We start from the raw sequence: 461373 nt of genomic DNA on the forward strand, positions 1-461373 counted from the left end.
GCCGACATATTGAAGCCGCACAATACTGTATCGCCGTCCAGGCTGCGGGAATAGACGAGGTCGGTTTCCGTCACCGTATGGAAGGCGATCTCGCCCTTGATCAGCGCTGGCTGCGTTCGGCGGAAATGCAGGAAACGCCGATAGTGTTCCAGCACGCTGTCATCATGCCCCTCCTGGACATGAACGGCGTTGAGGCTGTGCTCGACCGGGATCGGCAACCATGTCTTGTCGGCGGCGCTGAAACCGGATTGCTTGGCCAGCGTATCCCAGACCATCGGCGTGCGGCAACCGTCACGACCTTTGAATTCCGGCCAGAATTCGATGCCATAGGGGTCCTGCAGGTCCTCGAAGGCGATATCGGCTTCGGTCAGCCCCAGTTCCTCGCCCTGATAGATGCAGACCGAGCCACGCTGGGTCATCAGCAATGCGGCCATCTGCTTGGCGAAGGCGGCACGGTCGGCGACATTGGCGCCCCAGCGGCTGACATGGCGCACCACATCATGGTTGGAAAAGGCCCAGCAAGCCCAGCCCTCAGGCGCGGCATCCTGGAAGGCCTTCTGGGTATTGGCGACCAGCGCTGGCGTCACAGGATCGGGCGCGAGGAATTCGAAGGCATAGCACATCTGCATCTTGTCGCCGCCAGACGTGTATTGCCCGGCGATTTGCAGCCCGTATTGGCTGTCGCCGACTTCACCGACGGCGGCAATCGCTGGAAACTCGTCCAGCACGGCGCGGAAGCGCTTGAGGAATTCCAGGTTTTCCGGCTGGTTCTTGTCGAAGATATGCTCTTGGAAATTATAGGGATTGACCGCCGGTGCCGTCGCCGCATTGCGCCGTTCGGGGTCGAGCGCCGGATTGTCGCGCAAGGCCAGGTCATGAAAGTAGAAATTGATGGTGTCCAGACGGAACCCGTCCACGCCACGCTTCAACCAGAACCGAACAGCATCCAGCACCGCCTCCTGGACATGCGGATTATGCATGTTGAGATCGGGCTGCGAGGTCAGGAAGTTGTGCAGGTAATACTGCATCCGGGTCGGGTCCCATTGCCAGGCGGACCCACCGAAAATCGACAGCCAATTGTTCGGCGGCGTGCCATCCGGCTTCGGATCGGACCAGACATACCAGTCGGACCTGGCATTGAAGCGGCTGGAACGACTTTCGACGAACCATGCATGCTGGTCTGACGTGTGGGAGATCACCAGGTCGATCATCACCTTGATGCCGAGGCGGTGGGCTTCGGCAATCAGCGCGTCGAAATCGTTGAGCGTGCCGAACATCGGATCGACATCGACGTAATTGGACACGTCATAACCAAAGTCCTTCATCGGCGAAGTGAAGAACGGTGAGATCCAGATCGCATCGGCACCGAGGCCTGCCACATGCGGCAGACGGGCGGTGATGCCTTTCAGGTCGCCAATGCCATCGCCGTTGGAATCCTGGAAAGAGCGGGGATAAATCTGATAGATGACCGCGCCGCGCCACCAGTCCTTGTCCGGCATTGCGACACTATCGGAAGCAGCAGTCATGAATGTCTGTCCTCTTGGAAATTTTGGCCTGTTGGAGATTTAGGGAGGGAGGGAAAACAAGCCGTCGAAAATGCGATCAGCCACCCTTGACGGAGCCGGCCAGAAGACCGCGCACCAGATAGCGTTGCAGCACGAAAAACACCAAAAGCGGCACGATAATGGTGATGAAAGCAGAGGCCGTGAGAATTTCCCAATTGGCGCCACGCGAGCCGAGCAGGTTGACGAGGCGGCCGGTCAGCACCAGTTCCTCATTGCCGGTCCCCAGAAACACCATGGCGACCAGCAGGTCGTTCCAGGTCCACAAAAACTGGAAGATCGCGAAGGACGCCAGCGCCGGATAGGACAGCGGCAGCACGATCTTGATGAAGATCTCGAAATCGCTGGCACCATCGACCCGCGCTGATTCCATGATTTCACGCGGCAATCCGGCGATGTAATTGCGCAAGAGATAGATGGCGAGTGGCAAGCCAAAGCCCATATGCGCCAGCCAGATGCCAAGATAGGTCTTGGACGGCACCCCGAAAAACGCCCCGACATCATTATAGATCCGCAGAAGCGGGATCAGCGACATTTGCAGTGGCACGACCAGCAGGCCGACAATGCCAGCGAGCAGCAGCGAGCGACCGGGAAAGGGCATCCAGGCCAGCGCATAGGCGGCAAAGGCGGCCACCAGAATGGGAATAATGGTGGCGGGAACGGCAACCGTCAGCGAATTGATGAAGGATTTGCCGATGCCCTCGGCATTCAACACCGTGCGATAGTTGTCGAGGCTGAAGCGCGGCGGCTGCTCGGCTGTGAAGAAAATCCGCTGGCCACGCGATCCCTCGAAAGATGCATTCGAGGTCAGCTTGAAGGTGCCGTCTGCGGCCACCGTCAACGTTTGGCCGTCCTTGAGCTGGGCCGCAGCACCCGCTTCGAATTCCTCCGGCTTCAGGCTGGATGTGCCGAAGGCACTGATCGTGCCGGACCCGCCTTCCAGCACATTGCCGGATATCACGTAAGTTCCGCCTTCCTGGCGCTGCGTTTCGGCGCCGGGGGCGCGAAAAATGCCTTTCTGGCTGGAACTGGTCAGCGCCGTCCACCAGCCGGAAGCGACGATCTGGTTCTTGTCGCGCAGCGAGGTGACCAACAGACCGATGGTCGGAATGGTCCAGACCAGCACCAGCAGCAGAACCGTCGTATGAACAGCAATATTCAGCGGAGAGAGAACCCGTGTGCGCATCTCAATGGCCTCCCATTTCCCGGCGTGCATTGCGGATATTCCAGATCATGATCGGCACCACCATCAGCATGATCACCACGGCAATGGCAGCCCCTCGCCCGAAATCGCCGCCGCCTCGGAACATCCAGTCAAACATCAGGTTGGCGAGAACCTGGGTCTGCCATTGGCCATTGGTCATGGCCAGCACGATATCGAAGACCTTCAGCACCAGGATAGTAATCGTCGTCCAGACTACGGCAATCGTGCCCCATATCTGCGGCACCTTGATCTTCATGAAAATCTGCCAGGGATTGGCGCCATCGATCACCGCAGCCTCGATGGTTTCCTCGGGAATACCGCGCAGGGCCGCCGACAGCAGCACCATGGCAAAGCCGGTTTGAATCCAGATCAGGATGACCATCAGGAAGAAATTGTTCCAGAACGGCAGTGAAATCCATACCTGCGGCGTACCGCCGAACCAGACGACAATGGCGTTGAGAAGGCCGATCTGCTCGGCATTCGCGTCGCGGTAATCATAGACGAATTTCCAGATGACCGAGGCACCGACAAAGGAAATCGCCATCGGCATGAAAATCAGTGACTTGGCGATATTGCCCCACCAGATCCGGTCGGTCAGGGCCGCAATAACCAGACCGAACAGGGTGGCGCCGGTCGGCACCACGATCAGCCAGAGGATATTGTTGAAGATCGATTCCCGGAATTCACGGTCGAAAATCATCCAGCGGTAATTGTCCAGACCGACGAACTGGGTGCCGGACCGGTCGTAAAGCGAATAGGTAATCGACGAAAACAGCGGATAGACCAGATAGATACCGAGCGACAGCAGCGCCGGGCCGAGGAACAGCCAGGGCCTGATCTGACCTGCGATCCGCAGATTGTGCGAAGCGCGGGAAAGATCCGGGATATTGGAGGGAAACAGCCGGTCGAGAATGAAGTTCGACCCGAAGAAATAGGCCAGCGCCGCACCCACGCCGATAACGATGGTAATCGATGCGTATAAAAGCTGTTCCACGGACCCGGCCTCCCAACCCGTCTTATCGATATGGATGCCCGGGTATCGCAGCTGATTGAGGCTGCGATACCCGGGCGATTGCAGCGTTATTTCAGGCCGTCCCAGGATTTCTGGATGCCCTTGGCGACTTCGTCGGCGGATTTTCCACCGGCATAATCGACCATGGCGGTCCAGAACGCGCCCGCACCGATCTTGCCCGGCATCAGGTCGGAACCGTCAAACCGGAACGTCGTGGCGTCGAGCAGGATCTTGCCCTGTTTCTTCAAGGGGTCGTTGGCATAGGTTTCCTGGTTGGCCGCCTTAAAGGCGGTCAGGAAGCCGGATTGCGCCATCCAGACCTCATGGGCGATCGGGGTCTTGATGAAGTCGATAAAGGCACGCGCGCCAGGCGAATCCTTGGTGATCATCGCCAGGGTGCCCGCCCCTTCCACGGGATTGCCGAGTTCAGGCTTGCTGGCATAATTCGGAGTTGGGAAGAAATCGACGTCCTGACCAACGACCGTGCCCTGCGGGAAGAAGGATGGAATGAACGATGCCTGATGATGCAGGTAGCATTTCGGCGGGGAGGTAAACAGGCCCTTCGGGCTATCGCGGAAATCGGTAGATGCCACGCCCGCCGCACCGCCATCGACGAATTTCGGATTGCGCGAGAACCAGCCATAATCCTCGATGGCCTTCACCACTTGCGGATCGTCGAACTTGATCTCGTTCTTCACCCATTTATCGTAGACATCAGCCGGATAGAGCCGCAGCATCATGTCTTCGACCCAGTCGGTCGCAGGCCAGCCGGTCGCGCCGCCGGAACCGAGCCCGATGCACCACGGCGTGCCGCCATCGGCAGCGATCTTTTCGGTCAGTGCCTTCAACTCTTCCATCGACTTGGGCACATCATAGCCCGCATCCTCGAAATTCTCAGGCACATACCAGATCAGCGACTTGATATCGATCTTGTAGGGGAAGCCATAGATTTGCGGCTTGCCGTCCTTGCCCTTGAAGGTGGCAAGATCAACCCAGGACTGACCGGCGGAGAAATTGTCCTTCAGCCATTGTCCATTCTCCTCACCCAACGGCGTCAAGGCACCCTTGGAGGCGAGATCGGCGACCAGACCGGGCTGGGCGAGAATGGCGACATTGGGCGGGCTGCCCGCCTGGGTATCGATGACGATCTGCTGCTCGTAATTTTCCGAGGAGGAATATTTCACATCGGCGCCAGTGGCCTGGCGGAAATAGTCGAGCACGCTTTCAAACAGCGCCTGGTCTTCGCCACGCCAGGGGCCGAAAATCGTGATCGTCTGGCCCTTCAATTGGTGAGACTTGGAAAACTCCTCATAGCTCTTCCAGTTGAACCTCGCATCTTCGCCCGGTTTGAACTTCAGTTCGGCGCTGTTTGCGCCGCCTGCAACCAGGCATAAAGCGGCAATCCCCATAAGCAGATGTTTTTTCACGAAAGTCCTCCCTTTTCCCAATGCCTGTTTCCAATGGCCTGTTTCCCGAGCCGGGGTGATCCTGCCATCACCGTTATCCAGCTTCCAAAGCGCTTTGGTGAGCAAACATCTCCATTGCACGTGGCAGAGTCAAGCCTTTTCAAAAAGACGAAACCATTCTGTCTCCTTAAAAATGGAGCAGCGGCCGGTTTGGGAAAGGGATTGGGTTTAAAAATAGATTTTCGATTTGCAGCACGCGCCTCTGCTGATAATTTGCAAGCGCTTTGGGCACGGGAGACCCGAGCGAAGGGAGACGTAAACCTCGTGAATTTGAAGCAATTGTCGCAGCTGCTCGGCCTGTCGCAGACAACGATCAGCCGGGCGTTGAACGGCTATCCGGAGGTCAATGAAGAGACCCGCCAGCGCGTTGCCAAGGCCGCTGCCGAGACCGGCTATCGGCCCAACCGCGCAGCCCTGCGGCTGGCAACCGGCAAGGCCGGGTCGCTCGGACTGGTCATGCCGATTTCCCCGGATCGCAGCTCCGACATCCATTTCGCGGAATTCCAGAGCGGGCTTGCCGAGACCTGTCTTCAGCATGAATTTCACTTTGTGATCATTCCGGCCCATCCCCAGGCGGAAGAGCAGGCCATTCGCGGTCTAGTCGGCAGCGGCGCGGTGGATGCGTTCTATCTTGCCTATCTCAGGGCCAGCGATCCCCGCATCGCCATGGCGAAATCGCTTTCGGTGCCCTTCATCGTGCATGGCCGCTCGCAGGGCATTGCCGAGGACTATCCCTATCTTGATATCGACAATGAAGGCGCCTTCCGGCAGGCGACGGATCTGATGATCGGGCTTGGACACCGTCGATTTGCGCTTTTGAACGGCCCTGCAGACCTCGATTTCGCCCTGCGCCGATTGCAAGGCACGCAAAAGGCGCTTGCAGCCGCAGGCCTTGCCCTGCCGCCTGAGGCAATCAGCCATACGCTGATGACCGACGAATGGGGCTACCGGAAGATGAGCGCCCTGCTCCATCAACCGGAGCGTCCGACCGCCGTCCTCTGCGCCAGTACGGTGCTGGCGCTAGGGGCTGTGCGGGCCATCAACGATGCCGGGCTGACGGTGGGTCAGGATATTTCGCTGGTCGCCCATGACGACGACCTGCCGCTGTTGAAACCGGAGCATTTCCGGGTGCCGCTGACCACGACACGCTCATCGCTGAGAGACGCTGGCCGGCGGGTGGCGCAACGGCTGATCGCCGACATCGCCCAGCTCCCGGACGGGCCTCCCCTCCAGGAAATCTGGCAGGCTGAACTGGTGATCCGGGCCTCGACCGGCCCGGCGCCTGGAAAATGACTCAGAATTTCGGCGGCTGCTTGCCTGCGCCACGATAGGCCGCGATCACCGCATTGGCCATCAGCATGGCGATGGTCATCGGACCGACACCGCCGGGAACGGGGGTGATGGCAGCAGCTTTGACGGCACATTCCCCATAGGCCACGTCTCCGACCAGCTTGGTCTTGCCCTCGCCCTTTTCAGGGGCCGGAACACGATTGACACCAACGTCAATCACCGTGGCACCATCCTTGATCCAATCGGACTTCACCATCTCGGCGCGGCCAACCGCCGCCACCAAAATATCCGCCTGGCGGGCCAGAACCGATATGTTCCGGCTGCGAGAATGGGCAATGGTGACGGTGGCATTGGCATTGAGCAGGAGCTGCGCCATCGGCTTACCGAACAGGTTGGAGCGACCAATGACCAGTGCATTAAGGCCGGAAAGATCGGTACCATGAATTTGCCTTACCAGCAGCATGGCGCCTGCCGGGGTGCAGGAAATGATTCCCGTTTCCAAATCGCCGGTCGCCAGCTTGCCAGCATTGACGACATGCAACCCGTCGACATCCTTTTGTGGAAGAATGGATTGGATGACGCGTTCGCTGTCAATATGCTTGGGCAATGGCAGCTGCACCAGAATGCCGTGAATAGCTGAATCATCATTCAGCGTTTGAACAAGGGCCAGAAGCTCCTGCTGCGATGTCTCTGCCGGCAGTTTATACTGAACGGAATTGAAACCGCATTCCTTGGCCATCCTGCCCTTGGAACTGACATAAACATGACTGGCCGGATCATCCCCTACGATCACCACGACAAGACCAATCTTGCCGCCGGTGTCCGCCTCGAATGTCGCCGAACATGCTTTGACTTTGTCAAGAACAGATGCCGCGACCTGCTTTCCGTCAATCACCGTTGCCACGCTAGGTTTCCTCTCGCTGAAAGGCATAGGAGCCATCTCACTTCTGGCTCATGGGACAACGCTAGCTATCACTGCCGTCTGCGCTTTCAAACGCAAAAACACGGGCTGGCATCAAAAAATCATCGTAATCGGTGAAGGCTGGTTGATATGCGGTTACTGTTGCGCGTCCGCCTTGTCGCGGCGGGCCGATAGCTTGAAGCGCAGCACATGCAAGAGGAAGACCGGAATACCGATCAGATACCGCCGCCACAACCGGCTCGGCTCCCGTGTCAACCGGTAGAGCCATTCACAGCGGATCTTGCGCATCCATTGCGGTGCGCGCGGCATGGTGCCCGAGACAAAATCAAACAGCGCGCCAACCCCGAACACCACGCGCGCATGCTGCGGCTTGATATGCTGGGCAATCCATTTTTCCTGCAAGGGGGTGCCCATGCCGACCAGCAGCACGTCGATCTTGGCATCTTCAAGCCGCTCAAGGATGATCGGCAGTTCCTCACTATCGAAAAAGCCGTCGGCCACCGGTACGAATTCATGCCATGGCGCATGTTTGCGGAAACGAGCGACGGCACCCGCCAGCACGCCGGGCTTTGCGCCGATCAGGCCGATACGGCGCGGCTCTTCCATATAGGTAAACAGTGCAGGCACGAAATCCGTACCGTTCAGATTGGCCGCAAAGGGCTCGCCATCGATGATGCTCGCTGCCAGATCCATGCCGATCCCATCAGGCAGGACGATATGTCCTTTAAGAACATCGCGATAGGCGGCGTCCTTGAGCATGATATTGATATTGTTGGCATTCAGGAAGGACACCTGTGCGTGCGCGCCAGGCGTTGCCGCATATTGAGCGATCAGGCTAAGGCCGGAAACCCAGGAGAGATCGAAGACCGGCATGCCGAACAGGATCTTTTTCGGGGCAATCTGCTCTGCGGTTGAAATCAGGTTCATCGGGTGGAACTCATCATCATGATGGAGGCGACCCCAATCTCCGGCCAGATCCTGGCGAACCCTATGAATAAGGCGCGCCGTGCTGATCTGTTCATCAGCATCTGCGAGAGGGGCTTTGCGCGTGGTAACTGTGTTCATAAACATGACAAGCCAGATTGAAACCATGCGCAGAATAACAGGCAGGCATAAAATCCGACTTAAGTAGCCCGCTAGAAATACAGGCTTTTCGTTTATACTTCGTTTACCGCAATCGCTCCAGCCATGTCTCTCATAAGAAGGCGCGAAGATGTGAACCGCATCCTCGCCCTCAAAGGATTTCGAATATCTCAACGCATCAAACGCTTGAAATAGTCGAAACCGGAGCAGGAACCGCCATCGTCAATGGCCGTTCGTGTCAATGCGCAGGCGCTGCACTTTCCGGTGCCTTCTCTCCTTCAACGATCTTGACCGCTGGCAGCAGCTTCGGTTTGCCGCCACCGCCTTCGCGGATATCGTCCTTGCCAAGGAAGTCCAGTTGCTCGATCAGCACGTCATTGATGACATCGCTGCCGAGGCGCTTGTTGATGCCGGTCTTGATGGCCTGCTTGAACGCCTCGACATCGAGCTTGGTCGATTTCGACAGATCAACCATCGAGTTGCCGACCAGCAAGGTAAACAATTGGTCTGTCATCAGTGCCGTCATCGGCATTTGCATGGCGCCAGCTTTTTCCTTGTCGACCATGAAGGAGAACCGGCCGATGAAATAGCCTTTCACCTTGCCGTTCTCGAGAAATGGCACAGTGATGGCTTCGCCGCGCACCACCTCAGTCGGCGGTCCCTTGACCACTTCGACCGGCGGCGGCGCGGTGGCCACCTGGATGGAAAAGTAGACGGCGACGAGAGCGACGATGCAGGCCCATACGCCAGCAATGACAATCTTGACCATTAATTTTCTCTGTAGAGAAACTGTTCCTGGGAATAGGTACCATCATTATCGGCATCCTGAACGGCGCTGCGCAGAATATCGGCCACCGCGCGCACGGCATCCAGATGCGCCTCGACCCGTCTTGCGTTCAAGGCCAGCTTTTTCTTCAGCCCATGCATCTGCTCGACATAATTGATGGCAATTTCCTTGGGATCGGTATCGCGAAACAACATTGTCAGTTCGTAGAGGCACCGGCTTTTGTGGGCGTTCGAGACCTTGAAATCAAACTGCGGATCATTGCCGATTCGATGATTCTCGTTGTCGACAATCATTTCGAGACGACCGAGAACGGTCTTGATCCGGTAGTCGTTGGACACATGTTCCATGAAAAATCTGTTCCTTGAATTCCGACCGCCAAGCGCCTGCGCTGTGGCGCCGGGGCTGGTGTCACTTTTAATCTGCGCATATTGTCAGGATGAGCCCAGTCGCAAGGCAGGCATCCCAAGGCATGTGGAAAATCATGCCTCGCTTACGAACTATGTGCCTTACGGCGACAAGATCAGACTGTGGCTGCGCCAGAAAAAGGCGCCTTTACCGTGTCGGTTGCGTCCTCGGAACCCGAAAGGCCGAGTGACTTGCGCTCGATCTCGTCAAGCCGCATCTGCGCCATGTTCTGCTGAGCGGGGTCTGTCGTGGCGTTCTGGGCGCCCTTGTTGCGCAGTTTCGCCATTTCATCGGCATACATCTGCTTGGCAATGCCAACACCACCACGCTCAGAAATGGTATTGCCGATCTGCTCGGCCATCATGCTCTTCCAGATTTCACCAGCATTGCCCTTGCCAAAAACGGCTTCGCTATCTTTGGGCAGCATGTTGGAAATGAAATTCTGCAACACGATACCTTCATATTGCCGGTAGGGCTTGGGGATATCGCTCGCCTTGATCGTATTGGTGGCGCGATTGGCCAGCCCCGCCTTGGTGGAAGCGCCGTCGTTCAAAGTGTTCATCGCCACTTCGAAACCAGCGCTTTTTTCGTTCAGACTGGCAGCCTGCACACTGGCGCGGGCCGATTGCAGCCTTTGCTGGGCCTCTGCCATGGCAGACGGCTCGGCCGCCCGCACAACATCCATAACAAGATCGCTTGGAGGAGAAATAGCCACGGTGTTCGTTCCCTGAAAATCAACTGGAACCACTATCTCTCGTGAAGCTTGCTGGAGGCTGGTGTGGCAAATGTCAGGTCGATCAGGTCCTGAAGCGCTTCGTCCTCGGCCTCGCGGTCCTCGTGTCCGCGCGCCTCGAGCATCTTGTCTTGCAGACGTTCCGCCTTGGTACGCTGGCGCAGAACCTTGTTTTCCTGCACCCGCTGCACATCGGCCATGCGCCGGTCATCGCCCGAAAGCCGGTCGAAGCGGTCCGCATAGGATTGGGCAAACAGCCTATGCACCGGGTCCATCGAACCCAGAGCCTCGATCACCCGTTCGAGGCCAGCGGCGATTTCCTGACGCTGGCGCGCGGTCTCGACGAGATCGTACTCGGCGATCTTTTCCAGATGCCGCTGCACGGCCACCAGCCGCTTCAATTTCCTGGATTTCTTATCGGGTCCCATGACACGGCCTCATCGAGAGCATCGCACTCATCCCTGGCATCCTTGGCTCTGTCATATCAGTGCCCCTCTCATGCTAGAGCATCTTCGCTTTTGAAGATTGAAAATCTCTAAGTTTTTGCTTCTACGCATTTCCGGACGCAAAACCGCGCAACACTTCTTCCGGACAAACTCTAATGCCCCAGGAAGATCGGTATGAAAGCATCGGCAAACTGGCGCATCATCACCCCGATCGACCAATAGACCAGCAGCATTCCCCCGGTGATAAGATAGGGGGTGGAGATGTAATAGACCGGGATCTGCGGTGCCAGCTTGTTGACCAGGCCAACACCAAGATTGAACATCAGGCCATAGATGATGAAGGGACTGGAAAGCCGCAGCATCAGCATATAGGTCCGCGAGGCAGTATCCGTCAGCGTTATCAGCATTTTCTGGGTATCTGGCACGCCGCCCATCGGCATGACCGTATAGCTGTCGATCAACGCCCGGAAGATGACATGGTGAAAATCCATCATGAACAACATCATCAGCCCGCAAAAGCTGATCATGTTGGTCATCTGGTTTTCGGCGCCGTCTTCCAGAACATCCGCCGTGGCCGTGCTGTTGAAACCGATCATCATCGTCAGAATCGCACCGGCAAATTGCAGGCCCAGCGTGAAAAATCGGGTAATCAGCCCAAAGACCGCGCCGATCAGCGTTTCCGTAAAGATCAGCGCGACGAAAATCGAGCCCCCGCCGCTCACCCTGGGATAAACCGTATCCCAGACGAGCGGCGTGCAGGCAATGGAGACCGCAAACGCGACCAACAGGCGGATCTGGGTGGGAATGCGCGAGGAGGCAAAGCCCGGCATGGTCATGAAACAGGAACCGATACGGCAAAAAACCAGGAACACCGCCAGTACCGATCCTTGCGGATCAGTGATCATGAAATCGATCCCAGAATCTTGATTTCGATGCCCTTGGCCAATTCGACATGTGATAGCACCGGCAGGGTTGCAAACAGGCGTTCAATAATCATGCGCACATAAGACCGCGTTTCCGGCGACGTGACAAGCACGAAAGGCAGGCCGCGGTCCATGAATTCACGGATAACCCGGCTTGCCTGTTCGCTGAACTCTTCCAGCGACCGCGGGTCGATATCGAATTCGACAACCTCGCCCTTGTTGTCGCGCTTGAGGGCCTGGTGGAAGACCAGATCCCATTTGCTGCCCAGACGCAAGACCCGCAGCACGCCATTGTCGGTCAGATCGCCGCACAATTGCTGCGCCATTCGCACGCGCACATGCTCGACGATCTGCTCGGTCTTGCGTACATGCGGCGCCAGTTCGGCCACGGCCTCGAGGATCAAATGCAGGTTACGGATCGACACCCGTTCAGCCAACAACAGTTTCAGCACGGCTTGCAAGCCGGAATAGGACATATGCGAGGAGCAGATTTCGTCTGCCAGCTTCTTATATTCAGGATCGAGCCGATCGATCAGGATTTTCACGTCCTTATAGGACAAGAGCTGCGGCAGATTGTTGCGGATAACCTCGCTCAAATGAGTCAGAACGACAGAGACATTGTCGATTGGATGGAAACCTTCACGCTTCAGATCTTCGGTAAAGGCTTCCATGATCGACACGGCTGGCATGCCAAAGGCGGGTTCGCGAATTTCGTCGCCGGGAATGCGCGGCTTGCGGCCATTGCCGGTGACAACAAGCACTTCGCCAACCCGCAACAGGTTCGAGGCGATGGTCGTGCCGTGGACCCGAATATGATAAGACTTGTCCGGGATGGCGATATCATCCGTCACCTTGATTTCAGGCACGACAAAACCGTATTGGCTGGCGAATTTCTTGCGCATCTTGCCGACGCGGAAAGCAAGTTCCTGATGCGAGCCAAGCAGGCGGGTAGAAACCAGCTTGCCGAGCGCCAACTCGATCTCGGAGGTTTTCAGCACGCTCTTGACCGAATCCTTTTCGGCTTCCTTGTTCTGAATAACCTTCTTTTCCTCGACCTGGCGCTTCGCAAGGTTGACGGCTTCCACCTGGCGGGGAATGTACCAGCTGCCGAACGCCATGATGCCACCCAGGATCACGAAGGGCAGCAAGGGCAGGCCCGGAATGATCGCCAGAAGGAACATCAGACCGGAGGCAACCGACAACGCGCGCGGATAGCCGCTCAGCTGGTTGATGACCGCTTCGTCCGTGGACCCGGCATTGCCGCCACGGGTGACGAGCAGGCCGGCGGCGAGCGAGACGATCAGAGCGGGAATCTGCGAGACCAGACCATCGCCCACCGAAAGCTTGACGAACACATCGGCTGCTTCGCTGATCGGCATGCCATGGCGGAAGTAACCGATGATAATGCCACCGAAGATATTGATGGCGGTGATGATCAGACCAGCGACCGCATCGCCGCGCACGAATTTCGAGGCACCGTCCATGGCGCCGAAGAAGGAGCTTTCCTGCTCCAGTTCCTTGCGCCGGCGTTGTGCTTCGCTTTCCTCGATGATCCCCGCCGAGAGATCGGCATCGATCGCCATCTGCTTGCCGGGAATGGCATCCAGCGTGAATCGGGCGCCGACTTCCGCGATACGGGTGGCACCCTTGGTGATGACGATGAAGTTGACGGTGACCAGGATCGCAAACACGATCAGACCGATCACGAAATCGCCGGACATGACCAGGTTGGCAAAACCGGCAATGACACTGCCCGCCGCATCATGACCCTGATGACCATGCGACAGGATAACCCGGGTCGTCGCGATATTCAGCGACAGGCGCACCATGGTCGAAATCAGAAGAATGGTCGGGAAAGAGGAGAAATCCAGCGGCCGTTGTATCCAGAGCGACACCATCAGGATCAGAACGGAAAGGGCAATGGAAAACGCCAGCCCCATATCGATCAGGAAGGGTGGGATCGGCAGAAAGAGAATGCAGAGAATAGCGACAATGCCCATGGCAAAGCCGATTTCTCGGCCGCGATTATTGGCAATTGTCGGAAGTGAGGTCGTCGGTGCTTGCGCCATGTCCTGTTCCGTCTCTTCATGAGAAGGCTGGCGGAACGAGAATCCGCCATTATGGCGACAGGACTAGCGGACAAAGCTTGCGCGAGGATGCCCTTATCTCAAGGCGAATGTCTCAGGCCGAACGGCTGCGGATTGCTTTAAAACCCTGATTGGACCCGGGAAAACACCAGATTGGCAAAAATCGAAATTTGGGAACCCACGAAGGGAGCGGAAATACCGATCGTCACCATGATCGCAACGATTTTCGGGACGAATGTCAGGGTCATTTCCTGGATCTGGGTCAATGCCTGGATCAGGGCGACCACGACGCCGACGATCATCGCCGCCAGAACGGCTGGCCCCGAGGCAACCAGCACGGTCCATACAGCGGCGCGCATGATATCGAGGGCATCAGCTTCATTCATCAGCATTCCTCCAGCGACATCATGCCGCCTGACACGACTCAATTGATAAAGCAAAATTCCTCAAATCCCAATCGATTTGAGGAATTTCACAGTCGTTAAAGCCTTTTGCATTTTCCATCTCGACCGGTTCCGGCAGAATGGAAATGACCGGTCAGGAGCCGCTCGAGAAGTTGACGCCGGTCTGCAACTCTACTGTGCCACCGCTGCTGGTGGTGAGTGTCACGGCGTCATCGGCGACCTTGACGTTGGAGACAACACCCGTCGTTTCGCCGTCCGAGCTTGTCACCGTCTTGCCGACGATATCGCCAGCCCGTGTCAAGGCTTCCGCCTGCAACATGGAGCGCAGCAAGGTATTGGTCTTGATGGATTGCTCGACCTGCGAATAAGTTGCAAGCTGAGACACCTGCTCCGTGGCAGACATCGGATCCGTCGGGTCCTGGTTCTGCAACTGCGCGATCAGAAGCTGAAGGAAGCTGTTATAGTCCATGGATGCGTCTGCCGCGTCCGAGTTGGCGGATGCGTTGGCGAACGGATTGGTATAAGTCGCCGAACTCGAAGAGGACGAGGAACTCGTTGATGTCGCTGAGGTCGTCGCGTCTACCGCCATGGCGCAATCTCCTTGCGGATCTGTTCGATGGTTGCCGGTGCCATTTCCTGGTTGTTCAGGATACGATCCTCGAGCGGATAAAGACCGCGAATGGCCTTCAACGCATCGAAGGCGCGTCCTGAGACAACCTGGGCATCGATCCGCTTCAGTTCGGCCAGGATCTCGTCATCCTGGAAGCAGGAGAGCAACATCACGATCGACTTGCGGAACATGGTCATCGTCTGTTCCTTGCCTTCCGGATTGATGAGAATCATCTGGGCAATGAAATAGAGCTGGCGGAGCGGGGTATTGGCGTCTTCCGGCTGGAGCACGTGGTTTTCCAGCAGAAAGGTTACATCGTTCAAGAATTCGAGGGCAACCTTCCGATCGACGCGCAAAACGGCACCATTGATAAAGATTCGTTCCCCGGATTTCAGCGAGATTCGCAAGGTGCTCTTCATTTAAGTCCATCCCTGATGATGGTGGTTACATCGATTATGCCTTGGTAATTGTCGGATTCCCGCTTTCTGATGCGGTCACATTCCTTCAATATCCAAAGGGCAATTGAAATGAGATTGGCGCGGAGTTCCGTGCCAAGCTGGTTGTCCGGCTGCTTGAGATCCTCAATGAAGCGGATCCAGACGCGGCACGTATAGTAAAGAGCCTCAATGCCTTCACGACCGTATCGTCCGGCAGTCCGGGCCTGGCTCAGCAAGTCTATCGATCTGTCGAGAACCTGGCGCTCACGCTCCTTAGCGTCGGCAACCCCATCCTCCATAATCTCATTGTAGGAAAACTGGTACATCTAGATTTCCTCTACTCCACCCCACCCTTGATCATCAAAGGTAATCCACAAGGCTGAGCTTCTGCAAGCGTGCGGTCAAGGTGTATGACGTCTCGACCAAAGATTGCAGGTTGTTCAAACGGGTCGATGCTTCATAGGCATCCACACCGGTCAAATCGCTTAATTGGTTTTCAATAATGTCCTTCTGGGACGTTAAGGAATCGTTTGCATTGGTGACCCGTTCCTGGGAAAGGCCCAATTGTGTGCGCTCGTCATTGATGCCGGAAACGGCAAGACCGGAATATTCGATCGCCTTGGAGATCATCGCATTGCGGGTTTCGGTCGAGTAATTGCCATTCAGCATTTCGCTGCCGATCACCGAAACAAGGCCCGTATAGCGGAAGCCATCGGAGTTGGCGCTGGATGAGCTTTGAATAACTTCGTTTTTGCTGATCCGGCTCGACATTGTCTCATCGGTGGCCGCCGACCAATTGTCCGTCCAGTCCGCCCCGTCAAAGGATGGCTCAAGGACGTTCTCCATGAAATCGTCCATCTGATCAGCGGTGATGCCACTGACGCCATCATCGTCAGGCGACATGCCGAAATATCCGGAAAACAGATTGTCGAAATTCTGCTTGGCGTCCGTTTCATTATCGTCGTCATCGATATAGTAGTAATCGGTGATCGGCTTCACATCGGTATTGATGCCAGAAAACAGATATTCACCGTTCACAGAGGTATTTGCGGCGTCAATGAAGCTGTCCATTGCGCTTTTCATGGTCTTTTGCGCGGAGTCCAGCGTCGTACTGTCAGTGCTGGTACCAAGACCAACCAGCGTCGACTGCATTGTCGTTGCTGCCGATGCAATCGTATCCAACGCCGTCTGAGATGCATCGAGACGGGTCGAGACGATGGAATTGGTGTCCATCAGTGACTGCAAGCGCAGAGAATCCCGGTTGAGATCCACCGCCGAAGAAGTCTTGGCGCCCAATTCTGTTCCGACATCTGCGTATTTGCCGGTCGTCACTTCTGTCTGAGCATCCGACATCTGCTTTTGCGCATCACTGATCGTGAGACGCATCGCGTTCTGGATGGTAAGACTGGATATGCTCGATGTCTTCATGGCTTATGCGATCTCCAGGAGGGATTTCAGCATCTCATCGACAGCGTTCATCAGCTTGGTCGAAGCCTTGTAGGACTGCTCGATATCGAGCATCTTCGACAGTTCTTCATCGAGATTGACGCCGGTCTTGTTCTGATAGGCTTCCGTGGCCCGCTGCGACAAGGCGGATTTGGTTTCATTGGCTGAATCTGCCGTCGAGCGATAGCTTTCGAGCCAGCCGACGGAGTTCGAGGCATAGTCAAGGACATTGGAGCTATCCCCGAGGCCTGCCGATGAATCGAAGTCCATGTCATCTTCGAAACCCGTGACCAAATCGTCGAGCAATTCCGAATAGCTGACACCTTCCGTCGTATTCCAGGTATAATTCGAGCCATTGGCGCCGCCGTCCCGCAACAGGGTTGGATCGCCATCATCCGCGGTTACGTAAGCACTGTTGACCTTGAATGATTCCGAAATACCGGAAACAAGCGTTCCATCTTCCGGCGTCGTGCCATCCTCCCATGTGAAGAGGCCCGGCATGTCATTGTCTTTAGTCGATGGCTCCGTTTCCGAAAACATCTTGATCAGCGACCGTGAGGTCTCATCCAACTGCTGCTGCATCTGCGGCGCAATCGAATCGCGGATCTGCAGATTGGCGGCGATCGACCCTTCCGCCGTGGTGTTTCCACCCGTACCGGCCTTGACGGGAACCCCATCGATATAGACAGAGTTGCCCTCGGTCGAAGCACCGTAAGCGCCGGTCGAGTCGAATGTCACCGTCCTCGGCTGCTTGTCGAACAACACGGTGCCATCATTGGTGTACAGCGCCATGTCGTTGTTATCGCGCTTGACCGACGATACACCGACAATCTTCGAAATATCTGAGACGAGTTTGTCGCGCTGGTCGAGGGCGTCGTTGGGATCGTTCCCTGTCGCCGTCGCCTTGACCACAGACTGATTGACGGTCTCAAACTGCGACAGAAGATCGTTGAGCTTGTTGACATCGTCCTTGATGGCGTCGTCGGCCTGGGCCCGGACGTTACTGATGCCCTCGGCCGTATTGTTAATCGAGGTGGCGACATCCTGGGCTGCGCTGACCGCCGTTTCCGCCAGGGACAATTCACTGGGCTGCGCGGCATAGGATTGCATCGCATCCCGCAGCTTATTGATATAGGTCGACGGTGACGATTCGTAGTCGTTACCGCCGAGAAGTGCCTTCAATCGGTCCAGACCGGTATTGAGCGTATCCTGCCCTTCCGCCTGGGACTGCCCTGAAAGCATCTGCTTTTGCAAGACGGCATCTTCGGAGCGGGTCGTAACGACCTGCGCTCCTCCGGTGCTGGTCGAAATAGTGGCAGCGTCACGCTTGACGTAACCTTCCGTCTGGGAGTTGGCAATATTCTTCGACAGAACCTGCGACTGGACGCCGGTATTGCCGAGAGAAGTTGTTGCCGTATTCATCGTTGACGAAAGAGACATGACACTGCCTTTAAAAGAATAGGATTACCGCTTCAGACTGATCAGCGTATCCAGCATATCCGCCGCCGTCTGGAACACCTTGGAATTGGCGCTATAGCTGCGTTGGGACTGGATCATGTTGGTCAGTTCCGTCGCGAGATCGACATTGGAACTTTCAAGCGTCTTGGAATTGATGCTGCCGAAGCTGCCTGTATTGGCAAAGCCAACCACGACCGTGCCAGCATCGGCCGTGACCTGATAGGCCGTACCGTTGACCGATTTCATATTGTCGGGGCTGGCAACCGTGGCCAGCGCCACCTTGTAAAGATTGGCGCTCGAGCCATCCTGATAGGTCGCAACGATATTGCCGCTGCTGTTGACCGTGACGGAGGATGCCGCGCTGGCGCCATTACCATCGACGTCGCCAGTCGAGGAGTTTGCCGCAGCCAGCTGAGTCATATCCGACATATCCACCTCGATCGTCTGAGGCGAACTGGTCGTGCTGTCGGTAAAGGTAAATGTCCCGCCACTGGAGACCGCGCCATCGGAATCGAAGGTCAGGGTCGTGCTGCCGAGAACACCATTGGTATAAGGGAAATTAGTCTCGTCAGTTGCCTCGCTGGTGCGGAAGATATCCGCCTGCCATTCGTTGTCGGCGGTCTTGGTATAGTAGATGTCATACTGGTTGGCATTGCCAAGGCTGTCATAGGCCACCATGGAACTCTTGAAGGTCCATGTGGCGCTGGCGCTGTTGCTGGACGGCAGATCGCTGGTCACGGTATCAGAACCGGACTTCAGGTTACCGTCGATCACTGCATTGGTCGTGGCATTGGCCGAAATGCTGCTGTCCTGGATCTTGACGGGTTCGAGACCTTCGAAACCGTTGATAACGGAGGCCGGCTCGCCATTTTCGTAGGAATAGCCCAGCAGGGTGTAGCCGGCCGAATTGACCAGATACCCACTGTCATCGGCCTGGAAATCACCTGCCCGTGTCAGGAAGACGCTGCCCGCTGCATCCTGAACCACGAAATAACCATCGCCCTTGATCGCCAGATCGGTTTCCGACGTGCTCGACTGATAAGAGCCTTCCTCGGAAATGCTGTTGACCGTGGTCGTTTGCACGCCACCGGAATTATAGGTTCCACTGCCGGAGGAGCCGACCACCAGGCTGGAAAATGCGGTTGATACCCGCTTGTAGCCTGTCGTATCCGAGTTTGCGACGTTGTCGCCGACCGTGCTCAGCTTGCTGGCCTGGGCCTGCAAACCGGATACGGCTGTATTCATGCTGCCTGAAAGGCTCATACCACGTCCCCATTCGATCGTCGTGTGAGAAGATTATGAAGTGGGCCTTGCGTGAAGCTGTTTGAAAAAACGCTTAAGAGCACATTTGGCTGCAAGGCCCTGAAAATCTGGCGGCGAGGCCGCCAGATTGTTATTTCCAATCAATGCAATATCCGAGGAACCGCTTGGAATCGACAGGGTCGACACCAAGCTTCTTGCGCAGTTTCTTGCGCAGCTTGCTGATATGGCTTTCGACCACGTTCTCTTCGACTTCTTCGTCGAAGATGCCATAGATCGCATTGAAGATCTGAGACTTGGACACGCGCCGGCCGCGATTGGCGACTAGATATTCCAGAATGCGGCGCTCGCGGCGCGGCAAGGGGAAAATCTCTCCGCCGATCTCGGGATCGCGGCCATCCGAATAAACGCGGATCGCGCCGATTTCGGTATAGTTGGCCACAGCCTTCAGGCGCCGCCGAATTGCCGCAGCTCTCGCCAGGATTTCCCGCGGGTGGACCGGCTTGCGCACCACGTCATCCACGCCACTGTCAAACAGGGCAAGTGTTGCTTCCAACGATGGCTGGTCACTGACCGCAATCACCGGAGCCGTCGTACGATCCCGGATGGCCCGTGGCAGATCGCCTGTGCGATCTCCCTGACCAAGCAGAAACGCTTCCACGGCTGCAACATCGCTATCGGCTGCCGAGGCAACCCATTCACCAAATTCGATCGGGTCAAACCCGGTCGAAGGTATTCCTTCACGTCCAAATAAAGACGTGTATCCATTCTTAACGAGCTCGCGCTCATCAACCACTACGATCATTCGTCCGCCTCCGAATCAGTGTGGTGCTTCAACACGACAATGGGTACGAATCGGGGGGTAAAACGACAACTGTAGAAAGTTAATGATAGTTATTAATAGTTGATTAAGATTTTAGGGGTGATTTGACCTACATCTTGTGTCATCGCCGTTAACCACATACTATTTTTCTGTGAAAAAGGTTAACAAAACGCTTGCAAAGCCGCGAGCACATGAAAAAATTATTCGATGCTAATGTGGGCAAGATCAGGGCAGGCAATCAACCAAAGATTGTTTTTGCTGACAGAATGGCATTGTGATCTCTGACAGAGAAGCCATCATTTCCGGCGTGTCAGGTTGTTATTGCTGACAAAATTGCCGCGCATTCGCGGTCCAGTTGCCGTATCCGGTTGCAACGAGATTGGCGATAACCCGACAAACATAGCGCTTTTGGGCTGGATCGTTGTTTGGGCCTGCATGATAACGCGCAACTGCCATTGTCCAGGTTTCGTGTCTTCCATGCAACGCAACCAGGAATTTTGCGGCATATTCGACGTTCCGTTTCGGGTCGAACATCTCTTCGAGCGAGTGGAAATTCTCGTGATGGAAATAATGGTTGATCTGCATGCAACCAATATCGATCAATTTCGCGCCCTGCTGCTTGGCCAGCGCGAAGGTTTGCATGGCATCTGTCATGGAATCGGGGAACAGGGCCTTGCCCTCGACATTGAGAGCGTAAGGCTGAAGTGACCCTTTGCGTCCGGTTTCCGTAAGGCCAACCGAATAGAGGATCCCCTCGGGGATCCCATATTTGGCCGCAGCATTGCTAATTTCGCGCTCGCATAATCCTGCTGAAGCCGAAGCATGGCTCTCGTTACAGGTAAAGCTGACCGCTGCCGCCAGAAGCATTGCCGCCGGTGCCCACCGTACCAGAACGTGCCGCATCATCGACTGGACCTCCGGATGTCTGTCCATACACATCAAAAATCGGCTGCGCTTGTGAGCGGTTACCGCCCTGGCTGGAACTGCCGCCGCCCTGCTGCATGCTCTGCTGATTGCTGCTCTGGCTCTGGGAATTGGTCTGGTTGGCGTCATTGCTGGGCTTTTCAGTGCTGGCTATGCTGATCTGGACGTTGTCAACCGAGAAGCCATGGCTCTTCAGCGCTGCGACAAGACCGTTCTGGTCTTCGTTCAGCTTTCGATAAGCCGCGCTGTTTTCAACCACCAGGCTGACCGTCAATTCGCCATTCGTCAGCTTCAATGTCGCCGTGACGCTTCCCAGATTTTCCGGCGTCATCTTCAGTTTGAGCGTGTTCATCGTTCGATCGGTGCTGATCTGTTCGCTGGCACTGAGCTTATCGGAAGCATGACTGTGCATGGCCTGCGCCCAGGAACTGTCACCGGCCATGGATGCGGCAATATTGGCGCCATTGCTGGTATTGACCGGGGCGATAATGCGTCGGCTGTCAAGCACGCTGACATTCTGCAACGGATCGATACCGGTCGTTGCTGGCTGGCTCGCGGTGTCATCGGCAGGCGACGCCGAGGCATCACTGCTGGTGACCAGATGGAGGGCATCGGCAGCACTGCTATCCTTGACCGTTTCCTTGGTCGCCGGTGAAACGGCATCCTGCTGCCCCGACTGGAGAGACTTCGCCTGCTTGGCAAAATCAACCTCTGGAGTCCCCTGGCCGATCTTACCCATCTTGCCGTCCTGCGACGCAACCTGGCCGGCGACGGCGGTCAATGCCGTATCGCCGTTACTGGTGGCCGACTCGGCGGCTAACTGGCTGTCTGCCTGACGGGCAGCTTGCTGCAATTGTCCGGCGCTCAAATCGCCCAACAATGTCAAGGCATCCTGGGCGCCCGTCGCTGCCTTTGGCTCTGCAGCCGTGTCTTTGGTATCGTCGGCGGCAGGCTTTGCCGTCTTGGAGCTGTCCTTGGTCTGGGTTTTCGTAACCCCCGGCATATCTGACTGAGCCGCCGCCGTAGCAACCTCCTCATCGGTCGTTGCCGACTTGAGTGCTGCCAGGGCCGCGAGCAAAGGTGTGCCATTTTCCTGCCGGCCTTTGACGGCGATCTTGCCGGTATCACCTTCAGCACCTTCAGTCTCGGCAGCGAGCGCCTCTTCCGCATTTGCGCCAGCAGTAGCAGCCTCAGTCGTGACGTCATCCTGCTGGGTCAGGGCAGCAACAAGCTTTGCAAGCATCCGGCTCTCATCCGTCTTCTCCCCGGAGGAAGATGCGGTCTCTGTTTGCCCTTGTGTCTGGCCCTGCGTTTGGGTCTGGGCTTGGGCTTGGGTCTTGGTCTGGTTCGCCAAAGCCTTGGCAATCAGTGCGGCAGCCTTGGAATCGCCAGCCCCTATCACCGCATTGCCGGCGGTTTGCGACGGTGCCTTACCATCATCGCTGGCGACAGTGGCTTCATCATCAGCGGCATTACCCTGCTCCGCCTCGGCCGAATGCTCCTGATGTGATGTAGTAGATGTCACTGTGGACGTGGTCGATTTGGTCGATGACGATGAAACCGCAGTTGAATGGCTCTTCGTCTGGTTCTGATCCACAGGAGCATCGTCATCGTCTGCTTTTTGCTCCTGCGCTTGGCTACGGTCAGCCGTATCGGCCAGAGCGTCCAGAAAACCCTTGCCCGCGCCCTTGCCTTGATCGGAACGGCTGCTGCTATAGGCTGGCGAAGCGGCAGAACCTGCTGTGATAGTGGCATCGATCATTTCGTTACGCCCTCCCCCTTCAACATTTTATCTATTTCTTCAAGTTTAGATCGGCCACCGCTCATGAATGTCTGGAATTCCGGATCGGGCTTCTGCTTTGCATCTGCCGAGGCCTGATTGACCGGCGCCGTACCAACCCCAGGATCGGGGGCTGCATTCGCCTTGGCATTGGCCGGCGCGCCCGGGTCCTGCTGATCGGACACATTTGCCGGTGCATCTGGGGCAGTATCGTCCCCGGATGGCGGCGGCGTGCTTGGCGAGGCCGATGGGCTTTGCGGCGCGGTGGGCAAGGTGATGACCTCCTGCGCGACGGCCCGGGCTGCTTCCAGCAAGGCGTTGTCGGAGGCCGACAGCTGATCTTTTGGCAATTGTGAGATCGTGCTGAGCGCGTTTTTGACGTCGGTGGTCGAAATCAACGCCGCGCCGCCATAAAGCAGCGCCTGCGGATCATTTTTATCTGGCAGGCCCGCCAGGCTTTGCGCCTGGCTGGAGGCAAGACTGGCCAAAGCCTGATTGCCATTGATCGTCGCGCGGCGCGCGATGCGCAGATAGACTTCGCGCTGACGATCCGGATCCATGGTCGCCAATGTCGCCAGAATATCGTTTTTATCCAGCTCCGAGAAATGATCGACCACCAATTGCACCAGAAGATCGGCAAATTGGCTGGCATAGGGCGAATAGAGAAAGCGGCGGGCATAGCGATTGGCATACGCCATGGCGCGCGCATTCTGGCCGGTATCCATGGCAATCTGGAAGGACCGCCGCAAGGCCGCTTCCTCGACAATGGTGCCGGGCGCAACAAGGCGGGCGATATCGAAGAATTTAAGGGCCGCAGCCGGATCTTTCACCAGCGTGACATTCCCGGCCACCAACGCGATATAAGGCCCGACCCGACCGTTCTGGTAGAGCGGCACCATCTCGCCAAGCGAGCTTGCCACCAGCACGCCTTTACCATTCAGGTATTTTCTCAACATATCGCTGACGCGGTTGTCGAAATGACCATCAACGTCGCGGGCAACGAGATAGTCCAGCGTCGCCGGATTGCCGCCGCTCATCGTATAGATCAGCGCCGCATCGACATTGCGGGGGTCTTCGAAATCTGAAGGCACAGCCGTCCGCAGCCGCTTGTCGATCCGGGTCAGAAGAAAACGCTGCATATCCGCAGCCGAATGGTCACCGCGGACAACCGAATCCTGCACAAATTGCAGAGAGCGCAACATCAGATAAGGCGGCAGGTTATCACTGTCTCCGCCTGCGGGAAGGCTGGTGGCAGGTCCGGTTGTGCCAGCAGCAGGAGCCGTGTTCGGTCCATTGCCTGCAGGAGTATTTGGTCCTGCCGCATATGCCTGATCCGCACAGGCAACAGGGCCGCCGACAGCCAGGGTCAGCAGCACGCCATAGACGGCGAAGCTGGAAAATCCATATCTGGCACCCAGGGATCTGCGCGCGGTCATCACCTTACTTCTGGTCCCCCTGAACAAGGATCTCGATCCGCCGGTTTGCAGCGGCCAACGGGTCCTCCGGCTTCAACAGCCGGCGATCGGCAAAGCCGGACACCTGGGTAATACGGTTTTGTGCAAGTCCGCCGCGCACCAGCATGTAATAGGCCGAATGGGCGCGTGACATCGAGAGGCCCCAATTGTCGTTATCAGGGCCTTTGTATTGGCGAGCGTCGGTATGACCCCTGATGACCACGGCACCCTGGCGCTCCGCCAGCAACTTGCCGATCTTTTCCATCGCCAACACCATTTCCTTGCGAGGCACGGCAGACCCGACATCGAACATTGGGGCCTGGGATTGGTCGGTCAGTGTTATCAGCAATCCGCCTTCAGCTGGCTGCACAATCAACCCTTCGGCCAATTTACCCGCCACACCACCGATTTCGGAGGCGATCTGCTGCTTAAGCTGGTCCGCCTGCTGTGTCTGGTCGCTATCGGCCGATGCATTCTGCTCTTCACGGGCAACCTGCTTGGGATCAGGCCGCGCCTTGGGAACGGCAATTGCCACCTGCTGACCGTCAATTTCGACCTGCGGCTTTGCCTCAGGTTGAGACTTCGACGGGGAATTGGCCTGCGCTCCATCCGGTGCAGCGGCGGCCGCTGCGGCAGCAGCCTGCTGATCGACCGGTTTTTGCGCGAACGGATCGGGCTTTGCCTCCGCCTCGGCCACGGTTTGCTGTTCGTCAGGCTTGGCTTTACCAGGCTTGCCCTGCGCCGTCTGCATCTGTTGGCTCCAGAAATCCGGATCGAACGGGTCGCGGTAAGCCTCGCCGCCCGACGCGCCGGTGGACGGGCCGGATTCGCTTGCTCCGCCTTCACCTTTGGCGCTGACATTGGCCTGCTGGCCAACTTCCTGGGCAATTTCGGCCAGGACCGAATAGGGATTTTCGAACAGGTCCGCTTCCGAATAGACGGGCTTGTCGCCCGAGGTCGAAGTCATGTCCTCGCCGGTTGCCGCCGCCTTGCCGAGCGTCTCCTCCTCGGCCTTGATTTTCGAGCGTTCCTTGCTTTCTTCGCCCTCAGCCTGATCGACCGGCTTTTTCACGCCCTTCTCGGTTGGCTTTTCATCCGCCAGCTTGATCGGATTGAAATAGCTGGCAACCGAGGCGGTCGTTTTCTCATTGGCGGCATTGACCAGCCACATGACCAGGAAGAAGGCCATCATCGCGGTCATGAAGTCGGCATAGGCAATCTTCCAGGCGCCGCCATGGGCGCCATCGTGATCGCCGCCGCCATGCCGTTTGATAACGATGATCTCGTTCTTGCCGTGGTGGTGATTTTCAGCGTCGCTCATGCCAGAACTTTCTTCAGACTGGCCGTCCAGGCGGAAATCCGGGTGACCAATGCCGCGCCACCGACATCGACCGTCAGGTCGAGATCATTGGCCTCGACATGTTTAAGCAACAGGTCTTGGCCTTCCATCAGGTCGGCAAGCTGCTTGAACAGCGCGGCAGGTCCGGTAACGGTGATCTGCCCTGCGGCTCCCTCCAGGACAGCGGCCTTCAACAGGCCGGAAATATCCTCCAGCGCCTTGTCGACAAGCAGATCCGATAGCAGGGGCGCCAATGTCTCGACCGTCTGGCTGCCAACAATGCGCGACAGGTCCGAGGCGATCTGCTGAAGCCCGTCGGCAATCACCCGCGCCAGCTCTGCCTGATGCTTTTCCGTCAGTTCCTGAAGTGCTTCGGCATGGGCTTTTTCGAGAATGCTGAGCGCTTCGGCGTGACGTTCATCCGCCGCCTTGACCGCCGCGTCATGGCCATCCGCATAGGCATTCTGTCGCTCTTTTTCCACATCCACCGGATCGGGCTGAGGAAGCTCAAGCACCGGCATATCCGGGAACATCAGCGCATCATCGTTGAAACTCATGGCCTCCGCAGCCATCGGCGCTGGCGGCGGTGCAGAGAAATCCTTCAAATAATGAGCGAGCGGCATCGTCATGTCATTTTCTCCCGGGTCTTGCGACCCTTATCGCCGATACCGCACCTATGGCGTTATCGGCGCACAATACCTTCAGCCGGGTAAGGCCCAAAGCTTAAATCATCCACCTGATATACCCGGGATCATTTCCAGGACCCTTTCAGGACATGCAGGATGTCACAGGCGGCCCGATCTCCCGCATGACGGCGAACACAAACACCTGTTTCATAATGTCGAAGCTAGGCGGCCAAACTTGCGCGAGGATTTTCTCAAGGCGGTCAGGCGTGCCGATTGGCATTCACCCTGCATAATTTACTGAAATTGAGCAGGTTCAGGACGAAAATGCCCCGGCGGATTTTGCAGTTATATCGGCTGCATCCCCTGAAAATATGTTGGACCGCGCCAGGGCAGTTGCGCGGTCCAACGATTCCACCAGATGCCGATGACCGGCGGCACGGCAGAAAGCGAAAATTGTAACTCCGGTCCGTTGTCGAAAGACTACTTGAAGAGCGTCAGGATGTTTTCGGCATTGGTATTGGCAATCGACAGCGCCTGGATGCCAAGTTGCTGCTGCGTTTGCAGTGCCTTGATCTTGGTGGATTCCTCGTTCATATCCGCATCGACCAGACGCCCGACGCCCTTGTCGATCGTATCGCTGAGGTTTTTCACGAACGTATCCTGGGAATCGATACGGCTACTGATCGCACCCAAGGTCGAAGCAGAATCGGTCAGATCCTGAAGCATTTTGTCGACGGCTGAAATCATGCCATCGAGATCGTCGTTGGACATGTCGGTGGTCAGGGTGATTTCGGTGCCGGTAGCAGCCGTCACGGAATCCGCGTCCAGCAGGTAATAGGTGCCCGTGGTGGTGGTCGTGCCGTAGGCCCAGGTCGCAACCGTGGTCCGTGTCAGGATGCCGTTTTCAGCATCCTGGGTATCGATCAAGGTCGATTCGGACGTGTTGAACTTCAATGTCGTGACCGACACCGTACCGTCGCTGGCGCGGTTGAAGGAGGCAACCATTTCCTTGGTGGTGGGCGGATTGGTCGATTCGTTATACAACCAGTTTTCGCCGGAGAATGAAGCGGATTCGGCAATGGAGGCGAGCTGGTTCTTCAGCTCGTTGATTTCCTGGTTGATCTTGTCCTTGTCCACGCCCGGTTCGCGCGCCGCCACCAGTTTGGACTTGATGGAGCTGAGCACGTCGATACTGGAATCCAGACCAGTATAAGCGGTATCTGCTTTTGAAGCAGCAAGCCCCAGAGCATCCTGAACCGTGGAAAGCGCCTTGTTATCGGAGCGCATCGTGGTCGCAATCGACCAATAGGCGGCATTGTCTTTGGCGCTGTCGACTTTATAGCCGGACGAGATTCTGTTCTGCGTCGTCTCCATGTTCTGGTCGATGCCACGGAGGGTCTGCAAAGCCGCCATAGCGGAGGTATTGGTCATAATGCTGGTCATAGAGTGCCCCATGAAGGTGAAGGGACATGCCGGATTTATGGAAGACACCGGCAACGCTGGTCTGCTTCATGCACGTCGGCTACGCTCTTGCCCTGGTAGCCAACCCAACGTTGTTCATAGATTATTAACCTTGAATTAGTTAACAAATGGTTAACCAGGTTAGCAAACTTTTAATAAACGTAAACGAATTCCTAATTTTTTCAAGACCAAAGAAAAGCGCGCATGAAAAAAGCCGCAGCGTGTGCTGCGGCTTTGATAAACATCGTGGGTCCAACCCATCGGGCAAGAACCATTCCTGGCCTTCCAACGGCGGTCGCCTCTGGCTTTGTGAGAACCCCAAGCCATTGTTGCGGCTTTGAATTTTTCTTTTGAGAAGGAAGGCGTAAGGGCCTTCGAACCCTTATGTTATTTGAACAGCGACAGAATGTTTTCGGAGTTGGAATTGGCGATCGACAGGGACTGGATGCCCAGCTGCTGCTGCGTCTGCAACGCCTTCAGCTTGGTCGATTCCTCGTTCATGTCCGCATCCACCAGACGGCCGACACCCGTGTCGATCGTATCGCTCAGATCCTTGATGAAGCTGTCCTGCAACTCCAGACGCGACGTCATCGCACCGATGTTCGAGGCCGCATCCGTCATATTGGACAGCATCTTGTCGACTGCTGCAACCATTCCGTCGATGTCATCATCGCTGGTCGTTGAGGACAACGTCACCTCAGTGCCAGCTGAAGCATCAGTCCCTTCAGAGTCGATCAGAAAAAAAGTGGCTGTGGACGTGGTCGTCCCATAGGCATAGGTGGCGACGGTCGCCTTGGTCAGCAAACCACCCTCAGCAACCGAGTCATTGATCAGGATCGAATCAGATGTATTGAAGGAGATCGTCTTGATCGACACATTGCCGTCAGCGCCACGAATAAAGGAGCCAACCATTTCCTGGGTCGTTCCAGCGGATTCGCTATTGTCATACAGCCAGTTCTCGCCATTGAACGACGCGGACTTGGCAACAGAGCCCAGCTGGTTCTTCAGCTCGGTCAGTTCCTTGTTGATCTTGTCCTTGTCCACGCCCGGTTCGCGCGCGGCAACCAGCTTGGCCTTGATGTCGGAGACGACATTGATCGCCGATTCCATGCCGGTATAGGCGGTATCCGTCTTGGCGGAACCAAGGCCGATGGCGTCCTCAACAGCACCAAGCGCCTTGTTATCCGAGCGCATTGTCGTGGCTATCGACCAATAGGCCGCGTTATCGGATGCATTTTCAACCTTGTAGCCGGACGAAATTCTGTTCTGCGTCGAGTTCATGTCGTCGGAGATCGACCGTAGGGTCGAAAGTGCTGAAATTGCAGCCGTATTTGTCATCAAGCTCGTCATAAAAGTGCCCCTTGAGGTGATTGCTTTGGAAAGGGACAGACCGGATTAAGACCGGCAACATTGGTCGGCTTCATGCCCGCCAGATCTCTATCTGCTTGTCTGGCCCAGTGCTTTCGTGAGCACAGAAAACACCATCATGGTTAACGAAACCTAAATTTAAAAAAACATTAACCATAAAACCAGGGCGTGCGGAGGTGTTACAGCCATCTTTCCGGATCAGCGCATTAATTTTCTCTCTACTTATCAATTACTTGAATTACCGCGCCACCTGCCATCCCAAAGAACGAAATTTTGTAATTCCAGGAACCGGCATATTTGATAGACCAACCTTCCAGTGTGCTTTCTGCCCTAAAAAAATAGCCGGGCTTTCGCCCGGCTATGCATTTGGTGATTCTCGACGCCCCTAGGCTTAACGGAACAGCGACAGCACGTTTTCGGAGCTGGAATTGGCAATCGACAGGGACTGGATGCCCAGCTGCTGCTGCGTCTGCAACGCCTTCAGCTTGGTCGATTCCTCGTTCATGTCCGCATCCACCAGACGGCCGACACCCGTGTCGATCGTATCGCTTAGATCCTTGATGAAGCTGTCCTGCAACTTCAGGCGCGCAGTCGTCGCACCGATGGTGGCTGCAGCATCCGTCATATTGGACAGCATCTTGTCCACCGAGGCAACCATTCCGTCGATGTCATCATCGCTGGTCGTTGAGGACAACGTCACCTCAGTGCCAGCTGAAGCATCAGTCCCTTCAGAGTCGATCAGAAAAAAAGTGGCTGTGGACGTGGTCGTCCCATAGGCATAGGTGGCGACGGTCGCCTTGGTCAGCAAACCACCCTCAGCAACCGAGTCATTGATCAGGATCGAATCAGATGTATTGAAGGAGATCGTCTTGATCGACACATTGCCGTCGTTGCCACGGACGAAGGAGCCAACCATTTCCTGGGTCGTTCCAGCGGATTCGCTATTGTCATACAGCCAGTTCTCGCCATTGAACGACGCGGACTTGGCAACAGAGCCCAGCTGGTTCTTCAGCTCGGTCAGTTCCTTGTTGATCTTGTCCTTGTCCACGCCTGGTTCGCGGGCGGCAACCAGCTTGGCCTTGATATCGGAGACGACATCGATAGCGGCTTCCATGCCGGTATAGGCCGTATCCGTCTTGGCGGCGCCAAGGCCGATGGCATCCTCAACGGCACCAAGCGCCTTGTTATCCGAGCGCATTGTCGTGGCTATCGACCAATAGGCCGCGTTGTCCGACGCGCTTTCGACCTTATAACCGGAGGAGATCCGGCTCTGGGTGGTGTCCATATCGGAACTGATCGACCGCAGCGTAGAAAGTGCTGAAATCGCAGCATTGTTCGTCATAATACTTGTCATAGGCGTTGCCCCTTATGGAACTGGAAACGGAAGGGACATCCCGGGCTCCTTCCCGGCGAACGACGGCTCCGCTTCATGCCATTAATCTTTTTTAAACAAGAGATTAATCCGTCGTTTTGATGTTTCTATTTAAAACGAATTAGGTTAATTCTTGCTAAATCACGAAAAAAAATTATTCAAAAAATTTTATGAAATGGTGATTCGTTTAACGATAGCCAGCAACCGGAATTCTATTCAAAAGTACGGCCATGTCCCAGGGCGTCGTATGGCCGTTTGATCAGAAACAGGTGCAATCCAAAATCGTACAGCGGCACATTGCGGATCAGGAAACCAAAATAGCCGGGCTCATCACCCGGCTATAAAAGTGCCCATGCTGTGGAATTGGATCCTTAACGGAACAGCGACATAACATTCTCGGAGCTGGAATTGGCGATCGACAGGGACTGGATGCCCAGCTGCTGCTGCGTCTGCAACGCCTTCAGCTTGGTCGATTCCTCGTTCATGTCCGCATCCACAAGACGGCCGACACCCGTGTCGATCGTATCGCTCAGATCCTTGATGAAGCTGTCCTGCAACTTCAGGCGCGAAGTCGTCGCACCGATGGTGGCCGCAGCATCCGTCATATTGGACAGCATCTTGTCCACCGAGGCAACCATTCCGTCGATGTCATCATCGCTGGTCGTTGAGGACAACGTCACCTCAGTACCAGCTGAAGCATCAGTCCCTTCAGAGTCGATCAGAAAAAAAGTGGCTGTGGACGTGGTCGTCCCATAGGCATAGGTGGCGACGGTCGCCTTGGTCAGCAAACCACCCTCAGCAACCGAGTCATTGATCAGGATCGAATCAGATGTATTGAAGGAGATCGTCTTGATCGACACATTGCCGTCGTTGCCACGGACGAAGGAGCCGACCATTTCCTGGGTCGAGCCAGCGGATTCGCTATTGTCATACAGCCAATTCTCGCCATTGAACGACGCGGACTTGGCAACAGAGCCCAGCTGGTTCTTCAGCTCGGTCAGTTCCTTGTTGATCTTGTCCTTGTCCACGCCTGGTTCGCGGGCGGCAACCAGCTTGGCCTTGATATCGGAGACGACATCGATAGCGGCTTCCATGCCGGTATAGGCCGTATCCGTCTTGGCGGCGCCAAGGCCGATGGCATCCTCAACGGCACCAAGCGCCTTGTTATCCGAGCGCATTGTCGTGGCTATCGACCAATAGGCCGCGTTGTCCGACGCGCTCTCGACCTTATAACCGGAGGAGATCCGGCTCTGGGTGGTGTCCATATCGGAACTGATCGACCGCAGCGTAGAAAGTGCTGAAATCGCAGCGTTGTTCGTCATAATACTCGTCATAGGCCTTGCCCCTTGAATGACACATAGGAAGGGACATTCCGGGCTATCCCCGGTGAAATTCGGCTCGCCTCATGCGATTAACATTCAATTAACAGGTTAACCCGCCGATTTCGATAGCCTGTTTTAAAACATATATAGTTAAAAATACCCTAATAACGGATTTATTTATTAATTCAAATAAATTTACTCCGAAACTACTTAGTTAACACATCGTTAAATTAATGAAAAATTAAAAAGGCCGGACATTCCGTCCGGCCTCTTGTATTGAAACGACTATATCTTCTCTTAGCGGAAAAGCGACAAGACGTTCTCTGTGCTGGAGTTGGCGATCGACAGCGCCTGGATGCCCAACTGCTGCTGCGTCTGCAACGCCTTCAGCTTGGTCGATTCCTCGTTCATGTCCGCATCAACGAGCTTGCCGATACCGACATCAATCGTATCGCTGAGATCTTTTGCAAAGCTGGACTGCGATTCGATCCGGCTCTTCGTCGCACCGATGGTGGCTGCAGCATCCGTCATATTGGACAGCATCTTGTCCACCGAGGCAACCATTCCGTCGATGTCATCATCGCTGGTCGTTGAGGACAACGTCACCTCAGTGCCAGCTGAAGCATCAGTCCCTTCAGAGTCGATCAGAAAAAAAGTGGCTGTGGACGTGGTCGTCCCATAGGCATAGGTGGCGACGGTCGCCTTGGTCAGCAAACCACCCTCAGCAACCGAGTCATTGATCAGGATCGAATCAGATGTATTGAAGGAGATCGTCTTGATCGACACATTGCCGTCGTTGCCACGGACGAAGGAGCCAACCATTTCCTGGGTCGTTCCAGCGGATTCGCTATTGTCATACAGCCAGTTCTCGCCATTGAACGACGCGGACTTGGCAACAGAGCCCAGCTGGTTCTTCAGCTCGGTCAGTTCCTTGTTGATCTTGTCCTTGTCCACGCCTGGTTCGCGGGCGGCAACCAGCTTGGCCTTGATATCGGAGACGACGTCGATAGCGGCTTCCATGCCGGTATAGGCCGTATCCGTCTTGGCGGCGCCGACGCCAAGTGCGTCCTGCACGGCAGACATCGCCTTGTTATCCGAACGCATCGTCGTGGCAATCGACCAGTAAGCTGCGTTGTCGGATGCGTCCTTGACCTTGTAGCCGGAAGAAATGGCGTTCTGCGTGTTCTCCATCTGCGTGCTAATCGAGCGCAGAGTGGAAAGTGCCGAAATGGCCGAATTGTTGGTCATGATGCTTGTCATCAGATCTGTCCCTGTGGTTACACAATACAAAAGAGGGACATGCCGGACTATATACCGGCAGAAGCGATCGACATCATGTCAATTAACTAGAGTTTGTTTAACTCGCCTCTAATCCGCACATAACCACGCACCGCTTTAAGGTTAGCTCAACAGGATTGGTAAAAGAAACATTAACAATGCCAAAAACGCCCACGAAGGGGCGCAATTCGCAAACACGCTGTCCTATGGTTTATAAACCCTCTATTTCTAGGGGCGCTGTGGCTTCAGGAAAAAGAGCGCACCAAGCTGCCGACCAGAAGGTTCCAGCCATCGATAAGCACGAAGAACAGGATCTTGAACGGCAGGGAAATCGACGTCGGTGGCAACATCATCATGCCCATGGCCATGGTGATGGTCGAGACGATCATGTCGATGACGAGAAAGGGCAGGATGATCAGGAAGCCGATTTCAAAGCCGCGCCGGATCTCTGACAGCATGAAAGCGGGGATCAATACCCGATAATCGACCTTGCCTTCAACGACCGCCGTCTGTCCGCGCTCATTGGCGAGATCGATGAACAGCCGGAGGTCTTTTTCGCGGGTATTGTTGGACATGAAACCCCGGAAAGGCTCGGCAATCCTGGGAACAGCTTCGGCCTCGGTAATCTGGTTGTCCAGAAGCGGACGCACACCGTCGCGCCAGGCCTGGTCCATGACCGGCGTCATGACATAAAAGGTCATGAACAGGGCAAGACTGGTCAGGATCATATTAGACGGCGTGCTGGATAGACCCATGCCGGAGCGCAGAATAGAAAAAGCGATCACAAAGCGCGGAAAGCTCGTCACCATGATCAGGATGCCAGGAGCAACCGAAAGAACCGTCAGCAGACCGAAGGTGCGGATAATCCAGGCCGCGACGGAGCCGTCGACCGGCGCCGTCAGGAAATTTGACGGCAGCTGCTGCGCCTGAGCCAGTTCCGGGGCCGCTATCATCGCGGCGATCAAGATAAGGGTTCGAATCATTCGATGACAAACGTCCTAAACAAAAGCTTCGATACCCGTCCTTCAGACCGCACGTCAACTCGCTCGCGCAGATCGTCCTTCAAATAATCGAAACCGCGTGGGCCTTCGATCTGTTGCAGGGACACTGTGCGCATATAGGCCATCAGATCCTGATGGATATCCTCGGCCAGTTTCGCATCGACGGGACCATTGAAGACCAGAGCCACCTCCAGCCGGACCCAGCTTTCGGAGGGATAGGCAAGGTTGGTGGTGACGGGGTCAAGCTGGACGATGCCATTGGCCTCCGCCGGTAATTTCGGCAGGCCGGTCTCTTCTTTTTCGCCTTCCTTTTTTTTGCCCCCGTGCTCCTCACTGGCCTTCTGCTCTTCCTTGGCCACCTTCACCTTGGGCGCAACCATGGTGCCGACCAGCCAGCCGGCACCTGCACCGACAACGGTCAGTCCCGCAAGTGCAGCAATGAGCAGAATGGGGGAAGCCTTTTTCGAAGGGCCTTCCAGCGCCGGTGCATCTGCCATGGTGGTCTCCATCCTGCAGCATCGCCCTTCGATCGCCCTGGATCTGAAGGGTCATGCAAAAAACAAATCGGCATATTTTCGCCAGCCGATCGCAATCAGCTGGAACGCATCATACCAACGGCCAGAAAAACAGGCCGTTGGTAAAAGACAGCATCTTTGTCGCGTCGTCAGAACGGCGAGAACATGTCGACGACCTGCTGGCCGACCGGCGGTTGCTGAACTTCGGTCAGACGTCCCTTGCCGCCGTAGGAAATGCGGGCCTCGGCAATCTTCTCATAGGAAATGGTGTTTTTGGCATCGACATCCTGCGGACGCACGATACCCGCGACATTCAGAATGCGGACTTCATGGTTGACGCGCACTTCCTGGGAACCGCTGATCAGTAGATTGCCGTTTTCAAGAATGCTGGTCACCACAGCCGCCACCATCAAGGTCAGCGTTTCAGACCGATCCACCGATCCCTTGCCATCGGAACTCGAATTCGAATCTGTGCTCATGTCGCCGGACGAATCTGGCGGTGTGATGCCGAACAGGTTGATCACCGTCGACCATGTCAACGATGTCGAGTTCTTGCGGCTGCGCGACGTGTCGTTCTTGAATTTCGCCTTGTCGGCAATCGAGATATTAACCGTCAACAGGTCGCCGACATTGATGGCGCGTGAATCCTTGAAAAGCGCTGCCTGGCTGTCGTTCCAGAGGGAATAGCCGTTGCTGACAGCCTTGGTCTGTTTTGGATAGCTGGCAAGCTGAGGAGCCTGATTGTAACGCAAGCCGCTGCCCACCGGGCTCATGGCCGGGGCATTGCCGACTTCTTCCAAGGTCTTGTTCCCACAGCCGGTGAGGATAACGGCCATGAAAACCACAGCGCTACGCTTTATCATGTGGGTTCCTTCGAGGTATTGGGATCAGCGGCATTGGACATGATGCCGGCGACGAGCGCGGCTTTTTCGGGGTCCATCTCGCTGAGAATCAAACTGGATTGCTTGGCCGGAAGCTTCATGATGATCGCTGCGGCCAAAAGGGGATTGACCTTTTCCAGCTGCGGGGCAGCGGCATCCGGCTTCATATTCTTGTAGACATCGGTCAAACCGGCTTCCGCCTTTTGCAGAAAGTCGTTTCGACGCGCCAGCCAGTCCTGATATTCGCGCTTTCGCGCTTCAAGCACGGCAATGCGGTCATTGACATCCGATTGCAATTTTTCCAGATCCTGCTTTTGCAGCAGATAGCGCTGGTCGCGGGCCGGATCGGCGATGTTGGTGCAAAAACGCTGGATGTCATCGGCGCTGGTCGTGCCGGTGGAGCCGGTATTGGCGGCACGCGCCGGGGCCGCCTGCTGGGCGCTGCCCGGCAGGGCCGAAACAGCAAGAACAGCGCAGGCCAGGGCCAGAGCGCCAAGACCAGAATATCTTAGACCGGCATAGTTTGCGAGGGAGGCTGTTGATCTCATTGCAGGACAAGCTCCGCTTGAAGTGCCCCTGCCGACTTGATGCCTTGCAGGATGGCGATGATACCGTCCGGCTTCACGCCGATATTATTCAGGCCAGCCACCAGTGTGCGCAGATCGGGTCCATCGACGATGGCAACCTTGTCACCGGTTTTCTGCGCGGAAATATCCGTCTGCGGCTGCGTCGCTGTCGTACCGCTGGAAAAGGGCTGCGGTTGAATGACCTGAGGGGTCTCGTTGACCTGCACCGTCAGCGTGCCGTAGCTGACGGCGACCTTGGAAACACGCACGTCGGCGCCGATGACAATGGTTCCTGTCCGCTCATTGATCACCACCTTGGCTGGCGTATCGGTCTCCACGACAAGGTTTTCAATATCGGCCATCAATTGCGCCAGATCCGCCGTGCGCGGTTTCTGGATCACCACTTCCTGACTGTCGCGTGCCTCGGCAATCGGAGCGCCGTAGGTGGCGGTGGCATAATTGTTGATACGCCGGGCCATGCCGAGCGACGTCGAAAAATCCGGATTGCGCAATTGCAGCACGAGATTGACCGAATCCTTGAATTTGGACGGAAGTTCGCGCTCGATGATCGCGCCGTTCGGGACACGGCCAGACGTGGTGACGCCTTCGGTCACCGTGGCGGCCTGACCCTGGGCGGTAAAGCCGGAAACAACCACAGACCCTTGTGCAACGGCGTAGATCTGACCATCGGCGCCCGAAAGCGAGGTCATGATCAGCGTACCGCCGCGCAGCGAGGTGGCATCTCCCAACGAACTGACCGTGGCGTCGATACGGCTGCCAGGACTACCGAAAGGCGGAAGGGTGGCTGTGACCATGACGGCGGCGACATTCTTGGCCGAGGACTGACCGCCCTGGGTGGAAATCCCCAGATTCTGGAGCATGGCGCGCATGGACTGGTCGGTGAAAGGCGAGGAACGAAGACTGTCGCCGGTGCTTTGCAGACCGACGACGAGACCGTAACCGATCAACTGGTTATCACGGCCTGCCTGCAGGGAGGCAACATCCTTGATGCGGGAGCCCTGTGCCAAGGCAGGACCGGCAGCCGCGAGAAGGAAGCCAGTAAAAATCGAGAAAAGCAGAACCCGGATACTCATTTTGCCATCACCTGCACAGTGCCATCCGCCAGGACCGTTCCGCTGACGATCTGGCCGGAATCGAGATTACGGACGCGGATGACGTCGCCGATATTGGCATCGTCCATCGGGCTGCCCGACGCAGAAATGGTGAGGTTGCCGATATTGAAGATCAGCCGCAGCTGCGATCCGCGGATGACCGCATAGGGGCGTTTCAGCGTCGCCAACGGAATAGTGCGACCGGGCAGCAATGTCTTGGTCGAGAGCATGCCGACCACATCCGCCATGTCAGAGGCAAAGCCGCCGGCAAGATTGGGATTGGTCACCTGAACCCGATCCAGTTTGTTGGACGAAATCGCTTCGCCTGGATAGATGGTGTCCGTCGGAACGATCGCATAACGATCCCGCGCCGCTGACGGGGCGGCGGCGAAAGCCACCAGGACCGTAACGGCCACCCCGGTCAACATGAACATTCTCTTCATATGGCGAAACATCATGTTTGCCCCTTTGATGTTTACTTTAGGTTCTTGCTGACGATCTGCGCCATTTCGTCGGCGGTGGTGATGACCTTGGAATTCATCTCGTAGGCGCGCTGGGCCGAAATCAGGCTGGTGATTTCCGTCACCGAGTCGACATTGGAAGACTCCAGATAGCCCTGTTTCAGATAGCCATAGCCCGCGTCGCCGGGCACGCCGTTGATCGGATTACCGGAGGAAGCCGTTTCCTCGAACAAATTGTCACCAATAGCCTTCAAACCAGCCGGGTTGACGAAAGCCGACGTTTCCAGCTGACCCAGGGTTGTATAGGTGGAAGAACTACCCTGCAAAACCGAGACCTCACCGGATTCGCTGATCTTCACTTCGGTCGCATCCGTCGGGATGGTGATGTTTGGAATGATCTTATAGCCTTCGGTCGTCACCAGGTTGCCGTCGGAATCCTTGTTAAGGGCGCCAGCGCGGGTGTAGAATGTGGTGGCGCCGTCAGGGCTCTGCACCTGGATGTAACCGCGTCCAACGATGGCAACGTCCAGTTCGTTCGAGGTCTCCGACAATTCGCCCTGCTCGTTCATCGTCCGAACGGCTGCTGTCTGCACACCAAGACCGATATTGGCGCCTTCCGGCACCGTCGACTGGTTGGCGCGGTTTGCGACGCCCACAGCCTTTTCGGTTTGATAGAGAAGGTCCGAAAACTCGGCGCGCGACTTCTTGAAACCGGTCGTATTGATATTGGCGATATTGTTGGAAATGACCTCGAGGTTGGTCTGCTGGGCATTCATGCCGGTGGAGGCAATTGCGAGAGCTCTCATGTGCTGCTATCCCTGAGGTTAAATCTGCATTTTTGTGATGTCGAGGAAGGCCGAAACCAGCTTGTCGCGCAGCGCAATCGCCGTTTGCAGGGATTTCTGCGCAGACATGACGGAATCGACCACTTCGCGGGTACTGACCTTGCCGAGCATGCCGTCGAGGGAGTTGCTTTCAGCGGTCTTCAGGTTCTGCATCGCATCGTTCATCACGCCGCCGACGACATCGCTGAAGCTCATGCCCGTCGCAGTGCCCGGTGTCGCGTTCTGCGCCGTGACGCCCGTCTGCGTGCTGAAGAGCGAATGTGTACCACCGAGCGAGGCCGTGCTTGTAGCGTCGGTGCCTTCCGTCATGCTCGCTGGGACGAGAGAGCCAACTTTGCTAATGGAATCAATCATTGTGAGCTCTTCAGCAGGTCGAGGGTCGAGGTAATCAGGTCACGTGTCTGCTTGACGGACTGAAGATTGGCTTCATAGGTGCGGTTGGCTTCGCGCATGTCGGCCATTTCGATCAGCACGTTCACATTGGGCATTTTCACGTAGCCCTTGGCATCGGCAGCCGGATTGCTGGGATCGTATTCTTCCGCGAAATTCGACTTGTCGAAGCCAAGTTTCTTGACCTTGACGATTTCCGTGCCTGTAGCGCGGTCCATTTCGGACCCGAAGGTGATCGTCTTGCGCCGGTAGGGATTGGCGCCGGGCGTGTCGCCGGTGCTCTGGGCGTTGGCAATATTTTCCGAAACGATCCTGAGCCGGGTGGACTGTACATCCAGTCCGCTGCCGGCAATTTTCAGGGCCGAGGTGAGAGGATCTGTCGCGGTGACGGAATCCATGGTTTACCCCTTTACAGTCATCAGCATCATGCGATTAAAACTACTGACGAGGTTGGTGTTGAGCGAGTGCTGCCGCTGGATCTCGCCCATCTTGGTCATCTCATCGGCCAGCGCGACCGAGTTTCCCGACACCTGAACGCCGATTTCGCCATTCAGAGGCGCCTCGCGGATATCGACATCCAGATCGGTGTTCAGATCGCTCGAGGCCATATGCTTCGAATTGGTCCGCGCCATACCAAACTGACGCACGTCCAGGATGGCATTGAAGGGCGTGATGTCCTTCGCCATAAATTTCGGTGTATTGGCATTGGCTATGTTGCCGGCGATCACTTCCTGGCGCAGGGAAAGCCACTCGGCCTGCCGTGATGCCACATCAAAAAGCTTTATCGGTTCCATAGAGTTTTCTCCAATTTACACCCTGGAGATTAGGCCGGTAATCTTGCGTGGGACTGACCGCAAAACCGGCCTTTCCTACAATCGTTAACTTTTCCTAAGATCCAATTTAAGATTTTGAAACAATTGTATATTTATCGAGGATTGATCGCCGGACGGTCGCAATTTCAGCCCTGGACGCCAAAGCAAAAAGCCGCCCATGGGCGGCTTTGAAAAGCACACTGGATGCGGGGTGAAAACAATGGTCGGCCAAGGCCCACACTTGGTCCCGGCCCGCACGCGCAAGGCCGGGCTACTGGTTTTCGTAGATCGCGCCGGTGCTGGTGATGATCACCCATTTTCCATTGCGTTGTTCCAGTGTCGCAACCCGGCTATTGTCGGGCAGGACGGAGCCGACCTTGACCATGAACATGCCGGAGGCATCCTCGATCATGGCGCGACCGTTGGAGACATGCAGCAGCCGGAAACCGCCCCCGGGAAAGGGCTGTTCGATCTTCAGGGGCTCACCATCGGGATCTTTGCGCCCGATATCGGACGCCGTCGCCGTGGTCAGCGGGTCGAGATTATCAGGAACTTTCTGTTCGCGCTCTTCGCGGGCCACCAGGGCCATGGGAGACACGCTGAACACATTGCGCGCATCGACCTGCGGCAAGTCGCGGGTCCGGTCCATCGGCTCGACATGAATGCCGAATTTATCGGGATTGAAAAACACATACCACGGAAACATCGCCGCGCTGCAGGCCAGCACGACGCCAACCGCCGCCAACATCCTATCCATCGATGACGCGCCCGACCGGCGGGGCGTACGAGGCCGAACCACCTCGTCGGCATCGCTGTCTAACGGATCATGTTCTTGATCTTGCATTGCTGTTTCCAGAATTATTGGCCGCCTTCAGGGCATGGGCGAGGTCGGCATAGGCATCGACGACAGCCCTGTCGGAGGGAGTTTGCTTCAGCACTTCGTAAAGGATCGGAACCTGCTTGATCGCCATATCCAGATCGGGATCGCTGCCAGCGCGGTAACCACCGATCAGCCGCAGATCGCGCGTTTCCTCGAAACGGTGGATCAGCGTCTTCAGGCGCGACACGAGCTTTTCCTGGTCAGGTGTCCAGGCCTTGCGCGCCAAACGCGAAATCGAGGCCAGCGGATTGATCGGTGGATAGCGCCCTTCTTCGGCCAGGCTGCGGTCCAGAACGATGTGGCCGTCGAGAATACCGCGGGTACAGTCGGCAATCGGGTCGTTGTGATTGTCACCATCGACGAGGATGGAAATGATCGCCGTGATCGTGCCTGTTCCCTCTTCGCCGGGACCGGCGCGCTCCAGAAGCTTGGGCAGCTCGGTAAACACCGAGGCAGGAAATCCACGGGCAATCGGCGGTTCGCCGGCGGCTGTCGCCACTTCGCGGATGGCATGGGCGAAACGGGTAATGCTGTCGGCGATGAACAGGACATTGTCACCCTGGTCACGAAAATGCTCGGCAACGGTAATCGCGGTCAAAGGCGCCATCTTGCGCAGCATCGGGCTCTCGTCACTGGTTGCCACGATCGCCACGGTCTTGGCCATGTTGTCGCCCAGCGTATCCTCGATGAATTCGCGCACTTCGCGGCCACGTTCGCCAACCAGCGCAATCACCACCTTGTCAAAGGCGTCAGCCTTGGCGAGCATGGAGAGCAAGGTCGACTTGCCCACGCCGGAGCCGGCAAAAATCCCAAGGCGCTGGCCAAGGCAAAGCGGCGAGAAGATGTCGACCGCCTTCACGCCGGTGCGAAACCCGGTCTCGACGCGCTTGCGCCCCATGGACGAAGGCGCGGTATTGGCAATAGAGCGGCGCACCAGACCCGGCATGACCGGCCCCAGCCCATCAATCGGATCACCCAGCGCGTTGAGCGTGCGGCCACACCAGCTATCCTGGGCGGCGACCCGGAAGGCGCCCTTGCGGATGACCGTGTCGCCGATGGCAATCGGCTCGCCCGGCTCGATAGGGCAGACATAGGCGAGATCAGGCTCGACCCGCACCACTTCGCCCAGGTGAATGCCGGTTGGACTGCGATGGGCAACAAAATCGCCCAGATGCAAATGGCGCGACAGACCCGTAACCGTGTAATGGCCAGCGGCAATGGTGCGGACATGTCCGCCATGGGCGACGGAATAATCCGACGTGGCATACCGCTTGGCAATGGCTGCCATGGCATCCAGCTGTGTATTCCTGTCGATCCGGGGGGTGAATTCAACGGTCATGGGAAGACGATCCAGTCAGCGGTCATTTGCTGCCGCCCAGCGTCTTGATCGTTTCGCTCATGCTGTTTTCAGTCTGGCTCATCGATGCCGAAATGCTTTCGAAAGCGCGGCTGACCTGGATAAGTTGCGTCATCTGGCTGATGCCATTGACGTTGGATTGCTCGACGTAACCCTGCATGACGCCGATTGTCGCATCGTCGACGACGGCCTGCGGCCGGTCGGTGGTGATAACGCCACTATTTTCGGTGCGCAGATAGCCCTTGGAAATATCCGCCGTGAACAGGCCGATCTGGCTGATCTGGCGGCCGTTCTGGTTGATCGTGCCATCGGAGCCGACATGCGGCTCACCGCCATTGGGATCGAGCTGAATAGGTCCGCCACCGGCATCCAGAACCGGATAGCCGCGCACCGAGACCAACTGACCGGTGGATGTCATGGTAAAACGACCGTCCCGGGTCAAGGTCGGGCCGGCCGGCGTATCAATGCTGAACCAGGCATCACCTTTGACGGCAAAATCCAGGCTACCGCCGGTTTGCAGCATTTCGCCGGACTGGGTATTGAGATAGTCGTTGCCTTGAGAAACAAATGCGACCTTGGCATTCTGATCGTTGCCGGTCCGGCTGACGATTTCGTCGAATTTCACCTCGGTGCCGCGAAAGCCGACCGTATTCACATTCGCCATATTGTCGGCGATGGTGGTGAGACGTTTGTCGAGCGCCCGTTGCGACGACAGGGATACATACATGCCGGATTGCATTAAGAGTTACCTCCAAGCCTTGCGTTCGTAACCAAGACCAGCAGGCCTGACGTCCACCGCCATTGTTCCGTCATGCAGGATCATTCTGCTTCGGGGTACAGCGTGTTTTTTGCGGTCCGTCACGGTTGCTCGCCTTCCATCATGGAACGTGGTTTACCGTTCATTGACCCTATTCATGCGCGCAAATGCTTGCGCGAAACTGTCTGGATGCAAACCCGTCCGCAATACGTAAACTCGCCTCAGACAAGCATGATTGGCAGGGATCAAATCCGGTGATGGCGGCGGGGTCCTGATAGGCAACCAGGATCATCTTTCTCATGCCCATCAGCCTCACGCCCATCAGCCTCACGCAAGGCAGGCTGCCTATCGGTTGAAGTGAAGAGAAACGTGCGGATGCAGGCGCAATATGAATATTATCATCGGATTCGTTATTACCGTGGGCTGTATCCTTGGCGGCTTCATGGCCATGGGCGGCCATCTGAACGTGCTGATACAGCCTTTCGAATTAATGATCATCGGCGGCGCCGGTCTGGGTGGCTTTGTGATGGCCAACCCGATGAAGATCGTCAAGGATTCCGGCAAGGCGCTGGGTGAAGCGTTCAAACACGCCGTCCCCAAGGAGCGCGCCTATCTGGATGTGCTCGGTGTTCTCTACTCGCTGATGCGCGATCTGCGCACCAAGTCGCGCAACGAAATTGAAGCTCATATCGATAATCCTGAAGAATCCTCGATCTTCCAGACCGCGCCCAATCTTCTGAAAAACAAGGAACTCACGTCCTTCATCTGCGACTATGTTCGCCTGATCATCATCGGCAATGCCCGCAGCCATGAGATCGAGGCCTTGATGGACGAGGAAATCAACACCATCCTGCACGATAAGATGAAACCCTACCACGCCATCACCGCGATGGGAGACAGCTTTCCGGCCATCGGTATCGTCGCGGCGGTTCTCGGGGTTATCAAGGCCATGGGCAAGATCAACGAGTCGCCCGAAGTTCTTGGCGGCCTGATCGGCGCTGCCCTGGTGGGGACCATGTTGGGTATCTTCTTGTCCTACTCGGTCTGCAACCCGCTGACCTCGCAAATCAAGATCGTCCGCACCAAGCAGCACCGCCTGTATATCATCGTCAAGCAGACACTGCTTGCCTATATGAACGGTTCGGTTCCGCAGGTTGCCCTTGAATATGGCCGCAAGACCATTTCCTCCTATGAACGTCCGTCCATCGATGCCGTAGAGCAGGAAATGATGAATCCGGGCGGCGGCAACGAGAAGGCTGCATGACCATGAGCGAGACCGCCCAACCTCAATCCCTGCCAAAACCGATGGACCCTGCCTTGCTTGCCCGCCTTACCGGTGGCCTTGGCGATATGAAATCCGTCGAAAAGCTTTGCCAGGATTTCGGTCAACTCTATAGCGAGTTCCTGCCGGACGTTTTTCACAGCGAAACCAACCTGACCATCGAAGTCGGTTATCTTGGCTTTAAAAGCGGCATGATGCGCGATCTGGTTGTCGGCCTCGGCGATAATTTCGTGCTGGCCGATACCTCTCTGCGCAACTGGTCACCGAATTTTGTCATGGCCTGCGGCAACGGTTTCGTCATCACCCTGATGGAAACCCTGCTCGGCGGCATGCAGGAATTCATCGGCGAGCCGATCAAAAGGCCGCTGTCGAATATCGAACTCGACCTGGCGGTCATGGTCTTTGAACGGATCGCCAATGTGCTGCGCTCCGGCGTCAATGCGACCGGCGGCTTTGAACCGATTTTCGAGCGGCCCCACAACTGGGAAAACCGTCTGCGGCAGGATGGCGAACAGATCGAGGAATTCGGCGCTCTGGTGCATATGAGCATCAAGCTGGGCAAGATCATCTCCGATTTCGCCCTGATCATTCCGCAGAAGACCCTTTTAAAGACCAATGTCACGGCGCCGAAGTCGAAAAACCAGGTCTCCAAAGCCCGCAAGGAATGGGCCGAGCAGCTGGCGGAACAGGTGCGCAAGAGCCAGGTCACTCTGGAAGGCCGTATCAGCCTGCAATCGCTCAGCCTGCTGACGGTTTCCAAGCTTGCGGCTGGCGATGTCATTCCCTTTCTCGAAAAGGGCGATGTGACAGTCGACGTCAGCGCCAACGGGCGCGACCTTTATACCTGCGAATTCGGACGCGCTGGCGACCATTACACCGTCCGGGTGAAGTCGATGCACAGTACGGATAGTGAGCTTTTACGTCATCTCATGAGATGACGATTTTCCCTGTTGCATCCATGGCAGCAGGTTGAGGCAAGTTTCAAAGGGAATAGTATTTGCATGGCTACGAAAAAAACACCTGTAAAAGAAGATGATGCCCTGGCGATGCCATTGGGCGATGCCGATCTCGATCAGGCTATCGATGATCTGCGCGGGGTCTTGAAAAGCGACAGCGATGGCGGCCTGCCGGATATCGGCGCCGACTTCGGGGGAACGGATTTCGCAGCCGAATCCGGCGGCGACTTCGGCGCTGCAGCCGGCGGCCTTTCCGATTTCGAAAGCGATTTCGGCGGCGGCGCAGCCGCCGGGGCCAGTGATTTCGGCACCAGTGACTTTGGCGGCAGCGATCTCGGCGGTGGAGATTTCGGTGGCGGCGATTTTGGCGGAAGCGACTTCGGTGGCAGCGCATCAGGTGGCGGGGGCAGCTTCGATGCCGCACCGGCCCATCAGGCGCCGGGCAGCGCTCTGGAGTCCAATCTCGACCTGATCATGGACATCCCGATTGATGTGCAGATCGTGCTTGGTTCCAGCCGTATGCCGGTTTCGGGCTTGATGAATCTTGAAGAGGGCGCAATCATAGCGTTAGATAAAAAGATCGGTGAACCTGTGGAGATCATGGTTAACGGTCGACGGATTGCCCGCGGAGAGATTACAGTTCTTGAGAATGACGATACGCGATTCGGTGTGAAATTGATCGAAGTTATGAGCACCAAGACGTCCTGACCCCATGAACGGGCCAGAGAGGAAAGACCATGATGGACTTTGACGATTTCGGCGGACCGGTAGCGGGCAAGCCACTGAGCCAGGCCGACAAGGCAGCCGCCGTGTTGTTGGCCATGGGCAAAGGCGTGGCGGGAAAGCTGCTGAAATATTTCACGCAGGCCGAACTGCAGATGATCATCAATTCGGCCCAGACGCTCAGAACAATTCCACCGGACGAACTGGCCGAACTGGTCGGTGAATTCGAGGACCTGTTCACCGAAGGCGCAGGCCTGATGGACAACGCCAAGGCCATCGAGGAAATCCTCGAGGAAGGCCTGACGCCGGAAGAAGTTGACGGCCTGCTTGGCCGGCGCACAGCCTTCCAGGCGTTCGAGACCTCGATCTGGGACCGCTTGCAGGATGCAGACCCCGATTTCATTGCTCAGTTCCTATTGCGCGAGCATCCGCAGACGGTTGCCTATATCCTGTCCATGCTGCCCTCCTCCTTCGGTGCCAAGGTGCTGATCAAGCTGCCGGACAGCCGCCGCGCCGACATCATGAACCGTACGGTCAACCTGAAGAATGTCAGCCCGCAGGCCGCTCAGATCATTGAGAACCGTGTGGTGGAACTGATCAGCGAGATCGATGCGGAACGCAATTCGGTGGGCACCGCCAAGGTGGCCGAACTGATGAACGAGTTGGAAAAGCCGCAGGTCGATACCCTGCTGGAATCGCTCGAATCGATCAGCAAGGAATCCGCCACCAAGGTGCGTCCGAAGATCTTCCTGTTCGAGGATCTGCTGGTCATGCCACAGCGCAGCCGGGTCATGTTGCTCAACGATATCTCCGGCGACATTCTCACCATGGCGCTGCGCGGTGCCTCGAACGAGATCCGCGAATGCGTGCTTTCGGCCATCAGCCCGCGCTCGCGCCGCATGATCGAATCGGATCTGCAAGCTGGAACAGTCGGAATCAATCCGCGGGAAATCGCCATCGCCCGACGTGCTGTCGCGCAGGAAGCCATCCGCCTTGCCAATTCCGGACAGATCCAGCTCAAGGAACCGGAAGGCGACAAGGATACGGCCGCCGCCTGACGTTGCACAAGGCATATGGAGCGTGTGCGACCGTGTTTCAGGCGCAGCTTGCACGCCACTGTTGACAATACCGCTCCCCAGCGATCCGAATGGATTGAAAGAGTTGAAGGCCGGAATAGAGAGCGTTAAGCTTTCTGCTCCGGCCTTTATTCGTTTTATAAAACGCGCAGCGCTGTAGGGCCGGAGATTGGCATGCAGACCCCCATTATAATTTCTTGATGCATCGCATAGGATGCGTGACGCTGTAATCAACCGACCGAGGTCCCGACATGGCAGATGATGAGGACCAGGAAAGTAAAACCGAGAGCCCGTCCGAGAAAAAAATGCGGGACGCGGCAGAGCAAGGCAATTTGCCGATCTCGCGCGAAGCGCCGTTATTTGCGACGACGCTGGCCTTCTACGTATATTTTGTATTTTTCATGCCACAGGGCGTCTCCACACTGTATCAGACCCTGCGCGACCTGATGGAAAAACCGGATCAGTGGATCATCGGCACCGGCACAGACGTGATTTCACTGTTCGTGCATCTGGGTTGGTCTATGGCCGCCATGCTTGGTCCGGCCCTGTTGCTGTTCATGCTGTTTGGCCTCACTCAGTCCTTTGCCCAGCACATGCCAAGCTTCGTTCTTGATCGCATTACCCCAAAGATGGAACGGTTATCGCTCATCGGCGGAATAGGGCGGATGTTTTCAATCATGGGCTTTGTGGAATTCGGCAAGTCGCTGTTCAAGATCATCGTCGTCGCGATTATTATGTTCGTTTCGATGCGCGGCCAGTATTTCGGCACTTTGGATGCAATGCTGTCCGATCCGCAGATCATTTTCGTCAAGCTTTCCGATATCGTCCAGGAAATGCTTATTATCGTACTGTTTGCCACCGGCCTGCTGACGGTGATGGACCTCGGATGGCAGCGATACAACTGGTATCAGAAACTGCGCATGACCCGGCAGGAAGTGAAGGACGAACACAAGCAATCCCAGGGCGACCCGGTCGTCAAGGCGCGCCAGCGTTCCGCCCAGCGCGACCAGGCCCGCCGGCGGATGATGAACAACGTGCCGCGCGCCACAATGATCATCACCAATCCCACCCATTTTGCGGTAGCCCTGCGCTATGTGCGCACCGAAATGGAAGCACCGATCGTGCTTGCCAAGGGTCAGGATCTGATTGCATTGAAGATTCGCGAGATCGCCGAGGAAAACAATATCCCGATTTTTGAGGACCCGCCCCTCGCCCGCTCCATGTTTGCGCAAGTCTCGGTGGATAGTGTCATCCCACCGATATTTTACAAGGCCGTCGCGGAGATAGTACAAAGACTATACGCTGCCGACAGCAAGAACAAGAGGCGGTTACGCTAAAGAACATGAAAAAATGCAAATATACGACTGAACGCGAAAAAATAGTTGCGCAAGCTATTAGCCCTGTCGCCTCAGAACTACGGTTACTGGATGCAGCGGACCTTATATCGCTGATCCGTCTGGAGTTTTTCGGTAATATTGCTGATCTCGTGTCTTCTGCTGCTGAGCTTTACTTTCATCCCGGCACGGTCAATTTCGGTGCCGGAGGCGAATACAAGCTGGATTGGGGCGAAACGCCGGAGGTGGTTTTGGACCTCGAAATCAAACCGCGCGACATCACCATCTATGCACAACTGACATTGAGCCACGACCATGCCGGACTGGAGATCAACCATATCTCCTTCAAGAACCCATCGGCTGACCCGCATGAAAACACCGCCCTTCTGGCGCAATGCATGAACGAGGCCCGCTTCGTGCCTAATCTCCCGGCACCGAGTTTTGTCATGTAAGGGATTATACCCAGAGTCATCGCTGATGACCCTGGGTATTCTATCTATCAATATCTAAACCCTTGAGGCATTTAAGATATTCGAAACTTTCTCAAATCGAGGATGCGTGAGCATCTTCGAGACTTGGTATAAAAACACTGCATAATTTTCTCTTTAAATCGGAATCGGTTTAAAGAGAAAATTATGCAGTAGATATAAAGAGCTACAGCGAACCTTTGTGCGCCATATATGGCGCACGGCGCTGTAGGCCGTATCTCATCCCGGCCCAATGCGCCGTCAACGCCTTGCACGCAAACTTTTCCGGTTTCCAGAGCTTATCTTACTCCCAGGACCTGTCTGGGCCAGAAACTGGCTTTCAGAGGTGCCGTCTTCAGGCTTGGCTGCGCATTCAGCGCGACTCTCGTGCGCCGCTCCAGCTCTCCATCATCCTCGGGCATGAAGATGATGTTATAGCGCTCCGGCCCCATGAATTCCTTGGTGAATTTCAAAGACATCCCGAAATGATTGGCCTCGAAGGGTTCAAGCGAGCGCATCCGGTCGAAATCACCGGCAAAATCCGGCCAGCGACTGGCGTTGAGAATGAGATCGAGGGCAGCATCATAACGCTGCCAGATCTGCTGGCTGGATTTGACCTCGATGACCTTGATCCTGATCTGGGTAACCTGGCCATCCGGTGTCCCCCGCACCACCATGAAGAATGAGGGGGCGTCGCCATCCGGCTTTGCGGCTGGCAGGCTGGTTTCGGCAATGCAATTGAAAATGCCCGGCGAAAAAGGGTTCTGGACCCAATCGGCCGTCCCCAGCCCCGCCGCCTTGATCTGCTCACAAAGCGTCTTGCCGGAAATGCGGAACTTGCGCACCGGCGCAGCAATGTCGAGCAGCGGCGGCATGTCGAAAAACCGGGCGGGCACCATCACCTGCTCGGAGGGCATCTGCGCGGAGGCGAGGCGTTTCCCCCGCAACACGGTCGGTTCCGGCTCCTCTCGGCTTTGCCAGGGCAGGACATCTTTGACGCTCTCGATCAGTTGATTGAGCCGGCGCTGATCGTCTGCCGTCAACACCGCGATAGCAATGCTGCAACAAAACAACAGGAAAATCACGGCAAACAGCCTCAGCCCTCGCCGCCGCATGCGGTGGGCTTCCAGGCTTCCGTCCGGCCTTTTATGGCCCGAAGGGATGACGCGCTGCTGCATCCATAGGTCCGGTCTTCTTCACAATAGGCTTATGCCACAAAATTCCTTGCAAAGAACTATATGATGATGCGAACGATTACAGGAAGATTTTACTCGAGGAAACCGGCACCACTTTTCCGTGACAAACTTCAGAATTTGACGCTGGCCCTCACCGTGACATTGAAGGGTTCTCCAACCTGGTTGGCGTAATTGGTCGAGCCGATCGATGAGGTATAATAGGTCTTGTCGAAAATATTCTTCAAATTCACCTGAAGCGTCAATGGCCGCTCGAAGTTGAACGTGTAGGCTGCGAACAGATCGACGACCGCATAGCCGGGCAGGAAATAACTATTGCTGTTGATGCCTGCCCGCTTGCCCACGGCGCGGATGCCACCGCCAACCTTCAACCTGTTCCCATCGCCACCGATGTCACCGACATCATAGGCCACGGACAGGGCGCCGGTATGGCGGGCAACATTGGGCAATTGCTTGCCGGCATAATCCGGGTCCTCCAGAACCTTGGCATCGGTATAGCCATAGCTCGCAATTACCTGCCAATGATCCGTCAACTGGCCGGCCACATCGACCTCGAGGCCCCGTGAGCGCACCAGCCCCGCCGTCTTGACCACGCTTTCGCCGCCGATAGTCTCGGAATAGGCGACATTTTTCTTGCGGGCGGAAAACAGCGCAACATTGGCGCTCAAGCCGTCCAGCAGCTCGAATTTGCTGCCGATCTCGTAGGATGTCCCCTCTTCCGGGTCGAGATTGCCATAATAGCTGGAGATCGACGACTGGGGCCGGAAGGTCCGGGCTGCATTGGCGTAGAGCGAGATCTCAGGCGTCAGCTTGTAGACGATACCGCCATTGGGAATGAGCGCATCGCCATTGCTATCGGTATTGGCATTGAAGGGGCGCCCCTTACCGGCATAGAGATCGTAATACTGGTAGCGCAGACCGCCGACCAATATCCATTGGTCGGTCAGATGCAGGCTGTCCTGCATATAGACCGAGGCCGTCGACAATTGCTCCGTCTGGTCGCTGTCGGAGGCCGAAACCTTGGTGCATTGCGCCAGATTGCCATAAACCGGATTGTTGATGTTGAAATTGCTGGAATTGGCGCAACGCAGCATGTCAGTGCGCAGCGTATCGCTATAATCATAGGAAACGCCAAACAGCAGGTCGTTCTGCATACCGCCGATCTCGACTTCGCCGGTCAGGTCGGCCCTGACTGCATGATTGTAGCTGGTGGAATATTGCGTGGCATCGGCGCGGCGCGTCACGGCACCGGTTGTGGAATTATAGCCGGTGACGCGGGCCTGATTATCGGAATATTCGTTGCGGCTATAGGCGTAGTTCAGGGACAGTTTCCAGTCGTCGCTCAACTGCCGGTCAATCGACACCTTGGCCAGATCCGATTTGCCATCGGTAATGTTATATTTCTCGTCGAGCCGGGTGCGGCGGCTGAGGTCCACCGCATGGCCGGTGGTCAGATCGAAGATCGTGCCACGGTCGAAGGGCACGCTGTAATCGTCGTGCATATAGGAGACGGTAACCTCGGTATCCTCGCCACTCCAGCTCAGGGATGGTGCAACCATCCATTTCTTGGTCTCACCGAAATTGCGCCAGTAATCGCTCTTCTGGCCTTCCGCGATGAAACGATAGGAAAAGTCTGTCCCGGAAATTGGACCGGTCACATCCAGGCCGGAGGTCGAACCATATTTGCCCGCGCCATAACCGGTTACACTGCTATAGACCTCACCGGAAAACACGTCCTCCGGCTTTTTGGTGACGACATTGACCATGCCGCCGGGGTCGAGAATGCCGTAAAGCGTCGAAGCCGGACCTTTCAACACCTCGACCCGGTCGGTGGTGGCGTTGAAGGAAAATGGCAGCGCGGTCTTCAGCCCATCGGTCAGAATCGAGCCATCGCGATTGTCGCCAAAGCCGCGGCGAATGATGGCGTCCTGCGTGCCGCCCAATGTATTGGCCTGGGTAATGCCGCTGATATTGGCAAGCGCATCGTCCAGCGAGCGGGCACCCTGGTCCTTCAAGACCTCGCCGCTCACTACATTGACCGCCTGCGGCACATCCAGCAGCGGCGTATCCGTGCGGGTTGCGGTGCTGGTGGACAGGGGCTGATAACCGCGCGTCGATTTTTTGTCCGTCACTGTAATGGTCTGAAGCGCCGTCGTACCAGCCGTGTCACCGGCTTGACCGGACACATCCTCGGCCCTGGCTGGCAGAGCGACGGATGCCAGCAACAGCGCCGCCATCATCCGACCACGGCTTTTGCCGTTATCACGCATCTGTCTCGCCGCTTGCCCCACAGCCTTACCCCCAAAATTACAGTGTCATTCGCTTGTTCTCTGGGCTTTTCCAATTGATGAATGTAGTAGTCAACTTTAAAACCTCATAGCTGTCGGGCAAAAAGACCGCTAAAGCCGCGTAGAGACGGAAAACCGGGTGGAAAGCCTGCCCTTTGCGGTTAGGATTCAACGGTTTTTGTGGAGAAATGCCCGGCCTGGACAATCGATGCCGGCGACTACTACAGGATCAGGAGCACAGCCAAGCAATGGGCAGGCAGGGTGAACGGACCGGCAGATCACGGCGCATCGACCGTTATGGCGACCGGCTGAAAAAGCGCCGCGATCAGCTTTCACCTGGTCTGCTGACCGTAGCCGATTATATCGATGGGCATCGCCATGCGGTGTTGAGCAAATCGGCGCTGGAAATCGCCTTCGAGACCGGCACATCCGACGCAACGGTGATCCGCGCCATTCAGGCGCTGGGCTTTCGCGGCCTGGTCGACCTGAAGGAAACGTTGAAAGCCTATCTGGGCGAAACCGATTCCCCCATTGAAAAAATGGCCGCGACCACGGATGGCATCAGCGGCAATAGCGATGCTGCCGTGGATTTCGTGCTGGAAAACCAGCAGACTGCCCTGGCGGCGCTGGCAAGCCCAGAAAACCGGGCCGCCCTTTCCAAAGCCGCTTTGCTGATGGCCGAGGCCCGCGCCATCGGGGTTTTCGGCATCGGCGCATCCGGCATTATCGCCAGTTACGGCGCCCGGCTGTTTTCCCGCTCCGGGTTTCCGTCCTACGCTCTTAACACCACAGGAATTTCGCTGGCCGAACAATTGCTCGGACTTGGCACCGGCCATGTGCTGGTCATGCTGCTGCATGGCCGTCCGCATCGCGAAGCCATGACGGTGATTTCCGAGGCCAAACGGCTCGACATACCGCTGATCCTGGTGCTGGGACAGGCCGAAAGCGTGCTGCGCCAGCACGCCAGCGTCAGCCTCGTCGTTCCGCGCGCCAAAAGCGAGCAGGTGGCGTTGCATGCGCCCTCGCTGATGGTAATCGAAACCCTGGCGCTGGCGCTTTCCGCTCTCAAACCGGAACGGACGCTGGAAACGCTGAACCGGCTGGTGGAGCTGCGCAGCACCATTCGCCCCGACAAGCGTGGTTAACCGCTACAGCGCCGTGCGCCTTATACCAAGGCTCGAAGAGTCATCTTCAATGACTCTTCGTATTATATGGCGCACAAAGGTTCGCTGTAGATTATGCAGCGTGCAGGCCCGGCGCTTCCTGGCCGGTGCGCGCCACATATTCCGTGTAACCGCCGCCATATTGATGGATGCCATCCGGCGTCAGTTCCAGGACGCGGTTGGACAGGGCGGCCAGAAAATGCCGGTCATGGCTGACAAACAGCATGGTGCCTTCATAGGCAGACAGCGCCTTGATCAGCATTTCCTTGGTGTCGAGATCCAGATGGTTGGTCGGTTCGTCCAGAACGAGGAGATTTGGCGGGTCGAACAGCATGGCCGCCATCACCAACCGGGCCTTCTCGCCGCCAGACAGTACCCGGCAGCGCTTTTCGACATCGTCACCGGAAAAGCCGAAGCAACCGGCCAATGCCCGGAGCGGCGCCTGCCCTGCCTTCGGAAAGCTTTCCTCCAGCCATTGCAATACGGTGCTGTCGCCATCCAGCACGTCCATGGCATGCTGGGCGAAATAGCCGAGCTTGACACTGGCACCGATGCTGACCGTGCCTTGATCCGGCTCGGTCGTGCCGGCAACCAGCTTTAACAGCGTCGATTTTCCAGCCCCATTGATGCCCATGATGCACCAGCGTTCGCGCCGGCGGACCATGAAATCCAGCCCCTGATAAATCGTCCGGCTGCCATAGGCCTTGTGGACATTCTTGATATTGATGACGTCATCGCCGGAGCGTGGCGCGGGCAGGAAGTCGAACGCCACCGTCTGCCGGCGGCGCGGCGGCTCGACCCGATCGATCTTGTCGAGTTTCTTCACCCGGCTCTGCACCTGGGCCGCATGGGAGGCGCGCGCCTTGAAACGCTCGATGAACTTGATTTCCTTGGCCAGCATCGCCTGCTGACGCTCGAATTGCGCCTGCTGCTGCTTCTCATTCTGGGCGCGCTGGCCCTCGTAAAAGCCATAGTCACCGGAATAGCTGGTCAGCGAACCGCCATCGATCTCGATAATCTTCGTGACGATCCGGTTCATGAATTCGCGGTCATGCGAGGTCATCAGCAGCGCGCCATCGTAATTCTTCAGAAAACTTTCCAGCCAGATCAGGCTTTCGAGATCGAGATGGTTGCTCGGCTCGTCAAGCAGCATCACATCGGGCCGCATCAATAGAATACGCGCCAGTGCCACGCGCATTTTCCAGCCACCCGACAGCTTGCCGACGTCGCCATCCATCATCTCCTGGGAAAAACTCAACCCATCCAGCACCTCGCGCGCCCGGCCCTCCAGAGCATAGCCATCCAGCTCTTCGTAGCGGGCCTGAACCTCGCCGTAGCGCTCGATGATCGCATCCATGTCATCCATTCGGTCTGGGTCCGACATGGCGCCTTCCAGCTCGCGCAGTTCTGCCGCCACCGTGCTGACCGGCCCGGCCCCATCCATCACCTCGGCGACTGCCGAACGCCCGGACATTTCGCCGACATCCTGGTTGAAATAACCGATGGTGACGCCTTTTTCAGTCGAAACCTGGCCTTCATCAGGCAATTCTTCGCCAGTGATCATCCGAAACAGCGTGGTCTTGCCCGCGCCATTCGGACCGACCAGGCCAATCTTCTCCCCCTTGTTCAGGGCGGCGGAGGCCTCGATGAACAACAGGCGATGGCTGTTCTGCTTGGAGATATTTTCAATGCGGATCATGTCGCTTCAGCCCGGAAAAGATGATTTTGCGCGCCTTATGGCATGACTTGCGCGCCCTGTCGCGCCCATTTCGGCCCAGGGCGACAGGGTTGAGAGCAGGATAGGTACTTGCCATATTGGCCAAGGATGCCTGCTGCCTAAAAAGGCCGGACACGTCTCAAATCCGCCAAATGCCTGATATATCCGCAATTCCAACGTTTTTTGCAGACTGGTTTCTCGTATCGTCCCTGTGGTAAAGGCAAGCATGGACTGACGATTGACTTTGCAAAGTCGTGGTCGAAAAGCAGATAATCATTCCACTTCGAAGCTGCCAACTGGAAAGCCTGAGGAGACCGCCCTAGTGAATTTAGCGTCTATAGCCCGGTATCTCTGGTCTTCTCTGGGGCCAGCCAAGTACAAAAAGACGCCAATTGAACGGCAGATCGACTACCTCAAGTCCTTTGTAAGCTACCAGCCTTCAGGCGGGTCCCCCCGGTGGATAGCATGTCCATGTCTCGGCTTCGCATCACCTGGGTCATCCCGGACTTTAAACCTGGAGCGGGTGGCCACATGACGATTTTCCGCATCGCCAGCTATCTGGAACGGTTTGGCCATGATGTCCGCTTCCTCGTGCAAAATCCGACTGTTCATAAAACCGCCGAGGCCGCTCTCGAAACGATCAATAACCATTTTCAACCGTTTTCCGGATCGCTCGAACTCTTTAGCGGTACAACTCCGCAGGCCGAAGGCGATGCCTTGATCGCGACGGATCGCTTTACCTGCTATCCCGTCAACGCCATGCAGCAATTTACCCGCAAATTCTATTTGGTGCAGGATTACGAACCGTCCTTCTATCCGTCGGGTACGGAAGCCCTGCTCACGGAGGCAACCTACCGTTTCGATTTCGATTGTCTGTGCGCCGGCGATTGGCTGCACAAGCGCATGTCGCAGCAATATGGACGATGGTCGGCGTCCTGGCCATTGGCCTATGATGCCGGTATCTACAATCTCGGCACCGGCACGAAGAAGCGCCGCAGCAAGCGCATTGCCCTCTATGCCCGCTATGTCACGCCACGTCGCGCTGTTGAGCTTGCTTTCATGGCTCTCGATATCCTGAGAAAGCGCAATGTCGATTTTGAAGTCGATTTCTTTGGCTGGCCCCTGGGCAAGCTCAAGGTTGACTTTCCCTATCGCGATCTTGGCATTCTGAAGGGTGAGCAACTGGCGGAGCTTTATCGCGAGGCAACCGTTGGCGTGGTGTTTTCCGCCACCAATCATTCGCTGGTCAACAAGGAAATGATGGCCTGCGGGCTTCCCGTCATCGATCTCGATCTCGATACCGTCCGCTCGATCTTTCCTGACAAGACCATGGCCTTCGCCGACCCGACACCGGAGGGCATTGCCGATCAGATCGAGCGTCTGCTCAAGCAGCCTGAGGAGCGTGAGCGTCTTCGGCAAGGCGGCCTCGATTATGTGAAGGACCTATCCTGGGAAAAATCAGCGCGTCTCGTCGAGGCCGCGATCCGGGAACGCGTCGCCCACGGCGCGCAGCAAGGGCCAAAATCATGAGGAAATACCATTGCGCCGTGGTTATCCCGACAAAGAATGCCATGGCGGTCCTGCCAAAGGTGATGGAAAAGGTGCTTCACCAACAAACACCCTGGCCTTATGAGATCATCGCCATCGATTCAGGGTCTCGTGATGGCACGAAAGAATATCTGCGGAGCCTGGAGCGGGTAAAGCTGATTGAAATCGATCCGCGTGACTTCGGCCATGGCAAAACCCGCAATCTCGGTATTGAGGCAGCCGATGCCGAGTTCGTCGCCTTTCTCACCCATGATGCAGAGCCTGTCGATGCCCATTGGCTGGCGCGCCTGGTTGAGGTCGCAGAACAGGACCCCCGGATCGCTGGCGTGTTCGGACGCCATATCGCCTACGATACCGCTTCGCCTTTTACCAAAAGCGATCTTGATCAGCATTTCCGAGGCTTCCTGCATCATCCGCTGATCGTTCATAAGGACCTTGATCCGGCCCGCTATCAGGCCGATGAAGGCTGGCGACAAGTGCTGCATTTTTACTCCGACAATAATTCCCTGATGCGCAAATCCGTGTGGGAACGCTTTCCCTACCCCGATGTGGAGTTTGCCGAAGATCAATTATGGGCAAAAAGCATTATCGAGGCCGGCTATTGGAAAGCCTATGCGCCAGACGCGGTGGTCTATCATTCCCATGACTACAGTTTCATCGAGCAAATTCGCCGGGCTTTCGACGAATCCCGCAACTTCACCCGGTATTTCGGCTACCGACTATCGCCGCACCTGAGCCAGGCTCTGGCCGGGATGGGAAAGTTTACCTTCCAGGCTTTTCGCCAGAAGATCGATCCGGCCTATGGAACAATTACCTTTAAGGACAGGCTGAAACGGGCCACGCAACGCATCGCACTCGTCGCCGGGCATTGCCTTGGAGCCAATCACGAAAAGCTTCCCGGTTTTTTAACCGATCGCCTGTCGCTTGATAATAGACTGTTCAAGTCCTAAATCGTCCTGAAACGCAAACGTGACATTACAATTTCTCTCACGCCACGTTAACGCCATATCTACCGATGATATCAGCAAAATAAGTGGGATCGGTCTGTGAGCGGCAGAGACTGCTTGACCTTCGCATCGAAATGCGACCTGCGAAGCAGTAATGAGCCACCATGGCTGTTGCCTGTTGAGACGAGGCAATTGAGAATATATGAGCAAAAGGGTATGACCGTTACGGACAAAGGATGTTTCCGCATCGCTTGCGCCAACAGGAACGCAATATGAGCCTTGAAGTCGGGTTTCCCGTTCATGATGCCCAAAAGACCAATCGAGGACAAGCTGGCACCCCTGGCTTGTCTGAGAAAGGTATTGTCGGGAGGCTGCTTGGCCTGTTTTTCACCAAGAAAAACTCTCTTATTACGTTCGTGCTGGTGCCGAGTGTTTTTGCAGCGATCTATTATTTCCTGATTGCCAGCGGCCAGTATATTTCCGAGACCCGCATGATTGTTCGCACCATCGGCGTCAGCGAACGTTTCGACACGTCTGAGCAAAGAGAAGGCCGCTCGATCATCGGCGGCGATTCGCTGACTCAGGACTCCTACATCGTCGCCAATTACCTGAAGTCGCCTCAGATCGTCAGGAAGCTCGACACCGAAATCGGGCTACGCAAATTTTTCCTGAAAGATGAAATCGACCCGCTATCGCGTCTGTCCAGCGAGCCAACATCCGAGGACCTTCATAAATACTGGATGCAGCATGTCGATACCTATGTCGATGGCCCGTCCGGGATTATCATTTTTACCGTTCGAGCCTTTTCGCCCGAGGATTCGGTCAGCATATCCAAGGCGGCCCTCGCCGCCGCCGATGAAATGATCAGCAAGATTTCCGACAAGGCCAAGAGCGATCTGGTCAACCGGGTCGAGCACGACTTGATCGGCAGCCTTGAAGACTATCGCAAGGCGCTGGACGATCTACGGGAATATCAGAACAAGACAGGTATTCTCGATCCGGTTTCATCCGCAAAAATGGTCAGCACGATCATCTCCAAACTGACCGAGCAGAAATTGAATCTGACAATCGATCTGAAATCCCTCGAAGCCGCCAAAGCGGACAATACAGCGCGTGGCAGAGAGCTTCGCCGGTCGATTCAGGCAATAGACGATCAGATACAATTGCGCCAGAACAGCCTGGCGGGCAAGGATATCAACGATCAAACGCAGCTTTCGAGCAGCATGATCGAATTTTCAAGGCTGGAGACACGGCGGATCGTAACCCAGGCGCTTTACGAGGCCACGGTCAAAAATCTCGATACTGCAAAATCCACGGCACTGAAACGAACCACGTTCGTTTCTATTTTCTCGGATTCGCATGCGCCGGAAAAGTCAAAATACCCAGAACGTTTTTCCGCATGGCTCATCCTGTCTGCTGGCCTCTTCACGCTTTGGATGACAGCAACTCTGGTCTGGATGTCTATCGAGGATCATAAGGCCTGACGATGATCACTCTTGAAAACGTGACGAAATATTACAAGACAGCGGCTCATCGCCGGTTTATCCTGCGCAATCAGAGCATGCAGTTTACCGCCGGGCGTTCCTATGGACTGCTTGGGGTGAACGGTGCCGGGAAGTCGACCACGATGCGGCTCATCTCGGGTGCGGAATTGCCAAACAAGGGGCGCATTCATCGACAGGTACGGGTTTCCTGGCCGCTCGGTTTCGCCAATGGCCTGAACCACATGTTGAGCGGAAAGGAAAACCTGAAATTCGTCGCCAGGGCCTATGGCGAGGATTTTCACCGAGTGCTGCGCTTTGTCGCCGAATTTGCCGAAATTGGCAGCTATCTGAACGAACCGCTGCGCACCTATTCGTCCGGGATGATGGCACGCTTTGCATTCGGCCTCTCCATGGCCATCGAGTTCGATTGTTATCTTGTCGACGAAATCACGGCTGTCGGCGACTCGAATTTCCAAAGACGCTGTCGTGAAGCCTTCAGGGCAAGGCGTACAAAATCCGATGTCATCATGATCTCCCACGACATGGACACGATTAAGGATTATTGCGATGTCGCTCTTGTGTTAATTGACGGTCATATGGTGCAATTCGATAGTGTCGAAGAGGGTATCGCCACATATATGCGACTGAATCGCTAGGGTTGTCAGGAAAAGTGGAAGACGTGTCAGAGAAAACAGTGACGGACGACAAGAAAATGCTGGAGGCAGACCTGCCTCCCGTGCTTGCGCGCAGCCAAAAACTGGCCTCTGCGCTGAGTTCCTATGCGCGCGCCCTGACATTCGAAAACCGCAGCCGCCGCAATCTCTATCGGCTTGCAGGTCTTGCGCCGCGTACACGCGACCGGGTGTTTGCCGTCATCTTGATGATCTTTATCGGTGCGACATTCGTGCTGCCGATGAGTGCCAGCATCCTTTACTATGCTTTTCTTGCCAGCCCCGGCTATGCCTCGGAAGTGCGGTTCATTGTGCGCTCCTCCGTTCCGTATCTGTCTCGCGATCGGTATTCGAGCGATACGGTCGAACCAAAGATGAAAATTGTTCAGGACACCGCTATCCTCCTGAACTATCTCAACAGTCCGGCGATCATCCAGGATTTGCAAAAATCTGTCGATCTTCACAAAATTTATGGTCGAGACGACATTGATAGATTTTCTCGTCTTCGCGAAGACGCCACCCAGGACGACATCCTCAAATATTGGAAAAAGCGATATAGTGCCTCGGTAAACACGAAAAGCGGCATCGTTGAGCTGGAGGTCACGGCTTTCACACCACAAGAAGCGCACGACCTGTCAAAATTGGTCCTGAAACTTTCCGAGCAGCAGATCAATAAACTGAGTGCGGGCATGTGGGATGACCTTCTGGTTTCGACACAGCGGGATGTGGACAATGCAACGAAGGAAGTCGGTGAGACTGCGTGGGAAGCTTCGCGATACGCAGAATCAAACAGGCGTTTTCGATGTGGATCTGTCGGCCACCAGCATCATTACCGTGTTGACCAATATCGAATCGAGTATTGCCGATCTGAAAAGCCGTCGCATGGCCCTCAGCCAGAGCGTCAGTGCGAGTTCTCCCCAAGTGGCTGAGATTGACCGGCGTATCGCTGCGCTCGAGGAACAATCCAAAAGCATGCGGGCTAAAACTGCGGGCGTTTCGACAGGCGCAGACGGTAATCTCGCCGATTATTCCAGCGTATTCGAAAAGCTTAACCTTGACCTGAAAATGGCAGAAAGCCGAATGAAATCGGCAATCAGCGACTTCGAGAAAGTGAAGCTGGTCAGCTCTCTGCAACTTGTCTATCTTGACAGTTTTACCGATTCAACGCTGCCTGACACCAATAAATATCCAAGTACTGGTCTAAACCTGCTCCTGAGTTTGCTGGCCTTTGGTGCTATCTGTGGCGCAGCTTGCGGAACGGTGCTGATTGTTCGCAAGAAGCTCGACTGAATTCAGGTTTTGTTACGGCATGGTGAAGGTCAGGGCAGGACCGATTAAGTGAACCCTGCTAAGACGGCGCTGAAACAGAAAATTGACGTGATGTACGCTGTCATCATGAGAGACATCCGCAGCCGTTTTTTCAATCATGGACTGGGGTTTCTAATTGTGCCCCTCTTTCCTGTGACCGTGCCTCATTAGCTTAGGACATTTGAATCTGGAATTTTCCACTTATGGTCCTGCGACGCAGAGAAAAATCCAATGAAGGCAAGAGGTTTTGCGGCAAGCCTCCGGTCAGGTGGAACGTCTCACTTCAGCTCCATAAGTCCTGCTTCGGTATGCCTGAAGCCGCAATTACGGTAGAACGAAGTCAGATGCGGCTGGAAATCGACATGCAGCCACTTTGCTCCACGCTCTCGCGCTACATTTGTGGCAGCAACCAGCAATGCAAGTGCTCTAGTAATTTCAATGGGATGAAATGGTGCTGCTAGAGAGATTTGAACTCTCGGCCTCTCCCTTACCAAGGGAGTGCTCTACCCCTGAGCTATAGCAGCATCTGGCGAAGCGGACTGTGCCGCTGCGGAACGAGTGGGCTATTGCCACAGGATGGCGGGGCGCGCAAGCAGCAAAACGTCGTTGGGCGAATAAAATAGCAAAACCTTGCCTATCTTCCGGTTTATCCACATTTGCGCTATGACGCCGCCATGACAGACGAGACCGATACATCCAAGGCCGAGCGCGTGGCAGAAGCCAAGCGGATTGCCACGCTGAACACCCAGGCGCAGGCAGAGCGCCGGCGTGAGCGGGCGGCTCAGAAATTGCGGGAAAACCTGATGCGCCGCAAAAGTCAGGCGCGGGCGCGCCGGGCTGGCGGCGCCGATGAAACAGATGGACTGCCCGCCGCACATTTGCCCCAACCGGATGACACTGAAACGTGAAACAGCGAAACCTGAAACGGCGAATTGAACGGCTGGCGGTTTTCCTCTAAACACCGCGTGTATTGCAGTGCCTCTCATTGCTGTCATGGCGCGACACACTCTTCAAACCAAGAAAGGCGGGGGCAGGCCTTGCCCCCTGATCACTCTTTATGGATCGTATCAGGATTGTCGGCGGCAACGCCCTTAACGGCATCATTCCTATTTCCGGCGCCAAAAACGCTGCCCTGCCCTTGATGATCGCCTCGCTCCTGACCAGCGACACGCTGACGCTGGAAAACGTGCCGCATCTGGCCGATGTCGAGCTTCTACTGCGCATTCTGGGCAATCATGGCGTCGACATTGCCGTCAATGGACGGCGCGAGCGCCAGTCCGGCAGCTATTCTCGCACCATTCACTTCACCTGCCGCACCATCGTCGATACCAATGCGCCCTATGAGCTGGTCTCCAAGATGCGCGCCAGCTTCTGGGTGATCGGCCCATTGCTGGCCCGTGAGGGCAAGGCCCGCGTCTCACTGCCCGGTGGCTGTGCCATCGGCACCCGCCCGGTCGATCTGTTCATCGACGGCCTTCGCGCGCTGGGCGCCACAATGGAGATCGACAGCGGCTATATCGAAGCCACGGCTCCAAAGGGCGGCTTGATTGGCGCGAGCTATACATTCCCCAAGGTTTCCGTTGGCGCCACCCACGTCATGCTGATGGCGGCATCGCTGGCACGCGGCACAACGGTGATCCACAATGCGGCGCGTGAGCCGGAAGTGGTGGATCTTGCCAATTGCCTGAACGCCATGGGCGCGAGAATCACCGGCCAGGGCACAGCCACCATCACCATTGAGGGTGTTACCAGCCTATCTGGCGCCCGCCACCGTGTTCTGCCGGACCGGATCGAGACCGGCACCTATGCCATGGCCGTCGCCATGACCGGCGGCGATGTCACCCTGGAAGGCACCGATATCGCCCTGCTCGACACCGCCGTCGAGGCATTGCGCCGGGCTGGCGCCGAGGTTTCCGCCATCAAGGATGGCATTCGCGTCATCGGCCATGGTGACGCCATTCGCCCGGTCGATATCGTCACCGAACCGTTTCCGGGCTTCCCGACCGACTTGCAGGCGCAGTTCATGGGTCTGATGACCCGCGCCCAGGGCGTGGCGCATGTGACGGAAACGATTTTCGAAAACCGCTTCATGCATGTGCAGGAACTGGCGCGGCTCGGTGCCAAGATCACGCTCAGCGGCCAGACCGCCCGTATCGAAGGCGTACAGCGCCTACGAGGCGCGCCAGTCATGGCGACCGATCTGCGCGCCTCTGTCTCACTGGTCATCGCTGGCCTTGCCGCCGAGGGCGAGACATTGGTCAACCGAGTCTATCATCTGGACCGCGGCTTCGAGCGGCTGGAAGAAAAGCTGACCCGCTGCGGTGCGATTGTGGAACGAATCAGCGACTGAGCACCCAGATATTTCAAGCTCTTCAAGCAAGGCTGCCCGTTGCTTAATGACGGCGGGCAACCTATCTGCAAGAGCAATTGCAATAGTGGGGCCATGCGCATGACCGATCTCAAGCTTCTATCGCTGGACGAGGAAGATCTCGCCATTCTGTCTGCCCATATGCAGGATGCGGTGTTCAAACCAGCCGATGTGGATTATGCGGCAAAGTCCGGGGTGTTTTCCGTCGCCGTCAACCGTTTCGTCTGGGAAAAAGCCGGAAAAGGCGGCGGAATATTTCGCCGCGCCAAGAGCTTCGAGCGCCGCCGGGCCTTACTCACCATCAAGCGGGTGCAGGCGGTGCGCTCCATCGGCATAAGCCAGACAGATAAGGACCAGGTGATGAACCTGCTGGCCGTAACCTTCACCCCTAAGGGAGAGGGCAAGGGAGATGGCCCTGAAGGTCGGGTGGAACTGGTATGCGCGGCGGGCGCCACCATTGCTTTGGATGTTGAATGCATTGAAGTACAGCTTGCAGATACCGGCGGCGCGTGGGAAACCACTTCAAGGCCCCGGCATCCCGGAGCTTGATGGCCGGAGCCTGATGGATAAGGCAGGCCGGTAAGAAGGAAGAAGGCGCAGTGGCAGTTTGGCTTGAGCAGGCATCGGACGATTTCGAGGCGCGGTTTACCGCATTTCTCACCACCAAGCGGGAAGTGTCCGAGGATGTAAACGCAGTCGTCAAAACCATTATCGACGATGTGCGGGCGCGCGGCGATGCTGCCTTGGCGGAGTATTCGCATCGGTTCGATGGGCTGGATTTCGCAGTCACACCCATGCGCGTCACCGCAACTGAAATCGACGCCGCCTTTGCCGAGGTCTCGCCCGAGCTTATCGATGCGCTGCATCTTGCCGCAGAGCGCATTGAGCGCCACCACGCCCGCCAGATGCCCAAGGACGATATCTACGAAGACGCCATCGGTGTCGGTCTCGGCTCCCGCTGGACGGCCATTGATGCTGTTGGCCTCTATGTGCCGGGCGGCACGGCAAGCTATCCCAGTTCTGTGCTGATGAATGCCGTTCCGGCCCGCGTTGCTGGCGTGCCGCGCGTCGTCATGGTCGTGCCCGCCTCCGGCGGCGCCATCAATCCCACGGTGCTGGCTGCGGCAAAAATTGCTGACGTGACGGAAATCTACCGGATCGGTGGCGCTCAGGCTGTCGCCGCACTCGCCTATGGTACGGAAACCATCGAACCGGTCGCCAAGATCGTCGGCCCCGGCAATGCCTATGTGGCCGCCGCCAAGCGCCATGTGTTCGGCACAGTCGGCATCGACATGATTGCCGGCCCTTCGGAAGTGCTTGTCATCGCCGACAAAGATAATGACCCCGACTGGATTGCCGCCGATCTGCTGGCGCAGGCCGAACACGACCGGGGCGCTCAGTCGATCCTGATTACCGACAGTCCGGACTTTGCCAAGGCGGTTGAGGCCGCCGTCGAGCGGCAGCTGAAAACGCTGAGCCGCAGCGAGACCGCCAGCGCCAGTTGGCAGGATTTTGGCGCGCTGGTCATTGTCCCGAACCTTGGTGCTTCCGTGCCGCTTGCCAACCGCATCGCCGCCGAGCATCTGGAGCTGGCAGTTGCCGATCCCGATGCGCTGATGGCGGGCATTCGCAATGCCGGCGCGATCTTCATCGGTCGCCATACGCCGGAAGTGATCGGCGATTATGTCGGCGGCTCCAACCACGTCCTGCCAACGGCCCGTTCGGCGCGGTTTTCCTCCGGCCTGTCGGTGCTGGATTTCGTCAAGCGCACCTCGATCCTGCGGCTAGGCCCGCAACAGCTTAGGCAATTGGCGCCTGCAGCAATCGCCTTGGCCAAGAGCGAAGGGCTGGATGCCCATGCCAGATCCGTCGCCATTCGGCTCAATCTTGAGGACTAGCTGATGGCCAAGGGCGACTTCAAGCTTTTCGATGTCGTTCTCGATGAAACGATCGGGCGCTCGACGCCCGATGTCGAGCATGAGCGGGCAGTGGCGATTTTCGATCTGATCGAGGAAAACTCTTTCGAGCCAGTCGGTCATCCAGGTGGACCTTATCGCCTTAGCCTGTCCCTGGTGAATTCCCGGCTGGTGTTTACCATCACCACTCAGGAAGGCGAGGCTGTCGCCACTCATATCCTGTCGCTGACACCACTCAGGCGGATCATCAAAGACTATTTCATGATCTGCGAAAGCTATTACGAGGCGATCCGCTCCTCCACACCCAGCCACATCGAGGCCATCGATATGGGACGGCGCGGCATTCATAACGATGGCTCGCAAACTCTGAAAGACCGGCTGAAAGACAAGATCAATCTCGATTTCGACAGTGCCCGGCGGCTCTTCACGCTGGTCTGCGTGTTGTATTGGCGCGGCTGAGGCGTCCGGCATGAGCGAACCGACCCAAGACCCTACCGGCATCAACGTCGATCATGGCCATGAGAGAGCCGTACCCCACTCCGTGCTGTTCCTCTGCGGCATGAATGCCGTTCGCTCACCCATGGCCGAGGCCCTTGCCAAGAGGTTGTTGCCATCAGGTGTCTATGTGGCCTCGGCGGGCGTGCGGCATGGCGAGCGCGACCCTTTCGTTGATGTGGTGCTGGATGAAATCGGGCTGTCGCTCGGCAAGCGCCAGCCACAGACCCTGGACGAGCTGGAGGATGACTTTTTCGACTTGGTCGTCACTCTCGCCCCCGAAGCGCATCATGCCGCCCTGGAACTGACACGCTCCTCTTCCGTTGAGGTGGTGTATTGGCCGATGCCGGACCCAACCGTGGAGGCCGATACCCGCGACCAGCAACTGGCCGCCTATCGCGAGGTGCGAGACCGGCTGGCGGTGCTGATCGAGCAGCGCTTCAGACGGCCGGGAACAAGCCCGCTAGGCGGCGTTTGAAACAAATTCGAAAAGCCCGATCTACAAGGTTCACAAAAGCCCAGTGATTGTGTAGGTTCCGGCCACATTTTGACCGGGGCGGTAGCCGCCTCGACGAAACACACAGAAAGACAAGGCATCAATGGCTAAAGAAGAAGTCCTCGAATTCCCCGGTGTCGTTACGGAACTGCTGCCGAACGCCACATTCCGGGTGAAGCTCGAAAACGAACACGAAATTATCGCCCATACGGCTGGCCGTATGCGCAAGAACCGCATCCGCGTGCTGGCTGGCGACAAGGTCCTGGTGGAAATGACACCCTACGACCTGACCAAGGGCCGTATCACCTATCGCTTCAAGTAACGGCGAGGAGCCGCCTATGGCCGGCAAACGCAAGCTGATCCTGGCTTCAGGCTCCCCCCGCCGCGTCGAACTGCTACGGCAGGTGGGCCTGGAAGCCGATCGGCTGATGCCGATGGATCTGGACGAAAGCCCCTTGAAGAACGAGCAGCCGCGCTCGCTGGCGCGCCGCTTGGCAACCGACAAGGCCAAAGCCGCCCTGGAGGCCAGTGCTGACGAGGCGGAGTGGAAAGGCGCTTTCATCCTGGCGGCCGATACGGTGGTTGCCGTTGGCCGTCGGGTGCTGCCGAAGACCGAATATAGCGATGAGGCCATTGCCGCTCTCAACCTGGTTTCCGGCCGCAATCACTGGGTGTTTACCGGTGTCTGCCTGATTACGCCGGATCGCAAGATCCGCCAGAAGGTGGTGGAAAGCAAGGTACGCTTCAAGCGTCTGTCGGAAGCGGAAATCAACGCCTATATCCTGTCCGGTGAATGGCGTGGCAAGGCTGGCGCCTATGCCATCCAAGGCATTGCCGGCAGTTTCGTACAAAAACTGGTCGGCTCTTATTCCAATGTCGTCGGCCTGCCCCTGTATGAAACCGTGCAATTGCTGGCTGGCGAAGGCATGGATGTGCAAGCCCGCTGGTCGGAAGGATGAGCAGCCCCGGCAGGCAGGCCCCAGCGCGTGAAGGCTGATGCCAAGCAAAGGATGACACATGAGTGACGAGCCAGCACATACCGCCAAGGTGGAACCCTTGCGCAAACCCCTCCCCTGCCCGGAATGCGGCCATCCATCCCACCGCGAACACTATCCCTTCTGCTCCGACCGCTGCCGCACCCAGGATCTGTCGCGCTGGCTGAAAGGCTCCTATGCCATTCCCGTGGCCGAAGACGAATCCAACCCGGATGACGACGGTCGATTCTGAACCGGGACAGCCATTGCAATTTCAGCGTAAGCTTCTGTTTTAAAATACCTTTCAATCTTTTTACATGCATCGTCAAAAAAGTGTCTTTTGGCGCTGGACATGAAAAATTTAGATGGTATAACCGCGCTGCTTCCGGGGAAAAGTTTTCCCCTAACGGCAAACAACCCTGAAACAAGGTATGTTTGGCCAGGATGCCCGGATAGCTCAGTTGGTAGAGCAGCGGATTGAAAATCCGCGTGTCGGTGGTTCAAATCCGCCTCCGGGCACCATTATTTCAAGTAAAATTTCCTATATTCCTTGCTTCATGTGGTTATGAAGTCCATGGCCACGCCAAGGCTCGCACCAGTTTGTCATCTTAAAACAGCATCGAAAGCTGCGGACACCTCTCCTATTTTGTGCGTTTGATAACAGAATGGCACGGAATTGTTGTTGATCCTTTGCATCCGTAGAAACGGAGTGGATGGCGCAGCAAGGTCTTTTGGAGCTTGTCAGGGAAAAGTGGAATCCGACTTTCTCGAAAAGACAAACGAAAACAACAAGAGTGAGAGAATGGCTGGTTCAATCTGACCCTGACAGACTCTAGATCGTGAGATGCCGATGCCGAAGCTTTCTGTTTGTATTCCTGTGGAGCCGGGCCATGTCCTGCCAGTCCATCTGGTTACGGAGCTCCTGAAGAATGAGACCGCTGATCTGGAAATCATTCTCTCCGGCTTTGGCGACACAGTGCATCGTCCTGGGCAATTCGCGGACATAGCGGCGCGCGATAGACGCTTGCGCCTTCTGCCACCTGCGCCGGAAACCCTTTCGGCAGCCCAGCTCTGGATCGGTACCTTGGCTGCGGCTGAGGGCGATTGGGTGTCGCTTGTCCATCCCGAAGACATGATCGAGCCGGATCTTCCCGAGCTGCTCTCCTCTCTGGAAATAAAACATCCCCAAGTGGATGCGTTGGGATGGAGTGCATTTCAGATCTCGGCGGATGCACCGCGCCATATCAAGACCAATGTGGCGATCCCGGTGCTGCATAATATTACCGAATTTGAGAAGGCTCCGATGCTCGAGGCTTTCTTTCATTGGAAAGAGGCACGGCAAGTGCCGCGCATGCCCTTCGGTCTTTATCATGGGGCCATCAAGCGCAGCCTGATCGATAGTGTACTTTCGGCTTGCGGCGCACTGAGTTGGCTAACCCTGGTGCCACACTATGAGTGGGCGGCCCGCGTGCTGCTGTTTGCCAATGCACTGGCCTTTTGCAATCGCCCCCTGTCCGCCGTGCATGCACAACCGTTCCAGCCCCGTCCCGTGCCATCCGCCATCAAGGATTTTCCGCTGCATGCCGGAATAGGCTTGACGGCTGCCATTGCCGAGGTCCAGGCCCGAGTGCTGATGGAGCTTGGCAGCGAATGGGCAGGCTTTGGCGAGGATTTCGTCCGCGCCTGTATGTATGACTGTGCTTTCGAACATTCCGCTGGCCCGTTTCGGGCAAAATATGAGGCCTATTCCCGTGCCTTTATGTCCATGCCGGGCGGTCAGGTATTGGCCCGGGCCTTCGCACCACCCTTTTCTGCCACACCCTATGAAGACAGACAGCAGGGCCTGCATGGCAAGGTTCTGTTGGTAGACCGCTTCATTGGCAATGCCGTCAACGCCCAGCAGTTCTACGCCGTGGCGCGCAGCATGATGACGCCAATCAGGATCATCGCGGAGCCAAACGCCCGCGCGAGTGCCTGAAGCCAGAGTCAGGATGCATGCGATAAACTATGGCAAAAGCATTAACCGGCATCCATTCCTCCTCAGTCGGGCTTGATCGCCTCAACATTGCACACGCCGACCACCGCCAGGGGATCGGAAGGATGGATCTCCGCCGTTCCGAATTCCAGTAGGTCGCGGCGGCTATAGTCATCGGCGATACGTTCCACCAGCGCCCGAATGGTGATCGCCTTGCCGGAGCAGATATTGATCGCGCCGGTTTGTCCGGTATCGACCACGCCGGCAATCATCTTTCCCGCCTCTTTCACATCCAGAAAATCGCGCCATTGCGTGCCCTTGGAAAGCTTGGCAACGACACCTTGCTCGAGGCGCTGCCTCACGTAAGGCACAAGACGGGCCGGATGCTCGCCTTCCCCATAGAGATAAAAGATCCGGCACCAGGAAAACCCAAGGCCAAGGCCTGCGAAATACCGGTCCAACATCTGGTAGGTGGAAAGCTTGGCGGCAGCATAAAGCGTCTTCGGCTCAAGAGGCGAATCCACGGTCAAATGGTCTGATGGCAGGCGATATTCAACACAAGTGCCAAGGCCGATGAAATGGGCAACGCCAGCACGGGCCGCCCCTTGCGCCAAGGCCAAACTGCCGGTGACGCAGTGAAAATTCAGCGGCGAATCCAGATATTTCCCCGCCTCCACATACCAGGCGGCGTGGATGACCGCGTCGCAGCCCTGGCACTGGGTCGCCCACCAATCGGCCGATTGCGCAAAGACATCCGCCGTCTCGATCACTCTTGCGGCACGGCCCTCTGTGGCAAGAACGCTTGAGGATTGTGGCCGCACGACAGCCACCACGCTGTGTCCGGCGTTCAGCAGAGCACGGTGTATCTGCCTCCCGACAAAGCCCGTCGCTCCCGTCAACAGTATCGTCTTGCCCATGCCTGCCACTCCAATTTTTCTATCTGCGATACCCCTCGGCGCAGCGAGATTTCAGGAAGATACCGCCGATACGACGCATTGCACGCCATAAGACGCCAACCCATTTATGTCTTCAAGAGACACCCTGCTTATTCAACCATCATTACAGCCACAGACACGTCAGGCTCACGCAGGTAAGGCAGCCTAGCGTCTGCGAAGGCAGGCAATAACTGAACGGACCCGCAATGAATACTGTCGAAGATTTCAAGGCTTTGGTAAGCCGTAACATCCAGTCGATCGGCGAGAGCAAGGAATTCCTCGATTTGTCCAATCGCTGGATCGAGACATGCATACCGCTGGGCTATATGTATAATTTCAGCTGGCTGGGCCGGCCCATCATCCAGATCCCGCAGGACAGCTATGCTATCCAGGAGATGATCTGGTCGGTCAAACCGGATCTGGTGATCGAAACCGGCATAGCCCATGGCGGCTCGCTGGTGATGAGCGCCTCCATGCTGGCAATGATCGATTATTGCGAGGCCGTGGAAAAAGGCGAAATGCTGGACCCCAAGGCCAGCCGCCGCAAGGTGCTCGGCATCGACATCGATATCCGCGCCCATAACCGTGCCGCCATCGAGACACATCCAATGAGCCACAAGATCAGCATGATCGAGGGCTCTTCCGTCGCCGCGGACATCATTGCCAAGGTCAAGGACGCAGCCAAAGGCTACGAAAAGGTCATGGTTTTCCTCGATTCCAACCATACCCATGAGCATGTCTTGCAGGAACTGGAGCTTTATGCGCCGCTTGTCTCCAAGGGCTCCTATTGCGCTGTCTGGGATACGCTGGTGGAGGACATGCCGGAAAGCATGTATCCCGAACGGCCCTGGGGTCCGGGCGACAATCCCAGAACCGCGGTCTGGGAATATATGCGACGCTTGGAGCAGGAAGGCCGTACGGCTGCCGATGGCACGCCGCTGCACCTTGAATACGACCACGGGCTGGAGCACAAAATCGCCATCACCGTTTCACGCGATGGATTTCTGCGGCGGGTGTGACGGCTGGAAGATCTTTGATAAGCGACAACGCCATGCGTTTTATAAAACGCATGGCGTTGTCGCTTTCTATATTTGCTGCATAAATTTCTCCTCAAATCGATCCCGATTTAAGGAAACGAGCAATAAATTACCTCACCGTTAGATGGCTGAAAAGTCACTACGACTGTGAGGTAGCACGGTAGATAGCTTGGTCGATCTCTGAAGAAAGGGAGGCGATTAAGTTCAGCGCCGCCGGCCTCTGGTATGTCGGTCATTGCGCATGGCGACCGGCTTGCCGGGAGCTGCTTTTTCAGAACTGGCAACACGCATATTTCCTTCGAGCCGCATAAGTTCGTTGGTGGCAAACTCCTCTTCGTTCTGCAGACGCAAGCCTGTCGGACGGACGAGAATATCGTCGGGAGCCACAACCATCGCCGAGACGACATCCCAAAGCTCGGCGGGGGACGTTGCCCCAGCGATATCGGCAAGCACCATCACCCCTGCAGAGGTCGCGCCGCTCATGGGCGTCACGGGTACGTCGCCGCGCCAGACCGGTTGGTAATGTAAAAGAAACCTTCCACCCTGCCAATTGCGGAAGGCCGTCTCGTAACCTGCGCGAATGATGTCAAAGGCCTCCCTGTCTCGATAGGTTTCGGTATTGAGTGCGCAGGCGCCTGCATAGCCCTTTTCCCACCCCGTATAGTTGACATTATAAGTCTTCCGGAACCATTGCTGGGTGACGCCAATGGTCGCCGTACAGCCCAGAAAGGAGCTGAATGGGAAATCCCGCAGCGTCGGGTCTTCATCAAAATTCTTGCCGAATTCGTCCATGAAAATTTTGGCCCGCATCTTGGTGTCTTCCAAGCGGCCGATGGAAAAAGAATTGCTCTGGGGGCAGGCTCCAAGCACTGAAAATGGCCGTTGGCACACCACGAAGTCCTGCGCTTCACAGATCACTTTCATCGCAATATCGTAGTCGACAACCGGATGCTCAAAGTAACGGTGATGATATTTGGCATAGATCCGATCCAGCAGCCTTCGCCTGATAGCGGAATGGTAGATGGAAAAGCCCGACGTTGGAACGGATGTCGACTCGTGCCAGCCAAACATCCGGCGCATCGGTTCCGCCCTGGGTAAACGGATGACGCTTCGATCAAACGGCACAACCACGGTACAGACCGCTTCTCCTTCAACCGGCCAGGAATAATTCAAAATCCCCCAGGATAATGCCTCCGTATCCGGATTAATCTTGACAATCCGCAGGATCAGTCCGGCGACGTCCGGCTCGATGAAATCGTCGTCGCCGATGAACACCACCCACTCGCCTCGGCTGGCATGAATCGTCCGCTCCCAATTGTCCATCATCGACAGGACACGATCGGTTGTAGGAAGATAGACAATACGCTCATCCGTCGCGAGGTCCGCCATGAAATCGTTCATCACGGTGGGATCGTCGGAATTGTCGGTAAAAATGAACTCGACGTCGGTGCGCGTGTTGCGCAACAGTCCCGCAATGGTCTTTTGGAAATAGATTTGCCGGTTGCGCGAAGGGACGCAAATCGAAAGGGTTGGCTTGTCGGTCATCGAGGGTCTCCTGGATCTACGCTTTGTGCCAGCCACTATTTGGCGCTGATTGTATCGCCGGGACGTGGCAGCGTGTCTCTCGGCAGGATCGGCTGGCTCTCCTGCGTTATAGTGGCGTCCGCCGTTATGGATGGACTGTCAGGTTCGGCACCGCGGTCACGAATTTCCCACCCCAATCGGCGATATAAGAAAGCTGTTGTTTGATTTCTGCCGTCAGATTCCATGGTAGGATCACCAGTCTGTCAGGTTTGCGGGTTTTCAGAACCTCTTCCGAAACAATCGGCACGCGGCTTCCGGGAAGAAACATACCTTGCTTGGCCGGGTTCTTGTCGACGACGAAAGCAATCTGGCCGGCTTTGATGCCGGCGAAGTTCAATAGCGTATTGCCCTTGGCCGCTGCACCGTAGGCGGCAACAGACAGGCCTTTCCGGTTGCAATCGATCAGGAAGGACAGGAAATCGTCGCGCACGGCTTCGGCCTCAGTCTGGAAACCGTCATAGCCGGTCACGGCATCAAGACCGGCCGCTCTTTCACGCGCCAGCATCGCCTCGACAGCCGGTGTGCGGACATGGGCCTTGCTGTCGGCCCGGCAGGCCAGCACCCGCAGGCTGCCGCCATGCCAGGGCGTGGTTTCCACATCAAACGCCATCAGTCCGTTGGCGGCGAAAATCCGGTCGACGGCCAGAAGCGACAGATAGGAATAATGCTCGTGATAGGCCGTATCGAACTGGCGCTCCGCGATCATATTCATCAGATGCGGAAATTCAAAGGTTGCAACCCCCGCAGGTTTCAGCAATTGGGCAAAGCCTGCGACGAAATCGTTGATGTCAGGCACGTGCGCCAGCACATTGTTGGCGGCAGTCAGATCCGCGGCCCAGCCGTCGGCCACCAGCTTTTTCGCCAGCTCTACGCCAAAAAACTCTTCGACGATGTCAATGCCCTTGTCACGTGCGGCCCGGGCCGTGCTGGCCGTCGGTTCGACACCCAGGCAGGCGATGCCGCGCTCACGCACATATTGCAGCAGGTAGCCGTCATTGGCGGCCACTTCCACCACTTTTGCCCCTTCGCCAAGCCCGAAGCGAGCCGTCATCGCCTCGACATAAGATTTGGCATGCGCCAGCCAGGACGAGGAAAACGAGGAAAAATAAGCATAATCATCGGAAAAGAAGGTTTCACGGGCGGCGAAATCCTCGGTCTGCACCAAAAGGCAGTCTTCGCAGACCCGGATGACCAGCGGATACCAAAGCTCCGGCTTTACCAGATCCTTGGCCTTCACATAGGAATTGGAGGGCGGCGCGGTGCCAAGGTCGAGAAAGGGTCGCATCCGAAGCGATCCACAATGGCGGCAATTCATGCAATCAGTCCTTCAAAGTCGGGCTGGATCAGCGGATGGCTCTGGTCTCGGGCAGACAGCCGCTCAACCGGCAAAGGCCAGGTGATGCCGATCCGTGGATCCTCCGGCTGAAGCCCGCCCTCGGCCTCCGCCCGGTAAGGGGCGGAATGGGTATAGATCATCCGCACCGTATCGCTCAGCGCCTGAAACCCATGAGCAAAGCCAGGCGGGATCAACAGCGAGCGACAATTGTCGCCCGACAGTTCGACGCAGACATGCTGGAGAAAGCTCGGCGAGCCCTGGCGCAGATCCACGGCCACGTCGAGGATTGTGCCTTCAACACAAGTCACCAGTTTCCATTCGGCAAAAGGCGCATGTTGAAAATGCAGGCCGCGCACGGTGCCTTTTTGTGACGTTCCGGTTTCATTGACCTGCAAGACCGGCCCCGGCCAGCCAAAGGCCGCAAGCTCTTCACCGCAAAACAACCGGCTGAGAAAACCACGCTCGTCGCCAAACCGGCTGCGGGTCAGCAGCGTCAGGCCGGGAATCGCGGTGTCTTCGGGCTGGAACCGTTGGCTCATACCGCTCGCCTCACATCCATGCCGAGACCATGGGCATAATCGGCAATATCGGCAAGGCACAGGTCTCTGGCCGATGCGCCGGCGGCGAGCCGTCGATACCAGTTCATGGTGCGCGCCACCGTTTCCTCCAGCGACCAGAGCGGCCTGTAGCCGAGTGTCGCCGAGGCTTTGGAACTGTCGAGCATCAGATAACCGGCTTCATGGGGACCGTCGCTGCCATCGCCCAGCACCACCTGACCGCTGCCGAAATGCCTGACGGCCAGGGCCAGAACATCCGCAACGCAAGCCGCACCGGCATGGTCGGGGCCAAAATTCAACGCTGTCAGCGAAGCTGGATCATGCCACAGATGGTGCGCCATGGAGATGTAGCCTGCCAAGGGCTCCAGCACATGTTGCCAGGGGCGGACCGCGTTCGGACGGCGCACGTCGAGCGGCGCACCGATACTCCAGGCGCGCACCGCATCCGGGATCAACCGGTCCTCAGCCCAATCGCCGCCGCCGATGACATTGCCGGCCCGCGCCGTGGCGAGACCGACGCCGCGCGCGGCAAAAAACGACGACCGGTAGCTGGAGACGACGATCTCAGCCGCCGCCTTGCTGGCGCTATAGGGATCGTGACCGCCGAGCGGATCGGTCTCGACAAAGGCCTTGCCGGTCTCGGCATTCTCATAGACCTTGTCGGTGGTGATGACGACGATGGACTTCACATCCGGGGAAATCCGAAGCGCTTCCAGCACATGCGCTGTGCCTTGCACATTGGTCTCAAAGGTCGCCAAGGGATCGCGGTAGCCAAGCCGCACAAGTGGCTGGGCCGCCAGATGAAAGACGATCTGCGGCTTTACCCGGGCGACAACAGCCGCCACGGCATTACGATCACGCAGATCGCAAATGCCGCCTCTCGCGTGAGCGTCATGACCCGTCAGCAGGCCGTACAGGTTGGGCACCGTCTGTGGCGCAAGGGCCAGACCGCTGACCTCGGCGCCCATTTGCGTCAGCCAAAGCGCCAGCCAACTGCCCTTGAAGCCGGTATGGCCGGTCAGGAGCACTCGTTTGCCGGCCCAGAACTGTCGGTCGATCATCATCACCAGCTCTTCCATGGCGGGCTGCCACCCGCCCATAGGTCTTCCAGATGGTTCTTGTCGCGCAGCGTATCCATCGGCTGCCAGAAACCGTTATGCAGATAGGCGCAAAGCTCGCCGTCTTCGGCAAGGCTGGTCAAAGGCTCGGCTTCCCACGGCATGTCATCGCCAGCGATCCGGTCGATGCATTTGGGTGACAGTACGAAGAAGCCGCCATTGATATAGCCCGCCTCGCCCACCGGCTTTTCCACGAAGCCACGCACCATCGGTCCGTCCATTTTCAGGGCGCCGTAGCGGGCTGGCGGCTGCACGGCGGTTACCGTTGCCAGCTTCCCATGTTCCTTGTGAAACCGCAGCGTGGCGGAAATATCCAGATCGGAGAGGCCGTCGCCATAGGTAAAGCAGAACGCTTCCTCATCCTTGAGGTAGGAAGCAACCCGCTTCAGCCGTCCCCCGGTCATCGAGCTTTCACCGGTATCGATCAGGGTCACGCGCCAGTTTTCAGCGCTCTTGCGGTGAAATTCCAGCCTGTTATCGGAGAGATCGAAGGTGATATCCGACATATGCAGGCCGTAATTGGCGAAATATTCCTTGATGATATAGCCCTTGAACCCGCAGCAGATGATGAATTCGCGGATGCCATGAGCATAATAGAGCTTCATGATGTGCCAGAGAATCGGCCGCCCGCCGATCTCGATCATCGGCTTTGGCCGCAAATGGGTCTCTTCGGAAATCCGCGTGCCGAGACCGCCAGCCAGGATAACCGCCTTCATCGCCCAATCTCCGTGCCGACCATTGCCTACCCTACCCATTCGCCGCCTGTCCGGTTTCAAGCGGATTACGGCTGGATGCCTTTGTTTTCATACGCGGAATCCCCACGTAAACGGGCAGGATGCGCAAACTGGAGGACTTGCGGAAAAGATCATGCCCGATCACGATACGGAAGGGCCGCCGATCCTGAACAGAACGACGGTCTCCCTATCGGCCAACCCTAGCGAGGGAAACTGTCGTCAAACTGGAGCGTGTTTGCTGATCCGGGTTCGGCATTTCGGCTAAAAAGCTCCCGCAAGCCTCTGCGCGGCATTTCCTAGAGTCTGTCAGGTTCATATTGAACCAGACAGACTCTCGTTTCTTTTGTTTGAGTTTGTCTTTTCGGGAAAACCGGTTTCCACTTTTCCTTGACAAACTCTAGTGGCGTTGCGCGCGTCCTCAGGCAGCGTCTTTCCCATTCGAGGGAGGTGCGCACAATCATATCCAGCCCCGGGTTGTCAGCCATCCAGCCCAGACGCTGGCGCGCAAGGCCTGGATCGGCAATCACGCAGGCGGCATCGCCAGGGCGCGGCGCATCAAAGACAGTCGGCAGCCTTTGGCCCGCAACCCGTTCCACCGCAGCGATGACTTCTTTCACCGAAGCGCCGTCACCATAGCCGCAATTGGCCACCAGCGACGGGCCGCCACCACGCAGATAGGCAAGCGCCTGTTGATGGGCAGAGACCAGATCGTCGACATGGATATAGTCGCGGATCCCCGTGCCATCCCGCGTTGGATAATCCGTTCCGAACACCGTGATATGGGGACGAAGACCAAGCGCCGTCACGCAGGCGGCCTTGATCAGGTGGGTGGCGCCCTTTGTGGATTGGCCTGTCCGCCCTTTGGCATCACAGCCTGCAACATTGAAGTAACGCAGGGCGACGAAGCGAAAATCCGGATCGGCGCGGGCCGTATCGGCCAGCATCAGTTCGGTCATCAGCTTGGATTGACCATAAGGGCTTTGCGGCCTCAGCGGATCGGTTTCGCGCACCGGGCGATCTTCGACAGGCGCGCCATAAACTGCAGCCGTCGAGGAAAAAACCAGCTTGCCGATACCGGCCCGCACCGTCTCCTCGATCAGGATCGAGGAATTGACGGTATTGTTTGTGTAATAGTCCATCGGATTGGCGATGGACTCGGAGACGACCACCGAGCCTGCAAAATGAAAGATCGCCTCGATGGAATGATGCGCGAAGATCTGCCGCAACAGGTCACGGTCGCCGATATCGCCGAGATAAAAGCGCGCGCCGGGCGCAACAGCACCGCGAAAGCCGGTGGACAGCCGGTCCAGCACAACGACCTCGTGACCAGCGTCCACCATTGCCCAGACCATATGGCTGCCGATATAACCAGCGCCACCCGTCACCAAGATTGCCATGACCGCCCCACTACAGCCTCGTCTCTGGCCGCAGCTAATCTCCTCGGGTTTTTCAACCCGTTAAAATCGCCAGGCCTGACCGCAACGCGGCCCGAACTTTTATAGAAAGGGCTAAAATGGCCTTAATGCAACCCCTCAGTGTTGAATGAATAATCCGTCACAGCCGGGCAATGTAATCGCTCAATCGTGCAGCGGCGTCTTCGATCTGGCGTGGGTCGCGCAGGAAGCAGGCGCGCAGAAACGAGCTGCCCCCTGCCCCGAACGCCGATCCGGGCGCCAGCGCCACGCCGGTTTTATCAACGATATCCATGGCCGCCGCCCGGCTGTCGGTCACGCCATCGATTTCCATGAAGGCGTAAAGCGCCCCATCCGGCTTGACGGAACGAACCCGGTTGGTGGCGATCAGCGCATCCAGCAGGATATCGCGCGAGGTGCGCGCCCGCTGGATGTTTTCGGCGACAAATTGATCGCCGTGGTCCAAGGCTGCCACCGCGCCGCGCTGCATGAACTGCGCCACGCCAGAGGTGGAATATTGAATGAGGTTTTCCAGCACCTGACCGATTTCCGGTGGCGCCACCAGCCAGCCGACCCGCCAGCCGGTCATCGACCAGTTCTTGGAAAAAGAATTGCCAAACATCACCCGGTCGCCCTCTTCCATCACATCCAGGAAGGACGGAGCACGGGAGGGACCGGCGAAATAGTAAAGCGAATAGATTTCATCCGCCAGAATCCACAGGCCATGCTTGCGGGCAAGCGCAAGAATGGCGCGCAGATCATCGAGGCTGGCCGTCCAGCCGGTCGGGTTGGACGGCGTATTGATGAACAGCGCCTTGGTTTTGGGTGTAATCGCCTTTTCGATCTGCCCGAGATCCAACTGCCAGGCACCATGCTCATAGCCGATCTCTACACCAACCGCCTTCGCCCCACTGATTTCGATGGCGGCGACGATATTGGGCCAGCAGGGGGAAAGGTAGATCATCTCGTCGCCCGGCCCGGTCATTGCCTGTACGGCAAGCTGGATGGCCTGCATGCCGGAACCGGTCACATAGAAATGCTCGCTCGGCAGACTGACGGCAAAATGCCGCCGGTAGTAATCGGACAGCGCCTGACGCAGTTCGGGAATACCGCGTTGCCAGGTATAGAATGTCTCGCCGCCCAGAAGCGCATCGCTTGCGGCCCGATTGATGAAATCCGGGCTCGGCAGATCGCCTTCCCCCGCCCAGAGCGGCAGGAGATTATCGCGCCCACGCGCATAATTGATAATCTCGACAATACCGCTTTCGGGCGCGGACGTGGCGCGCTGGCTAAGGCTGGAAATCAGGGATGGACCGGCAGGCAAAGACATGGACAAACTCCTTGAGTAACAACGTTCATAACCGAAGCTCCGGAGAAAATCCTATGAGAAAGAGTGGCTGATCGATCGATTCTGGTGATGGCCTCGGCCAGAGGAAATCCTTGCACCAAGGGCCGAGGCCATCTCTACCTGATTGTAAAGACAACAGGATTTATCAGTCTCAACGCTTTTCGGTCAGCCTCATTTTCTGTCAGCGCAGCAGGCAGCCAAACATCAAGGCGTGCCTGGCTCAATACGTGCTGAAGACGCCTCAGCCCCGTTGCTTTGCTGTGCCTTCAGCAAATCACGGATCTCTGTCAGCAGCAGTACGTCTGCCGGCGGCGGCGGTGTAGGCTTGCCCTGTTTTTCATCATGTTCCAGCTGTTTGCGCAGAACATTGACACCCTTGACCATCAGGAAAATGATCCAGGCCAGAATGACGAAATTGATGGCGACGGTCAGGAAATTGCCATAGGCAAACACCGCGCCCTGCTTGCGTGCTTCAGCCAGCGACTGCGCCGTGACCTTGTCACTGAGCGGCAGGAAATAATTGGAAAAATCGAACCCGCCGAACACCACGCCAACCACCGGCATGACGATATCGTTGACCAGCGAGGTGACGATCAAACCGAAGGCGCCACCAATGATGACACCTACGGCGAGATCCATGACATTGCCTCTGGCAATGAACGACTTGAATTCTTTGAACACGCCTGTCCCCTTCATGACTTGTCTACCTCCATTCATCTGGATGACTTCATAGATGCCTCATAAAGACTTGCCTTAGAAGCCCAAATTGCCGGTTTCAGCACGAATGCCAAAACTTCAGCATTGTTTCTAACGCGCAAATTCCGTTTCGGTTTCGACTTATTGCCAACAAGCCCCCCGATTTTAAAAGGCGGCGGCATGGCTTAAAGTGACAAAGCTTTATAAGAGGCACGTGAATGGGAGGGGCAAGCGATGCTTCCGGCATGGCTGATCATCACGGCATCGATTGCCTATCTGCTGCTGCTGTTTGCGGTGGCAAGCTATGGCGACAGGCGAAGCCGCCGCAATGGTGTGCCTGTGGGCGGGCGTCCGCTTGTCTACGGGCTGTCGCTGGCGGTCTATTGCACCTCCTGGACCTATTTCGGCGGCGTCGGCCTGGCTGCGGACCGCGGCCTCGAATTCATGGGTATCTATATCGGCCCGATCCTGATGCTGACGCTCGGCCTGCCGCTGATCCGCCGGATGATCGAAATCGCCAAGGTCGAAAAGCTGACCTCCGGCGCTGATTTCGTCGCCGCCCGCTATGGCAAGAACCCTATCGTCGGCATGCTGGTCACGGTGATTTCGCTGGCGGGCTCCATTCCCTATATCGCGCTTCAACTGAAGGCCGTCTCCAATTCGGTCGGCGTCATGGTCGATCCGGCCAGCTACGGCATCGGCACCGGCAATCTCTATTTTGTCGATCTGGCGCTGATCGTTGCCCTGACGCTTGCCTGCTTTTCGGCGATTTTCGGCACGCGCCATACGGACGCCACCGAACATCAGGACGGGCTGATCCTGGCGATCTCGATGGAATCGGTGGTCAAGCTGCTGGCCTTTTGCACGCTGGGCATCACGGTGGTGTTCTTCCTGTTCGATGGACCGGCGGATCTCTGGCGCGCGGCAACCGAAAGCCCGAGGGTGATGGAAGCGCTGGCCTATCAGACACCGCTCAGTCGCTGGCTGCTGCTGATTGCGCTCTCTGCCTTCGCCATCCTGATGCTGCCGCGCCAGTTCCATGTCAGCGTGGTCGAAAACCGCACGGATCGGGAACTGCGCCGGGCTGGATGGATGCTGCCGCTTTATCTGATCGCCATCAATCTCTTCGTGCTGCCAGCCGCCATTGGCGGGCTTCTGGCCTTCAATGGCACCGGCAATGCCGATCTCTATGTTCTCTCCCTGCCGCTGACCCATGATCTGCCATTCGTCACGCTGGTCACCTTTATCGGCGGCTTTTCCGCCGCCACCGCCATGGTGATCGTCGAAACGGTGGCGCTGGCCATCATGATTTCCAACGACATCGTCCTGCCGGTTCTGCTGCGGCGCGGGTTCCGGCATGGGCCTGAGGCCTCGCAAAGCCTGGCCAAGACCGTGCTTCTCATTCGCCGCCTGGCGATTTTTGGCGTGTTGCTGCTCGGCTATGCCTATTTCCGGCTGGCCAGCGACGACCGGGGCCTTTCCTCCATCGGCCTGCTGGCCTTTTCCGCCATTGCCCAAATCGCACCTTGCCTGCTGGGCGGCCTCATCTGGCGCAGAGCCAATGCCAGAGGCGCGATCCTTGGCCTGTCGCTTGGCTTTCTCACCTGGATCTACACGCTGCTTTTGCCGAGCTTCGGGCTTGATGCCCATAAGGATCTGGCGCCGGATATCCTGTCCTTCCTGTTTCCGGGTGTCGATGCCTTCAGCCGCGCCGGGGCCGATCCGCTGCTGACGGCGACCGTACTGTCCCTGCTGATCAACCTGTTGGCCTTCGTGCTTGGCAGTCTCAGCCGCAATCCCCGCCCGGTCGAGCGCATCCAGTCGGGCATATTCGTGCGCCGGCACCAACGTTCGCAATTTGCCACCAAGGGCTGGAAAACCCGGGTGAGCATCGGCGACCTGAAAACGGCGATTGCCCGATATCTCGGTCAGGAGCGGATGGAACGCTCACTGAAAAGCTATGAGCGCGGTGCCGGACGCCGGTTGGAAGACGATAGCCCTGCCGACATGGCCTTCATCCATTTCACCGAGCAATTGCTGGGTAGCGCCATCGGCTCGGCCTCGGCCCGACTGGTCCTGTCGCTGGTGCTGCAAAAAGCCGAGGATACCTCCGCCGACACCGCCTGGCTGCTCGATCAGGCAAGCGAGGCCCTGCATTATAACCAGGACATGTTGCAAACCGCGCTCTCGCAGATGGACCAGGGCATAGCGGTTTTCGACAGCAGCAGCCGATTGACGATCTGGAACCGGCGGTTTCGAAGCCTGCTCGATCTGCCCGACGAAATGGGACAGGTCGGCGTGCCGCTCAGCACGATAGTCCACCGGCTGACCGAACGCGGCGCCATTGCGGCCAAGGAGGAGGCGGGCGTTCTTGCCAATTTCCACCATCTCGATGAACCCTTCCAGCTGGTGTTGAGCGAGGGCGCCCAGATCATCGAAGTGCGCTGCAACGCCCTGCCCGACAAGGGGTTGGTGGCAACCTTCACCGACATCACCCCGCAAGTGGCGGCGGACCGGGCCTTAAAACAGGCCAATGAAACGCTGGAACAGCGGGTGGGCGAGCGCACGGCGGAACTGATGCGGGTCAATACCGCACTTGCCGAAGCCCGCGCCAGCGCCGATGAGGCCAATATCGGCAAGACCCGGTTCTTTGCCGCCGCCGGTCACGACATTCTCCAGCCGCTCAATGCCGCAAGGCTCTATTCCTCGGCACTGGTGGAGCGGCTGGGCCAATCGGAAAATGCCGGGCTGGTGCGCAATATCGATTCGGCACTGGAATCGGTCGAACAGATCCTTGGCGCGGTGCTGGATCTGTCGCGGCTGGATACAGGCGCAATGAAGCCGCGCTTTGCCACCGTCCCCCTGCAAGGCCTGCTGGAGCGGATCAGAACCGATTTCGAGCCGATGGCCCTGGAGAAAAACCTGAAACTGGTGGTACTGCCGACCGCGCTCAGCGTGCGCTCCGATGCCAATCTTCTGCGCCGGCTGGTGCAGAATCTGGTCTCCAACGCCATTAAATATACGCCCTCGGGAAAGGTCCTGGTCGGTGCGCGCCGCCGTGGCGGCCAGGTGATCATTCAGGTAACGGATTCGGGCATCGGCATTCCGACATCGAAATTCCGCACAGTGTTCAAGGAATTTGCCCGGCTGGACGAAGGCATCAAAACCGCCAGCGGGCTTGGGCTCGGCCTGTCGATTGTCGATCGTATCGCCAGGGTCCTCAAAGCGACGGTGGCGCTGGAATCCCGACCGGGTCGAGGCACGAGTTTTCGTGTCACGATGCCGATTGAAAAGAGCGCCAAGGCGCCGTTGCCCGCTGAGGATTTGGCGACCGCGACCGCACTGCGGAGCAGTCTTAACGGCCTGCGCATCCTGTGCATCGACAATGAACCGGATATTCTGGAAGGCATGCGGCTGCTGATCAGCGGTTGGGGCTGTATGGTGATAACCGCAGGCTCGGTCACTGATCTCGACACGACCTTCAGCGACAATCCTGTGGCACCGGACGTCATCATTGCCGATTATCATCTGGGAGACGGCAGCGGCATCGGCGCGATCCTGCGCCTGCGCGCGCTCTACGGTCAGCCGGTACCCGGCCTGCTGATTACCGCCGACCGCACTGCCGACGTGCGGGCGGAGGCGGAACGGCAGGGCATTGCCGTGCAGCATAAGCCCGTACGGCCAGCCGCTTTGCGGGCCTATATTACCCAGGTCTCCAGCCCCCGTCGTAGCGCTGCGGAATAGAAAATCCAGGTTTTATGCCGGTTTTTACCTCGCTGCCGTTGATCTGCCGCGTTTCAGGCCTACCTTTGTTAAGGCTTGCACCTTTGGGTGTGAACACTCCGATAGTCGTCATGCAACTCACGAATTTTCCGTGTGTCGGCTGAATCGCTTCCGCCACGGCCATCCGGGACATCCCGGAAATGGCCTGGCGAAAAGGAAGCTTCAAGGAGGCCATGCTGTGCCCATTGCACCCATGCCTCCCTTGAGACGAAAGGACATTACCATGACGCAAGCGAAAAACGGCGATACCGTCCGCATCCATTATGTCGGTCTGCTGCCGGATGGCACGCAATTCGACACCTCCCGCGACCGCGATCCGCTCCAGTTTGAAATCGGCTCAGGCCAGATCATTTCAGGGCTGGAACGGCAGGTGGATGGCATGGAAGTCGGGCGCAGCCAGCGGGTGACGGTGCCTGCCGAGGAAGCCTATGGCGCGCACGATCCGCAGAAAATTCAGCAGGTGGCGCGTGATCTTATTCCCGCCAATGTCAATGTGGCACCCGGCACAAGGCTTCAAGCCCAGAGCGGCAATGGCACGCCGCTGATCGTGACCGTGACCGATGTGGCAGGCGATGTGGTGACGATCGATGCCAACCACCCGCTCGCTGGGCAGGATCTGATTTTCGAGGTCGAACTGATCGATATCGTTCGCGCTGCCTAACAGGCTATCCAAGAATCGCCGCTGGCCGTCTGCAAATGGCAATTCTTAAACAGACTTTAATCGACCTGCGGGCAGGTTTACCAAATCATCCCCTCCGCGCCTCGTGCCGGAGGGGATTTTTAATGCCCCCTCACCTTCAGTCCAATAGCGCGGCCTCGGTAAACAGCCTATGGTTGGCCGTGCTGATGCAATGCCGGGGGAGGGTCAATGCGTATTGCTCTTTTGTCCGACATCCACGGCAATGCCCAGGCCCTTGATGCGGTCTTGCAGGCGACGGCGCAGGCCGGTGCCGAACGCATCGTCATTCTTGGCGATATCGTCGGCTATGGCGGCGATCCTGGCCGCTGCGTCGACAAGGTCCTCGCTTTGCAGCAGCAAGGTGCCTTGGTGGTGCGGGGCAATCACGACCAGGCGGTGAGCGATCCCACCATTTCCCTCAATGATACGGCCCGCGCCGCCATTCACTGGACGCGGCAAGTCCTTAGCGAAGAACAGCGGACCTTTCTCGCCAACCTGCCGATGATGCTGCGGGATGAAGACCGGCTCTATGTTCATGCCGAAGCCACCTCGCCCACGGCCTTTCACTATGTGACCGATACGGACGCGGCAGCGCAACATTTTGCCGCCTGTACGGCGCGGCTGAGTTTTTGCGGCCATGTCCATCGCCCGACGCTTTATGCGCTGGCTTCCTACAATCAAGCATCCCATGGCACCCCTCCTCAAAACAAGATCACCACTTTCGTTCCCCATTCGCAAACGGACATTCCGCTTCTGGCGCAGCGGCGCTGGCTCGGCGTGATCGGCTCGGTGGGCCAACCGCGCGACGGCGATCCGGCGGCGGCCTTCGGCCTGCTCGACACCACAAAGAGCACGCTGACCTTCCTGCGGGTCAACTATGACATCGACGGCGCAGCAGCGGCCATCCGTGCTGCGGGCCTGACGGAAACGCTTGCCACACGGCTTTACAGGGGACGATGACATGGCCCGCAACCGCCTTGAACCCGGCAGCGTGATCGATGGTTTTACCGTGGTGGAGCAGGCGCATAAGGGCGGCATGGCGCGGCTTTATGCCGTGACCCACCCGGATTATTTTTTCCCGCTGCTGATGAAAGTGCCGGAAATGGGCGGCGGTATCGACCCGGCGATGATTGTCGGCTTTGAGATGGAGCAGATGATCCTGCCGCGCATATCCGGCCCGCATGTGCCGCGCTTTGTTGCCAATGGCGATTTCACCCATCTGCCTTACATGGTGTTTGAAAGGCTGCCGGGCAAATCGCTTTATCCATTGCTGGGCAGCCTGCCGCTCAGCGCAGACGAGGTGGCAAGGATGGGTGAGCGGATCGCCACGGCGCTTGCCGACCTGCATCGCCAGCATGTGGTGCATCTCGACATCAAGCCCTCGAATATCCTGTTTCGTGACAGCGGCGAAGCGGTACTGGTAGATTTCGGCCTGGCGCGCCATCTGGACCTGCCGGATCTGGTAAACGAGGAATTTCGCCTGCCCTATGGCACTGCACCCTATATGGCGCCTGAACAGATCCTGGGCATTCGCTCGGATTTTCGCTCCGACCTGTTTGCACTGGGCGTGCTGATGTATTTCTTTGCCACTGGAAAACGCCCCTTTGGCGATCCGCAGCGGCTGAAGGGATTGAAGCGTCGGCTGTGGCGCGATCCGGTGCCGCCACGAGCGCTGAACCCTTCAATATCTCCCGCCTTCCAGGAAGTTATCCTGCGCTGCCTGGAGGTGAACCCGGCAAGGAGGACGCCGACCGCAGCCCAACTGGCGCTGGACCTGAAGGACCTGCCGGCGGTTCCCCTGACGGCGCGGGCTGACAAGCTGAAGCAGGACGGGCTGGCGGAGGTTTTGAAACGCCGCTTCAACCCCGACCCGATCGAATTGCTGAAACCGCAAACCGCAACGGCGGCCCTGGCCAATGCACCGATCATCGTCGTCGCCCTCGACCTCGGCGAAACATCGACGGAGCTGACGGAAGCCATGCGGTTGACGGTGTCACGCATCATGGCGCGTTCACCCGGCGCACGGCTTGCCTGCCTGAATATTTTGAAAATCGCCCGGCTCAACCTCGACAACGACCTGGACGACGAGGGCAATAACAAGCATGTCGCCCGCCTTGGCAAGCTGCGGCAATGGGCAGCGCCGTTGAAGGACCAGCCGCAAATTACCTGCCACGTGCTGGAAAGCACCTCACCCGCCAATGCCATCCTGGATTATGCCCGCGACAACAGTGTCGACCATATCGTCATGGGTGCCCGTGCCAATTCACCAAAGCGCGCCCTGCTCGGCAGCGTATCGGCGGAAGTCGCCTCGAAAGCGCCGTGTACGGTCACGGTGGTGCGCGTGCGGGAGACTGCGCATAATGGTAAGCAATAACTTACATTTATAGGTTTTCAGGCGAACAGGCCGCTGAAGCGCACCGAGTAGATCCGTTCGCGGCCAAGAAGATGCGCGACCAGCGTCTCCCTTGCGAAAAGCCCTGTGAACGCCTTGTGCTTCAAATCCAACCCGCCCGTCGTCACACCGAAAGCCGGCATGATCAGCCGGTCGCCATCGGCAGCAAAACAGGCGCGACGCACGGATTTCTCCCGCCGGCGCACAGTGGCTGATGGGTGAAGATGGCCAGCAATCTCGCCTCTGGCGCTTTCACCGATTTGCGGTTCATGGCGAAACACCAATCCGCCATAGGAAATTTCATCGGCCACCATGCCCGCCAGGTTTTCGACCCCATCAGGATCATGGTTGCCGGTGATCCAGATCCACTCGCGGCCTCGTGTCATCTGCTCAATTGTCTGCCGGAACGGCTCTGGCATCAGCACTGAGCCCAACCGGTCATGAAACGTGTCACCCAGACTGACAACGATGGCCGGATCGAAACGGGTAATCACCGCTTGCAGTTTTTTCAATGTCGCAACGGTATCATAGGGCGGCAGAAGCTGGCCACGCCGCGCAAAGGCCGCCCCCTTTTCCAGATGCAGGTCGGAGACGACGAGCAATCGCAATGCCGGCAGATACAGCGTGCCGGACAGGTCACAGATGGCCTCAACACCGCAGATCTCGATCTCGGCGGCAAGGTCCGTCTTCTCCGGGCGCATTATAGAAGCCGTCGTCAATCCAATCATATCTGGCCCGTCATATCCTGACCATTCCATCTTATCCCATCGCTTCAGCGATGAGATCTTCCGCCGCTTCCGCCAGCACATCTTCCTGGGCTTCGCCGACCACCGTTTCCCGACCGATCTCCAGCATGACCGGCACGGCCAGCGGCGAGACATGGTCCAGCGTCTTATGGAGAATATGGCCGTTGATTCGCTTTAGCATATCGCCAAGCCGGGCAATGTCCAAAAGACCGTTTGCCGCATCGGCGCGGGTTGCCTGCAACAGGATATGATCAGGCTCATGGGCGCGCAGCACATCATAGATCAGGTCCGCGGAAACCGTCACCTGCCTGCCGGATTTTTCCTTGCCGGGATGGCGCTTTTCAATCAACCCGGCAATCACCGCGCAGGTGCGGAAGGTACGCTTCAGCATGTAGGAGGAGTCCAGCCAGGCCTCCAGATCGTCGCCCAGCATGTCTTCCTCGAACAAGTCAGCCAGCGAAAGCTTGCCCGTGGACACCATCCATCCGAGATCCTCCAGCCCCCAGATCGCCAAGGCGTAATCCGTCGCCACGAAGCCAAGCGGCTTGGCCCGCCACCGCTCCAGCCGCCGCGTCAGCAACATGCCCAGCGTCTGATGGGCCAGCCTCCCCTCAAACGGATAGAGCACCATGTAGAAGCGCTTGCCGCGTGGAAAAGTCTCAACCAGCAGGTCGCCCCGCTTCGGCAGTACGGATTTAACTTTCTGGATTTCCAGCCAGTCACGCACCTGATCCGGCAGGCTGGCGCGGCGGGCGGGATCGTCCAGCATGGCCCGCACCTGATCGGCAAGATAGGTCGAGAGCGGAAATTTCCCGCCCGCATAGGCGGGAATTTTCGGGTCCTGCGAAAAAGCATTGGAAACCAGGCATTCGCTTTCGCGCAGGCCTTCAAATCGCAAGACCTTGCCGGAAAACAGGAATGTATCGCCTTGCGCCAGTTGCTCGACGAAATACTCCTCCACCTTGCCAAGGGTCATGCCGCCTCGCCCGATGGAGCCGAGGTGATTACGCTTGACGAGCCGGACATTCAGCATCGGCTCCTCAACAATCGTGCCGAGATTGAGCCTGTATTGCTGCGCCACCGCCGGATTGGAAATCCGCCAGCGTCCTTCTGCCGTCTTGCGGATGCGGGCATAGCGGTCATAGGTCTTCAGCGCATAGCCACCGGTGGCGACGAAATCGACAATCCGCCCAAACGTTTCACGCGACAAAGAAGCGTAAGTCATGGCTGACGTTACTTCAGTATAAAGATCGTCCGCATCGAAAGGTGCGGCACAGGCCATGCCCAACACATGCTGGGCCAGCACATCCAGCGGGCCTTCGCCCACCGATTGGGTGTCCTGCGCACCGAGATAGTTGGCATCCAGCGCCGCCTGGCATTCCATCACCTCGAAGCGGTTGGCAGCAACCAGAATGGCGCGGCTCGGCTCATCCATACGGTGATTGGCCCGGCCAATCCGCTGGGCCAATCGGCTGGCGCCCTTGGGCGCGCCGACATGGATGACGAGATCGACCTCGCCCCAGTCGATGCCGAGATCCAGCGTCGAGGTGGCGACCACGGCACGCAGCCGGTTGGCGGCCATCGCCTCTTCCACCTTGCGGCGCTGGCCGACATCCAGCGAGCCATGATGCAGGGCAATCGGCAGGCTGTCATCATTGACAGTCCACAATTCCTGAAACAGCATTTCCGCCTGGGAACGAGTGTTGACGAAGATGATCGTCATCGCAAACTGTTTCAGCACCGCATAGATATCGGCAATGGCGTAGCGGGCCGAATGGCCGGACCAGGGAATACGCTCCTGCGTCTTCAAAATGGTAATGTTCGGCCTCGCCCCGCCAGCCACCGTCACCAGCCCGGCCAGGGCCGCTTCCCCCGGCCTTTGGGCCACGAGCCAGCGCTGCAGCTCCGGCGGATCGGCAACGGTGGCAGACAGCCCGATGGTTTGAAGTCCCGGCGCCAGGATGCGCAGCCGGGCCAGCCCCAGCGCCAGAAGATGGCCGCGCTTGGAGGTGACGAGCGAATGCAACTCGTCGAAAATCACATAGCGCAGATCCCGGAAGAACCGGGGCGCTTCGCCATTGGCGATCAGCAAAGCCAGTTGTTCCGGCGTGGTCAGCAAAATATCCGGCGGATTGAGCTTCTGGCGCTGCCGTTTGGCCTGCGGCGTATCCCCGGTGCGGGTCTCGATGCTGACAGGCAGGCCCATTTCCTCGACCGGCTTGACCAGATTGCGCTCAATATCGACCGCCAGGGCCTTTAGCGGCGAGATATAGAGCGTGTGAATGCCGGTAAAGGCTTCTCCCGGCCGCTTTCGCCCGCGCCGGGTCAAATCGACCAGCGAGGGCAGAAACCCGGCAAGGGTCTTGCCCGCCCCGGTCGGGGCAATCAGCAGTGTGCTTTCCCCCTGCCCGGCCCGCGCCAGCAGGTCCAACTGATGCGCACGCGGCTGCCAACCCTTCTGTGCAAACCAATGCTCGAAGGATTGAGGCAGAAGAGAAAGCGTGGATTCCGGCTCAGACACAGAGATAAAATAGGTGAAACCGGATTAAATAGAAGCGGTCCCCGACTATTTTAAGCGTATAAACCCAGGCTTTATTGCATCGCGGCGTCCAGCTTGGCCTTCCAGTCGCCGTTTTCCAGCGCCTTTGCCATGAAGCTGTCCACCGCAGCCTTGAAGCCTAAGTCCTTGCGCAGCAGATAGGCATTTTCAAAATGGGTGAAGGGTTCCTTGACGGCAGCCGGGCAAAGCACACCGGGATGCAGCTTGGATTGCAGGTCCACTTCCACGCCGTCGGTCACCATCACATCCGCCTTGTTGGCGGCAATCTGATCAAAAATCACCTTATTGTCGGGAAACACCTCGATAGGTGCCTTGGTGAAATGTTCATGGGCAAATTTGTCGTTGGTGCCGCCGGGATTGACGATAACGCGCACCGAGGGCTGATCGATCGCCTCCAGCGTCACCAACCGGTCCTTGTCCTCGCAGCGGACGATCGGCCGTTTGCCGTCCTTGACATTCGAAAGCGAGAAATCACCGACTTCGGCGCGGGCCGGATTAACGGTAATGCCGCCCAGAACCATGTCGAATTTTCCGGCCTTGAAATCCTCCAGCATGGTTTTCCAGGTGGTCATCACAAATTCCGGCTTGACGCCGAGATCGGTGGCCAGCGCCTTGCCCATGGAAATATCGGCCCCGACCAGTTCGCCATCGCCACCCTTGTAGCTGAAGGGTTTATAGTCCCCTGTCGTACCGATGCGGATCACGCCCGCCTGCTTGATCGCCGCCAGCGTGCCATCCTCGGCCTGGGCAAGAGAGGTGGTCAAAAGCAGGGCCGTGGTCAATACAGCAAGGGTGGCAGAGCGAAAAAATGGCATTATCTGTCTCTTTCTTGAGCATTATTCAGTGCGGGCTTGAGCATCATTCAATGCAGGTGCCAAATCCAGCCCGTTGGCATCTAGGCAGCAATTTTCATTCCAAATGACAGAGCAGTATGACGCTCCAGTCTACATGGCGATATAGCGGTCCTTGCGGTGGTTGATGGCCAACGTCAGGTTGACGACCACTGCCCCGATGATCGAGCAGGCAATGATGCCGGGCGTCGCCACGAAGAACGAGCCAATCAGCACCATTCCATCGAAGCAAAGCTGCACAAGCCCGGCCCGCCAGCCATAGCGATCCTGAAGATACAGCGCCAAGATACCAAAGCCCCCAAGGCTTGCCTGATGGCGAAACAGCACCAGCATGCCGGTTCCCACCAGAAGCCCGCCAAAGACGGCGGCCACCAGCGGGTCCAGCAGGGAAAATCCGATGAATTTCGGCAGGATGGCGCTCAGTACCGAGGTCAGCAACACCGAGATGAAGGTTTTAGCCGTGAAGGCCAGACCCATCCGCCGGAACGCGAAATAGTAAAAGGGCAGGTTGATGGCAAAGAAGATCGGCCCAAACCCCACAGCCGAAACATAATGCAGCAGAAAGGCGACACCCGCCGTGCCGCCGGAGAGCAATTTGGCGTTGGACAGCAAGACCACGCCCAGCGCCGCCAGCATGCTGCCCGCCAGCAAGCCCTGCACATCGTCCAGCATGGAATGCTGTTCAGGACTTGAGGCCATGGGCTTGCGGGACTTGCCTGCCTGTTTGTCTGCTGCCGCCATGAAACTGTCCTGCCTTTGCCACCACCTGGGGATGTTCATCCGTAGACCTGCGGGCCAGTGTCCTCAAGCGCCGAGGCGCGACATCGCCAAGGTTATCCCCGGTCGCCAGAGACCGCGTCCCGGATAGACGCACCAATATAAATACCTTCGAAATTACAAATTAACGATCATCTTTTATTCTGCTCCCTATGAAACAGGCTCGGCGAGATTTCTTGCTTTTCCTGCAATGCATTGAAAACCAAGTCTCGAAGATGCTGACGCATCCTTCGACTTAAAGACATTGAAAATATCTCAAATGCGTCAGTGGCTTGAGATATATTCAAAAGGAATACGAACTGCCATTTTCAATGACACTTCGTATAAAGGCTGTGGAGGAGACGCCGGAACAGATGAACACGACCATGACGATCATTCTGGTCAATAGTGCCCTTGTCACGCTGTTTTCCATCGTTTCGAGCAGGCTGGCCGGTTGGCTGGAACAGCAAAACCCGGCCTATAGGCCAATCGGGCTTGGCATTGCCGGCGGCGTCACGGCCATCATCGCCATGCAATTTCCGATAACGATCGTACCGGGTCTTTTCATGGACCTTCGCAACAGTGCCATTGCGGTCTGCGGACTGATGGGCGGCCCGGTTTGTGCGATTTTTGCAGCGGGCATTGCCATAACCTGGCGTGTTCTGGAAGGCGGGATCGGCGCCGGGGCCGGAGCCCTGTCTATTTTACTGGCTGCAGGCGCGGGTATTTGGGCAGGCTGGCGCGATGAACAGGCAATCTTGAGCCTAAGGCGCATCGCGGCCATGGGCCTTGGTCTCACCATCCTGCCACAGATAACACTCTTGGTCCTTCCACCTGAAACATGGCCAGCGGTGTTTTCCATCCTGCCACTGATTTTGCCCATGCAATGTCTGGCTGCTCTGCTTGCAGCGGCTGTGATCAGAAGCGAGACATTGCAACGCGCTCGGTTGCAGGAAGCAAAACTTTACCGGACCGTCATCGAGAGCATGCCGGAAACCCTGACGGCCAAGGATCGAGAAGGCCGCTTCATCCTCACCAACCTCACCACGGCCAAGACACTTGGCCTGGATGACCCCGCGCAGATGATTGGCAAGACCGATGCGGATTTTCATTCGCCCGAGCTTGCCGCCCGCTACCGCGCTGACGAACAGGCTGTCTTTGTCGAGGGCAAGCCTGTCCATATCGAGCAGAGCTATGAAACACCTGCTGGTGCAAAGGGCTGGTATTCGACCCTGAAATATCCGATCCGCGACCAGAAGACCGGAGACATTATCGCCCTTGCAACCCATAGCCGCGACATCAGCAAGCAGAAGGAACTGGAACAGCAATTGGCCGAGAGCCGCCAGCAATTGGCCGATGCCCTGGCCAATATGGCCGATGGGCTTGTGATGTTCGACCGGCAGGGAAAGCTGGTCTATTGCAATGAACGTTATCGCTCCATGTTCTCCAAAACCGCCGATATCAGGGTGCCTGGCGCTGATCTGCACGACATCATCGTCGCTTCGCGCGCACGCGGCGAAGAGACGACACCTCGCGACGGCGACCTCATCTTGCCAGAACAAAGCTTGGACAGTCTGCCTGTTTTACCGCTGGTTCCGGGCAAACGCGAAATCACCCTCTGGGACGGACGAAGCCTCGAAGCTCAGACAAGAAGTGTCGGCGGAGGCGGTTCGCTGATCGTCTTTACGGATATTACCAGGGCAAAACAGGCGGAGGGCTTGCTGCGCCACACCAATCGCGCCCTGGAAAAAGCGGCTTTTACCGATGGCCTTACCGGACTTTACAATCGGCGTGCCTTTGATGTGCAACTCCGGCAAGAATTTGCACGGTCCCAGCGCACCGGGTCTGGCGTCAGCCTTTTGATGATCGATATCGACCATTTCAAACTGTTTAACGACCGCTATGGACATCAGGCGGGGGACCAATGCCTGCGCCAGATCGCCACGACTTTGCGTTCGGTCGCCAAACGCAGCACCGATATCGCTGCCCGTTATGGCGGCGAGGAAATGGCGCTCATTCTCTCCGACACCGATCTTGCCGGAGGCTCCACTGTGGCAGAATACTATTGCCAGGCAGTCCGCGACCTGCATATTCCCCATGGCGATAGCGAAAAGGGTATCGTCACCGTCAGCATCGGCGTGGCAGCCGTTCCGTCCGACCATATCCACTCCAGCGATGATCTGGTGGCAAGCGCCGACGCAGCGCTTTATCAGGCAAAACACAGTGGCCGCGACCAGTATTTCACCGCCAGCCATGCTCCCGCCCTGGACATGGTCCCGCAAAACCGCAAACCGGCTTCGGTGATCGGCAATGCCTTAAAATAATCGACAATGCATCTCCGCGCCCCGGTGAAAAGCCGAGGCGCCATTCTGCATAGTGTCCCGCATGAACGTCTTGGCGGATGTCAGGTTCAGTTTGAAACTGACTGGCTCTCAATGCCCACTGGCCAGATAGATTTGCGGCGCTACCGCCGTCATGTCCAGTTTGGGGCGGGTAATGGCGAGGAAGCGATCGAGTGGGCAGGCACCGTCAACCTGCTGTTGCTCGCAATTCGGCAGTGGGATGGTGGCCTGGAGTGGCGGATTTTTGTCATTCAGAACCGATGCCTTGCGGATCTGATCCAGCGACGGCGCGATGAACTGCATGCGCACAAACACCTTGCCCGTGGCATCGTGCAGGCGCTCGAACGCCATGGTACCGGTGGGGGGAGTTTCATCATCAAGATAAGGCGGAATATGCCAGTGTAGGCCGAGCATGGCGCCGATTTCCGCCTGCTGCGTGTCAGAACCGGTAAACAGCAGATATTTCGCATTAGGCGGGCCATCGCTGGGTGCGCCATTTTTTGCCAGACCGGTTGCCGGATCAGCGGCTACCGCCAGCAAAAGCTGATTGAGAAGATTGGAGCCATCGCGGGCGGCAAGATAAGGAACACGATTGCCGAGATCATATTTAATCTGGCGCAGCTGCGACAGGCGGATAATGTCCGCTTCTGTCGGCGTCTTGCCAAATCCCACCTGATCGGCAGGAAAACCATTGGCATATTGCAGCAGGAAAACCTGCACGACGGTGCCTGCATCCTTCAACGGACCGACCACTTCGACGCTGGCAGGCTTTTCCCCCTTTGCCTGCTTGACCTTGATCGACCAGGGGCGCTGCGACAACGTGCAGGCAGCCGATGCATCGGCCTTTTCGCAAAGCGAAACAGCGCAGCAGTCGAGAATGCCGTCGAGTTCCGTCATCAGGCTGGCAGCACGCGCCCGAGGCTTTTCAAGATCGCCACCCGCCGCCTCCAAAATAGCGGACTTGGCCTTGTCGGGATCGACAGCACCAAGCCTGGTATCGGAAGGGGCATAGAGCACATCGACGCCATCCGTGGCCTCTGTGTTGTTGAAGCCGACCGTCAGGCCGCAGCCGGGAAACAGGGTGGACAGCATCACATTGCCGGTATCGATGGTGCGCTTCACCGAACCATTCGCCCAACCGAACACCGTACCGGTCGCGGGGCAGCCATCCTGCGGCAGAAGCCCCCGGCCCCGGAGCATGTCGCCCTCCCACCGAGCCAATTGCGCGGTAGCTTCCGCACCGTGCGGCGTCAACTGGCCGTCGGCGGTATCCCATTGCAGCCAGGGCTTGGATGACAGGGGAGCAATTTCCTTGGCGCTGGTTTGCGGGCGCACGCCATGGCGCATCAGCACCACATACTTATCCAGCACCATGCCGCTTTCGGCAAAGGCCAGTGGGGTAAAACCAGGCGGGGCAAAGCCCGCGATCGCCATGCCAAGCGCGGAGAAAACCAATGTTCGAACCGATATGCCCATTGCCATGCTCCCGAAGCACCAGTCTTGAACCCAAAATGGAACAAGGACTGTGGCGGCTCACTTACCTTTGGCGCATGACCGTTATATGACAGCACATAAACCAGGCCAGGCTGTGCTTCGTCAGGAGCGCAGCGCAGCGACAGGCGATTGGCGATAGGCAAGCCAGGCTGGCAGCGCCGAAAGCAGCGCCGCAAAGATCAGCATGGCGCAGATCTGCCAACCATCCTGGCTTGCGAATTCGACCGGCAGGTTAAAGCCATTGCTGGTCTTGACGGTTTGCGAAATGATCCTTGCCGCCGCATATCCCATAGCCACGCCAAACCCGATGCCGCCCAGGAACAGGCTGAAAAGCTCGCACCAGACGATCAGGAAGACCGAAGACCTGGGAGCGCCAAAGGCTCTGAGAGCACCAATCTGCTTGCGGCGCTGGCCGATATGAACGACCGTCACCAGCAATAGCGCACCCGCCACCAGCGCCTGCGCGCCGATTGCCACGAAGGACAGCACCAGTTTCGCGTCGCCCAACGTCGCGTAAAGCCTGGTCAGAACCTCGCCGGGAAAAACCCCGAGTGTCCTGTCGTTGCGATAGTCCTGCCGCAGCTTATAGGCGGCGGCAATGGTCTTTGGCTTGACCAGGATGGCCGGTACGCCGGGGTCTGCGGCTGAGAACTGCTCGGAGAGAGCCGCATCGGGGTCGATATGGCCATGATGATCGTGCTCGTCATGGTCTTCGCCGTGCGCGGCTTCACCCTTGTCCGCCGCCTCTTGCTGGGCGTGCTGTTCTGTGGCGTGCTGTTCTGCGGCGTGACCCGCCTCATCCGCATCGTGATCCTCATGCTCTTCACCGAGACCGTGAATATGCCAGACGGCCTGGACCGGAACGAGGATAGCGCGATCCCAGGCCGTGCCGGTGGCTTTCAGCCTGCCGACGACATGATAGGCCAGTTCGCCATGGGTATGGCCGCCTTCGGCAGCCGTGCCATGCATCGGCTTGACCGTATCGCCGGTCTTCAGCCTCACATCGGCCCCCACCACCGCCTCGCCTTCGTGCGCAAACATCTGCCCCTCGGCAAAACCCGGCGTGGTCGCAGCAATCAGCCGTGTGGTCGTACCGACAATCGGATAACCGGAAAAACTATCGCCAAACGCCACAGGTGCTGCCCATTCCACGCGGGGATCGGCCTGCAATGTCGCCAGAACCGCACCCGGCACCAGCGGCAAGGGCGAAGGCTGCAAAAACACCGAGGACAGGACCAGCTGGGTTTCCGACCCAGCTGCGCCGATCACCAGATCGAATTTATCGGCAGCCCGGGCGCTGCCCAGCCGCAAGGCCCGTTCCTGCAAGGTCACCGTCACGCCAAGCGCGGTCGACAGCGCCACCAACAGGCAGACAACCAGCGCACCGGCCCAGAGACGGCGCAGATCGGCAAGGATGAAACGGATCATGCGTCACCTCCCAGAGATCCGACAATGCCACCGGCAATGTCACCTGTGTCATCTACGATTTCACCGTTTTTCAACTCGATCCTGCGTGGCAGGCGCTCCACCAGACGGGCATCGTGGGAAACGACGATCAAGGTGCTGCCCTCGCTTTTCGCCAGATCCAGCAGGAGATCGGCCACCGCAGCCCCCGCTTCGGCATCGAGGCTTGCGGTCGGTTCGTCGGCGATGATCACGCCGGGTTTTCGCAACAGCGCCCGGGCCACAGCCACCCGCTGCATTTCGCCACGCGACATGGTCTCGATGGCCTGATCAGGTCGCCCAAGGCCGAAACGCTGCATCAAACCGTGGGCACGCTCCAGGCAGGCAGGCGTCGTCACCCGTGCCAGCCGGGCTGGCAGCAGGATATTATCGATGGCCGACAGGCCGGAAAACAAATGAAACTCCTGCATGACAAGACCGATATGCGCCGCGCGGAACCGGTCGCGCGCGCCTTCCGACAGGCCCGACAGATCGGTGCCGTTCCAGCGGGCGCGGCCATGGCGCAGGCGCTCCAACCCGGTCATCACATTGACGAGCGTGCTTTTGCCCGAACCGGAACCGCCGGTGATCGCCAGTTGAGCCCCGGCGGCAACCTCAAGCCGGCCAATGTTTAAGACCGGCTTTGGCAGGCCCGCGTAGCGCACCGCCACATCTTCGAGAACAAGCGACATCATGGGCGATCACACCGTACCATAAGTGGCATTTCTCAGCCGCAAAAGACTGACGAAACCCGTTTCAGGGTCTGTCCATGACCCCATTTCCAGGGTTCCGACCACTTCGATGCGGGTTCCCGGCTGCACGAACGTATGCTTTCGATCCAGGTAGACCACGACGATATTGTCCGGCCAGTCCGCGTCCGAGGAGCAGAACGGGCAGAGCGCCATCGGAATTTCTGTCAGCACGAAAAACGCCGCTTCCGCCTTCAGCGGCGGCGCCATGAAACCGCGCATCGCCACCGGCTGGAAAATAAAAGGTTTCCAGGAAATACGGAAAACAAAGAGATAGAACATCCATAATTAAAAGCTCCAGGTGCGGATACCGCACCTGGAGCGAGCATGAACGGCTAACTTAGTTGGCCTTTGGCGCACCCAGGGCAAAAGCGTCGGCCAATACCTTGTAGACGTCGCTTTCTTCCATATAGCCCTTGAAGCCTTCCGAACCGGCACCCGTGGCCTGAAGCACGACATCGTCAACGGCGTGAACGGCGGTGTCAGCCGAGCGTGGCAGATTGCCTTCACGGAAAACCGCGCCCGGCACCGACTTATAGGCCTCGTTGGCGACGTATTGCTTTTTCTCGTTCTGAATTGCCGGCTCAAACGGACCGTCCATCTTGGGGCGGAAGGTCTCGTAATAGTCCGGGAAGTTGGACGAGAACACAGCCAGGCGACGCGATACATCGACCTTGTCCGGGAAGCCGTCGCCGTCCTTGTCTTCATAGTTCGGGAAGCCGGCATCGGCGTAAACGCCGACCTTTTCGCGCATTTCCGTACCCGGCTTTTCATCATCGATCGTGCCGATCACCGAAATGCCATGGGTGTGGTCGCCGGTGACGACGATCAGCGTATCCGGGTGGGTCTTCAGGAATTCGAGGCCAAGCCCGATCGCCTGATCGAATTCGATGGTTTCATACATCGCCCGATCCCAGTCCATCGGATGGGACATTTTATCGATGGAGGCGCCTTCGACCATCAGGAAGAAACCGTCCTGGTTCTTGGACAGTTGATCAAGGGCAACCTTGGTCATGTCGACCAGGCCCGGCTGATCAGGGAATTTGTCCACGGTCCCCTTCTTCAGGAACTTGCGATCCAGAAGCGTATCCATGTTACCGGTGTGAAACAGGCCGAGCAGCTTGCCGCTATTGGTGCCAGCCGCGGCGTCCAGTTCGGTCTTTGATGTCGCCAGCGTATAGCCGGCATTCTTGAACTCGGCGATATAGTCCTTGTCATCCTTGCGCTTCGAGCCGGGGATGGACTTGGACAGGAAATAGGCCGAACCGCCACCCAGAATGACGTCCGGCTTGACGTTGAACATCATGCCGACAATCTCGGCCTTGTCGGCGCGGGCGCGGGTGTGGGAGACCACGGCAGCGGGCGTTGCGTCTTCGATTTCAGCCGGAGAAACAATACCAATCGACTTTTTGGTGGTGCGGCGCAGCGCCTCGGCAATGGTTTCGACCTTTGGGTCGTCCAATGTGTTCGGGGTGCGGTCGGCATACACGCCAAGCGCGTTCACGGCGGTCTTGTGGCCGGTCATATAGGCCGACATGGTGTTGGCGCTATCGGTGGCGATGGCATTGGTCGAGGACGTGCCGATAAAGGCCATCCGGTCGAGGCTGTCCATGTTGAGGTGGCCGTTGGCCTTGCCCTCGGTCATGCCCTTGGACATGATGCGGGCGCCGGTGCGGTGGGCAACCGACAGACCGTCGCCGAGGAAGAAAATGATATTCTTGGCAACAGGCTTTTGCTGGGTCGCATAGACATCCCAGGTGACGGATTTCTTTTCGTCCCCGGCAGCGACTTCGATTTTGTAGCTGCCTGCGGGAAGCTTGAGATCGCGCAGGATCAGGGCCGAGCCCAGAACCTTGTCTTCCTTGCCTTTTTCTTCGGCGGTGAACTGTGCCTGGCTGCCGAACACGGCCTTGTAGTCCTGACCGTTGACGGTGATTTTGACGTCTTCCGGCTTGACGACAGATTTCAGCTCGACCTTGAAATCAAAGGGAGAACCGGTGAGGATTGTGGCGCGGTCAAGTGGATAGACCGTAGCGGCTTGGGCTCCGCCTGCCAGAACCGTCGTGGTAAAAAGAGCGGCGAGAATGGTGCGCATAATGTTTCCCCCAATATGTGCCAGATGATTGCAGGGCGGTCTTAGGGCGCAGAGATGACAGGCAGATGACAACGCCCGATTGCGTGTTGATTGTCTAAATCCCTCTTAATCCTTGCGGAAGACAATGCTGGCCGTCCACCCGGTGATGACAGCCACCAGCACGGCGAAGATGCCGTAGGACAGGGGCTGGTTATGGGCGGCATCGGTAATCGCCTGTTCGACGCCGGTCTTCACCACCCGCAGACGCAGATCCTTCTGGGCCAGGAAGACGCCGCTCTTGAACAGATAGGCATGCACGACATGCACGCCATCGGGAATATTGGCGGGCAGCCGCAGGCTGGCGCGAAACAGATTGGTGCTGACGAAGCGAATACCGGTATCGCCCTCCTGATAAAGCCCGCTCGTCTGTTGCAGGCGGCGATAGGCAGTCCGAAACTCACCCATATTGATATCGCCGATAAAATGGCCGGTCGGGGTCAGCGGCAGATAGTCGACGCCAAGCCCCAGATCGTTCAGAACCTCACGCGGGGCAATCGCCTGCACCGGCCTGGTGCTGGCAACCGAATAGGAGGTCGGCACCCGCTCGAAGGTCAGGGATTTACGGTTGACCCAGATGCCCAGGAACCGCTCCTTGCGCCGGACGGTCGCCGCTTCCCGTGGTCCTTCCAGCGTCACCACGACATCATATTGGCCGATGGCCAGCAGCAATTGATCGACATTGTTCAACGCCCCAAACACGGTGAGATCCGCGCCGCGAAAATCCGAGGTAATAGCGATTTCATTGGTGGAAGTGCCGATTTCCAGCGTTTCCTTGCCGGTACTGTCAGGGGTCAGAAAGGGGATCTGGGCGCTCGCCGCGCCCGCAAACAGGATTGCGCCAGAGAGTGCGATCAACACCACAAGGAGGAACCGGCCCATAATCATCGGCCCGTACTCCCCACCACGATCGAATAGGCATCGTCAGGGGTCATCACCAGTTCGATGGCAAGGCGCAGGCCAACGGCCATGACAAGCAGGCCCAGAAGAGCACGCAATTGTTCGCCGCGCAGTTTCTGGCCGACCCGCACTCCATATTGCGCGCCGATCACGCCAGCGATCATCAGCATGAAGGCCAGAACGATATCGACCGAATAATTGGCCTTGGCCTGGGCAATGGTGGTGAAGGCGCTGACGAAGATGATCTGGAACAGCGAGGTGCCAACCACGACATTGGTGGGGATGCGCAGGAGATAGATCATCGCCGGCACCAGAATGAAGCCGCCGCCGATACCCATCGGTGTCAGGACACCGACGAGGAAACCGAGCACCAGAATGGGGATGGCGCTGAGATAGATCTTCGATTTCTTGAAGCGCATCTTGAAGGGCAGCCGATGCACCCAATTGTGATGGCCGGGGCGGCGCACCGGCGCTGGCTGCTTGCGGGCCGAACGGCGTAGCGCGCCGATGCTTTCCCAGAGCATCAGTGTGCCGATTGAACCCAGCAGCACGACATAGAGGATGGAGATGAACAGGTCGATCTGGCCGAGCTTGCGCAGGGCGACGAAAATCCACATGCCGAGCGACGCGCCGAACAAACCGCCGACCAGCAGCACGCAACCGAGCTTCAAATCCAGCGAGCCACGCCGAAAATGGCTCATGGCGCCGGAGACCGAAGAGGCCACAACCTGATTGGCGCCGGTGGCAACGGCGACGACGGGCGGAATATTATAGAAGATCAGCAAGGGGGTGATCAGGAATCCGCCACCGACGCCGAACATGCCCGAGAGAAAGCCGACAGCCGCGCCCATGCCGAGGATGATGAAAATATTCACCGACAGTTCCGCAATCGGCAGGTAAAGTGTCACGGCTGTCCTCGAAATGCGCCCGAAATGCCAAATTCCGCCGTCATGGCCGGAATGCCCATGACGATGCCCGTCGATCCTTACGATATCATTCCTTAAATCCCGGTAGATTTAGGGGCACTTACCCAAAAAAACTCGGGACTCACACGTTCTACAATCGTGAAGCTCGCCCGGCACCGGCAATATTGATCATTTCAGTAGGTGTGCTTGGGCGATTGTAGGAGGATTTCGTTCGCCTGCAAGGCAAAACGGCAGGCGCAAAATCTTTCGGCGCGCCCTCTCGCCTGAGTTTGCCTCGGCGAAAGTTGAGTTTATCCGGGTCAACTTGAACTTCACAGATTCCAGTCGCATCGACACTGACGCTCCAACTCCACCACACCGACCCCGCATCAACCGTTATGGGCCAGCAACGCCTTGACCAGTTCGTTGGAAACCTTGCCGCTTGGCTCCTGGCCCACCGAGGTCTGGAAGGCCTTGATGGCGGCAACGGTGCGGGCGCCGAGCTTGCCATCCGGCTCTCCGGCATTGAAACCGTTCTTGTTGAGAATGGCCTGGATGTTGCGGACCGCCTTTTCCATGTCGACGCTGCCGGTCTTCAGGCTCTTGCCAACCCATTCATCCGGCAGGTTGACCGTGTTGGCATCGGCATTCACAGGCATTGCCTGCCATTGCTGGACGCTCGCCTTGGCGCGTGCGAGTGCAGCAGGCTGCAAGGATCTCGCCACTTCTTCCTGCTTGGCGGCGGCGTCCTTGTCGCCCTGGCTGGCGGCCAGCGCGAACCATTTATAGGAGGCTTCCAGATCCTGCTTCACGCCCGTACCCCGCGCATAGAGTACGGCGAGATTGAACTGGCTGTCCGTCACGCCGAGGTCGGCGGCCCTGGCAAACCATTTGGCCGCAGCATCCATATCCGGCTTGCCATCGCCACCGGAAGCATAGAGCACGGCGAGGTTATGCATGGCGCTGGCATTGCCCGCTTCGGCGGCCTGGCTGTAAAGCCCTTTTGCCCGCGTCAGGTCGCGCTGAACGCCAGTGCCTTTTTCATAAAGCCCTGCAAGGCGATATTGGGCAGGCGCCAGCCCCAGATCGGCGGCGCGCTGGAACCAGACCGCTGCCTGCGAGACATCGCCCGGCAGGCCGCGTGCTTCCATATAGCGCGAACCGATTTCAAACAGGGCAGCAGGCTCGCCCGCCTTGGCAGCCGTCACCAGTGAAGCGGGCGACAGATCGGCGGGCACCTCGAACAGCGGCTTGACGGCCTCATTCTTCGGGGCCGCAAATCCGGCCTGGGCCGCATCCGGCATCGGCGGTTGAGCCGAGAGACCCGCAACCGTCTGGCTGCCATCCATCGGGGTGGATGAAAGGCTGGCCTGGCCTGTCGGTGACGTCACCGGAATGACCGGCGCGGAAGATAGATCCGTCTCGGTGCTTTCCACGGAGGACTGGGATTGCGGCGCTTCGGCCTTGATCTCGACCGCCCGAACCGGTTGTTGCGGTGCCTGCTGGATGGAGGGTGCCTCAATGGCCGCAGAAGGTGCCAGTTTGGCAGGTGCCGATGTGGTTGGCGCTTGCTCAGCAGGCGCCTGAGCATTGCCGCCGCCAAGCGTCTTTACTGCCGAAACGGCAAGAGCCGCCAGCAAAAGCGCACCGACCGCCATCAGGATTGGACGGCGATATCTGGAAAAAGCTGAGCCGCCAGCGACTTCGTCGGCAAGGGCCGTCCGGCTAGGGCGGCTGGCCCGGTCGGTTTCCTGGGCTGCTGCCTGCGCCGCCCGGCGCGCTGCGGCGATGAAATCCATCCGGTCATCCGCTGATGCCGGTTTTACGCTTGCCGTGCCGAGGACAGGTTCAGCCGGTGCGGTCCCGGCCTGCTGGCGCGCCCGGACCTTTTCCAGGATCTTGCGCACATCCGGCTTGCCGGAACCGGGTTCCAGCAATTCATTGGCCTCTTCCGGCGGCAGAATATCGACGGGGTCGATGGAAGGCGCATCCTCGATCATCTGACGCGGGTGCGGAGCGGCGGCCTTTGCCGGTGTCGCCGTCTCGGCCTGCGCTTTCTTGATCTTCGGCTTCAGGCGCCGGCTCAAACCAGCGATCAGGCTGGGTTTTGCCGCCTTCTCATCATCGCTCTGCGGACGAGCCTCGGCATGAGCGGGGGCATCAATATTGTCTTCAGCCGGAAGGATGACAGCCGGTTCCACCTCGGTCTGAGCGGCCTGGGGCGTCTGCGCGGCGGCAACAGCCGTATCGTCGCGGTCTTCCTCACTGCTGACTGTCGCCGTCCGGCGGTCCATCTGGTCCAGTTTTTCGGCAATCTGCACCAGGGTCTGGTGCAAAGCCTCGACGGTACGGTGGCTGCGCTCCTCCCCGCCCCGGCTGATCTCTTCCAGGTGGCGCAGGTGATCGGCCAGCACACCAAGCGTTTCGGCAATCTGGTCCTGTCCCGCTACCTCAACGGCTGCCGGGCTCTGGCGGGCATAATTGTCCATCACCGCTTCGGCGGCCTGGCGGGCAGCCTCGACGATATATTCGTCGCTGGTCGCCAGATAATCCTCAAGGGCCGCCATCCGGCCTTCGATACGCTCACCCTGGCCATTGTCCGTCAAGGGCGAGGCACTGATCAGCGCCGAGAGATGGGCGATCTGCTGTTCCAGCCCGGCAATGGCGGAGCCATCGCCGGAAGGCGAGGCACTCGTCTCATCCAGGCGGGCCGCGATGGAGTACAGCCGGTCGTCCAGGCTGCGCAGCAGGCTTTCATCCACAGATGATGCCACTGGCTGAGCATCGATCTGATCGATTCGCCTGCCGATCACGGCGATCTGCTCGGCCAGCTTGTCGCTCAGGGAAGCATGATCCAGCGCGTCGATCTTGCGGGAAATATCGGAGAGATAGCCGGTCAGTTCGGGTTGCAGGCTTTCGCGCTGCGACATTTCCAGCATGCGGGTCAGATCGTCCAGCCGCTCTTCCAGCCGCTGGGCGGCCTGCTGGTGGGCCAGATCCTCGATTTTCAACGACAGCGCTTCGAGACGGCGATCAAGATCGCCAGCCGGAAAACCAGCGGTCTGCTCGGAAATCAGTTCCAGATGATGGGCAATGGTGGCGATCCGGTCTTCCAGACGCTCGATCAGGCGCGGGTCGGTGGCTTGCCCCGCATGACGGCCAGAAACGGAAATCGCGCGGGAAATCTCGTCCAGACGGTGATCGAGCTGGCCGAACTGCTCCAGCATCGCCTGGCTGTTAGGCTCCAGATGCTGGCCGATATGCTCAAGCGCCTTGGCAATGGCAACCAGCTTGTCTTCCAGCAGCCGCACGGAGCGCACATCGCCGATCGTTCCCAATTGCTGCTTGATCTCATCCAGCCGGTAGGCAAGCTGCAACAGGTCCTGCTGAATGCGCTCAGGCGCGATGGTATCGAGCCGGGCTTCGAGCGCGCTCCAACGGGTTTCCATGGTCTGCGTGCCACTGTCGCGGGCCAGTCCGTCCATCAAAGAGCGCAATTCCTCGAAATCGGCCCGCAATGCTTCGGTTTCGGGCGCGGCGGGATGGCCGATCCGCTCCAGACTATCGGCCATGCGCATGAAATCTTCACGCAGGCCAGCGGCTTCACGGCTTTCTTCAGCCATCACCCTGATATCCTGGATATCGGAGCGCAAAGCACCGATTTCACCGGCAAGGCTTTCGCTGATATCCTGGCGCAGGTCGGCGCGCAGGGTAGACAGGGCCTTATAGAAATCCGGCAGGGGCGCAGCACTCCCGCCCGCCATCAGCTGCGGCGCCAGTTCAAGCACTTGCGGCGGACGCACGGATACACTCTCCTCAGGCGCTCGATATTTGGAATCGTTGTCGCGCAGCGACGCCCTTCCCGGAGCGAGGGGACGCGCTGCTTCCAACGCCCGTTGCCGAGCGCGGATTTCGGCCAACGGATCGAGCCGGTCGCCAGCAACAGAAGAGGTCGCAGCGGGCGGCAGCTCTGCCGAAGCCTGCAATGGCTTATCGGGAAAAGCGCTGGCTGCGGGGCGAACATCCCTGGCAGCACCGCCGGAGATACCATTCATCAGACCTTCGATCCGCGCCTCCAGCCCCTCGATCGTGCGGCTCAGGGCATCCAGCGACGAAGCACCGACGGGGCGAGGGTCAGCCTGACGGGTCTCCGCCTGGTGAGGCGGCATCTGGCCGGGAGCTCTATAGCTCTGCGATGGAGACCGCTGTCCGTTCATATTCCAAACTCGCTTCGCGTTTCGGGCCTGCCCCAAGCCCTGCTCCCCTCCCCCAAACCAGGGATTGGAGGTTGCAATTCTCATCTTGAGGCGGCGCAAATCATTCCGCAGCAGAATCGGGGAAACGTGGTAAACAACCCGTTAAGAATGGCTGAGATTTTTAACCTTTTCGGTGTGGGCATCCTATTGTGCCGCCAAACGTGAACTCCAGCGTGATATATGCGCGACGATCATCGTCCCTTTCGTCTCCGCTGCGCAAATTCCTTGTTCCTCTGGCCTATCCGTTGGCAGGTCGCATTTTCAAATTCACATTTTTGCGTATTGACGTTTACGCGCACGTCAATATTTTGTAAGACAGAACATCGCCGGGGAGGACGCCGGCCGCAATCTGGAGGACATTGACCATGCCCGTCTATAAGGCACCTGTCACGGACACGCTTTTCATCCTGAACACAGTGCTGGGCCTGGAGCGTTACAACAACCTGCCCGGTTTCGAGGACGCAACGCCCGACATGATCGAGGCGATTGTCGGCGAGGCCGCCAAGCTTGCCGAAGAGCAGCTGTTTCCGCTCAATCTGTCCGGCGACCAGGAAGGCTGTACCCGCAATGCGGATGGCTCCGTGACCGTGCCGAAGGGCTTCAAGGAAGCCTATGACGCCTATTGCGCCGGTGGCTGGAGCGGCCTTGCCGTTCCGCCGGAATATGGCGGCCAGGGCCTGCCTTACGTGCTGCATGCTGCCGTTGGTGAATATATGTCTTCTGCCAATATGGCGCTGATGATGTATCCGGGCCTGACGCAAGGGGCGATTGCCGCCATTCTGGTGCATGGCACCGACCAGCAGAAGCAGACCTATCTGCCTAAAATGGTCGAGGGCACCTGGTCCGGCACCATGAACCTGACTGAGCCCCATTGCGGCACCGACCTTGGCCTGCTGCGCACCAAGGCCGTTCCCAATGGTGACGGCACCTACAAGATTTCCGGCCAGAAGATCTTCATCTCGGCTGGCGAACATGGGATGACCGACAATATCATCCATCTAGTTCTGGCTCGTATCGAAGGCGCGCCTGAGGGCACCAAGGGCATTTCGCTGTTCATCGTGCCGAAATTCATCGTTAATGACGATGGCTCGACCGGTGCCCGCAATGGCGTCACCTGTGGCGCCATCGAACACAAGATGGGCATTCACGGCAATGCCACCTGCGTCATGAACTATGACGGGGCCACCGGTTATCTGATCGGCGCGGAGAACAAAGGCCTGTCGGCCATGTTCGTGATGATGAACGAGGCCCGTCTGGGCGTCGGCCTGCAAGGCCTGTCGATTGCCGAAGTCGCCTATCAGAACGCCGTGACCTATGCGCGGGAGCGTATTCAGGGCCGCTCGCTGTCTGGCGCCAAGGCACCGGATAAAAAGGCCGACCCGATCATCGTCCATCCCGATATTCGCCGCGCGCTGATGACCATCAAGGCCTTCAACGAGGCAGGCCGCGCCTTCACGCTCTGGACGGCGTTGAAATCCGACATTGCCCACCGCGCCGGTGATGCGGCTGAAAAGCAGACCGCCGATGACATTCTCGGCCTGATGACGCCGATCCTCAAAGGTGTCCTGACCGACAAGGGCTTTGACCATGCGGTCATGGCCCAGCAGGTCTATGGCGGCCATGGCTATATCGAAGAATGGGGCATGAGCCAGTATGTGCGCGATGCCCGCATTGCGATGATTTATGAAGGGGCGAACGGCATTCAGGCGCTGGATCTGGTCGGCCGCAAGCTGGGCCTCAATGGTGGGCGGGCCGTAATGGCGCTGTTCAACGAAATCGGGGCCTTCTGCGAGGAAAACCGCGAGAATGAAAAACTGTCTTTCTTCACCAAGCAGTTGAAGAAGGGCCTGAACGACGCGCAAGCCTCGACCATGTGGTTCATGCAAAACGCCATGGCCAAACCCGACAATGCCGGCGCTGGCTCGACCGATTACATGCATCTCTTTGGCCTTGTCGTTCTTGGCTATATGTGGGCCAAAATGGCCAAGGCCGCCCATGAGGCGCTTGAAAGCGGTGCCAGTGATGCGGATTATTACAACAATAAGCTGTTGACCGGTCGCTTCTTCATGGAAAAGATCATGCCGGAAACCGCCCTTCGCAAGTCGCGCATCGAAGCGGGTGCTGACAGCGTGATGGCGATGGCCGCCGAGGCATTTTGATTTTTCGTCAATGGAAGCATAAATGGCAAGCAAATCAGATCTTAAGGATTGGGTTGTTAAGGCATTAAAATCCAACAAAGGGCACGCGTCAGTTCTTTATGTTGCGAAGTATATTTGGGAAAATTACGAGCACGACTTAAAGGGAAACGACCTATTCTATACTTGGCAATACGATATGCGTTGGGCGGCAATGGAACTACGAAAAATGGGCGTGATGGTTGCAGCAAAAGACGACCGCCGTGGAAAATGGACACTTAAATAAATTGTGCTGCGCTGGAAACGGCGAAGGGAGAGAGATGATGACTGAAGTATATGTTTACGACCACGTGCGCACGCCGCGCGGCCGCGGCAAGAAGGATGGCGCGCTGCATGAAGTGCCATCGGTGCGGCTTGCCGCCAAGGCGCTGGAAGCCATTCGTGACCGCAATGGCCTCGACACATCCACCGTCGATGACATCATCATGGGTTGCGTCGATCCTGTCATGGATGCGGGCGCGGTGATCCCGAAGGCTGCTGCCTTCGAGGCGGGTTATTCCACCAAGGCTCCGGGCATACAGATTTCGCGTTTCTGCGCCTCTGGTCTTGATGCCATCAATCTGGCCGCAGGCAAGATTGCCACGGGTGCGGATGACATTGTCATTGCCGGTGGCGTCGAAAGCATGTCACGTGTTGGCCTTGGCATGTCGGGTGGCTCGTGGTTCATGGATCCGTCGGTCAACTTCCCGGCTTTTTTCATGCCGCAGGGCGTGTCTGCCGATCTGATCGCCACAAAGTATGGCTTTTCACGCGATGATGTGGATGTCTATGCGGTGGAGAGCCAGAAACGCTCCGCCAATTCCTGGGAAAAGGGCTATTTCGACAAATCGGTCGTCGCCGTGAAGGACCAGAATGGCCTGACCATTCTGGACCGCGACGAACATATGCGCCCCGGCACTGACATGCAGTCGCTGGCAGGCCTTAACCCCTCCTTCCAGATGCCCGGTGAAATGGGCGGCTTTGAAGCCGTCGGCATTCAGGCGCATCCCGAAATCGAGAAGATCAATTACGTCCACCATGCGGGCAATTCGTCCGGCATCGTCGATGGCTCCGGTGTTGTGCTTCTTGGCTCCAAGACGGGCGGCGAGAGCATGGGTTTGAAGCCCCGCGCCCGCATTCGCGCCTTCGCCAATATCGGTTCCGATCCGGCCTTGATGCTGACCGGCCCTGTCGATGTAACGGAAAAGCTGTTGAAGAAAACCGGCATGACGCTGGCCGACATCGATCTGTTTGAGCTGAACGAGGCCTTTGCTGCCGTGGTTCTACGCTTCATGCAGCATTTTGACGTGTCCCATGATGTGATGAACGTCAATGGTGGCGCGATTGCCATGGGTCACCCGCTGGGTGCCACAGGCGCAATGATCCTCGGCACCGTGCTGGATGAGCTGGAGCGGCGTGATTTAAACACCGCGCTTGTCACGCTCTGCATCGGGGCTGGCATGGGCACCGCCACCGTTATTGAACGAGTCTGATCGGGAGGGATGACAATGACCTATAAGAATTTCACCGTTGAGACCGATGCAGACGGCATTGCCCTTGTCACCTGGGACATGCCCGACAAGAGCATGAATGTCTTCACCATGGAGGTGATGGACGAAATCGAAGCGATTGTCGATGCCACCGTCGCGGATGCAGCCGTCAAGGGCGTCGTCTTCACGTCAGGCAAATCCGCCTTTTCCGGTGGTGCCGATCTCAGCATGATCCGCGGCATGTTTTCCATGGTGGAGGAAGAACGCGCCAAGGACCCGGCCAATGCCGTGCAAAAGCTGTTTGATTCGGCTGGCCGGATGAGCTGGCTGTGGCGCAAGATCGAGACCAATGGCAAGCCTTGGGTCTCCGCTATCAACGGCACCTGCATGGGCGGCGCGTTTGAGTTGTCGCTCTCCTGCCATGGCCGCGTGGTCTCCAACGGCAAATCGGTGAAGCTGGCGCTGCCGGAAGTCAAGGTCGGCATCTTCCCCGGCGCTGGCGGCACGCAGCGTGTGCCGCGTCTGGCCAATGCCCAGGACGCCCTGCAAATGATGACCACCGGCCAGACCCTGACGCCACAGCGCGCCAAGGCCATGAACCTCGTGCATCAGGTGGTGGAGCCGGACCAGCTCATTACAGCCGCAAAGCAGATGATCAAGGATGGCTTGAAGCCGGTTGCCCCCTGGGATGAAAAGGGCTTCAAGGCGCCCGGCGGCGGCATCTGGACACCGGCATCGGCCCAGCTTTGGCCAGCGGCACCGGCTGTGCTGCGCCGTGAAACCTCCGGCAATTATCCAGCCGCCCTGGCGATCCTGAAATGCGTCTATGAAGGCTTGCAGGTGCCGTTCGACACAGCACTTCGCATCGAGCAGCGCTATTTTACCGAAATCGTCCAGACCACCGAAGCTTTCTCGATGATCCGCTCGCTGTTCATCTCGCTTCAGGAGCTTGGCAAGGGCGCGCGCCGCCCGGCAGGCCAGCCGAAAAGCACGATCAAAAAGGTCGGCGTGGTTGGCGCTGGTTTCATGGGCGCATCGATTGCCTATGTCACCGCCGCCGCCGGCCTGCCCGTCGTGCTGATCGACCGCGACATGGAGGCTGCCAACAAGGGCAGGTCCGTGGCCGAAGGGCTGGTGTCGGGTGCGATCGGTAAGGGCAAGATGAGCAAGGAAGACGGCGAAAAGCTGCTGTCTCTGATCACGCCAAGCGACGATTATTCATCGTTGTCGGATGCCGATCTGGTAATCGAAGCGGTGTTTGAAGACCGCGATGTCAAGAAGGCCGTGATCGAGAAGGTCGAGGCCGTCCTGCCGGAAGGGGCCATTTTTGCCTCCAACACCTCGACCCTGCCGATCACCGGCCTGGCCAAGAACTCCAAGCGCCCGGTGGATTTCATCGGCATCCATTTCTTCTCGCCGGTCGAAAAGATGATGCTGACGGAAGTGATCCTTGGCAAGGAGACCGGTGACAAGGCGCTGGCGGTGGCCCTGGATTATGTAGCAGCGATCAAGAAGACGCCGATTGTCGTCAATGACACCCGCGGCTTCTTCGTCAATCGTTGCGTGCTGCGCTACATGGCGGAAAGCTACGACATGCTGCTGGAAGGCGTGCCGCCGGTGATGATCGAAAATGCCGCGAAATTCGCTGGCATGCCGGTTGGTCCGCTGTCCCTCAACGATGAAGTGGCAATCGATCTCTCCTACAAGATCCTCAAGGCCACCGTCGCCGATCTCGGTGAGAAGGCGGTGGACCCGCGCCATATGGAACTGGTGGCCCGCATGGTCGAAAAGGAAGAACGCTTTGGCCGCAAGAACGGAAAGGGCTTTTACGACTACCCCGCCAAGCCAGCCAAAAAGCATATCTGGCCGGGCCTGAAGGACTTTTATCCGCAAAAGAAGCCGGATGACGTCAACGTCAAGACCCTGCAAGAGCGGTTCCTGGCAACCATCGCCCTGGAAGCGGCCCGCACCATGGAAGAAGGCATCGTGGTTGACCCGCGCGAAGCCGATGTTGGCTCCATCCTCGGCTTCGGCTTTGCCCCCTATACCGGCGGCGCACTGTCCTACATCGACGGCATGGGCGTGAAGACCTTCGTGGCGCTCTGCGAACGGCTGGCCAAGGACTACGGCCCGCATTTTGCACCAACGCCTCTGCTGAAGGAGATGGCCCAGAAGGGCGAAACCTTCTACGGGCGGTTTGATCCCTATGGGGCAGCCAAGCAAGCGGCCTGATTGACCAAGCAAAATAGAACGGGGAGGCAGAAATGCCTCCCCGCTTTTATATGGTCATATGTTTTAAGCTTTGACCCAATCGCCCTGAATAGGCCTGGCGAAATAGGCCAATACAGCAATCATGCAAATTTCAATCGAGACCGACCAATAGATATGGCCGAGGATCTCGCTCCAGAGTTCGAAAGCGTTGAGATTCCATAGCCATCCTGTGGCGCCATTGGCGTAAACCGGATTTCTAAAGCCGAGCAGCGGGATGAGAAATCCATGCATGACCACGGTGATGATCAATCCATAAAAAGCGCCGTACCAAAGCCTGATCTTCGGCCAATAAGCGGAAGCGAACACATAGACCAGGGCAAAGGCAAAACTGAACAGCCAGTGATAAAGCGTGACGGCTCCAGGCACATTGACGCCCTGATAGATGTAATCGAGCGAATGCGAATTGAAGCCAAATCTCCCAAGCCATGCATCGATATGAGCACCCGGAGGCGACACTTCGCCCGGCATGCGCGGCGGCATATTGACCTCAGATCCCCATTTTACCAGCGAGCTGATGAAACCACCTATAAGGGTGGTCCAGACAATAACCTGTCGATTGACCTTGTTTTCCAACATGACAAATATCCTTCTGGCGGATACCCCTAAAAACCAGGGGCTTTTGCAAAAAATGCAACGGCACGAGCGTCAAATCGTGACTTATCTCTATGAATTAAAACATGAATATACGTTCACACATCATGACTGCCGTTGTCTGGATCATGAGAGAAAACCGGTTCCTCTCCCTTGATCCTGATCAAGGCTGGCCTGGACTTCAGTGAGGCCGGAGGCATGCAGATTTCGATTTTAAGATGCAAATGGATTTATTGAAGGCGCAAAATGCTGTGGCATTTTAAATTTTCTCCACAATGCTCATCGAGAATTGAGATAGATTTAAGGTACGATTTAAAGGCAGCGATTGCCGATTTACGGCAGCTTAAATAGAAATTGGACACCTCTAAAAACCTCCCCATTTTCCGCGTTTCATGATTCAATCCGGCCAGTGTGATTTTCTGGGAGCGGATGATGCGTGGGCAACCGGGCTTTTGGGATTTGGATGATCGTTACGAACGGCTGAGTGCCGTCGGCGATCCGCTGGAGAAGCTCAACAGCATCATTCCATGGGCGATATTTGAAAAACCTTTAGCGAAGGCGCTGAAGCGGTCCGACGGATCGAAGGGTGGACGTCCACCATTTCCGTCGGTTCTGATGTTTAAAATCCTGGTGCTGCAAGCGCTTTATAATCTCTCCGACGACCAAGCAGAGTTTGTTATCCAGGACCGGCTGTCGTTTATGCGTTTCCTTGGCCTTTCCCTTTCGCAGAAGGTGCCGGATGCCAAGACGATCTGGCTGTTCCGAGAGAGTTTGGTGCGTGCAGGTGCCATTGATAATCTGTTTGCCCGTTTCGACAAGCATCTCTCACGTTCCGGATATCTGGCCAAAGGCGGGCAGATCGTTGACGCCACGATCATCCAGGCTCCCAAGCAACATAACAGCCAGGACGAGAAAGACGCGATCAAGGCCGGCGAAATCCCTGAGGACTGGAAGGATAAACCCGCCAGGCTGGCCCAGAAGGACCGCGACGCGCGATGGACAGTGAAGTATTCCAAGGCGAAACGGCCAACGGAGACGCCGACGTCGACGACGACTGGCCAGCACGATATTGCCATTCCAATGTTTGGTTACAAAAACCATGCAGGCATCGACCGAGCCCATGGCTTTATCCGGGGATGGACGGTGACGAGTGCGAGCGCCCATGACGGAGCCCAGCTTCGAAACGTAGTGACCAAAGACAATACCGCGTCGACGGTCTGGGCCGATACGGCCTATCGCTCCAAGACCAACGAGGAATGGTTGCAGGACAATGGCCTAAAGTCCGACATCCATCAGAAGAAGCCAAAGGGCAAACCCATGCCGGAGGCGATGTCGCGCGCCAACGGCCGTCGTTCGAAGGTCCGCTCCGCCATCGAACATGTCTTTGCGCGGCAGAAGGACAAGATGAAGCTCTTCGTGCGCACCATCGGAATCAGCCGAGCGAGGGTGAAGATCGGCATGGCCAATATCACCTACAACATGCTTCGCTATGTCTGGCTGACTGGAAAACCACGGACCGCATAACGCGCAGCTGGCCGGAAGGCCGAAATGCATGCCGCAGATGCGGCAATCATCACAAAAAATGGGCGATCATCCGCGCGAGTTCATCGCGGAAATACATCCACGGCACCATCTTGCCAACTGCGACCGGTAAATCGAGGTGTCCAATTGCCCTACTTCCATGCGCAAGCGCGGTCATCACGCCCACGGCATATGCAAATAGGCGGCCTCTCTCAAAACTTTGTATGGTTCGGAATCTGTGAATTCAAAGTGTGACTGGAATGTTCCAGCCAAATAATCACAGAAGGACAAGCCGCCCTCCAACGGTTCGCTTCGCTGAATTCGCTCAATTTTCGTCTGAGAGCGCAAATTGAACCAGATCTCTTTTCGCAAAACATTTTCGAGCAAACTATCAGATCCGGAATTCAACTCATCCGGACAGATGGAAGCATGACGAAATGTTCGCAAGGATGGGGCCAAAAGCGAGGCGGCGAGCCATGAATAAACCAGATGGTGATGTCCATGGATATTGGTGGGGACCTTTCGCTTATCGATCACAGCAACCAAAAGATGGAGGTCCGAATTAGACCTGACCATTTCGACGGTTAGATGTGCAAAATTTTTTCGAACCTGAGATCCAAGATCCTGCCACTTCTTCTCTTTTTTTCCGCTCCAGTTTTGCTGCTTAGCGAGCTTCTTGACGACCGCGCCGAATTTCCTGTGCGCTCCATTCGTCCCCACCGCAGCAGCCAAGGTGAAATAGCGGCTGGACCCTCCGGCACCATATGGTTGATCAAATTTCCAACCGAGATCACCACTTTCATCCAGCAAAACCAGTGAATTTGACATAAAAAATCCATAAAAAAATGGCCTCGCAAAACGAGGCCACTTTATAAAAAAATTGACTATGCCAAACCGCCGCGCGCTTAGATCGCGCTTAGGACCTCCATAGTGTGTCTATGGCCATCCGGTTATGATTATGGTCTCACAAGTCTCCCTATGAATTAAGGCGGCAAGCTGACATTGTCAAGCTCAGGTTGTTTTTTGAGTTTTTAACTTCGGTATTCAGCCTCAAAAAAACATCATAGGTTGTATTTTCTTCCATCACCGCAAAGCAATATACCGATCCGACCGATGGTTGATCAGCACGAACACATTCAGCACCACAGCCCCGATAATCGAGCAACCGACCACCCACGGGCTGACCACAGTGAACGCGAGCGCCATGACCACGACGTCAAAGGCCAATTGCACCAATCCCGCCTGGATGCCGAAACGGTCCTGGACGAAGACCGCGAGGATGCCGATACCCCCAAGGCTGGCGCGGTGGCGGTAAAGCGCCAGCAGGCCGAAGCCGAGCAACAGTCCCGCGAGGATGGCGCCCCAGACCGGGTTGATGCTTTCAATGATGATGAAGCGGCTTTCAATTTCGACGAGAAACGAGGTCAGCGCCACAGCGACGAACGTTTTCAGGGTAAAGTCCCAGCCGACCCGCTTGATGGAGAGAATGTAGAAAGGCATGTTCAGCAGGAAGAACACCAGGCCGAAGCTCCAGCCGGTCCAGTAATGGATGACGAAGGCAAGCCCCGCCATGCCGCTGGTGACGAGGCCTATCTTGGCAATGAGATAGAGGCCGAGCGCCGAAATCATCGTTCCGCAGATAATACCCTGTATATCTTCGGCCCGGTTGTGACGGGCGGGATTGTCGTTCCAGATGCCGAACAGATTGCTCATCAATGCCATCACCATTCTCCATCCGGACAGGCGGATTTTTCCGCAGCTTTATCCATTCAGGATGCCTGAAAATCGGCAGGTTTCAAGCGGGTTGCGTCAGCAAGACTGACCTATCGGCAAGATCGCAATATTCGGTCTTTCAGTCTGTCTTGACCGCAATAAACAGAATGCCTTGGATGGGTTTTCCGCCATCCATGCGAATGACCTCCTGCTGGCTTTCAAGCAGGGTAAAGCCTTTGGCTTCCAGTTCGCAGACCACATAGGCCTCACTGTGCTGGTAGCGCAGCGATTGCGCCAAGCTGAAGCTCTCCTCACCCAGCTGTTTTTCGACGGAAAAGGCGAAATAGCCGCCCCGCTCCAGAAGATCCGCCGCCAGCGAAAAGACGCCGGATAGGGCGCCTAGATACATCAGCACATCGGCTGCCGTCACCAGATCCGCTCGCCCTCTTCCCTCGCCCTTTGCGGGTCCAAACAGACCGCAGGCGTCCGCATCAAGTGACAAATCCGCCACCGCCAGATCATCGTAGAGCTGTTTTTCCCGTGCCTTGGCCAGCATGGCCGGGGATAGATCATAGCCTTCCAGGTGATCGACCCATGGCCGCAGTTCCATACCCAGCAGGCCGGTGCCGCAGCCGAAATCCACAGCGCGGCGATAGCGTCGGTCCGCACCACCGATCCGTGAAATCATCGCCGCCAGCTTTTTCGGCACCCGGTAGTCCAGCTTGTCCAGGAGGGCCGTGTCGAAGCGGTCGGCATAATCGTCAAACAGCGCTGCCACATAGCGGCTTGGCGGCTTTTCGGGCATGGCTTGCGCGCCGATCAGCACCAGTTTCAGCCCGGCGGCAAAAATATCCTCGGGGTCAAGTGCCAGCACCTGCCGATAGGCATCCGCTGCCCTATCGATCAAGCCCGCCTTGGCCCGGTACTCCCCCAGGAGAAACCACCCCGCCACCCAGGTCGGGACGAGTTCCAGCGCCTGTTCCATCAGCTCTGCGGCAGCGGCGTGATCGCCGCTTTCCGAGAGCATCCGGGCATAATCGGCGCGGCGATCAGCGGTGATATCGCCGGAGGAGCGCTTTCCTGAAGGGATATGGCCAGAGGGGGTATGGCCAAAGGCGGGCTGGATGCCGTGCATGGATGTCGAACGATCCTCAAAATATGATTGCGGAGCAATGGAGCAAGCCTTGAAAAACGCAAGCAGAATCTTGTAACCGCCAACAACAGCCCTCATCGCGCTTGCACCGCCATAATCCAATGCTTATGTGGGCCTATGCTCAACGGAGCGGGAAACAGGAGACTAGGCCATGACCGATGGCGTGAACAGATTTCTGGGCGATTCGATTGGCCGAACGATCATCAAGCTGCTCGTCGTTTCGGTGATTGTCGGCTTTGTCATGCGGATATTCGGCATTTACCCCTATGATATCATCGAGGGTATCCGGCATTTCGTCTTGGATATCTGGCACAAGGGGTTTGCGGCCCTGGGCCAGTTCGGGGACTATCTGCTGCTGGGCGCGAGTATCGTCATTCCGGTTTTCATCCTGATCCGGCTTCTCAATCTGCGGAAATAACATGCGATCCATATCCAATCCGATGCCGCAGCCTGTCTCTATGCCACAGTCAGGCCGCCGCGAGCTTTTGGCGCTGGGCGGCCTTGGCCTTGCAGCTCTGCTGAGCGGTTGCGCCACGCCTGCGCTCAAGCCGTCCGCCCCCTCCGATGTCGAGGATGAGACCGCCGCTTTCCTGCCGATGGTCAACGCATTGCGCCAGAAAAACGGTAAACCGGCGCTGGTCAGCGATCCGCAGGCCGCCAAGGCCGCGATGTTCCAGGCCAATCGCATGGCCCAGGCGGAGAAAATGGCGCATCTGATCGGCATGGGCGACAGTTTCGGGGCGCGGATGCGCGCGGGCAATGTCCAGCTTCCAGCCGCTGAAAATGTCGCCATGTTGCAGCAGACGGCGGAAGCCGCCATGCAGGCCTGGATTAACTCGTCCCATCATCTGGAAAACATGCTTGGCCCCTATCACGGGCTGGGCGTGGCCGTGGCGCGCATACCGTCACGCGGTAACAAGCCTTATTGGGCCATGGTTCTGTCCGGCACGCCACGTCCGGAGAGCGAAATGGGACCACCGCCAACTGGCATTCGCTTAAGAATCGGGTGATAAAGGGCTTCGGCGGGCCGTTCCTCGCCTGCTGGAGCCTTTCATGACCATCGCCAATCCCCCTGACCGCGCTTTTCGTGTGACCCATCGCGGCGTGCTGGCCATCGCCATTCCGATGACCATTGGCTACATCACCACACCGCTTCTGGGCATTACCGATACCGCCGTGATTGGCCGAACCGGCGAAGCCGCAGCGCTTGCGGGCCTGGCAATTGGCGCCGTGCTGTTCGATCTGGTGTTTGCAAGCCTCAATTTCCTGCGCGCCTCCACCACGGCCCTGGTGGCCCAGGCCCATGGCCGTCAGGATGCACGCGACCAGGTGGCGGTGTTCTGTCGCTCCATGATCCTGTCCCTGGCGATAGGGCTGCTGCTATTGCTGCTGTCTCCCTTGCTGCTCAAGGCCGGGCTAGCGCTGATGGGGCCACAGGGACGGGTGGCGGAGGTCACGTCGATCTATTTTTCCACCCGCATCCTGGCCGGGCCGCTGACGCTCGCCAATTTCACCATCATGGGCTTCATTCTGGGGCGCGGCAAAGGCTCACTGGCGCTTGGCCTGCAAATTGCGCTGAACGGCGTCAATATCCTGCTTTCGATCTATCTTGGTCTGCACCTTGGCTGGGGCGTGTCCGGCGTCGCCTGGGGGGCCGTGGCCGGGGAAGCGACCGCCACGCTGGCCGGGCTGGCGATCATTCTGGCCCGAACCGACAAGACGCTGTTTCCATCCCTCACGGAATTGCTGGATCGCCACAAGCTCGCCCAGCTGTTCGCGCTCAACCGCGACATCCTGATCCGCAGCTTCGTCTTGCTGGCCGCCTTCACAGTATTGACCCGGATCGGCACCGGCTTTGGCGCCGTTACCCTTGCTGCCAATGCGCTGCTGATGAATTTCTTCATGATCGCCTCCTTCTATCTGGATGGCATTGCCAATGCCGCAGAACAGATTGTCGGTCGGGCCGTTGGCGCCCGCTACCGCCCCGCCTTCGACCAGGCCGTCAGGCTCACCAGCATCTGGTCCTTCGGACTGGCGCTCACCAGCCTGCTGTTTTTCCTGGGCGCAGGTGGGGCGCTCATCGACATGATGACGACGGCTGAAGACGTTCGCCACGTGGCACGCGAGTTTCTGCCCTGGGCTGCCATGACCGCGATGACCGGGGCGCTGGCCTTCCAGATGGACGGGGTCTTCATCGGGGCCGCCTGGTCCAGCGACATGCGCAATATGATGCTGGCAGCCTTTGCCGGTTATCTGGTCGCGCTGGCGCTGTTCGTGCCGCTGCTTGGCAATCACGGGCTGTGGCTGGCGCTCAACCTGTTTCTGGCGTTTCGCGGCCTTTTCCTGGCGCTGCGGCTCAAAAGCCGCCGCGATCAGACTTTCAGCGCCCGCCAGTAATCCACCCTGCTGTCACGCAGCTGCGCAATCGAGGCAATGCCATCCCGGTCCAGCGCCTGTGACAGGCCCTTGACGATGGCGGCGGGCAGGCCCGGCCCTTCATAAACCATGCAGGAATAGAGCTGCACCAGATCGGCACCGGCCTTGATTTTCTCCAGCGCCGTCTGCGCCGAGGAAACACCACCAACGCCAATGATCGGCAGGGCCGGTCCAACCCGGTGACGCATGCGCGCCAGCACCGCCGTCGATTTCTCAAACAAGGGCTTGCCCGACAATCCGCCCGCCTCGCCCGCCTGCCTTTTATCCGTCAGGCCGTCGCGCGACAGCGTGGTGTTGGAGACGATCAACCCATCCAGATCGCGGGCCAGAACCACTTCGGCAATGTCATCCATGCCTTCCTCGGTCAGATCAGGGGCGATCTTCAGAAAAACTGGCACCCGGCGGCCCGCCTTGACCGCTTCATCGGCGCGAGCGGCAAGCACCGCGTCCAGCAAGTGACCGAGACTATCCTTTGCCTGCAAATCTCGCAGGCCCGGTGTGTTGGGCGAGGAAATATTGGCGGTGAAATAGCTGGCCAGCGGATAAAAGCGCCGAATGCCCGCGACATAATCAGCAATCCTGTCGTCGGAATCCTTGTTGGCGCCGATATTGATGCCGACCACGCCCGGCCTGCCTGATCGCGCTTTCAGCCTGGCAAAGGCAGCCTCATGACCTTGATTGTTGAACCCGAGCCGATTGATGACGGCCTCATCGCGAACCAACCGGAAAATCCGGGGTTTGGAATTACCGTCCTGCGGCTTTGGCGTCAGCGTTCCCACTTCGGCAAAGCCGAACCCGAGACCCAGCAATTCGTCCGGCACTTCCGCGTTCTTGTCATAGCCAGCCGCCATGCCAAGCGGATTGGGAAAATGCAGGCCAGCGACAGTCTGCGCCAACCGAGGATCATCCGGCAGGCGGCATTTCGGCATCAGGCTGGTTTTCAAACCGGCAATCGACAGGCCATGGGCGGTTTCGGCATCGAACAAAAACAGGCCTGGGCGGGCAAAGCGCTTGAACGGATCGATCATGCCATCTCCTCCGGAAACTGGTGCAGGCCGTCTTCTCCAAGCGGCAGCGGCTTTTCCCATAGAACAGCGGAGAGCGGCAAGGGTGCATACAGATGCGGAAACAGAGCGCCGCCGCGTGAGGGTTCAAATATCAAGGCCGCCCCCAACGCCTCCCCATCGACTGCGACCAGCAACAGGTCCTGCTGTCCGGCAAAATGCAACCTTGCGGTATCTTTCACCTGAGCCGCAGTGGAAAAATGGATGAAACCGTCCTGGAGATCGATTGGCGCACCGGCAAACACACCATCGGCACGGGCCTTTTGCCAGAGGGCGTCGGGCACGATTTTGTAGATTGCATTTGCCATGATGTCATCCTTATCGCGAGCTTGGGACACGAGCGCTCAGCCGGTTTGCCCCAACATCAGCGACTTGTCCACGCCAGACAGCACCTGGCGGCGGAAATGAACCGAATTCATCACAGGGGCATGACACTACAGGGGCATAGTGCTGGCCCTAGCCAATCACCCTGGAGCGGCTAGCATCGATATATCAAAACACACTCAATCCATGTTTATTTTCGGCTTGATTTATTGTTCGTCTAAAGCAATCTATGGTGTTACGCCAGATCCGACCTCTCCTTATGGGTACATAGTATCTTGTATCCTTCATCTGGGAATTGGAGCAGAGGATGGGGCGATCGGAAGGTGCCACGGTGTTCTCGCTTGCACAAAGAGCAGAACAAACGTTAAATGACTTGCCCGGACGACAGACGCGGGCAGTGCTGCACAACGAAAGCTCTTGGGAGGGGGCAGACGATGGCTGAGCAAACAATCATTATCGCGGACGATCATCCCTTGTTTCGCGGCGCGCTTCGGCAAGCCGTGAGCGGTATGGATGGCAGGCAGGATATTGTCGAAGCTGGCGATTTCGAAGCGGCCCGGCTGGCGGCGGATCAGCACCCGGATGCCGATGTCCTGTTGCTCGATCTGGCCATGCCAGGCGTTAGCGGCTTTTCCGGCCTGATGGCCTTGCGCGCGGAGTTTTCCAGCCTGCCAATCATCATCTGTTCGGCCACCGACGATTGCGCCACGATCCGCCGCTCGCTGGAGCTTGGCGCTTCGGGTTTCATTTCCAAATCCTCCGGCATTGATGACATTCGTACAGCGATCCAGACCGTGCTGAGCGGCGATATTTTCACGCCTTCATCCTATGTGGAAGATCAGGAGCAGGACCCTGAACTGGCCGATATCATGGCACGGCTGCGGACACTGACCCCTCAGCAAAACCGGGTGCTCGGCATGTTGTGCGAAGGCTTGCTGAACAAGCAGATCGCCTATGAGCTCAGCGTGTCCGAAGCCACGATCAAGGCGCATGTCTCCGCCATCCTGCTCAAACTCAAGGTCGATAGCCGAACCCAGGCGGTGATCCAATTGGGACGGCTTAATATGGCCATGGTCGCTTGAGGGCAGGACTGGCTTTCATCCTCCACGCCGCAGACCGATCTGCCCACTTTCCTCCGCCCGCATCGTCTTAGCGTGGGGAGAGTCGGGTATTGGGCGCGGAAACGGCAATAATCGAGGATTTTATTCCTCCAAGATCTTTACTCTCGACCGCATTTGGCCGATATATGGCGAGGTGGGTCGAAGCCGTTTGTCGACGGCTGATAAATGCCGGGGTTTGGCGGGATATGCTTTCACACGAGACAATCTGGAATGCGATTGACCGGCTTGCCGAGCAGTATCATTTGACGCCGTCCGGGCTGGCGCGAAAAGCCGGTCTGGACCCAACCTCGTTCAACAAGTCCAAGCGGGTCGGGCCGGATGGACGCATGCGCTGGCCATCGACCGAATCCATCGCCAAGGTGCTGGAAGCAACAGGCGCTCGGATCGACCAATTCGTCACGCTGATCGGCAATGACAACCATCAGGGCAATGCCGTTCACGGCACATTGCCGGATGGCAATTTTCCGCCGCAGATCGGCACTATTCCGCTGCTTGGCTTGGCCCAGGCGGGCTCGGGCGGATTCTTCGACGATGGCGGCTTTCCAGCCGGACAAGGCTGGGATCTGGTGGATTTACCGACCTCCGCCAAGCCGGGCGTCTATGCCCTGGAAATTCAGGGTGACAGCATGAAGCCGCTTTATCGCGATGGCGACATTCTGATCGTCGAGCCGGGTGCGCCTGTGCGCCGGGGCGACCGGGTTGTCGTCAAGACCTGCGATGGCGAGGTCATGGCAAAGGTGCTCGGCCGTCAGACGGCACGGGCTGTCGACCTCATTTCGATCAATCCAGACCATCCCAACCGGGTATTGGATATGCAGGACGTCGAATGGATCGCCCGAATCATCTGGGTTAGCCAGTAGGAATTATTTGCCATTCCTCAATTTTTTGCAGGGGCCTGCTCAGGCAGAATGCCAGCCTCTTGAAACGGCTGATGGCAATCGCCATTCTTCAAGACGAACCAGACTTCGGCCATATCCAGATGGCCCATAAGATAAGCCCGATACGATAAAGCAAATGACAGGAACAGAACTTCTATGATTCCCCAGGTGACCCTTCAGGATGCCCTGATTTTCGCAATGGTGATGACCTCGGCCGTCGACAATGCCATGGATGACCGGGAGCTTGAGCGGATCGGCAATCTGGTCTCCACCACGCCAGTCTTCGAAGGCTTCGATAAAAGCGCCGTATTGGATGTAGCCAGACGCTGCGGTACCATGCTGGCTGGGCCGGAAGGACTGGACATCACCCTGGAAACCATCCGCGACGCGCTGCCGGAGCGGCTTTACGATACCGCCTATGCGCTGGCCGTCGAAGTTGCCGCCGTCGACCATACGGTCCTGCCGGAGGAAATCCGCCTGCTGCAATTGCTGCGTGATCGTCTTGGCCTGGACAAGCTGACCTGCGCGGCCATCGAGCGCAGCGCCATTGCGCGCTATCGCAAGCCATAAAACATCTGCTTGAGATATTTCAGTAAAATCCCTCGGCAAAATACCGGCGGGACAACTCGTCCAGCCTGCCTTTGCGCGACAGGGAGACCAGCGCATAGTCAAAGGCGGCGGCCAGAAAGCCATCTTCCTTGCGCACCATGATGGTCATGCCTTCGCCGAGAAACTGCTGCGACAGAAAAGGACCTCCCAGGAAAGCGCAGCATTGAGCGGATGAGGTGCTGGCCAGCCAGAAGGAGAAGCTGCAATCCATCGGCAAAGGCCGCCTGGATTTTTTTCTGTTTCAGCGCATCCATCAAGGCGGCCTGATCGGCAAACCCCACTGGCACGATCGCCGGGAAAAATGCCTTCAGCATGGCTTCCTGCGCCGTGCCGGTGACGATGCCGACCGGCTTTCCGGCCAATGCCGCAGGCGTATCAACCTGAGCGAGATTGTCACGCGGCACGATGAAACGGGCGGGCAACATCAAATAGGGTCTGGAAAAGGCAAAATCCCGCCGCAATCCTGCCGTCACCGCCATGCCCGCCACCGCAGCATCGCCATGCTTGCTGAGCAGCGCGATCTCCATATCGGAAAATGGCACGGCCTGGACCTCGCATTTCGCCTCGACATCCAGTTCGCGGCAGATCTCCCGTACCAGATCGATATTATAGCCGGTCAAATGGCCGGTCTGATCGAGAAAACTGAAGGGTGGAAAATCTACCGTGGTCAGGAACCGCAACCGCAGCAACACCGACAGATCCGGCTTCGGCAACCGCGCCCGCGCATCGAACAGGACCGGCACCGATTGCTGGGACGGAAGCGCCTGTGCCTGAACGGGCAAGGGTGCGAGACCCAGGGATAGAAAAGGCATCACACCACAGGCCAAAGCCGCCAATACAGTGATTGCCTTCATGCGCCCCTTGGTTTTCAGGGATGTAACTTTCAACCGGCTCATTATCATCGCTTTCGGGCAGGCAAATGGGGTGTGAGGTACGGTTATTGTTTAGCAAAGGAATCGCGGCGAGGAAACGCGCCGCGCCATTTTCACATATATCCTCTTTTTCATTTTCCCTTTCCGCGCCTGAACCGCCACTGCTGCGATCCTCCGTCGATCTGGTCGAACGGTTCGGTGAGGAAGTGCTGGTGCTAAAGCAGCTAGGGCTTCCAAAGCCGCTCCTGTCGCGTCTCATTCAGCAGGCACTTGCCCATGGCACATCGATAGAGCAGGAATTGCTGGCCACTGGCGACATGGAGGCGCAGGACTATTACGCGGCCCTCGCCCGGCATCTCGACCTGCCCTTTCTACCGGTGCTTCCGGTGGAGCAGGTCCTCTATTCCGACCATATGGACAGCCAATTGCGTAAACCGGGCCTGTTGCGGCTGCATGACAAGGTTCGCGCGCCGATAACCGTCATTGTTCCCGAGGCACGGCAATTTCATGTCTTGAAGGAACGGCTCGCGCATGCTCCGGATTTGCGCGGATCGCTTGCCATCACCACGCCGAGAGCCCTTACCGGCGCGATCTGGCAGGCTGGCGCCCGGCACCGCGTTGAAAAAGCCACAGCGCATCTGTTCGATACAGCACCACTGTCCTCGGCGCGCATGGTCTTGACCGGCAAACAAGGCTTCTGGCTGGGATCTCTGCTGACGGCAACACTCGCCGCCTGTTCCACCTTCGGTTATGACGCACTGGCGGCAATGCATATTCTGACATCGCTGCTTTACCTTTGCATGCTCGCTTTTCGAGCGGCGACCTTGGCCTATCGAATCGGAGCGGTCGACCCTCCGCCCGTCTTGCCCGCCTCGGTGGAGCTTCCGGTCTATACTGTTCTTGTGGCGCTTTACCGGGAAAGCGGCATGATCCCGCAGTTGATAGACGGGCTGCGGCGACTGGACTGGCCGGTTTCCAGGCTGGATATCAAGCTTGTCTGCGAAGCCGACGACCTGGACACGCTGGGCGCGCTGGCAGACGCCGACATACCAGCCCATATCGAGATCGTCCCGACCCCGCCGATTGGGCCGCGCACCAAGCCGAAGGCGCTCAGCTATGCGCTGTCAGGCGCCCGTGGCGATTTTCTGGTGCTGTATGACGCCGAGGATCGCCCGCACCCCGCCCAACTCAAGGAGGCCTATGCGCATTTCCTGTCCCGCCCACCCGAAGTGGCCTGTCTACAAGCGCCGCTGATCATCGCCAATGGCGATGAAAGCTGGATCAGCGCCTTGTTTGCGCTAGAATATGCGGCTTTGTTTCGAGGCACCCTGCCAATGCTTGCCTATCACGGCATGCCCTTGCCGCTCGGCGGGACATCCAACCATTTCCGTATCGAGGCCTTGAAGGATGTCGGTGCCTGGGACCCCTATAATGTCACAGAGGATGCCGATCTCGGCCTGAGGCTGTTCCGAGCCGGCTATCGCTGTGAAACGATCACCCGGCAAACCCTGGAGGACGCACCCGTCAGCAGCCGCATCTGGATGGGCCAGCGCAGCCGCTGGTTCAAAGGCTGGCTACAGACATGGCTGATCGTCATGCGCGAACCGCGTGTCGCCTGCAAGGAAATGGGGGGATCGGCCTTTGCCGTCTTTCATCTGATGATTGGCGGCATGCTGCTATCATCGCTGAGCCATCCCGCCCTTCTGCTGTTCCTGACCATGACCGTCTACAGCATGGCCAACCCGCCTGCCACGGGCATTCCCCTGCGCGACCTGACGGTCTTCTGGATCGACCTGGTCAATATTCTCGGCAGCTACCTGATTTTCCTGGCACTCGGCCGTGCCGCCATGACCGAATTCGAACGCCGCCGCATCGGCAAACGCTACCTGTTCATTCCGCTCTATTGGCTGATGACATCCGTCGCCGCCTGGCGGGCGATGATCGAGCTGAAAACCAAACCGTTCTTCTGGAACAAGACCCCGCATGCACCAAGAGGCGGCGAGCGAAAACGCGCAAAAAGCGTCGAGAATGAAAGCGTTCAACCCAAACAGAACTGAACATCCGTTGCAAATCACGCCGAAGGCAGATCAAATCAAGACCATCAGGTGAGTATCTCAGCCACAGGCCCGATACCGCCCACATGTAATCAGCAGCTTGGGTTGATCAAAGCGGGCGCACTAAAGAGAGTTCGATCGGCCTGCATACACTCGACCCTGGCTTTGGTACCGTTGTTAAAGCCCCGCACCGCATGATTGCATCGCATGGACATCATCATCCAGCCTGCGACCTTCGACAAAGGCACGCACATTTGCCGCAGCTTTTGCAGCTCCAGTCCCTCATCAAAAAAATTCTTTGCCGCATCTGGCGAACACTCTCAACCGCAGAAACGACGGATACATTTGGATTCTCTCGCAGATTCCGACAGCCTCTATGTCTCACAGTTCCGGTACTGTCCTGATGCATCATAGATTCGCATTGACTCACTTTCACAAACAGAACAAATAAAGAACATTGATATCCGAAATCGCATTAGAAATGCCAAGGAGATCTCTTTTCTAACATGAACACCCCCGTCGTCAGCCCCGTTGTCACTCAACTGCGCGCCCGGATCGATCAACTGGAAGGCGGCCCGGTCCGACGACGCGACGTCCTGCCGTTCGGCGTTGCCGAGATCGACAATGTCCTGCCTGGCGGTGGGCTCGCGATGGGCGCCCTGCACGAGGTGGCCGGAGCTGGCAATGGCACGGTCGACGGCGCGGCAGCCGCTCTATTTACAGCGGGACTGGCGGCGCGCGCCAAGGGCAAGATCCTGTGGTGCATCACGCGGCAGGACCTGTTCGCACCATCGCTGGCTCAGGCTGGGCTGGCACCGGGACGCGTCATCTATGTCGAGGCTGGCAACGAAGCCGATGTGCTGGCCTGCGCCGAAGAGGGCCTGCGCCATGGTGGGTTCGGTGCCATCGTATGCGAGGTGGCCAAACTCTCCATGATCGCGTCCCGCCGCCTGCAACTTGCCGCAGAAAGTACCGGGACCCTGGCACTCGTCATTCGTCGCTGGCGGCGCCAGGCGGAAGCGTCGAACTTCGGGCAGCCGACGGCGGCCGTTACCCGATGGCGCATCTCCGCCCTGCCCTCCTCCCCGATACCGGTACCAGGCGTCGGCCGCGCCCGCTGGCGCGTGGAACTCATTCGCTGTCGGACCGGCAGCGCCGATATCGAAGTGGAGGCTTGTGATGCCAAGGGTTGTCTCGCTATTCCTGCCGACTTGGCCGACCGATCGGCTGCGGCGGACATCCGACGCCACAACCGTGCCTCTTGAGGCGCCGCTTGTCCTGATCGGCAGGCAGGGCCAGCGGCGCGTCGTCACCGCGGCAGACAGCGTCGCCCTGGCCGCCGGCTTGCGCGTCGGCATGCCGGCGGCGAAAGCGCAGGCGCTGATACCGGGCCTGATCGTCCGCGATGCCGATCCGGTCGCCGATATCCGCGCCCTGGACCGTCTGGCGCTCTGGGCTTTGCGCTACACGCCTGCCGTCGCTGCCGATCCCCCCGATGGACTGGTCATCGACACCACAGGTGCCGACCATTTGCACGGCGGTGAAGCCGCGATGCTGGCCGATATGATCGCGCGCATCGAGGCTTCCGGCACACGGGTCCGTGCGGCAATCGCCGATACCTGGGGCGCTGCTCACGCCCTCGCACGCTATCAGAGCCAACCGGCTTTGATCATCCCCCCCGGCGAAAGCCGTCTCGCAATGCTCGACTTGCCGATCCGTGCCTTGCGGGTGGCCCGTGAAACCGTAGACGGCTTGCGCGTGATGGGTTTTGCACGCATTGGCGAAGTCGCGGCGCAACCGCGTGCGCCGCTGACCCTGCGGTTCGGGCCGGAACTGGGGCGGCGGATCGACCAGGCCTTCGGCCTACTCAATGAGCCGATCCTGCGTGTGCAGTCGCCCGATCTCACGGAGGTGCAGCGCATTTTCGCCGAACCGATCGCCGCCGCCGAAACCATTGCGCGTTACGTTGGCAAGCTTGTCGTCCATCTATGCGACGCGCTTGAGATACGGGGGCTGGGCGTCCGGCATCTCGACCTTTTGTGCTACCGTGTCGACAACCAGATAGCCCTCGTGCGCGTTGCCACGGCGCAGCCCGTCCGCCATGTGCGGCGTTTGACCCGCCTGTTATGCGACAAAATCGAAACCATTGATCCGGGTTTCGGGATCGAGCGCATGGTGCTCGTCGCAACCTCAGCGGAACCTCTGGTCGCCCGCCAGATTGTCACGTCTCTTGCCGAGCCGAGCGACCCGGATGTGTCCGATCTGATCGACATCCTGGCCAACCGCATCGGCACGGGTCGTATCTATCGCTTCGGCTCCGTGCCAAGCGACGTACCTGAGCGCGCCGTTAACCGGCTACCGCCCCTTTCGCCTGATACCGGCGAAGGTTGGACGAACCGCTGGCCACGGCCGTCACGTTTGTTCGCCCATCCCGAGCCGATCGAGACGGTCGCCCTTCTGCCCGACCAGCCGCCGGTCGTTTTCACCTGGCGCGGGGTGCGACGGCGCGTCCGGTGCGCCGACGGCCCCGAGCGGGTGTTCGGCGAATGGTGGCGGCGCGACGCTGAGATGGCAGCGGTGCGCGACTATTTCCAGGTCGAAGTCGAGAATGGCGAACGCTACTGGATTTACCGGGCTGGCGATGGTGTCGATCCAGCAACCGGTTCGCATCTCTGGTTCCTGCACGGAGTGTTCGGATGAGTAACCCCCGTTATGCCGAGTTGCAGGTAACGTCGCACTTCTCATTCTTGCGGGGAGCATCTTCGTGCGAGGCGCTCTTCTTCCAGGCGGCGGCCCTTGGCATCGAAGCCTTGGCCATCGTCGACCGCAATTCACTGGCGGGGATTGTTCGGGCACATCAGGCCGCCAAGGACAGTGGAATAAGACTGATTGTCGGCTGCCGCCTGGATCTGGCTGACGGCACCGCGCTCCTCGTCTATCCGATGGATCGCGCCGCCTATGCCCGGCTGTGCCGGCTACTGTCGCTTGGCAAGGCACGCGGCGGCAAGGCCAAATGTATACTGGGCTGGGACGATGTCCTGGTCTATGGCGATGGCCTGCTCGCAATCCTCGTGCCGGATGAGGCCGACGACGCCTGCGCAAGCACTCTGCGTCGCCTCAAGGCCGGCTTCGGCGACCGTGGCTATCTGGCGCTTACCTTGCGGCGGCGCCCCAACGATGCCCTGCGGCTGCATGAATTGTCGAACCTGGCGGCTCAAGCTGGCATTGAGACCGTCGTGACCAATGATGTCCTGTTCCATCATCCCGACCAACGCATCCTGCAGGACGTGGTCACGTGCATCCGTCACAAGGTAACGATCGACAGCGCCGGCTTCCATCGTGAGCGGCACGCCGACCGCCATCTCAAGCCACCCCAGGAAATGGCGCGCCTGTTCAATCGCTATCCGGACGCAATCGCTCGCACTGTCAAGATCCTGGCACGCTGCCGCTTCAGTCTCGATGAACTGTCCTACCAATATCCTCAGGAGCGCGAGATGCCGGGCCTGACGGCCCAACAGGCGCTGGAAGCCTTGACCTGGGAAAGTGCCGCCAAACGCTATGCCAAAGGTGTGCCGGATAGCGTGGCGGCGGCGCTACGCCATGAACTCAGGCTGATCGAGAAGCTCGACTACGCCCCCTATTTCTTAACGGTGAACGCCATTGTGCGCTTTGCCCGCAGCCAGGACATTCTCTGTCAGGGCCGCGGCTCGGCTGCCAACTCAGCCGTGTGCTACGTGCTGGGCGTGACATCGATCGACCCCGAACGCAGCAATCTTTTGTTTGAGCGCTTCATCAGCGAGGAGCGCCGCGAACCGCCCGATATCGATGTGGATTTCGAACACAATCGGCGCGAGATTGTCATGCAGTGGGTCTTTAAGACCTATGGTCGCAATCATTCCGCCCTGTGCTCGACCGTTATCCGCTACCGGACCAAGGCGGCGATCCGGGACGTGGGAAAGGCGCTCGGCCTGCCCGAAGATGTCATCAAAACCTTGTCGTCAGGCCAGACCTTCCGGCCGACAGATAGTCTGCAAACCAACATCCCCGGCCTCAACGCCGCAGATCGCCGGCTGCAACTGACCCTGGCGCTGGCCGAGCAACTGAAGGGCGCACCGCGCCACCTGAGCCAACACCCTGGCGGCTTTGTGCTGACGCACGACCGGCTTGATGAACTGGTGCCGATCGAACCGGCCCGCATGGCCGACCGGCAGGTGATCGAATGGGATAAGGACGATGTCGATATCCTGAAGTTCATGAAGGTCGATGTTCTGGCCCTGGGGATGCTGTCGTGCATGAAGGGATGTTACGACCTTCTCGCCGCATATAAGGGCATCACTCTTGATCTGGCTACGACGCCAGCGAAAGACACGGCCACCTACGACATGATCTGTAAGGCCGATACTTTGGGGACGTTTCAGATTGAAAGCCGGGCGCAAATGTCGATGCTGCCGCGTCTAAGGCCGCGGACCTTTTACGACCTGGTCGTGCAGATCGCTATCGTGCGGCCAGGGCCGATCCAGGGTGACATGGTCCACCCCTACCTGCGTCGGCGCCAAGGCAAGGAGTCCGTCGAATATCCGAAACCCGAACTCGAACGCGTGCTTGGCAAGACACTGGGCGTACCGCTGTTTCAGGAACAGGCAATGCGGGTCGCCATCGAATGCGCCGACTTCACACCCGGTGAGGCCGACCAGTTGCGGCGCGCCATGGCTACATTCAAACATACCGGTGGCGTCAGCCCGTTCCGCGACAAGCTCATCAACGGCATGGTCGCACGCGGTTACAAGGCGGACTTCGCCGAACGGACCTTCAAACAGCTTGAGGGTTTCGGATCCTACGGTTTTCCGGAATCCCACTCCGCCTCTTTCGCCTTGATTGCCTATGCCTCCTCCTGGATGAAATGCCATCATCCTGATGTCTTCTGTTGCGCTTTGTTGAACGCCCAGCCCATGGGGTTTTATGCACCACAGCAGATCGTCACCGATGCGCGCCGGCACGGTGTCGAGGTGCGGCCGGTCTGCATCAACGCCTCACGCTGGGACTGCACACTAGAGCCCGTCGGCAATGGAAAGCAGTTTGCCGTGCGTCTCGGCCTGTGTCTGGTCAAAGGTTTGAACAATCGTGAGGCCGCGACGCTGGTTGGTGCCCGGGCAGATATGCCCTATACCTCCATTGATGATATATGGCGCCGTGCCGGTGTGCCAGCGTCGGCGCTGGTGACACTGGCCGAGGCTGATGCCTTCCAGCCCGGCTTGCGCCTATCCCGCCGCAACGCCCTGTGGACGCTGAAGGGATTGCATAACGATCCCCTGCCGTTGTTCGCTGCGGTTTCAGCACGCGAGGGGGCCAGCGTGGCGGAAATCAATGAACCGGTGATGACGCTAAATGAGATGACGGAAGGCAGCCAGGTCGTCGAGGATTACAGCCATGTCGGCCTGACTTTGCGGGCGCACCCGCTTTCATTCCTGCGCAACGATCTGCGCCACCGGCGAATCATAACATGTCAAGAAGCGATGCGCGCCCGAGACGGCCGATGGGTCGAAGCCGCTGGCCTGGTGCTGGTGCGCCAACGCCCCGGCAGTGCATCGGGTGTTATCTTCATCACGCTTGAGGACGAAAGCGGTATCAGCAATATCGTCGTCTGGCCGAAGGTCTTCGAACAGTATCGGCGCATCGTGCTGGGGGCCAGCATGCTGGGCGTCTATGGCCGCGTCCAGCGTGAGGGTGATGTCGTGCATCTGATTGCCCATAGGCTTACAGATATGTCGACCGAACTGGCCAGCGTCGGACAACGTGATATGATCTCCCCGCTGTCTCACGAACGCTGTGATGAGTTCCATGACGGCAAGCCTGGCCTTGAGCCATCCACAGTCCCCAAAGAGCTCCGCATTCCCGATGCCCTGCCGGATGACCGGCCTGTCGAGACCATCCAGGTAAAGAGCCGGAATTTTCATTAGAGTTTGTCAGGGAAAAGTGGTCACCGGTTTTCCCGAAAAGACAAACTCAAACAAAGAAAAGCGCGAGTCTGACTGGTTCAATCTGAACCTGGCAGACCCTAAAGCATTTCAGCTTTTCTCGGAGTTCAACTGGGCAAAACTGGAGCGGGTGAAGGGAATCGAACCCTCGTATTCAGCTTGGGAAGCTGCTGCTCTACCATTGAGCTACACCCGCCTGATGCCCGAGAGTTCCTACACTTGGGCGTTTATGTCAAGCATGAAAGCGCAGATCAGGCTGCGCGAAAATGCTTGGAGAGCTTCAGTCCCTGGGCCTGGTAATTGGAGCCGAGGCCTGTGCCGTAGAGGCCTTGGGGATGCTCGAACATATGTTCATAGACCAGGCGGCCGATGATCTGGCCGTGTTCCAGGATATACGGTACTTCGTGGCTGCGCACTTCCAGCACAGCGCGGCTGCCGGTGCCGCCGGCCCCGGCATGGCCGAAGCCGGGATCGAAAAAGCCAGCATAATGAACGCGGAATTCCCCAACCAGCGGGTCATATGGGGTCATTTCCGCCGCATAGAGTGGCGGGACATGGACGGCCTCGCGTGAGACGAGAATGTAGAATTCGTCGGGATCAAGGATCAATTCGTCACGGCCACGGCTATAGAGCGGTTCCCAGAAGTCCAGCACATCATGGGCGGCCTTGCGGTCAACGTCGATCACTGCCGTATGATGCTTGCCGCGATAGCCGACCAACCCGTCCGGTCCTGTCCCCTTCAGGTCGATGGACAGCGCGATGCCGCCGCCCGAGACATTGGGCGTTTCGCTGGCCACCAGCGTCTCAGTCTTGTGCAGATCCAGAAGTTCGCTGTCGCTCAGAAGCGCATGGCCGATGCGGAAGCGGATCTGCGACAGGCGAGAGCCGCGCCGCACAATGATCGGAAACGTCCGCGGGCTGATTTCCAGATAAAGCTGGCCCTTGTAGCCCGCCGGGATCTTGTCGAATTCCTGCGCATAATCGACCATCACCCGCGTAAAGATGTCGAGGCGACCGGTCGAGCTTTTCGGATTGGTGGAAGCCGACAGATCCGCCGGGAGATCCAGGCTCTCCATCAGCGGCACGATATAAACACAGCCGGTTTCCAGGACCGCGCCATGGTCCAGATCGATCTCGTGCAGGGTCAACCGTTGCAGTTTATCCGCCACGGTGCTGTTGGGGCCAGGCATGAAACTGGCGCGCACCCTGAGCGCTTTGGAGCCCAGCCTCAGATCGAGACTGGCAGGCTGGATCTGGTCGTGATCGAGCATGGTTTCGCTCAAAAGCGAGCCCGAGCCAAACAAGTCGCCGATGGCGCGATCCGCCAATATGCCCGCATTCCGCTTCATAATGTCTTCCTTGCAGCGCCGACGCCGAACAATGCGCGCACAACATGCCGCAGCCTGTAATACCTCGGCATATAGTATATGACAAAACCAAACTCCGGGAATTGACGCAAGCAAAAGAACGGCGTAAGCAAATCTTATCCCGTGGTGATTTGGCCGGTCGGCTTGCAGCCACGTTAAACAATTGGCTAAAAAGATCGGACACGTGCAAACCGGTCCGTATTTCGCGACCGGTTTTTTTGTGTTCGAAAGGCTCATACAGCATGGCTAACAACTGGCGCCCAGCAACCAAACTCGTTCATGGCGGCACGCTGCGTTCACCTTATGGCGAAACATCCGAAGCCATCTATCTCACCCAGGGTTTCGTCTACGACAGCTCGGAAGCGGCAGAAGCCCGCTTCAAGGGCGAGACCGAAGGTTATATTTACGCCCGCTACGGCAGCCCCACCAATGACATGTTCGAAAAGCGCATGTGCCTGCTGGAAGGCGCCGAAGAGGGCCGCGCCATGGCTTCCGGCATGGCTGCCGTTGCCGCCGCCATTCTCTGCCAGGTTCAGGCAGGCGACCATATTGTCGCTGCCCGCGCCCTGTTCGGCTCCTGCCGCTGGGTGATCGAAACTCTGGCACCTAAATATGGCGTGGATTTCACCCTGGTCGATGGCCGCGACCTGAAGAATTGGGAGGATGCTATCCGCCCGAATACCAAGGTGTTTTTCCTGGAAAGCCCTACCAATCCTACCCTGGAAGTGGTGGATATCGCCGGCGTCGCCAAGCTTGCCAACCAGGTCGGCGCGACCGTGGTGGTCGACAATGTTTTCGCCACCCCGCTCTTTCAAAACCCGCTGGAACTTGGCGCCCATGTCGTTGTCTATTCGGCAACCAAGCATATCGACGGCCAGGGCCGATGCCTGGGCGGTATCGTGCTGTCGTCCAAGCAATGGATCGAGGAAAAGCTTCAGGATTACTTCCGCCATACCGGTCCGGCCATGTCCCCCTTCAACGCCTGGACCCTGTTGAAAGGCGTGGAAACCCTGCCGCTGCGCGTCAAGCAGCAGACGGAAAATGCCGGTCGTATCGCCGATTTTCTGGCAGATAACAGCAAGATCGCCCGCGTCATCTATCCAGGCCGCGCCGACCATCCGCAGGCCGACATCGTCGCCAAGCAGATGAAGGGCGGCTCCACACTGGTTGCTTTCGAAATGAAGGGCGGCAAGGCGGCGGCTTTTGCCCTGCAGAATGCTCTGCAAGTGGTGAAGATCTCCAACAATCTCGGTGATGCCAAGAGCCTGATCACTCACCCGGCCACCACCACCCACAAGAACCTGACGGACGAAGCCCGTGCGACGCTTGGCATGTCCGGCGGCACATTGCGCCTGTCCTGCGGCATTGAAGACGCAGAAGATCTGGTAGAAGACTTCGCTCAGGCACTGGAGGCAGTTTCCGCCTGATGGGCACAAATGCCAAGGACGGAAAGGCTTGAGCCGCTCTCAAGCCGTAAGATTTCAGGTGGCGTGACGCGCCACCTGAACCGCATAACGATGCAACAGATATAAAGTGCAACAGCGTCCTTTGTGCATTTTATAAAACGGGCAGCGCCGTAGCCCGATCTGAAACACCCATATCCTTCATGGAGAAACCTGATATAGTGGCGCCAGTCTTTCCCTAAGTTTGCCGCGGCAGGTTTTTTAAACTCTAAAAAATTTTCCAATACCCTTATTTTTTACTGGAAATTAAGTCTGTTAATGGTCTTTATTAACGCAGGATTATTTCCCTGTAGCGACACTGCCACAAACCATAACCTTATCGGCTTTTGCAAATGTATGCTTACCAAAGCGTCAAGAAGTCTTCTTTCATGTATCGCGCGCTGACGCGGGATATCGAGGTTAGCGTCGAGCCCTTTTATCTGGCGGAACAGTCCGATCCGGAAGACAGCCGCTATGTCTGGGGCTACAGGGTCCTGATTGTCAATCAGTCGAATGTGGCCGTGCGGCTGATCAATCGTTACTGGCATATTACGGATCAGAATGGCCAGGTGGACGAGGTTAGCGGTCCAGGCGTGATCGGCGAACAGCCGCGCCTGGCGCCTGGGGAAAGTTTTGAATATTCTTCAGGTTGTCCACTGGATACGCCATCCGGCATCATGTTCGGCCGCTACGAAATGGAAACCGACGATGCCGAAACATTCGACGTCGCCATTCCCGCTTTTTCGCTGGACACCCCCGACCTGCGCCGCGTCCTGAACTGACCGGCCACCGTCTCTCAGTCACTGGCGTGGCTTTTCGCGCATTTTTTTGATTTCCTTGAAAACCGGGATGGTTTATGGGGAGATTCATGACGACAAAGCCGATTATCATTTTGCCTGACCCGCTGCTGCGCGAGGTCTCCCAACCCATTGAGCGGATCGATGCCGACCTTGAGCGGCTGATCGATGACATGCTCGAGACCATGTATGATGCGCCCGGCATCGGCCTCGCCGCCGTTCAGGTGGCCGTACCTCGCCGTCTTCTGGTCATCGATGTTTCAAAGGAAGGCGAAGACAAGCAGCCGCTGGTCTTCATCAATCCGGAAATCATTGGCAGTTCGCAGGCCCGCTCTACCTATGAGGAAGGCTGCCTTTCCATTCCCGATTACTATGCGGAAGTGGAACGGCCAGCAGCCGTCACGGTGAAATCGCTGGATCGCCACGGCAAGGAGCAGCTGATCGAGGCCGATGGCCTGCTTGCCACCTGCCTGCAACATGAAATCGACCATCTGAACGGCACGCTGTTCATCGACCATATTTCGCGACTGAAACGTGAAATGGTGATCAAGAAATTCTCCAAGGCGGCGAAGTCAAAAGTGACGGTCTAGAACCTGCCGGGTTCGTGCTGAACCCGGCAGATTGCAGGCCCTATCGTCCTGGAGTGTGTTTTTGGGAAAATCCGGTTCCACCTCCTCCCCGATAACCTCTAGAAGATCGGTCTTGATCCATGGCTCTTCGCATGATTTTCATGGGCACTCCCGATTTTTCGGTGCCGATCCTGAACGCGCTCTGCGAGGCGGGCCATCAGATTGTTGCGGTCTATAGCCAGCCGCCGCGCCCGGCCGGACGCCGGGGACTGGATCTGACCAAGTCTCCCATCCATCAGCAGGCCGAAAAGCTCGGACTGCCGGTGCTGACGCCGTTAAATTTCAAGGCGCAGGACGATCGCGATGCCTTCGCCGCCCATCAGGCCGATGTTGCCGTGGTCGTGGCCTATGGCCTGCTGCTGCCCGAAGCCATCCTGACGGGGACGCGGCTGGGCTGTTATAATGGCCACGCCTCGCTCCTGCCCCGCTGGCGGGGTGCAGCGCCGATCCAGCGCGCCATCATGGCCGGAGATACGCAAACCGGCATGATGGTAATGAAGATGGACAAGGGGCTGGACACCGGCCCGGTGGCCCTGACGCGCCGCCTGACCATTACCCCCGACATGACCGCCGGTGAGCTGCACGACGCCCTGAGCCGGATCGGTGCCGAGGCGATGGTTGAGGCCATGGCCAAACTGGAGGCGGGCGACCTGCCGCTGACAGCCCAGCCGGAAGATGGCGTCGTTTACGCCACCAAGATCGACAAGGCCGAAACCCGCATCGACTTTTCAAAGCCCGCCACGCAGGTTCACAACGGCATTCGCGGCCTGTCGCCCTTTCCGGGTGCCTGGTTCGAGGCGGACATCAACGGCAAGCCGGAACGTATCAAGGTTCTGGCCAGCAAGCTGGCGGAAGATACTGAAACCGCAGAGGTGCCTGGCACCGTGCTGGACGACGCCTTGACCATTGCCTGTGGCCTGGGCGCAGTTCGCCTTGTCCGGCTGCAAAAGGCCGGTGGCAAGCCACTGGATGCCGTGGAATTCCTGCGCGGCACGCCCGTAGGTACCGGCACGGTATTTGCCTCGGCAAAGGCCGGAACCTGATGCCACGTTACAAGCTGACCGTGGAATATGACGGCACACCCTATGTCGGTTGGCAGCGGCAGGACAATGGCCCCTCCGTGCAGGGCGCGCTGGAAGCGGCAGTTCTTGGCCTGACGGGGGAAACGGTTGCGATCCGGGGTGCAGGCCGCACCGATTCCGGCGTTCATGCCAGCGGCCAGGTGGCGCATGTCGATCTTTCGCGTCAATGGCTGCCTTACAAGCTGCGCAACGCGCTGAACGCGCATCTGGCGCAGGCTGGGGAAGCAATCTCTATTCTGGCTGGCGAAGCCGTTCCTGACGCCTTCGATGCGCGGTTTTCGGCGCTGAAACGTCATTATCTCTATCGGATCATCTCACGCCCGTCCAGGCTGGCGCTGGAGGCCAATCGCGCCTGGTGGGTATCGAAACCCCTAGACCACGAAGCCATGCATGCGGCGGCGCAAATGCTGGTCGGCAATCACGACTTCACCACTTTCCGCTCGGTTCATTGTCAGGCAATCAGCCCGGTGCGCACGCTGGACCGGCTGGATGTCAGCCGCAACGGCGATCTCATCGAGATCCGCGCCTCCGCCCAGAGTTTTCTGCACAACCAGATCAGATCTTTCGCCGGCACCTTGAAAATGGCGGGCGAAGGCAAAATGACGCCGCAGGATGTCCGCGATGCGCTGGAGGCCCGCGACCGCAAGGCCTGCGGCCCGGTGGCGCCGCCACAGGGCCTGTATTTTTTGCAGGTCGACTACCCGACCGATGGCAATTGGCGGCCTTATTCGAAAACCTGACCGATAATTTGGTTTTCGGGAAAACAGATATTAATAGCTGGTTGCCCTCAGCGCCGACCACGGGCGCTCTCTCACCAGTTGGACCATGACATTTACATAATCCGCCGGCTTGGCAATGATACGGTCAGCGGGAATGCCGCAGGCGACGATTTCCTGAAGCGGCGATCCCGAGACGACCCTGTAAGGAATGCCGGAGCGGCATAGTCTTTCCACCACTGGCGTTATCTTTCCGTCCAACACTTGGACACCTCTAAAAACCTCCCCATTTTCCGCGTTTCATGATTCAATCCGGCCAGTGTGATTTTCTGGGAGCGGATGATGCGTGGGCAACCGGGCTTTTGGGATTTGGATGATCGTTACGAACGGCTGAGTGCCGTCGGCGATCCGCTGGAGAAGCTCAACAGCATCATTCCATGGGCGATATTTGAAAAACCTTTAGCGAAGGCGCTGAAGCGGTCCGACGGATCGAAGGGTGGACGTCCACCATTTCCGTCGGTTCTGATGTTTAAAATCCTGGTGCTGCAAGCGCTTTATAATCTCTCCGACGACCAAGCAGAGTTTGTTATCCAGGACCGGCTGTCGTTTATGCGTTTCCTTGGCCTTTCCCTTTCGCAGAAGGTGCCGGATGCCAAGACGATCTGGCTGTTCCGAGAGAGTTTGGTGCGTGCAGGTGCCATTGATAATCTGTTTGCCCGTTTCGACAAGCATCTCTCACGTTCCGGATATCTGGCCAAAGGCGGGCAGATCGTTGACGCCACGATCATCCAGGCTCCCAAGCAACATAACAGCCAGGACGAGAAAGACGCGATCAAGGCCGGCGAAATCCCTGAGGACTGGAAGGATAAACCCGCCAGGCTGGCCCAGAAGGACCGCGACGCGCGATGGACAGTGAAGTATTCCAAGGCGAAACGGCCAACGGAGACGCCGACGTCGACGACGACTGGCCAGCACGATATTGCCATTCCAATGTTTGGTTACAAAAACCATGCAGGCATCGACCGAGCCCATGGCTTTATCCGGGGATGGACGGTGACGAGTGCGAGCGCCCATGACGGAGCCCAGCTTCGAAACGTAGTGACCAAAGACAATACCGCGTCGACGGTCTGGGCCGATACGGCCTATCGCTCCAAGACCAACGAGGAATGGTTGCAGGACAATGGCCTAAAGTCCGACATCCATCAGAAGAAGCCAAAGGGCAAACCCATGCCGGAGGCGATGTCGCGCGCCAACGGCCGTCGTTCGAAGGTCCGCTCCGCCATCGAACATGTCTTTGCGCGGCAGAAGGACAAGATGAAGCTCTTCGTGCGCACCATCGGAATCAGCCGAGCGAGGGTGAAGATCGGCATGGCCAATATCACCTACAACATGCTTCGCTATGTCTGGCTGACTGGAAAACCACGGACCGCATAACGCGCAGCTGGCCGGAAGGCCGAAATGCATGCCGCAGATGCGGCAATCATCACAAAAAATGGGCGATCATCCGCGCGAGTTCATCGCGGAAATACATCCACGGCACCATCTTGCCAACTGCGACCGGTAAATCGAGGTGTCCACTTGGAAATCCAGTATGGCGGCGGTGATCCTGTTGGCTTCGAGGCAGATAAGCGCATCGCTGACCGTTTCCGTGGTCACCACATTGGCCCCCGTATGAGCAACGCAATCGGCCGCATCCATCGAAATGAACGCATCGTCTTCCACAATCAGGATCGTTTCAGGCTCTGGCTTCATGACATTGTCTCCTTGTCTGAGCCGCTAACGCGCCAACGCGGTCTTTGTTCAACTTTGGGCCAAAAAGAGTAAGTCATGCTTAACAAATGATTAAAATACGCAAAACCTAACGACACTTAAAGCAGTTGCATCATCAAACTCCCCTTTTACTTATTTCGACTAAAATAAATCATTTGCATTCTATCGGATCAGACTTTGCGCCCCATCAATCCACACGGGTGTACCACTGATATGGCGGGCGGCATCGGACGCCAGAAAACCAATCAGATCGGCGACCTCCTGAGCTGTGCCCGGCGTACCCCGTGTCAGGGGAATGGCCTGATGCTGCGGCGGCTGCGGGATGTCGAGCCGTTCCGTAGCGCGCTTTTCCGTATTGTCATCAATTGCCGTTTCAATTGCCCCGGGGCACACCGCATTGATGCGGATACGGTCTGGCCCCAATTCCACCGCCAATTGCTGCACCATGGCCAGCTGACCGGCCTTGGTGGCGCTATAGGCCGTGGCACCGGCAGAGGTGAAGGTGCGCGTGCCGTTAATGGAAGAGACAACGACAATACTGCCGCCGCCGCTTCGGCGCAGATGCGGCACGGTCAGATGCACCGTCAGATAAGTGCCACGCAGATTGATGGCCATGGTCTGGTCCCATTCCTGCGGCTGCAATTCATCGATTGGCGCCCAGACACCATTGACCCCGGCATTGGCCACCACGATGTCGAGATGGCCACCCCAGGCAATCAAAGTTTCGACCCCTGCCCGCATGGAATCGCTGTCAGCGACATCCGCAACAAGCACCATGGCCTCGCCATTCGCGTGGTGGATGTCTTCGGCAACCCGTTCCAACTCGTGTTTGGTGCGGCCCAGTAAACCGACAGCGCAGCCATCCTGAGCAAGTCTCATGGCGGCTGCCCGCCCAATGCCGGACCCCGCGCCTGTGACCAGAGCCACACGTTTGCTGTTGTCCAATTGATTCTGATGCATGGAACCTCCTATGCCGTCGCGTCGGACCTGTGCCATTTGTTTGTACCGGGCTTGTATGTGGGCCGCACCCGCCGGCTGGCGGGCGTCACCGAAATGAGCAATGAAAATGGCCAATGGAAATGACGAACAAATAAAGCCGGTAATTGTTCCTGACGCCTTACCGAACACGCCATGGGAACAAAGCCATGGCGAGGGAATTACTGTTGCACCGCAGCGACAACCCCGAGAGCGACCATGGACATCAAAACAAACAACTTCAAAATTCTTCCCGGTGAGTGGCAACGGCTTGGCGCCCGCTACACCGGTGAAGGGGTTAATTTCGCCCTGTTTTCCGCCCATGCCGATCGCGTCGAACTGTGTCTCTATGATCCCAGTGGCTCTATTGAGATCGCCCGGATGGATCTGCCTGACTACACCAATGAAATCTGGCATGGATTTGTGCCCGGCCTGAAGCCTGGTGCGCTCTACGGTTTTCGTGTCCATGGACCGTTCGAGCCGGAGAACGGCCATCGCTTTAATCACAACAAGCTGCTGCTCGACCCCTATGCCCGCGAACTGGTGGGTGACATCCGTTGGTCGCCAGAAGTGTTCGGCTATCATTTCGATGATCCGGACAAGGACCTGTCCTTCAACGATCTCGACAGCGCAGCCTTCATGCCAAAATGCCGGGTCGTCGATCCAAATCAGGTCGATTGGGGCAATGATCGCAGTCCTCAGGTCTCCTGGGCCGATACGATTGTCTATGAAACCCATGTCAAGGGCTTCACACAGCTCAATCCCGCCATTCCGCAGGAGCTGCGTGGCACGTTCGAAGGCCTTGGTCATAAGGCGGCGGTCGACTACATCAAGAGCCTTGGCATTACCTCTGTCGAACTGCTACCCATCCACGCCTTCCCGGATGACGGACCGCTGCTGGACAAGGGCCTGAAGAATTACTGGGGTTATAACACCATCGGCTTTTTTGCCCCTGCGCACCGTTATTACGGCGCAAACGGCATCCAGGGCTTCCGCGACATGGTTCGCGCCTTCCATGATGGCGGCATCGAGGTTATTCTCGACGTGGTCTACAATCACACGGCGGAAGGCAATGAGCTTGGCTCGACCTTGTCCTTCAAGGGTATCGACAACTTTTCCTACTATCGCACCCTGCCGGACAATCACCGCTATTACATCAATGATACCGGCACCGGCAACACGGTGAACACCTCCCATCCGCGGGTTCTGCAGATGGTGATGGACTCGCTGCGTTACTGGGCCGATGACATGCATGTCGATGGTTTCCGCTTCGATCTCGGCACCATTCTGGGCCGCGAGCCCGAGGGCTTCGATGAGCGCGGCGGCTTTTTCGACGCGGTTACCCAGGACCCGACACTTGCCGGCGTCAAGCTGATCGGCGAGCCCTGGGACATCGGTCCAGGTGGTTATCAGGTTGGCGGCTTTCCGCCCGGCTGGGCGGAGTGGAATGACAAATACCGTGACAGTTGCCGAGAGTATTGGCTGAACGGTGACAATTGCGCTCCGGATTTCGCGGCTCGTCTGCTGGGTTCCGGCGATCTCTACGACCAGCGCGGCCGCCGTCCCTGGGCCAGCGTCAATTTCATCACCGCCCATGATGGCTTCACGCTGAATGACCTCGTCTCCTATGATGGCAAGCATAACGAAGACAATGGCGAGGATAATAACGACGGTCACAATGACAATCGCAGCCATAATTATGGCCACGAAGGCCCGACCGATGACGAAGGCACCAATGCGGTGCGCGAGCGCCAGAAGCGCAATTTCCTGGCCACTCTGCTGTTTTCCCATGGCACGCCGATGCTGCTGGCCGGTGACGAATTCGGTCGTTCACAAATGGGCAATAACAACGGTTATTGCCAGGACAGCGAAATCAGCTGGCTGCATTGGGAAAATCTGCCCGACAGCGCCGACGCCCTGCGTGATTTCACACGGCGGGTCATCGCACTTCGCAAGGAGCAGCCATTGCTGCGGCGGGAGAACTGGCGCGATGGCATGATGATCGATTGGTACAGCGTCAGCGGCGGTCGTCAAACCTCGGAAAACTGGGAAAACAGCAATGCGCTGATCACACGTCTTCACCGCGAAGACCTCCAGGTCGAAGAAGGCATCTGGTCGGATATCATGATGCTGTTCAATCCGCTCGATGAAGACACCATCTTCACCATTCCCAAGGAAAGCGGCGGAGAACGGGTGCTCGAACTGATCACCGGCGATCCGGAGCGTCAGGGTGAGAAGGTCAAGCAAGGCGAAAAATTCAAACTGCTGCCTCGCAGCATGGCACTTTTGCGGACGATTCAAACCTGATATTCGATAGCAACTGAAGTGATAAAGGCCCGGGTTTTTCCCGGGCCTTGTTGTTTATGGAGTGGTGCCACACGCCTACGCGCCGCGTGTGGAGGCCCGCGTCAATGGATCGTGCGTTCGACAATTTCCAGATCGACAGAAACCTTGAAAACACCGGGAACCGAAAGAGCGACTTCAATAGCCCGGTCGACTTCGCTCTCGGAATAGACAAGGCCTCGCAAGCAAATTTCATTGCCGAGCGCTATCACCTCGATATCAGAGGCATCGATACCGTCGGAACCAGCAAGCTGAGAGGCCACCGCCGTTTCCAGCTCTGCCAGAGGCGGATTTTCCTCAACGATCTCAGGGGCCTCCCCGAAAGTTTTAGCCGGTTTGAAGACCATGACACTTTCCTCCTTGTTTGCGTGAAGTTTCATAAGAGCTAACGCATCACCGGCAGGTTGGTTCAATGCGAAACTGGTCGCCATGCGGGTGTCGTCGAAGCTGCCTGTGCGTAAACATCTTCGATGCCGTGGAACAAAATGATTTCACATTATTTTTGCTGGGGATTAATTGACGTTTACGTCAAAGTTACTATAACGTTGGACTTGCATTCCTGGAGCTCAACGCTCCATATTTGGAGTGCGTGGTCGGGCGCACTGTCATCACCTTGAGGAGGGAGGGGCAGGATGTCGAAAAAGGGAGTGAGGAATGAATACTCTGTCCAGGCCTGAAAGCAATTTTGCGGCGCGCCGAATCTGGCTTGCATCCTATCCCGCCTCGGTGCCTGCGGAACTGCCGCCCCTCGATCACGAATCGCTGCCCGAACTGTTCGATGAAAACTGCGTGACCTATGCGTCCCGCAAGGCCTTCACCAGCATGGGCCGCTCCATGACCTTCCAGGAGCTTGGTGAGCAGGCAACGAAAATTGCCGCCTGGCTGCAAGCGGAAGGGTTCAGCAAAGGCGACCGGATCGCCGTGATGATGCCCAACGTCTTGCAAAACCCGGTGATTGTGTTTGGCATCCTCAAGGCCGGAATGATCGTCGTCAATGTCAATCCGCTCTATACCCCGCGCGAACTGGCACATCAGCTGAAGGATTCCGGCGCGGTTGCGATTTTCGTGCTGGAGAATTTTGCCCACACGGTGCAGGCGGTGATGGACAAGGTGTCCCTACGCCGCGTGGTCGTGACAAGCATGGGCGACATGCTCGGCCTGAAGGGCCATCTGGTGAATTTCATCGTTCGCAAGGTGAAGAAGCTCGTGCCTGCCTGGTCGATTGCCAATTCCCGAAGCTTCGCATCGGTGCTGGCAGCAGGTGGGAACGCCCGATTAAGGCCAGAACCCCTTTCCCGCAACGATATCGCCTTTCTGCAATATACCGGCGGCACGACAGGCGTTTCCAAGGGGGCGGTGCTGACCCATGGCAACCTCATTGCCAATACCATGCAGATGTCGCTATGGCTGGGTTCTGCTTTCGATACGCGCTCAAGACCCGAAACGCTGACCTTCATCTGCGCTTTGCCGCTCTATCATATCTTTGCGCTGACCGTGAACGCCCTGATGGGCATTGCCTGCGGCGGCCACAATATCCTGATCGCCAATCCGCGCGACATTCCAGGCTTTGCCAAGGAGATGTCCCGGCATGATTTCAACATCATCATCGGCCTGAATACGCTGTTCAATGCCCTGATGAACAATGAGGCCTTCCGCAAGCTGGACTTCTCCCATCTGCAACTGACCTTTGCCGGTGGCATGTCGGTGCAGCGGCCGATTGCCGATCGGTGGCACCAGATTACCGGCTGCCCGATCACCGAGGGCTACGGCCTGTCGGAAACCTCGCCGGTGGCAACCGCCAACCGCATGAACGACAAGGACTTCAGCGGCTGCATCGGCATGCCGATTTCCTCCACCGATGTCGATATCCGTGATGAACAGGGCGAAAGCCTGGCTTTGGGAGAGGTCGGGGAAATCTGCATTCGTGGACCGCAGGTCATGGCAGGCTACTGGCAACGCCCGGAAGAAACGGCGCGGGCAATGACCGCGGACGGGTTTTTCCGCACCGGCGACATGGGCTTCATGGACGCGCGCGGCTATACCAAGATCGTCGACCGCAAGAAGGATATGATCCTGGTCTCCGGCTTCAATGTCTATCCCAACGAAATCGAGGAAGTCGCGGTCATGCATCCCGGCGTGCTGGAGGCAGCGGCTATCGGTGTGCCCGACCCACATTCCGGTGAAGCCGTCAAACTGTTCGTGGTGCGCAAGGACCCAAGCCTGACGGAGCAGCAGGTCAAGGACCATTGCGCCGCAAACCTGACCAATTACAAGCGCCCTCGCCATGTGGCTTTTCTTGAGGAATTGCCGAAATCCAACGTCGGCAAGATCCTGCGCAAGGATCTGAGGCCTTAAAGACACCGGGGCAGACAGTGACGAGATGGGGCTTTCCGCCCCTCTCGTCGGTCTTCTCTGCCTTGCGGGGGAGAGAGGGCAATCCCCCCTCATTTCTATCGGATTATTTTTCTCCTTAAAACATTCCGGTTTTGGGAATTATGCAGTAGGTTCCCGTCCGTGATTGGATTGGAGTATGCGAATGTACGCTATCGTCGAACAGCTGAAGTCCACCGTCGCGGCCACCGCCGCCACTGATATTCGCGGCGCTTTTGCAAGCGATCCCAAACGTTTCGAGCGGTTTTCCAGTCGCTTTGACGACCTGCTGATGGATTACTCCAAATGCGCCGTCAATGACGAGATCATGGCCCTGCTGGAAAAGCTCTGCACGCAAGGTGGCGTGGCTGAAAAGCGCGAAGCGATGTTTAACGGCGAGGCAATCAACTTTACCGAAGGCCGCGCCGTCTTGCATACGGCACTGCGCAATCGCGCCAATACGCCTGTCGTGGTCGATGGCAAGAACGTCATGCCGGATGTCAATGCTGTGCTGCACGCCATGTCGGCGTTTGCGGAAGGCCTGCGCCAGGGCACGATTACCGGCTCGACCGGTCTCCAGATCACCGATGTGGTCAATATCGGCATAGGTGGGTCCGATCTCGGCCCCGCCATGGCAACGCTGGCGCTGGCACCGTTTCACGACGGCCCACGCCTGCATTTCGTCTCCAATGTCGATGGCGCCCATATCGCCGATACGCTGAAACTGCTGGAGCCGGAAACGACGCTGTTCATCGTCGCCTCCAAGACCTTCACCACCATCGAAACCATGACCAATGCCGCAACGGCCCGGGCCTTCATTGCCTCGGCGCTGGGTGAAAGCGCCGTTGGCGATCACTTTGCCGCCGTCTCGACCGCGCTCGACAAGGTCGCTGCCTTCGGCATCGGCTCCGACCGGGTGTTCGGCTTCTGGGATTGGGTCGGCGGACGTTACTCCATCTGGTCGGCCATCGGCCTGCCGCTGATGATTGCTGTCGGCGCCGATAATTTCGTAGAATTCCTGGCCGGCGCCCATGCCATGGATATGCATTTCCGCACCGCGCCGTTCCGGGAAAACCTGCCGATGCTGCTGGGCGCGATCGGCTATCACCATCGCAATGTGCTGGATTACCCGACCCGCGCCATCCTGCCTTACGATCAGCGTCTATCGCGCTTCCCGGCCTATCTGCAACAGCTCGACATGGAATCCAACGGCAAGGGCGTGACCATCGATGGCAGCCCGGTGAAGGGTAATTCTGGACCGGTGGTCTGGGGCGAACCCGGCACCAATGGCCAGCACGCCTTCTACCAGCTGATCCACCAGGGCACGAGCGTGATCCCGGCCGAGTTTATGATTGCCGCCAAGGGATTCGAGCCGGAACTGCGCCACCAGCATGACTTGCTGATCGCCAATTGCCTGGCCCAATCGGCAGCCCTGATGAAGGGCCGCACGCTGGATGAGGCCAAGGGCCAGCTGCTGAAATCCGGCATGGACCAGGCCAAGGCCGATCATATCGCACCGCACCGGGTCTTTACCGGCAACCGCCCGTCGATCACCTTTGTCTATGAACAGTTGACCCCTTTCGCGCTCGGTCGCCTGATCGCGCTTTACGAACACCGGGTGTTTGTTGAAGGCGTGCTGTTCGGCATCAATTCCTTCGATCAATGGGGTGTGGAACTGGGCAAGGAACTGGCAACCGGCCTGCTGCCGGTGGTACAGGGCAAGGCAGGAACCGATGGGCAAGATGCATCCACGGCAGGTCTGGTGGCTGCGTTGAGCCATCTGGATCGATAATCATGTCCGCCCCAATTTTGCGGGTGGCACGACCGACTGACAGCATAGAAGGGCTTCGGCCCTTCTATCAATCTGGCCTCGGCTTTGAGGAAATTGCCTCGTTCCGCGACCATAATGGCTTTAACGGCGTGATGTTCGGCCATAAGCGCTGGCCATATCACCTGGAATTCACCCATCATATCGGGCATTCAGTCGGACGGGCACCGACGCAGGACAATCTGCTGGTCTTTTATCTGCCGGAGGAGGATGCGTGGCAGGCGGCTGTCAACCGAATGCGGGATGCCGGTTTTCCACCTGTTACACCAAGTCTCGAAGATGCTCACGCATCCTCGACTTGAAGACATTGAAAATATCTTAAATGCATCAGAGGCTTGAGATATTTTCAAGGGGAATACGAAGAGTCATTTTCAATGAATCTTCGTATTACATCCTACAATCCCTATTGGGATAACCTCGGCAAGACATTCGAAGACCCGGATGGCTACCGGGTCGTTCTTCAGAATTCTGCATGGGCGCTGTAGAAATGCCCTTGGAAATCAAAGCCCGATTTCATGCGCAAAGGGCGGATTGGCGCCTGCCCGCGATACCGTCACCGCTGCGGCCTTGGAGCCGAGCGCCAAGGCCTTGGCGATCTGGTCTTGCGTCAGTTTCGCCACTTGTTGCTTGGTCAGCAGGTTCTGCATTTTCAGCGAGGCAAGCACGCCAGCATCGAATGTATCGCCAGCGCCGACCGTATCGACCACTGTGACTTTTTCACTCGGCACTTCGACCTTGTGATCGGCTGTATAGCCGACCGCACCATCGGCGCCGCGGGTGACGACAACCAGTTTGGCGCCATGATGCAGCCAATGGCGAGCAAGCGTGTCTTCGTCGCCTTCCAGACCAAACCAGGCGAGATCCTCATCGGAAAACTTGACGATGTCGGAAAGTGCGGCCATGCGGCGGATACGGGCCATATGGGCGGCCTTGTCCTTGATGAAGCCGGGGCGGATATTGGGATCAAGCGAGATCACCCGGGTCTCCTGCTCGCGGTTGAGCAGCGCTTCATAGGTCGAGCCGCAGGGCTCCGGGATCAGGCTGATCGCACCGAAATGCAGCGCTTCACAATCCTCGCCCAGGGCTGGCAGGTCGGCTTCGGTGATCATCCGCCCAGCGGTGTTCTCATCGTAGAAGGCATAGGTGGCATGGCCATCGACCAGCTTGACGAAGGCAATGGTGGTGGGGCGCGACAAGGTGGCGCAATAGCTGAAATCCACATGGCTGGCACGCAGAGTGTCACGCAGGATATCACCCATCATGTCATCGGAAAGGCCCGTGAAGAAGCCGGAGGCAACGCCCAGGCGTCCAAGCGCAATGCCGGTGTTAAAGACCGCGCCGCCAGCATAGGGCGAAAAGCCTTTTTCGCCCAACGTCGTTTCGCGTGGCAACATGTCAATCAGGGCTTCACCGCAACACAGGATCATTCTGGCCTCCCAAACCGGGCTTTCGGATAAACTTCAATCGATTTAAAGCAGAAAGCGAAGAAATGCCAGCCACCCTGGCGGATCTTCGCGAGGCAGCCTCAACCCAGCGTGCTGACCCCGCCATTGCGACCGGACCATTGCAGCGGGGCATCCAGGAATGCTTCCACTTCCGACAAGGTCTTGCCATCAAACAGTTTCTGGTCACGGGCCACGGCAAGGACGTTGCGCCAGGTGGCGATATAATGAAGTTTGACGCCGCCGTTTTCGAAACGCTGATGGGCTTCCGGGAAGATGCCGTAGAAGAACAGAGCGATGCCGTGATCCACCACACCACCTGCGGCCCGCACGGCGTCGATAAAGGTAAACATGCTGCCGCCTGCCGTCGTCAGGTCTTCAATGACAAGCACCCGGGCACCGTCAGGCATATGGCCCTCAATCTGGGCGTTGCGGCCATGACCTTTGGGCTGCTTGCGCACATAGATCATTGGCAACGCCAGGCGATCGGCCAGCAGAGCGGCAAACGGAATGCCAGCGGTCTCGCCGCCGGCAATGCAGTCGAATTGCTCGAAACCGGCATTGCGCAGCAGCGTGGCGAAAGCGAAATCCATCACCGCAGAACGGACACGCGGATAGGATAGAAGCTTGCGGCAATCGATATAGACGGGGCTGCGCATGCCGGAAGCCAGCTTGTAAGGCTCAGACGCATTGAAATGCACCGCCTTGATTTCCCAGAGCATTTTTGCCAGCAGTTCCGCCATGACGGCCGGATCGGAAAAGGAAGTCTGGGTCATCGGTGCTCCTGTCTTCTGCGCAAATGGGTCAGCCGGGCTGACCGCAGTCGCTCCGGCAATCACGAGGCGAGGCTGCGGCGGGGGTAGACATATCCTTGCCTTTGACCGCGCGGCTTTAACGCATCCATGCCCATAGCAGGAAGCTGGAAGGCAGGCCAGAGGATATATCCAGGTAAAAGCGCGGGTGATTTACGACCGAACTGCCTTTTGTTTTCGGCGGCATTTTGTCGTTTCGGGTAAACCGGCGACCACTTTTCCCTGACAACCTCTAGGCGCTGCCAGCTTCCACCGAAGGGCCACTCTCCCAGTTTGCCACTGCCGTTTCGACCCGGTTGCGGCCGAGCCGTTTGGCATTGTAAAGCGCATTGTCCGCCAGGTTGAGAATCTCATCGAAGGTCAGGCCGGATGCCGTGCCATAGGCAATGCCGACACTGGTCGTTGCCACGAAACGGTCTCCATCTACCACGACTTCGCGATCCTGAAGCTGGCGCCGGATTCGCTCGCCGATCCACTCGGCCCGCCCTGGCGCAGCATTTTCCAGCACCGCCGCAAATTCTTCGCCCCCCAGGCGGGTGACGCAGGAAAGGCCGATGGCTGCTTTCAGTTCCGCAGCAATATTGCGGATCACAGCGTCGCCGACAGCATGGCCATAGCGGTCATTGATCGCCTTGAAACGGTCGATGTCGAAGACCAGCATCGCCATATCCTCGCGGAAGATCCTGGAGCCATGCGCATGAAACAGCGCCCGGCGGTTGTAAAGGCCTGTCAACGCATCGGTCATGGCCTCCAGCCGGTGCCGGGCCGTGATCCGGGCCTGGTGCATGGTCAAAGACAGAGCGCCGATGCCGCTCATCCCGGCAATGCAGACCGCTATGTTGATGTCTTCCGTCCAGCCGGTCGGTGCCACTGCCAATTGCCACTCGCCACGCTGGAGCAAAGCCAGTGCGCAGGCGAGGAAAGAGAGGCTGGTGGCGCCGTAAAGCACGGCCATGCCGGCAAGCACGCCGGGCGATTCCGCCCGTCCAAGCCAGTATTGATGGGCAATTGCCAACATCACGATGGCGGTGCCGGTGTTGAACAGCATAAAGCCGATGCCGCCATATCCCGATAGAAAGGTCACACTCAGCACGATGACGGCAATGCAGGAGACACCGATCAGCATCTTGAAGGGTATAATCCCAGTGCGAAACTGCCTGGCGGCTGCATAAAGGATGAAGAAGCCGGTGATCATCGAGGAGATGGCGAGCGCCCCGAGGCCTCTGGAGGGGGTCGAGGTGAAAAGGCCGTAGGTCAGAATTCCGAACATGGTGAGGGCAAGTCCGATAACCCAGCTGAGCAGGAAGGAGTTTTCCCGCCGCGCCATCCATGTTCCCAGGAAGGTGAAAAGAAGACACAGTGTGGAAACGCCCAGGGCGAGAAGTAAAGAACTGAAATCCACCATCATATCTGCCCTGAAACGCGTGAGTATGAGGGGATAAGGTGGAACCCGGCGCCCCCTATAGCATGTCACGCGATGAGGAATTCACCTGACATGCTCCAGGATTTTTCTTTCGCATGTCTTTTCCGAAACCACTGCACAGTTTCGGAAGACATGCCGCAGAACACCAATGAAATACCCAGACCGCGTTTCTGCCCGGACCCCGTCCAGGAATAGGTTCTATGCCAATATTCGCCTTCAAAAGCTTCGCGAAGGATAAATTTCAGTTTGTCCTTACTCCATCATGACCACCAACTTGATGGATGATCCGGGTTGGGTCAAGCCTCTATTGCGGCCTCGACGTCCCAATGGATTGGAAACATCGGATCGAAAACTGTGACGGGTCCAGCACCCGTTTCGATCTTTGCCGGAAAGGCGACCGGTGCCTCACGTCTGACCAGGGTTATTGTCTCGTCGTTTGGCTTAAGCCCGTACCAGGCCGGACCGTTGAGCGAGGCAAAGGCTTCCAGCCGGTCGAGGGCCTCGTCCTCTTCAAACACATGGGCAAGGCAGCTCATCGTGTTGATGGATGTATAAATGCCGGCACAGCCGCAGCCGCATTCCTTCAAAGGATCGACATGCGGGGCCGAATCCGTACCAAGGAAAAACCGGCTGTCACCGGAGGTCGCGGCACGCCGCAAGGCCAGCCGATGGCTCTCGCGCTTGGCGACCGGCAGGCAATAATAATGCGGCCTGATGCCCCCAACCAGAATGGCATTGCGGTTGATGATCAGGTGATGGGTGGTAATCGAGCCAGCCAGATTGCTATCGGCACTGAGGATATAGTCGATCCCGTCGGATGTCGTCACATGTTCCATCGTCACCTTCAACTCGGGTAGACGGCGGCGCAACGGGTCCAGCACCGTGTCGATAAATACAGCCTCACGGTCGAAAATATCCACCTCCGGCGTCGTGACTTCACCATGCACACAGAGCGGCAATCCGATTTTCGCCATCCGCTCCAGCACTGGCATCGCCTTGTCGAGATCACGCACCCCGCCATGGGAATTGGTGGTGGCGCCAGCCGGATAGAGCTTCACCGCCGTGATCAATCCGCTTGTCTTACCCTTCTCGACATCATCAGGGCTGGTCTGCTCGGTCAGGTAAAGCGTCATCAGCGGCTCGAAGCGATCGCCCTTCGGCACAGCTGCCAGAATGCGCTGCCGATAGGCCTCTGCATCCGCTGTCGTCACCACCGGCGGCACGAGATTGGGCATGATGATGGCGCGGGCGAAGTGCCTGCTGGTATCGCCGATCACACCTTCCAGCATGGCTCCATCGCGTAGATGCAGGTGCCAGTCATCGGGGCGGCGAATGGTAAGCGAGCGCATGGCGGATCTCCGGCGAGTATCAGGCTTGGCGGCGCTGCAAACTGCTTGCGCCCTATATCCATGCTGGAAATACCATGTTCAGCGTTGGAGGCAAGCGCGGCGTGCCTTCAGGCGATTTTGTCCAGTGGCAGGGCAGCGGCCTTTCTGGCTGCTTCCTCGGCCTGTTCACGCCGGTCCATCTCAATAATCTCGCGGATTGCCGGTAGCGCCCGTTCGAATGCGGCAACGCAGGCCGGGTCGAACTGGCTTCCAGCCCGCGCCAACACATGGTCCACAGTCCGTTCATAGGACCAGGCAGGCTTATAGGGGCGCTCGGTGGTCAGGGCATCGAAATTGTCGGCTATACAGACGATCCGGCCGGATAGAGGAATAGCGTCGCCCGCCAGGCGGTTGGGATAGCCTTGCCCATCCCAGCGCTCATGGTGGCTGGCGGCGATTTCAGCGGCAAGCTGGAGCAGGGAGGAATGAGACTGGGCGAGAATGTCGCTGCCGATCTGGGCATGAGACTGCATCTGGCGATATTCGGATTCGGTCAATCGGCCCTGCTTGAGCAGGACCGTGTCAGGCATTGCGACCTTGCCGATATCATGCATCGGCGCGGCAAGCTTCAGATCGGTGCAGAACTGTTCCGGTAATCCCATTTCGCGGGCAATAGCCTGCGCATAGGCGGCAACCCGCAGCGTGTGACGGGATGTATCCGGGTCTTTGTAGCCCGCTGCCAAGGTCAGGCGCTCAATGATTTCCTGTTCGCGCTGCCGCAGCTCGCCCACCGCCCTATCCACTTCACGTCGCAGCCATTCGGCCTGATCGGCCAGCTGGCGACGGGCAATCGACAGGCTGACGATATTATGGATGCGGGCCTGGAATTCGACCGGGTTGACCGGCTTGGTCAGAAAGTCGATAGCCCCGGCATTCAACGCCTCCATGCGCGTTGTCATATCCTTGTCGGCGGTGATGAACACGACCGGCACCTGGGCATATTTCTCGAAACGGACGATCTCTGTGTAAAGCTCGACGCCATTATACACCGGCATCTGGTAATCGATGATGGCAATATCGAAATCCAGCTCCGGCAGCGCGGAGAGCACTTCTTCCGGGGTTGAAAAGGCCACGGGCTCGCAATGGTCGATTTTCTTGACCAGGCGGGTCAGCAGTTTCAAATTGGTATTGTTATCATCAACCAGCAATATACGCATTATAGCCTCCGCGACCGTCAGGCCACTTGTTTCAATTGTCTGCGGGGTTCAGTGCGCCCCGTACATTTCCCCAGGCATTCCCTCAGGGCGTTACAGCATCGTATGTTTTATCAACCGTATATAAGATGCGTAACACTTCGACTTTACTGTAGAGTGTCACGCCGTTTCATGCTCCCACCAGTTTGAGCTTCATCGAATCGACCTGTTGCGTCAACCTGTGAACGGCATCCGGGGTTGGCTGCTGCACTCTTAACGCATGGGCAAAACCCGCAATATCGTTCAAACCGACATTAACGGCAGCCCCCTTGATCGTGTGGAGCACGCGGTCGATTTCGCGGGGATTACGCTGGGCCATAGCGTTGTGGAGTTCGCCAAGCAGCTGAGCGGCATCGTCAAAGAAGGACATGATCAATTCCTGGTAGATCTCTTCGCCCAGAGCCTCGACCAGTTCGTCATGGCGGGCTTCATCGAGCCCGTTGATCTCGTCAAGATGCTGTTGCAGCGTCAATGGGCTATGGTCCAACACATTGTCTTGCTGGGGCTTGGTCTCAACCGGCCCCTCAATCGAGGCCTTTTCGCGTTCCACCGGTGCAAAGCTGAGAATGAGATCGCGCAAACGGTTCATGGTCACGGGCTTGGATTCAAATCCCACCATGCCGGCGGCCCGGCATCGACGGCGATCGTCGTCCGAAGCATTTGCGGTCATGGCGACAATTGGGGTCAAGGCGGAAGCGCCGCCGCGCTCGATAATATGGCGGGTCGCCTCGATACCGTCCATGATCGGCATTTGCATATCCATCAGGACCAGGTCGAAGACTTCCCGCTCGGTGCGGGCCACCGCCTGGGCGCCATCGCCAGCCACAACCACATCCTGACCGAGTTTCGACAGGAAACGGCTGGCAACCTGCTGGTTGACCCGGTTATCCTCGACCAGAAGGATCTTCAGGCGGGGCAGATCGGCGCTGCTGTGGCGGGCATTCTGGCGGACATCGTCCTTTCCGGCTGCCATGACCGGCAGTTCGAACCAGAATATGCTGCCAACCCCAACCGTGCTGCTCATGCCCAGTTCGCCACCCAGCTTCTCGACGATCTGCTTGCAAATTGTCAGCCCAAGCCCGGTGCCACCATATTTGCGGCTGATGCTGGCATCGACCTGCGAAAATGGCTTGAACAATTTGGCAAGCCCGGTCTCATCGATGCCAATGCCGGTATCTTCCACCTCGAAGCGCAGCATCAGGGCGCTGCCGCGATAGAATTCGCGCAACCGCAGGGTGACCACGCCGTTCTGGGTGAATTTGATGGCATTGCTGAGCAGATTGAGCAGAACCTGGCGCAGGCGGGTGGGATCAGTGCGCACGTAAAGTGCATCGAGAGACAACGGAATATCCAGCACCAGCTGATTATCCTGATCGTCGGAGCGACCCTGCATGATGTTGACGGTGTTTTCCGCCAGACTGGAAATATCGACGGCGCGCTCTTCCAGCTCCAGCTTGCCATGCTCGATCTTGGAATAATCCAGGATCTCGTTGATCACTTCCAACAGCGCTTCTCCGGATGAGCGGATGGTCTTGACGCTTTGCATCGCATCAGACGGCAGCTGCGAATATTCCAGCAATTCGGCCATGCCCAGGATGGCATTGAGCGGTGTACGGATTTCGTGGCCCATGGTCGCCATGAACTGAGATTTGGCCCGATTGCCGGAATCGGCGGCCTCGTAGGCATCCGAGAGTTCCCTGGTCATGGTTTCCAGGCGGCGGCTGGTCTCGCGGACCGACTTGAGCTGGCGGTGCAATGTGACGACGAGAAAGATCACGGATGCCATCAAGAGACCGAGCATAATGGCCGAAGTCTTTTCCATCTCGAACATGGCGCTGCGGATGGTGGAGCGTTGGTTGCCAACGTAGGAATTGGTGTAGATCAACAGGTCGTTGGTTTGCGCGCACAGGATATCCAGGTCCCGCTTCACCTCTTCAATCTGTTGAGCGTCCGGCGCAACGCCGGTCTCAAATCCATTCAAAGCTGGTTCTATTTTTCGGACGATGTCGCCGATGCTTTGCAAATAGCCTGATATTGTCGCATCGCTGTTGAAATGATGACCGAATTTGGAGTCATTGACCAGCTTGATCCGGGACAGGAGAATATCGTAGCGCATCGACACTTGCGTGAATGCTTTCTCGTCCCTGGCATCTTCATTGCTGGCTTCCACCAGCACGTAATCGAGTGCGCGCGCCTCGCGGTCCAATTGGTAGATCGACCAGACCGCGTTTTCCCGGATGTCGTCAAACAGCAGGCGGTAGCGGTCCGAGACATCCTTGAAGAGCAGAAGAAATGTCAGCAGCAGGACACCCGACAGGATCAACAGGATCAAGGTTGTCTTTGGCTGCGTTTGACGTTTTTGCGCCGTGGCTGGAGCGAGCAGCATCACCGAACCTCGAGCGATTTGATCTGCCAAACGGAGCGCGCGAAATAGGTTTCCGTATAGAGATTGCTGTCCTCGTCGAACGGGTAGATCACCATCATCGGGCCCTTGTCGCGCACCGGCATGATTTCGCCGTCCATGCGTGTGGCAAGGATAATGTTGAGCCCGCTTACATCCTCCGGGGGAATAATTGCCGAATAGTCATTGAGCGCCCGTATGGTCACGGCTCCCCGCCCAGCACCAGCGGCATCCAGAATGGCGCGCAGCAAGGGGCCGGAATAGGTGGCCGCTTTTTTCGTCCAGGGCGTATCGAGCGTCACGGCTCGCCCTGGCAAGGCTTCCAGCATGGCGAGATCGAAAATGGCCTTGTCGCCGCTATTGGAGTGGGAAAGCTTGCCTTCGACGGTCAGGATGACTGCGCCCTTGGGCGTGTCGAGCGCCTCGGCGCGTGGTGCCAAGGCAAAAAGCAGGGAGATGGCGAGGATGTATCCTTTCATCGGACCACAGCGCCCCGCGCCTCACCTGCAACGCTACCGCCACGGTAATTGGCGATCAATTGGCGGAAGGCCAGGGCTTCGACCGGCTTGGTCAAAAAGTCGGTAATGCCGACCTGCCGGGCGGCCTGGCGCAGTCCCGGTTCATTGTCGGCGGTGACCATGATGATCGGAACCTGATCGTAACGGCCGAGTTGGCGGAGCATGGTGACAAACTGCAAACCGCTCATACCCGGCAGGATCTGATCGACGATCAACAGATCGAATAGCGTCTGATGACACAGAACCAGCGCCTCATTGGCATCGGCCTGCACGATGATTTCATCATCGGCGACCTTGCGCGCCAGATGTTTCAGGATCATCGCGTTGGTGGCATTGTCTTCAACGATCAGAATGCTCATGGTTTCCTCCGTTGAGGGTTGTCGCTGGGCCGTATCACTCGGTTACAGCGTCCTATGCTTTGTCAAACGTGCACAAAAATCCGTAACCCACTCAATTTGCCAGGTAATATCTCGAAGCCGGGAGGCATGAGATATCCGCAAGCACTCAGGCAGACCTGATGACGATGCATCCGCAACGGTCGGGCGGACTGTCGCAGTCAGGCAGAATCATGTCAGGATTGCATTTTCCATGCTGGACCTTGCAGGGAGCAGTCTGCATCATGCAGAACCAGTTCAGCGCTCCAAGCCTCAGCGATTGCCCTTGCTTGTATCAGGGGCACACTGAAATTGACTAAAGCAATCAGATAAAATTTTAGTTTTTCTTGTTTTAGGGCAACTGACGAGATCCATGAGGGACCGCTGCCTTGAACTTCGAGCTAAACCATTGGGAAAAATAATGATTCACGCAAAATCGAATTGCGACAGGCGCCGCAATAGCTCATGGGGCTGACGGATAACAATCGCATTACGGTTGCGTTCGATCACGCCATCCTGCACCAGACGCGACATTTCGCGTGAGACGGTTTCGCGGCGGGCGCCAACATGTTCGGCTAAAGCCGCGTGAATGATCACCGGAGAGATCATGCGCTGCTGGGGCTTGTCCTCACAGGGTTTCGACAATCGTAGCAAGGTTGTATAAAGGCGGTGCCGGACATCGAGATAGGAAAACTCGCATATTCTGGCATGCAGGACGTGCATGCGCTTGATCAAGATGGACAGCAGGCTCAGACAGACCGTGTGTTTTTGCGCGATAATGTCATTGAAGACATCGACAGGCATTCGAACCAGCGTTGCATCGGTGGTGGCCATCAGACAGATATTATAGCCTTCAGGGCGTATCGCATCCATTTCCGCCATGGTGCCACCGGGGCCGATCATATCCAGAAACAATTCCTTTCCGGCTGAAACACGCAGCGTGGCCCGCAGAGCGCCGGACAGGACGACGAGCACAATTTCGGGTCTGATGCCATAGTCGATGACAATCGTGCCACCCGAAACGCTCTCAACGGTGCAGAGCTGCGACCATGCCCTATCTTCTTCCGGTGTCAGGCTGGCGAAAACATCCGCCTTGGCCAGAAACATGCCCGTATCGACAAAGCCCGCATCTGCCAAGCCAGTATCAGCAGTGTCTTCCGATGTCATTGCGTCCCCTTGCCGAAAGCGCCATGCGCTTTGCCAATCGTCCGAAATTCGCTTTGCCACGGCGTGGTATCGTGTACAAAACCGGTTGCTGCTGCTCTGCTCAAAGCCCTACTGCATAATTCCTTAAATCGGACTCGATTTAAGGAGAAAATTATGCAGCAGATTTAAAGTGTTACAGCGTCCTTTGTGCGTTTTATAAAATGCACGGAGCTGTAGTCAGTTCAGTGTGAACCTGACAGACTGTACTACGGTGTATTCAACATGATTGACAACCTTAAGAATGAATGGGTTTATGAAACTTCTTCATGTTTTAAGGCTTCCGGCGTCAGGATGACGCCGACTGAGTTTCCATCACAGCTTTCAAATCTTGATGGATTCTGCCGCCGCACCCCACACATCCGTCAACACGAACCCGCCTCCCAGCGGATCGAAGGCATCCAGGGCAACCTGGTGGATGCCATAGGTAAAGCCGCGTCCGGTAACGGTGGGGATGACCGCGGAGCGCCCGGCAACGGTGGTCAGGCCTTGCAACCCAACCGTAAACTGCGAACCGATGATCGAGCGCGACAGAAAGCTGTCACCCGGCTTGACCCGGCCACGCGCATGCAACGTGGCGAGATTGGCCGAATTGCCAGTGCCACAGGGGGAGCGGTCCACTCGGCCCGGCCACATGGTGGTGCAGGTCCGCACCGCGCCGTCCGGGTCCTCATCGCGAAACATCACATAGGCGACGCCGGAAATGGCCGGAATATCCGGATGCACGACCTCTATGCGCCGATTAATCTCGCCCTTCAACAGCATGCCCGCCTCCACCAGCCGGCGGGCATTGCCCGGCTCGATGGTGAGCCCGAGTTGACGGACATCCACCAGCGCATAGAAAACCCCGCCATAGGCGAGATCGAAGCGGATCTCGCCCCAACTCTCCGTGGCAATCTGCGCGTCCAGTTCGTGAACGAAGGATGGCACCATGGTCAAGGTGACACTGTCGCAATGCCCGTCCCTGCATTGAGCCACGGCTTTGACCAGTCCGGCGGCGGTTTCCAGCATCACCACCGTTTCCGGTTCCTGCATCTCGATCATGCCGCTTTCAAGCAGGGCCGTGGTGACGCAGATCGAGTTGGAGCCGGAACTGGCATGGGCCTGATCCGGCTGAAGGATGATGAAGGCGGCATCCGCTCGGCTATCCTTGGCCGGTAGCAGCAGATTGACCGAGCCGATTGGCGCTCCGCGTGGCTCCAGCACCAGAAAATGCCGCAGTTCCCGGCCTTTCGGGTCGGTATTCAGCCAATGCAACTGATCCGCCACCGTATCGCCGGGAATTTTCGGAACCCCACCAATCGCTACCTTGCCGATTTCGCCTTCGCAATGCACGTCAAGCAATTGCATCATCCGCTTCCATCTCATCGCGGCATCCTCCGGTTCGTGGCTGATACGTCCTCAAGCTACAGGCGATCTACTGCATAATTCCTGAAACCGAAATCAATTCGAGGTGGTAATTATAGAGCGGACATCACCGTGGCACCGTGTCACCGACGGAGGTGACCGTCGAACCGGCACTTTCGCCAAGCTTTTTCAGCTGGTCGCCATAGTTTCGGCGGGTCCGGGGGTCGAAGATCATGATCGGTGCGCTGATTGCGGTGCTGGCGGCCTGACCGATTGTGTTGGTCGCGCCGATGGTGACGGCACCGAGAGCTTCGCCGACGCCGACCTGCGAATCCGTGACGGTCTGTCCGGCGATCAGCCGTCCGCCGATCAACCGCACCACTTCCGGGCTTTCGGCGAACTTGCCGTGGTTGAGCCTATCGCCAGTTTTCAGCTTGGTCAGGTCGAGAACGGTGATGCCGGCCTTTTCGAGCACGCTTCGATAGGGTTCATTGGCCGGATTGATCTGTCCCAGCCGGTCGACATTGCCGGAAATGCGCCGGGAAATACTCAGCGCCCGGTCATCCTGCGAAACGAACAGGGTGAAATGCGGCGGCTTTGGCCCCAAGGCCTGAAACTGCTTGCCGAACACATCGACATCCAGATCCGGAGAAGCAAGAATGACATTGGTAATCTTGGCATTGACGCCGCCATGGCGGATGGCCATTTGCCGCAGCGCTTCGACGGCAAGCCACGATCCCATCGAATGCGCCATGACGGTCACATCTGAAACCTGCGGGTCGCTGGTCATGCGGGTCAGCATCTCTTCCAGGGCATCGCGGGAATAATTGGTGCTTTCCTTGTCGTAATTATAGTCGAAAATGCTGGCGCGAGACGGCCAGGTAAACACCATCGGCACCACATCCGTGCCTGAATCGTGCACGATCTGGGCGAAGCGATAGACGGAATCCTCGTAGGTATTGTTGAACCCATGCACGAACAGCAGCACGCGGCGCTTGCCTTTTGCATGGGTGTTCAGCCAGGCCCGGCGCTGCTGGTCGGTCTGAATGGGCTGGACGGCAACGGTCGCGAAGTCCTTGCGCGGATCCGGCGGCAGCTTCTTTGGCCACTGAACCTCGCCGATCTTGCGGGTTGCGTCGGGAGGAATCGAAATGGTGACGGCATCGATCAAAAGACCCGTTCCGCGCTCGCCGCTAAACAGGATCGATTTATCTTCGGAGGGCGCGCGGGTCGTCGCAGCCAGGAGATTGACCTCGCTGGCATTGGCAGCCTTAACCGCGCCGACCGGCTTCATCACGCCCACCGCCCGCGACGCGCAGCCCACCAACAGCACGCCGAGCATGATAATAGCGAGCGGCCGGGTGACTGAGCGCATGGAAATGGACAGGCCACGCCGCCTTGAGCGGCGAGGAAGAGCTGTGATGGTCTGCTTTTCAGGAAGAGATGGGGCGGATAGGTCGGCATGCGGCTTGATCATGGTCGGGTCCGGTATATATCCGCCCCGGGACAGCATCATGCAGCCCGGCTCTGGTGTCGAAACCGGTTTATCGTCATTAGACGTTTGATACCAGTCAAATCTTATCGCCGCATGGTTCCTGTCTCGCGCATCGATTGATGCCAGGAAAACGCCTCTTCGAGGATGTGAGGCGTATGACCGCCACGCTCGAGCGCCCTCTGATAGTAATCGGCAAGCTGGTCGCGGTAATCGGGATGCACGCAATTGTCGATCACCAGCCGCGCCCTTTCGCGCGGTGCCAAGCCCCGCAGATCGGCAAGTCCCTGTTCGGTAATGAGAATATCGACATCGTGTTCGGTGTGATCGACATGGCTGACCATCGGAACGACAGAGGAAATCGCCCCATTCTTGGCAATCGACTTGGTAACGAAAATCGACAGATAGGCATTGCGGGCGAAATCACCGGAACCGCCGATGCCGTTCATCATCTGCGTGCCGCCGACATGGGTGGAATTGACATTGCCGTAGAGGTCGAATTCAAGCGCCGTATTGATGCAGATCAGCCCCAACCGCCGGATGACTTCCGGATGGTTGCTGATTTCCTGCGGACGCAGCACGAGGTGATGCTTGTATTCGGCCAGTTTTGGCAGGACTTTCTGATACATCTCCGCCGACAGTGTAATGGACGAGGCAGAGGCAAAACTCATCTTGCCCGCATCGATCAATTCGAAGGTCGAATCCTGCAAGACCTCCGAATACATCTTCAAGTCATGGAACGGTGTATCGATAAAGCCATGCAACACAGCATTGGCAATGGTGCCGATCCCGGCCTGCAACGGCTGGAGATCATAGCCCATCCGGCCTTTGCGCACTTCGTCGAGCAAAAGCTCGATCAGGTGACCGGCAATGGCCTTGGTATCGTCGTCCGGCGGCTGAATGGGGGCAGAGCTGTCCTGCTTTTCCGAGACGACAATGGCGGCAATTTTTTCCGGAGGAATGGAAATATAGGGCAGCCCGACACGGCTTTCCGGCGTCACAACGGGGATCGGCATGCGGGCCGGACGCCGCGACGGGATATAGATGTCATGCAGGCCTTCCAGCGTAATCGGCTGCGACAGGTTCAGCTCGATGATTACTTTCTTGGCGAGAATGGCAAAGCTGGCGGAATTGCCAACCGATGTGGTCGGCACAATGCCACCATGCTCGGTAATGGCCACCGCCTCAATGATGGCAATATCGACCGGCGCGATCTGACCGGTGCGCAATTGCTCAACCGTTTCCGAAAGATGCTGATCGATGAACATCACCTCGCCAGCATTGATCGCCTTGCGCAGCGCCGGATCAGCCTGAAACGGCATGCGCCGCGACACGACATGGGCTTCGACAAGCGTCTTGTCGAGATCATTGCCCAGCGAGGCGCCGGTCATCAGTGTGATCTTTAGAGGATGTTTGCGGGCCCGCTCCGCCAGCGCCATCGGCACCGCCTTGGCTTCCCCGGCGCGGGTAAAGCCGCTCATGCCGATGGTCATGCCGTCTTCTATCATGGCGGCGGCTTCGTCGGCTGTGACGAGCTTGTCCATCAGAGGCCTGTAGCGAATACGATCACGCAACATCGGAAATCCATCTCCTCTATCGTCAGGCCTGCCCGGAAGGGATACTTTGGCCCGCACCAACGCTTTTTCGCCCGGTCAGGCATAAACACGTCAATTGTAACATCTTATGTTATTTTCATAATTTACCCCCATGGCACCAAACTCGCCGGTGAATGCTGGGGTAACGTTGGCGCGATAAAACGCGATTGCCGGGTGGTCGGCATTGACATATCTCAAGTCGGGAAATTGCGCGCGGCGCAGTGCTTGCTGCTATCAAACGCTACCAGCCATGCAAGATGGCGAGCGTCCGGACGGACGATCTAGTGGTTTGATTCCAACACTTGGTGCCCACGCTTGACGGCTGCGATGATGTCGTCAGGGTCTGCTTTCCAGATGAACGGCTTCGGCTCTTCGTTGTGCTCTTTGATAAAGCGGTTGATGGCTGCCTGAAGATCAACGACCGAATGAAAGACACCGTTCTTCAGCCGTCGACGGGTGAGCTTTGCGAAGAACCCCTCGACGGCGTTCAACCAGGAACATGATGTCGGAACGAAGTGGAAGGTCCAGCGTGGATGCCGTGCCAACCAGGCCCGGACTTTGGGCTGTTTGTGTGTGGCGTAGTTGTCCAGGATGACGTGAACCGCCTTATCCTTCGGTAACTGAGCCTCAATCGTGTTGAGAAAGCGGATAAACTCCTGATGCCGGTGGCGCTGCATGTTGCGGCCGATGACGGAGCCGTCGAGAACATTCAGGGCAGCGAAAAGTGTGGTGGTGCCGTGGCGCTTGTAATCATGGGTCATTGTGCCGGCGCGCCCTTTCTTCATGGGAAGACCCGGCTGCGTCCTATCCAGCGCCTGGATCTGACTTTTCTCATCGACGGAAAGCACAATCGCATGGGCAGGCGGCGAGACGTAGAGACCGACCACATCGTGAAGCTTCTCGGCGAAAGCCTTGTCGTTCGATAGTTTAAAGCTGCGCCACCGATGGGGTGCGAGACCATGCTCATGCCAGATCTTGACGACTGAGGACGCCGCAATCCCCACAGCCTTTGCCATCGCGCGAACCGTCCAGTGAGTGGCTTCCTGCGTGGGCGGCTCCTGCGTCAGAGCAACAACCCGGTCGACAAGGTCAACCTCAAGCGGCGCAGTGCCGGGCGGCCGGCTCTTGTCGCGCAAAAGGCCGTCTACGCCTTCCGTCATGAAGCGCTCCTGCCATCGCCAGACGCAGGTCTTCGACTTAGCCGTCGCCTCCATGATCGCGACCGTTCCCAGCCCCTCGTCGGTCATCAAGATGATCTTCGCCCGCCACACATGCTTTTGCGGCGAGCTGCCTGCCGAAACGATTGCGTTCAGCCGAACCCGGTCGGCAGCGGAAACCTCAAATGTGACACCTGTGCGCATGCAGGACCGTCGCATATTCATGCAGAAATTGGAATCCAAAATCGGACTCTTTTGTCTCGATCAAACCACTAGCATCCAGGTACAGAGACCTGAATACTGTCGTTAGGGCGCATGTTAACGTTAGGGCGCGTGGGCCTTAAGACGGGCCTGTGGGATCAGGCGGTAATCGACGGTGCCGAGGTCGAGACAGTCGATGATGCGGACGATGTGCCGGTCGCAATGGGCGAGGCGATTGCATTGCTTCCATTGGCGGCAAAGCCGCTGTCAGTCTTGGCGGTTTTGGCTCCCTGTTGATTTTTCGAGCTGTCGCCAACATCAGGCGCCTCGACCTCCGTCGTATCAGCCATGCGATCATACGCATCCTGCGCCTGGGGCAGAGGCACATCCGGGAAGACCCGGCCCGCATCCAGGAGGGCAAACAACACGAGAGCGGGAGGCTGTACGACGTTCAGAATGACCTTATCCAGAACGTTGTCACCATTTCGCGCATCGATCGCCAGATTATAGGTCTCCCGCTCGGCAAGACTTAAGGTTTCCGGCAAAACGGCTCCTTCTTGAAACGGGCTGGCCGTATCTTCTTTTGCCGCACCCGCAGAAGGAACCGAGGTATTAAGTTGAACAATCATACTTGATCCTCACACTCTATCCGGGAGGAATTTATCATGGCCAGGTATGCATTCAGCTAAATCAATGATTCGATTTTTATGGACCTGCCTGTTTGAAACGAAGAGCCCCTGGATCTTTTTGTTGCCCTTTGTCCTTTCAGGAAAACAGCCTCTCCTTTTCCCTGACAATGGCTCCTCGTCTCAATGGGCTGCCGAGGGCGCTGAACGACCGGTTTTCTCCAGAGTGATCGCCAGGATCGAGGCCAGCAGGCAGAAAGCTCCGGCGATGAAGAATGCGGGTAAATAGCTCTGCAACTGCGTGCGTGACAGACCGGCACCATAGGCCGCAGTCGCAGCGCCGAGTTGATGGCCGGTAAAGACCCAGCCGAAAACGATACCTGCTTTTTCACGACCGAAGCGGTCGGCAGCAATCTTCACGGTTGGAGGCACGGTGGCGATCCAATCCAGGCCGTAGAAGACCGCAAAGATCGACAGCCCGTAGAAGCTGAAATCGCTGAACGGTAGGAAGAGCAATGACAGGCCGCGCAGGCCGTAATACCAGAAGAGCAGCCAGCGATTGTCGAAGCGGTCGGAGAGCCAACCGGAGCCGATCGTTCCGAAGAAGTCGAAAATGCCCATCACCGCAAGGACGCTGGCGGCGGCCACCGGCAGAATGCCGAAATCGCCGCAGAGCGTGACGAAATGCGTCTGGATCAGGCCATTGGTGCTGAGGCCGCAGATGAAGAATGTCGCAAAAAGAATCCAGAAGGTTGATGTCTTTGACACCTCCCTCAGCACGGAAACGGGTGTTGCCAGCATTGTCAGCAGGCCGCCGGTCTGTGGCGGTGGTGGTATCACCCGCTCCTCGCCGAAAGAGGGAAGGTTGAGATCGGAGGGGCGGTCACGCATAACCGCCAGCACGACGAGAGCAGCCAGCAGGATCATGCCGCAGACGAAAAAGACTGTCATTCGCCAGCCATAGCTTTCCGTCAATTGCGCCATCAGCGGCAGAAAAACCAATTGGCCGGTGGCCGAGCTTGCCGAGAGCATGCCGACGACGAGGCCGCGATGCCTGGTGAACCAGCGGGCCGAAACGGTGGCGGCGAGCACCATGGCCGTCAGGCCTGTACCGAGGCCGACGACCACGCCCCAAAGCACCAGAAGCTGCCAGATCTTCGTCATGAACAATGACCCAATGAAGCCGCTGGCAATCAGGATCATTGCGAAGACGATGACTTTCCGGACGCCGAAATAATTCATGAATGCCGCCGAAAACGGCCCCATCAGGCCAAACAGCAGAAGCCTTACGGCAAGTGCCGAAGAAATCTGCGAGGTTTCCCAGCCAAACTCATCCTGAAGTGGCTTGATGAGCACGCCTGGGGCGCCCATGGCTCCTGCCGTGACCAGCATGGTGAGGAAGGTTGCTGCAACGACGATCCAGCCATAGTGGATGTTGCGCCGTGCCAGCATGGAGGCAAGTGCATTGGAGATCATGGGGCTATTCCAAGGTGATACCGGTTCAAGGCATTATGCGGTAGAAAGAGAATGCTGGAATTCTGCACGCAGGAACGTCGCCAATTGCCTGACCGGCAGGCGCGGTTGCTGGGGCAGAACCATTGCCAACCGCAAGATCGGCAGCTCCGGCAGGCCATCATCAACCCCCAGCTTGCGCCAGTTCGCAGGCACCGCCGTCTCCGGCAGGACCGTCAAAAGGTCTCCCGAATGAACCGCCAGCTGAATTCCAGCAATGTCCGATGACGAATAGACAATGCGCCAACGGCGATCTGCACGATCCAGCGCTGCCAGAACCTGTGGCCTTGACCGGCAGCCGTCAGGAAAAAGCGCCAGTTGAACCGTACTGCTGTGTTCCGGGTAACGGTTTGGGGCCGCGCACCAAACCTGCCGTTCCAGGCGGATCAACTCACCCTTAGGCTCGGCCAGACTTTGCGTTATGATGGCAATATCCAGCTCGCGGCTTTCAACCATGCCTTCCAGATGGTGAGAGAAATCATATTGCAGGTCCAGATTGACCTTGGGATGCTGTGGCGCAAAACGCTGCATCAGCGCCGTGCCAAACAGTGTCAGGTAGTCATCGGGCATGCCGAGCCGAACGCGGCTTTCATTGCGGCCTTCAAGCAGCGTGGCCAGGGCTTCATCCTCGATTGCCCGTATGCGCCGCGCGTAGCCAAGCAATCTTTCTCCGATCGGCGTCAATGTGACCCGGCGATGCCCGCGATCGAACAATCGCAGATCAAGACGCTCCTCCCATTTGCCGATCGCCATGCTGACCGCGGCCTGCGTGCGCCCCAGCCGTTCCGCCGCCGCCGTGAAACTGCCTGTCTCGGCAACAGCTACAAAGCTTGCCAGTGCGTCGCTATCGAGATTGCGCATTCTGCTCCGCCATTGACCAGTCGACCGTCGAAACGCTTCCTATCTCTCAAGGCGCAACCGCTCCAGAAAACGGCTGCTATCAGCGGCGCTTATGCATCAATAATAAAATTGTCATTTTCAGCCGCGCAATGACAATTATTCTCATGCTGCGTCAACACAAGAAGAACGTAAAGGGGAATTCATGTTCACTCTCAACAAATGCAGTCGGCTGCCCGCCATCATGCTCGGCACCGTACTTGGTCTTTCCAGCCTTTGGTCCAGCACCGCCAATGCTGAAACAATATTGCGGCTGGCGCATGCTTCTGCGCCTGAAAGCCTGATCAATGAAGCGGTTCAAAAATTCGCAACGGAAGTTGGTGAGAATACCAAGGGATCGGTCAAGGTTCAGATCTTCCCGAATGCCCAGCTAGGCGACGAAGGCCCAATCGCCGACGGCGTCGGTGCGGGGTCGATCGACATCGGTCTCGGCGGTGCGGTCGATGCCATCGATCCGCGCCTCAACGTGCTGTCGCTGCCGTTCCTGTTCAAGGACGCATCAAACGTTCACGCATTTCTCGATGGCGAACAAGGCCAGAAGATCCAACGCCTCGGCGAGGAGCGCGGCTATGTGATGCTCGGCGTGCTCGACTCCGGCTTTCGCCAGTTTGCCACCAGCAAGCCCATCGAAAAACCAGCGGATCTGGCCGGCGTAAAAATTCGCACACCTCCCAATCCGGTTATTCTGGCCACCATGAAACAGCTTGGCGCCTTGGCGGAATCCATTCCTTTCGGTCAGGTCTATACAGCGCTGCAATCGCATGTCGTTGCTGCCGTCGAGCCTGAAATGCGCGATTACTGGGACTCCAAATGGTATGAAGTCGCCAAGGACCTGTCGATCTCCAATTATATCTGGACCGCCAACTGGTGGTACATGAACAAGGACAAGCTGGAATCGCTGACGCCTGATGAACAGGCCGCCGTGAAGAAGGCCGCGACAGACACCGTCGTCTGGTATCGCAGCGCGCTGGACAAGGCCTATGCCGACACCCAGAAGAAGCTCGAGGGCAAGGGCGTCAAGGTGACGAAAGTGGATACCGCACCGTTTGTCGCGCTGGTCTCGCCGGTCTACGACCAATTCTCGAAAGAATGGGGCAGCGATCTGGTTTCGGCGGTGAAACAAGCCGCAAGCGCGAACTGAGGCCCATCCATGGATCAGTTTTCAGAAAACCCCTCACCCGGCGGGTGGGGGTGGCTGAAGCGCATCTTCGAGTTTGCGGGTGTGCTGGCCTTCATCACCATGTTCGGATCAACCCTGCTTGGCGTGATTGCCCGCTATTTCGGTTTGGGCGGTTTCGAATGGTCCTTCGAAGTCGCGGGGATCGCGTTCATCTGGATCATCTTCATCGGGTTGATCAATGCCGAAGTGCGCGGTGAAAACGTGGCTTTCGAAGCCTTCAAGCACAGCGCCCCACCCCGCCTGCGGGCCGCCTTCGATGCCATCGCCAACCTCGCGCTTCTAACCATGGGGCTGGCTTTCGTCATCAGCGGCTGGGCGGTCTGGCAGCGCTCGTGGAAGGTGCCGACATCCGTCCTGCGCATGCCGACCGGCGTGATCACGGCGACCATCCTCATTCTTGGCGTCGCAGCCGTCTGCATTGCGCTCTACCGCCTTTCCCACAGGGTTCGTCCATTGCCGGAAAAGCCACAGGAAGGATCACTGCGATGACCGTTGCCGTCCTTATCCTCAGCTTTTCCTTTCTGCTGCTGATCGGCGTTCCCATTGCATGGTGCATGGGCGTGGCCAGCCTGCTGACGATCTATGTCGGCCATCTCGGCCTGCCCTTCGCCTGGTTTGCACAGCAGACGATCCGCGGTGCCGATGCCATCACGCTTGCGGCCATTCCTCTGTTTCTCTTCGCTGGAGAATTGATGAATCGCGGTGGGTTGACCACCCGGATCATGCGGGTCGCAGAACATATCTTCGGTCGCATCACCGGCGGCCTTGGCCTTGTCAATGTTGCAACAGCCCTGGTCTATGGTGGCATCAGCGGCTCGGCAACCGCCGATACCGGCGCTGTCGGATCGATCATGATCCCTGCCATGGCCGAGCGTGGCTATCCAAAAGCCTTTGCCGCCGCCGTCACCGCCGCCTCAGGCACCCTTGGCATTATCGGTCCACAAAGCGTCATTCTGATCCTCTATGGCGTGCTGACCAACACCTCCATTGGCGGCCTGCTGGTGGCAGCCCTGCTGCCAGGCCTGTTCATCGCGGTGACATTCATGGTCACGTCCTACATTGTCGCCAAGCGCCATAATTTTCCGCGCAACGAAACGCCTGCGCAATGGGGAGAGATTGGCAGGGATGCGCTTGGCGCCCTCCCCGCCCTGCTGATGCCGGTGCTGGTGCTGGGCTCGATCATCGGCGGCATTGCCACCGCCACGGAAGCCTCGGCGCTCGCCGTCGTCTATTCATTCCTGGTCGGAATCTTCGTCTACCGTGAGCTTCCGCTGCGGTCACTCTATTCGGCGGCGTCGGCTGCCGTGGCAACGACAGGCGTGATCATGATGATCATGGCGCTCGCCACACCGTTTGGCTGGATTCTGACGGTCGAACAGGTGCCGGCCAATGCCGCCGCCTGGATTACCGGCCTGCATACGACACCGCTCGTCACCATCATCCTGGTGCTGGTCTTGCTGAAAGTCGTCGGCTTCTGGCTCGATCTTGGACCAGCGCTGATCATCCTGGCGCCGATACTGGTGCCGATCGCCCTGGCGGCGGGCCTGACGCCCTATCAGACCGGCATCGTCTTCACCATGACGCTCGGCATCGGCCTGTTTACCCCGCCGATCGGCACGAACATCTTTGTCGTCTGCAATGTCGCGAAAATCGACATGTGGTCGGTCTCGAAATGGCTGGTTCCCTATTGGATTGCCAGCGTGGTTTGTGTTGCGGCGCTTGTCGCTTTCCCCATCCTGACCGAATGGCTTCCGAGCCTGTTTGGAGTTTAATGATGCAACATCTGGTTTGCGGTATATCCAGCGGCGGACGTGAAGTTCCCGATCTGGACGGGAAGAGGTTTCTCGTCGCCAATGCACAGGGGCCGTATGTCTGGGACGAAGACGGTCGGCGATATGTCGATACGGCCCTTGGTTTTGGCGCGACGTTCCTCGGACATACCGATCCTGTCGTCACCGAAGCCATCCGCGAAGCCTTGAGCAAAGGCTCGATGCCAGCCTATGCCCACGGCCTTGAAGAGGAAGCGGCAGCCGCTCTTGCTGCCCATAGCGGGGATCTGACCAAGGTCATCTTTCTCAATTCGGGCAGCGAGGCCGTGCATCTGGCGTGCAGGACGGCGCGTGCGCTGACCGGCCGGCAAAAAATCGTCAAGATGGCCGCGGGTTATGACGGCTGGTTCGATGACGTGGCTTTCGGCAATGCCGGCGCGCCCGAAGCGAACATGGCGACAAATGACCGGCCATCGAGCGGCAATACGTTACTCCTGCGCTTCAACGACCGGCAGGATGTCGAATTGCTATTTGAAGAATGCGATGATATCGCCGCCATCGTCCTGGAGCCGATGATGGCCAATGCAGGGTGTATTCTCGCCGATCCCGGATATCTGCAACACGTCGCCTCGATTGCCCACAAGCATGGCGCGCTGGTGATCATGGACGAAGTGCTGATGGGCTTTCGGCTCCATGGTGGCCTGGCAAGCCATCTGATGGGCATCCGTCCGGATCTTGCCACGGTCGGCAAGGCAATTGGCAACGGCGTTGCCGTTGCAGCTTTATTGGGCACGCCACAGGTCATGGCAGCCTTTGAGGACCGCCGCGTCAACCGCGCCGGCACCTATAACGGCAATCCGGTCGCCTGCGCGGCTGTGAAGGCGGCGATGAGCGTCATCGACACCGTCGATTACGGCGCACTCGAAAAGGCGGGGTCCGACCTTCAGGCCCATGCGATCCATGCCTTCAGCACAGCAGGCATCGACATCTGTGCCAGCGGCTACGGCACCGTCTTTACCCTCTGGCGCGGCAAGAAACCGCCCTCAACCTACCAGGAAGCGGCACAGCTGTCCGATAAGGATTTCACGGCCAGACTTCATACCGAGCTGCGGCGCAACGGCGTGATGTCGATGTATAGCCAGTTCGGCAGGTATTATCTTTCAGCCCGGCATGAGGAGGAAGCACTTGGTCTCTGGGCTGAGGCTTTTGAAAAGGCTGCCAGATCGGTCGCAGCCTGACAGGCATCAGGCCACCGTTCTTGCGGCGCTATCAAGTGATGGTCGTGCGATGTTCAAAACTGGCGACATCGTAGGTAGCACGTAACATTTGCACGACATGAAGGGCCGTGGGCATGCGCGGCCCACTCCTCCACCGCAACTCAAACAAGGCCTCGTCGTTTTGAATGTCGAGGCTGCGCAGTGCCGTGAATGTCGCTTCGGCTCCCTTGGGCAAGGAGTCGGCAATTTCAGGTATCTCAGCGCCCTTGGCGAGCCGGATACCAACCACACCCTTCTGTTCGGAGGAAAGCCACAGGCCAAGGATTTTCAACGGAGAAAGAACAACAAAACCCACGACCGAGGCGACAGCTCCGATAATGAACTGTCCACCGCCAAAGCACAATCCAATCGCCGTCATCAGCCAAAGCGTGGCGGCAGTCGTCACTCCGGTCGCCACATCGCCGCGCCGCAATATCGCTCCGCCGCCGATAAAGCCAACGCCAGTCAGAATGCCGAGCGGCAATCGCAGGATGTCCATTGAGCCATTGGCGCCCTGGCTTGCCGAGAGCAACAGATTGGCCTGGATCATGGAGATACAGGCCGCCAGTCCGACAAGAATGGTTGTCCTTAGACCCGCCGCGTGGCCACCACGCTCCCTGTTTATACCGAGAAAGATCCCGGCGACCACTGCGGCCAGGATGCGCAGACCGATATCGTCCCAGGTGGGCGTGATTGGCATAAGATCCTGTAATGACGACACGAACGCTCCTCTCGGACCGTCAGCAATGGGCTGCTTGCGAAGTGATGCGAAGCTCATTCTTTAGACGACTGAGCCTCGCCCCGGAATCGGTTCAAAGAAAAACCAGGCACCAGATATAACACGTTACAACACCGTGCGGTTCATGAAACGCACGGTGCTGTAACGGTCAATGATGGGCGTGCTGCTCATTATTTTTACGGGTCGCTGCGGCCTTCTTTGCTGAAGCAGATCGTTCTTCCTTGGTTCTTGTAGCAGAAGCCTTACCGCCCTTGCGTCCACCCTTTTCCGAGGATGCGTGACTTTCGGGGTGGCCGCGACCTGAACCTGATTTGTTGCCGCCACCGCTTTCTTTGTTCACCGTCGCCCAAGCGCGGCTTTGCGCTTCCTTTTCGGGTACGCCACGATTTTCGTAACTTTCTTCGATGTGCTCGGCCTTGCGGTTTTGCTTGTCAGTATAAGCGGATTTGTCACCACGGGGCATGAAACATCTCCTTTTGCTGATTTGAAGAACAAATAACCGCGCTGGAAGTGGTAAAGTTCCGAAATGGTGTCGACATGAGCGCAAAAGGCCACCATCACCGCTGATGGACGCGGAACAACCTGACCGCGGCACAGCTGCATCACTGGTGGAAAGTTCCAGTTACGAGCGGCCAAGAACTCTCCTAGAGCATGGGACCGAAAAAGGGGAACCGGTTTTCGGAGAAATCCGATGCGCAAACAAAAACCTACAGCATCGTACCGATTCCTATTTTCGGTCCGGTGCTCTCGTGCGTCGTTCACTCGTTTTTTGTTTATGCATCGATTTTCCTGAGACTTACCAGGTCGCAGCCTCCAACGTCACCGGAGGACACAAAGTGGTCTTGGCCCCCGTCTATAGGTTCCGCTGTAGTTGCGCTAATTTGGAAAGCGAAGACATGCGTCTTCGCAAACGCCATAGGCCTATGAATTCATTAGGGGAAATGGTGCCGCTTGCAGGACTCGAACCTGCGACCCCATCATTACGAATGATGTGCTCTACCACCTGAGCTAAAGCGGCACGCGAGGCCGAAGACCGGCCTGCGATGTGTGCGGGTGGATACAGGCAAACATCGCAGATTTCAAGATGCCTTTTGGTATCCGTTACACTTTTCCGCAGATCCTGTCGCGGGCGGCGCGATATTCGCTGTCCAGTCGATCGACCAGCGCGGCAACAGGCTCCACAGCCTTAATGGCACCAATCCCCTGACCGCAGCCCCAGATGTCCTTCCAGGCCTTGGCGCCGGAGACGGCGCTGCCGAAATCCATCTTGCTGGGATCGGCCTCTGGCAATTTTTCCGGGTCCAGACCTGCGGCTACGATGGAGGAGCGCAGGTAATTGCCGTGAATACCGGTAAAATAGTTAGAGTAGACGATATCGGCGGCACTGGCTTCGACCAGAGCCTGCTTATAGGCATCCGGCGCCCGCGCCTCTTGCGTGGCAATGAAGGGCGAACCGATATAGGCCATGTCGGCACCGGCTGCTTGAGCGGCAAGAATAGCGCCGCCGGTCGAGATCGAGCCGGCAAGCAGCAGCGGCCCGTCGAACCATTCGCGGATTTCCTGGATAAGTGCAAAGGGTGACAGCGTTCCCGCATGGCCGCCGGCCCCGGCGGCAACCGCGATCAGACCGTCGGCGCCTTTGCGGATCGCCGAATGGGCATGGCGATTGTTGATCACGTCATGCAGCACGATACCGCCATAGGAGTGGATAGCGGCATTCACCTCCGGCACGGCGCCCAGCGAAGAGATGACGATCGGCACCTTGTATTTGACGCACATGCCCAGGTCGTGCTCCAGCCGCTTGTTGGAACCATGGACAATCTGGTTGACGGCGAACGGCGCGGCGGGACGCTCGGGATTGGCGCGGTCATGGGCGGCAAGCTCCTGGGTGATCTCATCCAGCCATTCGTCCAGCTGCGCTTCCGGCCGGGCGTTCAACGCCGGAAAGGCGCCCACCACACCCGCCTTGCACTGCGCCACCGTCAGGCGCGGATGCGAAATGATGAACAAAGGCGATGCAATCACCGGAAGTCTGAGGTGACGAGACAGGATATCTGGAAGAGCCATTTGGGCCTCGAAAAATTGACGTTCGCGTAAACGTCAAAAGGTTAGCAGACCTGTCGCCGGTTGAAAAGAGCAGGAACTTCTGCCCGCTGCGCTGAGAAGACGGCGATGCGTATCCGGCTGAAAGGGTGGACCGAACTGGAACCAGAACTGTCGCAAGCCGCTCGCTACGCCTTATAATGATGTTTTTCCACTATCGATCCGTCGGGGGATGGGCTGCGGGCTTGCGGTTTGTCTAGTCTCCGATTACCGATTCAAGGGAAGAAGAATGCCCGATACATTTCGTCGCGGGCCATGAATGTGGAAAGGTCTCGCGTGAGCGGATTGGAAACGGCCATCAGAAGCGCCCTCGACCGGTCGGAGCGATCGCGGGCTGAAGTTCGGGCCAGAATTTACCAGTCTGCGCGCCAGGCTCTGGAAGCAGGTCTCAAGAAGCAGAATGTCAACGATCCGGAGACCGTGGCCGAGCAGCGGCACCGTCTGGAAGCGACCATTCATGCGATCGAGCAGCAGGAGCGGGCACGGCTGAAAGCCGAAGCCGAAGTTGAGCCTGTGTCACGCGCTCCGGTTCCACCACCCATGTCGCCACCTCTCTCGACATCAACCCCGCCAAGAGGTCCCGCGCCATCGGCCTCAGCCGATGCGAACTCTCCCGGCAACGATTCAGCCTCGCTGTCCTTCGGCGTCGACCGGGATCACGGGCGGCCTGCCGAACCAGGCCTCGACCTTGATGACGTCCGGGCTGAACGGCATGACCGGGCTGATCCGGCGGGCATGTCGAGTTTCGCTTCGTTTTCGGCTCGGCCAATGAGTGCAGAGCCAGAGAGCGCGGAAGACGAGTATGACGAAGAGCCTGTCCGCGGCATGCGGGCGGAACCCGTTGCAAAGCCACGCCGTCGCCGGGGCGTCCTGTCGCGCCTGCTGATTTCCGTCACCCTCCTGTCTTCCATCGGCATTGCGGCCTGGTGGGTCTATTCCACCGGCCTGCTGCTGTCTCCTGACCAGCGGCAGACGGGCGCGCCATCGCCGACGCCAACTGTGTCGTCGGAAGACTTCAACGGCGACCAGCCTGCCGATCAATCCGGCGGCGAAGCGGCAAATGAGCCAAAGACCATCGATCCGCAACGCGGTTTTTCCAATGATTGGATAGAGGCCTTCCAGCCCGGCGATGCCTCGAAAATCAAGGCACGGCCAAACGCCACAGCGGACGTGGTCGGCGCCAGCGATGGCCAGGCTGTCCATATCGTTTCACGCAGCACCGACATGGATGGCACGGCTGCCATCGAAATCGCGCCGGACCTGTTGCGGCAAATGGCTGGGGGAACCTCGACCATCGCCCTGACGGTGCAGTCCTTTGGTGAAAAACCGGTTCAGTTCTCGCTGAGCTGCGCATTTGATCGTCTGGGCGACTGCGCCCGTCACCGTTTCACAGCCAATCCGGAAAAAGCCGACCTGTTGTTTCGAGTGACCCTGCCGAATGGCATCGCCCCCAATGCGCCTGGGCAGCTTCTGATCAATGCCGATATCAGCGGTCAGGGCAACGGCATCAATCTTTATGCTGTGCGTGTTCTTCCCGGCAAATGATTGCCGCGACAGTATCGTTTTCTCGACCGAAACACGAAAAGATACTGTCGCAGATCAAATCTGCTGAGTGTCTGCTTTAAAACACCCTGCAGACAACGTCCGCCGTCACAGCATATCCGGCGCCTCTGCGACGATCTTTTTGTCGATCTCGCCGATCGCCTTGATGTCGCGGCCCTCATAGTCAAGGGAAAGCAGCATATGCCTTATGACATTGAGATGAGCCCGGCGCTTGTCATTGGCCTTGGCCACAATCCAGGGGGCGTGCTTGGTATGGGTTTCCTTCAGCATCCTGTCGCGTTTTTCGGTGTAATCGCCCCATTTATCCAGAGCCGCAATGTCCATGGGCGATAGTTTCCAGACCTTCAGCGGATCGTGACGGCGGTCGTGAAAGCGTTTGATCTGCATTTCCTGGCCGATATCGAGCCAGAATTTGAAGAAATAAATCCCCTCCTGCCGGATCAGCTTTTCAAACCGTGGCGCCTGTTCCAGGAAATGCTCATATTGTTCGGGCGTGCAAAAGCCCATGACCGGCTCGACTACAGCGCGATTATACCAGGATCTATCGAACAGCGACATGTCGCCGCCGCCGGGAAAATGGGTGATATAGCGTTGAAAATACCATTGGCCGAGTTCGGTTTCCGTCGGCTTGGTCAAGGCGACATTGTGGACCGAGCGGGGGTTCATATATTCGAGAATGGAGTGAATGGTGCCGCCCTTGCCAGCCGCATCCCGCCCCTCGAACAGGGCCATCACCCGTTTGCGGGTCGATTGCAGCCAGAATTGCACCTTGACCAGTTCGATCTGGAGTTTCTTCAACTCCTCCTCATAGACCTCTCGTTTCAACTTCTTGTCATAGGGATGACCGCCAGAGCTCAGCGCTTCCTTTTCAACCCAGTCCGGCAGAACCGGATCGTCGATATCAAAGGCGCGCAATTCACCCCTGATCCGCAAAGTTACGCCGCGACTGCCTGCCTGCTGCTCGTCATCCATTCCATTCTCCCTGTCGCCCGCACGGTCTGATGTGAGTATATTGACCATGAAACTGTCAAAATCTTCAAGAACCTGTTCGAAACGTGGGAGTGCGACGCTTCGTTCCCGTCTCTGCGTTGACATTCATTCGTGCGTTGGCGGTAAAATCCTGTCATGCAACAGGAATAGGCTATCTCTCCAGTCCACCCATATCAGGGGTCATTGAAAATGACGCTTGGTATTCCCTTTACAAATATCTCAAGCAGCAGATGCATTTGAGATATTTCCAATGCCTTCAAGACGAGGATGCGGTCCACATCTTCGAGACTTGGTATAATACCGCCGCCGGAGGTTTTCATTGAAGCAGTTATTTCCATCCTGGCGGCGCTTTGGCGAGCGATTGCGCGACCGCTGGGATTTTATCCTACTGGCAATCCTGGTCTCTGGCTCAGCCGTGCTGGCCGGTGCCGACAGCGAGTTCGGCGTCGTCTTGCTGCTGTTTTCGCTGATCGTTATCCTGCTCTATAAAGGCAGCGAAGACAAAGATCCGCCAGTGCATTTACCTGTGGCGCCCTCGCCTGTCTTGCCGCATGGCGAGGAAGTCGAGGGGCTTGTCCAGGCGACAATTGCGGCCATCGACCTGCCCTGCGTGGTCTTCGGCTCGGATGGCGGGGTCGTCTTTCAGAACGGTGCCGCCGAAAAGGCCTTTGGCAAATTGGAAACGGGCATGCATATTTCTGCCCGCTGGCGCTCACCCGGCATTCTCGACATGGTGCGTGAAACGGTCGGCAATGGCTTGCCCAACCAGATCGAGCATTCCGAAGTCCTGCCCTCCGAGCGGGTCTTCGCGGTGCGGGTCGCGCCCCTGTCCCTGCCACAACTGAAGAGAGAAACAGCCCTTTTCGTCATGACGTTTCGCGATATTTCGGAGCTGCGCCGCATCGACAGAATGCGTTCGGATTTCGTCGCCAATGCCAGCCACGAACTGCGCACGCCGCTCGCCTCCTTGCGCGGTTTCATCGAGACCCTGCTCGGCCCCGCCCGCAACGACCTGAAGGCGCAGGAGCGCTTTCTGGGCATCATGCTGGATCAGGCCAACCGGATGAGCCGGCTGGTGGACGATCTGCTATCCCTGTCCCGGCTGGAGCTGAAAGCCCATCTGGCACCCGACCAGAAAGTGGCGCTCCAGCCTGTTCTGACCCATGTGCGTGACAGCTTGAGCCCGCTGGCCGCAGACCTCGATGTGGATCTGCGCCTGCATCTGCCGCAAGAGAGCGTCGAGGTCACCGGCGACCGCGACGAACTGATCCAGGTGTTCGAAAACCTGATCGAAAATGCCTGCAAATATGGACAGGAAGGCAAGCAGGTGGATGTCTTTCTGCGCCAGAAGGCCAGCGGCGTGGAAGTCAGCGTGGTGGACAAGGGGCCTGGCGTGCCCGCCGAGGATGTACCGCGCCTGACGGAACGCTTTTACCGTGTCAGTGTTGCCGATAGCCGTTCCAAGAAAGGAACCGGGCTGGGGCTTGCCATCGTCAAGCATATCCTGACCCGACACCGGGCGCGGCTGATCATCCGCTCGGAACTTGGCCAGGGGACCGATTTTACCGTCCGATTTTGACAGATCTCACACATCTTTCCGGCCCCAGTAATATTTGCCTATGTATATCAATTGGTTGAACTGTCACAAATGTTTCACCTAACTGACATAAAAGCAAAGCCTGTCGGGGCTTAAGAACAAGCCGCCGGAGCACGGCGATTGTAAGCGACAGACGCTTGCATCCCACACGAAAGCTCATTCTCGGGAGAGATAAATGAATATGCTGAAACTGTCCGTAGCGGCTCTGGTCGCCTCAGTCGCCTTTGCTGGCGCCGCCGCTGCGCGTGATCAGGTCCAGATCGCTGGTTCCTCCACCGTTCTTCCCTATGCCAAGATCGTTGCCGAAACCTTTGGCGAGACCTTTACCAAGTTCAAGACCCCGGTCGTCGAATCCGGCGGCACCGGCGCTGGCCTGAAGGAATTCTGCAAGGGCGTTGGCCCGGAAACCATTGATATCGCCAATGCTTCGCGCCCGATCAACAAGTCTGAAGCCGAAGCCTGCAAGGCAGCTGGCGTGACGGACATCCAGGAAGTCAAGTTCGGCTATGACGGCATCGTTTTCGCCGTCGATAGCTCCAACAAGGACCTCGCCCTGGTGCCGACCGACCTTTACAAGGGTCTGGCTGCGGAAGTCGTGGTTGACGGCAAGCTTGTTCCCAACCCTTACAAGAAGTGGTCGGAAGTCAACAAGGACCTGCCGGACACCGACATCATGGCGTTCATTCCGGGCGAAAAGCACGGCACGCGCGAAGTGTTCGAAGTCAATGTCCTTCAGCAGGGCTGCAAGGACGCTGGCGCTCTTGATGTGATCAAGGCTGCGATCGGCGAAAAGGATGCTCCCAAGAAGTGCATCGCCGTACGTAAGGATGGCAAGGCTGTCGATATCGATGGCGATTACAGCGAAACGCTGGCCCGTATCTCTGCCAACAAGACCGCCATTGGCGTGTTTGGCCTGTCCTTCTATGAAAACAATGCCGACAAGCTGAAGGTCGCCACCGTTTCCGGCGTCAAGCCTTCGGTTGAAACCGTTGCCACTGGCAAATACCCGGTTTCGCGTCCGCTGTTCTTCTACGTCAAGAAGGCCCATCTCGGCGTCATTCCTGGCATGAAGGAATATGTCGACTTCTTCCTGTCCGAGCAGATGATCGGCCCTGACGGCCCACTGGCCAATTACGGTCTGGTTCCGGCTCCCGACAAGGAACGCGAAGAGTTCCGCGCCAAGTTCACCGCTGGCAAGTAAGTCTTTGTGGCTGGCGCGGACATTTGCCGCGCCAGCCTCATCATGATGTTGCGGTTGATGTTTATTGATGACGTAACATGCGGCCCGGCCCTTGGCGGCAGGGCGTGGAGAGGCCGGGGATGGTAGAATGAGTACGTCAATCCTAATTTTCATCGTTATTGCTATCGGGATCATCGGCTACCTGCTGGGCTCGTCGCGGGCGCAGTCGCTCGCGCAAGGCCGCGCATCCGCCCTGCATTCCCGCTATGGCTATCATGGCAGTTTCGTTTCCATTCTGGCGGTTGTGCCTGCTTTCCTGGTGCTGGGTCTCTGGATGGCGATTGCGCCATCGCTGATCGAAACCCGGGTACGCGAGGCGATGCCCGATACGGTCAAGGCGCAGGCCGGAGCCACCCAGAACCTCAATTACGGCACGATCGGTGCGATCGCGCGCGGCCTGAAGAGCCTTGACGACGAGCAATTGGCCAAGCTGAAAAGCGCCGATGCCACGACGGCCCGCACCATGCTGGCCGAACAGGGCGTGCCGCTGGCCGGTGAGCCTGAGCCTTACATGATCGTAGCCGCCGAGGCGCTGAACGGCATGCGCGCCATCAACGACATGGCGCTGACCATCGTGGTGATTGCCACCTCGCTCGCAGGCGCCCTGTTTGCGCTGCGGTTGATTGCGCCGCGCTTTCGTGCGCGCAACCGGGTCGAACAGGCCATTCAGGCGGCGCTGGTGATCTGCTCTTCCATCGCCATTCTGACCACGGTCGGCATTATCCTGTCGATGTTGACGGAAGCCACCCACTTTTTCCGGGAGGTTCCGGCCTGGCGCTTCTTCTTCGGTACGGTCTGGGATCCCCGTTTTGCAGCCGCTGGCGCTACAGATACCGGCGGCCAGTTCGGATTGATCCCACTTCTGCTCGGAACGCTCTATATCGGCGTTGTCGCCATGCTGTTTGCCGTGCCCGTCGGCCTGTTTGCAGCCATCTACATGGCCGAATATGCCTCGCCACGGCTGCGCGCCATCACCAAGCCGCTGCTGGAAGTGCTGGCGGGCATTCCGACCATCGTCTACGGTTTCTTCGCGCTGACCTCGGTCGGTCCGTTCCTGCGCGATATATCCGCCAAGATCAACGGCATTGCCACCGGTGATTTCGCCAGCTTCATCCAGGCACAGAGCGTGTTGACGGCAGGCTTCGTCATGGGGATCATGCTGATCCCCTACGTCTCCTCCCTGTCGGACGACATCATCACCGCTGTGCCGCGTTCGCTTCGGGACGGCTCGCTCGGCCTGGGCGCCACACGGTCGGAAACCGTCAAACGGGTGATCCTGCCCGCAGCACTTCCGGGTATTGTCGGCGCCTTGCTGATGACCGCCTCGCGCGCCATCGGCGAAACCATGATCGTGGTGCTGGCCGCAGGCGTTGCAGCACGTATCCAGCTTAATCCTTTCGAGCCGATGACAACGGTCACCGTCAAGATCGTCAACCAGCTGACAGGCGACCTTGAATTCACCTCGCCGCAAACACTGGTGGCCTTCGCGCTGGGTATTACCCTGTTTGCCATCACGCTTTGCCTTAATATCTATGCACTTTACATCGTGCGCAAATACCGGGAGCAGTACGAATGAGCGAGACCCTCTCCCCCGCTGCGGCAGGCCACGGCGCTGGCGCCCTTGCCCCTGTATCACGCCCTCGCCGGGACATTGGCATCAAGCGCCGCTATGCCGCCGAGCGCCGGTTCCGGGCCTATGGTATCATCGCCATCAGCTTCGGCTTGCTGTTCTTGTTCCTGCTGCTCGCTTCGGTGATTTCCAAGGGCTACACGGCCTTCTGGCAGACCACGATCACCGTGCCGGTTGAGTTCAGCGAAAAGCTGATCGATCCGAGCAATCAGCGCGCGACAAATCCCGATGTGTTGGTTGCGGCCAATTATCCGGTTCTGGTGCGCAATGCGCTTGCGGCCAAACTGAAGATCGACACCTCGAACCGTCCGGCAATGAAGCAATTGACCGAGATGGTCTCCGACAATGTTCGCGTACAATTGCGCAACATGGTCGTTGCCGATCCATCGATCATCGGCAAGACGGTTCCGGTTTCGGTCCTGGCCAGTGCCACAGTCGATACGGCCTTCAAGGGACAATTCGACCTGACGGTCGATGAGAGCAGCCGAAAGATTTCCGATCAGCAGATCGGCTGGATGAATGCGCTGGCTGAAAGTGGCGCCCTGGCCAAATCCTTCAATACCGGCATTTTCGTCAACGGCGCATCCAGCCGTCCAGAAGCGGCAGGCGTTGGCGTGGCTTTGATCGGGACCGCCTATATGATGCTGACCGTGCTGGTCCTGTCTCTGCCGATCGGGGTTGCTGCCTCGATCTATCTGGAAGAATTTGCCCCGAAGAATCGTTGGACCGACCTGATCGAGGTTAATATCAACAATCTCGCGGCCGTTCCCTCTATCGTCTTCGGCCTGCTGGGTCTGGCGGTGTTCATCAACTTCGCCGGTCTGCCGCGCTCGGCCTCGCTGGTCGGCGGCCTGGTGCTGACCTTGATGACCCTGCCGACGATCATCATCGCCACTCGCGCAGCCTTGAAAGCCGTGCCTCCGTCGATCCGCGCTGCGGCACTGGGTCTGGGTGCGTCCAAGATGCAGACGGTCTTCCACCATGTGTTGCCGCTGGCCATGCCTGGCGTGTTGACCGGCACGATTATCGGCCTTGCCCATGCGTTGGGCGAGACCGCGCCGCTGCTTCTGATCGGCATGGTGGCTTTCGTGGCGGATTATCCGGGCACGCCGCTCGATCCGTCGACGGCGCTGCCGGTACAGATCTATATGTGGGCCAATGAAGCGGAACGCGCTTTCGTAGAGCGGACGTCCGGCGCCATCATCATTCTGCTGATCTTCCTGCTGATCATGAATGTCGGTGCCATCCTGCTGCGCAGGCGGTTTGAGCGGCGGTGGTAGAAACCAGCCGAAGCATGGTCCTGGACGATGACGTCCAGGAAAGTTCATCGGGCCTACGTCAAGCGATTGCGAAAAGACAGGCCGGAGGGTTAAGAACATGAACATGATGTCTGAAGCAGCAGTTGAAAAGGCCTTGGATCAGAAGATGACCGAAGTGAACACCAAGATGGTCGGCAAGGATGTGTCCGTTTACTACGGCGAAAAGCGCGCCCTGTTCGACGTAAACCTGAATGTCCGCGAAAATACCGTTACGGCGCTGATCGGTCCTTCGGGTTGCGGCAAGTCTACTTTCTTGCGGACGCTGAACCGCATGAACGACACCATCGATCATTGCCGGGTCACCGGCCTTATCACCCTCGATAATATGGATATCTACGATCCATCCATCGACGTCGTCGAGCTTCGCGCCCGCGTCGGCATGGTGTTCCAGAAGCCGAACCCCTTCCCCAAGTCGATCTACGAAAACATTGCTTACGGCCCGCGCATCCATGGTCTGGCCCGCAACAAGGCGGACATGGACCAGATCGTTGAAAAGAGCCTTCAGCGCGCCGGTCTTTGGAATGAAGCAAAGGATCGCCTTCAGGAGCCGGGAACGGGCCTGTCCGGCGGACAGCAGCAGCGTCTGTGCATTGCCCGCGCCATTGCCGTCAGCCCCGAAGTGATCCTGATGGACGAGCCCTGCTCGGCCCTGGACCCGATTGCCACGGCCAAGGTGGAAGAGCTGATCCACGAATTGCGGGCCAATTTCACCATCGTCATCGTCACCCATTCGATGCAGCAGGCCGCCCGCGTATCCCAACGCACGGCAATGTTCCATCTCGGCCAGCTGGTCGAGGAAAACGATACCGACAAGATGTTCACCAACCCGGACGACCAGCGGACCCAGGACTATATCATGGGCCGGTTCGGCTGATCCGACGGTTGATTGAAAACGCATCTTTTTAAAGGATCAGAACATGACAGCGCATATCTACACCGCCTTTGACGAGGAACTGAAATATCTGATGCGCCGCATTTCGGAAATGGGCGGTCTGGCCGAGCAGATGGTGGGTGAATCCGTTCGCGCGCTGGTCAATTCCGATGCCGCCCTCGCCCAGAAGGTGATCTCCGACGACGTGATCATGGACAATGCCGAGCGTGAAGTGGGTGACAAGGCGATTGTCACCATTGCAAAACGCCAGCCCATGGCCGCCGATCTGCGCGAAATCATCGGTGCGCTCAGGATCGCCTCGGATCTGGAACGGGTCGGCGATCTCGGCAAGAACAATGCCAAGCGGGTCATGGCCGTGCAAGGCACCGGCGTGCCGCGCAAGCTGGCTCGCGGCATCGAGCATCTTTCGGAACTGGCGATGACCCAGCTCAAGGAAGTGCTGGATGTCTATACCACCCGCTCGGCGGAAAAGGCCAAGTCGATCCGCGACCGCGATGAGGAGATCGATGCGATCTACACCTCGCTGTTTCGCGAATTGCTGACCTATATGATGGAAGATCCGCGCAACATCACCACCTGCACGCACCTGCTGTTCTGCGCCAAGAATATCGAGCGCATCGGCGACCATGCCACCAATATCGCCGAGACCATCTATTACATGGCCACTGGCGCACAGCCCGAGGGTGAGCGCCCGAAGGACGACACGACGACCGCTTTCGGGGTCGCCGATTGAGATGACAGTGCGAGGATGCTGACCCATCCTCGCGTAGAATGACTTGCTGCTATCTCAAGGCATCAAGACCTGAGATATCAGAGAAAAGCATATCAACAGCCATGGTCAATGGCTGCTGGTATGAAACCATGACGGAGATTGGCATCGGACACCTGAGCGTCTGACGCCAAATGGGGTGGGGGCTTCACCCGAAGGTTCGACCTGTGGCGACAGGCCAGCCTTCCAGTCACAGTAGAGCGCCATTGTGAAGCGCAAACATGCTGTAAACATCGAAATTCTCGTATTGCCGTGTTCTTTTTCGCCAGAGCGGACAAGGAAAGGCTTGCGGGAAGACTCTCTCATTGAAGGTATGGGATCGAATGCTGCCGAAAATTGCCGTCGTTGAAGACGAAGAAGCCCTGAGCGTCCTTTTGCGTTATAATCTGGAATCTGAAGGCTATGAGGTCGAAACCATTCTGCGGGGAGACGAAGCCGAGCTTCGCCTGCAGGAACGGGTGCCGGATCTGCTGATCCTCGATTGGATGTTGCCGGGTGTTTCCGGCATTGAACTGTGTCGCCGCCTGCGGATGCGGCCCGATACCGAGCGCCTGCCAATCATCATGCTGACGGCGCGCGGCGAAGAGAGTGAGCGGGTGCGTGGACTTGCCACCGGCGCCGACGATTATGTCGTCAAGCCTTTCTCGACGCCGGAATTGATGGCCCGCGTCAAGGCTATGCTGCGCCGTGCCAAGCCGGAAGTTCTGTCCAGCCTGCTGCGGTGCGGCGATATTGAGCTTGATCGCGAAACCCACCGTGTCCATCGCAAGAGCCGCGAAGTGCGCCTCGGGCCGACCGAATTCCGGCTGCTGGAATTCCTGATGACCTCACCCGGCCGGGTGTTCTCCCGCTCTCAACTGCTGGATGGCGTCTGGGGCCATGACATTTACGTGGACGAGCGCACAGTCGATGTCCATGTCGGACGGCTGCGCAAGGCGCTCAACTTTTCCAACATGCAGGACGTGATCCGCACGGTGCGCGGCGCTGGCTATTCGATGGAAGCATAAGATCGCCGCTCGGTTTTTATGGACCGAAAACCCAGTGGAACGAAAAAAGCGAGCCGGGCGGCTCGCTTTTTTTATGACATGTGATCAGAGATCAACGGGCCGAGATCAGCGCGCGTTAGCGGCAGCCCGGCGCCGCTCGTTTACCGGCTGGTAAGCGAGCTTCGCATGATATTTGCAATAGGGCGAATTGTCCTGGCTGTCGCAGCCGCAGAAGTGAAACTCATCGGTCATCGGGTCGCCAACCGGCCATTTGCAGGTCCGCTCGGTGAGATCGGTCAGCGACAGGCGGCGCGAGGCTGGCAGGATGGTGGTGTTGAGAACCGGCAAGGCAGCCATGTTCTCGGTGACATCCATGTCGAGATCGTCGTTCAGCGCGGTCGCCGCAGCGGTGCGGGCTGCAGGACGCGGCGCGCTCGAAGGCGTGCGTGCGGCAAAGTTCGGTGCGCGGGGCGTGGACGGTGCCGGCCGCTTGGGTGTGCGCGCTGGCGTCGCGGCAGGACCGCCTGCCTTGGCGCGGCCAGGAAGGCACAGCCGATGCACCTTGCCAATCACGGCATTCCGGCTGACGCCGCCAAGCTGTGTCGCAATCTGACTTGCGCTCAGGCCTTCGGCCCATAATTTCGTGAGTCTTTCAACTCGCTCGTCCGTCCAGTTCATGCCGCAATCTCCGCCTGGTGCACGCGCTTGACGCGGAATCCATCATCCATGTCCCGGAAGGTTCCGGAACCCAACTTTCCTCGTGTTGTCGGTGACTGTTTCCGCCGCATGCAGTGTAGTAATTCGTCATTAACCTAGTGTGAGCCTGACTCCGTGACAAGAGTCGCCGAATCATCGTGAATCGAATTTCAGGCTTTTCCCCAACTTGCTATCCACCGATTTTTTATCGATGCGGCATCCTCGAGAGGGTTTCCAAGGACATCTCGGTGCGATCCGGTTGCAACGCCTTTGCCCCGATGTTTTGTTGACAACGCTGGCGGAAGCCGGAATAGTGCAAATGCCGCCGAAAGGCGGCATTTTTGATTTTTCCACCGGTTTTTCGGTGGTTGGCACGCAACATTGTTCAGACTTCAAAAAGCCGCTCGAAAGGATTTTCCGTCATGGCTCAGACATCAACGCCGCTGTTCAACACGTTTTCACGTGCGCCGCTGCGTTTCGAGCGAGGCGAGGGCCCGTGGCTTTATACTGAAACAGGCGAGCAATATCTCGACTTTGCCGGCGGCGTCGCCGTGACCTCCTGCGGCCATTCGCATCCGCATCTCGTCGAGGCTTTGAAAAGCCAGGCGGAAAAAGTCTGGCATCTTTCGAACCTTTATGAGGTTCCCGGCCAGGAACGCCTGGCAGCAAGGCTGGTCGAGGCAACATTTGCCGACAAGGTGTTCTTCACCAATTCCGGTGCTGAAGCACTGGAATGCGCCATCAAGACGGCCCGCCGCTACCATTATAGCAAAGGCCATCCGGAGAAATTCCATATCATCACGTTCGAGGGTGCTTTTCATGGCCGCACCATCGCCACCATCGCGGCGGGCGGCCAGGAAAAATATCTTGAAGGCTTCGGCCCCAAGGCGCCCGGCTTCGACCAGGTGCCGTTCGGCGATCTCGACGCTTTGAAAGCGGCGATCACCGACAGCACGGCAGCGTTGCTGATCGAACCGATCCAGGGCGAAGGCGGTATTCGCGTCGTTGGGACCGAGTTCCTGCGCGAATTGCGGGCAATCTGCGACGAAAAGGGCCTGCTGCTCATTCTCGATGAAGTACAGTCGGGTGTTGGCCGGACGGGCAAGTTCTTTGCCCATGAATGGGCTGGCCTCACGCCCGATATCATGGCGGTGGCCAAGGGCATCGGCGGTGGCTTCCCGTTCGGTGCCTGCCTTGCCACAGAAGAGGCTGCGTCCGGCATGACGGCTGGCGTGCATGGCACGACCTATGGCGGCAATCCGCTGGCCATGGCGGTCGGCAACGCCGTTCTCGATCTGGTTCTCGCCGATGACTTCCTGCAAAATGTCCGGGATGTGGCGCTGGTCTTCCGCCAGGGTCTGGCCGGTCTGAAAGACCGTTTTCCGGGCGTGATCGAAGACGTGCGGGGCGAAGGCCTGATGCTCGGCATCAAGGCAGCCGTGCCGTCCTCGGACCTGCTGCATGCAATGCGCCACGAGCATATTCTGGGCGTTCCGGCTGGTGATAACGTCATCCGCCTGCTTCCGCCGCTGACGCTGACTGCCGAACAGGCCCGAGAAGGCCTCAAGCGCATCGAACAGGCCGCCGAGGCCTTGTCCGCGCAGGCCGCCCTCAAAATCGCTCAGGCATGAACGACAGGTAACACCATGGCATCCCCGAAACACTTCCTCGATCTCTCGGCCATGACGTCCGAGGACCTTCACTCTATTCTGTCCGACGCCCATCAGCGCAAGACCAGGACCCGGGCCGGAACAGCGGATAAGCCGCTGGCCGGCAAGATGCTGGCGATGATCTTCGAAAAGCCATCGACCCGCACCCGCGTCTCCTTCGATGTCGGCATGCGCCAACTGGGCGGCGAGACGCTGTTTTTGTCCGGCACGGAAATGCAGCTTGGCCGCGCCGAGACGATTGGCGATACCGCCAAGGTTCTGTCGCGCTATGTCGACGCGATCATGATCCGCACCACCGATCACAACCGCCTGCTGGAACTGGCCGAACACGCCACCGTTCCGGTGATCAATGCACTGACCGACCTTACCCATCCCTGCCAGATCATGGCTGACATCATGACCATCGAGGAACATCGCGGCCCGATCCGGGGCAAGACGCTGGCCTGGACGGGTGATGGCAACAATGTCCTGCATTCGCTGGTGGAAGGGGCTGCCCGCTTCGGCTACCGGATGAACATGGCAGTGCCAATGGGCTCTGAGCCGGAAGACCAGATCCTCAACTGGGCGCGCAACAATGGCGGCGAGATCATGCTCTGCCATGATGCCGACCGGGCCGTGGCCGGTGCCGATGCCGTGATCACCGATACCTGGGTATCGATGAACCTGGAGCACAAGGCACGCGGCCATAACGTATTCCAGCCCTTCCAGGTCAATCCCGCCCTGATGAAACAGGCAAAGCCCGATGCATTGTTCATGCACTGCCTGCCCGCTCATCGCGGTGAGGAAGTGACCGATGAAGTGATCGACGGGCCGCAATCGGTCGTGTTCGACGAGGCGGAAAACCGGCTGCATGCCCAGAAGTCCATTCTCGCCTGGTGCTTTGGCGCGGTTTGAAGGTCTTCAGGCTGCTGAAAGCCTTGAAAAGTGGGGTTGCAGGATGCGCTGCCCCTCGAGATTGCGAGAGCATGGCTGATGCGCAATTTTACCGCTTGATCTTGAGGCGGTAAGATACCATTTGTCCGTCTTGTTTCGAGACATGGTCTTTTCCTCGGTTCAGACTGGTCTCTGTGAGCCCACCTTGACCAAATAATCGTCATGCAGTCGTTTTAGATTGCAACGCCTTGCGGTAGATGCATGGCGTTGCCCTGCATTCATCCAAGGATGCGTTCGTGCCAGGAGTTGTGCCATGACAGACAAATTGAGCGCGTTGGGCGAGTTCGGCTTTGCCGGTGACGACCGGGTCGTACCCTTCCAGGTCGATGGTCTGGATGTGCGGGGCCGTGCGGTCCAGCTCGGGCCTTTGCTCAATACGATCCTCGATCGGCATGACTATCCACCGGCTGTTGCACGCCTGCTGGCCGAGGCGATTGCGCTGACGGTGCTGATCGGTACCTCGCTGAAATTCGAAGGCAAGTTCATCGTCCAGACCAAGAGCGATGGCCCGGTGGATTTGCTGGTTTGCGATTTCGCCACTCCGGAAAATGTCCGCGCCTATGCCCGCTTTGACGAAGAACGTCTGGCGCAGGCACTGGCGGACGGCAAATCGACACCGACCGACCTGCTCGGCGCTGGCATCCTGGCCTTTACCATCGATCAGGGCAATTACATGCAGCCCTATCAGGGCATCGTGCCGCTGGATGGCTCCTCGCTGGAAGACATTGCCGGTTTTTATTTTCGCCAGTCGGAGCAGATCCCGACACGGGTGCGGCTGGCCGTGGCCGAGCTGTTCGATCGCGACAGTTCCGGCAAGCCGCGCCATAGCTGGCGCGCTGGCGGGCTGATCGCGCAATTCCTGCCGGAGGCACCGGAGCGCATGCATCAGGGCGACCTGCCGGGCGGCGATGGCGACGACAATCAATATGACGGTCCCGATGATGACAATTGGGCGGAAGCCCGGATGCTGGTGGAAACCATCGACGGCGACGAACTGACCGATCCGCAGATCGGCACCGAACGGCTGCTGTTCCGGCTTTTCCATGAGCGCGGCGTGCGCGTTTATGAACCGCAGGCCGTCTATGATCGGTGCAGCTGTTCCCGCGACAAGATCAAGGGTGTGCTCAAGGGCTTTACCGCCGAGGAAATCGCCGCCAGCGAAGAAGAAGGCGAAATTTCCGTGACCTGCGAATTCTGCTCGACCACGTATAAATACGAGGCCGATGAAGTGACGCCCGCATGATTGCGGGCGCTCAAAGGATCAGGATTGCCCTAAAATCATTGACATTCGTGCCAGTCGGGCCGGTTTCGAACAGATCGCCAAGCGCTTCAAAGGCGCTGTAGCTGTCATGGGCGTCAAGCAGGGCCGCACCATCCAGCCCCAGTTGTTTCAATCGGACAATGCTGGTGCCATCGGCAAAGGCACCGGCATTGTTTTCCGTGCCATCAATGCCATCGGTGTCGGCGGCCAGTACCTCGATACCGTGACCAGCCTCAATATCGTGACCAGCAATGCCCAGCGCCATGGCGAGCGCGAAAGCGCCGTTGCGCCCGCCGCGCCCTGCGGCCTGCGCCCCCTCGTTTTTGATGGTGACCGTGGTTTCGCCACCGGACAACAATACGACTGGCTTGGGAAATGGCCGGTCCTTTCCAGCAATTTCACGGGCCAGCGCGGCATGAACGCCAGCCACATCGCGCGCCTCCCCCTCGATACTGTCGGATAGGATCGCAGCGCGCACGCCAGCCGCTTCAGCGGCAAGCGCTGCTGCCTCCAGCGAGACGCTGGCTGAAGCGATGACATGATGCCGGTTGCGGGCAAAAGCGGGATCGTCCGGCCGGGGTGCATCGGCGGCTGGAGAATTCAGGTGATCCAATGCCGCCTGCGGCAGGTGCAAACCATAGGCGCGGATGATCTCCAGCGCCTGATGACGGGTCGAGGCATCCGGCACGGTCGGGCCGGAAGCGACATGGGCCGGGTTGTCGCCGGGAATATCGGAAACGATCAGGCTGACGACCGGTGCTCTGGTCAAGGCCGCCAACCTCCCGCCCTTGATCGTTGACAGGTGTTTGCGCACCACGTTCATCGCGCTGATCGGCGCGCCGCAGGCCAGCAATTGCCTGTTGAGGTCGATTTCGTCTTCCAGGGTCATCCCGGCGGGCGGAGCGGGCAACAGGGCCGAGCCGCCACCGCAGATCAGGGCAATCACCAGATCATCCGGGCCAAGCGGAGCAATGGCGCGCTTCAGCCGTTCAGCCGCAGCGAGGCCATTGGCATCGGGCACCGGATGCGCCGCTTCCAGCAGTTCCAGCCGGGCAAGCGGGCAGCCATAACCGTATCGGGTAACGATAACGCCTTCCAGCGGGCCATCCCACAGCGTCTCCAGGGCAGCGGCCATCTGGGCAGCGCCTTTGCCTGCACCGACCACCACGGTGCGGCCTTTCGGCCTTGCGGGCAAATGGGTTCGGATACCGCTCAGCGGATCGGCCGCCGCAACGGCAGCCGCAAACAGTGAGGCCAGAAAGGAACGGGGAGCAAGCGTCAGAGGAGCCATCACCAAACTTATGCAGCCCTCGCCTTGGCAATCGCCTCCTTCAACGCTTTTTCATCCAGCGCGCCGGGATAGAGCGTCGTGCCGATCACGAAGGATGGCGTGCCGCGAAAATTCAGCGCTTGCGCCTGGAGCCAGTTGCGATCCAGCAGGCGAGAAATCTTGTCGCTGTTCTTGTTGGCGGCAGCCTTGACGGCGGTCATATCGACGCCAACGCTTTCAAGCGCCTGTGATACGGAATCCTGCGTCAATCCGCCCTTGATACCCAGCAGGGCATCCTGCGCCGCCTGGTACTGTCCAAGATTTGCAATGGCCAGAACGGCCTGGGCGGCAAAAACCGAGGCCGGACCAAAGACCGGCCAATCCTTCATCACCAGCCGCACATGACCGTCTTCCTTCACCACTTTGCTGACAACAGGGTGATAGGTTTTACAGTAGCCGCATTGATAATCGAAGAATTCGGCAATGGTGACATCGCCCTTTGGGTTGCCCAGCACGGGAATATCCTTATCGAAGAAAATCTCCTGCGGACCGGGGTCTTTGGCCCTCAGCAAACCGGGCGTGGCGAGGCAGGCGGCTGCAGCGGCAACCAATGTCCGGCGTTTGATCATCACAAAATCCCCATTGTAAGCACAAACTATCATGGGTCTTGCAGGTCGGAATAAAAATTATCGTGTCCGGCGCAGAGCAATCGGTCAAGCGCTGAACATCGCAAGCACTTGCCGTGGCAATCAAAACTGGTTTTATAGCGGGGCGACGTCCAGATAGCGTTCCAGGAATTCCGACAGCAGGGTTGTCGGCACCAGCATGACCACGGTGATGGTCGAGACCAACAAAGTCTGGCCATCCAGTACCGCCGATGTCAGCCGGAACACGCCACCGACCAGGCCAAGCAGGAGCAACAGCCAGAGCAGGATTACCACCTGCCCGAGCCCGGGCATCAGGACGGATATGGCGATCAGCAGCGCATTGGCATAGGCAATCGGCAGCGCCAGCCAGTTGGATGTCACCACCAGGGCGTTGAAGCGGTCGTCAATCGAGAAGAAGCGGCAGACGAAACCAACCAAAATCAGCGGTAGCATCCAGCTCGCCAGATCGATCATCGACATGCGCAGGAAAAACAGGGTCCGCATCTGCTGATAAACCGGGATATCCTCCAGCAATGCCTGGTACCAGAACACCCATGAAAACATCATGGCAGGCAAAGACCAGGCGATGGACCAGAAGGAGCGGCTGACGCCCCGATCGGACAGGTCAAGATAGCTGAAACCCTGGCGGTCGCCTTTCAGCAACAGCCAGATCCCGGTCAGGTAGATTTCGACCTCTTTAAGCCCCGGCATGGGCAAACCAGCTGCTGATAAACGCGCCGTATATGCCGGTCAGCGCCTCCAGATCCGGGACGGCGACCCGTTCATCGACCATATGCATGGTCTGGCCGACAAGGCCGAATTCCACCACCGGGCAGTAATCCTTGATGAAGCGGGCGTCGGACGTGCCACCTGTTGTCGACAGGGCTGGCGTTTTGCCGGTCATTTTTTCGATGGCAGCACTCAAGGACGAGATCAGCGCGTTGTTACGGGTCAGGAACACCTGGCTTGGCCGGTCGGCCCAGACCAGCTCATAGGCAATCGGCGGGCGGCCCGGTCGCAGCAGCGGGTCGGCGCTGGCCGCATCCAGGCGGGCAATGATTTCGGCCCTGAGCGTCTCGGCGGTCCAGGTATCGTTAAAGCGGATATTGAATTTGGCACGGGCACGGGCCGCAATGACATTGGTGGCGGCATTGCCGACATCAATCGTCGTGACCTCCAGATTGGAAGGCTGGAAATTTTCCGTTCCCGCATCGAAAGCCGGATACATCAGCGCTTCCGCAAGCTTGATCACGCCCCGCACCGGATTGTCGGCCAGATGCGGATAGGCAGCATGGCCCTGCACGCCCTTGACGATGATCTCGCCTGAAAGCGAGCCGCGCCGGCCGATCTTGATCATGTCGCCAAGCTGGTCGGGATTGGTCGGTTCGCCCACCAGGCAAGCATCCCAGCGCTCGCCTTTGGCGGCGGCCCATTCCAGAAGTTTGGTGGTGCCGTTGATCGACGGGCCTTCCTCATCCCCTGTTATCAGGAAGGAGATCGAGCCTTTCGGCGCACCATGGCTTTCAATATGGCGGGCAATGGCTGCGACAAAGCAGGCGATGCCACCCTTCATGTCGACTGCGCCACGCCCGTAAAGCTCACCCCCGGCAATCTCGGCGGAAAACGGCGGATAGGTCCAGTCCGCCTCATTGCCAACGGGTACGACATCAGTATGCCCAGCAAACATCAGATGCGGACCTTCCGTGCCCAGCCGGGCATAGAGATTCTCGATATCCGGAGTGCCCTCTTCCCGCGCCACCATCCGCTCCACGGTAAAGCCCAACGGCTCCAGCATGGCGGCCAGCGCCGTCAGCGCGCCGCCTTCGGCAGGCGTCACGGAGGGGCAGCGGATCAGGGTCTGAAGATTGTCGACGGGATCTGTGGCGGATGAAATGGCTGGATGCTTTGACATATCGATCTTGAGAACGAGGCAAGGGGGAGGATGGACGCCATCGCGGCTGAAAGGGGCAAGAACGGCCAAGGATCGCCGTGACCTGCCCCCGGATAGCAGCAGGATCAGTCGCGCAGCAGCTCGTTGATACCGGTCTTGGAGCGGGTCTGGGCATCGACGCGCTTGACGATCACGGCGCAATAGAGGCTGGGCGCCGGCAAGCCGTTCGGCATGGTGTTGGGCGATGGCATGGAGCCTGCAACAACCACGGAATACGGCGGCACTTCACCATACATCACCTCCCCGGTGGCGCGGTCGATGATCTTGGTGGATTTGCCGATATAGACGCCCATGCCGAGCACCGCGCCTTCGCGGATGATGCAGCCTTCCACGACTTCGGAGCGTGCGCCGATGAAGCAATTGTCCTCGATAATGGTCGGTCCGGCCTGCATCGGCTCCAGCACGCCGCCAATGCCGACGCCGCCCGACAGATGCACATGGCGGCCGATCTGGGCGCAGGAGCCCACCGTCGCCCAGGTATCGACCATGGTGCCCTCGCCGACATAAGCGCCGAGATTGACAAAGGACGGCATCAGAATGGCATTTGGGGCAATGAAGGCCGAGTGACGCACCACTGCATTGGGCACGGCGCGGAAACCGGCGGCACGGAACTGATTTTCGCCCCAGCCTTCGAATTTGGACGGCACCTTATCCCACCAGGTCGAAGCCCCCGGCCCGCCCTTGACGACTTCCATGTCATTGAGGCGGAAGGACAGCAGCACAGCCTTTTTCAGCCATTGATGCACGGTCCATTGGCCATCCTCTCCACGGGTTGCAACCCGTACCTTGCCCTGGTCGAGCAGGGCAAGCGATTGCTCCACAGCATCGCGCACTTCGCCCTTGGTCGAGAGGGTAATGGTGTCGCGATTGTCGAAAGCGGTATCGATGACAGTCTGTAGCGAGGAGAGGTCCATAGCGCTCATGAGGATTCCTTAAACTTCATTGGCTAACGTCAAGTCCCGATGCCATCGGTCCTGCGTTGATAAACTGGTAATTTCCTCTAGCGCATTGGCTTGGCCTTGGGAACCGTTCAGCGTCCTTTCCGACGCATGTTTTCCAAGGCAGCGCCGCCGCTTTGATTACGGTATGGATGCGAGAAGGACGTCGGCAGAAAGCGCCGTCGCCGTCATAAATCCCACTCGATTACAGGGATCATTCGGCAGTGCGGCAAGAGATGAAAGGTACGAAGATGGCAAAGATGCGCAATGGAAAACGGCGAAAGACGGATGGCAGCTGGGCGCCACTCAAGGATAACCAGACGGACCGCCAGAACGCCAGGATCGTGCCGCAGACGCCGCAGACCTTGTCGCCCTCCTATCGTCTCGCCTATGCCGATGAAGATTTCCTGTGCCGGGAAGAATTGCGCCCGGTGCGCCTACAACTGGAACTGCTGAAAACCGAAATGGTGCTCTCCGAACGGGGCATCAAATCCACCGTGGTAATGTTTGGCGGCGCGCGCATTCCGGCACCCGGCCAATCCGCCTGGGCAGCACGCAACGACATACAGCGGCGCAATCTCGAAGCCGCATCGGTGTTTTATGACGAGGCCCGCGCCTTTGCCCGGCAATGCAGCCAACACGCGGCACGGTTCAACTATCAGGAATATGTGGTCGTCACCGGTGGCGGACCGGGTGTGATGGAAGCCGGAAACCGCGGCGCCGCCGACGTAGGCGCGCCATCGATCGGCTTGAATATCGTGCTGCCGCATGAGCAGGCGCCCAATGCGTTCGTAACGCCGGACCTGTCCTTCAACTTCCACTATTTCGCCATCCGCAAGATGCATTTCCTGATGCGGGCCAAGGCAATCGTCGTCTTTCCAGGCGGCTTCGGCACGCTGGACGAAATGTTCGAGGCGGTGACGCTGATCCAGACCAAGCGCATGGCGCCAATCCCGCTCATCCTGTTCGGTCGGGAGTTCTGGCACAGGATCATTGATTTTGACAGCCTGGCGGAATTCGGAACCATTGCACCCGACGATGTCAAGCTGTTGAGTTTTGTCGAAACCGCTGACGAGGCCTGGGATATCATCGCCCAGCGGTATGAAATCGAAACGGCTGAAACCGCGTGACCGTATGGGGTGGCCGATCCGGCAAAAACGAAAAACCTGCCGTGCGGGCACACGGCAGGTTTTCCGGGACCCGCCATCGGAATGAGCGATGGCGATCAAGCGTGGCGCGCTGGTAAAGGAATGGGCCTTTCCTTTGCTCCCCTTACAGTACAATGCGCATATATGGCGCATGGCGCTGTAACACTTTATATCTGCTGCATAATCTCTCCATGCGTTCACAGAGATGACAGCCGATAGACCTGCGATCCGTTACCGGACCATGTTGATCACGGTGTCGAGCATGTCGGCTGCCGTCTGGAACACCTTGGAATTGGCGCTATAGGCACGCTGGGCGGCGATCATGTCCGAAAGCTCCGATGCCAGGTCGACGTTTGAACTTTCCAGCGTGCTGGATTCGATGGTGCCGAAGCTGCCTGTGCCGGCAAAGCCGACGACCACTGTGCCGGAATCTGCATCCACTTGATAGGCAGTGCCGCCGACCTCCTCCAGGTTGTCAGGGCTGGCAACGGTAGCAAGGGCGATCTTATAGGTATCTGTCGTGGTTCCGTCGGAAGATACGGTGCTGATAACGCCATCGCTGCCGATCGTGTAGTCGGACGAGCTGCTGGCAGCACTGCCGTTTGCGCTACCCGCTATGCTGGTGGAGGTGGCCATCTGGGTGATATCCGAAAAATCCAGATCAATCGTAAGGCCTGTCTCGGAATCGGTGAAGGACAGGGTGCTCGTGCTGCCGTCTTCCAACTCCCCTGCGCTATCGAAGGTCAATGTTGTCGAGCCTAGCTCACCATTGTCATAGGGGAAGCTGGTTCCGTCATCATCGTCATTAGCCTCGTCATTGCGGTAGATCGAAACCTCCCACTCATCGTCATCGGTCTTGGTGAAATAGATGTCGTATTGGGTGGAGGCACCCTGCTCGTCATAAGTGACGATCGAAGACTTCGCCGTGTAGGTAGCATCCGCCGAGTTCGAAGACGGTGTATCCCCAGAAACGACTTCTTCATCGCTTTCCAGATTGCCGCTGACTTCGCCGGTGGTCGTGGCCGACGCCGTGACCTCGTTGGTGTCGATTTTCACCGGTTCAAGACCGTCGAAACCATTGATGACAGAAGCCGGTTCGCCATTGTCATAGGAATAGCCCAGCAGCGTGTAGCCGGATGAGTTCACAAGATAACCGTCCTCGTCGATTTCGAAGTCGCCTTGGCGGGTCAGGAATGTATTGCCCTCATCATCTTGCACAACGAAATATCCGTCGCCGTCGATCGCCAGATCCGTCTCCGACGAGGTCGATTCCAGATCGCCCGACTGGGTCACCGTTTGGGTGGTCGTCGAACTCGTTCCGCCATTCACCAAACTCGAAAACGCAGTCTCCGTGCCTTTGTAGCCGGTCGTGCTCGTATTGGAAATATTATCCCCGATGGAGGTGAGTTTATTGGACTGCGCCGTCAGCCCCGATACCGATGAGTTCATTGCAGATGCAAGAGACATATAACGGTCTTTCTGTATAATTGTTGTCGTAGCAAATTGATGTCTATAAAAACTTGTGCGAGGCTTACGGCTTTTCTATTCGTTTGATTTTATTTCCTTATTTTAAATTCAGCCGCGAATTCGCGTGGGTCGAAACGCCCTTGGAGAATGCTTGGCAATGCAGCTGCGCGCCCGGCGAATCGGGGAAATGAAATGGAGACGGAACGATGGGAGAAGGCTGGCAGCCCTGCCCTCCATTGGGGGCATCTGGAACAGACGAAACCGCTGGCCTTAACGGGCTCGATAACGGCTTGCTCAGTCTCTTCAACGAAGGCCTGACAACTCCAGTAGTTTCGATTTTCGTAATATTTGTTAGAATTCCTGCCGATGTCCTTTCCAAAAAACTGGCAGGCAGCACAGAATTTGTTCATGATTTGATCTGGTTTTCGTGGGCAAACCTGCTAGATTGTGCCTATGAACCAATTGCTTTCCGCCCTCAGCAGACCCGCACTCGCCTATGGTGAAAACCAGTTCAGTTTTGGTGCCTTGGCCCTGATCCTGGCCGTGGTTGTGCTCGCGGCTCTCTGGCTACGGCTCTATTTAAAACTTCGGCAAAAGGAAGATTTCGACCTCGGAGCCGCGATTGCCGCCGAGCGGCAGGCAAGCGAGGATCGCCGTCTGGAGGCGCTGATGCAGGCGCAAGCCGAAATGCAGGGCCGGCTTGCGACCATGGCGGACCTGTTCGGCGCCCGGCAATCGGAATTCAACCGCAGCATCAACGAGCGGTTGGATGGCATGACGCACCGGCTGGGAAGTACGATTACCGAACAGACGAAATCCACCCATGACAATCTGCGCATCCTGCAGGAACGGCTGGCGGTGATCGATGCCGCGCAAAACAATATCCAGTCGCTGGCAAAGGATGTGGTCGGCTTGCAGGCCATTCTGTCCAACAAGCAGACGCGCGGCGCCTTCGGTCAGGCCCGGATGGAAACCATTATTGCCGATGGTCTGCCGATGGGTGCCTATGCCTTTCAGGACACGCTTTCCAACGGATCAAGACCCGACTGCACCATCCGGATGCCGAACGGCCAGCCACCGCTGGTGATCGACGCCAAATTTCCGCTCGAAGCCTGGAACGCCATCTGCGATGGGACGACGCCGGAACAGAAAAAACTCGCCGGTCAGCAGTTTCGGCGCGACATGGAGGTGCATCTCAAGGATATTTCGGAGAAATACCTGATGCACGGGGAAACGCAGGATACCGCTTTCCTGTTCGTGCCATCCGAATCGATCTTTGCGGAAATCCACGAGAATTTCGAGGGGATCGTCCAGCGCGCCCATAAGCTGCGGGTGGTGATCGTTTCGCCCTCCCTGCTGATGCTGTCGATCCAGGTCATCCAGGCCGTGCTGAAGGATCAGCGGATGCGCGAACAGGCCCACCTGATCCAGGGCGAGGTCATACACCTGATGGAGGATCTTGGGCGGCTTGACGAGCGGACCCGCAAGCTGCAAAGCCATTTCTTGGCCGCCCAGAAAGATGTCGAGATGATCCTGACCTCCACCGATAAGCTCAATCGGCGCAGTGCCAGAATAGAGGCGATGGATTTTGCCAGCGCGCCCGATCCGACGGCAAAACCAGCACCGCAATCAGATGCGAGTGTCGAGAGCCGGACGGGTCTTCTCAAGCTGCGCCTTGTTGACGAAGACTGATCACTGCCGCAAAACAGAGCCCGAATCAGTCGGACCGGTTTCCTTCAGGCCCGCATCGTTCAAGCAGCATCGTCAGGAGTGCGCCCATGATTACCGTTTTCGGCTCCATCAACATGGATCTCATCGCGACCACCAGCCGCCTGCCCAAGCCAGGTGAGACGGTGGCCGGCAATGGCTTTGCTACGGCAGCCGGCGGCAAGGGTGCCAACCAGGCGCTTGCCGCGCGCCGCGCGGGCGCGCAGGTGCGGATGGCTGGCGCGGTCGGCAAGGACGGCTTCGCCGCCCCTGCACTGGCGCTTCTGGAGGAAAGCGGAACGGATCTCGACAGCGTCAAGACCGTAGCGGAGGCAACCGGAACCGCACTCATTCTCGTCGGCGGTGACGGCGAAAACATGATTGCCGTCGTTCCCGGCGCCAATGGCAGCCTGACCAGCGCCGATGCCAGCGCCGCTATCAAGACCATGACCCGCAACGACAGTCTGGTGCTCCAGCTCGAAATTCCAGCCGCAGCCGTCGAAACCGCCCTGCATGAGGCCAAGGCCGCCGGTATCCGCACCATCCTGAATATTGCGCCGCTAACCGATGAGGCCGCGCGCCTCGGACGAATGGCCGATATCGTCATCGCCAATGAAACCGAATTCGAGCGGCTGGCTGGCGAGACCAACATGGGGGCTGCGGAACGCGAAGCCGCCCTTATCCGTCTACACGGCGAAACCGGACAGATCCTCATCGTAACGCTTGGGGCCGAAGGCGTCATCGCTATCCGCGACGGCAAGATCGAGCGTGCATCCGGCTTGACCATCGAGCCGGTCGATACTGTCGGTGCCGGGGATACGTTCTGCGGCTATCTTGCCGCTGGCCTCGACGCTGGCTTTGCCTTCGAGGAGGCACTGCACCGCGCTGCCGTCGCCGGATCACTGGCCTGTCTGAAAGCTGGCGCACAGCCCGCCATTCCGCTGGCAGAAGCCGTTACGGAAAGACTCTGATGCCGGATCGGCGCCGTGCTTGCTTCAGCGCGGCGCCGAGGGCCTGACTGCATAGCTTCAGGGCACGATCAGCGTGCCTGCCCCATGTTCCGTGAAGATTTCCAGCAGCACCGAATGCGCCGTCTTGCCGTTCAGGATGACAACGCCATGCACGCCAGCATTGATCGCGTCGATGCAGGTTTCGACCTTGGGGATCATGCCGCCGGAAATCGTGCCATCCTTGATCAGTGCGCGGGCCTGGGCCACTGACAATTCCTTGAACAGCTCGCCATTCTTGTCCAGCACGCCGGGAACATCGGTCAGAAACAGCAGCCGGTCGGCCCTGAGCGCACCAGCAATGGCGCCCGCAAAGGTATCGGCATTGATATTATAGGTATGGCCATCCCGACCGGGGGCGACGGGGGCGATGACCGGGATCATTTCCGACTTCGCCAGGAGATCAAGCAGCGTGCGGTCGACCTCGACCACTTCACCGACAAAGCCAAGGTCCAGAACCCGCTCGATATGGGAATCCGGATCAATCACGGTTTTCTTGGCCTTTTCGGCAAACACCATGTTGCCGTCCTTGCCGCAGAGCCCGATCGCCCATTCGCCGGTCTGGTTGATCAGCGCGACGATTTCCTTGTTGATCGATCCGGCCAGGACCATTTCGACGATTTCGACGGTTTTCTGATCGGTGACGCGCAGGCCGCCCTCGAATTTCGATTCGATCCCCATCTTGGTCAGCATCGCGCCGATCTGTGGGCCACCACCATGCACGACAATCGGGTTGACACCGGACTGTTTCAGCAGCGCGATATCGGCGGCAAAGGCCCGGCCCAATTCGGCATCGCCCATGGCGTGACCACCATATTTCACGACAATCGTCTTGTTTTCATAGCGCTGCATGAAGGGCAACGCCTGCGCAAGAAGGCGGGCCTGGGTCTGGCTTTCGGAGGCGCTCATTGAGGATCCCTTCGGTTGGTTCGGCGCCTTTTACCTCAAGAATACGGCAGATGGAATAATCCAGACGGCACTGTTGATCGAAATGATATGGGGAAACTGCAATGAACGCAGCTTCCCCGGACCATTACGCGAAGTGGATGCATGGATGAGCGATGAGATCGGGATATTGCTGGGGAAAATTGCGCTCAGGGACCGTATGGCGCTGTCGGAGCTCTATCGGCGCACCAGCCCGAAACTTTTTGGCATCTGCCTCCGTCTGCTGAAAGACAGGGGCGAGGCGGAAGACGCGATGCAGGAAATCTTCGTCAAAATCTGGCAGAGGGCTCAAAGCTTTGCCGCGACAGGCCATAACGCCATGGGCTGGCTTGGAACCATCGCCCGTTACCATTGCATAGACCGCCTGCGCATGAGGACGCCAGTTGCCGCCGAACTCGACGAGGCCTGGCGTGTTGCCGACAGCGCACCAGACCCGGAACAGGCAGCCAGCCTACGCAGTGAAGGAAAGCGGATTGACAGCTGCATGGAAGCGTTGGAAGCTGATCGCGCCGCCGCCGTGCGGCAGGCCTATGTGGAGGGGCTTAGCTATCAGGAGTTGGCGGAGCAGTTCAATGTACCGTTGAACACGATGAGGACATGGCTGCGACGCAGCCTTTTGGCATTGAGAGAGTGCTTGGAAAGATGACGACACCGGATCAGAGCAAGGGGGACCGCTCCAGAGACGAGGTTCTGGCGGGGGAATATGTGCTCGGCGTGCTTTCGGCCAAAGGCCGCGTTGAGGTGGAGGCCCGCCTAAAGCGGGACAGGCCCTTCGCCGCTATCGTCCAGCGCTGGGAGGAGAACCTTTCACAGTTCAATGACGATTATGGCGTGGAATTGCCACGGCCGGAAAGTTTTCAGAAGCTGGAATCCCGACTGTTTACCGAGAAGAGCACCGGCCCGGCTGGTCCCTGGGTGAGACTTTGGCATTCCGTCCCCTTCTGGCGCGGCCTGTCCTTGACCAGTCTGATCGCAGTCGCCAGTCTGATCGGCGTCGAGCTTGGCATCTGGGAGAGCCGTTACGGCGCACGCCCGCTGGTGGCGGATCTGGAAACTCAAAATGCAGATTTGTCGCTGGTTGCCAGCTATGACCGGCAAAGCGGACGGCTGCGCGTCACGCCGGTCGCGTCGCGTGCTGAGGGGCAGAAATCGCTGGAATTATGGATGGTCGAGGCGAATAAGCCACCGCGCTCGCTTGGCGTGCTCCCTCAATCCGGCGAGGGAGAATTCCTGGTTCCCGACAGCATGCGCCCACGTCTGAAGGATGGCGTCACGCTCGCCGTCAGCATCGAGCCTTTCGGTGGTTCGCCGACGGGGACGGCCACGGGACCGGTGATCGCTTCCGGAAAAACTCATATCCCCTAAGAGAAATAGCGGCTTAAAATCAAAGTATTAAAAGTCATTTTTACTTTTCTGCACCGAACCTGAAACTCTTTTTCCCAAACCTCCGTCTTTACTATTGTCCCCGCCATTGCGCGGGGACGTTACAACGGCCTGCGTCTGACGGCGCCATCCAAGGCTGCTGTAACGGTTTTCAATCTGCTGCATGGTTTCTGGCCGATCCGGCCTGCGGCCATGCCAGCCAAAGACATAATCAACCGGGAAGAGGACCTAGACCCATGACCAAGACCACCCTTCGCCTGCTGGCCGCCGTTTCCATCATTGCGGCCGGAAGCGCCGTGGCCTTTGCCAAGAACCCGATGGTCGGTGGCGCCGCCATGTATGAAAACAAGAATATCGTTGAAAACGCCGTTAATTCCAAAGATCACACGACCCTTGTCGCCGCTGTCAAGGCGGCTGGCCTGGCCGAAACACTGGAGGGCAAAGGCCCCTTCACGGTTTTTGCGCCCACCAACGAAGCCTTTGACAAATTGCCGAAAGGCACGGTGGAAACCCTGCTGAAGCCGGAAAACAAGGAAAAGCTGACCAAGGTGCTGACCTGCCACGTGGTTGCCGCCGATGCCATGTCTAAGGCAATCGAAAAGATGATCAAGGACGATGGCGGCGAGCATGACGTCAAGACGGTTGGCGGCTGCGTGCTGAAGGCCAAGGAATCCAAGGGCAAGATCACCCTGACGGATGAGACCGGCGGTGTTGCCCATGTGACCATCGCCGATGTGAAACAGTCGAATGGCGTTATCCACGTCATCGACAAGGTCTTGCTGCCGAAGATGTAACCCCCTCACAGTCCGACCTGGAAGAGCGGCTGGCGGGCCACTTTTCTGGTAAAGACTGGCAGTTTCGGCAGTGCCCGGCGGTAGAGTGCCACCTACCGCCGGGCTTTTTTTGCCATTTCGCCAGCCAAATACCAGAAGACAAAGCCTCCACCCGCAAGCCCAGCGGTTACGCCAAGGCCGGGAGGTGCATTACATCAGCCGAAATGCCCTACGGTTTCGCAAATCGCCGCACGCAATTCTTTCAATCCGTTGTCTTTTTCCGAGGACGTCGACAGGACGAAGGGATAGGCCGCCGGACGCTTGCGGATTTTCTCAAGCGTTTCCTCGATCAGGCGCGGCACGCCCGCCTCCTTGATCTTATCCGTCTTGGTCAGCACGATCTGGTAGGACATCGCCGCCTTGTCGAGCAATGTCAGCACATCCTCGTCATTCTTCTTGATGCCGTGGCGGCTGTCGATCAGCAGATAGACCCGCTTCAACGTCGCCCTTCCGCGCAGATAGTCGAAGACCAGCTTGGTCCACGCATCCACATGGTCTTTGGGCGCCTTGGCATAGCCATAGCCCGGCATATCGACCAGCGCCATCGGCGGCAGGTCATCGCCCTCGCCGCTATAGCCCTCGGGAACGAAATAGTTCAGACTCCTGGGTCCGGCCAGGCGTGTTGGACGTGCGCGCCAGGCCCTTCTGGCCGACAAGCGCGTTGATCAGCGATGATTTCCCCACATTGGAGCGCCCCGCGAAGGCGATCTCCAGCGGGCCTTCCGGCGGCAGAAATTTCATCGATGGCACGCCGCGGATAAAAATCCATGGCCGGCCAAACAGCGGCTGGTCGCTCGTTGCCTTTGTTGCAGTCATCGTCTTCTCTCCTGCGGCAGATCCTGATCCACCGATCAAACAAAAACCCCGGCGCGAGGCCGGGGCTTTGCTGTCATCTGGCCTGATTATTTCGTCTTAGCGGATTTTCGCTGCAAAAGCCCCTTGAGATTATCGAATAGTTCGATCTTCACCCCATGGCGCTTCATGATGATCGACTGCTGCAACACCGACAGCGTATTGTTCCAAGCCCAGTAAATCACCAGACCGGCCGGGAAAGACCCGAGCATGAAGGTGAAGACCAGCGGCATCCAGTTGAACAGCATGGCCTGGGTCGGGTCCGGCGGCGTCGGGTTCATGCGCATCTGCACAAACATGGTAATGCCCATGATGATCGGCCAGATGCCGAGATGCAGCATGGCGGGCGATTCGAACGGCAGCAGGCCGAACAGGTTGACAATGCTGGTCGGATCGGGCGCCGACAGGTCTCTGATCCAGCCGAAGAACGGCGCATGGCGCATTTCGATGGTGATATAGATCACCTTATAGAGCGAGAAGAAGACCGGGATCTGCAACAACAGCGGCCAGCAACCGGCGACCGGATTGATCTTCTCGGTCTTGTAAAGCTCCATCATCGCCTGTTGCAGGGCCATACGGTCATCGCCGTGCTTGGCCTTCAACTCTTCCATCTTCGGCTGCATGCGCTTCATATTGGCCATGGACGCATATTGCTTGCTGGCCAGCGGGAAGAACAACAGCTTGACGGCGATCGTCGTCAGCAGGATAGCCACGCCGAAATTGCCAACCTGACGGAAGAAGAAGTCCATCAGTTTGAACATCGGCTTGGTGAGGAAATAGAACCAGCCCCAATCGATCAAAAGATCGAAACGTGGAATGTCATATTGTTGCACCGTGTCTTTGGCACCGGCAAACAGATTGGTGAACGCCTGTCCGAACCAGGACTTGTCGAGCGCATAGCCATCAACGACCGGCACTTCCTTGGCACCGGCAAACAGCAGCGTCTTCAACGTGGTCGATTGGCCCGGTGCAATCGTCACCGGATCGTTTTTGTAATCTGCCTGAAAGCGAGCCTGGCCATCGGTAAAATGCGAGAAGCGGGAATCATAGGCCAGCGACTGCGGTGGCACGAGGGTCGCGGCCCAATATTTATCGGTAATCCCGAGCCAGCCACCGGTTGCCTTGGCATTGGTCTCGTTTTCTTTTTCGATAGCCGCATATTTTGCTTCGACCGAGGCAAACTTCCCATCGCCCGAACCCATCACGCCGATAAAGCCTTCATGCAGCACATAGGTGGAGGCAACGGCGGGCTTGTTGTAGCGAGTAACACGGCCATAGGGGGCAAGGCTGACATCAGCGCCCCCGGCATTGGCAACCGTGTCTTCGATCGTGAACATGTAATGCTTGTCGACCGAAATCTTGCGGCTGAAGGTTAGGCCGGCTTCATTGGTATAGGTCAGCGTCACCGGGGTGGTTTCGGTCAGCGACTGGCCATCCTTGACCGTCCAGACCGTCGATGGTCCTGGAACGCTGCCGGATTTCTCGCCGCCGATAAAGCCGATTTCGGCGAAATAACCGTCCTTGGTATCGGCCGGATTGAGCAGGGTAATGATCGGGCTCGTCTTGTCGACGGTCTCATGATAGCCCTTCAGGCGAAGATCGTCGAGCCGTGCGCCCGTGAGATTGATGGAGCCGGACAGCGCTTCGGTATTGATTTCAATCCGAGCCGACTTGGCGACAGCGTCTTCGCGGCTTGTCGTGGCGCTGGCCTGGGTCTGACCCGGCAGGGCGCCATTGACGGCCGCGCCCGGCGTTGCCTGAGTGGCCGGGGTCTTCGCCTGTTGGGCCTGCTGGGCCTGTTCAGCCTGTCTTTGCGCCTCGATCCGCGGGTTCATGTAGAAGAACTGCCAGCCCAGGACGACCATCACCGACAGTGCAATCGCGATGAGATAATTGCGGTTGTTTTCCATCATACTTTCCTGGAACGGGCCGTATCTTGACGCCGAACATTGGATTTTTCTTGAATACGGCGCTGCAACACGTCCCGAAGCTCGCTAAAGGGAGCCGCCAGCACGTCGCGTCGCGCAACGATCACATAGTCATGTCCGGGCTGCATTGCAAAGCCCACGCCAGTCCGCACAGCTTCTTTTAACCGGCGTCGCATACGATTGCGCTCGACAGCATTGCCATGCTTTTTCGTGACGGTGAAACCGACGCGAGGCGGCGTATCGGGTTCGGCCCGATCCAGCACTTCGAGGAGAATGTAGCGCCCCTTGCGCTTTTCGCCGGCGCGAACAGCAAGAAACTGCGGGCGGCTTTTCAGCCGCCCGACAGTTTTGGATGTCTTAAGTGACGTCATAAGCCCGGCGCTTTCATCGGGCCAACCCGGCCTTAAGCCGAAAGACGTGCGCGGCCGCGAGCGCGACGAGCACACAGAACCTTGCGGCCACCCTTGGTTGCCATGCGAGCGCGAAAGCCGTGACGACGTGCGCGAACGAGCTTGGACGGTTGATAGGTACGCTTCATTTTTTAAATACCGCGGTGTGCGGCCCTTCTTGGGTTTGCAACGAATTGCAAGAGCGTTAGGATTAAGGCAAGCATTACGGGCCCGCAGAACGGGAAACCTATGCAAGCCGCGCGGCTTATACGGAGGATAGAGGCGAGAGTCAATCTTGCCAGGGCTTTCCCGGGTTCAGAAGCCTGACAAAATCTACTGAAAGCGGGCGTTTTTTCGCTTGTCGTCATTCAGGCTAACGACTGTCAGACCCATCATTCATCCCTCGCTTAAAATGCCGGAGCGAACCTGACTACACCATGTTTGGCGCTCCGCTGAGAACCGAAATCTTTGCTGCACCGCATTTTACCGGATGCATGAGGCATGGTATGCTGTGGTCGAGATGATACGGCACAGCTGGCAAACGGTACAGAAAACCAAAGTATCGCCCGGCAAAATGAGGCTAGTCGATGGGCAGGCGAAAGGCACAGGACGCAAAGCAGGCGCAGGCGGCGTCGATGCCCAGCCGGTTGCGCGGCCTTTCCGGCAAGCTGCTGGTGTTGACCGTGGTTTTCGTGCTGGCGGCGCAGGTGCTGATTTTTGCACCGTCGATTGCCACGATGCGCCTCAATTGGCTTAAAAACCATATCAACAAGGCAGCGGCCGCCGCAGTGGTGATCGATGGGCTACAGCCACCTGAACTTCCCAAGGACGTGCAGGCCGACACCCTGCTTGCCACCGGAACCAAGGCGATTGCGCTTACCAAGGATGGCACGACGCGGCTGCTGGCCATGGCGGACATGCCACAGGAAGTGGATGGTCAATATGACATTTCCGATGTGGGGACATTGACGGCCATCAAGGACGCGGTCGATACGCTGCTATTCGGCGGCAATAGGCTGATCAGCGTTTCCGGCCCGATCGGCGATACGTCGATGCGGGTGGAAGTGGTGATGTCCGATGCGCCTCTGCATCGCGGATTATTGGCCTATGCAACACGCATTGCCGTCGTATCGTTGATCATTTCGGTGATCACCGGCCTCCTGCTGTTCGTGACGCTGAACCGGATGCTCATCAATCCGATTCGCCGGCTGAGCCGCAATATACAGGGATTTGCCAGCGACCCGGAAAATCCTGACAGGGTGATGGAAGTGGTCAGCGGTCGCGACGAATTGGCCTTTGTCGCCCGCCATCTAGCCACGATGCAGGAGGACCTGCAAAAGACCCTGAGGCAGCAGAAAAGCCTGGCCGATCTCGGGCTTGCCGTTTCCAAGATCAATCATGACATGCGCAATATCCTTGCTTCCGCCCAGTTGATGTCAGACCGGTTGGTGGATGTCGACGATCCGATGGTGAAGAGCTTTGCACCCAAACTGGTGCGCACGATCGACCGTGCCGTCGGCTATACGAGTGAAGTGCTTGCCTATGGACAGGCTTCGGAAGCCGAGCCCCGCCGGCGCCGGTTTGTGCTCTGCACGCTCAGTCAGGAAGTGCAGGATATTCTCGCCCTGGACAAGGGCATCGACTTTGTCGATCAGATTGCACCAGAGATAGAAATCGACGCCGACAGCGAGCAATTGTTCCGCGTCATTCACAATCTCTGCCGCAATGCTGCCCAGGCGCTTTCATCCGCCATGACGGAAATGACCACCGCAACACCCCGCATCATGCTATCGGCCCACCGCATCGGTAGCGTCGTTGCAATCACCGTTGACGACAACGGCCCTGGCTTGCCGCGCAAGGCCCGTGAGAACCTGTTCACGCCGTTTCGCGGCTCGGCCAGATCCGGCGGCACAGGCCTCGGCCTCGCCATCGCCCGCGAAATCGTGCTCGCGCACGGCGGAACAATCGCGCTGATGGAAAAACCCTCCTCCGGCACACAGTTCCGGATCGAAATTCCAGACAGGCCGGTGGCGCTCGACACCTTCCGGCTTCGGGCATAATGAAGCCGGCTTCAATAATGACGTCGAAAAGCCGAATTTCTTCAGAGCATTAGAGACAAACTGGAAATCAAACCGGATTTTTTTACCGATTCCGCTTGCAATCAAACACGTCTCGCTTTAGAGGATCGGCACGCCAACGGAAACGACGGCGTCAGACGCACCCGTAGCTCAGCTGGATAGAGCACCAGACTACGAATCTGGGGGTCAGGAGTTCGAATCTCTTCGGGTGCGCCATTTTCTCCTTTAAAATTATTGATCGCTTGAACGCTGATGAGCTTAATAGCTCAGAATGCGCGCTTGTAGATGCTTACCGATCTGGCCCACAGGAAGCTGGATTTTCCGCCTTGCCGGCTCACTCAGTCAGGCGATGCGGCTTGAAAAACATCCCATCGCATTTTTACTTTCAATGACAAAATGTCTCTCGCCACGGCACAATCATAGGGCGCAAATTTCGCCTTCACATTGCCTACATGACCAATACCTTCATTTTTAATTTATCATTTTGGATCAATCCTCGGGCAGCCAAATAGTGGGATGCCAGCCTGGGGGGCATAGTAATGAATTTGAGGATTTCGACGCGATTAATGGTCATGGCAGGGGCGGCGCTCATGCTTGTCATCCTCCTCGGCCTGTTTAGCTACAAGCAGACATCCGTGGTCTTTTCGGCAGCCTCCGATACACGGCAGGTGTGGATGCCGCGGATGGCGAAACTGGATGGTATTCAGTTCATCATGCTGCGCTATCACACGACGACGATTCGCAAGACCATTGCCGTCGATCCCGCTGAAATCAAAGGGCTGGATGACGAATTCGTGGAAATGGATGCATCCATTCCGAAATCCTATGCGGACTTCCGTGCAACCCTGCGCAACGATACCGAGAAGAAATTGTGGGGCGATTTCGAAGCCAAATGGACCCGCTATCTGGAATTTCAAAAGAAGATCATGAGCGCCGTCGCCGCGAAGGATCAGGCCACTGCGACGGCGGCGATCGCACCGGCCCGCCAACCGCTGGTCGACAGCTTCATCGCGCTTGGCGAAATCATCAAGCTCAACGATAGCGGCGCTGCTGCCTCAAGCACAGCGGCCGAGGCTGCCTATACGCAGTCCTCCTATGTCACCATAGGCGTCATTCTGTTCGGCGTGCTGTTGATGAGCATTTTGACCGGCTGGATCATTCTGGGCGTGTCGCGCCCTGTGACCCGCATGGCAAAGGTCATGCTGCATATTGCCGATGGCAAGCTGGATGTCACCGTACCCGACGCCGACCGCAAGGACGAAATCGGGGAAATGGCTGGCGCCGTCGAAGTCATGCGCCAGTCGGCCCTGGCGAAAGTTCAGCTGGAAGCACAGACCGAACAGAACCGGCTTAATGCGGAGCAGGAACGCAAGGATGTGCAGCGCCGCGCCGAGGAAGATGCCGAACGCCGCCTGAACGAAGCAACGGGCGCACTGGCCGCTGGCCTGAAACGGCTAGCCTCCTGCGACCTTCTCTGCGAAATCGATCAGCAGTTTGCCGCCCAGTTCGAACCGCTTCGCCACGACTTCAATGCCTCGGTCAACCAGTTGCGCTCCGCGCTCGTGGCCGTTGGTCAGGTCGGCAAGGGTGTAACCAATGGCAGCGGTGAAATTTCGCAAGCCTCCGACACGCTGGCCAAGCGGACTGAACAGCAGGCCGCCTCGCTGGAGGAAACCGCCGCCGCACTGGAGCAGATCACCTCCAACGTACAGGCGACGTCCAAGCGGACCGGCGAAGCCCGCAATCTGGTGCGCAATGCCCGCCAGCATGCCGAACATTCGGCGACCGTGGTCAACAATGCCGTCTCCGCCATGGAGCGGATCGAGGATGCCTCGCGCAAGATCACCCAGATCATCAGCGTGATCGACGAGATCGCTTTCCAGACCAACCTTCTGGCCTTGAATGCAGGCGTCGAAGCCGCCCGCGCTGGCGAGGCTGGCAAGGGCTTTGCGGTTGTTGCCCAGGAAGTGCGCGAACTGGCGCAGCGTTCTGCCAATGCTGCCAAGGAAATCAAGTCGCTGATCGGCAATTCGGAAGCGGCTGTCAGCGAAGGCGTCAAGCTGGTCAACGATACCGGCGAAGGCCTGACGACCATTTCCAAGGTGGTCGAGGACATGAACCAGCATATGGACGCCATTGCGACGGCGGCCCAGGAGCAGGCCAGCGGTCTGGCGGAGGTCAATACCGCCGTCAACCATATGGATCAGGCGACCCAGCAAAATGCCGCCATGGTGGAAGAAATGAATGCCGCCGGAGATGGTCTCAATCAGGAAAGCCGTCGCCTTTCGGATCTGCTCGCGCAATTTAGAACCGGAAACGATGTCGCCCAGCCAGTGCGCTCAGCACAGGCCTCGCCTGCGTCTACTTCCAGAGTACAGGCGCCGCGCAGAGCCCAGCAGTCTGTTCCGGTCAGCCATGGCAATGCCGCCGTCAGCCGCGACAATTGGGAGGAATTCTGATTTTCACCGGTGATGGCAGGCTCACTTCTGCCTGATCGGAAAATTCAAAAAAGCGCCGTGCGTCTCTAACGCACGGCGCTTTTCATTTAAGGCCGTCTTGCATATCCGCACTTGGCTATCGAAGCGCAAGCAATCAGGACCATGCAAGTCAGGCTCGGACAATCAGGCTCAGGCCATCAGGCCTGGACCATCATGGCAGGAGCGATGGTCCCTTCGGGAAGTCATCGGCCGAAATGAACCCATCCTTATTGGTATCCAGACGGGTGAACAGCTTATCGAGCGCCGCATCGGCTTCGGCCTTGCTGATCTGGCCGTTTTCATCGGTGTCAACCTGCTCCAGCAGGCGCATCGCACCCATCGGGCCACCCATTGGCCCCATTGCCATCATCGGACGATGGCCATGCGGACCCTTGGGTCCACCCATTCGGTCGCCCTCAGGACCGCGTTCCTTCGCCCAACGTTCAGGCCCTGGACGGTTCGGACCGCAATCGGCCATGCCGTCATCGGGCGCTCCCATCGCGTCGTCTTCAGCACCGGGGCCACCTGGCGGCGGCGGAGTCGCCTTATCCGTGGCCTCGTCAGGCTTTGGCCCGTTAGCATCTGCTGGCGCAGCACCCTCAGGCGCCGGAGGCTTCGGCATCTCAGCACGCATGGCCTCCATGCGGGCTTCATGGAACTTGCGCAATTCACCTGGCGTCAGAACGCCGTCCTTGTCGGTATCGATGGCCGTAAACAGCTTGTCTTCGGCGTCCTTGGCCTCTTCCTTGGAAATCTTGCCGTCCTTGTTGGTGTCGAATTGCTGGAGGGCAAAGATGAACATCGCTGCCGGTCCATGCATCATCATCAGACGGGGACCGCAGGCGTCACGCATCTCTTCAGGCCGTGGTGGAGGTGGCGGTGGAGCCTTAACGTCTTTTGCAAATACGGCACCGGATGACGCGCTGACCAGCAGGGTAGCCGCCAGGGCAGCAATGGTCGTTTTCTTCGCACTCATGGAGTTTCCTTTCCTCGGTGCCACATCGTTTCAAGACCGGAAATCGGTTCTGTGAGCAAACGATGCAGCCGTATAAACGTTGCAGAACACCGCCAGCCTGAGGCAGACTTCGTTCTGCAATATCGAGAGGATAGGCACTCGCCCCTGCGGCGGCCACTTAAGGTTCTGTAATGCTGGTTACTTTTTCGTAATGTTGTAGTTAATAACTATCTACAGCGCCGTGCGCCATATATGGCGCACAAAGGTTCGCTGTAGCTCTCTATATCTGCTGCATAATTCCTTAAATCGAGTCCGATGCTCTAAGGCCTGTCTGGCTCACTCAAAACCTAAAACTCTCCAGCTGCCAAAAGAGAAGCAAGGAAGCCCGCCAGATCGTCAGTGGCGTAATCGACATGCGCATGGCCTTCGTCACTATCCATCCGCTCCCAGCTTTCCAGCACCACGGCTTCCAGATTGCGCGGCACGAGCAGCACGGTTTTCATGCCCAGCGCCTTCGGCACAACGAGATTGCGCGGCAGATCCTCGAACATCGCTGCCTGCCCGGTATTGATCTGCTTCAGCCGGGTGAATGTGTCATAGGTCTGGCTGGCCGGTTTCGGCAGATAGGCCGCTGCAACAATATCGAAAATGTCGTCGAAATGATCGAGAATGCCGAGCGCCCTCGCCGCCGCCTCGGCATGCTCCACCGTGCCATTGGTGAAAATAAACTTCCGTCCCGGCAGGGCCTTGATCGCCTCGCCCAGAGCCGTATCCGGCAACAGGGCGGAATAATCGATCGCATGGGCCTTTTCCAGGAAATCGTTCGGGTCGACGCCGTGATGGGCCATCAGGCCTGCCAACGTCGTACCATGCTCATGATAGTAGCGCTTTTGCAGAACCCGCGCTTCATCCGGCTCCATCTGCAACAGATCAGCAACATAGGCGGTCATATTGCGATCGATCTGGGCGAACAGATTGATGTGATGCGGATAAAGCGTGTTGTCGAGGTCGAAGACCCAATCACGGATATGGGTAAAATCGGCGGGCTCTGGTGACGTTTTAGGTGTGCTCATCCCTCAGATGTGCCACAGGCCCGGCCAAAAGAAAATGGCCGGATCAAGACACAAAGAAGGATAAGGAGAATTTGCACCAGGTTTAAAGGCGCGCCAACCGTTCCGTCAGCAAGGCAAAGAACCCGTCAGCATCGACATCGCGCATTACCTTGGCATTGGGCGTGCGGCCGGTCACTCGCCACCAGTCAACCACCGTCATGCCGACCGTCAGGTCGGATGCGGTTTCGATCTCCACATTGCAATCACGCCCGGAAAACAGCTCCGGCTGGAGAAGATAGGCAATCACGCTAGGATCATGCAACGGTCCACCATCCGAACCGTATTTTTCGATATCGAAACGCTCGAAAAACTCCAGCCAGGCAACCATGACCTCGGCCACCCGTGTGCCGATGGCGCCAATGCGGGCAACGCGGGCCTTGGTGGTCAAAAGCTGGTGGGTGACGTCCAGCGGCATCATCACGATCGGTATGCCCGAATCGAACACAATCCGGGATGCCTGCGGATCGACATAGACATTGAACTCCGCCGCAGGGGTAATATTGCCGCCCTCGAAAAAGCCACCGCCCATCATCACCAGTTCGCGAATGCGCGGTGCAATATCCGGGGCCTTTTGCAGTGCCAGGGCAATATTGGTCTGCGGTCCGAGTGTGCAAAGGGTAATGGTGCCCGCTGGTTCGCGGCGAATGGTGTCGATGATAAAATCGACCGCATGCTGGTCTTGAACCGGCATGACCGGCTCATCGACCTCGGCCCCGTCCAGCCCGGTCTTGCCATGCACATGTTCCGCCGTCACCTGGGGCCGCTCCAGAGGCTTTAACGCACCTTCATAGACCGGCAGGTCTGATCGTCCCGATAGTTCGCAGACGATGCGGGCATTGCGGCTGGTCATCGACAGGGGAACATTTCCCGCAACCACCGTCAGGCCGAGGACCTCCAACTGATCGGGACTGGCAAGCGCCAGCATGATGGCTGCGGCATCGTCCTGACCGGGATCGGTATCGATGATGATTTTTCTGGGCTTTTCCATGCGGGCCTATCCTTGGATTGATGGGTTTTGATGGACGGGCAGCCGGGCTATTGTCAAGATCTATCATGCCGGTCAAACGCTTGTTTCCCGCCCTCTGGGCTCCCATATCCTCACCAAAGCGATCAGCCGGTAAAGACATGCCGGCAACCGGAAACACAATCCCGCAACGACTGGCCCGCAAGGACCGACTTGTCGTCCAGCGGAGGGGCCAGACGAGGACAGAATGCGACGGACAAAATCCATCACCACACCCCTGCTGCTGGGTTTCGACATCACCGATGCCGTGTTGAGCCAGTTGGCGCGGGCCAGCGACGGCTATCCGCCCTATAATATCGAGCTTGTTCGCCGCACGAGCGACCATGAAGGCGACCGGCTGCGGATTACACTTGCCGTGGCGGGCTTTTCTGAGAGCGAACTGGAGGTCCTGGTCGAGGGAAACCAGCTGATCATCAGAGGCTCCCAGAATGAGCGCCCAGATGCCGATTATCTGTTTCGCGGCATAGCAGCACGGAACTTTCAGCGCAGTTTTCTGTTAACGGACGGCATGGACGTTTCGCGCGCACGGATGCGAAACGGCCTACTGGTGGTCGAACTAATTCGTCCTGATACGCAGCAAATGGTAAGGAAAATTAATATTTCCGCCTCAGACTAGGATCATGGCGCTTTTGCACAAGTCCCTTGGACCGGGTCGGTTTCAGGAACATATCCTGCAAAAGATATAGGGTGTTACAGCAGATTTCGCGCGTCCTGGTGAAGGCTGTTGTGCCGCCCCTCCCTCAATGACGGAGAACGGGAATGTTGATTAAAGAAGCCACCTCCAAGCTCTCGAAAAATGAGCTGGCACATCTTGGCTCCGGCGAAGTGGGCTATATCCGCAAGATCCGTTACGACGAAGTGTCCCGCTGCTTTCCCGATGCCCCGGAAATCGACCCGCGTACGGATCTCTGGGCGCTGTTTGCCGCCGACGGCACACCCATCCTGCTCACCGATAACCGCTCGTCCACCTTCTTCAAGGCCGCAGAAGACGAGTTGAAAACCGTCAGCCTGCACTGAGCTTTCATCGATAATGATCGACTGAAAACACCCTGCGCCAGGCATTGCGCAGGGTGTTTTGATTCGCGTTTTGGATAAAAATCAGAGCGACCCTCGGGGAAGCCTCAATCCTCTTCAAGGCCTTGGATTATGTCCTGCGGAAGGTCAAATAGGCTGAAGAGCGGCCCTCGCGGCGGGCTTTGGCCTCATAGCGCGTGCCTGGCCAGCCCTCGTAGGGTGTCAGCCAATCGGCGGAGCTTTCGGCCAACCAGTCGAAACCGCCATGGTTGCGGCAATGCAGCAGCGTCCAGTTCACATAGGTATCGATATCGGAGGCGAAGCAGAAACGCGCGCCCGGCTTCAGCACCCGGTGAAACCGCTCCAGATTGACCTGCGAGACGAAACGGCGCTTCCAATGTTTGCGCTTTGGCCAGGGGTCAGCGTAGAGGAGATCGATCTGATCGATCGATGAGGCTGGCAGCCAGTCCAGCAATTGCGTCGCGTCATCGTCATAGACCCGGATATTGGGCAGGCCCTCATCCTCGATCACGGCCAGCAGCTTGGCCATGGAATTGACGAAGGGCTCGACGCCAATAAAGCCGGTCGTGGCATCGTGTCTGGCACGGTGGGCCAGATGTTCGCCACCACCAAAGCCGATTTCCAGGCGGATGCTCTGCACCGGCACAGGAAACAGTGTCTTCAAATCGCCAGGCGCTGCCGAGCCCAAGTCTAACTTACGTTCAGGCAGGAGATGGGTCATCCGCTCGACCTGCTGGTCGCGGAGCGGCTTTCCCTTGCGGCGACCGAAAAAGGCTTCGGTCGCCCGGCTACGGCGGTCTGTGGTCATCGTATTCAGCCTTTCAAGGCCTCCTTGAGCGGCTTGACCAGATCAAGCTTCTCCCATGCGAAGGAGCCGTCACGGCCAGCCTTGCGGCCAAAATGGCCATAAGCGGACGTCTTGGCATAGATTGGCTTGTTGAGATCGAGATGGCGGCGAATGCCGGTCGGCGACAGATCCATCACGCTGCGGATTGCCGCCTCGATCTGGTCCTCGGTATATTTGCCGGTGCCATGCAGATCGACATAGATCGACAAAGGCTGGGCAATGCCGATCGCATAAGCGATCTGGATGGTGCAGCGGTCCGCCAACCCGGCTGCAACCACATTCTTGGCCAGATAGCGGGCTGCATAAGCAGCCGAGCGGTCGACCTTGGTGGTGTCCTTGCCGGAAAATGCGCCACCGCCATGGGGGGCAGCACCACCATAGGTGTCGACGATGATCTTGCGACCGGTCAGGCCTGCATCGCCATCGGGACCGCCGATCACGAATTTGCCGGTCGGGTTGATATACCACTTGCAGTCGTCGGCAACCTTCAGGTCGCCAAACGCTTCGAGAATATAGGGTTCAACGACCGAACGGACCTTGGCCGAATCCCAGCTTTCGTCGAGATGCTGCGTGGAAAGCACGATGGAAGCGACATCCGAAGGCTTGCCGTCGACATAGCGGACAGTGACCTGGCTCTTGGCATCGGGGCCGAGCTTGCCCACGTCGCCCTCGCCCTTTTTACGGGCAGCCGAGAGAAGCTGGAGGATCTTGTGGGAGTAATAGATCGGTGCCGGCATCAGGTCCGGCGTTTCGCCGCAGGCATAGCCGAACATAATGCCCTGGTCACCAGCGCCTTCGCCGCCTTCGTGGTCGGCAGCCTTGTCGACGCCTTGAGCGATATGAGCCGACTGGGAATGCAGGAGAACGTCGATCTTGGCGGTCTTCCAATGGAAGCCGTCCTGCTCATAGCCGATGTCGCGGATTGCTTTGCGCGCCGCAGCCTTGAACTTGGCGGGGTTGATCACCTCGTTGCCGTTCTTGTCGGTCTTCATCAAGCTCGGCGGCAGGCGAACCTCGCCGGCGATCACGACACGATTGGTGGTCGCCAGCGTCTCGCAGGCGATGCGCACTGTCCAGGGATCGACCCCGGTTCGTGCCGCTTCACGATAGACCAGATCGACGATTTCGTCTGAAATTCGGTCGCAGACCTTGTCCGGATGACCTTCCGAAACGGACTCACTCGTAAACAGATAGTTTGAGCGCATGCGGGATTCCCCTCAATGAACCAGATGTTCCTGTGATAAAGGCTCGACGCCTTAAAAACAAGGACACAACGACATAAATATATCTTTATGTCAGCAAGCCTTTCTGAGAGATGACCAAGACATAAAAAAAGCGGCTTAATCGCCGCTTTTTTTCGAGCCCTGAGGGTCCCGGTTATTCCGCGTCTGCGTCGGCGGCAAGCGCCTTGACCAGATCGACGACTTTACGGCGCACCTTCGGATCGTTGATCTTCACGAAAGCTCGGTTCAGCTGCAAGCCCTCGGAAGACGAGAGGAAGTCGACGACGTAGTTGGAGCTGGCCGCCTCGGAAAAGCCATTGGCGCCTGCTACAACCTGCTCACCCGGTGCATCCTCGAAAAAGAACGAGACGGGTACATTCAGAATGCTTGAAATATTCTGCAGGCGGCTGGCGCCGACACGATTTGTGCCTTTTTCGTACTTCTGAATTTGTTGAAACGTAATGCCGAGGCTTTCGCCCAGCTTTTCCTGGCTCATTCCGAGCATGGTGCGGCGAAGACGAATCCGGCTACCGACGTGAATGTCGATGGGGTTAGGCTTCTTTTTGTTTTCGAGCATGTGACGATCCTGAAGACGTTGAAATTGATCTTAACCCGTAGCGCTTGCAACTTCATATAACGTTACGTTGCACACGCCAGCGCTTCAAGCGCTGGATTACAAGCACTACCAAGCTACAGCACTATGCATTTTTAGGGGTTTTTCGTCAATTCACTCTCGATATTAAACCTAAACGAGAAATTACAGCCACAGATAATAACAAAGCAGTTACCGCCCAAAAGTTGTATTTATTATGATTTACATCGGTTTCAGGCGCAGTATATATCGTAAAAGTTGCATTTTCCACGCCTTCAGCGTTTAATAGCAAACCCGAAAACACGCGGCCCCGTCCGTCAATTAAGGCAGAAATGCCATTATTGGCGGCACGAATAATTGGCAGTCCAGTCTCGACGGCGCGTAATCTGGCCTGTTGAAAATGCTGGAACGGACCTGGCGTATCTCCAAACCAGGCATCGTTGGTGACATTGATAATGGCATTGGCCCCGGATAATCCCTTAACCATTTCGTCAGGAAAAATGACCTCGTAGCAGATCAATGGATAGAGCTTCAGTCCCCCTGGAAGGGTCATCAGGGAACGGGACGCCCCTGCAGAAAAGCCTCCCGGCAGGTCGATAATGTTGGTAATACCGAGCTTCGACAGAATGTCCTGCCATGGGACATATTCCCCAAATGGCACAAGATGGACCTTGTCGGCGGCGGCAAGGATCTGCCCATGACTATCGATTGCATAGATCGAATTATAATAGCGCGGGGCAATGCCAGCGCCCTGATCTTCCGAACGCACTGTGCCGGTGATCAGCACTTGGCCCTCCTGCAACGTCCCGGCAATCTGCCGCAAGGCGTCTGGATTTTCGGTGAGGATGAAGGGAATGGTGGTTTCCGGCCAGACAATCACATCCGGGCGCGGCTGATCGGGCGGCGTCGGCACCGCTGTCAGGCGAAGATGTTTCTCGAAAATCGCAACGCGGTCGGTATCGTCCATCTTCGCTGCCTGGTCTATATTCGGCTGCACCAGGCGCACCGTCACCTTGCGCCCTTCCGGCTCTGGTAGCGACAGCCGGTAGGCGCCATAGCCGAGATGGCCGCAGATCAATACTCCCGCCAGCGCCAGACCGAGCTTTGCCCCACGGCGGGTTCCCAGCAGAGCGGGGGCGGCAAAGACGAAGACGGCAAGGGCCGAGACCCCGAAAAGGCCCAGCACCGCAGCCGATTGCATCATCAATGGAATGGGCATGGCGCCATAGCCGATGGCGTTCCAGGGAAAGCCCGTGGCAATGAAGCTGCGCAGCCATTCGGTGATGCCAAACATCGCTGCCAGCGCGGCAATCCGGCCAAGGCCTTCGGACCAGAGCAGACGGGCGGCAAGGCAGGCCAAGCCATAGAACACCGCCAGAACCGCCGGAAGGCCGAGCACCGCGAGCGGCAGCGCCCAGGCAAATTCGTCGGCCTCCACCATCAGCGCATTGCCCAACCACCAGAGGCCGGCAACGAAATAACCGAAGCCGAACAGCCAGCCGATCCAGAAGGCGGACCGCAGCCCTCGCGACCAGCTCCGGTCGGGATTGCCGCTCACACCATCGAGCAGCCAGACGAGTGTGGAAAAGGAGAAAAACAGAGCCGCAAAGAACCCTACCGGCGGCAATGCCAGCGCCCCGACCGCGCCTGAGGCAATGGCAAGAAGGGCACGCCGCCATCCCGCCAGAAGCATGATCCTTGCCGCCAACCGTTCCATCTTCGCCCCCAGGACCTGGCTGCTGCATAATTCCTGAAATCGAACTCGATTTAAGGAGAAAATTATACAGCAGATTTAAGTGTTACAGCGTCCTTTGTGCGTTTTGTAAAACGCACGGCGCTGTAGTCTATAATTTCAAAGACCTCAAATGCTTGAGATACCTGAAAACGGAAGACGAGCTGCCCTTTTCAACGACAATTCGCCCTTCAAATTTGCGGCAGAGAGCAAGACGCTGCCACAGCCTGCCTGCATGAATCGAAGGGGCGGCAGTTCTTTTTTAAAAACTGCCGCCCCGTCTTAAAACCACAGGTGATGGGCTACAGGCCCGCTACTTACCCTGCCCGACCGTCTGCAAATCGGCACCTTCCTGCAAGCGCTTGGCGATTGGCGCCATGCGGGTGATGCGGACCTTCTTCACCCTTCGCGGATCGGCATCGAGAATATGCAGTTCGAAGCCCGCCACCGCCTGCACCACTTCACCTCGCTGCGGCACCCGGCCAATCGCGGTGGAGAGCAATCCGCCCAGGGTATCGACTTCATCGATTTCCGCACTGATATCGAAATCAGGACCGATCACCTCGGCGATTTCCTCCAGTTCTATGCGGGCATCGGCCAGATAGACATCCTGGGACACGCGGGTGAACAGCGCCTCTTCCTTGTCATGCTCGTCCTCGATGTCGCCAACCACCATTTCGACGATATCTTCATGCGAAACCAGTCCATCGGTGCCGCCATATTCATCGATCACCAGCGCCATCTGGGTGCGGGCAGCCTGCATACGGGCCAGAAGGTCGGAGGCCTGCATGGACGGTGGCACGAACAGGATGGAGCGGATGATGCCCGCCTCCTCCAGCGTCACGCCGAGATCGACGCAAGCGAGGTCGAGACCGTTGCCGTTCAGGGCTTTCAGGGTGATATAGGAAAGAAGATCGCGGATATGCACCATGCCGCGCGGATCGTCCAGCGTGTCGCAATAGACCGGCATGCGCGAATGGCCGGTTTGCTGGAACAGTGTCATCAATTCGCCGATGCTGGTCTCGACATCGACAGCATGGATATCGGAGCGTGGCACCATGACATCTTCGACACGCACTTCGCGAAAGCGCAGAATATTGTGCAGCATCGCCCGCTCTTCGGCGGAAAAGGCCTCTTCAGCGGCCCTGTCGGACATCAGCGCATCGGCGATATCCTCACGCAGGCTGGCGCCGGTGGGTTTCAGTATCCGGGCGGCACGCGCCCAGAAAGATGATTGCGGCTTGTGGGCCGCGGAACTTCGCTGCGGACTAGACCCCTCTTCGGAGGAGGAGCCGTCCTGCTCCTTCGTGGCCTCACTGGCCGATCGTGTCGAAAAATCGCTCATTTTACCGTTCTATCAAACCGGGACTTGACCCGCATAAGGATCAGATAAGCCAAGACCGGCCAAAATGCGAGTCTCCAGTCCCTCCATCTCCTCCGCCTCATCCTCGGTCATGTGATCATAACCGAAAAGGTGGAGGAATCCATGGACCATCAAATGCGTCAGATGGTCCGTAACCGTTTTGTCCAGCTCCGCCGCTTCCCGCTCCACCGTCTGGCGGGCAATGACGATATCGCCCAGCATCGGTCCCGGCTTATCGCCGGGCTCTATCGGATAAGCCGGAAAGGACAGGACATTGGTCGGCTTGTCCTGCCCGCGCCATTCGCTGTTGATCGCCTGGATCTCGGCGTCACCGGTGAAGACCAGGGAAACCTCCGCTGGCATCGGCGCGAAAGGCTGGCCTTCAGCAGCGATGAAATCCGCCGCGTGATCCAAAATCCGTATGCTCAACGCCTCAAGTTCCGCCTCATCCGGCCAGCCATCGGTTTCGATAGCGATCTGAACGTCAAGTTTCTTCATCAATGACACGTACTCAACCAAGGACACAGCAACAGGTTATTCCGGCTTCTCGCCTTCGGGAGGCTGCGTATAGTGAGGCTCAGGCTGCGCATATTGGGCATCATAGGCCCTGACGATGCGCCCGACAAGCGGGTGACGCACAACATCGACATCCTTGAAGCGCACGAAGGAGACACCTTCCACGCCCGCCAGAATATCCAGAGCCTCGACCAGGCCGGATTTGACGCCCCGCGGCAGGTCCACCTGGCTCGGGTCGCCGGTAATGATCATCCGCGAATTTTCGCCAAGCCGCGTCAGAAACATCTTCATCTGCATGGATGTGGTGTTCTGCGCTTCGTCAAGGATGATGGCCGCATTGGCCAGCGTGCGTCCGCGCATGAAGGCAAGCGGGGCAATTTCGATTACGCCGGCAGTAATCGCCCGCTCCACCTTGTCGCCCAGCATCATGTCATAGAGCGCGTCATAGAGCGGTCGCAGGTAAGGATCGACCTTTTCCTTCATATCGCCGGGCAGGAAGCCCAGCCGTTCGCCCGCCTCGACCGCAGGACGCGACAGGATGATCTTGTCGACCGCGCCACGTTCCAGCAATTGCGCGGCCTGCGCCACGGCCAGATAGGTCTTGCCGGTGCCAGCCGGGCCGGTGCCGAAGACCAACTCGGACCGTTCCAGCGCCCGCATATAGGCATCCTGGGTGGGCGTGCGGGCAACAATGGTCTTCTTGCGGGTGGAAATCTGCGCCATGCTGAGCTTGGCCTTACGCTCCAGCGTCGGCAAGGTCAGCTGGTCGTCGGCGGCCACCGCCATGCGGATCGCGCCTTCCACGTCGGAGGCTTCGACACTGCCGCCGCTTTGCAGCCTGGCATAGAGGAAGTCGAGCGCCCGGCGCGCCTGGTTGGTGGCCATGATGTCGCCGGAGATGGACACGGAATTGCCGCGTGCACTGGCATTGATATTCAGCCGTTGCTCCAGCAATTTCAGGTTTTGTTCGAACTGGCCGAAAAGCTCGCTGGCATGCCGGTTGTTCTCGAACGTCAAGATGAAGTGATTGGCGTCGGTCGCGGCGGTTTTGGTGTTGCGCGAGGGTGAGGTTACCACTTCTGGTGCGTTCAAGCGATCAGGCTCCCTATCGGAATTCAGTCCCTGCCCTCACTCTAACTCTCTGCCACCTCGGCAAACAAGCTGTTTGGGCCGATATCCGTGATTCGTACCTGAATAATGTCGCCTATTTGCGAAGGTTTTGCATCAACATTCACAGACTGCAACCACGGGGACCGGCCGATAATCTGTCCCGGCATCCGGCCCGGCTTTTCCAAAAGCAGGTCCATGGTCTGGCCCACCAGCGAGCGGGCAAAGTCATGCTGTTGTTTTAACAACAGTTCCTGCAACCGAGCGAGCCGTTCGGTCTTCACGTCCTCGGCCACATGGTCGGGCATGTCGGCACCGGGCGTGCCTGGACGTGGCGAATATTTGAACGAAAAGGCCTGTGCATAGCCGACCCGCTCGACCAATTTCATTGTGTCTTCGAAATCCGCATCCGTTTCGCCGGGAAAACCGACGATGAAATCGCCTGATATGGCGATGTCGGGACGCGCCTCCCGGATACGATCGACGAGTGCAATATAGTCGGCAGCCTTATGCCGGCGGTTCATCGCCTTCAGGATCCGGTCGGAACCGGACTGTACCGGCAGATGCAGATAGGGCATTAACATCCGCAGATCGCGATGCGCCTCGATCAGCCGCTCGTCCATGTCACGCGGATGGCTGGTCGTGTAGCGAAGCCGGGCAAGACCCGGAATTTCGGCTAGCTTATAGAGAAGATCGCCAAGGCCCATCTCGCGACCGTCCGGTCCCTTGCCATGCCAGGCATTGACGTTCTGACCAAGCAGGGTGATTTCGCGCACGCCGCTTTCCACCAGTCTCTGGGCTTCACCCAGCAATTGGGCAAGCGGCCGGGAAACTTCGGACCCACGGGTATAAGGCACCACGCAGAACGTGCAGAACTTATCGCAGCCTTCCTGCACGGTCAGAAACGCCGTGATCATCCGGCGCTTGCCAACGATCTTGGTTGGATCAGGCAGATGTTCGAACTTGTCTTCCACGGCATAGTCGGTATCGACCACCCGCTCCCCGCCCCGCGCCCGCCTCAAGGCCTGCGGCAGGCGGTGATAGGTCTGCGGACCGACAACCACATCGACGCCCGGTTCGCGGCGGACGATTTCCTCGCCCTCGGCCTGGGCGACGCAACCGGCCACGCCGATCATGAATTCCTCGCCTCTTGCGGCGCGAATCTTTTTCATTTCACGCAGCCGGCCCAGCGCCGAATAGACCTTGTCGGCGGCCTTTTCGCGGATATGACAGGTATTGAGCAGCACGAGGCTGGCTTCTTCCATATCCTCGGTCGATTGATAGCCTTCAGCCACCAGCGCATCGGCCATGCGGCTGCTGTCATAGACATTCATCTGACAGCCATAGGTCTTGATGAACACCTTCTTCTGCGGCGCAGGTTTTTGCTGGGCAGAGGTATTGTCAACCATGGCGGACACCGGCTCTACCGATGCTGAAAGGCTTGAAATTTCCTGGGTCATGGCGCGCTTTTATACCAATGATCGGCATTAGCAAAGAGTGCCGCCTCATCCCAATGAAAAGCGGCGAAACGAAAAGGGATAGACAGCCCGTTTTCTATCGTCTGCTATTCGATAGTCCGGCCTATCAGCTTTGACAGCAGCATACGGCGGATCTCCGCTTCCACCCTGGCGCTCACCCGTTTGCGATTGCTGTCCTTCGTATAGGCAACCGGTGCACCGAAGCACACATCGACATCCACCGCCGCCACCTTGAGCAGACCGGCCAGATGCGGTCCAAGCGTGACATCGCCCGGCCAACTGACCAGTGGCCGATGGAAGCGGCCCATCGGCATGCCATGGATGCCCGTATAGGCGATGGCAACCGGCTGCACATAAACCACACCATCCGGGGCGAGCGGCACCGCCATGGCGGCAGCACCAAACAACGAGGACTTGACCGGCAGCAGCCGATTGCCGTCCGACGTCGTGCCTTCGGGAAACAGCACGACGATTTCGCCATCCGCCATGCGGGCCGCAATGTCATTGACCTGCTCGCCTGAAGACCGTTTTTCCTCGCGGCGAATGAAAATGCTTTTTTGCAGCTTGGCCAGCGTCCCGAAAATCGGCCATTCGGACACTTCCATCTTGGCGATGAACACCACATCGGCAATGGAGCTCAGCACCAGAATATCGGTCCAGGAACAGTGATTGACGGCCAGCATCAACGGTCTTTGCCATTCCGGCAGGCCATGCACCCGCACCCGGATACCAAGAACCAGACAGGCAATCCTGTGCCAATAGCGCGGCAATAACCGTCGTATTTTCAGATCAAACGCCAGGCCAAGCAATTGCAGCGGCAGCATAATCAGCGTGACGGCGACAAGCAGCGCCAGCATGAAGACAGTTCGGATGGTGATGATCATGGCTGCCACGAACAGCCAAAGCTTGCCCTGCTCACGGCTCGTCCTTCGCCAATGGCACGCCATAGAGTTCCAGCCGGTGATCCACCAGCCGGAAGCCATGTTCTCGAGCAATTCGCTCCTGGAGCGCCTCGATCTCGGGTGAGCGGAACTCGATGACCACGCCCGTCTTCAAATCGATCAGATGATCATGGTGTTCTTCCGGCACCGTTTCGTAACGGGAGCGCCCATCGCGAAAATCGTGGCGGGCGATGATTCCGGCATCCTCAAACAGCTTGACGGTGCGATAGACGGTCGAGATCGAAATTTTGGCGTCTATCACTGAAGAGCGGCGGTACAGCTCTTCGACGTCAGGATGGTCGTCGCAGCCTTCAAGAATGCGCGCGATGATCCGCCGCTGTTCGGTCATGCGCATGCCACGCTCCGCGCAGAGCTCTTCCAGCGTTTTCGGCGTCTCCGTCATGATGGTCCGGTTGCTCGTGAATTTCGATAGTCACGAGTTAGCGAAGATCGCGCCGCATGACAAGCGCCGCACTGCGACGACCGTTGGCATCGGCGTAATAAGCCGGTCTTTCGCCAGCTTTTTCAAAGCCGAGCTTGCGGTAAAGATTGATGGCGGGGTGATTGCCGTCATCCACTTCGAGGAACATGATTTCCCCGCCGCGCACCCTGGATTCACGCATCGCCCCCTGCATCAGCCGCCAGCCAAGACCGTTTCGGGCGCCCTTTTCATGCACGGCAATCGTCAGGATTTCCGCTTCGCCCGCCGCTTCGCGGGCCAGCACGAAACCGCTCAGCTGTGGCTTGAACATCAGCGTATTGGTCTGGCGAATCACGAAACCGAAGACATTGGGCTGCAAAAGCAGGCTTTCGAATGCGCCATCATTCCATGGCTGCGAAAACCGCTGGCCATGCAATTCCGACACGTCGTGGCAATCGTCCAGCTCCATGGCGACGATTTCAAACTCGGCTTTACGGGCAAAAATTGTTTCAAGCATAAGACCCTCCCCAGAGTCAGGATAAAATATGTTTATTCCGACATGCTCACGGCGCAGATTACCCGATAATTCCTAAGATCACCTGGGATTTATGGTGAAAATACGCAGCAGATTTAACTATATTGCGTTTATCATCTAAAAACCCACCAGCCCATCGTGCTCTAAAACGGGATCACGCCCGCGCCACGGCAAAACCTGCCTGCGGCTTGACATCCGGCCCCCGCAAGTAAAGCGGCTTAGGCTTGCCCGAGGCCTGCGCAACCGCTCCAAGCCTGACAATATCCTGCATCGGAAAGTGATCGGCTTCCACTGTTGCTGCCTCTTCACCCTCCCCTGCCGCGTCCTTCTCCAGCAGCCGACACGCCGAGCCTGTGATGCGTCCACCGCCATGGTCTACAAATTCAGCCGCTATCGCTCGAAATGCGTCCACCGACAGCAATCGAGCGTCATCCAGCCCGACAGCATCAGCACTGAACCCCTGGACATAGACTTCATCGCGCTTGGCATCCATCGCAGCAAGTACCGCAACCGCATCACCCCGCCTGCGCTCTGCCGCCGCCAGAACGGCGAGGGTTGAAATGCCGACGATATCAACCCCCAGCGCCAGGGCAAGGCCACGCGCCGCCGACAGGCCGACACGTATACCTGTGAAGGAGCCGGGTCCAATGGTGACCGCAACCCGCTCGACACCGGGCAGCGCGATTGAGGCCTCGTCCAGAACCGCATCGATCATGTCCATCAGCTTTTCGGCATGGCCACGGCCAATCGTCTCGCTTCTGGACGCCAGCATCCGGTCGAGAGCGCTGTCATACAGGCCAACGGCGCAATCAACGCCAGAGGTGTCGATTGCCAAAAGGATCATGCCTGCTCGCTTTTCATTGCCTGACGTTTCACATTTCTCGAAAGCGCGGCAACCTGAGGGACGCCGCGCCCAAACCGCATCAAACGGCTTCGACTTCCTGCACTTCGGGAATGAAATGGCGCAGCAGGTTCTGCACGCCATGCTTCAGCGTCGCGGTGGAGGACGGGCAACCCGCACAGGAACCCTTCATGTTGAGAAACACCTTGCCATCCCGGAATCCACGGAAAGTGATATCGCCACCGTCCTGGGCGACAGCCGGACGCACCCGGGTTTCCAGCAGTTCCTTGATGGTGGCAACGATGGCCTCATCGCCCTCGTTGAAGAACTCACCATCCGACGCCTCATCTCCGGCGACAGCGCTGCCCATGATCGGCGCGCCGCTCATGAAATGCTCCATGATCGAACCGAGGATGGCTGGCTTCAGATGCGGCCATTCGGCGGTATCCTTGGTGACGGTCACAAAGTCATAGCCAAAGAACACGGAGGTGACGCCGGGTATGGCAAACAGCTTTTCAGCCAGTGGCGAGGCCATGGCCGCTTCCCGGTCGCGGAATTCAGCCGTGCCGTTTTCCATCACCACCTTGCCCGGCAGGAATTTCAAAGTGGCCGGATTGGGGGTGGATTCCGTCTGAATGAACATCACAAACTCCTTGCGAACCGGCAAAGCCTGGTTCGATTTAGAATGCTTCAAAAATAAACCTTCGCAGGTCCTGCTTCAAGCACTGGCTGTAAATAAACATCTTATACCACAGCACCGAAGATGCCGAGGCAGCCTCACCTTGAAGGCATGTCCAGTCTCGCTTTTCAGCAAAGCGCGTCGATTTCTTCATTGCTCAGCGTATCCGGCAGCACCAGTCACCGGAATGGGAAACGCCTGTGCCCGCCCGGCGATCATCGATACCAGCGGGCCAGGCCCGTCCTTGGCAGAACCGGCGGCCAGAACGAGGATGGCGATATCGCGATCTTCCTCAATCACCGCCTGAATCTGCTCGGCGGCACTGCCCTCGCGGATGACGATTTCCGGCTCAAGCCCAATGGTTTCACGCACCGTCTGGGCGGATTTTGCCATGACCGCATCGGCGGCTTCCCGGGCCTCGGCCCGCATGATTTCCTCGACACCCAGCCATTGCTGGAAATCGCCCTCGGGAATCACATAGAGCAGAACCAGCCCGCCATTCGAATTCTTGGCGCGCCTTCCAGCATAATGGACGGCGCGGGAGCATTCCGGCGTATCGTCGATGACCGTCAGAAATTTTCGTCGGTGCCCGTCAAGACGCGATAGACGTTTCGATACCATGGCCTGCCCTGTTCGTCAGGCCGGATCGACCGGCCCCGATAACCGTTACCTGATGACGCATGACACCTGCCACGCATCATCATCAAAGCTTAGAGTCTGTCAGGTTCAGATTGAACCAGACAGACCCTCGATTCTTTTTTGTCGTTTGTCTTTTCGGGAAAACCGGTTTCCACTTTTCCCTGACAAACTCTAGCGCACGAAACCGATAATGTCGCGGATTTCCGTCATGGTTTTTTCAGCCCGCACCCGCGCCCGCTCACCACCGTCGCGCAACACGGCATCGATATGAGCGGGATCTCCCGTCAACCGGCGCATTTCACCGGTGATCGGCGACAGAACCTCGACAGCAAGTTCGATCAGAGCAGGCTTGAACACCGAGAACTGCTGCCCGCCGAATTCCGCCAGCACCTCGGCTTTGGTCTTGTCGGCAAGGGCTGCATAAATGCCAACCAGATTATCGGCCTCCGGCCGTCCGGCCAATCCATCCGTTTCGCTTGGCAGGGCATCCGGATCGGTCTTGGCCTTGCGGATCTTCTTGGCAATCGCCTCGGCATCGTCCATCAGGTTGATGCGCGACAGATCCGAAGGATCGGATTTCGACATTTTCTTGGTGCCATCCTTCAGGCTCATCACCCTGGGGGCCGGACCGTCGATCAACGGCTCGACCATCGGGAAATAGGCATGCACCGGCTCGTTGCCGACGGTGATGTCGATGCCAAGTCCAGTCGGGCGGATCTGCTGGGCAAAATCCAGGTTGAACTTCATGGCGATATCGCGGGTCAGTTCCAGATGCTGCTTCTGGTCATCGCCCACAGGCACATGGGTGGCGCGGTAGACAAGGATGTCGGCAGCCATCAGGCTTGGATAGGCAAACAGGCCAAGCGAGGCCTGCTCACGGTCCTTGCCGGCCTTATCCTTAAACTGGGTCATCCGGTTCATCCAGCCGATGCGGGCGACACAGTTGAAGATCCAGGCCAGTTCGGCATGCTGTGGCACCTGGCTCTGGTTGAAAACGATATGCTTGACGGGGTCGATACCCGCCGCGAGAAAAGCCGCCGTGATCGACCGGATCTGACCGCGCATATCCTCATGCACCAATTGCGCCGTCAGCGCATGCAGATCGACGACGCAATACATGCAGTCGTTATTCTCCTGGAGCGCGACGAATTTGCGGATCGCGCCGAGGTAATTGCCAAGATGGAGATTGCCCGTAGGCTGAACACCGGAAAAAACCAGCGGCTTGAATTCGCTCATGATTGACCTCAGCAGACTTGTGGAGGGCCTGATACCTCGTGTGGATTTACAGCGCTTATGCACAGGCAGGCGTTTTCGATCAAGCGGGGAAAGGCTGAGGCGCGATTATAATTTTGGCTCGATCAGATCCCAGAGATTGCCGTAGAGATCTTCGAACACGGCGACCGTGCCGTAGGGCTCGTAACGCGGCTCTTCCTGAAAGGCGATACCATCAGCGATAAACGCCGCATGATCGCGGGCAAAGTCATCCGTTTCCAGAAAAAAGGCAACCCGGCCGCCGGCCTGGTTACCGATTGCCGCCACCTGTTTTTCTCCATCCGCCTGCGCCAGAAGCAGCCCGGCACCGCCTTCAGCGGCAGAAACAACCACCCAGCGCTTGCCATCGCCCAGATCGATATCTGCTTTGCAGGCAAAGCCCAGCTTGCCGCAATAAAAGGCCAGCGCCCGATCATAGTCATCCACCACAAGGGTTACGGTGGCAATGCGTTTTACCGGCCTATTCTGCGTCATCGGCGGCCTCGCTTGTCGTCGCGCGCCCCTTGCGCTTCAGATTGCGCCTGATCATGCCGAGATCCGCACCACCGATCAGGAAGGCCACTGAGAAATAGATCAGCATCGCCAGACCGATCTGGATGAACAGCACCAGCACCTTGTGCAGGAAGGGTGAACCGGTGCCTATATAGGGCGCGAAAAAGCCCGACAGCGCCATCAGCGCCGCGCCCATGATGAGCGCCGCCAGCAAAAGCCGCAGCGCCCGGGATACCAGCGCCCATTCCACCTGCAAATGTCCGCGCCGTACCAGCATGGTAAACAATAGAACCGTGTTGATGGCGCCCGCCGTCGCTTCCGCAATGGCGATGCCCCGCTCCTGCAACAGCGGAAACAGCGAAATGGCCAGCGCCGAATTGACCACCACCGAAATGCCGGTGAACCGCATCGGGGTTTTTGTATCCTCGCGGGCATAAAAACCGGGCTGCAAGGCCTTGATCATCACGAAACCGGGCAGGCCCAAGCCGTAATAGGCGAGGATTGCCCCGACAATAGCGGTATTATGCGCGGTAAATGCGCCGCGCTCATACAGCACCCGGATGATATCGTCCGACAGAACCCAAAGCCCGACCGCCGCTGGCAGGGTCAGGAACAGCACGAATTCGATCGACCTGTTCTGGATGGTCGAGGCCTCACGCCGGTGATCGGATTTCAGCGCCCGTGCCAGTTCCGGCAAGAGCACCACACCAACGGCAACGCCCACCACGCCCAAGGGCAGTTGATAGATACGGTCGGCATATTGCAGAGCGGCAATCGCCCCATCCTTGGAGGAGGCAATCGCCTGGCCGATCAACTGGTTGATCTGGGTAATGCCGCCGGTCACCGCTGCGGGGACGGCCAGCACCAGCAACCGTTTCACATTGGGAGTGATCTTCGGCCATTTGAAGCCGAGCCTTATCCCCGCATGGCGCACGCCGATATAGACCACCAGCAGTTGCAAAATCCCGGCCACCAGCACCGACCAGGAGAGATACCAGGCGGTCACGACAGGCTCGACACCATAGTAGAGCGCATAAAACAGCGCACTGATCATCACCAGATTGAGAAAAATCGGCGCGACGGCGGCGGCGAAAAAGTGATGCAGCGAATTGAGCATGCCGCTCAACATCGCCGTGAGCGACATGCACATCAGATAGGGAAACATCACCACGGCGAGACGCACGGTCAGCGAAAATTTTTCCGCGTCATCGGCAAAACCCGGAGCGATGACAAACCGCACCAGGAGCGGCATGGAGAGCTCCATGGCGATTGTGATCAGCAACAGCACGGTAAAGAGGACGCCGAAGACTTCTTCGGAAAAACGCTTGGCGCCGTCCAGTCCGTTTGCCTCGATCTCCTTGGAAAACAGCGGCACGAAAGCGGCGTTGAAGGCGCCTTCGGCAAACAACCGGCGAAACAGGTTGGGAAAGCGGAAAGCCGCATAAAACACATCGGCCATCGGCCCGGTACCCAGCGCCGCCGCCATCAGGGTTTCGCGGGCAAAACCGAACAATCGGCTGCCAAGCGTGGCGCCGCCAACGGTCATGAACTTCTTGACGAGGGACATATCAGACGCGGGCTTTCTTTTCAGCAGCCGGGGATTTTGTCGCGGCGGGCGCGATAATGCCCGATGGCATCTGCTCGCGCAATTCGTCGGGCTGCTCGCTCATCACCGCTTTCAGCCGAACTGAAATGGACCCCTGCCGGTTTTCATTGGTGATCTTCTGGCCAACCAGATCGATGACATAAAAAGTATCGATGACCTTTTCGCCAAAGGTGGTGATACGGGCCGAGTGAATATCGAGCGACAGATCTGCCAGAACCGCCGTGACTTCGGCCAGCAAGCCGATGCGGTCGAGACATTCGATCTCGATCACCGTAAACTTATTGGAGAGGCTGTTGGAGATCGTCACATGCGGCTTGACGGGAAAAGTCTTGTTGCGTTTGCGGCCCTTGGTGCGGGTGGCAATCACTTCCGGCAGGCGCTTTTTGCCCGCCAGCACGTCTTCAATCATCTTGCTGATCGTATTGCCCCGGCGCATCTCATCCTCATCGATGGGAAACTCCCTATTGATGAGAATGGTATCGAGCGCCCGGCCATCGGAGGTGGTGAAAATCTGCGCATCGGCAATATTGGCGCCCGCCGCCGCACAGGCACCGGCAATGATCGACAACAGGCGCGGATGGTCGGGGGCAAGCACCGTGATCTCGGTGATCGCGTGGAAGGAATGGGTGCGGACCATGGTTGCCAACGCCTGATCGGCCTTGTCAGCCTGGCGGATAAAATGGGCATGGCGCACCTGGTCTTCCAACGGCACCGTCAGCAGATAGGGTTGATAATGCAGCTTGGTATAGGTCTTCTGGTCCTTCTGGCTCCAGTCCGACAGGGCCGCCGCCAATTGCTCGGCAGCCTGTTTGGCGCGCTCCTTGCGCGGGCTTTCGGAGAAGCCGCCTGATAGCAGCAATTCAGTTTCATAATAGAGCGTGCGCAGCAATTGGCCTTTCCAGCCGTTCCAGACGCCCGGACCGACAGCACGGATATCGCAGACCGTCAGAACCAGCAGCATGCGCAGCCTGTCAAGCGACTGCACCTTTTCGGCAAAATCGGTAATGGTCTTGCGGTCGTGCAGATCACGGGTCTGGGCAACCATCGACATCAGCAGATGCTGTTCGATCAACCAGACCACCAGTTCGGTCTGCTTGTCGTTCAAACCGAGACGCGGTCCGAGGCGCCGGGCAACCTTGGCACCGGCAATCGAATGGTCTTCCTGACGGCCCTTGGCGATGTCATGCAGCAGCACCGCGACGAACAGCACAGTGCGCTCCTCTATATTCGGCATCAGCTTGACCACCAACGGATGGATCTCGGCATGCTGCCCCTGATCGACCTCGGCCAGAACGCCGACCGAGCGGATCAAATGCTCGTCCACGGTATAATGATGATACATATTGAACTGCATCATCGAAACGATCCGCCCGAAATCCGGGATAAACTTGCCCAGCACGCCCGCTTCGTTCATCCGGGTCAGCATCAGCGCCGGGTCGCGTTTGGAGGTCAGGATGGAGAGGAACAGCCGGTTGGCCTCCTCGTTCTCGCGGAAATCATGATCGATCAGCGGCAGGCAGCGGGTAATCGCCTTTAATGCATCGGGATGGAATTCAAGCCCGTGCAGGTCAGCGACATGGAAAAAGCGCATGATATTGATCGGATCACGCTTGAAAATATCCGGACCGGACAGAGCAATCCGGCCCCTGTCCTCGATGAACTCAGGCGTGCCGGGAATGCGCCGGGGCCGATGGGCAAAACGCCCGATGGCTGCGGTCAGTCCTGGAGCGGCCTTCGCCTGCTTGTCCTCCAGACTGGCACAGACGATCCGGGTCAGGTCGCCGACATTCTTGGCGACATGGAAATAATGCTTCATGAAACGCTCGACCTCCGAAAGGCCGGGACGGGCATTATAGCCAAGATTGCGGGCGATTTCCGGCTGGAGATCGAAGGACAGCCGCTCTTCCGGCTTGCCGGTGGCGAAATGCATATGGCAGCGCACCGCCCAGAGGAAATCATCGGATTTCTGAAACATCCGCCATTCCTGGCGCGACAGAACACCCAGCTTGACCAGGTCGGCAGGATCGGAAATCCGGTAATAATATTTGGCGATCCAGAACAGCGTGTGCAGGTCGCGCAACCCGCCCTTGCCTTCCTTCACATTCGGCTCAACCAGATAGCGGGTGTCGCCAGCCTTGCGATGCCGTTCATCGCGTTCGGCCAGTTTGGCGGCAATGAATTCAGGCGCGGTCTTTTCAACCACCTCCGCATCAAACCGTTTCTGCAATTCGCCAACCAGCAACGCTTCGCCGCAGATGTAACGGGTTTCGAGAATGGCAGTCCTGATGGTCATGTCGGTGCGCGACAGCCGGATGCATTCCTCAACCAGGCGAGTGGCATGTCCGACCTTGAAACCCAGATCCCAGAGAATATAAAGCAGAAATTCCACCGCCTTGCGGGCATCCGCCCCGGCCTTGACCGACAGCAGGAACAACAGATCGATGTCGGACCCCGGAGCGAGGGTGCTGCGGCCATAACCGCCAACAGCAGCCACGGCAAATTCATGCTGGGTGGTGGGGTAGACCGCCTGGGTCACCATGCGATGCACCAGCGCGATCAGATTGTCCTGGAGTTTGGAAATCATCCCGGCGCATTCCAACCCGCTGCCATTGGCGATCAGATGGCGCAGGGCCGCCTCCCGGCCATCCGTGCTTGCCTTTTTCAGCAAGGGGAGAATGGCGGCCCGCGTTTCCGGCACCTTGCCATTCTGCAGCACGATGGACATGCATTCCGCCTCCAATGCCTTGAAATCGGGGAGGGTTGCGTCTGATGGATCGTGCTTTGCCATGATCGTCCGGTTATCTGTTCCCTGCCGCTTGGAATGAGGCGGCTTTTGTCTGTAACGGGTTTAGCGTTTTTAAGGCGCTGCGGGCAACAGGATAGCCAACAATTCCTAAAATCCGTTGACTGAGCCAAACCAGAAAGCTCAGAACCCAAAAAGCAATACGAGCCTGGATCAGGATTTCGCCAATCAGGATTTTGCCAGAGTGGTTTTCAGGTCGTAAAGCGCATCCAGCGCCTGCCTTGGCGTCAAATCGTCCAGATTGAGGCCGCGCAAGGCCTCTTCCACCGGCGAAACCTGCGCCCCAGCCCCCGTCCGGCTCTCCCGCCTTTGACTGACCTGAAACAGCGGCAGATCATCAATCAACTGGCTCGCCGGATTTTTGCGGTCGGCATCTTCGAGCTGCGACAGGACGGCGCGAGCGCGCTCCACCACCATGCCCGGCAGCCCGGCCAAACGCGCCACCTGGATGCCGTAGGAGCGGTCGGCCGCACCGGCTCCAACCTCGTGCAGGAAAATCACGTCGCCATGCCATTCCTTGACTTTCATGGTGACGTTCGACAGCCGGACAAGCTTTTCAGACAGCGCCGTCAGCTCGTGAAAATGCGTGGCAAACAGCGACCGGCAGCGATTGACCTCATGCAGATGCTCGACGGTCGCCCAGGCAATCGACAGACCGTCGAATGTCGCCGTACCACGTCCGATCTCATCGAGAATGACCAGAGACCGCTCGCCCGCCTGATTGAGAATGGCCGCCGTTTCCACCATCTCGACCATGAATGTCGAACGGCCCCGCGCCAGATCGTCGGAGGCACCGACACGGGAAAACAGCCGGTCGACAATACCGATATGCGCCGACCCGGCAGGCACGAACGATCCCATCTGGGCGAGAATGGCAATCAGCGCATTCTGGCGCAGAAAGGTGGATTTACCACCCATGTTCGGACCAGTCAGCATCCAGATCGCGCCGTGCTTCTGATCGCCGACCGGTGAAAGATCGCAATTATTGGCGATGAAAGGGCTGGCTGCCTGTTTGCGCAAGGCCTGCTCGACCACCGGATGACGCCCGGCGACAATGGAAAACATTCTGCTGTCATCAACCAGGGGCCGACAATAGCCCTGCTCCTCGGCCAGCACGGCAAGACCGGCGGCCACATCGATGACCGCCAGCGCGCGCGCTGCTTTTTTGATGGCCTCGGCCTCGGTCACGACCGCCTGACGCATTCGCTCAAACGCCGCAAGCTCGATTTCCAGCGCCTGTCCCGCCGCATTGGCAATCCGGCTTTCGAGATCGGCCAGTTCGGTCGTGGTAAAGCGCATGGCATTTGCCATCGACTGGCGATGGATAAAGCGGGCCTTGGCCTCACCCTCAATCAGCGGCCCGGCATTGCCGGCGGTGACTTCGATGAAATAGCCCAGCACATTGTTATGCTTGATCTTCAGCGACTTGACGCCGGTTTCCTCGGCATATTGCAATTGCAGCCCGGCGATCACCCGGCGCGACTGGTCGCGCAGCGCCCGCACCTCATCCAGCCCCTCATCGGCGCCCTCTCTCAAAAACCCGCCATCGCGTTTCAACAACGGTAGATCTTCCGCCAGTTGCGAGGCCAGCAGGTTTTCGAGCGATGGCGATAGCATTTCGAGATCGGTGAGCGCCGAGGCAAGCTCATCCGGCAGCACCGCGCCTCGCAGCAACCCGGCCACATCGCCTGATGTGGACAATCCATACCGGATTGCCGCCAGATCTCGTGGCCCACCCCGGTCCAGCGCCAGCCGTGACAGCGCACGCGGCATATCGGGGGCGCGTTTCAAAAGGTCGCGCAGCCGCTCACACAAAAAACCGTCCGTCAACAGATAAGCGACCGCATCCTGCCGCTGCGCAATCGCCACCACTTCCGTCAAAGGCGACATCAGCCGCTCGGCCATCAGCCGGGCACCGCCGCCGGTTACGGTTCGGTCAATGGTATTGAGCAGGGAGCCCTGTTTCTGGCCGGAAAGGGTCTTCACCAATTCCAGGTTGGCGCGGGTGGCTGCGTCAATGAACAGCGTCGAGGACGAGGATTGCCGCTCAGGCAAGCCCAGTGGCGGACGCTCGGACATCTGGGTTTTTTCGACATAGGCAATCGCCGCCGAAGCTGCTGCCATTTCCGGTCGTGAAAATCCGCCGAAACCATCGAGTGTCTTGACGTTGAAATAGCGCGTTATGCGGCCCTCCGCCGAAGCGCTGTCAAACAGCACCGATGGCTGCGGCACGACCACGCGACCAAGCACATCGAAGGCTGGCTTCAGGTCCGGGTCCTGCATCAGGGTTTCGGCGACGATCACCTCACGCGGCTCGATGCGGAAAATATCCGCCAGCAGCCGGGTGGTATTGGTTTCAGCCAGACGGAAGACGCCAGTGGAAATATCGATCCAGGCCAGCGCCAGTTCATCGCCGCTGCCGCGCACCCGTGCCAGCGCCATCAGATAATTGGTCTCCGATGGCGACAGCAGTTTTTCTTCCGTCAGCGTGCCGGGCGTGACCAGACGCACCACGTCACGCTTGACCACGGATTTGGAGCCGCGCTTCTTTGCCTCAGCCGGGTCTTCCACCTGCTCGCAAACAGCGACACGAAACCCCAGCGTGATCAGCTTTTGCAGATAATCGTCAGAGGCATGCACGGGGACGCCGCACATCGGAATATCTTGGCCCAGATGCTGACCGCGCCTGGTCAGGGTGATGCCGAGCGCCCGCGAGGCCTCGACGGCATCCTCGAAAAACAGCTCATAGAAATCACCCATCCGGTAAAACAGCAGCGAACCGGGATTGTTCGCCTTGATTTCAATATACTGTTCCATCATCGGGGTCGCCGTTGCACGGCTTTCTTGCGAAGTCAGGGCGGCGGTGTTCAACACATCCGGTCCGGCAGCTTTGTCGATGATCACGGGTTCACGCTTTGCAAAATTGAGAATATCGGGACATGGTCGCGTCCAGATGACATCTAACGATGTTCAAGCCACAATGACAACCGATGCAGCGGCAAGCCACCCCCCTGCCCACAAAAAGCTGCGGTCACACAAAGATCAATCGCTCCAACCTTCGAGAAAAGGGCTTACCTTGGCGATCCGGGACATATCCTTGTCAATCTTACCATTCAGCCGCAGCCCGAAGGACGACATCGACGGCCTCTGCTGTCATTGGAACGAGCCTGATCCACACGGTTCCCAGCTTATTTTATGGTGAGTTTCTTTTTAGCCCGTGATCTTTTCGAGCAAACCGGGCTTCGGCATTCCCGATATCAATCTAGCTCGCAAACCGCCCGGCATCAGCACCGTAATAATTCACGTAGCGATCGGAAATGCTGGTGATTGGCAGGACGATCAGCACATCGGTGGTGTTGAAGGCATGATCGACCACGGCACCGGTGCCGATCATTGCGCCTAGACGCAGATAACCCTTGACCAAAGGCGGCATGGCGGACAGCGCCTTGCGGGCATTGACGATTTCGGATGGCATCAGGTCCATGGGGCAGAACAGTTCCGGGCGGGCGCGAACCGCCCATTCGCCACGGGCTTCGGCATTCTGTGCCAGAAAGGACAGAGCCAGCGCATGCTGTTCCGGCTGCACGCCCGGGAAAGAGGCACAGCCGATCATGGCGCTCATATTGTGGCGCAGCGCATAGGCCCAGTTTCCTTGCCAGAGCAACTCCACCGTCCGCTTGGTGCGATAATTCGGCAGGACACAGGAGCGGCCAAGCTCCATGAAGCGCTTGTCGGGATGACGGGCAACCAGATCGTCCAGAGCAAATTCCGAGGCAGAATAGAAGCCGAAATTGGCCAGCGCCACTTCATGGCGCAGCAGCCGGTAGGTGCCGACGATCTGGTCTTCCGGATCACCCTCGATAGCGTGGTCCAGCACCAGAAGATGATCGCAGATCTCATCGAAGGCATCGATATCGCGCTTCTGCCGCATGGCGTCGGGCGGCAGCGTGGCATTCATTTCCTCGACGAACACCCGGTAGCGCACCGCCTGGGCCGCATCGATCTCACGTGCATTGCGGGCGAGCCTGGTTTCCAGCGTACCGATCCGGCCCAGCACATCGCCGCCAGGAGCGGACACCGCGCCGGAGGAACGCTCCGTTTCAGGTGTGACTGCACGATCAAGAAGTTCGACTGTCATGGCGGTTCATCCGGCTTTGTTCAAACATGACCTGTTAAACACGGATATGCGACAAGATGTTGACACAGGATACGCTGATTGCGATTTTTTACGGCGGTTTTCCCCGTAAAATCAACGCAAGCTCATAGATTATAATAGGAAAACAGCCTGGGATCTAGCCGTACAGTCTTGTACGATGTGTTTTCATCAGCGAGGCGATTTCATTCAGCAGGCGCTCGGGATTGACAGGCTTTTGCAAGACCAGATCCGCGCCGCTGGTCAGCGCCTCCGCCCGGGCGGCGTCCCTGAGATCGCCGGTCAAGACCAGGATGGGGCAGCGCGGGCGGCGTTTCAATTGCTCGATCATCCGCACATAGCGCAGAACTGAGCTGCCATCGCCGCCGGGCATGCCGAGATCGGTAATGATCAGGTCCAGTTTTACCGCCTCTTCCAAAGCCACTTCGCGCCGCAGGGCATCGAAATCATTGACCACGCCGACCATATGACCGGCTTTCTGCAAGACGGCCCGCAACAGGGTTGCATTGACGAAATCATCTTCTCCAACCAGAACATTCAGCACGTCCGGGACCTGTTTGCCCGGCTCCATACCTTCACCCGGCAGCAGGACATCTGCATGGGATACATCGGCGTCCTGCGTATCGACATGAGCCGCATCCACGCCGCTCATCAGCCCCCGCAGCACATCGCTCAAGGTTTGCTCACGCAGCGGTCTGATCAGCCAGGCATCGAAACCGGTCAGCGGCCGCACAGGCCGCTCTTCCGGATTGACCAGATAAATGCGTCGAATTTTTCCCAGACCGGACAGCCGTCTGGCGAGATTGGCATCGTAATCGGAAATGCAGCGATGATCGACGATCAGGTCCGTCAGCGTCGCTTCCTGCCTCTCGACCCGATCCAGCAGGTCGAGAGCCTCTTCGGTTTTCTTTGCCCAATGGCAAAACCCGCCAAGCGTGCGAATGGTCATGGACGCGCCTTCGGCTGCCGGACCATCGGGGGCCAACAGCAGAACGCTGGAGCCTGACAGCAGCGACTGCCGCTGGGAAACGGTGCGATCCTGCGCAATCGCCTTGGTTGGCAAGCGGATCTCGAAGGACGTTCCCCGTCCGCGAACGGTTTCAATAATCGACAGAGAACCGCCAAGCGCCATCATCAACCGCTGGGAAATGAACAGGCCGAGGCCCGTGCCGCCACTGCGCTGCACCGGGTCTCCGCCTTGCGAAAACTCGACGAACAGCCGGGTGCGCTCCTCTTCCGTCATGCCAGGCCCGGTATCGCGGACCCGCACCACCAATTCGCCGCCAATGCAGTTAGCCGAGACCAGCACACCGCCCTCGACGGTGAATTTCACCGCATTGCCGATGACATTGAACAGCACCTGGCGCAGCCGAGCGACATCGATATCGACTTCCTCGGGAACCCCAGACTGTGTCGTCGCGGCGATCTCGATGCCCTTGGCATGGGCGCGTGGCGACAACATCTCGACCACGCCTTCGATCAGACGTCTGGGGGAAACACGTTGATTGTGAAGTTCGAAATGGCCAGTTTCAAGCGTCGTATAATCAAGAAGGTCGGCAATCAGTTGTTGCAGGGATTCGCCCGCTTGCACGATGCCGGAAAGATAATTGCGCTGCTCTGGCGACAGATCGGTCCGGCCCAGCAGATGGCTCATGCCGAGAATGCCGTTCAGCGGCGTGCGCATTTCATGACTGACGGTGGCAAGCAGACGTGTGCGCACCAGTTCCGCACTGGCGATGGATGAAGGGACAGGGCTCTGCGTCTTCGATAGCATCTGCGCCTACTCCGGCAGCTGTCCGGCAAAGCCTTTCGGAAGAGGAGGATGAAACCCACCTGATCGGTGTGTTTTCCATCGTCCGGTATCCGGCGCGCCTACCCAGATCACGACATTTATCTGGCCGCACCACCAGCACCCTGCAAAAGACCTCAGGTGCGCTGTGGTGCTTCAAATCCGCTGCATAACTCTCTCATTAAACCAAAGCCGATTTGATGAATTATGCAGTAGCAAAGCCCCGTCAATGTTTTGTTACGGTCGGCAGACCACGTTCAATCTCGGTAAACCGACCCTCAATGCCGTGTGAAAAAACCGCTTGGGGCGAGCGGCTCACAGCATGTGAGAAATCCTGTTTCATGCCATGCTACACCTTTTGGGGAAAATTTCCATCGTTTGTTCGCCGTGGCCGAACGGGAAATTTCGCCTCTACCCTTTTGAGCGGCGCAGAACCAGCAGTTCTTCCAGCAGGATGAAGCCTGCCCCGATGGTAATCAGGCTATCAGCCAGGTTGAAGACCGCAAACGACCATGTCTCAGTATGAAACAGAATATAGTCCACCACATAGCCATAGGTGAAGCGGTCGATGATATTACCGAAAGCGCCAGCAATGATCAGGCAATAGCCCAGATGCGCAAACTGGTGATCGCGGCTGGTCTGACGCCAAAGCCAGGCGACGAAAGCGACGATGGCAAGCCGCATGACAACGATAACCCAGGCATCGAGATGCGACAGCATGGAAAAGGCCACGCCGAGATTATGGGTACGAAACAGGCCAATCATCGGCACAACAGGCACGAGTTCATGCATGGGCAAGCTGATCTCGACCGCATATTTGATCGCCTGGTCCAGAATCAGCAGCGCCAGGATGAACAGGATTGCCGGAACCGGGCGACAAAACAAGGCAGCGGAACGGGTCATTTGGCCTCGTCGAGGGTGAGAAGATGGCGACGGGCTTCAAACAGCATGACGCCGGTCGCCACAGCGAGATTGAGGGAATCGGCCAATCCGGCCTGGGGGATGCGCGCCAGCATATCGGCCCGGCTGGCCAATTCCTCCGGCAGGCCGGATTGCTCGTTGCCCATCAGCACCACGACCGGGCGGCGCTTGTAATCCACGGTACGGTAATCCACCGCACCGGCCAGATGAGTGGCAACGACGCTGACGCCAGCCTTCGACTTCCAGCCGAGAAAATCGGCAACCGTGGTCTTGACCAGCGGCAGCGCGAAAATCGAACCCATCGTCGCGCGGACCGTTTCCATGGCAAAGGGATCGGTGCTGTCGCCAATCAGCATGACGCCGGAGGCGCCTGCCGCATCGGCAGTGCGGATAATGGTGCCGAGATTGCCGGGATCACGCACCCGGTCGAGCGCCACCCAGGTGTCCCCCTCCGTCAGGCTGACATCCTTCAGCGCCTTCCAGCGCTGATCGAACACACCCGCCACCATTTGCGGATTGTCCTTGCGGGTAATGGAGGCCATGACCTTTTCGCTGACCTCCAGCACCATGCCGCCATGGGCGACAGTGCGCGCCGCGATCCGTTCCACCTGCGGCTTGCCCTTGGCGGCCTTCGAATAGATCAGGTAGCGCAGGCTCCAGCCGAGCTCGACCGCATCGATTACCAGCTTCAGGCCTTCAGCCAGAAAAGTCCGCGTCTCGTCGCGGGTCTTTTTCTGGGAAAGCGCCTTGATATCCTTGACGATCGGGTTGGCGAGGCTGGTGACTTCCTTCACCTGCCCGACCTTGCCCTGCGCGCCTCTTTCCGCGGCGCCAGCCGCAAAACCGGACGCGCCATCCTTGAAACCGTTGCTCATTTTGGAACCCATCTGCTGAACAGCGATGTGGACAAGGCCCTGCCGGATGTCTTGCCATCCAGCCCCGCCTCGCGCAGGACCAGTTCGCCGGACTCGACCAGGCCGCCCTTGCCGCGCATGGTCTCGCGCATCAATTCATGGATAGCGTAGAAGCTGGCGCGGATCGAATAGGCCGTCAGCACCAGGCCTTCGGCCTTCGGCGACAGGATTTCCCGGCACAGCGACAGCATCAGCGGCAGATGCTCAAACAGATGCCAGACCTCGCCGTTCGGACCGCGGCCAAATTTTGGCGGGTCGGTGAGGATGATGTCATATTGGCTGCCGCGTCGCTCTTCCCGCTGGATAAACTTCATCGCATCGTCGCAGATCCAGCGGATAGGAGCGCGATCGAGACGGCTGAGGGCCTGGTTTTCCCGCGCCCAACCGATTGCTTTCTTCGATGCATCCACATGGGTGACTTCAGCACCAGCCGCCGCTGCAACCAGCGAGGCGACGCCGGTATAGCCGAAAAGATTGAGCACCTTCAAAGGCCGCCCTTCCTTGTCGCCCTTCGCCTTCTCGATCCTGTCTTTCATCCAGGTCCAATGGGCAATCTGTTCGGGAAAGACGCCAACATGGCGAAAGGATGTGAAGCGCCCGAGAAAATCGACCCCCAGCAGCGACAATGGCCAGGTTTCGCCCAGCGCCTCGCGGGGAAAGCGCCAGCGACCCATGCCGTCCTCGTCGGTATCGCCGGAAAACACCGCATCGGCTTTTTCCCAGACATGCGGAGCAAGGCCCGGCGGCCACAAGGCCTGCGCTTCGGGGCGAACGATCCGATAGGGGCCGTATTGTTCGAGTTTCAGACCATGGCCACTGTCGATCAGATGAAAATCGCCAGCGCCCATCGATTCCAGAATGAGCGGCAGGTTTTCGCGGGGCAGCGGGCCTGGGCGAAGCGCCAACGGCGCATTGGCCGGTGCTGCCGCATCCTGCACAGGGTCTTTTTCCATGCGGGGCGATGGTGCGGAAACCCTCGCCGTTTCCCTTGCATCCGCACCTGTCTGGCTGCGGAGCGGCTTTTGCCCGGCAGTGCGATAAGGGGCAGTCCCCTTGCCGGCGGAAGCCGTGCCAGGAGAACGCTTATTGGGTGGTCGGCGGGATTTGTCTTTCACAATCGGCTCGGCTTTCCGATGACAGCGCCCTGAACCCACGACGAGCTTAGAATTGCACGCGCGGTTCTATGGTAACGCTTCATAACGACGGCATGGTCTCCTGGCCGTCTCCGGTTCAGGCATGGTATTTGGCTATAGCCACAATTCCTCACATCTGTCCGATCTAGGGAATTATGCAGTTGGGTGCCCGCGCAGATTATGCTCGACATCGAAAACATACATCCTGCGCGGCCAAGGCTGCGGGCCTTATCATTCAAACGCCGCAGAGAAAAGAGTGGCGAGCAGGTTAAGTTCCGGCAGCCATTAGAACTCTGGCGTCAAGGCGATGGCAACTGGTTCAAGTGACCGGATGACGCGATCTGCTCGGCTCGCTTCTTCTGCTGATCGGCCTCGCCACGCCATTTTACAGCTGCACGCGCCTCATGCCGGGCGCGTTTGCGGTGCTTGCCCTGGGTCAGCCAGGTGGCAAAACTGCCTGCCAAAGCGCCAAGTAAAAAAGTGATCAGCAGGAAAACGAAGAAGGGCGCGCCCGCCGACAGCATCTGATCATCAGGGCGGAATGGATTAAGCGCCAGCGTCACCCATTGCCGATTGGCGACACACAGCACGATCAGCACCACCGCCAGCGGCACCAGAATGACGATATTGAAAATCTTTTTGACCACCATCACGCATCTCCTGCCGGATCTTGCCGCCGCCGGGTTTTATCGTTGCCGATTACTGTCATCACGACGAAAAACCGGCAATCCTGCAACTCACAGACCAACGGCCTCTTCACCACGAATTGCGTCATCATATGGAAAAGGGCCGGGCTCATGCAAGGCCGGCCCGGATAATTCGCACGGTATCATTTGCATGATTTGCAGGCTCACGACATCCCGCAAGCCAATCCCGAACGGCTGAAGATCCGATCAATCGGCGTCGCCGTCATCCTCATCGTCCATGCCGGGATTGAGGCGCTCGCGCAATTCCTTGCCGGTCTTGAAAAACGGAACCCATTTTTCCTCGACGAAGACGGTGTCGCCCGTGCGGGGATTGCGTCCGGTCCGCGACGGGCGGTTTTTCACCGAAAAAGCGCCGAAACCACGCAATTCGACACGATTGCCGGACGCGAGCGCATCGGTGATTTCATCCAGAACGGCGTTGACGATGTTTTCCACGTCGCGGTGATAAAGATGCGGATTGCGTGCCGCAACGATTTGCACCAGCTCGGATTTGATCACGTTAACCCCCTGTTCGGTCTAGACAGTTCATTGAAAATCAGTTCGCCGGGCCCAGCCCGCCTCAAAAGCGGCAGACCAATGACCGCCAGCTTGTTCGGGGTGTAAAACACCATAAAAAATTGGATTAATCAATCGCTTAAGCCCACATGTCGCTGACGATTTCATATCCACGGCTCAATGCGGGCCAATTCGGACTGCAAAATCGGCAAACACAGCCGAAAAATGACCTACCCTCAAAGTATCCGGCCCTCACAGCATCCGGCCCCCACAGCATCCACATGCACGAGACAGATCTTCGTGCGGACACTGCCGAGGGTCGAGCATCGCATCGGCAAAGACGAGGGATAGTGTCACTCTCCCACAAAAGCCGCCAGCAGAAAGCTTGTAACAGACTTGAAAAAATCCATATTTCCAGCCAGTAACTGTCTTGAATGGTAGCTGGAAGCGGTTCACCCGGAAAACGGGTGACAAAATAACCGATCGGCTCTACGGATTATCGAGCATGCTCAAGCGTTTAGATAAAGGTGCCCTAGAGCCGCGCCCACCTGCCCCCGATACCTCCTATCGCAAGGCGGTCGGTCACTCGCATCGCGTCAGGCGGCTGCGCATCGCGTTGCCGGCTTTGGCCGTCGTGCTGTCGCTCGGCTTTATTGCCGTTTCCGTCGTCAGGGCCTATCTGCCTGACAATATCAAGATCGAGGGCGCCAAGATCGAGGATGGCAAGGTGGTCATGGCCAAGCCAGCCATCTCTGGACGCAATTCCAATGGTGCGCCCTATTCGATGAATGCCGTGCGGGCGCTGCAAGATATCAAGAACCCCAACCTCATCACGCTGGAAACGATTACCGCGACCATGCCGGTCAATGACGATACCTCCGCCGATATCAAGGCACAAAGAGGCACCTATGACCGGTCTTCCGACAAGATGATGCTGGACAGACCCTTCACGATCCACCTCTCCAGCGGTGTGGACGCAGAGTTTCAATCCGCCGATCTTGACGTGAAAGCGGGAAAGCTTAAGACAAATCAACCGGTCTCCATTCAGACGAAAGACTCATCAATCGTTGCACAGTCGATGGATATGACCGATAAGGGACAGACAATCACGCTGACGGGCGCGGTCCGATTGAATATCGCACCGACGGCCCTGCAGAAACCGGGCAACTGAGAACAGATCATGACGCAAAGCCACCGTCGCCTTTCCTTCCGCGTTGCTTGCGCCACGCTGACCGCAGGCCTTGTCGCGACCGCAGCCGCAACCGGCGCGTTTGCCCAGTCCGCCACCAGCAACATGAACAGCCTGAAACTGTCCGGCGACAAGCCGATCCAGATCGAAAGCGATGCATTGGAAGTGCATCAGCAAGAGAACAAAGCAAATTTCAACGGGAATGTTAAGGTGGTTCAGGGCACCACCACGATGCGTTCCGGCACGATGGTGGTGAAATACAAGGGCCAGGGTGCTGCCGTGACCAGCGGTGATGCCAAGATCGACACGATCGATGTGGCCGATAACGTCGTCCTCAATACCGAAACCCAGCAGGCCACGGCCGACAGGGGCCATTTCGACATGAACACCCAGATCTTTACGCTTGATGGCGACAAGGTCGTGCTGTCGGAAGGCGGCAATGTGTTCGTCGGCTGCAAGCTCACCGTCCATATGACGACAGGCGAAGCCAAGCTCGACAGCTGTGGCAAGCGCGTGCAAATCCAGCTGGATCCCAAGTCCAAGCAGAAACCCTGATTGCGAACGCAGACGTGAAAGTTCCCGGTTTGACATCCAAGCATCAGGACGCGAGAGAAGCCGCGCCATCAGACGCAGCGCGTGAGAAGAACAGGTACGAAGGTACGCTGATCGCCCATGGGCTGACAAAAACCTACAATACCCGCCGCGTGGTTAATGGTGCCTCGCTCGTCGTGCGCAGGGGCGAGGCTGTCGGCCTTCTGGGTCCCAATGGCGCTGGCAAGACCACCTGTTTCTACATGATCACCGGCCTCGTGCCGGTCGACATGGGCACGATCGCCATCAACGGCAATGACGTGACCTCGATGCCGATGTACCGCCGCTCCCGGCTGGGCGTCGGCTATCTGCCGCAGGAAGCCTCGATTTTCCGGGGCCTGTCGGTCGAGGACAATATCCGCGCCGTTCTGGAGTTGCATGAGAGCGACAAGACCAAGCGCGAGCAGAAACTGAACGAGCTTCTCGCCGAATTCAACATCGAGAAACTGCGCAAGGCCGCAGCCGTCTCCCTGTCGGGCGGCGAACGGCGGCGCCTGGAAATCGCCCGGGCGCTGGCAACCGACCCGACCTTCATGCTGCTGGATGAGCCTTTCGCCGGCGTCGACCCGATCTCCGTGTCTGATATCCAGAACCTGGTGCGGCATCTGACGGCACGCGGTATCGGCGTGCTGATCACCGATCATAACGTCCGCGAAACGCTGGGCCTGATCGACCGCGCCTATATCATCCATGCCGGTGAAGTGCTGACGCATGGGCGGGCCGACGACATCGTCAACAATCCCGATGTGCGGCGCCTCTATCTTGGCGAGAAATTTAGTCTCTAATACGCGCAATTTGATGGGGTGCCGTATTGAAAACGGCATCTACGCCGCAAAGAGCCTGGCGTTTGCAGGTTATTTGCGTCGGAGGCCCCTCTGCGGCTTGACCAAACCTTATAAAAAAGCAATTTTTGGGCCACTTGGAACTTCGGAAAATCCAAAACGGGAACAAAAGGGGTCCGAGAGGGAATAGTAGGGGAGTTTTTCGTCCACCATGGCCCTATCAGCCAATCTTTTCCTTCGCCAAAGCCAGTCGCTGGTGATGACGCCGCAGCTGATGCAATCGATTCAGCTGCTTCAAATGACCCATTTCGAGCTTGTGCAATTCATTGCGCAAGAGGTCGAGAAGAATCCTCTGCTTGAATTTGCGCCAAATGACGAAGGAACAGGCAGCAGCGAGCCGGGCATAGAGAGCGAGGCCCCGCCCGCACCCACCTCCTCCGAGACATTGCAGAGCGACTGGTATGAACATGGCGGCGATGGCGATCTGAACGAGCGGCTGGACGCCAATTTCGGCACGGCCTTTTCCGATGACGGCGCCAACCCGAAGACCGATGCACCGGAAATGCTCGGCCAGTGGAAGTCGATGCCCGGCGCCCAGGGAGATGGCGAGGGCTACGACCTGGACGATTTCGTGGCTGGCAAGGTCTCGCTGCGCGACCATCTCGGCCAGCAATTGCCTTTCGTCCTCTCGTCTGCATCGGATCGGATGATTGCGCTGGCCCTGATCGACCAGCTGGACGAGGCCGGATATCTGCGCGCCGACCTGGATGAGGTCGCCACTCAGATGGGCGCGTCCCGAGACGATATGGACCGGATTCTGGCTGCCCTTCAGACCATGGAGCCCGCAGGCCTGTTTGCACGCAATCTTGGCGAATGCCTGGCTATCCAACTGCGCCAGCGCGACCGGCTGGACCCCGCCATGGCCGCACTGATCGGCAATCTGGATTATCTGGCCAAGCGTGATTTTGCGAGCCTGAAGCGGTTATGCGGCGTGGATGAGGAAGACCTGCTCGACATGCTGGCCGAAATCCGCAAGCTCAATCCCAAGCCGGGCGCCGGTTTCGAAACCGATGCGCTGGAAACGGTGGTGCCAGATATTCTGGTGGCGCCCTCGCTCGAGGGTGGCTGGCTGGTGGAATTGAACGCGGAAACCCTGCCGCGCGTGCTGGTCAACAATGCCTATTTCACGGAGATCCGCCGCAGCAGCCTGCGGGAAGGCGCCATGAAAAATGCCAATGGCCAAAGCGGCAATGGCAAAACCGGCCAAACCAAGGCCGAGGGCGAACAGGCTTTCCTGACGGATTGCCTGCAAACCGCCAATTGGTTGACCCGCAGCCTCGACCAGCGCGCCAAGACCATCATGAAGGTGGCGACCGAAATCATTCGCCAGCAGGACGCCTTCCTGCGCCATGGGGTCGACCATCTGCGTCCGCTGAACCTCAAGACGGTGGCTGACGCGATCAAGATGCACGAATCCACCGTCAGCCGCGTCACATCCAACAAATATATGCTGACACCGCGCGGTCTGTTTGAGCTGAAATATTTTTTCAGTGTCTCCATCGGCTCGGCAGAAGGCGGCGACAGCCATTCGGCTGAGGCGGTTCGTCATCGTATCCGCATGTTGATTGCCCAGGAGAGCCCGGAGAATATCCTCTCAGACGACGATATTGTCGAAAGCCTGAAAAACGGCGGTGTCGAGCTTGCCCGCCGCACGGTTGCCAAATATCGCGAAGCGATGAACATTGCCTCCTCCGTCCAGAGGCGTCGGGAAAAGCGCGCCCTGGCGCGGAATGTGAGCTGATATCAGCTCTTTGCAATAATCCTTAACAAAACATTGACATTGGCGCCCGCGCCAATTAGAGGATACCGCCAAAACACGGGAACGATTTTGGGATAGTGACATGTACAAAATCAGAGACTTAGTCTTATCCTGCTCGATTTTTTCACCCCAGTCCGCCCTTGACATGCGGGTTGATCCAGGCCTGAACGGACAGACACTCCGCTTTGGCCCGGCCCGATAGGATAAATTGACCCGGCATATGGCCGAGCTTTTATCTTGGACTATGGAAACGCTTGGATGCGCCCCGCGCTTGGCGTAAACTCCCCCTGCAAATCACGATAAGAAGGGAAACTCCATGAGTGTACGCGTAACCGGCAAACATATGGAAATCGGCGAATCTTTCCGGCAACGGATAGAAGTCCAGATCACTGACGCCGTAAGCAAATACTTTGACGGAGGGTATTCCAGTCAGGTGACGGTGACAAAATCAGCCTCGCGGTTTTCCGCAGACTGCGCCCTGCACCTCGATACCGGTATCAACCTGCATGCCACCGGCACTGCCGTCGACCCGCAAGTCGCCTTCGACACCGCCGCAGAGCGGATCGAAAAGCGCCTGCGGCGCTACAAGCGCAAGCTGAAGGACCATCACGTCCCGGCCAATAATATCGAAATTGGCTATACGGTCATGGACCCGGTTTCCGAAGACGATGAGGATGTGCCGGAGGATTTCGCCCCGACCATCGTGGCCGAAAGCACCAAGAAGGTCAAAACCATGTCCGTGGCCACCGCTGTCATGGCGCTGGATATGACGGATGAGCCCATTGTTCTGTTCCGCAGCCCTGGCAAGGACGAGCTGAACATTGTCTATCGCCGCAATGACGGTAATATTGGTTGGATAGATTCCGCCGCAATCAAGGGCTGACACGCCCTCGGAAAGCGGTGGCCGACCACCGCTTTCCCCTTCATGCGTCGGCGGGTATAAGGATTTTTCGAAATGGCCTTGGCAGATTTGCTACAGCAAGATGCGATATTGCCCGTCCTCAGGGTCAATTCCAAGAAACAACTTCTCCAGGAACTGGCTGCCAAAGCCTCAAAACTGATCGGCATTCCCGAACGGGAAATCTTTGACGTCATCCTGCAACGCGAAAAACTCGGTTCAACCGGTGTCGGCAATGGCATTGCCATTCCCCACGGCAAGCTGACGAGCATTTCCACCATTCAAGGCGTCTTCGCCCGTCTGGAAACGCCAATCGATTTCGAAGCGCTGGACGAGCAGCCCGTGGATCTGGTTTTCCTGCTTCTGGCGCCCGAAGGTGCCGGTGCCGATCATCTGAAAGCCTTGTCGCGCATTGCCCGCGTGCTTCGCGATCAGGACCTGGTCGCCAAGCTGCGTGCCAGTGATAGCGCCACGGCCATCTATACATTCCTGAACCAGGACCAGGCGTCTAACGCAGCCTGACCGCTTACTATTTAACGTATGGTACTACGCAAAAAGCGCCGCGCATCACTGCGCAGCGCTTTTTCTTTTTCCAGTAAAAGAAAGGGTCAGGCCTTGATTGTTTTGTTTTCGTTTGTCTTTTCGGGAAAACCGGGCACCACTTTTCCCTGACAAACTTTAGGCATCGGAAGCTTGCGCCGCCTCTGCCTTCGGGCCACCCTTGGCAACGCCGACCATAGCCGGACGCAGCACCCGATCGCCAATCGTGTAGCCGGGCTGCACGACCTGCACGACCGTATTGTTGGGGACTTGCGGATTGGGGATTTCGAACATGGCCTGATGGAAGTTCGGATCGAATTTCTGACCTTCCGGCTCGATCTTGCGGACACCATGGCGCTCAAGCGTCGACAACATCGCCCGCTCGGTCATTTCGACACCTTCGATCAAGGCCGTCAGGCCGGCTTGCGCCTCTTCCTTGGCCTCAGCAGGCACGGCGTCGATGGCGCGGCGCAGATTGTCGGACACGGCCAGCATGTCCCGGGCAAAAGCGGTTACCGCATAGGACTTGGCATCCTTGATGTCGCGCTCGGTGCGGCGACGCAGATTGTCCATCTCAGCCGCCAGACGCAGGAAGCGATCACGCAACTCCGAATTTTCAGCCTGGAGGGCTGCTGTCGGGTCATTATCCTGCCCGGCATCCTCAGCGGCCGAATTGGTCTCTTCCTGTACCTGGGGTTCAATCTGCGCGTCTGCGGCAGCGTCAGGTCCGTTTTTAGCTGTTTCGTCGGTCATGACGTTCTCCGAAATACTGTTTCTCGTCCGGCCCCGATATCAGGGTTCAGCGGCAAAAAATCAAGGGTAGAGTGATGATCTCATGCGGTGTTGCCAAGGTCAGTGGCCGCTGCGGGTCATCTTGGCCATCACCTGGGCGGTATAATCCACCATTGGCACGATACGGGAATAGTTGAGGCGGGTCGGACCGATCACGCCGACGGCCCCGACAATCCGATCGTCGCCGTCGCGGTAGGGCGCAACGATCAGCGATGATCCGGAGAGCGAAAACAGCTTGTTCTCCGAACCGATGAAAATTCTGACACCCGGCCCGCTTTCGGCAAGGTTGAGAATCTCGATCAGGCTTTCCTTGCGCTCCAGATCATCAAACAGCAGCCGCAGCCGGTCGACATCCTCGACGCCAGCCAGACCTTCCAGCAGATTGGCGCGGCCACGCACGATCAGCCGGGTTGGCTTGTCGCCCTCGCCACCGGACCAGACCGCCAGCCCACGCTGCACGAGATCCTGTGAGAGGACATCCAGCTCGCTTGCCACCTGATCCTTCAACTGCACCAGCTGGCCACGCACTTCATGCAGCGTCTGGCCGGAAAGATGCGCATTGAGGAAATTGGCAGCCTCCGTCAGTTGCGAGGCGGTAATGCCCGCCGGGAGTTCGATGATCCGGTTTTCGACCTGGTTAAACTCGCCGACCAGCACTGCCAGTGCCTTGGTCGGCTCCAGCCGGATGAATTCGACATGCTTCAGCACCGGATCGGATTTCGCCGCCACCACCAGGCCTGCACCACGCGACAGGCCAGACAGCATACGGCTGGCTTCGTTGTAGAGCGTCTCCATTGGCTGGTCTTCCGATGAGCGCATCTGCCGCTCGATCGAGCCGCGCTCTTCCTCCGACAGGCGTCCGAGCTGCATGAAGGCATCGACAAAGAACCGCAGCCCTGTCTGGGTCGGCAAGCGCCCGGCGCTGATATGGGGGGAATAGATCAGGCCCAGTTCTTCCAGGTCGCTCATCACATTGCGCACCGAGGCGGGCGACAGCGACATCGGCAGAATGCGCGACAGATTGCGCGAGCCAAGTGGTTCACCGGATTCCAGATAGGTCTCGACGATGCGGCGAAAGATCTCCCTGGATCGCTCATCCAGTGCCATTGACACATCGCCTGCGGTAATTGGGTTTTTCCCCATTTCGCTCATGTTTGCTGCTGCACCTATCCTTAATATAGCTGCTGATTGACCAATCACAACGGCTTTTGGTGAGGAAGCGCCGGTTTGAGCACCCCATACCGGCTTTTCCTTTGCAAAACCGTCAAACCACTCGTAGAAGGCAGCCAGGACGCCAAGCAGGGACTGGAAATGCCCCGGACAGATTTCCGGCCAGACCTGCCCAGAACGGCCCAGACGGGCATTGAAACGAAAATAAGCGGACAGAGGTTGGTGTGCCAACCAAGTGGCTGCTCGACCGAGGAGACGGGAATGCGACCTTCAGGCAGAAAAACCGACCAGATGCGCAAGATATCGTTCGAGCGCAATTTTTCCAAACATGCCGAAGGCTCCTGTCTCGTCAAGTTTGGCGATACCCATGTCCTGTGCACGGCAAGTCTTGAAGATCGCACTCCGCCCTGGCTGCGCAATACCGGCAAGGGCTGGGTGACGGCGGAATACGGCATGCTGCCGCGCGCCACCGGCGAGCGGATGAAGCGGGAAGCGTCCTCCGGCAAGCAGAGCGGCCGCACCCAGGAAATCCAGCGGCTGATCGGCCGTTCGTTGCGCGCCGTGGTCGATCTGGAAGCCTTGGGCGAACGGCAGATCTCGCTCGATTGCGACGTGATCCAGGCCGATGGCGGCACCCGCACAGCCTCGATTACCGGCGCGTGGATTGCCTTGCACGATTGCCTGAAATGGATGGAATCGCGCAACATCATCAAGGTGGACCGGGTGCTGAAAGACCATGTCGCGGCGATTTCCTGCGGTATTTTCGCCGCCCAGCCGGTGATCGACCTGGATTATCTGGAGGACTCTGCCGCCGAAACCGATGCCAATTTCGTCATGACCGGCACAGGCGGTATTGTTGAAATCCAAGGCACCGCCGAAGGCAAGCCTTTCAGCCAGGAAGAATTCCTGACCCTTCTCGGCCTTGCCCAGACAGGCATTGCCGAATTGGTGGACCTGCAAAAACAGGCGATTGCCGGATAAAGAGAGCATCACCATGGCCACAAGCATTGAAGGCATTCTGGAAACCTCACTGTATGTCGATGATCTCGACGCGGCAGAGCGTTTCTATGCCGGGTTGCTTGGCCTTGAGGTGATCGTCAGCCAGCCGGGGCGTCATTTGTTCCTGCGCTGTGGGCCGGGCGTTCTGCTGCTGTTTAATGCAGCGGAAACCGTCAAGCCCGCAGAGCCCGACGCCCTGCCGGTACCAGCCCATGGGGCCGTCGGGCCAGGTCATGCCTGCTTTCGGATGGACGGTGCGGCAATGGATGGCATGGCGTCACGGCTGTTAAGCCATGGCGTCGCCATCGAAGCTGATTTTCTCTGGCCGAATGGTGCGCGTTCGATTTATTTCCGCGATCCAGCGGGCAATAGTCTGGAATGCGCCGAAGCCCGGCTTTGGCAAATTGAATAGGATCGGATGATGCGCAAACTCGAAACCAGAACCATTGTCGTCGCCAGCCACAATGCCGGCAAGATCGCTGAAATTGCCGACCTGATCGGCCCCTTCGGCTTTGCTGCCAAATCGGCCAAGGAACTCGGCTTCATTGAGCCGGACGAAACCGGCACGACATTCGAAGAAAACGCTGCCATCAAGGCACTGGCTTCGGCAAAAGCCTCCGGCCTGCCAGCGCTGTCTGATGATTCCGGTCTGGTCATCGATGCCTTGGATGGCGCGCCGGGCGTCTATACCGCCAATTGGGCCGAGCGCGAGGATGGCAGCCGCGATTTTGCCATGGCGATGGAAAAGGTAGAGCACGCCTTGCAGGAAAAAGGCGCGGTGACGTCAGAGAGCCGAACGGCTCGTTTCGTCAGCGTGCTTTGTCTTGGCTGGCCCGATGGCCATACCGAGTTTTTCCGGGGTGAAGTGGAAGGTGTAGTCGCCTGGCCGCCCCGCGGCACCTCCGGCTTTGGATACGATCCGATCTTCCAACCAGAAGGATTTTCGACCACGTTCGGCGAAATGACCTCGGAAGAAAAACACGGCTGGAAGCCGGGCGATGCGCAAGCCCTGTCGCACCGGGCGCGCGCTTTCAAGCTCTTCGTCGAAACCTGCCTGAACGCCTGAGGATTTATGGCCGAGCCAACGTCGCTTCTCCTTCCAGACACCGGCGAACCGGGCTTTGGCATCTATATTCACTGGCCGTTCTGCGCGGCCAAATGCCCCTATTGTGACTTCAACAGCCATGTTCGCCACCAGAAGGTCGACCAGCCGCGCTTCACAGCAGCCTTCCTGAAGGAAATGGAGACGATGCGGGCCATGAGCGGCCCCAAGACCGTCACCAGCATCTTCCTCGGCGGCGGTACGCCTTCGCTGATGGACCCGGCCACGGTGGGTGCCATCCTGGACGGAATCGCCCGCTACTGGACCGTGCCGCGTGGCATCGAGATCACCATGGAAGCCAATCCGACCAGCGTCGAAGCCGAACGGTTTCGGGGCTATCGGTCCGCAGGCGTCAACCGGGTGTCGCTTGGCGTGCAGGCGCTCAATGATGCCGATCTGAAATTTCTGGGCCGGATGCATTCGGTGGAGGATGCGCTGAAAGCCGTCCGTCTGGCACGCGAGATTTTCCCGCGCATGTCCTTCGACCTGATCTATGCCCGTCCCAATCAGACGATTGCCGATTGGGATGCCGAGCTGAAGCTGGCGATTTCCTATGCGGTCGACCATCTGTCGCTCTATCAGCTGACCATCGAGGAAGGCACGCCATTCTTCGGCCTGCACAAGGCCGGCAAGATCATTACACCCGATGAGGAACATGCCGCCCAGCTCTATGAGGCGACGCAGGAGATCACCGAGCGCGAAGGCCTGCCCGCCTATGAGGTTTCCAACCATGCGCGGCCCGGCGCCGAGAGCCGTCACAACCTGACCTATTGGCGCTATGGCGATTATGCCGGTATTGGCCCTGGCGCCCATGGACGGCTGACACGCGGCCATGAAAAACTGGCGACTGCGACTGAAAAGCACCCGGAAACCTGGCTTTCGGCGGTAGAACAGAACGGCCACGGCATGGTCGTCCAGGACGCGCTGGGTTCAGAAGAACAGGCCGACGAATTGCTGCTGATGGGTCTCAGGCTGCGCGAAGGCGTCGATCTCGCTCGCTGGCAGCAATTGTCCGGTCGCGATCCAGACCCGGTCCGCGAACAATTTTTACTGGAACACGGATTTATCGAACGTCTCGGCAATTCCCGGCTGCGCTGCACACCAAAAGGCATGCTGGTTCTGGATGCCGTCGTGGCGGATCTCGCCTGCTGAGGGACCATACACAGACGCAAGGATAGAGGGAGAAGCGTCAATGCCCGTAGATGATGCCTTTGCACTGCATGACATGGCCGTTTTCTATGACAGCTTCAATATTCATGGCGAAGACGGGGATTTCTACGAGGCCTATCCAAAAACGCCCTGCCGAATTCTCGATATCGGCTGCGGCACAGGCTCGGTGACGCTCCGGCTGGCAAGGCGCGGCCATCAGGTGACAGGGATCGATCCCGCGCCGGGCATGTTGGCTCTGGCAAAAGTCAAAGACACGGAAGGGTTGGTGCGCTGGATTGCCGCCAATGCCTTCGATCTCAATCTCGATAGAGAGCAATTCGATCTGATCATCATGACCGGCCATGTCTTTCAGGTCTTTCTCGATGATGAAGAAACCCTTCTGGCGCTCACCAATGCCCGTCGCCATCTCGCTCCTGGTGGACAGATGATCATCGAGAGCCGCAATCCGCTGCTGCGCGCCTGGGAAGGATGGACCGAAGCCAAAACCCGCAACACAGCGCAGGTTCCTGGTATCGGCCCGGTCGAGGTTTTCTATCAGGTCGACAGGACCGAAGGGGAGCATGTCACCTTTGACGCGACCTTCACGCTGCTGGAGACCGGTGAACAGCGGATCAGTCGCAGTTGCCTGCGTTTCCCTGGTCGCGGGACGATCGAACAGCTGTTCAAGGCAGCCGGCTTCAAGAGCATCGAGACGCTCGGCTGGTGGGATGGCCGCAGCTTTGACCCGACCAGCCCGGAAATCATTGCCATCGCCAGCGTCTGAGGCGAGACGGGCCGAATGATCAGGCGACTGCCCGCCGGCGAAGCCGACGCCATAGCCTGCCATCGATGGCGGCAAGTCCGAGCGCGATCAAGACCATGCCGACCAGATGGCGTGGGGCGACCTGATCTCCCAACACCAAGGCGCCAAGCAGGATGGCGCTGGGCGGAATAAGGATGGTGACCAGCATCAGATTGGTGGCACCGGCCGTCGACAATATCCGGAAAAACAGCACATAGCCGACAGCTGTTGACAGCAATGCCAGTCCCAGCAGAGCCGCAATGCTGTCGAGACCGGGAACGGGCAAGGTCCAGGGCGCATCGACCATCAGCGTGATCGGCAGGAGCACCACCGTTGCCGCCGTCACCTGCCCCGCAGCGGGCAAGAGGGGGGCCAGACCCATTGTCTTGAAGCGCCGCCCGAACAGGCCAGCAAAGGCATAGGAAATTGCCGCCAGCATCACAGCCAACTCGCCCCAGAGATCGGCTCCCAGATGCCCGAGCACGGCGGGACCGATCATAACCGCGACCCCTGCAACGCCGATCAGCACACCGGTCAGCCGGTTGGCGGTCAGCTTCTCATCGGCGGTCAGAAAATGCGCGATGATGACGCCGAACAGCGGCGTCGTCGCGTTGAAAATCGCTGCCAGCCCGACCGGAATATGGGTCTGGCCCCAGACGATCAGGGTGAAGGGAATAACATTGTTGAGAAGGCCCATGCCGAGAAAGGCAAGCCAGACCTCGGCCCTGCGCGGAACCGACTGGCCCGACAAGCGGACGATGATCCACAGCGCTATCGCGGCAAGGGCCACACGGGCGGTAACGATGGTCAGCGGCGGCCAGACCTTTACCAGAATGCCGATGAACAGGAAGGAGCCGCCCCATAGTACCGAAAGCACCAGCAGCATCGCCCATTCCTGGGCACCCATCTGGACACCTCTAAAAACCTCCCCATTTTCCGCGTTTCATGATTCAATCCGGCCAGTGTGATTTTCTGGGAGCGGATGATGCGTGGGCAACCGGGCTTTTGGGATTTGGATGATCGTTACGAACGGCTGAGTGCCGTCGGCGATCCGCTGGAGAAGCTCAACAGCATCATTCCATGGGCGATATTTGAAAAACCTTTAGCGAAGGCGCTGAAGCGGTCCGACGGATCGAAGGGTGGACGTCCACCATTTCCGTCGGTTCTGATGTTTAAAATCCTGGTGCTGCAAGCGCTTTATAATCTCTCCGACGACCAAGCAGAGTTTGTTATCCAGGACCGGCTGTCGTTTATGCGTTTCCTTGGCCTTTCCCTTTCGCAGAAGGTGCCGGATGCCAAGACGATCTGGCTGTTCCGAGAGAGTTTGGTGCGTGCAGGTGCCATTGATAATCTGTTTGCCCGTTTCGACAAGCATCTCTCACGTTCCGGATATCTGGCCAAAGGCGGGCAGATCGTTGACGCCACGATCATCCAGGCTCCCAAGCAACATAACAGCCAGGACGAGAAAGACGCGATCAAGGCCGGCGAAATCCCTGAGGACTGGAAGGATAAACCCGCCAGGCTGGCCCAGAAGGACCGCGACGCGCGATGGACAGTGAAGTATTCCAAGGCGAAACGGCCAACGGAGACGCCGACGTCGACGACGACTGGCCAGCACGATATTGCCATTCCAATGTTTGGTTACAAAAACCATGCAGGCATCGACCGAGCCCATGGCTTTATCCGGGGATGGACGGTGACGAGTGCGAGCGCCCATGACGGAGCCCAGCTTCGAAACGTAGTGACCAAAGACAATACCGCGTCGACGGTCTGGGCCGATACGGCCTATCGCTCCAAGACCAACGAGGAATGGTTGCAGGACAATGGCCTAAAGTCCGACATCCATCAGAAGAAGCCAAAGGGCAAACCCATGCCGGAGGCGATGTCGCGCGCCAACGGCCGTCGTTCGAAGGTCCGCTCCGCCATCGAACATGTCTTTGCGCGGCAGAAGGACAAGATGAAGCTCTTCGTGCGCACCATCGGAATCAGCCGAGCGAGGGTGAAGATCGGCATGGCCAATATCACCTACAACATGCTTCGCTATGTCTGGCTGACTGGAAAACCACGGACCGCATAACGCGCAGCTGGCCGGAAGGCCGAAATGCATGCCGCAGATGCGGCAATCATCACAAAAAATGGGCGATCATCCGCGCGAGTTCATCGCGGAAATACATCCACGGCACCATCTTGCCAACTGCGACCGGTAAATCGAGGTGTCCATCTGTTTTTGCATAACCAACCTCTCACCATGACCCTCTATGTCGAAGGAGGTTATTGCTCTTTTGAAGCGGGGCTGCCACCCGTTTCTTGCGGATTTACAACCCCGTCTCCTCTGTCAATCAAAAGAAAACAGCGCCGTGCGTTTTACAAACCGCACGGCGCTGTAACACTTTAAATCTGCTGCATAATGTTCTCCTTAAATCGACTCCGATTTAAGGAATTATGCAGTGAGGAGCCAATGCGGGGCGACGATCCGATTACTCGTTGATCAGACGGCGCAGCAGCTCGATTTCCTGCGACAATTTCTGGTCGCCGGAGATCAGTTCCTCGATTTTGCGCACGGCATGCAGCACCGTGGTGTGATCGCGGCCACCGAAACGACGGCCGATTTCCGGGAAGGAGCGGGGCGTCAGGGTCTTGGACAGATACATGGCGATCTGACGCGGCTTGACGATGACCCGGGTGCGGCGGTTGGACACCAGTTCCTGGCGCGAGACATTGTAATGGCGGGCAACAACGCGCTGGATGTCTTCAATGCGAACCCGCTTCTGCTCGGCAGCACCGACCAGATGAGCCAGCAGCTCATCGACGCGCTCGATGGTCATATTGGCTTCGAATGAGCGGCGGAACAGCAGCTGGTTGAATGCGCCTTCCAGATCGCGGCCGGAGCTGGCGACATTGCGGGCAACATGGGCGATGATCTCGGCTGGAATTTCCAGGCTCGGATCTTCTTTCTTGGCCAGCGCCAGCCTTGTCTTCAGCATGTCGAGACGCATGTCGTAATCAGGCGCTTCCATCTCGATGGCAACGCCGCCTTGCAGGCGCGAGCGAACGCGCTGATCAAGCGATTCCAGCTCCCACGGCGCCCGGTCGGCAGCAACAACCACCTGCTTGGCGCTGTCGAGCAGCATGTTGAGCAAATGGCAGAATTCATGCTGGATGGTCTTGCCCTGCAGGAACTGCATGTCATCGATGATCAGCAGGTCGATATTGCGCAGCGAGTCCTTCAGGGTCAGGGCATCGTTGTCGCGGATGGCGGTAGCAAAGCGCCACATGAAATATTCCGCCGTCAGATAGACAACGCGCGGCGCCCGAGGGCTATGGATCGCGGCATTGGCGATGGCCTGGAGCAAATGCGTCTTGCCCAGACCGACCGACGAATGAATGAACAGCGGATTGAAGCGCACCGCGCCTGCACCGGCTTCAGCAATGGTCTTGGCGGCGGCAACCGCAACCCGGTTGGAGGCGCCTTCAACGAAACCGTCAAAGGTATATCGGCTGTCGAGCGGCGAGCCGAACAACGGTCCCTGTACGGGAGCGCGCTGCGGCGCTGCGGCATTGGCAATGGCAGGAGCCATCTGGCCAATGCTCTGCGGCACCTGACGCTTCTGGGAAGACGACAGGGAAGGCTCGACGGTCCGCTCCTCGACAACCGGTGTCCGGCTATTGCGGCTGGCGCTGCGCACCAGGATTTCGATCTTCAGGATGCTGGCATCTTCCGCCTGGAAAATCGAGGTAATCAGATCGAGGTAACGATTGTTGATCCAGGACTTCAGAAAGGTCGTCGGCACGCTGAGCCGAATAACGCTCTTCGAGGAAGAATGCAGTTTCAGCCGACCAAACCAGCTGGCGAACACATCCGGGCCGACCTGGGCCCGCAGCCGGGCACTGAACCGCTCAAAAAGCGCATCGTATCGAATTTCATCGCCTGCCACCGTATCGTCTACCACCGCATTCGGGCCGCCTGTCGCGTCAGGGCTAACGGCCTGATCGATCGTGCGCGCCTCGTCCCCACTGGCTGCCGCACTTGCCGTTACCATCTTCATCTGCATCTCGCCGCCTTCCAATTGTCCACATGTGCCGGCCAGTTGCCATTGCTGGCCGACGCTTCAAGTTCTTGCATTTGACTGCCTGAGACTTCCGACACCGATGTCGCCTCGTAAGGACGCCGGTCTCATCAGGCATTCACCATCATGCATTCTTACAGCAGCATACGCCCGAGAGGACGCAAACCATGCTGATCGTCATATCTGCCAAATGGAGTTCCTCAATCCGCATTGCCTCATTTAATGCAGCAGGGAATGAGCATATGCCGTTATGACACAGGTATTTCAGTCAAGGCCCTTCATCCTCGTTTATGTCGGGCCAGTCTTTCCCTCTCTTATTCCGTTATTTAAAAACGACACTTCCAACTTAAGCCGGCAACTTAAGCCGGACACACAAACTCCAACGCACGTTTCCTGAAATGGAAACGAGTTCCGCATGAGAACCAATGTATGATGAAACGAAACTGAGCCGTTCCGCCCGGAGAGGCATTTTCGAAAAAACCAGCTTTTGCAGCTTGTGTCTTTCCGACAGGAGCCAAGATCCGCACCTCTCTTGAAATGCATTTAGGCAGGATCGAATGCCGAGATCAACAATGAATTTTACCTAAAATTAACAGCGCGCCATTGACTCCGCCCCGGAAGTTTCCCGGAGCACAAAAGCCAAAAAAGAATCGCTTTTGAATCAAGGAGTTTGGCGGGCTCCACCATTGCAAGCCCTGATATTGCCTGAAAATAAAAAAATCACTTGACTCAAAATCGCACAGTCCTGCCGTAAAGGAAAGATCGATCTGGACGGAGAACCTCCGGCAAGTCATTGATATAAAAAGGAATATCGTGTCACTGGAGTGACATGAAACCGTAACGTGCAATAGTGATGAAATGATAAAAATGTCAAAACGCGAAAAGCCCGGCTAAAAAGCCAGGCTGATCAAAATGTTAATTTTCGACGAAAATTAGGCGGCGAGAGCCTTGACGCGGCTGGCAAGACGCGAAATCTTGCGCGACGCGGTATTGGCGTGAACAACGCCCTTGGAAGCAGCGCGGTGCAGTTCAGGCTGGGCAGCCTTCAATGCGGCTGCGGCCAGTGCCTGATCGCCAGAAGCGATGGCTTCTTCAACCTTGCGGACAAAGTTGCGAACGCGCGTACGGCGGCTCTTGTTGATTGCGGTGCGGCGAGCGATCTTGCGGGTCGCCTTCTTCGCCGATGTAGTATTGGCCATGGATGCCTCTCTCGAATACGAACCAAAACTCCACCTTCGCCGCCAAGTCGTTGCGACCTGCAATACCAGCAATTCGGGAGCAATCGTGGAAAGCGATAAGCTTTCCTAACTGTGGCCGGGCATATAGCGGGAAAGAACGGCGTCGTCAACGCGCTTTCTCAACCTTTGTGCCGGCGGGCGCCCGTTCGAAGCGCCACACCGTTTTGACCAGAGGCACGAAGGCGCCTTATCTCTGGCATTGTGGGCAGTGGAAGGTCGACCGCCCTGCCTGGGTCATGCGCTCGACTGTCCCTGTGCAGCCGCGCGTGCGGCAGGCTTCGCCTTCGCGGTCATAGACATTGAAACTGTGCTGGAAATAGCCGAGCGAGCCATCGGCCTGGATATGATCGCGCAGCGAGGAACCGCCAGCCTCGATCGCCTCGGCGATGACCGTGCGAATGGCCTGCGTCAGGTCTTCCAGTGCCGCCACGGGCTTTCCTTGCGCATTGACCAGCGCGCGCGCCGGTGTTTCCGGCGACAGATGCGCCCGCCACAAGGCTTCGCAGACATAGATATTGCCAAGCCCGGCAATCACCTTCTGATCGAGAAGGGCGGTTTTCAAAGGCTGCGCCTTGCTCTTGAACCTGATGGCCAGATAGTCGGCATCGAGCGCGTTGCCGACCGGCTCCGGCCCCAATCCGGCAAAGGCGGCATGACGATCCATGTGACGGCGCTCGACCATATCCATGAAGCCGAAGCGGCGCGGGTCATTATAGATCACCCTGAGAGGGCTGCCCTCCGGTCCGCTCAGATGGAAGATCACGTGGTCATGCTTTTCATCACGGGAGCGCGCCATATGAAACTGGCCAGGCAGGCCTTTCTCATTTTCGGCTTCGATCCGATAAGAGCCGGACATGCCGAGATGGGAGATAATCGAGACGCCATCATCGAGATCGATCAGCAGGTATTTCGCCCGCCGAGACAGGGAGACGATCAGCCGGCCCTGCGTCCTCGCCGCAAAATCGACCGGCAAGGGGAAGCGCAGATCCGGCCTCCGCAATTCCAGGCGGGTCAGCCTCCGCCCCTCCATGGACGGCGCCAGTCCCCGTTTTACGGTTTCCACCTCTGGTAATTCCGGCATGAAGGCTCCATGTTTCTATTCCAGTGGCAGGCATCATGGTTTAAGGACGAGACGGCCTGCCATGGCATTGCCCTGCCAATATACCGACGGGCAATTGCAATCGTGCCGCAGACATAGTGCAAGGGACCGGGCTTCGCCAAGGTCGCTGGTGTAGTTTTAGAGAGAATGGAGTTGAGCCGATGGTCGCAAGCCGCACCTCCGCCGATGGCGGCATGGAAACCTCCTACGGCTTCCGCGATGTGGCGGAAGGCGAAAAGCAAGGTCTTGTCAACGACGTATTCCACAAGGTTGCCAAGCGCTATGACATCATGAACGACGTGATGTCGGCGGGCATGCACCGGGTTTGGAAGGATGCGCTGATTGCCGCCCTCAACCCGCGCAAGGATGCAGGCTACAAGGTGCTGGACGTTGCCGGCGGCACGGGCGATATCGCCTTTCGCATCGTTGAGGCCTCCCGCAGGCTTGCCCATGCCACCGTGCTCGATATCAATGGCTCCATGCTGGGCGTCGGCCAGGAACGGGCGCAGAAAAAAGGCCTTTCCGACAATCTCACCTTCGTCGAGGCCAATGCCGAGGCCCTGCCCTTCGAGGCCAATCAATTCGACGCCTATACCATCGCCTTCGGCATTCGCAATGTGCCCCGCATCGATGTGGCGCTGAGCGAGGCCTACCGCGTGCTGAAACGCGGCGGGCGGCTGCTGGTGCTGGAATTTTCCGAGGTGCAGATGCCGCTGCTGGATCGTTTTTACGATCAATGGTCGTTCAAGGCGATCCCACGGTTTGGCAAGATGATCACCGGTGAGGCTGAGCCCTATCAATATCTGGTGGAATCGATCCGCAAGTTCCCCAATCAGCAGGATTTTGCCGCGATGATCACCAAGGCGGGCTTTTCGAAGGTGTCCTTCACCAACTATACCGGCGGCATTGCTGCCCTTCATTCCGGCTGGAAGATCTGAACAATGCCTGACCGAAAGACCGCCGGATTGAAGATCGATTGATGAGCACAGTCAGCGCCTATTTCAGGTTGGCCCGTGTCGGCTGGATTCTCGTTCGCGAAGGCGTTGTCTCGGCGCTGCCGTCCGAAGGACTGCCGCCGAGCGTCGGCTTTGTAAAGAAAGTCGCCGCCGCCTTCGAGCGCAAGCGCGCCCGGGGCACGTTGCGATCCGACCGCCTGTCGCAAGCCGTCGAGCGGCTGGGGCCGTCCTATGCCAAAATCGGCCAGTTCCTGGCGACCCGGCCCGATGTGGTCGGCGCCGAACTTGCCTATGACCTGACCGGATTGCAGGACCGCATGGCCTTCTTTCCGACGGCAGAGGCCAAGGCATCGATTGAATTGTCGCTTGGGCGTCCGGTCGAGGAGCTATACGCCAGTTTCGGCGAGCCGATTGCCGCGGCCTCCATCGCCCAGGTGCATCCCTGCATGGTGGAAACGCCTTTCGGCTTGAAACAGGTTGCCGTCAAGGTCATCCGTCCCGGCGTACGGCGCCGTTTCGCGGCCGATCTCGAAGTCATGTATCTCGTGTCGCATTTGCAGGAAATGCTGCTGCCGCAGACCCGCAGATTGCGCCCCGTCGAGGTGACGAAAACACTCGAGCAGACCACGAAAGTGGAAATGGACCTGCGGCTCGAGGCCGCCGCTCTGTCGGAACTGGGCGAAAACACCGCCAGAGATCCCGGTTTCAGGGTTCCGCAGGTCGATTGGGAACGCACGGGCCGCGACGTCATCACCATGGAATGGATCGACGGCGTCAAGATGTCGGATGTCGAGGCGCTGAAAGCCGCTGGCCACGATCTTGATGCGCTGGCCGATACGCTGATCCAGTCCTTCCTGCGCCATACGCTGCGCGACGGCTTCTTCCATGCCGACATGCATCCGGGCAATCTGTTCGTTGATCCAACGGGCATGATCGTTGCCGTGGACATGGGCATTTGCGGGCGGCTGGGCAAGAAAGAGCGGCGGTTTCTGGCGGAAATTCTCTATGGCTTCATCACCCGCGATTACATGCGGGTGGCGGAAGTGCATTTCGAGGCCGGCTACGTTCCCTCCCATCACAATATGGCCAGCTTTGCCCAGGCGATCCGGGCCATCGGCGAGCCCATTCACGGCCAGCCCGCCGAAACCATTTCCATGGCCCGGTTGCTGACGCTGCTGTTTGAAGTCACCGAACTGTTCGACATGCAGACACGGCCTGAACTGGTGATGCTGCAAAAAACCATGGTGGTGGTCGAAGGTGTCTCGCGGATGCTCAATCCACGGTTTAACATGTGGAAGGCATCGGAGCCCGTCGTTGCGGACTGGATCAAAGCCAATCTCGGTCCAAAGCGCATCGTCACCGATATGAAGGACGGCATTCGTGCCGCGGTGCGGGTGGCGGAAGCCCTGCCGGAAATCGCTGCCAAAACCGAGAAATTCCATAGTGAATTGATGCAGATGAGCGAGCATGGGCTGCGGTTCGACGAGAGCACCACCGATGCCATCGGCAAGGCGCAGGCACGGCATGGTCGCTCAGGCCGCCTGGCCCTTTGGGTGATTGCGCTCTGCCTGCTGTTCATCGCGTTTCAACTGGGTCATGGCGGGTAGGATTGCATGTCGGCAACAAACGCAGGTTTTATCCGCTCCAGTCTGTTTGTGCTTGGCCTGGGCTGCCTTCTCCTGATCAGTCTGATCGGCTCGACCCTGTGGCTGACCGGCAAGACCCGTGTCACATTCGGAACTGTTGTCGAGGAACGGGTCATTCGCCGCGCCAGCGCTGACCTGATGCAGACGCTGACCGATGCGGAAACCGGGCAGAGAGGCTATCTGATTACCCGCGACGTCGCCTTTCTGACCCCTTACAGCCAGGCCATCGGCGATGTCGCCACGGAAATGGACAGTCTCGTCCATCTGCTTGCGCCGCGCCCTGAACATGCCCCGGATGTCGAGAAGCTGCGCGAACTGGTAAAGGCCAAGCTTGAAGAATTGGCCAGGACCGTCGAGCTGACCCGCAACGGCGACATACGCCAGGCCTACGAACTTGTCCGGGCCGGTTACGGCAAGCAGCTGATGGACCAGATCCGCACTGTGCTTGACGAGGTCCGCGACGAATCCGACAACAGGATAGACCAGGGAATTGCCAGCCAGCTCCTGGCCATCGGCTGGTTGCAGGTCTTTACCATTGGCGGGGCCGTGGCCATCGTGATCGTGATCGGCGGCGCAATCCTGATCATCATCCAGCATGTGCGCGATCTGTTGAAGGCCCGCCAGGAGGTGGAGGTCCTCAATGCGGGGCTGGAAGAGCGCGTGCAGGAGCGAACCGAAGACCTGATGCAAGCCAATCAGGAAATCCAGCGCTTCGCCTATATCATCACCCACGACCTGCGTGCGCCACTCGTCAATATCATGGGCTTTACCGCCGAGCTGGACAGCGCGCTCCAGACATTGAAGGCCTATGTTCTGGCGGATGGGCAGCCTTTGACGACGCAGCAGATCGAGGATGCGCGGCTTGCGGCCTCCGAAGACCTGCCGGAAGCGATTTCCTTCATCCGTTCCTCGACCCGCAAGATGGACGGGCTGATCAACGCCATCCTGAAAATCTCGCGCGACGGACGCCGCCAGCTCAAGCCGGAACCACTGGATCTCAAGCCGCTGATCGAGACGACGGCGGCCAGCGTACACCACCAGATCGGAGAGAGCGGCGGACATACAGAAATTTCAACCGAAGTTGCCAGCATTATCTCCGACAGGTTGTCCCTGGAGCAAATTCTCGGTAACCTTTTTGACAACGCTATCAAATATAAGTCACCGGATCGCCCGGTCGTCCTTTCCATCCGGGCGATCTCGGATGGACGGCACTTCATTCGCCTGGAAATAGAGGATAATGGCCGCGGCATTGCTGAGCAGGATTATGAACGGATTTTCGAACTTTTCCGCCGTGCGGGACAGCAGAACCAGATGGGCGAAGGCATCGGTCTTGCCCATGTGCGCTCATTGACGCGCAACCTGGGAGGTGAAATTACCGTACGCTCCAAGATCGGCGTCGGCTCGACATTTATTTTGCGCTTGCCGCGCGACCTTTCGAAACTGGTAGGGACCTGAGCATGAAAGCAGTGGCCAAGGAAGTGACCATCGTCATGGTCGAAGACGACGAAGGCCATGCGCGCCTGATCGAAAAAAATGTCCGTCGGGCCGGGGTCAACAATGAGATCGTGCCGTTTACCAACGGCACCGACGCGCTGGATTATATCCTGGGCACGGATCGTTCCGGCGAAACCTCGGCAGATCGATATCTGCTAATTTTACTCGATCTTAACTTGCCGGATATGTCGGGCACCGATATACTCGAACAAGTTAAGACCAATCAGCACACACGTCGGCTGCCGGTCGTCATTCTCACCACAACGGACGATCAACGGGAAATCCAGCGCTGCTACGATCTTGGTGCCAATGTCTACATCACCAAGCCGGTTGATTATGACAATTTCGCCAATGCCATTCGTCAGCTCGGGCTGTTTTTTTCCGTGATGCAGATCCCGTAACGAGCCGACCGCCCCATGAATGTCCGAATTCTTTATCTCGATGACGACCCGGCCATCGTGCGGCTGGTGCAGAAAGCGCTCGGGCGCAACGGACATTCCGTCACCCATGCCGAAGATCTGGAGCGGGCGCTGGGCTTTCTGGCGTCTGAAAACTTCGACGTTATTGTTCTCGATCATTATCTCAGCAATATGACCGGTCACGATGTGCTGGCGCATTTGCGTGGACGGCATATCATGACGCCCGTGGTCTATGTGACCGGTTCCAACGAAGCCCGTATCGCCATCGAAGCGATCAAGGCAGGCGCCTCCGATTACGTCATTAAGACGACCAGCGAGGATTTCCTGTCGCTGCTGGAAAGCGCCATCCGGCAATCGGTCGAAAACGCCCGGCTACGCCAAGCCAAGGTCAAGGCGGAGGAGGAAATCCGCCTTGCCAAGGAAAGGGCGGAAGCCCTGCTCAGCGAGGTCAACCACCGCGTCGCCAACAGCCTGGCATTGGTAGCCAGCCTGCTGCGGCTTCAGATCGCCAATTCTCCGAGTGACGAGGTCAAGGCCGAGCTGACTGAGACCCAGGCCCGTATTACTGCCATTGCCGGCATGCATCGCAGCCTCTACACATCCGACGACGTCAGCCGGGTCGATATGGATATTTATATCGCCAATCTGGTGCGGGAAATCGGCGGTTCGCTTGCCAATCCCGACAAGCCGATCACCCTGACAGTCAATGCCGAGCCGATTTCACTGACCGCGGACCGCGCCGTCTCCATCGGCATGATCGTCACCGAACTGGTGACCAATGCGATCAAATATGCCTATCCCGACCGCAAGGACGGCGAAATCCGCGTGCGGCTGTGCCATGCGCAGCCCGGCCATGCGCTGTTGACGGTGGAGGATGACGGGATCGGCATCAGCCCTGGCGCTGCCCCGAAGGGCACTGGCCTCGGCAGCCGGATCATCAAATCCATGGCCGCAACGCTGGGCGAAGGTCTCGCCTATCAGGAGATCTCCGCGGGGACGATTGCCTGCGTGCCGATAGACCTAGCCCGCTAAAGCATCGGACCGATTCCGTTTTCTGCGCCAGCCTATAGCAGGCGTCATCTTGTCGTTTCCTCTTTCAGGCGCTTATGCGCTACAGCGCCGTGCATTTTACAAAATGCACAAAGGACGCTGTAACTCTTTAAATCTGCTGCATAATTTTTTCCTTAAATCGATTCCGATTTAAGGAATTATGCAGTAGTGTCCGGTTCGCACCGATAATTTCATGGCAGGCTTTTCATGACGCTGACGGATAAGCGTATTCTCCTGATCATCAGCGGCGGCATTGCCGCCTATAAGAGTCTGGACCTGATCCGGCGGCTGCGTGAGCGGGGTGCCTCGGTGCGCCCGATCATGACGCGGGCCGCCCAGGAATTCATCACGCCGCTCGCGGTCGGCGCGCTCTCGGCCTCCCATGTCTATACGGATCTGTTTTCCCGCGAGGACGAACAGGATGTTGGCCATATCCGGCTGGCCCGTGATTGCGATCTGATTGTCGTTGCGCCCGTGACCGCCGATCTGATGGCGAAAATGGCGCATGGGCTGGCCGATGATCTGGCCTCGGCGGTGCTGCTTGCCACCGACCGGCCCGTTTTGATCGCACCGGCGATGAACCCGAAAATGTGGGCGCATCCCGCCACTCTGCGCAATGTCGCACAGCTCAAGGCCGATGGCATTCAGTTCATCGGGCCGCTGGCTGGCGAAATGGCCGAAAGTGGGGAAGCCGGTCTGGGCCGCATGGCCGAGCCGCTGGAGATCGTTGCCAAGGTCGAAGCCTGTCTTGACGACTCCTTCCAGCCGTTGGCAGGCAAAAAGGCCATTGTCACCTCCGGCCCGACCCATGAGCCGATTGATCCCGTGCGATATATCGCCAACCGCTCCTCCGGCAAGCAGGGCCATGCCATTGCCAGCGCGCTTGCCCGGCTGGGTGCCGAGGTGACACTGGTGTCCGGCCCGGTCAGCCTTGCGGACCCCACCGGCGTCAAAACGATCCATGTGGAGCGGGCCGAGGAGATGCGCGACGCCGTGCTCACCCACCTGCCCGCCGATATCGCCGTGATGGTCGCAGCGGTTGCCGACTGGCGGGTCGAGACGGCATCGGAGCACAAGATCAAGAAACAGCCGGGCGACGCCGCGCCGATGCTGGCACTGACCGAAAATCCCGACATTCTGAAGACTGTTGGACACCATGAAAAACGCCCGGCACTGGTGATCGGCTTTGCGGCGGAAACCCGCGATATCGCCGACAATGGCCGTGCCAAGCTGGAGCGTAAAGGCGCCGATCTGATTGTCGCCAACGACGTTTCACCGCAGACCGGCATTATGGGCGGCGACCGAAACCGGGTGACCCTGATCTACAAGGATCGCACCGAGGACTGGCCGGATATGGACAAGGATGCCGTTGCCGAGCGGCTTGCACAAACCATTGCCGGGATGCTCAGCGTCAAATCTCTCTAAATAGAGATCAGGCCGATCAGCGCGCCAGCACCCAGCGCGATCAGCGGGTGAACCTTGGTCACGGCGGTCAGCACCGCACAGCCAGCCGCAATGCCAATGAGAATTGGGCTGGTTGCCGAGGCCTTGGTGATAACAGCGGCGCTGGAGGTGACGAGGCCAGCCGTCATCGGTGCAAGCCCGGCTTGGACGATCCGCCGCCAGGGCCGCTCCTTGAAGCGCTCCCAGAGCGTGACGGCTCCAGCGGTAATCAACGAGGACGGGCCGAATTTGGCGATGGAGGTGACGATCACCCCGGCAAAGCCCGCCACATGCCAGCCGACCAGCGGCACCACCATCATATTCGGCCCGGGAGCCGCCTGGGCCAGCGCAAACAGCGCGCTGAATTCGCTGGCGCTCATCCAATGCTGGACCTCCACCACCCGGCGCTGCATTTCCGGCAGGATGGCATTGCCGCCACCAAAGGCGATCAGCGACAATTCCGTAAAAATCAGGGCAAGAGAAATCAGGGTCGCGATCATTTCGACAATTTCCAGCTCAGAACAATAGAGACCGGCGCCAGAACCAGCATGGTGGCGAAAAGCGGCAGGCGGAAAACCGCAATGGCAACAAAGCACAGGGCGACGATGGCCAGCGCCCAGAACTTGTGTTTCAACGGTTGCAGGACCTTCCAGGCCAGCGAGATCAGCAGGCCAGACGCCGCCGCCGCCAGACCCGCAAACAGATGCTCGACCTGCGGATTGTCGCGGTAACGGTCGTAAATGTAACCCAGACAGATAACGATGGCCGTCGGTGCGGCAATCAGGCCGAAGGCGGCGGCCAGCGCACCCCTCCAGCCCTGGAACTTCAACCCAACCGCCACCGACATATTGATAATATTACCACCCGGCAGAAACTGACAGAGGCCAAGCAGATCCATGAATTCGCCTGGTGAGAGCCAGCGCCGGTCCTCCACCATCATCCGCCGCGCCATCGGCAACACACCGCCAAACCCCATCAGGCCGAGCCCCAGAAAGCCGGTGAACAATTCGGCGATACCGGGATGATGTTGTGGGGGCTCGGCCTGAACTTTCTCGGCCTGAACTGGCTCCAGCTGAACTGTCTTCGTCATGACCATCGTCCGTTTCGTCTTTTCTCTTCCATACGCCGCTCGAATCCTGATGTCCAATATATGGATAAGCCATTCTTCATATGTTAAAGCTATGGCATGATTGAACTGCGTCACCTCCGCTATGCCGTGACCGTCGCCGAAGAGGGCCATCTAACCCGTGCGGCGGAGCGGCTTGGGCTGCAACAGCCACCCCTCAGCCAGCAGATCAAGGCTCTCGAAACATTGGTCGGGGTGACGCTGTTTATCCGCCAGCCCCGTGGTATGGCGTTGACCGAGGCAGGGGTGGCGTTTATCGCCCGCGCCCGGCAGATCCTTGCCGATGTGGATATGGCCGTTGAGGCCGCACAGCGGACGGCGCGCGGCGAAATCGGGGAGCTCGCCATCGGCTTTACCACCTCGGCGGTCTTTCATCCGCTGGTGCCCAGCATCGTGCGGGCCATGCGGCTCTCCTCGCCGTCGCTGAAACTGCGGCTGGATGAAGGCTCTACGACGGAGCTTCTGGGGGAATTGTCCGCCGGTCGGCTTGATGCGGCCTTCATCCGCGCCACCGCCGGTGCTTTGGCCGGAACGGAGCCAGCACTCCGCATCGAAACCGTCGATATCGAGGACATGGTGCTGGCTTTGCCCGACACCCATCCTTTGGCCCTGCGCAGCCAAAGCCATGACAGCGATACCGTCGCTCTTGCCGCGCTGGCCGGTGAAACCTTCGTTCTCTATCGCCGCCCCCTGGCGCAAGGCCTGTATGATCGGATCATCGCGGCCTGCCAGGCTGCCGGTTTCAGCCCGAAAGTGGCACAGGAAGCGCCGAAACTGGTGTCCACCCTCAGTCTGGTGGCGGCGGGCCTCGGCCTGTCGATCATTCCGCAATCCATGGCGCGGCTGGAAACCTCCGGCGTCGCCTATCGCCGTTTTGCACACGGCTCCGGCCTTGAGGCGCCGCTTTCGCTTGCCTATCGCCGCGATTCCTGTCGTGGCGCATTGCAGACCTTCGTTGAGGAAGTGAGGAGACAGGTCATTACACCATGATGCCGCAGCCCTATTGGCATCCAAACCCAGATCAACCGGCCATTTCTGTGAGTTGAGCGGGGGCGCTGCCGATTTCCGGCTCAAAGCCCATGACGTTCAGCCCCGCATCATCCAGAATCACGGCGCTGCCCGGCGGGATCTCTACCCAGGTTTCCGTGTCATCGTTGAGCGGTTCGGACACCAGGCAATGTCCGCCCTTGCTCCCCATCGGCCCGGCATACAGGGTCGGGGCAAAGGCGTCGGTGGAATAGCGCACGGCATACAGCGCCCTGCCATCGGAAAAGGCGGCGGTGAACCGCACCCGGGTGGTACCGATGATCTCTGCGCTCAGCCTTTCGGCAAAACCGATGGCCTCCGCCATCGCCGCAATCGGGCGATGTTTCATGCCGAATTGCATGGCAAGCAGGAACAGCAGTTCGGAATCCGTCGAGCCGGTGCGGGCGTTGAAATACTCATCGTCCAACACGCTTTCCATGGCGCGGCGGATACGGTCGAAGTGATCGATCTGGCCGTTATGCATGAAAGACCAGTTGCCATACACAAACGGGTGGCAATTGTCGCGCCGGGTCGCGCCATGGGTTGCGGCGCGCACATGCGCCAGAAACAGTGGCGAGCGGATCTGCCGGGCAATGCTTTTCAGGTTGCAGTCCGACCACGCAGGCAAAACATCGCGAAATCGGCCTGGTTCCGGCCGGTCGCCATACCAGGCAAGGCCGAAGCCGTCCGCGTTGGTGGATGTCTTGGCGCGGGTGGCGCAGACGGATTGCTCGATCAACGAATGGGCGGGTGACGATACCAACTCCTCGATAAAGAGCGGTTCTCCCCGATAGGCTGCCCAACGACACATGGCATTCATGCTCCGGCAAGACCGGTCCTTAGCGGAGCCGGCAGAGCCAATATTGAAGGAAGGTTTATAAAGAAGCGTAAAGCTCGGCTTTGTTCATGTCAGATTCGTGACCAAACCGATAATCACATTTCGCAGTGCGGCATTGTGTTTTCGTGAAGAGCCGAGTGCTGACAGGAAGAGGAGGTGTTTGCGTGAAGAGCCGCTTCTGTGAACACTGCGTTGCGCCCGGCGCCCTTCGCCTGCTTTTGAAAAGCCTTATATTGGCTGCAAATCATATTCCGCTCGAAAGGAGCCCGTCCAATGTCCATCCGCCCCGTCAAACATGAGAGCCGCGCCACGCCCACGACGGAAGGTGCCGGTGTGAAGCTGCACCGCGTCTTCGGCTTCGGCGATCCGTCGATGACCGATCCGTTCCTGATGATGGACGATTTTCGCAATGACGATCCGAGAGATTACATAAGAGGCTTTCCCTGGCATCCGCATCGCGGCATCGAAACCATTACCTATGTTCTGGCCGGAACGGTGGAGCATGGCGACAGCCTCGGCAATCAGGGCCTGTTAGGCGCCGGGGATCTTCAGTGGATGACGGCGGGTAGCGGCATCATGCACCAGGAAATGCCAAAGGGCGATTTTGCCGGCAAGATGCACGGGTTCCAGCTCTGGGCCAACCTGCCCTCTTCGCTAAAAATGACCGCGCCGCGCTATCAGGATATCAAATCTGCCGACATTCCTGTCGTGGTCGATGACGACGGTACGGCGGTGCGGGTGATCAGCGGCGATTTCTGGGGCAAATCCGGCCCGGTCGATGGTATTGCCGCAGAGCCGGTTTATCTCGATATCTCCATTCCACCCGGCAAGACCAAGCGCTTTCCGGTCGATACCTATCGTTCGGCCTTTGCCTATATTTTCGCAGGTTCCGGCTCGTTCCGCGATGCTTCCAAGCCCTTCGGCGTCAAGGTCGAGAAGGAATTTCAGGGTGAGGAACTGAATATCCGTGACCTCTCTGGCAACCGCACCCTGGTGGTTTTCGATACCGGCGATGAAATCACCGTCCAGGCTGGCGAAAAGGGCATTCGCTTCCTGCTGGTGACCGGCAAGCCGATCAAGGAGCCGGTCGCCTGGCATGGACCGATTGTCATGAACAGCCGGGAAGAGCTGATGGAGGCCATGCGCGAGTTGCAGAACGGCACCTTCATCAAGGCCGATCATTGATCACTGCGTGTTGACGAAAGTGTGATCATAGGACGCGGGGGATGGCCCGCGTCTTTCAGTTCGATGTCAGGTTCAGCTTTTACAGGGTGGATGGTTATTTGATCCGACCCCCGTGTGAGCCCATGTCCATCCTGCTGGCGAAAGCCATCCGCTATACCACCCTTGCCTGTTTAACTGGTCTGCTATCGTGCGGCGCCTACCTTGGCTATCTTCGGATGTCGGGCAATTTCCACGAGGTCATTCCAGGCGAATTCTACCGCTCTGCCCAACCCACGCCCGCCGATATCAAGGATTATGCCGGGCGCTACGGCATCAAGACCATCGTCAATCTGCGCGGCTCGTCACCCTCGCCCTGGTATGCGCAGGAAGTCGCAACCGCCCGGGAACTGGGCATCGACCATATCGATTTTCGCATGTCGGCTGCCAAGGGCCTGACCATCGACAAGGCCGAGGCGCTGGTTTCCCTGCTCAAATCCGCGCCAAAGCCCATCCTCATCCACTGTGAGGGCGGCGCTGACCGCAGCGGCCTCGCCTCTGTCATCTACCTGCAACAGATCGCCGGCGTGCAGGAAGACAAGGCCGAGCAACAACTCTGGCCGGTGATCTATGGCCATGTCGGCATTCCCTATGTCACCAAGGCCTATGCCATGGACCGCAGCTGGCTGGAATTTGAAAAAGCCATGGGGATCGAAAGCTGAGCCTTATGCATTATAGTCCCGCAGAATGCAGCGCGGGAGGCTCAAGACATGCAGATCGAAGGACAGTGCCATTGTGGCAAGGTGACCTATCGTGCCGAAATCGACCCTGAAAATGTCGGCATTTGCCATTGCACCGATTGTCAGCGCCTGACAGGCTCACCATTCCGGGTCACGGTTTCAACCCCGCGCGACAAACTGCATTTTACAGGAAGCCCGCCCAAATCCTATGTGAAATACGGCGACAATGGTCGGGCGCGCTATCAGTTCTTCTGCCCGGACTGCGGCTCGCCCATGCTGACATCAGGCGAGGGCGTCGACGCCGATACCTGGGGCATCCGCTGGGGTAGCATCAACCAACGGGAAGCCCTGCTGCCAAGGCACCAAAGCTGGCGGCGATCCTCCGTGCTCTGGCTCGAGAGCATCGGCGCTCTTCCAGGCTCAGAGACCGAGTAATACCAAGTCGGCTACTTCGGCCATGCTTGGTAAAAATGATGAACGGGTCCGTGGCCGGAGCCAACAGTCAGCTGCCCTGCCGACCGAACCGCGCCAGCCAGCCAGGCCTTAGCCACCGTGACGGCTTTCGCCAAGGCGTCGTCTGTTGCACTATCCGTCGCCTTATGGTCGATGGCCCCATGGTCGATGGCCTTGGCAAGCTCGGCGGCAATCGCGCTGGACAGCGAGCAACCGGTGCCATGGGTGTTGGCGGTGGCAATCCTTTTGCCTTCCAACCACAGGGTCAGCGTTGGCGTGACCAGCAGATCGGGGCTCTGGTCGCCCGGCAGATGCCCGCCTTTCAGAAGCACGGCCTTGGCACCCAATGCCAACAAGGCCTTGGCCTGGGCCTCCATGCCGCTGCGATCCACGGCCTCGGCAACCCGCAGAAGCGCGGCAGCCTCCGGCAGGTTGGGGGTGATCAGGCGGACCTGCGGCAAGAGCTGCCCGACCAGCGCGCCAACCGCCTTGTCATCCAGCAGCGCGGCCCCGCCCTTGGCAACCATGACAGGGTCAAGAATAACCGGCACTTCCCTCTGCCCGGCCAGCACGGCGGCGACAGCGCCGACGATATCGGCATTGGCCAGCATGCCGATTTTCACCGCATCGACGCGGATATCGGCAAAAACCGTCTCAATCTGTCTGGCGACGAATGCGGGATTGAGCAGTTCGACACCCGCCACGCCTTGGGTATTCTGAGCGGTCAGCGCCGTCAGCGCCGCCATGCCATAGACACCCAAAGCCGAAAATACCTTCAGATCCGCCTGAACCCCCGCTCCGCCGGATGGATCGGAACCGGCAATCGACAAGACATTGGCGATGCGAGGCAGAGGCGCTTCAACGTTTGTTTGAACGGTCATGATCGTCCTCATCGAAGTCAACAGTCTCCAACACCTCGGCTCCTGTTGAAGGAAAAGGTGGGCGGCGGGGCAGATCTATCGCAGTTTTCCATGCGCCTGTCACCGTCTCGCCCATTATGCTGCATTGCGCAATTAACTGCATTTTTCGGGAACCAAACTGGGCACCCATCGTTACCTAGGCGTCGACAGGTCGTGTGAAACGAGGCAGGATATGGAAAACCAGCAATCGGTAATCAAGCGATCGCCAGCTCGAAACGAGCAAAAAGACGCAGGAGCGTTGCTGTTCGATCTTCTTCACGCCGAGCCCCACCGCTACGCATTGTTTCTCGATATTGATGGCACGTTGCTGGATCTCGCTGAAAGCCCTGATGGCATTCGGGTGCCGGTTGGGCTACCGGAAGACCTTGACGTGCTGTCATCACGCATGGGCGGTGCGCTTGCGCTGGTAACGGGGCGGGCCTTGACCTATGCCGACCGGCTGTTTGCGCCAAAGCATTTCCCGATTGCCGGATTGCACGGGACCGAGCGGCGAACGGTTGAAGGCACGATCATCCGCAATGAGCCGAGTCCGGCCTTCTTGGCGATGAAAGAAGAGCTTCCAAAGCTCGAACAGGCCTGGCCGGGCGTGCTGGTCGAGGACAAGGGTGCCGCCATCGCCGTTCACTATCGCCAGGCGCCTGCCTGCGCCGACGTGGTGGAAAAAGCCATGGCGGATGCCTTTAAGGCAGCGGGTCCCGGCTATGAGCTGCAACGCGGCAAGATGGTCGTCGAAATCCGTCCCGACAGCGCCGACAAGGGCCGGGCCTTGCAGTCCTATCTTGCCGAGCCGCCCTTCACCGACCGCGTTGCCATCGCCATTGGTGATGATGTGACCGATGAGGCGATGTTTGAATGCGTCAACCGCCTGGGTGGGCTGTCGATCCGTGTCGGCGATCTCGACGGAAGCGTGGCCAGCCAGTCTCTGGCAAGCCCGCAGCTCCTGCGTGACACGCTGGCCAGATTGGCCCGCTCAAACTGACGTTCCGGGGCTGAAAAACGATAAGAAGGATAATGATATGAGCAGACTTGTTGTGGTTTCCAACCGTGTTCCCGTACCCGACAAGACCAATAAGGCGCCGGCGGGAGGTTTGGCCGTCGCGTTGCGCGCCGCCCTTGAGGATAAAGGCGGCATCTGGATGGGCTGGTCGGGCGTCTCCAGCGGCGAGGAAGAGGCCGGTGAGCTTGCGATGATCGAGGACGGCAAGATCACCTACGCCCTGACCGACCTGACCGACCGCGATGTCGAGGAATATTATCACGGCTTTGCCAACCGCGTGCTGTGGCCAACGTTTCACTATCGTCTCGACCTGACCGACTATGCCCGCAAGGACATGACCGGCTATTTCCGGGTCAACCGGTTTTTCGCCGAGCGGCTCGTGCCGCTGCTGAAGCCTGATGATACGATCTGGGTTCAGGACTATCACCTGATCCCGCTCGCCAAGGAATTACGGCAGATGGGAGTGAAGAACCGGATTGGATTCTTCCTGCATATCCCGCTGCCGCCCGCCGATGTGCTGTTTGCCATGCCGGTCTATGAAACGCTGATTGAAAGCCTGGCCCATTACGATCTGGTCGGCTTCCAGACCGATTTCGACCACGCCAATTTCGTCGGAGCCTTGGTGCGCGAAGGCATTGGCGAGGCGATCTCCGGGAGCAAGATCAAATCGCATAAGCGGACGTTCAAGGCGGGCCATTATCCGATTGGCATTGAGACGGCGGCCTTTGCCGCCTATGCCCGCAGGGCGGTGCGCAACGTGATGGTGAAGCGCGCCGCGCAAAGCATTGAAGGCAAGGCGCTGGTGATCGGCGTCGACCGGCTGGATTATTCCAAGGGCCTGACCCAGCGGCTGGACGCCTATGAGCATTTCATCAATGCCAATCCGAACTATCAGGGCAAGGTGACCTATTTGCAGATCACCCCGAAATCCCGCTCTGAAGTGCCGGAATATGAGGCCATGCAGCGCACCGTGGCCGAGCAGGCCGGGCGCGTGAATGGCGCGCTGGGCACTGTCGACTGGGTGCCGATCCGTTACATGACCCGCTCGGTGGCGCGTCCGGTGCTGGCCGGGCTCTACCGGCTGGCCAAGGTGGGGCTGGTGACACCGATGCGCGATGGTATGAACCTGGTGGCCAAGGAATATGTTGCCGCCCAGGACCCCGATGATCCCGGCGTTCTGGTTCTATCGCGTTTTGCCGGGGCGGCACGCGAGTTGAAAGGGGCCTTGCTGGTCAATCCGTACGATACGGAAGGCACGGCCCAGGCCATTGCCCGCGCCCTCGATATGCCGCTTGCCGAGCGCCAGGAACGCTGGAAGGGCATGATGGATCATCTGCTGGTCAATGATGTCAACCACTGGTGTGACACCTTCCTGACGGATCTGATGGAAATGCCGAGGGAAAAGTCCGCCGAAGCGGCATAACAGGATGCCACCGCATCACGATTTGAGATCATGATGCGGTCATTCTCGTTTCCATCAGCGATCACGCCGCCTTGGCGACGTGATATTCCTTGATGGCCACCATCTTGATTGACGGATATCGCTCCGCCTCATAACGCAGCGAAAACGCATCCTGCGCCATGAATACCGGATCGCCGTCCAGATCCCGGCAGATATCGCCGCGCCGGGCCGCCATAAACTTGTCGAGTTCGCCGGGCTGCTCGGCGGAAATCCAGCGGCAGACGGAAAAGCGCGACATTTCAAACGACACAGGCAGGGTATATTCGCCCGAAAGCCGTTCCTTCAGCACATCAAGCTGCAAGGCCCCGACCACGCCGACAATGGCGGGCGAACCGTCTTCCGGCGAAAACAGCTGTACGACGCCCTCTTCCGCCATTTGCTGCAAGGCTTCTTTCAGCTTCTTGGCCTTCATCGCATCTTCAAGCCGCACGCGGCGCAGGATTTCCGGCGAAAAGTTCGGCACACCCTGAAACACCAGTGCTTCGCCTTCGGTCAGCGTATCGCCGATACGCAGCGTGCCGTGGTTGGGAATGCCCACCACGTCACCGGCAAAGGCGGTATCGGCCAATTGCCGCTGCGAGGCGAAGAAGAATTGCGGCGCCGTCAGGCCCATCAGCTTGCCGGTACGGGCCAGCCGCGCCTTCATGCCGCGCTCCAGCTTGCCGGAGCAGATTCGAGCAAAGGCGATGCGGTCGCGGTGGTTGGGGTCCATATTGGCCTGGATCTTGAAGACGAAGGCCGTCATCTTGTCTTCCGCCGCATGCACCTTGCGGATATCAGCCATCTGGTCGCGTGGCGGCGGGGCGAAATCACCCAGCGCATTGATCAGGTCGCGCACGCCGAAGTTTCTGAGTGCCGAGCCGAAAAACACCGGGGTCATATGGCCTTCCAGAAAGGCCAGGCGGTCGAAGGGGCGGCAGGCTTCCTGCGCCAGTTCCAGCTCGTCGATAAAAGTCTGACGCTCGTTTTCCGGCAGGTTTTCAGCGACATTCTTAGGGCTGTTGACCGGCAAAGCCTCGACCTGCTTGTCGGAACCACGGAAGGTATTATCGACCAGATTATAGGAGCCGCAGAAGCTTTTCGAACGTCCGACCGGCCAGGTGATCGGGGCGGTGTCCAGTGCCAGCTTTTCTTCTACTTCATCCAGAACCTCGAAAATATCCCGGCTTTCACGGTCCATCTTGTTGACGAAGGTGATGATCGGAATATCCCGCATCCGGCAGACTTCGAACAGTTTCAGCGTGCGCGGCTCGATACCCTTGGCGGCATCGATGACCATGACGGCGGCATCGACCGCCGTCAGCGTGCGATACGTGTCGTCGGCGAAGTCTTCATGGCCGGGCGTATCGAGAATATTGAAGACATTGCCTTCATACTCAAAGGTCATCACCGAAGTGACGACGGAAATGCCGCGCTCACGCTCGATCTTCATCCAGTCCGAGCGGGTCTGGATACGGTCTTTCTTGGCTTTCACCTCACCGGCCAGCTGAATGGCGCCGCCGAACAGCAGCAGCTTTTCGGTCAGCGTGGTTTTACCAGCGTCCGGGTGAGCGATAATAGCGAAGGTGCGGCGGCGGGAGACCGCCTCTGCGAGCGTTTCGGCCATGTGAGGAATTCCTTTTAACTGGCCGGTTATCTAGCGTTTTGGCGTTCAATATGCAATTGACCCCGGCAAACAAAGGACAGGCGCAAACAAAGGAAGCCCCAATGCAAGACATTATCGGCCCCCGTCTGGCGCTGAAGCGCCTTCCCCATGGCGAAGGCATTGACCTGCCGGCCTATGAGACCAAGGGTGCTGCCGGCATGGATCTGCGCGCCGCCGTCTCCGAAGCAGAGCCCATGGTCATCGCCCCCGGCCAGCGCGCCCTGGTTCCATCAGGCTTTATCCTCGAAATACCCGAGGGTTTCGAAGCCCAGATCCGCCCCCGCTCCGGCCTCGCCTTCAAAAACGGCATCACCTGCCTCAACACACCCGGCACCATCGACAGCGATTACCGGGGCGAGGTGAAAGTGCTGCTGATCAATCTCGGCACCGAGGACTTCACCATCACCCGTGGCATGCGCATCGCCCAGATGGTGATTGCGCCAGTGACGCAAGTGCAGGTAATTGAGGTGTCCGACACATCAGACACGGCACGGGGTGCAGGCGGGTTTGGCTCGACGGGGGTCTGAAGAATACAATGGGGCCGGACGAGCTGACACTGCGGCAAGGATATTTCGGCGATCCCTCGGCTTTTCAAGGGCTTGTCGATCTGCTGCATGACATTTTCGGAATCGATATCGGTGCGCAGGAACAACTTGGCGGCCCCGATCCCACATGCATGCCGTTTGGATATTTTGATCGGTCCGGCCGCTGCGTTGCCAATTTTTCGGTCTTCGCCATGCCCCTTATGATCAATGGGACGACGGTGACTGCTGCGGGCTATCAATCCGGCGCAGTCCGCCCGGAATTCCGGGGGCGTGGTCTTTATCGCGACCTGATGCGGCGGGCCTATGCGTGGGCAGAGCAAGCAGGATATCGAACTGGAATTCTGCTGACCGACAAGCCCGCGCTCTACCAGTCTTATGGTTTTCGCGTTGTAACGCATCGTAAATTTGGTGGCCCGGTTCCGGCCTTTCAGCCGATTATCAACGGCAACGCACGAAAACTCGATCTCGGCAAAGCGGCGGACCTCGCCCTTTTGCGTGACATGCTCGCCAGTCGCCAACCAGTCTCCAGCCACTTCGCCGTTGTCAACCAAGCAGAGATGTTTCTGCTCAATACTCATTTCGATGCATCGATTACGTTGAGCCTATTGCCTTCTCTGAAGACTGTTATTGCATGGAAATGCGCCGACGATGGCAGTCTGAAGCTTCTGGATATTGTCGCTCAGGACATTCCGCCGTTAAGTGCCATCTTATCGCATCTCAATATTCAAGCCGACTCTGTGGAAACCTATTTTCCACCCGATCGCCTCTCGTGGGAATGCAAGCCTGTACCTTACGAAGGCTCCTGCTCCTTGATGATGTCGGGCCTCGGGCTGGAGGCCGCAGCTGGGCCACTCATGCTGTCGCCTATGGCCGATTTTTAACCTCAGCGCTGCGCCTGCGTCGCCATTCTCACCGCCAGCACGGCAAGCACCGTGCCCATCAGCCAGCGCTGCACCATGATCCATAGCGGGCGGCGGCTGAGGAACAGGGCGATGGAACCGGCAGTGAGCGCGATCACTCCGTTGATCGTGGTGCCGATGGCGATCTGGGTGAGGCCGAGCAATAGTGATTGTAGAAACACGCTACCGCTGGCCGGATCGATGAATTGCGGTAGCAGCGACAGATAGAGAACAGCCACTTTCGGATTGAGAAGATTGGTCACGAGGCCCATGGCAAACAGCCGTCTTGGGCTGTCCTTGGGCAGTTCGCGCACCTGAAACGGCGAACGACCGCCGGGCCTGACCGCCTGCCAGGCAAGATAGGCGAGATAGGCCGCACCGGCCAGTTTCAGCGCCTCATAGGCATAGGGCACGGCCATTAGCAGCACAGTAATTCCCAGTACCGACATCAGCATATAGATCAGGAAGCCCAGCGCGACACCACCCAGCGAGATCAGCCCGGCCATCGAGCCCTGACAGATGGAGCGCGACACGAGATAGATCATGTTCGGGCCGGGCGTCAGCGCCATGCCAAGGCAGATCAGGGCAAAGGCAAGAAGCGAGGGCGTGGCGGGCATGGCGTGTCCTTGGCAAGGGGCTATAAAATCTGAAAGAGCAGAAAGCATCCCGTCAGGCAATTTCAATCGTGTCACCGTTGCAAGTTGCAGCCGGGCGGATTAGCACTGCCTGTATCGATGGAGAGATGTCATGACCCTTGCCAGCCTGCTTGCCTATGCCGGAGCCCTGTTCATTGCCGCCGCCATTCCCGGCCCGGGCATGACGGCGATCGTGGCGCGGGCGCTTGGCTCCGGTTTTCGCCCGACCTTTTTCATGGGACTGGGCCTGATCCTGGGTGATCTCTGCTATCTGACCGCCGTCATTCTGGGTCTTGCCTATATTGCCCAGACGTTCGTGACACCGTTTCTGATCATCAAATTCGCAGGCACGCTCTATCTGGCCTATATCGCCTGGAAGCTCTGGACGGCAGGGCTTTTGCCGCAAAATATCGAGGCGCGCAAAAGTGCGGGCGTGATGGCGTCCTTCCTGTCCGGCCTGTTCGTGACACTCGGCAATCCGAAGACCATGCTGTTCTACGTAGCCCTGGTGCCGACCCTCATTCCGCTCGAGGCCATCGGCCCGTCGGATTACGGGCTATTGGTCGGCACGACATTCGTGGTGCTGATGGCCGTGCTCATTCCCTATATTCTTCTGGCTGCCAAAGCCCGTCTGCTGCTGAAACAGCCATCGGCGCTGAAACTGCTCAACCGGGCCGCCGCCAGCATCCTTGCCGGAACCGCCGCCTATATCGCCACAAAGGCAGCGTGAAATAAACATTTGTTTCCGCTGGCTTTGCAGCGGGTTTTTTCTCCCCGGAACCATGGCGATGGGCAAAGGGTTCTGGTCGCTTGGGTGATTTGATCCTATTGTCCCTGCAAAGCGCGTTATTCTGGAGGACCACACATGTCTGAAGCAAAGAAGCCCGGCCGTGGCCGTATCTATGGCTCAATCACCGAGACCATCGGCGATACGCCGATCGTGCGGCTGGACAAGCTGGCGAAGGAAAAGGGCGTCAAGGCGCATCTTCTGGCAAAGCTGGAATTCTTCAACCCGATTGCCTCCGTCAAGGACCGTATCGGTGTGGCGATGATCGAGAGCCTGGAAACCCAGGGGACGATCACACCGGGCAAGACCGTTCTGGTCGAGCCGACCTCCGGCAATACCGGCATTGCGCTGGCCTTTGCCGCCGCCGCCAAGGGCTATCGCCTGATCCTGACCATGCCGGAAACCATGTCCATCGAGCGTCGCAAGATGCTGGCGCTGCTTGGCGCCGAACTGGTGCTGACCGAAGGTCCCAAGGGCATGAAGGGCGCGATTGCCAAGGCCGAGGAACTGGCCGCGACCATTCCCGACGCCATCATCCCGCAACAGTTTGAAAACCCGGCCAATCCGGAAATCCACCGCAAGACCACTGCGGAAGAGATCTGGAACGACACCAATGGCGCGGTCGATATCTTCGTTTCCGGCATCGGCACAGGCGGCACAATTACCGGCACCGGCCAGGTGCTGAAAGCCAAGAAGCCTTCTGTTCAGGTGATCGCCGTAGAACCTGCCGACAGCCCGGTTCTGTCGGGCGGCAATCCCGGCCCCCACAAGATCCAGGGCATCGGCGCCGGTTTTGCACCGAAGATCCTCGATACCGGGATCTACGACGAGGTCGTCACCGTTACCAATGACGAGGCGTTCGAACTGGCCCGGCTGGTCGCCCGGCTGGAAGGCGTGCCGGTCGGCATTTCATCGGGTGCCGCCCTCACCGCTGCCATCAAGGTCGGCCAACGGCCCGAAAACGCTGGCAAGACCATCGTGGTGATCATTCCGTCCTTTGCAGAACGGTATCTGTCAACGGCACTGTTTGCAGGCCTTGGCGAATAATCACATTCAATGCGCTGATCCATGGGACTGGCGATTGGCGAACAATGAAGATGAGGGCTACAACAGCAGGTGTAGCCCTTTTTTGTTATGCCGCAGCCGTCAGGCGTTCCGAGGGAATGCGATAGGAAATTGCCTCGGCCAGATGAATCCGGCCAAGGGCCTCCGAGCCATCCAGATCGGCCAATGTTCTCGCCACTTTCAACACCCGATGATAGGCGCGGGCTGAAAACTTGAACTTCTCCGCCGCATCCCGCAATAATTGCAAACCGGCAGCATCCGGTGCGGCCAGCTTTTCGATCAGAGCTGTCGAACAGCGTGCATTCATGCGGATCTCAGGCACGCCCGCCTCGATAAACCGTTCCGTTTGCCGCTGTCGGGCGACAGCGACGCGACGGGCGACATCGGCGCTTTTTTCCGCGGCCATCGGCTTGATAAGGTCCATGGCCGAAACGGCGGGCACATCGATGCGAATATCGATCCGGTCCAGCAGCGGACCGGAAATCCGGCCCTGATATTCGGTCAGGCAGCGAATGCCGCGTGCGCAGGTATGCCCCGGCTCACCCGCCATGCCACAACGGCAAGGGTTCATCGCAGCAATCAACTGGAAGCTGGCAGGATAGGTGACGCGGTGATTGGCGCGGGCGATAACACATTCGCCGCTTTCCAGCGGTTGGCGCAAGGCATCCAGCACCTGCGGTGAAAATTCCGGAAACTCGTCGAGAAACAACACACCGTTATGGGCAAGCGAAGCCTCGCCCGGCCGGGCGCGCAGCCCGCCACCGACCAGCGCCGCCATGGTGGCGGAATGATGCGGCGTGCGAAACGGTCGGCGGTCCGACAATTTTCCGCCCGCCAATTGCCCGGCGATGGAATGGATCATCGACACATCCAGAAGCTCCGGCGCCGACAGGACCGGCAGGATGGACGGCAGGCGGGCCGCCAGCATGGATTTCCCCGATCCCGGCGGGCCGACCATCAGCAGGTTGTGACCTCCGGCAGCAGCCACCTCCAACGCCCGCTTGGCACTTTCCTGGCCGCGAATATCGGCGAGGTCAGGCAAATTACCCGGCAGCGCCCGGCTAGCCGGATTCGGGCGCGTCAGAACCTGCGTGCCACGAAAATGGTTGGCAAGTGCAATCAGGCTGCGGGGAGCCAAAATATCCATGTCCGACCCCGCCCAGGCAGCTTCTGGGCCGCTATCCGCCGGGCAGATCAGCCCTTTACCAAGCGCATTGGCAGCCATGGCTGCCGGAAGAGCACCGGCAACGGCAGCAATCGTGCCATCCAGGTTCAACTCACCAACCACAAGATAATCGCCCAGCACATCGGCGGGAATGGCGCCGAGCGCCGCCATCAGGCCAAGGGCGATGGCCAGATCGAAATGCGACCCTTCCTTGGGCAGATCCGCAGGCGCCAGATTGATGGTGACCCGCTTGGGCGGCAGCGCCAGTCCGGAAGCATGCAGGGCCGCCTGAACTCGTTCCCGGCTTTCAGCTACCGCCTTGTCCGGCAGGCCGACGATCTGCACCCCAATCTTGCCGGGCGCGACCATGACCTGCACATCGACAGGCACGCCATCAATGCCCTGAAACGCAACCGTGCCCACCCGTGCAACCATATCCCAGCCCCCTTGCCGGCAGCGGTCCATCCGCCCCTACGCAATTTCACGAATTTCGCCAAGCGAAAAAGAGAAAAATCGTTTAAAATCAATTTTTTAAATCAAGTCATCGAGCGAAGCTCCGCAGCGAGCAAGCTACAATTTCCTGCAACCATAGTTTTGCATGAAAAAGAAGTGACGACAAGAACAATAAATGAACAAAGACCCGTTTCGAGGGCAAAATGGTTGTATTCGGTTGTGCTTTCAGAACAAAAGGGAACGCTTCCAGTACCCCGCAACGCCAAAGTTTTATCAAACCCAACGTGGCGGGGCGCAAAAAGGATCAGGACCGCTTTTTCTCGATGGCGTCCCAGAGCAGGCTGGCGATATCGGCGCCGCCGAAATTCTTGACCTCGCGGATACCGGTTGGCGAGGTGACGTTGATCTCGGTCATGTAATCGCCGATCACATCGATGCCGACCAGCAGGAAGCCGCGTTCGCGCAGGGCAGGCCCGATCCGGGCGCAGATTTCGCGTTCGCGCGTCGTCAGTTCCGTCGGTTCCGGCTTGCCTCCGGCATGCATGTTGGAGCGCGCATCATGCTCGGCAGGCACCCGGTTAATCGCGCCGACGGGTTCACCGTCCACCAGAATGATCCGCTTGTCGCCCTTGCGCACGGCAGGCAGATAGCCCTGGGCGATGAAGGGTTCGCGGAACATCTGGCCGAACATTTCCATCAGCGAGGAGAAATTGCGGTCGTCGCGGGTGGAGTGAAACACCCCTGCCCCGCCATTGCCGTAGAGCGGCTTCAGGATGATATCGCCCTGTTCGGCCCGGAAAGCGGCAATTTCCGCGGGGTCGCGGGTGATCAACGTCGGCGGCATCAGGTCAGCATATTCGGTGACGAAGATCTTTTCCGGCGAATTGCGCACCCAGGCCGGATCGTTGACAACAAGCGTCTTCGGGTGAATGCGCTCCAGCATATGGGTAGCGGTGATATAGGCCATGTCGAAAGGCGGGTCCTGGCGCAGCAGCACCACATCCATCGTCGACAGATCGACGCGCTCCGGACTGCCGAGGGTGAAGTGATCACCCTTCACATCGCGCAGCTCCATCGGCTCCACCGTCGCATAGACGCGGCCATCGCGCATCGTCAGCCGGTCGGGCGTATAGTGGAACAACTTATAGCCGCGGGCCTGGGCCTCCAGGCTCATGGCGAAGGTGGAATCCCCTGATATATTGATGGAGGATACATGGTCCATCTGGACGGCGACATTGCGGATCTGGGCCATAATCTTTCTCACGTTGCATTGGAGGAAGATTTAGGACGCGGCGACCACGAACGCAACGTCCGGCAGAGGCCAAATTTTCACCCTGTCAAATCGGGCCGCGTGATCCGCTCCGCAGAGCATTTCGAAGCCGGTAAAGCGTCGCGATTGGCTCTGGAAAAGGCTTACGCAGAAAGGCGATCTTGCGCACATAGGTCTCGATGCGCCAGGTGGCCCAGGTCCCACCCTTGAAATAGGCGATATCGCCGGTCTTCAGCAAACGCTCGGTGCCATCCTGCGCGGTCACATGCACTTCGCCCTCCTGGATGACCACGGTCTCATCCCAGCCGAAATACCAGCGGAAACTTCCGGCTGTGCAATCCCACACAGCTGTCGAGCTTGCTTCATCAGGACTTTGCGAGTGATTGGCCAGGCGAGCCTGCGGATCGCCCTCGAGTATCCAGTCCGGGTTGATTGGCGCCGGTTGCAGGCTCAAATTCCTGGCATTGGCCGCGACCAGCGGTGGCGTGTCTGCCGCTCTAAAACGCGGCAAAGCCATGGCTGCCCCGGCCATGGCTGCGAACAAAAGCTTGACTGGCATCGACGTCCCCCGTGAAGTCCCGTAATTTTATGAGACTTCTATCAAATTCGGGTTAATCCAGTCACATGCATTTTAGCGTTTGCCCAAGACAACCGGCAAAGGGGAAACCGGCAAAGGGGAAAGTGACAATCGGCTCTCGCTGACAATGGCGTGAGCCGACCGGCTTTTCAGGCCTCTACCGTCTCAGCCTGAGCCCCGAAGGTCATCTGTGCGGTGGCAAAGGGCAGAGCAAGGCGGCGGCCTTCCCTGTCGAAGAAATGGAATTTTTGCGGATCGACCCCCAGCCGCATCTCGTTCGACAGGACGGTCGAAACCGGTAGCGAGGCGCAAATCGCCTGATCGCCGACAAAACCGTGCACGAGGCGGACGGCCCCCAGTTCTTCCACATAATCGACCCGGAACGGCAGATAAGGCTGACCGGGAACTGCAATCGTCAGATCCTCGGCCCGAAGGCCGATCGTCACTTCGCCGCGATAATCGGTCTCGCCCTCGAAGGAGAAGCTGACCGGCCAGAGTGACAGACGATTGCCATCCAGGCGACCGGTGACCAGGTTCATGGCGGGAGAGCCGATGAAGCTGGCGACAAAGGTCGAGGCGGGCGCGTGATAGACTTCGAGCGGCGTGCCGATCTGCTCGATCCGGCCACCATTCAGCACCACCAGCCGGTCGGCCAGCGTCATGGCTTCCAGCTGGTCATGCGTCACATAGATCGATGTCGTCCCAAGCCGGCGTTGCAGCTTGCGGATCTCGACGCGCATGGAGACGCGCAGCTTGGCATCGAGATTGGACAGCGGCTCGTCAAACAGGAAAACGGCCGGTTTGCGCACGATGGCGCGGCCCATGGCAACGCGCTGGCGCTGGCCGCCGGACAGTGCCTTGGGCTTGCGATCCAGATAGGGTTGCAGTTCCAGCATCCGCGCGGCCTCGGCCACCCGGGCCTCGATTTCCGCCTTCGGCGTCTTACGGTTCTTCAGGCCATAGGCCAGGTTCTGCCGTACGGTCATATGCGGGTAGAGCGCGTAATTCTGGAAAACCATGGCGATGTCGCGGTCCGCCGGTTCAACCGTGTTGACCACCCGGTCACCAATGCGCACCACGCCCTCGGATATGCTTTCCAGCCCAGCCACCATGCGCAGCAATGTCGATTTGCCACAGCCGGAGGGGCCGACCAGCACGATGAATTCGCCGTCATTGATCTGGATGTCGACGCTGTTGACCGCACGCACACCGCCGTCATAGATTTTCGAGACCTGATTGATATCGATGGAAGCCATGGGACTGTCCTTTACTTGTCGGTTTCGGTGAGGCCCTTGATGAACCAGCTCTGGAACACCACCACGATAATAATCGGGGGCAGCATAGCGAGCACGGCCATGGCAAAGGCTTCGTTATAATCGGGAATTTGTGCGCCCACCCAGACCTGAAGGATCTGCTTGATACCGCGCATCAGCGTGTAGAAGCTCTCATCGGTGGTCATCAGCATCGGCCAGAGATACTGATTCCAGCCGTAGACGAACATGATGATGAACACCGCCGCAATCATGGTGCGCGACAGTGGAATCAAAACATCGATCAGGAACTTGAACGGACCGGCACCGTCGATGCGGGCCGCTTCCAGCAATTCTTCCGGCACGGATTTAAAGAATTGCCGGAAAAAGAAAGTGCCCGTAGCAGACGCCAGCAGCGGCAAAATCAAGCCGGTATAGGAGTTCAGAAGGCCCAGATCACTCGCCACCTTATAGGATGGGATGATGCGCACTTCGAGCGGCAGCAGCAGCGTGGTGAAGATGATCCAGAAGGCCAGCGTGGCAAAGCGGAAGCGGAAATAGACAATCGCATAAGCAGCCATCATCGACAGCACGATCTTGCCAATGGCAAAGCCAAGGCCGAGGATCAGCGAGTTGAGCAGCATGCTGAGACCCGTGACCTTGCCGTTAAAGCCCGTCTGGGCAAACAGCACCTTGTGATAGGTCTCGCCCAGATGCCCGCCCATGGAGAGCATCAAGCCCTTCTGGTGGATTTCGGCGGCCGTATGGGAAGAGGTGGCAAAAGCCACCACCAGCGGGCCGATCATCACGATCACGCCCAGCAGCAGAATGACGTGGTCGAAGAGTTTGGTTTTATACATGGTCTTCTCCTCAACCGTAATGGACGCGCCGCTCGATGAAGCGGAACTGGATCATTGTCAAAACCAGCACGACGACCATCAGGATCACCGACTGTGCGGAAGAAGAGCCGATGTCATTGCCCCGGAAACCGTCAAGATAGACCTTGTAAACCAGCGTAATCGGGTTATCCGCCGCCTTGTCCTTGACGATCACGTCGATCACCGCAAACGTATCGAACAGCGAATAGGTCATGTTGACGACCAGCAGGAAGAAGGCCGTCGGTGTCAAAAGCGGCATGATCACGGTCCAGAACCGGCGCGTGCCGGAGCGGCAATCCAATGTGGCGGCTTCGCGCACCGAGGCCGGAATGCCCTGAAGGCCGGAGAGAATGAAGATGAAATTGTAGGGAATCTGGTTCCACACGGCGATGGCCACCATGGCAAAGGCGGTGTCGAAATAATTCAGACCGACCTTCATATCCCAGCCAAACAACGCCACGAATTTCACGAACGGACCGATATGCTGGTCGAAGAACATCATGCCGATCAACCCGGCCACCGGCGGCGCTATGGCATAGACGACGATCAGCAGGGTCTTGTAGGCCGATTGTCCACGAATGACAGCATCAGCCTTCACGGCGAGCACGGTTCCGATCGACAGCACCAGAAACGTCACCACGACACTGAAGCACAGCGTAAACAGCGCGATTTTTCGATATTCCGGGGAGCTCAGCATATCGGTATAATTGGCCAACCCTACAAAGGTCGCGCCAAAGCCGAAGGGATCTTCGATGTAAAAGGACGACTGGATGGCCTGCATCGCCGGCCAATAGAAGAAGATCGCCACAGTGCAAAACTGCGGCAACAGGAAGAAATAAGGCAGAAATCGCGAGTTGAACTGAACGCGCTTCATCGCGGCAACCTTTCAAAGCAAACCCCGGAGGCGATGGATCGCCTCCGGGAGACATCATGTCCGGAGTTTTAAGGTATTAGCCTGCGGTCTTGGCGAAGCGCGCCAGGATTTCGTCCGCTTCCTTCTTGATGGTTTCCATCGCCGCCTTTGGCGTGACTTCGCCTGAGAAGATCTTGTTGTATTCGCGCTCCATCACCGAGCGGATCTGCGGGTAGAAGCCGAGGCGGTAGCCCTTGTCCCACTCAGCGCCCGGAAGCGAAAGCTGCTGAATGCCAACTTCGGCGACCGGGTTCTTCTCGTAATAGCCTTCCTTCTTGGTCAGCTCGTAAGCCGCCGTCGTGATGGCGACATAGCCGGTGGCCTGGTGATAGAATTTCTGGATGTCAGGCGAGGTCAGAAAGTTGAAGAAAGCAGCGGTGCACTTGTTTTCTGCTTCCGTCTTGCCGGACATGGCATACAAGGCAGCGCCGCCGATGAAGCTATGCACGCCCGCACCCTTGATGGAGCCCCAGTAGGGCAGGAAGGTTGCCGAAAACGGCATGGAAGCGGTCTTCTGCAAACCGCCGAACGAGCCGGAAGAGCCAACCCAAAGTGCAACCTTGCCGTCTTCGAAAGGCTTCTGGTTATCGTTCCAGCCTGCGCCGTAATAGGCGAAGTAACCTTCGTCCTTCCAGGCCTTCAGCTTGTCATACATCATCACATGGTTTGGATCGGTCACATTGATGGTGGTCCCAGCAAGACCATCATAACCATTGTTGTTCGAAGCAAACTGGATGTTGTTGCGCGAGAAGAAATTCTCGGTGAATTCCCATGTCAGCTGCGACTGAACCAGCGGGATATAACCGGCAGCCTTCAGCTTTGGCGCAATGGCTTCAAACTCTTCCCAGGTCTTCGGTGCTTCAACACCAGCCTTTTTCAGGGCTTCGGTGTTGATATAGAGAATAGGCGCCGAGGAGTTAAACGGCATGCCGACAAACTTGCCGGTCTTGTCGGCGTAGAAGTAGCGAACACCTTCGATGAAAGCGCTGCGGTCAAACTTGTAACCGGCCTTCAACAGCAGATCTTCTGCCGGAATGGTGGCACCCTTGGCATTGATGATCGTGGCAGAACCGGCGTCGAACACCTGAAGAATGTTGGGCTGATCGTGCGAACGGAATGCCGCGATGCCAGCCGCCAGCGCTTCTTCGTAGGAGCCCTTCGACACCGGCGTCAGAACGCATTCGCCCTGGCTTGCGTTGAACTTCTGCGACAGCTCATTGATGACTTCGCCGTTGCGGCCACCCATGCCGTGCCACCAGCTGATGTTGGTTGCGGCAAATGATGATGTGGTCGATACGGTTACGGCCAGCGCCGCCATCGAAAGCTTTTTGAACATGGTAGATCCTCTCCGCCAATCTGGGGTGAGCATGCCCTTAGTGAGCCAAGATGACAGAGAATTGAATATTTTGTGACAGCACAGTCATATTGGCAGTGAAAATGAATTCCTCACAAAATATCCCATGTAAATGCTTACTATAAATACTCGGTATACTCTGGGGTGGTGGATTATCAAAAAGCACCAGAAAAGTGCCGGGGCCAGCGCCAGGGCAAGACCGCGACAATGTCGCAGCGGATTGACAGTCGGCTGGCATCCGGCTGGCGGCACAGCCAGAGATCTCCGGCAGCGCGAATGCGGCGCTGGCTCTCAAAACTCACCGCATCGACTGCGGATTGCTGCGTGGCACGCGCCTTGACCTCGACCAGCACGACCAGATCGCCGCGCCGAACGATAAGGTCGATTTCACCTGAGCGGGTTTTGTAGCGCAAGGCGACGATCCGGTAACCCTTCGACAGCAGATAGGCAGCCGCCAGATATTCCGACCAGCGCCCACGCCGCTCGGCCCGCTTGCGCGCTGCGCCGGATGTGTCTTTCGGCCTTTTTTCCTGAACCCTCACCCGGCCTTCAACTCCAGCAGGCGTTGATAGAGATCCTTGCGCGGCAGGCCGGTCTGGCGAGCGGCTTCGGTTGCCGCCCCCGCCGTTGGCAGGGTTTGCGCGAGCTGTACCAGCAACCGGTCGACATCGGCGGCATCCGGCGGGCCGGAGGGAAGCGGCGGCCCGACCACCAGCACGATCTCGCCCTTGACCTGGCGCTCGTCATCATACCAGTCGGACAATTCAGCCAGAGTGCCGCGTCGAAATTCCTCAAATGTCTTGGTCAGTTCGCGGCAGACGCAGGCGCTGCGGTCCGCGCCCAATACCTCGCGAGCGGCGGCAAGGGTCGCACCGATCCGATGCGGCGATTCAAAGAAAATCAGCGTGGCCGGTGTTGCCGCCCATTGCGCCAGCCGGTCGCGGCGGGCCTTGTCCTTGGTGGGCAGGAAGCCCGCAAACAGGAAAGCATCATTGGGCAGGCCGGAGCCGACCAGGGCGGCAAGCGGCGCTGATGGCCCCGGCAAAGGCACGACCCGCAGACCCGCCTCGATGGCAAGCTTCGCCAGCCGATATCCCGGATCGGACACCAGCGGCGTCCCCGCATCGGAAACCAGCGCCACGGATTTACCTGCCGCCAGCGCCTCGATCAGCTTCGGTCCGACCTCTTCGGCGTTATATTCGTGATAGGCATAGGGACGGGTGGTGATGCCATAGCGGTCCAGAAGCACACGGGTGACGCGGGTATCCTCGCAGGCCAGAACATCGGCCCCGGCCAGCACTTCCAGAGCCCGCAGCGTGATGTCGGAGAGATTGCCGATCGGGGTTGCCACCAGATAGAGCGCCGGCTCGATTGGCCGGGCGGTGACCGGGCGATCATGCAGCCGGAAACTTTTCTGCCCGTCATCCGGCGTATTCACAGTCTCTGCCACGGCACTCATCCCATTCTCTCTTCATTCGGACAGCCCTTGGCCGAACCAGTCCACACAGGCGCATGACATGCATAGCCTGCCCTTGTTATGGGCGAGGCAAGCCGCCCCTGCAAGCGCCCCCACACGCCAAGGAGCGTGATCTGTGGTGGAAAGCCTCGGCCAAGACGTGCCAAAAGACGGCAGGCCCTTGCATTTTGATCGTCTTTGCTGCCATTTTGCCCGTCCGAATAAAGCCGGGCACAATCGCCCGGATCAAGGCAAGCCGATCCCGAATGCCGGATCGCACAGGTCGAAAGTGGCAGCGTCGATGCGTATTACTCTTGAACGGTCCAATCTTCTGAAGTCCCTGAACCATGTTCATCGGGTGGTAGAACGGCGCAATACCATTCCGATCCTGTCCAACGTGCTGCTGCGCGCCGAAGGCCAGAGCCTGTCGATGAAGGCAACCGACCTCGACCTGGAAGTGACAGAGGCGACCCCTGCCAATATCGAACAAGCCGGTGCCACCACGGTTCCCGCGCATCTTCTGTATGAAATCGTCCGCAAATTGTCTGACGGTGCCGAGGTTCTGCTCTCGACCAATCCCGATGGCGCCAGCATGACGGTTGCCTCCGGTCGTTCGAAATTCTCGCTGCAATGCCTGCCGGAACAGGATTTTCCCGACCTGACCACCGGCAGCTTCAGCCATTCCTTCAAGCTGAAAGCCTCGGACCTGAAAATGCTGATCGATCGCACCCAATTCGCGATCTCGACGGAAGAAACCCGCTATTATCTGAACGGCATTTACCTCCACACCATTGAAGCCGATGGCAAGTTGAAGCTGCGCGCCGTCGCCACCGATGGCCACCGTCTGGCCCGCGCCGACGTGGAAGCACCTTCGGGTTCGGAAGGCATGCCGGGCATCATCATTCCGCGCAAGACGGTTGGCGAGTTGCAGAAGCTGGTCGATAATCCCGATCTCACCGTGTCGCTCGAAGTGTCGGATGCCAAGATCCGCTTCAATATCGGCGAGATCGTCATGACCTCGAAGCTGATCGATGGCACCTTCCCCGATTATCAGCGGGTCATTCCCCAGGCCAATGACAAGGAAATGCGGGTCGATTGCCAGACCTTCGCGCGCGCTGTCGACCGTGTCTCCACCATTTCGTCGGAACGTGGCCGGGCGGTGAAGCTGGCCATCGGCGACGGCCACCTGATGCTAACGGTCAACAACCCGGATTCGGGCAGCGCCACCGAGGAAGTCGCCGTCGGCTACGAAAGCGACGCGATGGAAATCGGCTTCAACGCCAAATACCTGCTCGACATCACCGCGCAACTGTCCGGCGAAGAGGCGATTTTCCTTCTGGCAGATGCCGGTTCGCCGACCCTGATCCGCGATACCGCCGGTGACGATGCGCTTTACGTGCTGATGCCGATGCGCGTTTAGGTTCTTCGTCTCTGCCCTTAATCGAACGCCGTCCCGTCTGCCACGCGGGACGGCGTTTCTGTTGCATCCTGCCCCGAAAAGAACTGGCTGGCCCGCGTCTTTTGCAGCGCCATCCGACTTGGGTCAGACACAAAATTTTCACATGCGCGCCATTTTGTCTTGTTTTCGCGACAAATCGCATCAACATGCCGATTATGCGCCCATGATCGGCGCAGCATATCTTTTTGGGAGATGACGGCGAATGAAGCTCAACCTGAAGCAACGGCTGGAAAAGAAGTTCGACGAGGAAATCCGTTTCTTCAAGGGCATGATGCAGGGGCCGAAGCTGGTGGGCGCCATCGTGCCGACCTCCACCATTACCGCCCGTCGCATGGCCAGCATTATCACGCCGGAAAGCGGGTTGCCGGTGCTGGAACTGGGGCCGGGAACAGGGGTGATCACCAAGGCGATCCTGGCGCGCGGCATCAAGCCGGAGAAACTGGTATCCGTCGAATATTCCGCCGACTTCCACCGGCATCTGACCCAGACGATCCCCGGTGTCAATTTCGTCCACGGTGACGCCTTCAACCTGGAAAAGACATTGGGTCCAATGTCCGGCCTGTCCTTCGACTGCGTGATTTCCGCCGTGCCGCTCCTGAACTTCCCGATGCAGGAGCGCATCCGGCTGCTGGAGGACCTTTTGGACCGCATGCCGCATGGGCGGCCCGTCATGCAGATTTCCTACGGACCGATGTCGCCGATCATCGCCAAGGGCGGCAGCTATTTCATCCAGCATTTCGATTTCGTGGTCCGCAATATTCCACCGGCCCAGCTCTGGATCTATCGCCGCCGCTAAAGAGACCCAAGACATGTTTGCTGTCTACATCACCCATCCGCAGGTCCGGATCGACCCGGACGTGCCGGTGCCGCAATGGGGACTGTCCGACCTGGGACAGGAACGGACCCGCAGGACGGCTGAGGCCGCCTGGATGCGCCAGCTCGGCCGCATCGTCAGCAGCGCCGAGGCCAAGGCCGTGGAAACAGCGGCGATCCTGGCGGGTGCGGCCACTATCGGCGTCGAACAGATCGAGACCATGCATGAAAACGACCGCTCCGCGACCGGCTTTCTGACGCCACCGGAGTTTGAAAAGGCGGCGGACTGGTTCTTTGCCCATCCTGAGGACAGTTTTTGCGGCTGGGAACGGGCCATCGATGCGCAGGCCCGGATTGTCGGAGCGATTCAGGATGTTCTTGGTGAGCACGATCCGGCTGTTCCCATTGCCTTCATCGGTCATGGCGGCGTCGGAACCCTGTTGAAATGCCATCTGCAAGGCCAGCCAATCCGCCGAAGCAGCGATCAGCCGCCGGGCGGCGGCAATCTCTTCTGCTTCACTCTTGCAGATCAGACCGTCACATGCGACTGGACCGCCATGGAAATCTGGCAGGGAGATCGTTGATGGATGCGCGCAATCGTTTGATCGTGGGGCTTGACGTTGCCACCGTCGCTGAGGCGGAAAAACTGGTCTCGACGCTGGCCGAAGACGTGACCTTCTACAAGATCGGCTATCAACTGGCCTTCGCGGGTGGGCTGGAATTTGCCAAAGACCTCGCCCAAAGCGGCAAGAAGGTCTTTCTGGATATGAAACTGCTCGATATCGACAATACCGTCGCCTCGGCGGTGGAAAATATCGTCCGGATGGGCATGACCATGCTGACGCTGCATGCCTATCCGAAAGCGATGCAGGCAGCCGTCGATGCGGCGCAAGGGTCGGGTCTCTGCCTGCTTGGCGTTACCGTGCTAACCTCGATGGATGACCACGATCTCACGGATGCCGGTTATCAAGGCGATGCCCGGTCGCTGGTCCTGAAGCGAGCCGCCCAGGCAAAAGAAAAAGGCATGGGCGGTATTGTCTGCTCGGCGCAGGAAGCGCAGGCCGTGCGCGCTATTCTCGGTCCCGACATGGCCATTGTCACGCCCGGCATCCGCCCCATCGGCTCAGATGCCGGTGACCAGAAACGTGTCATGACACCGTCAGAGGCGATCAATGCCGGGTCCAGCCATCTGGTTGTCGGTCGCCCGATCGTCAAGGCAGACGATCCGAGAGCCGCAACCAAGGTCATTCTCGCCGAAATGCAAGCCGCCTTCACCTGAGGTCCATAAGGCTCGGCTGGGACGCTTGACCCCTCCTCAGTGCTTGGCGCTATTGCCGCTCAACACATTGTTTTCGCCATTATCGCGGATCAGATCGGCATCTCCGCCGATGATCTGGTTGCCGCTAACGGTGTTGAAATCGGCAAAGCTGTGGTTGTCGGCACCACTCCCGAAGGGGGCGGGCGGGTCCTGATAGCAATAGAGATTGCGCCAGGCCTCGCGGGCATTCAGCCAGATGGCCGGGCGCGGGCGAAAAGCGTCCTGGTAGGTGAATTTATTATCGGCGATCCGGTTATGCTGCGGGGTCTGGTGACGGATCGTGCCGCCCTCGCCGCAATTGCGATAGAGAAAAATACCGCCATGCTGCGCGTTGGCGAAGCTATTGGCTTCAATGACATTATGCGCCGATCCATCGACCGCAATCATTTCCCGGCTGCGCGTCGCCAGTTCGAAACTGTTGCCTGAAATGGTGTTATGCGCGGTCTCCGCATCGAGATAGATCGCCGATCCCTTGGTCTGCCCCTGGAGCGTCGAATGCGACAGGGTCACATGGGTGACGCCGGGTGCGACATAAAGCGGGATCGGGCCGTCGGCGACAATCAACAGATTGTCCAAGACGATGCCGGACGGCGCGACCGACTGGGCATATTCCGTATGATTGCGATTGAGCGAGGATTGCCGCACCAGCTCCGCCTCGCCATTGGCGCCAAGCCCCATGATGTGGATGGCACCATAAATCTTGCAATTGCGGATAACGATGTCGTGTGGAACGCTCCAGCTCCCGTCATCCTTGCGCAGCGAGGCAATGCGGATGGTGGGGGGCGCGCCCTTCGGCACATTTCCCGGTAGGCCGATAACGCCGCCATGGCAATCGATGCTGACGCCGCTGGCATCGGCCCCCAGCAATTCCAGGTTTTGCATCACCAGATCGTCACGGGTCAGGTCAACCTTGCAGGCCAATCGCAAGACGCTCTCGGCCTCGAGCGGTGTGTCGCGCAGCGCGTCATAGACCGAGGGAGCGCAGGGCTTGGCAACCACGCCATGGCTGGCAGCAGGCACGGTTGCCGCTAGCGCATTGCCTCCCATCAGCGAAACATTGGTAAAGGGGACCGGCAGCAAAGGAACGGACAACAGGAAAAACAACAGGACCAGCGTGAGCTGTGGAAGCCTGTTCATCTCATAGCGTATCTGGTTGCGGATATTGCCCACCTTGACCCCGTCTCCGATTGGCGACCCATACGGGCTGGCTGTCGCGCTCGATTTGACAATGCCTCATTCTTGCGGCCAAAGCCAAGGCCTCAAAACATCGCACAAGCGCCCTTTCCATCCTGGCCGCCCATTGGTCGCACATACTGGCCGCCCGTACTGGCCTTGACCTTGCAGCAAAATTCACCGATCACCAAAGAGAAACCGAAAGAGGTGATTTGATGGCAAAGGGATATTGGATCGCTCGCGTCGATGTGCGTGATGCGGAACGCTACAAAGATTACGTCTCGACGGCAAAGCCGGCTTTTGAGCGTTTCGGCGCGGTCTTTCTGGCCCGTGGCGGCAAGACGGATGCCGTGGAAGGCCAAAGCCGCGCCCGCAACGTGGTCATCGAGTTTCCGTCCTTCCAGGCCGCTTACGATTGCTATCACTCGCCGGAATATCAGGCCGCCGTCCAGATCCGCCAGGAAGTCGCCGATGGTGAGATTGTCCTCGTCGAAGGCAACCTTTGATCCCAGTTTCAAAGCGGTTCTATTAACTCTGGTCCCAGACATCGAACAGCATGATTCTGCTTCACCTCGCAGCGCATTAGCGATATGAGACAGCAGATGAATTGGTCTGATATTCCGATCCGCAGGAGCTCTCTATGACGTTCGCAAATCTTCCGCCGCTCGTTACCGTTTTCGGAGGCTCCGGATTCGTGGGCAGGCATGTGGTGCGGGTGCTGGCCCAGCGTGGTTACCGGGTCCGCGTCGCCGTACGCCGCCCCGATCTGGCGGGCTTCGTGCTGCCGTTCGGCAATGTCGGACAGATTTCTCTGGCCCAGGCCAATCTGCGCTACCGCGACAGCGTCGCAAAGGCCGTTGAAGGCGCGTCGGTTGTCGTCAATTGCGTCGGTATCCTGCTGGAATCAGGCCGCAACAAGTTCGACGCCGTGCAGGATTTCGGCGCCCGTGCCGTGGCCGAAGCAGCAACCGCTGCCGGCGCCAGGCTGGTGCATGTCTCGGCCATCGGCGCCGATGCGAAATCGGCCTCCAGCTACGCAGCCAGCAAGGGCCGGGGCGAAGATGCCATCCGCCAGGTCGCGCCGGGCGCGGTCATCCTTCGGCCATCCATCGTTTTCGGCCCCGAAGACAGCTTCTTCAATAAATTTGCCGCGATGGCCCGTCTTTCACCCGTTCTGCCGCTGATCGGCGGCGGCAAGACGAAATTCCAGCCGGTCTTCGTTGAAGACGTGGCCGAAGCCGTGGCCAAAGCGGTCGACGGCAAGGCAGCAGCCGGTGTCTACGAACTGGGCGGGCCGGAAGTTCTGACGTTCCGGCAATGTCTTGAGGAAATGCTGCGGGTTATCGACCGCAGCAATCCGCTGGTGTCGCTACCCTTCGGAATTGCTTCGCTGCTTGCCTCCGTCGCCTCGGCTATTCCGCTGATCACCCCGCCGCTGACCAACGATCAGCTGACGCTGCTGAAAAGCGATAACGTCGTCTCCGAGGCCGCCAAGAAGGAAGGCCGGACGCTCACAGCGCTTGGCATTACGCCAACAGCCGTTGCCGCCGTGCTGCCCTCCTATCTCATCCATTTCCGGCCGCATGGACAGTATACCCGCTCCGGCAAGGCGGCCTGATCGGGATCGCATAGAAACCGCTATGAGGAATTCTTCATGCGCCTCACATGGCGCATGAAACGTGGTTTTGACTTGGTCAGGCAAAGCGGAATCCGGCTTTTCCGAAAAGACAAACCCAGGCACCAGGGCGACTACAGCGCCGTGCACCAAAGAGGGTGTACTCAGGATCGCTGCAGGGCTTTCTATCCACCTTAAATCGATTCCGATTTAAGGTGGACATGATGCAGTAGGGCCTTGTGTCGGCGTTGCACAAAAGACGCAGAAATTAATTAGTTTCATTAACTGCCAGTTCAGCACATTCAGCTATTGATGTTGGGGTGGGCCATGCGTAAAGACGGATCAATGCATGGGGCCAGCGTTCTTCGCACCCGCCATTTCACATTCTTCTGAGGTCTGATTTCATGGGCAAATCTATCGCACTGTTTTTTGCGTGTGCGGCATTGGTTGTCATCGCAGGTTCCTTCGTCGCTCCATCGACGGTCGCTGCCCGCAAGGGCAATTGCGCGCCGGCCTATGGCGTTGACCCCTGCAGCACGGGCTCTATCGCCCGCTAAGATCTGCGGTTTACCCTCCTTCCCTTTAGACCATGTCCCGGGACCGTAGAAATCGGTTTTCCGTAAGAACATGCGGCAAACAAAGAGAGAGTTTCTCTCGTTTTCGTTTGCATTTCCGGAAGTGGATTTCCATTTTTCTCTGAAAAACGTTACAGCGCCGTGCGGTCGTAAAACGCGCGGCGCTGTATGAATTCGTGTGCGTCACGTCGCCAATCGTTTGGCGACGCACAGCAGGATGGGCAGGCCCTCAAGGCAAGGACCCCATGGTTTTGCCTTATCCCCAGACCAGAAGGCCGATCAGGCCCGCAACGCCGACGGCAATCCGCCACCAGGCAAAAGGCGCATAGCCGCGGCGGGAGACGAAATCGAGCAGTCCACGCACCACGACCAACGCCGAAATGAATGCCGCAAGGAAGCCGACGCCGATCAGCAGGCCGTCATCCATGCTGAGCGCATTGCGGTTCTTGTAGAGATCCAGCACGAAAGCCCCCAGCATGGTCGGCATCGCCAGGAAAAACGAAAACTCGGCAGCTGAACGCTTGTCGGTGCCCATCAGCAGCGAGCCGACAATGGTTGCGCCCGAACGCGATGTGCCGGGAATCATCGCCAGGCACTGGAACAGGCCGATCTTCAGAGCCAGCGACAGCGGATAATCCATGACGTCGGTATAGCGGGGCTTGAACGTCATCCGGTCAACCCACAGGAGAATCACACCGCCCAGGATCAGCATGACGCAGATCAGCATTGGGGTTTCGAACAGCACGGCCTTGATGAAGTCGTGGGCCAGCGCGCCGATAATGGCAGCCGGCAGGAAAGCCACCAGCACAGCCAGGACGAAATGGCGGCTTTTGGGATTGCTGGGCAAAGACAGGGCAATCCCCAGCAATTTCTGGATATAGACGGCCAAAATAGCAAGAATGGCACCGAGTTGAATCAGCACTGCAAAGGTGTTTCCGGGCGATTTAAAACCGAGAAAATGACCGGCCAACAGCACATGCGCCGTCGAAGACACCGGGATGAATTCCGTTAGGCCCTCGATAAGACCGAGAAGAAGGGCGCTGACGATCGATTGATCTTCCATGGATTGTCCTTTGATAGGCGTGACAAGGAAAGCGATTCGCTTGTATGACGGAATGAAATTCCTATAGACGCAAGGTTGGCCCCCTGGCCAGATGTTATGGCCAGATGGAATGGCCAGCCAAGTGAAACCAGACAGCCCCGATCATCGCCCCCAACCGGAACAGTGCCCCATCAATGCCCACTTTGTATCACCATCCGATGTCAACCACGTCCCGCTTTGTCCGATTGATCCTGTCGGAATACGGTTTTCAGACAGATCTGGTCGAAGAACAGACCTGGGAAAAGCGTCGGGAATTTCTCAATCTCAATCCCGCCGGCACCCTGCCCGTCTATGTCGATGACAATATGCGCACGCTCTGTGGCTCCACGGTCATATCGGAATTCCTGGACGAAACGCATGGCGTGTTGAAGCGGGACCGGAGGCTGTTGGCCGAAGACCCCTTCCAGCGTGCGGAAATCCGCCGGCTGGTGGACTGGTTCCTGCAAAAGATGGAACAGGACGTCACCCGGCCACTCGCCCGCGAACGGGTATTCAAATTGCAGATCCCCAACGGTCTCGGTGGCGGCGCGCCGGATTCCAAGGTGCTGCGCACCGCCCGTGGCAATATTCGCCAGCACATGAAATATCTGAGCTGGCTGGCTGGCTCGCGCACCTGGCTGGCTGGCGACCGGCTCAGCTATGGCGACCTTGCTGCCGGTGCGGCGGTATCCGTGCTGGATTACCTCGGCGAGATCGACTGGGCGGAATCACCCATTGCCAAGGACTGGTATCAGCGGCTGAAATCGCGCCCCTCGTTCCGACCGCTGCTGGCCGAGCGGGTGCGCGGCCTCACTCCTGTTTCCCATTATGCGGATCTGGATTTCTGACGGAAAAAGCCATGGCAAAGGAAGGCAGCCCGGAGCGGACGGCAGAAAAAGCCAAGGCGCGGGCCGCAAAGCTTTCCGCCTTTATCCGCCAGGAAGCGGCGGACAAGGGTTTTGACCTCTGTCGGATCACCGGGCCGGAGAGCATTCCCCAGGCCCCTGCCCGGTTGCTGGAGTTCGTGAATGCTGGCTATCACGGCACCATGGCCTGGATGGAGGAGACGCGCGAGCGGCGCGGCGATCCGAAAGTGCTGTGGCCGCAGGTCCGTTCCATCGTGATGTTCGGCCTGAATTATGGCCCTGAGACCGATCCGCGCGCTCTACAGGCGCAACCGGACAAGGCAGCGATTTCCGTCTACGCCCGCAACCGTGACTATCACGACATCATCAAGGGCAAGCTGAAGGAAATCGCCACGCGCTTTGCCGCCCGGGCTGGTGAGGATGTGAAAGTCTTCGTCGATACAGCGCCTGTCATGGAAAAGCCGCTGGCCGCCGCCGCCGGGCTTGGCTGGCAAGGCAAGCATACCAATCTGGTCAGCCGCGAATACGGCTCCTGGCTGTTTCTCGGCAGCCTGTTCACCACAGCAGAGCTGGAACTGGATGCAGCGGAGCGCGACCATTGCGGCTCCTGCCGCGCCTGTCTCGACGCCTGCCCGACATCGGCCTTTCCTGCCCCGTACCAGATCGATGCCCGCCGCTGCATCTCTTATCTCACCATCGAGCATAAGGGCGTGATCGACCGCGACCTGCGCCCGGCTTTCGGCAACCGCATCTATGGCTGCGACGATTGTCTGGCCGCCTGTCCCTGGAACAAGTTTGCGGCGCAGGCGCGGGAGATCAAGCTTCAGGCCCGCGAAGACCTGACGGCACCGGACATCGCCTTTTTCCTGACCCTTGACGATCCTGGCTTCCGCAGCCATTTCAGTGGCTCGCCGGTCAAGCGGATCGGACGCGACAGGTTTGTGCGCAATGTGCTGATCGCTGCTGGCAATTCAGGACTGCCAACGCTGATCGCGCCCTGCCTGGACCTGCTCGCCGATGCCTCACCGGATGTGCGTGGCATGGCGGTCTGGGCGCTGTCGCGCCTGATGCCGCCGCAGGCATTTCGCGCTCTCGCACACTTTATAGATAATGAGCCCGATAGCGATGTCAGGGCGGAATGGATAGCAGCCGGAGTGACCCCATGAGAGTGATGATTTTTGGCGCCGGATATTCCGGCAAGGCGATTGGCCAGCACTTTATCCAGCAGGGCATTCCCGTCAGTGGCACGACGCGCTCACCGGCCAAGGCCAAGGTTTTGAGCGATCTCGGCATCGAACCGCTGGTTTTCGATGGCCAACATCTCTCAGACGAGATCATCCATGCCTTGGCCTGCGCCACCCACGTCGTCCAGTCGATTGCTCCGGGCAGCGATGGCGACCCGCTGCTGCGGCTGACGGAGGGCCAGCTGAAGACATGGATGCCGCAAGTGCAATGGCTGGCCTATCTGTCGACCGTCGGGGTCTATGGCGACCATCAGGGCGCCTGGGTAGATGAGAATACGGTCTGCAAGCCGGTCTCAGTGCGTTCCAGGGAGCGGGTGGAGGCAGAACAGGCCTGGGACAGGGCAGCGCTTGCGGCAGGTGTGCCGCTCTCGACACTGCGGCTGTCAGGCATTTACGGGCCGGGTCGCAATGGTCTTGTCAATCTGGCCGAAGGCACTGCGCGGCGTCTGGTAAAAAAGGATCAGGTGTTCAATCGTATTCGCGTCGAAGATATTGCCACAGCGACCTGGCTCCTGGCCGGGCAAAACGAGCATGGGATCTTCAATATCACCGACCACGAACCCGCCCCGCCGCAGGATGTGGTGGCAGAGGCTGCCCGGCTGATGGGGGTCGAGCCGCCGCCGGAACAGGCCTTCGAGACAGCGGAACTGTCCCCCATGGCGCGGTCCTTTTACGGTGAGAACAAGCGGGTGATGAACGCCAAAATCAGGGCGCTGGGCTTTGCCTTTGCCTATCCCGATTACCGGGTTTCTCTCCAACAACTCTGGTCTTCCGGCAGCTGGCGAGGATAGATCAGCACATTCATTTCTAAATGACCCGCTATTTTGCTCAAAAATTGCGCCAATTTCGCCATATTCCGCTGAGCGCCCCAGCATTTGGAGCGTATTTTTTCGATACAACGGAAAAATATTTCGTGATCGATTAGAATTTCCATAGCGCGCAATATTTTTGCGTTTTTAGGCTGTTTTTAAACAGTTTTTCTAAATTCCTTCCAAAACGTTAATTTGACCCCATCATCACGAATATATCTTAGCGTAACATTCCGTGATCGACTAAGGCACTTTTTTGCCATTTTTGCCTACCTTTAAGCCTCCCTACGCAAATTTCATCTCAGAAATAGCAAAGGGAAACGAAAACTTGGTGCCTTTAAGTCGGTCAGTCCTCATCGCAGCAGCTATTACCTCTTTTGTTGCTTTCAGCCCTATCCAGGCCTTTGCAGCAAATGGCTGCGGTGGCGCTTCCTGGTATGCCCTATACTCGCGCACTGCTTCCGGCGAACGTATGAACCCCACCACATTGACCGCCGCTCACAAGTGGCTGCCCTTCGGCTCCAAGGTCAAAGTCACCAACCGCAACAATGGCAAGACCGTCGTGGTGCGGATCAATGATCGCGGTCCGTTCATCAAGGGTCGGGTTCTGGATCTCTCAAAGGCCGCAGCCGCCGATATCGGCATGGTCGGCAGCGGAACCGCCAAGGTCTGCTACGAGTTGATCGGCTAGGGTTTGCCGATATTCAGGCCTGGTTGGGCTGCAAACGGCAGATGGATTAAACACCCGCAAAGGTATTCTGTTATCCTGATGCTTATTGCTTCCATCGAAAATCTGCCCCTACTTTTTGATGGGATATAGTAACGCAGCTTGCCCCAACGGCATTTCATCGCTACCACGCAAGGTCTGATGGATCACCAAGGAGAAGACCATGCGTTTGGGCGGACGGCTAGCCGGGGCAATAGAAGTTCTGAGCGATATAGAGACACGCCGCAGGCCAGTGGCCGATGCCCTGAAGGATTGGGGCCTGGCGCATCGCTTTGCCGGATCAGGTGACCGCGCCGCCATCGGCAATATCGTCTATGACGCATTGCGCATGAAGCTTTCCCACGCCTACATCATGGATGACGACAGCCCCGCAGCCCTCGGCTATGCCGTATTGTTGCGGCAATGGGGAATGGCACCCGAAAGCCTTGCCGCGGACCTCGATGGCGACAGCTTTGCCCCGGTTCCCCTGACGCAGGCTCAGACGGCGGCCTTTTCCAGCCGCTCGCTGGAGGACGCACCGCAGTTTGTCCAGGGCGATATTCCGGAATGGGTGGTGCCTAGCTTCGAAGCCGTGTTTGGCGAAAACTGGCTGCGCGAGGCACAGGCGCTCGCCGTGCGCCCCAGCCTCGATCTGCGCGCCAACACGCTGAAGGCCAATCGGGACAAGGTCCTCAAGGCGCTATCCCATACACAGGCAAGGCCTGCCACGATTTCTCCGATCGGTATCCGCATCGAACCGGGCGAAGGCCCGTCGCGCCTGCCGAATGTTACCGCCGAGCTTGGCTTCCAGAAGGGCTGGTTCGAGGTTCAGGACGAAGGCTCGCAGATCGTCTCGGCGCTGGTCGAACCGGCAGAAGGTCACCAGGTGCTAGATTTTTGCGCAGGCGGCGGTGGCAAGACGCTGGCCATGGCAGCCGCCATGGGCAACAAGGGCCAGGTGCATGCCTATGATAGCGACCGCAAGCGGCTGGCGCCGATCATCGAGCGGCTGAAACGCGCAGGCACACACAATATCCAGGTCCATGACCGGATCGCCGCCCTGCAATCTTTGGCCGATCGGTTCGACAAGGTGCTGGTCGACGCCCCCTGCACCGGCACAGGCACCTGGCGCCGCAGGCCCGACACCAAATGGCGGCTGACCGACCGCAATTTGCAGGAGAGGATCGAACAGCAGAGCCAAGCCCTGAGCGAAGCCGCTACCTATGTCCGGTCCGGCGGTGAGTTGATCTACGTCACCTGCTCAGTGCTGCCGGAGGAAAACGACCGGCAGATCGAAGCTTTCATCGCCGCCCATCCGCAATTTTCACCGATGCCGATGCTGGAGCGCTGGACGGCGCTGTTTGGCGCTTCGGTCGCAAAGCCCACCTCTGCCAATGGCAAAAGCCTCACCTTGAGCCCTGCCGCAACAGACACGGACGGGTTTTTCTTCTGCCGGATGGTCAGGGCTTGAAATCAGGATGTACCCTAATTATTTAGGGCTATTCCTGATTGTTTGACACTAGTTTAATTTTGTTCCATGACATGCCCACAGACCACAAACGGCGCCAAAGGCGCCAGAGGAGAGGGCATGTCTCGACCATTCATGATCGGCGCCGGACTGGCGCTTTTCATCGCTTCGACCAGCTTTGCGGCTCCGGCAGCGAAAGCGCCGGAAGCGGACGCGGTATTGAAGCATTACGCAGAGCTGGCGGAGGCGAAATACCAGGATTCGCTCACCACAGCCAAGACGCTGGATGCCGCCGTTGACGCGCTCCTCGCCAAGCCCAGCAAGTCGACGCTCAACAAGGCCCGCTCCGCCTGGATCAAGGCGCGCGTGCCCTATCAGCAGTCGGAAGTCTATCGCTTCGGCAACAAGATCGTCGATGACTGGGAAGGCAAGGTCAATGCCTGGCCGCTGGACGAAGGCCTGATCGACTATGTCGATAAATCCTACGGTACTGAGAGCGATACCAATGCGCTGTACACTGCCAATGTGATTGCCAATACCAAGATCAAGATCAACGGCGAAGAGGTGGATGCCACCAATCTGACACCGGATTTCCTGGCCAACAAGCTACAGGAAGCCGGTGGCGTCGAAGCCAATGTGGCAACCGGCTACCATGCCATCGAATTCCTGCTCTGGGGCCAGGACCTGAACGGCACTGGCCCAGGCGCCGGCAACCGTCCCTTTACCGATTACGACCTGAAGAATTGCACCGGCGGTCATTGCGACCGACGCGCCCAATATCTGAAGTCGGCCTCGACCCTGCTGGTCTCCGATCTTCAGGAAATGGTCGATGCCTGGAAGCCGGAAGGCGAAGCAACCAAGACCTTGCTGGCCGATCCAACCTCCGGCCTCAAAGCTATTTTGACCGGCATGGGCTCGCTGTCCTACGGCGAACTGGCCGGCGAGCGGATGAAGCTCGGCCTGCTGCTGCACGATCCGGAAGAAGAGCATGACTGCTTCTCCGACAACACCCATAATTCGCATTATTACGACGCACTCGGCATCCGCTCGGCCTATACCGGCAAATATACCCGCGTCGACGGCACCAAGATGACCGGCCCGTCTTTGTCGGACCTGGTTGCCGCCAAGGACAAGGCTCTGGACAAGGAAATGAAGTCCAAGCTGAACACCACCATGAAGGCGATGACCGCTCTCGTGAAGCGTGCCAAAACCGTCGAGCACTATGACCAGATGATTGCCGAGAACAACAAGGAAGGCAATGCCACCGTTCAGGCTGGCATCGACGGCTTGATCGACCAGACCAAGTCGATCCAGCGCGTCGTGGCTGCCCTCGATCTCGGCGAAGTCAAGCTGGAAGGCTCCGACAGCCTCGACAACCCCAGCGCCGTCTTCAAGTAAAATATCATTGAAAACAGATGGCCGCTGCCCACCACCGGGCGGCGGCCATTCTCATAGGGATGCCGAACGTGCGGCTGAAGACAGCGACGATAATCCTGCTTGGCGGTGCCCTCCTGATGGGAAGCCTGCTCGAAAGCAGCCTGATGGCAGGCGCCTTTGCAGCGGAGCTGCGCCCGGATCTCACACCGGACGATCGCATCAAGGTCAATGCCGTTACAGTCCCCACCAATGACTTTTCAAAAGCCGAAGCCTTCGAGGCGATGACGGCGGGCGCTGCGAGTTCTACCGGTTCCGCCGATGCCAAGGCCTTTACCCATCCGCTCGCCACCTTGAGTTTCGAGCAGCAGCAGCAATTTTCACTTGGCGAAGCGCTTTTTCAGAAATTCTGGGTCTCCGCTCCCTCCTCCACCCAGGCCTCGGACGGGTTGGGGCCGCTGTTCAACGCCCGCTCCTGCGAAAGCTGCCATCAGCGCGGCGGTCGTGGCCATCCACCCGGACCGGATGGCGATGCCACCTCGATGTTTCTAAGACTGGCTCGACCCGCGCATACCGACGAGGAAAAGGCCGCGATTGCCGCCTTGAAGGCGCTAAATTTTGGCGATGACACCTATGGCCGGCAATTGCAGGACCGCGCCGTACCCGGTCTTGCCGCCGAAGGGCGGCTGGCCGTGACCTATCAACCGAAGACGGTGACGCTTGCCGGTGGTGAAACGGTAACGCTGCGGGTTCCCACCTACACTATCGACGCGCTCGGGTATGGTCCGATGGGAGCAGACACCACGCTATCGCCCCGCATCGCCAATCCGATGATCGGCATGGGCCTGATCGAGGCGATTGCCGACGAAGATATTCTGGCCAATGCCGAGCGGCAGGCCCAAGCGGGCAATGGCGTCTCGGGCACTGTTGCCAAGGTGCGCGATCATCTGAGCGGCGACATCAAGATCGGACGTTTCGGCTGGAAGGCGGAAAACGCCACGGTCCGCGATCAGGCGGCGAGCGCCTTGGCCGGTGACATCGGCATCTCCTCTCCCGACGATCCGCGTCATGCAGGCGATTGCACGGCAAACCAGCCGCAATGCCTGGCAATGCCGAACGGCGTGCAGGCAAGGCTTGGCCCGGTCGAGGCACCGCCGCCGGTGCTGGATCTGATGACCTTCTATAGCGAAACGCTGGCGCCTCCCAAGCGCCGCGACGTGACAAAACCCGAGGTTTTGGCGGGCAAGGCGCTGTTTTATGCATCCGGTTGCGCCAGCTGCCACCAGCCGAAATATGTGACGCGGCGCAATGCCGCCTACCCGGCCCTTTCCTTCCAGCTGATCTGGCCCTATTCCGATTTCCTGCTGCATGATATGGGTCCCGATCTGGCCGATGGGCAACAGGTGGGATTGGCCAGCGGCCAGCAATGGCGCACGCCGCCGCTCTGGGGCCTCGGTCTCACAGCCAAAGTGGGCGGTCGCCAGGCCTATCTGCATGACGGGCGCGCCACCTCCCTGCCAGAAGCTGTTCTCTGGCACGGCGGCGAGGCGGAAAAAGCCCGCAACGCCTTTGCATCCATGACGCCGGGCGACCGCAAGGCGTTGATTACATTTCTGGAGTCACTCTGATGTCGCTTGCAAACCGCCCGGGCTTTCTTCTCACCCTCACGCTCTGCTTCTCGGCCATCCAGCCGCTTGCCTTGCGGGCGCAGGATGCCGCACCCCATGCCAGCGCCCTGCAAACCGAAGCGGTTGCGGGCGTAATGGAAAAGACCGTGGATGGTTTCATCCGCCCCGGGTATCGCACCTTTCTTGACAAGGCCAAGGCCCTGCATGCCGGGATGAACACCCTTTGCACCGCCCCGTCCGACGCCTCCGTCAAAGCGGCGAAGGATGGCTTTGAGCAAGCCGTGCGCGCCTGGGCGCGGATCGAGATCGTCCGGGTCGGGCCGGTGATCGAGGAAAACCGCTTTGAGCACATCCTGTTTTACCCGGACCGCAAGGGGCTGGCGCTGAAGCAGATCCAGGGCGCCATTGCCTCCAATGACGACAGCTTCACCAAGCCTGAAGCCCTGCATGAGAAAAGCGTGGCGATCCAGGGTCTTGGCGCGCTGGAATATGTCCTCTACGGCACCGGCTCCGAGACTTTGAACCAGGCAGACGGTGCATTCCGCTGCCGCTATGGCGCAGCAATTGCTGGCAATATCGAAAACATGGCAGGCGAACTTTCCAGCCTCTGGGAAGCGCCCGGCGGCATCCAGACGGCCTGGAAGCAGCCCGGTCCGAACAATGATGTCTTCCGCACCCCATCGGAGGCCGTCACCGGCCTGCTCGGCATTCTCGTCCACGGAACCGAGACCGTGCGCGACGAGCGGATCGAAACATTCTTCAAAGGTGCAGGGGGCCGTATCGCGCCCAAGCAGGCGATTTTCTGGCGCTCCGGCCTGACCTTCGTCAGCATGCAGGAAAACCTGACCGGCATCAAACAGCTTCTCAACGACACAGGGGCTGCAAACCTGTTGCCGGAGGGCAAGCGAGGCGTGATCACCGCCATCAATACCCAGGCCGATCGGCTGATCCAGACCACCCAATCCATCACACCGGATGTGGAGGCGGCCGTCGGCCAACCCGACAACCGCAAGAAGCTGGTCAGCCTGCTCGATGACAGCCGCAGCATGATCACCGATCTCAGCGACGGACTGGGCGGCGGCGTCGGCCTCAGCGCCGGTTTTTCCTTCGCGGACGGGGATTGATCCCGATGCGCGGCGCATTGATGGACCGGCGACACTTTCTCAAAGCCGCAGGCGCCGTTTATCTGGCCGGGCTGACAACGGCGCAGGCGCAGATCCTGACGGCAACCGATGCCGTCTATGCCTCCGCCTTTCGTGGCCAAGATGGATCGTTTGGCGCCGCCTTGCTCAGCGAAGATGGGCGGATCGTTACGCGCGTCGCTCTGCCAGGCCGCGCCCATGGGCTTGCGGCCAGCGCCAGTAAGGTGGCTGCCTTTGCGAGGCGTCCCGGCACATTCGTCTTCATCTTCGACCGGCAACAGCAGGTGTCGCCTATTGTCGTCAACGCACCGGCGGGCCGCCATTTCTACGGCCACGGGCATTTTTCGCCCGATGGCAAGCTACTCTATGCCAGTGAGAACGATTTCGACAACAATCGCGGCATGATCGGGCTTTACGATGCGACTGACGGATTTCGCCGGATCGGCGAATTTTCCGCCCATGGCATTGGCACCCATGACATGAGCGTCAGCGATGACGGCAGCCTGCTGATCATCGCCAATGGCGGCATTGAGACCAATCCCGATTTTGGCCGAACCAAGCTCAATCTCGACCATATGCAACCATCTCTGGTGCTGGCCGATGCCAGGACCGGCGCATTGATCGAAAAACATGAGCTGCCCGAAGCCCTGCGCCAGCTTTCCACCCGGCATATCGATCTCGATGCGCGTGGCCGGATCTGGTTTGCCTGCCAGTATGAAGGCCCACGCCGCGACCTGCCGCCGCTGGTCGGCCATCTCAGGCGGGGCGAAGCGCTGCACTGGCTCGATCTGCCGCCGGATATCACCCGTGGGCTTGCCAATTATGTCGGGGCGATTGCCGTCAACCGTCGCGAGGGATTGGTCGGCATCACCTCGCCGAATGGCGGTCTCTCGGTAACGCTGGATGCCGACAGCGGCAAGGTGCTGAACACCGCCAGCCTGAGCGAGGCGGCCGGTATTGCGCCTGCCGCCCATGGCTTTGCGACGTCCTCCTATGATGGCAGGTTCCTGGACAGGTCCGAGGCCGTGAACTGGGACCAGCACATCATTCGCATCTGAGGATGGCTTGTCCCCTTCCATCCCGGGCACGATGCTATAGATAGTCACGTTATGCGCAGCGCTCTCACCAATCTCATCTTCATGGCCGCCGTTACCGGTATCGGCATCCTGATCGGTCTGACCAATCTGCCAGGCGACTGGTATGACGGACTGGAAAAGCCTTTCTTCAATCCGCCGGGCTGGATCTTCGGGCCGGTCTGGACTGTGCTTTACGTGCTGATCGGCCTTGCAGGCGGCCGGATCTGGCAGCGGATGCGACGATCACAGAGCGCATCGCGCGTCATGGCGCTGTGGTTCGGCCAGATGCTGCTGAATTTCCTCTGGTCTCCGGCTTTCTTCGGCGCACACAGCACCGGTCTTGGCCTGATTGTCATTCTGCCGATGCTGGCGCTGATCCTCGCCTTTGTCTGGCAGGTCCGGCGCCTGGACCGGGTGGCGATGCTGTGTTTCATCCCCTATGCCGCCTGGGTTGCTTTCGCCACCGTGCTGAACGCCACGCTTTTCCTGCTGAATTGATCGCTGCTGTCGCAAAACCGCCGCGGCCAAACCCCATCAACAGGCTTGCCGCCGCATCAACGGGCTTGTCGAACGGGTTCTGACATGCCAAATGGCAGGCAGACGAGAGGAAAGAGGCGGCAGCCACATGGACGCGGATATCCAGCAGCGGATCACGGCAAGCTTTGCACGGCAGGGCGCCATGCAGACCATCGGCGCGGAACTGACCCGCATCAGCCATAAACTGGTGGAAATCGAGCTGGCGTTTCACGACAAGCTCACCCAGCAGCATGGCTTCCTGCATGCAGGCGTGATTTCCGCCGCTCTCGACACGGCTTGCAGCTATGCCGCCTATACGGTGATCGCACCGGAGACCTCACTGCTGACCATCGAATTCAAGGTCAACATGATGTCGCCCGGGCGCGGCGACCGTTTTCTGTTTCGTGGCGAGATCACCAAGCCCGGCTCCACCATTATCGTCGCCGATGGCCGTGGCTATGCCATCTCCGACGGCCCAGCCAAATTGATTGCCTCGATGACCAGCACAATGATGGTGATGCGGGGCCGTGAGGATATCAGGGAATGACGTTTGATCTGAAATCGGTGTGCAGCAAGTCCATTCTGTTCGTCATGGCCGTCGATGCCGAATATGGTCCGCTCCTGCGCCTGCGCATCCAGCCACTGATGACCGGGGTCGGTCCGGTGGAAAGCGCCATTGTTACCACCAATGCCCTAAGAGATCTCCAGGCGGCTGGGACGCTTCCCGATCTCGTGGTATCGCTGGGTTCGGCAGGCTCGGCACGGCTGGAGCAGACCGCGGTCTACCAGGTCTCCTCGGTCGCCTACCGGGATATGGACGCCTCGCCGCTCGGCTTCGAGAAAGGTCGTACGCCGTTCCTCGATCTGCCTGCCACGGTGGACCTGCCGCTGCGCATTCCCGGCGTTTCCGTGGCCAGCCTGTCGACCGGCGGCAATATCGTCTCAGGCCCTGTCTATGACAGCATCGCTGCAGACATGGTCGATATGGAAACCTATGCGGTGCTGCGCGCCTGCCAGGCCTTCAACCTGCCGCTGATCGGCCTTCGCGGCATTTCCGATGGCAAGGCGGAGCTGAAACATGTCGGCGACTGGACGGAATATCTTGGTGTTGTTGACCGCAATCTGGCCCAGGCGGTGGACGCGCTGGTCAAGGCGCTGGAAGACGGCGTCTTTTGGTTCTGATCCGGCCCAGCCGAACAAGAGATTTTTTGCCATGCCGGCATTTCCCGGATTGCCACGGACACCGCTTTTCATTAAAGGCTCGACATGACCCAGACAGCACATCCCGACAGCGTTCTCATCATCGATTTCGGCAGCCAGGTAACGCAGCTGATTGCGCGGCGCGTTCGTGAAACCGGCGTGTATTGCGAAATCGTCCCTTTCCAGTCATCCGAAGAGGGCTTCGCGCGGTTGAAGCCAAAAGCGGTTATCCTGTCTGGAAGCCCCGCCTCGGCACTGGATGAAGGCAGCCCCCGCGTTCCCCAGGTGATTTTCGACAGCGGCCTGCCGATCTTCGGCATCTGCTATGGCCAGCAAACCATCTGCGCCCAGCTTGGCGGCAAGGTGGAAGCCGGACATCACCGCGAATTCGGCCGCGCCTTCCTTGAAATCGAGCAGGATTGCAAGCTGTTCGAGGGTCTCTGGTCGGTTGGCTCGCGTCACCAGGTCTGGATGTCGCATGGCGACCGCGTTACCGCGATCCCGCCCGGCTTTCGGGTTCTGGCCACCTCGTCCAATGCGCCCTTCGCGTTCATTGCCGATGAGGCCCGCAAATATTACGCCGTCCAGTTCCACCCGGAAGTGGTGCATACGCCTGACGGCGCCAAGCTGATCCAGAATTTCGTCCATAATATCGCTGGCATTACCGGCGACTGGAGCATGTCGGCCTACCGCGCCAAAGCGGTCGAGCAGATCCGCACCCAGGTCGGTGACAAGCGGGTGATCTGCGCCTTGTCCGGCGGCGTCGATAGCTCGGTCGCAGCCCTGCTGATCCATGAGGCGGTCGGCGACCAGCTGACCTGCATCCTGGTCGACCACGGCCTGATGCGCAAGAACGAGGCGGCGGATGTCGTTGCCATGTTCAAGGAACATTACAATCTCCATCTGATCCATGTCGATGCCATCGACCGCTTCGTCGGCGAGCTGGAAGGTGTTTCCGACCCGGAAACCAAGCGCAAGATCATTGGCCGCCTGTTCATCGAGACCTTCGAGGAAGAAGCCAAGAAGCTCGGCGGCGCCGATTTCCTCGGCCAGGGCACGCTCTATCCTGACGTCATCGAAAGCGTCTCCTTCTCCGGCGGCCCGTCTGTCACCATCAAGAGCCACCACAATGTCGGCGGCCTTCCGGACCGGATGAACATGAAGCTGGTGGAACCGCTACGCGAATTGTTCAAGGACGAAGTGCGCGTTCTGGGCAAGGAGCTTGGCCTGCCCGACTCATTCATTGGCCGCCATCCCTTCCCCGGCCCAGGCCTTGCCATCCGCTGCCCCGGCGGTGTCACCCGCGAAAAGCTCGATATTCTGCGCGAAGCCGACGCCATCTATCTCGACGAAATCCGCAAGGCTGGCCTTTATGACGCCATCTGGCAGGCCTTCGCCGTGCTGCTGCCAGTCCAGACCGTCGGCGTGATGGGCGATGGCCGCACCTATGAATTCGTCTGCGCACTGCGCGCCGTCACCTCCGTCGACGGCATGACCGCCGACTTCTACCACTATGACATGGAATTCCTCGGCCGCGCCGCCACCCGCATCATCAACGAAGTGCGTGGCATAAACCGCGTCGTCTATGACGTGACATCCAAGCCGCCCGGCACGATTGAGTGGGAATGATTCAGGCCCATCCAAACGCCGCCGAATTTACGCTGAGATACGACTTAACGCACTGAAAATAAAAATAAATTCTTCCTATGCCTATCGACATCTATCGGTGGGCATAGATCGCGTTCGGCGGCCTCGCTGACGGGCCCCGCCCCCATTGATTAACCGGAAAAACGAAAGTACCGTCAGGTCAAACGAGGCTCATGACGGTACTTTTTTCGAACTAATACGCTGAAATATAAGCGTTTTCGACGACATCAGCCTTCAAAAACCGCGTGACGGTACTTTTCCGCGAGGAGGCCCGAAATGTTGACCGATGCAGCACTCAAGTGCTTGAAACCAAAAGCCAAAATGTACAAGGTATCCGATCGTGACGGCATGTACGTGCGCGTCGCGCCGTCGGGCGCCATCTCGTTCAGGCTCGACTACCGGCTGAACGGCAGGCGCGAGACCGTCTATCTCGGAAGGTATGCTCGTGACGGGATATCGCTCGCCAGGGCTCGAGAGCTATGCATCGATGCGCGCCGGGCGATCGCCGAGGGGCGGTCTCCCGCCATCGAGAAGCAGCGGGAGAAGCGACGGATCAAGGAAGCAAAGAGCTTCGGCGAATTCGGCGAGAAATGGCTGACCAATGCGACGATGGCCGACAGCACGCGCGCGATGCGTCGCTCTATCTTCGAGCGCGAGCTCATGCCCGTCTGGCGGAATCGTCTCCTGACAGAGATCACACCTGACGACCTGCGCGCTCACTGCGGCAAGATCGTCGAACGGGGTGCGCCCGCGACGGCGATTCATGTGCGGGATATCCTGAAGCAGATCTACGGCTTCGCCATTCTCCACGGTGAGAAGGTCGCCAACCCGGCCGATGACGTCGGTCCGGCCTCGATCGCCACCTTTACGCCAAAGGACCGCGCGCTTTCGCCCACCGAGATCCGCATCATGTTCAAACAGCTCGAGCATGTCGCAACGTTGCCGACGATCCGCCTCGGCATGAAGCTCTATCTCCTCACCATGGTTCGGAAGAGCGAACTGCAAGATGCAGTGTGGGACGAGATCGATTTCGACAACGCCGTCTGGACCATCCCGAAGGAGCGCATGAAGCGGTCGAAGCCGCACAACGTCTACCTGTGCCGGCAGACCCTCGACATCATGATCGCGCTCAAGACCTGCTCCGGCAACTCCCGATATCTGTTGCCGTCCCGGTACGACGCGGACGCCCCGATGTCGCGCGCGACTTTCAATCGGGTCACCTATGCCGTCGTTGAACAGGCCAAGAAGGAGGGGCTGCCGTTGGAGCCTTTCACGGTCCATGATCTGCGGCGAACGGGCTCGACGCTGCTCAATGAGTTGGGCTTTAACAGCGACTGGATCGAAAAGTGCCTGGCGCACGAGGACGGGCGTTCATCGCGCGGCGTTTATAACAAGGCCGAGTATGAGGTGCAGCGCCGGCATATGATGCAGCAGTGGGCGGACACCGTAGACGCCTGGATTGACGGTCGGAAGTATGCCCCCACGCTTTTGCCGCAAGCTATGCCCTTGATGGAGCTTGATCCTGCCCTTTGACGGGGCGGGTTTTACGCTTGGTGACATCAGGGTGTTGGGCACGCCGGATCGGCGCAGCCCGCCGTGCCATCAGCCAAGCCTCGACCTCGGCCAGGTCCCAAACGATACAACGTGGCGAGAGCGCGAACCGGCGGGGAAACTCGCCACGCTGCTCCATTTCATAAATAGTACTGTCGGCCATCGGCACCATCTCCCGCAACTGCTGTCGCCGGATTGTTCTCCGAATTTGCGTAGTTTCGATCTTTGCCATACTCAATCTCCCGCGTTGCTGAGGCGATTGAGACTGATAGATGCTGATATTGGAAGCTCCTTCGAAATTCCATGCGGAAATTTCGGGCTCTAGCGTACACATCGGCGGGTTCTTCCTGACTGCTAGGTGCAGCATTAGGGGCGAACAGGTGGTGATGGACAAGCTTGAACGGCGTGGGGGGCCTTAGGGGGATGCATTCAGTAACGCGCCTCCCTTCAAAATCCGCCGAAGCAATACGTGTCGGTTCGAGTCCGACCGCCCGCACCATCTATTCCTTGCTAAGGGTGGGGTCGAGGGTTAGAATCGCTTCGCCGGCTCATATTTTAATCAAGGAAATCAACCTCTTGCAAAGCGCATTTAAGAGCGCTTTCTGCTTACACAACCACCTAGGCTGTTGCGTGTAAGCATGATACCATCTTTGGATGTCCTACTGTGCTTTTGGCGCAGGACCACAGCGCCTCGGGCGAGATGGGCTCATTCTTCACTCCTATTCCTCACAAAAAATATGCTTTATCGCATATAAATTAGATTGTTTCACGTCGGTGTAAACCGGGCTTCGAGCAGATCGAGTTCGCGCACCAGCTTTCGGCTCATGGCATGGGAGATGTGGTGCGAGCGGCTGAGCCGATAGAACGTTTCGAGTTCTGCCCCGATGCCGGCGAGGCGGAGGTCACTCGACCGATCCATTTTCCGCAACATTTCGGCTTCGTTCTCGGTCTTCGCGCCGCCGTCGATACGTTGACGATAGAGCCCGACGACGTGAGCGGCGGCTTCGGCATAGATCCCGGCGTCGTCACGACCCTGGCAGAGATCGCCCAGCACGCGCTCGATGGCCTTGATCGCGGCTTCGCCGCAGCGATCCGCGCAAGATCCTCTTCCTTTCGGCGGGAAGGCTCGGGCGGCAGCATCAGACCCTTGAGCAGGAAGGGAAGACCAAATCCCTCTGCGATTCAGGACGTTCGTTCTATTATCGTCCATTCCTCCGGCCCGAGCGCGATGCCCATAGCCTCGGAATGCGCGCGCTGCCGGTATCGTTGTTCACCGGGAAACCGGGAAACGCCCGAGGCGCGAAGTTCGCTAAGCAGTATTTCGATACGTGAGCCGAAGGCCTCGTTGCTGCGGGTCGCGTCAATAGCTATCACGCATTGGCCGGCATTGCCGGAAATCACGCCGGGATAGCGTGCTGACCTGTCTTCGAAGCCGAATCGTCCGCCCGTCAGCCCCGCCGCCAGCACCTCAACCATGAGTGCGATCGACGCGCCCTTGTGGCCGCCGAATGGGTTGAGCGTCCCGCCGTCGAGGACCTTCGCGGGGTCAGTGGCCGGACGGCCAGCGGAATCGTTGCCGATACCCGGGGCGAGTTTTTCGTTCCGCCGCGCCGCGAGCAGCACCTCGCCCTGGCTGGCAGCGCTGGACGCTTGGTCCCAGACGATAGGCGGGCCGTCGCGGCGAGGGAAGGCGAAGCACATCGGATTTGTACCGAGCACTTTCCTTCCAGCGCCCCAGACGAGTATCCGGCTGCGGGCGTTCACCGTGGACAGCGCGACGAGGCCGGCCTCGGCCAGCGGCTCGACATCCGGCCAAAGCGCGCCGAGATGATGAGAATTGCGGATCGCCAGAAGCGCGATACCGTACTCCCTTGCGTTGGAGATGAGCAGCGGACGCGCCGCGGCCAGCGCCGCGGTCGCAAAGCCATTGCCGGCATCAATCGAGAGAAAGGCCGGCCCCACCTCAGTGATCTTTGGCACAGCCCGACCGTCAATCCAGCCGGTTCGGACGCTCGCGAGATAGCCAGGCAGCCGCAGCAAGCCGTGGCCTCTCGCGCCGTCCCTTTCTGCGGCGGTGATGACACCGGCGAGGATATCGGCATGGTTCCCGTCTACCCCCGCCTCAATGAGAATGGCCAGAACTCGTCGATGGAGGTCGGCAATAGCGATCCTGCGTTCCGTCTCCAAGGGCATCATCCGGCGAGCCGGGAAGCGGCGATATGCTGCATCACCTCCTCCTCGACATGTTCCCAGATGCGCGTCTTGAGCGCTGCATAGGGGACGGAAGTCTGGACTGCCACGCCGCGCGGACGCGGCAGCTCGTTGTCAAAGATCGTCTTGATGCGCCCCGGCCGGGCTGACATGACGACGATACGGTGACCAAGGATCAGCGCCTCGTCGAGATTGTGGGTGATGAAGACGATAGTCTTGCCGCTCGCTTCCTGGATCCTCAGGAGTTCGGTCTGCATGACCTGCCGCGTCATGGCATCGAGTGCCGCGAAGGGCTCGTCCATCAGCAGCACCTCGGGATCAGCCGCGAGACTTCTGGCGATTGTGACGCGCTGCTGCATGCCCCCCGAAAGCTCGGCAGGGTAGTGATCCGCAAAGCCGGTGAGTTGCACCATGTCGATGAGTTGCTCGGCGAGTTCCCGCCTTTCCCTGCGCCGCGCTCCGCGCATGCGCAACGGAAACTCCACGTTTTGCCGAACCGTCTTCCACGGAAACAGGGCATAGGATTGGAACACCATGCCGCAGCGCGGATCGATGCCGGTAATGGGCTCGCCACGCAGCAGGATCTTTCCGCTTGTCGGCGCGGAAAATCCCGCAAAAAGGCTGAGCAGGGTAGACTTCCCGCAGCCTGAGGCACCGAGGATGCATAGCAGCTCATTGGATTGCACCTCCAGCGAGAGGTTCTGGACGGCAACGAGTTCGCTGTCCTTTAGCCGGTAGGATTTGGTGATGCGTTCAGCCGTGAGAATGGCAGTCATGACACAATTCTCCTTCTTTTTATCGCCTATGGCGTTCCCATGGCAGCAGCAACCGTTCGACCTTATTGGCTACCAAATCGGCCACCAAAACCGTCAGCGAAATGCACACCATGCCGACTAGCACCATGGTCATGTCGCCCCATTCCTTGGCTTCCCAAATGATCGCGCCCAGGCCGTTGCGGGCGGCGACCATCTCAGCCGACAGAACGCAGGACCAAGCGATCGCTAAGGTGACCTTCAGCCCACCAAGGATACCCGGGAGCGCCCCCGGGAAAATGACTTCCCGCATCACCGTAAAGTCGGAGGCACCAAGATTACGCGCCGCCCGGATCAGGATTGGATCGACGCGACGCGTTGCCTCGTATGTAGAAAGGAGAACGTAGATCCACGAGCCCAAGAAGACGATCAGCACTTTCTGTCCCTCGCCGATGCCAAGCCACAAGATTGTTAGCGGAATCCAGGTGATCGAAGGCAAAGGACGCAATAGTGAGATGAAAGGCGCGAACACTGCCCTAATTGTTTCGTTGACGGCCATGGCAACGCCGAGCGGCACGGCAATGACTATAGCGAGTAGGAAGCCCAAGAAGACCCGGACTGAAGAGGACAGGATCGCCACCCAGAGGCCTCCCGAGGCGACTAGCTTCATCGCAGCCTGAGCCACCTCGCCTGGAGAGGGAAGGAAGAGCTTTGATACTAGGCCAGTTCCGGTCACCACCGCCCAAAGAAGAAGGAACGCTAGAACCGATGCCAAGCTGATCATCGTCGTACGGCTTGGTTTGACCATTGAGATATAGCTTGCAGTTCGGGAAGGAGACAGTGTCTGTTGAGAAAACTCAGCCATCATTAGTTTCCCTTGGGTACGAAACTTGTGTCGAGCCACTTGGCTGTGTCAGGGCGCTCCGGAATCTTGCCAGCCTCATGCAGCATGTCGGCGAGATACTGCATCTGCTCTGTATGTTTTTTGAGATGGTTCTCCCAATCCTTACTCCCGAAATACTGGAAACTTTGGATGGCCTTCAGCATCTCCTCTGGGGACTGCTTGAAATATTCGGCGACCATTGCGGCAGCCTCCTGAGGGTTCTCGATAGTGAGATCGGCGCCTTTGAGCAAACCAGCGGCAATGGCTCGGGCCTGATTGGGATATTTTTCGACCACTTCGCGGGAGACGATGACAATATCACCTGCGGCCATGGTGCCGAAACGGCGGAACATTTCGGTTTCGCGATCGGTGCCGAGCAGCTTACCTTGGGGAACGGCCTCCTTCAGCCGCGTTAGGAGAGGTTGCCAGACGCAGGCTGCCTCGATATCGCCATGGCTGAGTGCCGCGGCCATCTCGGTTGCCGGGAGGTTGCGATAGTCAAGATCGCCGAGTTTCAGTCCGGCATCGGCTAAAAGACCGGCGAGTGTGATCTCGGCAGAGGAATTGGCGGCAACCGCCTTGCCCTTCAGGTCAGCCACTGAGGTAATGCCGGGACGAGCCCAGCAACCTTCCTGACCAGGGGAATCGTCAACATTGGCAAAGAAGGAAAAACTCTCGTTTCCGCGCGCCATTTCGCTGATAACCGCGACGCGGCCGAGATTGCTGAACGCCGCATCGCCTGCGGTTAGCGCTCTGATGCGATCGGAAGAGTTGACGATTACCTGCACGTCGACATCGATGCCCTGCTCTTTGAAAAAGCCCTTCTTGATTGCGACTAGGATCGGTACTTGGCCAATCCAGGTTACCGAACCGGCGAAATCGAGACGTGGCCTGTCTTGCGCATAGCCGGCAAGCGGCATGGCGAAACAGGCGGTGATGACGGCGAATGCATGGATAAGATTGCGAACGGTCACGAGAAGGCCCTTTCAGTAGAGGGAGACGAACTTTTGCAATGCAGCAAGTTAAACACACGTCTAAACATTATGCAATGAACCGGTTCATAATTTATGTGCTTAAAAAATAATCAAATGCTCCTCTTATGGCGAGTTCGCCTGCTTAGTGGGAAGATCAAGGCCTTTTGGCCATTTTTATGCGGAGACCGCCTGCTCTTAGCGAACTCACAAGCTATGGAAGCTTTCACATCTGCCATGAGCACCAAGGCAGCAGCATGGTGAACCGGTTCATTGACCTAACTCTGATTGGATGTTAGGCGTAACTGATAATGTCGCCGAATTCTTCTCAACCTGGTCAAACGCTATGGGCTGCCATGATAAATTTACCTGAGGGGGATTTACTTGCTCGCACTCTGCCACGCACTTATACCGATGCCGGTGAGCCGCCGCTTTCCGCCTCCTCTCTCGATCGGGAAATGGAGACTGATATCGTCGTTATCGGCGGCGGTATCATGGGCGCCTCGGCGGCTCTCCATCTGGCGGCAGGCGGCGCTTCAGTCTGCCTTGTCGAGGCCGAGACGATTGGCTCCGGTGGAAGCGGTCGCAGCTTCGGCCAAGTCGTTCCCTACCTCCGCACCGAGCCGGACGTGGCACTTGCAAACCTAGGCAAGGAGGCCGGCACAAGGCTAATCAACGTGGCCGCCCGCTCGCCCGACCTGGTTTTCGATCTCATCGCACACTACGGCATCGATTGCGACGCAGTGCGCAACGGCCTGCTTTTCGCCGCTCATGCGCCTGCCGGCGAGGCGTCTTTGCGGAGCCGGCGAGATTGGTGGGCTGCCCGCGGCGTCGATCTTCCTCTGCTCGACAGGGAAGAGGCGGCAACTGCGATCGGTGGCGGATTCTACCCTTGCGTCCTTGTCGAGCCACGCGGCGGTACGCTAAATCCCCTTGCCTATGCCCGCGGGCTTGCCCGCAGTTGTGCAAGCCTCGGGGGCCTCGTCTTCGAGCAAAGCCCCGTTAGCGGTATTGTGCAATCCGGTAATGGCTTTTTCGTGACTGCCGGGCGCGGCGCGATCCGCTGCCGGACCGTCGTCGTCACTGCCGGCCTCGGACTCCGGCGGCTACTGCCAGCCTATCGTCGAACGCTCCTGCCGGTGCGCGTGCACGAAGCCGCGACCGAACCTCTTTCTGTGGAACAGATTGAGGGCATCCTGCCCTCCGCCACCGCGCTCACCGAGACCCGCAAGCTCCCGTCGGGAATCCGCCGCACCAGCGGGGGGCAAATCGTCGTCACACTTTCCGGTCCGGCAGCGGGAGAGCGTGGCGCCGATCCGGACGCGGCGGCACGGCGGCTGACTGAGGTTTTCCCGCAGCTTTCCTCTGCGCCGGTTTTCGAACGATGGAGCGGGTGGGTCGATCTCACCCGTGACCAATATCCTCGTATCGAGGAACCGCAGCCGGGTTTTTTGGTCGGCTTTGGGCTCAGCGGCCGCGGTCTTGGGCTTGGCACCACGCTCGGCAAGGATCTCGCATGCCGCGCTCTCGGTGCACCCTGGGCAAATATCCCCTTTCCCGGACGCGGGCAAACGTCGGCGCGGAAGTGGTGGCCGGGATCGTCTTTCGCCGCATCACTAGCGATGGCAGCGATACGCATGTCCGAGGAGCATCGGTTTTGAAGGAGCCTTCAGTCTTCAGCGTCCTGCACGGGCCAGCAGGATTGCCGTATCACGAGAGTCGTCGGAAGCGTCACCACTCGGCCGATACCCGACGCTTTGCCTTCAATTCGGTCAAGCAGCATGGCGGAAGCATGCCGGGCGAGTTCCGCGAGATCGGACTTCAGGGCGGTGATCGGAGGCGTATAGAGTTCCGCAAGGTCCGAATCGTTGCCTGCCACGACCGATACCTCTTTGCCGACCTCGCGCCGCAGCGCCCTGAGCGCCTTCAGGCAACCAGGCAGGGCTCCCATCGATGCGGCGACGATGGCGGTTGGCGGCACCGACGAGCTAAACAGCGCCATGGTTTCGCGGAACGCGTCCTCCTGTTCGATAACTCGGTCGCGGATGGTTCCCATTGCCGGATCGACGCCGTGGATCTGGTATGCCTCCCGGAAGCCGGCGACACGGCTGTAAGAGGGAAAGGCGCGGGTATCCCCAACCAGCAGTGCGATGTGCCGGTGCCCGCGCTCGATCAAATGCGATATCGCTGTGCGGGTACCATTGAGGTGATCCACAGTGACCCGGTCCAGGGTCTTGATATGGTCGCGATCGATGAGCAGAACCGGACATGGCGCGCGCATCAACGCCTCATTGACGCTGGCATTTGCCTCATCGCTGACGGTCATCATGATACCATCCACTTTTCGTCGCTCGAAGGCTTTCAGAAGCGACACCTCTACTTCCGGCTTGTTGGTGGTGGCCGAGAGGATGAATGTATAGCCGCGCTCGCGGAAGACCTGCTCCGCTTCCTTAATGTACTGGGCGAACTGGGGAATGTCGAAATCCCGAATGGCGCAAGCGATCAGTTTTGTGGTGCTGCCGCGCAGGCTCTGAGCGACGATATTCGCCTCGTATCCGAGCGCCTTCATAACCGCTTCGACTTTCCGGCGAACCTCTTCCGAAACTGTCGGATTATTGTTCAGGACCCGCGACACGGTGCCAACCGATACACCGGCAGTTTGCGCAACATCCCGCAGTCGCACGGTCTGCCGCTTCTCGTTCTTGCGCATAATCCCCCCTGGACAGCCCATATGATGAACCGGTTCACATGCAAATTGAAGAAATTTTACAATAGCATCGAAGATTGCGATGACTAGATCAAGGCGAAAAAAGCACAATATTATTCTCGTAGCACTGCTTGGACTGATCGCATTCACAAATGCGCTCGGATCGGTCATCGTGTTTCCGCTCGGCCCTTTCATGGCTGCCGATCTCGGAATTCCTGTTCACCGCGTGGCGCTAACCAGCGTCTGTTTCAACGGCGCGGCAGGGCTCGGCGGCATAGTGGGCGCCTTCTTCCTGGGTACAGTCGATCGACGCCGATCCCTTATGCTTGCGCTTCTGGCCATAGCTGTGGCCACCGGCGTAATCGCCGTGTTTCCGCATGCGAGCTTTACCACGGTGTTGACGGCCCGGGTAGCGGCAGGCTTTTGTTCCGGTCCCTTGCTTGCCTTGGTAATCGCCACAGCGTCTGACCTGACGAGCGATGCGGCCCGAGGTCGGGCCGTGAGCGCGATCATCGGAGCTTACGGCTTCGCGCTCCTGCTCGGTGCGCCGATCTCGTTGACCGTTCAGACTCTTTCGGGTTCCTGGCAATCTGCATTTGGCTTACTCGCGTGCCTTTATGTCGTGTTGTCTCTGCCTGTCTTGTTCGGCGTGTTCGGGTCGACGCAGGCTGGGTTGGCCGGTGTTCGTCTGACCGTCGACAATGTCTTCAATGCTGTCGCCAAGCCCGGCGGAAAAACTGGCCTCATGCTGACGGCCGGCGCTTCTTACGCGACTTTCCTGATTTCGCCGCATATCAGCGCCTATGCTCTCACGAACCTCAGCTTCTCGACAGCGGAACTGGGTTACATCTATCTTGTAGGAGGTGTGCTTTCCTTTGTTGCCACCGGCGGTACCGGTTGGGTCATCGACCGGATCGGCACGGTGGCGGCCTCATTGGCGGCGGGCCTCGTTCTCACTGCATTGCTTTCTTATGCCTTCTTTCTGCATCAACCGATGCCGGCCATGGCTTTTGTGCTTGGAATGCTGCTGGCGGCCCAGCTTGCCCGCAGCACGGTGGCCCAGACAACAGCAAGCCGCATCGCGGAACCGGAAGACCGGATCGCGTATCAGTGCCTCGTATCGGCAATAACGAGCATCGCTTCGGCTGCGGGCGCAGCGAGTTCGGCCGCCTTGCTGCGTGAGCGCCTCGACGGGCAAGTGACGGGCATGCCGGTTCTCGCCCTTATCAGCATTCTTCTGTGCTGGCTCTCTTTTGGGCTCGTTATGCGCATGGAGCGTATACTCACGACGAACGAACTAAAAAAATGACCGATTGATGAACCGGTTCATTGAAGTGATTCTGGATCGGTGTTAAGAGTCGAACAGATGCCGGTTTCGCAGTGACAAAAAGGGAACAGCATGGCAGATAAACGAAAGATGCGCCTCGTGGCATTTCTGAAGGCAGGGCCTACCAGTCATCATCACGGCATGTGGCGCCATCCAGAAACCGACAACGGCTTTCTCGACCCGGCTTGGTATGAGCAACTTGCCCAAACGCTCGAAAGGGGCTTCTTCGATTGCCTGTTCTTCGCCGACGTGATGGGCCTGTACGACTATTATAACGGCAACTTCAACACTTTCGTGTCCAAGGGTGGGGCGCTCAGTCTGCTCGATCCCATTCCCATCCTGGCGATGATGTCGCGGGTCACAAAGCATATCGGTCTCGGCGCGACGCTTTCGACGACGTTTGTCAATCCCTACCAGATCGCCCGCGTCCTCGGCACGCTCGACGTATTGAGTGGCGGCCGTATGGCTTGGAATGTCGTGACTTCCGCCAGCAGCACCGAAGCGCGCAATTTCGGGCTTGAGGCGATGCCCGGCCGCAGTGAGCGATACGAAAAAGCCCACGAGGTGGTGGATGCATGCATGCATCTCTGGGACAGTTGGCAAGACGGCGCGTTGGTGATGGACAAGGAAAACGGTGTCTTCGCCGATCCTTCCAAGGTCCGCTACGTCGACTACAAAGGCAAGTGGGTGAAAACACGCGGACCGCTCACCGTTCCACGCTCGCCGCAGGGGCATCCTGTTATCATGCAGGCTGGCTCTTCCGGACCTGGCCGCGCTTTTGCCGCCCGCTGGGCTGAAATGATCTTCACGCTGCAGCATAGCACCCGCGAAATGGTCGCCTTCCGCGCCGAGATGCGTGAAGCCCTTGCCGCTGCCGGGCGCAATCCGGACGATTGCGCCGTCTTGCCGTCCGTCGACCCGATCATCGGCGAGACGGAATCGATTGCGCGGGAGAAGCAGGCCTATGTCAACAGCCTAGTCGATCCGGAACTCGGCATGTCGTTGATGTCCTCGCATGTTGGCAGCGATCTTTCGAAATACACGCCCGACCAGTCTCTTCTGGACTTGCAACTGGAGGAAGGTTCACGCGGCTCGCTCGACGTTATCCTCCAGGGCACCAAGGCCGAGGGCCTTACTATCGGGGAAGCGGCCAAGCGCTTCGCGACCAGCGAGCTTGCTCCTCAGGTCGTTGGTACGCCCGAGCAGGTGGCCGATCAGTTGGAGATGATGTTCACCGCTGGCGGCTGCGACGGTTTCATCCTGACGCCCACAGTGTCTCCCGGGACTTGGGAGCAGTTCGCTCGCTCGGTGGTGCCAATCCTGCAAAAACGCGGGCTGATGCGGACTTCCTACGAGGGCCCCACGCTACGTCAGAACTTGAGGTGATAGCATCATGTCGGATCTTACTGTCGGATTCATCGGCTTCGGCGAGGCGGCCTCCTGCTTCTCAAAGCATCTGAAGGAGCAGCCCTCAATGCGGCTGCTGGTATTCTGCAACGGCCGCACCAACCGACCGCCCTATTCGGAGGCATTTCTTCGCTTCGCCGGAGAGGCTGGTGCGACGACCATGGATACGCTGGCGGAGCTTTGCGGCGCAAGTGACGTGATCTTTTCCGCCGTCCTGGTCGCCAATGCGCTTGAGGTCGCGCGCGAGGCCACCTCCTTTCTGAAGCCCGGCACTCTCTATGTGGACATCTCCGCCTCGACACCGTCGAAGAAGAGGCAGATCGCAGCAGCAATCGAGGCTGGGGGCGGCCTCTATGTCGACGCCAACCTAATGGGATCCGTGGCGATCTACGGCGCGCCGGTGACACTCTACTGCTCCGGTTCCGGGGTTAGCCGCTTTGCCGAGCTGTTCATACCGCGCGGGATGACGATAGATGTGGCGAATGACCGAGCCGGCGACGCCGCCATGGTCAAGATGCTGCGCAGCGTGGTGACCAAGGGAATAGAGGCGCTGGTGGTTGAGGCATTCACCATCGCGACGCTGCAGGGCGTGCGCGGCGAGGTGATGACCGGGCTCTTCGGCTCGATGGACAAGACCAAGTTCAGCGATTTCGTCGGCATGTGCATCCTGACCGACGTCCTTCATTCGGAACGCCGTGCCGTTGAGATGGATGAGATCGCCACAGACATCCGCGCCATGGAGCTCGATCCTATCATGACTGAGGCCGCAGGCCGCAGGCTCTGGGCCTCGGCAAGACTCGGGCTGCGCGAAGCTTTCGTCGGCCGGAAGGATGCCACCCTGGAACAAGTCCTCGATGCCTATGCGGCCGCCATCAAGACAGGACCGCCGGAAGCGGGGACATCCAGGCGGCGAAAAGGCTGAACGAGAAGGGACGGAGGTTTCGAATTCAATGCCGAAATACGTTACGCGACCAGCCGCAGAATCCTACGGTTACGCGATCGGAATTCTCGCCATTGATGGCGGCGAGCCTGGCGACGTCGGCAATCCTTCGAGCTATTCCTATCCGGTCCTTTACCGGTCGCTGCATCCAGGGGATGTAGCGGAGGAGGATCTGGTCATCGGGTTGGCGCGGGAGCTTTTCGCTTGCGGTGTCCGCGCGATTGGCGGAACAGGTGGCAGCTTGTTCCGCCATCAGCGAGCGGTTGCAGCCGCCGTTGACATTCCGGTCTGCCTTTCCCCGGTCGCCTGCATGCCGATGGTAGCCGCGACGTTTCTTCCCAGCGTCCAATAAAAACCCGAGATAGGGGTTCGACCAGCAAGAAAATGAAAGAAATCATCATGAAAGACCAAGAGCAGACTCAACTTGACCCCCTCAATTTGCGCAATGCCTTTGGGTACTTCCCGAGCGGCGTAACCGCGTTATGTGCATTAATAGAGGGCAAACCGGCCGGCATGGCCGTAGCATCCTTCACCACCGTTTCTCTCGACCCGCCCCTGGTTTCGGTCTGCATCCAGAACAACTCTTCAACCTGGCCAGTGCTGAAAACCGCTGAACGGCTCGGATTGAGCGTACTCGGCTCAGAACAGCATGGCATTTGCAGCAGCCTCGCCGCCAAAGGAATTGATCGGTTCCGGGACATAAGCTGGGAAACAAGTCGTGCGGGCGCAATTTTCGTTTCCGACGCAGCAATGGTCATAGAATGCTCGATCCACGAAACGATTGAAGCCGGTGATCATCAGATCATACTTCTACGCCTACACCTCTTCAGCATCAATCCGCATGTCGAACCCCTGGTGTTCCATCGCAGCACGTTTCGGCGCTTAGATACGTCACTCAATTGATTTCCTTAATTTTTTAGCAATCCCATTGCTTGCTGATGGGGGTACTAGAGCGATCTGACCGCCATTCGCTACCATCACTTGGCCGTCGGATTTTTAGCGGATCCGACTTAAATAATCCGAGGCCCTGCCGGCCAGAATAGTTAGGCTCACTCTTTCAGTTAAAAGGATGTTTCGTGCCGGATCTTGCGCTTGACCTGCGATACTTACGGTATGCGTTGCTCGTCGCCGAACACGGCAGTTTTCGTCGTGCTGCGGAGGCCATTGACATGTCCCAATCTACTGTCAGCCGCCGGATTCAACTGCTTGAGCGGCGACTCGGAGGGCCTCTTTTTGTTCGCAGCCTTAGCGGAGCGAAGTTGACCGAAGCAGGGGCTAGATTCCTGGAAGAAGCCGCCTTGGGTGCGTCTTACATCCATGAAGCTGTAAAGGACATGAAGGCAACCCATCGTGAAGGCTCCGGTAAGATACGGATAGGTTTGATGACATCCTTGGCAAGTGGATTCCTCCCCAATCTTGTAGGGGAATATCATTCTCGCTTTCGCAAAGTCGATGTGAAGATAGCGGAAGCGACCTTCGAAGAAGCCACGGCTGGCGTTCTTAGCGGCCGCATAGATGTTGCCTTTCTGCCAGGAAAGCCGCAACTGCCGAGATGCCAGTCAGTTCAACTCTGGAACGAACAACTTTTCCTTGCATTGCCAAGACGACATTTTCTTGCATCGGCTGATAGCGTCGTTTGGGAAAATGTACGCAATGAGACATTTCTAATCCCGGCGGGTATCGCTGGCGCGGAACTCGATCATCATCTGCTAAGACAACTTTCCGATTCCAATTTTCAGCCGAGAATGTCTCTACAAGGCGTTGGCCGAGATAACTTGTTGAACATGGTGGGCAAAGGATTCGGTGTCTCGCTGGCCTTATCATCAACGTCCGGCAGCGCACACAGAGAAGTAGTGTTCGTGCCTATCTCTGATGGTCCGAAGATCATCTATTTCAGTGCTGTTTGGTCGCTACGAAACCAGAACCCGGCCCTAAAGCAATTTCTCGAATTGGCGACCGAAAAATCACACCGAAATATGGACGTCAATTAGACCTACTGGTGCCGGTAGTTGTTCCTGGTTCGCGCCCTCGCTGGCAATCGAAACCAGACTACATCCGATACAGAAATATTTTTGCGTCATTGTAAAGCTTGCTGCATGTAGCGGAGACCGTTGCTGGGATTATCTGCAGCAAACCTACATGCTATTCGTCGACCTTGGGCATTCGAGGTTGTAGGTTGGTAACGCCTTGCGTAGTAGGCTTTTTTACAAAGCCGCGATCTGTCGCGATGAACCGCTCGAGCATCGGTACAATCAGCTTGGCGGGATCTGCCGACGATTGAGCCTGTTGACGGTTTAGCAGCTCGGCATTCCCAGACTCTCTCGTCAAAGCGTGAATTCAGTAAAGGCAAATGCTCGGCGGCGAATGCACTCACGTCATCCCCGCTCCGGCCGCCGTCGGCGAGTAGCACGCCGGCCGGGTCGAACATATCCTCCCTCGCATCACCGTCCGGGCTGACCATTCTTGCACCGAACAGCGGAGTGGTCGTGAGAGCTCCGAAGGAATGCCCGGCAGCCGCTATCCGGCCGCGGTCAAGCTGACCGGCAAGACGGGACGGACTCCCAACACCAGATCGAGATTGTCGAGAATACGCTTCATGTCCTTCGGGCGAAGTCGCCAGATCAAGGGGCGCCGAGGGTCGTCGGTGCAAAGGCCAAGCCGCTTCGAATCCAGTGGGTCGGCTGGATCACGAGGGATCCTTGCGCTGCCCAAAAATCGGTTAAGGGGGCGTAGCTGTCTATGGAGGAACCATGACCATGCGAGAAGACAATGATCGGCTGGTCCCGGCCGATAACGGGTGTCGAGACCTGTATCCATAGACAAGTGGACGATGGAGGTGGTGGTCGCGCTGCATGATCGTCCCCGGCGGTTCAACGATATCAAGCGGCAGGTTGGCTATAGCGGCATCTCACAGCAGATGCTCACCCAAACTCTCAAAATGCTCAAGCAGGACGGCATGGTCGAATAGACCGTTCGGGCGACCACGCCACCACGAGTGGACCATGCATTGTCGAAACTTGGCTACTCGGTTGCAGAGCAGGTGCGACAAACGGCAGAATGGGCCATCGCACATCGCGCTGTAATTCACGCAAACCATCTGCGATACGTCGCGAACCGCTAAGATCGGGTCAGTCGCACCCTGCGGCGGGGTTGCCGTGAATCTAGGGCAATGTCTCGTCGCCACGGGTCGTACTGCTCGCCGGCGGAGACAAACCGCGCTGCCGCGCGCCGCCGGCCTTGGCCCTGCGGCTGCGCCAGCCGCGATCGGAGCGGATGAACGCTTCCAGCATATGCGGGATCAACGCAGCCGTTTCTATCGGCTCGTAGAGGCGACCATGCTCGGCCGAATATAGGTCGAGCTCTTCCTTGAGGGATTCCGGCAACGTGATCGTCAGCCGAAAAACGCCGACCTTTGGCAGAGGCCCAAGTCTTAATTGCGGCATGTATCATCTCCTGTAAGTGAGACAAAGATATGTCGACTGTTCAGATAATCGGCGTACGCAGTAGTATCTCGATACAGTGGTCCGGGATGTTCAATGCTGATCTTGACGGCCTTGTCTTCGATAAGCGGTCCGAGCTTTAATTTGGCCATTGGGTCAACCTCTATAGGGCTCCATCACGAGATCCCGGGTGACGATAATTCGGACCGGAAATCCGGGCCTGATGGTCAGCGTCGGCGCGATCTGCAACTGACGTTGGATGATCTGTTGTCCGGCATCATTGATCGTATCCTGGCCACCGTTGCGGATGGCCTGGATCAGCCGATCGTCGTCGTCCGTGGCGAGTTCTGCACCAACCGAGAGCAACGTCGAAAGACCGGCTGCCTTCGCCAAATCCCACCAGTGGTAGTCGACGCCATCCTCGAGACCGGCATAGCCCTGCGTATCGGCACCAGGCTGTCGTTCGAGAACGATGGATCGTCCATTCGGGAATATCAGCCGGTTCCAGACCAGGAGGACACGCCTCTGGCCGAAGCCGACGTTGTTGTCATATTGGCCAATGATGCGGGTGCCCTGCGGCACAAGCAGAATGCGGCCAGTCGGGCTGTCGTAGATGTTCTCGGTGACCTGGGCGGTAATCTGGCCGGGGAGATCGGAGCGAATGCCGGTGATAAGCGCTCCGGATATCACCGAACCGGCCTGCAGCACATAGGGCGACGCCGGCGACATCACGCGATCGGCTGCAACGGTGCGGCGATCGACGGCAGCGTTGAGGAAGGCGGCCTGCCGGTCCTGTGCCGTGGGAGCGCCGGCCTGATCGAGACCGGCAAGATTCGGCGTCGTATTCGCGTTGGGCGTTATCGCGCTTGCCGTTGTCCGTGTTTCTGTCTGGAAGAACACGCGGCTGGTTCGGGCGGCTTCCGCTTCGGCGAGGCGGCGTTGCTCGGCCGGATCGACGTTCGGAGCCGTCATTGTCGGCACAACGACAGGCTGACCACGATCCCGCGCACTGAGGATCGGACGGCCGAGATCCCCCGGCAAAGCCGGCCCCAGGATGGGACCGGTATAGTCTCGCGGCAAACCTGCCAGGCCGTCGGCAGTGGTCCGGTTCTCGGTCGAGTAGAGCTCTTCCCCACCATTGCCGCGATCTCGAGTCTGAAGCGCATAGATCAATGCGCCGCCGATACCGAGCGACGCGACCAGGCCAAGTCCGGCGAGCACCTTGCGCGATAGCCGGGTGACGCGCGGCGGTTCCGCTCGCAAGCGCATGGGTGGAACAGGACCGGGGGCCTGGGTTGCATCTTGGCGGTTGTCGGCCTCGCTCATGACGACCGCCCTCCTTCCTTGGTTTGGGCTGTCGGCGCCTGCACAACTCCGCTTGTGCGGACGATCCTCACAGTCTGCTGATGCTTGCCGCTGCCCAGGCGCAATTCCGCCGCACCGAAGAGGCGATCAACGATCAGGATGTTCCTATAGATACGGGTATTGGCGATCTGCGCCTCGCCTTCCGGGCCGATGACGAAGAGCGGCGGAAATTCCCCCTGTACGATGCCGCGCGGAAATTCGACATAGACCTTGCGGCCATCGTCATAGACGGAGACCGGCCGCCAGGGCGGCGTGTCGCCGGTGAGGCCATAGCGGTAGTTTCGCGCCGCCACGGCCGGAATAGCCGGCGTGTCGGGGATGGATTGTCGAGAGCCCGGCACCTGTGGATAGGACCAGGCGACCGATGGCATGTAGGGTTTTTCACCGGAGCGTAATTCGATCAGGTAGGTACGGCGATCGGTGGAAATCACCAGGTTGGTAGTGATGTCGGGACGTGCGGGTTTCACTAGGACATGCACGCGCCGGGTGGTGCCGCTGCCGCTCTCGGTATCGCCGATAATCCAGCGCGTAGTATCGCCGGCGGCGATCGGCCCGGCTCCGGTGAGGCTTTCGCCGGGTTCGAGCGCGATGTCGGTGATCTGGCCGGGTGCGGCATAGACTTGATAGAGCGCACCCTCGCTCCAGGGATAGATCTGGATGGCGTTGTAGTAGCCCTCCCGGCGTGGCTCGACACGGGCCGCGTCATTGGCATTCTGAATCCGCCCGGTCGGGGTGGTTGCCGTGGCTCCTCCGCGCGCCGGCGTCCAGCCAGGCGGAATGTGCAGCGACTTCGGACGATCATCGGTCAGCACGGCAGGAACGGCCGGCAGTGCCGGCACATCGGCGTCGTAGCGGATCTGTGGCGGCTTCTGCGGCGTGGCGCAGCCGGCCAGTGCGGCGGCAGACAAGAGCACGGCAGCAAATGCGGGTTTACGGAAAGACGGGTTTACGGCTTTGCGGATTGGCGGCTTGTTCATTCGCCCATCTCCCTCGACCATGAAATCGCGTTGACGTAGATGCCGAGAGGATTGGCCTTGAGCCGTTCAGCATCGCGGGGCGTCTGGATTACGATGGTCAGGATCGCGGTCCAGCGCTCGGTGGTGGAAAGCTGACCATTCTCGTAGCGGCGCTCGGTCCAGGCGACACGGAAGCTGTCGGGCGACGCGCGAATGACGCTCGACACCTCGACGGCGATCTGTTGCTTGCCGACCTTGGTGAAGGGGTCGTTGGACCGCGCGTAGTCGTTCAGCGCTGTCGCACCCCGATCCGTCGTCCAGTCATAGGCGCGGAGCCAGTTCTGGCGGACGATGATGGGATCGGCGGGAATGCTCCTGACCTGTTCGATGAATCTCGCCAGATGCCATGCCACCTGCGGATCGGTGGGACGATAGTCGGCCGTGGCAGCGGCGACGGTCTGGGTCTGGCCGAGCTTGTCGACCTGTACGACCCACGGCACGACGGTCCCACGCGTGGACTGCCAGACGAGTGCTGCGGCAAAGCCCGCCGAAAGGATCAGGCTTCCGAAGGCCATGAACCTCCAGTTCCGCGCCTGCACACGGGCCGAACCGATACGTTCGTCCCAGATCTGTGCGGCCTTCTGATAGGGTGTTTCGGGTTGCGGCGTCTTGCCGTAATGGGCTGCCGGTCGTTTGAACAAGCTCATGAGCGGTCACTTTCGGAGAGATTGACGGAAGAGCCACCACCATGGCTGTCGCCGGAACGGACGGCATGGGCGGCCGCGGAAACGCCGTGGCTGACGTGCTGGCTGCGTTTCATGCGCCTGGCCCAATCGGGGGCGCCATCGCGCGAACCCGATGGGGTGACGGCAAAGGAATCGTTATTGGCGGGATCGGCACCGCCGACGGTGCCAAGCGTGGAAGAGCCGCCGGTCGCGCTGAAGCCGTCTTTCACGCCTTCGGAAAAATTCGATCTGACTCTTTCGGCCGCCTGCCCGGCTGCGCGCTTGAGCGGCGAGACGGCAGCGGAGCCTGCACCGCGAGCAACACGGCCGAGACCAGACGCCACGCCCAAAGCGCCGCTCTGTCCCATCGATCCGAGATTATAGGCGGTAGATGCGGCACCCGCCGCCGCCGCTCCACCCCGAACGGCGGCCGCGCCACCGGACAATGCCGCGGCGCCACTCCGCAAGGCCAGACCGGCCGCGCCGCCTGCGGCAAGCGCTGCGCCACCGACGGCAAGGCCGGTGCCGACGGCAGCACCCGCGCCGAGCTGCGGGCCGCCGGAAACGAGACCGTTGGCGATGCCGGGACCGAATATCCCGAGGCCCAGCAATGAAAGCGCGGCCAGCACAACGGCCATGGCATCGTCGATCGTCGGTGTGGCGCCGCCGAAACCGGCAGTGAACTGGCTGAACAGGGTGGAGCCGATGCCGATGATGACGGCGAGCACCAGGACCTTGATGCCGGAAGAGACGACATTGCCAAGAACCCTTTCGGCCATGAAGGCCGTCTTTCCGAACAGTCCGAACGGGATGAGGACGAACCCCGCCAAGGTCGTCAGCTTGAATTCGATCAGCGTGACGAACAGCTGGATGGCCAGAATGAAGAACGCCAGCAGGACGAGTGCCCAGGCAAACAGCAGGCACGCGATCTGAATGAAATTCTCGAAGAATGCGACCCAGCCCATGAGGTCGGAAATGGATTCCAGCAGCGGGCGGGCCGCATCGAGACCGACTTGCGCCACCCGTCCGGGGCGAAGGAGGTCCGCCGTCGAAAAGCCGGTGCCCGACCCTTTGAGACCGAGGCCGGCAAAGCTCTCGAAGATGATGCGGGCGAGATTGTTCCAGTTCGAGATCAGGTAGGCGAAGACGCCCACGAACAGGGTCTTTTTCACCAGACGGGCGATGATGTCGTCGTCGGCGCCCCAGCTCCAGAACAGGGCGGCGAGCGTCACGTCGATGACGATCAGCGTGGTGGCGATGAAGGCGACCTCGCCGCCGAGAAGACCGAACCCGCTGTCGATATAGGAGGTGAAGACCCCGAGGAAATTGTCGATGACGCCGCTGCCACCCATGATTCACTGCCCTTCGATGGTTTGTGGGGCGACCGGCACGGAAGTCCTGCCAAGGAAGCGGTCTCGTGTTTCCGACCAGACACGCAGGCATTCGGGATCGCTGGTGGCAGCCTGCCCAAGCTGCTGGCACCGGCGCTGGCCGAGCCGGAGGGGATCCGCCGGTGATCCGACGGCGGGTGTGGATCGTGTCCATGGCGCCGGGGCCTCTCTCTTTCTGATCATCTCGGTCGCCGTCGCGGTGATCGCGACGGCGACAAAGACGACGGCGCCCAGACGGGCCAGCATCTTGCCGTCCATGGCCAGCGCCCTCAGTTGAACATCTTGGCGCTGCCGGCCTGATAGCCGGAGCCTGGCATCAGGAAGCGCTGGCGCTGCACGCGTCCCTGTTCGGCCGCGGCGGCGCGTTCGGCCTCGGTGAGTGCAGTGGACCGGCCATTGGCGGCAAGCAGGGCCGTGAGGTCGGAAAGCTGCTGCGACTGAAGGGCGAGAAGCTGGTTGCCTGCCTGCGCCGCCTGAAGCGCGCCGGTCGCGCTCTGGCTCTGACCGACCAGTTGCGACATCTCGGTGCGGTTGGTGTCGATATTGCCGACGACGGTGGCCTGCACGCGCATGGCGTCCTGCAGGCCGCCGACGCTGTTCTTCCAGCGCTCCTTTGCATCGGCGACGAGTTGCGCGTCGGTGGCCGAAAGCGAGACGCTGGCGTATTTCGACTGGAATGCCTGATCGATCTGGCCGACGTCGAACGCGATGTTCTGCGCCTGGGACAGAAGCTGCTGCGTGCGCTGAACGGACTGTTGGATCTGCTGCAACGACGAATACGGCAGGCTCGCCAGATTGCGGGCCTGGTTGATCAGCATCTGCGCTTCGTTTTGCAAGCTGGTGATCTGGTTGTTGATCTGCTCCAGCGCGCGCGCGGCGGACAGGAGGTTCTGCGAATAGTTGGTCGGGTCGTAGACGATCCAGGCGGCGGACGCCGGCGGCGCCAGAACGATCGAGGCCGGGCCTGAGAAGGTGAGAATGGATGCGGCAAGCAGTGCCGCGCGGAAACGGTGGGTCTTCATGATTGAGCCTCCTTGTCGGGCTGGGGGACGAGATTGGCGAGGTCAGGAATGAGGTCCGCGGCCCAGTCGACGCCGCGCAGGCGCAGCCAGGCGGCAAGGAAGCCGTCCCGGCCGTGCTCGGCGAAGACGCGGGCGATGGCGGACTGGTCGGATTTCGAGGAGGCAGCCGTGAGGGCGAGACCGACTTCGGACAGGCCCAAATCGAACAGGCGTTTCCCCCTGCGGCTTTGGCAGTAGTAGTCCTTTTTCGGCGTGGCCCGCGCGAGGATCTCGATCTGGCGCGCGTTCAAGCCAAATCGCTGATAGATCGCGGTGATCTGCGGTTCGACAGCGCGCTCATTTGGAAGAAGCAGACGCGTCGGGCAACTTTCGATGATCGCCGGGGCGATCGCCGAATTGTCGATATCCGACAATGATTGCGTGGCGAAGATCACGCTGGCGTTCTTCTTGCGCAGGGTTTTCAGCCATTCCCGCAACTGCCCGGAAAAGGCTTCATCATCGAGCGCCAGCCAGCCCTCATCGATGATGAGCAAGGTGGGCGAGCCATCGAGCCGATCGCCGATGCGATGGAACAGATAGGACAGGACGGCGGGTGCTGCGCCGGTGCCAACCAGCCCCTCGATCTCGAAGGCCTGCACCGACGCGCTGCCGAGGTGCTCGGTTTCGGCATCGAGCAGCCGGCCATAGGGACCGCCGACGCAATACGGCCTGAGCGCCTGCTTGAGGTCGTTCGATTGCAGCAGCACCGTCAGGCCGGTGATGGTGCGTTCCTCGACCGGCGCCGAAGCCAGAGAGGTCAGCGCCGTCCAGATATGCTCCTTGACATCAGGCGTGATCGCGATGCTCTCACGCGTCAGGATGGCGACGATCCAGTCGGCCGCCCAGGCGCGTTCGGGCACGTCATGGATGCGCGCAAGCGGCTGGAGCGAAACGGAAAACGCGTCTCCCTCGGTGAGATCACCACCAAGATCATGCCAGTCGCCGCCCATGGCGAGAGCTGCGGCCCGGATCGAGCCCCCGAAATCGAAGGCGAAGACCTGGGCCTGGGCGTAGCGACGGAACTGGAGCGCCATGCAGGCGAGCAACACGCTCTTTCCCGAGCCGGTCGGCCCGACGACGAGCGTGTGTCCGACATCGCCGACGTGAATGGAAAGCCGGAACGGGGTGCTTCCCTCGGTCTTGCCAAAGAGCAAGGGGCCGCTACCCAGGTGGTCATCCCGTTCCGGCCCCGCCCACACGGCACTGAGGGGAATCATGTGGGCGAGATTGAGCGTCGAGATCGGCGGCTGGCGCACGTTGGCGTAAACATGCCCCGGCAGCGAGCCAAGCCAGGCGTCGACGGCATTGATGGATTCCGGCATCGCCGTGAAGTCGCGACCCTGGATCACCTTTTCGACAAGCCGTAGCTTTTCGTCGGCAAGGCGGGGATCGGTGTCCCAGACGGCGATGGTCGCCGTCACATGGGCCATACCGGCATAGTCTGCGCCGAGTTCCTGGAGCGCGATGTCCGCGTCGGTCGCCTTGTTCGCGGCATCGGTATCGACCAGAACCGAAGCCTCGTTGGTCATGACTTCTTTCAAAATGGCGGCGATCGACTTGCGCTTCGCAAACCACTGGCGGCGGATGCGGGTGAGCAGCCTGATGGCATCGGTCTTGTCCAGGAGGATCGCGCGAGTCGACCAGCGATAGGGAAAGGCGAGCCTGTTCAGTTCGTCGAGAATTCCGGGCGTGGTCGCGGTCGGGAAACCGACGATGGTGAGGATGCGCAAATGAGCGTCGCCAAGGCGCGGCTCCAGCCCGCCGGTCAGAGACTGATCGGCCAGCAGCGCGTCCAGGTACATCGGTGTTTCGGGAACGCGGACACGGTGCCGTTTGGTCGAGACTGTCGAGTGCAGGTAGGTCAGCGTCTCGGCATCATCGAGCCAGTGGCATTCGGGCATAAAGCCGTCGAGCAACGCCAGCACACGATCGGTGCGATCGACGAAGCCGCGCAGGATCTCGTTCGGATCAACGCCAGATCGTTCCCGCCCCTCATAGAGCCAGGTCTCGGCACGCGCCGCATCTTCGGCAGGCGAGAGATAGGTGAAGGTGAGGAAGTAGCCGGAAATGAAATGACTGCCCTGCTCTTCGAAATCGGCCTTGCGTTCGGCGTCAAGCAGCCCCGAGGCCGGATCAGGAAAGCGGTCGTCGGGATAGGTCGCGGCCTCCTGGCGCTGCGCTTCCACGAAGATCGCCCAGCCGGAGCCGAGACGCCGGAAGGCATTGTTCAGCCTGGCGGCGACAGCGACCAGTTCGGCAGCAACAGAGGATTCGAGATCCGGACCGCGAAATTGGGCGGTCCTTTGCAGCGATCCGTCCTTGTTGAGAACGACACCTTCGCCGACAAGCGCGGCCCAGGGCAGGAAATCCGCGAGGCGGCTGGCGGTGCGGCGGTATTCGGCAAGGTTCATCATGGACGCGCCCTCACACCGACAGATGTCCGGGGATACGAAGGTGACGACGACCGACTTCCACGAACAGCGGATCGCGTTTCGCCGCCCAGACCGCCGCGAAATGCCCGACGGCCCATATGGCGAGGCCGACCAGCCAGAGACGGAGGCCAAGGCCGACGGCTCCGGCGAGCGTCCCGTTCATGATGGCGATGCTTCGCGGAGCGCCGCCGAGCAGGATGTGCTCGGTTAGCGCCCGATGGACGGTGACGGTAAAGCCCGGCAGGTCGTTGGTGTGTTCCAGAATACCCGCCATCAGACGAGCGCCCCGCCGCCGAAGCTGAAGAAGCTGAGAAAGAAGGAACTGGCCGCAAAGGCGATCGACAGCCCGAAGACGATCTGGATCAGCCTCCTGAAGCCGCCGCTCGTGTCGCCGAAAGCTAGCGCTAGCCCGGTGGCAATAATGATGATGACGGCGACGATCTTGGCGACCGGCCCTTCGATGGATTCGAGGATCGACTGAAGCGGCGCCTCCCACGGCATGGAGGAACCGGAAGCATGAGCCGGCACAGCCGCCGTCATCATGATCGTGGCGACGGCCGCCGGGCTCATGAAGTGGCGACGCAAGCCGCCGAAAGACGGCGTGTGCCCGCTCGCCTGAACCGGCACCATGGACAAGATGATGGGCGGGCTGAAGAGCTTCGACAGAACAGGCGGGACACGGAGGGACATGACTATTCTCCTTTCGGGAGCGGTTGGCGGTCGGGGGAAAAGCGTGCGGGGGCGACGCGGTAGTCGCCGTCAGGACCGAGCCCATCGACACGAGCGAGTTCGCAGAGCCGGCGCGCGGGCCCGCGACCGGAGAGAACCGCCACGATGTCGATGGTCTCGGCGATCAGTGCCTTGGGGACGGTGACGACAGCTTCCTGAATGAGCTGTTCGAGCCGGCGGAGCGCGCCGATGCTGGTGCCGGCGTGGATGGTGCCGATGCCGCCGGGATGCCCCGTTCCCCAAAGTTTCAGGAGATCAAGGGCTTCCGGACCTCGCACTTCGCCGACGATGATGCGATCGGGCCGGAAGCGCATCGCCGAGCGCGCCAGATCTGTCAGATTGGCGATGAAGTCCTTGGTGCGCATCGGCACCTTGTTCTCGGACTGGCTTTGAAGCTCGCGCGTGTCCTCGATGATGAGAAGCCGGTCCTGCGCCTTCGCGACTTCGGCCAGCAGTGCATTGGTAAGCGTCGTCTTGCCGGTGCCGGTGCCGCCTGCGACCAGCACGTTGGCGTGCGAGGCGACGGCCTCGCGCAGCAACGCCGCCTGATCGGCGGTCATCGTTCCTGCCGAAACATAGTCGTCGAGGGTGAACACCGAGATCGCCGGCTTGCGGATGGCGAAGGCCGGACCTGTGACGATCGGAGGCAGGAGACCTTCGAAGCGTTCGCCGCTGTCGGGCAATTCGGCCGAAACACGCGGGGCGCCGGCATGAACCTCCGCGCCGACATGGTGAGCAACCAGTCGGATGATGCGTTCGCCATCCGCGGGCAAGATGCGCTCGCCGGTGTCGGACATGCCCTCCGAGAGACGGTCGATCCACAAGCGCCCATCGGGATTGAGCATCACTTCGACAACGCCGGGATCTTCCAGAAAGCGGGCGATGGCAGCACCCAGCGCGGTGCGCAACATCCGAGCGCCACGCGCAAAGCCTTCCGAATTTCGATGCGAGACTGCCATCCGATCCCCGTTTCTCGCCGGGGAAATCAGACTGTCCCCGGACGGGGATGATTAAAAGAGCCGGAAGTTCATGCGATTCAACAAGGAAATGGCGTCGTAGTAGTATAGCGTGCAAATACAGGAAAACGGCGATGGAGCTGTCTTCTTGAACCAACCGAGGCGACGACTATTTGCGGTATGTACCCGCGTGTGGCGAGACCTGTCCGTCAGATGAGTCGGCGATGTCCTCAGAGATTTCCTGCCTGAGTTTCGGCCCCTGTGCCAGACGTCGGCCGAGTGCCGTGACGAACGCCTCGTAGCGTTCGCCGGCCTTGGCCCGCGCCGCCTGTGCGGCCGGTTCAGGCAAGGCTGGCGTGGTGGCGAGCCAGAAGCGGACGAAGACGGCCAGCGTTTCGACCGAGATACCGACATCGCGCTCCAGCCGCGTCATGCGGCGGTCGATCTGATCGAGGCGCTTGGCGATCAATGCCTCCCGCCGTTCGGCGTCGTCCGGCGACAGGAAGGAAGCGACGGCCGCCTCCGCAATCAAAGACATCGGCTGCTCCCGGCGCGCTGCATAATCCGAGAGCATCGTCATGACGTCAGGTTCGAGATAGACGGAGATCTGCGCTTTCTTTTTTCTGCCAGTCATGGTGCTCACAGCTCCATCCCGTCATTCGGATCAAGCGAGACCTGTCGCGCCACACCTTGCATGAGGCGGGCCATTCGGCGGTTCCGGGTGGCTTCCTCCTCCATCTCATCGGGAGGATCGATCTCGAATTCGTTTTCGATGGGCTCCTTCTTCTCGACAGGTTTCACGCGGCTCAGTTCGGGTTGACGCCGGCGCTCGGATTCGGTCGGATCCTCATCCTCCTCGGCGGTGCCCGCCACAGCTTCGTTGAACGGGAGATGAGCCGGGATCGGCAGGCGGCTCCAGTCGTCCGGATGCGGTTCGCCGGTACGGACCAGCTTCGGCGGCGGCAGTATCCGCTCCTGAAACCTTGCGTCCTCGAAGTATCGCGCCTTCTTCGCCCGGATCGGCGGCGTTCCTGCGACCATGACGATTTCGTCAGCCGGGGGAAGCTGCATGATCTCGCCAGGGGTGAGCAGCGGTCGCGCGGTTTCCGAGCGCGAGACCATCAAATGCCCGAGCCAGGGCGACAGCCGATGCCCGGCATAGTTCTTCATCGCCTTCATTTCGGTGGCGGTGCCAAGCGCGTCGCTCACCCTCTTCGCCGTCCTTTCGTCATTCGTCGCGAACGACACCCTCACATGGCAGTTGTCGAGGATCGAGTTGTTCGGCCCATAGGCTTTCTCGATCTGGTTCAGCGACTGGGCGATCAGGAATGATTTGAGGCCATAGCCCGCCATGAAGGCCAAGGCGCTCTCGAAAAAATCCAGCCTGCCCAATGCCGGAAACTCGTCCAGCATCAGCAGTAGCCGGTGACGCCCGCCCCTCGCCTGCAAATCCTCGGTCAAACGGCGGCCAATCTGGTTGAGGATGAGGCGAATGAGCGGCTTGGTGCGATTGATGTCGGACGGCGGCACGACGAGGTAAAGCGTCGTCGGGCGCTTGCTGCCAACGATGTCGGTAATGCGCCAGTCGCAGCGCCGCGTCACTTCGGCAACGACAGGATCGCGGTACAGGCCCAGAAACGACATGGCGGTCGACAGCACGCCCGATCGCTCGTTGTCGGATTTGTTCAGCAGCTCACGCGCGGCCGACGCGATAACCGGGTGCGGGCCTGCGTCACCCAGATGCGCGGTCTTCATCATCGCAGCGAGCGTCGATTCGATCGGCCGCTTCGGATCGGACAGAAATGCCGCGACGCCGGCCAGCGTCTTGTCCTTCTCGGCATAAAGGACGTGCAGGATCGCTCCGACCAGCAGCGCGTGGCTGGTCTTCTCCCAATGGTTCCTTTTGTCCAGCGACCCTTCCGGATCGACCAGGATGTCGGCAATGTTCTGGACGTCGCGGACTTCCCATTCACCCCGCCGCACCTCGAGTAGCGGATTGTAGGCTGCCGATCGTGCATTGGTCGGGTCAAACAGCAGCACGCGGCCGTGCCGGGATCGGAAGCCGGCGGTGAGTGTCCAGTTCTCCCCCTTGATGTCGTGGACGATGGCCGAACCTGGCCAGGTGAGCAGCGAGGGCACGACCAGGCCGACGCCCTTGCCCGATCTCGTGGGCGCAAAACATAAGACGTGCTCCGGGCCATCATGCCGCAGATAGGCCCGATCAAGCCTGCCGAGAACAACACCGTCCTGGTCGAGCAGACCGGCAGCCTTCACTTCCTCCGGCTCGGCCCAGCGCGCCGATCCGTAGGTCGCAACATTCTTGGCCTCGCGCGCCCGCCAGACCGACATGCCGATCGCAACCGCGATGGCGATGAAACCGCCAGACGCCGCGATCATACCGCCTTCGACGAAGATCGGTGGCGCATAGGCATCGTAGAAATACCACCACCAGAAGAAGGCCGGAGGATAATAGATCGGCCAGCCGGCCAGCTCGAACCAGGGCTGGCCGAGCTGGGGCTGGAAGCCGAGGCGCCAGGCCGTCCACTGTGTCGCTCCCCAGGTCGTCATCAGCACGATCAGGAAGACGGTGAGGATCTGGCCCCAGAGAATTTTCGTCGCGGACATGGCGTTGGTCCTTTCATGTATTGAGGTTTAAAGGCCGAGCCCCCGCTTGCGGCCAAAACTCCAGTCGATGCCGCCGTCGTTGCGGGCGACGCCGGAGACGTGGCGACCGAGCTGTTTTTCCAGGGATGGCGACCACGGTACGAGCTGGAAGCCGAGACCGTCGTCGATCATCGCGTAGCGGCCCGACGCGAGCGCGAAGCGTTGCCGATAGGTGCCGGCGACATGTTCGCCGCCTGCGGCCCCGTTGAATGGCTGACCCGTCTCGGTGGCGAGTTTCTCGCCAAGCGTATCGAGTTCGCGGCGGCGCAAGGTGTCGACCAGCCGGCGGGCGAACACCACGCTGCGGCCCTGGCGCTCGGCAAGACCTTCGGAGATCAGATGGTCAGCGCGCCGGTCCATAGCCTGCTGCACCTCGGCGCCGAAGCCGCCATCGGAGAGCGACAATGGTTCTCTTGCCACCGCCTGCCGGTCGAGCCAAGTCGCGCCCGATGCCGTGACCTGTCGCTCGATGTCGAGATCGGAGCGAACGGCGAGCGCGACACGGCGCTCACCACGCGCGTCATCGAACTTGCGCAGCTCGACAATCGAGCCGGGAGCGCTGTCGCCGGCCGCATCGAGATCGGGCAGCTTGATGTGATGGGTACGGCCATCGACGCCATCGACGACGGCATAGGCCGAGCCCTTCAGTTCGTCGTCGAGACCGCGATCGACCAGGCGGCCGATGATCGGCTCATCGAGGCTTTCACCTGCGAGCACATAGTTGGCCGAGCCGCGTTCGATGCCACGGTCCGTCAGCGCCTTGTGCATGCGTTTGATGATGTCGCCACGCTCGCCGAGTTCGCGCAGTACCGCCTCGGCTTCCGGCTTGACGAACCATTGCGAGTGGCCGACCTGTCCGGCCAGGCCAAGGACTTCCAGCTTGCGCAGGCGTCCGACCTTCAGGGCATGAAACTCGTCTGGCTCGCGATCCGATTGCGGCGCAAGATCGATGATACCGGTTTCTCGTGCATCCCGGACAAGCTGACGGTCGAGCTGGGTCCATCGTTCCGATTCAATCTGGCGCTCCAGCGTGCGGCGGATGTCGAGGTCGGTGCGCGGCCCCAGCTCCTGGGTGATGAGATCGCGCGCCCGGTCACGCATCCCCTCCTTGATGTAGTCGCGCGAGATGACGAGATCCTGGCCGTCGTCACGGACGCCGCGCACGATCAGATGGACATGGGGATGCTCGGTGTTCCAGTGATCGACGGCCACCCAGTCGAGCCGGGTGCCGAGGTCCTTCTCCATCTGTCCGACGAGATCACGGGTGAAGGACTTGAGATCGGACATTTCCAGCGCGTCGTCTGGCGAGACGATGAACCGGAAATGATGCCGGTCATCCTGGCTCCGCTCGGCGAAGGCGCCGGCGTCAGCATTCTCGGTGTCCGGCCCGAACAGGCGGGCCTTTTCCCCGTCACGGGTCACGCCCTCGCGGCGCAGATAGTTGAGGTGGGTGCCGAGTGGCGCTGTCCGTCCCGAATGCCGCACGACGCGCGCCTTGACGACAGCGCCGCGCGAGCGCGACGAGATCAGGCGATTGGCCTGGATGCTGGCGCGCTGACCATGTCCGAAACGTGAGCGATTACCGGGAACAACGCGGCCGGAGCGCGATACGCCGCCGCCGGCCCTCTTCGCCGCGGCGAGCGCCTGTGCGATAAAGGGCCGCGCCGATTGCCCCCGGCTGGACCGGATGCGCCCCGGACGGACGCGGAACTCGCGCTCATCGGCCATGGCGTAGCCCTGCAATGTTCAGAAAATCTCGTAGAGACAGGGTGTTGGGTCGTTGGCGAACATTGCGGCAGAGCCGGGAAATGTGCGCAACGGGGCAGAAACCCCAGCAAAAACAACCACCCGACCGCCACGCAATGTGCGTCCTTTTATCCTGCCATCCTCCGGTTGCTTCTCCTGCCTCCACCCCCGGCACCCTCCATGATGCGCCAGAGCCCGACAGGATGCGAAAGAGCCGGTTGAGGGTCATTGCGGACCGTCCCCCTCGCGCCGGGTGAGGAAAATGGCGTCTGGCTGCGATGCGGCGGCGCGATCGTCCTGTGCCGGAACGGAAGGTTGCCGGCCGCTCGACGGATGATCGGCGGCTCGATCATCGGCAGGCCGGCGGTTATCGCCGCGCGCCACGAAGAGCGGTGCCTCGCGCCAATCGGCCGGTGGCTGGAATGCGGTTCGCGGCCTGTCCGCAGGAGCTGCACTGCCCAGAGCGGGTGCGAGCAAAGCGACATAGGCGCGCGTTTCGGCCGGCAGGGAACGGCCGGTTGCGAGGTATTCGTCGTAGAGCGCCGGTCCCGCATTGTAAGCCGCGAGCATGGCCGGAACCGTGCGGTAGCGATCGAGCATCTCGCGCAGATAGGCCGTGCCGGCGATGATGTTGTCGCGCGGATCGAAAGGATCGCGCCCAAGCCGGTAACGGGTGCGCAGTTCGGCCCATGTGCCGGGCATAATCTGCATGAGCCCGAGGGCACCGGCAGGCGATACAGCGCGCACGTCGTCATGGCTTTCGGTACGCTTCACCGCGACGATCCATGTCTGCGGGATGCCGAAGCGCTGCGATGCCTCGGCGATGTGCGCAGCATAAGGATCGGCAGTCGCCGTGCGTGTCGCTGGCAGCGTTTGCGCGCATACCGAGACCGTGGCAGGCGCGGCGAAGGCCAGGCCGGAAAGGAGAAAAAGGACAGCCCTATGCCGGACGGCTGACCGACCGGCATAGGAGCTACTGCAAGGAGCCGGCACCGCTCAATCCTCCTTGCGTGATTTGGCGGGCCGGTTCATGTGCAGCCCCCAGACCGTGCTGTCGCCGCCGGACTGGAACAGGTTGGCGCGTAGCGGTTTGGCAAAGAGAGGGCTGTCGATCTTGATGGAGACATATTCGCCGGCGCGTTCACCGACATGCTTCCAGCCCGCGCCGATATCGGAACCCTCGTCACCTGCGAGCAGGACGCGATAGTCCGGAGCGTTCTCGGAGCCCGAGTGCTCGGCGGGAACAAGTGTGATGTCTTCCTTGATGCCGAGTGCTCTGAACTCTCCTTCAAAGCCAGTTTCCGTCCGGGTGAATTGACCAATCTGGGTCATGCTTGCCTCCTTGGATCTGCGGTGGGAATGGGCATGGGCACGCCGTCACCGCGTCGGCGCGCGCCAAACGAAGTGGCCGTGGCCGTCTTCATCGGTGTAGAGGGGGATTGCCCGGCCAATCACGGCGGAAGCTGGAAGCGGCCCGAAGTAGCGGCCGTCGAGACTATCCGCGACTTCCCAGTTCATCAGGAAAAGCTCGTCGTCGGCGACGGTGCGGCAGCCCTGCCAGACCGGCAGGTCGCGGCCCATCTTGTCTCGGCTGAGGGCGGAACCGATGGCAATGCCATCTATCATGATGTCGCGCCTGATCCGGCAAACCTGCTGTCCCGGCAGGCCGAGCACACGCTTCAGGAGCGGCACACCGTGACCGACATAGCCACGCCCGACCATGAAGTTGGCGAGCGGCTCGGGCGGCATGATGGCGACCAGTTCGGGCACCTCCAGCCGGTCGGCCGGCGCGATGGTGTAGAGCCCGAGCGGCGCGCTGGCGGTGGCGTTCCAGACGAGCCTGGTCGGCGTCGGAATGAACGCAGCAACGGCAGCGCCCATTGCCGCGAAATACGTCACCATGACATAGCCGAGGCGGGTCACCGTCCGATCCCCTGCCGCTTGAGCCATACCTGATGGCGTTCGACAGTGTAGGGACGCGGCAGGTGACCGGCCTGCATCCGGTGGGCGACATGGCGCCAGTGATCGGGCGCGACGTCGCAGGCGTCGATGCCGGCGCGCTCCACGGCGTCGATGTGGCGCAGCACGTCCTCGACTTTGGGCCAGCCCTCGATCTTCAGGAGGATTTCGCCGCCGGGGCGCACGAAGGGCAGCGTCTGATAAGCTTCGCCCGGTTCGATGGCGCGCACGATATCGATGCGCGATATGATCGTGCCGAAATCGTTGGCTGCCCATCGGACGAACGCGAACATGCTGTTCGGCCGGAACGACACGACGCGCCGGCGGCGATCGAGGATCAGCTCGTGCGCTTGCTCGCCGAACCTGATCCAGTATTCGACCTTATTCTCGATCCATGTCAGCTCGACATGAGTCATGTCGTCGGTGGAGCGTGCGGACGGCAACAGGCCGCCGCGCAAGCGGGGAGCCGCGTTGCCGGTCATGAGGGATCTCCTTCGGTCGGGGGGAATTCGCGCGCGAGCATCTCGCGCAGCATGTCGGCGACGGTGACGCTGCGCCGGAAGGCGGCGATCTTGATCCGTCCGCGCAGCTCGGGTGTTACGTCGATGGTGAGCCGTGCGGTGAACCCGCCGGCGTCAGCATTGCGTGGCGGCGCCTCGGCGGCCTTGATCCAGTGATCCGGGTCGGCAGGCCGAGCGGCGAAACCTTTGCGGGACGGACGCTCGGTCACGATGCCCCCCTACCGATTCCGAGACGATCGATCTCGACGGCCAGCGCCGCGATCTCGCGTGCAGCCGGCATGTCATCATCAAGTTCGCAGACAAGGCGGCCAGACTGCGCAGCCGCGGCGAAGGCGATGCGCTGGCCGATCGTGCTGGAAAGCGCTGGCGGATCGTGATCGGCCAGGGTCTCGGCTGTCTCACGCGCCAGTACGGTGCGCGCGCCGCAGCGGTTCAGGACGAAGCGCGCGGCGAGATCCGGTCGATAGACGCGCGCTTCGCGCAGAAGCGCGAGCATCTCGGCCGACGCCCAGCCGTCGAGCGGCGAAGGCTGCACCGGGATCAGCACGAGATCGGCGGCGAGCAGCGCCGAGCGCATCAACCCGGCGACCCGAGGCGGGCCGTCGATGACGACATGATCGCCGTTCCGTGCGAGCTCAGGCGCCTCGCGATGGAGCGTGTCGCGCGCCAGGCCGACGACGCCGAACAGGCGCGGAAGCCCTTCATGCTCGCGCTGCTGCGACCAGTCGAGCGCCGAGCCCTGCGGGTCGGCATCGACCAGGGTGACTCGGAGCCCCCGCCGTGCCCATTCACCGGCGAGATTGAGCGCCAGCGTCGTCTTGCCGGCCACCGCCCTTCTGATTGAGGAAGGCCACGATCATCGCGTGCCTCCCGAACGGTTGTCGAGAGGAAGTTCCGGCGTCTCTGCCGTGGCTTGCGTCGTTTCGTCTTTACGGGAAACCAATCCGCAGCCGCTCTTTTTTGCGGTTACGCTAAGGCCGCTTGCGGTCTCCCGGATGAGCTTTTGCACATCGCGCGCGCGCTCTTCAAAGTTAGATTCTGGGTTAGATTCTAAGTTAAGAGCGCGATTTCCGGTTTTATTGCCGTGGGTTAAGCCCTGTTTGCGTTCCCGATAGCACGATACCGGCGTTCCTGATGGCACGATATTGGGCGTTCCCGATAGCACGAGGCCGTCCACAGGTTGTCCACAGGGCGCGAAGGCAAGCAGCATCCGGCCACCGACCCCCACTTCCATGAACAGCGTGTAGCCGGGCAACGGCTGGCGGCGGATGATGTCGCGCATTTCGAAGACAAAGCGCCGGAAGGGAGACAGGCTGCCGGATTTCTGATGAAGGTGCCGGAAGTCAAAGCGCCACCCATCGCGTTGGCGGCCACCGTGCTTGCGGACGATCCGGTAAAGCCAGCGATCAAGCCCGCCCGTCAGATCGAAATAGGCGCGATCGATGGTGAGCACGAGCGCGTCATCGAGGACGGCCTGGTAGAACCAGTCTGGAAGGATCATCTCGATGCCGTCCGGCCTGCCGTGCCGGTCCGTCCGTTCCTTCCACTCATTGATCCACGAGAAGCGGTGACGGCGCCCCTCGGCGGGCTGGCGGATGGTGGTGGCGACGGTGGTGGACTGGAGCCGGTCGAGTGCCGCCTTCAGGCGCTGATAATCCCGAAGCGAGGTGCCGCGACCGACGAACTTCAGGATTTCGTAGGGGGTGGCGGCCATGAGCCGCGAGGTGCGCAGCCCCGCGTCGCGCGCCTCGACGATCTGGCTTGCCGCCCAGATCAGGATGTCGGCGTCCCAGATCGTGGCCATGCCGTGATCGGGAACGGCTTCGACCCGGATCGTCACATTGCCGGCGATGAAGTCGATCGGCGTGACACGATGGGTTTTCGAGAGGGAGAAAAATGGGAAAGCCATGAGATCCTGCGCGTCTCTTGGCGCGAAGTCGCCTGGAAGCGCCCGGAACAGATCGAGCTGCCCACGCTCCGAGGAGGACCGATGCCGCGCCGCCATTCGGGAAACAGGCCGCGATCAGCGTGCGTAGCGGCCGGGCTGCGGCACGGCGGGGAGCGTCTGGCGCTTCGCCGGCAGCACCTGGCCACGCGGATCGGAGGTGGAAGTGACGGCGCCGCGTTCGGCCCAGGCTTCGAGGTCATCGACGGCATAGACGACGCGGCCGCCGAGCTTGCGATAGGACGGGCCGGTCCCATAGGTCCGGTGCTTCTCAAGGGTTCGGGCGGAGAGGCTCAGGAATTCCGCGGCTTCCTTGGTGCGCAGGTAGCGCGGCGGCAAAACGGCAAGATCGGGTCGCATGGATCGGGCCTCCGTGGGGTTGCTGGTGGCCGCTGCGGTTCAGCGGTGGATGACGACCACGGTGGCGGAGAAGAGTCGTCAGGGGGGATGGGGAATTTAAAGGGGCTAAAATCCCCACCCCATGGCTGGAACGGAAACTGCTAGGATCGGCGGCGGCGACGTAGCAACTGGAGATAGCCGCCATCGACCATCGTAAAGCCGCCCTCAACGAGGCCAATGACCGCGTCTCGCAAGGAGGATGTTTTCCAAGGCTCGGAAGCGACGCGCGAGCGCCCGTAAATCGCGATGGCGATGTCACGGTAGGTCGCGCCGGCCAAGCGGGCATCGAAGACCCGCAGCATCTGGCGAGTGCGCCGCCGACGCTGCGGCGTCAGGCGATTGTCGGTCGGGACGCGCTGGCCTGTCAGCATGGCCGAAAAGCGGATTAGCGCGTGAAGCCGATCCGGTGCGTCGTCGTCGAGGATGATGATGGCGACCAGATTGCCGCCGGAATCGGAATCGATCCGGGTGACCTCGAGACGTTCTTCGTTGACGCTGAGCCGCAGGCATCCGTCGCCAGAGCTATCGACCGCGTGTGCTCGGATGAATTCTTCAGCAGTCCCAGTATCGCTTGAAGCGAATAAGCCCCTGTGGAGCAGAATGGCTCCGGGGTCGGCAATCGGGGTCCAGAAGACGGGCTGGTCGAGTGCTGTGCGTTGAGGATCTGCAACAAAAGCACAATCCCCATTTTTCAGCGACCTCGCGCGCCTGGTCGCTGTGAAGCTGTCCACGAGCGGAAAGATCGCGGTAGGCTTGGCGGTAATCCTGGTTCCGGCGAAGGAATTCCCAGGCAAGTTCGGACGTCGTCAATTGATCAACAAAGTCATAATTGGCATTCGATCGCCAGTCTTGGTCTTGCGGCATTCCTCCAAACCTCCACGCACGTTACGACTGTGGGTTACGGAGGGGGGACAATCTCAACTCGCTCGGCTTTTGGGAACAACGAAGGTCGCGTAACGTGATGCAGGTTTTGCATCATGTGCGACAGTGATCAATGAAGACTTGAGCGCATAAGGTCGGCAAAGCCGTGTTCGGCCATCCATTTCGCTCGCGCAAGGTGAGCTGCATAGATCCGGTGAGCCCGCTCGGTGTCGCGCTTGGGATCGAGGCGAAGTACGACTTCGGCAACCTCCTTCCAATCGGCGCCTTCCGCGTCCGCATCGAGAAGACGCAGGTAAAGCTTGAGGTGTTCGCGGTCGTAGGCCGTGAGTTCGGCGTCGGTCGGCGGACAGTCCGCGAGTTTAACCTTGGTCATGCAGTCCTCCCCTTCCGCTTTTGCCCAAATTGCTGGCGATCGATAGCGGAATTGTAATGGTATAGTAAAATTTGGGCTCGGGAATATGCGCACTGCTAATGATCGATTCCGAATTAGCGCTTTTCGCTGACAAGCATCACTCCCACATCAGGGCCGGAGTTGAGGAAGACGATCCCGTTGTCTTCAAAAGCCCGTCGTACCTGATCGCGCGTGCTCTCATACACCTCGAGACCGCTTTCGGATTCGAGGCGCTTGAGCGCGGTCAATGATACCCGGGCCTTGTCAGCGAGCGTCTCCTGTGTCCAAGCCAGTAACGCACGCGCGGCCCGAAATTGTCGGGCGGTGATCATGCATGATCACCTCCCACATAGACCTGCGCGCATTCCAAAACTACGGCTATTTTAGTCGCTCTTGGCTGCGAATGCCAGCGGGAACGTGCTGAAAAGGCGTGAACCATGGCATTCGCCCTCATCTGGTTCGGTTGCAGCCCGGCGGCTGCAACGCCGAGGCCCGACGGCGGAGCCGAAGCTCTACCGTCAGGCGAATGGATCGATCTCCCTGATGACGGTCTCGTCATCACCGTCATACTCGGTGGCGGGCATCACGCTGACGGTTCCGTCGCCGGCACGGAAGATGACGATCGAGACCATCAGGGTGGCGGCGAGGCTGAGGGCGTAGGCATGAGCGTCTGCAAGGGACATTTTCCGGCTCCTGTTTGGAGGCGGGGACCATCCCCCGCTCGACAGGCGCCCGAAGTGTTTTGGTCCCGACCGGGGGCATCGCGGAGGCAAGGCCGACGCGACCGCACGCTCGCGTAGCGGACCCTGCAAGGGTTGACCCTGAAAGGCCGGGATTGAAATCAAGGTTGCGTCTCAAAGAGCGGGGAATGGTGAGCGTAGGCAAGAACCGGAAAACCTTGCAGCACCCATCGTTGCAACTGTTCGATGCGCCACCCTGTTGGTCTCGATCCTTGGCGTGCCCCAGAGATGGAACGTGATGCCCGCCTCCAGATATGACCGGATGGGACTGGGCGAGATTTGTTCGCCTGAGCCGGACAGGGCTTCAGTCGTCGCCGGACGAGATTGGCCTGAACCCGATGGTCGTGATCAACGCGAACACGAAAATCCCGGCGGCTTGCGCCGCCGGGCTCCTGGCATCCCGCTCAGAACGGGATGTCGCTGTCGTCAGTGAACTGATCATCTTCGTTATCGGTCTGCTTCGCCCGGTTCAGGAAATCGACCGTCTCGGCGATGATCTCGCAGCCGTAGCGGTCGTTTCCTTGCTGGTCGGTCCACTTGGTGTAGTGGATGCGGCCGCGAACCAGAACCTTCATGCCTTTCTCGCAATGTTCCTGGATCGTCTTGCCGAGGCCGTTGAAGGCGGTGATGCGGTGCCATTCGGTGTCCTGGACCCGGTAGCCGTTATTGTCCCGGACCACCTTGCCTTCCGAGTAGCGTGGGCGCGAGGTCGCCAGGGTAAAGTGGGTGATGCTAGTGCCGCTCTGGGTATTGCGGGTTTCGGGGTCCTGGCCGATGTTGCCGGCGAGAATGACGATGTTCTGCATTGTGAGTCTCCGTTGCTCCTCGGAGGGACCATCCCTTCGATGAGACCCGGCCAAGGCCGTCAGGAGACGCCTGCACTGACGCCTCGGCGGCAGCTTGACCCCCAAGGTCGGAGTGGTGTGGGCAGGCGCTTTGCGCCAACTCGGTCCGAAACCGCGGGGGTTGCGGTCGGAAACTGAACGGACTTAGGGGATCAGTCAGTCGGAGGGATGGTCCCTTTGAGAGCCCAAACGGGGCCGCACAGCAGGATCTTCGTCCCCGCCGGCAGCACCGTTCTGACAGGATGCCGCTGCAATCCCATTATCGGGGCAGCAGCAAGCCCCCCCTTTACCGGCAACCTTGTCTCCAGCCGGACAGGCGGGCTGGGACAATAACGGCTACCGAGCTTCAGGCCGATGGCATCGCTCCGCGTCCCAATGGCAGAAAGCTCGATCCAGGAACATTGGGGGACATGGGGAAATGAAGGTGCTCGCGGTTGCCCACTGCGCCAAGCGAGCCGACCGGCAGGGCGCCGACTGCATGCGCCCGCGGTGTTGGGATTCGATGATCCGCTTTCCGAACCGAGCGAGGCAAAATAGAAAATCGTGGCGGACACGACGCTGACACAACGGCCCGTTTTGATCGGGGAGCCGGAGGCACCGAGCCGCAAGCCGCCGGGATTTTCCGAGGGAGCGGCAGATCGCGACGGCCGTATCAACGCGAGACGACGGAGGTACCGAGCGCGTTGAGATTGAGCATCGCAGAGATGCCGATGAACAGGCCGCCTGCGCCGCCGAGCAGGTTCAACACGATCGCGGAGTCGACGAAATTCTTCGTCACGCCGTGAACGAGGGCATAGCCGGCGATCATGGCAGGCACAGCGAAGACGGCGAGCGCTATCAGGCGCAAACCCGGATTTTTGGCAAAGCCGATAACGGCGACCACCAGCGCCACCGAAAGCAGAGCCGCCACGATGGCGGCAAGTCCTGACATCAGAAACCCGGCTTCCATTCCACAGACGTATTGAAAGGCGGTCAGCCCGGCCATGAACGGCAAGGCATAGATTACGAAATTATAGGCGATGACGCAAAGCGTGATCATCAAGGAAATGGCAAGCAGAATCAGCGTCATGGAAACTCCAGATGAACGGTTGAGGATCACGACAGGCTGCCGGCTGATACGTTCCACCTGCGACTATGCTGTTTCACCGTTGCTGCAAGGATGCTTTATTTGACCCGGAATTGGGACTTCCGTCAGGTAAAGGCGGCCGAGACAGGCGCCGGGCGGCGGCGCTTTACGCGCCACCGTCGAACTTCATGACGGGAATGCCGAGCTTGCGGGCCTTGTCCGCAAGGTTCTCCTGAATCCCTGTGCCTGGGAAGACGAGGACGCCGACCGGCAGGACATCGAGCATGGCATCGTTTCGCCTGAAGGGCGCGGCCTTGCCGTGCTTTGTCCAGTCGGGCTTGAAGCTGACCTGCTGGACGTTGCGGTGATCTGCCCAGCGGGAAGCGATCAATTCGGCGCCCTTCGGCGTACCGCCGTGCAGCAGCACCATGTCGGGGTGCTTTGCATGGACCTGATCGAGTTTCGCCCAGATCAGGCGATGGTCGCTGAAGTCGGCACCGCCGGTCACGGCAACCTTGGGACCGGCGGGCACCATCACCTCGGTGTCGGCCCGGCGCTTCGCGGCAAGGAAGTCGCGGCTGTCGATCATCGCCGAAGTCAGATGGCGATGGTTGACCATCGAGCCGGTGCGCGGCCGCCAGGGCGTGCCGGTGTGGTGCTCGAAAGCTTCCGCCGAGAGGTCTCGGAAGAGTTCCATGCTGTTGCGCCGCTCGATCAGGGTCTGCCCCTCTGCCGTCAGGCGCTCCAGTTCGACCGACTTCACCTCGCTGCCGTCCTGTTCCCTCTGAAGGCGGCGCTGCGCCTGCTCGTTGTCGTCGAGGTCGCGCTCCACCCGGCCGGTGGCCCGGTGGAAGAGATTGACCGTCCCCCAGAGCAGATCGTCGAGATCGGGTTCGAGGCGGGTATCGCCGAGTGTGGCGACGAGGGCGTCGAAGATATCTGTGACCGCGGCGGCGACCATATTGCCTTCCGGAAGCGGCCTCGGATCGGGTTCGTCCTGAAACGGACGCCAGCCATAGAGCTGGAGTTCGGTGAGGAGATGATCGGCGGGAGATGAGGCGTGGACCGGCTCGAAGCCTACGTTGTCGTCTTCGTTCATCATCGGGAGCATCCTTCGTCTGAGACCGCGTCCATCGCGGCCTTCGCAGGCGTCGAAGCTCACAGGCGAGACGGACTGGCAGCCATCGCACTCTCGCGAGGGCCTTGATGGCCAAGGCCGACTATTTTGTCTCGCGCTGCAAAGGCGGGCTCGTCCCCGCCGGCGGAAAATAGTCGGCCGCCGCGCCATTGCCCGGCCGGCCTGTTTGTGAGCCGATCGCCCTCTCAGAAGGCCGTGGGCGCCGCTCTCTCCGACGAGGAAGGATGTTTCCGGGCATGACGGAGACGGCAGGTGGGGATGCCTGGGGCGCGCCTCATCCACCGGCGATCTCCTTACCCCTCCATGAACCGGCTGATGTCTTCGGGATGAAGCTGATCCTTCAAAGCCGCCCGGAGGGCATCGGTGCCGCGCCAGCGCAGATCGTCGTTGAAGTCCTCGCCAACCGGCGATAGCGCAATCGCCTCGATGCCGACGCTCTCCGCTCGGGCGGTCAGGCTGTCCCTTGCCCCATCCCCGGCCGGATCGCGATCGCGAAGGACATAGAGCCGGCGCAGCGTTGCCGGGAACAGGATGGCAGCGAGGTGCGCGGCCGACAGCGCCGCCAGCATCGGCATGTAGGGCAAGACCTGGCGGGGCGACAGCACGGTCTCGATCCCCTCTCCGGCGGCGAGCACCTCGCCGGCCACGCCGAAGCGGACGCCGTGCCCGAGAAGGTCGCCCATCGCCCGCCTCGGCGTTTCAACAGGCGCCTTGCCTGAACCGTCCGGGGCGAGCCAAGTGCGGTGCGCGCCGGTCTGCCGTCCGGCAAGGTCGGTGACGGAAGCGAGCATCGCCGGCCATGTCTCAGTGGGAGAATGCTCGTCGGGCCTGTAAAAGCAGCGCGGATGGTAGCGCAGCGCGGCGGTGCCGAAGAGCGACGTGATCGCCCGCCCGTTGAGGTAGATTTCCGCAAGCGTGCCGCCGATCGGCTGCGACATGGCGAAGAGCCGCCGCGACGCTTCGGGCGAGCTAACCGCCATGCTCGATGTCCTGCCGGTCGGTGTCCTCGTCCTTTCCGGCTCGGGGTGTGGGAGCGAGAGGAAACGGCGTGCTTCCTCGGCCACGTCCTTGAAGTCGACAAGACCAAGTGCCTCGCGAATGACATCAAGCAGGTCGCCGTGTTCGCCCGTTGCGCCGTCCGTCCATTTCCCTGCGGCTCCCTTGCCGGTTTCCGGCCCGGCAAGGCGCACGAACATCGACCGGCCGGGGCTGTTCTGGGGATCTCCGACCAGCCAGTACCGCCCGGCACGGTGGCCGGACGAGAGATAATGGCGGCAGACCGCCTCGGCATGTCGGCCGAGACGGATTGCCAGGTCTGAGGCATCGTGACGGGACATCACGCTACCTCCCGTTCGGCGACGCGTTCGACCGGATAGGTTTCGAGCAGCTTGCCGAGCGCCGTGACGCCCGTGGCATCAGTTGGAACAAAGAAGCGGAGCTTCCACGAGATGATCTCGGTGAAGAGGCCATACGCGCGCAGCCGCTCGCGCATGGCCTCGCTGAAGCCGGAAAGCTCGATGCGGTTCGCGCCCATGACGCGGACGCGGCGAAGCTGCAGGCCCTCGGCAAGATCGAGGATCGTGCGGCCGTCCATCAGCGCGGCGAAGGCATCATCACCTGCAAGCACGGTCCTGCCGGGCGCAGTCGCATTGGCGGCCCAGGCCGGAGAGACGCGGCGACCGATGATTCGCTCGCCGTCATCGGTCTGTAGCCGATAGACACGCGTCGATTCATTCGGCAGGCGTTTCCACACCGGCAGCAGAAGCCCGGCGACCACATGGATGGTGCTGTCCGAGAAGGCCGGCACTTCCGAGGCTTCGCGGCTCCAGATGGCGGCGAACGTCTCGCGGTCGATTTCCTCCCAATGACTTTCCGCCATCATCTTCAGCGAAGCATGGTGGTGCTCCATCGGCCGGATCAACCGCACCCGCCGCTCGATCTCGCCATCGTCCAGCATCAGCGAAGGCGCCGGAACCTGCACGGCGGCACGACTTGACTTGGCATTGGCCAGCAGCTTGCCGTTGCCGTCGGCGATCCAGCCGAAGGCATCGTCGAGCGTCATTGGCCGGTTGCGCCGCCGCTCGGTGATGGTGAGCAGCCGCGTTTCGGCTCCGGTGGCCGGATGGGTGTAGATCGTCTTGCGGTCGGTGACGACGAAGCTCTCGGCCGTCAGCGTCTCCAATCCGATGTCGTAGACATCGCTGGCGATGGCTCCCTGCACCTTGGCGTCGAGCAATTGCTCGAAGGCGGTGAACAGGATTCCCTGAAGCTCGATGGTGAGCGCCAGAAGCCGGTTCAGGAAGGTCGTGATACCCGGCAACTCATCCTTGATGCCGTTACTGTCCATCAGCTTCAGGCCGGTGGCCGCCTCGAAACGATCAAGCGAGCATCCCTCGATCTTGCCCCGCACGAGCAGGAGATAAAGCTGGCGCAGCGCAGCGCGCGCGTATGGCGATTCCAGATTGTCTTCGGCCCTGAACAGGCCCTGGCCGCCGGTCTGACGCTGACCCCGCGTGATCGCGCCGAGCGTGTCGAGACGCCGGGCGATGGTACTGAGGAAGCGCTTCTCCGCCTTCACGTCGGTCGCGATCGGACGGAACAAGGGCGGCTGCGCCTGGTTCGTCCGGTTGGTCCGGCCAAGGCCTTGAATGGCCGCGTCGGCTTTCCAGCCGGGCTCCAGCAGATAATGGACGCGCAGGCGGAGATTCCGGGCCGACAGTTCGGCATGGTAACTACGCCCCGTCCCGCCCGCGTCCGAGAAGACCAGCACGCGCTTCAGGTCGTCCATGAAGGCGGCCGTCTCCGCCAGATTGGCGGATGGTGCGCGGTTCTCGACGACGAGGCGATCGCCCAGAGATTCGGCGCCCGACATAGTGGCGTCCACCTTGCGGACGATGCGCCGGGAACGGCCCGTCACCTCCGCCACCGTGTCCGTGCCGAATCTCTGGACGATCTGGTCGAGCGCACCGGGAACTGGCGGCAGACTGGCGAGCCGCTCGATCAGCTCGTCGCGCCGGGCGACGGCTTCGCGGCTTTCGACGGGCTGACCGTCACGGAAGACCGGCCGCGACGACAGGTTGCCCTCCGCGTCGCTGAACGGCTCGTAGAGCTGGACCGGGAAGGAATGAGAAAGGTAGTCGAGAACATATTCCCTCGGCGTGATGTCCACGCGGACGTCATTCCATTCCTCGGTCGGGATCTCGGCCAGCCGGCGCTCCATCAGCGATTCGCCAGTCGAGACGATCTGGATGACGGCAGCGTGGCCCGCCGCGAGATCGCGCTCGATCGAGCGGAGCAATGTCGGGGTTTTCATGCTGGTCAAGAGGTGCCCGAAGAACCGCTGCTTGGCCGATTCGAAGGCGCTGCGGGCGGCTGACTTAGCCTGCCTGTTCAGCGTGCCGTCGCTGCCGGTGATGTTGGCCGCCTCCATCGCCGCATCGAGATGGTTATGGATGATCGCGAACGCGCCGGCGTAGGCATCGTAGATGCGGCGCTGCTCGTCCGTCAGCTTGTGCTCGACCAGCTCGTATTCGACCCCATCATAGGAGAGCGAGCGGGCGGTATAGAGACCCAGCGACCGCAGATCGCGGGCCAGCACCTCCATGGCCGCGACGCCGCCGTCCTCGATCGCCTCCACGAACTCGGCGCGCGTGGCGAAGGGGAAATCCTCAGCCCCCCAGAGGCCAAGCCGTTGCGCATAGGCGAGATTGCGGACGGTGGTGGCGCCGGTGGCGGAGACATAGACGACACGCGCGTCGGGAAGCGCGTGCTGCAGCCGCAGCCCTGCGCGTCCTTGCTGTGAGGCGGCGACATCGCCGCGTTCTCCCTTGCCTCCGCCGGCGTTCTGCATTGCGTGGCTCTCGTCGAAAATGATCACTCCATCGAAGTCGGAGCCCAACCATTCGACGATCTGCCTGACCCTGGAAACCCTCTCTCCACGGTCGTCGGAGCGTAGCGTAGCATAGGTTGTAAATAGGATGCCTTCCGACAGGGTGATCCTTGCGCCTTGAGGAAAGCGCGAGAGCGGCGTAACCAAAAGGCGCTCCATGCCGAGCGCCGACCAGTCACGTTGCGCGTCCTCGATCAGCTTGTCGGATTTCGAGACCCAGACGGCCTTGCGGCGACCGCGCAACCAATTGTCCAGAATAATGCCGGCCGACTGGCGTCCCTTGCCCGCGCCGGTCCCATCGCCGAGCATGAAGCCGCGGCGAAAACGCACCGCCTTCGCGGCGTCGGCCGGTGCGGCCTGAATGACGTCGAAGGTGTCATCGACCGTCCACGATCCGGCGAGATAGTCGGAGTGGGCCTCACCGGCATAGACCACGGTTTCCAACTGGGCGTCGGACAGGAGGCCGAGGATGTTGGCTGGCAGCATCGGCCGATAGCTCGGCTTCGGCGGCGCGACGCTCGCCATCGCGGCGGACAGGACCAGCTTGGTCGGATGGGCCTGAGAGCCGGGAATGCGGATCGACTGCAATCCGTATTCTTCATAGATGGCGTCGGTTAGATGCGCGCCTCAGGCGGCGTCCAATCCACCCTCTCATAAGCCAGTTCCACGCCTTCGGGATCGGCGACGGACGCAGCCGGACGCGAAACGGCCGAGCGGGCGAGATAGCCGCGCTCGCTGCGGGGCGCCGTGGCCGGGCGCTGCGCCGGGATTTCCGGCAACGCGACAGGCCGACGTGGCGGAACCTGAGCCTCGATCCAGCCGAGCAGCGTGGTGACGTCCGGCGCCACGCCCGGCGAGGCCGGGACGATGGCGGGATCCTCGGCAGGCACCTTGTCGATGACCGTGAGCCTTGTCGGGAAGGTCGTGCCGTGCTTGGCATAGACCGAGCCGGCGATACCGGCGGAAAAGACGATCGTGCTCCGGTCCTGCAAGCGGACGAAGGCGTCGCGCCAGTCGGGAATATCCGGGCCAACATTGGCGCCGGTGATCGCCACCAGCCGTCCGCCGGGCGCGAGGCGGTTCAACGCCGAGGCGATATGGCGGAAGCCGGCATCGGCCACGCGGCCGGAGACGTTCGCCAGGGCGGAGAACGGTGGGTTCATCAGTACGACGGATGGCACCGCGCCTGGTGCAAGATGATCGTCGATTTGCGCGGCGTCGACGCGGGTGACGGCGATGGCCGGAAAGAGAGAGGCGAGCAGATCGGCGCGGACCTCAGCCAACTCGTTCAGGACGAGCGTGCCGCCGCTGATCTCGGCCAGGATGGCGAGAAGTCCGGTCCCCGCGGAAGGTTCGAGCACGATGTCGTTCGCAGTGACGGCCGCCGCCGTCACCGCCGCCAAGGCCAACGGAACCGGCGTCGAGAACTGCTGGAATGCCTGGCTCTCTTCCGAGCGGCGGGTTTGGGTCGGTAGGAGGCCGGCGATTTTCGACAGGGCGGAAAGCCGCGAAACCGGAGAGACGGCTTTACGGAAAAGCGCACGTCCGTATTTGCGCAGAAACAGGACCGTGGCGACTTCGCAAGCGTCGTAGGCCGCTTTCCAATTCCAGACTCCGCTGGAATCGGACACACCGAAGGCGGTTTCCATGGCCGAGCGCAGGACAGTCGTGTCGACGCGCTCACCGCGTTCGAGATAGTCGAGAAGATGATTAGCGGCCGCGAGAATGGCGGGCGCATGGGCAACAGGGGCGACCGGAGCGGCCACGGGCAAGGCGATGTTCATGAGAGGAAGCCTCAGGAGAGCGGGAACGGGAAGCCCGCGCAGCGCTCTCTCTCGACCGCCCGGGCTCAAACCCGTCCCACGGTCCTCTTCCTTTCCGACAACCGCCGTTACATGCAGATTTGCATATTGCGGCTTCCCTCCGCGTCATGAACATGCGTGGCAACCGTCCCATCAAATCGGGGACGGCGACATGAACGACAAGCGACATGAGAGAACATATGGAAGAACAGTTTTTCGACACATCACACGGCAGAATAGCTTTTTACGATAATCGCGCCGATGGCCTTGCGATTGTAATGTTGCACGCCAACTCTATTTGCAAGGAGAGCTTTGCGCCCCAGATTGCGGCATTCGGGAACACATACCGAACCATTGCCATCGACCTGCCCGGTCACGGAGGCTCCTCCGACGCGACAGACCCACGTCGAAGCTACAGCATGAGCGGCTATGCGAATGCCGTTTCCGAATTGCTGACCGGGATCGGCATGACACGATACGCGGTGCTCGGCCATTCACTCGGCGGTCATGTCGCGCTGGAACTGCTCGCGCGCCACGAAGCGTCGATTGCCGGCGCCGCCATTTTCGGCACGCCGCCGATCGAAAACAGCATCGAGGGACTGATCGCCGGTTTCGTGCCCAGCCCGGACATGGGCTATACCGGCAGCCTCGTCATTACCGAAGAACAGGTTGGGATGATCGCCAGGATGGCGCTCGGGGAAAAGGACGAAGGCAATGAAACGTTCCTCGCCGCGATCCGGCGCACCGACGGCCGGGCGCGGCAATATATGATGGAAGACGCACAGGCCGGCAAAACCAGCGACCAGCGCAAGGTGGCCGAAACGACGGCGATCCCCCTGCTGATCATCAACGGCGCTGACGATCCCGTCGTCAATCTGGACTATGTCGACAGCCTCTCTTACCGGAACGTCTGGACGGGCAAGCCGATCCGGCTCGCCGGGACAGGTCATGCCGTCCATCGCGAGGAGGCGCAGGCATTTAACAGGCTGCTGGCCGAATTCCTCGAAACGATCACCTGATCAGGCCGGCGCATCCTCGCTTGCGTAAAAACGCCTGCATCGCTTCCGAGATCGGCGGCTCGATGTCGAAGACACCGAACCGCCGACGAAAGCGATCCCACTGGCGCCCCAACAGACCCCGGCGCCGCGCATCGGGGCACATCCATATCCAGTCGAGCCGCCAAGGGTTGTCACCGCGTCCAGCCGGCTGGGGGCGAAACGCACAGGCACCGACGATCCGGTCCTCGTCATCGGAAAACAGAAACCCGACCGCTTCACTGTCGTGATCGGGGTCGGTCTGCCATTGCACGAAATCGTAGCTCGAGCTCGCGCTTCAACTCGAGCGCCCGATCATAAACCGCCTTGCGTTTCCATTTCGGTGACGACGCATCCACCCAGGGAGCGTCGAGATCGCGGGACAATGCATCTGCGAATTGCCGGTTCGGCTTCGGGTCGATGATGGCAAAACGCTTGCGGTGGAACGACCGGTGCACCTGTTCGTCGGTCCGCAGGCCCTTGACGTAGAGCATTCCGCAATCGGGGCAGGTCACGGATTGCGTCTCTGGGCGCTTGCGATATTTCGGAGCGACGATCTTCAGCCACAAGGGCTCGCCATTGTCATCAATCACATATTCCAGTCGGTAGCCCGATCCCGTCTTGTGTCGCATCGTGCGCATTCCCCGCCATGGCCGATGAGGCGCCGAGAGGGTCACAGGCGGCATGCGATGACGGTTCTGATCATAGAAGAGAACCGAGATCTCGTCCTCGCTCAGATGGGAAACCGGCGGAATTGCCCCCTTGAGCCGAGCGCACAAGGTCGTCAGATCGATCCGGAAGCCCAGCCGTTCGATGAAGATGCAAAAGGCGGCGGCATCGATCGCGGAAAGCATGGAATGACCGAAACCGTCATCGAGCCGATGTTTCGGGCGCGAGAACACAGCGCGAAACGGCAGGTTGAGCGCGGCGGTGAACTTTTCGATATCGATGACCGCAGGCGGGTCCGATCTGCGGTCGAGCATCAGCAGCAAATCTTCGATATCAGCCGTCAATGCCCATCCGGTTTCCGCGATCCTTGTGGCCAACGAAACCGGGACAGGGCGATCGGACGGCTCCGGTCTTTGCAACGCATCCCATATCGCCCGGATCGTTTGTCCTTCGACTTCCATGCGATCCCCCAAATGTAGCGGCGATATTGTTTCGTCGGATATTCAAACTATTGTCCAGAAGGAAATAAGCAGGAGAAGATCATAAATCGGAACCGTCCACCATGAGTTGAGATATTCTCGCTACACAGGATGATTCCTGGTGCGGACATGGCCCGTCTTGTCGATGACGCTATGGTGACGGCAAGTGCATGGGTTATGGAGGCCGAAAAATGGTAACAGTTATCTGGGCACCGCCCGAAATGCCGGACGAACGCCACATCGTTGTGCGCGTTCACAGGGACGGCGTTCCCGGCACCAGTGAAAAAGGTTATTTCCACATCAGCGACAAAGAGGACCGGAGAGGCTCCGGCCCCTTCGACATCCTTCTGAACGAGGTGATAGAGCGGGCGAAGGAACAGGCCATCGACCGGGGCCTGTCGCAGGTCGTCGTCGTGCAACGCGACTGATAGCCGTAACACCGAACCCGGAGGATCGGCGTGCCCGCAATCAGCACCGACCTGTTCAAGAAGAGCTATACGACGTCGCCGAATGAGATCAGCCCCGCCGTGGTGGAGTTCTGCGCCGGCATTAATGCCGACGCCAGGCCGTCCTATGTTGCAGTCCGGCCCGATGGCGATGCGCAACCATCAGAATGCTTCAACAATGTCTCGGCCAAGGTGGACCGTGACGGCGGATCGTTCGTCTATGGCTGGCTGATCTGGGAATGGCCGCGCGTGTTCATCGAGGCGGAACATCATGCAGTGTGGGAGAAGGACGGGGTATTGATCGATATCACCCCGCCGATAAACGGTGAGACGAGAATCCTGTTTCTCCCGGACCCTGTCCGCACATACGATTTCGTGGGACAAAAGCGGCTGATCAATATCAAGAAGAGCCTCGGTCGGTTTGCGAGCGTTTCGGACTGGATACGGGCTGCCGACACATTACAGCGAACGATCGAGCGGCATTCCGTGGGAAACCAGTTCACGATGGACCGTAACCATCTCGCAGCACTCGGACGAGACGTCCAGCAAAGGCTTGGTGCCGTCTTCGTCGACCTCGGTCGCCATACCGGACCGAATGATCGATGCTTTTGCCGGAGCGGCAAGAAATTCAAGAAGTGCTGCTCACCACTGATACAGCTCCATCCCTGACAAGCAGGAAGGGATGGCCGAGCCTGGCATGAGAAAAGGCGCTCCGCCGGACAGCGGAACGCCTTGTCTGAAGGGGACCAGAAATGCGGGGCCGACCACATCGGCCCTGCGTCGCGTCTATGCGGCCGCGATCGTCGCACCATGATCGTCGTCGTTGTCGGCATCGTCCATATCGTCCTCGTCGTCACCGGCGAGAAAATCGGGCAGCGCCTCCCCCGCGCCATCCGCTTCGGCCGCCGTGACCTCTGCGGCAGCCTCGCCATCGAGATCGGCAAGGCGCAGCGGTTCAGGCAGCCAGCCGGTATCCGCCAGAAGGCGCTCGGCCTCCACCGCCATGTCGCCTTTTTTCAGATGGACGATGAGCTGGGCCGCACGCTCGCCAGCGCCTTCACGGACGGCGGCGAGGATGCGCGGCTTAGTCACCCGGCCGAGATAGTTCTCAACCGTGGGCCGGAAGCCCGCGTCCACCATGTCGAGGCCGGTGGAGCGCGCCAGCCGATCAGCCTCGGCCATACGGCGATCAAGGGCTGCCTGCGATATCCCGGTGGCGCTGTGGGGATTCGGACGCTCGTATAGGGCGTTGACCCCGTAGGCGACGCAATGGGCGAGCAGCGCCAGGCGGCTGGTCTCGTCTAGCACGGCAAGCCAGTCCCAGAGCGCGTCATCGTCGGCCGGAATATCCGTCTTCCACTCCTCATGCCGTTGCGTAGCGGATTTCGCATAGGGTGCCTCGGCGAGATCCTTGTCCTGCTCACGGAAGGAGACCTGATTGACCGAAGCTTGCAGGCTTGCACCCGACGTACTGATGCGCTGGAAGGTGTCGCGAACCAACTTATGCAAAAGGGCCGTGAGCGCCACATGAGGATTGGCGCCGACCGCGTCGCGAAGCGCCAGCGACCGATGTGCGGTCAGCTCGATTACGAGCCGTTCCGGCAGCGGCTTGATGACATCCTCCTCGTCATCCTCTTCCGGCGCGACCGGTTGACCGCCGATGGTGGTGACGGCCCGCTGGATGGTGGCGTTGGCGCCGACTTCTGAAGCAACGACATCGGGATCATCATTGCTCGCTTCGCCATCGATAGCGAGCGGAGCTTCATCCTCGGGGCGGACATAGCCGCGATCGACGACCAGATCGCCATCACGATCGATGCTGACGAAAACGCCGGCGCGGGCGATCTCAGCCGGATCGTAGATCATCGGGCGCTGCTCGAAAGCGTCAAGCGACTGCTCGATCTCTCCAAGGCGATGATCGATCTCGTCAGGCAGATCGTCGGCCTCGGCATATTCGGCTTCCAGACGATCATGTTCGTCACGAAGCGCCTCGCGGGCAGCACGCTCTTCGTCCGTCAGATTGGCTGTCGTGCCGACAAGCTCGCGCAGACCCTCGTCATGGCCATAGGGAAAGTTGACGGCGATCTCGACCCATTTCCAGCCTTCGCCGGCAATTTCCTCGGCGATGGTTTTCAGCTTTTCGCCAACCAGCCGATCGAGCAGGACCGGGTCCTGCAGCCAGCCGCCATGGTCGTCCTCAAACAGATCGCGCAGGAGGTAGCCGCCCGCCGCCTCGTAGGCGTCGATGCCGACGAACGCGGCGCGCTTGTCAGATGCGCGTACCGCAGTCTCGGTGAGCATGCGGCGGATTTGCCACGGCTCCTTCTGCCAGCCGTCCTTGATCGCTGCCCAGACCTGCTCCTGGCGCGCATGATCCTGCGAGACGGTGAAGGCCATAAGCTGCTTCAGCTCGATGCCGTCTTCGGCATAGATGTCGAGCAGCACCGACGAGATGGAGGCCAGGCGCAGACGCTGCTTGACTACATTGACGTCGATGAGGAAGGCGGCGGCAATGTCTTCCTCCGTCATTCCCTTGTCGCGCATGGTCTGGAAAGCGCGATACTGATCGAGAGGATGTGGCGGAACACGCTCGTCATTCTCGGCGAACGAGATTTCCTCCATGAGGATGCCGCTGGCAGCGTCGCCGACGACGCAGGGAACCGGCGCGGTCTTGGCGAGGCGCTTTTGCTTCACGAGGATCGCGAGAGCCTGATAGCGGCGACCGCCGGCAGGAACCTCGAACATTCCGGTTTCCTGTCCTTCAGCGTCGAGGACTGGCCGGACATGAAGGCTCTGGATCAGGCCGCGCCGGGCGATCGAGGCCGCGAGGTCCTCGATCGAGACGCCGGCCTTCACCCGCCGGACGTTGGACTGGCTGAGCACCAGCTTGTTGAAGGGGATGTCGCGCGAGGACGACAGGATGATCTTCTGAACTGCAGTAGCCATCGGGATTTACTCCGTGACGGGCGGCCGAGACTCTCTCTCAACCTCCAACCGGTCACGAAGCGAAGCGCCGCCCTCTTCCTCTAAAGGGGGCAGCGTCACGAACCGGCAAACCTGAAAGGCACGGAAGCGCAAAGCCGGAGACGCAGAAAACCGCATCCCCGGCTTTGCGGAAATCAGGCAGCTCGATCGAGCAGCTTCTTGGCCTTGCCCTCCATGTCGAGGCGGGCGTCCTGATGGGGCTTGTCGCGCGCGACGGCGGTGATGCCCTGCACGAAATCGAAGATGGACTCCGGCGGGCGACCTTCCTCCGCCAGCACCCTGTCGATGATCTTGCCGGTCTCGGCCTTGGAGAAGCCGCGACGACGCAGGAAGTCAGTGCGGTCTTCGTCCGTCCTGGCGACGATCCGCTCGCGGGCCGCCCTGATGCCGTTGACGAACGGCAGGGGCGAGGAGTTCGCGAAGTTCGCCAGCGCCGGGGCTGCCTCGTGCGCGAAGCGATTGGCGGCATATTTGGAGTGGCGGATGGTGATTTCCTCGAAATCCTCCACGCCCCACAAATTGCGATTCTGGCATACCGCGCGCAGATAGAAGCTCGCCATGCCGAGCGTCTTGGCGCCGACCTCGGAATTCCAGCAGTAGAAGCCCCGGAAATAGAGATCCGGCGAGCCGTCGGGAAGGCGGCCGGCCTCGATCGGGTTCAGGTCGTCGACCAGGAACAGGAAGACATCGCGATCGGAGGCATAGAGCGTCGTCGTGTCCTTGGTGATGTCGACGCGCGGATTGTAGATGCCGGTCGACCAGTCGAGCACGCCCGGGACCCTCCAGCGGGTATCGCCCGTGCCATTGCCGGCGATACGCTGGACGGCCTCGACCAGCTCGTGGTCGTAGATGCGGCCATAGTCCGGGCCAGTGACGGCGCGCAGTTCGACACGGCCAGTACCGGTTTCGAGTGTCTTGATCTGCTCGGCCCGATTGGAGGTCAGGCCGTATTGCAGGTTGATGGCGGCAAGTGCGGCTGGGAGCTGCCGAAGATAGGCAGCTGGGGCACCGACCAGGCTGGCGAGCTGGCCGAAGGACCAGTGTGTCGGCGCGATTGCCGCATCGGTGCCCGGCAGGATCAGGCCCAGTCGCTCTGAGTCACTGCGGTTCGCCTCGACATGGATGAGCGCGCTCTCCACCACCCGCGTCCGGCTACGTTCGGTGCGATCGCGGACCGTGTGGGCCAACTCGGACAGGGAGAGGTAGCGCTCGTCGGCCGGACGCGAGAACCACTCTGACGAGACGCGGCCGACCCGTTCGCCACGACCGACATCGACCTTGTAACCGCCGCTGGTGTCACGGCGCGCATCGAGGACCTGCATATTCATGGGACCAATCTCCATGACGGACGTCAGAGACCTCTTCTCCAACCTTCAACCCGTCACGGAAATCGGTACGCTCTCTCACTCTCAGGGGCGTTGCGGGGTCTCCCCGCAGAAGGGGTCGGCCGAGACCAGTGGGCTCGGACGCAGGGGAAGGCCTTCCCCTCCCGGTGAGGATGTAGAAGGTGGTCTGAAGATTGGTCGTCGCTGTTTGCTCAGGTCCGTTTTGAGGCGAACGCGTTTCGCAAAAGCGGCGGGCTCTTTGATCTGGCACCTTTCTTTGGAATTCGAAGGGTGATACAAATCCTCGGACAATAGGTCCTATGTTCCGAGTTTCCGTATCGTGCAACGATCCATGTCCCAACGCCAGATCGCCCATACCGTGCTGACCGCGCGCGGAATTTCGCGCTTGGCAGAACTGCGTGTAGCAGGCGTAACCGCTGCCACCATGAGCCGCATGGAACGTGACGGCGAGGTGCTACGGCTCGCGCGCGGACTTTATCAGCTTTCCGATGCGCCCCTCGACGTTCACCATAGTCTCGCAGAGACGGCCAAACGGGTTCCCAAGGGCGTCGTTTGCCTCGTTTCTGCCCTGGCGTTCCACGGGCTGACCGATCAGCTGCCAAGGAAAGTTTGGCTCGCCGTGGGTCAGAAGGACTGGTCTCCGAAACCTGAAGGCACGCCCATTCGACTGGTGCGTTTCACAGATCGTCTCCTGACGGAGGGGGTTGAGACCCACCCTGTCGAGAGGGTGCCCGTGAAGGTTTTCAGTGTCGCAAAGACGATCGCCGATTGCTTCCGATATCGGAACAAGATTGGCCTGTCGGTGGCGATCGAAGGCCTGCAGGAAGCGCTGCGCCAGCGCAAGACGACGCCAAGCGAGATTGCCAGCCAGGCTGAACGAGGAACGGTTGCCACGGTCATTCGGCCCTATCTCGAGGCACTGACCGCCAATGGCTAAGGAGATCGAGACTATCGGCACCTCAGTTCAAGATCGCTTCTCACAGGTTTCCGAAGCGAGGCGATGTGGTCCGGGCGGGCACGGACTAGAATTCTTGACCATAGACGTAATTCGTCATATATGACATTTGGTGCAGTACGTCAAATATGGATGATTGAGATGGGCTCCCCCAAGGCGAAGCCAGCACTGGAACGGCTGGGACACGATATCCGCAACGCGCGTTTGCGGCGTGGCATCGCCGTGGCAGATCTCGCTGTGCGTGCGGGAACCTCGCCAAGTTCCGTCGCCCGCCTTGAACGGGGTGATCCGGGCGTTGCCATCGGAACGCTTGCCGACGTTCTCGTTGTGCTGGGCCTTCTGGAGCGGCTCGCTGACCTGGTCGATATCCGCAAGGACGATCTGGGGCTGGCGCTGGCAGCGGAGCACGGACCGCGCAGGGGCCGCTCCTTCGCGGCGAGGCTGAAAAAGCAGAAGGCCCAAACGGAGGAGACGCAGGATCGGCAGGACGTTGTGGACCCTGACGGGGCCTCCTTCTGATGGCCGATTTCGTCGCCCATGTCGCGCTTGGCGAAGGCCGGACATCGGTGGGCCAGTTGCGTTTCACCCATACCGGGCCACGGCAATTCTCGACCTTCGCCTATGGTGCCGAATGGATCGAAAACCCGCGCGCCTTCGCCATACAGCCCGATTTCTCTCTTGAGGCCGGGCCATTCCACACCTCGGGGCAGCCCGGCAACATGCGCGACGCATTGGCGGGCGTTTTCGCCGATGCGGCTCCGGACAGTTGGGGACGCAGGCTGCTCGAACGCGCCTATGGCAATGGTCTCAACGAATTCGAGTATCTGACGCTTTCCGACGATACCTGCCGGCAAGGCGCGTTGCGCTTTCTGGATGACAAGGGCGTGGTCATTCGCGGCAAGGCAGCGGACGCCGTTCCGCGTCTGGTCGATCTCGAAACCATTACGGCGATCGCGCGCGCCTATGAGCAAGGCAAGGAAATCTCGCCCGGGGAGATGCAGGCGCTGGCCGGCGCTGGCGGCTCCGGCGGCGCGCGCCCCAAAGCCAATGTCAGGGACGGCGATGTGTTGTGGCTGGCGAAGTTCACCTCGGTCCACGATCAACAGCCAATCGAGCGCGTCGAGATCGCGACGCTGCGTCTGGCCGCGGCCTGCGGTATCCGCACGCCCGAAACACGGTTGGAACTGGCCGACACGCCGTTCCCGGTCGCGCTGATCAAACGGTTCGACCGGCGTGGGGCCGCACGGATTCCCTACATCTCCGCGCGCACTGCGCTCGGCAAGACAGGAGCGGAACTGGGGTCCTATACCGAGATCGTTGATTTCATACGGTCTCATTCATCCGACCCCATGTCCGACTTTCGCGAACTTTATCGGCGTCTAATCTTCACCATCCTCGTGTCCAACAAGGACGATCACCTGAAGAACCACGGCTTCCTCTATGTGGGGGCGGGTCAGTGGCGCTTGTCGCCGGTATTCGACGTGAACCCGGCGCCGGACCGCAATCCGCATCTCGAGACCGCGATCCTTGAGGGCGGCGCCCATGATCGGTCGGTCGCCCTCGCGCTGGAAGCCTGCGCGTTTTTTGAGATCCCCGAGGCCGAGGCACGGGAGATCATCCGAACAACGGCGCAGTGCATATCGGACGGCTGGCGTGAAGCCTTCAGACAGGTGGGCGTCTCTGGCGCGCTGGCGCGCGACTATGAGGCTGCATTCGTCAGCGATGAAATAGTAACGGCGCGAAGTTTTTAAGTCATATTTGGCGAGTTATTGACGATTGCTGGTCAAATATGATTTTTAAGATCACCGATCCGCCTCATGAAACATCTTGCGCCGCCTAGATGGTTACGGGGACGAACCAGAGAACCATGAAGCCGGATACCGTGCTCAAGGCCTCAAAAACGCGTGCGTTGATATCGCCATGGATCCATCGGCCGCCCATGACGGTCGGCCTTCTTCCGAACGATCTCCGCCGAAAGCACGTCGTCAATCCGCACGCGTGCTGCCTCCTCTTTCAAGCCCAACGCTTGCCGTTTTTCAAAGTCGTGCTCCCACAACAGCGCCTCCTGGCATTCGAGGACCGCGACCCTTTCGGCAAGTACCTTCGGATGGGTGTGCAGCCAGCGGACAAAGGCAACCGCACCTGGGGTTCGCTGCCAAAGGTCCCCGCACTGATCCAGATAGCTGCGAGCCGTCTCCGGTTCGGCAAGGTTCGAGCCGTGCCAGATCGCAAGCGCCGCCGGCTCGGGGTTCCCTGACAACATCTCGGCGATATAGCCGTTCGCGACAAAACCATGGCGCAGCCTCGTCGCGGCAGCGATGGGATCACCGGCTTTCAGGTGCAGCAGGGCATGCTCATAGTGATAAGGCGGGTAGTGTGGGGCTTCATCCGTGAAAATGCGCTCGGCGTTTGCCGTTGCACCGGCGCGTAGATATTCCGGACCAATCAGATAGCGGATGCCCTGATTGTCGTTCGGATTCCAGGCGAGCATCTTCTCCATCAGCCGCAGAGCATCCTTGCGCTGGCCAAGCCGGAGCTGCGACAGGACAACGCCATGCGCCGCGCGCAGAAAGGGGCGATTTTCGAGGAAGCCCCATTCGATCGAACCGGCGTAGTTGGCGGGGATCGCGCGCTCACCCGCTTCCAGACCCTGAAAGCAGGCTTGGAGTGCAAGCTTGGGCTTGCCTTCTTCCATGAGTGCATAGCCCAGATGGGCATGGCCATCGATGAAGTAGGGGTGCCGATCGACCAGCGCCTTCAGCGTCTTGAGGTACTTTGCAGGCGAGAGCGACCCGCCATCGCGCTGCTCAAGCGCGTCATCCAGTTCCTCGACGATCTGCTCATAACCATCGCCATGACGGAAAACACCGCCGTCATCGAAGATTTCAAGCGTGAGCATGCCCTATCTCCTGTCCTGCCCTGTCCGCGGGCATACGTCTGTTTTCGATCAACCTCGCGTCCTCATTGTCAATTCGGACGCTCTCCGCTGGGGGCTGTGGGCGGAGCAGATGGATGGGCAGGTTGCTCTGGATCTTCCGAGGCATCAGTCGCAGACTCATCGCCATTGCTCTCGTCGGGTTCCTCCACGATGACACCCTCCAGGTATTGGCTGTGTTTTCCTGGAGATACTTGATGGCGGTGCTTTCATCGGCGGAATGTTGCAGATGCTCCTGGAAGAACTGTAGGCGAGCGCGATTGTCCTCGATTAGCTCGCCCCACGTCTTGATACCCACAATATGTCTCGGCCCTTTCGCGATTAGACGCCTTTCGCGATCGGGTCCGCTTTCAATTTCGTGCTTGGCAAAATCGTCATAGGCGTTCGAAACCAGCCAGAAATGCCAGCGGACCCCATCAACGGTTGAGAATCGCTCATCCGAGGTGACGGCGATTGCATATTGTTTTGCCTGCGTGATTTCCTTGGCGCCGATCTTCACTCTGGGAGCTTTAAGTTCGACGATCATGTGTTCGATGTCGTTGGCACGGTGCCGACGGGTGGAGCGAGAGAACATCAGATCGATGATCCCGCGCGCCTTGCCGATCACTTTGACTGGCTCGTCGATCGAGATGTCCGGATCGAGATAATCGCGATGCTTTTCAAGGACACGACGAAGGTCCTTGTCGCTGACCCATAAATTATACTCTTCTCCAAAAATCCACGTATTTTCGGCAAGTATCTTGTGAAGCTGGGTTCGCTCTTTCAATCGACCTTTGGTTTCAGGGTCAAATACAATCGACTCTAGGGCAGATATGAACTTGAGCCGATCGGCAACTGTTTTGGCGGCGGTGATGATTGCTGAAAGTGTCGTTTCTTGCAGGAGGGTGGCGAGTTCTTTCTGCTTGCGCGCAGGTAGGTCTAGAACTTCCTTCAAGATCAGTTGCAGTTCCTCGGGTCCGCGCTCGATTGCGTTTCGAAGCATACGAAGGTGTAGAGCTTTCGCCTTTGCCGAGCTGATCGCGAGGTCCGGCGCCAGCTCCTGAACCTGAACTGCGACGATATCAAAGACTTGACGCTCAACTTTTTCGACGGCGTTTTGCGGCTCGCCTCGGTATGGGTAGACATCCTCGGCGATCCATTCGTCGACGAGCGACCGAGCCTTTTCTGCGGCCTTTTCTCGGAAATAATCTTTAATCGCTGATCGGGCGTTTTCGACTGCCGCGGTGAGCAGAGGATCCATCTCCGACAGGGCAACCCGCTCCTCGTTGTGAAGCTCCTCGACGTAGGTGGATTTCAAGTAGGCGGAGAAAGAGAAGCCGGGCACGTGAAAGCGGGTCTCGACCTGATCGAACGGAAATCCGCTTGCGGAGCAGAGATATAGTACGCGGCGCGCATCGGTTCGCCATTCAATAACTTCCAGCTCAACGCTGTGCCGGGCACCTTCCGCAGTTTCGATCGGCGGCAGCGAAACCCTATGGTGGCTGGCGATCGCCTTTTCAGGATCGAGCCTCTGGCCGGCAATCGAGATGGATACGCCCCGATAATTCATGAGATAGAGCGCAAAAATCTCGTTCATGTCCTGAACGCCTTCGTCGCTCTCGAAGGTTCTGAAATCGCGCCGGAGATCACTGATCTCGACGATGACCCCTGTCGAGCGGCTTGGCGCTGACGCTTCCTCGGTGATGGTGACGTCCGTGAGATCAGCTTCGAGCAGCTTGACCTCAAATGCCTTACGACCGGACGGCTCGTCGTAACACACCTTCCAAGTGGCGGACTGGCCGAGAGCAAATGCCTTGTAGCGGCCGCGTCCTTCTTGCCCATGGATCATACGATGATTGCGCTTCGTCTGGCGGATATGGCGTTTCCAGGAGCCACCGAGATTGCCGAAAAGAGCCCGCGCGTCGTTTCGTGAGAACCCGTCGCCATTGTCATAGACGACAATCTTGGACATTCCGCCAGCCAAGTCTTCGTATACGAATTCCACTGAGACATCGGTGGCATCGCCATCGAGGCTGTTCCACAAGAGCTCCGCTAGAGCTGGTATTGGTTTCGCCTTGGTTTGCCGTGCCAGAAAGTCATCTCTTACTGCAACTGAAACGTGTTCTTCGCCTGTCATGAGCCCTCCAGCCCCAGATTGGAGATATTTACTTTCGACCGGATAAGCTATGGCCCGCAGATCGGCAGCAGTTCTTGGTATCAAACGCGCTCCCATGCCCTTCTGGCAAGAGGCGCAGGCGTTTTCTGCGACACTAGACCGGCACGTCAACGGGAAACATGCGTCTTCACCTTGCTGCGACCGATGTCTAGGTCGCGTCATCGAAGTCCCGGGTACACGATTTTTTGTCGTAGGTCATAGGGATCGGCGTCGGCGAACCATGACAGCATTTGTCACGGCGCCCATGTGATAGCGCAAACGCGGCGTTGCGATTGCCAACGCTGCCTGGGTGATCTGCCGCGAGATCGTTAGGCGCGGTCCTAAGGTGGATGCGGTCACTTCTCTGAGCGCCTTGGTCACCTCGAAAATTACGTGGACAAGATGATCCAGATCCTGCGCGGGCGATTGTCGAGTGTCGATTGTCACTATAGGATTCCGCGGTAGGTTTCGAGCGAGTCGATTGGCGATGCATCCAGGATCAGTGGTTCGGCAGGAATGCCTCGAAAAGCACGGGCTGAGCGTGACCGACGCAGCGCGCGTTCTCGGCGTGGATCGGCAAACCCTCAGCAACCTGCTGAACGCGCGATCGGGCATCTCGCCTGAAATGGCGATCCGACTGGAGAAGGCTTTCGGGTTGCCGGCCCGCGAGTGGTTGATGCGTCAACTCGATCACGAACTGGCCGAGGCGATGCACAAGGCCGACGGCATCGACGTCCAACCGTTTGCTGGCACCCCCGACGACAGACAGGGCGCTCATGAACGCGGTTGAAATCGAAGAAGCCATCTCGGTGCTCGCGGAGCGGCCGTTCGACGCCGAAGAGTTTCCTTACGCGTTCCTCGAGGCCTTCGGGAACAAGGAGACCACACTCAAGCGCCTGCGCAAGGGCGAATCAAACAAGTCCGATCTGGGCGGCGTGCTTCAGACCAACAACATTCACATCGCCACCTGCAAGCCGGGTGAGGTGACGCGCACGCTGGAAGCTTTGAAGGCCAGCCCCGCTACGGCGCGGGCGAAGGCGCGCTTCGTGCTGGCGACCGACGGCGAGCTGTTCGAAGCCGAAGATCTTACGATCGACGATGCGCCGGTCTCCTGCACCTATGCGGATTTCCCCAACCATTTCGGATTCTTTCTGCCGCTGGCTGGCATCACCACGGTCAAGCAGGTCCGCGAAAGCTCGTTCGACATTCGGGCGACCAGCCGCCTCAACCGGCTCTATGTCGAGCTGCTGAAGGACAATCCCGAATGGGGCACCGCGCAGCGCCGGCACGACATGAACCACTTTTTGGCCCGGCTGATCTTCTGCTTCTTCGCGGAAGATACCGACATCTTTAACGGTATCGGCGTGTTCACGTCGGCTATCGAGAGAATGAGCGCGAGGGATTCGTCCAACACCCAAGAGGTGATCAGCGAACTTTTCCGCGCTATGAATACCAAGACTGCCGAACGGGCCGCTGCGGGCCTCCCGCGCTGGGCTGATGCCTTTCCCTATGTGAACGGTGGGCTGTTTTCCGGCAGCACGGATGTGCCGCGCTTCAGCCGCATCGCGCGATCTTACCTGCTGCACATCGGCAGTCTCGATTGGAAGAAGATCAACCCGGACATTTTCGGGTCGATGATCCAGGCCGTGGCCGACGACGATGAGCGCGGCGCACTCGGCATGCACTACACCAGCGTGCCGAACATCCTGAAGGTGCTGAACCCGCTGTTCCTCGACGATCTGCGAGAGAAGCTGGAAGAGGGAGGCGACAATGCGCGCATGTTACTCAACCTGCGCAAGCGTATGTCTAAGATCCGGGTGTTCGATCCGGCCTGCGGTTCGGGCAATTTCCTTGTGATCGCCTACAAGGAGATGAGGGCCATCGAGGCCGAGATCAATCACCGCCGCGAAGAACCCGACCATCGCACAGAAATTCCGCTTACCAACTTTCGCGGCATAGAACTGCGCGACTTCCCGGCTGAGATCGCGCGCTTAGCGCTCATCATCGCCGAGTATCAGTGCGACGTGCTGTATCGCGGCCAGAAGGAAGCACTCCGGGACTTTCTGCCGCTCGATGCGCAGAATTGGATCACCTGCGGTAATGCCCTGCGCCTTGACTGGCTCAGCATTTGCCCACCGACAGGGACGGGCGTGACACACCACGCTGACGACCTGTTTCACACTCCGCTCAATCAGGCCCAGATCGATTTCGAAAATGAAGGCGGTGAAACCTACATCTGCGGGAATCCGCCCTTTAAGGGTTCTCGCAAACAGGAATCACAAGAGAAAGAAGACCTTCAGCAGGTGTTTTCCAGCCTTACAACCAAATGGAAGAATGTTGATTACGTAGGCGCGTGGTTGATGAAGGCGGCATTATACAATGATGCGTGCGACGCCCCATTTGCTTTTGTCACGACAAATAGCCTGTGCCAAGGACAACAAGTTCCCATCACTTGGGCCCTGCTTCTACAACGTGGATTCAAAATTCGCTTCGCGCACACCTCATTCAAGTGGTCAAATCTTGCGGCAAATAAAGCGGGCGTAACCGTTGTTGTGACAGGCGTCGATAGAATGCCTGGAGGGATAAGACGCATATTTTCAAGTGAAAATGTGCGTGAGGTAGCAAACATCAACCCCTATTTGACGGATCATGACATTTCATTTGTTCCCGCGGAGAAAAAGCCCCGTTCCTCTGACGTCACAATGGAATACGGCGTTTATTATTCGAAATCGGCGGGATTGATACTGAACGCTAGTGAGAAGGCTCGGCTGATAGGAAGCGGATTCCCAGTAGGTCAAGTTCGACGTTTTCTCGGGTCGACAGAATATATCAACGGAAAAGAGCGTTATTGCCTTTGGATCGATGACAGTGAAGTCGGAATGGCGCTTAGCTTTCCTGAAGTTAGAGAGCGCATCGATAGTGTACGCCGAGACCGAACAGAGACCGATGATGAGGCTGTAAACAAGCTTGCTTCAAGGCCTCATCAATTTCGTGAGCGTAAGGGTGATGAGTGTTTTAAGATATTTGTTCCGATTGTCTCTTCCGAAAACAGAGAGCATTTCCCTGCGGGAATTGCGGATGAATCCGTTGTTGCGACTAACAAGGCATTCTATATTCCCAACGGGCCGCTATGGGCTTTTTCTATTATAACTTCCAGGCTTCACCTGTCGTGGATAGATACCATCTGTGGGAGACTTAGAACAGATTTCTCATATTCTAATACACTGGGATGGAACACCTTTCCCATTCCGCCATTGACAGAAAAAAATAAGGCCGACTTGATCCGCTGCGCAGAAGACATTCTGCTGGCACGCGAAGCGCATTTCCCGGCAACAATTGCGGACCTGTACGATCCCAAGGAAATGCCCGACGACCTTCGCATCGCGCATGAGCGCAGCGATGAGACACTTGAGCGCATCTATATCGGTCGTCGGTTCAAGAACGACACCGAGCGGCTCGAAAAGCTGTTCGAGCTTTACACGAAGATGGCTGCTGCACCGAGTAATGCCACCAAAGCTCGTAAGGTGGCGGCAGCATGAGCGACTATGTGCTGTTCCAGATGTGGGGTCCGTTTCGGCAGTCTTTGATTGCCGGTCATCTCTTCTATGTTGAGCAGGCGCGAAAGCGCTTGCTTTCACAATTTGAAGACATCGAGGTCGAAGCCGACAAGGCTGCCGAGGATTGGCTTCAGCGAAGCAGCGGAAGGTTTGATCCTGATCGGCATGACCCCGGCGAATTCTACGAAGCTGCCAACGACGCCGAGTTCTACACCCTTCTCAGTGATATGCGGGACCAGACGCGCTTGAGCGTCGTCGCGGGTATATTCCATGAATGGGACAAGCAGCTGCGTGATTGGCTAGTTCGAGAAATTCAACATTGGCACCGAGGTGACGCCGCCGCGCTCAAAGTATGGTCGGCTGATTTTGCGCAGATCGCTGAATTGCTGGAGAGCATTGGTTGCCCGATTGGTGGCGCAGACCAGTTCCAAATGCTTGATGCGTGCCGGCTTGTGGTCAACGTGTATAAGCACGGCAAGGGAAAATCACTCGAGGATCTGAAGCAAAAGCATCCTGAGTATCTCGATGACCCGTTCCGCGGCGCTGCATTTTCAAGCGTGGAGTATCGCGACCACACGCATCTAAGGGTGAGTGACGAGCAGTTTCTGGCATTTTCAGATGCCATCGTCGCGTTCTGGCAAGCGGTGCCAGAGAACATATTCGAGTCAAAGGTCAATGACGTGCCCGACTGGTTTGGCAAGGCCATCCTGAGAGACCGCACCGGCCACAAACAGGCGAGCAAGCAATGATCGACAACGCGCCAAAATCAGTCCCCTCCGTTTCGGTTAAGTATGCCAGCAACGGCAGCTCGACCAAGGCCAACGAGTTCGGCATGCGGCCGATGCAGGAGCGCGCCTTCGAGAAGCGCGGCGAGCAATATCTATCGATCAAGTCGCCGCCGGCCTCGGGCAAGAGCCGCGCGTTGATGTTCATCGCGCTCGACAAGCTGACCAACCAGGGCGTCAAGCAGGCCATCATAGTGGTGCCGGAAAAATCCATCGGCTCCAGTTTCCATGACGAGCCGCTCAGCAAGCACGGCTTCTGGGCGGACTGGCACGTAAAGCCGAAATGGAATCTCTGCGACGCGCCGGGTAACGACAATGGCGGGAAGGTCAATTCGCTGGGTGCTTTCTTGGAAAGCGACGACAAGGTGCTGGTTTGCACCCATGCGACCTTCCGCTTCGCCGTCGATAAATTCGGGGTCGAGGCGTTCGACGACAGGCTGATCGCGGTGGACGAATTCCACCACGTCTCCGCCAATCCCGACAACAAACTAGGCATTCATCTGGGCGATTTCATCACCCGCGACCGCGTGCATGTCGTTGCGATGACGGGGTCCTATTTCCGGGGCGACGCCGAGGCGGTGCTTGCGCCACAGGACGAAGGCAAGTTCGAGAGCGTCACCTACACCTATTATGAGCAGCTCAATGGTTATCAGTACCTGAAGCAGCTCGACATCGGCTATTTCTTCTACTCGGATTCCTATGCCGACGACATTCTAAAGGTACTGAACCCGGCCGAGAAGACGATCATCCACATCCCGAACGTCAATTCGCGCGAGAGCACGAAGGACAAGATCAAGGAGGTGGAGCACATCATCGAGGAGCTGGGCGCTTGGCAGGGGACCGATCCGGCCACCGGATTCCAACTGGTCAAGACACCGGAAGGCCGGATCCTGCGTATCGCCGATCTGGTCGATGATGACTCCGCCAAGCGGGACCGGGTTTCGGCCGCGCTGAAAGATGCGTCGCAGAAAAACAACCGTGATCACGTCGATATCATCATCGCGCTTGGCATGGCGAAGGAAGGCTTCGACTGGATCTGGTGCGAACACGCGCTGACGGTCGGCTATCGCTCCAGCCTAACCGAGATCGTGCAGATCATCGGCCGCGCCACCCGCGATGCGCCGGGCAAGATCCGCGCCCGCTTCTCGAACCTGATTGCCGAGCCCGCCGCCGCCGATGACATCGTGACCGAGGCCGTCAATGACACGCTGAAGGCGATCGCGGCGAGCCTGCTGATGGAGCAGGTGTTGGCCCCTCGCTTCGAGTTCAAGCCCAAGAATCCCCAAAACGAGCCGACGCCGGGCTTTGACTATGGAGAGGGCGGCTACGATCCGAATAAGTGCAACGTCGGCTTCAACGAGGAATCCGGCAAGTTCCAGATCGAGATCAAGGGCCTCGCTACGCCCGGGAGCGAGGAAGCAACGCGGATCTGCCAAGAAGACCTGAACGAGGTGATCGCCGCCTTCGTGCAGGATAAGACCACGATCGAGCGCGGCCTTTTCGACGAGGAACTCGTCCCCGAGGAACTGACCCAGGTGCGCATGGGTAAGATCATCAAGGACAAGTTCCCGCAGCTCGATGCCGAGGATCAGGAGGCCGTGCGTCAACATGCTGTGGCGGCGTTGAATCTGACCCAGAAAGCGAAGGAAGTCGCGGCGGGCAGCTCGCTCGGTGAGGAGAGCGCAAATACCGCCTTTGTTGATGGCGTGCGCAAGTTCGCGATGGACGTGCGCGAGTTGGACATCGACCTGATCGACCGCATCAATCCGTTCGGGGAGGCCTACGCGATCCTCGCCAAGACGATGAGCGAGGAAAGCTTGAAGCAGGTCGCCGCAGCGATCGCCGCCAAGCGCACCAGCCTAACGCCCGAGGAGGCGAAGGTGATCGCCAAGCGAGCCGTCGAGTTCAAGCGGGAGCGCGGACGTCTGCCGTCGATCAGCTCGGCCGACGCTTGGGAAAAACACCTAGCTGAAGGCGCCGCAGCGTTCGTCCGCTTCAAGGATGAGGGCCGCTATGAGTAGTCTCGACCTTGATGAACTGCGTTCGGAGCTCGAGGATTTCGCGCAACCAGAGAAGAAGGGCGGCCGTTCGCCTCAGGAGGAGCGCATCATCGCGGGCTTTGAGGAGATTCAGCGCTTTGTCGAGAAAAACGGCCACGCTCCGCGCCACGGCGAGCATGGTGATATATTCGAACGGCTCTACGCCGTGCGGCTCGACCGACTGCGCGCACTGGAAGAATGCCGGTCCCTTCTCACACAGCTTGATCACCAGGGACTGCTTACAGGTGCGCCCATAGCGTCTGGCCCATCCGCTGATTCGATGGATGAGGACGAGATGCTCGCCGAACTGGAGGGCGCGGCTGGTTCATCCGAAATCACCAACCTGCGCCATGTACGCACCAGTGCAGAGAAGCGCGAGGCCGAAGAAATCGCGAGCCGCGAGAAATGCGTGGATTTCGAGAGATTCAAACCCCTGTTCCTGCAGGTGCAGGCCGATCTTGAGAGCGGGCGCCGGATCACAAGACCCTTCGTCAAGGATGCCGGTTTCCTGAAAGCCGACATTCAGGCCGGGCAATTCTTCATCCTTGGCGGCCAGACCGCTTATGTGGCTGAGGTTGGAGAGCCGATAAAAGCGCCGAACGGGGAAACCGACGCGCGGCTCCGGGTCATCTATTCCAACGGCACCGAGAGCGACCTGCTACTGCGGTCACTGCAGCGCGCCCTCTACAAGGACGAGGCTGGTCGACGCATTACCGAACCCAGCGCCGGCCCGTTGTTCGACGACCAGACTGGCGATGGCGATCAGGCCAGCGGCACGATCTATGTGTTGCGGAGCAAGTCCGACCACCCCCTGGTCGCAGCCAACCGCGAAATCCTGCACAAGATCGGCGTGACGGGCGGTAGCGTCGAGCGGCGTATCGCTAACGCTCGGCTCGATCCAACCTACCTCATGGCCGACGTCGAGATCGTCGCGACTTACGAACTCTACAACATCAATCGCTCCAAGCTCGAAACGTTGATCCACAAGGTCTTTGGCGCCGCTCGCTTGGATGTCGAGATCAAGGATCGTTTCGGCCAACCGATCGTGCCCAAGGAGTGGTTCCTGGTTCCTCTATTCGCCGTTGATGAGGCCGTGGGTCGCATCAAGGACGGCACGATCACGGGTCATGCTTATGATCCGAAGACTGCGCAATTAGTGCAATTTGACCGCTGACGTTCTCAAACGCGGGCGACCGAAGACTGGAGATCGGATGGCAGATCGTAAGGCGATACCAGCTGCAACACGACTGCGCCTCTTCGCGGCTGCATCGGGGTATTGTCAGAAACCAGATTGTTTTGATTCACTCTTTCCCGCTGAAATGGGTGGGGACAAACACATCGCTGAAATGGCACATGTCATCCCGCACGGCGACGCAGGGCCACGCCACGAAGACCGACCGGCAGAAGGTTTCGACCCCGATGCGTTCGAAAATCTGATCTTGTTGTGTCCGACCTGCCATACGAAGATAGACAAGGATCCCGACGCTTATCCACGCACTATTCTGCTTGATTGGAAAGCCAATCATTTCGGACGACTGGCGCTCAAGCAAGGAATCAAAGCCTACGACAATCGGGAACAGGCAAGGGCCGCAGTCGCTGGCATCATGGCTGAGAACCGGGCAATCTGGGAGAAGTTCGCACCCGAGGAAGGCTCGGGCTTCAAGTATGATCCGGAATCCGGCAGCGCGGCGGCCTGGGACCATCGGATGAGAAGCGTAATCCTGCCCAACCACTATCGCACCTTGGCGATCATCGAGGCTAATCTGGGCCTCGCCACAGCGGATGAACGGCGCACCTTCGCTGAGTATCAGGAGCATGTGCGCGGCCTGTCGGAGCGTCACGTATGCGGGGTTGCCGGCCGCGCCATTCGCTTCCCGGATTCGATGGAGGGAATGTTCGCTTGAACTGGCAGATCAAATACGCGCTCGCCTCTTTCGCAAAAGAGAGGCAGTCGAGCGCGGAACATGTCGGCGGTGACATCATCCGGATCATGACGCAGGATCGACCTGACGTACTTGCGGCCATTACGTCCGTCGAGACGGTCGATCAGGCGACGGCAGCTCGATACCGGGAACCGGTCGAGGGCCTCGATTTCCTATGCGGCTATCGCGCAGAATGTGTCTGGGAGGGGGAGGCAATCCAGTATCTCGAAGAAAACTGTATAGGCTGGGGAAGCTTCGGCACACTCGGTTCAGCGGCGCTGGACGGGAATGCAAACTCGGCGCCGCACAAGGTCTACAAGTTCTCGGATCGGCTTCTGCGGCAATATGGGCGTGTGGAGAAGGTTGATAGAGAATTCGACCGCATCCACCGGATCACCCTGCGGAGTGGCGCGACGTTTCGGATCGGCATGATTGCAGACTATGAACCGACGGCCAACGAGGTTCGCTCTATGTGGGACCGTTTTGGCCCGGTCGACATCGTGTGGAACATCAATCCCAATGGCACGCCGCAGCCCGAAGCGAACGAGGCGGGCCGAGAACTGGGGTGCGAGGTGATGAAATGGGAAGAGTTGAAGGAGCGCCTGAGCAGGGCTTGATGACTGCCCGCGAGATCGCGGTCTACCTCTTGGGCTCCTGCCCCTCGCTTGAGCAGTTCGATGCGTTCATGTTTGGCTCGACCCTACACGGTATTGGCCAAGATATTGATATTCTCATTGTCGGCCCGGGGGGTAATCTGCTGGCGCAGCTCAAGAAGGAATTGCAGTACGCAGGGAGTAGCTTGCCGTTTCACATCCTCTACATGCAACCATCCGAAGAACTTCACACGCAGTTTGTAGCGAAAGAGAGATGCATTCCGCTTGCGCACCTTGCCGCGTCATGTTGACGAAGCTGCGCTCGAATTCAGCTTTGATGTCTTTGCGGCGCGCGGTCACCAACTCGGCCATGGGGCAGCCGTGACTGATGAGGTAGACCGGTTAGGCTGGATCATGGCGCGCGACAGTTTGAAAATACCTGGTTTAGCGTCACGTCGATTGGCAAATGTCGCATACAACCTTCTCCGATAGGTATTGGCATCTTTAGGGTGGTATGCTTGCGAAAATAATCTCTAAAGCAGGAGCGGCGATTAGGATATGTAGCCACAAGTAAATAACCCTTTGCAATCCGGGAATTCTACTGCTTGGTTAGAGTGACTGATAACTCGTGTGGGGTGACTTTGCGTTGAGCAACGATGTGTTCTGTGGGCGTCGTTTTTCTATTGGCTTTCACGGCGTTGATGGCGAGTTTCGGTTGGGGGGATTCTTGGGTACGCGATACGTAAAATCACTAACGAAATGCAGATCTGACGGCACGCTTTACACGCGTCGTGCGGATGTTGAGGAAGCGTTAGCGAGACTCATCGAGCAGTCGCGCCAGGAAATTATCGCTGCCTTGAAGATCCGCGACACGTCATCACCGCTCTACGTAAAGTCCGAGTGTATCGTCTATTTGATACGCGACACGCGGCACGACAACGACGAGAGCTATTTCAACGATCTTTATCGCGAACTCATGCGCCGACTCTCATCGGCACTGCCACGCATCGCCGGCGAAAGCATCGATGTGTCCGAGAGCGTCCATGCCGCGGATGCCCGCGATAGAGTGAAGGATACCTTCATCCGCAAGTTGATCGAGGATCGAGCCGAGCCAGGGTCAGCCCTCGATTATTTCGAAGTCATGTTTGCCGGTGCCACTGCAGCGCTCCGCACGACATCCATGCACAGGGCGAGGAGACAGGCGGCGCGCACCGAAGCCATTGAGGCTGACCAGGAGACAAACGAACCCTCGCTGGCGGTAGAAAGCGCGGTCGGGAGTTTAGACCTCAAAGAGGAATTGCTGTCTGACGATCCGATTTACCGGTCGCGCGTAGCCGACGCGATTAGGTCCCTACCAGACAAGTTACGCAGAGTCGTTGAGTTGATCATGAGGGACATGCCAATCGATTCGTCGGACGACAGCGTCATGACCATTCGAAAGGCGATCGGCGTCAAATCCGAGAAAACGGTTCGGAATAGACGTGACGAAGCATACCGATTGATACGCCACGCTCTGTCGATTGGAGACGACCATGACTGACAGCCGCAACGACAGCGCAGAGGAGATCCTCCTCGCATTCGCAGTTGAGCAGGCGCACGACAATGCGACTCTTGACCGCTACCTTCAGCTATACCCACATCTTTCGGGCGAGTTGATCGACCTATCCCTTGATCTGAGACTGCAGCGCGCGACTGGAGAGATCACCGCGCCGGCCGATGAGACGTGGGTAGAAGCGTCCCTTGCAGCCTTCCGAGCGACGTCGCCGGTTCAGGCATCCGCCGCGGTGGTCGACCCCTTCGCTAACGCCTCGCCCCAGGAGCTGGTAAGGCTTCGCCGCGCCCTTGATGTGCCCAGCGGGGTGATCCAGGGGTTTAGCTCCCGGCTTGTGGACATCGCCAGCGTGCCCGCGTGGTTCGTCGACGCTCTTGCGCGCGGCCTCCGCTCCACCGTGGACGACCTGCGCCGCTTCATGGCAGCACCACCTCGACTTGCTCCGGGCATCAGCTACAAAGCCGACGATGCTCCATCCGCCGAGCAGGAGAAAATCACATTTGAGGACCTGCTTATGCAGTGCAAGGTACCGGATGAGCGACGGCAGCAGTTGCTGGCCTCACAGGATTGACCCATGGACGCTGTCGAACTCGCGCGGCAGCGTGCCGCGGCGCTTCACGATGAGGTGGTCTCCAAGGGCGCTGACCCTTGGGATCCCGAGGCGCTCGTTAAAGCCGCCGCATCCAGTCTGGAATTGGACATCGAGCTTGTCGAGCCAGGCAGCGCGATCCTGGAGGGCGGTCGGGCACAGTTCGATCCAATAAATCGTGCCATCAGGCACGAGGACTCGGGAACAACCTTCTTCAAGGCCTTCCTGGTGGGCCACGAGCTCGGTCACGCCACGCTCGGCGACGACCGGGTCGAGCACGTCGCCCACGACGTCGATCCCACGCGGCCAGCGGAAGCTTCCCCCGTTGGCGAGGATCGGGTCGTCGACTACAGCCGGCGGCAGCGCCGCGAGGTCCAGATGGACCTGTTCGGTCGCGAGCTCCTGCTACCGCGCAAACGGGCTCGCGCACTCCACCTTGACGGCATGACGGCATCAGAGATTGCGACGAGGCTGGGAGCCCCCTTCGACGTCGTCGCGCTACAGCTTCTCGATGCGCTGCTGCTTCCGGCGGTCGAGCCGGACCCCGACGAGGCCGAGGTAAGGCCTCCGAAGCCGCTCAATGATGAGCAGCGCGAGGCTGCACGGCATCGTGGGGTCCCCTATCTTCTCGAGGCCGGACCGGGAACGGGAAAGACGCAGACCCTTGTCGGGCGGGTCGCCGGCCTCGTCGATGAAGGAAACGACCCCCGATCGATTCTTGTGCTGACTTTCTCCAACAAGGCTGCCGGAGAACTATCCGAGCGCATCGCCGGACTGCGGCCAGAGGCAGCGTCGGCGATGTGGATCGGGACATTCCACGCCTTCGGTCTCGATCTGGTGCGAAGATACCACAAGCAGTTGGGCTTCCCGAGAGAGCCCCGCATGATGGATCGCAGCGAGGCGATCGCGATCATGGAGCGCGAATATCTCGCACTGGACCTCACCCATCATCGGGAGTTCATGAATCCCGATCGTCCCCTCAAGGACATGCTCACCGCGATATCCCGGGCGAAAGACGAGGTCGCGGACGCTGACCGCTACGCCGCGCTGGCGCGGGAGATGCTGGATAGGGCCACCGACCCCGAGGCCCGCAATGCCGCTGAGCGGTGCGCCGAAGTCGCGCTTGTCTATGAGAAATACGAGGAGTTGAAGCTCGCGGCATGCGCCGTGGACTTCGGCGATCTCGTGTCTCTGCCCGTAAAGCTGCTCGAGTCCGATGCCGAGGCAGTCTCGATTCTGCGCGCGACATATAGCCATATCCTCGTCGACGAGTATCAAGACGTGAACCGCAGCAGCGTGAGGCTGCTCCAGAGACTGACGGATGTTGGCAAAAACCTCTGGGCCGTTGGTGACGCGCGGCAGGCGATCTACAGGTTCCGCGGCGCATCCTCATTCAATATGTCGCGATTCAAGACCGAGGACTTTCCTGGTGGTACTGGTGATCGGCTGCGTCTCAACTATCGATCGACGCCCGAGATCGTTGGCGCATTTTCGAATTTCGGGGGGGGCATGCAGGCTGGCATTGGCGATGCCTCCCTCAAAGCAGATCGACCGTCCAGCGGTGTCCCGCCAGAGCATTTGACCTTCGGTGACAATGACGACGAGGCGGACGCACTCGCCGACGAAATTCTGCGCCATTCTCAGGACGTCGCCTTCCGCGACCAGGCTGTGCTCTGCCCCGGCAACGACCGGCTCAACCGCATGGGTCGTGAACTGGAGCGACGCGGAATTCCGGTCCTCTACCTCGGCAATCTCTTCGAACGACCCGAGGTCAAGGATCTGCTGTCCGTTCTGTCGTTGCTCGTCGACAGGCGGGCCATGGGATTGGTGCGTAAGGCCTCGCTCCAGGGATTGTCGACCGGGCTAAGTCTGCCGGGTGCCGCAGCGGTGGTCGAGCACCTTCGGCAGGTGGAAGCCGGACCGCTCGCCTGGGCCGGTTCATTGCCCTCACTGCCAACCCTGGACGCCGCTGACACTGAGGCCATGCACCGGGTGGCCGGCATGCTGGACGGCTTTGGCACCGATGCGCTTCCCTGGTCCGTGCTGGCGCATGTCATGCTCGATCGGACACGAACGGCGGCGCTGATCGCTTCGACGGACGATATCTCGAGTCGCGCCATGGGCGTGGCGATCTGGCAGCTGATGGGCTTCCTGCGCGCTCAACGTGCAGGGCCGGGTTTGCCGATCCACCGCACGCTCGACGGGATCAGGCGACTTGTCCAGCTCGCCGATGAACGGGATCTTCGACAGATTCCGCTGGCCGCTCAGGGCATCAACGCGGTCCGGCTGATGACGATCCATGGTAGCAAGGGTCTCGAGTTCCCCGTGGTACACGTCATGGGTCTGAATAAGGGGAGCATGCCCAGCACTGCACGTAAGCCGGCCTGTCCGGTGCCAGATGGCATGATCGCTGGCGGAGAAGGCGGAACGATCGCTCTGGCTGCTGCGGATCACGCTCTCGAGCAGGAATGCCTTTTATATGTCGCCGCCTCTCGTGCCCGGGACCGCCTCCTGCTTTACTCAGCGACCCGAATGGCGAACGGCAACCGGCGCAATCCCTCGGATTTCATAGCACGGTTAGGTGTAACGAAAACCCGCGCGGCAACGCCGCACGCGGATCGGAAACCGGACCCCGAGGATGAACCGCTCCCGATCGTATTGGGGCCTGAAATCAAGGTCACGACAGCGCAACTGGATCTGTATGATCGGTGCCCACGGCGCTTTTTGTACACCCATGTGCTTGGCGTCGGCGGTCGACGCACGCCAACAACCATGACGACAATGCACGATCTGGTCCGCGCCATCGTGACGGAAATCGCCGCCACTGATCCCTCCGTCGTGTCGCTTGGTGACATGGAGAGACTGCTGGAGCAGAGATGGTCTGAAGGGCCACTGGCTGGGGACGAATATCGGCTGCACCGTGAAGTTGCGACCCTGCTTGTCCAGCGGTTCGTGGCGATGCGCGCGGGTACAACCCGCTCGATACCGCCTTCTCTCCAAACAGGGCTCGGAACGACTACCGTCTCGGCAAATGCAGACGATGTCGTGATGACGCCTAATGGACGGCATATCGTGCGAATGGTTCGGACCGGTCACCGATCCTCCAAAACCGGACAGGGCCTCGCCGACGCCGCCTTCCAGATGGCGGCCGCCAACTCACTTCCCGGCTGCACGGTCGAGATCGTCCACCTCGGCGATGACGATCACACTACAAGGGTCGAGTTCGACCATAAGGCGCTCGGCAAGAGAACAGAAAAGCTTGCCGAAGTCTTCGCGGCGATCGAGGGCGGAAACTTCACGCCTAAGCGATCCGACCGCACATGCCCCTTCTGTCCCGCCTTCTTTACCTGCGGTCCAGTGGCCGACGGCAGGCTGCAAAAAAATCTCTGACCAAAATTACCGGTCGGCCGATGCTGGCGAGATTAACCCTGTGAGACCGACGCAATCAGGCCGAGGTCCACAGGAAAACAAAATATGTCTCTTATCGAAAACCCCGACATCGACGATGTCGCACTCGCCGTGCAGGAAGATCGCCCCCTGCGCCCCGGTCGCTACCGGGTCTCGCTCGCTGTCGACAGCGTAGATTTCCACCCGCTTATCCTCGACGATCCGGTTCCGCTCGGCCGCCAGATCCTGAAGAAGGCCGGCATTAACGACATCGATGGTCACTCACTGTTCGTGATCACGTCCGAAGGCGACTTCGAAGATGTCCGGGCGGATGAGGAGGTCGATCTGCGCGATCGTGCCGCCTTCCGCTTCATCACTTTCAGCACCGACCCGCTCTACCGCGTCAAGCTCAACGAGGCGCGCATCGTGTGGGGCCGTTCTTCCATCCCTGAAGCGGTGCTGCGTGCGCTCGCCGGCATCGGCAGTGACGAGGCGGTCTTCCTGGAGGTGCGTGGCGGCAAGGACAAGCTGATCGAACCGGGCACCGATGCGGATCTCGCCGCCAACGGCGTCGAGAAGTTCATCACGGCGCCCAACAAGGTCACCTACACGTTCTTCGTCAACGGCAAGGCCTATGAGACCGATAAGAAGAAGCTGACCGGCGCGCAGATCAAGGCGATGGTATCTGACTGGGATCCGCAGCATGACCTGTCGCTGGAGGGCGAGGGCGATGACCCGGACCGCATCATCGCCGATGATGAGGCTGTGAGCCTCGTTCCGAAGCATGGTGTCCGCCGTTTCTCGTCGGTCCCCAAGGCGAATTTCGGCTGATGCCCGGCGTGTTCGACATGCAGCTGGAGCAGCTGCGGGAGCGCTTCGGCGACGTTCAGACCCGGCAGTTGCCGAGCGGCACCACGCTCGTCACCGTGCCGGGCGTCCGCCTGCCGGAGGGGTGGTCGAAGTCGTCGACCACCATCCGCTTCATCGTCCCGCCTGGATATCCATTTGCGCAGCTCGACTGCTTCTGGGCGGATCCCGATCTCCTTCTTGCGCATGGAGGTCCACCACAGAACTCCGCGTCAACTCCCGTCCCGGAGACCGTCGAGCCGGCACTCTGGTTCTCGTGGCATTTGACGGGACCATGGAACCCCAACCGCGACAGTCTGTCGACGTGGATGAATGTGGTGATCGATCGAATGAGGCAGGTCCAATGAGCCGCGTCCGCTTTCCTGCACCTCTCTACTCCGATCTGGCGTCGATGTTGCTCGACGCCAATGACCTGGAGAGCTGTGCCATCGCCTATGCCCATCACGATGCGCATAGTGACACATGGATCGTCGCCGACGCCAGACCCGTGCCGGACGATGCGTATGAGAGCCGTACCTGCGTATCTGCGATCCTCAAATCGTCTTTCCTCATCGAGGTTGCAAACCGCAGCAGGGTCACCGGCATGGCCGTCATCGCGATCCACACGCATCCGGCCAGCCCCGGCCATCCGCATTTTTCGCCGGTCGACGATGCGGGCGAGACGGAACTGGATTCGTATTTTGTTCGGCGAGCGGCACCAGTGCCACATGTCGCACTGGTGATCGGGCCGCAGGGCTGCCGTGCGCGCCCTCTCGGAAAGGACGATGAGATCGACGTATGGGAAGTGGGAGAGAGGCTCATGCTCCATTCGCCCATGCACGGCGTGTCCGATCAGGAACGCGACGACCGGCAGGTCAGGGCATTCGGAGCGCCGGGGCAACGGCTGCTGCGCCGCCTCCACTTCGGCGTGATCGGTGCGGGTGGGACGGGATCGCTCGAGTGCCAGCAACTTGCCCATCTCGGCGCCAGGCAGATCACGGTGATCGACCACGACCTAGTCGAGGAGACGAATCTTAATCGCCTCGTCGGCTCTGTCCCCTCAGACGTTGGCCGGCCGAAGGTCGAGGTCGCGGCTAGGATGATCCGCGCCATTAACCCTGATGCCAAGGTGGTCCCCCTTCAAGCCGACATCGTCGACGAGGAGGTAGCTAAGCTCATCACAACCTTCGATTTCGTGCTGTTGTGCACGGATTCCCATGCGAGCCGGGCGGTCGTCAACCAAGCTGCCTACCAGTATTTGGTGCCCGTAATTGATATGGGCGTCAGCATCACTGTCGCGAACGGAGCCGTCAGCCATATCACGGGACGCGTGCAGATGCTTGCGCCCGGACTTCCTTGCCTGAACTGCTCGGGCGCGCTCGACGGCGAGGCGATCCGGCGGGAGATGCTGACGCCTGAGCAGCGCGCGGCGGACCCCTATGTACAGGGCGAGCGCGAACCCCAGCCCGCGGTTTTGTCGATCAACTCTACCGTGAGTTCGCTCTCGATGACCATGCTGCTCGGGGCTGTCACGCCGGTTCCGATCAAACCACGCTATCAGGTTTATGACGGCATTCGTGGCCGAGTGAAGGAGATAGCTGTCGCCGTGCAGCCGAATTGCGTGGCCTGCTCTTCAATGGGCGCCTTCGCTAAAGGGCCAACCTGGAATCTGCCGGTCCGGCCAACACGTTACAATAGGAGCGACAAATGACAGAGCCTGCACGAATGGTCCGGTTGGTCGGCGATGCCGAGTACAGGGACCAGGCTGAAGCAAGCCTCAGCACCCCTGGCGACGCTTCCATGGTGTTTCGCTCACGACCCAGATCGATTGTCATGGCGTGCCCTGATGGGTGCGGCGAGACGTTAGTAATCAACCTGGACAGTCGCGCCGACAAGGCATGGCGCTTTGATATGCGGGGAGAAGGACTTACCCTCTTTCCCTCAGTGTGGCGTGAAGGAGGGTGCGAAAGCCACTTCATCGTCTGGCGTGGTCACATTCTGTGGTGCGACCGATTTGAGGGGGGAAATCGAGAACCGCCTTATAATCCCGAGATCGAAGCGGCCGTTCTCAGCGCAATGGACGAGGTTCAACCACGCAATGCCGTGGAACTAGCCGATGCGATCGAAGAACTCGTCTGGGACGTCAGTCGCGTCGCAAATCGGCTTGTGGGGCGCGGCCTCGCACGATCGTGGAAGATTAATGGAGGGTGGGTATTCGTGCGGGTGGTGTGACCGTGTAGCGGAGAACGATAGGCATGCTCTTGCGCGCTGCGTTCAGGTCGAACTTGCCCTGATATTCTGACCCGCCGTTGTCGAGGAACTGGTAGTAACGCCCCCGCGAAAACTCGTTTGGGTGTCAGAACAAATTTGCCTGGTAGGCAGTCGCCATGAATGACACCCGCTCTTCCAGCGGGCGGGCGCAACTCAAAAAACGTGGCTGCTGATAGTTTGAAAATGCCCCGTTTCGCGTCGCGTCGGTTAGCAAATATGGCATATGGCCTCAGTCTTCGTCTTGATACAAATCCTTGGATTCTGGCGCTGAAAACCGCACTTTGGTGTCAGCCAGCCAGAGAGGCTTAGCCCATCTCGGCTCCCTTGTTCGGCAAGGCCACCCTGATCCCAGCGATCTGGGATGAGGGCGGATGTATTGATTTCGCCGGTTTTGACGGTACTTTATCGGAGGCAAGGGATTCGAGATTTGAGGTCAATGCCTCACTGTGAAACGGTCGATAGATCCCGATAGTCCACAAAAAAATTTCTGCCCAGAAATTCCTTAAAAAACCTGCAAAATCAAAATGCTAACATTTTGACGGCCTCCATCGCGGCGCAGGGAACCAAAAAGGAAATTTTTTGCAGGAAAATCAAATCCTTAGGGCAGAAAAAATATTAGAGTGGGAGTGCCGGATACAAACGGTGGCCGTAGCGTAGTTTCGGCGGCGATTTTCGCTGGTGCCGCTCTTGTCATAGGGTCTCACCCTTTCCGTCTCTGCCTGACAGGTCGGATCTGTCTCGGGTCGAGTGGCGGCTCTTAGAGCGCACCTCGCCGCCTCTTACAACAAGAACAAGCCAAGTCGTTCGACGAGCACGCTCAAATTATCGAGAACTTCAGCAGAGGGAATATCGAGGAGAACAATGATACGCTTACCCAGCATATCATGCGCGCGGCATCGGCATACGAGACCGCTTTGAACCTGGTGGGGATGGAGGAGACGTAAACGCGCTCGTCGGGATGTGTAGACGCAGCTCTCCGGCGTTCTACCGTTGCGACACCCGTTTGCCCAGTATCACCCGAATTTCCATGGGGACCAACAAACTGGCTTAGCGGGCAACAAATAGCGGTGAATCAAAGGCGGTAATTGCCGGCAGCGACTTGTCCCACGGTTCGATGTCGATGGTCACGCTGAGCGCCGAAGGCCCCTGCCCGAGTTGGGACGTGCCGTGATCCGCAGTGAGGACATTTGGATTGCCGTGCTTGTCGAGAGAATTTTCTTTGTCTCGATCGAGTGGGTCGTACCAGGCACCGGTCGCCATCTGCACGACACCCGGCATAACATCGTCGGAAACCCTGGCAGCGCCAAGGATCTGGCCTCGCGAGTTGAACAGACGGACAATGTCACCATCGCGGATCCGCCGCTTACGCGCATCCTCGGGATGGATCGACACCGACTCGCGGCCTTTCGTCTTTGCGGCAGAACTCAACGACGTCTGATCCATCTGGCTGTGCAATCGGTGCGCGGGCTGGTTGGTCACCAGATGCAACGGATAATCCAGGCTGCCGCCCGCACCGAGCCACTCCTTTGGAGCTAGCCATACCGGATGCCCTGGGCAATCCGCGTAACCGAAGCCAGCCACCGTTTCCGAGAAAATCTCTATGCGTCCGGATGGGGTTGAGAGAGGAGACCCTTCCGGATCGTGCCGGAAGTCGGAAAACAGCACAGAATCATCAGCCGGCATTGTGATCTCCACATGACCGGCCTTCCAAAAATTGTCGAAATCGGGAAGCGAAACCGAATGCCGTTCAGCCCCTTTGCGCGCTTCGGCATAAATGCTCTGCAGCCATTGCATTTCGCTGCGATCTTGCGTGAATTCCAAATCATGCCCGGAAAGGCGTGCCAGCCCGGCGAAGATGTCGCAATCGCTTTTCGCCTCGCCCACCGGTTCGACAGCCTTCTTCATGGCCAGGATGAACCGATCCTTGGAACTGGAACCGATATCGTTTCGCTCGAGCGTGGTGGTGGCCGGCAAGGCTATATCCGCATAACGCGCAACGGTGGACCACCATGGATCGTGTACGACGACCGTCTCGGGTCTTTTCCAGGCCTTGATCAGACGATTGATATCCTGATGATGATGGAAGGGATTCCCGCCGCACCAGTAGACAACTTTGATATCCGGATAGGTCATCGATTTACCGTTGAACGCATAGGTGCTTCCCGGCGCGAGCAACATGTCGGCTATGCGGGCAACAGGGATCGCACTCCCGGCAGGGTTCGGTCCCTGTTTGAGTGAAACCGCAGGGATGGGCGTGCGCGGTTCGCCCATCCCTGCGATACTGCCGTAGCCGAATGCGAAACCCTGCCCCGGCAAACCGATGCCGCCAAGGATCGCCGCAAGCACGATCGTCATCCAGAATGGCTGCTCGCCATGATCGGCGCGCTGCAGCGACCAGTTCGTGGACACCAGCGTCCGGGATGCTGCGATCTCTTCCGCCAGCCGGAGAATGCGTCCAGCCGGTATCCCTGTGAGCCCGGCCGCCCAGTCCGCATCTCTGGGACAGCCGCCATCGGCGCCTTCCAGATAACTTGAAAACTGCTCGAAGCCGACAGTACAGCGGGCAAGGAACTCGTCATCCTGCCGGTTGTTCTTCAGCAGATGATAGGCCAATGCCAGCATCAAGGCGGTATCGCTACCCGGCCGAATCGGGATCCGTTCCGCATCGAGAAATTCGGGAGCGTCGCTCATCAGGGGGCTGATATTGATAAACCGGACACCATTGCCGCGAGCCGTTCGCATCCACATCTCCGCGGAATGAGCACCGGGTCCTCCCGAAACCACCTGGTGATTTTTCAGCGGCAAGCCGCCGAAGGCAAGGAACAGTTCGGTATGTGCGCTGATGGACTGCCAGCTTGTGGTCGCCCGGGTGATGCTGTCGGTGTTGCCGACCACATGCGGCAGGATCGCATAGCCTGCTGCAATGCTGTAGGAATGGATCTGACCTGTGTAGCCGCCACGAAGACCCAGATAGCGCTGCAATTGCGTCTTGGGATGATGGAAGCGCCCTGCGCTCGCCCAGCCATAGGATCCGGCGAAAATCGAGGAATTGCCGTGATCGGTTATCGCATTGTCGAGCACATTGGAAATGGCAGACAGTGCCTCGTTCCAATCGACTTCGACAAACGCGTCAGTCCCGCGGCCCCTGCCGCCATCTCCGTCCAGCCAACCCTTGCGGATTGCAGGACGCGCAATGCGCGTCGTGTGATGTACCCATTCCGGAATGCTTCGCAACATCGGCGACGGGAACGGATCTTTTGCAAACGGTTCGATAGCACTGAGCTTGCCGTCATCCGTTCGCACCGTGAACGCACCCCAGTGCGATGAATGTGGAAAAAATTCCGGCTTTCCATTTCGATCCATAGCTAGAGCTTTCCGGTTTCGCTATCCGGTTTCGCAATGTCGCGTCCTGCCATTCCAGCCATTTCCGCAATATGCCAGATTGGCCCGATGAGCAAATTACTGATCAGCATCCGCACGAGATGAAAACCGAGAACCAGCGGCACCGCGACGTTGAGAGCGGCTGCCGTCACGACCATTTCAGGCGTTCCTCCCGGGGCCATACCGAGAATGACGGCCTCCTTGGGCAAACCGGAAAGATATGCGACACCAAGGGCCAGAGCGGCAAGCAGCGCCGCAAGCGCGAACGAGGATATCACAGAGGCAAAAGCAAGACGCTTGCTGCCTAGAAGAAATTTGCCCGTCAACTTGACGCCCAGCGACGCACCCATGCCGATCTGCGCCGCGTTGATCAGCCAGTGCGGAAAACCGGAAGGCGCATGCCACAGTGCGGTGATTGCCATCGAGAAAAACAGGGGTCCCAGCATCCACGGATTGGCAATCCTGAATACCTGCAACACCAGCGCCGATACAAGTCCGCAAATCAGAATGAGCACCAGTCCCGGCAGATACACAGGCAGGCTCTCAGCGTGGAATATGCTCCGGGAGGAAGGATCGTTTATAAGCAGCATAAGCGGCGGGAAAGTCAGGACGACAACCACCATGCGGATCGTTTGCGCCAGGGTCACTGCGGGAACATAGGCCCCGGCTTTTTCTGCCAGAACGGGCATTACAGTGACCCCGCCCGGTACTGCGCAGAAATAACCGGTTTTCATATCCACCCTCGCCACCATCGAGAACATCCGGGCGATTGCCAGGCCCGCTAGAATGGTGAGCAGGCCGGCGAGGGCAATGGCCGGCAGTGCGCTGACCACAGCCAGAAAGACGGGTTTGGTAAAACCTAACCCGAAGCTAGCCCCAAGGATCATCAGCGCCACCGGCCTCGTCCGCTTCGGGAGCGCCGCCGGGCGAAACCAGGCAAGTATCGAGCTTGCTATCATCGCACCGATCATCCATGCCAGGGGTACGTGGAAAAGCGATAGAAGATAGCCTCCAAGCGATGCCACGACCGCCGTCGATATGAACGTAACCATGCTGGACCTTGTCTCATCGCTTGACTGTCCGAAACTTATTGCATCATTGCACTCTCATGTAAACATTAGTATACATAGGCATCCGCAATTTGGCGGAGTACTTGTTTGTGATCGTTCGAGGCCTTGTGCCGGTAGCTGCGATGGGGAAATTCATGCTCAAAGTCTATGGCCGTTCAAATTCCTCCAATTCCGCCAAAGTGTTCTGGCTGCTGGCGGAAATGGGGATCGAATACGACAGGATCGATTGCGGCGGAAGCTTTGGTGGCAACGACACGCCGGAATATCTGGCCATGAACCCCAACGGAAAGGTTCCGACCATTGAAGATGACGGTACGATCGTGTGGGAATCCAACGCCGTTCTGCGTTATCTCGCATCCCGCCACGATGCTTTCTCCTTCTGGCCTGCTGCACCCGCAGTCCGTGCAGGCATCGACCAATGGATGGACTGGAGCGCAACCACGCTTACTCCACCGATCGGGCGCGTTCGAAAAGCGCTCAAGAATGATCGCCCGGAAGCCGAGAAGCAGATGAAATCCACCGTCGACGCCTTTACCCTGCTGGATCACAGGCTCGGCAGGACTACCTTCATCAGCGGCGACACATTCTCTCTTGCAGACATTGCGTCTGCTCCTGCCGTCCATCGCTGGTTCCTGCTGGACCTTCCAAAGCCTCACCTGTCCTCTCTCGCGGCGTATCGCGACCGCCTGGCCGAGCGTCCCCATTATCAGACATTCATTGCCGGGCCGCTGTCATGATGGCGGATCGGGATTGTAGGTTAAGGTTGAACCAGATCATCAAAGTAGATTAGGAGTATACCCATCAATTTTCGAACGGATGGCCCGAGACTGGTAATGATCAAAAAAGACAGGAAACCGGAGACTGCCGGTACGCGCGATCTTGGCCGAGAGGCATATGAGCGGGTACGCCTTGCCATTCAGAACGGCCAGCTTGCCATCGGCGAACGTGTGACCGAAGTACTTCTCGCGGAGAAATTCGGCGTTTCGCGTACGCCCATTCGAGAAGCCATCTCCAAGCTGGAGGCCGATGGCCTGCTGACCAACGAGCCGCGCCGCGGACTGACGGTGACGAATCTTAATCATCAGCAGATCGTTGAACTCTACACCATGCGTGAAGTTCTCGAAGGCGCGGCCGCAAGGCTGACGGCACAGAGCGCCAGCGATACAGAACTTGCGACCCTGATCCAGCTCATAGAGACGGAAGAAAATCAGCTCGACAACCCTAGAAAACTTGCCGAGATCAATCGCAATTTCCATCGTCTCCTGGCGCTTGCCGCACACAACCGCTACCTGTTACGCAGCCTGAACCAATTGTCGGTGACCATGTCCCTGCTACCAAGTCTGCTGCAGGAGGGCGGCCGCTCCAAAAATGCACATACGGAGCATATGGCCATCGTGAGGGCGCTGGAAAAGCGTGATGGAGACGCCGCCGAAACGGCTGTCCGCCTTCATGTACGGTCTTCACAGCGCCATCGCATGATCACGACACTGGGCAACGACCAAGAGGCGGATAATTTCTAGCTGCCAGCCAAACCGAGAAGCACTGAGGCGGAAAGAGACGCAGGCACGGCTGCCTGGGAATCCAGGGTGAGAACGGCATTTGTAATGACCTCGATCTCTGTTTCCCGGCCAGCAATACGGAGACAGTCCGTGAACTTTTCACGGACATCCGAAGCGGTCACAGGATTATCGGCATGGCCTCTTGGCCGCCGCACCGGATCGCCTGCCACGCGGCGACCATCCTGATAGACAAGTGTGACCTGATCGGCAGCGGCCCATCCGTCGATCGCCGGGTCCAGTTCAAGAGCGTCTTTCCGGATGACAATGCCCATAGTCCGGGAAATTTCCGGGTCGGCAAGAAGCCCGGGTGTCAGTTCGCCCAGGCCGACCCATCCTCGGACGGCGGCGGCCGCCATGAAGAATTCGAGACTGAACCGCGCTTCGTTGACAGAGACAGGCGCGGTGTATCGCAGCGTTTTCGAATGACGCGAGCTAAGACTGACCTCGATTGCCTTCAACCGTTCAAGCTCGCCCGCGGTTGGGCGAAGCGCCAGCATCGCGTCTATCGCCCGATGGCCAGCGTAGCAGACCGGAAAACGCTTCACACTCGGTGCGATTTTCCCCAGCATCCAATCGCCGTCAGCATGGTTGAGGGCGCGGTCAATGTTTACATCTCCCGCTGGCGAAAAACTGGACAGGAAACCGGTTGCTCCCTCAAGGGCGTCGCCAGCACCGGTATAGCCCCCTTGGGCCAGGTAGGCTGCCAGCACGCCCGACTGGGCGGCTCTTCCCGCATGAAAAGGTTTGGTCATGCTGCCGAAATTGGCCAGCAGCCCTGCACCCTGCGACGCGGCATTTGCAAGGGCATGAGCCGTTATCTTCGCATCGAGCCTCAGCAACACGCTAGCCGCCGCCGCCGCCGCGATCGGCCCAAGCAGCCCGGTCGGATGGAGGCCACGCGCGTGATACATCGTTGTTTCGCGAGAAGCGAGTTCGGTCCACGTTTCGTATGCTGCCACATAGGCGAGTAACATATCGCGTCCGGAAACCGGCTGCGTCTGGGCAACGGCAAGAATAGCCGGCACCACCACCGCGCTGACATGCCCTCCGAACGCGACGTCATCGAAATCCAGCGCATGGGCTGCCGTCCCGCCAATCAGGGCGAGATCGAGGATATCGGGCGGACCAGATCCTATCGATGCCAGAGTCGATAGGATCTGGCGGACGGCGGGCTCGCCGCAACCGGCGATCATGACACCGATCGTGTCCATGAACGCCGCCGTCGCACGGCCCATAACCGCCTGCGGTACGCTCTGCGCAACGATGCCCGACACGACGCCAGCCAGTTCACGGGTAAGAGGAAATGGCATGGCGACGGGGTCCTTCTCCGGCTTCAGGCCGCACGCAGCGCCGCAGTGGCATCGTGATCGATCATACCTGTCTCATCCACGACGACCCTGTAGAGATCGAGTGCTGCGGAAACGCTGACGTAACCGAGCATGACATCCTTGGCCACGACAGCAGGATCGCGGGCCCGCGGGTTGCCATATCCGCCGCCGCCCGGCATCTCGATTATCACCGTATCGCCACTCGGGATTGTCTGGACACCCTTGGCCTTCACCGCCCCTCCCGAACCGAGACTCAACCGTCCGGTCGCTCCCGGACCACCGCTCTGCCGGCCCATGGGTGGATTTTCGACGCGTTCATAACGTGCGTAAAGCGTCAGTGGCACGTCGGCGCGGTTGCCGATTTCCATGATTTGGCCGAGACCACCCCGACGTTCTCCGGCGCCACCGGAATCCTCCCGGAATTCCTTTCTCCATATCACCAGTGAGGTGATCGCTTCTGTAACCTCAACCGGCACATTGCGTATCCCGGATGGGAACGGCGTAGCCGAAAGCCCGTCGATCTTCGGTCTCGCCCCGGCACCCCCGCTGTGAAAAGTTGTTACCATGAAGCCGGGCTCGGCACCGCTGGGCGGCGCACCCAGGCGAATATTCCACAAAGTTCCCGTGCTTTCCGCCGGTACAACATGCTGCATCGCCTGTTCGAAGCAGCCGAAAATGAGATCTGGCAGAAACATGCCGATAGTCGAACGCGCGATGACCGGACGTGGAAACAGGGCATTGGCAATGCAGTCTTCCGGCGCGGTCACGGTAATGCATCCAAGCGTCGCGGCATTGTTCGGTAGTCCGGGCGCCACAATGCATTTCACGCCGAAAGCCGCATAGGCCTCGGTATAGCACATCGGGCAGTTGATGCCGTAGCGCGATACAGCCGACGTACCATCCATATCGATATGGACGCCGGTTTCATCGACCGTGACAGAGGCATGAAGATCGATTGGAGCTTCGTAGCCGTCGAGGCGCATCTGGTTGCGCCACTTACCTTTCGGAAGCTTTGCGATCGCGTCCATCATCGCCTGCTTGCTGCGTTGCAGGATTTGCGTTCCAACCTCTTCAAGGTCGTCGAGACGATATTCGTCCATGATCTTCTGCAGACGGCGCCCGCCGATATCATTGCAAGACACCAGGGCGAAGATATCGCCCTCCACCTGTACCGGCTCCTTGACGTTGGCACGCACGATCTTCAGAAGGTGCTCGTTCATCTGGCCCTGGTCGACGATCTTCATGATCGGGATGAACAGGCCTTCGCCATAGACATCGCGGGATTCGGGCGAAGGTCCGTTGCCGCCGATATCGACCACATGTGTGGTGCAGGCAAACAGAGCCACCGCGCGGCCATCGCGAAAAATCGGCGTGACTACTGACAGATCACTCAGGTGCCCGGTCGCCTTCCAGGGATCGTTGGTGATGTAGGTATCACCCTCCTGCATGACCTCGATTGGATACTCAGCAAGAAAATGCTTGACCGAACGGGCCATGGAATTGATGTGGCCCGGCGTTCCGGTCACGGCCTGCGCGAGCATTTCGCCGCCCACGTTGAACACGCCGGCAGAAACGTCGCCGGCTTCGCGCGTCGATGTGCTGAACCCGGCGCGGATGAGACTGCGCGCCTGTTCTTCCACTGCGGAAATAAGGCGGCTCCAGATGACCTGAAGCTGGATGTTCTTGGTTGCGTCAATCATTCCGTTGCACTCCCAGTCTTCATGACGATATTTCCGTAAGCGTCGATGGATGCGACGAAACCGTGCGGAACCATTGTATTGGTTTCAGCTTCGGCGATGATGACCGGTCCCGAAACGGACACTCCGATCGGCAGGTCGCCGCGTAGATAGATGCCTGCTTCCAGATCCTGCATAGATGCCAGATCCACCAACGTTTGCTGCCGTTTGGGGCAAGGTGCCCTGCTGGCAATTTCCGAGATGGGTGGCACCTCAATCGACGGGGCGGATTCGACGGCAAGCGTCAGCGTCCACGTCAGGCACTCGATTTCCATCTTTGGGATTACCCTCCCGAAATGCTTGCGATACTCGGCTTCGAAAAGCTCCCGGACAATCGCCACCGTTTCGCTTTCGAACACATCGCCCGGCAGGTAGACCTGCACTTCATGGCCTTGACCGCGATACCGCATATAGACCGAAAGGCGCTCGTCCAGCTTCTCGCCGGCATCCGTGCCGAGACGGACGAAGCCTGCTGCTTCCCTGCGCATTTCATCAAGCAAACCGCCGACCAGCACCGCATCGAAGTTCTTCAGCGGCACCAGACGGGTCCGGACTGCCTCGTAGGATACAGGTGCCAGAAGGAAGCCGTGCGCTGATCCCACACCTGCACCGGTCGGCACGATGACAGTCGTTATGCCAAGCTTCTGGGCGATGCGCGCCGCATGCATGGGAGCGGCCCCGCCAAAAGCGATCATGGTTCGGCCTTCCAGCTCAGCACCGTTGTCCGTGGCGTGCACGCGGGCCGCATTGGCCATGTTTTCGTCGACAACCTCAGCCATCGCGATCGCCGAAGTGCGCGGGTCCATGCCGGCCTTGTCGCCGATATGGTCCATCATTGCCTTCCGGGCTGCCTCTATATCGAGTGCAATCATGCCGCCGGCGAAGGTCTCGGGATCGATCTTACCCATGATGAGGTCGGCATCGGTGACCGCCGGTCGCGTTCCGCCTCGTCCGTAAGAAGCAGGTCCGGGCTCCGATCCCGCACTATGAGGACCGACCTCGACCCTTCCAAGTGCATCGACGTAGCCGAGCGAACCGCCGCCGGCACCTATTTCGACGAGATCGATAACCGGCACGCGAAGCGGCATGCCACTACCACGCAGGAAGCGGTACGCGCGCGCCACTTCCAGATGGCGACTTTGTTGCGGCATGCCGTTGTCGATCAGCACGAGCTTGGCGGTTGTCCCGCCCATATCGAAGGCGATCGCTTCGGGGATATCGAGCTTGCGGGCAATATGCGCCGCCAGGACTGCACCGCCCGCCGGGCCAGACTCGACAAGCTTGATCGGCTGCTGGCAGGCGACATCGAGGCTGGTCAAGCCACCGCTCGACATCATCAGCATGAGCTGACCGGGAATCCCGATTTCCTTGAGACCAATCGCAAGCCGTCGCAGATAGCTTTCCATGATGGGCTGCACATAAGCGTTGGCGCAGGCCGTGGAGCCGCGCTCGAATTCGCGGATCTCGGGGCAGATCTCATGCGAGAGCGTGATGCGCATATCAGGCAGCGCCGCCTTCAGCAAAGCTCCGACCCGCGCCTCATGAGCACCATCGACATAGCTGTGAAGCAGGCAGATGGCGACTGCCTCAATGCTCTCCTCCCGTAAGAATGGAACCAGATCCAGGACCGACTTTTCATCGAGGGATCTCAGCACGGAACCATCGGCTGCGAGACGCTCGTCCACCTCCAGCCGCAGATGACGTGGAACGAGTGGCTCAGGGCGTACCATGTAGAGATCGGACACCTCGAATCTGTGCTCGTAGGCCATTTCAAGCGAGTCGCGAAAACCCTTTGTAGAAATGAGCGCGATCTTTGCACCTTTGCGCTCGATCAGCGCGTTTGTGGCCAGCGTCGTTCCATGCACGACGGTACGTATGCGCTTCGCCTCTATCCCGCTTTTTGCGACAAGATCGCGCGTGCCTTCGATCACAGCGATTTCCGGAGCCGCATGCGTGGTCAGGTACTTGCCGGAAATATGGACTCCCGGCGCGGTTTCCAGAACGATATCAGTAAACGTCCCACCGATATCAACCGCTAGCCGTGCTTGGCTGGTGCTTGTCATTTCGTTCCCCGTTATCATTCGACGTTTTGGTTTCACGGCGCGCCGCTGCAAGCGTTCCAATCGACATGCCGACTAATGTATTCATTTGCATACCAAACTACGCAACAGACTTTTGGTCAAGGCATGCTAATGAAATTCTTTGACGAATTTCGACATGGCATGCCACGAGGCCTTCACCCATTCAGGTCTGGATATGTGGATGCAGTTGGTCGCGAAGCCCCGACGGTTGGTGCGACACCCCCCATTTCAGGCGCACATTTCCGCCGGGAGCGATCAAGCCGGTGCGCTTCCAATCTGGTGAGCTTCATCATGGCAGCGTCATCCGTTCAGGGCCATCCTGGCAAATCCTGCATCGAGATCCGCAATGAGGTCGTCCACGCATTCCAGCCCGACATGGATGCGCATGGTTTGCCCCTGGGGCTCCCATGAGGTTGCCGTTCGCAGAGAAGCGGGGTTGGTCGGGATGAGCAGGCTTTCATAGCCGCCCCAACTTGCACCCATGCCGAAAAGTCGCAAACCATCCATCATTCGCGCCAGACGCGGACGCTCGACTGGCTTGATAATGAAGCCAAAAAGACCGGAGGCCCCGCTAAAATAACGGCTCCAGACTTCGTATCCATCGGAGCCCGGCAGTCCTGGATGCATAACCTTGATGACTTCCGGCCTTGACTGCAACCATTCGGCCAACTTCAGAGACGATGCGTGATGCTGGCGCATCCGCACGGACAGTGTCCGCATGCCTCTGAGCACCAGATAGGCATCGTCCGGACCGACACACATTCCAAGCCTGGCAGAAAATTCCTTCATTCGCGCATAGACGGAAGGCGCACAGGAAATCGTTCCGAGCATCACATCAGAATGTCCGGAGAGATATTTGGTCCCCGCCTGAAGCGAGATGTCGATCCCGAGCGACAGCGGCTTGAAGAAATATCCACCGGCCCATGTGTTGTCGAGAACCGTTACAAGTCCTCTGGCCTTGGCAACCGCCGCAAGCGCACCGATATCGCTCATCTCAAAGGTTTGCGAGCCTGGCGCCTCGATCCAGATCAACGTCGTTTCAGTGGTGATCAACTCGGCAATGCCAGCACCGATCAGCGGATCGTAATAGGTGACAGCAACGCCCAGTTTCTTCACGATTGCCTCGCAGCAATTCCGGCAGGGGCCATAGACATTGTCAGGAATAAGATAATGCGCACCCGGCGTCGCAAATGCGAGCAGCGTCGTTGAAATCGCCATGGCCCCGGATGGCGCGAGAATTGTGCCCTCGGCAACCTCGAGGGCACTGACTGCCTCCTCCAAAGAAAAACTGGTGGGCGTGCCACGGCGACCATAACGAACTGCGGCTGTTCCCTTGGCGTCCAGCGAAGCCAGCGTCGGAAAGAGGATGGTGGAGGCATGATACACCGGCGTATTCACTGTGCCGTGATGGCTGTCGGAATGACGGCCCGCATGGCACAGCAACGTGTCATCGGCAAAGTCAGCGATCGTCTCGTGCGCGAGATCGCCCGTTATGCTGACAATTGGATCCGATTGTTCGAGCTTCATGGTATTTGCTTCCGATTTATGCTCCCGGGTCAGTCGGGAATGCGCATTCTTGTTGAACTCAAGTGTATACTAATGTTTTTATAACGCAAGGCGCTTCGTAGCGCCAATTCGTCAGGCGCGAGCAAAGGCAGGCGGCCCATCCAGAACTGTCACCGGAGGAACATCCGGCGGCGCTTTTTCGATATCGACGCAACTCAACTGGCCGGTACAGGCCTGCGAAAGACGTGAAGTGCCCACATCGCGCGTGAGGAGGTTCGGATTGCCGTGCAGGCAGCCTGTGATCCGCGCTTCCGGATCCACGGGGTCGAACCAGGCTCCCGTGGAGAGCTGAACGACGCCCGGCATCACATCCGGGCTGACGATCACTCCGGCCATGCAGAAGCCTCGGTCATTGAATATCCTGATGACGTCGCCATCTCGGATGCCTTTCAGGGCCGCCGTATCCGGATGGAGCCGGGCTGGCTCTCGCCCGTCAATCTTCGACGCTCTGCTGAAAGCACCGTAATCGAGTTGGCTATGCAGGCGCGTCGCTGGCTGGTTTGCAACGAGATGAACCGGAAAACGCTTCATGGCATCGGATCCGTGCCCTTCCACGGGCGGATACCACTTGGGATGTCCTATGCAATCGTCGTAACCGAAGGCGTCAATCGTCTGTGAGAATATCTCTATCTTGCCGCTGGGTGTACCCAGCCGACTGCCGGCCGGGTCTCTCCGATAGGCGTGCGCCGGCCCGCCGGTGTCCGGCAGCACAGGAATATGCAACTGCCCTTCCGCCCAGAACTGTTCAAAGTCAGGCGCCTCATGACCCTGGGTTTCCAGTGCTTCGCGGGTAAGCTCATACAGAACGGCCAGCCACTGCCGCACGCTACGCCCTTCGGTGAACTCGGCCGCAACGCCCAGTCTTTCAGCGAGCAATGAGAAGATTTCGTAGTCATCCTTGGCCTCGCCCCGCGGTTCTGCAATCCTGTGCATGGCAAACATGATCGGATCGAAACCGGACGCACCGATATCCTCTCGTTCCATCGTCGTCGTCGCAGGCAAAACGATATCGGCATGGCGCGCCGACGCCGTCCAGGCGGTCTCATGGACGATGATGGTTTCGGGTCGGTAAAATGCCCGGCGCAGGCGATTGATGTCCTGATGGTGATGAAACGGGTTTCCGCCTGCCCAGTATATCATCCGGATATGGGGGTATGCCTGATCGCGTCCGTTGAAGGAAAACGTCTCGCCGGGATGTAGCAGCATGTCCGAAATACGCGCAACGGGAATGAATTCCTTGCAAGGATTTGTCCCTTGCGAAAGTGTCGGCAACGGTGCCGAAAGGGCATCCTTGCCGACATTGCCAAGCGCCCCGAGCGAATAGGAAAAACCACCGCCCGGCAACCCGATCTGGCCGAGCATGCAGGCAAGCGTAATGGCCATCCATACGGGTTGTTCGCCATGCTCCGCCCTTTGCATGGAATGGCTGACGGTAATCAACGTTCGCCGCTTCGCCATGTCTTTCGCGAGCTGACATATGGCATCCGCTTCTATTCCACAGATTGCGGCAGCCCACTCGGCCGTCTTGGCGATGCCGTCGTTGCTCCCCAGCAGATAAACCTCGAAACGTTCGTATCCTTCGGTATATCTGGCCAGAAACTCGCGGTCGCAGAGCCCTTCCCGCACCAGCGTATGGGCAAGGCCAAGCATCAGCGCGACGTCCGTCCCAGGGATCACCGCAACCCACTCCGAACGCGCTTCGACCGGCATGTCGTCGCGCAAAGGACTGACGTTGACGAAGCGTGTCCCTGCCTCGGCGGCTCTGTGCATTGTCGGGCGAACGATGTGCTGGCTGTTGCCTCCACCGTTCACCATGGCATTTTTTACCGCCATGCCGCCAAACGAAACCACCAGTTCGCTATGCTCGGCGATGGCCTTCCAACTGACACTGCGGCGTTCGAAATGATCGTAATTGCCGAACACATGGGGTATGATCACCATGGCGGCGCCGGCGCTGTAGTTGTTCAGGTGCCGGACGTAGCCGCCCATGACATTGAGAAAGCGGTGAATCTGGCTTTGTGCGTGGTGGAAGCGCCCGGCGCTGGACCAGCCGTAGGAGCCGCCGAATACGCTCGACGGGCCATGCGCACCATAGACCCGCCGCAACTCGCCAGACACCAGATCGATCGCCTTTTCCCAGCTCACCTCGACGAATTCGTCTTGTCCCCGGCGCTCGTCCGGTCCCGGGCCATGATTGAGAAATCCGCGCCTTACCGCCGGCTTCAGGATCCTGCACGGATCGCTCAATGATGCGGGAAGGTTTCCGAGAAGCGGGGATGGATCGGGATCGCCGGGAAACGGCAGAATGTCGGTCCGGCCATCGAAATGCCGAGCGGAAAAAGCACCCCAATGGGAGCTGTGCTGACGGAAAGAGGAACTCATGATGTGACCACCTCCGATAAAGGCCGGCTGGCAGACAGTCCCGGCAAGTTTGTTCCCTCCTCGATCCAATCGCCATCCAGCGCCTGAACGAGATGACCGGGGCCGACTTCAATCATCTTGCGGGCAGGCGGTATGAAGTTCGCCGGCCGTATCGGGCTTTTTAGCTCCGCATTTGAAAGACCTCGAACGACGGCACGGCGTGACGGATCTGGAATAGGTACGGCCGCCATCAATTGCCGCGTGTAGGGATGCTGGGGGTTTTCGAAAACTGCCTGACGCGGCCCGATCTCCACAATCTCTCCAAGATACATGACAGCGACACGGTGGCTGATTCTCTCCACCACGGCCATGTCATGCGAAATGAACAGATAGGAAAGTCCGAGCCGGTCCTGCAACTCCAGCAAAAGGTTCACCACCTGGGCCTTCACCGATACATCCAGCGCAGAGACCGCTTCGTCTGCAACGATAAGCTGCGGCTCAAGAGCCAGTGCCCTTGCGATACAGATCCGTTGCCGTTGTCCGCCGGAAAACTGATGCGGAAAGCGGTCCGCCATTTCCGCACTCAGCCCGACCAGTGACAGCAACTCACGCACCCGCGCGGCAATTGCCTGCGGATCCAGTCCCGTATGAACGGCCAGCGGCTCCGCGAGAGCCTTGCCGATCGTCATGCGTGGATTGAGGCTGGCAAAAGGATCCTGAAAGACCATCTGCACCCTGTTGCGGATCCTGGTTTTTTCCTTCGAACCGAGCGTCAGCAACTCGCGGGAATCGAGACGGATCGATCCGCTTTTGGGATGAACAAGTCCCATGATCGCACGCGCTGTGGTCGACTTTCCGCAACCGCTTTCGCCGACGATCGATAATGTTTCCCCGGGGCGGATATCGAAGGACACGTTCTCGACTGCATGGACGCGCCCGGTCACGCGCCCGAACAATCCACCGTGCAGGTCGAAGCGGACTTTCAGGTCTGCGACCTCGAGCAGTGGATTGCGGTCCTCCGCAAGCGACGCCTTGGATTCGGCCGGCTGCGTAACCGCACCGGTCTTGTGGTCAACCAGCGGAAACTGCAGTGGCTGCGCTCTACCGTTCATCGAACCCAGATGCGGTATCGAGGCTAGAAGCGCCCTCGTATAGGGATGAGCAGCCCTGCTGAACAAGGCTTCGGTGGTGTCCGCCTCGACCATCTCGCCCTTGTACATCACAACGGTACGGTCCGAGACCTCGGCAACCACTCCCATATCATGCGTGATGAAGAGAACCGACATGTCCTCCTCTTCCTGCAGGAGCTTGATAAGCTCTATGATCTGCGCCTGGATGGTGACGTCGAGCGCGGTCGTGGGCTCGTCGGCAATCAAGAGCTTAGGCTGGCACGCCAGTGCCAGGGCAATAGCGACGCGCTGGCACATGCCCCCGGAAAGCTTATGGGGATATTCGTCGATACGCGATCGCGCCGCAGGGATGCGGACCTTCTCAAGCAACAGGATGCTTTCCGCTCGCGCCGCCGTCTTGGTCATGCGCCGATGGCGGATCAACGCCTCGGAAAGCTGGAAGCCGACCGTATAAACCGGATTGAGGCTGGCCTCCTGAAAGATCATGGCGATCTCGTTGCCACGGATCGCCCGGATCTGGTCGTCCGTCGCCTGCGTAAGCGAGCGGCCGTCGAACAGGATCTCTCCTTCCACGCGGCTGGTTGCAGACGGCAGCAAGCGCATGATCGACATCGCCGTCACGCTTTTGCCGGAGCCAGACTCGCCGACCACCGCCACCGTTTCCTTGCGGCTGATGTCGAAGGAGACGTTGCGCACCACCTTCTGCCAGACGCCGTCGCGGCTGAAGGATGTCGTTAGATTCTGGACGGAAAGGACAGGAGCATTCATAAGCATACCTTGAAGATCGACCGACAAAACGTCGCTATGCTGCCGCACCGGACATCACATGCGGTTTCTCGGATTGAGGATGTCGCGAAGCTGATCGCCGACGAGATTGATGGCAACGATGGTGATGAGAAGCGCGATGCCGGGAAAGACGCTCATCCAGTAGCGACCTGCAAACATATATTGATACCCGTTGGAGATCAGCAGGCCAAGACTGGGCTCGGTGATCGGAACGCCGACGCCAAGGAACGAGAGCGTGGCCTCCAGCGAGATCGCGCGGGCTATCTGAATGGTTACGATGACGATCAGGGGCGGTATGCAGTTCGGCAGCAGATGCTTCAGGAGAATGCGCCGCAGCGACAATCCCATGCACTCCGCAGCTTCGATATATTCGCGTCTCGTCTCGACCAGGGCCGTGCCGCGTGCAGCCCGCGCAAAGGTCGCCCATTCCACGATGACGAGTGCGAGAACGACATTGGTCACGCCCTTTCCGAGAAAGGCGAGGATCATCAGCGCCACCAGGATGGTCGGAAACGAGAGCTGCAGGTCGACAAGCCGCATGATCGAGGCTTCCACCCGCCCGCCGACATAGGCGGCAGTCATGCCGAGCGTCGCACCGATCAAGGCGGCTGCAACCGCAGAGATGATGCCGACGAAAAGCGAAATCCGCAATCCATAGAGGATAGCCGACAGCATATCACGGCCCTGGTCGTCGCTTCCGAGCAGGAAGGTGAAACCGCCTGACATGGATTCCGTACCCGGAGGCTGGGTTCCGTCCATGATATCCAGTTGCATCAGATCATATGGGTTCTGGGGCGTCAGCCATGGCGCAAACAAGGCGCCAAAACATACTATGCATAGGAGCACTAGCCCGAAGAGTGCCAGCCTGGACCGGGCGAAGTCCCTTAAAAGGCGTCGCGATGGTGAAATTGCCTCTGGCACGATTTCCTTGTCGTCAACCGGATCGGTGAGCGTATCGGACATTTCAGCCCCCTCGCTTGGCGTCGAGCCGCACGCGCGGGTCAAGGACGGTATAGAGTACATCGACCACGAGATTGATGACGACGAACAGCACCACGATGATCATCAGATAGGCGACGATGATCGGCCTATCGAGGACATTGATACTGTCGATGATCAGTTTGCCCATTCCCGGCCACGAAAAAATCGACTCGGTAACCACCGAAAAGGCGATTACCGAACCGAACTCCAGGCCAACCACCGTAACCACCGGAATCATGACATTCTTTAGGACATGCACGCCGACGATCCGCCTGTTGCTGAGACCCTTGGCACGGGCTAGACGGATATAATCCTGGGGCAGGACTTCCTGCACCCCTGCCTTCGTCAGCCGCAGGATCAGCGAGGTCTTGAAGAGAGCGAGATTAATGGCTGGCAGCAACAGGTGCTTCAGTCCATCGAGCGTCAGAAATGACCACTCGATTCCAAGCACGCTGACGGTTTCGCCCCTTCCCCCATTCGGCATCCACCCCAGTTGCACGGCAAACACCATAATGAGGAGCAGCCCTACCCAGAACGTCGGCAGCGAAAATCCGAGAATACTGACCGCCATGATGATCCGCGACAGCAGGGATTCGGGGCGGATGCCCGCATACAACCCGAGCGGAACACCGATCACAACGGACAGGATGGTGGCGCAGACCGCCAGTTCGAGCGTCGCGGGAAGCCGCTGGAAAATCACCTGCAGGGCAGGCTGGTTAAAAATATAACTGACGCCAAGATCGCCACGCAATGCTCCCTTGAAGAACTCAAGGTATTGGACCCAGAGCGGCTGGTCGAGGCCGAACTCCGCTATGAGCCTTGCACGCTCGATCTGGTCGGCTTGTGGCGAAATGAGGATGTCGATCGGATTACCGATAACATTCACACCGATGAAGACGATGATCGTCATGACCAAAAGAACGAGTAACGCCTGAAAAAGACGACGGGTAAGCGAGGTTAGCATGTCAGATCCCTACTCGGGAATGCGAGGCACAGCCCATCGACTTGATGAGACATGCCTGTCCTGGATACAGAAGACACCGGAACATAAGTCTCCGGTGTCGCCGGCTCAGTTGGCGATCGAAAAGTCCATTGCCAGAGTGCGCTCGTCGGAACGTCCCGGAAAGCGAAGATTGGCGGCGGTTCCCCAGACGCTGATCGGATAATAGAGCGGTACGATCGCAATACCGGCCATAGCTTTGGCGCAGGCATCTTGATAGATCGCAAGACGCTTGGCGTCGTCGATCGTCCGCATACCTTCCTGAATAAGGGCATCTATTTCAGGATTGCTGTACCGCGTCCGGTTGTTGGAGCCGAGACCGCTTTCCTTGTCAAAAGTATGAATGACATTGCGCAACGCGCCGGAGACCTCACCGGTGGCCGCACCGTAACCAACCAGGAAGAAGCTGAATTCCGAGCCGCCCTCGGGACCGCCCCCGGACGCCCGTTTGTAGAAGACATTGCCGGGCATCGTTTCCACTTCGACTTTGATGCCGATGCGGGTAAGCATTTGTGCCACCGCCTGCACAACTGCAGCATCGCGAATGAAGCGGTCATTGGGACCGTGAAGCGTCAGCTTGAAGCCATCGGGAAGACCCGCTTCAGCAAGCAGAGCCTTGGCCTTGGTCGTATCAGCCTTTGGTAGGGCAATCGCCGGATTGAAGCCGAATATTCCCTTGGGCACCAGTTGTTCGGCGGGTGCACCGTTGCCTTCCAGGATGCGGCTCGCAATCGCCGTCTTGTCGATGGCGATGTCGATGGCCTGCCTGACGCGATGGTCGAGGAAGACGTTGGGGATTTCGCTGCCGTCATTGCCACGCACGAAAGGAGAAGTCTTGCGACCCTGGTCCATGCTGAGGAATACCATGCGATTGGCGACGCTCTTGACCAGGGAGACGCCACTGGCACCTTCGAGATGGGCGATGTCGGCCGGTGGGATGTTATCGACAACGTCCGTATTGAGTGACTGGATTGCCGCGACACGGGCGCCCCCGACCGGGATCGGCTGGATAACGACCCTTTTCCAGTCCGGCTTTTCGCCCCAGTATTCCTCGTTACGCTCAAGCACGACGCGGGCACCGGGTACATATTCGACAAACCTGTAAGGGCCGGAGCCGATCGTCGCTTTGCCGTTGTTATAATCGTTCGTGATGGCGCCCTCGCCAACCTTCATCGAGATGATGGCAATGGTCGAGAGTTCGTTCGGGACAATAGGATTGGGCTTGGCGGTCTTTACCAGCACCGTCCTGTCATCGACTTTTTCGAACGTCTTGTCGGCGAGATAGGCACGCATGTTAAAGATGGCGCCCGGCACGTTCTGAGCGCGCTGATAGCTGAAGATGATGTCTTCTGGCGTTACCGGATCGCCATTGTGGAACTTGGCGCCCTCGCGAAGTTTGAACTCCCAGGTCAGATCGTCGATCGCCTTCCACTCGGTCGCGAGCGCCGGGACAGGATTTTGCGTTTCGTCGAGATGCACAAGCCGGTCGAATATGTGCTGGGCCACGGAGCTATTGGCCGTGACGATATGCCAGTGAGGATCCATCGAAGATGTCTCACTTGCGAAACCGAGAGTAAGCGTTCCGTCCTTTTCGGCGGCAAGTACCTTGCCGCTCGACAATAGGGATCCCGAAACCATGAGCGCGCCCATTCCACCGAGGAATGTCCGTCTGTGAACGTGCATAGTTGTTCCTTTCTCTGAAGATGAAGCCGGCTTCTTTTTTGTCCGGTCCCTGTCCTCAACGAAGCATAGTATGTAATAGTATGCAAGTGTTTTTATATCGCGCCGCAGCATTTGGAAAATACCTCGGTGGCGGGAATATCTTACCGATCAGGTACTTCTTTCAACGTCGAATCGACGGCACGCTATTCCGCGATCCATGATTCCAAGATCGAGGTGAGCGTATTGATTTTATTGGTTTTGACGGTACTTTATTGGAAGACGAGATTCGACCTTCGCCGTTCGAGACACCCGCGAAAATGGCCGATAGGTGTCGATAGTGCACAGAATTTTTTCTTTGGACGGCGCTAAGAAACCTAAATGAAATCAAAAGGCTACCTTTTTGACAGCCCCTTCGGCGGCCTCGAAGGCGGAAAATAAATTTTCTACATTAAATTCAATTACTTAGGCTGGAGAGAATAATAGAGTGGGAGGAGGGGAAAAGGAGGGATTCGGCGGCTTCTGCGTAGAATTTCGTCGTAAATACAGTAATTTGCGAGCAGTTGAGCGATTGCCTGCGGCCCATCATCAATCGGAGATGATCAGTTGCCAACCGAGGTAAAATTGCATGAAGTCGCTGGCACCCAGGCGCTCTCTGGCGCCCAGTCCGTGGTCGTCTGTTCCAATTTGCGTGTCGCGCTGAAGTCTATCCTATCATTATAGCGCCAGTTGCGGCCCGTAAGACCATCGACCTTCGTGGGCACAGGCGAGTAGAACTTATGCGACAATTCAGCCGGCATGAGTTTCCCGTACTGTCCGGACTCAACCACACTGCTTGGTACTATTGAGATGCGACCTTACGACCGCTCAGTTAAATGAGGGTCAACCCACGGTATTGGCAACTCCGCGTTTGCACTTCTTACGGATCAAGAGGCGATTTATTGGATGTAGATTTCTCATGAACCATCAATACCCCCCTTATCAATCCCGCCACATATTGTTGATTCACCGCTCCGTTGCCGTTGCCTGAGAGTATAGATTTTCGCACTTTTTCTGGCAGCACTGCGCCTCTTTCGGCAAAAAGACCTGCAAGATATTTTAGACTGAACTCGGGATGAGGCTGCAAGGTCAAGATATTGCTTCCATACTTAAGGCCTGCAATCGAGCACCCCTCCCCGCTGGCAAAGATTTCCGCTCCCGCGGGTGCCTCCACCACTTGGTCGCGATGCCAAGCATTGACGCAAAACTCGTCGCCGGACACATCGGTATATTTTTGCGGGCCGGCAATCCAGCCGTGGGATGCCCGTTCGACACGTCCACCGAGTGCCTGGGCGACAATCTGGTGACCGAAACAAATGCCGACCAGTGGACGCCTGCTTTGCTGAATATCACGGATGAACTGCTCCAGCGGAGCGATCCAGTCATGTTCCTCGTACACGCCGTGGCGAGATCCCGTGATGATCCAGCCGTCGGCTACCGTTGCGTCTTTGGGAAAAATCCCTTTCTCCACGCCATAGGTGACGTATTCGAACTCCTCTTCGCCCAAAAGCTCACGGAAGAGAGCGTCGTAATCGCCTTGCTCAGCCGCGAGCTTTTCCGGTGCTGCGCCTGGTTTCAGAATGCCAATCATCGTCTTCATCATCAAAATCCTGTCCGGGCGGTAGCTGCTCCAATGTCAGCCGCAGCATCCCGCGGCCGGTACCGGATTATGCTTCAAAGATCCGTCGTTCTGCCCGGGTCAGAATTTCAACGCCGGTCTCCGTCACAACGACGGTCTCGCTGAATGCGACGCCGGCTGCCGAGACATACATGTGAAATGCCATGCCCGGCTCAAGTGTCCATTCGGCATTGGGAAGGAAGACACGGGTGAAATCGCTGGTTCGCGGCGTGTGAATCGGAAAGGCCCCGATCGTATAGCCGGTGATGTTGAGATAGTCGGGGCGCAGGCCCGCGGAAAGCACGTCTTCACGCGCGATCCTGTCGATGTCCTTGGCGACCGCTCCGGGCTTCATTGCCGCGAACTGGCGGTCCTGGATGGCGATCAGTTTCTCTGCAATCGCCTTGCGTTCGCCGACCGGGCCGATGACTACAGGGCGCATGATGCGCGAGCTGTAGCCTTCCTTGAAGGGCAGGAGTTCGAGATGCAGGATATCGCCGGTCTTGAGCGGCGTGCCCGTCATATAGCCATGCAGGAAGTTGTTGCCGATCCCTGCCGTAATGATGCCGGCACGGGCGGTATCGGCGCCCTCGGCCATGAAGACGCGATGAACTTCGGCCGCAGCGTCACGCGCGGAGCGGCCCTCGCCGGCGCTCGCGACGGCGGCCTCGATGGCGAGGTCACCGATCCGCGAGGCTTCGCGGATAAACGCGATCTCCGCCAGCGACTTGCGCATGCGCAGGACTTCGAGTACGCCCGAAAAATCAGCGAATTGGGCTGCGGGCAGTGCTGCCTCCAACTGCTTGAAACGCTTGAGCGGCATGCAGTAGGAATCTTCGTCGACACCGATCGTCTTGTCGGCGAAACCGAGCTTGACCGCGGTCGATGCGACGGTTTCAATTGGATCCTCCCAATCGGCGAAAGACACCGACTGAGATACCCAGGAACTGTCGAGGAACGGCCCGAGATCGACGGCGCGCAGCACCATGACCGGCTCACCCTTGAGCGGCACTAGGCAGGCGCGATACATGTTTTCCGAGATCGAGAACCCCGTCAGATAGATAAGGAATTCGCTCTGATCAACGATCAGGAGGTCGATATCCCGGGCAGCCATTTCGGCGCGAACCTTCGTAAGGCGCGCCTGGTATTCTTTCAATTTAAAAATCATGATGTGAACCGGATGCTGTTAGGAACGGCCCTTGCTGCGGGCCGCAAGGATATTTGCGAGAAGAAGGCATACGACCGAAACCAGGATCAGCATGACGCTGACGGCCGCTATCGAAGGATCGATCTGGAAAAGAACCGAATTCCAGATCCGCACCGGCAGCGTCTGGGTCGATGTACCTGCCATGAACATTGCGATCAGCAATTCATCGAATGACGACAGGAAAGCGAAGATGAAGGCCGAAGCGATGCCCGGTGCAATAAGTGGCAGCGTCACCCGCCGGAAAGCGGTAATCCGGTCAGCGCCGAGGCTGAGCGCGGCATTTTCGAGCCTGCCATCGACGCCCTGAAGCGTCGCTGACAGGATGATCGTCGCAATCGGGATCGCCAGGATCGTATGGCCGATGACGATTGCCAGAGATGACGGGATCTGTGGCATGTCGGAGAAGAAGAAGAACATCGCGATCGCAGAGATGATGTTCGGTACGATCATCGGCAACAGGATCAACGCATATACGGCCTGTTTCATGGCGAAGCGGCCGCGCACGAGGGCGATCGCAGCCAGAAGGCTGACGACAATCGACAGGATCGTTGCGCCAAACGCGATCTTGAAGCTCGTCCAGGCAGAATCCAGCCAGGCCGCGCTGCCGAGGATTTCCTCCATCCAGCGCAGGGACAGACTCTGCGGCGGGAAACGGAGATAGTTGCCACTGTTGAGTGCCAGCGGCACGATGATCAGGATCGGGATGGCTAGGAACAGAAGCACGAAGAACGAGATAATCTTGGTGCTCAAGCCGATAGAGCGTGCATTCATAGCTTGGCCTCGAACAGTCGATTGAGCCCGACAAAGCGCTCGTAAATGGCAAACAGGATGAGCGTGCAGACCAGAAGCACGGTGGCGAGCGTGGAGGCGAAACCCCAGTCGAAATAGGTCTCGACCTGACTTTCCACCAGCATCGAGATCATGCTGTCCTGCTGGCTGCCCATCAGTGCGGGGGTGATGAAGAAACCGAGGGCAAGGATGAAGACGAGCAGGCATCCGGCCGCGACGCCGGGAAACGACAGTGGCGCGAAGATGCGCCAGAATGCACGTGTCCGCCCGGCTCCCAGGCTCTCCGCTGCAAGCAGAAGGCTCGTGTCGATGCCACGCATGACGCTGTAGAGCGCCAGCACCATGTAAGGCAGCATGATATAGGTCATGCCGATCGTCACCGCCGTCCGGGTATACATGATCGTCAGCGGCGTATCGATCAAACCCGTCCAGATGAGGAACTGGTTGACGATGCCCTGCGAACCGAGAATGACCATCCAGGCATAAGTCCGCACCAGGACGCTGGTGAAATAGGGCACGATGACGATGATCATCAGCAGGCCGGCAAGCCGTGGCTTGATCTGCGACAGGAGATAGGCGAGCGGATAACCGAGAACCAGCGATGCGATGGTAACCAGCGCCGCGATCTCGAATGTCGACCAGAGGACCTGCAGATAGGCCGGCTCGGCCAGCAGCCTTTGATAGTGCCGCAGCGTGAATTCCGGATCATAGATGCTGCGCGACAGCATGGCGCCGAGCGGGTAGAGAAAGAACAGGCACAGCACCACGAGCGCCGGCAACAGCAGCAGCCATGCTCTTGATTTGTCGGATGAGTTTTCGCTCATGCCGCCTCTCCTCCGGCAACGCACCAGAGTGGCTCTGATCCCCAGCCGATGGTGACTTCGCTGCCCGTTTCCGGTGCCGAACCACCCAGCGTGCCGGCGCCCGACTGGGTCATGATTTCGCTGCCGTCCGGCAATGTGACCGACAGCTTGATCGTATGCCCCAGATAAAGGACGTCGCTGACGCGGCCCTTGAGGGTCGCACCTTGCGCGACGGTCGCGAGCTCACCAAAGCTCACTCGTTCCGGCCGAAGCACTGCGGAAGCCTCTTCACCGATTTTCAAGTCCGGCCGACCCTGACAGCGGATGGCGCTCCCATCTGCAAGGCGCAGCGTGACGGTGTTGCCATCATTGCCTTCCACCTTGCCCTTGAGAAAATTGGACTGGCCGATGAAGCTCGCAACGAAACGGCTGTCAGGCCGCTCGTAAATCGTCTTCGGATCCGCGATCTGGGCGATCCTGCCGTCCTGCATGACGGCAATCTCGTCCGACATCGTCAGCGCTTCCTCCTGATCATGGGTGACGAAGACGATCGTTGCGCCGAGAGAGGCATGAAGGCGTTTGATCTCGATCTGCATATGTTCGCGCAGGTTCTTGTCGAGCGCGCCAAGCGGCTCGTCCATGAGTAGCGCCTGCGGTTCGAAGATGATGGCGCGCGCCAAAGCCACGCGCTGCTGCTGGCCGCCCGAGAGCTGCCGCGGATAGCGGTCAGCCATCTTGCCGAGATGAACCACGTCAAGCGTCTCGCGCACGAGCCGCTCGATTTCAGCCTTCGACCGGCCTCGCATCTCCAGCGGAAATGCGAGGTTCTGGGCGACCGTCATATGAGGGAAAAGCGAGTAGTTCTGGAAAACGACCCCGAGATCGCGCTTGCCCGGCGGCAGGCTGGTGACATCCTTCCCACCGATGCGGATATGCCCGGACGTCGGGAAAGTGAACCCGGCCAGCATCATCAGCGTCGTCGTCTTGCCCGATCCACTCGCACCCAGAAGAGTGACGAAACGGCCCGACTTGACATGAAGATCGAGGTCCTTGACCGCAGCCGACTGACCGTAAAGCTTGGTCACGCCGCAAATTTGAAGTTCTGCGCCTTTTTCCATTACCAGTTCGCTCATCACTGCTCTATTACTTGCTCAGGACCCAAGACTGCCAGCGCGAGCCGACGGTCGAAAGATTGTCGGTCCACCATTCGGGGCTCTGCTCGAATGTCTTCGGGAAGAATTCCGGATTGCTGGGGAGTTTTGCCAGATCTTCCTTGCGAACATGGTCGAAGGCCTTGGTATTGCTCGGGCCATAAGCGATAAACTGCGTGAGCTTGCCCTGAACTTCAGGCTGAAGAGCAAAGTCGATGAAGCGCTGGGCATTTTCGGAATTTGCCGCACCCTTGACCACACCCCAGTACTGAACCTGCTGCTTGGCTTCCGTCCAGTCGATCGCAATCGGGGCGCCGTTGTCGATCAGCGCTTGGGCGCGACCGTTCCAGATGCCGCCGATGACGGCCTCCTTGAGCTCGAGCATCTGTGCCGAAACGGCACCGGTATCCCACCACTTGACGACACTGGACTTGATCTTGTCGAGCGAGGCGAAGGCGCGGTCGATGTCGAGCGGATAGAGTGCATCCTTGGCAACGCCATCGGCAAGCAGCGCGAATTCCAGCTCGGCTGCACCGGACTTCTGGTCCGCAAGCGTGCGGGCACCCGGGAACTTCTGCACATCCCAGAATTCCTGCCAGCCGCGCGGATGCGAGCCGGTTGCGAAGACTTCCGTATTATAGGCAAGTACGGTCGCGAAATAGAGGTTGCCGACCATGTTGGGACGACGGACCGTTGCCTGGATGTCGTCCGGCTTGGTGAAGGTCATCTTGTCATAGGCGATCGACTGGAGGGCGCCGATACGATCGAGCGACATCAAAGCGACGTCGACCAGATCGACGACATCGATGCGCACCTGGCGGGCCTCGACCATGGCGCGAACCTGAGCGGCGGTTGCAGGCTGAACGGCAACCTTGATGCCGGTCTCGGCAGTAAAGGGCTCATAGATCGCCTTGGTCATGGCCGCCTCATAGGCTCCGCCCAGACCACGCACCACGACCTGACCTGCATCGGCGCGCACATACGGTGCATAAAGGCCGGACGCACCGGCGCCCACACCGAAGACGGCAGCAGACTTAAGGAAGCTGCGGCGGCTCGGAGCCACACTGAAAAGCTGATCGGATTTCTTATTCATTCTTATTCCCCTTTAGGATTGATTGAAAGTGACGTGAATATCAGCCCTGCTTGTCCGGGTCGGATCGCGGGGCAGAAGCGTTGAGTGACCGGGCTGTAGGCAGGCCACGGCTCCAAAGGCCAAGCTTGGCCAGCATCTCATCGGCCTGGCGCAGGCGCTCGGTGCTCAGCGGGTCTTTGGCCATGCACATGGCGGTCAAGGCGTCGGCGATGGCAAATGTCCCAGCCTGGCTCCACCAGACCGCTGAAGTGCTGCGGGCAGCAAAAAGCGAATGATCGGCGATATGAGCCAAAGGCGAGGTCAGCTTGTCGGTGATCGCCACCACCGTTGCACCCACCTGCTTTGCTGCCGCGAGAATATCTAATGTGAATGGCAGATAACGGACATAACCGATGCCGATCACAACATCACCGGGACCGATGGAGCGGAAGCGCTCGGCAAGATCCCCCTGCTCGACATTCACGATCTGTACCTTATCCAGGCACTGGTTGAGATGCATCGATACATAGGCCGCCAGTGGATAGGAGGTACCATGGCCGCTGACCAGTACCCTGCGCGCGCCGACCAGTGCATCGACAATTTTCTCAAAAGTCTCATCCGAATTCATCTCGCCGGTGCGCTGAACGAGATCCATCGAGACGGCCTGAACCTGTTCGCGCACGCCACCAGACGTGGAGCCGCCGGCCTTGCGTGCCATGCCGCTCGATCCCTCGAGGTCAAGTATCTCGCCCCGCAGCGCTTCGCGCATCTCGAGGAAGCCGGCGAAGCCGACGGCTTTTGAGAAACGAACAACGGCCGCGTCGCTTTGCGCTACAGCGGCGGCCAGTTGCCTGGCAGTCATGAATGCCACCGCATCCGGATGCTCTACAATGTACTGAGCGATATTCTGCTGAGCTTTCGTGAGGTCGCCGAAGCGATCCCTAACCTGATCCACAGTGCGCAATGTCACATCCGCTACATATTTTTTTGTTTTTGTAGCATATACAACATACAGTCAAATGCAATAGGCGTGAGCAACCGTGTCCAGAAGTTCGATCGTCTTTCGGAAACGACAAAACTGACTACCTGTTCAAGCGTTTTCGAGATTACCGGCACGAGAAAGAAAGGAGAACGATATGCTTCTCGTTAATGCGTTCCACTTTGGAAATGGCCGGGTGGCGCGATCACCGGACTATCTTGCCTCGGCCGGCTAAGCAAACCGCACTTCGGTCCTGTTCTAATCCGGCTGGCGCATGGCCGCGACAAACAACCCACGGCGCATTGAACACTCAATCGGGGATTAAGCGTTTTCGAAGCTGCTCAAATGACGAGAAACCTTGCCTCACACCCTTAGCGCGTTACAAGTAGTCATTTCTTCACGCGCGAGCCACTTCCGTGCCCCCTTGAAAGACGTGGAGTGGAGCCGGGCTAGCCGTCTGTTGGTCCGATAGGCCATCACGATTCCATGCTACTGCCAATTAGACCAGCGTTTTCCTGTACTGGCCTTGCCCATAGAGGAGAGGACGCGCATTTTCTTTTGTCACAGCTTCGCGGATGGTCGCGCATATAATCGTGTGGCTACCGAATTCCATGATGTTTTCCACGTCACAAACGACGACAGCAAGAGCATCTTCGAGACAAGGTAGCTCGTGTGGTCCATTCCGCCACCGCTCCTCTCCAAACTTTTCGTCACCTTGAAATCCGCTACGTCCGGCGAGGCAATCGGCGTCCTCCTCTTGACCTTCCGCCAGGTAGTTAACGGTGAACGACCCGGCTTCAACAATTGCCGCACGAGCCGTCGTTTGGCGATTGAGACAGACTAGAAGCGATGGCGGAGAATCGGACAGAGAGCACACGGCAGTGACCGTACAGCCTGCGCGATTTCCGACAGCGCCCGTGGCCACGATGGCAACCGAGGAAATCGGACTGCGCATAATCTTGCGAAAGAGAGTGGCATTGATCGGCTGAAACACCGAAGTCTCCGTGTTGGCCACGGGGGTCATTTGAGAACCTCACCTTCATCTGATGCAAGGTGCGCGTTGGAAATCCGCAAGACCTCGCTGAAGTGTTTCTGGATTACGCGTTCGGCATCAATCGGATTTCTCTGCACCAGTGCGCTTGCCAGCTCGATATGATGGACCTGTAGATAACCTCTCTCTGCGGCCGTGGGTGAAATCCCAACAGCCGAGAAAGAGTACTCGTAGAACTCCTCAATCAGATGCAGCAGCCGACTGCTTCCCGAGGCTTGTGCGATCGAGAGGTGAAACTCACGATCATTCTCCGAGCGCGTTCTGTCGTCCGGCGTTCCGCCTTGTACTGCCTCACAACAACGTCGCAGGATCTGCGAGAGCTCCTCATCAGTGGCATTTTCGCATGCCAGCCTCGCAGCCGCAGATTCGAGCGCCTGACGAATAACGAGAATTTCGCCGAGCTTCTTGCCAACCTCGGCGACGATGACGCCGCCATTGATCTGGCGCAGAACCAGCCCCTCGCTTTCGAGCCGGGAGATTGCCTCACGCACCGGTGTTCGGCTGACCGCAAGGCGGCTCGATAGCTGCGTCTCGACCATTCGGGTCCCGGCCGGAATGCTTCCGCGCAGGATCTGGCGCCGAAGCTCGCGATGAACATGGAGAACTACAGGTTCCCGTTCGACTGGGATCGTCTCTTCTTCGCCGCTGTCTTCAATGCTGGACGTGTCGGTCATCACGGTCCTCTGTCACGATTGCCGTTGCTTTGACTGCTTCTGAACCCAGGCCACCAACCACAGGCCGAGGACGGAGACGACAGTCATGAATGTCGATACCGCGGCAATCGTCGGATCGATCGTCTGCTGAACATTGACCCAGATCTGCCGCGGAAGGGTAGGTTCGGTCAGCCGGGTCAGGAACAGGCTGAGAATGATATCGTCGAACGAGGCAACGAAGGCAAATAGTCCGCCGCCCAGGATGGCGGGGCGAAGGTTGGGCAGAGTGACAAGCCAGACGGCCTTGACGGGCGACGCGCCGAGGCTACGCGCAGCCCACTCCAGACGCCTGTCGAACCCGTAGAGGGATGCAGTTACGATCATGACGACGTAGGGGATGGCGATGATACTGTGAGCAACGACCAGCGCGCCGGTCGTGCCGAGTATCCTAAGGCGAACGTAGAGAAAATAAAGCCCGACCGCGATAATGATCTTGGGCAGGATCATCGGACTCATCACCAGCATGCGCACAGCTGTCTTCCCGGCAAACCGGTAGCGCACCAAGGCCAGTGCGATAAGGAAGCCGATGACGAGCGAAACCACCGCGGTCAAGGCAGCGACTAAAAAGCTCAGTCGTGTTGCTCGCATCCACATCTCGCTGCCGAAATAGGCCTCATACCATCGCAGCGACAGTCCGGGCGGCGGAAAGCTCAGCATTTCGGTCGGGGTGAAGGACACCGACATGATGATCAGGATCGGTGCGATTAGAACCGCTAGAACCGATGATGAAAAGATACCGAGCGTCAGCCGTGCTGAAAATATACGTCCCATGGTCAAATCCTCACTTCGCTCCGCCCCAGAGCCGTTCGAAATCCAGGAACCGGTTAGCCATAAGCTGCATGCTGCCGGTCACCAGAAGAAGGATGACGGAAAGCGAGGCGGCAAATGTCCAGTCCATCGCCTCATTGATCTGAATGGCGATCATCAGCGGCAATGTGGTCTGGCTCGGCCCGCCGAGCATTGCGGGCGTGATGTACATACCGATCCCCAGCATGAAGACCATGTAGCAGCCGGCGAGCACTCCGGGGCGCGTCAGCGGCAGGAACACATGGCGAAACGCCGCTGACGGACTGGCACCGAGATTTTGAGCGGCCAACAGGAGGTTACGATCGATGCCGTTCATGACGCTGTAGATGCTCAGGATCATGTAGGGCAGAAGATAGTAAGACAGCGCAAAGATCACGGCGGTGTTGGTGCCGATGAAGGCAAGCGGCGTGTCGATAAGGCCGAAGTTCAAAAGAGCATTGTTCAGGATGCCCTGGCGGCCGAGGATAACCATCCAGGCATAGGTTCGCACCAAGCCGCTGCTCCAGAACGGGATCAATACGAAGGCCATAAGCAGGACGGCCCAGCTGCGATTCATCGTCACCAGCCAGTAAGCGACCGCATACCCGCATATCAGCGTGATCACCAGCGTGATCAAGCCGAGAAAGGCTGTATAGGCCAGGACCATCCAGTAAGCAGGCTCCTCCAGGAACATCTGGAAGCCGACAAGCGTGAACCCGTTGTCGTCATGAACCGACTGCCAGAAGATCCGCAGCAGTGGATAGCCAAAGAATAGTGCATAAAAGATCAGGACGGGAATGAGGAAGAGCGGAAACCGCCCTCCCTCCTTCGCCCTTGTCTTGGGTGGAGCGGCCGCCGGCGCGACCGCATCCCTCGCGTGGGCTGTCATGTCCACCATGTCAGCGGACCCCGAGCCTCGCCCAGCCGCGGGCGATGTCCTGGCGATGCTCGCCCAGCCAGCCGGTATCTGCGACGCGGCCCAGTTCGGCCGTAGCAGGGTTGCCGGGAAGAAGCGGTGCTACGTCGGGTTCGATGAACTTGTAGGCATCGGTATTGATCGGGCCGTAATTGGTTGGCTTGGCGAGCGCTGCCAGGCGCTCTGGATCACAAACCCACTTCAAGAAATTGCCGGCCGCCTCGACATGGGGTGCACCCTTGGGAATGACGAAGAAGTTTGGAAAGCGAAGATGCTGGTTCCAGTTGATGGCGACGGGCTTGCCTTCGGCGATCAGGGGCACCATACGACCGTTCGGGATGACGATCATGTCGACTTCGCCATCGGCAAGAAATTGCACGACCTTCGCGTAGCCGTCCGAAAATACCATGTTGTCGCCAAGTTCTCCGATCTTGTCGAACGCCTTGTCGATTTCGAACGGGTAGAGTTTGGCAAGGTCGGCATTTTCCGTCATCGCAGCCTGCTCCACCGGCGGGCGCGTCGCACCGATCGAGCCTCGCTTGCCTGGGAAAGCCTCGACATTCCAGAAATCGGCCCAGCCCTTCGGCGCCTGAGGATAGGTCTTGGTATTGTAGGCCATCACCATCGCCCACTGGATCGTGGGAAAGGCATAGGGATGGCGCATATCCTCGGGAATGCCCGCCTTGCAGCTCTGCGGGACCGCATCCCAGTCGATCGGCTCGAGCAAGTCGGCCTTTGCCAGCGCGTTCACCGAATCCGCCGAGAGATCGACGAGGTCGGCTTCAACATTGCCGGACTGGATCATCACGCGAAGGTTGGCGAAATTGTAACCCGCAGCCTCTGTCACCTTCACGCCTGTCGCTTCGGCATAGGGCTTGAACCAGAACTTGCTCTGGTTCTCCTGATAGTTCCCGCCCAGCGAAAGGATTGTCAGGTCTTCCGCCGAAGCCTGCGCGACCGGCAGAAGGAGGGCGGCGACCGCACCAGTAGCGAGCATGGTTCGGCGAAGGTCGTGTCTGCTCATTTTCAGTTCCCCTGTTATGGCGATCATGACGGCGATCGCCGTTACCGCTCCCGTCAGGATAAAAGGATCCGGGCATTCTGCGGCTCGAAGCCGATCCAGAGCGGAGCGCCCGCGCTGACGTCGACTCCCACGCCCCTATTCGGGCGGCGGACCCTCAATTGCTGGCCATCGGCCAATTCCACGGTGTAGATGATGCTTTCACCGAGATAGAGCTGGGATTTGATCCGGCATGCGATCGCGTTTGCGATGTCGGCAGCATTGGTCACCAGCCTCAGTCGTTCGGGACGAATGAACACCGAAACGGCTGCTCCGTTGGAGACATGCGGTTCGGCAACGACCCTGCACTCTTGCCCGGCAACCATCACCGACGTCACGCCGGGCTCCTGAGAGGCTACATTCGCGTTGAGGAAGTTGGATTCGCCGATGAAGTTGGCGGTAAAGCGGTTGGCCGGTACTTCGTAGGTCTCACGTGGCGAGGAAAAGCTCGCAATGCGCCCATCCTCCATGACCGCGATGTCGTCCGACATCGTCAGCGCCTCTTCCTGATCGTGGGTGACGTAGACGACCGTCAATCCGAGATCTGTCTGGATGCGCTTGATCTCCTCCTGCATCTGCAGGCGAAGACGTCGGTCGAGAGCGCCCAGCGGCTCGTCCATCAACACCAGGGACGGGCTGAACACTAGCGCTCTTGCCAAGGCGACACGTTGCTGCTGGCCGCCCGAAAGCTGGTTCGGATAGCGTTCGGCAAAGTCCGCGAGGCCGACCATTTTCAAGAACTCGCGAGACTGCTCCTGCGTCCGGCGTTTCTCGACTCCGCGCATCTTCAATGCGAAACCGACGTTGTCGAGCACCGTCAGATGCGGGAAGAGCGCATAATTCTGAAAGACCATGCCGATATCGCGCTTGTGCGCCGGCAGGGACGTGACGTCCCTGCCGTTGATCTTGATCGCCCCGCTTGTCGGCTCGACGAAGCCGGCAATCATCATCAGTGTCGTCGTCTTGCCGGATCCCGATGCCCCGAGCAAGGTAAGGAAACGGCCCGGCGTCAGGTCGAGGTCGATGCTGCGCACGGCGGTCGAAGTCCCGAAATCCTTGCGCAGGGCTTCAAGCGATAGCGATGCCCCCTGCACATTCGACCTTGCTGCCAAGTCAACCCGAGCGTTCATCCTCAGCCAGCCTTTGCCGTTGCGTCCGGGCCGAGGCCGAGCTGCGCCCAGGTCCTGGTCGGACCGATGTCGCCGTACTTCTGCTTCGGCGCGTAACGGCCATCGACCGTCGCATCCGCGACGAGACGGATGAGTTGGCTGTCTCGCGTATGCAGCGACGCAGCGCGAATGTCGCGCCAGAACATCTCCAGCGGCATCGTGTTCAAAAGCGCGCGCGTGCCAATAATGTCGAAGGCCTTGGTGGCAACAGCCAGGGCAGTCTCCCGGGCCGTATGGTGAGCGCTCAGGGACGCAAGCGCCGCGTCACCCCATTTCTCCGCTTCCCAGAGTCTCGTCGCCAGCATCGCTGAACCGGAGGCAGCCTGGATTGATGCCGCCATTTGGCCGACCTCCACCATGAGGCCATCCTCGTTGCGCAGGAATGGTCGCTTGCGCATCGTCTCGAGCACGCAGTCGAAGGCGCCGCGGGCACTTCCGATCAGATGAAACGCCTGGGACAGTTCGAGCGTATACGGATCCTTGGTGACGAAGTCGGCCGGCTCACCGAGAACATTCTTCCAGGGGATGAATACGTCCTTGAGGGTCGCGCTCCAACTGACGGTTCCGCGCAAGCCGATGATCTTGTCCCAGCCGTTTTCATTGAAGACGAGGCCTTCGCTGCCGGCTTCGACGATCGAAAGCGTCAATCCGTCTCGGCTCGTTTCCGCGCCGGGCGCGATCGACCAGTAGAGCAGATATTTTGCGACCGGACCGTTCGAGCAGAAATGCTTGGAGCCGCTGGCAAGGAAGCCGCCGTCGACCGGCTGCATGCCGGCGTTGAAGAACAGTCGCGTTTTGGTATCTTTGCTGGCGACGCTTTCCTGGTGGTTGATCTCGCTGCCGAGCGATCCCATCAACACGCCGTTTTGCACCACGTCGCCCAGGATCCGCTGCTTTTGCTCCTCGTTGCCAAGGCGCGCAACCGCACCGCACTGATGATAGTGGATGATCAGGTTCCAGCCGGTGGTGGAGCAGGCGCGCGAAATAGCCTCGGTAACGATATAGCAGCCGAAATGGGCATTGCCGGATTCCGGCGCTTCACCACCGTAAGCCTTCGGCACGGCGAGCTTCAGAAGGCCGGCTTCCCTCAGGAGCGCCATGTTCTCGTCGGTGAACTGAGCAGTTGCATCGAATGCTCGATCTGAGGCCTTGATTTTCGCCGCAACCTCATTGGCCACATCGAGCCAGCGTTGCTGCTCATCTGTCAAACTCGTCCACATCACTTCTTCCCTCGCATTATCCGCGACTGACAATCATCAAATTTCCGCACGCTGCATGCAGAAAGTCAACCGAGCAAATGCACAAATTTTCCAATTTTCCTATAAATGACTATAAAATGCGCACTGTTTTCTCTTCTTGGCGATAAAGTCGACCAAATAACGCAAACTATGCATTTTATTTGTGCAACTTCATATCAGTTCTATTTTTTAATTCTGCACTCTTGATCTTTGTCAGCTTCAATGTGAAATTTTCTGCATGCAGATTACGAGGATTGACGTGTCGCCCGAAAGCAAACTGCCCCCTACGACGCAAATCATGCTGGCAAGGCTGAGGAATTTGATGCTGCAGGAAGGGATCGATGCGGTCGTCATCGGCCCGAGCGCCAGCTTCCTGCAGCTTGTTGGACGCAATGCCAACCTCACGGAGCGGATGGTGGCGGTCGTGGTTACGCGCGACAACGCCTATATCGTCGTTCCCCGACTGCAGGAGCCTCTCTATACGCACCTTCCGCTGGAGAGGGTTGTATGGGACGAGCACCAAGATCCCACCGCTGCTGCATGCAAGATCTTGTCTGGCGAAGGCTGCCGCATTATCGGTGTAAATCGCGAGTTCTGGTCAGGGTTTCTGCTGCGCATGCAGACCGCGGCCCCCGACCTGACCTTCAAGACCGCGCAGGCTCTCGACCTGATGCGTGCCATCAAGACCCGAGGCGAGATCGAGGCAATGCGGCGGGCGGCCCATCGTATTGACGAGGTCTGGCGGCGTTTTATTGCAGATCACCCGGTGCTGACCGGAAAGACGGAGCTCGAGCTTCGCAATGCCATCGGCACATTGATGCAGGAGGAAGGCTTCAGCCATACCGCCTGGATCGACGTCGGCGCCGGCGCAAACGGCGCCTCTTCCCTGCATCACGGCTCCGACTATGTGATCCGGTCAGGCGACCCGATCGTCTTTGATTTTGCGGGGGTCTTCGAAGGCTGGTACGCAGATATCTGCCGCGTCGCATGCGCCGGATCTCCGGAACAGGAGTTCCTTGACGCCTATCAGATCCTGCTCGAGGCGCAGGAGGCGGCTTTCCAGGCAATTCGCCCGGGTGTGCCGGCAAGCACACCGGACGAGGCCGCACGCTCGGTGTTGACGAAGGCAGGCTATGGAGACGCGTTCACGCACCGTGTCGGCCATGGAATAGGCCTTGACGCCCATGAGGAGCCCTATCTCGTGCGCGGCAGTGATTTGAAGCTCGCAGTCGGCATGGTGATGTCCGACGAGCCGGGTATCTATCTTGCCGGACGCTGGGGCATGCGTGTCGAGGACATCGTCGCCCTGACCGATGATGGTCCGGTCCGTCTCAACCAGGCTTCCCGCTCCCTCGCACTACAGAAATGACATCCATGACGCAGCTCACATTTCCCCCTGCATTTTCCGTCGACGAATTCCAGGCCCGCATTTCGGCCCTACGCGCCATCATGGACCGGCGTCGCGTCGATCTCCTGGTCATCGATCAGTTCGAGCATATGGTCTATTTCGGAGGGCACCTGCCGACGGCTGCCATGTACCAGGCGCTGCTGGTCCCCTTGTCCGGCGAACCGGTGGCGGTTATCCGTGCGCTGGACGCTCCGGTGTTCAATGAAACGAGCTGGCTTTCTCAGTGCGTGGCCATCGGCGATTCCGAAAACCCGCTCCAGGTCGTTGCCGAGACGATCGTGGCCGGAGGACACGGCGCCTCCACGATCGGGATCGAGCGCGACAGCCACTTCATGACAATCAATCGTGCGCTTGAACTCGAGACACGCCTGCCAAATGCTAAGTTCGTCGACTTCTCGGGCGTCATGTGGGAGATGCGGCAGGTCAAGTCGCCCCTGGAACTTGCTTGCCTTCAGGTAGCTGCGGAGATTTGTGACAGGGCAACCGCTGCGGGTTTCGAAGCCGCGGCTGCAGGGGTGAACGAACGCGAGGTCACTGCGGCGATCACCGCCGAGGCCTTGCGGACGGGCGCCGACAATACCCGCTTGGTCCTGATGGCGTCGGGACCTCGCTCGGCCGCCTTGCACGGGGCCCTTGGGCACCGCATTCTGGCGGATGGGGATGTCCTGCATGTGGAAATGGTTCCGCATTTCCGCGGATACACCTCCCGCATCATGCGCCCTAAATCGATCGGCGCGCCGACGGATGAGCAATTGCGCGTCGCCGAGACGATGATTGCAATTCAGGATCGGCAGTTCGAGGCTATGAAGCCCGGCGCAGATGCGAAGGATGTGGATCGCATCCTGCGGGAGGGCATTCTTTCCGCCGGGCTGCGCGCCAGTTATACGAACGTGACCGGATATACGCTCGGCCTTGTCTTCATCCCCCGCACCAGCGATTTCACCCGCGTCTTTCTGGCCGACAGCGACTGGCGCCTGGAGGAAAACCAGGTCTTCCACATGTATGCATGGGCGGGCGGCATGGCCTTCAGCGAGACCGTGGTCGTCACGCCCGAGGGCGGCAAATGCCTGACGAAGATGGAACGGCGGCTCTTCAATTGAACCTATCCGATGAGAGGACGAGTACCATGACCGCGGACAGCAAACAGATCATCTTCGACTATTATCGCAAGGTTTGGGAAGAGCACGACGTTGATGCCATCCCCACGCTCTTTGCCGAAAGCTATGTGAACCATGCCGGCGCGCGGGGGACGTTGAAGGGCCCCGATGGCATTCTCGCGAACTACCGATCGCTGAAGGAGGCTTTCCCGGACGTCGCGTTCACCCTTGACCTGGTGTTGTCGGAGGGAAGCCGGGTCTGCGCCTACTATACGATGACCGGCACCCACACGGGCATGTTCATGGGGATCGCTCCGACCGATAACGCGGTCAAGGTTCCCGGGATCGGCATCTACGAGGTGCAGAACGGCATGATAGCCGAAAGCTGGGTGGTTCGGGATTCTCTTGTCCTGCTTCGCCAGCTAGGGGCTGACGTCACAACAAAACCGGCATGAGATCGATACCTGACGGTTTTGTCGCCGACCTGATGGCGCTTCTCGAAATCCCGGGTGTTGCAGTCTGGGAGCACGGGCGCACCGATCTCGATCGCGCCGCTGCCTGGCTAGGGTCTCGGCTGGAACGCGCCGGCTTGCAGGCACGGCTGCTCGACGACGGCATCTCACCACCCTTCGTCTATGCACAGACAGAGATCCGGCCGGACAGACCAACGCTTCTTCTCTATGGCCATTATGACGTCCAGCCTGCCAGCCTCAAGGACGGGTGGACGACGGATCCATTCAAGCCCGATATTCGCAATGGACGGATCTACGCTCGCGGCGCGACCGACCAGAAGATGAACCTTCTGCTGCCTGTCTTCGCCCTGGAAGAGGCCGACCTTTTCGGACTGCCTTTCAATATCAAGGTCTTTTATGAAGGCCAGGAGGAAATCTTCAGTCCAGGCCTTGAGGCTGCACTCCTAAGATACAAGGACCTGCTGCGGAGCGATGCGGTCTTCAGCACCGATGGCTGGCAATCGAGCGCCGACCTCGGAGACGTCCGCTTGGGCCTGCGCGGCTTCTGCGGGCTGGAGGTCGAGGTTCACGGCGCCAACAAGGACCTTCACTCCGGTTCGTTCGGCGGCGCAGTTCCCAATCCGGCACAGGCCCTGGCGCGCGCCCTCTCTCGCCTGCATGACGACGATGGAATGATCACGGTTCCGGGCTTCATGGACGACGCAACGCCGCTGACGGAGGCGGAGAAGACATTTCTGGTCGCACAACCGTTCGACCGGAAGGCTTGGCTGGCCCTGACGGGACTGGCCGAGGGTGATGCGCCCGATCGACTCGAGCTTCAGACACGGATGGGGCTTCGTCCCACGATGGAGATCAACGCGCTGGAGTCCGGCAACTATCTGGGAGGGTTCCGGACGATCGTGCCTTCATCCGCCCGCGCCCGGATATCCTGCCGGTTGGTCCCGGGGCAGGAGCCCGACATTGTCAGCGGATTGCTTTCGGATTTCATCGATCGCGCCATACCGAAGCGCTTTGCGCGACAGATCAGACCATTGCCGGGCACGTCCCGTCCCTATCGCATCGCAGCGGATGATCCCTTTCAAGGACTGGCGGCGAGAATACTCGCCGATGTCGACGGCCAACCGCCACGGTATTCCTACTCTGGCGGGAGTATTCCGATGCCGGGCGCGATCGCTTCGGTGCTTGGTGTCGGCACTACCATTTTCGGCTTCGGCCTTCCCGACGAAAACATGCACGGCGTCGATGAGTTCTGCAGACTGACGGACATAGAAAGAGGCATGGCCGCCTGGCGGCTCCTCCTCGGCCGTCCATCCACGATGGCGGTTTGACGGCGCTTAATTCCGACGTGAAATAGACAGCTGCCGTGGACCTGCCGCCTCGGACAGCGAAAATGACGGAGAGCTGTGACGAGCGGCGTCTTGTCCGTTTCCAGATGCAGATAGGCGCCTACAAATTGCAGATTGAGGCGGCTGGTTTTGACGGTACTTTATTGGCGCGTCGGATCCACGTTCGCGGTTTATGGTTCGCTGCGAAGCGGCCGATTGATGTCGATAGTTCACAGAATTTTTTCTGCCCTGAAATTCCAAAAACCTATAGTAAAATCAAGAGACTAACATTTTAACGGACCTGGTCACGGCGACTGGAACTGAAAAGGAAGTTTTCTTTAGTAAAATCAACTACTTAGGATAGAAAAAATATTAGTGTGGGGCAGAAACGGATAAAAAAGGCGGCTATGGCGTAGTTTCGGCAGTCTCACGTCTGCCTAACGCCTTCCCTCCCCTCTCTTTAGTTTGGAGCCGTCTTATCAATGCGGTTGTCCCAGTGCCGCGGAGGACGGACGGCTAGTCTCAAGTGTCTTGCTCTGCAGCGACGCCGAGCCTAGTGATGTCGCACGACTGTCATCCCCGATTTGCGACCCCTCTGTGTGGGATCAGCCGTCGCTCCGGTATCGTGTCGAAGGCGACGTCGAGCTTGTCGAGATGAAGGCAAGAACCTCATCGGCTGGCATGGCCTTACCAAAAAGATAGCCCTGCCCATACTCGCACCCAAGAAGTTTCAAATGCTCGTACTGGCTTTCGCGCTCGATCCCTTCAGCGGTGGTCTCCACACCCAGGCCTTGTCCGAGGCCGACGATCGACTTAACAATCTTCGCCTGCTTTTCGTTGGCCTCGAATGAACTGACGAAGCTTCGGTCGATCTTGATCTTGTCAAACGGAATATTCGAAAGCTGCGACAGACTCGAGAAACCAGTGCCGAAGTCATCCAGCGCAATTCTGATGCCAGCCGTTCTCAATTCAACAACGACGGCCATCGCGGCATCAAGATCGCGCACAACCGCGCTCTCCGTCACCTCGATCTCAAGGCGTTCTGCAGGTAACCCGGTCTCCAATAGGATCTTGATGATCCGCGATCCGAGCAGGCGATCTTTAAGCTGTGTGGGCGACAGATTGAAAGCGAGGTAGGTGTCACTCGGCCATAATGCGGCATCCAGACATGCTTGGTGGAGGAGTTGCTCCGATAGCTCCGTGATCAGTCCAGCTTCCTCAGCAACCTCGATGAAGGTCATTGGTGGAATCGAGGTGCCGTCTTTCAGCGTCCAACGAGCGAGTGCTTCAAAACCTAGAACAACTCCTGTTTCCATACCAATAACTGGTTGGTAATGAGGGCGAATGTCACGGTTGCTGATTGCGGCGCGCAGTTTCTTCTCAATTTCCACGCGCTCATCCAGGACGGTTCGCAGGCTCGGATCATAGATGCAGATCGTGTTCCGGCCCTTGCGTTTGGCCGCGTACATAGCCAGATCAGCGTGCTGCATCGCCTCCTCAAAACAACTTATGGAGGGGAGCGGGGCAACGCCGATCGAAGCGCCAACATCCACTTGAATACCAGCGATGACCATACGGTCGCCTAAGACCTGTAGGAGGCGGTCGCATAATTGCGTTGCACCGTCACCAGTGGACGGGGTGACAAGTAAAAACTCATCGCCTCCCAGGCGAATGATGACCTCCGATGGGAAGGCTTCAATCATGCGCTCACTGAGCGTTACAAGCAATTCGTCTCCCCCGTGATGACCCACGAGATCGTTTACTTTCTTAAAACCGTCGAGATCGATGGCGATGACGGCGCCACTGTTGAGGATTCCCCAGTTACCATCTTTGAGCCGGGCTTCCAGGAAATGGCGATTTGCCAACCGTGTCAACGGATCATGATATGCGAACCAAACAGCCTCCTCCTCGGCTCTGCCGCGCTGCCTCGTCTCCCTTTTCAGTTCCGCGAGACGCCGACCGGCATAAATAAATCCCATGAGGCCCGCCGTCAAAAGGGCCAGCAAGGCTTCGTCCGCCTGCCAATCTTCGTGCTCTTCTAAGAACCCGACTAGGAACTCGAACGCATTGAAGTGATGGGCTAAGCCGAAGACCACGAGCCCAGCAGCTGTTAGGATCAGGCCATCACGTATCGCCGCGTTCTTCAAGAAACCCATGTCGTTTTCCACTCGTAAGCCACTCGTCCGAGAATATTCGCAATTGCTTTCGAATTCGTTCGGATGAGGCAGTGGTGGCGTTAGCCCAGCCGTAGACGGCAGACATCTCCATATAGCGATTGCGTGGAAATGGGTTCGCCAACGATCTATTGGTCGCTACTTTACCGGACATGAGCGACCCGCTAATCCCTCGCCGACCCGGTTCAGTCCCGTCGAAGTGAGGCAACGTCCGAGGGGCGGCATCTGTGACACGGCTCCAAGTGAACCGCCATCGAGTATCAGCTATTTACGGCTTCCTTCAGCGCCTTGGCGGGCTGAAACACGAGCTTTTTCGACGCCGCGATCTTGATCGTATCGCCGGTCGAGGGATTGCGACCATCACGTTCCGGCCTGTCCTGGACCTTGAATTTTCCAAAACCGTTCAACGAAACTTCCTCGCCTTTTGACGCCGCTTGCGAAATGCTTTTCAGGACATCTTCGACAATGGCTTTGGCCTGGATTTTCGTCAGCCCGTGTGCCTCGGCAAGGCCTTCAGCCAGATCGTTCGTACTAATGGCCATTTGTTATCCTCCCTTAGTGGTTCGACGGTGCATGCTATCGTAAGCACGGACCGCCGTCGTGACCGAATATTTAGTCGAGCGTGGCCAGGAAACTCTGCAGCATTTCATTGAATATGTGATGTTGCATCCAATGGGGACCGTGACCGGCGCCAGCAAGACGCAACGGGCGGTCGGTCCACAACTTTGCGTAGTTCAGCGAGTCGATATAGTCGAGATTGATCACCGGATCGTCTGCGCCATTGACGATCGCCAGCGGCACGGTTGACCTTTGGACGAGATCGCGCTGATCGATCTGCGTTCCGGCAAGCACGGCTTCCACCATATATTGCCGCGAGCGCCCGTCCGTGCGGCGAACGGCAGAGGTGTAGAACAGATCGCGCTCGGCTCCAGGTCCCAGCGCCATGGCAACCACGCCTTCAATTTGTTCGTCCGTGAGGACCGGATCGCCAGTATATGCCATTTCAGGGTTGGGCAGAAAGCCAAGCTGCGCACCTTCCGGTCCGGGCGGAATAGGTGGGGTGCCGAAGATCATTACGCCAGCAACGTCGTCTAATCGCGCCACAAGGTCCAGGGCAATATGCCCGCCCAGAGAATGCCCCAGGATAGCAACCCTCTCGATGCCGAGCTTTGCTAGTACTTCGACTACTGCTTCGGCATAACCGCCAAAGCAATATGTGCGCCGAGGATCGACCGCGTCGGAGGATACACCGTGTCCGGGCAGGTCCAGTGATATGAGCCGCCGCGTCTCTGCCAGGGCCTGCTTCTGAAACACGAACATTTCCTTGCACCCCGAATTGCAATGCAGCATCAAAAGCGGCGTCCCGCTGCCTCCAACATCGCTAACTGCGACCCGCCCGTGGGATGTTTCAATAACTGTCTGCTTTTCCATGCGTTTAATCCGAATTCCTGTCGTTCTGCTGCGGTTCGTCCTTCTGATGATAGGAAGACAGCAAGAAAATGGCACCGTTCGATGGCGCCTCGAATTCGCACCACAGCATCGAGCTATCCTGAATTCGATTGGGATCGCTGGCGGCAGCGCGAGTGGTGAGCCCACCGCGAAGCTCAGGCACGTCTGGGATTCCTAAGCACTGGCACCGTCGTGACCCGTGATGAACCATATACCTCCTCCGGATCTTGCGCGACATTGCGCCGCTGCGTTTCGAACGCCGCGACAACCTCTGGCAAAATGACTGGATCGTCATTTGGGACCGAAGGACGTCAGAGATGGGATTTTTGCTGGCATGCGGAAACTGGATGGAAAGCGCGGTAAGCAGCGATGCTCAATCCGCCGCCGGTTTAAATGCGGCGCGAAGGTCTTCGCTGGAAAATGGCTTTGACACCAAGGTTACCCCCGCTGGCAATCCTTCGGGAAGTTCATGCCGACCACTGGCTATAATAATCCCAAGGCGCGAATGCATCTCTCTCGCCTTGACGACCAGCGTCTCTCCACTCATGCCCGGCAGCCCCAAGTCTGTAACGAGGAAGTCGAAGTGGCCTTCCTGTAACATCTCAATCGCCTGTTCGCCACTACCCGCTTCTGCCACCTGATGGCCGTCGTCCGCGATCATGTCGCAGATGTCCATCCGGATCAGCACGTCGTCCTCGACGACCAGGACCTTGAACCGACGCCCTTGGGCTTCCGGTGACACCGGAATCTCAGGCTCTGCCGTAATCGCTGCTGCCTGAGGTTGTCGGGCCGGCAGAACCTGACGGATCTTCCTCGCCAGAGCGTCGCGGGTGTACGGCTTGGAAATTAGTTCCACGCCTGCATCGAGCCGCCCATGATGGACGATCGAATTTTCCGTGTAGCCTGAAGTGAAGAGGACTGACAGGTTTGGTAGCCGCTCTTTGGCTTTGCGTGCCAGTTCCGGGCTTTTGAGTGCGCCGGGCATGACGACATCGGTGAACAACAGATCAATAGGAACGCCGCTTTCAATCACGGAAATCGCACTTTGAGGATCCGATGCTTTCAGAATGCTGTATCCGAGATCCGATAGCAGCTCGATGACGGTGTCGCGGACGTTGTCATCGTCCTCGACGACCAGAATGGTTTCCGACCCGCCGAGCGAAGGACCGACGTCTTGCCTGATTTCCACGTCTTCGGCGGCCGCCGTCTTCGGAAGGTAGAGCTTTACGGTCGTCCCGTGGCCCGGCTCGCTATAGATCTTCACATGCCCGTTCGACTGCTTGACGAAGCCATAGACCATCGAAAGTCCAAGTCCGGTGCCCTTCCCTTCGGCCTTGGTGGAAAAGAAAGGCTCGAAGACCTGCTCTATGACGTCGGGCGTCATTCCGGCACCGGTATCGGTGACCGCCAGCATGACGTATTGGCCAGGCTCGACCTCCGCATGGCGCGCCGCATAGGCGTCGTCCAAAAAGGCGTTACCCGCTTCGATCGTCAGTTTGCCAGCACCATCCATCGCGTCGCGAGCATTGATGGCCAAGTTGAGAACAGCGTTCTCCATCTGCGTCGGATCAATCGACGTGTTCCACAGGCCGCCTGAGACGATCGTCTCGATCTCGATCGCTTCGCCGATAGAGCGACGCAAGAGATCCTCCATATTCGCCAGCAACCTGCCGAGATGAACGACCTTCGGCGCGAGAGGCTGTCGCCGCCCGAATGCCAGAAGCTGGCTCGCCAACTTGCCTCCCCTGGTCACACCGGCAAGAGCGTTACTGACACGCCGTTCGGCGCGCTCATTTCCGACCACATCCTTGGCCAATAAATTGAGATTACCGGAAATTACTTGTAAGAGATTGTTGAAGTCGTGAGCGACGCCACCGGTCAGCTTGCCGATCGTCTCCATCTTCTGGGATTGCTGCAGGGCGTTCTGCATTTCGAGCAGCTGTGCTGTTCGCTCCTCGACGCGGGCCTCAAGCTGCGCGGCGCTGTTTTCGAGAGCTGCTTCTGCTTCCTTCTGGTCATGAATATCGGTATTGGTGCCGATCCAGTGAGCGACACCGCCGCTGTCGGCCTTGATCGGGACGGCGCGCGCAATGTGCCATCGATAGGCGCCATCATGGCGGCGCAGACGAAACTCCACCTGATATTGCCTGGCGGCGGCCCGCGCTTCTGTCCATTCCTGCGCGACGACATCGATATCATCGGGATGCACCATCGCGGCCCAACCATTGCCAGCCAGTTGATCCGGGCTCATGCCACTATAGGCAAACACCTGATCATTGAACCAGTCGAGTGATCCATCGGAGCGTGCCGTCCAGACGTGGTTCGGCATCGATTGCGAAAGCGTCCTGAACCGTTCTTCGCTCTCCAGAACACGTTTCTCAGCAGCTTTACGGATGGTGATGTCGAGAAAGAGCACCGCGAAGCGTTCAGGCCCTACCTTACGGGCATGCGCCTCATACCAGCGGTTTCCAAGCGCCGGGATATAGACCTCGAACTGTCTGGCCTGTCCGGTATCGACGATTTCTCCATACGTGGCGATCAATTCGTCCTGGACGCCTGGTATCGCTTCCCGGACCGGCTGCCCGATCGTCTGGGCGGCAATCAGCCCCGTCTGTCGCTCGAATGCCGGGTTGATATCGATAAAAACAAAGTCGATGACCTTGCCTTCGGCGTCTCGCACCACCTCAGCGGTGAAGAAGCCCTCATGCATCTGCTCAAACAGCCCGCGCCAGCGCTCTTCGCTCTTCTGCAGCGTGACTTCCGCCTGCTTGCGGTCGGTGATGTCGAAAGCGATCCCGACGAAGCGTCTCCGGCCGCTACGTTCGCTGGATATGACCTGGCCTCGCCGCGCGATCCAACTGGTGTCCCCCGTCTTCGGATCGATACGGCGGTACTCGGCATAATCGAGCGGGTTGCTTTGCCCCAGTCGTTCGGGGCCGGAAGCCGCGCGGTCAGCCGGGTGAAGCAGGCTGATGAGAAGATCGTCGGTGACGCGAATTTTGGGGTCTAGACCCCAGACCTTGCGGTATTCCTGTGAGACATGGAGTTCGCCGGTTTCCGGAAACCACTCGAATGTGCCGACACCGCCGGCCTGTTGGGCAATCTCCAACCTCTGCTCGACACGAACCCTTTTCGTCGTGTCTTTCAAAATCACCAGAACGCCGGCCGGTATCCCGTTCGCACCCAGGATCGGGCTGAAGTCGAGATTGAGCCAGACATCCTCTGGACCTGCGCCCCGTTCAATGACGGCATGACGGTCGCGAAACGAGAGGGTTCGTCCACCCAAGACGACCTTGACGACCCTGGTGTTGAGCGCCGCCAGTTCTGGCCAAGCTTCTGAAATCGGCCGGCCGAGAAACGCGGAATGCCCTTGTCCGACGAAATCGGCGTAGGCATCGTTGTGGAGAACCAAGCCGTCCTCGCCCCAGAGGATTGCCATCGGAACGCCCGCACTGAGGATCAGGCCCAGCGCCTGCTCAAGCACCGTCGGCCACGCCGCGCGCGGCCCTAACCCCGTGAAACTCCAGTCGATCGTGTCAATCGAGCGGGCCAGGTCCCCGCGTCGTCCGTTAGAAGGAGCTTGAGCATTCAGTTTCGGCATGTTGATTTCGCGCAATGATAAAAGCCGCGCTATATCAGACATTCGCAAAAACGTACATGACAATAGCTCTCATCAGGAGCGCTCACGGCAGCCGATCAAGATCTCAATCAGCAGGTGGCCGTCCACCATCTCTCGGTATCACTGTGCGGCCGCCGCTTTCGAGAAAACAAGCGTGACACTCATGCCGGCCTGCGGCGACGAGTTGACTTCGATATCGGCCCGGGCGTTCTGTTTCAAAGACTGAACGATCATCGCACTCAATTTCCCGCGCTTCGGCCATGTGGCATCCTGAGGGAGGCCCGCGCCGTTATCGGCAACGGTGATACGGCAGCCGGTGTCATCAACGACGCAGCGTAGGGTAATTTCTCCGCCGTCTCGGTCGATGAATGCGTGCTTCAGCGCGTTGGTCAAAACCTCGTTGACGACGAGGCCCGCAGGCATCGCGACATTGACCGACACGGGCCAAGTATCGACCTTCATGTCCAGTCTGATCTCTTCGACGGCGTGCGCGGTCATCACCGAGGCGGCGATCTGGCTGATGTAGGAGCCAAGATCAATCGTCCCGCCTTTTTCCTCGTCCGACAGCGAGCGATAAAGCAGGGCGAGCGCCTCGATCCGCCCTGCAAGCTGCGCAAAGCGCTCACTTGCTTCGCTGTGCTGGACGTTGCGCGCCTCCATCCTGATCAGTGCAGTGATCATCTGGAGATTATTTTTGACACGGTGCTGCAGCTCGCGCAAAAGGACGTCTTTTTCCGCCAGCATCTCGCTGACACTTTGATCGGACTGTGCCTGATTGCGAGCGGCGAAGGCAACCAGGCGGAAAAGCGGAGCACCGTCGTCGTCGACGATTGTGTTCGACCATACGTCGATCGTCAGGCTTTCGACCGGTTCATTGGCGAGAAAGAATGCCCCAATATACTCTTCTCCGGACGTCACCGCAGATGTCAGCGATGCCTCGCCTGCGACCGCGCCGGCATTCAGGTCTACCTTCGACCAGGGTTTTCCCTGGACCTGGTTCGCACTCACAGACGTAAGTCGCTCAAACTCCAGATTGACGTAGATCAGCGCCTCGCTTTCTCCAAGTTCGGATACAGCGACAGCAAATGGCACATGATCGAGAAATTGTCGAAACCGGTGGTCATCCAAGGCTGCGGCAAGATGGGGTAGACTAGCTATACCTTCTGGAGAAAGGTTGTTGTCTTCGGTATCACTCATGGGAACGTGCTCAACAGAGGGGCGGGTTGGCTCTGCACAGCACGATAGATCTGCGGTAGCTTCAAAAACCTCCATCGTGAAAATTCGGGCGTCAAAATATACTGACAGCCTACCCGAGCATTCGTTTGATGGCAGAAACTATATCAGTATGAGTATAGGGCTTCGGAAAAAAGCAACTTCGTGCGGGCATCTGCGCAGGTCCGACCCGCTTATGTCCGGAGGTGATGATGATTTCGATCGGCGGCCAGCGATCTCGCACCACATGAGCAAATTCGATGCCATTCAACTCGCCCGGCATATCGATGTCGGTGAAGATCACACGAATATCGGCGCACGCGCTCAGGACCACCAATGCGTCACTGGCATTGGCTGCCTCGCAGACGTTAAATCCGGCATCGGCCAGATCGTCCGCGACCGTCATTCGGATTATGGGCTCGTCTTCCACAATCAGGACCGTTATCGGCGCCATGCTTCTTCTTCTCATTCCAACTACGGTCGCAGATCGTGCCAAATAACTGCCTGAAGTCGCGTTTGTTCCTCTGTTTGTCGCTGTATGAGACGTGTCTGATCGGAGAAGATCTTCGTGTCGGGTGACGCCGATTGGCGAACGTTCTCAGGATTTGCATCTCTTGCTGAGCCAGCGCTAGCCAGTATACATTTTGTCGGCTTCGATTCGAAGTAGGCGGTACGGAGCCTCGCGCTCGACGATCATGAGGATCAGAATGTATCTCGACACACAAATCTCGCTTGATTGGCAACAGCGTGGCATGAATGCTCGGGTGCTCGGGCTAAAGATTGATGCCAATCCTGTCCTGCCTTACGTCTCCCGTGCACAAGAAGCTGTAGAGAAAGACGAGTGGTTACAGAAGGCTGACGCCTGGTCATTCGGCTGGTGCATCGAGGATGCAAGCCGATCGGTCGGTGATAGGCATCACCTCTTTGAAAAATTCGACCCTATCTCGCTGTCGCGAGAAACTCCTCAGTCTTTAGCAATTTAAGCTGCGCCGAGAAGCGATCTCCAAGCACGTCGACGGCGGCATCATGAGTCTCGTCCGCGCCGCTACAGACGGCGTCGCTCAGTACGATCACCTGTAAACCGAGATCGATAGCGCCGAGTACCGTTGCCAGAACACACACATCGGTCTCGCCACCGGTAACTACGACAGTGTCAACGCCTTTCTGCCGTAGGTGCGAAAACAGTCTGCCATCAACCCAGGGCGAATATGTCATTTTGTCGAAGATACCAGCGGGCGGCACGAGCTTCTGAAGCGGAGGAGAAAGTTCGAGCAGCTCCCGAGGCAGATGCTCGCCCGTCATCATCCACCATTTGTGATAGTAGTCCCTCCAACTGCCGGAAGCGTCTTCTGGGCATTTTGGCGGAATGAAGCGCGTAAAAACTGTTCTTTCAGCGTGGCGTTCCGAAACGTCGAGAAGTTGCGGGAGAACACGCACCATCCACGGAACATACCACGGTGTGTCTTCTGCAAACATTCTTTGGGCATCAACGCATATATGCCGCCAGTTGCCGATCTCTTTCATTACTTTCCTCCCGCCGATGCCAACGAACCTCAACCAGGTTGGGAAGTTCCGTGTCGGTCAATCGGGGACCTTTTCTTTCAGCTCCTTAAGCCACACTCGCGCATTCCCATCCGATGGTGCCCGCCAGTCGCCGCGTGGAGAGAGCGAGCCCCCGGACGTGACTTTCGGCCCGTTCGGAGAAGCGGAGCGCTTGAACTGGCTGATCGTGAAAAAACGAAACAGGAAAGTTTCCAACCAGTGTTTGATGGTCGGCAGGTCGAACTCGCGCTTTTTGGCTTCTGGAAAATGAGCCGGCCACGGCCCGGATCCGCGAGAACGCCAAGCGGCATGGGCGAGATAGGCAACCTTCGACGGTTTCAGTCCGAAACGGGTGATGTAATAGAGGAAGAAGTCGTGTAGGTCGTATGGACCGATCTTATCCTCAGTGCTCTGGATCTGCCCCTGATCGTCCGCGGGAACGAGTTCTGGCGAGATGACGGTGTCGAGAATTCTGCTGAGCGTCACGCCGGTTTCAGGGTCAAAAATCTCAGATTTGATCACCCAGCGGATAAGATGCTGGATCAGCGTCTTCGAGACCGAGGCGTTGACGTTGTAGTGGCTCATTTGATCGCCGACGCCGTATGTCGACCAGCCGAGGCCGATCTCCGAAAGATCTCCGGTTCCTAAAACCAGTGCCCCACGCTGATTCGCGGCCCGAAACAGGAAGTCGGTTCGAAGCCCGGCCTGGACATTCTCGAAGGTGACATCATAGACCGGTTCTCCACTGGAGTAAGGATGCTTGAGATCGCTCAACAGCTGTGTGGCGAGCGGCCGGATGTCGATTTCTTCGGCGGTGATGCCCAAACTGCGCATCAGCGACCAGGCGTTGGACTTGGTGGCGTCACCGGTAGCAAAGCCCGGCATCGTGAAGCCCAGGATATCAGCACGCGGCCAGCCTAACTGATCGAAGGCACGCGCTGCCACCAAAAGGGCGTGGGTTGAGTCCAGCCCGCCAGAAACCCCGATGCATAGGCGGTTGATGCCTGTCGTCATCATCCGCTTCATCAGGCCCTGAACCTGGATATTGAAAGTCTCGTAGCAATCCCGGTCGAGCCTACTCTGGTCAGCCGGGACGAAGGGGTAGCGGGCAACCGGACGGGCGAGCTCGATCTGTCCTGCTGGTACTTCGAAGTCAAACTCGATCCGTCGAAAGGATTTCCCCGTCAGATTGAGTGTCGCTGCATCGTTGAATGTGCCGGTCCGCATCCGCTCCAGCCGAAGGCGTTCCAGGTCGATGTCGGCGATACACATCTGGGCACCCGTGGGGAATCGCGCGGTTTCGGCAAGCAGATCGCCGAGTTCGTAGATGCAAGCCTGCCCGTCCCAGGCCAGATCGGTGGTCGACTCGCCAGGGCCGGCGGCCGAATAGAGGTATGCCGACCATGTCCGCGCCGATTGTGCCGAGCACAGCAGCTTGCGTACGTCCGACTTGCCGACAGTGATATTACTGGCCGACAAATTAGCGAGGATGAGCGCGCCTGACAGAGCGCCAAAATCGCTCGGAGCCGCCGGCGCCCAGAGATCCTCGCAGATCTCTACGTGGAAGACGAAGTCAGGAATGTCCCGCGCGGCGAACTGCAGATCAGTCCCGAACGGCACAATCCTTCCGGCCAACATCATCTCCGCGTCCCGGACGTTCCTTCCCGAAGCAAACCATCGCTTCTCGTAGAATTCGCGATAGTTCGGCAAATGGGTTTTGGGAACGACACCAAGGATTTCACCGCCACGGATCACCACGGCGCAATTGTAAAGTCGACCTTCATGCCGCAGCGGAGCCCCAACAAGCAAAACAGGGTTGAGGCCTTCACTTGCAGCAACGATGGTCGCAAGTGCGGCATCGACTGCGTCAAGGAGAGCATCCTGACCGAGCAGGTCGTCGATAGCGTAGCCCGAGATGCAAAGCTCCGGGAAGACCATCATCGCGACCTTCTGATCGTGGCCTTTGCGCGCGAGATCAAGAATTTCATTGGCATTGAATTCCGGATCGGCGACTTCGCATTCCGGCGTGCAGGCGGCACAACGAACGAATCCATGGCTGTAGGGGGAATGAAACTCCATCAACGGGTCCTTTAAGCGCGTGTTAACCCGAGCACGCGGGTTCAAGAAAGAATGCTTGAGAAACACCCAGTACTCCCTCTAGTTCCGCGGAACTGACCTCCGCAATGGTCGTTAAGCTGGGCACGAACGGGGAAACCGCCGTATGGCATTTCTAATAGAAATTTTGATTCCTGTTACGCAGGCCTTGAGTGACCACGGACTTGGGCAGATCAGATCGGAACTCACGACCCGATTTGGCGGCGTAACGCTCCACGCGAACGCTCCTGCCGAGGGATTGTGGGAAGACGGTGGCTCTGTCGAGCGCGACCGTATCGTCATTGTCGAGGTGATGGCAGAAGAACTCGAGCGTGACTGGTGGGCGGAGTATCGAAAAAAGCTTGAGGGCATGCTGGCTCAGGATGAGATCGTCGTGCGCGCTATACCGATCGATCGGCTACAAGGCAGAAACGCATGAGCCATTGCATACCGGTTCCCGCACTTAAGCGAACACGCTATGGCTTGTTGCCCGCACTGGGTAAATGGGAGACACAGTGGACACCACATTGATCGTTGGCTATTTGGCCTCCGCCTGCTCGGTTACGAGCTTCGTCCCGCAGGTCTGGAAGGTTTTGAAGACTGGCGATACCGCGGCGATCTCAGCCCGCATGTACACGCTCACGGTCGTTGGCTTCGCGCTTTGGTCTGCCTTCGGCATACTCAAGCACGAGTGGCCGATCATCCTGACCAACTCGATCTGTTTCTGCCTGTCCGGATTTATCTTGATCAAGAAGCTTCGGAGATAGCCGCCATCAATAGTAAAAGGGTTTTGCAGGCCGGCATCAGTCCCGACAAGAAAACTTATTTCCACTCAGGGCAAGAAGCTTCCCCCGGCTCAGACGCGCCAAAACGTGCTGCCGTGTGCAAGAGGTTGTTCCTCTTGGCCCCGGCTGTCGCGGAACTTCGATCAACTTCGAGTGTTATTGTGGCTCCCACTCTCGAAACTGTGATCGGATCTCACCATGGCTACGGAAAAAACCCTCAACGACCTCTTCCTCGACACTCTGAAAGACATCTATTTTGCCGAAAAGCAGATCCTGAAGGCTTTGCCCAAGATGGCGCGTGCCGCCCAGTCCGAAGAAGGCAAGGCCGGCTTCCTGCAGCATCGCGACGAAACGCAAGGCCAGATCGAACGCCTCGAGCAGGTGTTTGAACTCCTCGGCAAGCCTGCCCGTGGCAAGACTTGCGAAGCCATCCAGGGCATCATCGCCGAGGGCGAAGAGATCATGGAGGAATACAAAGGCACCTCGGCGCTCGACGCTGGCCTCATTTCCTCGGCCCAGGCCGTCGAACATTACGAGATCGCCCGCTACGGCACGCTGAAGTCCTGGGCAAATCAGCTTGGTCTTACCGACGCGATCCCGCTGCTGGATGCCAATCTCCAGGAAGAGATCGCCACCGACCAGAAGCTGACGGCGCTCGGCGAAGCGTCAGCGAACCCCAAAGGCGCCAAGAAAAAAGCCAGCTAAAATTATCCGACACCGATCGGGCCGCCTTGAAGGCGGCCCTTTCTGTATGCGGCAAATCTTTTCTCCTATGCAGCCCCCAATTTCGATCGGAGAGTACCATGGCCAAGAGAACCACAACGAAACCAGCCGCCCCGAAAGCGGCAATCGCGACGATCCACGACCAGAAACTTCAGCGCGGCGCTGGCGGCGAGCTGCATCAGATCGCCGAGGGGGATACCCCCGTCCTGACGACAGCCCAAGGCGGACCGGTTGCCGACGACCAGAATTCGCTGCGCGTCGGCCCGCGCGGTCCCCTCGTCGTCGACGACTTCCATTTCCGCGAGAAGATCTTTCACTTCGATCACGAGCGCATCCCCGAGCGCGTCGTCCATGCCCGTGGTTATGGCGCCCACGGCTATTTCGAGACCTATGAATCGCTTGCGGCCTATACCAAGGCCGACCTGTTCCAGCGTCCCGGCGAGCGCACCGAAGCCTTCGTCCGCTTCTCCACGGTCGCAGGCAACAAGGGCTCCGCCGACCTCGCGCGCGACGTTCGCGGCTTTGCCGTCAAACTTTACACGCAGGAGGGGAATTGGGATCTAGTCGGCAACAACATTCCCGTTTTCTTCATCCAGGACGCCATCAAATTCCCCGACCTGATCCACGCTGCCAAGCAGGAACCGGACCGGGCGTTTCCGCAGGCCCAGACCGCCCATGATAACTTCTGGGATTTTATCAGCCTGACACCGGAAAGCATGAACATGATCATGTGGATCATGTCGGACCGCACCATCCCGCGCTCCTTCCGCTTCATGGAGGGCTTTGGTGTGCATACGTTCCGATTCGTCAACGCCAAGGACGAGTCTACCTTTGTCAAATTTCACTGGAAGCCCAAGCTGGGCCTGCAGTCGGTCGCCTGGAACGAGGCGGTGAAGATCAACGGCGCCGATCCGGATTTCCATCGCCGCGATCTCTGGCAGGCGATCCAGTCGGGCAATTTTCCGGAGTGGGAGTTGCAGGTCCAGCTGTTCGACCAGGAGTTCGCCGATAGCTTCGACTTCGACGTGCTGGATCCGACCAAAATCATCCCCGAAGAAATATTGCCGCCCCAGCCAATCGGCCGGCTGGTGCTGGACCGCATGCCCGACAATTTCTTCGCGGAGACCGAGCAGGTCGCGTTCATGACCCAGAACGTGCCGCCGGGCATCGACTTTTCCAACGATCCCCTTCTGCAGGGCCGCAATTTCTCTTACCTCGATACGCAGCTCAAGCGCTTGGGCGGCCCGAACTTTACGCATCTGCCGATCAATGCACCGAAGTGTCCCATGCACAACTTCCAGCAGGATGGCCATATGGCGATGCGCAATCCCGTCGGTCGCACCAACTATCAGCCGAACTCGCGCAACGAGGGGCCACGCGAGTCGCCAATGCAGGGCTACCGCCACTTTGCCTCCGAGGAACAAGGGAGCAAGGCACGGCTTCGCCCGGAAAGCTTTGCCGACCATTACAGCCAGGCCCGGCAGTTCTATATCAGCCAGACAGGCGCCGAGCAGCGCCACATCGCATCTGCCCTGACGTTCGAGCTGAGTAAAGTCGAGACACTGGTCATCCGCGAGCGGATGGTCTCCCACCTGATGAACATCGACGAGACGCTGGCAACGACCGTGGCGCAGAAGCTGGGCTTCCAGTCCATGCCGAAGCCGGCGGACGCTGCGATGCCGACGCGTCAGGATCTGGAGCCATCGCCTGCGCTTAGTATCGTCGAGCGCGGCCCGAAACGCTTCGAGGGCCGCAAGCTCGGGATCTTCATCACCGACGGCGTAGACGTGGCGCTGCTGAAGGGGCTCGCCGACGCCATCGTCGAAGAGAAGGCGACGTTCGAACTGATTGCGCCCAAGGTCGGCGGCGTAACGGCTTCTGACGGCACGCTGATCGAAGCGCATCACATGATTGATGGCGGTCCATCCGTGCTCTTCGACGCGGTTGCCGTGCTGACATCTACGGCCGCAATCGACGACATCGTCAACGAGGCTGCGGCACGCGACTTCGTCGCCGACGCCTTTCAGCACTGCAAGTTCATCGGCTATGGCCAGTCGGCACTGCCGCTGCTGGAAAAGGCCGGCATTGCCGGTGCACTGGATGAGGGCGTGATCATGCTCCCTGGCGAAGAAGGTCTCGCTTCGTTCGTTGGCGAGCTTGGAAAACTGCGCGTCTGGGGTCGGGAGCCGTCGGTGAAGCTCGGCAAGGCATCCCCGCCAATTGTATAAATACGACGCGGGCGCGGATTGTCTCCGCGCCCGCCACTGCATGAAGGCCTTCGAGGCAATTGTTGACCCGGATCCTGCGGATGTTTTTGTCGAACACGACCCTTTTCTGCATGCGACTGCTGGCTTCCCATCGATTGTGTCCGAGAATGCCCTGTGCCCTCTAAGGGATCTAGCGAGGCAGGCTTCACAGCTGCGGAACTCACAGCAATCTCGACTGTTTCCCGTTTGTAACCATTTCCGGAGTTGATCATGTCAGAAGTGCGCCGTCCCTCCCCTCCTCATCCTCAACAGCATCAATCGCCGCCGGGCAAGACGGCCTTGATGCAACCTATCCCGGATCACGGTGAGCATTCCTACAAGGGTGATGGCAAGCTGGAAGGAAAAGTAGCTCTGATCACGGGTGCCGACTCTGGAATAGGCAAGGCCGTTGCTATCGCTTTTGCCCGCGAAGGAGCCGATATCGTGATCTCCTATCTGTCGGAAAATGAAGACGCGGAGGACACGGCCAATTGGGTGAGAAAGGCGGGGAGAACCGCAATTATCGCCCCCGGCGACATCAAATCAGAGGAATACTGCAAATCCCTGGTGCAGCGGACCGTCAATGAGCTCGGCGCCATCGATATCCTCGTCAATAATGCCGCCTTCCAACGGACGTATGGCGATATCGCCGACATCACCGCGGAGGAGTGGGACGAAACCTTCCGAACTAACATCTACGCGCCGTTCTTTTTTGCGAAGGCAGCCGCGCCGCACATGAAACCGGGAAGTTCGATTATCAATACCACCTCGATTCAATCGAGGCAGCCCTCGCCACAGCTCCTGGCTTACGCATCGACCAAGGGCGCCATCTCAAACTTCACGGCCGGCCTTGCAGAAATGCTGGCCGATCGAGGAATCCGGGTGAACGCAGTAGCGCCCGGCCCGATTTGGACCCCTCTTATTCCGTCCACGATGCCGCCGGAAAAAGCGGCGAAGTTCGGCGAGCAGACGCTGCTCAAGCGGGCCGGACAGCCGGCTGAATTGGCCGGTGCATTCGTGTTGCTCGCTTCCGAACTGGGCAGCTATATGACCGGGGCGGTCATTCCCGTCACCGGCGGCGAAATTATGATCTAACAATCTTTTCAACGGTGGGAGGCTTGGATGCCAGCTCGAAGCCTTTCGAGTTGGAAGCCTGCCTCTCCCTTGTATCAATTTTTTGCCTGGGCGGTGGCGCCGTGGCAATTGTCGATCCGTTTAGCGCTCACAAAGTCTCCTCCAGGACCAAACTTTGATTCAAACGCTCTCAGGCAAAAACAGATCCGGCCCCCGCATCGAGACAGCTCCACATTTCACCGATGACCACTCTCGCATGATAATCAACGACCGTGAGCGGCGATAACCGAACACAGGCATTTCGCACCTTTTGCTACCGCTCGCGCAACCTGAAAGGAACTAGCGAAAATATGGAAAGTCAGACCACAGACGCAATCATGACAAGCCCCAATGCTCTTGCTCAACTCGGTGCAATGGCTATTCATTACGGACTGTCGCTGGCTGGCGCGATCGTCCTATTGGTCGGCGGATGGATACTGTCGGGCTTCGTCAGCCGATGGGCATATAGCGGCCTTTCCCGTATCCACGGCATAGATGAAACTCTTGCCCGTTTTTTCGAAAAGGTCTTACATTACGGGCTTTTGATCCTTGTCTTTGTCATGGTGCTGGGGCAGTTCGGCGTCCAGACGGCGTCGATCGTTGCCGCTCTTGGCGCCGCCGGCCTTGCTATTGGCTTGGCATTGCAGGGGACGCTTCAAAACATCGCCGCAGGCATCATGTTGCTCGTACTCAGACCGTTCCGCGTCGGCGAATATATCGAGACGTCGAGCGTCAAGGGCAAGATCGTTGATGTCGGTCTGTTCGCTACCGAGCTTAGAAACGGCGACGGACTCTATCTGATGGCGCCAAATTCTACGCTTTGGAACACCCCGATTATCAACCACAGCCGGGAACCCGAGCGTCGGCAGGAGCTCACCATCGCTATTGGAAACGATACCGATGTCAGCTTGGTCAAAGACACAATCCTGGCGATCGTGGCATCCGATCAGAGAGTAAAAACCGATCCGCCACCACGGGTTGTCTCTGACGACCTGACGGCGGATAAAACGACTCTCAAGATCGAGTACTGGGCGTCAACTGGTGAGTGGACCGAAACGCGCTATGACATGATCGACAAGCTCAAAGCCGGGCTCGCTCAAAGAGGGATTGCAATCAAGTAGGCATTATTCGACCTGACCAGGGTCAGTTGCCTTGCAATAGTAAGGCCCGATGCTCTCGCACCGGGCCATTTTTATCTTGGCTGATTCTGATCACTCGACGATCTGAACGACCGTATGGGTTCGAGGATCAACGATCACACGCTGGTCGTTCACGACGGCGTAGGCGTAATGTTCGTTGCTAGGAACGGGCGTGAGCACTACCGTTTCGGGGATCGGTTTGCCGACCACCACCTGCTGCTGAACGCGGACAGGAGCAGAAACGGGCTGTTCCTGGACGTAGGTTACGACTTCACGCGGCGGTGGGTCGATCGCCGTTCCGACGATTGCCCCTGCCACGCCGCCCACCGCCGCGCCGACAGGACCACCGACGATGGCGCCCGTGACCGCGCCGCCAGCGGCTCCGTTCACCGTGCTGTTTTGAGCGTGAGCGGCGGTTGCCAATACACTCGCGAGGATGGCCGTAGAAGCGATGATAATCTTACGCATTGGTCTCTCCTTTGCATTACCAATGCCAACACAATTCAAAAGGCAGGATTTGTGTTCCGCTCGGCTTGTCACGAACCGTAACCGATTGAGATGATTAGAGATCGCCTTGCTGAAAACCTGTTTGTACCGCGTGGTTATGGATTTGTCCGCAGCCGGTGTCAGCCCTGTCGTATGCTCGCAACCGTTCACGCGTTTGTTGATCGATGCTCAGCTTTGATGTCTAGATGTGATACACTTCCAGACATCAAAGCATAGGGATATAGAATTTGGCAGATTTCGCCAACAGACCAGCAACGCGCTCATTCCGGCGCAGACCAAAGCAACAGCGCGGTCGCGAGCGCGTAGAAAGAATTCTCGCGGTGGCTTTAGAACTGATCGCGCGTGACGGGGTGGACGCGGTAACGATGAAGGCTATCGCGGCTCTATCCGGCGGTCCGATCGCATCTGTGTACCAATACTTCCCCAACAAAACGTCGATCATCGCCGCACTCCACAGCGCCTATCTGAGTAAGGTGGAAAAATTAATCGGTGAATGCGGCGGCAACGTTGCCGACATCGCCACTCCAACAAAAGCTCTGGCGCTGTTCGGGCGGACCTTTGATCTTTACCGCCGATACATAATGGACAACCCGCACAGTCTCGACCTGTTGAATGCCGTCCACGCCGAAAAGGCATTGGCTGCCCGGGATATTGCCGCTGCTCGCGCTCAGGCAAATTTCCTGTGCGACAGGACGAAGCATCTTGTGAGCAAAGACCGGTGGCAGAATTTCTCAGACACCGTCTTTATTTTCTGCCATACCGCCGCATCAACAATAGGGCTGTCATTCATGGTCACAAGTGCGGAACGCGAAAAGATCATTGCGGAGTTTAAATCAATCGCCCGCATGCAATTGGAAAGTTATTTTACCGGCGTGTATCCCAGATCCGCCTGAGGTCATGTACAGACCCTTTCCCGAGGCCCGGCGAACATCGGCGCATTGCGATCGTGAAGACGCTGCAAAGAAGCCGGAGCTTCGTTATAGAAATCCGATGCGCCAAAAGATCATCGCAGTGCTTATTCTAACGTTGGGGCCATTGATCGTCTCCCTATTGGGACTAACAGCCTGTGCTGTTTATCCGGGCCGTGTACCGGCCATTGTGAAGGCAACGGACAGTGCCCGGGAAATTGTTCGCACCACTGAAGGACTATTGGCCGGAGCGTATTCTCCTGAAGGACGGGCATTTCTTGGAATTCCCTACGCCAAGCCGCCGGTCGGGCCTCTGCGCTGGCGTTCCCCACAGCCTATGACGTCCTGGACAGCGTTGCGCGATGCGACCCACACCGGTTCCCCGTGCACGCAGTCGATTGGACTGAACGTCGCCAGCGGCGGCGGTGGTGGCCTGGTGATTGGCGGTGAAGACTGCCTGTACCTTAACGTTTACGGTCCTCCCGCTACAAAGACACGGCCAGCCTCTCCTTTGCCGGTTATGGTTTTTCTGCCGGGAGGAGCCTTTATTCTCGGCTCCGGTGACAACTACGATCCAAGCAGGCTTGCCCGGACACAAGAGGTCCTCGTAGTCACCGTCAATTATCGCCTGGGCGCTTTTGGATTTCTCGCTCATCCGGCATTGCGGCGCGAGAGCGTTAGAGGTGGGTCAGGTAATTTCGGCCTGTTGGATCAACAGGCGGCGTTGCGCTGGGTCCAACGGAACGTTGAGGCGTTCGGCGGCAATCCCCGAAAAGTGACACTGTTTGGAGAATCCGCCGGCGCCTGGAGTGCCTGTTACCAGGCGGTGTCACCAACAGCGAAGGGTCTGTTTCATCGCGTGATATTGCAAAGTGGGTCCTGCACCGACACGCAATCTTTGGTCTCCGCCGGCGAGGCCGAGCAAGGGGGTATCGCGTTCTCCAGCAGCCTGGAATGTGAGAACGTGGCCGATGTACCCGGTTGCCTCAGACGCTTACCGACCTCTCATATCGCGCGTGCCCCTGCGACACGGCGCGGAATAGCAGGACCTACGAGTTGGGGGCCAGTCTGGGGGGACGTCGTTATTCCTCTCAGCCCAAGTGACGCCTTCCGCACGGGGCGTTTCCATGCCGTCCCCGCCATCATCGGTTCCAATCTCAATGAGGGACGCCTGTTTTCAGTTTTGGTCAGAAGCGAAGATGGGTATCGAGGGCGTCTGCAGCGAGAATTCGGAAGAAGCGCGGCGCGCGTGATGGCCCAATATCCTGTCGCCGCTTATGGATCGCCCGGTCTTGCCTACGCCGCAGTGATGACGGATAGCCGCTTCGCCTGCCCAAGCGAGGATCTGAGGCAAGCGTGGGCTTTACACGGGCCGGTCTATGGCTACGAGTTTGCCGATCCCGCCCCGCCCTTCAGGCTCCCGCGCCTCTTGATAGGTCATTCCATGGGCGCCTACCACGCCTCGGAACTCGCCTATGTATTCGGCACCCCGTGGGCGCTGGCGAGCCCGAGGCGTTTTACGGAGACTCAGAGGCTGTTGTCTGAACGGATTATGGATGCTTGGGGACGTTTTGCGCACGGCGGTCCACCTCTACGGCAATGGCCGGTCACGACAACGGCAGCCTCGAGTATTCTTCAATTCCTGCCACGAGGAGACGAAATCCTCGTGGACTTTCGCGATCGCCATGCTTGTGACTTTTGGGAAGGTGTCCTGACGGGGCCACGGTGAGGTTTCGAAATTGTATGATTGTCGCCCCGCGTGAGGGGCGACAACCAATGGTGTGTGAACGCGGTCAGTACCTCAGGTTCTAAACTTGTCCGCCTCTTCGACGACACGGTCCTTTGCGGCATCGTGAATATCGGAAGCGACCGCGACTGCTTTGTCATAGGCATCGGAGGCTATCTCCTTGCCCTGGTCGGCCAGCGCAGAGGCTTGGGCCGACACTGCTTCCTTGGTGGCGTCGGCAGCCTCACCCAGGAGAGCGTCTTCCTGTTCGGTATGAGGCAAAGCAGTGCCAATCGCCGCACCCACCGCAAATGCAAGGGCACCGCCGACGAGCGGTTGGTCGCGAAACTGCTTCAAGATGGCGTCATTCAGCCTGCCAACCTGTTCCTGGGCCGAGCTGCCCGCAGACGACGAGCTGCGGGACAGGGATGCGGCTGTGTCGGAAACCTTATTCGAAACGCTCGTTGCAGTTTCCTTGATCTGGGACCACGTGTCCGATGCCCATCCTGAAGCTTTATCTAGCGCCGCGCCGGTCTCATCGGCAATGTGCTCGATCTGCTTGCCGCTCGCGTCGGCAAACCCACGATAGGTCTTCCCCGCTTCATCGATAAAATGGCCGGCACGGTTGCCCGTCTCGTCAGTCAGCGCCTTCAGACGCTTACCGGAGTTGTCACTAAAGTGGCTGTAGCGAGATCCGCCCACGGTTTCGGGTGGACCGAGGCGGCGCACAGGGCCGTCGACGGGATAAAGCGGGTAGTCGCGGGCGTAGGTGGCGGTTGCGGGGGCCGGCTCAGCCGGTGTTCCCTGCTTCGCCATTAACCAAGCAAGACCAACACCCATAAGAGCGACGGGAATGGGGTTGGTTTTTACTGCCTGACCTAGATTGCTGACATACTCGCCGCCACCGCTTCCCTTGGCGTAGGCAAGGACCTCATCGATCAGTTGCCCCGGAGACATCCGCTCCTGGATCGCATCGATACGACTACCGATACGCTCGCGATCAGCATCTATTTCGCGCTGGATATCAGCGGAGGTTCTTTCTGTCGAGTTTTCCATCAGAGCTTCTCCTTAACGGCGTCAACGTCACGACGAAGCGACGTCGTCGTCCGGTCAAGTTTCAAGTTACCTGCACGCAGTGCGCTCAGACCCTTGGACATCATCGCCCAAGCAATCGCTGCTATGATCACGCCAACGATCACCGCCGCGAGAGAGCTAGCGCTGGCCTCCATCATTCCCCATTTGATAAACAGCGCCGCCAGGCCACTGACCAACGCACTCAGAAGGACGCCGATCGCGCCGATCGCAAAGACCAGGCCGACAAGCAATGCTTCGACACCGACAAGGGCTTTCGACGCCTTTTCTGACACCTCGGTCTTCGCGAGGTCGATTTCCTTACGCAACAAGCCAGTCACATCGGATACGAGCCCGGACACAAGTTCTGACAAGGGTGCGTTATCTGGAGACTTAGCCATTATCAACACCTCCCGTGCGCAGCGACGCGGTTGACTGGGACGGACCTGGTCGGTCTGTCGAACTCGTTTTTGTCGAATTAGTGGTGCGTGCCGATGACGCAGTCAGGAAACGGCTGGCTGCAAGGCCGGCAAGCGCGGCAACGCCGAGGAACGCGAGCGGCTGTTTACGACCGAACTCCTCCGCCATGCTGGCGATCTCACCGAGATCTTTGCCTTCGATTTCCTTTGCAAAGTTCTGGACGCTGCTGCCGATCTGTTTGGCATATCGGCCGACATGCTGCTGATCAGATCCCTCCAGCTCGGCACCAACCTTCTCGAGGGCAGTAGCGATACCGCCGACCTGGTGAGCGGCAAAAGTCTTCTGGTCGCCCACAACGTCCTTGACCTTTTCAACTGCCGCCTCCCCGCTTTCCTTGACAGCATCGCGAACAGACGTGACATCTTCCCCGACTTTGGCTTTCAGATCCTCGAACTGCGTCGATGAGGTTTCAGGGCTCTGCGATGAGGGCGACGTGGGCTGCAGCCCGAACGGAGGCGTCCCGCCCCCGCTTCTTCCAAAATCATTAGTCATCTCTCTCTCCATCAGGCGTAGTCAGCGGTTGCCGATAGCCGTCAACACGTGCTGGGGAGCTTTGTTCCAGCTTGCCAACAAGCGTCCTCGACACCGGAGCATCGAGATCCTCCAGCTCAGCACGGCGTTCATCAGAACAAAGCATTGTCATTGAGCCCAGGACTTTATGCTGCCTGGTTGCGGATGCTGGGGCGATAGTCTGGGGATCCAACCCTCGCCATGGTACTGAACGGAAGCATAGCGACCGCACTCATACCCGGAACGGCGCCCTTGGTGATCTGGCACGACTGCGCGGAGATTATGACGAAACCGCCATTGCTTCCCTCGCGTTGACGACTAGGTGAGAAGCGCGCTTTCCAGCGGGTTCGGATCGGACTGCGTCTTGGGCATAACCAGTGGAAAGCGGGTCTCGGTGGTGATCGATCGGCCGATAAAACGCTGCAGCATGTCCGTCATGCCGGGCGAGGTAGAGAACGACAGATTTGCTGTCAATCCAGCGTGACGCAAGCTTCCACTTTCACATTAGAATCTCATCATATTGACACGCACCGTGTCTACTGGCCATTCACCAACGAGCCTGGAGTGAGCAATGCCCGTCATTACGTTTGCAAATACGAAAGGTGGCGCCGGCAAAACGACCGTGGCGCTGATCTTGGCCGGCGAACTTTTACGCCGCGGCTACCGCGTCACCATGCTCGATGCAGATCCACAGCAATGGATCAGCCGCTGGCATCGTCTGGCTGGAAGGTCGTCCGGCTTTGACGTGATAGAGAATGTCGACGCCGATACGATTGAAGGTCAGGTCAAGGGCCTGAACAGCAAACAGACCTACATCATCATCGACCTGCCGGGAGGGCTTACCCCGCTGCTCGCGAAAGCGCTCGGTCTTTCGGATCAGGTACTCGTACCAGTACAAGGCAGCGCCATGGATGCGGTCGGTGGAGCTCAAGTCCTCGATATCTTGAAAGAGCTCGACAGAAAGTGCGGCATCCGTATTCCTCACGCGGTTGTCCTCACCAGAATCAATTCGATTATCACCACCAGGTCGCTCACCGCTGTGAAAGATCTGCTGGCAGAGCAGCACGTGGCGATCCTCGATACTGCCTTGAATGAGCGCGCCGCCTACCGGGACATGTTTATCTCGGGCGGCACGCTATACAGTATGGATCCAATGCGTGTCAGCAATCTCGATAAGGCCCAGGAAAACGCCCGAGCGTTTGGCGATGAGATTGCTCAGATGATTCCGATCAAGACCGTTCGGCCGAGAGCGTCCAAAAGACAGAGTGCAGCGGTTAAGCAAGCGGCGTAGATGTACGCAGGATTTGTTGCAACGATATAAATGGCGGAGGAATGGCGGAGATCGACAGTGGGCGGTGGCGTCAATCCACATACTACACCCAACGGTCATAACGGTGGCGGCGAGTGTGCGCTCGCTGCCACTGTCGACTACAACGGCTACCAAGCCACCAACACCTCCTGGCCAGAGAAGGAGCTCAACGCTTCGTAGACTCGCCCCTGGATCCAAGCCAGGCAGAGCATCACCAGCGACGGTAAGCACTCAGGTCAGAAAAAACTCAACTCGTAGCAGCTTACCCTCAGAAAACCATGCTGACTTCTAGTTTTTAGGCCCATTTCTATTGCCATCCAGACAATTGTAGAGGTCCCGGGCGCGCGTATTTAACATTTTTATGCTACCTGTGGTGGGATCAAGGGACAGGGGCGTAATATGGGCTATACGATACCGAGCAATGATATTGAACGTATACAGCTGCTCGAAAGTTATGCGCTAATCGACACCCCGCCGGAGCGCGAATTCGATCACATCGTGCAGATGACGTCGAGAATTTTCGACGTCCCTATCGTGCTTATTTCGCTTGTGCATCGAGACCGGCAGTTCTTCAAAGCCAGGGTCGGCTTGGACGCCTGTGAGACCGGCCGTGACGTATCGTTTTGTACCTTCGCCATCATGGGAACAGAGGTGTTCGTTGTGCCTGATGCCCATGATGATCCGCGGTTTAGAGCGAATGCGCTCGTCACCGGTCATCCTAACATCCGTTTTTACGCTGGAGCACCTTTGATAACCCCGTCCGGGCACGGGCTTGGGAGCCTCTGTCTGATCGACACGAAACCGAGGCATGACTTTTCCGCTCGTGACCGGCTTGTCCTTCAGGATCTGGCGGCAATGGTATTGGAGCGGATCGAGCTGCGGCGTCTCGAGCTCTCCGATCGGGAAAGTCGAAGCCGATTTCGTAACATCGCTTCGACATCGCCAGACGGAATAGTGTGCGCAAACGCAAGCAATCAGATTACCTCATGGAACAGCGCCGCCGAGGCCATGTTCGGCTACACGGCCGACGAGGCAATTGGAAAATCTCTTGATATCATCGTGCCAGAGACCATGCGCGCGCGCCATGGTTCGGGCCTTGCACGCGTTGCCGCGGGTGGTTCGACACGTATCATCGGAACGTCGCTCAAACTCACCGCATGCCGGCGGGACGGTTGCGAATTTCCAATCGAACTGTCCTTGTCGCAGTGGACCGAAACCGGTGAAAGATACTTCGGCGCGATTATCCGCGACATCACTCAACGAGCCGAAGCGGAAAAGCAGCTCAAACAGGCAGCCGAATTCGATCATCTGACCGGCCTTGCCAATCGTCCAAACCTTCATCGCCAAATGCAGCAGGTATGCAATGGCGGATCTGGGGCGACCGTGGTGCTGATCGATCTCGATGGGTTTAAGGACGTTAATGATACGCTTGGACATTTGGCTGGTGACTTCGTGCTACAGGTCGTCGCCGAACGGCTCCGGCGTCTCGTTCCAGACGATCAGATAGTCGCGCGTTTGGGCGGCGACGAGTTCGTCGTGTTCCTGACTGGAACCGCGGACCCGTTGGAAGCAACTGACCTCAGTCTATCGCTGATCGCCTTGATTGAAGAGCCGATTGAGTTCGAGGACCGGCCGATTCACATTGGTGCGAGCATCGGCATTGCCGTGACGGCAGGAGGCGATCGCTTCCAAGCGGAGGAATTGCTGGGCAACGCCGATTTGGCGCTTTACCAGGCAAAAGCCGACGGAAGGCACCTTGTCAGGGTGTTTACCCCCGAACTTCGGCAAACCGCCTCGAAGAAGGGCGCAATCAGTTCCTCGATACGCCAGGCATGGGAACGCCAGGAGTTCGAGCTCTACTATCAGCCACAGGTTAATCTTATAGATGGCAGCCTTTCGGGTGCCGAAGCTCTCATCCGCTGGAACCATCCAGACCTCGGTGTTGTATCCCCGGCGGCCTTTTTGCCCGTGCTAGAGACGGGCCTCCTCGCGGTCCCTATTGGCGAATGGATTTTGCGCACAGCCTGCAGGCAGGCTGCCGAATGGCGTGCCGCTGGCCTTGCAAACTTCCGCATCGGAGTGAACCTGTTCGCTGCTCAGTTTCGTACGCGCGATTTCGCGCAAATGATTGAGGCGATGCTGTCTGAGTTCGGCCTTCCAGCGAGCGCTCTCGAACTTGAAATCACCGAGAACATTATCCTCCAGAACGAGCAGCGGATCATGCAGCCGCTCGGGCATCTTCGCGCGCTCGGCGTTGGAATTGCATTCGATGACTTCGGCACAGGGTTTGCCTCCCTGAGCCTGCTAGCTGGCCGGTTCTAAACTGCGCCTCAAACAGGTTGACGCCAATGCGGAAGTTCGGGATTGACCGCTGCCAGCCTGCCGCCTGCACGCAAGCCGTTCGCAGGATCCATTCGCCAATCTCGGGCGCCGACGCCTTCTGGCTAAGCACGTCGATGAACGAGACGGGGCTCAGAAGCCCGCGTGTCGGGTGGTTCCAGCGGATCAGCGCCTCGGCGCCACTGATCGCGCCAGTCTCAGTGTGAAGCTGCGGCTGGTAATATAGCTCGAACTCACCGTGTTCGAAGGCCTGGCGCAGTTCCAGCTCGAATGCCCGACGGGCGATGGCCACTTGCCGGAACGCTGGCTCGAACATCTCCGATCGTCCCCTGCCCGCGGCCTTTGCCTTGTAGAGCGCAAGATCTGCAGACCCAAGCAGTTCGTCATCCCGCTGGCTGTGATCCGGGGTAAGGGCGATACCGACGCTGACGCCGATCTCGATCCTCTGACCGGCAAACTCGTACGGCGCGCCGATTGCCTCTATCAGCCGGTCAGCCGTGTCCCTCGCCGTCTGCGGGTGATTGCCGGGCAGCAGAGCGACGAACTCATCGCCGCCAAGCCGAGCCACCATGATCGCATCTGGACACCCGGCTTTGAGCCGCGCGCCAGCCTCACGCAGGACGGCATCGCCCGCATTGTGACCGAGCGTGTCGTTGACCTCCTTGAAGCGGTCGAGATCGAGCAGCAGCAGCGATGCTGGTGTGCCAGCGGCCAGTGTCTTTCTCAGGCGGTCGCGCCATGCTGCGCGGTTGGGCAGATCGGTGAGCGGATCGAGGCAGGCCAGCCGGAACAGCCGTTCCTCGTTTTGCTTTCGCTCGGTAATGTCCCGGACAATGATGCCGACGCTGTTGGTGTTGCCCTCCCGCCAGGTCGACAGCGACAGCTCGGACGGAAACTCGCTGCCATCCTTGCGCAGACCCGACAGTTCGATCACCCCGTCCTCTAACGCGAGGTGCTCACCGTTGCGCAACCGTTGCAGCTCGCTTTGATAAATGGGCTGCAGGCTGACAGGCACGATGATCTGGACATTGCGGTTCGCCGCCTCTTGCGCGGAGTAGCCGAAAAGCTTTTCCGCGGCCCGGTTCCAGAAGGTGATCTCCTCTCGGTCGTTGTAGCAGATGATCGCGTCAGGCGAGGTCGAGGCGATGTTCTCGAAGCGGGTCTGGCTGACGTCCCGCGCAATCTCAAGCCGCCGCATCTCCATTCGATCCATCACCAACGCGGCAATGTCGGACAGGTTCTTTCGATCCTCGGCAGAGAACGTCTGGTGCGGTTGCGAGTCGATCAGGCAGACCGTGCCGATCTTTTCCCCCGTCGGCGTGGCCAGTGGCTTGCCGGCATAAAAACGGATGAAGGGCGTGCCAAGCACCAACGGGTTTTTGGCAAACCGCTTATCCTTCAATGCGTCCGGAATAAGCAGGATGTCGTCCTGCATGATCGCATGGGCGCAGAAGGAAATCTCCCGGCTGGTCTCACAGGGGTCGAAACCGATCCGCGACTTGAAGAATTGCCGGTCGCTGCCGATCAAGGAGATCAGTACTGTCGGGACCTTGAACAGCCGCGCCGCGAGCTCCGCCAGCCGATCGAATTCTTCCTCCGGCGGCGTGTCCATCAAATGGAAATCCGCCAGCGCCGAAATCCGGGCGTCTTCATTCGCTGGAAGCGGGAACGGGCTAATCGTCATGGCCACACAGTATCAGAAAAAACTTAACTAAGGTTTTCCAACAGACTCAGGGGTTCACGGTCGGCCAGTTTCGCACTGGCAACCGACACTTCTTTGACAATTGTCAGATTTATGCGGTTCCTTAACTTTCTGAAACTAGGACCGGAACGGGGAAAATTATTGGGTCATGGGAGGTCCTTTCTGATGACGCGCCGAACGAGGATTCGACGATGGCCGCAAGGCGTTCTTCGGTATATTTTTCATGTCCGAAGATTTGGCTGTCAGGCTGCTGAGATTTAGGCGGAAGTTTCCGAATTCAGGTCGGAAAACGCAATCACGAGGCTCCAACCGACGCGGCGAACGAACCGACACCTTTCGGCCGAGTAAAGTCGTGTGACGCATTGGACATTCAACTTCTGATTCCTGGCGCGATAATCCTCTCCGCAGCATAACCCTTTTGGAGCCCGTACCCCCGGCTGGAAACAGCCGCGGGCTCCATTTCGACCTCCGTGCGGACGTATAAGGGCGCCCGCCAATCACCCTCCATCATGGGCGATTCGATGAGGGAATCAACTGCTGCAATGCCTCGCAAAGCCCGCGCGGCAGGCCAGCCGGATAACACCGCATGAAGTTGAATCCCGCACCAAGACCGATCCTCGGTGGAAGCGCGTATGACACAAGCGTGTCATACGGATGCAATAGCGAGTTTCCGAACAGGTTGGACCGAATGACCCGCACTTCGGAATCGGACATTGAAGAGATCGCCCGGACCATTTCCAGTCTCGCCGGCCCCGGCATGCGGCCGAAGCAACTGGTCGAGGCTGTCCGGAAAAAGCATCCCGACGCAACGAAAAAAGAGATTTCTCGCGGAGCGTTCTATGCGGTGATCCTTGCCGCCGAGAAAGAGCCCGCTCGCGCTGAAGGGCTGCACGAATTGGCAAGTGTCACCCGCAACGAATTCGACGACTAAAAGTCACCCATCTCGCGAAACAGTCAACCCGCTGGAACTTCGGAGCTTTCCGGAAGTTGATCTGCGCCAGCAAAGGGAGCAGCGCAAATGGCCGAAGGTTCTAAGTCCCCAGCAGTCCAAGCGCTGGAAATCGAACAGGCAAAACAACGCGAGCAAGAGGGCAAGGGCGATCTCGACAAAGCCCTTGAAGATACCTTCCCTGCATCCGATCCGGTTTCCCAGACCTTCACGGCGATCTCGTCTGGCCGAACCGATCCAGCCGAAGCGCATCGCGTCAGAAACAGTACAGACGAAAACGGCTCCGTTCAGACGTCCTCGGGCTATCCGGACACCATCCGCAGCTGGATTCGCGAGCGGCCATTGACCGCGGTGGCCTTGACCGCGGCGGTCGCATGGATCATCGGCGCTTCGCGATAAGCGCCGAGATCGATCTCGGTCAAGCCGGAAAACCATGACAAGCCCTGTCGAACCGCTCACTCCCGCCCTTCCTTCACAGCAACATTCTTCTTCACGCCTCAAGTCCGGCTCCGTGCTGCGGAAGCTCGGCCCGGGCCTGATCACCGGCGCGGCGGACGACGACCCGAGCGGCATCGTCACCTATTCCCAGGCGGGCGCGCAGTTCGGCTTCAACATGCTGTGGACGATGCTACTGACCTATCCGCTGATGTCGGCCATCCAGCTTGTCAGCGCAAGGATCGGCCGGGTGACCGGCTGTGGTCTCGGCGTCAACATGGGCGCCATCTGCCAAAGCCGCTGGTTACCGGCCTGATGCTAATGGTGTTCGCCGCCAACACCACCAATATCGGCGCCAATCTTGCGGCGATGGGCGCTTCTGTCGAACTCGCCACCGGCGTTCCAAGCTTGCCTATCACCATCTTCTTCGCTGTCTTGTCGCTGACGATGCAGATGTTCATCCCCTATCAACGCTACGCCAACATCCTCAAATGGCTGACCCTGGTGCTACTCGCCTATGTGGCGGTCCTGTTCACCGTGAAAATCGACTGGTTGGCTGCGCTCAAAGGTTTCGTCTGGCCGACGTTTCCGCTGAACGGCGACAGTTTTACAATGATTGTCGCCATTCTTGGCACGACGATCAGTCTTTACCTGTTCTTCTGGCAATCGAGCCAGGAGGTCGAGGAGATCGATCGGAACGACGAGGCCGAACCGCTCAAGGATGCTCCGAAGCAGGCGCCCCGGGAGCTGAGCCGGATGCGGCTCGACACATTCGCTGGCATGGCCGTGTCCAATCTGGTGGCCATCGCTATCCTGATGTGTGCGGCAGCCACACTGCATGCCAGCGGCAAGACG

423 protein-coding genes, 5 tRNA genes, 10 pseudogenes and 1 riboswitch (2 of these 439 cut by a window edge) are annotated in these 461373 nt (G+C 58.7%); of the genes and pseudogenes, 182 read left to right on the plus strand and 256 right to left on the minus strand.

Annotated elements, in window-relative coordinates:
- The 4 genes from V6582_RS07445 to V6582_RS07460 all read right to left on the minus strand — a co-directional run.
- Positions 1-1526 carry the 5' portion of an alpha-glucosidase gene (locus V6582_RS07445; RefSeq protein WP_156631914.1) on the minus strand. Its footprint begins 127 nt before the window's first position, so the window shows 1526 of its 1653 coding nt (coding positions 1-1526); it begins with the start codon at positions 1524-1526; the stop codon falls past the left edge of the window.
- Between the two features lie 76 nt (positions 1527-1602).
- Positions 1603-2748, minus strand: a complete 1146-nt coding sequence (locus tag V6582_RS07450; RefSeq protein ID WP_156631915.1) for a carbohydrate ABC transporter permease — start codon at positions 2746-2748, stop codon at positions 1603-1605.
- A 1-nt stretch (position 2749) separates the two neighbouring features.
- Positions 2750-3760 (minus strand): carbohydrate ABC transporter permease, encoded by a 1011-nt coding sequence (locus V6582_RS07455; protein ID WP_337739259.1) that lies wholly within the window; start codon positions 3758-3760, stop codon positions 2750-2752.
- An 86-nt stretch (positions 3761-3846) separates the two neighbouring features.
- A complete protein-coding gene (locus tag V6582_RS07460) occupies positions 3847-5205 on the minus strand; it encodes an ABC transporter substrate-binding protein (RefSeq protein ID WP_337739260.1) in 1359 nt (452 codons plus the stop codon).
- Between the two features lie 303 nt (positions 5206-5508).
- Between V6582_RS07460 and V6582_RS07465 the strand changes: the two genes are divergently transcribed.
- The gene (locus tag V6582_RS07465; RefSeq protein WP_337739261.1) at positions 5509-6537 is read left to right on the plus strand and encodes a LacI family DNA-binding transcriptional regulator; all 1029 of its coding nucleotides are present in this window, start codon (positions 5509-5511) and stop codon (positions 6535-6537) included.
- A 1-nt stretch (position 6538) separates the two neighbouring features.
- Here V6582_RS07465 and V6582_RS07470 read toward each other — a convergent pair whose 3' ends face one another.
- The 39 genes from V6582_RS07470 to flgF form a co-directional block, all read right to left on the minus strand.
- Entirely contained in the window at positions 6539-7438 is a 900-nt protein-coding gene (locus tag V6582_RS07470; RefSeq protein ID WP_337739262.1) for a bifunctional methylenetetrahydrofolate dehydrogenase/methenyltetrahydrofolate cyclohydrolase, read from the minus strand.
- Between the two features lie 153 nt (positions 7439-7591).
- Positions 7592-8521, minus strand: a complete 930-nt coding sequence (locus V6582_RS07475) for a WecB/TagA/CpsF family glycosyltransferase (protein WP_234889675.1) — start codon at positions 8519-8521, stop codon at positions 7592-7594.
- 256 nt (positions 8522-8777) lie between these two features.
- The gene (locus V6582_RS07480; protein ID WP_156631918.1) at positions 8778-9308 is read right to left on the minus strand and encodes a hypothetical protein; all 531 of its coding nucleotides are present in this window, start codon (positions 9306-9308) and stop codon (positions 8778-8780) included.
- On the minus strand, positions 9308-9673 hold the full coding sequence (locus V6582_RS07485) for a hypothetical protein (protein ID WP_015914976.1): 366 nt from the start codon (positions 9671-9673) through the stop codon (positions 9308-9310). Before V6582_RS07485 ends, V6582_RS07480 begins: the two co-directional genes overlap by 1 nt.
- 173 nt (positions 9674-9846) lie before the next feature.
- Positions 9847-10446 (minus strand): rod-binding protein, encoded by a 600-nt coding sequence (locus tag V6582_RS07490; protein WP_337739263.1) that lies wholly within the window; start codon positions 10444-10446, stop codon positions 9847-9849.
- Positions 10447-10478: 32 nt separating this feature from the next.
- The gene (locus V6582_RS07495) at positions 10479-10892 is read right to left on the minus strand and encodes a hypothetical protein (RefSeq protein WP_156631919.1); all 414 of its coding nucleotides are present in this window, start codon (positions 10890-10892) and stop codon (positions 10479-10481) included.
- Positions 10893-11062: 170 nt separating this feature from the next.
- Positions 11063-11815: a flagellar biosynthetic protein FliR gene (gene fliR / locus V6582_RS07500; protein ID WP_156631920.1), complete on the minus strand. Its 753-nt coding sequence runs from the start codon at positions 11813-11815 to the stop codon at positions 11063-11065.
- Positions 11812-13902 carry a flagellar biosynthesis protein FlhA gene (gene flhA, locus V6582_RS07505; RefSeq protein ID WP_156631921.1) on the minus strand — a complete coding sequence of 697 codons (2091 nt, stop codon included), beginning with the start codon at positions 13900-13902 and terminating at the stop codon, positions 11812-11814. Before flhA ends, fliR begins: the two co-directional genes overlap by 4 nt.
- 137 nt (positions 13903-14039) lie before the next feature.
- Positions 14040-14306, minus strand: a complete 267-nt coding sequence (fliQ, locus tag V6582_RS07510) for a flagellar biosynthesis protein FliQ (protein ID WP_156631922.1) — start codon at positions 14304-14306, stop codon at positions 14040-14042.
- A gap of 151 nt (positions 14307-14457) precedes the next feature.
- The gene (gene flgD / locus V6582_RS07515; protein ID WP_015914970.1) at positions 14458-14913 is read right to left on the minus strand and encodes a flagellar hook assembly protein FlgD; all 456 of its coding nucleotides are present in this window, start codon (positions 14911-14913) and stop codon (positions 14458-14460) included.
- Positions 14904-15353 carry a flagellar biosynthesis repressor FlbT gene (gene flbT, locus V6582_RS07520; RefSeq protein WP_156631923.1) on the minus strand — a complete coding sequence of 150 codons (450 nt, stop codon included), beginning with the start codon at positions 15351-15353 and terminating at the stop codon, positions 14904-14906. The genes flgD and flbT overlap by 10 nt, the downstream gene beginning before the upstream one ends.
- Positions 15350-15697, minus strand: coding sequence for a flagellar biosynthesis regulator FlaF (flaF, locus tag V6582_RS07525; RefSeq protein WP_156631924.1), 348 nt, complete (start codon positions 15695-15697; stop codon positions 15350-15352). The genes flbT and flaF overlap by 4 nt, the downstream gene beginning before the upstream one ends.
- 34 nt (positions 15698-15731) lie before the next feature.
- The gene (locus tag V6582_RS07530) at positions 15732-16799 is read right to left on the minus strand and encodes a flagellar hook-associated family protein (protein ID WP_156631925.1); all 1068 of its coding nucleotides are present in this window, start codon (positions 16797-16799) and stop codon (positions 15732-15734) included.
- 3 nt (positions 16800-16802) lie between these two features.
- On the minus strand, positions 16803-18257 hold the full coding sequence (flgK, locus tag V6582_RS07535) for a flagellar hook-associated protein FlgK (RefSeq protein ID WP_156631926.1): 1455 nt from the start codon (positions 18255-18257) through the stop codon (positions 16803-16805).
- A gap of 24 nt (positions 18258-18281) precedes the next feature.
- The gene (locus V6582_RS07540) at positions 18282-19538 is read right to left on the minus strand and encodes a flagellar hook protein FlgE (RefSeq protein ID WP_156631927.1); all 1257 of its coding nucleotides are present in this window, start codon (positions 19536-19538) and stop codon (positions 18282-18284) included.
- Positions 19539-19668: 130 nt separating this feature from the next.
- The gene (gene rem, locus V6582_RS07545) at positions 19669-20340 is read right to left on the minus strand and encodes a transcriptional activator Rem (protein WP_015914964.1); all 672 of its coding nucleotides are present in this window, start codon (positions 20338-20340) and stop codon (positions 19669-19671) included.
- Between the two features lie 336 nt (positions 20341-20676).
- A complete protein-coding gene (locus tag V6582_RS07550) occupies positions 20677-21225 on the minus strand; it encodes a transglycosylase SLT domain-containing protein (protein WP_156632003.1) in 549 nt (182 codons plus the stop codon).
- Positions 21191-23044: a flagellar hook-length control protein FliK gene (locus tag V6582_RS07555; RefSeq protein ID WP_156631928.1), complete on the minus strand. Its 1854-nt coding sequence runs from the start codon at positions 23042-23044 to the stop codon at positions 21191-21193. The genes V6582_RS07550 and V6582_RS07555 overlap by 35 nt, the downstream gene beginning before the upstream one ends.
- Complete coding sequence (gene motC / locus V6582_RS07560; protein ID WP_156631929.1) at positions 23041-24498, minus strand: chemotaxis protein MotC; 1458 nt, start codon at positions 24496-24498, stop codon at positions 23041-23043. Before motC ends, V6582_RS07555 begins: the two co-directional genes overlap by 4 nt.
- A gap of 4 nt (positions 24499-24502) precedes the next feature.
- On the minus strand, positions 24503-25837 hold the full coding sequence (locus V6582_RS07565; protein ID WP_156631930.1) for a MotB family protein: 1335 nt from the start codon (positions 25835-25837) through the stop codon (positions 24503-24505).
- Entirely contained in the window at positions 25834-26484 is a 651-nt protein-coding gene (locus V6582_RS07570) for a GTPase (protein ID WP_156631931.1), read from the minus strand. Before V6582_RS07570 ends, V6582_RS07565 begins: the two co-directional genes overlap by 4 nt.
- A 477-nt stretch (positions 26485-26961) precedes the next feature.
- Positions 26962-27924 carry a flagellin gene (locus V6582_RS07575; RefSeq protein ID WP_156631932.1) on the minus strand — a complete coding sequence of 321 codons (963 nt, stop codon included), beginning with the start codon at positions 27922-27924 and terminating at the stop codon, positions 26962-26964.
- 405 nt (positions 27925-28329) lie between these two features.
- Positions 28330-29292 carry a flagellin gene (locus V6582_RS07580; RefSeq protein ID WP_156631933.1) on the minus strand — a complete coding sequence of 321 codons (963 nt, stop codon included), beginning with the start codon at positions 29290-29292 and terminating at the stop codon, positions 28330-28332.
- 409 nt (positions 29293-29701) lie between these two features.
- Positions 29702-30664: a flagellin gene (locus tag V6582_RS07585; protein WP_156631934.1), complete on the minus strand. Its 963-nt coding sequence runs from the start codon at positions 30662-30664 to the stop codon at positions 29702-29704.
- Between the two features lie 389 nt (positions 30665-31053).
- The gene (locus tag V6582_RS07590; RefSeq protein WP_156631935.1) at positions 31054-32016 is read right to left on the minus strand and encodes a flagellin; all 963 of its coding nucleotides are present in this window, start codon (positions 32014-32016) and stop codon (positions 31054-31056) included.
- 285 nt (positions 32017-32301) lie between these two features.
- Positions 32302-33264 carry a flagellin gene (locus V6582_RS07595; RefSeq protein WP_156631936.1) on the minus strand — a complete coding sequence of 321 codons (963 nt, stop codon included), beginning with the start codon at positions 33262-33264 and terminating at the stop codon, positions 32302-32304.
- A gap of 263 nt (positions 33265-33527) precedes the next feature.
- Positions 33528-34265: a flagellar type III secretion system pore protein FliP gene (gene fliP, locus V6582_RS07600; RefSeq protein ID WP_060716404.1), complete on the minus strand. Its 738-nt coding sequence runs from the start codon at positions 34263-34265 to the stop codon at positions 33528-33530.
- A complete protein-coding gene (locus V6582_RS07605) occupies positions 34262-34780 on the minus strand; it encodes a flagellar basal body-associated FliL family protein (RefSeq protein ID WP_156631937.1) in 519 nt (172 codons plus the stop codon). The genes fliP and V6582_RS07605 overlap by 4 nt, the downstream gene beginning before the upstream one ends.
- 167 nt (positions 34781-34947) lie before the next feature.
- Entirely contained in the window at positions 34948-35661 is a 714-nt protein-coding gene (gene flgH / locus V6582_RS07610) for a flagellar basal body L-ring protein FlgH (protein ID WP_156631938.1), read from the minus strand.
- Positions 35658-36227: a MotE family protein gene (locus V6582_RS07615; protein WP_156631939.1), complete on the minus strand. Its 570-nt coding sequence runs from the start codon at positions 36225-36227 to the stop codon at positions 35658-35660. Before V6582_RS07615 ends, flgH begins: the two co-directional genes overlap by 4 nt.
- Positions 36224-37339, minus strand: coding sequence for a flagellar basal body P-ring protein FlgI (locus V6582_RS07620; RefSeq protein ID WP_015914949.1), 1116 nt, complete (start codon positions 37337-37339; stop codon positions 36224-36226). The genes V6582_RS07615 and V6582_RS07620 overlap by 4 nt, the downstream gene beginning before the upstream one ends.
- Positions 37336-37785, minus strand: coding sequence for a flagellar basal body P-ring formation chaperone FlgA (gene flgA / locus V6582_RS07625; protein WP_349508940.1), 450 nt, complete (start codon positions 37783-37785; stop codon positions 37336-37338). The genes V6582_RS07620 and flgA overlap by 4 nt, the downstream gene beginning before the upstream one ends.
- 47 nt (positions 37786-37832) lie before the next feature.
- A complete protein-coding gene (gene flgG / locus V6582_RS07630) occupies positions 37833-38624 on the minus strand; it encodes a flagellar basal-body rod protein FlgG (protein ID WP_156631940.1) in 792 nt (263 codons plus the stop codon).
- A gap of 18 nt (positions 38625-38642) precedes the next feature.
- A complete protein-coding gene (locus tag V6582_RS07635) occupies positions 38643-39017 on the minus strand; it encodes a flagellar hook-basal body complex protein FliE (RefSeq protein WP_156631941.1) in 375 nt (124 codons plus the stop codon).
- Entirely contained in the window at positions 39014-39451 is a 438-nt protein-coding gene (gene flgC, locus V6582_RS07640) for a flagellar basal body rod protein FlgC (protein WP_156631942.1), read from the minus strand. Before flgC ends, V6582_RS07635 begins: the two co-directional genes overlap by 4 nt.
- Positions 39452-39454: 3 nt before the next feature.
- On the minus strand, positions 39455-39847 hold the full coding sequence (flgB, locus tag V6582_RS07645) for a flagellar basal body rod protein FlgB (RefSeq protein WP_015914944.1): 393 nt from the start codon (positions 39845-39847) through the stop codon (positions 39455-39457).
- Positions 39848-40136: 289 nt separating this feature from the next.
- Entirely contained in the window at positions 40137-40709 is a 573-nt protein-coding gene (locus tag V6582_RS07650) for a flagellar protein (RefSeq protein ID WP_156631943.1), read from the minus strand.
- Positions 40690-42033: a flagellar protein export ATPase FliI gene (fliI, locus tag V6582_RS07655; RefSeq protein ID WP_234889128.1), complete on the minus strand. Its 1344-nt coding sequence runs from the start codon at positions 42031-42033 to the stop codon at positions 40690-40692. Before fliI ends, V6582_RS07650 begins: the two co-directional genes overlap by 20 nt.
- A 73-nt stretch (positions 42034-42106) precedes the next feature.
- The gene (gene flgF / locus V6582_RS07660; protein ID WP_156631945.1) at positions 42107-42841 is read right to left on the minus strand and encodes a flagellar basal-body rod protein FlgF; all 735 of its coding nucleotides are present in this window, start codon (positions 42839-42841) and stop codon (positions 42107-42109) included.
- A 406-nt stretch (positions 42842-43247) separates the two neighbouring features.
- Between flgF and motA the strand changes: the two genes are divergently transcribed.
- The 6 genes from motA to V6582_RS07690 all read left to right on the plus strand — a co-directional run bounded on the left by motA (position 43248) and on the right by V6582_RS07690 (position 48682).
- A complete protein-coding gene (motA, locus tag V6582_RS07665) occupies positions 43248-44123 on the plus strand; it encodes a flagellar motor stator protein MotA (RefSeq protein WP_156631946.1) in 876 nt (291 codons plus the stop codon).
- Positions 44120-45079 carry a FliM/FliN family flagellar motor switch protein gene (locus V6582_RS07670; RefSeq protein ID WP_156631947.1) on the plus strand — a complete coding sequence of 320 codons (960 nt, stop codon included), beginning with the start codon at positions 44120-44122 and terminating at the stop codon, positions 45077-45079. The genes motA and V6582_RS07670 overlap by 4 nt, the downstream gene beginning before the upstream one ends.
- 63 nt (positions 45080-45142) lie before the next feature.
- Positions 45143-45805 (plus strand): flagellar motor switch protein FliN, encoded by a 663-nt coding sequence (gene fliN, locus V6582_RS07675; RefSeq protein WP_156632005.1) that lies wholly within the window; start codon positions 45143-45145, stop codon positions 45803-45805.
- 29 nt (positions 45806-45834) lie between these two features.
- Entirely contained in the window at positions 45835-46878 is a 1044-nt protein-coding gene (gene fliG, locus V6582_RS07680) for a flagellar motor switch protein FliG (RefSeq protein ID WP_015914937.1), read from the plus strand.
- 269 nt (positions 46879-47147) lie between these two features.
- A complete protein-coding gene (flhB, locus tag V6582_RS07685) occupies positions 47148-48233 on the plus strand; it encodes a flagellar biosynthesis protein FlhB (protein WP_156631948.1) in 1086 nt (361 codons plus the stop codon).
- A gap of 5 nt (positions 48234-48238) precedes the next feature.
- Positions 48239-48682 (plus strand): hypothetical protein, encoded by a 444-nt coding sequence (locus V6582_RS07690; RefSeq protein ID WP_070151650.1) that lies wholly within the window; start codon positions 48239-48241, stop codon positions 48680-48682.
- Between the two features lie 314 nt (positions 48683-48996).
- Here V6582_RS07690 and V6582_RS07695 read toward each other — a convergent pair whose 3' ends face one another.
- The gene (locus V6582_RS07695; protein ID WP_156631949.1) at positions 48997-49875 is read right to left on the minus strand and encodes a DUF6030 family protein; all 879 of its coding nucleotides are present in this window, start codon (positions 49873-49875) and stop codon (positions 48997-48999) included.
- Between the two features lie 128 nt (positions 49876-50003).
- Entirely contained in the window at positions 50004-52160 is a 2157-nt protein-coding gene (locus tag V6582_RS07700; RefSeq protein ID WP_156631950.1) for a TonB-dependent siderophore receptor, read from the minus strand.
- 266 nt (positions 52161-52426) lie between these two features.
- Here V6582_RS07700 and V6582_RS07705 point away from each other — a divergent pair, with 266 nt between their 5' ends.
- Positions 52427-53323: a MurR/RpiR family transcriptional regulator gene (locus V6582_RS07705; protein WP_156631951.1), complete on the plus strand. Its 897-nt coding sequence runs from the start codon at positions 52427-52429 to the stop codon at positions 53321-53323.
- 91 nt (positions 53324-53414) lie between these two features.
- On the opposite strand, the gene V6582_RS07710 is transcribed toward V6582_RS07705, so the two are convergent.
- Positions 53415-55040 (minus strand): ABC-F family ATP-binding cassette domain-containing protein, encoded by a 1626-nt coding sequence (locus V6582_RS07710; protein ID WP_156631952.1) that lies wholly within the window; start codon positions 55038-55040, stop codon positions 53415-53417.
- Positions 55041-55529: 489 nt separating this feature from the next.
- Here V6582_RS07710 and V6582_RS07715 point away from each other — a divergent pair, with 489 nt between their 5' ends.
- The 6 genes from V6582_RS07715 (at position 55530) to V6582_RS07740 (ending at position 60998) form a co-directional block, all read left to right on the plus strand.
- The gene (locus tag V6582_RS07715) at positions 55530-56588 is read left to right on the plus strand and encodes a glycosyltransferase family 4 protein (RefSeq protein ID WP_197434383.1); all 1059 of its coding nucleotides are present in this window, start codon (positions 55530-55532) and stop codon (positions 56586-56588) included.
- Positions 56585-57556: a glycosyltransferase family 2 protein gene (locus V6582_RS07720; protein WP_156631954.1), complete on the plus strand. Its 972-nt coding sequence runs from the start codon at positions 56585-56587 to the stop codon at positions 57554-57556. Before V6582_RS07715 ends, V6582_RS07720 begins: the two co-directional genes overlap by 4 nt.
- Before the next feature lie 269 nt (positions 57557-57825).
- Positions 57826-59037 (plus strand): hypothetical protein, encoded by a 1212-nt coding sequence (locus V6582_RS07725; protein WP_156631955.1) that lies wholly within the window; start codon positions 57826-57828, stop codon positions 59035-59037.
- Between the two features lie 2 nt (positions 59038-59039).
- Positions 59040-59693: an ABC transporter ATP-binding protein gene (locus V6582_RS07730; RefSeq protein ID WP_156631956.1), complete on the plus strand. Its 654-nt coding sequence runs from the start codon at positions 59040-59042 to the stop codon at positions 59691-59693.
- A 38-nt stretch (positions 59694-59731) separates the two neighbouring features.
- Positions 59732-60637 carry a hypothetical protein gene (locus tag V6582_RS07735; RefSeq protein WP_349508941.1) on the plus strand — a complete coding sequence of 302 codons (906 nt, stop codon included), beginning with the start codon at positions 59732-59734 and terminating at the stop codon, positions 60635-60637.
- Positions 60630-60998 carry a hypothetical protein gene (locus V6582_RS07740; RefSeq protein ID WP_349508942.1) on the plus strand — a complete coding sequence of 123 codons (369 nt, stop codon included), beginning with the start codon at positions 60630-60632 and terminating at the stop codon, positions 60996-60998. Before V6582_RS07735 ends, V6582_RS07740 begins: the two co-directional genes overlap by 8 nt.
- A 296-nt stretch (positions 60999-61294) precedes the next feature.
- Here V6582_RS07740 and V6582_RS07745 read toward each other — a convergent pair.
- Together V6582_RS07745 and V6582_RS07750 are read right to left on the minus strand one after the other, a co-directional pair.
- Positions 61295-61420: pseudogene (locus tag V6582_RS07745) on the minus strand (GNAT family N-acetyltransferase); the annotation flags it as partial.
- A gap of 45 nt (positions 61421-61465) precedes the next feature.
- Positions 61466-61540 (minus strand) — tRNA-Thr (locus V6582_RS07750).
- A 150-nt stretch (positions 61541-61690) separates the two neighbouring features.
- On the opposite strand from V6582_RS07750, the gene V6582_RS07755 reads away from it, so the two are divergent.
- The 11 genes from V6582_RS07755 to V6582_RS07805 all read left to right on the plus strand — a co-directional run bounded on the left by V6582_RS07755 (position 61691) and on the right by V6582_RS07805 (position 69243).
- Positions 61691-61924 carry a hypothetical protein gene (locus tag V6582_RS07755; RefSeq protein WP_156631958.1) on the plus strand — a complete coding sequence of 78 codons (234 nt, stop codon included), beginning with the start codon at positions 61691-61693 and terminating at the stop codon, positions 61922-61924.
- 149 nt (positions 61925-62073) lie between these two features.
- Complete coding sequence (gene murA / locus V6582_RS07760) at positions 62074-63366, plus strand: UDP-N-acetylglucosamine 1-carboxyvinyltransferase (protein ID WP_156631959.1); 1293 nt, start codon at positions 62074-62076, stop codon at positions 63364-63366.
- A 99-nt stretch (positions 63367-63465) separates the two neighbouring features.
- The gene (locus tag V6582_RS07765) at positions 63466-63933 is read left to right on the plus strand and encodes a DUF2948 family protein (RefSeq protein ID WP_156631960.1); all 468 of its coding nucleotides are present in this window, start codon (positions 63466-63468) and stop codon (positions 63931-63933) included.
- A 50-nt stretch (positions 63934-63983) separates the two neighbouring features.
- A complete protein-coding gene (gene hisD, locus V6582_RS07770) occupies positions 63984-65282 on the plus strand; it encodes a histidinol dehydrogenase (RefSeq protein ID WP_337739264.1) in 1299 nt (432 codons plus the stop codon).
- Positions 65283-65285: 3 nt separating this feature from the next.
- Positions 65286-65759 (plus strand): UPF0262 family protein, encoded by a 474-nt coding sequence (locus V6582_RS07775; protein ID WP_156631961.1) that lies wholly within the window; start codon positions 65286-65288, stop codon positions 65757-65759.
- 10 nt (positions 65760-65769) lie between these two features.
- Positions 65770-66273 (plus strand): low molecular weight phosphatase family protein, encoded by a 504-nt coding sequence (locus V6582_RS07780; RefSeq protein WP_156631962.1) that lies wholly within the window; start codon positions 65770-65772, stop codon positions 66271-66273.
- Between the two features lie 121 nt (positions 66274-66394).
- Entirely contained in the window at positions 66395-66613 is a 219-nt protein-coding gene (infA, locus tag V6582_RS07785; protein WP_004435948.1) for a translation initiation factor IF-1, read from the plus strand.
- 16 nt (positions 66614-66629) lie between these two features.
- Positions 66630-67250: a Maf-like protein gene (locus V6582_RS07790; protein ID WP_156631963.1), complete on the plus strand. Its 621-nt coding sequence runs from the start codon at positions 66630-66632 to the stop codon at positions 67248-67250.
- A gap of 58 nt (positions 67251-67308) precedes the next feature.
- Entirely contained in the window at positions 67309-67518 is a 210-nt protein-coding gene (gene yacG, locus V6582_RS07795) for a DNA gyrase inhibitor YacG (protein WP_156631964.1), read from the plus strand.
- A 193-nt stretch (positions 67519-67711) separates the two neighbouring features.
- Positions 67712-67787: transfer RNA gene (locus V6582_RS07800), tRNA-Phe, on the plus strand.
- Between the two features lie 328 nt (positions 67788-68115).
- Entirely contained in the window at positions 68116-69243 is a 1128-nt protein-coding gene (locus V6582_RS07805) for a hypothetical protein (RefSeq protein ID WP_156631965.1), read from the plus strand.
- 62 nt (positions 69244-69305) lie between these two features.
- On the opposite strand, the gene V6582_RS07810 is transcribed toward V6582_RS07805, so the two are convergent.
- Positions 69306-70157, minus strand: coding sequence for an NAD-dependent epimerase/dehydratase family protein (locus tag V6582_RS07810; protein ID WP_156631966.1), 852 nt, complete (start codon positions 70155-70157; stop codon positions 69306-69308).
- 224 nt (positions 70158-70381) lie between these two features.
- Here V6582_RS07810 and V6582_RS07815 point away from each other — a divergent pair, with 224 nt between their 5' ends.
- Complete coding sequence (locus V6582_RS07815; protein WP_156631967.1) at positions 70382-71194, plus strand: cephalosporin hydroxylase family protein; 813 nt, start codon at positions 70382-70384, stop codon at positions 71192-71194.
- Between the two features lie 222 nt (positions 71195-71416).
- On the opposite strand, the gene V6582_RS07820 is transcribed toward V6582_RS07815, so the two are convergent.
- The 8 genes from V6582_RS07820 to mscL form a co-directional block, all read right to left on the minus strand.
- A complete protein-coding gene (locus tag V6582_RS07820; RefSeq protein WP_156631968.1) occupies positions 71417-72757 on the minus strand; it encodes a glycosyltransferase family 2 protein in 1341 nt (446 codons plus the stop codon).
- A gap of 124 nt (positions 72758-72881) precedes the next feature.
- On the minus strand, positions 72882-74111 hold the full coding sequence (locus V6582_RS07825) for a methyltransferase domain-containing protein (protein WP_156631969.1): 1230 nt from the start codon (positions 74109-74111) through the stop codon (positions 72882-72884).
- Positions 74108-74671: a dTDP-4-dehydrorhamnose 3,5-epimerase family protein gene (locus tag V6582_RS07830; protein ID WP_156631970.1), complete on the minus strand. Its 564-nt coding sequence runs from the start codon at positions 74669-74671 to the stop codon at positions 74108-74110. Before V6582_RS07830 ends, V6582_RS07825 begins: the two co-directional genes overlap by 4 nt.
- A complete protein-coding gene (gene rfbG / locus V6582_RS07835) occupies positions 74668-75789 on the minus strand; it encodes a CDP-glucose 4,6-dehydratase (protein ID WP_234889677.1) in 1122 nt (373 codons plus the stop codon). The genes V6582_RS07830 and rfbG overlap by 4 nt, the downstream gene beginning before the upstream one ends.
- A complete protein-coding gene (gene rfbF, locus V6582_RS07840; RefSeq protein WP_015914874.1) occupies positions 75753-76523 on the minus strand; it encodes a glucose-1-phosphate cytidylyltransferase in 771 nt (256 codons plus the stop codon). Before rfbF ends, rfbG begins: the two co-directional genes overlap by 37 nt.
- Before the next feature lie 314 nt (positions 76524-76837).
- Positions 76838-77938 (minus strand): UDP-glucose 4-epimerase GalE, encoded by a 1101-nt coding sequence (gene galE / locus V6582_RS07845; protein WP_156631971.1) that lies wholly within the window; start codon positions 77936-77938, stop codon positions 76838-76840.
- Between the two features lie 157 nt (positions 77939-78095).
- Positions 78096-79283 carry a pyridoxal phosphate-dependent aminotransferase gene (locus V6582_RS07850; protein ID WP_070163605.1) on the minus strand — a complete coding sequence of 396 codons (1188 nt, stop codon included), beginning with the start codon at positions 79281-79283 and terminating at the stop codon, positions 78096-78098.
- Positions 79284-79505: 222 nt separating this feature from the next.
- A complete protein-coding gene (gene mscL, locus V6582_RS07855) occupies positions 79506-79982 on the minus strand; it encodes a large conductance mechanosensitive channel protein MscL (protein ID WP_337739265.1) in 477 nt (158 codons plus the stop codon).
- Positions 79983-80231: 249 nt separating this feature from the next.
- Between mscL and V6582_RS07860 the strand changes: the two genes are divergently transcribed.
- The 4 genes from V6582_RS07860 (at position 80232) to V6582_RS07875 (ending at position 86833) form a co-directional block, all read left to right on the plus strand.
- Entirely contained in the window at positions 80232-83741 is a 3510-nt protein-coding gene (locus V6582_RS07860) for a PAS domain-containing hybrid sensor histidine kinase/response regulator (protein WP_156631973.1), read from the plus strand.
- A 262-nt stretch (positions 83742-84003) separates the two neighbouring features.
- Positions 84004-84441, plus strand: coding sequence for an FKBP-type peptidyl-prolyl cis-trans isomerase (locus V6582_RS07865; protein ID WP_156531401.1), 438 nt, complete (start codon positions 84004-84006; stop codon positions 84439-84441).
- A gap of 207 nt (positions 84442-84648) precedes the next feature.
- On the plus strand, positions 84649-85419 hold the full coding sequence (locus V6582_RS07870; RefSeq protein ID WP_156631974.1) for a metallophosphoesterase family protein: 771 nt from the start codon (positions 84649-84651) through the stop codon (positions 85417-85419).
- A 1-nt stretch (position 85420) separates the two neighbouring features.
- Complete coding sequence (locus tag V6582_RS07875) at positions 85421-86833, plus strand: protein kinase domain-containing protein (RefSeq protein ID WP_156631975.1); 1413 nt, start codon at positions 85421-85423, stop codon at positions 86831-86833.
- A 17-nt stretch (positions 86834-86850) separates the two neighbouring features.
- Here the strand turns inward: V6582_RS07875 and pdeM are convergent, their stop codons facing one another.
- The 4 genes from pdeM to V6582_RS07895 all read right to left on the minus strand — a co-directional run bounded on the left by pdeM (position 86851) and on the right by V6582_RS07895 (position 91749).
- Complete coding sequence (pdeM, locus tag V6582_RS07880) at positions 86851-87579, minus strand: ligase-associated DNA damage response endonuclease PdeM (protein ID WP_156631976.1); 729 nt, start codon at positions 87577-87579, stop codon at positions 86851-86853.
- 31 nt (positions 87580-87610) lie between these two features.
- On the minus strand, positions 87611-90118 hold the full coding sequence (locus tag V6582_RS07885) for a ligase-associated DNA damage response DEXH box helicase (RefSeq protein WP_420360186.1): 2508 nt from the start codon (positions 90116-90118) through the stop codon (positions 87611-87613).
- Positions 90119-90189: 71 nt separating this feature from the next.
- The gene (locus V6582_RS07890) at positions 90190-90972 is read right to left on the minus strand and encodes a transporter substrate-binding domain-containing protein (protein WP_156631977.1); all 783 of its coding nucleotides are present in this window, start codon (positions 90970-90972) and stop codon (positions 90190-90192) included.
- 129 nt (positions 90973-91101) lie between these two features.
- A complete protein-coding gene (locus V6582_RS07895; RefSeq protein WP_156631978.1) occupies positions 91102-91749 on the minus strand; it encodes a YitT family protein in 648 nt (215 codons plus the stop codon).
- A gap of 389 nt (positions 91750-92138) precedes the next feature.
- On the opposite strand from V6582_RS07895, the gene V6582_RS07900 reads away from it, so the two are divergent.
- Complete coding sequence (locus tag V6582_RS07900; protein WP_197434384.1) at positions 92139-94088, plus strand: diguanylate cyclase; 1950 nt, start codon at positions 92139-92141, stop codon at positions 94086-94088.
- 108 nt (positions 94089-94196) lie between these two features.
- On the opposite strand, the gene V6582_RS07905 is transcribed toward V6582_RS07900, so the two are convergent.
- From V6582_RS07905 to V6582_RS07940, 8 genes and pseudogenes are all read right to left on the minus strand, one after another.
- Positions 94197-95582: a histidine-type phosphatase gene (locus V6582_RS07905; RefSeq protein ID WP_197434385.1), complete on the minus strand. Its 1386-nt coding sequence runs from the start codon at positions 95580-95582 to the stop codon at positions 94197-94199.
- A gap of 120 nt (positions 95583-95702) precedes the next feature.
- On the minus strand, positions 95703-97028 hold the full coding sequence (locus V6582_RS07910) for an ABC transporter permease (RefSeq protein ID WP_156631981.1): 1326 nt from the start codon (positions 97026-97028) through the stop codon (positions 95703-95705).
- Positions 97025-97738: an ABC transporter ATP-binding protein gene (locus tag V6582_RS07915; RefSeq protein WP_156631982.1), complete on the minus strand. Its 714-nt coding sequence runs from the start codon at positions 97736-97738 to the stop codon at positions 97025-97027. Before V6582_RS07915 ends, V6582_RS07910 begins: the two co-directional genes overlap by 4 nt.
- 6 nt (positions 97739-97744) lie before the next feature.
- Positions 97745-98026: pseudogene (locus tag V6582_RS07920) on the minus strand (hypothetical protein); the annotation flags it as partial.
- Between the two features lie 106 nt (positions 98027-98132).
- Positions 98133-99887, minus strand: a complete 1755-nt coding sequence (locus tag V6582_RS07925) for an alkaline phosphatase (protein WP_156631983.1) — start codon at positions 99885-99887, stop codon at positions 98133-98135.
- 105 nt (positions 99888-99992) lie between these two features.
- Positions 99993-100805, minus strand: a complete 813-nt coding sequence (locus V6582_RS07930; RefSeq protein ID WP_197434388.1) for a TIGR02186 family protein — start codon at positions 100803-100805, stop codon at positions 99993-99995.
- Positions 100806-100807: 2 nt separating this feature from the next.
- On the minus strand, positions 100808-101731 hold the full coding sequence (locus V6582_RS07935) for a sulfite exporter TauE/SafE family protein (RefSeq protein WP_337739266.1): 924 nt from the start codon (positions 101729-101731) through the stop codon (positions 100808-100810).
- Between the two features lie 386 nt (positions 101732-102117).
- The gene (locus tag V6582_RS07940) at positions 102118-105897 is read right to left on the minus strand and encodes a peptidoglycan-binding protein (RefSeq protein WP_156631984.1); all 3780 of its coding nucleotides are present in this window, start codon (positions 105895-105897) and stop codon (positions 102118-102120) included.
- 452 nt (positions 105898-106349) lie between these two features.
- On the opposite strand from V6582_RS07940, the gene V6582_RS07945 reads away from it, so the two are divergent.
- Genes V6582_RS07945 through V6582_RS07960 form a run of 4 tightly spaced genes read left to right on the plus strand, consistent with a single transcriptional unit; the run spans position 106350 to position 111880 of the window.
- On the plus strand, positions 106350-108143 hold the full coding sequence (locus V6582_RS07945; RefSeq protein WP_156631985.1) for an acyl-CoA dehydrogenase C-terminal domain-containing protein: 1794 nt from the start codon (positions 106350-106352) through the stop codon (positions 108141-108143).
- 22 nt (positions 108144-108165) lie between these two features.
- Positions 108166-108405 (plus strand): hypothetical protein, encoded by a 240-nt coding sequence (locus V6582_RS07950; protein WP_156631986.1) that lies wholly within the window; start codon positions 108166-108168, stop codon positions 108403-108405.
- Between the two features lie 37 nt (positions 108406-108442).
- Entirely contained in the window at positions 108443-109651 is a 1209-nt protein-coding gene (locus V6582_RS07955; RefSeq protein ID WP_156631987.1) for an acetyl-CoA C-acetyltransferase, read from the plus strand.
- Between the two features lie 15 nt (positions 109652-109666).
- Positions 109667-111880 (plus strand): FAD-dependent oxidoreductase, encoded by a 2214-nt coding sequence (locus tag V6582_RS07960; RefSeq protein ID WP_156631988.1) that lies wholly within the window; start codon positions 109667-109669, stop codon positions 111878-111880.
- Positions 111881-111943: 63 nt separating this feature from the next.
- Here the strand turns inward: V6582_RS07960 and V6582_RS07965 are convergent, their stop codons facing one another.
- Positions 111944-112495, minus strand: a complete 552-nt coding sequence (locus tag V6582_RS07965; RefSeq protein ID WP_156631989.1) for a YagU family protein — start codon at positions 112493-112495, stop codon at positions 111944-111946.
- A 447-nt stretch (positions 112496-112942) separates the two neighbouring features.
- Between V6582_RS07965 and V6582_RS07970 the strand changes: the two genes are divergently transcribed.
- Positions 112943-114034, plus strand: a complete 1092-nt coding sequence (locus V6582_RS07970) for an IS5 family transposase (protein WP_349508847.1) — start codon at positions 112943-112945, stop codon at positions 114032-114034.
- 174 nt (positions 114035-114208) lie between these two features.
- Here the strand turns inward: V6582_RS07970 and V6582_RS07975 are convergent, their stop codons facing one another.
- The 3 genes from V6582_RS07975 to V6582_RS07985 form a co-directional block, all read right to left on the minus strand.
- The gene (locus tag V6582_RS07975; RefSeq protein WP_156634655.1) at positions 114209-114859 is read right to left on the minus strand and encodes a hypothetical protein; all 651 of its coding nucleotides are present in this window, start codon (positions 114857-114859) and stop codon (positions 114209-114211) included.
- Between the two features lie 255 nt (positions 114860-115114).
- On the minus strand, positions 115115-115753 hold the full coding sequence (locus V6582_RS07980) for a YitT family protein (RefSeq protein WP_197434509.1): 639 nt from the start codon (positions 115751-115753) through the stop codon (positions 115115-115117).
- 130 nt (positions 115754-115883) lie between these two features.
- Positions 115884-116879: a methyltransferase domain-containing protein gene (locus V6582_RS07985; RefSeq protein WP_156634653.1), complete on the minus strand. Its 996-nt coding sequence runs from the start codon at positions 116877-116879 to the stop codon at positions 115884-115886.
- A 169-nt stretch (positions 116880-117048) separates the two neighbouring features.
- On the opposite strand from V6582_RS07985, the gene V6582_RS07990 reads away from it, so the two are divergent.
- From V6582_RS07990 to V6582_RS08000, 3 genes are read left to right on the plus strand one after another with little or no spacing between them, the layout of a single operon-like run.
- The gene (locus V6582_RS07990) at positions 117049-117315 is read left to right on the plus strand and encodes a DUF6460 domain-containing protein (protein WP_060716349.1); all 267 of its coding nucleotides are present in this window, start codon (positions 117049-117051) and stop codon (positions 117313-117315) included.
- Position 117316: 1 nt separating this feature from the next.
- Positions 117317-117907: a CAP domain-containing protein gene (locus V6582_RS07995; protein WP_420360234.1), complete on the plus strand. Its 591-nt coding sequence runs from the start codon at positions 117317-117319 to the stop codon at positions 117905-117907.
- Positions 117908-117950: 43 nt separating this feature from the next.
- Positions 117951-119294 carry an MATE family efflux transporter gene (locus tag V6582_RS08000; RefSeq protein WP_156634652.1) on the plus strand — a complete coding sequence of 448 codons (1344 nt, stop codon included), beginning with the start codon at positions 117951-117953 and terminating at the stop codon, positions 119292-119294.
- Here the strand turns inward: V6582_RS08000 and V6582_RS08005 are convergent.
- Positions 119270-120361 carry a quinone-dependent dihydroorotate dehydrogenase gene (locus V6582_RS08005; protein WP_156634651.1) on the minus strand — a complete coding sequence of 364 codons (1092 nt, stop codon included), beginning with the start codon at positions 120359-120361 and terminating at the stop codon, positions 119270-119272. The genes V6582_RS08000 and V6582_RS08005 overlap by 25 nt on opposite strands.
- Positions 120358-120705, minus strand: coding sequence for a DUF952 domain-containing protein (locus V6582_RS08010; RefSeq protein ID WP_156634650.1), 348 nt, complete (start codon positions 120703-120705; stop codon positions 120358-120360). Before V6582_RS08010 ends, V6582_RS08005 begins: the two co-directional genes overlap by 4 nt.
- A gap of 450 nt (positions 120706-121155) precedes the next feature.
- Here V6582_RS08010 and V6582_RS08015 point away from each other — a divergent pair, with 450 nt between their 5' ends.
- The 3 genes from V6582_RS08015 (at position 121156) to V6582_RS08025 (ending at position 123290) form a co-directional block, all read left to right on the plus strand.
- On the plus strand, positions 121156-121803 hold the full coding sequence (locus V6582_RS08015; RefSeq protein ID WP_070163626.1) for a response regulator transcription factor: 648 nt from the start codon (positions 121156-121158) through the stop codon (positions 121801-121803).
- Between the two features lie 224 nt (positions 121804-122027).
- Positions 122028-122702: a S24 family peptidase gene (locus tag V6582_RS08020; RefSeq protein ID WP_156634649.1), complete on the plus strand. Its 675-nt coding sequence runs from the start codon at positions 122028-122030 to the stop codon at positions 122700-122702.
- Between the two features lie 174 nt (positions 122703-122876).
- Positions 122877-123290: a tellurite resistance TerB family protein gene (locus tag V6582_RS08025; RefSeq protein ID WP_156634648.1), complete on the plus strand. Its 414-nt coding sequence runs from the start codon at positions 122877-122879 to the stop codon at positions 123288-123290.
- A 19-nt stretch (positions 123291-123309) separates the two neighbouring features.
- Here V6582_RS08025 and V6582_RS08030 read toward each other — a convergent pair.
- Positions 123310-124183, minus strand: a pseudogene (locus V6582_RS08030) (transporter substrate-binding domain-containing protein).
- Positions 124184-124413: 230 nt separating this feature from the next.
- Between V6582_RS08030 and V6582_RS08035 the strand changes: the two are divergent.
- From V6582_RS08035 to V6582_RS08050, 4 genes are all read left to right on the plus strand, one after another.
- The gene (locus V6582_RS08035; protein WP_337739401.1) at positions 124414-126258 is read left to right on the plus strand and encodes a glycosyltransferase family 2 protein; all 1845 of its coding nucleotides are present in this window, start codon (positions 124414-124416) and stop codon (positions 126256-126258) included.
- 503 nt (positions 126259-126761) lie between these two features.
- Positions 126762-127520, plus strand: a complete 759-nt coding sequence (locus V6582_RS08040) for an ImuA family protein (protein WP_156634645.1) — start codon at positions 126762-126764, stop codon at positions 127518-127520.
- The gene (locus tag V6582_RS08045; RefSeq protein ID WP_156634644.1) at positions 127435-128955 is read left to right on the plus strand and encodes a DUF6504 family protein; all 1521 of its coding nucleotides are present in this window, start codon (positions 127435-127437) and stop codon (positions 128953-128955) included. The genes V6582_RS08040 and V6582_RS08045 overlap by 86 nt, the downstream gene beginning before the upstream one ends.
- Positions 128952-132212: an error-prone DNA polymerase gene (locus tag V6582_RS08050; RefSeq protein WP_156634643.1), complete on the plus strand. Its 3261-nt coding sequence runs from the start codon at positions 128952-128954 to the stop codon at positions 132210-132212. Before V6582_RS08045 ends, V6582_RS08050 begins: the two co-directional genes overlap by 4 nt.
- A 140-nt stretch (positions 132213-132352) precedes the next feature.
- Here the strand turns inward: V6582_RS08050 and V6582_RS08055 are convergent.
- Positions 132353-132426: transfer RNA gene (locus tag V6582_RS08055), tRNA-Gly, on the minus strand.
- 55 nt (positions 132427-132481) lie between these two features.
- On the minus strand, positions 132482-133579 hold the full coding sequence (locus V6582_RS08060; protein ID WP_156634642.1) for a 2'-deoxycytidine 5'-triphosphate deaminase: 1098 nt from the start codon (positions 133577-133579) through the stop codon (positions 132482-132484).
- A 131-nt stretch (positions 133580-133710) separates the two neighbouring features.
- Positions 133711-133789: riboswitch (SAM riboswitch) on the plus strand.
- A 50-nt stretch (positions 133790-133839) separates the two neighbouring features.
- Between V6582_RS08060 and V6582_RS08065 the strand changes: the two genes are divergently transcribed.
- The 5 genes from V6582_RS08065 to truA all read left to right on the plus strand — a co-directional run bounded on the left by V6582_RS08065 (position 133840) and on the right by truA (position 138287).
- Positions 133840-135024, plus strand: coding sequence for an O-succinylhomoserine sulfhydrylase (locus V6582_RS08065; protein WP_156634641.1), 1185 nt, complete (start codon positions 133840-133842; stop codon positions 135022-135024).
- A gap of 404 nt (positions 135025-135428) precedes the next feature.
- Positions 135429-135821, plus strand: coding sequence for a Co2+/Mg2+ efflux protein ApaG (gene apaG, locus V6582_RS08070; RefSeq protein ID WP_156634656.1), 393 nt, complete (start codon positions 135429-135431; stop codon positions 135819-135821).
- An 86-nt stretch (positions 135822-135907) separates the two neighbouring features.
- The gene (def, locus tag V6582_RS08075) at positions 135908-136426 is read left to right on the plus strand and encodes a peptide deformylase (protein ID WP_070163646.1); all 519 of its coding nucleotides are present in this window, start codon (positions 135908-135910) and stop codon (positions 136424-136426) included.
- Between the two features lie 119 nt (positions 136427-136545).
- Positions 136546-137508: a methionyl-tRNA formyltransferase gene (fmt, locus tag V6582_RS08080; RefSeq protein WP_156634640.1), complete on the plus strand. Its 963-nt coding sequence runs from the start codon at positions 136546-136548 to the stop codon at positions 137506-137508.
- Positions 137508-138287: a tRNA pseudouridine(38-40) synthase TruA gene (truA, locus tag V6582_RS08085; RefSeq protein WP_156634639.1), complete on the plus strand. Its 780-nt coding sequence runs from the start codon at positions 137508-137510 to the stop codon at positions 138285-138287. Before fmt ends, truA begins: the two co-directional genes overlap by 1 nt.
- A 30-nt stretch (positions 138288-138317) precedes the next feature.
- Here the strand turns inward: truA and V6582_RS08090 are convergent, their stop codons facing one another.
- Positions 138318-138524 carry a hypothetical protein gene (locus V6582_RS08090; RefSeq protein ID WP_234889879.1) on the minus strand — a complete coding sequence of 69 codons (207 nt, stop codon included), beginning with the start codon at positions 138522-138524 and terminating at the stop codon, positions 138318-138320.
- Positions 138525-138605: 81 nt separating this feature from the next.
- Here V6582_RS08090 and V6582_RS08095 point away from each other — a divergent pair, with 81 nt between their 5' ends.
- Positions 138606-139697: an IS5 family transposase gene (locus tag V6582_RS08095; RefSeq protein ID WP_349508847.1), complete on the plus strand. Its 1092-nt coding sequence runs from the start codon at positions 138606-138608 to the stop codon at positions 139695-139697.
- A gap of 66 nt (positions 139698-139763) precedes the next feature.
- Here V6582_RS08095 and V6582_RS08100 read toward each other — a convergent pair whose 3' ends face one another.
- Positions 139764-140015 (minus strand): hypothetical protein, encoded by a 252-nt coding sequence (locus V6582_RS08100; protein ID WP_234889773.1) that lies wholly within the window; start codon positions 140013-140015, stop codon positions 139764-139766.
- A gap of 180 nt (positions 140016-140195) precedes the next feature.
- Positions 140196-140993 carry an SDR family oxidoreductase gene (locus V6582_RS08105; RefSeq protein WP_156633068.1) on the minus strand — a complete coding sequence of 266 codons (798 nt, stop codon included), beginning with the start codon at positions 140991-140993 and terminating at the stop codon, positions 140196-140198.
- 234 nt (positions 140994-141227) lie between these two features.
- Here V6582_RS08105 and glgX point away from each other — a divergent pair, with 234 nt between their 5' ends.
- On the plus strand, positions 141228-143315 hold the full coding sequence (glgX, locus tag V6582_RS08110; RefSeq protein WP_156633066.1) for a glycogen debranching protein GlgX: 2088 nt from the start codon (positions 141228-141230) through the stop codon (positions 143313-143315).
- Positions 143316-143416: 101 nt separating this feature from the next.
- Here the strand turns inward: glgX and V6582_RS08115 are convergent, their stop codons facing one another.
- Positions 143417-143698 carry a BON domain-containing protein gene (locus V6582_RS08115; RefSeq protein WP_070163652.1) on the minus strand — a complete coding sequence of 94 codons (282 nt, stop codon included), beginning with the start codon at positions 143696-143698 and terminating at the stop codon, positions 143417-143419.
- Between the two features lie 307 nt (positions 143699-144005).
- Here V6582_RS08115 and V6582_RS08120 point away from each other — a divergent pair, with 307 nt between their 5' ends.
- The 4 genes from V6582_RS08120 to V6582_RS27535 all read left to right on the plus strand — a co-directional run bounded on the left by V6582_RS08120 (position 144006) and on the right by V6582_RS27535 (position 148034).
- Positions 144006-145706: a long-chain-fatty-acid--CoA ligase gene (locus V6582_RS08120; RefSeq protein ID WP_156633064.1), complete on the plus strand. Its 1701-nt coding sequence runs from the start codon at positions 144006-144008 to the stop codon at positions 145704-145706.
- Between the two features lie 181 nt (positions 145707-145887).
- Positions 145888-147513, plus strand: a complete 1626-nt coding sequence (pgi, locus tag V6582_RS08125; RefSeq protein ID WP_156633062.1) for a glucose-6-phosphate isomerase — start codon at positions 145888-145890, stop codon at positions 147511-147513.
- Positions 147514-147515: 2 nt separating this feature from the next.
- Complete coding sequence (locus V6582_RS08130; RefSeq protein ID WP_156633061.1) at positions 147516-147851, plus strand: VOC family protein; 336 nt, start codon at positions 147516-147518, stop codon at positions 147849-147851.
- 72 nt (positions 147852-147923) lie between these two features.
- Positions 147924-148034 carry a hypothetical protein gene (locus V6582_RS27535; protein WP_420360213.1) on the plus strand — a complete coding sequence of 37 codons (111 nt, stop codon included), beginning with the start codon at positions 147924-147926 and terminating at the stop codon, positions 148032-148034.
- A 15-nt stretch (positions 148035-148049) separates the two neighbouring features.
- On the opposite strand, the gene V6582_RS08135 is transcribed toward V6582_RS27535, so the two are convergent.
- The 16 genes from V6582_RS08135 to V6582_RS08210 form a co-directional block, all read right to left on the minus strand.
- A complete protein-coding gene (locus tag V6582_RS08135; protein WP_156633059.1) occupies positions 148050-148976 on the minus strand; it encodes a carbohydrate kinase family protein in 927 nt (308 codons plus the stop codon).
- Positions 148977-149074: 98 nt separating this feature from the next.
- Complete coding sequence (locus V6582_RS08140; protein ID WP_156633057.1) at positions 149075-149767, minus strand: orotate phosphoribosyltransferase; 693 nt, start codon at positions 149765-149767, stop codon at positions 149075-149077.
- Positions 149768-150035: 268 nt separating this feature from the next.
- A complete protein-coding gene (locus V6582_RS08145; RefSeq protein WP_234889772.1) occupies positions 150036-151130 on the minus strand; it encodes a GGDEF domain-containing protein in 1095 nt (364 codons plus the stop codon).
- A 392-nt stretch (positions 151131-151522) separates the two neighbouring features.
- Positions 151523-152575, minus strand: coding sequence for a dihydroorotase (gene pyrC / locus V6582_RS08150; protein ID WP_156633053.1), 1053 nt, complete (start codon positions 152573-152575; stop codon positions 151523-151525).
- 107 nt (positions 152576-152682) lie between these two features.
- Entirely contained in the window at positions 152683-153771 is a 1089-nt protein-coding gene (locus tag V6582_RS08155; RefSeq protein WP_156633052.1) for an HD domain-containing phosphohydrolase, read from the minus strand.
- Between the two features lie 166 nt (positions 153772-153937).
- The gene (locus tag V6582_RS08160) at positions 153938-156193 is read right to left on the minus strand and encodes an ATP-binding protein (RefSeq protein ID WP_156633050.1); all 2256 of its coding nucleotides are present in this window, start codon (positions 156191-156193) and stop codon (positions 153938-153940) included.
- Positions 156193-156687, minus strand: coding sequence for a molybdopterin-dependent oxidoreductase (locus V6582_RS08165; protein WP_197434440.1), 495 nt, complete (start codon positions 156685-156687; stop codon positions 156193-156195). Before V6582_RS08165 ends, V6582_RS08160 begins: the two co-directional genes overlap by 1 nt.
- A complete protein-coding gene (locus V6582_RS08170) occupies positions 156684-157085 on the minus strand; it encodes a response regulator (protein WP_060719587.1) in 402 nt (133 codons plus the stop codon). The genes V6582_RS08165 and V6582_RS08170 overlap by 4 nt, the downstream gene beginning before the upstream one ends.
- 441 nt (positions 157086-157526) lie before the next feature.
- Positions 157527-158267 carry a Crp/Fnr family transcriptional regulator gene (locus tag V6582_RS08175; protein WP_156633048.1) on the minus strand — a complete coding sequence of 247 codons (741 nt, stop codon included), beginning with the start codon at positions 158265-158267 and terminating at the stop codon, positions 157527-157529.
- 360 nt (positions 158268-158627) lie between these two features.
- Entirely contained in the window at positions 158628-159671 is a 1044-nt protein-coding gene (locus V6582_RS08180) for a proline racemase family protein (protein ID WP_156633046.1), read from the minus strand.
- Positions 159672-159777: 106 nt separating this feature from the next.
- Positions 159778-161025, minus strand: coding sequence for an alpha/beta hydrolase (locus V6582_RS08185; protein WP_156633085.1), 1248 nt, complete (start codon positions 161023-161025; stop codon positions 159778-159780).
- A 203-nt stretch (positions 161026-161228) separates the two neighbouring features.
- On the minus strand, positions 161229-162719 hold the full coding sequence (locus V6582_RS08190) for an acetyl-CoA hydrolase/transferase family protein (protein WP_156633045.1): 1491 nt from the start codon (positions 162717-162719) through the stop codon (positions 161229-161231).
- Between the two features lie 299 nt (positions 162720-163018).
- A complete protein-coding gene (locus tag V6582_RS08195) occupies positions 163019-164098 on the minus strand; it encodes an IS630-like element IS870 family transposase (RefSeq protein ID WP_060718543.1) in 1080 nt (359 codons plus the stop codon).
- 155 nt (positions 164099-164253) lie between these two features.
- On the minus strand, positions 164254-164724 hold the full coding sequence (locus tag V6582_RS08200) for a hypothetical protein (RefSeq protein WP_156633043.1): 471 nt from the start codon (positions 164722-164724) through the stop codon (positions 164254-164256).
- 180 nt (positions 164725-164904) lie between these two features.
- Positions 164905-166197: an MFS transporter gene (locus V6582_RS08205; RefSeq protein ID WP_156633041.1), complete on the minus strand. Its 1293-nt coding sequence runs from the start codon at positions 166195-166197 to the stop codon at positions 164905-164907.
- A gap of 33 nt (positions 166198-166230) precedes the next feature.
- On the minus strand, positions 166231-167094 hold the full coding sequence (locus tag V6582_RS08210; protein ID WP_156633039.1) for a LysR family transcriptional regulator: 864 nt from the start codon (positions 167092-167094) through the stop codon (positions 166231-166233).
- Between the two features lie 181 nt (positions 167095-167275).
- Between V6582_RS08210 and V6582_RS08215 the strand changes: the two genes are divergently transcribed.
- The 4 genes from V6582_RS08215 to V6582_RS08230 are packed head-to-tail and all read left to right on the plus strand — an operon-like array spanning position 167276 to position 171317.
- Positions 167276-168271, plus strand: coding sequence for a TRAP transporter substrate-binding protein (locus V6582_RS08215; RefSeq protein ID WP_156633037.1), 996 nt, complete (start codon positions 167276-167278; stop codon positions 168269-168271).
- A gap of 9 nt (positions 168272-168280) precedes the next feature.
- Positions 168281-168799, plus strand: a complete 519-nt coding sequence (locus tag V6582_RS08220) for a TRAP transporter small permease (RefSeq protein WP_156633036.1) — start codon at positions 168281-168283, stop codon at positions 168797-168799.
- Positions 168796-170082 carry a TRAP transporter large permease gene (locus V6582_RS08225; protein ID WP_156633035.1) on the plus strand — a complete coding sequence of 429 codons (1287 nt, stop codon included), beginning with the start codon at positions 168796-168798 and terminating at the stop codon, positions 170080-170082. Before V6582_RS08220 ends, V6582_RS08225 begins: the two co-directional genes overlap by 4 nt.
- 2 nt (positions 170083-170084) lie before the next feature.
- Positions 170085-171317: an aspartate aminotransferase family protein gene (locus tag V6582_RS08230; protein ID WP_156633033.1), complete on the plus strand. Its 1233-nt coding sequence runs from the start codon at positions 170085-170087 to the stop codon at positions 171315-171317.
- 31 nt (positions 171318-171348) lie between these two features.
- Here V6582_RS08230 and V6582_RS08235 read toward each other — a convergent pair whose 3' ends face one another.
- The 4 genes from V6582_RS08235 to V6582_RS08250 form a co-directional block, all read right to left on the minus strand.
- Positions 171349-172113, minus strand: a complete 765-nt coding sequence (locus V6582_RS08235) for an MgtC/SapB family protein (protein ID WP_156633030.1) — start codon at positions 172111-172113, stop codon at positions 171349-171351.
- A gap of 109 nt (positions 172114-172222) precedes the next feature.
- Positions 172223-172537 (minus strand): plasmid stabilization protein, encoded by a 315-nt coding sequence (locus V6582_RS08240; protein ID WP_156633029.1) that lies wholly within the window; start codon positions 172535-172537, stop codon positions 172223-172225.
- Between the two features lie 479 nt (positions 172538-173016).
- Positions 173017-173092, minus strand: a tRNA-Thr gene (locus V6582_RS08245).
- An 83-nt stretch (positions 173093-173175) separates the two neighbouring features.
- Positions 173176-174141, minus strand: coding sequence for an NAD(P)H-dependent flavin oxidoreductase (locus V6582_RS08250; protein ID WP_156633027.1), 966 nt, complete (start codon positions 174139-174141; stop codon positions 173176-173178).
- 312 nt (positions 174142-174453) lie between these two features.
- Between V6582_RS08250 and V6582_RS08255 the strand changes: the two genes are divergently transcribed.
- Positions 174454-175722 carry a hypothetical protein gene (locus V6582_RS08255; protein ID WP_337739333.1) on the plus strand — a complete coding sequence of 423 codons (1269 nt, stop codon included), beginning with the start codon at positions 174454-174456 and terminating at the stop codon, positions 175720-175722.
- A gap of 105 nt (positions 175723-175827) precedes the next feature.
- Here V6582_RS08255 and ppk2 read toward each other — a convergent pair whose 3' ends face one another.
- On the minus strand, positions 175828-176712 hold the full coding sequence (ppk2, locus tag V6582_RS08260; RefSeq protein WP_156633023.1) for a polyphosphate kinase 2: 885 nt from the start codon (positions 176710-176712) through the stop codon (positions 175828-175830).
- 191 nt (positions 176713-176903) lie between these two features.
- Complete coding sequence (locus tag V6582_RS08265) at positions 176904-177050, minus strand: hypothetical protein (protein WP_156633022.1); 147 nt, start codon at positions 177048-177050, stop codon at positions 176904-176906.
- Between V6582_RS08265 and phoR the strand changes: the two genes are divergently transcribed.
- The 7 genes from phoR (at position 177050) to phoB (ending at position 185184) form a co-directional block, all read left to right on the plus strand.
- On the plus strand, positions 177050-178309 hold the full coding sequence (gene phoR / locus V6582_RS08270; RefSeq protein ID WP_420360212.1) for a phosphate regulon sensor histidine kinase PhoR: 1260 nt from the start codon (positions 177050-177052) through the stop codon (positions 178307-178309). The two genes, V6582_RS08265 and phoR, sit on opposite strands and share 1 nt — an antisense overlap.
- A gap of 193 nt (positions 178310-178502) precedes the next feature.
- The gene (locus V6582_RS08275; protein ID WP_156633020.1) at positions 178503-179528 is read left to right on the plus strand and encodes a substrate-binding domain-containing protein; all 1026 of its coding nucleotides are present in this window, start codon (positions 178503-178505) and stop codon (positions 179526-179528) included.
- A 127-nt stretch (positions 179529-179655) separates the two neighbouring features.
- A complete protein-coding gene (gene pstC / locus V6582_RS08280; RefSeq protein ID WP_156633018.1) occupies positions 179656-181143 on the plus strand; it encodes a phosphate ABC transporter permease subunit PstC in 1488 nt (495 codons plus the stop codon).
- Positions 181140-182477 (plus strand): phosphate ABC transporter permease PstA, encoded by a 1338-nt coding sequence (gene pstA, locus V6582_RS08285; protein ID WP_156633016.1) that lies wholly within the window; start codon positions 181140-181142, stop codon positions 182475-182477. The genes pstC and pstA overlap by 4 nt, the downstream gene beginning before the upstream one ends.
- Before the next feature lie 97 nt (positions 182478-182574).
- A complete protein-coding gene (gene pstB / locus V6582_RS08290; protein ID WP_060719604.1) occupies positions 182575-183390 on the plus strand; it encodes a phosphate ABC transporter ATP-binding protein PstB in 816 nt (271 codons plus the stop codon).
- A 43-nt stretch (positions 183391-183433) separates the two neighbouring features.
- Positions 183434-184141, plus strand: coding sequence for a phosphate signaling complex protein PhoU (gene phoU / locus V6582_RS08295; RefSeq protein ID WP_015914769.1), 708 nt, complete (start codon positions 183434-183436; stop codon positions 184139-184141).
- Positions 184142-184500: 359 nt separating this feature from the next.
- Positions 184501-185184: a phosphate regulon transcriptional regulator PhoB gene (gene phoB / locus V6582_RS08300; RefSeq protein WP_015914768.1), complete on the plus strand. Its 684-nt coding sequence runs from the start codon at positions 184501-184503 to the stop codon at positions 185182-185184.
- A gap of 105 nt (positions 185185-185289) precedes the next feature.
- On the opposite strand, the gene V6582_RS08305 is transcribed toward phoB, so the two are convergent.
- The gene (locus tag V6582_RS08305) at positions 185290-185841 is read right to left on the minus strand and encodes a GcrA family cell cycle regulator (RefSeq protein WP_156633014.1); all 552 of its coding nucleotides are present in this window, start codon (positions 185839-185841) and stop codon (positions 185290-185292) included.
- Between the two features lie 440 nt (positions 185842-186281).
- Here V6582_RS08305 and V6582_RS08310 point away from each other — a divergent pair, with 440 nt between their 5' ends.
- From V6582_RS08310 to V6582_RS08320, 3 genes are all read left to right on the plus strand, one after another.
- A complete protein-coding gene (locus V6582_RS08310; protein ID WP_156616164.1) occupies positions 186282-187490 on the plus strand; it encodes an aspartate aminotransferase family protein in 1209 nt (402 codons plus the stop codon).
- A gap of 15 nt (positions 187491-187505) precedes the next feature.
- Positions 187506-188423 carry an ornithine carbamoyltransferase gene (argF, locus tag V6582_RS08315; protein ID WP_156633013.1) on the plus strand — a complete coding sequence of 306 codons (918 nt, stop codon included), beginning with the start codon at positions 187506-187508 and terminating at the stop codon, positions 188421-188423.
- Positions 188424-188715: 292 nt separating this feature from the next.
- Positions 188716-189705 carry an Hsp33 family molecular chaperone gene (locus V6582_RS08320; RefSeq protein WP_156633012.1) on the plus strand — a complete coding sequence of 330 codons (990 nt, stop codon included), beginning with the start codon at positions 188716-188718 and terminating at the stop codon, positions 189703-189705.
- 10 nt (positions 189706-189715) lie between these two features.
- Here V6582_RS08320 and V6582_RS08325 read toward each other — a convergent pair whose 3' ends face one another.
- The 5 genes from V6582_RS08325 to dapD form a co-directional block, all read right to left on the minus strand.
- Entirely contained in the window at positions 189716-191014 is a 1299-nt protein-coding gene (locus V6582_RS08325; protein ID WP_420360211.1) for a glycerate kinase type-2 family protein, read from the minus strand.
- 8 nt (positions 191015-191022) lie between these two features.
- The gene (locus V6582_RS08330; RefSeq protein ID WP_156633011.1) at positions 191023-191622 is read right to left on the minus strand and encodes a DsbA family protein; all 600 of its coding nucleotides are present in this window, start codon (positions 191620-191622) and stop codon (positions 191023-191025) included.
- Positions 191623-191754: 132 nt separating this feature from the next.
- A complete protein-coding gene (locus V6582_RS08335) occupies positions 191755-192351 on the minus strand; it encodes a hypothetical protein (RefSeq protein ID WP_156633010.1) in 597 nt (198 codons plus the stop codon).
- Positions 192338-193552, minus strand: coding sequence for a succinyl-diaminopimelate desuccinylase (gene dapE / locus V6582_RS08340; RefSeq protein WP_156633009.1), 1215 nt, complete (start codon positions 193550-193552; stop codon positions 192338-192340). The genes V6582_RS08335 and dapE overlap by 14 nt, the downstream gene beginning before the upstream one ends.
- A gap of 104 nt (positions 193553-193656) precedes the next feature.
- The gene (gene dapD, locus V6582_RS08345; RefSeq protein ID WP_015914758.1) at positions 193657-194514 is read right to left on the minus strand and encodes a 2,3,4,5-tetrahydropyridine-2,6-dicarboxylate N-succinyltransferase; all 858 of its coding nucleotides are present in this window, start codon (positions 194512-194514) and stop codon (positions 193657-193659) included.
- A gap of 266 nt (positions 194515-194780) precedes the next feature.
- On the opposite strand from dapD, the gene V6582_RS08350 reads away from it, so the two are divergent.
- Positions 194781-195659 (plus strand): LOG family protein, encoded by an 879-nt coding sequence (locus tag V6582_RS08350; protein ID WP_156633008.1) that lies wholly within the window; start codon positions 194781-194783, stop codon positions 195657-195659.
- A 249-nt stretch (positions 195660-195908) separates the two neighbouring features.
- Here the strand turns inward: V6582_RS08350 and V6582_RS08355 are convergent, their stop codons facing one another.
- Positions 195909-197144 (minus strand): flagellar hook protein FlgE, encoded by a 1236-nt coding sequence (locus V6582_RS08355; RefSeq protein ID WP_156633007.1) that lies wholly within the window; start codon positions 197142-197144, stop codon positions 195909-195911.
- Positions 197145-197597: 453 nt separating this feature from the next.
- On the opposite strand from V6582_RS08355, the gene V6582_RS08360 reads away from it, so the two are divergent.
- Together V6582_RS08360 and V6582_RS08365 are read left to right on the plus strand one after the other, a co-directional pair.
- Positions 197598-198836 carry a DNA recombination protein RmuC gene (locus V6582_RS08360; protein ID WP_197434439.1) on the plus strand — a complete coding sequence of 413 codons (1239 nt, stop codon included), beginning with the start codon at positions 197598-197600 and terminating at the stop codon, positions 198834-198836.
- A gap of 86 nt (positions 198837-198922) precedes the next feature.
- Positions 198923-199822, plus strand: a complete 900-nt coding sequence (locus V6582_RS08365) for a ribokinase (protein WP_156633006.1) — start codon at positions 198923-198925, stop codon at positions 199820-199822.
- A 57-nt stretch (positions 199823-199879) separates the two neighbouring features.
- Here the strand turns inward: V6582_RS08365 and argB are convergent, their stop codons facing one another.
- Positions 199880-200767 carry an acetylglutamate kinase gene (gene argB, locus V6582_RS08370; protein ID WP_015914753.1) on the minus strand — a complete coding sequence of 296 codons (888 nt, stop codon included), beginning with the start codon at positions 200765-200767 and terminating at the stop codon, positions 199880-199882.
- 145 nt (positions 200768-200912) lie between these two features.
- Between argB and V6582_RS08375 the strand changes: the two genes are divergently transcribed.
- The 3 genes from V6582_RS08375 to V6582_RS08385 all read left to right on the plus strand — a co-directional run bounded on the left by V6582_RS08375 (position 200913) and on the right by V6582_RS08385 (position 202980).
- Entirely contained in the window at positions 200913-201449 is a 537-nt protein-coding gene (locus V6582_RS08375) for a sigma-70 family RNA polymerase sigma factor (RefSeq protein ID WP_156633005.1), read from the plus strand.
- Positions 201446-202168, plus strand: a complete 723-nt coding sequence (locus V6582_RS08380; protein ID WP_156633004.1) for an anti-sigma factor — start codon at positions 201446-201448, stop codon at positions 202166-202168. The genes V6582_RS08375 and V6582_RS08380 overlap by 4 nt, the downstream gene beginning before the upstream one ends.
- A gap of 254 nt (positions 202169-202422) precedes the next feature.
- A complete protein-coding gene (locus V6582_RS08385) occupies positions 202423-202980 on the plus strand; it encodes a fasciclin domain-containing protein (RefSeq protein WP_156633003.1) in 558 nt (185 codons plus the stop codon).
- Positions 202981-203174: 194 nt separating this feature from the next.
- Here V6582_RS08385 and yihA read toward each other — a convergent pair.
- A pseudogene (gene yihA, locus V6582_RS08390) lies at positions 203175-203769 on the minus strand (ribosome biogenesis GTP-binding protein YihA/YsxC).
- Between yihA and V6582_RS08395 the strand changes: the two are divergent.
- Positions 203681-203935 (plus strand): hypothetical protein, encoded by a 255-nt coding sequence (locus tag V6582_RS08395; RefSeq protein WP_349508964.1) that lies wholly within the window; start codon positions 203681-203683, stop codon positions 203933-203935. The pseudogene yihA and the gene V6582_RS08395 sit on opposite strands and share 89 nt — an antisense overlap.
- Here V6582_RS08395 and yidC read toward each other — a convergent pair.
- From yidC to rpmH, 3 genes are read right to left on the minus strand one after another with little or no spacing between them, the layout of a single operon-like run.
- Complete coding sequence (gene yidC, locus V6582_RS08400; protein ID WP_156633002.1) at positions 203922-205781, minus strand: membrane protein insertase YidC; 1860 nt, start codon at positions 205779-205781, stop codon at positions 203922-203924. The genes V6582_RS08395 and yidC overlap by 14 nt on opposite strands.
- On the minus strand, positions 205781-206170 hold the full coding sequence (gene rnpA, locus V6582_RS08405) for a ribonuclease P protein component (RefSeq protein WP_070163696.1): 390 nt from the start codon (positions 206168-206170) through the stop codon (positions 205781-205783). The genes yidC and rnpA overlap by 1 nt, the downstream gene beginning before the upstream one ends.
- A 32-nt stretch (positions 206171-206202) precedes the next feature.
- Positions 206203-206337 carry a 50S ribosomal protein L34 gene (rpmH, locus tag V6582_RS08410; RefSeq protein WP_080516945.1) on the minus strand — a complete coding sequence of 45 codons (135 nt, stop codon included), beginning with the start codon at positions 206335-206337 and terminating at the stop codon, positions 206203-206205.
- 438 nt (positions 206338-206775) lie between these two features.
- On the opposite strand from rpmH, the gene V6582_RS08415 reads away from it, so the two are divergent.
- The 3 genes from V6582_RS08415 to V6582_RS08425 all read left to right on the plus strand — a co-directional run bounded on the left by V6582_RS08415 (position 206776) and on the right by V6582_RS08425 (position 210725).
- Positions 206776-208248: an ATP-binding protein gene (locus V6582_RS08415; protein ID WP_420360210.1), complete on the plus strand. Its 1473-nt coding sequence runs from the start codon at positions 206776-206778 to the stop codon at positions 208246-208248.
- Positions 208249-208405: 157 nt separating this feature from the next.
- Positions 208406-208482 (plus strand) — tRNA-Arg (locus tag V6582_RS08420).
- Positions 208483-208805: 323 nt separating this feature from the next.
- Entirely contained in the window at positions 208806-210725 is a 1920-nt protein-coding gene (locus tag V6582_RS08425; protein ID WP_156633001.1) for a HAMP domain-containing methyl-accepting chemotaxis protein, read from the plus strand.
- 190 nt (positions 210726-210915) lie between these two features.
- On the opposite strand, the gene V6582_RS08430 is transcribed toward V6582_RS08425, so the two are convergent.
- The 3 genes from V6582_RS08430 to V6582_RS08440 form a co-directional block, all read right to left on the minus strand.
- On the minus strand, positions 210916-211719 hold the full coding sequence (locus V6582_RS08430) for an EF-hand domain-containing protein (RefSeq protein ID WP_156633000.1): 804 nt from the start codon (positions 211717-211719) through the stop codon (positions 210916-210918).
- A 326-nt stretch (positions 211720-212045) separates the two neighbouring features.
- The gene (locus tag V6582_RS08435; RefSeq protein WP_156632999.1) at positions 212046-212771 is read right to left on the minus strand and encodes a pyrimidine 5'-nucleotidase; all 726 of its coding nucleotides are present in this window, start codon (positions 212769-212771) and stop codon (positions 212046-212048) included.
- A gap of 82 nt (positions 212772-212853) precedes the next feature.
- A complete protein-coding gene (locus V6582_RS08440; RefSeq protein ID WP_156632998.1) occupies positions 212854-213798 on the minus strand; it encodes a nucleoside hydrolase in 945 nt (314 codons plus the stop codon).
- Positions 213799-214021: 223 nt separating this feature from the next.
- Here V6582_RS08440 and V6582_RS08445 point away from each other — a divergent pair, with 223 nt between their 5' ends.
- On the plus strand, positions 214022-214450 hold the full coding sequence (locus V6582_RS08445; RefSeq protein ID WP_156632997.1) for an Hsp20 family protein: 429 nt from the start codon (positions 214022-214024) through the stop codon (positions 214448-214450).
- A 143-nt stretch (positions 214451-214593) separates the two neighbouring features.
- Positions 214594-214851 (plus strand): DUF1150 family protein, encoded by a 258-nt coding sequence (locus V6582_RS08450; RefSeq protein ID WP_012654842.1) that lies wholly within the window; start codon positions 214594-214596, stop codon positions 214849-214851.
- A gap of 127 nt (positions 214852-214978) precedes the next feature.
- Here V6582_RS08450 and trmB read toward each other — a convergent pair whose 3' ends face one another.
- The 26 genes and pseudogenes from trmB to V6582_RS08580 form a co-directional block, all read right to left on the minus strand.
- The gene (trmB, locus tag V6582_RS08455) at positions 214979-215677 is read right to left on the minus strand and encodes a tRNA (guanine(46)-N(7))-methyltransferase TrmB (RefSeq protein WP_156632996.1); all 699 of its coding nucleotides are present in this window, start codon (positions 215675-215677) and stop codon (positions 214979-214981) included.
- Between the two features lie 5 nt (positions 215678-215682).
- A complete protein-coding gene (metK, locus tag V6582_RS08460; RefSeq protein WP_070151469.1) occupies positions 215683-216921 on the minus strand; it encodes a methionine adenosyltransferase in 1239 nt (412 codons plus the stop codon).
- 172 nt (positions 216922-217093) lie between these two features.
- A complete protein-coding gene (locus V6582_RS08465) occupies positions 217094-217516 on the minus strand; it encodes a helix-turn-helix domain-containing protein (RefSeq protein ID WP_012654839.1) in 423 nt (140 codons plus the stop codon).
- A gap of 145 nt (positions 217517-217661) precedes the next feature.
- The gene (lnt, locus tag V6582_RS08470) at positions 217662-219248 is read right to left on the minus strand and encodes an apolipoprotein N-acyltransferase (protein ID WP_156632995.1); all 1587 of its coding nucleotides are present in this window, start codon (positions 219246-219248) and stop codon (positions 217662-217664) included.
- Between the two features lie 328 nt (positions 219249-219576).
- Complete coding sequence (locus V6582_RS08475) at positions 219577-220608, minus strand: hemolysin family protein (RefSeq protein WP_156632994.1); 1032 nt, start codon at positions 220606-220608, stop codon at positions 219577-219579.
- Between the two features lie 12 nt (positions 220609-220620).
- Positions 220621-221124, minus strand: coding sequence for an rRNA maturation RNase YbeY (gene ybeY / locus V6582_RS08480; RefSeq protein WP_156632993.1), 504 nt, complete (start codon positions 221122-221124; stop codon positions 220621-220623).
- Between the two features lie 36 nt (positions 221125-221160).
- Positions 221161-222234: a PhoH family protein gene (locus tag V6582_RS08485; RefSeq protein WP_156632992.1), complete on the minus strand. Its 1074-nt coding sequence runs from the start codon at positions 222232-222234 to the stop codon at positions 221161-221163.
- A gap of 41 nt (positions 222235-222275) precedes the next feature.
- Positions 222276-223709 carry a tRNA (N6-isopentenyl adenosine(37)-C2)-methylthiotransferase MiaB gene (gene miaB / locus V6582_RS08490; RefSeq protein WP_156632991.1) on the minus strand — a complete coding sequence of 478 codons (1434 nt, stop codon included), beginning with the start codon at positions 223707-223709 and terminating at the stop codon, positions 222276-222278.
- A gap of 104 nt (positions 223710-223813) precedes the next feature.
- Positions 223814-224611, minus strand: a complete 798-nt coding sequence (locus V6582_RS08495; RefSeq protein ID WP_156633076.1) for a lysophospholipid acyltransferase family protein — start codon at positions 224609-224611, stop codon at positions 223814-223816.
- A gap of 31 nt (positions 224612-224642) precedes the next feature.
- Positions 224643-225071, minus strand: coding sequence for a Fur family transcriptional regulator (locus V6582_RS08500; protein WP_070151459.1), 429 nt, complete (start codon positions 225069-225071; stop codon positions 224643-224645).
- A gap of 37 nt (positions 225072-225108) precedes the next feature.
- Entirely contained in the window at positions 225109-225606 is a 498-nt protein-coding gene (locus V6582_RS08505) for a GNAT family N-acetyltransferase (RefSeq protein WP_012654831.1), read from the minus strand.
- Between the two features lie 172 nt (positions 225607-225778).
- Complete coding sequence (gene tsaB / locus V6582_RS08510; protein WP_156632990.1) at positions 225779-226468, minus strand: tRNA (adenosine(37)-N6)-threonylcarbamoyltransferase complex dimerization subunit type 1 TsaB; 690 nt, start codon at positions 226466-226468, stop codon at positions 225779-225781.
- A 79-nt stretch (positions 226469-226547) separates the two neighbouring features.
- Positions 226548-227108: a NifU family protein gene (locus tag V6582_RS08515; RefSeq protein WP_156632989.1), complete on the minus strand. Its 561-nt coding sequence runs from the start codon at positions 227106-227108 to the stop codon at positions 226548-226550.
- A 164-nt stretch (positions 227109-227272) separates the two neighbouring features.
- A pseudogene (locus V6582_RS08520) lies at positions 227273-227765 on the minus strand (universal stress protein).
- 189 nt (positions 227766-227954) lie between these two features.
- Complete coding sequence (gene trpS, locus V6582_RS08525) at positions 227955-229019, minus strand: tryptophan--tRNA ligase (RefSeq protein ID WP_156632988.1); 1065 nt, start codon at positions 229017-229019, stop codon at positions 227955-227957.
- A 105-nt stretch (positions 229020-229124) separates the two neighbouring features.
- Positions 229125-229529, minus strand: coding sequence for a VOC family protein (locus V6582_RS08530; protein WP_156632987.1), 405 nt, complete (start codon positions 229527-229529; stop codon positions 229125-229127).
- Positions 229516-231114 (minus strand): murein biosynthesis integral membrane protein MurJ, encoded by a 1599-nt coding sequence (gene murJ / locus V6582_RS08535; protein WP_156632986.1) that lies wholly within the window; start codon positions 231112-231114, stop codon positions 229516-229518. Before murJ ends, V6582_RS08530 begins: the two co-directional genes overlap by 14 nt.
- A gap of 1 nt (position 231115) precedes the next feature.
- Positions 231116-233941, minus strand: coding sequence for a [protein-PII] uridylyltransferase (locus tag V6582_RS08540; protein ID WP_156632985.1), 2826 nt, complete (start codon positions 233939-233941; stop codon positions 231116-231118).
- Positions 233942-234124: 183 nt separating this feature from the next.
- Positions 234125-236776 (minus strand): DNA mismatch repair protein MutS, encoded by a 2652-nt coding sequence (gene mutS / locus V6582_RS08545; RefSeq protein WP_234889774.1) that lies wholly within the window; start codon positions 236774-236776, stop codon positions 234125-234127.
- Between the two features lie 442 nt (positions 236777-237218).
- On the minus strand, positions 237219-238094 hold the full coding sequence (locus V6582_RS08550; RefSeq protein WP_156632984.1) for a GNAT family N-acetyltransferase: 876 nt from the start codon (positions 238092-238094) through the stop codon (positions 237219-237221).
- Between the two features lie 154 nt (positions 238095-238248).
- The gene (locus tag V6582_RS08555; protein WP_156632983.1) at positions 238249-239883 is read right to left on the minus strand and encodes a hybrid sensor histidine kinase/response regulator; all 1635 of its coding nucleotides are present in this window, start codon (positions 239881-239883) and stop codon (positions 238249-238251) included.
- A gap of 426 nt (positions 239884-240309) precedes the next feature.
- Complete coding sequence (lspA, locus tag V6582_RS08560) at positions 240310-240801, minus strand: signal peptidase II (protein ID WP_156632982.1); 492 nt, start codon at positions 240799-240801, stop codon at positions 240310-240312.
- A complete protein-coding gene (locus V6582_RS08565; RefSeq protein ID WP_156632981.1) occupies positions 240798-241694 on the minus strand; it encodes a TrmH family RNA methyltransferase in 897 nt (298 codons plus the stop codon). The genes lspA and V6582_RS08565 overlap by 4 nt, the downstream gene beginning before the upstream one ends.
- A complete protein-coding gene (locus V6582_RS08570; protein ID WP_337739331.1) occupies positions 241691-242848 on the minus strand; it encodes a class I SAM-dependent methyltransferase in 1158 nt (385 codons plus the stop codon). Before V6582_RS08570 ends, V6582_RS08565 begins: the two co-directional genes overlap by 4 nt.
- A 317-nt stretch (positions 242849-243165) precedes the next feature.
- A complete protein-coding gene (locus V6582_RS08575) occupies positions 243166-243513 on the minus strand; it encodes a LapA family protein (RefSeq protein WP_337739334.1) in 348 nt (115 codons plus the stop codon).
- Between the two features lie 246 nt (positions 243514-243759).
- Positions 243760-244071, minus strand: coding sequence for an integration host factor subunit beta (locus V6582_RS08580; protein ID WP_012654814.1), 312 nt, complete (start codon positions 244069-244071; stop codon positions 243760-243762).
- Between the two features lie 502 nt (positions 244072-244573).
- On the opposite strand from V6582_RS08580, the gene lptC reads away from it, so the two are divergent.
- From lptC to ptsN, 6 genes are all read left to right on the plus strand, one after another.
- The gene (gene lptC / locus V6582_RS08585) at positions 244574-245239 is read left to right on the plus strand and encodes an LPS export ABC transporter periplasmic protein LptC (RefSeq protein ID WP_156632979.1); all 666 of its coding nucleotides are present in this window, start codon (positions 244574-244576) and stop codon (positions 245237-245239) included.
- A gap of 9 nt (positions 245240-245248) precedes the next feature.
- Complete coding sequence (locus tag V6582_RS08590) at positions 245249-245812, plus strand: LptA/OstA family protein (RefSeq protein ID WP_060719642.1); 564 nt, start codon at positions 245249-245251, stop codon at positions 245810-245812.
- A 29-nt stretch (positions 245813-245841) separates the two neighbouring features.
- On the plus strand, positions 245842-246633 hold the full coding sequence (gene lptB, locus V6582_RS08595) for an LPS export ABC transporter ATP-binding protein (RefSeq protein ID WP_156633072.1): 792 nt from the start codon (positions 245842-245844) through the stop codon (positions 246631-246633).
- A gap of 208 nt (positions 246634-246841) precedes the next feature.
- Positions 246842-248431, plus strand: coding sequence for an RNA polymerase factor sigma-54 (gene rpoN / locus V6582_RS08600; protein WP_156632978.1), 1590 nt, complete (start codon positions 246842-246844; stop codon positions 248429-248431).
- Positions 248432-248765: 334 nt separating this feature from the next.
- Positions 248766-249332: a ribosome hibernation-promoting factor, HPF/YfiA family gene (gene hpf / locus V6582_RS08605; protein WP_070163761.1), complete on the plus strand. Its 567-nt coding sequence runs from the start codon at positions 248766-248768 to the stop codon at positions 249330-249332.
- Positions 249333-249404: 72 nt separating this feature from the next.
- Positions 249405-249869 carry a PTS IIA-like nitrogen regulatory protein PtsN gene (gene ptsN, locus V6582_RS08610; RefSeq protein WP_012654808.1) on the plus strand — a complete coding sequence of 155 codons (465 nt, stop codon included), beginning with the start codon at positions 249405-249407 and terminating at the stop codon, positions 249867-249869.
- A gap of 156 nt (positions 249870-250025) precedes the next feature.
- On the opposite strand, the gene grpE is transcribed toward ptsN, so the two are convergent.
- A complete protein-coding gene (gene grpE, locus V6582_RS08615; protein ID WP_156632977.1) occupies positions 250026-250640 on the minus strand; it encodes a nucleotide exchange factor GrpE in 615 nt (204 codons plus the stop codon).
- 99 nt (positions 250641-250739) lie between these two features.
- A complete protein-coding gene (gene hrcA, locus V6582_RS08620; RefSeq protein WP_156633070.1) occupies positions 250740-251822 on the minus strand; it encodes a heat-inducible transcriptional repressor HrcA in 1083 nt (360 codons plus the stop codon).
- A gap of 288 nt (positions 251823-252110) precedes the next feature.
- Here hrcA and rph point away from each other — a divergent pair, with 288 nt between their 5' ends.
- Genes rph through V6582_RS08645 form a run of 5 tightly spaced genes read left to right on the plus strand, consistent with a single transcriptional unit; the run spans position 252111 to position 255883 of the window.
- Positions 252111-252830, plus strand: a complete 720-nt coding sequence (rph, locus tag V6582_RS08625; protein ID WP_060719646.1) for a ribonuclease PH — start codon at positions 252111-252113, stop codon at positions 252828-252830.
- A gap of 13 nt (positions 252831-252843) precedes the next feature.
- Positions 252844-253260 (plus strand): VOC family protein, encoded by a 417-nt coding sequence (locus tag V6582_RS08630; RefSeq protein ID WP_156537839.1) that lies wholly within the window; start codon positions 252844-252846, stop codon positions 253258-253260.
- Positions 253261-253269: 9 nt separating this feature from the next.
- Positions 253270-253914, plus strand: a complete 645-nt coding sequence (rdgB, locus tag V6582_RS08635) for an RdgB/HAM1 family non-canonical purine NTP pyrophosphatase (RefSeq protein WP_156632976.1) — start codon at positions 253270-253272, stop codon at positions 253912-253914.
- A 6-nt stretch (positions 253915-253920) separates the two neighbouring features.
- The gene (hemW, locus tag V6582_RS08640; RefSeq protein WP_156632975.1) at positions 253921-255102 is read left to right on the plus strand and encodes a radical SAM family heme chaperone HemW; all 1182 of its coding nucleotides are present in this window, start codon (positions 253921-253923) and stop codon (positions 255100-255102) included.
- Positions 255103-255142: 40 nt separating this feature from the next.
- The gene (locus tag V6582_RS08645; RefSeq protein WP_156632974.1) at positions 255143-255883 is read left to right on the plus strand and encodes a class I SAM-dependent methyltransferase; all 741 of its coding nucleotides are present in this window, start codon (positions 255143-255145) and stop codon (positions 255881-255883) included.
- 19 nt (positions 255884-255902) lie between these two features.
- Here the strand turns inward: V6582_RS08645 and V6582_RS08650 are convergent, their stop codons facing one another.
- Positions 255903-256808, minus strand: a complete 906-nt coding sequence (locus tag V6582_RS08650) for a DMT family transporter (RefSeq protein ID WP_156632973.1) — start codon at positions 256806-256808, stop codon at positions 255903-255905.
- A 78-nt stretch (positions 256809-256886) separates the two neighbouring features.
- Between V6582_RS08650 and V6582_RS08655 the strand changes: the two genes are divergently transcribed.
- A complete protein-coding gene (locus tag V6582_RS08655; protein WP_349508847.1) occupies positions 256887-257978 on the plus strand; it encodes an IS5 family transposase in 1092 nt (363 codons plus the stop codon).
- Positions 257979-258378: 400 nt separating this feature from the next.
- Here the strand turns inward: V6582_RS08655 and dnaA are convergent, their stop codons facing one another.
- The 3 genes from dnaA to mutM form a co-directional block, all read right to left on the minus strand.
- Positions 258379-259953, minus strand: coding sequence for a chromosomal replication initiator protein DnaA (gene dnaA, locus V6582_RS08660; protein WP_156633703.1), 1575 nt, complete (start codon positions 259951-259953; stop codon positions 258379-258381).
- Between the two features lie 947 nt (positions 259954-260900).
- Positions 260901-261167 carry a 30S ribosomal protein S20 gene (gene rpsT / locus V6582_RS08665; protein WP_012654798.1) on the minus strand — a complete coding sequence of 89 codons (267 nt, stop codon included), beginning with the start codon at positions 261165-261167 and terminating at the stop codon, positions 260901-260903.
- Positions 261168-261393: 226 nt separating this feature from the next.
- Complete coding sequence (gene mutM, locus V6582_RS08670) at positions 261394-262287, minus strand: bifunctional DNA-formamidopyrimidine glycosylase/DNA-(apurinic or apyrimidinic site) lyase (protein ID WP_156633704.1); 894 nt, start codon at positions 262285-262287, stop codon at positions 261394-261396.
- A 179-nt stretch (positions 262288-262466) separates the two neighbouring features.
- On the opposite strand from mutM, the gene ubiE reads away from it, so the two are divergent.
- The 6 genes from ubiE to coaBC all read left to right on the plus strand — a co-directional run bounded on the left by ubiE (position 262467) and on the right by coaBC (position 269295).
- Positions 262467-263243, plus strand: coding sequence for a bifunctional demethylmenaquinone methyltransferase/2-methoxy-6-polyprenyl-1,4-benzoquinol methylase UbiE (ubiE, locus tag V6582_RS08675; protein ID WP_156531314.1), 777 nt, complete (start codon positions 262467-262469; stop codon positions 263241-263243).
- Positions 263244-263284: 41 nt separating this feature from the next.
- Positions 263285-264868, plus strand: coding sequence for a 2-polyprenylphenol 6-hydroxylase (gene ubiB, locus V6582_RS08680; protein ID WP_156633705.1), 1584 nt, complete (start codon positions 263285-263287; stop codon positions 264866-264868).
- A 6-nt stretch (positions 264869-264874) separates the two neighbouring features.
- Complete coding sequence (locus V6582_RS08685) at positions 264875-266362, plus strand: sensor histidine kinase (protein WP_156633706.1); 1488 nt, start codon at positions 264875-264877, stop codon at positions 266360-266362.
- Positions 266363-266364: 2 nt separating this feature from the next.
- The gene (locus tag V6582_RS08690; RefSeq protein WP_012654793.1) at positions 266365-266802 is read left to right on the plus strand and encodes a response regulator; all 438 of its coding nucleotides are present in this window, start codon (positions 266365-266367) and stop codon (positions 266800-266802) included.
- Between the two features lie 15 nt (positions 266803-266817).
- On the plus strand, positions 266818-267852 hold the full coding sequence (locus V6582_RS08695; protein ID WP_156633707.1) for a sensor histidine kinase: 1035 nt from the start codon (positions 266818-266820) through the stop codon (positions 267850-267852).
- A gap of 225 nt (positions 267853-268077) precedes the next feature.
- Positions 268078-269295, plus strand: a complete 1218-nt coding sequence (coaBC, locus tag V6582_RS08700) for a bifunctional phosphopantothenoylcysteine decarboxylase/phosphopantothenate--cysteine ligase CoaBC (protein WP_156633708.1) — start codon at positions 268078-268080, stop codon at positions 269293-269295.
- Here coaBC and V6582_RS08705 read toward each other — a convergent pair.
- Positions 269292-269813, minus strand: coding sequence for a chromate transporter (locus tag V6582_RS08705; RefSeq protein WP_156633709.1), 522 nt, complete (start codon positions 269811-269813; stop codon positions 269292-269294). The two genes, coaBC and V6582_RS08705, sit on opposite strands and share 4 nt — an antisense overlap.
- A complete protein-coding gene (locus V6582_RS08710; RefSeq protein WP_234889812.1) occupies positions 269810-270403 on the minus strand; it encodes a chromate transporter in 594 nt (197 codons plus the stop codon). The genes V6582_RS08705 and V6582_RS08710 overlap by 4 nt, the downstream gene beginning before the upstream one ends.
- A gap of 96 nt (positions 270404-270499) precedes the next feature.
- Between V6582_RS08710 and V6582_RS08715 the strand changes: the two genes are divergently transcribed.
- The gene (locus V6582_RS08715; protein ID WP_156633711.1) at positions 270500-271429 is read left to right on the plus strand and encodes a LysR family transcriptional regulator; all 930 of its coding nucleotides are present in this window, start codon (positions 270500-270502) and stop codon (positions 271427-271429) included.
- A gap of 31 nt (positions 271430-271460) precedes the next feature.
- Here the strand turns inward: V6582_RS08715 and V6582_RS08720 are convergent, their stop codons facing one another.
- Positions 271461-272276 (minus strand): class II glutamine amidotransferase, encoded by an 816-nt coding sequence (locus V6582_RS08720; protein WP_156633712.1) that lies wholly within the window; start codon positions 272274-272276, stop codon positions 271461-271463.
- Positions 272277-272576: 300 nt separating this feature from the next.
- On the opposite strand from V6582_RS08720, the gene V6582_RS08725 reads away from it, so the two are divergent.
- The 3 genes from V6582_RS08725 (at position 272577) to V6582_RS08735 (ending at position 274639) form a co-directional block, all read left to right on the plus strand.
- On the plus strand, positions 272577-273488 hold the full coding sequence (locus V6582_RS08725; protein WP_156633713.1) for a pirin family protein: 912 nt from the start codon (positions 272577-272579) through the stop codon (positions 273486-273488).
- A 122-nt stretch (positions 273489-273610) separates the two neighbouring features.
- Positions 273611-274186 (plus strand): tyrosine-protein phosphatase, encoded by a 576-nt coding sequence (locus tag V6582_RS08730; RefSeq protein ID WP_156633714.1) that lies wholly within the window; start codon positions 273611-273613, stop codon positions 274184-274186.
- A 48-nt stretch (positions 274187-274234) separates the two neighbouring features.
- Entirely contained in the window at positions 274235-274639 is a 405-nt protein-coding gene (locus tag V6582_RS08735; RefSeq protein WP_156633715.1) for a GFA family protein, read from the plus strand.
- 11 nt (positions 274640-274650) lie between these two features.
- Here V6582_RS08735 and thiD read toward each other — a convergent pair whose 3' ends face one another.
- Complete coding sequence (gene thiD / locus V6582_RS08740) at positions 274651-275538, minus strand: bifunctional hydroxymethylpyrimidine kinase/phosphomethylpyrimidine kinase (RefSeq protein WP_156633716.1); 888 nt, start codon at positions 275536-275538, stop codon at positions 274651-274653.
- Positions 275539-275749: 211 nt separating this feature from the next.
- On the opposite strand from thiD, the gene otsB reads away from it, so the two are divergent.
- Entirely contained in the window at positions 275750-276556 is an 807-nt protein-coding gene (gene otsB, locus V6582_RS08745; protein WP_156633717.1) for a trehalose-phosphatase, read from the plus strand.
- A 37-nt stretch (positions 276557-276593) separates the two neighbouring features.
- On the plus strand, positions 276594-277997 hold the full coding sequence (otsA, locus tag V6582_RS08750; protein WP_156633718.1) for an alpha,alpha-trehalose-phosphate synthase (UDP-forming): 1404 nt from the start codon (positions 276594-276596) through the stop codon (positions 277995-277997).
- 61 nt (positions 277998-278058) lie between these two features.
- Here the strand turns inward: otsA and V6582_RS08755 are convergent, their stop codons facing one another.
- Complete coding sequence (locus V6582_RS08755) at positions 278059-279642, minus strand: peptide chain release factor 3 (protein ID WP_156633719.1); 1584 nt, start codon at positions 279640-279642, stop codon at positions 278059-278061.
- 101 nt (positions 279643-279743) lie between these two features.
- Between V6582_RS08755 and dut the strand changes: the two genes are divergently transcribed.
- Both dut and V6582_RS08765 read left to right on the plus strand, forming a co-directional pair.
- Entirely contained in the window at positions 279744-280208 is a 465-nt protein-coding gene (gene dut, locus V6582_RS08760; protein ID WP_156633720.1) for a dUTP diphosphatase, read from the plus strand.
- Positions 280209-280216: 8 nt separating this feature from the next.
- Positions 280217-281107: a GNAT family N-acetyltransferase gene (locus V6582_RS08765; protein ID WP_156633722.1), complete on the plus strand. Its 891-nt coding sequence runs from the start codon at positions 280217-280219 to the stop codon at positions 281105-281107.
- Positions 281108-281109: 2 nt separating this feature from the next.
- On the opposite strand, the gene V6582_RS08770 is transcribed toward V6582_RS08765, so the two are convergent.
- A complete protein-coding gene (locus tag V6582_RS08770; protein WP_156633725.1) occupies positions 281110-281742 on the minus strand; it encodes a LysE family translocator in 633 nt (210 codons plus the stop codon).
- A gap of 130 nt (positions 281743-281872) precedes the next feature.
- On the opposite strand from V6582_RS08770, the gene V6582_RS08775 reads away from it, so the two are divergent.
- The gene (locus V6582_RS08775; RefSeq protein ID WP_060719667.1) at positions 281873-282490 is read left to right on the plus strand and encodes a LysE family translocator; all 618 of its coding nucleotides are present in this window, start codon (positions 281873-281875) and stop codon (positions 282488-282490) included.
- A 135-nt stretch (positions 282491-282625) separates the two neighbouring features.
- A complete protein-coding gene (cysK, locus tag V6582_RS08780) occupies positions 282626-283594 on the plus strand; it encodes a cysteine synthase A (protein WP_156633727.1) in 969 nt (322 codons plus the stop codon).
- A gap of 85 nt (positions 283595-283679) precedes the next feature.
- Here the strand turns inward: cysK and V6582_RS08785 are convergent, their stop codons facing one another.
- The 9 genes from V6582_RS08785 to rsmI all read right to left on the minus strand — a co-directional run bounded on the left by V6582_RS08785 (position 283680) and on the right by rsmI (position 292931).
- On the minus strand, positions 283680-285212 hold the full coding sequence (locus V6582_RS08785) for a YifB family Mg chelatase-like AAA ATPase (protein WP_070164041.1): 1533 nt from the start codon (positions 285210-285212) through the stop codon (positions 283680-283682).
- A gap of 322 nt (positions 285213-285534) precedes the next feature.
- Positions 285535-286482 (minus strand): glutathione synthase, encoded by a 948-nt coding sequence (gene gshB / locus V6582_RS08790; RefSeq protein WP_156633728.1) that lies wholly within the window; start codon positions 286480-286482, stop codon positions 285535-285537.
- A gap of 85 nt (positions 286483-286567) precedes the next feature.
- Positions 286568-287059 (minus strand): cupin domain-containing protein, encoded by a 492-nt coding sequence (locus V6582_RS08795; RefSeq protein WP_156633730.1) that lies wholly within the window; start codon positions 287057-287059, stop codon positions 286568-286570.
- Positions 287060-287226: 167 nt separating this feature from the next.
- Complete coding sequence (locus tag V6582_RS08800) at positions 287227-288333, minus strand: sn-glycerol-3-phosphate import ATP-binding protein UgpC (protein ID WP_156633732.1); 1107 nt, start codon at positions 288331-288333, stop codon at positions 287227-287229.
- Between the two features lie 11 nt (positions 288334-288344).
- A complete protein-coding gene (ugpE, locus tag V6582_RS08805; protein WP_156633734.1) occupies positions 288345-289187 on the minus strand; it encodes a sn-glycerol-3-phosphate ABC transporter permease UgpE in 843 nt (280 codons plus the stop codon).
- A gap of 10 nt (positions 289188-289197) precedes the next feature.
- Entirely contained in the window at positions 289198-290079 is an 882-nt protein-coding gene (locus V6582_RS08810) for an ABC transporter permease subunit (protein ID WP_156633736.1), read from the minus strand.
- A 76-nt stretch (positions 290080-290155) separates the two neighbouring features.
- The gene (locus tag V6582_RS08815; RefSeq protein ID WP_156633738.1) at positions 290156-291454 is read right to left on the minus strand and encodes an extracellular solute-binding protein; all 1299 of its coding nucleotides are present in this window, start codon (positions 291452-291454) and stop codon (positions 290156-290158) included.
- A gap of 173 nt (positions 291455-291627) precedes the next feature.
- Entirely contained in the window at positions 291628-292014 is a 387-nt protein-coding gene (locus V6582_RS08820; protein WP_337739365.1) for a YraN family protein, read from the minus strand.
- The gene (gene rsmI, locus V6582_RS08825) at positions 292011-292931 is read right to left on the minus strand and encodes a 16S rRNA (cytidine(1402)-2'-O)-methyltransferase (RefSeq protein ID WP_156633740.1); all 921 of its coding nucleotides are present in this window, start codon (positions 292929-292931) and stop codon (positions 292011-292013) included. The genes V6582_RS08820 and rsmI overlap by 4 nt, the downstream gene beginning before the upstream one ends.
- Before the next feature lie 298 nt (positions 292932-293229).
- Here rsmI and dnaN point away from each other — a divergent pair, with 298 nt between their 5' ends.
- From dnaN to pyrF, 4 genes are all read left to right on the plus strand, one after another.
- Positions 293230-294348, plus strand: a complete 1119-nt coding sequence (gene dnaN, locus V6582_RS08830) for a DNA polymerase III subunit beta (RefSeq protein ID WP_060719676.1) — start codon at positions 293230-293232, stop codon at positions 294346-294348.
- A 241-nt stretch (positions 294349-294589) separates the two neighbouring features.
- Positions 294590-295183, plus strand: a complete 594-nt coding sequence (gene pmtA, locus V6582_RS08835; protein WP_156633742.1) for a phospholipid N-methyltransferase PmtA — start codon at positions 294590-294592, stop codon at positions 295181-295183.
- Between the two features lie 13 nt (positions 295184-295196).
- Positions 295197-295784 carry a histidine phosphatase family protein gene (locus V6582_RS08840; protein ID WP_156633744.1) on the plus strand — a complete coding sequence of 196 codons (588 nt, stop codon included), beginning with the start codon at positions 295197-295199 and terminating at the stop codon, positions 295782-295784.
- A complete protein-coding gene (pyrF, locus tag V6582_RS08845) occupies positions 295784-296479 on the plus strand; it encodes an orotidine-5'-phosphate decarboxylase (RefSeq protein WP_156633745.1) in 696 nt (231 codons plus the stop codon). The genes V6582_RS08840 and pyrF overlap by 1 nt, the downstream gene beginning before the upstream one ends.
- Positions 296480-296515: 36 nt before the next feature.
- On the opposite strand, the gene V6582_RS08850 is transcribed toward pyrF, so the two are convergent.
- Positions 296516-297688 carry a right-handed parallel beta-helix repeat-containing protein gene (locus V6582_RS08850; RefSeq protein ID WP_156633746.1) on the minus strand — a complete coding sequence of 391 codons (1173 nt, stop codon included), beginning with the start codon at positions 297686-297688 and terminating at the stop codon, positions 296516-296518.
- A 218-nt stretch (positions 297689-297906) separates the two neighbouring features.
- Between V6582_RS08850 and V6582_RS08855 the strand changes: the two genes are divergently transcribed.
- The 3 genes from V6582_RS08855 (at position 297907) to V6582_RS08865 (ending at position 299863) form a co-directional block, all read left to right on the plus strand.
- Complete coding sequence (locus V6582_RS08855; RefSeq protein ID WP_156633747.1) at positions 297907-298197, plus strand: DUF1330 domain-containing protein; 291 nt, start codon at positions 297907-297909, stop codon at positions 298195-298197.
- A 134-nt stretch (positions 298198-298331) separates the two neighbouring features.
- Positions 298332-299309, plus strand: a complete 978-nt coding sequence (locus V6582_RS08860; protein ID WP_156633748.1) for a complex I NDUFA9 subunit family protein — start codon at positions 298332-298334, stop codon at positions 299307-299309.
- A 401-nt stretch (positions 299310-299710) separates the two neighbouring features.
- Positions 299711-299863, plus strand: coding sequence for a hypothetical protein (locus V6582_RS08865; RefSeq protein ID WP_085946581.1), 153 nt, complete (start codon positions 299711-299713; stop codon positions 299861-299863).
- 274 nt (positions 299864-300137) lie between these two features.
- On the opposite strand, the gene V6582_RS08870 is transcribed toward V6582_RS08865, so the two are convergent.
- The gene (locus V6582_RS08870; RefSeq protein ID WP_070151369.1) at positions 300138-300944 is read right to left on the minus strand and encodes an undecaprenyl-diphosphate phosphatase; all 807 of its coding nucleotides are present in this window, start codon (positions 300942-300944) and stop codon (positions 300138-300140) included.
- A 173-nt stretch (positions 300945-301117) separates the two neighbouring features.
- On the opposite strand from V6582_RS08870, the gene V6582_RS08875 reads away from it, so the two are divergent.
- The 14 genes from V6582_RS08875 to V6582_RS08940 all read left to right on the plus strand — a co-directional run bounded on the left by V6582_RS08875 (position 301118) and on the right by V6582_RS08940 (position 316171).
- Positions 301118-301810 carry a glutathione S-transferase family protein gene (locus tag V6582_RS08875; RefSeq protein ID WP_156633749.1) on the plus strand — a complete coding sequence of 231 codons (693 nt, stop codon included), beginning with the start codon at positions 301118-301120 and terminating at the stop codon, positions 301808-301810.
- Positions 301811-301821: 11 nt separating this feature from the next.
- Positions 301822-302994: a tRNA epoxyqueuosine(34) reductase QueG gene (gene queG / locus V6582_RS08880; protein WP_156633750.1), complete on the plus strand. Its 1173-nt coding sequence runs from the start codon at positions 301822-301824 to the stop codon at positions 302992-302994.
- The gene (locus V6582_RS08885; protein ID WP_197434462.1) at positions 302991-303863 is read left to right on the plus strand and encodes an SDR family oxidoreductase; all 873 of its coding nucleotides are present in this window, start codon (positions 302991-302993) and stop codon (positions 303861-303863) included. Before queG ends, V6582_RS08885 begins: the two co-directional genes overlap by 4 nt.
- Before the next feature lie 373 nt (positions 303864-304236).
- A complete protein-coding gene (locus V6582_RS08890) occupies positions 304237-304572 on the plus strand; it encodes a septal ring lytic transglycosylase RlpA family protein (RefSeq protein WP_409050036.1) in 336 nt (111 codons plus the stop codon).
- A 199-nt stretch (positions 304573-304771) separates the two neighbouring features.
- Positions 304772-306058, plus strand: a complete 1287-nt coding sequence (locus V6582_RS08895; protein WP_156633753.1) for an RsmB/NOP family class I SAM-dependent RNA methyltransferase — start codon at positions 304772-304774, stop codon at positions 306056-306058.
- A gap of 117 nt (positions 306059-306175) precedes the next feature.
- Positions 306176-307453 (plus strand): imelysin family protein, encoded by a 1278-nt coding sequence (locus V6582_RS08900; protein WP_070163833.1) that lies wholly within the window; start codon positions 306176-306178, stop codon positions 307451-307453.
- Between the two features lie 59 nt (positions 307454-307512).
- Entirely contained in the window at positions 307513-309057 is a 1545-nt protein-coding gene (locus tag V6582_RS08905; RefSeq protein WP_420360223.1) for a di-heme oxidoredictase family protein, read from the plus strand.
- Positions 309057-310181, plus strand: a complete 1125-nt coding sequence (locus V6582_RS08910; protein WP_156633757.1) for an imelysin family protein — start codon at positions 309057-309059, stop codon at positions 310179-310181. Before V6582_RS08905 ends, V6582_RS08910 begins: the two co-directional genes overlap by 1 nt.
- 5 nt (positions 310182-310186) lie before the next feature.
- Positions 310187-311257: a DUF1513 domain-containing protein gene (locus tag V6582_RS08915; RefSeq protein ID WP_156633759.1), complete on the plus strand. Its 1071-nt coding sequence runs from the start codon at positions 310187-310189 to the stop codon at positions 311255-311257.
- A 51-nt stretch (positions 311258-311308) separates the two neighbouring features.
- Positions 311309-311773 carry a TspO/MBR family protein gene (locus V6582_RS08920; RefSeq protein ID WP_156633761.1) on the plus strand — a complete coding sequence of 155 codons (465 nt, stop codon included), beginning with the start codon at positions 311309-311311 and terminating at the stop codon, positions 311771-311773.
- 127 nt (positions 311774-311900) lie between these two features.
- Positions 311901-312338 carry a PaaI family thioesterase gene (locus tag V6582_RS08925; protein ID WP_156633763.1) on the plus strand — a complete coding sequence of 146 codons (438 nt, stop codon included), beginning with the start codon at positions 311901-311903 and terminating at the stop codon, positions 312336-312338.
- The gene (locus V6582_RS08930; RefSeq protein WP_156633765.1) at positions 312335-312973 is read left to right on the plus strand and encodes a 5'-methylthioadenosine/S-adenosylhomocysteine nucleosidase; all 639 of its coding nucleotides are present in this window, start codon (positions 312335-312337) and stop codon (positions 312971-312973) included. Before V6582_RS08925 ends, V6582_RS08930 begins: the two co-directional genes overlap by 4 nt.
- 84 nt (positions 312974-313057) lie before the next feature.
- Positions 313058-314620, plus strand: coding sequence for a glutamine-hydrolyzing GMP synthase (guaA, locus tag V6582_RS08935; RefSeq protein WP_156633767.1), 1563 nt, complete (start codon positions 313058-313060; stop codon positions 314618-314620).
- A 294-nt stretch (positions 314621-314914) separates the two neighbouring features.
- Entirely contained in the window at positions 314915-316171 is a 1257-nt protein-coding gene (locus V6582_RS08940; protein ID WP_156633769.1) for a tyrosine-type recombinase/integrase, read from the plus strand.
- Here the strand turns inward: V6582_RS08940 and V6582_RS08945 are convergent.
- The 6 genes from V6582_RS08945 to V6582_RS08970 all read right to left on the minus strand — a co-directional run bounded on the left by V6582_RS08945 (position 316137) and on the right by V6582_RS08970 (position 321009).
- Positions 316137-316421: a helix-turn-helix transcriptional regulator gene (locus tag V6582_RS08945; RefSeq protein ID WP_081341948.1), complete on the minus strand. Its 285-nt coding sequence runs from the start codon at positions 316419-316421 to the stop codon at positions 316137-316139. The genes V6582_RS08940 and V6582_RS08945 overlap by 35 nt on opposite strands.
- 534 nt (positions 316422-316955) lie before the next feature.
- A complete protein-coding gene (locus tag V6582_RS08950; RefSeq protein ID WP_156633771.1) occupies positions 316956-317399 on the minus strand; it encodes a hypothetical protein in 444 nt (147 codons plus the stop codon).
- The gene (locus V6582_RS08955; RefSeq protein ID WP_197433253.1) at positions 317372-318376 is read right to left on the minus strand and encodes an Ldh family oxidoreductase; all 1005 of its coding nucleotides are present in this window, start codon (positions 318374-318376) and stop codon (positions 317372-317374) included. Before V6582_RS08955 ends, V6582_RS08950 begins: the two co-directional genes overlap by 28 nt.
- A 5-nt stretch (positions 318377-318381) precedes the next feature.
- Positions 318382-319176 (minus strand): ABC transporter ATP-binding protein, encoded by a 795-nt coding sequence (locus tag V6582_RS08960; RefSeq protein WP_070151341.1) that lies wholly within the window; start codon positions 319174-319176, stop codon positions 318382-318384.
- Between the two features lie 19 nt (positions 319177-319195).
- The gene (locus tag V6582_RS08965) at positions 319196-320017 is read right to left on the minus strand and encodes an ABC transporter permease (RefSeq protein WP_114386315.1); all 822 of its coding nucleotides are present in this window, start codon (positions 320015-320017) and stop codon (positions 319196-319198) included.
- A 2-nt stretch (positions 320018-320019) separates the two neighbouring features.
- Entirely contained in the window at positions 320020-321009 is a 990-nt protein-coding gene (locus V6582_RS08970; protein ID WP_337739366.1) for an ABC transporter substrate-binding protein, read from the minus strand.
- Positions 321010-321362: 353 nt separating this feature from the next.
- Between V6582_RS08970 and V6582_RS08975 the strand changes: the two genes are divergently transcribed.
- Positions 321363-322667, plus strand: a complete 1305-nt coding sequence (locus V6582_RS08975; RefSeq protein ID WP_197434463.1) for an NAD(P)/FAD-dependent oxidoreductase — start codon at positions 321363-321365, stop codon at positions 322665-322667.
- An 8-nt stretch (positions 322668-322675) separates the two neighbouring features.
- Here the strand turns inward: V6582_RS08975 and V6582_RS08980 are convergent, their stop codons facing one another.
- Positions 322676-323716: a LacI family DNA-binding transcriptional regulator gene (locus V6582_RS08980; protein ID WP_156536318.1), complete on the minus strand. Its 1041-nt coding sequence runs from the start codon at positions 323714-323716 to the stop codon at positions 322676-322678.
- Between the two features lie 79 nt (positions 323717-323795).
- Here V6582_RS08980 and V6582_RS08985 point away from each other — a divergent pair, with 79 nt between their 5' ends.
- The 6 genes from V6582_RS08985 (at position 323796) to V6582_RS09010 (ending at position 329378) form a co-directional block, all read left to right on the plus strand.
- The gene (locus V6582_RS08985) at positions 323796-325022 is read left to right on the plus strand and encodes an MFS transporter (protein ID WP_070151338.1); all 1227 of its coding nucleotides are present in this window, start codon (positions 323796-323798) and stop codon (positions 325020-325022) included.
- A 90-nt stretch (positions 325023-325112) separates the two neighbouring features.
- Positions 325113-326426: an LLM class flavin-dependent oxidoreductase gene (locus V6582_RS08990; RefSeq protein ID WP_234823918.1), complete on the plus strand. Its 1314-nt coding sequence runs from the start codon at positions 325113-325115 to the stop codon at positions 326424-326426.
- 7 nt (positions 326427-326433) lie between these two features.
- Positions 326434-327369 (plus strand): NAD(P)-dependent oxidoreductase, encoded by a 936-nt coding sequence (locus tag V6582_RS08995; RefSeq protein WP_070151336.1) that lies wholly within the window; start codon positions 326434-326436, stop codon positions 327367-327369.
- Between the two features lie 28 nt (positions 327370-327397).
- Positions 327398-327739: a hypothetical protein gene (locus tag V6582_RS09000; protein ID WP_060719703.1), complete on the plus strand. Its 342-nt coding sequence runs from the start codon at positions 327398-327400 to the stop codon at positions 327737-327739.
- Positions 327740-327771: 32 nt separating this feature from the next.
- Positions 327772-328290, plus strand: a complete 519-nt coding sequence (locus tag V6582_RS09005) for a flavin reductase family protein (RefSeq protein WP_197434464.1) — start codon at positions 327772-327774, stop codon at positions 328288-328290.
- Positions 328291-328463: 173 nt separating this feature from the next.
- Positions 328464-329378: a LysR family transcriptional regulator gene (locus V6582_RS09010; protein ID WP_060719704.1), complete on the plus strand. Its 915-nt coding sequence runs from the start codon at positions 328464-328466 to the stop codon at positions 329376-329378.
- A gap of 151 nt (positions 329379-329529) precedes the next feature.
- On the opposite strand, the pseudogene V6582_RS09015 reads toward V6582_RS09010, so the two are convergent.
- A pseudogene (locus V6582_RS09015) lies at positions 329530-329694 on the minus strand (DUF2274 domain-containing protein); the annotation flags it as partial.
- A 490-nt stretch (positions 329695-330184) separates the two neighbouring features.
- Here V6582_RS09015 and V6582_RS09020 point away from each other — a divergent pair.
- A complete protein-coding gene (locus tag V6582_RS09020) occupies positions 330185-330355 on the plus strand; it encodes a winged helix-turn-helix transcriptional regulator (RefSeq protein WP_337739367.1) in 171 nt (56 codons plus the stop codon).
- Positions 330356-330548: 193 nt separating this feature from the next.
- Here the strand turns inward: V6582_RS09020 and V6582_RS09025 are convergent, their stop codons facing one another.
- The 34 genes and pseudogenes from V6582_RS09025 to V6582_RS09190 all read right to left on the minus strand — a co-directional run bounded on the left by V6582_RS09025 (position 330549) and on the right by V6582_RS09190 (position 360806).
- Complete coding sequence (locus V6582_RS09025) at positions 330549-330830, minus strand: DUF2274 domain-containing protein (RefSeq protein WP_070151333.1); 282 nt, start codon at positions 330828-330830, stop codon at positions 330549-330551.
- Positions 330818-330979: a DUF2274 domain-containing protein gene (locus V6582_RS09030; protein ID WP_156633775.1), complete on the minus strand. Its 162-nt coding sequence runs from the start codon at positions 330977-330979 to the stop codon at positions 330818-330820. The genes V6582_RS09025 and V6582_RS09030 overlap by 13 nt, the downstream gene beginning before the upstream one ends.
- A 4-nt stretch (positions 330980-330983) precedes the next feature.
- Positions 330984-332153 (minus strand): TrbI/VirB10 family protein, encoded by a 1170-nt coding sequence (locus V6582_RS09035; protein ID WP_349508943.1) that lies wholly within the window; start codon positions 332151-332153, stop codon positions 330984-330986.
- A complete protein-coding gene (trbG, locus tag V6582_RS09040; RefSeq protein WP_156634510.1) occupies positions 332150-333169 on the minus strand; it encodes a P-type conjugative transfer protein TrbG in 1020 nt (339 codons plus the stop codon). The genes V6582_RS09035 and trbG overlap by 4 nt, the downstream gene beginning before the upstream one ends.
- Positions 333166-333855, minus strand: a complete 690-nt coding sequence (gene trbF, locus V6582_RS09045) for a conjugal transfer protein TrbF (protein ID WP_156634511.1) — start codon at positions 333853-333855, stop codon at positions 333166-333168. Before trbF ends, trbG begins: the two co-directional genes overlap by 4 nt.
- Positions 333852-335225, minus strand: coding sequence for a P-type conjugative transfer protein TrbL (trbL, locus tag V6582_RS09050; protein WP_156634512.1), 1374 nt, complete (start codon positions 335223-335225; stop codon positions 333852-333854). The genes trbF and trbL overlap by 4 nt, the downstream gene beginning before the upstream one ends.
- Before the next feature lie 3 nt (positions 335226-335228).
- Positions 335229-335522 carry a putative entry exclusion protein TrbK-alt gene (gene trbK-alt, locus V6582_RS09055; protein WP_156634513.1) on the minus strand — a complete coding sequence of 98 codons (294 nt, stop codon included), beginning with the start codon at positions 335520-335522 and terminating at the stop codon, positions 335229-335231.
- Between the two features lie 11 nt (positions 335523-335533).
- On the minus strand, positions 335534-336286 hold the full coding sequence (trbJ, locus tag V6582_RS09060) for a P-type conjugative transfer protein TrbJ (RefSeq protein WP_156634514.1): 753 nt from the start codon (positions 336284-336286) through the stop codon (positions 335534-335536).
- Positions 336283-338739, minus strand: a complete 2457-nt coding sequence (gene trbE, locus V6582_RS09065) for a conjugal transfer protein TrbE (protein WP_156634515.1) — start codon at positions 338737-338739, stop codon at positions 336283-336285. Before trbE ends, trbJ begins: the two co-directional genes overlap by 4 nt.
- Positions 338740-338749: 10 nt before the next feature.
- Positions 338750-339031: a VirB3 family type IV secretion system protein gene (locus V6582_RS09070; protein ID WP_156634516.1), complete on the minus strand. Its 282-nt coding sequence runs from the start codon at positions 339029-339031 to the stop codon at positions 338750-338752.
- Positions 339031-339327, minus strand: coding sequence for a TrbC/VirB2 family protein (locus tag V6582_RS09075; RefSeq protein WP_156634533.1), 297 nt, complete (start codon positions 339325-339327; stop codon positions 339031-339033). Before V6582_RS09075 ends, V6582_RS09070 begins: the two co-directional genes overlap by 1 nt.
- Before the next feature lie 122 nt (positions 339328-339449).
- On the minus strand, positions 339450-340445 hold the full coding sequence (trbB, locus tag V6582_RS09080; RefSeq protein ID WP_156634517.1) for a P-type conjugative transfer ATPase TrbB: 996 nt from the start codon (positions 340443-340445) through the stop codon (positions 339450-339452).
- A gap of 166 nt (positions 340446-340611) precedes the next feature.
- A complete protein-coding gene (locus tag V6582_RS09085) occupies positions 340612-341076 on the minus strand; it encodes a CopG family transcriptional regulator (protein ID WP_156634518.1) in 465 nt (154 codons plus the stop codon).
- Between the two features lie 5 nt (positions 341077-341081).
- On the minus strand, positions 341082-343067 hold the full coding sequence (locus V6582_RS09090; RefSeq protein WP_156634519.1) for a conjugal transfer protein TraG: 1986 nt from the start codon (positions 343065-343067) through the stop codon (positions 341082-341084).
- A gap of 27 nt (positions 343068-343094) precedes the next feature.
- Entirely contained in the window at positions 343095-344834 is a 1740-nt protein-coding gene (locus V6582_RS09095; protein ID WP_156634520.1) for a relaxase/mobilization nuclease domain-containing protein, read from the minus strand.
- 243 nt (positions 344835-345077) lie between these two features.
- Positions 345078-345845 (minus strand): lytic transglycosylase domain-containing protein, encoded by a 768-nt coding sequence (locus tag V6582_RS09100; protein ID WP_349508944.1) that lies wholly within the window; start codon positions 345843-345845, stop codon positions 345078-345080.
- A 3-nt stretch (positions 345846-345848) separates the two neighbouring features.
- A complete protein-coding gene (locus tag V6582_RS09105) occupies positions 345849-346184 on the minus strand; it encodes a DUF736 domain-containing protein (protein WP_156634521.1) in 336 nt (111 codons plus the stop codon).
- Between the two features lie 45 nt (positions 346185-346229).
- Entirely contained in the window at positions 346230-346775 is a 546-nt protein-coding gene (locus V6582_RS09110) for a S26 family signal peptidase (protein WP_337739385.1), read from the minus strand.
- Complete coding sequence (locus V6582_RS09115) at positions 346772-347293, minus strand: DUF2840 domain-containing protein (RefSeq protein ID WP_156634523.1); 522 nt, start codon at positions 347291-347293, stop codon at positions 346772-346774. The genes V6582_RS09110 and V6582_RS09115 overlap by 4 nt, the downstream gene beginning before the upstream one ends.
- A complete protein-coding gene (locus V6582_RS09120; RefSeq protein ID WP_060719722.1) occupies positions 347290-347541 on the minus strand; it encodes a hypothetical protein in 252 nt (83 codons plus the stop codon). Before V6582_RS09120 ends, V6582_RS09115 begins: the two co-directional genes overlap by 4 nt.
- Positions 347538-348192: pseudogene (parA, locus tag V6582_RS09125) on the minus strand (ParA family partition ATPase). The gene V6582_RS09120 and the pseudogene parA overlap by 4 nt, the downstream one beginning before the upstream one ends.
- Positions 348189-349337, minus strand: coding sequence for a replication initiator protein A (locus V6582_RS09130; protein ID WP_156634524.1), 1149 nt, complete (start codon positions 349335-349337; stop codon positions 348189-348191). The pseudogene parA and the gene V6582_RS09130 overlap by 4 nt, the downstream one beginning before the upstream one ends.
- Before the next feature lie 18 nt (positions 349338-349355).
- Positions 349356-349637, minus strand: coding sequence for a helix-turn-helix transcriptional regulator (locus V6582_RS09135; protein WP_060719725.1), 282 nt, complete (start codon positions 349635-349637; stop codon positions 349356-349358).
- A gap of 140 nt (positions 349638-349777) precedes the next feature.
- Complete coding sequence (locus V6582_RS09140; RefSeq protein ID WP_174067372.1) at positions 349778-350296, minus strand: DUF2285 domain-containing protein; 519 nt, start codon at positions 350294-350296, stop codon at positions 349778-349780.
- Positions 350229-350540, minus strand: a complete 312-nt coding sequence (locus V6582_RS09145; protein ID WP_234889856.1) for a transcriptional regulator domain-containing protein — start codon at positions 350538-350540, stop codon at positions 350229-350231. The genes V6582_RS09140 and V6582_RS09145 overlap by 68 nt, the downstream gene beginning before the upstream one ends.
- A 127-nt stretch (positions 350541-350667) precedes the next feature.
- Complete coding sequence (locus V6582_RS09150) at positions 350668-350931, minus strand: DNA -binding domain-containing protein (protein ID WP_156634525.1); 264 nt, start codon at positions 350929-350931, stop codon at positions 350668-350670.
- 113 nt (positions 350932-351044) lie between these two features.
- The gene (locus tag V6582_RS09155) at positions 351045-351281 is read right to left on the minus strand and encodes a transcriptional regulator (RefSeq protein ID WP_060719728.1); all 237 of its coding nucleotides are present in this window, start codon (positions 351279-351281) and stop codon (positions 351045-351047) included.
- Positions 351282-351467: 186 nt separating this feature from the next.
- Positions 351468-351632, minus strand: a complete 165-nt coding sequence (locus tag V6582_RS09160; protein WP_171430984.1) for a hypothetical protein — start codon at positions 351630-351632, stop codon at positions 351468-351470.
- Between the two features lie 461 nt (positions 351633-352093).
- On the minus strand, positions 352094-352495 hold the full coding sequence (locus V6582_RS09165) for a single-stranded DNA-binding protein (RefSeq protein WP_156634526.1): 402 nt from the start codon (positions 352493-352495) through the stop codon (positions 352094-352096).
- A 691-nt stretch (positions 352496-353186) separates the two neighbouring features.
- A complete protein-coding gene (locus tag V6582_RS09170) occupies positions 353187-353603 on the minus strand; it encodes a hypothetical protein (RefSeq protein WP_156634527.1) in 417 nt (138 codons plus the stop codon).
- A 163-nt stretch (positions 353604-353766) separates the two neighbouring features.
- On the minus strand, positions 353767-354702 hold the full coding sequence (locus V6582_RS09175; RefSeq protein WP_156634528.1) for a DUF2493 domain-containing protein: 936 nt from the start codon (positions 354700-354702) through the stop codon (positions 353767-353769).
- A gap of 329 nt (positions 354703-355031) precedes the next feature.
- Positions 355032-356075, minus strand: coding sequence for a DUF7146 domain-containing protein (locus V6582_RS09180; RefSeq protein WP_156634529.1), 1044 nt, complete (start codon positions 356073-356075; stop codon positions 355032-355034).
- Positions 356075-360411 (minus strand): annotated as a pseudogene (locus tag V6582_RS09185) (strawberry notch-like NTP hydrolase domain-containing protein). The gene V6582_RS09180 and the pseudogene V6582_RS09185 overlap by 1 nt, the downstream one beginning before the upstream one ends.
- A gap of 242 nt (positions 360412-360653) precedes the next feature.
- Positions 360654-360806, minus strand: a complete 153-nt coding sequence (locus tag V6582_RS09190) for a hypothetical protein (RefSeq protein ID WP_234823925.1) — start codon at positions 360804-360806, stop codon at positions 360654-360656.
- Here V6582_RS09190 and V6582_RS09195 point away from each other — a divergent pair.
- Positions 360753-361448 carry an alpha/beta fold hydrolase gene (locus V6582_RS09195; RefSeq protein ID WP_337739386.1) on the plus strand — a complete coding sequence of 232 codons (696 nt, stop codon included), beginning with the start codon at positions 360753-360755 and terminating at the stop codon, positions 361446-361448. The genes V6582_RS09190 and V6582_RS09195 overlap by 54 nt on opposite strands.
- Here V6582_RS09195 and V6582_RS09200 read toward each other — a convergent pair.
- Together V6582_RS09200 and V6582_RS09205 are read right to left on the minus strand one after the other, a co-directional pair.
- On the minus strand, positions 361441-361737 hold the full coding sequence (locus V6582_RS09200; protein WP_349508945.1) for a GNAT family N-acetyltransferase: 297 nt from the start codon (positions 361735-361737) through the stop codon (positions 361441-361443). The two genes, V6582_RS09195 and V6582_RS09200, sit on opposite strands and share 8 nt — an antisense overlap.
- Entirely contained in the window at positions 361703-362593 is an 891-nt protein-coding gene (locus V6582_RS09205; protein ID WP_349508946.1) for a C2H2-type zinc finger protein, read from the minus strand. The genes V6582_RS09200 and V6582_RS09205 overlap by 35 nt, the downstream gene beginning before the upstream one ends.
- A 209-nt stretch (positions 362594-362802) precedes the next feature.
- Here V6582_RS09205 and V6582_RS09210 point away from each other — a divergent pair, with 209 nt between their 5' ends.
- Both V6582_RS09210 and V6582_RS09215 read left to right on the plus strand, forming a co-directional pair.
- Complete coding sequence (locus tag V6582_RS09210) at positions 362803-363039, plus strand: hypothetical protein (RefSeq protein ID WP_060719734.1); 237 nt, start codon at positions 362803-362805, stop codon at positions 363037-363039.
- 30 nt (positions 363040-363069) lie between these two features.
- Positions 363070-363726 carry an SEC-C metal-binding domain-containing protein gene (locus V6582_RS09215; RefSeq protein WP_156634531.1) on the plus strand — a complete coding sequence of 219 codons (657 nt, stop codon included), beginning with the start codon at positions 363070-363072 and terminating at the stop codon, positions 363724-363726.
- Between the two features lie 117 nt (positions 363727-363843).
- Here the strand turns inward: V6582_RS09215 and V6582_RS09220 are convergent, their stop codons facing one another.
- Together V6582_RS09220 and V6582_RS09225 are read right to left on the minus strand one after the other, a co-directional pair.
- Positions 363844-366003, minus strand: coding sequence for a ParB/RepB/Spo0J family partition protein (locus V6582_RS09220; protein ID WP_349508947.1), 2160 nt, complete (start codon positions 366001-366003; stop codon positions 363844-363846).
- Positions 366004-366176: 173 nt separating this feature from the next.
- Positions 366177-367370 carry a DUF932 domain-containing protein gene (locus V6582_RS09225; RefSeq protein WP_156631011.1) on the minus strand — a complete coding sequence of 398 codons (1194 nt, stop codon included), beginning with the start codon at positions 367368-367370 and terminating at the stop codon, positions 366177-366179.
- A 349-nt stretch (positions 367371-367719) separates the two neighbouring features.
- Here V6582_RS09225 and V6582_RS09230 point away from each other — a divergent pair, with 349 nt between their 5' ends.
- From V6582_RS09230 to V6582_RS09240, 3 genes are all read left to right on the plus strand, one after another.
- On the plus strand, positions 367720-368325 hold the full coding sequence (locus V6582_RS09230; protein ID WP_156631012.1) for a type IV toxin-antitoxin system AbiEi family antitoxin domain-containing protein: 606 nt from the start codon (positions 367720-367722) through the stop codon (positions 368323-368325).
- Positions 368326-368484: 159 nt separating this feature from the next.
- A complete protein-coding gene (locus V6582_RS09235; RefSeq protein ID WP_156631013.1) occupies positions 368485-368862 on the plus strand; it encodes a helix-turn-helix domain-containing protein in 378 nt (125 codons plus the stop codon).
- Positions 368862-370094 carry a type II toxin-antitoxin system HipA family toxin gene (locus tag V6582_RS09240; protein WP_156631014.1) on the plus strand — a complete coding sequence of 411 codons (1233 nt, stop codon included), beginning with the start codon at positions 368862-368864 and terminating at the stop codon, positions 370092-370094. Before V6582_RS09235 ends, V6582_RS09240 begins: the two co-directional genes overlap by 1 nt.
- 143 nt (positions 370095-370237) lie before the next feature.
- On the opposite strand, the gene V6582_RS09245 is transcribed toward V6582_RS09240, so the two are convergent.
- Positions 370238-371242: a hypothetical protein gene (locus V6582_RS09245; RefSeq protein WP_156631015.1), complete on the minus strand. Its 1005-nt coding sequence runs from the start codon at positions 371240-371242 to the stop codon at positions 370238-370240.
- On the minus strand, positions 371229-373394 hold the full coding sequence (locus V6582_RS09250; protein ID WP_156631016.1) for an ATP-binding protein: 2166 nt from the start codon (positions 373392-373394) through the stop codon (positions 371229-371231). Before V6582_RS09250 ends, V6582_RS09245 begins: the two co-directional genes overlap by 14 nt.
- A gap of 505 nt (positions 373395-373899) precedes the next feature.
- Here V6582_RS09250 and V6582_RS09255 point away from each other — a divergent pair.
- The 8 genes from V6582_RS09255 to V6582_RS09290 are packed head-to-tail and all read left to right on the plus strand — an operon-like array spanning position 373900 to position 382619.
- Positions 373900-374202 (plus strand): HigA family addiction module antitoxin, encoded by a 303-nt coding sequence (locus V6582_RS09255; RefSeq protein ID WP_156631017.1) that lies wholly within the window; start codon positions 373900-373902, stop codon positions 374200-374202.
- Complete coding sequence (locus tag V6582_RS09260) at positions 374189-376951, plus strand: class I SAM-dependent DNA methyltransferase (protein ID WP_156631018.1); 2763 nt, start codon at positions 374189-374191, stop codon at positions 376949-376951. Before V6582_RS09255 ends, V6582_RS09260 begins: the two co-directional genes overlap by 14 nt.
- On the plus strand, positions 376948-377718 hold the full coding sequence (locus V6582_RS09265; protein WP_156631019.1) for a hypothetical protein: 771 nt from the start codon (positions 376948-376950) through the stop codon (positions 377716-377718). The genes V6582_RS09260 and V6582_RS09265 overlap by 4 nt, the downstream gene beginning before the upstream one ends.
- A complete protein-coding gene (locus V6582_RS09270) occupies positions 377715-379775 on the plus strand; it encodes a DEAD/DEAH box helicase (RefSeq protein WP_156631020.1) in 2061 nt (686 codons plus the stop codon). The genes V6582_RS09265 and V6582_RS09270 overlap by 4 nt, the downstream gene beginning before the upstream one ends.
- Positions 379768-380967: a GIY-YIG nuclease family protein gene (locus V6582_RS09275; RefSeq protein ID WP_156631021.1), complete on the plus strand. Its 1200-nt coding sequence runs from the start codon at positions 379768-379770 to the stop codon at positions 380965-380967. The genes V6582_RS09270 and V6582_RS09275 overlap by 8 nt, the downstream gene beginning before the upstream one ends.
- Before the next feature lie 37 nt (positions 380968-381004).
- Entirely contained in the window at positions 381005-381697 is a 693-nt protein-coding gene (locus tag V6582_RS09280) for an HNH endonuclease (RefSeq protein WP_156631022.1), read from the plus strand.
- Complete coding sequence (locus tag V6582_RS09285) at positions 381694-382332, plus strand: hypothetical protein (RefSeq protein WP_197434321.1); 639 nt, start codon at positions 381694-381696, stop codon at positions 382330-382332. Before V6582_RS09280 ends, V6582_RS09285 begins: the two co-directional genes overlap by 4 nt.
- Positions 382332-382619 (plus strand): hypothetical protein, encoded by a 288-nt coding sequence (locus V6582_RS09290; protein ID WP_156631023.1) that lies wholly within the window; start codon positions 382332-382334, stop codon positions 382617-382619. The genes V6582_RS09285 and V6582_RS09290 overlap by 1 nt, the downstream gene beginning before the upstream one ends.
- A 139-nt stretch (positions 382620-382758) precedes the next feature.
- On the opposite strand, the pseudogene V6582_RS27540 reads toward V6582_RS09290, so the two are convergent.
- Positions 382759-382812 (minus strand): annotated as a pseudogene (locus tag V6582_RS27540) (hypothetical protein); the annotation flags it as partial.
- Positions 382813-382954: 142 nt separating this feature from the next.
- Here V6582_RS27540 and V6582_RS09295 point away from each other — a divergent pair.
- The 7 genes from V6582_RS09295 to V6582_RS09325 all read left to right on the plus strand — a co-directional run bounded on the left by V6582_RS09295 (position 382955) and on the right by V6582_RS09325 (position 390914).
- Positions 382955-383848, plus strand: a complete 894-nt coding sequence (locus V6582_RS09295; protein WP_156631024.1) for a DNA-binding response regulator — start codon at positions 382955-382957, stop codon at positions 383846-383848.
- Entirely contained in the window at positions 383841-384431 is a 591-nt protein-coding gene (locus V6582_RS09300) for a hypothetical protein (protein ID WP_156631025.1), read from the plus strand. Before V6582_RS09295 ends, V6582_RS09300 begins: the two co-directional genes overlap by 8 nt.
- A 3-nt stretch (positions 384432-384434) precedes the next feature.
- Positions 384435-387839: a UvrD-helicase domain-containing protein gene (locus V6582_RS09305; protein ID WP_156631026.1), complete on the plus strand. Its 3405-nt coding sequence runs from the start codon at positions 384435-384437 to the stop codon at positions 387837-387839.
- A gap of 84 nt (positions 387840-387923) precedes the next feature.
- Positions 387924-388667: a multiubiquitin domain-containing protein gene (locus tag V6582_RS09310; protein ID WP_082143910.1), complete on the plus strand. Its 744-nt coding sequence runs from the start codon at positions 387924-387926 to the stop codon at positions 388665-388667.
- Positions 388667-389050, plus strand: coding sequence for an E2/UBC family protein (locus tag V6582_RS09315; RefSeq protein WP_048648534.1), 384 nt, complete (start codon positions 388667-388669; stop codon positions 389048-389050). The genes V6582_RS09310 and V6582_RS09315 overlap by 1 nt, the downstream gene beginning before the upstream one ends.
- Positions 389047-390393 carry a HesA/MoeB/ThiF family protein gene (locus V6582_RS09320; RefSeq protein ID WP_197434322.1) on the plus strand — a complete coding sequence of 449 codons (1347 nt, stop codon included), beginning with the start codon at positions 389047-389049 and terminating at the stop codon, positions 390391-390393. The genes V6582_RS09315 and V6582_RS09320 overlap by 4 nt, the downstream gene beginning before the upstream one ends.
- Complete coding sequence (locus tag V6582_RS09325) at positions 390390-390914, plus strand: DUF6527 family protein (protein WP_156631028.1); 525 nt, start codon at positions 390390-390392, stop codon at positions 390912-390914. The genes V6582_RS09320 and V6582_RS09325 overlap by 4 nt, the downstream gene beginning before the upstream one ends.
- Before the next feature lie 1086 nt (positions 390915-392000).
- On the opposite strand, the gene V6582_RS09330 is transcribed toward V6582_RS09325, so the two are convergent.
- Both V6582_RS09330 and V6582_RS09335 read right to left on the minus strand, forming a co-directional pair.
- On the minus strand, positions 392001-394316 hold the full coding sequence (locus V6582_RS09330) for a molybdopterin-dependent oxidoreductase (RefSeq protein WP_156631029.1): 2316 nt from the start codon (positions 394314-394316) through the stop codon (positions 392001-392003).
- Between the two features lie 2 nt (positions 394317-394318).
- Positions 394319-395386, minus strand: coding sequence for an AbrB family transcriptional regulator (locus V6582_RS09335; RefSeq protein WP_156631030.1), 1068 nt, complete (start codon positions 395384-395386; stop codon positions 394319-394321).
- A gap of 152 nt (positions 395387-395538) precedes the next feature.
- Between V6582_RS09335 and V6582_RS09340 the strand changes: the two genes are divergently transcribed.
- Entirely contained in the window at positions 395539-396141 is a 603-nt protein-coding gene (locus tag V6582_RS09340; RefSeq protein WP_197434323.1) for a glutathione S-transferase family protein, read from the plus strand.
- Positions 396142-396237: 96 nt separating this feature from the next.
- A complete protein-coding gene (locus V6582_RS09345) occupies positions 396238-396924 on the plus strand; it encodes a GntR family transcriptional regulator (RefSeq protein ID WP_156631032.1) in 687 nt (228 codons plus the stop codon).
- Here the strand turns inward: V6582_RS09345 and V6582_RS09350 are convergent.
- The 23 genes from V6582_RS09350 to V6582_RS09460 form a co-directional block, all read right to left on the minus strand.
- Positions 396921-398273, minus strand: coding sequence for an MmgE/PrpD family protein (locus V6582_RS09350; RefSeq protein ID WP_156631033.1), 1353 nt, complete (start codon positions 398271-398273; stop codon positions 396921-396923). The genes V6582_RS09345 and V6582_RS09350 overlap by 4 nt on opposite strands.
- Before the next feature lie 23 nt (positions 398274-398296).
- Positions 398297-399991 carry a hydantoinase B/oxoprolinase family protein gene (locus V6582_RS09355; RefSeq protein ID WP_156631034.1) on the minus strand — a complete coding sequence of 565 codons (1695 nt, stop codon included), beginning with the start codon at positions 399989-399991 and terminating at the stop codon, positions 398297-398299.
- A complete protein-coding gene (locus V6582_RS09360) occupies positions 399988-402090 on the minus strand; it encodes a hydantoinase/oxoprolinase family protein (RefSeq protein WP_156631035.1) in 2103 nt (700 codons plus the stop codon). The genes V6582_RS09355 and V6582_RS09360 overlap by 4 nt, the downstream gene beginning before the upstream one ends.
- A 318-nt stretch (positions 402091-402408) precedes the next feature.
- A complete protein-coding gene (metC, locus tag V6582_RS09365; protein WP_156631036.1) occupies positions 402409-403635 on the minus strand; it encodes a cystathionine beta-lyase in 1227 nt (408 codons plus the stop codon).
- 111 nt (positions 403636-403746) lie between these two features.
- Entirely contained in the window at positions 403747-406056 is a 2310-nt protein-coding gene (locus tag V6582_RS09370) for a molybdopterin guanine dinucleotide-containing S/N-oxide reductase (RefSeq protein ID WP_156631037.1), read from the minus strand.
- On the minus strand, positions 406053-407933 hold the full coding sequence (locus V6582_RS09375; protein WP_156631038.1) for an ABC transporter ATP-binding protein: 1881 nt from the start codon (positions 407931-407933) through the stop codon (positions 406053-406055). Before V6582_RS09375 ends, V6582_RS09370 begins: the two co-directional genes overlap by 4 nt.
- Positions 407934-407987: 54 nt before the next feature.
- The gene (locus V6582_RS09380) at positions 407988-408914 is read right to left on the minus strand and encodes an ABC transporter permease (RefSeq protein ID WP_156631039.1); all 927 of its coding nucleotides are present in this window, start codon (positions 408912-408914) and stop codon (positions 407988-407990) included.
- 1 nt (position 408915) lies between these two features.
- Positions 408916-409896, minus strand: a complete 981-nt coding sequence (locus V6582_RS09385) for an ABC transporter permease (protein WP_156631040.1) — start codon at positions 409894-409896, stop codon at positions 408916-408918.
- A 105-nt stretch (positions 409897-410001) separates the two neighbouring features.
- Positions 410002-411570, minus strand: coding sequence for an ABC transporter substrate-binding protein (locus V6582_RS09390; RefSeq protein ID WP_197434324.1), 1569 nt, complete (start codon positions 411568-411570; stop codon positions 410002-410004).
- A 940-nt stretch (positions 411571-412510) separates the two neighbouring features.
- On the minus strand, positions 412511-413230 hold the full coding sequence (locus V6582_RS09395) for a type 1 glutamine amidotransferase (protein WP_349508948.1): 720 nt from the start codon (positions 413228-413230) through the stop codon (positions 412511-412513).
- A gap of 67 nt (positions 413231-413297) precedes the next feature.
- Positions 413298-414404 (minus strand): M24 family metallopeptidase, encoded by a 1107-nt coding sequence (locus tag V6582_RS09400; RefSeq protein ID WP_349508949.1) that lies wholly within the window; start codon positions 414402-414404, stop codon positions 413298-413300.
- 30 nt (positions 414405-414434) lie between these two features.
- Positions 414435-415226, minus strand: coding sequence for an ABC transporter permease (locus V6582_RS09405; protein WP_156631044.1), 792 nt, complete (start codon positions 415224-415226; stop codon positions 414435-414437).
- Positions 415223-416068, minus strand: coding sequence for an ABC transporter permease (locus tag V6582_RS09410; protein ID WP_156631045.1), 846 nt, complete (start codon positions 416066-416068; stop codon positions 415223-415225). Before V6582_RS09410 ends, V6582_RS09405 begins: the two co-directional genes overlap by 4 nt.
- A complete protein-coding gene (locus V6582_RS09415; RefSeq protein WP_156631046.1) occupies positions 416065-417180 on the minus strand; it encodes an ABC transporter ATP-binding protein in 1116 nt (371 codons plus the stop codon). The genes V6582_RS09410 and V6582_RS09415 overlap by 4 nt, the downstream gene beginning before the upstream one ends.
- 10 nt (positions 417181-417190) lie before the next feature.
- Positions 417191-418291 (minus strand): ABC transporter substrate-binding protein, encoded by a 1101-nt coding sequence (locus V6582_RS09420; protein ID WP_156631047.1) that lies wholly within the window; start codon positions 418289-418291, stop codon positions 417191-417193.
- Positions 418292-418331: 40 nt separating this feature from the next.
- The gene (locus V6582_RS09425) at positions 418332-419225 is read right to left on the minus strand and encodes a MurR/RpiR family transcriptional regulator (protein WP_337739200.1); all 894 of its coding nucleotides are present in this window, start codon (positions 419223-419225) and stop codon (positions 418332-418334) included.
- A gap of 523 nt (positions 419226-419748) precedes the next feature.
- Positions 419749-420243, minus strand: a complete 495-nt coding sequence (locus V6582_RS09430) for a flavin reductase (RefSeq protein WP_197434325.1) — start codon at positions 420241-420243, stop codon at positions 419749-419751.
- 26 nt (positions 420244-420269) lie between these two features.
- Entirely contained in the window at positions 420270-420974 is a 705-nt protein-coding gene (locus V6582_RS09435; RefSeq protein ID WP_156631050.1) for a GntR family transcriptional regulator, read from the minus strand.
- Between the two features lie 12 nt (positions 420975-420986).
- On the minus strand, positions 420987-421784 hold the full coding sequence (locus V6582_RS09440; RefSeq protein WP_156631051.1) for an ABC transporter permease: 798 nt from the start codon (positions 421782-421784) through the stop codon (positions 420987-420989).
- Between the two features lie 10 nt (positions 421785-421794).
- Positions 421795-422697: an ABC transporter permease gene (locus tag V6582_RS09445; protein WP_156631052.1), complete on the minus strand. Its 903-nt coding sequence runs from the start codon at positions 422695-422697 to the stop codon at positions 421795-421797.
- 1 nt (position 422698) lies between these two features.
- Positions 422699-423739: an ABC transporter substrate-binding protein gene (locus tag V6582_RS09450; RefSeq protein WP_197434327.1), complete on the minus strand. Its 1041-nt coding sequence runs from the start codon at positions 423737-423739 to the stop codon at positions 422699-422701.
- A 53-nt stretch (positions 423740-423792) separates the two neighbouring features.
- The gene (locus V6582_RS09455) at positions 423793-424905 is read right to left on the minus strand and encodes an ABC transporter ATP-binding protein (RefSeq protein ID WP_156631056.1); all 1113 of its coding nucleotides are present in this window, start codon (positions 424903-424905) and stop codon (positions 423793-423795) included.
- A gap of 2 nt (positions 424906-424907) precedes the next feature.
- Positions 424908-426152, minus strand: coding sequence for an acyl-CoA dehydrogenase family protein (locus V6582_RS09460; RefSeq protein WP_349508950.1), 1245 nt, complete (start codon positions 426150-426152; stop codon positions 424908-424910).
- A gap of 268 nt (positions 426153-426420) precedes the next feature.
- Between V6582_RS09460 and V6582_RS09465 the strand changes: the two genes are divergently transcribed.
- Genes V6582_RS09465 through V6582_RS09480 form a run of 4 tightly spaced genes read left to right on the plus strand, consistent with a single transcriptional unit; the run spans position 426421 to position 430488 of the window.
- Positions 426421-427551 carry a M24 family metallopeptidase gene (locus V6582_RS09465; RefSeq protein WP_156631059.1) on the plus strand — a complete coding sequence of 377 codons (1131 nt, stop codon included), beginning with the start codon at positions 426421-426423 and terminating at the stop codon, positions 427549-427551.
- A 5-nt stretch (positions 427552-427556) separates the two neighbouring features.
- A complete protein-coding gene (locus V6582_RS09470; protein WP_197434329.1) occupies positions 427557-428690 on the plus strand; it encodes a M24 family metallopeptidase in 1134 nt (377 codons plus the stop codon).
- 26 nt (positions 428691-428716) lie between these two features.
- Positions 428717-429142 carry an ester cyclase gene (locus V6582_RS09475; RefSeq protein ID WP_197434330.1) on the plus strand — a complete coding sequence of 142 codons (426 nt, stop codon included), beginning with the start codon at positions 428717-428719 and terminating at the stop codon, positions 429140-429142.
- On the plus strand, positions 429139-430488 hold the full coding sequence (locus V6582_RS09480; protein ID WP_156631065.1) for a M20/M25/M40 family metallo-hydrolase: 1350 nt from the start codon (positions 429139-429141) through the stop codon (positions 430486-430488). Before V6582_RS09475 ends, V6582_RS09480 begins: the two co-directional genes overlap by 4 nt.
- A 602-nt stretch (positions 430489-431090) precedes the next feature.
- Here V6582_RS09480 and V6582_RS09485 read toward each other — a convergent pair.
- The 7 genes from V6582_RS09485 to V6582_RS09515 all read right to left on the minus strand — a co-directional run bounded on the left by V6582_RS09485 (position 431091) and on the right by V6582_RS09515 (position 439393).
- The gene (locus tag V6582_RS09485) at positions 431091-432641 is read right to left on the minus strand and encodes a putative bifunctional diguanylate cyclase/phosphodiesterase (protein WP_156631067.1); all 1551 of its coding nucleotides are present in this window, start codon (positions 432639-432641) and stop codon (positions 431091-431093) included.
- Positions 432642-432919: 278 nt separating this feature from the next.
- Positions 432920-433201, minus strand: coding sequence for an HU family DNA-binding protein (locus V6582_RS09490; RefSeq protein WP_156621570.1), 282 nt, complete (start codon positions 433199-433201; stop codon positions 432920-432922).
- Positions 433202-433271: 70 nt separating this feature from the next.
- On the minus strand, positions 433272-434090 hold the full coding sequence (locus V6582_RS09495; RefSeq protein WP_156631069.1) for an alpha/beta fold hydrolase: 819 nt from the start codon (positions 434088-434090) through the stop codon (positions 433272-433274).
- Positions 434091-434094: 4 nt separating this feature from the next.
- Positions 434095-434271 (minus strand): hypothetical protein, encoded by a 177-nt coding sequence (locus tag V6582_RS09500; protein ID WP_156631070.1) that lies wholly within the window; start codon positions 434269-434271, stop codon positions 434095-434097.
- A 210-nt stretch (positions 434272-434481) separates the two neighbouring features.
- A complete protein-coding gene (locus tag V6582_RS09505) occupies positions 434482-437709 on the minus strand; it encodes a hybrid sensor histidine kinase/response regulator (protein WP_156631071.1) in 3228 nt (1075 codons plus the stop codon).
- Between the two features lie 138 nt (positions 437710-437847).
- Positions 437848-438924, minus strand: a complete 1077-nt coding sequence (locus tag V6582_RS09510) for a sensor histidine kinase (RefSeq protein ID WP_156631072.1) — start codon at positions 438922-438924, stop codon at positions 437848-437850.
- A gap of 109 nt (positions 438925-439033) precedes the next feature.
- Positions 439034-439393, minus strand: coding sequence for a response regulator (locus V6582_RS09515; protein WP_234889608.1), 360 nt, complete (start codon positions 439391-439393; stop codon positions 439034-439036).
- A 253-nt stretch (positions 439394-439646) separates the two neighbouring features.
- Between V6582_RS09515 and V6582_RS09520 the strand changes: the two genes are divergently transcribed.
- The gene (locus tag V6582_RS09520) at positions 439647-439922 is read left to right on the plus strand and encodes a CrpP-related protein (RefSeq protein WP_156631074.1); all 276 of its coding nucleotides are present in this window, start codon (positions 439647-439649) and stop codon (positions 439920-439922) included.
- Here the strand turns inward: V6582_RS09520 and V6582_RS09525 are convergent.
- Both V6582_RS09525 and V6582_RS09530 read right to left on the minus strand, forming a co-directional pair.
- Positions 439879-440463: a cysteine hydrolase family protein gene (locus V6582_RS09525; RefSeq protein ID WP_156631075.1), complete on the minus strand. Its 585-nt coding sequence runs from the start codon at positions 440461-440463 to the stop codon at positions 439879-439881. The two genes, V6582_RS09520 and V6582_RS09525, sit on opposite strands and share 44 nt — an antisense overlap.
- 57 nt (positions 440464-440520) lie before the next feature.
- The gene (locus V6582_RS09530) at positions 440521-442560 is read right to left on the minus strand and encodes an NAD(+) synthase (RefSeq protein ID WP_156631076.1); all 2040 of its coding nucleotides are present in this window, start codon (positions 442558-442560) and stop codon (positions 440521-440523) included.
- A 142-nt stretch (positions 442561-442702) separates the two neighbouring features.
- On the opposite strand from V6582_RS09530, the gene V6582_RS09535 reads away from it, so the two are divergent.
- The 6 genes from V6582_RS09535 (at position 442703) to V6582_RS09560 (ending at position 448563) form a co-directional block, all read left to right on the plus strand.
- Complete coding sequence (locus tag V6582_RS09535; RefSeq protein ID WP_156631078.1) at positions 442703-443014, plus strand: hypothetical protein; 312 nt, start codon at positions 442703-442705, stop codon at positions 443012-443014.
- A 76-nt stretch (positions 443015-443090) separates the two neighbouring features.
- Positions 443091-443342: a SemiSWEET family sugar transporter gene (locus V6582_RS09540; RefSeq protein WP_337739191.1), complete on the plus strand. Its 252-nt coding sequence runs from the start codon at positions 443091-443093 to the stop codon at positions 443340-443342.
- A gap of 216 nt (positions 443343-443558) precedes the next feature.
- Positions 443559-444065, plus strand: coding sequence for a ferritin-like domain-containing protein (locus V6582_RS09545; protein ID WP_070163880.1), 507 nt, complete (start codon positions 443559-443561; stop codon positions 444063-444065).
- 98 nt (positions 444066-444163) lie between these two features.
- On the plus strand, positions 444164-446311 hold the full coding sequence (catE, locus tag V6582_RS09550; RefSeq protein WP_156631082.1) for a catalase C: 2148 nt from the start codon (positions 444164-444166) through the stop codon (positions 446309-446311).
- Positions 446312-446560: 249 nt separating this feature from the next.
- The gene (locus V6582_RS09555) at positions 446561-447424 is read left to right on the plus strand and encodes an SDR family oxidoreductase (protein WP_197434331.1); all 864 of its coding nucleotides are present in this window, start codon (positions 446561-446563) and stop codon (positions 447422-447424) included.
- Between the two features lie 329 nt (positions 447425-447753).
- Positions 447754-448563, plus strand: coding sequence for a mechanosensitive ion channel family protein (locus V6582_RS09560; protein ID WP_156631264.1), 810 nt, complete (start codon positions 447754-447756; stop codon positions 448561-448563).
- A gap of 90 nt (positions 448564-448653) precedes the next feature.
- Here the strand turns inward: V6582_RS09560 and V6582_RS09565 are convergent, their stop codons facing one another.
- A complete protein-coding gene (locus tag V6582_RS09565) occupies positions 448654-449049 on the minus strand; it encodes a DUF1236 domain-containing protein (RefSeq protein ID WP_156631083.1) in 396 nt (131 codons plus the stop codon).
- Between the two features lie 266 nt (positions 449050-449315).
- Here V6582_RS09565 and V6582_RS09570 point away from each other — a divergent pair, with 266 nt between their 5' ends.
- Positions 449316-449981, plus strand: a complete 666-nt coding sequence (locus V6582_RS09570; protein ID WP_156631085.1) for a TetR family transcriptional regulator — start codon at positions 449316-449318, stop codon at positions 449979-449981.
- Positions 449982-450078: 97 nt separating this feature from the next.
- Positions 450079-451725 carry a carboxylesterase/lipase family protein gene (locus V6582_RS09575; protein WP_156631086.1) on the plus strand — a complete coding sequence of 549 codons (1647 nt, stop codon included), beginning with the start codon at positions 450079-450081 and terminating at the stop codon, positions 451723-451725.
- 72 nt (positions 451726-451797) lie between these two features.
- Here V6582_RS09575 and V6582_RS09580 read toward each other — a convergent pair whose 3' ends face one another.
- The 3 genes from V6582_RS09580 to V6582_RS09590 are packed head-to-tail and all read right to left on the minus strand — an operon-like array spanning position 451798 to position 453765.
- Positions 451798-452778 (minus strand): DUF3618 domain-containing protein, encoded by a 981-nt coding sequence (locus tag V6582_RS09580; RefSeq protein WP_156631087.1) that lies wholly within the window; start codon positions 452776-452778, stop codon positions 451798-451800.
- Positions 452778-453194, minus strand: coding sequence for a phage holin family protein (locus V6582_RS09585; protein WP_156631089.1), 417 nt, complete (start codon positions 453192-453194; stop codon positions 452778-452780). Before V6582_RS09585 ends, V6582_RS09580 begins: the two co-directional genes overlap by 1 nt.
- Complete coding sequence (locus V6582_RS09590) at positions 453187-453765, minus strand: nutrient deprivation-induced protein (RefSeq protein WP_234889609.1); 579 nt, start codon at positions 453763-453765, stop codon at positions 453187-453189. Before V6582_RS09590 ends, V6582_RS09585 begins: the two co-directional genes overlap by 8 nt.
- A gap of 589 nt (positions 453766-454354) precedes the next feature.
- Here V6582_RS09590 and V6582_RS09595 point away from each other — a divergent pair.
- Both V6582_RS09595 and V6582_RS09600 read left to right on the plus strand, forming a co-directional pair.
- Positions 454355-455074 (plus strand): AAA family ATPase, encoded by a 720-nt coding sequence (locus tag V6582_RS09595; protein ID WP_156631091.1) that lies wholly within the window; start codon positions 454355-454357, stop codon positions 455072-455074.
- Between the two features lie 417 nt (positions 455075-455491).
- Positions 455492-457414 carry a putative bifunctional diguanylate cyclase/phosphodiesterase gene (locus V6582_RS09600; RefSeq protein ID WP_197434332.1) on the plus strand — a complete coding sequence of 641 codons (1923 nt, stop codon included), beginning with the start codon at positions 455492-455494 and terminating at the stop codon, positions 457412-457414.
- Here the strand turns inward: V6582_RS09600 and V6582_RS09605 are convergent.
- The gene (locus tag V6582_RS09605; protein WP_349508951.1) at positions 457311-459116 is read right to left on the minus strand and encodes a putative bifunctional diguanylate cyclase/phosphodiesterase; all 1806 of its coding nucleotides are present in this window, start codon (positions 459114-459116) and stop codon (positions 457311-457313) included. The genes V6582_RS09600 and V6582_RS09605 overlap by 104 nt on opposite strands.
- 706 nt (positions 459117-459822) lie before the next feature.
- Between V6582_RS09605 and V6582_RS09610 the strand changes: the two genes are divergently transcribed.
- The 3 genes and pseudogenes from V6582_RS09610 to V6582_RS09620 all read left to right on the plus strand — a co-directional run.
- Complete coding sequence (locus V6582_RS09610) at positions 459823-460065, plus strand: hypothetical protein (RefSeq protein WP_156631093.1); 243 nt, start codon at positions 459823-459825, stop codon at positions 460063-460065.
- Positions 460066-460152: 87 nt separating this feature from the next.
- On the plus strand, positions 460153-460482 hold the full coding sequence (locus V6582_RS09615) for a hypothetical protein (RefSeq protein ID WP_156631094.1): 330 nt from the start codon (positions 460153-460155) through the stop codon (positions 460480-460482).
- A gap of 34 nt (positions 460483-460516) precedes the next feature.
- Positions 460517-461373 (plus strand): annotated as a pseudogene (locus tag V6582_RS09620) (NRAMP family divalent metal transporter); it runs 405 nt beyond the window's last position.

It is taken from the genome of Agrobacterium vitis (assembly GCF_037039395.1).
GTDB lineage: Bacteria > Pseudomonadota > Alphaproteobacteria > Rhizobiales > Rhizobiaceae > Allorhizobium > Allorhizobium vitis_E.

Coding starts and splice junctions, on each gene's coding strand:
- V6582_RS07850 (WP_070163605.1), bottom strand. CDS start 79,283: ATGTCTTTGCCTGCCGGTCCATCCCTGATTTCCAGCCTTAGCCAGCGC.
- V6582_RS08040 (WP_156634645.1), top strand. CDS start 126,762: ATGAACACCCCCGTCGTCAGCCCCGTTGTCACTCAACTGCGCGCCCGG.
- V6582_RS08900 (WP_070163833.1), top strand. CDS start 306,176: ATGTCTCGACCATTCATGATCGGCGCCGGACTGGCGCTTTTCATCGCT.
- V6582_RS08250 (WP_156633027.1), bottom strand. CDS start 174,141: ATGGCTCTTCCAGATATCCTGTCTCGTCACCTCAGACTTCCGGTGATT.
- otsB (WP_156633717.1), top strand. CDS start 275,750: ATGGAAAACCAGCAATCGGTAATCAAGCGATCGCCAGCTCGAAACGAG.
- trpS (WP_156632988.1), bottom strand. CDS start 229,019: ATGAGCGAATTCAAGCCGCTGGTTTTTTCCGGTGTTCAGCCTACGGGC.
- V6582_RS09085 (WP_156634518.1), bottom strand. CDS start 341,076: ATGACTGGCAGAAAAAAGAAAGCGCAGATCTCCGTCTATCTCGAACCT.
- V6582_RS07710 (WP_156631952.1), bottom strand. CDS start 55,040: ATGATCCGCATTGAAAATATCTCCAAGCAGAACAGCCATCGCCTGTTG.
- V6582_RS08135 (WP_156633059.1), bottom strand. CDS start 148,976: ATGATCCTGTGTTGCGGTGAAGCCCTGATTGACATGTTGCCACGCGAA.
- hpf (WP_070163761.1), top strand. CDS start 248,766: ATGAGTGTACGCGTAACCGGCAAACATATGGAAATCGGCGAATCTTTC.
- V6582_RS07860 (WP_156631973.1), top strand. CDS start 80,232: ATGCTTCCGGCATGGCTGATCATCACGGCATCGATTGCCTATCTGCTG.
- V6582_RS09600 (WP_197434332.1), top strand. CDS start 455,492: ATGGGCTATACGATACCGAGCAATGATATTGAACGTATACAGCTGCTC.
- V6582_RS09160 (WP_171430984.1), bottom strand. CDS start 351,632: ATGTCCCTTGCAGACGCTCATGCCTACGCCCTCAGCCTCGCCGCCACC.
- V6582_RS09525 (WP_156631075.1), bottom strand. CDS start 440,463: ATGAAAGAGATCGGCAACTGGCGGCATATATGCGTTGATGCCCAAAGA.
- V6582_RS08530 (WP_156632987.1), bottom strand. CDS start 229,529: ATGACGCAGAATAGGCCGGTAAAACGCATTGCCACCGTAACCCTTGTG.
- V6582_RS08210 (WP_156633039.1), bottom strand. CDS start 167,094: ATGCGCAATCTCGATAGCGACGCACTGGCAAGCTTTGTAGCTGTTGCC.
- V6582_RS07960 (WP_156631988.1), top strand. CDS start 109,667: ATGACCTATAAGAATTTCACCGTTGAGACCGATGCAGACGGCATTGCC.
- V6582_RS07580 (WP_156631933.1), bottom strand. CDS start 29,292: ATGACGAGCTTGATGACAAATACGGCTGCAATTTCAGCACTTTCGACC.
- V6582_RS09240 (WP_156631014.1), top strand. CDS start 368,862: ATGGCCGATTTCGTCGCCCATGTCGCGCTTGGCGAAGGCCGGACATCG.
- trbG (WP_156634510.1), bottom strand. CDS start 333,169: ATGAACAAGCCGCCAATCCGCAAAGCCGTAAACCCGTCTTTCCGTAAA.
- V6582_RS07550 (WP_156632003.1), bottom strand. CDS start 21,225: ATGCTTCTGGCGGCAGCGGTCAGCTTTACCTGTAACGAGAGCCATGCT.
- V6582_RS08755 (WP_156633719.1), bottom strand. CDS start 279,642: ATGGCCGAAACGCTCGCAGAGGCGGTCTCCCGCCGCCGCACCTTCGCT.
- pstC (WP_156633018.1), top strand. CDS start 179,656: ATGAGTACGTCAATCCTAATTTTCATCGTTATTGCTATCGGGATCATC.
- V6582_RS07905 (WP_197434385.1), bottom strand. CDS start 95,582: ATGGGCATATCGGTTCGAACATTGGTTTTCTCCGCGCTTGGCATGGCG.
- V6582_RS08630 (WP_156537839.1), top strand. CDS start 252,844: ATGGCCACAAGCATTGAAGGCATTCTGGAAACCTCACTGTATGTCGAT.
- fliQ (WP_156631922.1), bottom strand. CDS start 14,306: ATGAATGAAGCTGATGCCCTCGATATCATGCGCGCCGCTGTATGGACC.
- V6582_RS07900 (WP_197434384.1), top strand. CDS start 92,139: ATGAACACGACCATGACGATCATTCTGGTCAATAGTGCCCTTGTCACG.
- V6582_RS08500 (WP_070151459.1), bottom strand. CDS start 225,071: ATGACGGAGACGCCGAAAACGCTGGAAGAGCTCTGCGCGGAGCGTGGC.
- V6582_RS08775 (WP_060719667.1), top strand. CDS start 281,873: ATGACCCTTGCCAGCCTGCTTGCCTATGCCGGAGCCCTGTTCATTGCC.
- V6582_RS07990 (WP_060716349.1), top strand. CDS start 117,049: ATGACCGATGGCGTGAACAGATTTCTGGGCGATTCGATTGGCCGAACG.
- gshB (WP_156633728.1), bottom strand. CDS start 286,482: ATGGCCCAGATCCGCAATGTCGCCGTCCAGATGGACCATGTATCCTCC.
- V6582_RS08505 (WP_012654831.1), bottom strand. CDS start 225,606: ATGCTTGAAACAATTTTTGCCCGTAAAGCCGAGTTTGAAATCGTCGCC.
- tsaB (WP_156632990.1), bottom strand. CDS start 226,468: ATGATCCTTTTGGCAATCGACACCTCTGGCGTTGATTGCGCCGTTGGC.
- ptsN (WP_012654808.1), top strand. CDS start 249,405: ATGGCCTTGGCAGATTTGCTACAGCAAGATGCGATATTGCCCGTCCTC.
- V6582_RS08175 (WP_156633048.1), bottom strand. CDS start 158,267: ATGACATCGGAAGACACTGCTGATACTGGCTTGGCAGATGCGGGCTTT.
- V6582_RS08305 (WP_156633014.1), bottom strand. CDS start 185,841: ATGAACTGGACGGACGAGCGAGTTGAAAGACTCACGAAATTATGGGCC.
- truA (WP_156634639.1), top strand. CDS start 137,508: ATGCCACGTTACAAGCTGACCGTGGAATATGACGGCACACCCTATGTC.
- V6582_RS09265 (WP_156631019.1), top strand. CDS start 376,948: ATGAGCGACTATGTGCTGTTCCAGATGTGGGGTCCGTTTCGGCAGTCT.
- V6582_RS09335 (WP_156631030.1), bottom strand. CDS start 395,386: ATGGTTACGTTCATATCGACGGCGGTCGTGGCATCGCTTGGAGGCTAT.
- V6582_RS08145 (WP_234889772.1), bottom strand. CDS start 151,130: ATGGCGCGGCGGGAAAACTCCTTCCTGCTCAGCTGGGTTATCGGACTT.
- V6582_RS07575 (WP_156631932.1), bottom strand. CDS start 27,924: ATGACCAGCATTATGACCAATACCTCCGCTATGGCGGCTTTGCAGACC.
- V6582_RS07620 (WP_015914949.1), bottom strand. CDS start 37,339: ATGAGTATCCGGGTTCTGCTTTTCTCGATTTTTACTGGCTTCCTTCTC.
- trbB (WP_156634517.1), bottom strand. CDS start 340,445: ATGGCAGTCTCGCATCGAAATTCGGAAGGCTTTGCGCGTGGCGCTCGG.
- metC (WP_156631036.1), bottom strand. CDS start 403,635: ATGAAGCTCGAACAATCGGATCCAATTGTCAGCATAACGGGCGATCTC.
- dnaA (WP_156633703.1), bottom strand. CDS start 259,953: ATGCAGATGAAGATGGTAACGGCAAGTGCGGCAGCCAGTGGGGACGAG.
- V6582_RS09035 (WP_349508943.1), bottom strand. CDS start 332,153: ATGAGCGAGGCCGACAACCGCCAAGATGCAACCCAGGCCCCCGGTCCT.
- trmB (WP_156632996.1), bottom strand. CDS start 215,677: ATGACCACAGACCGCCGTAGCCGGGCGACCGAAGCCTTTTTCGGTCGC.
- V6582_RS07565 (WP_156631930.1), bottom strand. CDS start 25,837: ATGAGCGACGCTGAAAATCACCACCACGGCAAGAACGAGATCATCGTT.
- hrcA (WP_156633070.1), bottom strand. CDS start 251,822: ATGGGGAAAAACCCAATTACCGCAGGCGATGTGTCAATGGCACTGGAT.
- V6582_RS08195 (WP_060718543.1), bottom strand. CDS start 164,098: ATGCGCACAGGTGTCACATTTGAGGTTTCCGCTGCCGACCGGGTTCGG.
- V6582_RS09135 (WP_060719725.1), bottom strand. CDS start 349,637: ATGCGACCCGATCTTGCCGTTTTGCCGCCGCGCTACCTGCGCACCAAG.
- flgF (WP_156631945.1), bottom strand. CDS start 42,841: ATGCAATCCGGCATGTATGTATCCCTGTCGTCGCAACGGGCGCTCGAC.
- V6582_RS07450 (WP_156631915.1), bottom strand. CDS start 2,748: ATGCGCACACGGGTTCTCTCTCCGCTGAATATTGCTGTTCATACGACG.
- V6582_RS09030 (WP_156633775.1), bottom strand. CDS start 330,979: ATGGCCAAATTAAAGCTCGGACCGCTTATCGAAGACAAGGCCGTCAAG.
- rpsT (WP_012654798.1), bottom strand. CDS start 261,167: ATGGCCAATACTACATCGGCGAAGAAGGCGACCCGCAAGATCGCTCGC.
- V6582_RS08925 (WP_156633763.1), top strand. CDS start 311,901: ATGGACGCGGATATCCAGCAGCGGATCACGGCAAGCTTTGCACGGCAG.
- V6582_RS07720 (WP_156631954.1), top strand. CDS start 56,585: ATGAGGAAATACCATTGCGCCGTGGTTATCCCGACAAAGAATGCCATG.
- V6582_RS07950 (WP_156631986.1), top strand. CDS start 108,166: ATGGCAAGCAAATCAGATCTTAAGGATTGGGTTGTTAAGGCATTAAAA.
- flgG (WP_156631940.1), bottom strand. CDS start 38,624: ATGAGAGCTCTCGCAATTGCCTCCACCGGCATGAATGCCCAGCAGACC.
- phoU (WP_015914769.1), top strand. CDS start 183,434: ATGACAGCGCATATCTACACCGCCTTTGACGAGGAACTGAAATATCTG.
- rpoN (WP_156632978.1), top strand. CDS start 246,842: ATGGCCCTATCAGCCAATCTTTTCCTTCGCCAAAGCCAGTCGCTGGTG.
- V6582_RS07870 (WP_156631974.1), top strand. CDS start 84,649: ATGCGTATTGCTCTTTTGTCCGACATCCACGGCAATGCCCAGGCCCTT.
- V6582_RS09260 (WP_156631018.1), top strand. CDS start 374,189: ATGAACGCGGTTGAAATCGAAGAAGCCATCTCGGTGCTCGCGGAGCGG.
- V6582_RS09345 (WP_156631032.1), top strand. CDS start 396,238: ATGATCAAAAAAGACAGGAAACCGGAGACTGCCGGTACGCGCGATCTT.
- V6582_RS08240 (WP_156633029.1), bottom strand. CDS start 172,537: ATGCCCCGTGGTGACAAATCCGCTTATACTGACAAGCAAAACCGCAAG.
- rnpA (WP_070163696.1), bottom strand. CDS start 206,170: ATGACGTCACTTAAGACATCCAAAACTGTCGGGCGGCTGAAAAGCCGC.
- V6582_RS27535 (WP_420360213.1), top strand. CDS start 147,924: ATGAATCTTCGTATTACATCCTACAATCCCTATTGGGATAACCTCGGC.
- V6582_RS08360 (WP_197434439.1), top strand. CDS start 197,598: ATGAACCAATTGCTTTCCGCCCTCAGCAGACCCGCACTCGCCTATGGT.
- V6582_RS08495 (WP_156633076.1), bottom strand. CDS start 224,611: ATGATCATCACCATCCGAACTGTCTTCATGCTGGCGCTGCTTGTCGCC.
- V6582_RS08265 (WP_156633022.1), bottom strand. CDS start 177,050: ATGAAAACCTCCGGCGGCGGTATTATACCAAGTCTCGAAGATGTGGAC.
- V6582_RS09590 (WP_234889609.1), bottom strand. CDS start 453,765: ATGACTAATGATTTTGGAAGAAGCGGGGGCGGGACGCCTCCGTTCGGG.
- V6582_RS08100 (WP_234889773.1), bottom strand. CDS start 140,015: ATGAAGCCAGAGCCTGAAACGATCCTGATTGTGGAAGACGATGCGTTC.
- V6582_RS09150 (WP_156634525.1), bottom strand. CDS start 350,931: ATGACCAAGGTTAAACTCGCGGACTGTCCGCCGACCGACGCCGAACTC.
- V6582_RS08975 (WP_197434463.1), top strand. CDS start 321,363: ATGATAAATTTACCTGAGGGGGATTTACTTGCTCGCACTCTGCCACGC.
- miaB (WP_156632991.1), bottom strand. CDS start 223,709: ATGACCCAGGAAATTTCAAGCCTTTCAGCATCGGTAGAGCCGGTGTCC.
- V6582_RS07915 (WP_156631982.1), bottom strand. CDS start 97,738: ATGATGTCGCTTGTTCTCGAAGATGTGGCGGTGCGCTACGCGGGCCTG.
- V6582_RS08865 (WP_085946581.1), top strand. CDS start 299,711: ATGGGCAAATCTATCGCACTGTTTTTTGCGTGTGCGGCATTGGTTGTC.
- V6582_RS08440 (WP_156632998.1), bottom strand. CDS start 213,798: ATGGAAAAGCCCAGAAAAATCATCATCGATACCGATCCCGGTCAGGAC.
- rfbF (WP_015914874.1), bottom strand. CDS start 76,523: ATGAAGGCGGTTATCCTGGCTGGCGGTCTCGGCACGCGGATTTCCGAA.
- V6582_RS08930 (WP_156633765.1), top strand. CDS start 312,335: ATGACGTTTGATCTGAAATCGGTGTGCAGCAAGTCCATTCTGTTCGTC.
- V6582_RS09515 (WP_234889608.1), bottom strand. CDS start 439,393: ATGGCGCCGATAACGGTCCTGATTGTGGAAGACGAGCCCATAATCCGA.
- V6582_RS07725 (WP_156631955.1), top strand. CDS start 57,826: ATGAGCCTTGAAGTCGGGTTTCCCGTTCATGATGCCCAAAAGACCAAT.
- V6582_RS09315 (WP_048648534.1), top strand. CDS start 388,667: ATGCCCGGCGTGTTCGACATGCAGCTGGAGCAGCTGCGGGAGCGCTTC.
- V6582_RS07755 (WP_156631958.1), top strand. CDS start 61,691: ATGACAGACGAGACCGATACATCCAAGGCCGAGCGCGTGGCAGAAGCC.
- V6582_RS08985 (WP_070151338.1), top strand. CDS start 323,796: ATGACTAGATCAAGGCGAAAAAAGCACAATATTATTCTCGTAGCACTG.
- V6582_RS09475 (WP_197434330.1), top strand. CDS start 428,717: ATGACCGCGGACAGCAAACAGATCATCTTCGACTATTATCGCAAGGTT.
- flgD (WP_015914970.1), bottom strand. CDS start 14,913: ATGGCGGTAGACGCGACGACCTCAGCGACATCAACGAGTTCCTCGTCC.
- V6582_RS09250 (WP_156631016.1), bottom strand. CDS start 373,394: ATGACAGGCGAAGAACACGTTTCAGTTGCAGTAAGAGATGACTTTCTG.
- V6582_RS09205 (WP_349508946.1), bottom strand. CDS start 362,593: ATGGAAGTCGAAGGACAAACGATCCGGGCGATATGGGATGCGTTGCAA.
- V6582_RS08920 (WP_156633761.1), top strand. CDS start 311,309: ATGCGCAGCGCTCTCACCAATCTCATCTTCATGGCCGCCGTTACCGGT.
- pyrF (WP_156633745.1), top strand. CDS start 295,784: ATGGATGCGCGCAATCGTTTGATCGTGGGGCTTGACGTTGCCACCGTC.
- V6582_RS09370 (WP_156631037.1), bottom strand. CDS start 406,056: ATGAGTTCCTCTTTCCGTCAGCACAGCTCCCATTGGGGTGCTTTTTCC.
- V6582_RS07635 (WP_156631941.1), bottom strand. CDS start 39,017: ATGATTGATTCCATTAGCAAAGTTGGCTCTCTCGTCCCAGCGAGCATG.
- V6582_RS09450 (WP_197434327.1), bottom strand. CDS start 423,739: ATGAGCAGACACGACCTTCGCCGAACCATGCTCGCTACTGGTGCGGTC.
- phoB (WP_015914768.1), top strand. CDS start 184,501: ATGCTGCCGAAAATTGCCGTCGTTGAAGACGAAGAAGCCCTGAGCGTC.
- V6582_RS09235 (WP_156631013.1), top strand. CDS start 368,485: ATGGGCTCCCCCAAGGCGAAGCCAGCACTGGAACGGCTGGGACACGAT.
- V6582_RS08180 (WP_156633046.1), bottom strand. CDS start 159,671: ATGAGATGGAAGCGGATGATGCAATTGCTTGACGTGCATTGCGAAGGC.
- V6582_RS07910 (WP_156631981.1), bottom strand. CDS start 97,028: ATGATCCGTTTCATCCTTGCCGATCTGCGCCGTCTCTGGGCCGGTGCG.
- V6582_RS09000 (WP_060719703.1), top strand. CDS start 327,398: ATGCCGAAATACGTTACGCGACCAGCCGCAGAATCCTACGGTTACGCG.
- V6582_RS08770 (WP_156633725.1), bottom strand. CDS start 281,742: ATGCCCGCCACGCCCTCGCTTCTTGCCTTTGCCCTGATCTGCCTTGGC.
- V6582_RS08960 (WP_070151341.1), bottom strand. CDS start 319,176: ATGACTGCCATTCTCACGGCTGAACGCATCACCAAATCCTACCGGCTA.
- V6582_RS09340 (WP_197434323.1), top strand. CDS start 395,539: ATGCTCAAAGTCTATGGCCGTTCAAATTCCTCCAATTCCGCCAAAGTG.
- V6582_RS09075 (WP_156634533.1), bottom strand. CDS start 339,327: ATGAGCCCGGCGGCCGTCGCCACGATCATGATGACGGCGGCTGTGCCG.
- V6582_RS09555 (WP_197434331.1), top strand. CDS start 446,561: ATGTCAGAAGTGCGCCGTCCCTCCCCTCCTCATCCTCAACAGCATCAA.
- rsmI (WP_156633740.1), bottom strand. CDS start 292,931: ATGAGTGCCGTGGCAGAGACTGTGAATACGCCGGATGACGGGCAGAAA.
- grpE (WP_156632977.1), bottom strand. CDS start 250,640: ATGACCGACGAAACAGCTAAAAACGGACCTGACGCTGCCGCAGACGCG.
- V6582_RS09470 (WP_197434329.1), top strand. CDS start 427,557: ATGACGCAGCTCACATTTCCCCCTGCATTTTCCGTCGACGAATTCCAG.
- lspA (WP_156632982.1), bottom strand. CDS start 240,801: ATGACCCGTTCCGCTGCCTTGTTTTGTCGCCCGGTTCCGGCAATCCTG.
- ubiB (WP_156633705.1), top strand. CDS start 263,285: ATGAGCACAGTCAGCGCCTATTTCAGGTTGGCCCGTGTCGGCTGGATT.
- V6582_RS08335 (WP_156633010.1), bottom strand. CDS start 192,351: ATGCCGGGGCTTAAAGAGGTCGAAATCTACCTGACCGGGATCTGGCTG.
- pgi (WP_156633062.1), top strand. CDS start 145,888: ATGTACGCTATCGTCGAACAGCTGAAGTCCACCGTCGCGGCCACCGCC.
- V6582_RS09255 (WP_156631017.1), top strand. CDS start 373,900: ATGCATCCAGGATCAGTGGTTCGGCAGGAATGCCTCGAAAAGCACGGG.
- V6582_RS09510 (WP_156631072.1), bottom strand. CDS start 438,924: ATGAGTGATACCGAAGACAACAACCTTTCTCCAGAAGGTATAGCTAGT.
- V6582_RS09005 (WP_197434464.1), top strand. CDS start 327,772: ATGAAAGAAATCATCATGAAAGACCAAGAGCAGACTCAACTTGACCCC.
- dapE (WP_156633009.1), bottom strand. CDS start 193,552: ATGTCAAAGCATCCAGCCATTTCATCCGCCACAGATCCCGTCGACAAT.
- V6582_RS09025 (WP_070151333.1), bottom strand. CDS start 330,830: ATGCCGCAATTAAGACTTGGGCCTCTGCCAAAGGTCGGCGTTTTTCGG.
- V6582_RS08540 (WP_156632985.1), bottom strand. CDS start 233,941: ATGGCAAAGCACGATCCATCAGACGCAACCCTCCCCGATTTCAAGGCA.
- V6582_RS08170 (WP_060719587.1), bottom strand. CDS start 157,085: ATGAGCATTCTGATCGTTGAAGACAATGCCACCAACGCGATGATCCTG.
- mutM (WP_156633704.1), bottom strand. CDS start 262,287: ATGCCGGAATTACCAGAGGTGGAAACCGTAAAACGGGGACTGGCGCCG.
- V6582_RS08000 (WP_156634652.1), top strand. CDS start 117,951: ATGACCATCGCCAATCCCCCTGACCGCGCTTTTCGTGTGACCCATCGC.
- V6582_RS07650 (WP_156631943.1), bottom strand. CDS start 40,709: ATGCAAGATCAAGAACATGATCCGTTAGACAGCGATGCCGACGAGGTG.
- V6582_RS09610 (WP_156631093.1), top strand. CDS start 459,823: ATGACCCGCACTTCGGAATCGGACATTGAAGAGATCGCCCGGACCATT.
- V6582_RS08430 (WP_156633000.1), bottom strand. CDS start 211,719: ATGAGTGCGAAGAAAACGACCATTGCTGCCCTGGCGGCTACCCTGCTG.
- V6582_RS08445 (WP_156632997.1), top strand. CDS start 214,022: ATGCGACGGACAAAATCCATCACCACACCCCTGCTGCTGGGTTTCGAC.
- cysK (WP_156633727.1), top strand. CDS start 282,626: ATGTCTGAAGCAAAGAAGCCCGGCCGTGGCCGTATCTATGGCTCAATC.
- V6582_RS08130 (WP_156633061.1), top strand. CDS start 147,516: ATGTCCGCCCCAATTTTGCGGGTGGCACGACCGACTGACAGCATAGAA.
- V6582_RS07595 (WP_156631936.1), bottom strand. CDS start 33,264: ATGACAAGCATCATGACCAACAATTCGGCCATTTCGGCACTTTCCACT.
- V6582_RS08220 (WP_156633036.1), top strand. CDS start 168,281: ATGGATCAGTTTTCAGAAAACCCCTCACCCGGCGGGTGGGGGTGGCTG.
- V6582_RS08860 (WP_156633748.1), top strand. CDS start 298,332: ATGACGTTCGCAAATCTTCCGCCGCTCGTTACCGTTTTCGGAGGCTCC.
- V6582_RS08705 (WP_156633709.1), bottom strand. CDS start 269,813: ATGATCGCGACCCTGATTTCTCTTGCCCTGATTTTTACGGAATTGTCG.
- flaF (WP_156631924.1), bottom strand. CDS start 15,697: ATGTACCAGTTTTCCTACAATGAGATTATGGAGGATGGGGTTGCCGAC.
- V6582_RS08910 (WP_156633757.1), top strand. CDS start 309,057: ATGTCGCTTGCAAACCGCCCGGGCTTTCTTCTCACCCTCACGCTCTGC.
- V6582_RS09230 (WP_156631012.1), top strand. CDS start 367,720: ATGTCCCAACGCCAGATCGCCCATACCGTGCTGACCGCGCGCGGAATT.
- V6582_RS09360 (WP_156631035.1), bottom strand. CDS start 402,090: ATGACAAGCACCAGCCAAGCACGGCTAGCGGTTGATATCGGTGGGACG.
- V6582_RS07940 (WP_156631984.1), bottom strand. CDS start 105,897: ATGCCGCCTCACCAGGCGGAGACCCGTCAGGCTGACCCTCGCCCCGTC.
- V6582_RS07475 (WP_234889675.1), bottom strand. CDS start 8,521: ATGAACACAGTTACCACGCGCAAAGCCCCTCTCGCAGATGCTGATGAA.
- V6582_RS08450 (WP_012654842.1), top strand. CDS start 214,594: ATGTTGATTAAAGAAGCCACCTCCAAGCTCTCGAAAAATGAGCTGGCA.
- otsA (WP_156633718.1), top strand. CDS start 276,594: ATGAGCAGACTTGTTGTGGTTTCCAACCGTGTTCCCGTACCCGACAAG.
- V6582_RS07615 (WP_156631939.1), bottom strand. CDS start 36,227: ATGAGATCAACAGCCTCCCTCGCAAACTATGCCGGTCTAAGATATTCT.
- trbJ (WP_156634514.1), bottom strand. CDS start 336,286: ATGAAGACCCACCGTTTCCGCGCGGCACTGCTTGCCGCATCCATTCTC.
- V6582_RS07825 (WP_156631969.1), bottom strand. CDS start 74,111: ATGAATTGCCGCCATTGTGGATCGCTTCGGATGCGACCCTTTCTCGAC.
- V6582_RS08855 (WP_156633747.1), top strand. CDS start 297,907: ATGGCAAAGGGATATTGGATCGCTCGCGTCGATGTGCGTGATGCGGAA.
- V6582_RS08550 (WP_156632984.1), bottom strand. CDS start 238,094: ATGACAGTCGAACTTCTTGATCGTGCAGTCACACCTGAAACGGAGCGT.
- flgB (WP_015914944.1), bottom strand. CDS start 39,847: ATGGAACCGATAAAGCTTTTTGATGTGGCATCACGGCAGGCCGAGTGG.
- dnaN (WP_060719676.1), top strand. CDS start 293,230: ATGCGTATTACTCTTGAACGGTCCAATCTTCTGAAGTCCCTGAACCAT.
- catE (WP_156631082.1), top strand. CDS start 444,164: ATGGCCAAGAGAACCACAACGAAACCAGCCGCCCCGAAAGCGGCAATC.
- V6582_RS07875 (WP_156631975.1), top strand. CDS start 85,421: ATGGCCCGCAACCGCCTTGAACCCGGCAGCGTGATCGATGGTTTTACC.
- V6582_RS07605 (WP_156631937.1), bottom strand. CDS start 34,780: ATGGCAGATGCACCGGCGCTGGAAGGCCCTTCGAAAAAGGCTTCCCCC.
- V6582_RS09520 (WP_156631074.1), top strand. CDS start 439,647: ATGTATCTCGACACACAAATCTCGCTTGATTGGCAACAGCGTGGCATG.
- V6582_RS08435 (WP_156632999.1), bottom strand. CDS start 212,771: ATGAGCACACCTAAAACGTCACCAGAGCCCGCCGATTTTACCCATATC.
- V6582_RS09605 (WP_349508951.1), bottom strand. CDS start 459,116: ATGACGATTAGCCCGTTCCCGCTTCCAGCGAATGAAGACGCCCGGATT.
- V6582_RS08350 (WP_156633008.1), top strand. CDS start 194,781: ATGGCAAAGATGCGCAATGGAAAACGGCGAAAGACGGATGGCAGCTGG.
- V6582_RS09385 (WP_156631040.1), bottom strand. CDS start 409,896: ATGCTAACCTCGCTTACCCGTCGTCTTTTTCAGGCGTTACTCGTTCTT.
- V6582_RS08565 (WP_156632981.1), bottom strand. CDS start 241,694: ATGAGCAACGGTTTCAAGGATGGCGCGTCCGGTTTTGCGGCTGGCGCC.
- V6582_RS09495 (WP_156631069.1), bottom strand. CDS start 434,090: ATGGAAAAGCAGACAGTTATTGAAACATCCCACGGGCGGGTCGCAGTT.
- V6582_RS08795 (WP_156633730.1), bottom strand. CDS start 287,059: ATGCCAGTCAAGCTTTTGTTCGCAGCCATGGCCGGGGCAGCCATGGCT.
- V6582_RS07930 (WP_197434388.1), bottom strand. CDS start 100,805: ATGGGCCGGTTCCTCCTTGTGGTGTTGATCGCACTCTCTGGCGCAATC.
- V6582_RS07965 (WP_156631989.1), bottom strand. CDS start 112,495: ATGTTGGAAAACAAGGTCAATCGACAGGTTATTGTCTGGACCACCCTT.
- trbF (WP_156634511.1), bottom strand. CDS start 333,855: ATGAGCTTGTTCAAACGACCGGCAGCCCATTACGGCAAGACGCCGCAA.
- V6582_RS09545 (WP_070163880.1), top strand. CDS start 443,559: ATGGCTACGGAAAAAACCCTCAACGACCTCTTCCTCGACACTCTGAAA.
- V6582_RS07805 (WP_156631965.1), top strand. CDS start 68,116: ATGCCGAAGCTTTCTGTTTGTATTCCTGTGGAGCCGGGCCATGTCCTG.
- V6582_RS09290 (WP_156631023.1), top strand. CDS start 382,332: ATGACTGCCCGCGAGATCGCGGTCTACCTCTTGGGCTCCTGCCCCTCG.
- V6582_RS08325 (WP_420360211.1), bottom strand. CDS start 191,014: ATGGCTCCTCTGACGCTTGCTCCCCGTTCCTTTCTGGCCTCACTGTTT.
- V6582_RS09490 (WP_156621570.1), bottom strand. CDS start 433,201: ATGGCCATTAGTACGAACGATCTGGCTGAAGGCCTTGCCGAGGCACAC.
- pmtA (WP_156633742.1), top strand. CDS start 294,590: ATGAAGCTCAACCTGAAGCAACGGCTGGAAAAGAAGTTCGACGAGGAA.
- V6582_RS08115 (WP_070163652.1), bottom strand. CDS start 143,698: ATGGTCTTCAAACCGGCTAAAACTTTCGGGGAGGCCCCTGAGATCGTT.
- V6582_RS08380 (WP_156633004.1), top strand. CDS start 201,446: ATGACGACACCGGATCAGAGCAAGGGGGACCGCTCCAGAGACGAGGTT.
- V6582_RS08215 (WP_156633037.1), top strand. CDS start 167,276: ATGTTCACTCTCAACAAATGCAGTCGGCTGCCCGCCATCATGCTCGGC.
- lptC (WP_156632979.1), top strand. CDS start 244,574: ATGCTCAAGCGTTTAGATAAAGGTGCCCTAGAGCCGCGCCCACCTGCC.
- V6582_RS08815 (WP_156633738.1), bottom strand. CDS start 291,454: ATGTTCAAAAAGCTTTCGATGGCGGCGCTGGCCGTAACCGTATCGACC.
- V6582_RS07820 (WP_156631968.1), bottom strand. CDS start 72,757: ATGACCGACAAGCCAACCCTTTCGATTTGCGTCCCTTCGCGCAACCGG.
- V6582_RS09300 (WP_156631025.1), top strand. CDS start 383,841: ATGACTGACAGCCGCAACGACAGCGCAGAGGAGATCCTCCTCGCATTC.
- V6582_RS08330 (WP_156633011.1), bottom strand. CDS start 191,622: ATGATCAAACGCCGGACATTGGTTGCCGCTGCAGCCGCCTGCCTCGCC.
- V6582_RS09375 (WP_156631038.1), bottom strand. CDS start 407,933: ATGAATGCTCCTGTCCTTTCCGTCCAGAATCTAACGACATCCTTCAGC.
- fliI (WP_234889128.1), bottom strand. CDS start 42,033: ATGGCAGCCATTGCCAAGCGGTATGCCACGTCGGATTATTCCGTCGCC.
- V6582_RS09320 (WP_197434322.1), top strand. CDS start 389,047: ATGAGCCGCGTCCGCTTTCCTGCACCTCTCTACTCCGATCTGGCGTCG.
- V6582_RS09090 (WP_156634519.1), bottom strand. CDS start 343,067: ATGTCCGCGACGAAAATTCTCTGGGGCCAGATCCTCACCGTCTTCCTG.
- flgK (WP_156631926.1), bottom strand. CDS start 18,257: ATGTCTCTTTCGTCAACGATGAATACGGCAACAACTTCTCTCGGCAAT.
- V6582_RS07865 (WP_156531401.1), top strand. CDS start 84,004: ATGACGCAAGCGAAAAACGGCGATACCGTCCGCATCCATTATGTCGGT.
- V6582_RS08735 (WP_156633715.1), top strand. CDS start 274,235: ATGCAGATCGAAGGACAGTGCCATTGTGGCAAGGTGACCTATCGTGCC.
- V6582_RS09535 (WP_156631078.1), top strand. CDS start 442,703: ATGGCATTTCTAATAGAAATTTTGATTCCTGTTACGCAGGCCTTGAGT.
- V6582_RS08515 (WP_156632989.1), bottom strand. CDS start 227,108: ATGTTCATTCAGACGGAATCCACCCCCAATCCGGCCACTTTGAAATTC.
- V6582_RS07570 (WP_156631931.1), bottom strand. CDS start 26,484: ATGACGATGCCGCTCGCTCATTATTTGAAGGATTTCTCTGCACCGCCG.
- V6582_RS07890 (WP_156631977.1), bottom strand. CDS start 90,972: ATGCCATTTTTTCGCTCTGCCACCCTTGCTGTATTGACCACGGCCCTG.
- V6582_RS07690 (WP_070151650.1), top strand. CDS start 48,239: ATGAAAAAATGCAAATATACGACTGAACGCGAAAAAATAGTTGCGCAA.
- rdgB (WP_156632976.1), top strand. CDS start 253,270: ATGCGCAAACTCGAAACCAGAACCATTGTCGTCGCCAGCCACAATGCC.
- V6582_RS08840 (WP_156633744.1), top strand. CDS start 295,197: ATGTTTGCTGTCTACATCACCCATCCGCAGGTCCGGATCGACCCGGAC.
- V6582_RS08720 (WP_156633712.1), bottom strand. CDS start 272,276: ATGTGTCGTTGGGCAGCCTATCGGGGAGAACCGCTCTTTATCGAGGAG.
- V6582_RS08020 (WP_156634649.1), top strand. CDS start 122,028: ATGCTTTCACACGAGACAATCTGGAATGCGATTGACCGGCTTGCCGAG.
- V6582_RS08385 (WP_156633003.1), top strand. CDS start 202,423: ATGACCAAGACCACCCTTCGCCTGCTGGCCGCCGTTTCCATCATTGCG.
- V6582_RS07555 (WP_156631928.1), bottom strand. CDS start 23,044: ATGATCGATGCCACTATCACAGCAGGTTCTGCCGCTTCGCCAGCCTAT.
- V6582_RS09565 (WP_156631083.1), bottom strand. CDS start 449,049: ATGCGTAAGATTATCATCGCTTCTACGGCCATCCTCGCGAGTGTATTG.
- V6582_RS09350 (WP_156631033.1), bottom strand. CDS start 398,273: ATGCCATTTCCTCTTACCCGTGAACTGGCTGGCGTCGTGTCGGGCATC.
- V6582_RS07995 (WP_420360234.1), top strand. CDS start 117,317: ATGCGATCCATATCCAATCCGATGCCGCAGCCTGTCTCTATGCCACAG.
- V6582_RS07925 (WP_156631983.1), bottom strand. CDS start 99,887: ATGCGCACCATTCTCGCCGCTCTTTTTACCACGACGGTTCTGGCAGGC.
- V6582_RS09165 (WP_156634526.1), bottom strand. CDS start 352,495: ATGCAGAACATCGTCATTCTCGCCGGCAACATCGGCCAGGACCCCGAA.
- V6582_RS08365 (WP_156633006.1), top strand. CDS start 198,923: ATGATTACCGTTTTCGGCTCCATCAACATGGATCTCATCGCGACCACC.
- V6582_RS09410 (WP_156631045.1), bottom strand. CDS start 416,068: ATGAGCGAAAACTCATCCGACAAATCAAGAGCATGGCTGCTGCTGTTG.
- V6582_RS07730 (WP_156631956.1), top strand. CDS start 59,040: ATGATCACTCTTGAAAACGTGACGAAATATTACAAGACAGCGGCTCAT.
- rpmH (WP_080516945.1), bottom strand. CDS start 206,337: ATGAAGCGTACCTATCAACCGTCCAAGCTCGTTCGCGCACGTCGTCAC.
- dapD (WP_015914758.1), bottom strand. CDS start 194,514: ATGAGCGCTATGGACCTCTCCTCGCTACAGACTGTCATCGATACCGCT.
- V6582_RS07670 (WP_156631947.1), top strand. CDS start 44,120: ATGACCATGAGCGAGACCGCCCAACCTCAATCCCTGCCAAAACCGATG.
- metK (WP_070151469.1), bottom strand. CDS start 216,921: ATGCGCTCAAACTATCTGTTTACGAGTGAGTCCGTTTCGGAAGGTCAT.
- V6582_RS09070 (WP_156634516.1), bottom strand. CDS start 339,031: ATGGCGGGTATTCTGGAACACACCAACGACCTGCCGGGCTTTACCGTC.
- V6582_RS08155 (WP_156633052.1), bottom strand. CDS start 153,771: ATGCGTATATTGCTGGTTGATGATAACAATACCAATTTGAAACTGCTG.
- V6582_RS09505 (WP_156631071.1), bottom strand. CDS start 437,709: ATGCCGAAACTGAATGCTCAAGCTCCTTCTAACGGACGACGCGGGGAC.
- V6582_RS09330 (WP_156631029.1), bottom strand. CDS start 394,316: ATGGATCGAAATGGAAAGCCGGAATTTTTTCCACATTCATCGCACTGG.
- V6582_RS07495 (WP_156631919.1), bottom strand. CDS start 10,892: ATGGGACCCGATAAGAAATCCAGGAAATTGAAGCGGCTGGTGGCCGTG.
- V6582_RS09170 (WP_156634527.1), bottom strand. CDS start 353,603: ATGACGCTGATTCTGCTTGCCATTTCCTTGATGATCACGCTTTGCGTC.
- V6582_RS09580 (WP_156631087.1), bottom strand. CDS start 452,778: ATGGAAAACTCGACAGAAAGAACCTCCGCTGATATCCAGCGCGAAATA.
- V6582_RS09465 (WP_156631059.1), top strand. CDS start 426,421: ATGCAGATTACGAGGATTGACGTGTCGCCCGAAAGCAAACTGCCCCCT.
- thiD (WP_156633716.1), bottom strand. CDS start 275,538: ATGACCGTTCAAACAAACGTTGAAGCGCCTCTGCCTCGCATCGCCAAT.
- V6582_RS08205 (WP_156633041.1), bottom strand. CDS start 166,197: ATGATCTCCAATGCACTTGCCTCCATGCTGGCACGGCGCAACATCCAC.
- V6582_RS07980 (WP_197434509.1), bottom strand. CDS start 115,753: ATGGCATTGATGAGCAATCTGTTCGGCATCTGGAACGACAATCCCGCC.
- V6582_RS09180 (WP_156634529.1), bottom strand. CDS start 356,075: ATGTCCCGTCACGATGCCTCAGACCTGGCAATCCGTCTCGGCCGACAT.
- yacG (WP_156631964.1), top strand. CDS start 67,309: ATGAGTGACGAGCCAGCACATACCGCCAAGGTGGAACCCTTGCGCAAA.
- flhA (WP_156631921.1), bottom strand. CDS start 13,902: ATGGCGCAAGCACCGACGACCTCACTTCCGACAATTGCCAATAATCGC.
- flgH (WP_156631938.1), bottom strand. CDS start 35,661: ATGATAAAGCGTAGCGCTGTGGTTTTCATGGCCGTTATCCTCACCGGC.
- flbT (WP_156631923.1), bottom strand. CDS start 15,353: ATGAAGAGCACCTTGCGAATCTCGCTGAAATCCGGGGAACGAATCTTT.
- V6582_RS09455 (WP_156631056.1), bottom strand. CDS start 424,905: ATGAACGCTCGGGTTGACTTGGCAGCAAGGTCGAATGTGCAGGGGGCA.
- V6582_RS09275 (WP_156631021.1), top strand. CDS start 379,768: ATGAGTAGTCTCGACCTTGATGAACTGCGTTCGGAGCTCGAGGATTTC.
- V6582_RS08875 (WP_156633749.1), top strand. CDS start 301,118: ATGCCCACTTTGTATCACCATCCGATGTCAACCACGTCCCGCTTTGTC.
- V6582_RS08005 (WP_156634651.1), bottom strand. CDS start 120,361: ATGATCGATCCGTTCAAGCGCTTTGCCCGCCCAGGCCTGTTTTTGTTC.
- V6582_RS08710 (WP_234889812.1), bottom strand. CDS start 270,403: ATGACGAAGACAGTTCAGCTGGAGCCAGTTCAGGCCGAGAAAGTTCAG.
- V6582_RS09310 (WP_082143910.1), top strand. CDS start 387,924: ATGTCTCTTATCGAAAACCCCGACATCGACGATGTCGCACTCGCCGTG.
- V6582_RS09445 (WP_156631052.1), bottom strand. CDS start 422,697: ATGGTGGACATGACAGCCCACGCGAGGGATGCGGTCGCGCCGGCGGCC.
- V6582_RS08190 (WP_156633045.1), bottom strand. CDS start 162,719: ATGTTGCGTGATCGTATTCGCTACAGGCCTCTGATGGACAAGCTCGTC.
- V6582_RS08025 (WP_156634648.1), top strand. CDS start 122,877: ATGATTCCCCAGGTGACCCTTCAGGATGCCCTGATTTTCGCAATGGTG.
- V6582_RS07540 (WP_156631927.1), bottom strand. CDS start 19,538: ATGAGCCTTTCAGGCAGCATGAATACAGCCGTATCCGGTTTGCAGGCC.
- V6582_RS08980 (WP_156536318.1), bottom strand. CDS start 323,716: ATGCGCAAGAACGAGAAGCGGCAGACCGTGCGACTGCGGGATGTTGCG.
- V6582_RS09220 (WP_349508947.1), bottom strand. CDS start 366,003: ATGGCTACTGCAGTTCAGAAGATCATCCTGTCGTCCTCGCGCGACATC.
- V6582_RS07715 (WP_197434383.1), top strand. CDS start 55,530: ATGTCTCGGCTTCGCATCACCTGGGTCATCCCGGACTTTAAACCTGGA.
- V6582_RS07975 (WP_156634655.1), bottom strand. CDS start 114,859: ATGTCAAATTCACTGGTTTTGCTGGATGAAAGTGGTGATCTCGGTTGG.
- V6582_RS07530 (WP_156631925.1), bottom strand. CDS start 16,799: ATGAAGACATCGAGCATATCCAGTCTTACCATCCAGAACGCGATGCGT.
- V6582_RS07585 (WP_156631934.1), bottom strand. CDS start 30,664: ATGACAAGTATTATGACGAACAATGCTGCGATTTCAGCACTTTCTACG.
- V6582_RS09585 (WP_156631089.1), bottom strand. CDS start 453,194: ATGGCTAAGTCTCCAGATAACGCACCCTTGTCAGAACTTGTGTCCGGG.
- V6582_RS07695 (WP_156631949.1), bottom strand. CDS start 49,875: ATGCAGCAGCGCGTCATCCCTTCGGGCCATAAAAGGCCGGACGGAAGC.
- V6582_RS07815 (WP_156631967.1), top strand. CDS start 70,382: ATGAATACTGTCGAAGATTTCAAGGCTTTGGTAAGCCGTAACATCCAG.
- V6582_RS09575 (WP_156631086.1), top strand. CDS start 450,079: ATGCGCCAAAAGATCATCGCAGTGCTTATTCTAACGTTGGGGCCATTG.
- V6582_RS08695 (WP_156633707.1), top strand. CDS start 266,818: ATGAATGTCCGAATTCTTTATCTCGATGACGACCCGGCCATCGTGCGG.
- V6582_RS08555 (WP_156632983.1), bottom strand. CDS start 239,883: ATGCTATCGAAGACGCAGAGCCCTGTCCCTTCATCCATCGCCAGTGCG.
- trbE (WP_156634515.1), bottom strand. CDS start 338,739: ATGATGAACCTTGCCGAATACCGCCGCACCGCCAGCCGCCTCGCGGAT.
- ugpE (WP_156633734.1), bottom strand. CDS start 289,187: ATGTATAAAACCAAACTCTTCGACCACGTCATTCTGCTGCTGGGCGTG.
- V6582_RS09480 (WP_156631065.1), top strand. CDS start 429,139: ATGAGATCGATACCTGACGGTTTTGTCGCCGACCTGATGGCGCTTCTC.
- infA (WP_004435948.1), top strand. CDS start 66,395: ATGGCTAAAGAAGAAGTCCTCGAATTCCCCGGTGTCGTTACGGAACTG.
- V6582_RS08655 (WP_349508847.1), top strand. CDS start 256,887: ATGCGTGGGCAACCGGGCTTTTGGGATTTGGATGATCGTTACGAACGG.
- V6582_RS08765 (WP_156633722.1), top strand. CDS start 280,217: ATGGGGCCGGACGAGCTGACACTGCGGCAAGGATATTTCGGCGATCCC.
- flgA (WP_349508940.1), bottom strand. CDS start 37,785: ATGTTGACCGGGGTGGCCGTTACGGTCCTGGTGGCTTTCGCCGCCGCC.
- V6582_RS08010 (WP_156634650.1), bottom strand. CDS start 120,705: ATGGCAAATGCAATCTACAAAATCGTGCCCGACGCCCTCTGGCAAAAG.
- V6582_RS08905 (WP_420360223.1), top strand. CDS start 307,513: ATGCCGAACGTGCGGCTGAAGACAGCGACGATAATCCTGCTTGGCGGT.
- V6582_RS08690 (WP_012654793.1), top strand. CDS start 266,365: ATGAAAGCAGTGGCCAAGGAAGTGACCATCGTCATGGTCGAAGACGAC.
- V6582_RS09115 (WP_156634523.1), bottom strand. CDS start 347,293: ATGACCGGCAACGCGGCTCCCCGCTTGCGCGGCGGCCTGTTGCCGTCC.
- hemW (WP_156632975.1), top strand. CDS start 253,921: ATGGCCGAGCCAACGTCGCTTCTCCTTCCAGACACCGGCGAACCGGGC.
- V6582_RS08810 (WP_156633736.1), bottom strand. CDS start 290,079: ATGAAGCGCGTTCAGTTCAACTCGCGATTTCTGCCTTATTTCTTCCTG.
- V6582_RS09175 (WP_156634528.1), bottom strand. CDS start 354,702: ATGATGAACGAAGACGACAACGTAGGCTTCGAGCCGGTCCACGCCTCA.
- def (WP_070163646.1), top strand. CDS start 135,908: ATGACGACAAAGCCGATTATCATTTTGCCTGACCCGCTGCTGCGCGAG.
- dut (WP_156633720.1), top strand. CDS start 279,744: ATGCAAGACATTATCGGCCCCCGTCTGGCGCTGAAGCGCCTTCCCCAT.
- V6582_RS08355 (WP_156633007.1), bottom strand. CDS start 197,144: ATGTCTCTTGCATCTGCAATGAACTCATCGGTATCGGGGCTGACGGCG.
- glgX (WP_156633066.1), top strand. CDS start 141,228: ATGGACATCAAAACAAACAACTTCAAAATTCTTCCCGGTGAGTGGCAA.
- V6582_RS09145 (WP_234889856.1), bottom strand. CDS start 350,540: ATGCCGCAAGACCAAGACTGGCGATCGAATGCCAATTATGACTTTGTT.
- V6582_RS09530 (WP_156631076.1), bottom strand. CDS start 442,560: ATGGAGTTTCATTCCCCCTACAGCCATGGATTCGTTCGTTGTGCCGCC.
- V6582_RS08320 (WP_156633012.1), top strand. CDS start 188,716: ATGACAGACAAATTGAGCGCGTTGGGCGAGTTCGGCTTTGCCGGTGAC.
- V6582_RS08375 (WP_156633005.1), top strand. CDS start 200,913: ATGAGCGATGAGATCGGGATATTGCTGGGGAAAATTGCGCTCAGGGAC.
- V6582_RS08140 (WP_156633057.1), bottom strand. CDS start 149,767: ATGACCCAGACTTCCTTTTCCGATCCGGCCGTCATGGCGGAACTGCTG.
- V6582_RS08015 (WP_070163626.1), top strand. CDS start 121,156: ATGGCTGAGCAAACAATCATTATCGCGGACGATCATCCCTTGTTTCGC.
- V6582_RS09210 (WP_060719734.1), top strand. CDS start 362,803: ATGGTAACAGTTATCTGGGCACCGCCCGAAATGCCGGACGAACGCCAC.
- V6582_RS09420 (WP_156631047.1), bottom strand. CDS start 418,291: ATGAATAAGAAATCCGATCAGCTTTTCAGTGTGGCTCCGAGCCGCCGC.
- murA (WP_156631959.1), top strand. CDS start 62,074: ATGGATCGTATCAGGATTGTCGGCGGCAACGCCCTTAACGGCATCATT.
- V6582_RS08885 (WP_197434462.1), top strand. CDS start 302,991: ATGAGAGTGATGATTTTTGGCGCCGGATATTCCGGCAAGGCGATTGGC.
- V6582_RS09560 (WP_156631264.1), top strand. CDS start 447,754: ATGGAAAGTCAGACCACAGACGCAATCATGACAAGCCCCAATGCTCTT.
- V6582_RS07775 (WP_156631961.1), top strand. CDS start 65,286: ATGGCCAAGGGCGACTTCAAGCTTTTCGATGTCGTTCTCGATGAAACG.
- yidC (WP_156633002.1), bottom strand. CDS start 205,781: ATGGAAAACAACCGCAATTATCTCATCGCGATTGCACTGTCGGTGATG.
- V6582_RS07765 (WP_156631960.1), top strand. CDS start 63,466: ATGACCGATCTCAAGCTTCTATCGCTGGACGAGGAAGATCTCGCCATT.
- V6582_RS08645 (WP_156632974.1), top strand. CDS start 255,143: ATGCCCGTAGATGATGCCTTTGCACTGCATGACATGGCCGTTTTCTAT.
- V6582_RS09095 (WP_156634520.1), bottom strand. CDS start 344,834: ATGGCCGATGAGCGCGAGTTCCGCGTCCGTCCGGGGCGCATCCGGTCC.
- V6582_RS09105 (WP_156634521.1), bottom strand. CDS start 346,184: ATGACCCAGATTGGTCAATTCACCCGGACGGAAACTGGCTTTGAAGGA.
- V6582_RS08870 (WP_070151369.1), bottom strand. CDS start 300,944: ATGGAAGATCAATCGATCGTCAGCGCCCTTCTTCTCGGTCTTATCGAG.
- V6582_RS09245 (WP_156631015.1), bottom strand. CDS start 371,242: ATGCTCACGCTTGAAATCTTCGATGACGGCGGTGTTTTCCGTCATGGC.
- V6582_RS09415 (WP_156631046.1), bottom strand. CDS start 417,180: ATGAGCGAACTGGTAATGGAAAAAGGCGCAGAACTTCAAATTTGCGGC.
- V6582_RS08715 (WP_156633711.1), top strand. CDS start 270,500: ATGATTGAACTGCGTCACCTCCGCTATGCCGTGACCGTCGCCGAAGAG.
- flgC (WP_156631942.1), bottom strand. CDS start 39,451: ATGGATTCCGTCACCGCGACAGATCCTCTCACCTCGGCCCTGAAAATT.
- V6582_RS08310 (WP_156616164.1), top strand. CDS start 186,282: ATGGCTCAGACATCAACGCCGCTGTTCAACACGTTTTCACGTGCGCCG.
- fliN (WP_156632005.1), top strand. CDS start 45,143: ATGGCTACGAAAAAAACACCTGTAAAAGAAGATGATGCCCTGGCGATG.
- V6582_RS08415 (WP_420360210.1), top strand. CDS start 206,776: ATGGGCAGGCGAAAGGCACAGGACGCAAAGCAGGCGCAGGCGGCGTCG.
- V6582_RS08995 (WP_070151336.1), top strand. CDS start 326,434: ATGTCGGATCTTACTGTCGGATTCATCGGCTTCGGCGAGGCGGCCTCC.
- V6582_RS08045 (WP_156634644.1), top strand. CDS start 127,435: ATGCCAAGGGTTGTCTCGCTATTCCTGCCGACTTGGCCGACCGATCGG.
- galE (WP_156631971.1), bottom strand. CDS start 77,938: ATGGCAATCTTGGTGACGGGTGGCGCTGGTTATATCGGCAGCCATATG.
- V6582_RS08230 (WP_156633033.1), top strand. CDS start 170,085: ATGCAACATCTGGTTTGCGGTATATCCAGCGGCGGACGTGAAGTTCCC.
- V6582_RS09395 (WP_349508948.1), bottom strand. CDS start 413,230: ATGAAGACGATGATTGGCATTCTGAAACCAGGCGCAGCACCGGAAAAG.
- V6582_RS08185 (WP_156633085.1), bottom strand. CDS start 161,025: ATGCGCTCAGTCACCCGGCCGCTCGCTATTATCATGCTCGGCGTGCTG.
- apaG (WP_156634656.1), top strand. CDS start 135,429: ATGTATCGCGCGCTGACGCGGGATATCGAGGTTAGCGTCGAGCCCTTT.
- V6582_RS08160 (WP_156633050.1), bottom strand. CDS start 156,193: ATGCTGCTCGCTCCAGCCACGGCGCAAAAACGTCAAACGCAGCCAAAG.
- V6582_RS09270 (WP_156631020.1), top strand. CDS start 377,715: ATGATCGACAACGCGCCAAAATCAGTCCCCTCCGTTTCGGTTAAGTAT.
- V6582_RS09380 (WP_156631039.1), bottom strand. CDS start 408,914: ATGTCCGATACGCTCACCGATCCGGTTGACGACAAGGAAATCGTGCCA.
- V6582_RS08590 (WP_060719642.1), top strand. CDS start 245,249: ATGACGCAAAGCCACCGTCGCCTTTCCTTCCGCGTTGCTTGCGCCACG.
- V6582_RS08065 (WP_156634641.1), top strand. CDS start 133,840: ATGGCTAACAACTGGCGCCCAGCAACCAAACTCGTTCATGGCGGCACG.
- V6582_RS08095 (WP_349508847.1), top strand. CDS start 138,606: ATGCGTGGGCAACCGGGCTTTTGGGATTTGGATGATCGTTACGAACGG.
- V6582_RS09595 (WP_156631091.1), top strand. CDS start 454,355: ATGCCCGTCATTACGTTTGCAAATACGAAAGGTGGCGCCGGCAAAACG.
- V6582_RS09325 (WP_156631028.1), top strand. CDS start 390,390: ATGACAGAGCCTGCACGAATGGTCCGGTTGGTCGGCGATGCCGAGTAC.
- V6582_RS08120 (WP_156633064.1), top strand. CDS start 144,006: ATGAATACTCTGTCCAGGCCTGAAAGCAATTTTGCGGCGCGCCGAATC.
- V6582_RS09305 (WP_156631026.1), top strand. CDS start 384,435: ATGGACGCTGTCGAACTCGCGCGGCAGCGTGCCGCGGCGCTTCACGAT.
- V6582_RS08465 (WP_012654839.1), bottom strand. CDS start 217,516: ATGCTCGAAAACAAAAAGAAGCCTAACCCCATCGACATTCACGTCGGT.
- guaA (WP_156633767.1), top strand. CDS start 313,058: ATGACCCAGACAGCACATCCCGACAGCGTTCTCATCATCGATTTCGGC.
- V6582_RS08275 (WP_156633020.1), top strand. CDS start 178,503: ATGAATATGCTGAAACTGTCCGTAGCGGCTCTGGTCGCCTCAGTCGCC.
- ybeY (WP_156632993.1), bottom strand. CDS start 221,124: ATGAAGAAACTTGACGTTCAGATCGCTATCGAAACCGATGGCTGGCCG.
- V6582_RS07780 (WP_156631962.1), top strand. CDS start 65,770: ATGAGCGAACCGACCCAAGACCCTACCGGCATCAACGTCGATCATGGC.
- motC (WP_156631929.1), bottom strand. CDS start 24,498: ATGACCGCGCGCAGATCCCTGGGTGCCAGATATGGATTTTCCAGCTTC.
- V6582_RS07895 (WP_156631978.1), bottom strand. CDS start 91,749: ATGGCGGCAGCAGACAAACAGGCAGGCAAGTCCCGCAAGCCCATGGCC.
- fliR (WP_156631920.1), bottom strand. CDS start 11,815: ATGATCACTGATCCGCAAGGATCGGTACTGGCGGTGTTCCTGGTTTTT.
- V6582_RS09615 (WP_156631094.1), top strand. CDS start 460,153: ATGGCCGAAGGTTCTAAGTCCCCAGCAGTCCAAGCGCTGGAAATCGAA.
- coaBC (WP_156633708.1), top strand. CDS start 268,078: ATGACGCTGACGGATAAGCGTATTCTCCTGATCATCAGCGGCGGCATT.
- V6582_RS08685 (WP_156633706.1), top strand. CDS start 264,875: ATGTCGGCAACAAACGCAGGTTTTATCCGCTCCAGTCTGTTTGTGCTT.
- pstA (WP_156633016.1), top strand. CDS start 181,140: ATGAGCGAGACCCTCTCCCCCGCTGCGGCAGGCCACGGCGCTGGCGCC.
- V6582_RS09440 (WP_156631051.1), bottom strand. CDS start 421,784: ATGGGACGTATATTTTCAGCACGGCTGACGCTCGGTATCTTTTCATCA.
- pstB (WP_060719604.1), top strand. CDS start 182,575: ATGAACATGATGTCTGAAGCAGCAGTTGAAAAGGCCTTGGATCAGAAG.
- V6582_RS08940 (WP_156633769.1), top strand. CDS start 314,915: ATGTTGACCGATGCAGCACTCAAGTGCTTGAAACCAAAAGCCAAAATG.
- V6582_RS08965 (WP_114386315.1), bottom strand. CDS start 320,017: ATGGCTGAGTTTTCTCAACAGACACTGTCTCCTTCCCGAACTGCAAGC.
- trbK-alt (WP_156634513.1), bottom strand. CDS start 335,522: ATGGACGGCAAGATGCTGGCCCGTCTGGGCGCCGTCGTCTTTGTCGCC.
- V6582_RS08650 (WP_156632973.1), bottom strand. CDS start 256,808: ATGGGTGCCCAGGAATGGGCGATGCTGCTGGTGCTTTCGGTACTATGG.
- fliG (WP_015914937.1), top strand. CDS start 45,835: ATGATGGACTTTGACGATTTCGGCGGACCGGTAGCGGGCAAGCCACTG.
- ubiE (WP_156531314.1), top strand. CDS start 262,467: ATGGTCGCAAGCCGCACCTCCGCCGATGGCGGCATGGAAACCTCCTAC.
- V6582_RS08725 (WP_156633713.1), top strand. CDS start 272,577: ATGTCCATCCGCCCCGTCAAACATGAGAGCCGCGCCACGCCCACGACG.
- V6582_RS08945 (WP_081341948.1), bottom strand. CDS start 316,421: ATGGCAAAGATCGAAACTACGCAAATTCGGAGAACAATCCGGCGACAG.
- V6582_RS08105 (WP_156633068.1), bottom strand. CDS start 140,993: ATGCATCAGAATCAATTGGACAACAGCAAACGTGTGGCTCTGGTCACA.
- V6582_RS08895 (WP_156633753.1), top strand. CDS start 304,772: ATGCGTTTGGGCGGACGGCTAGCCGGGGCAATAGAAGTTCTGAGCGAT.
- V6582_RS08785 (WP_070164041.1), bottom strand. CDS start 285,212: ATGGTTGCACGGGTGGGCACGGTTGCGTTTCAGGGCATTGATGGCGTG.
- V6582_RS07830 (WP_156631970.1), bottom strand. CDS start 74,671: ATGAGCCAACGGTTCCAGCCCGAAGACACCGCGATTCCCGGCCTGACG.
- mutS (WP_234889774.1), bottom strand. CDS start 236,776: ATGATGGAACAGTATATTGAAATCAAGGCGAACAATCCCGGTTCGCTG.
- V6582_RS09355 (WP_156631034.1), bottom strand. CDS start 399,991: ATGATTGACGCAACCAAGAACATCCAGCTTCAGGTCATCTGGAGCCGC.
- V6582_RS08475 (WP_156632994.1), bottom strand. CDS start 220,608: ATGAGCGATTTTTCGACACGATCGGCCAGTGAGGCCACGAAGGAGCAG.
- queG (WP_156633750.1), top strand. CDS start 301,822: ATGGCAAAGGAAGGCAGCCCGGAGCGGACGGCAGAAAAAGCCAAGGCG.
- V6582_RS07790 (WP_156631963.1), top strand. CDS start 66,630: ATGGCCGGCAAACGCAAGCTGATCCTGGCTTCAGGCTCCCCCCGCCGC.
- V6582_RS07970 (WP_349508847.1), top strand. CDS start 112,943: ATGCGTGGGCAACCGGGCTTTTGGGATTTGGATGATCGTTACGAACGG.
- V6582_RS08730 (WP_156633714.1), top strand. CDS start 273,611: ATGTCCATCCTGCTGGCGAAAGCCATCCGCTATACCACCCTTGCCTGT.
- V6582_RS07700 (WP_156631950.1), bottom strand. CDS start 52,160: ATGCGTGATAACGGCAAAAGCCGTGGTCGGATGATGGCGGCGCTGTTG.
- V6582_RS09485 (WP_156631067.1), bottom strand. CDS start 432,641: ATGGGTTTCTTGAAGAACGCGGCGATACGTGATGGCCTGATCCTAACA.
- V6582_RS08235 (WP_156633030.1), bottom strand. CDS start 172,113: ATGAGCTTCGCATCACTTCGCAAGCAGCCCATTGCTGACGGTCCGAGA.
- V6582_RS08950 (WP_156633771.1), bottom strand. CDS start 317,399: ATGGACGATAATAGAACGAACGTCCTGAATCGCAGAGGGATTTGGTCT.
- V6582_RS07955 (WP_156631987.1), top strand. CDS start 108,443: ATGACTGAAGTATATGTTTACGACCACGTGCGCACGCCGCGCGGCCGC.
- argB (WP_015914753.1), bottom strand. CDS start 200,767: ATGAGCGCCTCCGAAAGCCAGACCCAGGCCCGCCTTCTTGCGCAGGCG.
- V6582_RS08225 (WP_156633035.1), top strand. CDS start 168,796: ATGACCGTTGCCGTCCTTATCCTCAGCTTTTCCTTTCTGCTGCTGATC.
- pyrC (WP_156633053.1), bottom strand. CDS start 152,575: ATGCGCTCGCTTACCATTCGCCGCCCCGATGACTGGCACCTGCATCTA.
- V6582_RS07945 (WP_156631985.1), top strand. CDS start 106,350: ATGCCCGTCTATAAGGCACCTGTCACGGACACGCTTTTCATCCTGAAC.
- V6582_RS09390 (WP_197434324.1), bottom strand. CDS start 411,570: ATGGTTTCGGGATCCCTATTGTCGAGCGGCAAGGTACTTGCCGCCGAA.
- rem (WP_015914964.1), bottom strand. CDS start 20,340: ATGATCGTAGTGGTTGATGAGCGCGAGCTCGTTAAGAATGGATACACG.
- V6582_RS09225 (WP_156631011.1), bottom strand. CDS start 367,370: ATGAATATGCAGGTCCTCGATGCGCGCCGTGACACCAGCGGCGGTTAC.
- V6582_RS08050 (WP_156634643.1), top strand. CDS start 128,952: ATGAGTAACCCCCGTTATGCCGAGTTGCAGGTAACGTCGCACTTCTCA.
- V6582_RS07485 (WP_015914976.1), bottom strand. CDS start 9,673: ATGGAACATGTGTCCAACGACTACCGGATCAAGACCGTTCTCGGTCGT.
- flhB (WP_156631948.1), top strand. CDS start 47,148: ATGGCAGATGATGAGGACCAGGAAAGTAAAACCGAGAGCCCGTCCGAG.
- V6582_RS07590 (WP_156631935.1), bottom strand. CDS start 32,016: ATGACGAGTATTATGACGAACAACGCTGCGATTTCAGCACTTTCTACG.
- V6582_RS07480 (WP_156631918.1), bottom strand. CDS start 9,308: ATGGTCAAGATTGTCATTGCTGGCGTATGGGCCTGCATCGTCGCTCTC.
- lnt (WP_156632995.1), bottom strand. CDS start 219,248: ATGGAACGGTTGGCGGCAAGGATCATGCTTCTGGCGGGATGGCGGCGT.
- murJ (WP_156632986.1), bottom strand. CDS start 231,114: ATGTCCCTCGTCAAGAAGTTCATGACCGTTGGCGGCGCCACGCTTGGC.
- V6582_RS08060 (WP_156634642.1), bottom strand. CDS start 133,579: ATGAAGCGGAATGCGGGCATATTGGCGGATCGCGCCATCGGCGACTTG.
- pdeM (WP_156631976.1), bottom strand. CDS start 87,579: ATGATTGGATTGACGACGGCTTCTATAATGCGCCCGGAGAAGACGGAC.
- ppk2 (WP_156633023.1), bottom strand. CDS start 176,712: ATGGATGACGAGCAGCAGGCAGGCAGTCGCGGCGTAACTTTGCGGATC.
- V6582_RS09280 (WP_156631022.1), top strand. CDS start 381,005: ATGGCAGATCGTAAGGCGATACCAGCTGCAACACGACTGCGCCTCTTC.
- fliP (WP_060716404.1), bottom strand. CDS start 34,265: ATGATTCGAACCCTTATCTTGATCGCCGCGATGATAGCGGCCCCGGAA.
- V6582_RS09130 (WP_156634524.1), bottom strand. CDS start 349,337: ATGGCGGCGCGGCATCGGTCCTCCTCGGAGCGTGGGCAGCTCGATCTG.
- rph (WP_060719646.1), top strand. CDS start 252,111: ATGCGACCTTCAGGCAGAAAAACCGACCAGATGCGCAAGATATCGTTC.
- V6582_RS09155 (WP_060719728.1), bottom strand. CDS start 351,281: ATGATCACCGCCCGACAATTTCGGGCCGCGCGTGCGTTACTGGCTTGG.
- V6582_RS08990 (WP_234823918.1), top strand. CDS start 325,113: ATGGCAGATAAACGAAAGATGCGCCTCGTGGCATTTCTGAAGGCAGGG.
- rfbG (WP_234889677.1), bottom strand. CDS start 75,789: ATGGGCGGGTGGCAGCCCGCCATGGAAGAGCTGGTGATGATGATCGAC.
- V6582_RS07810 (WP_156631966.1), bottom strand. CDS start 70,157: ATGGGCAAGACGATACTGTTGACGGGAGCGACGGGCTTTGTCGGGAGG.
- V6582_RS09435 (WP_156631050.1), bottom strand. CDS start 420,974: ATGACCGACACGTCCAGCATTGAAGACAGCGGCGAAGAAGAGACGATC.
- V6582_RS07985 (WP_156634653.1), bottom strand. CDS start 116,879: ATGCACGGCATCCAGCCCGCCTTTGGCCATACCCCCTCTGGCCATATC.
- V6582_RS08800 (WP_156633732.1), bottom strand. CDS start 288,333: ATGGCTTCCATCGATATCAATCAGGTCTCGAAAATCTATGACGGCGGT.
- motA (WP_156631946.1), top strand. CDS start 43,248: ATGAATATTATCATCGGATTCGTTATTACCGTGGGCTGTATCCTTGGC.
- V6582_RS09405 (WP_156631044.1), bottom strand. CDS start 415,226: ATGAATGCACGCTCTATCGGCTTGAGCACCAAGATTATCTCGTTCTTC.
- V6582_RS08200 (WP_156633043.1), bottom strand. CDS start 164,724: ATGATTGTTCAACTTAATACCTCGGTTCCTTCTGCGGGTGCGGCAAAA.
- fmt (WP_156634640.1), top strand. CDS start 136,546: ATGGCTCTTCGCATGATTTTCATGGGCACTCCCGATTTTTCGGTGCCG.
- V6582_RS07705 (WP_156631951.1), top strand. CDS start 52,427: ATGGGCAGGCAGGGTGAACGGACCGGCAGATCACGGCGCATCGACCGT.
- V6582_RS08165 (WP_197434440.1), bottom strand. CDS start 156,687: ATGAAAGGATACATCCTCGCCATCTCCCTGCTTTTTGCCTTGGCACCA.
- argF (WP_156633013.1), top strand. CDS start 187,506: ATGGCATCCCCGAAACACTTCCTCGATCTCTCGGCCATGACGTCCGAG.
- trbL (WP_156634512.1), bottom strand. CDS start 335,225: ATGGGTGGCAGCGGCGTCATCGACAATTTCCTCGGGGTCTTCACCTCC.
- V6582_RS08425 (WP_156633001.1), top strand. CDS start 208,806: ATGAATTTGAGGATTTCGACGCGATTAATGGTCATGGCAGGGGCGGCG.
- V6582_RS08915 (WP_156633759.1), top strand. CDS start 310,187: ATGCGCGGCGCATTGATGGACCGGCGACACTTTCTCAAAGCCGCAGGC.